This window comes from Pseudomonas sp. KBN10P06128, assembly GCF_037574945.1.
Lineage (GTDB): Bacteria > Pseudomonadota > Gammaproteobacteria > Pseudomonadales > Pseudomonadaceae > Pseudomonas > Pseudomonas aeruginosa.
The window spans coordinates 5,815,640-6,266,511 of record NZ_JBBELR010000001.1 but is presented as its reverse complement, the minus strand read 5'-3'; the positions used below and the strand labels follow the sequence as shown (position 1 = coordinate 6,266,511).

At 66.7% G+C, this 450,872-nt stretch carries 414 protein-coding genes, 5 tRNA genes, 1 other RNA gene, 1 pseudogene and 1 riboswitch (2 of these 422 running past the window's edge); of the genes and pseudogenes, 217 read left to right on the top strand and 204 right to left on the bottom strand.

Annotated elements, in window-relative coordinates:
* From VQ065_RS29195 to VQ065_RS29145, 11 genes are all read left to right on the top strand, one after another.
* A protein-coding gene (locus tag VQ065_RS29195; protein WP_003095948.1) for an ABC transporter substrate-binding protein crosses the window boundary here: on the top strand, positions 1–689 show its 3' portion. 280 nt of this gene lie to the left of the window's left edge; 689 of the gene's 969 nt are visible here — the last part of the coding sequence; its start codon lies off the left edge, out of view; the stop codon is at positions 687–689.
* 24 nt (positions 690–713) lie between these two features.
* Positions 714–1,565, top strand: a complete 852-nt coding sequence (locus VQ065_RS29190) for an ABC transporter permease (RefSeq protein ID WP_003095946.1) — start codon at positions 714–716, stop codon at positions 1,563–1,565.
* Complete coding sequence (locus VQ065_RS29185; RefSeq protein ID WP_003095945.1) at positions 1,562–2,392, top strand: quaternary amine ABC transporter ATP-binding protein; 831 nt, start codon at positions 1,562–1,564, stop codon at positions 2,390–2,392. Before VQ065_RS29190 ends, VQ065_RS29185 begins: the two co-directional genes overlap by 4 nt.
* Entirely contained in the window at positions 2,389–3,921 is a 1,533-nt protein-coding gene (locus VQ065_RS29180) for an HAL/PAL/TAL family ammonia-lyase (RefSeq protein WP_003101754.1), read from the top strand. Before VQ065_RS29185 ends, VQ065_RS29180 begins: the two co-directional genes overlap by 4 nt.
* The gene (hutI, locus tag VQ065_RS29175; RefSeq protein ID WP_003095941.1) at positions 3,918–5,126 is read left to right on the top strand and encodes an imidazolonepropionase; all 1,209 of its coding nucleotides are present in this window, start codon (positions 3,918–3,920) and stop codon (positions 5,124–5,126) included. The genes VQ065_RS29180 and hutI overlap by 4 nt, the downstream gene beginning before the upstream one ends.
* The gene (hutG, locus tag VQ065_RS29170) at positions 5,119–5,919 is read left to right on the top strand and encodes an N-formylglutamate deformylase (RefSeq protein ID WP_003095940.1); all 801 of its coding nucleotides are present in this window, start codon (positions 5,119–5,121) and stop codon (positions 5,917–5,919) included. The genes hutI and hutG overlap by 8 nt, the downstream gene beginning before the upstream one ends.
* Positions 5,920–6,189: 270 nt before the next feature.
* Positions 6,190–8,562 (top strand): type VI secretion system Vgr family protein, encoded by a 2,373-nt coding sequence (locus VQ065_RS29165; RefSeq protein WP_003095938.1) that lies wholly within the window; start codon positions 6,190–6,192, stop codon positions 8,560–8,562.
* On the top strand, positions 8,559–10,796 hold the full coding sequence (gene pldB / locus VQ065_RS29160; protein WP_003095936.1) for a type VI secrection system-dependent phospholipase D effector PldB: 2,238 nt from the start codon (positions 8,559–8,561) through the stop codon (positions 10,794–10,796). The genes VQ065_RS29165 and pldB overlap by 4 nt, the downstream gene beginning before the upstream one ends.
* A 3-nt stretch (positions 10,797–10,799) precedes the next feature.
* Positions 10,800–11,675, top strand: coding sequence for a tetratricopeptide repeat protein (locus tag VQ065_RS29155; protein WP_033995805.1), 876 nt, complete (start codon positions 10,800–10,802; stop codon positions 11,673–11,675).
* A gap of 8 nt (positions 11,676–11,683) precedes the next feature.
* The gene (locus tag VQ065_RS29150) at positions 11,684–12,553 is read left to right on the top strand and encodes a tetratricopeptide repeat protein (protein ID WP_031630384.1); all 870 of its coding nucleotides are present in this window, start codon (positions 11,684–11,686) and stop codon (positions 12,551–12,553) included.
* 8 nt (positions 12,554–12,561) lie between these two features.
* The gene (locus VQ065_RS29145) at positions 12,562–13,431 is read left to right on the top strand and encodes a tetratricopeptide repeat protein (RefSeq protein WP_051923461.1); all 870 of its coding nucleotides are present in this window, start codon (positions 12,562–12,564) and stop codon (positions 13,429–13,431) included.
* Positions 13,432–13,493: 62 nt separating this feature from the next.
* On the opposite strand, the gene VQ065_RS29140 is transcribed toward VQ065_RS29145, so the two are convergent.
* Complete coding sequence (locus VQ065_RS29140) at positions 13,494–14,450, bottom strand: LysR family transcriptional regulator (protein ID WP_003095930.1); 957 nt, start codon at positions 14,448–14,450, stop codon at positions 13,494–13,496.
* A gap of 64 nt (positions 14,451–14,514) precedes the next feature.
* Here VQ065_RS29140 and VQ065_RS29135 point away from each other — a divergent pair, with 64 nt between their 5' ends.
* Genes VQ065_RS29135 through VQ065_RS29125 form a run of 3 tightly spaced genes read left to right on the top strand, consistent with a single transcriptional unit; the run spans position 14,515 to position 17,082 of the window.
* Positions 14,515–15,765 (top strand): D-amino acid dehydrogenase, encoded by a 1,251-nt coding sequence (locus tag VQ065_RS29135; protein ID WP_003095928.1) that lies wholly within the window; start codon positions 14,515–14,517, stop codon positions 15,763–15,765.
* Between the two features lie 24 nt (positions 15,766–15,789).
* A complete protein-coding gene (locus VQ065_RS29130; RefSeq protein WP_003095925.1) occupies positions 15,790–16,140 on the top strand; it encodes a RidA family protein in 351 nt (116 codons plus the stop codon).
* Positions 16,141–16,182: 42 nt separating this feature from the next.
* Positions 16,183–17,082 carry a transporter substrate-binding domain-containing protein gene (locus VQ065_RS29125; protein ID WP_003095923.1) on the top strand — a complete coding sequence of 300 codons (900 nt, stop codon included), beginning with the start codon at positions 16,183–16,185 and terminating at the stop codon, positions 17,080–17,082.
* Positions 17,083–17,086: 4 nt separating this feature from the next.
* Here VQ065_RS29125 and VQ065_RS29120 read toward each other — a convergent pair whose 3' ends face one another.
* Entirely contained in the window at positions 17,087–17,563 is a 477-nt protein-coding gene (locus VQ065_RS29120; protein WP_003095920.1) for an NUDIX domain-containing protein, read from the bottom strand.
* Between the two features lie 181 nt (positions 17,564–17,744).
* Between VQ065_RS29120 and pip the strand changes: the two genes are divergently transcribed.
* From pip to VQ065_RS29085, 7 genes are all read left to right on the top strand, one after another.
* Positions 17,745–18,716, top strand: coding sequence for a prolyl aminopeptidase (pip, locus tag VQ065_RS29115; protein ID WP_003095918.1), 972 nt, complete (start codon positions 17,745–17,747; stop codon positions 18,714–18,716).
* Complete coding sequence (dtd, locus tag VQ065_RS29110) at positions 18,713–19,150, top strand: D-aminoacyl-tRNA deacylase (RefSeq protein WP_003095916.1); 438 nt, start codon at positions 18,713–18,715, stop codon at positions 19,148–19,150. Before pip ends, dtd begins: the two co-directional genes overlap by 4 nt.
* A gap of 456 nt (positions 19,151–19,606) precedes the next feature.
* Positions 19,607–21,184 (top strand): glucan biosynthesis protein G, encoded by a 1,578-nt coding sequence (locus VQ065_RS29105; protein ID WP_003095915.1) that lies wholly within the window; start codon positions 19,607–19,609, stop codon positions 21,182–21,184.
* Positions 21,177–23,762 (top strand): glucans biosynthesis glucosyltransferase MdoH, encoded by a 2,586-nt coding sequence (gene mdoH, locus VQ065_RS29100; protein ID WP_003095912.1) that lies wholly within the window; start codon positions 21,177–21,179, stop codon positions 23,760–23,762. The genes VQ065_RS29105 and mdoH overlap by 8 nt, the downstream gene beginning before the upstream one ends.
* Before the next feature lie 237 nt (positions 23,763–23,999).
* The gene (locus VQ065_RS29095; protein ID WP_003095910.1) at positions 24,000–24,800 is read left to right on the top strand and encodes a transporter substrate-binding domain-containing protein; all 801 of its coding nucleotides are present in this window, start codon (positions 24,000–24,002) and stop codon (positions 24,798–24,800) included.
* Between the two features lie 65 nt (positions 24,801–24,865).
* Positions 24,866–25,828, top strand: a complete 963-nt coding sequence (locus VQ065_RS29090; RefSeq protein WP_003095908.1) for an amino acid ABC transporter permease — start codon at positions 24,866–24,868, stop codon at positions 25,826–25,828.
* A complete protein-coding gene (locus tag VQ065_RS29085) occupies positions 25,821–26,555 on the top strand; it encodes an amino acid ABC transporter ATP-binding protein (RefSeq protein WP_003095906.1) in 735 nt (244 codons plus the stop codon). Before VQ065_RS29090 ends, VQ065_RS29085 begins: the two co-directional genes overlap by 8 nt.
* 7 nt (positions 26,556–26,562) lie before the next feature.
* On the opposite strand, the gene VQ065_RS29080 is transcribed toward VQ065_RS29085, so the two are convergent.
* From VQ065_RS29080 to ubiE, 11 genes are all read right to left on the bottom strand, one after another.
* On the bottom strand, positions 26,563–27,024 hold the full coding sequence (locus VQ065_RS29080; protein ID WP_003095904.1) for a UPF0158 family protein: 462 nt from the start codon (positions 27,022–27,024) through the stop codon (positions 26,563–26,565).
* A gap of 109 nt (positions 27,025–27,133) precedes the next feature.
* Entirely contained in the window at positions 27,134–29,077 is a 1,944-nt protein-coding gene (locus VQ065_RS29075) for a methyl-accepting chemotaxis protein (protein ID WP_003095902.1), read from the bottom strand.
* A gap of 211 nt (positions 29,078–29,288) precedes the next feature.
* Entirely contained in the window at positions 29,289–29,996 is a 708-nt protein-coding gene (locus VQ065_RS29070) for a 16S rRNA (uracil(1498)-N(3))-methyltransferase (protein ID WP_003095898.1), read from the bottom strand.
* Entirely contained in the window at positions 29,993–30,796 is an 804-nt protein-coding gene (gene tatC, locus VQ065_RS29065) for a twin-arginine translocase subunit TatC (protein WP_003095896.1), read from the bottom strand. The genes VQ065_RS29070 and tatC overlap by 4 nt, the downstream gene beginning before the upstream one ends.
* Entirely contained in the window at positions 30,793–31,206 is a 414-nt protein-coding gene (gene tatB / locus VQ065_RS29060) for a Sec-independent protein translocase protein TatB (RefSeq protein ID WP_003095895.1), read from the bottom strand. Before tatB ends, tatC begins: the two co-directional genes overlap by 4 nt.
* Before the next feature lie 13 nt (positions 31,207–31,219).
* Positions 31,220–31,468, bottom strand: coding sequence for a twin-arginine translocase TatA/TatE family subunit (locus tag VQ065_RS29055; RefSeq protein ID WP_003095893.1), 249 nt, complete (start codon positions 31,466–31,468; stop codon positions 31,220–31,222).
* A gap of 25 nt (positions 31,469–31,493) precedes the next feature.
* Entirely contained in the window at positions 31,494–31,829 is a 336-nt protein-coding gene (locus tag VQ065_RS29050) for a phosphoribosyl-ATP diphosphatase (protein ID WP_003095892.1), read from the bottom strand.
* The gene (gene hisI / locus VQ065_RS29045; RefSeq protein ID WP_003095888.1) at positions 31,822–32,226 is read right to left on the bottom strand and encodes a phosphoribosyl-AMP cyclohydrolase; all 405 of its coding nucleotides are present in this window, start codon (positions 32,224–32,226) and stop codon (positions 31,822–31,824) included. The genes VQ065_RS29050 and hisI overlap by 8 nt, the downstream gene beginning before the upstream one ends.
* A 115-nt stretch (positions 32,227–32,341) precedes the next feature.
* The gene (ubiB, locus tag VQ065_RS29040; RefSeq protein WP_003095885.1) at positions 32,342–33,943 is read right to left on the bottom strand and encodes a ubiquinone biosynthesis regulatory protein kinase UbiB; all 1,602 of its coding nucleotides are present in this window, start codon (positions 33,941–33,943) and stop codon (positions 32,342–32,344) included.
* On the bottom strand, positions 33,940–34,566 hold the full coding sequence (locus tag VQ065_RS29035) for a ubiquinone biosynthesis accessory factor UbiJ (protein ID WP_003095880.1): 627 nt from the start codon (positions 34,564–34,566) through the stop codon (positions 33,940–33,942). The genes ubiB and VQ065_RS29035 overlap by 4 nt, the downstream gene beginning before the upstream one ends.
* 14 nt (positions 34,567–34,580) lie before the next feature.
* The gene (gene ubiE, locus VQ065_RS29030) at positions 34,581–35,351 is read right to left on the bottom strand and encodes a bifunctional demethylmenaquinone methyltransferase/2-methoxy-6-polyprenyl-1,4-benzoquinol methylase UbiE (protein ID WP_003095876.1); all 771 of its coding nucleotides are present in this window, start codon (positions 35,349–35,351) and stop codon (positions 34,581–34,583) included.
* A 135-nt stretch (positions 35,352–35,486) separates the two neighbouring features.
* Between ubiE and VQ065_RS29025 the strand changes: the two genes are divergently transcribed.
* The 3 genes from VQ065_RS29025 to VQ065_RS29015 all read left to right on the top strand — a co-directional run bounded on the left by VQ065_RS29025 (position 35,487) and on the right by VQ065_RS29015 (position 37,235).
* The gene (locus VQ065_RS29025; RefSeq protein WP_003095874.1) at positions 35,487–35,762 is read left to right on the top strand and encodes a polyhydroxyalkanoic acid system family protein; all 276 of its coding nucleotides are present in this window, start codon (positions 35,487–35,489) and stop codon (positions 35,760–35,762) included.
* A gap of 143 nt (positions 35,763–35,905) precedes the next feature.
* Positions 35,906–36,322 (top strand): phasin family protein, encoded by a 417-nt coding sequence (locus VQ065_RS29020; RefSeq protein WP_003103463.1) that lies wholly within the window; start codon positions 35,906–35,908, stop codon positions 36,320–36,322.
* 10 nt (positions 36,323–36,332) lie between these two features.
* Entirely contained in the window at positions 36,333–37,235 is a 903-nt protein-coding gene (locus VQ065_RS29015) for a phasin family protein (protein ID WP_014603506.1), read from the top strand.
* A 43-nt stretch (positions 37,236–37,278) separates the two neighbouring features.
* Here the strand turns inward: VQ065_RS29015 and VQ065_RS29010 are convergent, their stop codons facing one another.
* From VQ065_RS29010 to VQ065_RS28965, 10 genes are all read right to left on the bottom strand, one after another.
* Complete coding sequence (locus VQ065_RS29010) at positions 37,279–37,896, bottom strand: TetR/AcrR family transcriptional regulator (protein ID WP_003095872.1); 618 nt, start codon at positions 37,894–37,896, stop codon at positions 37,279–37,281.
* Positions 37,897–37,951: 55 nt separating this feature from the next.
* A complete protein-coding gene (phaC, locus tag VQ065_RS29005; RefSeq protein WP_003095871.1) occupies positions 37,952–39,634 on the bottom strand; it encodes a class II poly(R)-hydroxyalkanoic acid synthase in 1,683 nt (560 codons plus the stop codon).
* 303 nt (positions 39,635–39,937) lie between these two features.
* Positions 39,938–40,795, bottom strand: coding sequence for a poly(3-hydroxyalkanoate) depolymerase (phaZ, locus tag VQ065_RS29000; RefSeq protein ID WP_003095866.1), 858 nt, complete (start codon positions 40,793–40,795; stop codon positions 39,938–39,940).
* A gap of 152 nt (positions 40,796–40,947) precedes the next feature.
* Positions 40,948–42,627 carry a class II poly(R)-hydroxyalkanoic acid synthase gene (gene phaC, locus VQ065_RS28995; RefSeq protein WP_003095864.1) on the bottom strand — a complete coding sequence of 560 codons (1,680 nt, stop codon included), beginning with the start codon at positions 42,625–42,627 and terminating at the stop codon, positions 40,948–40,950.
* Between the two features lie 418 nt (positions 42,628–43,045).
* Positions 43,046–43,417 (bottom strand): gamma-butyrobetaine hydroxylase-like domain-containing protein, encoded by a 372-nt coding sequence (locus tag VQ065_RS28990; protein ID WP_003095857.1) that lies wholly within the window; start codon positions 43,415–43,417, stop codon positions 43,046–43,048.
* Between the two features lie 94 nt (positions 43,418–43,511).
* The gene (gene hslU / locus VQ065_RS28985; protein WP_003095854.1) at positions 43,512–44,855 is read right to left on the bottom strand and encodes an ATP-dependent protease ATPase subunit HslU; all 1,344 of its coding nucleotides are present in this window, start codon (positions 44,853–44,855) and stop codon (positions 43,512–43,514) included.
* Between the two features lie 28 nt (positions 44,856–44,883).
* Positions 44,884–45,417 carry an ATP-dependent protease subunit HslV gene (gene hslV, locus VQ065_RS28980; RefSeq protein WP_003095852.1) on the bottom strand — a complete coding sequence of 178 codons (534 nt, stop codon included), beginning with the start codon at positions 45,415–45,417 and terminating at the stop codon, positions 44,884–44,886.
* Positions 45,418–45,535: 118 nt separating this feature from the next.
* Positions 45,536–46,231, bottom strand: a complete 696-nt coding sequence (locus tag VQ065_RS28975; RefSeq protein WP_003095850.1) for an SPOR domain-containing protein — start codon at positions 46,229–46,231, stop codon at positions 45,536–45,538.
* A 34-nt stretch (positions 46,232–46,265) separates the two neighbouring features.
* Positions 46,266–48,029: an arginine--tRNA ligase gene (argS, locus tag VQ065_RS28970; RefSeq protein ID WP_003095848.1), complete on the bottom strand. Its 1,764-nt coding sequence runs from the start codon at positions 48,027–48,029 to the stop codon at positions 46,266–46,268.
* Between the two features lie 248 nt (positions 48,030–48,277).
* Positions 48,278–50,497 (bottom strand): primosomal protein N', encoded by a 2,220-nt coding sequence (locus VQ065_RS28965; protein WP_003095847.1) that lies wholly within the window; start codon positions 50,495–50,497, stop codon positions 48,278–48,280.
* 175 nt (positions 50,498–50,672) lie between these two features.
* On the opposite strand from VQ065_RS28965, the gene rpmE reads away from it, so the two are divergent.
* The 4 genes from rpmE to VQ065_RS28945 all read left to right on the top strand — a co-directional run bounded on the left by rpmE (position 50,673) and on the right by VQ065_RS28945 (position 54,522).
* The gene (rpmE, locus tag VQ065_RS28960) at positions 50,673–50,888 is read left to right on the top strand and encodes a 50S ribosomal protein L31 (RefSeq protein WP_003095846.1); all 216 of its coding nucleotides are present in this window, start codon (positions 50,673–50,675) and stop codon (positions 50,886–50,888) included.
* A 74-nt stretch (positions 50,889–50,962) separates the two neighbouring features.
* On the top strand, positions 50,963–51,715 hold the full coding sequence (locus tag VQ065_RS28955) for a thermonuclease family protein (protein ID WP_023127627.1): 753 nt from the start codon (positions 50,963–50,965) through the stop codon (positions 51,713–51,715).
* Positions 51,712–53,151, top strand: coding sequence for a M48 family metalloprotease (locus VQ065_RS28950; RefSeq protein ID WP_003095844.1), 1,440 nt, complete (start codon positions 51,712–51,714; stop codon positions 53,149–53,151). Before VQ065_RS28955 ends, VQ065_RS28950 begins: the two co-directional genes overlap by 4 nt.
* Positions 53,152–53,253: 102 nt before the next feature.
* Complete coding sequence (locus VQ065_RS28945) at positions 53,254–54,522, top strand: malic enzyme (RefSeq protein ID WP_003095842.1); 1,269 nt, start codon at positions 53,254–53,256, stop codon at positions 54,520–54,522.
* A gap of 95 nt (positions 54,523–54,617) precedes the next feature.
* On the opposite strand, the gene VQ065_RS28940 is transcribed toward VQ065_RS28945, so the two are convergent.
* Positions 54,618–57,089, bottom strand: coding sequence for a penicillin-binding protein 1A (locus VQ065_RS28940; RefSeq protein WP_003095841.1), 2,472 nt, complete (start codon positions 57,087–57,089; stop codon positions 54,618–54,620).
* A 184-nt stretch (positions 57,090–57,273) separates the two neighbouring features.
* Here VQ065_RS28940 and pilM point away from each other — a divergent pair, with 184 nt between their 5' ends.
* From pilM to hemE, 11 genes are all read left to right on the top strand, one after another.
* Positions 57,274–58,338 (top strand): type IV pilus assembly protein PilM, encoded by a 1,065-nt coding sequence (gene pilM / locus VQ065_RS28935; protein WP_003110888.1) that lies wholly within the window; start codon positions 57,274–57,276, stop codon positions 58,336–58,338.
* Positions 58,338–58,934, top strand: coding sequence for a type 4a pilus biogenesis protein PilN (pilN, locus tag VQ065_RS28930; RefSeq protein ID WP_003095839.1), 597 nt, complete (start codon positions 58,338–58,340; stop codon positions 58,932–58,934). Before pilM ends, pilN begins: the two co-directional genes overlap by 1 nt.
* Positions 58,931–59,554: a type 4a pilus biogenesis protein PilO gene (gene pilO, locus VQ065_RS28925; RefSeq protein WP_003095838.1), complete on the top strand. Its 624-nt coding sequence runs from the start codon at positions 58,931–58,933 to the stop codon at positions 59,552–59,554. Before pilN ends, pilO begins: the two co-directional genes overlap by 4 nt.
* Positions 59,551–60,075 (top strand): type 4a pilus biogenesis lipoprotein PilP, encoded by a 525-nt coding sequence (gene pilP / locus VQ065_RS28920; RefSeq protein ID WP_003095836.1) that lies wholly within the window; start codon positions 59,551–59,553, stop codon positions 60,073–60,075. The genes pilO and pilP overlap by 4 nt, the downstream gene beginning before the upstream one ends.
* A 53-nt stretch (positions 60,076–60,128) precedes the next feature.
* Positions 60,129–62,273 (top strand): type 4a pilus secretin PilQ, encoded by a 2,145-nt coding sequence (gene pilQ, locus VQ065_RS28915; RefSeq protein ID WP_003095835.1) that lies wholly within the window; start codon positions 60,129–60,131, stop codon positions 62,271–62,273.
* Positions 62,274–62,284: 11 nt separating this feature from the next.
* Positions 62,285–62,803: a shikimate kinase AroK gene (gene aroK, locus VQ065_RS28910; RefSeq protein ID WP_003095833.1), complete on the top strand. Its 519-nt coding sequence runs from the start codon at positions 62,285–62,287 to the stop codon at positions 62,801–62,803.
* Positions 62,804–62,852: 49 nt separating this feature from the next.
* Positions 62,853–63,959 carry a 3-dehydroquinate synthase gene (gene aroB / locus VQ065_RS28905; protein WP_003095831.1) on the top strand — a complete coding sequence of 369 codons (1,107 nt, stop codon included), beginning with the start codon at positions 62,853–62,855 and terminating at the stop codon, positions 63,957–63,959.
* Between the two features lie 6 nt (positions 63,960–63,965).
* Positions 63,966–65,633, top strand: a complete 1,668-nt coding sequence (locus tag VQ065_RS28900) for an AAA family ATPase (RefSeq protein WP_014603509.1) — start codon at positions 63,966–63,968, stop codon at positions 65,631–65,633.
* A gap of 224 nt (positions 65,634–65,857) precedes the next feature.
* Positions 65,858–70,303 (top strand): glutamate synthase large subunit, encoded by a 4,446-nt coding sequence (gene gltB / locus VQ065_RS28895; protein WP_003141775.1) that lies wholly within the window; start codon positions 65,858–65,860, stop codon positions 70,301–70,303.
* A gap of 28 nt (positions 70,304–70,331) precedes the next feature.
* A complete protein-coding gene (locus VQ065_RS28890) occupies positions 70,332–71,765 on the top strand; it encodes an FAD-dependent oxidoreductase (protein ID WP_003095829.1) in 1,434 nt (477 codons plus the stop codon).
* Positions 71,766–71,941: 176 nt separating this feature from the next.
* Positions 71,942–73,009: a uroporphyrinogen decarboxylase gene (gene hemE, locus VQ065_RS28885; protein WP_003095827.1), complete on the top strand. Its 1,068-nt coding sequence runs from the start codon at positions 71,942–71,944 to the stop codon at positions 73,007–73,009.
* Positions 73,010–73,129: 120 nt separating this feature from the next.
* Here the strand turns inward: hemE and VQ065_RS28880 are convergent, their stop codons facing one another.
* Positions 73,130–74,110, bottom strand: coding sequence for a hypothetical protein (locus tag VQ065_RS28880; protein WP_003095824.1), 981 nt, complete (start codon positions 74,108–74,110; stop codon positions 73,130–73,132).
* 73 nt (positions 74,111–74,183) lie between these two features.
* Positions 74,184–75,257: an AraC family transcriptional regulator gene (locus VQ065_RS28875; RefSeq protein ID WP_003095821.1), complete on the bottom strand. Its 1,074-nt coding sequence runs from the start codon at positions 75,255–75,257 to the stop codon at positions 74,184–74,186.
* A gap of 111 nt (positions 75,258–75,368) precedes the next feature.
* Here VQ065_RS28875 and VQ065_RS28870 point away from each other — a divergent pair, with 111 nt between their 5' ends.
* A complete protein-coding gene (locus VQ065_RS28870) occupies positions 75,369–76,298 on the top strand; it encodes an oxidoreductase (RefSeq protein WP_003095820.1) in 930 nt (309 codons plus the stop codon).
* Positions 76,299–76,325: 27 nt separating this feature from the next.
* Here the strand turns inward: VQ065_RS28870 and VQ065_RS28865 are convergent, their stop codons facing one another.
* Complete coding sequence (locus VQ065_RS28865) at positions 76,326–77,642, bottom strand: MFS transporter (RefSeq protein ID WP_003095819.1); 1,317 nt, start codon at positions 77,640–77,642, stop codon at positions 76,326–76,328.
* A gap of 175 nt (positions 77,643–77,817) precedes the next feature.
* Between VQ065_RS28865 and VQ065_RS28860 the strand changes: the two genes are divergently transcribed.
* Together VQ065_RS28860 and VQ065_RS28855 are read left to right on the top strand one after the other, a co-directional pair.
* Positions 77,818–78,723: a LysR family transcriptional regulator gene (locus VQ065_RS28860; protein ID WP_003095817.1), complete on the top strand. Its 906-nt coding sequence runs from the start codon at positions 77,818–77,820 to the stop codon at positions 78,721–78,723.
* 90 nt (positions 78,724–78,813) lie between these two features.
* Complete coding sequence (locus VQ065_RS28855; protein WP_003095812.1) at positions 78,814–79,581, top strand: ParA family protein; 768 nt, start codon at positions 78,814–78,816, stop codon at positions 79,579–79,581.
* 21 nt (positions 79,582–79,602) lie between these two features.
* Here VQ065_RS28855 and VQ065_RS28850 read toward each other — a convergent pair whose 3' ends face one another.
* The 8 genes from VQ065_RS28850 to VQ065_RS28815 all read right to left on the bottom strand — a co-directional run bounded on the left by VQ065_RS28850 (position 79,603) and on the right by VQ065_RS28815 (position 92,425).
* A complete protein-coding gene (locus VQ065_RS28850) occupies positions 79,603–80,418 on the bottom strand; it encodes a universal stress protein (protein ID WP_003095811.1) in 816 nt (271 codons plus the stop codon).
* Between the two features lie 112 nt (positions 80,419–80,530).
* Entirely contained in the window at positions 80,531–80,983 is a 453-nt protein-coding gene (locus VQ065_RS28845) for a YiiD C-terminal domain-containing protein (RefSeq protein ID WP_003095808.1), read from the bottom strand.
* A gap of 90 nt (positions 80,984–81,073) precedes the next feature.
* Entirely contained in the window at positions 81,074–82,351 is a 1,278-nt protein-coding gene (locus VQ065_RS28840) for a bifunctional O-acetylhomoserine aminocarboxypropyltransferase/cysteine synthase (RefSeq protein WP_003095806.1), read from the bottom strand.
* 136 nt (positions 82,352–82,487) lie between these two features.
* The gene (locus VQ065_RS28835; protein ID WP_003095804.1) at positions 82,488–83,462 is read right to left on the bottom strand and encodes a sulfite exporter TauE/SafE family protein; all 975 of its coding nucleotides are present in this window, start codon (positions 83,460–83,462) and stop codon (positions 82,488–82,490) included.
* Between the two features lie 150 nt (positions 83,463–83,612).
* Positions 83,613–85,073 carry a protein adenylyltransferase SelO gene (gene selO, locus VQ065_RS28830; RefSeq protein ID WP_003095801.1) on the bottom strand — a complete coding sequence of 487 codons (1,461 nt, stop codon included), beginning with the start codon at positions 85,071–85,073 and terminating at the stop codon, positions 83,613–83,615.
* Between the two features lie 66 nt (positions 85,074–85,139).
* A complete protein-coding gene (gene mscK, locus VQ065_RS28825; RefSeq protein ID WP_003095799.1) occupies positions 85,140–88,496 on the bottom strand; it encodes a mechanosensitive channel MscK in 3,357 nt (1,118 codons plus the stop codon).
* Positions 88,497–88,587: 91 nt separating this feature from the next.
* Entirely contained in the window at positions 88,588–90,330 is a 1,743-nt protein-coding gene (locus VQ065_RS28820) for a potassium/proton antiporter (protein WP_003095795.1), read from the bottom strand.
* A 292-nt stretch (positions 90,331–90,622) separates the two neighbouring features.
* A complete protein-coding gene (locus tag VQ065_RS28815) occupies positions 90,623–92,425 on the bottom strand; it encodes an acyl-CoA dehydrogenase (protein ID WP_003095792.1) in 1,803 nt (600 codons plus the stop codon).
* A gap of 301 nt (positions 92,426–92,726) precedes the next feature.
* On the opposite strand from VQ065_RS28815, the gene VQ065_RS28810 reads away from it, so the two are divergent.
* On the top strand, positions 92,727–93,563 hold the full coding sequence (locus tag VQ065_RS28810) for a 23S rRNA (adenine(2030)-N(6))-methyltransferase RlmJ (RefSeq protein ID WP_003095790.1): 837 nt from the start codon (positions 92,727–92,729) through the stop codon (positions 93,561–93,563).
* Positions 93,564–93,566: 3 nt separating this feature from the next.
* On the opposite strand, the gene msrA is transcribed toward VQ065_RS28810, so the two are convergent.
* The 4 genes from msrA to aceE all read right to left on the bottom strand — a co-directional run bounded on the left by msrA (position 93,567) and on the right by aceE (position 101,861).
* Complete coding sequence (msrA, locus tag VQ065_RS28805; RefSeq protein ID WP_003095789.1) at positions 93,567–94,214, bottom strand: peptide-methionine (S)-S-oxide reductase MsrA; 648 nt, start codon at positions 94,212–94,214, stop codon at positions 93,567–93,569.
* Between the two features lie 93 nt (positions 94,215–94,307).
* Positions 94,308–97,007 carry a phosphodiesterase DipA gene (dipA, locus tag VQ065_RS28800; RefSeq protein WP_003095788.1) on the bottom strand — a complete coding sequence of 900 codons (2,700 nt, stop codon included), beginning with the start codon at positions 97,005–97,007 and terminating at the stop codon, positions 94,308–94,310.
* A 417-nt stretch (positions 97,008–97,424) separates the two neighbouring features.
* Positions 97,425–99,068 carry a dihydrolipoyllysine-residue acetyltransferase gene (gene aceF, locus VQ065_RS28795; protein WP_023098859.1) on the bottom strand — a complete coding sequence of 548 codons (1,644 nt, stop codon included), beginning with the start codon at positions 99,066–99,068 and terminating at the stop codon, positions 97,425–97,427.
* A gap of 144 nt (positions 99,069–99,212) precedes the next feature.
* Complete coding sequence (gene aceE / locus VQ065_RS28790) at positions 99,213–101,861, bottom strand: pyruvate dehydrogenase (acetyl-transferring), homodimeric type (protein WP_003095785.1); 2,649 nt, start codon at positions 101,859–101,861, stop codon at positions 99,213–99,215.
* 281 nt (positions 101,862–102,142) lie between these two features.
* Between aceE and glnE the strand changes: the two genes are divergently transcribed.
* The 15 genes from glnE to wapR all read left to right on the top strand — a co-directional run bounded on the left by glnE (position 102,143) and on the right by wapR (position 120,483).
* On the top strand, positions 102,143–105,091 hold the full coding sequence (gene glnE / locus VQ065_RS28785) for a bifunctional [glutamate--ammonia ligase]-adenylyl-L-tyrosine phosphorylase/[glutamate--ammonia-ligase] adenylyltransferase (protein WP_003095784.1): 2,949 nt from the start codon (positions 102,143–102,145) through the stop codon (positions 105,089–105,091).
* A gap of 55 nt (positions 105,092–105,146) precedes the next feature.
* The gene (gene ilvE, locus VQ065_RS28780) at positions 105,147–106,070 is read left to right on the top strand and encodes a branched-chain-amino-acid transaminase (protein WP_003095783.1); all 924 of its coding nucleotides are present in this window, start codon (positions 105,147–105,149) and stop codon (positions 106,068–106,070) included.
* 59 nt (positions 106,071–106,129) lie between these two features.
* Entirely contained in the window at positions 106,130–107,167 is a 1,038-nt protein-coding gene (gene waaF, locus VQ065_RS28775) for a lipopolysaccharide heptosyltransferase II (protein WP_003109905.1), read from the top strand.
* Positions 107,164–108,231 (top strand): lipopolysaccharide heptosyltransferase I, encoded by a 1,068-nt coding sequence (waaC, locus tag VQ065_RS28770; RefSeq protein WP_003095779.1) that lies wholly within the window; start codon positions 107,164–107,166, stop codon positions 108,229–108,231. The genes waaF and waaC overlap by 4 nt, the downstream gene beginning before the upstream one ends.
* Complete coding sequence (locus VQ065_RS28765) at positions 108,228–109,349, top strand: glycosyltransferase family 4 protein (RefSeq protein WP_003095777.1); 1,122 nt, start codon at positions 108,228–108,230, stop codon at positions 109,347–109,349. The genes waaC and VQ065_RS28765 overlap by 4 nt, the downstream gene beginning before the upstream one ends.
* A complete protein-coding gene (gene rfaP, locus VQ065_RS28760) occupies positions 109,346–110,152 on the top strand; it encodes a lipopolysaccharide core heptose(I) kinase RfaP (protein ID WP_003095775.1) in 807 nt (268 codons plus the stop codon). Before VQ065_RS28765 ends, rfaP begins: the two co-directional genes overlap by 4 nt.
* A complete protein-coding gene (locus VQ065_RS28755) occupies positions 110,152–110,886 on the top strand; it encodes a lipopolysaccharide kinase InaA family protein (protein WP_003095773.1) in 735 nt (244 codons plus the stop codon). The genes rfaP and VQ065_RS28755 overlap by 1 nt, the downstream gene beginning before the upstream one ends.
* Entirely contained in the window at positions 110,883–111,641 is a 759-nt protein-coding gene (locus VQ065_RS28750; protein WP_003095770.1) for a lipopolysaccharide kinase InaA family protein, read from the top strand. The genes VQ065_RS28755 and VQ065_RS28750 overlap by 4 nt, the downstream gene beginning before the upstream one ends.
* Complete coding sequence (locus VQ065_RS28745) at positions 111,638–113,116, top strand: lipopolysaccharide kinase InaA family protein (protein ID WP_003095768.1); 1,479 nt, start codon at positions 111,638–111,640, stop codon at positions 113,114–113,116. Before VQ065_RS28750 ends, VQ065_RS28745 begins: the two co-directional genes overlap by 4 nt.
* A gap of 103 nt (positions 113,117–113,219) precedes the next feature.
* Positions 113,220–114,977, top strand: a complete 1,758-nt coding sequence (locus VQ065_RS28740; protein ID WP_003095766.1) for a carbamoyltransferase family protein — start codon at positions 113,220–113,222, stop codon at positions 114,975–114,977.
* The gene (locus VQ065_RS28735) at positions 114,961–116,097 is read left to right on the top strand and encodes a glycosyltransferase (RefSeq protein ID WP_003095764.1); all 1,137 of its coding nucleotides are present in this window, start codon (positions 114,961–114,963) and stop codon (positions 116,095–116,097) included. Before VQ065_RS28740 ends, VQ065_RS28735 begins: the two co-directional genes overlap by 17 nt.
* Positions 116,091–116,987, top strand: coding sequence for an antimicrobial resistance protein Mig-14 (locus tag VQ065_RS28730; protein ID WP_003095762.1), 897 nt, complete (start codon positions 116,091–116,093; stop codon positions 116,985–116,987). The genes VQ065_RS28735 and VQ065_RS28730 overlap by 7 nt, the downstream gene beginning before the upstream one ends.
* A gap of 3 nt (positions 116,988–116,990) precedes the next feature.
* Positions 116,991–118,409 (top strand): PIG-L deacetylase family protein, encoded by a 1,419-nt coding sequence (locus tag VQ065_RS28725; protein ID WP_003095760.1) that lies wholly within the window; start codon positions 116,991–116,993, stop codon positions 118,407–118,409.
* A 72-nt stretch (positions 118,410–118,481) separates the two neighbouring features.
* The gene (locus tag VQ065_RS28720) at positions 118,482–119,438 is read left to right on the top strand and encodes a glycosyltransferase family protein (RefSeq protein ID WP_003114548.1); all 957 of its coding nucleotides are present in this window, start codon (positions 118,482–118,484) and stop codon (positions 119,436–119,438) included.
* A 160-nt stretch (positions 119,439–119,598) separates the two neighbouring features.
* Positions 119,599–120,483, top strand: a complete 885-nt coding sequence (gene wapR / locus VQ065_RS28715; protein WP_003095756.1) for an alpha-1,3-rhamnosyltransferase — start codon at positions 119,599–119,601, stop codon at positions 120,481–120,483.
* A gap of 18 nt (positions 120,484–120,501) precedes the next feature.
* On the opposite strand, the gene waaL is transcribed toward wapR, so the two are convergent.
* A complete protein-coding gene (waaL, locus tag VQ065_RS28710; RefSeq protein ID WP_003095754.1) occupies positions 120,502–121,707 on the bottom strand; it encodes an O-antigen ligase WaaL in 1,206 nt (401 codons plus the stop codon).
* A gap of 7 nt (positions 121,708–121,714) precedes the next feature.
* On the bottom strand, positions 121,715–122,365 hold the full coding sequence (locus VQ065_RS28705) for a toluene tolerance protein (RefSeq protein ID WP_003095751.1): 651 nt from the start codon (positions 122,363–122,365) through the stop codon (positions 121,715–121,717).
* Positions 122,366–122,472: 107 nt separating this feature from the next.
* Between VQ065_RS28705 and msbA the strand changes: the two genes are divergently transcribed.
* The 4 genes from msbA (at position 122,473) to VQ065_RS28685 (ending at position 128,423) form a co-directional block, all read left to right on the top strand.
* On the top strand, positions 122,473–124,284 hold the full coding sequence (gene msbA / locus VQ065_RS28700) for a lipid A export permease/ATP-binding protein MsbA (RefSeq protein WP_003095749.1): 1,812 nt from the start codon (positions 122,473–122,475) through the stop codon (positions 124,282–124,284).
* Between the two features lie 40 nt (positions 124,285–124,324).
* Positions 124,325–125,749 (top strand): bifunctional D-glycero-beta-D-manno-heptose-7-phosphate kinase/D-glycero-beta-D-manno-heptose 1-phosphate adenylyltransferase HldE, encoded by a 1,425-nt coding sequence (gene hldE / locus VQ065_RS28695; protein WP_003095747.1) that lies wholly within the window; start codon positions 124,325–124,327, stop codon positions 125,747–125,749.
* 127 nt (positions 125,750–125,876) lie between these two features.
* Positions 125,877–127,166 carry an acyl-CoA dehydrogenase family protein gene (locus VQ065_RS28690; RefSeq protein WP_003095744.1) on the top strand — a complete coding sequence of 430 codons (1,290 nt, stop codon included), beginning with the start codon at positions 125,877–125,879 and terminating at the stop codon, positions 127,164–127,166.
* Positions 127,167–127,214: 48 nt separating this feature from the next.
* Positions 127,215–128,423: an acyl-CoA dehydrogenase family protein gene (locus tag VQ065_RS28685; RefSeq protein ID WP_003095742.1), complete on the top strand. Its 1,209-nt coding sequence runs from the start codon at positions 127,215–127,217 to the stop codon at positions 128,421–128,423.
* 24 nt (positions 128,424–128,447) lie between these two features.
* Here the strand turns inward: VQ065_RS28685 and VQ065_RS28680 are convergent, their stop codons facing one another.
* The 4 genes from VQ065_RS28680 to VQ065_RS28665 form a co-directional block, all read right to left on the bottom strand.
* Positions 128,448–129,368 (bottom strand): hypothetical protein, encoded by a 921-nt coding sequence (locus tag VQ065_RS28680; protein WP_003095741.1) that lies wholly within the window; start codon positions 129,366–129,368, stop codon positions 128,448–128,450.
* Between the two features lie 168 nt (positions 129,369–129,536).
* On the bottom strand, positions 129,537–130,349 hold the full coding sequence (locus tag VQ065_RS28675; protein WP_003095738.1) for an aldo/keto reductase: 813 nt from the start codon (positions 130,347–130,349) through the stop codon (positions 129,537–129,539).
* On the bottom strand, positions 130,346–131,521 hold the full coding sequence (locus VQ065_RS28670) for an NAD(P)/FAD-dependent oxidoreductase (protein ID WP_003095737.1): 1,176 nt from the start codon (positions 131,519–131,521) through the stop codon (positions 130,346–130,348). The genes VQ065_RS28675 and VQ065_RS28670 overlap by 4 nt, the downstream gene beginning before the upstream one ends.
* Positions 131,522–131,581: 60 nt before the next feature.
* Positions 131,582–131,914: a DMT family transporter gene (locus VQ065_RS28665; protein ID WP_003095735.1), complete on the bottom strand. Its 333-nt coding sequence runs from the start codon at positions 131,912–131,914 to the stop codon at positions 131,582–131,584.
* Positions 131,915–131,998: 84 nt separating this feature from the next.
* On the opposite strand from VQ065_RS28665, the gene VQ065_RS28660 reads away from it, so the two are divergent.
* A complete protein-coding gene (locus VQ065_RS28660; protein ID WP_003109888.1) occupies positions 131,999–132,883 on the top strand; it encodes a LysR family transcriptional regulator in 885 nt (294 codons plus the stop codon).
* A 35-nt stretch (positions 132,884–132,918) separates the two neighbouring features.
* Positions 132,919–134,196: a lipid IV(A) 3-deoxy-D-manno-octulosonic acid transferase gene (gene waaA / locus VQ065_RS28655; RefSeq protein ID WP_003095729.1), complete on the top strand. Its 1,278-nt coding sequence runs from the start codon at positions 132,919–132,921 to the stop codon at positions 134,194–134,196.
* Positions 134,197–134,244: 48 nt separating this feature from the next.
* On the opposite strand, the gene VQ065_RS28650 is transcribed toward waaA, so the two are convergent.
* Complete coding sequence (locus VQ065_RS28650) at positions 134,245–134,844, bottom strand: helix-turn-helix domain-containing protein (protein ID WP_340080497.1); 600 nt, start codon at positions 134,842–134,844, stop codon at positions 134,245–134,247.
* 77 nt (positions 134,845–134,921) lie between these two features.
* Complete coding sequence (locus VQ065_RS28645) at positions 134,922–136,868, bottom strand: oxidoreductase (RefSeq protein WP_003095725.1); 1,947 nt, start codon at positions 136,866–136,868, stop codon at positions 134,922–134,924.
* A 173-nt stretch (positions 136,869–137,041) separates the two neighbouring features.
* Here VQ065_RS28645 and VQ065_RS28640 point away from each other — a divergent pair, with 173 nt between their 5' ends.
* From VQ065_RS28640 to VQ065_RS28585, 12 genes are all read left to right on the top strand, one after another.
* A complete protein-coding gene (locus VQ065_RS28640) occupies positions 137,042–138,133 on the top strand; it encodes an ABC transporter substrate-binding protein (protein WP_003095722.1) in 1,092 nt (363 codons plus the stop codon).
* A 76-nt stretch (positions 138,134–138,209) separates the two neighbouring features.
* A complete protein-coding gene (locus VQ065_RS28635; RefSeq protein ID WP_003095720.1) occupies positions 138,210–138,857 on the top strand; it encodes a TetR family transcriptional regulator C-terminal domain-containing protein in 648 nt (215 codons plus the stop codon).
* A gap of 117 nt (positions 138,858–138,974) precedes the next feature.
* Entirely contained in the window at positions 138,975–139,709 is a 735-nt protein-coding gene (aruR, locus tag VQ065_RS28630; RefSeq protein ID WP_003095718.1) for a two-component system response regulator AruR, read from the top strand.
* A 3-nt stretch (positions 139,710–139,712) separates the two neighbouring features.
* Positions 139,713–140,489: a substrate-binding periplasmic protein gene (locus tag VQ065_RS28625; RefSeq protein WP_003095716.1), complete on the top strand. Its 777-nt coding sequence runs from the start codon at positions 139,713–139,715 to the stop codon at positions 140,487–140,489.
* On the top strand, positions 140,486–142,738 hold the full coding sequence (locus VQ065_RS28620) for an ATP-binding protein (RefSeq protein WP_014603514.1): 2,253 nt from the start codon (positions 140,486–140,488) through the stop codon (positions 142,736–142,738). Before VQ065_RS28625 ends, VQ065_RS28620 begins: the two co-directional genes overlap by 4 nt.
* Before the next feature lie 183 nt (positions 142,739–142,921).
* Positions 142,922–144,334: an amino acid permease gene (locus VQ065_RS28615; RefSeq protein ID WP_003095711.1), complete on the top strand. Its 1,413-nt coding sequence runs from the start codon at positions 142,922–142,924 to the stop codon at positions 144,332–144,334.
* Positions 144,335–144,592: 258 nt separating this feature from the next.
* Positions 144,593–145,384, top strand: coding sequence for an enoyl-CoA hydratase/isomerase family protein (locus VQ065_RS28610; protein ID WP_003095709.1), 792 nt, complete (start codon positions 144,593–144,595; stop codon positions 145,382–145,384).
* Between the two features lie 20 nt (positions 145,385–145,404).
* Positions 145,405–146,565, top strand: coding sequence for an acyl-CoA dehydrogenase family protein (locus VQ065_RS28605; RefSeq protein WP_003095708.1), 1,161 nt, complete (start codon positions 145,405–145,407; stop codon positions 146,563–146,565).
* Positions 146,566–146,631: 66 nt separating this feature from the next.
* The gene (locus tag VQ065_RS28600) at positions 146,632–148,722 is read left to right on the top strand and encodes an acetate--CoA ligase family protein (RefSeq protein ID WP_003095707.1); all 2,091 of its coding nucleotides are present in this window, start codon (positions 146,632–146,634) and stop codon (positions 148,720–148,722) included.
* A gap of 42 nt (positions 148,723–148,764) precedes the next feature.
* On the top strand, positions 148,765–150,444 hold the full coding sequence (locus VQ065_RS28595) for a 5-guanidino-2-oxopentanoate decarboxylase (protein WP_073667550.1): 1,680 nt from the start codon (positions 148,765–148,767) through the stop codon (positions 150,442–150,444).
* A gap of 22 nt (positions 150,445–150,466) precedes the next feature.
* The gene (gene aruH, locus VQ065_RS28590) at positions 150,467–151,648 is read left to right on the top strand and encodes an arginine--pyruvate transaminase AruH (protein WP_003095704.1); all 1,182 of its coding nucleotides are present in this window, start codon (positions 150,467–150,469) and stop codon (positions 151,646–151,648) included.
* A 50-nt stretch (positions 151,649–151,698) separates the two neighbouring features.
* Positions 151,699–152,403 (top strand): NAD(P)H-dependent oxidoreductase, encoded by a 705-nt coding sequence (locus VQ065_RS28585; RefSeq protein ID WP_003095701.1) that lies wholly within the window; start codon positions 151,699–151,701, stop codon positions 152,401–152,403.
* 65 nt (positions 152,404–152,468) lie between these two features.
* On the opposite strand, the gene opmH is transcribed toward VQ065_RS28585, so the two are convergent.
* Entirely contained in the window at positions 152,469–153,917 is a 1,449-nt protein-coding gene (opmH, locus tag VQ065_RS28580; RefSeq protein WP_003095699.1) for an efflux transporter outer membrane subunit OpmH, read from the bottom strand.
* A gap of 229 nt (positions 153,918–154,146) precedes the next feature.
* A riboswitch (TPP riboswitch) is annotated at positions 154,147–154,283 on the top strand.
* An 89-nt stretch (positions 154,284–154,372) separates the two neighbouring features.
* Between opmH and thiC the strand changes: the two genes are divergently transcribed.
* Complete coding sequence (thiC, locus tag VQ065_RS28575; protein ID WP_003095696.1) at positions 154,373–156,256, top strand: phosphomethylpyrimidine synthase ThiC; 1,884 nt, start codon at positions 154,373–154,375, stop codon at positions 156,254–156,256.
* Between the two features lie 58 nt (positions 156,257–156,314).
* On the opposite strand, the gene VQ065_RS28570 is transcribed toward thiC, so the two are convergent.
* Positions 156,315–157,061, bottom strand: a complete 747-nt coding sequence (locus VQ065_RS28570) for an RsiV family protein (RefSeq protein WP_003095695.1) — start codon at positions 157,059–157,061, stop codon at positions 156,315–156,317.
* Positions 157,062–157,303: 242 nt separating this feature from the next.
* On the opposite strand from VQ065_RS28570, the gene VQ065_RS28565 reads away from it, so the two are divergent.
* The 9 genes from VQ065_RS28565 (at position 157,304) to VQ065_RS28525 (ending at position 166,806) form a co-directional block, all read left to right on the top strand.
* Entirely contained in the window at positions 157,304–157,921 is a 618-nt protein-coding gene (locus VQ065_RS28565) for an NUDIX domain-containing protein (protein WP_003095694.1), read from the top strand.
* Positions 157,912–158,370, top strand: coding sequence for a DUF1249 domain-containing protein (locus tag VQ065_RS28560; protein WP_003095693.1), 459 nt, complete (start codon positions 157,912–157,914; stop codon positions 158,368–158,370). Before VQ065_RS28565 ends, VQ065_RS28560 begins: the two co-directional genes overlap by 10 nt.
* A 154-nt stretch (positions 158,371–158,524) precedes the next feature.
* Positions 158,525–159,343: a 3',5'-cyclic-AMP phosphodiesterase gene (gene cpdA / locus VQ065_RS28555; protein WP_003095692.1), complete on the top strand. Its 819-nt coding sequence runs from the start codon at positions 158,525–158,527 to the stop codon at positions 159,341–159,343.
* Positions 159,344–159,475: 132 nt separating this feature from the next.
* On the top strand, positions 159,476–160,096 hold the full coding sequence (locus VQ065_RS28550) for a YqiA/YcfP family alpha/beta fold hydrolase (RefSeq protein ID WP_003095691.1): 621 nt from the start codon (positions 159,476–159,478) through the stop codon (positions 160,094–160,096).
* Between the two features lie 11 nt (positions 160,097–160,107).
* Positions 160,108–161,997 carry a DNA topoisomerase IV subunit B gene (gene parE, locus VQ065_RS28545; RefSeq protein WP_003095690.1) on the top strand — a complete coding sequence of 630 codons (1,890 nt, stop codon included), beginning with the start codon at positions 160,108–160,110 and terminating at the stop codon, positions 161,995–161,997.
* Positions 161,997–163,010 carry an esterase-like activity of phytase family protein gene (locus tag VQ065_RS28540; protein ID WP_003095689.1) on the top strand — a complete coding sequence of 338 codons (1,014 nt, stop codon included), beginning with the start codon at positions 161,997–161,999 and terminating at the stop codon, positions 163,008–163,010. Before parE ends, VQ065_RS28540 begins: the two co-directional genes overlap by 1 nt.
* Positions 163,007–163,531: a retropepsin-like aspartic protease family protein gene (locus tag VQ065_RS28535; RefSeq protein WP_003141732.1), complete on the top strand. Its 525-nt coding sequence runs from the start codon at positions 163,007–163,009 to the stop codon at positions 163,529–163,531. The genes VQ065_RS28540 and VQ065_RS28535 overlap by 4 nt, the downstream gene beginning before the upstream one ends.
* A 7-nt stretch (positions 163,532–163,538) precedes the next feature.
* A complete protein-coding gene (parC, locus tag VQ065_RS28530) occupies positions 163,539–165,803 on the top strand; it encodes a DNA topoisomerase IV subunit A (protein WP_033977605.1) in 2,265 nt (754 codons plus the stop codon).
* A 292-nt stretch (positions 165,804–166,095) separates the two neighbouring features.
* A complete protein-coding gene (locus VQ065_RS28525) occupies positions 166,096–166,806 on the top strand; it encodes a PqiC family protein (protein ID WP_003110318.1) in 711 nt (236 codons plus the stop codon).
* 57 nt (positions 166,807–166,863) lie between these two features.
* On the opposite strand, the gene VQ065_RS28520 is transcribed toward VQ065_RS28525, so the two are convergent.
* Complete coding sequence (locus tag VQ065_RS28520; protein ID WP_003095684.1) at positions 166,864–167,400, bottom strand: metal-dependent hydrolase; 537 nt, start codon at positions 167,398–167,400, stop codon at positions 166,864–166,866.
* Positions 167,397–168,935 carry a YtjB family periplasmic protein gene (locus VQ065_RS28515; RefSeq protein ID WP_003095683.1) on the bottom strand — a complete coding sequence of 513 codons (1,539 nt, stop codon included), beginning with the start codon at positions 168,933–168,935 and terminating at the stop codon, positions 167,397–167,399. Before VQ065_RS28515 ends, VQ065_RS28520 begins: the two co-directional genes overlap by 4 nt.
* 220 nt (positions 168,936–169,155) lie before the next feature.
* On the opposite strand from VQ065_RS28515, the gene serB reads away from it, so the two are divergent.
* Positions 169,156–170,370, top strand: coding sequence for a phosphoserine phosphatase SerB (serB, locus tag VQ065_RS28510; protein ID WP_003095681.1), 1,215 nt, complete (start codon positions 169,156–169,158; stop codon positions 170,368–170,370).
* Between the two features lie 86 nt (positions 170,371–170,456).
* Here the strand turns inward: serB and fimX are convergent, their stop codons facing one another.
* The 5 genes from fimX to VQ065_RS28485 all read right to left on the bottom strand — a co-directional run bounded on the left by fimX (position 170,457) and on the right by VQ065_RS28485 (position 178,013).
* On the bottom strand, positions 170,457–172,532 hold the full coding sequence (fimX, locus tag VQ065_RS28505; protein ID WP_003095680.1) for a cyclic di-GMP-binding protein FimX: 2,076 nt from the start codon (positions 172,530–172,532) through the stop codon (positions 170,457–170,459).
* Between the two features lie 64 nt (positions 172,533–172,596).
* The gene (fimW, locus tag VQ065_RS28500; protein WP_003095679.1) at positions 172,597–174,420 is read right to left on the bottom strand and encodes a cyclic-di-GMP receptor FimW; all 1,824 of its coding nucleotides are present in this window, start codon (positions 174,418–174,420) and stop codon (positions 172,597–172,599) included.
* A gap of 318 nt (positions 174,421–174,738) precedes the next feature.
* A complete protein-coding gene (asd, locus tag VQ065_RS28495; protein ID WP_003095677.1) occupies positions 174,739–175,608 on the bottom strand; it encodes an archaetidylserine decarboxylase in 870 nt (289 codons plus the stop codon).
* 3 nt (positions 175,609–175,611) lie between these two features.
* Positions 175,612–176,427 (bottom strand): thiosulfate sulfurtransferase, encoded by an 816-nt coding sequence (gene rhdA, locus VQ065_RS28490; RefSeq protein WP_003095676.1) that lies wholly within the window; start codon positions 176,425–176,427, stop codon positions 175,612–175,614.
* Between the two features lie 74 nt (positions 176,428–176,501).
* Positions 176,502–178,013, bottom strand: coding sequence for an HDOD domain-containing protein (locus VQ065_RS28485; protein WP_003102046.1), 1,512 nt, complete (start codon positions 178,011–178,013; stop codon positions 176,502–176,504).
* Between the two features lie 140 nt (positions 178,014–178,153).
* On the opposite strand from VQ065_RS28485, the gene motA reads away from it, so the two are divergent.
* The gene (gene motA / locus VQ065_RS28480; RefSeq protein WP_003095674.1) at positions 178,154–179,005 is read left to right on the top strand and encodes a flagellar motor stator protein MotA; all 852 of its coding nucleotides are present in this window, start codon (positions 178,154–178,156) and stop codon (positions 179,003–179,005) included.
* 19 nt (positions 179,006–179,024) lie between these two features.
* Positions 179,025–180,068, top strand: a complete 1,044-nt coding sequence (motB, locus tag VQ065_RS28475; RefSeq protein WP_003095673.1) for a flagellar motor protein MotB — start codon at positions 179,025–179,027, stop codon at positions 180,066–180,068.
* Positions 180,069–180,071: 3 nt separating this feature from the next.
* On the opposite strand, the gene rsgA is transcribed toward motB, so the two are convergent.
* Complete coding sequence (gene rsgA, locus VQ065_RS28470) at positions 180,072–181,091, bottom strand: small ribosomal subunit biogenesis GTPase RsgA (RefSeq protein WP_003095672.1); 1,020 nt, start codon at positions 181,089–181,091, stop codon at positions 180,072–180,074.
* A gap of 111 nt (positions 181,092–181,202) precedes the next feature.
* Between rsgA and orn the strand changes: the two genes are divergently transcribed.
* A complete protein-coding gene (gene orn, locus VQ065_RS28465; protein WP_003095671.1) occupies positions 181,203–181,745 on the top strand; it encodes an oligoribonuclease in 543 nt (180 codons plus the stop codon).
* A 33-nt stretch (positions 181,746–181,778) separates the two neighbouring features.
* Here the strand turns inward: orn and queG are convergent, their stop codons facing one another.
* The gene (gene queG / locus VQ065_RS28460) at positions 181,779–182,864 is read right to left on the bottom strand and encodes a tRNA epoxyqueuosine(34) reductase QueG (RefSeq protein ID WP_003110324.1); all 1,086 of its coding nucleotides are present in this window, start codon (positions 182,862–182,864) and stop codon (positions 181,779–181,781) included.
* Positions 182,865–182,945: 81 nt separating this feature from the next.
* Here queG and VQ065_RS28455 point away from each other — a divergent pair, with 81 nt between their 5' ends.
* The 12 genes from VQ065_RS28455 (at position 182,946) to VQ065_RS28400 (ending at position 195,950) form a co-directional block, all read left to right on the top strand.
* On the top strand, positions 182,946–184,454 hold the full coding sequence (locus VQ065_RS28455; RefSeq protein WP_014603517.1) for a bifunctional ADP-dependent NAD(P)H-hydrate dehydratase/NAD(P)H-hydrate epimerase: 1,509 nt from the start codon (positions 182,946–182,948) through the stop codon (positions 184,452–184,454).
* Positions 184,442–184,909: a tRNA (adenosine(37)-N6)-threonylcarbamoyltransferase complex ATPase subunit type 1 TsaE gene (gene tsaE / locus VQ065_RS28450; RefSeq protein WP_003095664.1), complete on the top strand. Its 468-nt coding sequence runs from the start codon at positions 184,442–184,444 to the stop codon at positions 184,907–184,909. Before VQ065_RS28455 ends, tsaE begins: the two co-directional genes overlap by 13 nt.
* An 8-nt stretch (positions 184,910–184,917) precedes the next feature.
* A complete protein-coding gene (gene amiB, locus VQ065_RS28445) occupies positions 184,918–186,345 on the top strand; it encodes an N-acetylmuramoyl-L-alanine amidase AmiB (RefSeq protein WP_003095661.1) in 1,428 nt (475 codons plus the stop codon).
* Positions 186,345–188,246, top strand: coding sequence for a DNA mismatch repair endonuclease MutL (gene mutL, locus VQ065_RS28440; protein ID WP_003095660.1), 1,902 nt, complete (start codon positions 186,345–186,347; stop codon positions 188,244–188,246). Before amiB ends, mutL begins: the two co-directional genes overlap by 1 nt.
* Positions 188,247–188,303: 57 nt before the next feature.
* Entirely contained in the window at positions 188,304–189,275 is a 972-nt protein-coding gene (gene miaA, locus VQ065_RS28435; RefSeq protein WP_003135563.1) for a tRNA (adenosine(37)-N6)-dimethylallyltransferase MiaA, read from the top strand.
* A 105-nt stretch (positions 189,276–189,380) separates the two neighbouring features.
* Positions 189,381–189,629 (top strand): RNA chaperone Hfq, encoded by a 249-nt coding sequence (gene hfq, locus VQ065_RS28430; RefSeq protein WP_003095657.1) that lies wholly within the window; start codon positions 189,381–189,383, stop codon positions 189,627–189,629.
* A 12-nt stretch (positions 189,630–189,641) separates the two neighbouring features.
* Positions 189,642–190,943, top strand: coding sequence for a ribosome rescue GTPase HflX (hflX, locus tag VQ065_RS28425; RefSeq protein ID WP_003095652.1), 1,302 nt, complete (start codon positions 189,642–189,644; stop codon positions 190,941–190,943).
* 94 nt (positions 190,944–191,037) lie between these two features.
* A complete protein-coding gene (gene hflK / locus VQ065_RS28420) occupies positions 191,038–192,237 on the top strand; it encodes an FtsH protease activity modulator HflK (protein ID WP_003116168.1) in 1,200 nt (399 codons plus the stop codon).
* On the top strand, positions 192,237–193,106 hold the full coding sequence (hflC, locus tag VQ065_RS28415) for a protease modulator HflC (protein ID WP_003106429.1): 870 nt from the start codon (positions 192,237–192,239) through the stop codon (positions 193,104–193,106). The genes hflK and hflC overlap by 1 nt, the downstream gene beginning before the upstream one ends.
* A 95-nt stretch (positions 193,107–193,201) precedes the next feature.
* The gene (locus VQ065_RS28410; RefSeq protein WP_003095647.1) at positions 193,202–193,387 is read left to right on the top strand and encodes a DUF2065 domain-containing protein; all 186 of its coding nucleotides are present in this window, start codon (positions 193,202–193,204) and stop codon (positions 193,385–193,387) included.
* A 34-nt stretch (positions 193,388–193,421) separates the two neighbouring features.
* Complete coding sequence (locus VQ065_RS28405) at positions 193,422–194,606, top strand: ATP phosphoribosyltransferase regulatory subunit (RefSeq protein WP_003095644.1); 1,185 nt, start codon at positions 193,422–193,424, stop codon at positions 194,604–194,606.
* Between the two features lie 51 nt (positions 194,607–194,657).
* Positions 194,658–195,950, top strand: a complete 1,293-nt coding sequence (locus VQ065_RS28400) for an adenylosuccinate synthase (RefSeq protein ID WP_003095642.1) — start codon at positions 194,658–194,660, stop codon at positions 195,948–195,950.
* Between the two features lie 156 nt (positions 195,951–196,106).
* Here the strand turns inward: VQ065_RS28400 and VQ065_RS28395 are convergent.
* Positions 196,107–196,193, bottom strand: a tRNA-Leu gene (locus tag VQ065_RS28395).
* A 129-nt stretch (positions 196,194–196,322) separates the two neighbouring features.
* Positions 196,323–196,409, bottom strand: a tRNA-Leu gene (locus tag VQ065_RS28390).
* A 204-nt stretch (positions 196,410–196,613) separates the two neighbouring features.
* Here VQ065_RS28390 and rnr point away from each other — a divergent pair.
* The 8 genes from rnr (at position 196,614) to alr (ending at position 205,025) form a co-directional block, all read left to right on the top strand.
* On the top strand, positions 196,614–199,331 hold the full coding sequence (rnr, locus tag VQ065_RS28385) for a ribonuclease R (RefSeq protein WP_003095640.1): 2,718 nt from the start codon (positions 196,614–196,616) through the stop codon (positions 199,329–199,331).
* On the top strand, positions 199,328–200,074 hold the full coding sequence (gene rlmB, locus VQ065_RS28380) for a 23S rRNA (guanosine(2251)-2'-O)-methyltransferase RlmB (RefSeq protein ID WP_003095638.1): 747 nt from the start codon (positions 199,328–199,330) through the stop codon (positions 200,072–200,074). The genes rnr and rlmB overlap by 4 nt, the downstream gene beginning before the upstream one ends.
* A 214-nt stretch (positions 200,075–200,288) precedes the next feature.
* Positions 200,289–200,708 carry a 30S ribosomal protein S6 gene (rpsF, locus tag VQ065_RS28375; protein ID WP_003095636.1) on the top strand — a complete coding sequence of 140 codons (420 nt, stop codon included), beginning with the start codon at positions 200,289–200,291 and terminating at the stop codon, positions 200,706–200,708.
* Positions 200,709–200,737: 29 nt separating this feature from the next.
* Complete coding sequence (gene rpsR / locus VQ065_RS28370; protein WP_003095634.1) at positions 200,738–200,968, top strand: 30S ribosomal protein S18; 231 nt, start codon at positions 200,738–200,740, stop codon at positions 200,966–200,968.
* A gap of 36 nt (positions 200,969–201,004) precedes the next feature.
* The gene (locus VQ065_RS28365) at positions 201,005–201,874 is read left to right on the top strand and encodes a hypothetical protein (RefSeq protein ID WP_003095630.1); all 870 of its coding nucleotides are present in this window, start codon (positions 201,005–201,007) and stop codon (positions 201,872–201,874) included.
* Positions 201,875–201,895: 21 nt separating this feature from the next.
* Positions 201,896–202,342 (top strand): 50S ribosomal protein L9, encoded by a 447-nt coding sequence (gene rplI / locus VQ065_RS28360; protein WP_003095627.1) that lies wholly within the window; start codon positions 201,896–201,898, stop codon positions 202,340–202,342.
* Between the two features lie 128 nt (positions 202,343–202,470).
* Positions 202,471–203,865: a replicative DNA helicase gene (gene dnaB / locus VQ065_RS28355; protein ID WP_003095622.1), complete on the top strand. Its 1,395-nt coding sequence runs from the start codon at positions 202,471–202,473 to the stop codon at positions 203,863–203,865.
* Positions 203,866–203,933: 68 nt separating this feature from the next.
* Positions 203,934–205,025 (top strand): alanine racemase, encoded by a 1,092-nt coding sequence (gene alr, locus VQ065_RS28350; protein ID WP_003095617.1) that lies wholly within the window; start codon positions 203,934–203,936, stop codon positions 205,023–205,025.
* Between the two features lie 23 nt (positions 205,026–205,048).
* Here the strand turns inward: alr and VQ065_RS28345 are convergent, their stop codons facing one another.
* Together VQ065_RS28345 and VQ065_RS28340 are read right to left on the bottom strand one after the other, a co-directional pair.
* Positions 205,049–206,590, bottom strand: a complete 1,542-nt coding sequence (locus VQ065_RS28345; RefSeq protein ID WP_003095614.1) for a glycoside hydrolase family 1 protein — start codon at positions 206,588–206,590, stop codon at positions 205,049–205,051.
* Between the two features lie 166 nt (positions 206,591–206,756).
* Positions 206,757–208,637 carry a diguanylate cyclase gene (locus VQ065_RS28340; RefSeq protein WP_003095612.1) on the bottom strand — a complete coding sequence of 627 codons (1,881 nt, stop codon included), beginning with the start codon at positions 208,635–208,637 and terminating at the stop codon, positions 206,757–206,759.
* 212 nt (positions 208,638–208,849) lie between these two features.
* On the opposite strand from VQ065_RS28340, the gene VQ065_RS28335 reads away from it, so the two are divergent.
* The 5 genes from VQ065_RS28335 to VQ065_RS28315 all read left to right on the top strand — a co-directional run bounded on the left by VQ065_RS28335 (position 208,850) and on the right by VQ065_RS28315 (position 216,772).
* Complete coding sequence (locus tag VQ065_RS28335; RefSeq protein ID WP_003095609.1) at positions 208,850–211,093, top strand: YgiQ family radical SAM protein; 2,244 nt, start codon at positions 208,850–208,852, stop codon at positions 211,091–211,093.
* A gap of 261 nt (positions 211,094–211,354) precedes the next feature.
* Complete coding sequence (locus tag VQ065_RS28330) at positions 211,355–213,853, top strand: circularly permuted type 2 ATP-grasp protein (RefSeq protein ID WP_014603518.1); 2,499 nt, start codon at positions 211,355–211,357, stop codon at positions 213,851–213,853.
* Positions 213,853–214,788, top strand: coding sequence for a transglutaminase family protein (locus VQ065_RS28325; protein WP_003095601.1), 936 nt, complete (start codon positions 213,853–213,855; stop codon positions 214,786–214,788). The genes VQ065_RS28330 and VQ065_RS28325 overlap by 1 nt, the downstream gene beginning before the upstream one ends.
* Positions 214,789–215,038: 250 nt before the next feature.
* Positions 215,039–215,890, top strand: coding sequence for a mechanosensitive ion channel family protein (locus tag VQ065_RS28320; RefSeq protein WP_003095599.1), 852 nt, complete (start codon positions 215,039–215,041; stop codon positions 215,888–215,890).
* 186 nt (positions 215,891–216,076) lie between these two features.
* Positions 216,077–216,772 carry a peptidoglycan DD-metalloendopeptidase family protein gene (locus tag VQ065_RS28315; RefSeq protein WP_003095596.1) on the top strand — a complete coding sequence of 232 codons (696 nt, stop codon included), beginning with the start codon at positions 216,077–216,079 and terminating at the stop codon, positions 216,770–216,772.
* A gap of 12 nt (positions 216,773–216,784) precedes the next feature.
* Here VQ065_RS28315 and VQ065_RS28310 read toward each other — a convergent pair whose 3' ends face one another.
* Positions 216,785–217,372 carry an LOG family protein gene (locus tag VQ065_RS28310; RefSeq protein ID WP_003095593.1) on the bottom strand — a complete coding sequence of 196 codons (588 nt, stop codon included), beginning with the start codon at positions 217,370–217,372 and terminating at the stop codon, positions 216,785–216,787.
* A gap of 275 nt (positions 217,373–217,647) precedes the next feature.
* Between VQ065_RS28310 and azu the strand changes: the two genes are divergently transcribed.
* Positions 217,648–218,094: an azurin gene (gene azu / locus VQ065_RS28305; RefSeq protein ID WP_003095591.1), complete on the top strand. Its 447-nt coding sequence runs from the start codon at positions 217,648–217,650 to the stop codon at positions 218,092–218,094.
* A gap of 68 nt (positions 218,095–218,162) precedes the next feature.
* Here azu and choE read toward each other — a convergent pair whose 3' ends face one another.
* The 4 genes from choE to VQ065_RS28285 all read right to left on the bottom strand — a co-directional run bounded on the left by choE (position 218,163) and on the right by VQ065_RS28285 (position 221,937).
* Positions 218,163–219,086 carry a cholinesterase ChoE gene (choE, locus tag VQ065_RS28300; protein ID WP_003095589.1) on the bottom strand — a complete coding sequence of 308 codons (924 nt, stop codon included), beginning with the start codon at positions 219,084–219,086 and terminating at the stop codon, positions 218,163–218,165.
* A gap of 133 nt (positions 219,087–219,219) precedes the next feature.
* On the bottom strand, positions 219,220–220,047 hold the full coding sequence (gene nadE, locus VQ065_RS28295; RefSeq protein ID WP_003095587.1) for an ammonia-dependent NAD(+) synthetase: 828 nt from the start codon (positions 220,045–220,047) through the stop codon (positions 219,220–219,222).
* A 28-nt stretch (positions 220,048–220,075) separates the two neighbouring features.
* Positions 220,076–221,275, bottom strand: coding sequence for a nicotinate phosphoribosyltransferase (gene pncB, locus VQ065_RS28290; protein ID WP_003095586.1), 1,200 nt, complete (start codon positions 221,273–221,275; stop codon positions 220,076–220,078).
* 2 nt (positions 221,276–221,277) lie between these two features.
* Positions 221,278–221,937, bottom strand: a complete 660-nt coding sequence (locus VQ065_RS28285) for a nicotinamidase (RefSeq protein WP_003095584.1) — start codon at positions 221,935–221,937, stop codon at positions 221,278–221,280.
* A 109-nt stretch (positions 221,938–222,046) separates the two neighbouring features.
* On the opposite strand from VQ065_RS28285, the gene VQ065_RS28280 reads away from it, so the two are divergent.
* Both VQ065_RS28280 and VQ065_RS28275 read left to right on the top strand, forming a co-directional pair.
* A complete protein-coding gene (locus tag VQ065_RS28280; protein ID WP_003095582.1) occupies positions 222,047–222,649 on the top strand; it encodes an adenylyltransferase/cytidyltransferase family protein in 603 nt (200 codons plus the stop codon).
* A 14-nt stretch (positions 222,650–222,663) separates the two neighbouring features.
* Positions 222,664–223,359 (top strand): NUDIX domain-containing protein, encoded by a 696-nt coding sequence (locus tag VQ065_RS28275; RefSeq protein ID WP_003095579.1) that lies wholly within the window; start codon positions 222,664–222,666, stop codon positions 223,357–223,359.
* A 46-nt stretch (positions 223,360–223,405) separates the two neighbouring features.
* Here the strand turns inward: VQ065_RS28275 and VQ065_RS28270 are convergent, their stop codons facing one another.
* Both VQ065_RS28270 and VQ065_RS28265 read right to left on the bottom strand, forming a co-directional pair.
* Positions 223,406–225,031, bottom strand: coding sequence for a methyl-accepting chemotaxis protein (locus VQ065_RS28270; protein WP_003095577.1), 1,626 nt, complete (start codon positions 225,029–225,031; stop codon positions 223,406–223,408).
* A gap of 56 nt (positions 225,032–225,087) precedes the next feature.
* A complete protein-coding gene (locus VQ065_RS28265; protein WP_003095575.1) occupies positions 225,088–226,026 on the bottom strand; it encodes a LysR substrate-binding domain-containing protein in 939 nt (312 codons plus the stop codon).
* A gap of 619 nt (positions 226,027–226,645) precedes the next feature.
* On the opposite strand from VQ065_RS28265, the gene VQ065_RS28260 reads away from it, so the two are divergent.
* From VQ065_RS28260 to VQ065_RS28225, 8 genes are all read left to right on the top strand, one after another.
* Entirely contained in the window at positions 226,646–227,770 is a 1,125-nt protein-coding gene (locus tag VQ065_RS28260; protein WP_003109453.1) for a branched-chain amino acid ABC transporter substrate-binding protein, read from the top strand.
* A 234-nt stretch (positions 227,771–228,004) separates the two neighbouring features.
* Complete coding sequence (locus VQ065_RS28255) at positions 228,005–228,919, top strand: ABC transporter permease subunit (RefSeq protein WP_003095571.1); 915 nt, start codon at positions 228,005–228,007, stop codon at positions 228,917–228,919.
* A 10-nt stretch (positions 228,920–228,929) separates the two neighbouring features.
* Entirely contained in the window at positions 228,930–230,207 is a 1,278-nt protein-coding gene (gene livM, locus VQ065_RS28250) for a high-affinity branched-chain amino acid ABC transporter permease LivM (protein WP_003095568.1), read from the top strand.
* Positions 230,204–231,076, top strand: coding sequence for an ATP-binding cassette domain-containing protein (locus VQ065_RS28245; protein WP_003095566.1), 873 nt, complete (start codon positions 230,204–230,206; stop codon positions 231,074–231,076). The genes livM and VQ065_RS28245 overlap by 4 nt, the downstream gene beginning before the upstream one ends.
* Positions 231,073–231,789: an ABC transporter ATP-binding protein gene (locus VQ065_RS28240; protein WP_003095563.1), complete on the top strand. Its 717-nt coding sequence runs from the start codon at positions 231,073–231,075 to the stop codon at positions 231,787–231,789. Before VQ065_RS28245 ends, VQ065_RS28240 begins: the two co-directional genes overlap by 4 nt.
* 70 nt (positions 231,790–231,859) lie before the next feature.
* Complete coding sequence (locus VQ065_RS28235; RefSeq protein WP_014603519.1) at positions 231,860–232,792, top strand: ornithine cyclodeaminase family protein; 933 nt, start codon at positions 231,860–231,862, stop codon at positions 232,790–232,792.
* Positions 232,793–233,150: 358 nt separating this feature from the next.
* Positions 233,151–233,912 carry an SDR family oxidoreductase gene (locus tag VQ065_RS28230; protein WP_003095557.1) on the top strand — a complete coding sequence of 254 codons (762 nt, stop codon included), beginning with the start codon at positions 233,151–233,153 and terminating at the stop codon, positions 233,910–233,912.
* 63 nt (positions 233,913–233,975) lie between these two features.
* Positions 233,976–234,689: a GntR family transcriptional regulator gene (locus tag VQ065_RS28225; protein ID WP_003095555.1), complete on the top strand. Its 714-nt coding sequence runs from the start codon at positions 233,976–233,978 to the stop codon at positions 234,687–234,689.
* On the opposite strand, the gene VQ065_RS28220 is transcribed toward VQ065_RS28225, so the two are convergent.
* The gene (locus VQ065_RS28220) at positions 234,686–235,639 is read right to left on the bottom strand and encodes a PDR/VanB family oxidoreductase (protein ID WP_003095554.1); all 954 of its coding nucleotides are present in this window, start codon (positions 235,637–235,639) and stop codon (positions 234,686–234,688) included. The two genes, VQ065_RS28225 and VQ065_RS28220, sit on opposite strands and share 4 nt — an antisense overlap.
* A gap of 14 nt (positions 235,640–235,653) precedes the next feature.
* A complete protein-coding gene (locus VQ065_RS28215; RefSeq protein ID WP_003095551.1) occupies positions 235,654–236,709 on the bottom strand; it encodes an aromatic ring-hydroxylating dioxygenase subunit alpha in 1,056 nt (351 codons plus the stop codon).
* Positions 236,710–237,087: 378 nt separating this feature from the next.
* On the opposite strand from VQ065_RS28215, the gene VQ065_RS28210 reads away from it, so the two are divergent.
* Complete coding sequence (locus tag VQ065_RS28210; RefSeq protein WP_003095547.1) at positions 237,088–238,422, top strand: MFS transporter; 1,335 nt, start codon at positions 237,088–237,090, stop codon at positions 238,420–238,422.
* A 14-nt stretch (positions 238,423–238,436) separates the two neighbouring features.
* Here VQ065_RS28210 and VQ065_RS28205 read toward each other — a convergent pair whose 3' ends face one another.
* Positions 238,437–239,318, bottom strand: coding sequence for a LysR family transcriptional regulator (locus VQ065_RS28205; RefSeq protein ID WP_058179896.1), 882 nt, complete (start codon positions 239,316–239,318; stop codon positions 238,437–238,439).
* Positions 239,319–239,418: 100 nt separating this feature from the next.
* On the opposite strand from VQ065_RS28205, the gene mdlC reads away from it, so the two are divergent.
* The 4 genes from mdlC (at position 239,419) to VQ065_RS28185 (ending at position 245,285) form a co-directional block, all read left to right on the top strand.
* Positions 239,419–241,005 (top strand): benzoylformate decarboxylase, encoded by a 1,587-nt coding sequence (gene mdlC, locus VQ065_RS28200; RefSeq protein ID WP_023098856.1) that lies wholly within the window; start codon positions 239,419–239,421, stop codon positions 241,003–241,005.
* Positions 241,006–241,091: 86 nt separating this feature from the next.
* Positions 241,092–242,432: an MFS transporter gene (locus tag VQ065_RS28195; RefSeq protein ID WP_003135480.1), complete on the top strand. Its 1,341-nt coding sequence runs from the start codon at positions 241,092–241,094 to the stop codon at positions 242,430–242,432.
* 22 nt (positions 242,433–242,454) lie between these two features.
* Positions 242,455–243,924, top strand: coding sequence for an aldehyde dehydrogenase family protein (locus VQ065_RS28190; protein WP_003095539.1), 1,470 nt, complete (start codon positions 242,455–242,457; stop codon positions 243,922–243,924).
* Positions 243,925–244,031: 107 nt separating this feature from the next.
* Positions 244,032–245,285 (top strand): OprD family porin, encoded by a 1,254-nt coding sequence (locus VQ065_RS28185; protein WP_003095537.1) that lies wholly within the window; start codon positions 244,032–244,034, stop codon positions 245,283–245,285.
* 144 nt (positions 245,286–245,429) lie between these two features.
* Here VQ065_RS28185 and VQ065_RS28180 read toward each other — a convergent pair whose 3' ends face one another.
* A complete protein-coding gene (locus tag VQ065_RS28180) occupies positions 245,430–248,366 on the bottom strand; it encodes a TonB-dependent receptor (RefSeq protein ID WP_277600516.1) in 2,937 nt (978 codons plus the stop codon).
* A 198-nt stretch (positions 248,367–248,564) separates the two neighbouring features.
* On the opposite strand from VQ065_RS28180, the gene VQ065_RS28175 reads away from it, so the two are divergent.
* Both VQ065_RS28175 and VQ065_RS28170 read left to right on the top strand, forming a co-directional pair.
* Positions 248,565–249,101, top strand: coding sequence for a sigma-70 family RNA polymerase sigma factor (locus VQ065_RS28175; RefSeq protein WP_003095533.1), 537 nt, complete (start codon positions 248,565–248,567; stop codon positions 249,099–249,101).
* Positions 249,094–250,116, top strand: coding sequence for a FecR domain-containing protein (locus tag VQ065_RS28170; RefSeq protein WP_014603522.1), 1,023 nt, complete (start codon positions 249,094–249,096; stop codon positions 250,114–250,116). Before VQ065_RS28175 ends, VQ065_RS28170 begins: the two co-directional genes overlap by 8 nt.
* Before the next feature lie 15 nt (positions 250,117–250,131).
* On the opposite strand, the gene VQ065_RS28165 is transcribed toward VQ065_RS28170, so the two are convergent.
* The 5 genes from VQ065_RS28165 to desT all read right to left on the bottom strand — a co-directional run bounded on the left by VQ065_RS28165 (position 250,132) and on the right by desT (position 253,389).
* The gene (locus VQ065_RS28165; RefSeq protein ID WP_003135459.1) at positions 250,132–250,704 is read right to left on the bottom strand and encodes a HupE/UreJ family protein; all 573 of its coding nucleotides are present in this window, start codon (positions 250,702–250,704) and stop codon (positions 250,132–250,134) included.
* A gap of 29 nt (positions 250,705–250,733) precedes the next feature.
* Positions 250,734–251,348, bottom strand: a complete 615-nt coding sequence (ureG, locus tag VQ065_RS28160; RefSeq protein ID WP_003095530.1) for an urease accessory protein UreG — start codon at positions 251,346–251,348, stop codon at positions 250,734–250,736.
* Positions 251,349–251,358: 10 nt separating this feature from the next.
* Positions 251,359–252,030, bottom strand: a complete 672-nt coding sequence (locus tag VQ065_RS28155; RefSeq protein WP_003095528.1) for an urease accessory protein UreF — start codon at positions 252,028–252,030, stop codon at positions 251,359–251,361.
* The gene (ureE, locus tag VQ065_RS28150) at positions 252,027–252,530 is read right to left on the bottom strand and encodes an urease accessory protein UreE (RefSeq protein ID WP_003095526.1); all 504 of its coding nucleotides are present in this window, start codon (positions 252,528–252,530) and stop codon (positions 252,027–252,029) included. Before ureE ends, VQ065_RS28155 begins: the two co-directional genes overlap by 4 nt.
* Before the next feature lie 229 nt (positions 252,531–252,759).
* Positions 252,760–253,389 (bottom strand): TetR family transcriptional regulator DesT, encoded by a 630-nt coding sequence (gene desT, locus VQ065_RS28145; protein WP_003095524.1) that lies wholly within the window; start codon positions 253,387–253,389, stop codon positions 252,760–252,762.
* 158 nt (positions 253,390–253,547) lie between these two features.
* Between desT and VQ065_RS28140 the strand changes: the two genes are divergently transcribed.
* The 3 genes from VQ065_RS28140 to VQ065_RS28130 all read left to right on the top strand — a co-directional run bounded on the left by VQ065_RS28140 (position 253,548) and on the right by VQ065_RS28130 (position 257,293).
* A complete protein-coding gene (locus VQ065_RS28140; protein WP_003095521.1) occupies positions 253,548–254,648 on the top strand; it encodes a ferredoxin reductase in 1,101 nt (366 codons plus the stop codon).
* Positions 254,645–255,757 (top strand): fatty acid desaturase DesB, encoded by a 1,113-nt coding sequence (gene desB / locus VQ065_RS28135; protein WP_073667549.1) that lies wholly within the window; start codon positions 254,645–254,647, stop codon positions 255,755–255,757. Before VQ065_RS28140 ends, desB begins: the two co-directional genes overlap by 4 nt.
* Before the next feature lie 219 nt (positions 255,758–255,976).
* Positions 255,977–257,293, top strand: a complete 1,317-nt coding sequence (locus tag VQ065_RS28130; RefSeq protein WP_003095519.1) for an MFS transporter — start codon at positions 255,977–255,979, stop codon at positions 257,291–257,293.
* On the opposite strand, the gene VQ065_RS28125 is transcribed toward VQ065_RS28130, so the two are convergent.
* Entirely contained in the window at positions 257,284–258,675 is a 1,392-nt protein-coding gene (locus VQ065_RS28125) for a heavy metal sensor histidine kinase (RefSeq protein WP_003095517.1), read from the bottom strand. The genes VQ065_RS28130 and VQ065_RS28125 overlap by 10 nt on opposite strands.
* Complete coding sequence (locus VQ065_RS28120; RefSeq protein WP_003095515.1) at positions 258,654–259,343, bottom strand: heavy metal response regulator transcription factor; 690 nt, start codon at positions 259,341–259,343, stop codon at positions 258,654–258,656. The genes VQ065_RS28125 and VQ065_RS28120 overlap by 22 nt, the downstream gene beginning before the upstream one ends.
* A 137-nt stretch (positions 259,344–259,480) precedes the next feature.
* On the opposite strand from VQ065_RS28120, the gene VQ065_RS28115 reads away from it, so the two are divergent.
* Genes VQ065_RS28115 through VQ065_RS28105 form a run of 3 tightly spaced genes read left to right on the top strand, consistent with a single transcriptional unit; the run spans position 259,481 to position 261,536 of the window.
* Entirely contained in the window at positions 259,481–260,104 is a 624-nt protein-coding gene (locus VQ065_RS28115; protein ID WP_003095513.1) for a hypothetical protein, read from the top strand.
* 53 nt (positions 260,105–260,157) lie between these two features.
* Entirely contained in the window at positions 260,158–260,772 is a 615-nt protein-coding gene (locus tag VQ065_RS28110; RefSeq protein ID WP_003095511.1) for a cytochrome b/b6 domain-containing protein, read from the top strand.
* Positions 260,769–261,536 carry a molybdopterin-binding protein gene (locus tag VQ065_RS28105; RefSeq protein ID WP_003095510.1) on the top strand — a complete coding sequence of 256 codons (768 nt, stop codon included), beginning with the start codon at positions 260,769–260,771 and terminating at the stop codon, positions 261,534–261,536. Before VQ065_RS28110 ends, VQ065_RS28105 begins: the two co-directional genes overlap by 4 nt.
* 113 nt (positions 261,537–261,649) lie before the next feature.
* Here VQ065_RS28105 and VQ065_RS28100 read toward each other — a convergent pair whose 3' ends face one another.
* Together VQ065_RS28100 and VQ065_RS28095 are read right to left on the bottom strand one after the other, a co-directional pair.
* On the bottom strand, positions 261,650–261,991 hold the full coding sequence (locus VQ065_RS28100) for a hypothetical protein (protein WP_003095507.1): 342 nt from the start codon (positions 261,989–261,991) through the stop codon (positions 261,650–261,652).
* Between the two features lie 275 nt (positions 261,992–262,266).
* Positions 262,267–262,800: a ferritin-like domain-containing protein gene (locus tag VQ065_RS28095; protein ID WP_003095503.1), complete on the bottom strand. Its 534-nt coding sequence runs from the start codon at positions 262,798–262,800 to the stop codon at positions 262,267–262,269.
* A gap of 295 nt (positions 262,801–263,095) precedes the next feature.
* Here VQ065_RS28095 and VQ065_RS28090 point away from each other — a divergent pair, with 295 nt between their 5' ends.
* On the top strand, positions 263,096–265,165 hold the full coding sequence (locus VQ065_RS28090; RefSeq protein ID WP_003095498.1) for an AsmA family protein: 2,070 nt from the start codon (positions 263,096–263,098) through the stop codon (positions 265,163–265,165).
* A 1-nt stretch (position 265,166) separates the two neighbouring features.
* Here the strand turns inward: VQ065_RS28090 and brlR are convergent, their stop codons facing one another.
* A complete protein-coding gene (gene brlR / locus VQ065_RS28085; protein ID WP_003095496.1) occupies positions 265,167–265,979 on the bottom strand; it encodes a c-di-GMP-binding multidrug transporter transcriptional regulator BrlR in 813 nt (270 codons plus the stop codon).
* 146 nt (positions 265,980–266,125) lie between these two features.
* On the opposite strand from brlR, the gene VQ065_RS28080 reads away from it, so the two are divergent.
* A complete protein-coding gene (locus tag VQ065_RS28080) occupies positions 266,126–266,533 on the top strand; it encodes a Rho termination factor N-terminal domain-containing protein (protein WP_003095492.1) in 408 nt (135 codons plus the stop codon).
* Positions 266,534–266,576: 43 nt separating this feature from the next.
* Here VQ065_RS28080 and osmE read toward each other — a convergent pair whose 3' ends face one another.
* Both osmE and VQ065_RS28070 read right to left on the bottom strand, forming a co-directional pair.
* A complete protein-coding gene (osmE, locus tag VQ065_RS28075) occupies positions 266,577–266,921 on the bottom strand; it encodes an osmotically-inducible lipoprotein OsmE (RefSeq protein WP_003095488.1) in 345 nt (114 codons plus the stop codon).
* An 88-nt stretch (positions 266,922–267,009) separates the two neighbouring features.
* A complete protein-coding gene (locus tag VQ065_RS28070) occupies positions 267,010–267,549 on the bottom strand; it encodes an MOSC domain-containing protein (protein ID WP_003095483.1) in 540 nt (179 codons plus the stop codon).
* A 154-nt stretch (positions 267,550–267,703) separates the two neighbouring features.
* Between VQ065_RS28070 and VQ065_RS32035 the strand changes: the two are divergent.
* Both VQ065_RS32035 and VQ065_RS32030 read left to right on the top strand, forming a co-directional pair.
* Positions 267,704–267,856, top strand: a pseudogene (locus tag VQ065_RS32035) (PsiF family protein); the annotation flags it as partial.
* On the top strand, positions 267,851–268,120 hold the full coding sequence (locus VQ065_RS32030) for a PsiF family protein (RefSeq protein WP_058133593.1): 270 nt from the start codon (positions 267,851–267,853) through the stop codon (positions 268,118–268,120). The pseudogene VQ065_RS32035 and the gene VQ065_RS32030, both read left to right, overlap by 6 nt.
* Before the next feature lie 174 nt (positions 268,121–268,294).
* Here the strand turns inward: VQ065_RS32030 and VQ065_RS28060 are convergent, their stop codons facing one another.
* Positions 268,295–269,560, bottom strand: coding sequence for an Hsp70 family protein (locus VQ065_RS28060; protein WP_003095476.1), 1,266 nt, complete (start codon positions 269,558–269,560; stop codon positions 268,295–268,297).
* Between the two features lie 207 nt (positions 269,561–269,767).
* Here VQ065_RS28060 and VQ065_RS28055 point away from each other — a divergent pair, with 207 nt between their 5' ends.
* Positions 269,768–270,631, top strand: coding sequence for an isocitrate lyase/PEP mutase family protein (locus VQ065_RS28055; protein ID WP_003121125.1), 864 nt, complete (start codon positions 269,768–269,770; stop codon positions 270,629–270,631).
* 6 nt (positions 270,632–270,637) lie between these two features.
* On the opposite strand, the gene VQ065_RS28050 is transcribed toward VQ065_RS28055, so the two are convergent.
* Entirely contained in the window at positions 270,638–271,384 is a 747-nt protein-coding gene (locus tag VQ065_RS28050; protein ID WP_003095466.1) for a hypothetical protein, read from the bottom strand.
* A gap of 100 nt (positions 271,385–271,484) precedes the next feature.
* A complete protein-coding gene (locus VQ065_RS28045) occupies positions 271,485–272,099 on the bottom strand; it encodes a hypothetical protein (protein ID WP_010895687.1) in 615 nt (204 codons plus the stop codon).
* A 125-nt stretch (positions 272,100–272,224) separates the two neighbouring features.
* Here VQ065_RS28045 and VQ065_RS28040 point away from each other — a divergent pair, with 125 nt between their 5' ends.
* On the top strand, positions 272,225–272,491 hold the full coding sequence (locus VQ065_RS28040; protein ID WP_003095462.1) for a DksA/TraR family C4-type zinc finger protein: 267 nt from the start codon (positions 272,225–272,227) through the stop codon (positions 272,489–272,491).
* A gap of 9 nt (positions 272,492–272,500) precedes the next feature.
* On the opposite strand, the gene VQ065_RS28035 is transcribed toward VQ065_RS28040, so the two are convergent.
* The 66 genes from VQ065_RS28035 to VQ065_RS27710 all read right to left on the bottom strand — a co-directional run bounded on the left by VQ065_RS28035 (position 272,501) and on the right by VQ065_RS27710 (position 321,536).
* Positions 272,501–273,868, bottom strand: coding sequence for a hypothetical protein (locus VQ065_RS28035; protein WP_003095457.1), 1,368 nt, complete (start codon positions 273,866–273,868; stop codon positions 272,501–272,503).
* 118 nt (positions 273,869–273,986) lie between these two features.
* Positions 273,987–275,687, bottom strand: coding sequence for an urease subunit alpha (gene ureC / locus VQ065_RS28030; RefSeq protein ID WP_003095453.1), 1,701 nt, complete (start codon positions 275,685–275,687; stop codon positions 273,987–273,989).
* Positions 275,688–275,755: 68 nt separating this feature from the next.
* The gene (locus tag VQ065_RS28025) at positions 275,756–276,061 is read right to left on the bottom strand and encodes an urease subunit beta (protein ID WP_003095450.1); all 306 of its coding nucleotides are present in this window, start codon (positions 276,059–276,061) and stop codon (positions 275,756–275,758) included.
* Positions 276,062–276,077: 16 nt separating this feature from the next.
* Positions 276,078–276,596, bottom strand: a complete 519-nt coding sequence (locus tag VQ065_RS28020; protein WP_003095446.1) for an L-methionine sulfoximine N-acetyltransferase — start codon at positions 276,594–276,596, stop codon at positions 276,078–276,080.
* Between the two features lie 8 nt (positions 276,597–276,604).
* Positions 276,605–276,907: an urease subunit gamma gene (locus VQ065_RS28015; protein ID WP_003095443.1), complete on the bottom strand. Its 303-nt coding sequence runs from the start codon at positions 276,905–276,907 to the stop codon at positions 276,605–276,607.
* 1 nt (position 276,908) lies between these two features.
* Positions 276,909–277,751 (bottom strand): urease accessory protein UreD, encoded by an 843-nt coding sequence (locus tag VQ065_RS28010; protein ID WP_003116109.1) that lies wholly within the window; start codon positions 277,749–277,751, stop codon positions 276,909–276,911.
* Positions 277,752–277,759: 8 nt separating this feature from the next.
* Complete coding sequence (locus tag VQ065_RS28005) at positions 277,760–278,212, bottom strand: GNAT family N-acetyltransferase (protein WP_003095437.1); 453 nt, start codon at positions 278,210–278,212, stop codon at positions 277,760–277,762.
* An 83-nt stretch (positions 278,213–278,295) separates the two neighbouring features.
* Positions 278,296–278,994 carry an urea ABC transporter ATP-binding subunit UrtE gene (gene urtE, locus VQ065_RS28000; RefSeq protein ID WP_003095434.1) on the bottom strand — a complete coding sequence of 233 codons (699 nt, stop codon included), beginning with the start codon at positions 278,992–278,994 and terminating at the stop codon, positions 278,296–278,298.
* Between the two features lie 136 nt (positions 278,995–279,130).
* Positions 279,131–279,988: an urea ABC transporter ATP-binding protein UrtD gene (gene urtD, locus VQ065_RS27995; RefSeq protein ID WP_003095431.1), complete on the bottom strand. Its 858-nt coding sequence runs from the start codon at positions 279,986–279,988 to the stop codon at positions 279,131–279,133.
* A complete protein-coding gene (gene urtC, locus VQ065_RS27990) occupies positions 279,985–281,064 on the bottom strand; it encodes an urea ABC transporter permease subunit UrtC (RefSeq protein WP_003095428.1) in 1,080 nt (359 codons plus the stop codon). Before urtC ends, urtD begins: the two co-directional genes overlap by 4 nt.
* On the bottom strand, positions 281,061–282,650 hold the full coding sequence (gene urtB, locus VQ065_RS27985) for an urea ABC transporter permease subunit UrtB (protein WP_003095425.1): 1,590 nt from the start codon (positions 282,648–282,650) through the stop codon (positions 281,061–281,063). The genes urtC and urtB overlap by 4 nt, the downstream gene beginning before the upstream one ends.
* A gap of 146 nt (positions 282,651–282,796) precedes the next feature.
* Positions 282,797–284,062 carry an urea ABC transporter substrate-binding protein gene (urtA, locus tag VQ065_RS27980; protein WP_003095422.1) on the bottom strand — a complete coding sequence of 422 codons (1,266 nt, stop codon included), beginning with the start codon at positions 284,060–284,062 and terminating at the stop codon, positions 282,797–282,799.
* Between the two features lie 424 nt (positions 284,063–284,486).
* Positions 284,487–285,080 (bottom strand): MarC family protein, encoded by a 594-nt coding sequence (locus tag VQ065_RS27975; RefSeq protein WP_003095417.1) that lies wholly within the window; start codon positions 285,078–285,080, stop codon positions 284,487–284,489.
* A gap of 407 nt (positions 285,081–285,487) precedes the next feature.
* Positions 285,488–285,712 carry a DUF7364 domain-containing protein gene (locus VQ065_RS27970; protein ID WP_010791890.1) on the bottom strand — a complete coding sequence of 75 codons (225 nt, stop codon included), beginning with the start codon at positions 285,710–285,712 and terminating at the stop codon, positions 285,488–285,490.
* Between the two features lie 78 nt (positions 285,713–285,790).
* Positions 285,791–286,084: a hypothetical protein gene (locus VQ065_RS27965; protein WP_031632008.1), complete on the bottom strand. Its 294-nt coding sequence runs from the start codon at positions 286,082–286,084 to the stop codon at positions 285,791–285,793.
* The gene (locus VQ065_RS27960; protein ID WP_023108318.1) at positions 286,081–287,232 is read right to left on the bottom strand and encodes a DUF2793 domain-containing protein; all 1,152 of its coding nucleotides are present in this window, start codon (positions 287,230–287,232) and stop codon (positions 286,081–286,083) included. The genes VQ065_RS27965 and VQ065_RS27960 overlap by 4 nt, the downstream gene beginning before the upstream one ends.
* Positions 287,229–289,436 carry a phage tail protein gene (locus VQ065_RS27955; protein WP_023108319.1) on the bottom strand — a complete coding sequence of 736 codons (2,208 nt, stop codon included), beginning with the start codon at positions 289,434–289,436 and terminating at the stop codon, positions 287,229–287,231. The genes VQ065_RS27960 and VQ065_RS27955 overlap by 4 nt, the downstream gene beginning before the upstream one ends.
* Positions 289,426–289,644: a hypothetical protein gene (locus tag VQ065_RS27950; protein ID WP_023108320.1), complete on the bottom strand. Its 219-nt coding sequence runs from the start codon at positions 289,642–289,644 to the stop codon at positions 289,426–289,428. The genes VQ065_RS27955 and VQ065_RS27950 overlap by 11 nt, the downstream gene beginning before the upstream one ends.
* Complete coding sequence (locus tag VQ065_RS27945) at positions 289,641–289,880, bottom strand: hypothetical protein (protein ID WP_023108321.1); 240 nt, start codon at positions 289,878–289,880, stop codon at positions 289,641–289,643. Before VQ065_RS27945 ends, VQ065_RS27950 begins: the two co-directional genes overlap by 4 nt.
* Before the next feature lie 8 nt (positions 289,881–289,888).
* The gene (locus VQ065_RS27940; RefSeq protein WP_023108322.1) at positions 289,889–290,710 is read right to left on the bottom strand and encodes a phage BR0599 family protein; all 822 of its coding nucleotides are present in this window, start codon (positions 290,708–290,710) and stop codon (positions 289,889–289,891) included.
* Positions 290,700–292,403 carry a hypothetical protein gene (locus VQ065_RS27935; protein ID WP_023108323.1) on the bottom strand — a complete coding sequence of 568 codons (1,704 nt, stop codon included), beginning with the start codon at positions 292,401–292,403 and terminating at the stop codon, positions 290,700–290,702. The genes VQ065_RS27940 and VQ065_RS27935 overlap by 11 nt, the downstream gene beginning before the upstream one ends.
* Entirely contained in the window at positions 292,403–293,326 is a 924-nt protein-coding gene (locus tag VQ065_RS27930) for a hypothetical protein (protein ID WP_003094576.1), read from the bottom strand. Before VQ065_RS27930 ends, VQ065_RS27935 begins: the two co-directional genes overlap by 1 nt.
* A gap of 1 nt (position 293,327) precedes the next feature.
* Positions 293,328–294,284: a hypothetical protein gene (locus VQ065_RS27925; protein WP_003094574.1), complete on the bottom strand. Its 957-nt coding sequence runs from the start codon at positions 294,282–294,284 to the stop codon at positions 293,328–293,330.
* A 6-nt stretch (positions 294,285–294,290) separates the two neighbouring features.
* Complete coding sequence (locus tag VQ065_RS27920) at positions 294,291–297,773, bottom strand: tape measure protein (RefSeq protein WP_003094573.1); 3,483 nt, start codon at positions 297,771–297,773, stop codon at positions 294,291–294,293.
* 148 nt (positions 297,774–297,921) lie between these two features.
* Positions 297,922–298,416, bottom strand: a complete 495-nt coding sequence (locus tag VQ065_RS27915) for a DUF6631 family protein (RefSeq protein ID WP_023108324.1) — start codon at positions 298,414–298,416, stop codon at positions 297,922–297,924.
* Between the two features lie 3 nt (positions 298,417–298,419).
* Positions 298,420–299,190, bottom strand: coding sequence for a phage tail tube protein (locus tag VQ065_RS27910; protein ID WP_010791900.1), 771 nt, complete (start codon positions 299,188–299,190; stop codon positions 298,420–298,422).
* 32 nt (positions 299,191–299,222) lie between these two features.
* Positions 299,223–299,402: a DUF7210 family protein gene (locus VQ065_RS27905; protein WP_010791901.1), complete on the bottom strand. Its 180-nt coding sequence runs from the start codon at positions 299,400–299,402 to the stop codon at positions 299,223–299,225.
* Entirely contained in the window at positions 299,390–299,863 is a 474-nt protein-coding gene (locus tag VQ065_RS27900; protein WP_003094566.1) for a phage tail terminator protein, read from the bottom strand. The genes VQ065_RS27905 and VQ065_RS27900 overlap by 13 nt, the downstream gene beginning before the upstream one ends.
* Complete coding sequence (locus VQ065_RS27895; protein WP_010791902.1) at positions 299,860–300,276, bottom strand: gp436 family protein; 417 nt, start codon at positions 300,274–300,276, stop codon at positions 299,860–299,862. Before VQ065_RS27895 ends, VQ065_RS27900 begins: the two co-directional genes overlap by 4 nt.
* Positions 300,273–300,440: a hypothetical protein gene (locus VQ065_RS27890; RefSeq protein WP_010791903.1), complete on the bottom strand. Its 168-nt coding sequence runs from the start codon at positions 300,438–300,440 to the stop codon at positions 300,273–300,275. The genes VQ065_RS27895 and VQ065_RS27890 overlap by 4 nt, the downstream gene beginning before the upstream one ends.
* Positions 300,440–300,781, bottom strand: coding sequence for a hypothetical protein (locus VQ065_RS27885; RefSeq protein ID WP_003094561.1), 342 nt, complete (start codon positions 300,779–300,781; stop codon positions 300,440–300,442). The genes VQ065_RS27890 and VQ065_RS27885 overlap by 1 nt, the downstream gene beginning before the upstream one ends.
* 66 nt (positions 300,782–300,847) lie before the next feature.
* The gene (locus VQ065_RS27880) at positions 300,848–301,762 is read right to left on the bottom strand and encodes a Mu-like prophage major head subunit gpT family protein (RefSeq protein WP_003094558.1); all 915 of its coding nucleotides are present in this window, start codon (positions 301,760–301,762) and stop codon (positions 300,848–300,850) included.
* 3 nt (positions 301,763–301,765) lie between these two features.
* A complete protein-coding gene (locus tag VQ065_RS27875) occupies positions 301,766–302,863 on the bottom strand; it encodes a phage protease (protein WP_003094556.1) in 1,098 nt (365 codons plus the stop codon).
* A 219-nt stretch (positions 302,864–303,082) separates the two neighbouring features.
* On the bottom strand, positions 303,083–303,331 hold the full coding sequence (locus VQ065_RS27870) for a winged helix-turn-helix domain-containing protein (RefSeq protein ID WP_031632011.1): 249 nt from the start codon (positions 303,329–303,331) through the stop codon (positions 303,083–303,085).
* A complete protein-coding gene (gene acrFgp36 / locus VQ065_RS27865; RefSeq protein ID WP_016068584.1) occupies positions 303,294–303,596 on the bottom strand; it encodes an anti-CRISPR protein AcrFgp36 in 303 nt (100 codons plus the stop codon). Before acrFgp36 ends, VQ065_RS27870 begins: the two co-directional genes overlap by 38 nt.
* Positions 303,593–303,790: a hypothetical protein gene (locus tag VQ065_RS27860; RefSeq protein WP_003094549.1), complete on the bottom strand. Its 198-nt coding sequence runs from the start codon at positions 303,788–303,790 to the stop codon at positions 303,593–303,595. Before VQ065_RS27860 ends, acrFgp36 begins: the two co-directional genes overlap by 4 nt.
* Before the next feature lie 110 nt (positions 303,791–303,900).
* Entirely contained in the window at positions 303,901–304,368 is a 468-nt protein-coding gene (locus tag VQ065_RS27855; RefSeq protein ID WP_003094546.1) for a phage virion morphogenesis protein, read from the bottom strand.
* Positions 304,368–305,654: a phage head morphogenesis protein gene (locus tag VQ065_RS27850; RefSeq protein WP_003094545.1), complete on the bottom strand. Its 1,287-nt coding sequence runs from the start codon at positions 305,652–305,654 to the stop codon at positions 304,368–304,370. Before VQ065_RS27850 ends, VQ065_RS27855 begins: the two co-directional genes overlap by 1 nt.
* The gene (locus tag VQ065_RS27845) at positions 305,654–307,234 is read right to left on the bottom strand and encodes a DUF935 domain-containing protein (protein WP_003094544.1); all 1,581 of its coding nucleotides are present in this window, start codon (positions 307,232–307,234) and stop codon (positions 305,654–305,656) included. The genes VQ065_RS27850 and VQ065_RS27845 overlap by 1 nt, the downstream gene beginning before the upstream one ends.
* Before the next feature lie 9 nt (positions 307,235–307,243).
* Positions 307,244–308,896, bottom strand: a complete 1,653-nt coding sequence (terL, locus tag VQ065_RS27840; protein WP_003094543.1) for a phage terminase large subunit — start codon at positions 308,894–308,896, stop codon at positions 307,244–307,246.
* Positions 308,897–309,131: 235 nt separating this feature from the next.
* The gene (locus tag VQ065_RS27835; protein ID WP_003094542.1) at positions 309,132–309,383 is read right to left on the bottom strand and encodes a hypothetical protein; all 252 of its coding nucleotides are present in this window, start codon (positions 309,381–309,383) and stop codon (positions 309,132–309,134) included.
* On the bottom strand, positions 309,383–309,883 hold the full coding sequence (locus VQ065_RS27830; RefSeq protein ID WP_003094540.1) for a DUF1804 family protein: 501 nt from the start codon (positions 309,881–309,883) through the stop codon (positions 309,383–309,385). Before VQ065_RS27830 ends, VQ065_RS27835 begins: the two co-directional genes overlap by 1 nt.
* Positions 309,884–309,891: 8 nt before the next feature.
* On the bottom strand, positions 309,892–310,080 hold the full coding sequence (locus tag VQ065_RS27825; RefSeq protein WP_003094538.1) for a hypothetical protein: 189 nt from the start codon (positions 310,078–310,080) through the stop codon (positions 309,892–309,894).
* 110 nt (positions 310,081–310,190) lie between these two features.
* Complete coding sequence (locus VQ065_RS27820; protein WP_003094534.1) at positions 310,191–310,592, bottom strand: hypothetical protein; 402 nt, start codon at positions 310,590–310,592, stop codon at positions 310,191–310,193.
* On the bottom strand, positions 310,589–310,831 hold the full coding sequence (locus VQ065_RS27815; RefSeq protein ID WP_003094532.1) for a hypothetical protein: 243 nt from the start codon (positions 310,829–310,831) through the stop codon (positions 310,589–310,591). The genes VQ065_RS27820 and VQ065_RS27815 overlap by 4 nt, the downstream gene beginning before the upstream one ends.
* On the bottom strand, positions 310,831–311,247 hold the full coding sequence (locus VQ065_RS27810; RefSeq protein WP_003094530.1) for a structural protein: 417 nt from the start codon (positions 311,245–311,247) through the stop codon (positions 310,831–310,833). Before VQ065_RS27810 ends, VQ065_RS27815 begins: the two co-directional genes overlap by 1 nt.
* The gene (locus tag VQ065_RS27805; protein ID WP_003137288.1) at positions 311,247–311,669 is read right to left on the bottom strand and encodes a hypothetical protein; all 423 of its coding nucleotides are present in this window, start codon (positions 311,667–311,669) and stop codon (positions 311,247–311,249) included. Before VQ065_RS27805 ends, VQ065_RS27810 begins: the two co-directional genes overlap by 1 nt.
* A complete protein-coding gene (locus VQ065_RS27800; protein ID WP_016068581.1) occupies positions 311,662–312,009 on the bottom strand; it encodes a hypothetical protein in 348 nt (115 codons plus the stop codon). Before VQ065_RS27800 ends, VQ065_RS27805 begins: the two co-directional genes overlap by 8 nt.
* Before the next feature lie 102 nt (positions 312,010–312,111).
* On the bottom strand, positions 312,112–312,561 hold the full coding sequence (locus VQ065_RS27795) for a Mor transcription activator family protein (protein ID WP_003137290.1): 450 nt from the start codon (positions 312,559–312,561) through the stop codon (positions 312,112–312,114).
* The gene (locus tag VQ065_RS27790) at positions 312,548–312,955 is read right to left on the bottom strand and encodes a gp16 family protein (protein WP_003094519.1); all 408 of its coding nucleotides are present in this window, start codon (positions 312,953–312,955) and stop codon (positions 312,548–312,550) included. The genes VQ065_RS27795 and VQ065_RS27790 overlap by 14 nt, the downstream gene beginning before the upstream one ends.
* A complete protein-coding gene (locus VQ065_RS27785; RefSeq protein ID WP_023108326.1) occupies positions 312,952–313,248 on the bottom strand; it encodes a hypothetical protein in 297 nt (98 codons plus the stop codon). The genes VQ065_RS27790 and VQ065_RS27785 overlap by 4 nt, the downstream gene beginning before the upstream one ends.
* Positions 313,249–313,320, bottom strand: an RNA gene (locus VQ065_RS27780) — hammerhead ribozyme type II.
* Entirely contained in the window at positions 313,319–313,468 is a 150-nt protein-coding gene (locus tag VQ065_RS27775; protein WP_226342769.1) for a hypothetical protein, read from the bottom strand. Before VQ065_RS27775 ends, VQ065_RS27780 begins: the two co-directional genes overlap by 2 nt.
* Before the next feature lie 122 nt (positions 313,469–313,590).
* A complete protein-coding gene (locus VQ065_RS27770; RefSeq protein ID WP_003094506.1) occupies positions 313,591–313,797 on the bottom strand; it encodes a hypothetical protein in 207 nt (68 codons plus the stop codon).
* A gap of 1 nt (position 313,798) precedes the next feature.
* Entirely contained in the window at positions 313,799–314,080 is a 282-nt protein-coding gene (locus VQ065_RS27765; protein ID WP_003094504.1) for a hypothetical protein, read from the bottom strand.
* Positions 314,081–314,082: 2 nt separating this feature from the next.
* Positions 314,083–314,391 (bottom strand): hypothetical protein, encoded by a 309-nt coding sequence (locus VQ065_RS27760; protein WP_031641684.1) that lies wholly within the window; start codon positions 314,389–314,391, stop codon positions 314,083–314,085.
* A 1-nt stretch (position 314,392) separates the two neighbouring features.
* Positions 314,393–315,010 (bottom strand): DUF3164 family protein, encoded by a 618-nt coding sequence (locus tag VQ065_RS27755; protein ID WP_023107237.1) that lies wholly within the window; start codon positions 315,008–315,010, stop codon positions 314,393–314,395.
* A gap of 13 nt (positions 315,011–315,023) precedes the next feature.
* Positions 315,024–315,335 (bottom strand): hypothetical protein, encoded by a 312-nt coding sequence (locus tag VQ065_RS27750; RefSeq protein WP_023107238.1) that lies wholly within the window; start codon positions 315,333–315,335, stop codon positions 315,024–315,026.
* On the bottom strand, positions 315,298–315,711 hold the full coding sequence (locus VQ065_RS27745; RefSeq protein ID WP_003099415.1) for a hypothetical protein: 414 nt from the start codon (positions 315,709–315,711) through the stop codon (positions 315,298–315,300). The genes VQ065_RS27750 and VQ065_RS27745 overlap by 38 nt, the downstream gene beginning before the upstream one ends.
* Positions 315,712–315,811: 100 nt before the next feature.
* A complete protein-coding gene (locus VQ065_RS27740; RefSeq protein ID WP_015984364.1) occupies positions 315,812–316,447 on the bottom strand; it encodes a hypothetical protein in 636 nt (211 codons plus the stop codon).
* A gap of 71 nt (positions 316,448–316,518) precedes the next feature.
* Entirely contained in the window at positions 316,519–317,184 is a 666-nt protein-coding gene (locus VQ065_RS27735) for a hypothetical protein (RefSeq protein ID WP_023107239.1), read from the bottom strand.
* Positions 317,181–317,933, bottom strand: coding sequence for an AAA family ATPase (locus VQ065_RS27730; protein ID WP_023107240.1), 753 nt, complete (start codon positions 317,931–317,933; stop codon positions 317,181–317,183). The genes VQ065_RS27735 and VQ065_RS27730 overlap by 4 nt, the downstream gene beginning before the upstream one ends.
* A 14-nt stretch (positions 317,934–317,947) precedes the next feature.
* Positions 317,948–319,981 (bottom strand): DNA-binding protein, encoded by a 2,034-nt coding sequence (locus VQ065_RS27725; protein ID WP_226342770.1) that lies wholly within the window; start codon positions 319,979–319,981, stop codon positions 317,948–317,950.
* Between the two features lie 28 nt (positions 319,982–320,009).
* Positions 320,010–320,420, bottom strand: coding sequence for a hypothetical protein (locus tag VQ065_RS27720; RefSeq protein ID WP_031631676.1), 411 nt, complete (start codon positions 320,418–320,420; stop codon positions 320,010–320,012).
* Positions 320,421–320,742: 322 nt separating this feature from the next.
* Positions 320,743–321,177 carry a hypothetical protein gene (locus tag VQ065_RS27715; protein ID WP_015994777.1) on the bottom strand — a complete coding sequence of 145 codons (435 nt, stop codon included), beginning with the start codon at positions 321,175–321,177 and terminating at the stop codon, positions 320,743–320,745.
* 2 nt (positions 321,178–321,179) lie between these two features.
* Positions 321,180–321,536 (bottom strand): helix-turn-helix domain-containing protein, encoded by a 357-nt coding sequence (locus tag VQ065_RS27710; RefSeq protein WP_015994776.1) that lies wholly within the window; start codon positions 321,534–321,536, stop codon positions 321,180–321,182.
* 240 nt (positions 321,537–321,776) lie between these two features.
* Between VQ065_RS27710 and VQ065_RS27705 the strand changes: the two genes are divergently transcribed.
* Positions 321,777–322,436: an XRE family transcriptional regulator gene (locus tag VQ065_RS27705; protein WP_015994775.1), complete on the top strand. Its 660-nt coding sequence runs from the start codon at positions 321,777–321,779 to the stop codon at positions 322,434–322,436.
* 309 nt (positions 322,437–322,745) lie between these two features.
* Here VQ065_RS27705 and retS read toward each other — a convergent pair whose 3' ends face one another.
* The 14 genes from retS to gcbA all read right to left on the bottom strand — a co-directional run bounded on the left by retS (position 322,746) and on the right by gcbA (position 341,654).
* A complete protein-coding gene (retS, locus tag VQ065_RS27700) occupies positions 322,746–325,574 on the bottom strand; it encodes a hybrid sensor histidine kinase/response regulator RetS (RefSeq protein ID WP_003095412.1) in 2,829 nt (942 codons plus the stop codon).
* Between the two features lie 103 nt (positions 325,575–325,677).
* Complete coding sequence (purD, locus tag VQ065_RS27695; RefSeq protein ID WP_003095409.1) at positions 325,678–326,967, bottom strand: phosphoribosylamine--glycine ligase; 1,290 nt, start codon at positions 326,965–326,967, stop codon at positions 325,678–325,680.
* Positions 326,968–327,070: 103 nt separating this feature from the next.
* Complete coding sequence (gene purH, locus VQ065_RS27690) at positions 327,071–328,678, bottom strand: bifunctional phosphoribosylaminoimidazolecarboxamide formyltransferase/IMP cyclohydrolase (protein ID WP_003095406.1); 1,608 nt, start codon at positions 328,676–328,678, stop codon at positions 327,071–327,073.
* 79 nt (positions 328,679–328,757) lie between these two features.
* Entirely contained in the window at positions 328,758–329,081 is a 324-nt protein-coding gene (gene fis / locus VQ065_RS27685; RefSeq protein ID WP_003121116.1) for a DNA-binding transcriptional regulator Fis, read from the bottom strand.
* On the bottom strand, positions 329,078–330,076 hold the full coding sequence (gene dusB, locus VQ065_RS27680) for a tRNA dihydrouridine synthase DusB (protein WP_003095402.1): 999 nt from the start codon (positions 330,074–330,076) through the stop codon (positions 329,078–329,080). The genes fis and dusB overlap by 4 nt, the downstream gene beginning before the upstream one ends.
* A 203-nt stretch (positions 330,077–330,279) precedes the next feature.
* Complete coding sequence (locus VQ065_RS27675) at positions 330,280–331,554, bottom strand: DUF3426 domain-containing protein (RefSeq protein WP_003095399.1); 1,275 nt, start codon at positions 331,552–331,554, stop codon at positions 330,280–330,282.
* Between the two features lie 95 nt (positions 331,555–331,649).
* Positions 331,650–332,534: a 50S ribosomal protein L11 methyltransferase gene (prmA, locus tag VQ065_RS27670; RefSeq protein WP_003095396.1), complete on the bottom strand. Its 885-nt coding sequence runs from the start codon at positions 332,532–332,534 to the stop codon at positions 331,650–331,652.
* A gap of 80 nt (positions 332,535–332,614) precedes the next feature.
* Positions 332,615–333,481 (bottom strand): EI24 domain-containing protein, encoded by an 867-nt coding sequence (locus VQ065_RS27665; protein ID WP_003095393.1) that lies wholly within the window; start codon positions 333,479–333,481, stop codon positions 332,615–332,617.
* Positions 333,482–333,591: 110 nt separating this feature from the next.
* Positions 333,592–334,941 carry an acetyl-CoA carboxylase biotin carboxylase subunit gene (gene accC, locus VQ065_RS27660; protein ID WP_003095391.1) on the bottom strand — a complete coding sequence of 450 codons (1,350 nt, stop codon included), beginning with the start codon at positions 334,939–334,941 and terminating at the stop codon, positions 333,592–333,594.
* 17 nt (positions 334,942–334,958) lie between these two features.
* Positions 334,959–335,429 (bottom strand): acetyl-CoA carboxylase biotin carboxyl carrier protein, encoded by a 471-nt coding sequence (accB, locus tag VQ065_RS27655; protein WP_003110495.1) that lies wholly within the window; start codon positions 335,427–335,429, stop codon positions 334,959–334,961.
* A 23-nt stretch (positions 335,430–335,452) separates the two neighbouring features.
* Positions 335,453–335,896 (bottom strand): type II 3-dehydroquinate dehydratase, encoded by a 444-nt coding sequence (gene aroQ, locus VQ065_RS27650; RefSeq protein ID WP_003095385.1) that lies wholly within the window; start codon positions 335,894–335,896, stop codon positions 335,453–335,455.
* Positions 335,897–336,039: 143 nt separating this feature from the next.
* Entirely contained in the window at positions 336,040–337,815 is a 1,776-nt protein-coding gene (locus VQ065_RS27645) for a protein-disulfide reductase DsbD (protein ID WP_003095380.1), read from the bottom strand.
* Between the two features lie 159 nt (positions 337,816–337,974).
* Positions 337,975–339,948 (bottom strand): methyl-accepting chemotaxis protein CtpL, encoded by a 1,974-nt coding sequence (ctpL, locus tag VQ065_RS27640; RefSeq protein WP_003095377.1) that lies wholly within the window; start codon positions 339,946–339,948, stop codon positions 337,975–337,977.
* 77 nt (positions 339,949–340,025) lie between these two features.
* On the bottom strand, positions 340,026–341,654 hold the full coding sequence (gcbA, locus tag VQ065_RS27635; protein WP_003106227.1) for a diguanylate cyclase GcbA: 1,629 nt from the start codon (positions 341,652–341,654) through the stop codon (positions 340,026–340,028).
* 352 nt (positions 341,655–342,006) lie between these two features.
* Between gcbA and VQ065_RS27630 the strand changes: the two genes are divergently transcribed.
* From VQ065_RS27630 to speA, 4 genes are all read left to right on the top strand, one after another.
* Positions 342,007–343,077: a DUF2333 family protein gene (locus VQ065_RS27630; RefSeq protein WP_003095371.1), complete on the top strand. Its 1,071-nt coding sequence runs from the start codon at positions 342,007–342,009 to the stop codon at positions 343,075–343,077.
* Positions 343,078–343,080: 3 nt separating this feature from the next.
* On the top strand, positions 343,081–343,617 hold the full coding sequence (locus VQ065_RS27625; RefSeq protein WP_003095369.1) for an NUDIX hydrolase: 537 nt from the start codon (positions 343,081–343,083) through the stop codon (positions 343,615–343,617).
* Positions 343,618–343,820: 203 nt separating this feature from the next.
* On the top strand, positions 343,821–344,192 hold the full coding sequence (locus VQ065_RS27620) for a translation initiation factor Sui1 (protein ID WP_003095367.1): 372 nt from the start codon (positions 343,821–343,823) through the stop codon (positions 344,190–344,192).
* A gap of 250 nt (positions 344,193–344,442) precedes the next feature.
* Positions 344,443–346,353 (top strand): arginine decarboxylase, encoded by a 1,911-nt coding sequence (speA, locus tag VQ065_RS27615; RefSeq protein ID WP_003095365.1) that lies wholly within the window; start codon positions 344,443–344,445, stop codon positions 346,351–346,353.
* A 251-nt stretch (positions 346,354–346,604) separates the two neighbouring features.
* On the opposite strand, the gene VQ065_RS27610 is transcribed toward speA, so the two are convergent.
* The gene (locus VQ065_RS27610; protein ID WP_003095363.1) at positions 346,605–347,759 is read right to left on the bottom strand and encodes a DUF1624 domain-containing protein; all 1,155 of its coding nucleotides are present in this window, start codon (positions 347,757–347,759) and stop codon (positions 346,605–346,607) included.
* Between the two features lie 141 nt (positions 347,760–347,900).
* On the opposite strand from VQ065_RS27610, the gene cntO reads away from it, so the two are divergent.
* From cntO to cntI, 4 genes are read left to right on the top strand one after another with little or no spacing between them, the layout of a single operon-like run.
* The gene (gene cntO / locus VQ065_RS27605; RefSeq protein ID WP_023098855.1) at positions 347,901–350,027 is read left to right on the top strand and encodes a pseudopaline transport outer membrane protein CntO; all 2,127 of its coding nucleotides are present in this window, start codon (positions 347,901–347,903) and stop codon (positions 350,025–350,027) included.
* Positions 350,028–350,056: 29 nt separating this feature from the next.
* Positions 350,057–350,848, top strand: a complete 792-nt coding sequence (gene cntL / locus VQ065_RS27600; protein ID WP_003095359.1) for a pseudopaline biosynthesis protein CntL — start codon at positions 350,057–350,059, stop codon at positions 350,846–350,848.
* A complete protein-coding gene (gene cntM / locus VQ065_RS27595) occupies positions 350,845–352,146 on the top strand; it encodes a pseudopaline biosynthesis dehydrogenase CntM (protein WP_003095356.1) in 1,302 nt (433 codons plus the stop codon). The genes cntL and cntM overlap by 4 nt, the downstream gene beginning before the upstream one ends.
* Positions 352,128–352,982, top strand: a complete 855-nt coding sequence (gene cntI, locus VQ065_RS27590) for a pseudopaline transport inner membrane protein CntI (RefSeq protein ID WP_003104336.1) — start codon at positions 352,128–352,130, stop codon at positions 352,980–352,982. The genes cntM and cntI overlap by 19 nt, the downstream gene beginning before the upstream one ends.
* A gap of 45 nt (positions 352,983–353,027) precedes the next feature.
* On the opposite strand, the gene trhA is transcribed toward cntI, so the two are convergent.
* Positions 353,028–353,645, bottom strand: a complete 618-nt coding sequence (gene trhA / locus VQ065_RS27585) for a PAQR family membrane homeostasis protein TrhA (protein WP_003095352.1) — start codon at positions 353,643–353,645, stop codon at positions 353,028–353,030.
* 230 nt (positions 353,646–353,875) lie between these two features.
* On the opposite strand from trhA, the gene VQ065_RS27580 reads away from it, so the two are divergent.
* Positions 353,876–354,673, top strand: coding sequence for an SDR family NAD(P)-dependent oxidoreductase (locus VQ065_RS27580; protein WP_003095350.1), 798 nt, complete (start codon positions 353,876–353,878; stop codon positions 354,671–354,673).
* 4 nt (positions 354,674–354,677) lie between these two features.
* On the opposite strand, the gene VQ065_RS27575 is transcribed toward VQ065_RS27580, so the two are convergent.
* Positions 354,678–355,238 carry a TetR/AcrR family transcriptional regulator gene (locus tag VQ065_RS27575; protein WP_003095348.1) on the bottom strand — a complete coding sequence of 187 codons (561 nt, stop codon included), beginning with the start codon at positions 355,236–355,238 and terminating at the stop codon, positions 354,678–354,680.
* A gap of 67 nt (positions 355,239–355,305) precedes the next feature.
* Positions 355,306–355,845 carry a PaaI family thioesterase gene (locus VQ065_RS27570; RefSeq protein ID WP_003095346.1) on the bottom strand — a complete coding sequence of 180 codons (540 nt, stop codon included), beginning with the start codon at positions 355,843–355,845 and terminating at the stop codon, positions 355,306–355,308.
* Positions 355,846–356,016: 171 nt separating this feature from the next.
* Here VQ065_RS27570 and lpdA point away from each other — a divergent pair, with 171 nt between their 5' ends.
* Entirely contained in the window at positions 356,017–357,420 is a 1,404-nt protein-coding gene (lpdA, locus tag VQ065_RS27565; RefSeq protein WP_003095344.1) for a dihydrolipoyl dehydrogenase, read from the top strand.
* A gap of 4 nt (positions 357,421–357,424) precedes the next feature.
* On the opposite strand, the gene VQ065_RS27560 is transcribed toward lpdA, so the two are convergent.
* The gene (locus VQ065_RS27560) at positions 357,425–357,880 is read right to left on the bottom strand and encodes a DUF2214 family protein (RefSeq protein WP_003095342.1); all 456 of its coding nucleotides are present in this window, start codon (positions 357,878–357,880) and stop codon (positions 357,425–357,427) included.
* Between the two features lie 124 nt (positions 357,881–358,004).
* On the opposite strand from VQ065_RS27560, the gene VQ065_RS27555 reads away from it, so the two are divergent.
* The 7 genes from VQ065_RS27555 to VQ065_RS27525 all read left to right on the top strand — a co-directional run bounded on the left by VQ065_RS27555 (position 358,005) and on the right by VQ065_RS27525 (position 365,530).
* Positions 358,005–358,844 carry an arylamine N-acetyltransferase family protein gene (locus VQ065_RS27555; RefSeq protein ID WP_003095340.1) on the top strand — a complete coding sequence of 280 codons (840 nt, stop codon included), beginning with the start codon at positions 358,005–358,007 and terminating at the stop codon, positions 358,842–358,844.
* 329 nt (positions 358,845–359,173) lie between these two features.
* Entirely contained in the window at positions 359,174–359,392 is a 219-nt protein-coding gene (locus VQ065_RS27550) for a hypothetical protein (RefSeq protein WP_003095337.1), read from the top strand.
* Positions 359,393–359,618: 226 nt separating this feature from the next.
* Positions 359,619–362,330, top strand: a complete 2,712-nt coding sequence (mgtA, locus tag VQ065_RS27545) for a magnesium-translocating P-type ATPase (protein WP_003095335.1) — start codon at positions 359,619–359,621, stop codon at positions 362,328–362,330.
* Between the two features lie 97 nt (positions 362,331–362,427).
* The gene (locus tag VQ065_RS27540) at positions 362,428–363,204 is read left to right on the top strand and encodes a hypothetical protein (RefSeq protein WP_003095332.1); all 777 of its coding nucleotides are present in this window, start codon (positions 362,428–362,430) and stop codon (positions 363,202–363,204) included.
* A 50-nt stretch (positions 363,205–363,254) separates the two neighbouring features.
* A complete protein-coding gene (locus VQ065_RS27535; RefSeq protein ID WP_003095331.1) occupies positions 363,255–363,464 on the top strand; it encodes a hypothetical protein in 210 nt (69 codons plus the stop codon).
* Positions 363,465–363,506: 42 nt separating this feature from the next.
* Positions 363,507–365,174 carry a Na/Pi cotransporter family protein gene (locus VQ065_RS27530; protein WP_003095329.1) on the top strand — a complete coding sequence of 556 codons (1,668 nt, stop codon included), beginning with the start codon at positions 363,507–363,509 and terminating at the stop codon, positions 365,172–365,174.
* Positions 365,162–365,530: an SLOG family protein gene (locus VQ065_RS27525; RefSeq protein WP_003095328.1), complete on the top strand. Its 369-nt coding sequence runs from the start codon at positions 365,162–365,164 to the stop codon at positions 365,528–365,530. The genes VQ065_RS27530 and VQ065_RS27525 overlap by 13 nt, the downstream gene beginning before the upstream one ends.
* On the opposite strand, the gene VQ065_RS27520 is transcribed toward VQ065_RS27525, so the two are convergent.
* Complete coding sequence (locus VQ065_RS27520) at positions 365,506–366,867, bottom strand: MATE family efflux transporter (RefSeq protein ID WP_003095327.1); 1,362 nt, start codon at positions 366,865–366,867, stop codon at positions 365,506–365,508. The genes VQ065_RS27525 and VQ065_RS27520 overlap by 25 nt on opposite strands.
* A 236-nt stretch (positions 366,868–367,103) precedes the next feature.
* Here VQ065_RS27520 and VQ065_RS27515 point away from each other — a divergent pair, with 236 nt between their 5' ends.
* The 3 genes from VQ065_RS27515 to VQ065_RS27505 are packed head-to-tail and all read left to right on the top strand — an operon-like array spanning position 367,104 to position 369,870.
* Positions 367,104–367,466: a GtrA family protein gene (locus tag VQ065_RS27515; RefSeq protein ID WP_003095326.1), complete on the top strand. Its 363-nt coding sequence runs from the start codon at positions 367,104–367,106 to the stop codon at positions 367,464–367,466.
* Positions 367,463–368,437, top strand: coding sequence for a glycosyltransferase family 2 protein (locus tag VQ065_RS27510; protein ID WP_003095325.1), 975 nt, complete (start codon positions 367,463–367,465; stop codon positions 368,435–368,437). Before VQ065_RS27515 ends, VQ065_RS27510 begins: the two co-directional genes overlap by 4 nt.
* Positions 368,434–369,870, top strand: a complete 1,437-nt coding sequence (locus VQ065_RS27505) for an ArnT family glycosyltransferase (protein ID WP_003095324.1) — start codon at positions 368,434–368,436, stop codon at positions 369,868–369,870. Before VQ065_RS27510 ends, VQ065_RS27505 begins: the two co-directional genes overlap by 4 nt.
* A 2-nt stretch (positions 369,871–369,872) precedes the next feature.
* Here the strand turns inward: VQ065_RS27505 and VQ065_RS27500 are convergent, their stop codons facing one another.
* The 4 genes from VQ065_RS27500 to VQ065_RS27485 form a co-directional block, all read right to left on the bottom strand.
* A complete protein-coding gene (locus VQ065_RS27500) occupies positions 369,873–370,367 on the bottom strand; it encodes a YkgJ family cysteine cluster protein (protein WP_016852173.1) in 495 nt (164 codons plus the stop codon).
* Entirely contained in the window at positions 370,343–371,578 is a 1,236-nt protein-coding gene (locus VQ065_RS27495) for a DUF1835 domain-containing protein (RefSeq protein WP_014603526.1), read from the bottom strand. Before VQ065_RS27495 ends, VQ065_RS27500 begins: the two co-directional genes overlap by 25 nt.
* Before the next feature lie 156 nt (positions 371,579–371,734).
* A complete protein-coding gene (locus tag VQ065_RS27490; RefSeq protein ID WP_003095321.1) occupies positions 371,735–372,184 on the bottom strand; it encodes a DMT family transporter in 450 nt (149 codons plus the stop codon).
* Between the two features lie 208 nt (positions 372,185–372,392).
* The gene (locus VQ065_RS27485) at positions 372,393–374,438 is read right to left on the bottom strand and encodes an NADPH-dependent 2,4-dienoyl-CoA reductase (protein WP_003116092.1); all 2,046 of its coding nucleotides are present in this window, start codon (positions 374,436–374,438) and stop codon (positions 372,393–372,395) included.
* 359 nt (positions 374,439–374,797) lie between these two features.
* Between VQ065_RS27485 and lipC the strand changes: the two genes are divergently transcribed.
* From lipC to selB, 7 genes are all read left to right on the top strand, one after another.
* Complete coding sequence (lipC, locus tag VQ065_RS27480; RefSeq protein ID WP_003095318.1) at positions 374,798–375,727, top strand: lipase LipC; 930 nt, start codon at positions 374,798–374,800, stop codon at positions 375,725–375,727.
* A 307-nt stretch (positions 375,728–376,034) separates the two neighbouring features.
* Positions 376,035–379,115 (top strand): formate dehydrogenase-N subunit alpha, encoded by a 3,081-nt coding sequence (gene fdnG, locus VQ065_RS27475; protein WP_010895684.1) that lies wholly within the window; start codon positions 376,035–376,037, stop codon positions 379,113–379,115.
* A gap of 8 nt (positions 379,116–379,123) precedes the next feature.
* Entirely contained in the window at positions 379,124–380,053 is a 930-nt protein-coding gene (fdxH, locus tag VQ065_RS27470) for a formate dehydrogenase subunit beta (protein WP_003095317.1), read from the top strand.
* Positions 380,054–380,124: 71 nt separating this feature from the next.
* Positions 380,125–380,751: a formate dehydrogenase subunit gamma gene (locus VQ065_RS27465; RefSeq protein ID WP_003095316.1), complete on the top strand. Its 627-nt coding sequence runs from the start codon at positions 380,125–380,127 to the stop codon at positions 380,749–380,751.
* A 132-nt stretch (positions 380,752–380,883) separates the two neighbouring features.
* On the top strand, positions 380,884–381,813 hold the full coding sequence (gene fdhE, locus VQ065_RS27460) for a formate dehydrogenase accessory protein FdhE (protein ID WP_003095313.1): 930 nt from the start codon (positions 380,884–380,886) through the stop codon (positions 381,811–381,813).
* Between the two features lie 78 nt (positions 381,814–381,891).
* A complete protein-coding gene (gene selA, locus VQ065_RS27455; protein ID WP_014603528.1) occupies positions 381,892–383,298 on the top strand; it encodes an L-seryl-tRNA(Sec) selenium transferase in 1,407 nt (468 codons plus the stop codon).
* Positions 383,295–385,220, top strand: coding sequence for a selenocysteine-specific translation elongation factor (gene selB / locus VQ065_RS27450; RefSeq protein ID WP_003095311.1), 1,926 nt, complete (start codon positions 383,295–383,297; stop codon positions 385,218–385,220). The genes selA and selB overlap by 4 nt, the downstream gene beginning before the upstream one ends.
* 3 nt (positions 385,221–385,223) lie before the next feature.
* Here selB and VQ065_RS27445 read toward each other — a convergent pair whose 3' ends face one another.
* Positions 385,224–385,907, bottom strand: coding sequence for a helix-turn-helix transcriptional regulator (locus VQ065_RS27445; RefSeq protein WP_073650767.1), 684 nt, complete (start codon positions 385,905–385,907; stop codon positions 385,224–385,226).
* Positions 385,908–386,188: 281 nt separating this feature from the next.
* Here VQ065_RS27445 and VQ065_RS27440 point away from each other — a divergent pair, with 281 nt between their 5' ends.
* The 4 genes from VQ065_RS27440 to VQ065_RS27425 all read left to right on the top strand — a co-directional run bounded on the left by VQ065_RS27440 (position 386,189) and on the right by VQ065_RS27425 (position 389,980).
* Positions 386,189–387,595 (top strand): aminotransferase, encoded by a 1,407-nt coding sequence (locus VQ065_RS27440; protein WP_003095308.1) that lies wholly within the window; start codon positions 386,189–386,191, stop codon positions 387,593–387,595.
* A 48-nt stretch (positions 387,596–387,643) separates the two neighbouring features.
* Positions 387,644–389,041, top strand: coding sequence for an APC family permease (locus VQ065_RS27435; protein ID WP_003095306.1), 1,398 nt, complete (start codon positions 387,644–387,646; stop codon positions 389,039–389,041).
* 94 nt (positions 389,042–389,135) lie between these two features.
* Positions 389,136–389,753 carry a class I SAM-dependent methyltransferase gene (locus VQ065_RS27430; protein ID WP_003095305.1) on the top strand — a complete coding sequence of 206 codons (618 nt, stop codon included), beginning with the start codon at positions 389,136–389,138 and terminating at the stop codon, positions 389,751–389,753.
* 131 nt (positions 389,754–389,884) lie between these two features.
* Positions 389,885–389,980: transfer RNA gene (locus tag VQ065_RS27425), tRNA-Sec, on the top strand.
* A gap of 40 nt (positions 389,981–390,020) precedes the next feature.
* Here VQ065_RS27425 and VQ065_RS27420 read toward each other — a convergent pair.
* The gene (locus VQ065_RS27420; RefSeq protein WP_003095301.1) at positions 390,021–390,743 is read right to left on the bottom strand and encodes a carbon-nitrogen hydrolase family protein; all 723 of its coding nucleotides are present in this window, start codon (positions 390,741–390,743) and stop codon (positions 390,021–390,023) included.
* Positions 390,744–391,005: 262 nt separating this feature from the next.
* Between VQ065_RS27420 and VQ065_RS27415 the strand changes: the two genes are divergently transcribed.
* From VQ065_RS27415 to VQ065_RS27405, 3 genes are all read left to right on the top strand, one after another.
* Positions 391,006–391,374 (top strand): hypothetical protein, encoded by a 369-nt coding sequence (locus VQ065_RS27415; protein ID WP_003146166.1) that lies wholly within the window; start codon positions 391,006–391,008, stop codon positions 391,372–391,374.
* A 295-nt stretch (positions 391,375–391,669) separates the two neighbouring features.
* Positions 391,670–392,470: a class I SAM-dependent methyltransferase gene (locus tag VQ065_RS27410; protein WP_003095295.1), complete on the top strand. Its 801-nt coding sequence runs from the start codon at positions 391,670–391,672 to the stop codon at positions 392,468–392,470.
* Positions 392,467–393,045: an AAA family ATPase gene (locus VQ065_RS27405; RefSeq protein WP_003095292.1), complete on the top strand. Its 579-nt coding sequence runs from the start codon at positions 392,467–392,469 to the stop codon at positions 393,043–393,045. The genes VQ065_RS27410 and VQ065_RS27405 overlap by 4 nt, the downstream gene beginning before the upstream one ends.
* A 22-nt stretch (positions 393,046–393,067) precedes the next feature.
* Here the strand turns inward: VQ065_RS27405 and VQ065_RS27400 are convergent, their stop codons facing one another.
* From VQ065_RS27400 to VQ065_RS27380, 5 genes are all read right to left on the bottom strand, one after another.
* Positions 393,068–393,796: a GrpB family protein gene (locus tag VQ065_RS27400; protein WP_003095289.1), complete on the bottom strand. Its 729-nt coding sequence runs from the start codon at positions 393,794–393,796 to the stop codon at positions 393,068–393,070.
* A 116-nt stretch (positions 393,797–393,912) separates the two neighbouring features.
* On the bottom strand, positions 393,913–394,380 hold the full coding sequence (locus VQ065_RS27395; protein WP_003095288.1) for a glycine cleavage system protein H: 468 nt from the start codon (positions 394,378–394,380) through the stop codon (positions 393,913–393,915).
* Positions 394,377–394,754 carry a DsrE family protein gene (locus VQ065_RS27390; protein ID WP_003095286.1) on the bottom strand — a complete coding sequence of 126 codons (378 nt, stop codon included), beginning with the start codon at positions 394,752–394,754 and terminating at the stop codon, positions 394,377–394,379. Before VQ065_RS27390 ends, VQ065_RS27395 begins: the two co-directional genes overlap by 4 nt.
* Complete coding sequence (locus tag VQ065_RS27385; RefSeq protein ID WP_003095284.1) at positions 394,744–395,226, bottom strand: GNAT family N-acetyltransferase; 483 nt, start codon at positions 395,224–395,226, stop codon at positions 394,744–394,746. The genes VQ065_RS27390 and VQ065_RS27385 overlap by 11 nt, the downstream gene beginning before the upstream one ends.
* Before the next feature lies 1 nt (position 395,227).
* Positions 395,228–395,791: a DUF4136 domain-containing protein gene (locus VQ065_RS27380; RefSeq protein ID WP_003095282.1), complete on the bottom strand. Its 564-nt coding sequence runs from the start codon at positions 395,789–395,791 to the stop codon at positions 395,228–395,230.
* Between the two features lie 130 nt (positions 395,792–395,921).
* Between VQ065_RS27380 and VQ065_RS27375 the strand changes: the two genes are divergently transcribed.
* Positions 395,922–396,857 (top strand): glycerophosphodiester phosphodiesterase family protein, encoded by a 936-nt coding sequence (locus tag VQ065_RS27375; protein WP_003095280.1) that lies wholly within the window; start codon positions 395,922–395,924, stop codon positions 396,855–396,857.
* Here VQ065_RS27375 and VQ065_RS27370 read toward each other — a convergent pair.
* The 4 genes from VQ065_RS27370 to VQ065_RS27355 all read right to left on the bottom strand — a co-directional run bounded on the left by VQ065_RS27370 (position 396,842) and on the right by VQ065_RS27355 (position 399,519).
* Positions 396,842–397,462: a DUF4136 domain-containing protein gene (locus VQ065_RS27370; RefSeq protein ID WP_003095278.1), complete on the bottom strand. Its 621-nt coding sequence runs from the start codon at positions 397,460–397,462 to the stop codon at positions 396,842–396,844. The genes VQ065_RS27375 and VQ065_RS27370 overlap by 16 nt on opposite strands.
* A gap of 65 nt (positions 397,463–397,527) precedes the next feature.
* Entirely contained in the window at positions 397,528–398,277 is a 750-nt protein-coding gene (locus tag VQ065_RS27365; protein WP_003095276.1) for a methyltransferase domain-containing protein, read from the bottom strand.
* Positions 398,274–398,579, bottom strand: coding sequence for a nucleotide pyrophosphohydrolase (locus VQ065_RS27360; RefSeq protein ID WP_003102255.1), 306 nt, complete (start codon positions 398,577–398,579; stop codon positions 398,274–398,276). The genes VQ065_RS27365 and VQ065_RS27360 overlap by 4 nt, the downstream gene beginning before the upstream one ends.
* 82 nt (positions 398,580–398,661) lie before the next feature.
* Complete coding sequence (locus VQ065_RS27355; RefSeq protein WP_003095272.1) at positions 398,662–399,519, bottom strand: MaoC family dehydratase; 858 nt, start codon at positions 399,517–399,519, stop codon at positions 398,662–398,664.
* A gap of 260 nt (positions 399,520–399,779) precedes the next feature.
* Here VQ065_RS27355 and VQ065_RS27350 point away from each other — a divergent pair, with 260 nt between their 5' ends.
* Entirely contained in the window at positions 399,780–400,781 is a 1,002-nt protein-coding gene (locus VQ065_RS27350) for an AraC family transcriptional regulator (protein ID WP_003095270.1), read from the top strand.
* A 110-nt stretch (positions 400,782–400,891) separates the two neighbouring features.
* Here VQ065_RS27350 and VQ065_RS27345 read toward each other — a convergent pair whose 3' ends face one another.
* Positions 400,892–402,247, bottom strand: coding sequence for a 3-oxoacyl-ACP reductase (locus VQ065_RS27345; protein WP_003111301.1), 1,356 nt, complete (start codon positions 402,245–402,247; stop codon positions 400,892–400,894).
* A gap of 254 nt (positions 402,248–402,501) precedes the next feature.
* Here VQ065_RS27345 and VQ065_RS27340 point away from each other — a divergent pair, with 254 nt between their 5' ends.
* On the top strand, positions 402,502–403,779 hold the full coding sequence (locus VQ065_RS27340; protein WP_003095263.1) for an acetyl-CoA C-acetyltransferase: 1,278 nt from the start codon (positions 402,502–402,504) through the stop codon (positions 403,777–403,779).
* A 323-nt stretch (positions 403,780–404,102) separates the two neighbouring features.
* Here the strand turns inward: VQ065_RS27340 and VQ065_RS27335 are convergent, their stop codons facing one another.
* The gene (locus tag VQ065_RS27335; protein ID WP_003095262.1) at positions 404,103–404,570 is read right to left on the bottom strand and encodes an Lrp/AsnC family transcriptional regulator; all 468 of its coding nucleotides are present in this window, start codon (positions 404,568–404,570) and stop codon (positions 404,103–404,105) included.
* A 154-nt stretch (positions 404,571–404,724) separates the two neighbouring features.
* On the opposite strand from VQ065_RS27335, the gene yedA reads away from it, so the two are divergent.
* The 6 genes from yedA (at position 404,725) to VQ065_RS27305 (ending at position 409,746) form a co-directional block, all read left to right on the top strand.
* On the top strand, positions 404,725–405,615 hold the full coding sequence (yedA, locus tag VQ065_RS27330) for a drug/metabolite exporter YedA (protein WP_003112921.1): 891 nt from the start codon (positions 404,725–404,727) through the stop codon (positions 405,613–405,615).
* Positions 405,616–405,648: 33 nt separating this feature from the next.
* The gene (locus VQ065_RS27325; protein WP_014603529.1) at positions 405,649–405,894 is read left to right on the top strand and encodes a hypothetical protein; all 246 of its coding nucleotides are present in this window, start codon (positions 405,649–405,651) and stop codon (positions 405,892–405,894) included.
* A gap of 107 nt (positions 405,895–406,001) precedes the next feature.
* A complete protein-coding gene (locus tag VQ065_RS27320; RefSeq protein ID WP_003095256.1) occupies positions 406,002–407,183 on the top strand; it encodes a cyclic di-GMP phosphodiesterase in 1,182 nt (393 codons plus the stop codon).
* Between the two features lie 123 nt (positions 407,184–407,306).
* Positions 407,307–408,200 carry a PA4780 family RIO1-like protein kinase gene (locus tag VQ065_RS27315; RefSeq protein WP_003095255.1) on the top strand — a complete coding sequence of 298 codons (894 nt, stop codon included), beginning with the start codon at positions 407,307–407,309 and terminating at the stop codon, positions 408,198–408,200.
* An 89-nt stretch (positions 408,201–408,289) separates the two neighbouring features.
* Positions 408,290–409,183: an EamA family transporter gene (locus VQ065_RS27310; RefSeq protein ID WP_003095252.1), complete on the top strand. Its 894-nt coding sequence runs from the start codon at positions 408,290–408,292 to the stop codon at positions 409,181–409,183.
* On the top strand, positions 409,180–409,746 hold the full coding sequence (locus VQ065_RS27305; RefSeq protein WP_003095249.1) for a nucleotidyltransferase family protein: 567 nt from the start codon (positions 409,180–409,182) through the stop codon (positions 409,744–409,746). The genes VQ065_RS27310 and VQ065_RS27305 overlap by 4 nt, the downstream gene beginning before the upstream one ends.
* Here VQ065_RS27305 and cueR read toward each other — a convergent pair.
* The 9 genes from cueR to VQ065_RS27260 form a co-directional block, all read right to left on the bottom strand.
* Complete coding sequence (cueR, locus tag VQ065_RS27300) at positions 409,715–410,113, bottom strand: Cu(I)-responsive transcriptional regulator (RefSeq protein ID WP_003095248.1); 399 nt, start codon at positions 410,111–410,113, stop codon at positions 409,715–409,717. The genes VQ065_RS27305 and cueR overlap by 32 nt on opposite strands.
* A 63-nt stretch (positions 410,114–410,176) precedes the next feature.
* Positions 410,177–411,610, bottom strand: a complete 1,434-nt coding sequence (gene pmrB / locus VQ065_RS27295) for a two-component system sensor histidine kinase PmrB (RefSeq protein ID WP_003095246.1) — start codon at positions 411,608–411,610, stop codon at positions 410,177–410,179.
* A 23-nt stretch (positions 411,611–411,633) separates the two neighbouring features.
* Positions 411,634–412,299 (bottom strand): two-component system response regulator PrmA, encoded by a 666-nt coding sequence (pmrA, locus tag VQ065_RS27290; protein ID WP_003095244.1) that lies wholly within the window; start codon positions 412,297–412,299, stop codon positions 411,634–411,636.
* A gap of 12 nt (positions 412,300–412,311) precedes the next feature.
* Complete coding sequence (locus VQ065_RS27285; protein WP_003095240.1) at positions 412,312–413,172, bottom strand: hypothetical protein; 861 nt, start codon at positions 413,170–413,172, stop codon at positions 412,312–412,314.
* Positions 413,173–413,174: 2 nt separating this feature from the next.
* Positions 413,175–414,302, bottom strand: coding sequence for a fused MFS/spermidine synthase (locus VQ065_RS27280; protein ID WP_003095238.1), 1,128 nt, complete (start codon positions 414,300–414,302; stop codon positions 413,175–413,177).
* Complete coding sequence (gene speD / locus VQ065_RS27275; RefSeq protein WP_003095236.1) at positions 414,302–414,784, bottom strand: adenosylmethionine decarboxylase; 483 nt, start codon at positions 414,782–414,784, stop codon at positions 414,302–414,304. Before speD ends, VQ065_RS27280 begins: the two co-directional genes overlap by 1 nt.
* A gap of 227 nt (positions 414,785–415,011) precedes the next feature.
* Entirely contained in the window at positions 415,012–417,828 is a 2,817-nt protein-coding gene (locus VQ065_RS27270) for an FAD-binding and (Fe-S)-binding domain-containing protein (RefSeq protein WP_014603532.1), read from the bottom strand.
* 66 nt (positions 417,829–417,894) lie between these two features.
* Positions 417,895–419,040, bottom strand: a complete 1,146-nt coding sequence (lldD, locus tag VQ065_RS27265) for an FMN-dependent L-lactate dehydrogenase LldD (RefSeq protein ID WP_003095228.1) — start codon at positions 419,038–419,040, stop codon at positions 417,895–417,897.
* A gap of 155 nt (positions 419,041–419,195) precedes the next feature.
* The gene (locus VQ065_RS27260; RefSeq protein ID WP_003095223.1) at positions 419,196–420,878 is read right to left on the bottom strand and encodes a lactate permease LctP family transporter; all 1,683 of its coding nucleotides are present in this window, start codon (positions 420,876–420,878) and stop codon (positions 419,196–419,198) included.
* A gap of 328 nt (positions 420,879–421,206) precedes the next feature.
* Between VQ065_RS27260 and VQ065_RS27255 the strand changes: the two genes are divergently transcribed.
* A complete protein-coding gene (locus VQ065_RS27255) occupies positions 421,207–421,980 on the top strand; it encodes an FCD domain-containing protein (protein ID WP_003095221.1) in 774 nt (257 codons plus the stop codon).
* Between the two features lie 22 nt (positions 421,981–422,002).
* Here the strand turns inward: VQ065_RS27255 and smpB are convergent, their stop codons facing one another.
* Positions 422,003–422,482, bottom strand: coding sequence for an SsrA-binding protein SmpB (smpB, locus tag VQ065_RS27250; protein ID WP_003100496.1), 480 nt, complete (start codon positions 422,480–422,482; stop codon positions 422,003–422,005).
* 274 nt (positions 422,483–422,756) lie between these two features.
* On the opposite strand from smpB, the gene VQ065_RS27245 reads away from it, so the two are divergent.
* The gene (locus tag VQ065_RS27245; RefSeq protein ID WP_003095219.1) at positions 422,757–423,191 is read left to right on the top strand and encodes a type II toxin-antitoxin system RatA family toxin; all 435 of its coding nucleotides are present in this window, start codon (positions 422,757–422,759) and stop codon (positions 423,189–423,191) included.
* Positions 423,184–423,489, top strand: coding sequence for an RnfH family protein (locus tag VQ065_RS27240; RefSeq protein WP_003095218.1), 306 nt, complete (start codon positions 423,184–423,186; stop codon positions 423,487–423,489). The genes VQ065_RS27245 and VQ065_RS27240 overlap by 8 nt, the downstream gene beginning before the upstream one ends.
* A gap of 67 nt (positions 423,490–423,556) precedes the next feature.
* Here the strand turns inward: VQ065_RS27240 and VQ065_RS27235 are convergent, their stop codons facing one another.
* Positions 423,557–424,087 carry an outer membrane protein assembly factor BamE gene (locus VQ065_RS27235; RefSeq protein ID WP_003109323.1) on the bottom strand — a complete coding sequence of 177 codons (531 nt, stop codon included), beginning with the start codon at positions 424,085–424,087 and terminating at the stop codon, positions 423,557–423,559.
* Positions 424,088–424,184: 97 nt separating this feature from the next.
* Between VQ065_RS27235 and fur the strand changes: the two genes are divergently transcribed.
* Positions 424,185–424,589: a ferric iron uptake transcriptional regulator gene (gene fur, locus VQ065_RS27230; protein WP_003095216.1), complete on the top strand. Its 405-nt coding sequence runs from the start codon at positions 424,185–424,187 to the stop codon at positions 424,587–424,589.
* 69 nt (positions 424,590–424,658) lie between these two features.
* Here the strand turns inward: fur and recN are convergent, their stop codons facing one another.
* Entirely contained in the window at positions 424,659–426,335 is a 1,677-nt protein-coding gene (gene recN, locus VQ065_RS27225; RefSeq protein WP_003095215.1) for a DNA repair protein RecN, read from the bottom strand.
* Positions 426,336–426,502: 167 nt separating this feature from the next.
* On the opposite strand from recN, the gene grpE reads away from it, so the two are divergent.
* From grpE to VQ065_RS27180, 9 genes are all read left to right on the top strand, one after another.
* Positions 426,503–427,063 (top strand): nucleotide exchange factor GrpE, encoded by a 561-nt coding sequence (grpE, locus tag VQ065_RS27220; RefSeq protein WP_003095213.1) that lies wholly within the window; start codon positions 426,503–426,505, stop codon positions 427,061–427,063.
* Between the two features lie 89 nt (positions 427,064–427,152).
* Complete coding sequence (gene dnaK / locus VQ065_RS27215) at positions 427,153–429,066, top strand: molecular chaperone DnaK (RefSeq protein ID WP_003095212.1); 1,914 nt, start codon at positions 427,153–427,155, stop codon at positions 429,064–429,066.
* 115 nt (positions 429,067–429,181) lie between these two features.
* Positions 429,182–430,315 (top strand): molecular chaperone DnaJ, encoded by a 1,134-nt coding sequence (gene dnaJ / locus VQ065_RS27210; protein WP_003095211.1) that lies wholly within the window; start codon positions 429,182–429,184, stop codon positions 430,313–430,315.
* Positions 430,316–430,371: 56 nt separating this feature from the next.
* The gene (gene dapB, locus VQ065_RS27205; RefSeq protein ID WP_003095210.1) at positions 430,372–431,178 is read left to right on the top strand and encodes a 4-hydroxy-tetrahydrodipicolinate reductase; all 807 of its coding nucleotides are present in this window, start codon (positions 430,372–430,374) and stop codon (positions 431,176–431,178) included.
* A 182-nt stretch (positions 431,179–431,360) separates the two neighbouring features.
* Complete coding sequence (carA, locus tag VQ065_RS27200; RefSeq protein ID WP_003095209.1) at positions 431,361–432,497, top strand: glutamine-hydrolyzing carbamoyl-phosphate synthase small subunit; 1,137 nt, start codon at positions 431,361–431,363, stop codon at positions 432,495–432,497.
* 11 nt (positions 432,498–432,508) lie between these two features.
* On the top strand, positions 432,509–433,159 hold the full coding sequence (gene leuE, locus VQ065_RS27195; RefSeq protein ID WP_003095208.1) for a leucine efflux protein LeuE: 651 nt from the start codon (positions 432,509–432,511) through the stop codon (positions 433,157–433,159).
* 19 nt (positions 433,160–433,178) lie between these two features.
* Complete coding sequence (gene carB / locus VQ065_RS27190) at positions 433,179–436,400, top strand: carbamoyl-phosphate synthase large subunit (protein WP_003095207.1); 3,222 nt, start codon at positions 433,179–433,181, stop codon at positions 436,398–436,400.
* Positions 436,397–436,873, top strand: coding sequence for a transcription elongation factor GreA (gene greA / locus VQ065_RS27185; protein ID WP_003095206.1), 477 nt, complete (start codon positions 436,397–436,399; stop codon positions 436,871–436,873). The genes carB and greA overlap by 4 nt, the downstream gene beginning before the upstream one ends.
* Positions 436,874–436,883: 10 nt before the next feature.
* Positions 436,884–437,291, top strand: a complete 408-nt coding sequence (locus VQ065_RS27180) for a hypothetical protein (RefSeq protein WP_003095205.1) — start codon at positions 436,884–436,886, stop codon at positions 437,289–437,291.
* 40 nt (positions 437,292–437,331) lie between these two features.
* Here VQ065_RS27180 and yhbY read toward each other — a convergent pair whose 3' ends face one another.
* Positions 437,332–437,646, bottom strand: a complete 315-nt coding sequence (yhbY, locus tag VQ065_RS27175; protein ID WP_003095204.1) for a ribosome assembly RNA-binding protein YhbY — start codon at positions 437,644–437,646, stop codon at positions 437,332–437,334.
* 94 nt (positions 437,647–437,740) lie between these two features.
* Between yhbY and rlmE the strand changes: the two genes are divergently transcribed.
* From rlmE to pnp, 15 genes are all read left to right on the top strand, one after another.
* Positions 437,741–438,364, top strand: coding sequence for a 23S rRNA (uridine(2552)-2'-O)-methyltransferase RlmE (gene rlmE, locus VQ065_RS27170; RefSeq protein WP_003095202.1), 624 nt, complete (start codon positions 437,741–437,743; stop codon positions 438,362–438,364).
* Between the two features lie 198 nt (positions 438,365–438,562).
* Positions 438,563–440,482 carry an ATP-dependent zinc metalloprotease FtsH gene (gene ftsH / locus VQ065_RS27165; RefSeq protein WP_003095200.1) on the top strand — a complete coding sequence of 640 codons (1,920 nt, stop codon included), beginning with the start codon at positions 438,563–438,565 and terminating at the stop codon, positions 440,480–440,482.
* A gap of 9 nt (positions 440,483–440,491) precedes the next feature.
* Positions 440,492–441,343, top strand: a complete 852-nt coding sequence (gene folP / locus VQ065_RS27160; RefSeq protein ID WP_003095197.1) for a dihydropteroate synthase — start codon at positions 440,492–440,494, stop codon at positions 441,341–441,343.
* Positions 441,344–441,359: 16 nt separating this feature from the next.
* Positions 441,360–442,697 (top strand): phosphoglucosamine mutase, encoded by a 1,338-nt coding sequence (gene glmM, locus VQ065_RS27155; RefSeq protein ID WP_003095196.1) that lies wholly within the window; start codon positions 441,360–441,362, stop codon positions 442,695–442,697.
* Between the two features lie 65 nt (positions 442,698–442,762).
* The gene (gene tpiA / locus VQ065_RS27150; protein WP_003100513.1) at positions 442,763–443,518 is read left to right on the top strand and encodes a triose-phosphate isomerase; all 756 of its coding nucleotides are present in this window, start codon (positions 442,763–442,765) and stop codon (positions 443,516–443,518) included.
* 2 nt (positions 443,519–443,520) lie between these two features.
* A complete protein-coding gene (gene secG / locus VQ065_RS27145) occupies positions 443,521–443,910 on the top strand; it encodes a preprotein translocase subunit SecG (RefSeq protein ID WP_003095194.1) in 390 nt (129 codons plus the stop codon).
* A gap of 13 nt (positions 443,911–443,923) precedes the next feature.
* Positions 443,924–444,009 (top strand) — tRNA-Leu (locus tag VQ065_RS27140).
* Between the two features lie 90 nt (positions 444,010–444,099).
* Positions 444,100–444,176, top strand: a tRNA-Met gene (locus VQ065_RS27135).
* Positions 444,177–444,302: 126 nt separating this feature from the next.
* Positions 444,303–444,761: a ribosome maturation factor RimP gene (rimP, locus tag VQ065_RS27130; protein ID WP_003095193.1), complete on the top strand. Its 459-nt coding sequence runs from the start codon at positions 444,303–444,305 to the stop codon at positions 444,759–444,761.
* A gap of 44 nt (positions 444,762–444,805) precedes the next feature.
* The gene (nusA, locus tag VQ065_RS27125; RefSeq protein WP_003095192.1) at positions 444,806–446,287 is read left to right on the top strand and encodes a transcription termination factor NusA; all 1,482 of its coding nucleotides are present in this window, start codon (positions 444,806–444,808) and stop codon (positions 446,285–446,287) included.
* Positions 446,288–446,314: 27 nt separating this feature from the next.
* Complete coding sequence (infB, locus tag VQ065_RS27120) at positions 446,315–448,837, top strand: translation initiation factor IF-2 (RefSeq protein WP_003095190.1); 2,523 nt, start codon at positions 446,315–446,317, stop codon at positions 448,835–448,837.
* Positions 448,838–448,939: 102 nt separating this feature from the next.
* A complete protein-coding gene (gene rbfA / locus VQ065_RS27115; protein ID WP_003095188.1) occupies positions 448,940–449,329 on the top strand; it encodes a 30S ribosome-binding factor RbfA in 390 nt (129 codons plus the stop codon).
* Between the two features lie 2 nt (positions 449,330–449,331).
* Positions 449,332–450,246 carry a tRNA pseudouridine(55) synthase TruB gene (gene truB / locus VQ065_RS27110; RefSeq protein WP_003095186.1) on the top strand — a complete coding sequence of 305 codons (915 nt, stop codon included), beginning with the start codon at positions 449,332–449,334 and terminating at the stop codon, positions 450,244–450,246.
* 95 nt (positions 450,247–450,341) lie between these two features.
* A complete protein-coding gene (gene rpsO, locus VQ065_RS27105) occupies positions 450,342–450,611 on the top strand; it encodes a 30S ribosomal protein S15 (protein ID WP_003095184.1) in 270 nt (89 codons plus the stop codon).
* Positions 450,612–450,784: 173 nt separating this feature from the next.
* Positions 450,785–450,872, top strand: the beginning of a protein-coding gene (pnp, locus tag VQ065_RS27100; protein WP_003095181.1) for a polyribonucleotide nucleotidyltransferase. The gene runs 2,018 nt beyond the window's last position; 88 of the gene's 2,106 nt are visible here — the first part of the coding sequence; the start codon lies at positions 450,785–450,787; its stop codon lies beyond the right edge, outside the window.

Sequence of the window (450,872 nt, the reverse complement as noted above, 5' to 3'; positions counted from 1 at the left end):
GCGACGCCTGGAACAAGGCCGCCGCCGCCGGCAAGGTGGTCGGCGTCGGCGAACCCATCGTCGGCGCGGTGGAGGGCTGGTACGTGCCGCGCTACGTGATCGAGGGCGACCCGCAGCGCAAGCTCGAGGCGAAGGCGCCGAAGCTGCGCTCTATCGCCGACCTGGCGCAGTACGCCGAGGTCTTCCGCGACCCGGAAGAACCGGGCAAGGGGCGCTTCTACAATTGCCCGGCCGGCTGGACCTGCGAGCTGGAGAACAGCGAGATGCTGAAAAGCTACGGCCTGGAGGAGACGTTCACCAATTTCCGTCCGGGCACCGGCCCGGCACTGGACGCGGCGGTGCTGTCGAGCTATCGGCGCGGCGAGCCTATCCTGTTCTACTACTGGTCGCCGACGCCGCTGATGGGCCGCGCCGACCTGGTGCGCCTGGAGGAAAGGCCCGGCGTCGACAAGCGCATCAGGATCCAGGTCGGCCTGTCGCGGACCTTCCACGACCAGGCGCCGGAGCTGGTGGCGGTGCTGGAGAAGGTCAACCTGCCGGCGGAGCTGCTGAACAGCGACCTGGCGCGGATGGCCAAGGACAGGATCGATGCAGCGCGCCTGGCGCGCGAGTTCCTCAAGGAGCACCCCGAGGTCTGGCACGCCTGGGTCGACGAGGACGCGGCGAAGAAGATCGAAGCGGCACTCTGAACCCACGACCGACGAGAGCAGACCATGTTTCCCGAACGCCTGACATTTTCCATCGCCGACTGGGTCAACGCTTGGGTCGACGCCCTGGTGACCAACTACGGCGACCTGTTCCGCAAGATCTCCGACACCCTGCTGTGGGCCATCGTCAACCTCGAAGGGCTACTCCGCGCCACGCCCTGGTGGCTGTTGCTGGCGATCGTCGCGGCGATCGCCTGGCACGCCACCCGGCGCCTGCTGCCGACCCTGGTGATCACCGGCCTGCTGTTCCTGGTCGGCGCCGTCGGCCTCTGGGACAAGCTGATGCAGACCCTCGCGCTGATGCTGGTGGCGACCTTCATCTCGGTGCTGATCGGCATCCCCCTGGGCATCCTCGCCGCGCGCAGCAACCGCCTGCGCGCGGTACTGATGCCGCTGCTGGACATCATGCAGACCATGCCCAGCTTCGTGTACCTGATCCCGGTGCTGATGCTGTTCGGCCTGGGCAAGGTGCCGGCGATCTTCGCCACCGTGATCTATGCCGCGCCGCCGCTGATCCGCCTCACCGACCTGGGCATCCGCCAGGTCGACAGCGAGGTGATGGAGGCGGTCAACGCCTTCGGCGCCAACCGCTGGCAGCAGCTGTTCGGCGTGCAGTTGCCGCTGGCCCTGCCGAGCATCATGGCGGGGATCAACCAGACCACCATGATGGCCCTGTCGATGGTGGTGATCGCTTCGATGATCGGCGCCCGCGGACTCGGCGAAGACGTACTGGTGGGCATCCAGACGCTGAACGTGGGCAAGGGCCTGGAAGCCGGCCTGGCGATCGTCATCCTCGCGGTGGTGATCGACCGCATCACCCAGGCCTACGGCCGTTCCCGGCACGAGACGAGCAAATGAGCGGTGCGCAGATGAACAAGATCGAAGTGAAGAACGTGTTCAAGATCTTCGGCCCGCGCGCCGATGCCGCGCTGGCGCTGATCCGCCAGGGACGCAGCAAGGCCGAAGTGCTGGCGCAGACCGGCTGCGTGGTCGGCGTCAACGACCTGTCGCTGTCCATCGGCGCTGGCGAGATCTTCGTGATCATGGGCCTGTCGGGTTCCGGCAAGTCGACCCTGGTGCGCCACTTCAACCGCCTGATCGACCCCACCAGCGGCGAGATCCTGGTGGATGGCGAGGACATCCTGCGCTACGACATGGAAGCCCTCCGGCAATTCCGCCGGCGCAAGATCAGCATGGTGTTCCAGAGTTTCGGCCTGCTGCCGCACAAGAGCGTGCTCGACAATGTCGCCTACGGCCTGAAAGTTCGCGGCGAAAGCCGGGCGCAGTGCCACGAGCGGGCCCTGCACTGGATCGCCACGGTGGGCCTGAAGGGCTACGAGAAGTCCTATCCGCACCAGCTTTCCGGCGGCATGCGCCAGCGCGTCGGCCTGGCCCGCGCGCTGGCCGCCGACACCGAGATCATCCTCATGGACGAGGCCTTCAGCGCCCTCGACCCGTTGATCCGCGCGGACATGCAGGACCAGTTGCTGGAACTGCAGAAAACCCTGCACAAGACCATCGTCTTCATCACCCACGACCTCGACGAGGCGGTACGCATCGGCAACCGCATCGCGATCCTCAAGGACGGCCAACTGATCCAGGTCGGCACACCACGGGAAATCCTCCACCAGCCGGCCGACGACTACGTCGACCGCTTCGTCCAGCGGCGGGTGGCGAACCTATGAGCGACCTACCGAGCGTCGTGTTCGGCGACGGTCCGCTGCGTTGGCAGGAACTGGTCGCGGTGGCCCGGCACGGTGCGCGCCTGGAACTGTCGGCGGCGGCCTGGGCACGGATCGACAACGCCCGCGCCATCGTCTGCCGTATCGTCGCCAATGGCGAGCGTGCCTACGGCATCAGTACCGGCCTCGGCGCGCTGTGCGACGTCCTGCTGGAAGGCGAGCAGCTCGCCGAGCTGTCGCGCAACACCTTGCTCAGCCATGCCTGCGGGGTCGGCGAGCCGCTGCGCGACGAACAGACCCGGGCGATCATCTGTGCCGCCGTCGCCAACTACAGCCAGGGCAAGTCCGGGCTCGACCGTTCGCTGGTGGAAGGGCTGCTGGCGCTGCTCAACCACGGGATTACCCCGCAGGTGCCGGCCCAGGGCTCGGTGGGCTACCTGACCCACATGGCGCACGTCGGCATCGCCCTGCTCGGCATCGGCGAGGTCAGCTACCGCGGCAGCGTCGTGCCGGCCGCCGCCGCGTTGGCGGCGGAAGGCCTGGCGACGGTGCGCCTGGGAGCCAAGGACGGGCTCTGCCTGGTCAACGGCACGCCGTGCATGACCGGCCTCGCCTGCCTGGCCCTGGACGACGCGCAGCGCCTGGCGCAGTGGGCCGACGTGATCGGGGCGATGAGCTTCGAGGCCCTGCGCGGCCAACTGGCGGCGTTCGACGCCGAGATCGTTGCGCTCAAGCCGCATCCCGGGATGCAGCGGGTCGCCGCCAATCTGCGGGCCTTGCTGGCTGGCAGCCAGGTGCTGGAGAACGCCCGCGGCATCCGCACCCAGGATGCCCTGAGCATCCGCTCGATACCGCAGATCCATGGCGCCTGCCGTGACCAGTTGGCCCACGCGGCGCGGCAGATAGAGACCGAACTCAACTCGGCCACCGACAACCCGCTGCTGCTGGGTACGCCGGAGGCCTACCGGGTGGTATCCCAGGCCAATCCCCACGGCGAATCGGTGGCGATGGCCGCCGACCTGCTGGCGATCGCCGTGGCCGAGCTGGGCGGGGTCGCCGAGCGGCGCCTGGATCGCCTGGTCAACCCGCTGGTCAGCGGCCTGCCGGCGTTCCTGGTGGGCAAGCCGGGAGTCAACTCGGGGATGATGATCACCCAGTACGTCGCCGCCTCCCTGGCCGGCGAGAATCGCCAGCTGGCGCAGCCGGCGGTGGTCGACAACTTCGTCACCTCGGCGCTCCAGGAGGACCACCTGAGCCTCGGCACCAGTGCCGCGCTCAAGCTTGGCAGGGCCCTGGAGAACCTCCGGCGGATCCTCGCCATCGAGTACCTGCTGGCCGCCCAGGCCTTCGAATTCCTCGCCCCGCAACGCTTCGGCCAGGGCACCGCGGCGGCCTGGGGCATCCTGCGCGAGCGCGTGCCCGCGTACGACACCGACCGCTGGCTGGCTCCCGACATCGCCAGCGCGGCGGCCATCCTCGGCGAGCGGAAGAGTCTCGCCCGGCTGGCCGCGAGCATAGGAGACCTGCAATGAAACGACTCTGGCAGCATTGCCATGCCGCCACCCTCAAGGGCGGCAAGTACTCGATCGTCGAGGACGCCGCCCTGGTCACCGACGGTCCGCTGATCCACTGGATCGGCCCGCGCGCCGAACTGCCGCCCGACGACTACGCCGAACGCATCGACCTCGATGGCGCCTGGCTGACCCCGGGGTTGATCGACTGCCATACCCACGCGGTGTTCGGCGGCAACCGCAGCGGCGAATTCGAGCAGCGCCTGGAGGGCGTCAGCTACGCCGAGATCGCCGCCGCCGGCGGCGGTATCGCCAGCACCGTACGCGCCACCCGCGAGGCCAGCGAGGAAGAATTGCTGGCCAGCGCGCGCAAGCGCCTGGACCCCTTGCTGCGCGACGGCGTGACGGCGCTGGAGATCAAGTCCGGCTACGGCCTCGACCTGGCCAGCGAACGCAAGATGCTACGAGTCATCCGCCGCCTCGGCGAACGCCTGCCGGCGACCGTGCGCAGCACCTGCCTGGCCGCCCATGCGCTACCGCCGGAATACGCCGGGCGCGCCGACGACTACATCGAGCATATCTGCTCGACGATGCTCCCCGCGCTGGCCGGAGAGGGACTGGTGGACGCGGTGGACGCCTTCTGCGAGCACCTGGCGTTTTCCCCGGCGCAGGTCGAGCGGGTATTCATCGCCGCCCGCGAGCTGGGCCTGCCGGTGAAGCTGCACGCCGAGCAGCTATCCTCGCTGCACGGTTCCAGCCTGGCGGCGCGCTACCGGGCTTTGTCGGCCGACCACCTGGAGTACATGACCGAGGACGACGCCCGCGCCATGGGCGAGGCGGGCACCGTCGCGGTGCTGCTGCCGGGCGCCTTCTACCTGCTGCGCGAGACCCAGCTGCCGCCGATCGATGCCCTGCGCCGGCACGGCGTGGCCATGGCCATTGCCAGCGATCTCAATCCCGGCACCTCGCCGGCGCTGTCGTTGCGCCTGATGCTGAACATGGCCTGTACCCTGTTCCGCCTGACCCCGGAGGAGGCGCTGGCCGGTGTCACCCTGCACGCCGCCCGGGCGCTGGGGCTGGAAGCCCGCCACGGCAGCCTGGAGGTCGGCAAGCTGGCCGACTTCGTCGCCTGGGATATCGAGCGTCCGGCGGAGCTGGCCTACTGGCTGGGTGGCGATCTGCCGAAACGCGTCATTCGCCACGCCGAGGAGGTATACCGTGGATGAAGTCCTGAGTTTCAAGCGCGGCCGCGTGCCGCTACTGATCAGCATGCCGCACCCCGGCACGCGCCTGACCCCGGCGGTGGACGCCGGCCTGGTGGAGGAGGCGCGGGCGCTGACCGATACCGACTGGCACATTCCCCGGCTCTACGATTTCGCCGAGGAACTGGGCGCCAGCACCCTGGCTGCCCACTATTCGCGCTATGTAGTCGATCTCAACCGCCCTTCCGACGACAAGCCGCTGTACAGCACCGCCACTACCGGCCTGTATCCGGACACCCTGTTCGACGGCCGGCCGCTCTACCGCGAAGGCATGGCGCCGTCCGCCGAGGAACGCATGCGCTACCTGGCCGAAGTGTGGACGCCCTACCACCGGACCATCGCCGAGGAACTGGCGCGGCTGAAGGCCGAGTTCGGCTACGCGCTGCTCTGGGACGCCCACTCGATCCGTTCCCACGTGCCGCACCTGTTCGACGGCCGACTGCCCGACTTCAATCTCGGCACCAACGCCGGCGCCAGTTGCGATCCAGCGCTGGCGGCCCGCCTGGAGGCGGTCTGCGCTGCCGCCGAAGGCTACAGCCATGTGCTCAACGGGCGCTTCAAGGGCGGCCACATCACCCGCCACTACGGCCAGCCGGAGCAGCACGTCCATGCCGTCCAGCTGGAGCTGGCGCAGTGCACCTACATGGACGAGCAGGCCCCGTTCGCTTACCGCGCGGACCTCGCCGAAGCGACCCGCGCGGTCATCCGCGAACTGCTGGAAAGCCTCCTCGCCTGGGGTCGCGAGCGCTACGCCTGAGGTGCTCGGAGGCGGCGGACGCCTGGCCCGTCCTGGCGGACGTGAATGCCGCGGATGGGGTGGGGCGTCCGTGTCGGCATTCTGGAAATTTTCTGTTACAAACTTATTGAGGTCAGCGTTGATGCGGCCGGGAGGCCGAGTGCGCAAAGAGTTGCACAACTGTTCTCCTCTATCCTCTCGGCCAGCATTTCCATCGCGCGGGCGCAGGCGCGTCGCGCCCGGAACCGAATACGCCAGGAACGCACGGCTGCGTTTCCAAGAGGACAGTGAATGTTCGCCCCCGCCAACCAGACGCACTTCAGCCTTCGCATCGAAAACCTCCGGCACGACTTCCAGGTACTCGCCTTCCGCGGTCGCGAAGCCATCAGCCAGCCCTTTCGCTTCGACCTGGAGCTGGTCAGCGAGCGATCCGATCTGGACCTCGACGCGCTGCTGCACCAGCCGGCCTTCCTGATCCTTTCGCCGAGCGGGGAGGGGGTCCACGGACAGCTCACCAGCATCGCCCAGGGGGACTCCGGCAAGCGCCTGACCGGCTATCGCGCGACCCTGGAGCCGCGCCTGGCCTACCTGGGGCTGTGCAGCGACCAACGCATCTTCCAGCGCCTCAGCGTGCCGGAAATCATCGGCCGGGTGCTGGAGGGCCACGGCATTCTCGCCGACGCCTATCGCTTCCAGCTGGGCCCGACGCCGTACCCGGCCCGCGAATACTGCACGCAGTACGACGAAACCGACCTGGCGTTCCTCAGCAGGCTCTGCGAGGAGGAGGGCATCCATTACCACCATGAGTTTTCTGCCCAGGGCCATATGCTGGTCTTCGGCGACGACCAGACCTCCTTTCCGCGGCTGCAACGCCCCGTCGCCTACGTGCAGGACGCCGGGCTGGTCGCCGACCAGCCGGTGGTCAAGCGCTTCGGCGTGCGCTTCGACACCCGTGCCAGCCGGGTTACCCGGCGCGACTACGACTTCGAGCAACCCGCGTTGCAGATGCAGGCCGCCCATGGCCCGCAGCCCGGGGCGCAGCAACCGGACCTAGAGGACTACGACTATCCCGGCCGCTTCACCCACCGCGAGCGCGGCAAGCACCTGAGCCGGCGCGCGCTGGAACGGCATCGCGCCGACTACCTACAGGCCAGGGGCGAAAGCGACGAACCGGCGCTGCTCAGCGGACACTTCCTGACGCTGTCCGCGCATCCCCGCGGCGAATGGAACGATCTCTGGCTGCTTACTGAGGTTCTCCACGAAGGGCGGCAGCCGCAGGTACTGGAAGAGTCGATCGACAGCGACGTCGCGCAGGGCCGGGGCGATTTCCGCCAGGGCTATCGCAACCGTTTCGTCGCCACTCCCTGGAGCGTGCATTTCCGCCCCCCGCTGGAGCATCCCAGGCCACGCGTGCTGGGCTGCCAGACAGCGGTCGTGACCGGCCCCGCCGGCGAGACCATCCACTGCGACCAATACGGCCGGGTCAAGGTGCAGTTCTTCTGGGATCGCCTCGGCCAGGCCGACGACAACACCAGTTGCTGGTTGCGCGTCGCCTCCAACTGGGCGGGCAAACGCTATGGCGGCGTCGCCATCCCGCGGGTGGGCATGGAAGTCCTGGTGGGTTTCCTGGAGGGCGATCCGGATCAGCCGCTGGTCACCGGCTGCCTCTACCACAGCGAAAACCGGGTGCCCTACGAGCTGCCGCAGAACAAGACCCGCAGCGTTTTCAAGACCGACAGCTACCCCGGCGGCGGCGGTTTCAACGAACTGCGCATCGAGGACCGCAAGGGCCAGGAACAGATCTTCGTCCACGCCCAGCGCGACTGGGACGAGAACATCGAGCACGACCAGAAGATCCGCGTCGGCCACGAGCGCCACGACACGGTCGAGGGTGATAGCTACAGCGAGTTCAGGGCCGAGGAACAGCGCACGGTCCATGCCGACCGCAAGGTCGAACTGAAGGCGGCCGACCACCTCAGCGTCGCCGACGCGTTGCACCTGAGGATCGGCACCGGCCAGTTCGTCGAGGCGGGCGACGAGATCCATTTCAAGGCCGGCGACAAGGTAGTGATCGAGGCAGGCATGGAGCTGACCCTAAAGGGCGGTGGCAGCTTCGCCAGGCTCGACCCGGGCGGTGTCACCCTCGACGGCGCCCAGGTGATGATCAACAGCGGCGGCAGCCCCGGCATCGGTAGCGGCGTTCGCGCGCTGTCGCCGCTGCAACCGCTCGCGGCCGACGCCGCGGCGGCGGGAGGCGCCTTGTTGGGAGCCATCGCCCAGAAGATCGGCGAAGCGCCGCAGAAACTCCTACGTTTCGAACTCAGTCCGTTGCCCGGCGTGGCATCGGCGGCCAGGCAACCGTATCGGCTCTACGCCAATGGTGCCTTCAAGGAGGAGGGCATCGCCGACGAAGGCGGCGCAATCAGCTTCGAACCGCTGCCGGGCGAACGCACCTATCGCATCGAGACCGCCAATGGCCACGCCTACGAAGTGGAGATGGTCGACCAGCCGGACGCACTGCAGGCTGACGATCGGCTCGCCCAGCAGGGGTTCCGCGACTACCGGGCAGAAATGCCCCAGCACAAGCCGCGTTCCGCCCCGGACGCCTACCGGCGCGACGCCTCGCGGCCCGGCGCCGCCGACAAGGATGACCCCACGCCATGAGCGACCTGTACAAACCGCAGACCCTCAAGCTGTACGCGCAACAGGCCGGCAGCGTCCGGCTGACCCTCGACTGGTTCGCCAACAAGGCCTTCTACCCACCGCGCGCGGGTGTGCACATCAAGCCGCTGATCAATGGCCAGGCGGCCTTCGACGCGGTGCATGCGGCCATGGAAGCGGCCCGGCACAGCATCGACATCATCACCTGGGGCTTCGACCCGGCCATGCGCTTCAAGCGCCCCGACGGACCGCGAATAGGCGAATTGCTGCAGACGAAGGGCCGCGAAGGGGTGCAGGCGCGGGTGCTGGTCTGGAGCAACCAGCTCGCCAGGCTCAAGGAAAACACCATCCCCGGGGCCGGCGTCGGCGGTTCCGGCGGCACCTGGGCGGGCTCGGGCGTCGCCAGCGGCAGCGCAGTGGACAACGAGGTGCTGCGGCTGGAGCAGCGGCGCCAGCATAACCTCAACCTCATCGCGCGGCAGCAGGAAGCCCTGGAGCGCTCGGAACGGCTGCACCGCGAAGGCAGGCTGCCGAGCTTCGACCCGCGGGGCGCCGCCCACGCGCGGGCGCGCATCGCCGAGCTGGAGGCGGAGAACGCCGAGAACCAGCGCACTTTCGACAGCAGCGAGGCCCAGGGCTACGGCGGCAAGCGCGGTTCCGGCGGCACCCGCCAGGATCCCTGGGGGCAGATATTCACCCGCGACTGGTTCAAGGCGGTACGCGGCGGTGGGTTGCAGAACGTCGAGTTCCGTACCCGCGACTTCGAGCAGACGGCCAGGCCGGTGATGAACGGCGAGCAGGTGCGCCTCGTCAACGGGCGACTGCAAAGCCTGATCCACCTGCTGCGCGCCGATGGCATCGACGACCTGGGCATCGGCCAGTTGCTGGTACTCACCCAGTTCGCCAGCCATCACCAGAAGATGGTCCTGGTCGACTATGGCAGCCCGCAGGCCATCGGCTTCGTCATGGGTCACAACATGCACCGCAACTACTGGGACACCAGCGCCCACCTGTTCGACGACCGCGCCGCCGGTCGCGATCCCGGGTTCGGGCCCTGGCAGGATATCTCCATGCAGGTCCAGGGACCGGTGCTGGCCGACCTCAGCCGCAACTTCAGCGAGGCCTGGGACCTCGAGACGCCGTGGTACAAGCGCTGGTTCTCGACGCCATCGCTGACCGCCGAGCGCGACGCCTTGCCGCTGCCGAAGATCGCCACGCCCGCCAGCAACAGCGTCGCGCAGATTTGCCGAACCCAGCCACAGGACGGCGAGCGCTCGATCCTGGAGCACTATCTCAAGGCCCTGGGCAATGCCACCGACTACGTCTACATGGAAAACCAGTACTTCCGTTATGCCGGCTTCGCCGAGCGCCTGCGGAAGACTGCGCAGGTGCGCAAGGCCCGGGGCGTGCCCGGCGACCTGTACCTGTTCGTCGTGACCAACACCCCCGACTCCAGCGACGCCTCGAAGACCACCTACGACATGATGAAAGGCCTGGGCCAGGAGCAACTGATGCCGCAGGTACAGCGCGACCTGGCGCATGACTTGCGGGAAAAGCGGGAGCAGTTGAAGCAGGTCAGGGAAAACCTACATCCCGATCCCTATGTCCGGCGCGGCCAGGAAAACAACATCGAACGGCTGGAGCGCAAGATCGAAGCGCTCGAACAGAAAGGCGTGACGCCGGAAGTCGAGCAACGCCTCGGCGGACTCGGCGCGCAGGAGATTCCCGGACTGGCGAAGAACACCGGCGAGGACGACAAGCCCTATCAACTTGCCGAAGTACCCGGCCTCAAGGTGGTCGTCGCCACCCTGGCCACCAGCGACCCTGCCCCCGGCAGCCCGCCGCCAGCGCGCCTGTCCGCCGAAGCCGAGGCCGCCCTCGGGGCGCCGCCGCTGAAGGCGCGCTACAAGCACATCTACGTGCACTCCAAGCTGCTGCTGGTGGATGACCTCTATACCCTGCTCAGCTCGGCCAATATCAATGTCCGCAGCATGCATGGCGACAGCGAGTTGGGGATTGCCCAGCCCAATCCGGATTTGGCGAGGGCGATGCGGGAGGAGTTGTGGGGGGCGCATGTTGGGAGGTTGGCCGAAACGACCGAAAAAAACTTCGAATTGTGGAATCAGAAGATGGATGATAACTGGAAGGCCCAGGTGGCAGATGAGCCTTTTACTTCGCACTTGCTGCGCTTCTGGGATGTCACTACACCCTATAGTCAAAATCTTACGGTGGACTGAGCGATGCGAATCTCTATTGGTCTATTCATTTTCCTGTTGAGTTTCGGAGTTCCCGCTATGGCCGACAGTAAGCCGTTCATCTGCGTTAATGAGAAAGACCATTTGCCACCTCTCGATCCCCAGGCCGATGCCTGGTATCGGGAAGCAGTTGCGCTAGCTAAGCCTGACACCTTGCGTCCTTGGGGACGTATTGTGGACTTATACAGTAAGGCAGTTGAGCGTGGGCATTGGAAGGCGATGCATAATTTGGCGAATCTTTATCGCACAGGGTGGCCCGGAGGGGTAGAAAAAGATACGCAGAAGGCATTGGATCTCTATCAAAAGATGATCGATCTGGAGGTGCCCCAAGGGTTCTATGATATGGGAGCAATGATCGGCAATCGTGCAGGGGTCAAGAATCCTGCAACTGACGGGCTTACTTTTCTTGATAAGGCTGCTAGCCTAGGAAATCCGCCGGCACTAACCGAACTAGGTAAGCTTTATATATATGTGGCCAAAAAAAAGGATTTGGGGTTGGCGTATACTCACTGTGCTGCTAGCCAGGGCTATGCGCCGGCTAGTTATGAGTTGGGGGCGTATTACAAGATAGTAGAGCATAATTTTCCAAAAGCATTGGGTTATTATCAGGCGTCAGTCTCTCAGGGCGGAAAGAGTGCGGCTTTATTTATCTCCGGTGTTTTTGATAAAGCCAGTCCTGATGTCGATAGAATGTGGTACGCCCCCGATGAGAAGCTGCACAAACTATATGATGGTATTTACGATCAACTTGCCGCTGATCCTGATTTGCGTTTTCCCAACTTGATAAAGGACCATCCTCTGCCTCCTCACCCGACCCAGGGCTACGACGCAGATCGGCCCGACTGGAAACCGGGGCAGTGATGTGGCTGATGGCTATTGGACTTTGGGCCGTGCTCTGTCTTGCAGGCGTCCCCGTGATGGCCAACAGCAAACCATTTGTCTGCGCTAATGAAAAAGACCATCTGCCGCCGTTGGATCCGCAAGCCGATGCTTGGTACCGCGAAGCAGCAGCCTTGGCCAAGCCCGATACTCTGCGGCCCTGGGGCCGTATCGTCGAGCTTTACAGCAAGGCAGTGGAGCGCGGTCATTGGAAGGCCATGCATAATTTGGCGAATCTTTATCGTACAGGGTGGCCCGGAGGAGTAGAAAAAGATCCGCAGAAGGCATTGGATCTCTATCAAAAGATGATAGATCTGGATGTGCCTCAGGGGTTCTATGATATGGGGGCAATGATTGGTAATCGTGCCGGTGTTAAGAACCCTGCTACCGATGGTCTGACCTTCTTGGATAAAGCCGCTAGTTTGGGGAACCCGCCAGCACTGACCGAGTTGGGTAAACTCTATATTTATGTGGCCAAGGAAAAGGAATTGGGGGTGGTGTATACCAGTTGTGCTTCCAGTCAAGGTTATGCTCCGGCGAGCTATGAGCTTGGAAGCTACTATGAGTTGGTTGAGCATAATTATCCAAAGGCACTTGGCTACTATCAAGTCTCCGTCTCTCAAGGCGGCAGGAGTGCAGCCTTTTTTCTCTCGCGCGTCTTCGGAAAGAGGACGCCTCCTTCAAGTGCAATGTGGTATACGCCGGATGAAAAGCTTGAGAAATTCTACTACTCCCTCTATCTGCAAATTGATGCCGACCCCGATCTTCGTTTTCCCAATTTGGTAAAAGATAACCCCTTGCCACCCCACCCCGTCCAGGGCTACGACGCAGCTCGACCCGACTGGAAGCCGGGTCAGTGATTCGGATAATGGCTATTGGAATATGGGCTGTACTTTGTCTCGCAGCAGTTCCCGCTATGGCTGACAGCAAGCCTTTTGTCTGCGTTAACGAAAAGGACCATCTACCCCCTCTGGACCCGCAGGCCGATGCTTGGTATCGCGAAGCGGCGACCCTGGCCAAGCCCGATACCTTGCGTCCGTGGCCTCGTATCGTCGGGTTGTACAGCAAGGCGGCCGAGCGCGGCCACTGGAAGGCCATGCACAACTTGGCGAATCTTTATCGTACAGGGTGGCCCGGAGGAGTAGAAAAAGATACGCAGAAGGCATTGGATCTCTATCAAAAGATGATCGATCTGGAGGTGCCCCAAGGGTTCTATGATATGGGAGCAATGATCGGCAATCGTGCAGGGGTCAAGAATCCTGCAACTGACGGGCTTACTTTCCTTGATAAGGCTGCTAGCCTAGGAAATCCGCCGGCACTAACCGAACTAGGTAAGCTTTATATATATGTGGCCAAAAAAAAGGATTTGGGGTTGGCGTATACTCACTGTGCTGCTAGTCAGGGTTATGCGCCGGCTAGTTATGAGCTGGGGGCGTATTACAAGATAGTAGAGCACAATTTCCCAAAGGCACTTGTTTATTATCAGGTGTCAGTCTCTCAGGGGGGCAAGAGCGCGGCTTTTTTCCTATCACGAGTCTTCGGAAGTGAGACTCCCCCTGCAAGTGCAATGTGGTACGCCCCCGACGAAAAGTTGCGAGAAGCGTATTATTCAATCTACAAAAAGCTTGAAGCTGACCCCGACTTACGTTTCCCCAATCTGATAGAGGACTATCCTCTGCCTCCTAATCCCACCCAGGGCTACGACGCGGACCACCCAGACTGGAAGCCGGAGCGGTAAGTACGCGAGGCGTGGGCCAGAACGACGTCCAAGGTTTCCAGCGGCAGGCCAGGCGGCAAATGCTACATCTGCACGGCCCGCAAACGCTCCTCGGCCTGGCGGGCGAGCATCCGCAGCAGCGGAGCGAGGGTGTGCGGCGGGGTTTCGTCGGCGCGGGTGATGGCGTAGAGGGTGACCGGGAAGGCCGGGCTCAATGGGCGGATCGCGGTGCTGTGCGGGTCGGCGCCGAGGGCGGTGAAGGGATCGACCAGCGCCAGGCCGGCCCCAGCCTCCACCAGGGCGCGGGCGAGGGCGTAGGTCTGCACGGCGATCTTCACCTGCGGCGGTGGCTCCACGGCGCTGAGGTAATCCTCCAGGCGGGCGAACAGCGGGTCGGCGGTGGACAGCCCGATCAGCGCTTCGCCGGCCAGCCCGGCCAGGCTCAGCGGCTGCCGGCGTTCCGCTTCGGGCCAGTGTTCGCGCGGCGCCAGGGCCACCAATACGCCGCTGGCGATGGCTTCGCCGCGCAGGCCGGGGTGTTCCGGCTGCTTCAGGCTCAGGGCCAGGTCCAGTTCGCGCATCAGCAGGCCCTGCACCAGCTCGCGCGAATGCAAGGTGGCCAGTTCGCAGCCGCTCTGCGGATAGCGCGCGCTCCATTCGCCGATCGCCCGCGGCAGCAGCGACAGCGCCAGGGCCGGGGTGGCGCCGATGCGCAGGCTGTGGCCCGGCTGGCGCCGCAGGTTCTGCGCCAGGCGCCGCACGGCCTGCAGGCTATCGCTGAGCTTGGCCACTTCGCGCTCCAGTTCCAGCGCTTCCGGAGTCGCCAGCAGCTTGCCGCGCACTCGCAAGAACAGCGGGAAGCCCAGTTGCTGCTCGGCGTGCTGCAAGACCTTGCTCACCGCCGGTTGGGACACGTGCAGCAACTGTGCGGCGCCGCTGACCGAGCCAGCCTGGCGGATCGCCTGGAACACTTCGATATGGCGGAGCTTCATCGGCGCGAGCCCATAACCTGGATTTATACCCTGGCCATCTTTATTCATTGTCCTACCGCTGTCATCCGCGCCTATCGTCGAAGCCCTGGAAAACACCTGGATAACGATTGTCATGGCTCAGCGGGTTTGCATCATCGGCGCCGGCGTGGTCGGCCTGGCCACGGCCTACGCCCTGGTTCGCGAAGGATTCGACGTGACCCTGGTGGAAGCGCGCGAGCGGGGCGGGCTGGAAACCAGCTACGCCAATGGCGGGCAGTTGTCCTATCGCTACGTGGCGCCATTGGCCGACAGCGGCGTGCCGGCCCAGGCGCTCGGCTGGCTGCTGCGCAACGATGCGCCGTTGCGCCTGCGGCCGCGTCTTGATCCGGCGCAGTGGCGCTGGCTGCTGGGCTTCCTCGCGGCCTGCCGCGGCTCGCTGAACCGCCGCAATGCCGCGCACCTGCTGCGCCTGGCATTGCTCAGCCAGCGCACCCTGCAGGACTGGCGCGAGGAGGATGGCCTCGATGGCTTCGACTGGCGGCGCAACGGCAAGCTGGTGGCGTTTCGCCAACCGGCCAGCTTTGCGCGGGCCCGCCAGGGCCTGGCCGATCCTTCGGCGCAATTCGTCCTGACCGCCGCCGAGTGCCTCGCGCTGGAGCCGGCCCTGTCCGCCGCGCCCTTCGTCGGCGGCATCCACACGCCGGACGAGGAGGTCGCCGACTGCCATGCCTTCTGCGTGCAACTTGCCGAGCGCTTGCAGGCTTCCGGACATTGCCGGCAACTGCATGGCCGCAGGGTGACGAAGATCGTCGAGGGCGGCGCGGCGGTGCGTGGCGTCGAGGTCGGCGGCGATCTCATCGAGGCCGATCATGTGGTGCTGGCCGCCGGCTACCGCAGCGCCGAATTGATGCTGCCGGGCCTGCGCCTGCCGCTATACCCGCTCAAGGGCTATAGCCTGACCCTGCCGGTCGGCGCGCAGCACCGCGCGCCGGATACCAGCATCACCGATTACGACCGCAAGATCGTCTACGCGCGAATCGGCGAGCGGCTGCGGATCGCCGCGATGGTCGACATCGTCGGCTTCGACCCCGGCCTCGAGCCCGCGCGCCTGGCACTGCTGCGCCAGCAGGCGCGGGACACGTTCCCGCAGGGCGGCGATTTCGACGCCGCCGTCGAATGGGCCGGCATGCGCCCGGCCACGCCCACCGGGGTACCGCTGGTGGGCAACGGCGGCTACCGCAACCTCTGGCTCAACCTCGGCCACGGCGCGCTCGGCTTCACCCTGGCCTGCGGCAGCGGGCGCCTGCTGGCCGAGCAGATCGGCCGCCGCCCGCCGAGCATCGATACCACTGGCCTGCTGCCGCGCGGCGCGCTGGCTGGCTGATCCCCCCTCGACTGGAGCACTCCCATGGAACCGACCCGTATCGCCACCAACGACCGCCTGTCCGCCGCGGTCTGCTTCGACGCCCTGGTATTTCTTTCCGGCCAGGTGCCGGGCCAGGCCGAGGATATCCATGGCCAGACCCGCGAGGTGCTGGCGAAGATCGACGCGCTGCTGGCCGAGGCCGGGTCGCGCAAGGAGCGTATCCTCAGCGCGACCATCTACCTGAAGGACATCGCCCGCGATTTCGCCGCCCTGAACGAGGTCTGGACCCAGTGGTTGCCGACCGGCCAGGCGCCCAGCCGGACCACCGTCCAGGCGGAGCTGGCGCGTCCGTCGGTGCTGGTGGAGATCACCGTGGTGGCGGCCAGGGGCTGACTTACTTTCCATAGCCATAAGAAAAAAGAGGCAGAACCTCCGATGAAAACCCTTGTATCCAGCACCCTCGCCCTCTCCCTGTCGCTCGCCATCGGCGCCGCGCAGGCCGAGGAACTCAGCGGCACCCTGAAGAAGGTTGCCGACAACGGCACGATAACCCTGGGTTATCGCGATGCCTCGGTGCCTTTCTCCTACCTTGGCGATAACAGCGGCCAGCCCATGGGCTATTCGGTGGAACTGGCCGGCAAGGTGGTGGAACGGCTCAAAAGCACCCTCGGCAAGCCGGAACTCAAGGTGAAGTACAACCTGGTCACTTCGCAGACTCGCATCCCGCTGGTGCAGAACGGCACCGTCGACCTGGAGTGCGGCTCCACCGGGGTCACCGCCGAGCGGCAGAAACAGGTGGCGTTCTCCTATGGCTTCATCTACGTCAAGGGCCAGTTGCTGACCCGCAAGGACAGCGGCATAGCCCACTTCGACGACCTCAAGGGCAAGAACGTGGTGACCACCGCCGGCACCACCAACGAGCGCTACCTGAAGAACTACAACGCCGAACACAAGCTGGGGATGAACGTGGTCAGCGCCAAGGACCACGGCGAAGCCTTCCAGATGCTGCAATCGGGTCGCGCGGTGGCCTTCTACATGGACGATGCGCTGCTCTACGGCGAACGCGCCAAGGCGCGCCAGCCGCACGACTGGGTGGTGGTCGGCGAGCCGCAATCGCGGGAGATCTACAGCTGCATGGTGCGCAAGGACGACCCGCAGTTCCTTGCCCTGGTCAACGAGACCCTGGCCGGGCTGTATCGCTCGGGCGAGATACAGGGCATCTACCAGCGCTGGTTCCAGCAGCCGATCCCGCCCAAGGGGTTGAACCTGGAGTTCCCCATGACCGCGGAGCTGAAGGCGATCCTCGAGAACCCCACCAGCGATCCGGTGCAGTGAGCGTCTAGCGCTGCAGGCCGAGGTGGCGGATCGATGGCGTCGGCGCGTCCAGGCGCGACCAGACGTCGTCGGCCAGTTCGGCCGGATAGAAAGACGGCAGGCCAGGCAGTTCGTCGCGGGCGATCCAGCCGACCTCGCGGATATCGAACTCGTCGCCGCCCAGGCCCTTCAGGTTGGCCAGGGTCGGCTCGCCACGCCAGGCGTCGATGCGGTAGAACAGCTCCATGTGGAAGCGCCCGGCGGCGGGTTCGGCGAATTCGCGCACGTAGACCAGCGGGCCGACGTCCACCCGCAGGCCGGTCTCCTCGAAAAACTCGCGCCGGACGGTATCCTTCGTCGATTCGTCGCATTCCGACTCGAAGCCGCCGCCGGGCGGAATCCAGTAGATGTCGCCGCCGACCTCGTGGCGGACCAGCAGGATGCGTTGCTCCACCACCAGCAGGCCGGCGGCGCGGATACGGTGTCGCAAGGCCTCGGCCATGCTCGTTCTCCCGGCGCCAGGCGCCGTTGCTTGGATTGATGGTTTCCTGTCTACCGGGGCGGACATGAAAGCCGCTCGGTTTTTTTCCCGGCGCCGAAGTATCATGCGCGGCAGAGCAAAGGACGGGCCCCGCTGTCGACGTTTGCGCCGGGGGCCGAACACATCGCCTCGGGAGCGCATCATGCTAGTTCTGTATCCGGAAATTAAACCCTACGCTCGCCACGAGCTGGCCGTCGACGAACCGCATGTGCTGTATGCCGACGAAAGCGGTTCGCCGGACGGACTGCCGGTCGTCTTCGTCCACGGCGGCCCCGGCTCCGGTTGCGATGCCCTGTCGCGTCGCTTCTTCGATCCCAACCTCTACCGTATCGTCACCTTCGACCAGCGCGGTTGCGGCCGTTCCACGCCCCACGCCAGCCTGGAGAAGAACAGCACCTGGGAGCTGGTGGCGGACATGGAGCGCCTGCGCGAGCACCTGGGTATCGAGAAGTGGGTGCTGTTCGGCGGTTCCTGGGGCTCGACCCTGTCGCTGGCCTACGCGCAGACCCATCCCGAGCGGGTCCATGCGCTGATCCTGCGCGGCATCTTCCTCTGCCGTCCGCAGGACATCCACTGGTTCTACCAGGAAGGCGCCAGCCGCCTGTTCCCCGACTATTGGGAAGATTATGTCGCGCCGATCCCGCCGGAAGAGCGCGGCGACCTGCTGGCGGCCTTCCACAAGCGCCTGACCGGTAGCGACCAGATCGCCCAGATGCACGCTGCCAAGGCCTGGTCGACCTGGGAGGGCCGCACCGCCACGCTGCGCCCCAACCCCATGGTGGTGGACCGCTTCACCGAGCCGGGCAGGGCGCTGTCGATCTCGCGCATCGAGAACCACTTCTTCGTCAACCAGGGCTTCCTCAGGCCCAACCAGTTGCTCGAGGACATGCACCGCATCGCCCATCTGCCTGGCGTGATCGTGCATGGCCGCTACGACGCCATCTGTCCCCTGGACAATGCCTGGGCCCTGCACCAGGCCTGGCCGAACAGCGAACTGCAGATCATCCGCGACGCCGGGCATACCGCCAGCGAGCCGGGGATAGTCGATGCGCTGGTGCGCGCCACCAACGAGATCGGCCGGCGACTGCTCGACCTGCCGCCGGAGGCCGAATGAAGGCATTGCTGCAGCGCGTCGGCGCGGCGCGGGTGGAGGTTGGCGGCGAAATCGTCGGCTCCATCGATCGCGGCCTGCTGGTGCTGGTCGGGGTCGAGCCCGAGGATGGCGAGCGTTGCGCGGCGAAGATGCTGCACAAGCTGCTCAACTACAGGGTGTTCGGCGACGACGAGGGCAAGATGAACCGGTCCTTGCTGGACGTGCAGGGCGGCTTGCTGCTGGTCTCGCAATTCACCCTGGCGGCGAACACCCGCAGCGGACTGCGTCCGAGCTTCTCCAGCGCGGCGCCGCCGGCGCAAGGAGAGACGGTGTTCGAGCACCTGGTGAAACTGGCGCGGGAGGCCTATCCGCAGGTGGCGACCGGGCGTTTCGGCGCCGACATGCAGGTGCACCTGGTCAACGACGGGCCGGTGACCTTCCTGCTGGAGAGTTGATCGGCGTCGAGGGGATTGTCCCCAAGGTGCTTCAGGGAGGGATGGCGGGGCTGGAACGGTGAATTTTTGTGACAGATACATGGCCTTTTGTCACAACCTCGGTGCATCATCCGCACGCCGATTTCATGCTGTACAGGACAGGCCGGCCGGCATCCCGATGCCGGGCGGGGCGTCCTGCAACCCAATGGACGGGAATCATTCCGCCCGGGCAGGGTCGGAACCTCTGGGGTCGCTAGCCGACGAGCGGCATGCCCCCTGGTTCTCCAGGCCCGGTGCACGTAACGCGAATGACTGGAAACAGGCATTCTTTTTGTCAGATCGCGCCAAATCTGGCTATCTATCGGGTTTGGCAGCGAATGTGGCGAAACCATGTTCGACCGGCACTCCGGTGCCGTCGGAGACCCCTGAACGGTCAGGGCGTCTTCAGTAATTCATGTTCACGGACGAGGGGGCCTCGTGATTTTCCGTTCCGTTTCAAACACCGATTTCCGCGCCCGCGTGCGCACCCTGCTGCTTGCCGGCTCGACCGCGCTGGCATTCGTCGCCGCCCCGGTATGGGCGTTCAGCATCGACGACGTGGCGAGCAAGGCCAAGGACCTGGCCGGCGACAAGTATTCCGCGCCGACCAGCAACCTGCCATCAGAATTCAGCGAAATGAAATTCGCCGATTACCAGCAGATCCGTTTCATCAACGAGCGCGCCTACTGGGGCAAGCTGAAGACGCCGTTCAAGCTGAGCTTCTATCACCAGGGCATGCACTTCGACACGCCGGTGAAGATCAACGAGGTGACCGCTACCACGGTCAAGCCGATCAAGTACGATCGCACCAAGTTCGATTTCGGATCCCTGAAGTTCGACGAGAATGCCACCAAGGATCTCGGCTATGCCGGTTTCCGCGTGCTCTATCCGATCAACAAGGCCGACAAGCAGGACGAGATCGCCACCTTCCTCGGCGCGAGCTACTTCCGCGTGGTCGGCAAGGGCCAGGTCTACGGTCTGTCGGCGCGCGGCCTGGCGATCGATACCGCGCTGCCTTCGGGCGAAGAGTTCCCGCGCTTCCGCGAATTCTGGATCGAGCGGCCGAAGGCGCAGGACAAGCAACTGGTGATCTACGCCCTGCTCGACTCGCCGCGGGCCACCGGCGCCTACCGCTTCGTGCTGCGTCCGGGCAAGGATGCGGTGATGGATGTCCAGGCCCGCGTGTTCCTCCGCGACAAGGTCAGCAAACTGGGCCTGGCGCCGCTGACCAGCATGTACCTGTTCGGCTCCAACCAGCCGTCCGAGCAGCACAACTTCCGGCCCGAGCTGCATGACTCCAGCGGTCTGCAGATCCATGCCGGCAACGGCGAGTGGCTGTGGCGTCCGCTGAACAATCCGAAGCACCTGTCGGTGAGCACCTTCAGCGTGGAGAACCCGAAAGGCTTCGGCCTGCTCCAGCGCGGCCGCGAGTTCTCCCGCTACGAAGACCTGGACGACCGCTACGACCTGCGTCCGAGCGCCTGGATCGAGCCGAAGGGCGACTGGGGCAAGGGCACCGTGGAACTGGTGGAAATCCCGACCCCGGACGAAACCAACGACAATATCGTCGCGTTCTGGAACCCCGAGACCCAGCCTGAGGTCGGAAAGCCGCTGGACTTCGCCTACCGCCTGCACTGGACCATGGATGAAGACGAGCTGCACGACCCGAAATCCTCCTGGGTCAAGCAGACCATGCGCTCGGTCGGCGACGTGAAGCAGAAGAACCTGATCCGCCAGCAGGACGGCAGCACCGCCCTGGTCGTCGACTTCGAAGGGCCGGCCCTGAAGGACCTGGCGCCGGACGCGCCGGTGACCACCCAGGTCAGCACCGACAGCAACGCCGAGGTGGTGGAGAACAGCCTGCGTTACAACCCGGTCCTGAAAGGCTGGCGCCTGACGCTGCGGATCAAGGTCAAGGATCCGAAGAAGCCGGTGGAAATGCGCGCGGCGCTGGTCGACGAGGCGCAGAAGCCACTGAGCGAAACCTGGAGCTATCAGCTGCCTGCCGATGAATAACCCATCCACTACGAAAGCACCGCTGGCCGACTACCTCGCTCATCTTCCCCTGGCGGAAGAGGAGCGGGAGCGGCTTGGCGAGTCCGCTTCCTTCTCCGAGCTGCACGCTTGCCTGGCGGGAGCGGAAGGCGCCGCTGCCGATGCCGGGGGCGATCCCGCCCTGGCCTCGGTACGCGCCCGCCTGCAGCTGGGCACCCCTGAGCTGGACGACGCCGAGATGTTCGGCGTCGACGCCCAGGGTCGCACCTTCCTCAAGATTTCCCCGCCGATCCGCCGTACCAAGGTGATTCCCGAGCCCTGGCGCACCAACATCCTGGTGCGCGGCTGGCGTCGGCTGACCGGACGCAGCAACCCGCCCAAGCCCAAGCGTGCCCTGCCGCGGGCCCGCTGGCAGCGGGTCGGCTCGCTGCGCCGGTTCATCCTGCTGTTGTTGATGCTGGCGCAGACCTCGGTCGCCACCTACTACATGAAAGGCATCCTGCCCTACCAGGGCTGGGCCTTCGTCGACCTGGAGGAACTGGCCCAGCAGAGCCTGCTGGATACCGTCCAGCAGGTGCTGCCCTATGTCATCCAGTTCGGCATCCTGGCGCTCTTCGCGATCCTCTTCTGCTGGGTCTCGGCCGGCTTCTGGACCGCGCTGATGGGCTTCTGGGAGCTGCTCACCGGGCGCGACCGCTACCGGATCTCCGGCAGCAGCGCCGGCAGCGAGCCGATCGCCGCCGACGCCCGCACGGCGATCGTCATGCCGATCTGCAACGAAGACGTGCCGCGGGTATTCGCCGGCCTGCGGGCGACCGTCGAGTCGATGGCCGCCACCGGCGAGATGGAACGCTTCGACTTCTTCGTCCTCAGCGACACCAACGACCCGGATATCGCCGTCGCCGAGCAACAGGCCTGGCTCGAGCTGTGCCGCGAGACCAAGGGCTTCGGCAAGATCTTCTACCGTCGCCGCCGGCGCCGGGTGAAGCGCAAGAGCGGCAACATCGACGACTTCTGCCGGCGCTGGGGCGGCGACTACCGCTACATGGTGGTGATGGACGCCGACAGCGTGATGAGCGGCGACTGCCTAGCCAAGCTGGTGCGCCTGATGGAGGCCAATCCTGAGGCGGGGATCATCCAGACCGCGCCGAAGGCGTCCGGCATGGACACCCTGTATGCGCGCATGCAGCAGTTCGCCACCCGCGTCTACGGCCCGCTGTTCACCGCCGGCCTGCACTTCTGGCAACTCGGCGAGTCGCACTACTGGGGCCACAACGCGATCATCCGCATGCAGCCCTTCATCGACCACTGCGCCCTGGCGCCGTTGCCGGGCAAGGGCTCGTTCGCCGGCGCGATCCTGTCCCACGACTTCGTCGAGGCTGCGCTGATGCGCCGTGCCGGCTGGGGCGTGTGGATCGCCTACGACCTCGACGGCAGCTACGAAGAACTGCCGCCGAACCTGCTCGACGAACTCAAGCGCGACCGCCGCTGGTGCCACGGCAACCTGATGAACTTCCGCCTGTTCCTGGTCAAGGGCATGCACCCGGTGCACCGCGCGGTGTTCCTCACCGGGGTCATGTCCTACCTGTCGGCGCCGTTGTGGTTCTTCTTCCTGGTGCTTTCCACCGCGCTGCTGGCGGTGCACCAACTGATGGAGCCGCAGTACTTCCTGGAACCGCGGCAGTTGTTCCCGATCTGGCCGCAGTGGCATCCGGAGAAGGCCATCGCGTTGTTCTCCACCACCCTGACCCTGTTGTTCCTGCCCAAGCTGCTCAGCGTAATGCTGATCTGGGCCAAGGGCGCCAAGGGTTTCGGCGGGGTGATCCGAGTGACCCTGAGCATGCTCCTGGAGATGTTCTTCTCGGTGCTGCTGGCGCCGGTGCGCATGCTCTTCCACACCCGCTTCGTGCTGGCCGCCTTCCTCGGCTGGTCGGTGCAGTGGAACTCGCCGCAGCGCGACGACGACGCCACGCCCTGGAGCGAGGCGATCCGCCGGCACGGCATGCAGACCCTATTGGGTATCGCCTGGACCCTGCTGGTGGCCTGGCTCAACCCGCGCTTCCTGTGGTGGCTGTCGCCGATCGTCGGTTCGCTGATCCTGTCTATCCCGGTATCGGTGATCTCCAGTCGGGTGAAGCTGGGCCTGCGCGCCCGCGATGAAAAGCTGTTCCTGATCCCGGAGGAGTACGACACGCCGCGCGAGCTGCGCGCCACCGACGAGTACACCTACGAGAACCGCTGGCATGCGCTCAAGGATGGCTTCCTCAAGGCCGCCGTCGATCCGTTGCTCAACGCCCTGGCCTGCGCCATGGGCACGGCTCGCCACAACCGTGCGCAAGCCATCGAGACGGTGCGCGGCGAGCGTATCGGCAAGGCCATCGAGAAGGGCCCGGAACAGCTCGACGGCGCCACGCGCCTGGCCCTGTTGAGTGACCCGGTAGCACTTTCGCGCCTGCATACGCGGGTCTGGGAAGAGGACCGCGACGACTGGCTCGGCCGCTGGCGCAAGGCCGAGGCGGACGACCCCCACGCCGCCAGCGTACCGCTGGCCCAGGTAGTGCCCGGCGACGCCGGCCTGCTGCCCGCCGCCCAGTCCTGATCCCATGCCCCCGGCGGAACGCCGCCGGGGGCATGGTCTGTTTCTTGCCTGTTTTCCCCGTGCGGCGCTGCTGTTACCCTGCGCCGGCAATCCAGAAAGTCTCGTATCGTTCGCCAGCTGAGGTACTATCGGCCGCCTTTTGCGCAGCCGGTCATGGCCTGCTGCCCGCCCGGGACGGCGACACGACGAGAGCATCCGTTCGACGACTGTGTTTCTAAGACTGCTGGGGATTGGGGAATGAAAAAGTATCTTGCTTCATTGGTTCTGGGCGTCTGCGCCCTGGTGGGCGTGGCTTCGGTCCAGGCGGCCGGCGCGGTGGAGGACGCGGTCAAGCGCGGCACCCTGCGGGTCGGCATGGACCCGACCTACATGCCGTTCGAGATGACCAACAAGCGCGGCCAGATCATCGGCTTCGAAGTCGACCTGCTCAAGGCCATGGCCAAGTCCATGGGCGTCAAGCTGGAGCTGGTCTCCACCAGCTACGACGGCATCATCCCGGCGCTGCTGACCGACAAGTTCGACATGATCGGCTCGGGCATGACCCTGACCCAGGAGCGCAACCTGCGCCTGAACTTCTCCGAGCCCTTCATCGTGGTCGGCCAGACCCTGCTGGTGCGCAAGGAGCTGGAAGGCAAGATCAAGTCCTACAAGGACCTGAACGATCCGCAGTACAGCATCACCTCGAAGATCGGCACCACCGGTGAGATCGTTGCCCGCAAGCTGATCAGCAAGGCCAAGTACCACGGCTTCGACAACGAGCCGGAAGCGGTGATGGACGTGGTCAACGGCAAGGCCGACGCCTTCATCTACGACTCGCCCTACAACGTGGTGGCGGTGAGCAAGTTCGGCGCCGGCAAGCTGGTCTACCTCGACCAGCCGTTCACCTACGAGCCGCTGGCGTTCGGCCTGAAGAAAGGCGACTACGACAGCATCAATTTCATCAACAACTTCCTCCATCAGATCCGCGAAGACGGCACCTATCAGCGCATCCACGACAAGTGGTTCAAGAACACCGAGTGGCTGAAGGAAATGGAATGAACCGCTGACGGCCCCCGCGAAGGGGGCCGTCGTACCTGCGCATTCCATCGTTCGAGAGAGTTTCCGTGACCAAGAAGAAACGTTCCGTCTGGCCCTGGCACCTGCTGACCGGGCTGATCCTGCTGGTCCTGGCCTGGGCGCTGTGGTTCTCCACCTCGCTGATTTCCTATGAATGGCGCTGGAACCGCGTTCCGCAGTACTTCGCCTACCAGGCCGAGGAGCCGTTGCGGGCCAACGAGATCGGCCGGGTCGAGGCTATCGAGGAACAGGGCAGGGACGCGCGCGTCACGCTGCTTGGCGAGAGCGGCGAGAAGCAGGTCGTGACCGTCGCCCAGGACAGCCTGCAATTCTCCGAAGGCGACGACGTGGCCGAGGGCGACGCGGTCGGGGTGACCCGCCACTGGGCCGCCGGCCCACTGCTCTGGGGCCTGTGGACCACCCTCTGGCTATCGCTGGTGTCCGGTGCCATCGGCCTGGCGATCGGCCTGGTCGCCGGCCTCTGCCGGCTGTCGGAGAACCCGACCCTGCACGACCTGTCGACGATCTACGTCGAGCTGGTGCGCGGCACGCCGTTGCTGGTGCAGATCTTCATCTTCTACTTCTTCATCGGCACCGTGCTCAACCTGTCCCGCGAGTTTGCCGGGGTCGCGGCGCTGGCGCTGTTCACCGGCGCCTACGTGGCCGAGATCATCCGGGCCGGCGTGCAGTCCATCGCCCGCGGACAGAACGAGGCCGCCCGTTCCCTGGGCCTGAACGCCGGCCAGTCGATGCGCTACGTGATCCTGCCGCAGGCCTTCAAGCGCGTGCTGCCGCCGCTGGCCGGGCAGTTCATCAGCCTGGTCAAGGACACCTCGCTGGTCTCGGTGATCGCCATCACCGAACTGACCAAGAGCGGCCGCGAGGCGATCACCACCTCGTTCTCCACCTTCGAGATCTGGTTCTGCGTCGCCGCGCTGTACCTGCTGTTGAACCTGCCCCTTTCGCACATGGCATCCCGACTGGAGCGGAGGCTCGGACAAAGTGATTGAAGTACGCAACCTGCTGAAGGTCTTCGATACCCGCGGCCAGGTAGTGCGCGCGGTGGACGACGTGAGTACCCGCGTGGCCAGGGGCGAGGTGCTGGTGGTGATCGGTCCGTCCGGTTCCGGCAAGTCGACCTTCCTGCGCTGCCTGAACGGCCTGGAGGAGTTCGACGAAGGCTCGGTGAGCATCGACGGCGTCGACCTGGCCGACCCGAGGACCGACATCAATGCCTACCGCCGCGAAGTCGGCATGGTGTTCCAGCATTTCAACCTGTTCCCGCACATGACCGTGCTCGAGAACCTCTGCCTGGCCCAGCGCGTGGTGCGCAAACGCGGCAAGGCCGAGCGCGAGGCCAAGGCGCGGGCGCTGCTGGCCAAGGTCGGTATCGGGCAGAAGGCCGACGAATATCCCTCGCGCCTGTCCGGCGGCCAGCAGCAGCGCGTGGCGATCGCTCGCGCGTTGTGCATGGACCCCAAGGTGATGCTGTTCGACGAACCGACCTCGGCGCTCGATCCGGAGATGGTCGGCGAAGTCCTCGACGTCATGAAGACCCTGGCCGTGGAAGGCATGACCATGGTCTGCGTGACCCACGAGATGGGCTTTGCCCGCGAAGTGGCCGACCGCGTGCTGTTCTTCGACCACGGCAAGCTGCTGGAGGACGCGCCGCCGGCGCAGTTCTTCGACAATCCGCAGGACCCGCGGGCCCAGGCCTTCCTCCGCCAGGTCCTCTAGTACCGCGCTAGGCGAACGGCTTGCCCGGCGGCGGCAGGAGCGACGTCGGACTCTGCCGCGCGGCCGGCTGGATATCGTTGTCCTCCAGCCAGTCCAGCGCCCATTCGCGCAGGCGCTCGTTCTGGTAGCGGTACCAGTCCTGCAACAGTTCCGGGTACTCCATCAGAGAGTGCTTGAAGGCCTTGAACGGCTTGCGGCTCTGCAGCGCGTTGGCGAGCGTCGCATAGGCGTGCGGCTCTTCCACCTCGCGGAGGAAATCCTGCATCAGTCCCAGCGACTGGGTGGTGCTCAGCGGGTCGATCAGCAGCAGGCGTTCCGGCTCGTTTTCCAGCAATGCGTCCAGTTCGGGATCGGGCGCCTCGGCGGAGATCAGCAGCACCTTGCCGCTGTACAGGTCGAGGTAGTGGTCGATTCCCGGGGTATCCAGGGCGAAGGCCAGTTCGTCGATATCGATGGTCATCGGGCGCATGGCGTCATCTCCCAAAAGGCGAAAGCCTGATCCTACGCAAAGGTGCCCCTCCTGTCCGCTTTCGATGGACGGGAGGGGCTGCCGATGCAAGGAGGATCCTCTCGGGATGTTACAGGCGGAAGCGTCCCACCTGCGCCTGCAACTGCGTGCCCAGGCGCGCCAGCTCGCCGCTGGAGGCGGCGGTCTGCTCGCTGGCGGCGGCCGACTGCTCGGCGACGTCGCGTACGCTGAGGACGCTGCGGTTGATCTCCTCGGCCACCGTGCTCTGTTGCTCCGCGGCAGTGGCGATCTGCAGGTTCATGTTCTGGATGTCGGAGACGGTACGGGTGATGCTGTCCAGCGCGGCGCCGGCGCGGCGCGCCAGTTCCACCGTGCTGGCGGTCAGCGAGCGGCTGTTCTCCAGGCGTTCGGCGGCTTCACCGGCGCCCTGCTGGAGACGCTGGATCAGGCCCTCGATCTCGGCGGTGGACTGCTGGGTGCGCTTGGCGAGGCCGCGGACCTCGTCGGCGACCACCGCGAAGCCGCGTCCGGCGTCGCCGGCGCGTGCCGCTTCGATGGCGGCGTTGAGCGCCAGCAGGTTGGTTTGCTCGGCCACCGACTTGATCACGTCGAGGACGCTGCCGATCTGCTCGCTGTCGTTCTTCAGGCGCGCCATGGCTTCGCTGGAAACGTCCATTTCGGTAGCCAGGCGCTCGATGCGGGTCACCGCCTGGTCGACCACCGCGTCGCCCTGGCGCGCCTCTTCATCGGCCTGGCGAGCGGCCTGGGAGGCCAGCTCGGCGTTGCGCGCGACGTCCTGCACGGTGGCGGCCATCTCGTGCATGGCGGTGGCGACCTGGTCGGTCTCCACTTTCTGGCTGTTGACCCCGGCGCGGGTCTGCTCGGTGACCGCCGAGAGTTCCTCGGCGGAGCTGGCCAACTGGCTGACGCCGTCGCCGATCCGCCCGACCAGCTCGCGCAGGCTGTCACCCATGCGCTGCATGACTCGCTGCAACTGGCCCAGTTCGTCGCGGCGCTGGAGGGTCAGGGGATTCTGCGGACGCTTGCCGAGGTCGCCGGCGGCGATGGCCTCGGCCTGCGCGAGGGCTTCGTCCAGCGGCCGGACGATCTGCCGGTTGATCGCCCAGCCGGCGACGCAGCCGAAGGCCAGGGCCAGCGCGGCGATCAGCCAGAGGCTGGTGCGGTCGCGGCTGGCGGTGCTCTCGCGCAATTGGCGACCGGCTTCGGTGAGGGTCCGGCCGGCCCGGGCCATATCCTGGGTGCTGCTTTGCATCGCTTGCTGCGCCTGGCGCGTGCGGACGACGCCGGCACGGAACTGCTCGATGCCGCCACGATAGCCCTGGAGGCTGCCCATGGCCTGTTCCAGCGCCGCATCGGCCTCGCCGGGCAATTGGCCTCGCAGCGTCGTGCCGGCCTGGCGGAGGGCGTCGAACGCGGCGAACGCGGCCTGCTCGGCCTTGTCGCTGCGCTCGAAGACGTAGCCGCGCACCTGGTAACGCACCATGAGCAACTGTTGGTGCAGGTCGGCCACCGCACGGCTGCGTTGCAAGGCCTGCGGGTCGCCGGCCTGCTGCGCGAGGCTGGCGTCCATCAGTTCCTCGAGGCGGGCGAAGCTGTCCAGCGCCTGCTGTGCAGTGCCCACCAGCACACCACGGGCGGCGCTGCGTTGCTGATCGGCTGCGGTGAGGTCGTCGAAGGCCTTGCGGTAGGCTTCGATGGCTTCGGCCTGGTGGGCCAGGGCGGCCGGGTCAAGCTCGCTGTCGCGCAGCGCCTGCAGGCGCTGGAGCATCCCGGCCAGGGTCTGGCGGACCTGCTCGGCCTGGCGCGGGTCGCTGCCGGCTTCGAATGCCAGGCGGCCTTGTTCGGCTTGCTGGGCCTGTTCCATCAGGCTGGCGACTTCGGCGAGCTGCTCGCTGAGGGCGGTCTGGTGCGTGAGGGTGCGGTTGCTGCTGATCACCACCAGCAGAAGCAGCGCGAGGAGGACACCGAAACCGACCATCAGCTTGCGGCTGACGCTCAGCTTGGCCAGTTGGAGAACCCACCAATCGTACATCGTCATTACTCCAGGCAGTGCGACACCCTGGGTTGGCAGCCCCATGGCGTGGCGGAACAGGTAATGGCTCAGCGTCGTCGCGTCCGGCGTGCGGGCGCGGAGGGCCGGTACGTGGCCGGCGGGCGAGGTCTTATGGTTGTCGTGCGGAGCCCTGCGCGACAGAGGATGTCGGCCGGGCGAGGAAAACCTTCAGTCTTTTACCGGAGTTTTTTCAGAACAACCGCGCAAGCAAGGCGCTGACCGCGGTTTCCACGCGCAGGATGCGTTCGCCGAGCTGCACCGGATGCAGTCCGGCTTCGCGCAGCTTGTCGACCTCGTAGGGAATCCAGCCGCCTTCCGGGCCGATCGCCAGGGTCACCGGCTTCTCCACCGCGCGCGGACAGGCCGGCCAGGGACCGGGATGGCCGACCAGGCCGAGGCTGCCGGCGGCCAGGGCCGGCAGGCGGTCTTCGACGAAGGGTTTGAAGCGCTTCTCGACGATGATTTCCGGCAGCACCGTATCGCGGGCCTGCTCCAGGCCGAGGACCAGGTTCTCGCGGATCGCCGCCGGGTCGAGGAACGGGGTCTGCCAGAAGCTCTTTTCCACGCGGTAGCTGTTCAGCAGCACCAGCTTCGGTACGCCCATTGCGGCGATGGTCTGCAACACCCGGCGGAGCATCTTCGGTCGCGGCAAGGCCAGCAGCAGGGTGATCGGCAACTTGGCCGGCGGCGGCTGGTCGAAGCGCACCTCCAGGGTCGCCTCGCTGGCGTCGAGCTTCAGCAGGCGGCCTTCGCCCATCCAGCCGCCGAGGCGGCCGACCCGCAGGGTGTCGCCGTTCTCGGCGCGGTGCACTTCGTGCAGGTGCTTGAGGCGGCGATCGTGCAGGACCGCACGATCCGCCGACACGAAGTCGGCGTCGTCGAGGAGCAGCAGGTTCACTGGCGGGTGGCCGGAGGCTGGTCGCCGTCGCTGGCCGGTTGGTCGTCCGGATGCTCGCCGCGCTTGCGTACCAGGCGGCCGAACAGCAGGCCGATCTCGAACAGCAGCCACATCGGCACCGCGAGCATGGTCTGGGAGAAGATGTCCGGCGGGGTCAGGACCATGCCGACCACGAAGCAGCCGATGATCACGTACGGGCGGATCTTCTTCAGGTACTCGACGTCGACCACCCCGATCCAGATCAGCAGCACCGTGGCCACCGGGATCTCGAAGGCGACGCCGAAGGCGAAGAACAGGGTCAGGACGAAGTCCAGGTAGCTGTTGATGTCCGTCATCATCGCCACGCCCTCGGGCGTCACGCTGGCGAAGAAGTGGAAGATCATCGGGAACACCAGGAAGTAGGCGAAGGCCATCCCGGCGTAGAACAGGATGATGCTGGACACCAGCAGCGGCAGCGCCACGCGCTTCTCGTGCTTGTACAGGCCGGGCGCGATGAAGCCCCAGACCTGCGCGAGGATCACCGGCATGGCGAGGAACAGAGCCACCACCATGGTCAGCTTGAACGGCGCGAGGAACGGCGAGGCGACGTCGGTGGCGATCATGCTGGTGCCTTCCGGAAGGAAGCGGCGCAACGGCTCGGAGACCAGGGTGTAGATCTTCTGCGAGAAGTAGAACAGGCCGGCGAAGATCAGGAAGATCGCCGCCACGCTGCGCAGCAGGCGCGTACGCAGTTCGGTCAGGTGCGAGACCAGGGGCATTTCCTGGTCGTGCTCGGGCTGCTCGGGTTTATCGGCGCTCATGGATTACGCGGCGTCTCGGACGGTGGCGAAGGGGGAGTGGAGGTAGCGACTGCCGGCGGTGCCGCGGCGTCCGCGGGCGTGCTGGTCGGCGGCGGCGTGGGTACGCTCGGCGCCGGGTTCTCGGCCGCCGGCGGCGGGGTTTCCTGCGGGGGATTCTGGCCGGTCAGCGGGGCCAGCAGCTTCTGCGCTTCGCGCTCCATCGAGAGGATGTGCTCGTTGTGCAGTTGCCGGCGGATCTCGTCCGCACCGATTTCCCGTTCCACTTCCTGCTTGATGGTATTGAAACTGCGCTTCAGGCGGCCGATCCACAGGCCGGCGGTACGTGCGGCGCCCGGCAGGCGCTCGGGGCCGAGCACCAGCAGGGCGACCAGCCCGACCAGCAACAGTTCGCTGAAGCTGATTCCGAACATCGATGGCTACCCGTCAGTCCTTGCGCGCCGGTTCTTCGACCTTCTGCGCCTGGGCGTCGATGGTGTGCGGCTGGTTCAGCGGTTGGGCCGGCTGGGCGGCGGGCTGGTCCTTCTTGTCGTCTTCCTCGGTGTTCACCGCCTTGCGGAAGCCCTTGATCGCTTCGCCGACGTCGGAACCGAGGTTCTTCAGGCGCTTGGTGCCGAACACCAGTACCACGACGATCAGGATGACGATCCAGTGTTTCCAGTCAAAAATGCCCATGTCGTATTCCTCGCAATGTGTAGGTTCAGGCCGATGGTTGGCGGGCGGCTTTCTCGGCGTGGCCGGAAAGGCCGAAGCGGCGCTCCAGTTCGTCCAGCACGGCTTGCGGATGCTGGCCGAGGGCCGAGAGCATCACCAGCGAGTGGAACCAGAGGTCGGCGGTTTCGTAGATCAGGTCCTGGCAGTCGCCGCTGGCCGCGGCATCCTTGGCGGCGATGATGGCTTCCACCGACTCCTCGCCGACCTTCTCCAGGATCTTGTTCAGGCCCTTGTGGTACAGGCTGGCCACGTAGGAGCTGTCGGGCGCGGCGTTCTTGCGCTCCTCGAGCACCGCCGCCAGACGGGTCAGGGTGTCACTCATGGTGGTGTCCTGCGTGTTCGTAGATGGCGTCCGGGTCCTTCAGCACCGGATCGACGGTCTTCCAGGCGCCGTTCTCGAAGACGCGGTAGAAACAGCTTTCCCGGCCGGTATGGCAGGCGATCCCGCCGACCTGCTCGACCATCAGGATGACCACGTCGGCGTCGCAGTCCAGGCGCAGTTCGTGCAGCTTCTGCACATGCCCGGACTCCTCGCCCTTGCGCCACAGCTTGCCACGCGAACGCGACCAATAGATTGCACGGTTCTCGCTGGCGGTCAGGGCCAGCGCCTCGCGGTTCATCCAGGCCATCATCAGCACGCGCCCGGTCTCGTGATCCTGGGCGATCGCCGGGACCAGGCCGTCGGCGTTCCAGTGAATCTCATCCAGCCAGTCTTTCATGGTCTTTCCACGTTCGTTGCCGGTACGTTGCGTGCGTTTCCGGCGGAAATGGGAGTAGTGTGCCAGCCGGGAGCGCGACTGGCTATCGGCGCGGGCCTAGTGGCCGTGCGCGGCGCTAGCGGCGCAGGATCAGGAACACCCCGCCGGCCAGCATCACCCACGCCGGCCAGGCTTCCAGCTGCTGACCCAGGCCGACCTCGGCGGCGCCGACCAGCAGCACCGCGCCCACCAGGCGCCCGAGCCAGTCGTGGCGGGAACCTTTCCACTCCGGCGGCGGCGCATTGTGGGCGTGCGGTTGTGACAGGCGTTCGAGGGTATCGCGGGCCATTTGCGACAGGTGCGGCACCTGCTCGACCTGTTGCTGGAAATTGCGCAGCAACTGCTTCGGGCTGACCCGTTCGCGCATCCAGCGCTCCAGGAACGGCTGGGCGGTGGCCCACAGGTCGAGTTCCGGGTAGAGCTGGCGGCCGAGGCCTTCGATGTTCAGCAGGGTCTTCTGCAGCAGCACCAGTTGCGGCTGGATCTCCATGTTGAAACGACGCGCGGTCTGGAACAGGCGCAGCAGGACCTGGCCGAAGGAGATGTCCTTCAGCGGCTTCTCGAAGATCGGTTCGCAGACGGTACGGATCGCCGCCTCGAAGTCGTTGACCTTGGTTTCCGCCGGGACCCAGCCGGAGTCGATATGCAGTTGGGCGACCTTGCGGTAGTCGCGCTTGAAGAAGGCGATCAGGTTGCGCGCCAGGTAGTCCTGGTCCTCGTCGGTCAGGCTGCCGACGATGCCGCAGTCCACCGCGATGTATTGCGGGCTCCAGGGCGCGCGGGTGCTGACGAAGATGTTGCCGGGGTGCATGTCGGCATGGAAGAAGCTGTCGCGGAACACCTGGGTGAAGAAGATCTCCACGCCGCGCTCGGCCAGTGCCTTGAAGTCGGTGCGCTGGTCGCGCAGGGTTTCCAGGTCGGTCACCGGGATGCCGTAGATGCGCTCCATCACCAGCACCTTGGGCCGGCACCAGTCCCAGTAGACCTGTGGCACGTAGAGCAGCGGCGAGCCTTCGAAGTTGCGCCGCAGCTGCGAGGCGTTGGCTGCCTCGCGGAGCAGGTCGAGTTCGTCGACGATGGTTTTCTCGTAGTCGCTGACCACTTCCACCGGGTGCAGGCGCCGCGCCTCGCTGGAGACCCGCTCGGCGAGGCGGGCGAGGATGAACAGCCAGGCGATGTCGGAGCGGATCACCGGTTCCAGGTTCGGCCGGATCACCTTCACCACCACTTCCTCGCCGCTCTTCAGCCGCGCGGCGTGGACCTGGGCCACCGAGGCAGAGGCCAGCGGTTCGCGTTCGAAGCGGGCGAAGACCTGTTCGATCTTCGCGCCCAGTTGTTCCTCGATGCGCTTGACCGCCAGCTCTGGCGGGAAGGGCGGCACCTTGTCCTGCAGCCAGGCCAGTTCGTTGGCGATGTCGTCGGGCAGCAGGTCGCGGCGGGTGGAGAGAATCTGGCCGAACTTGATGAAGATCGGTCCGAGGTCCTGCAGCGCCAGGCGCAGGCGCGCGCCGCGGGTCAGTTCCAGCTTGCGCCGCGGCAGCCAGCGCCAGGGCAGGGTGGCACCGAGCAGGCGCAGCCACCAGGGCAGCATCGGCAGTTCGAGGATCAGGTCGTCCAGGCGGTAGCGGATGACGACGCGCTGGATGCGCAGGAGGCGGCGGACAGCGAGGAGCTTCATGCGTCGGGCTTGGTCTTTTGGCTGAGGCGTCCGACGCGCGCGTCGAGACGATCGAGGGCCAGCTTCAGCTGGTCCAGTTCGGCGAAGCGGGCTTCGGCTTCGTGCTGGCCGACCAGCGTGCGGCTTTCCTCGGCAAGGTAGTCGGCCAGGTTCAGGCGCAGGCTGTGCAGGCTCTGCGCGCTCCAGCGCGAAGCGTCGCGCAGGCCGCTGCCGAGCACCTGGGTGGCGAGCGGGCCGAGCCAGCGCGACAGTTCGTACTCCCAGTCCAGCTCCAGGCTCTGCAGGATGCCGGCCAGTTCCAGCAGGGCCGCGCTGTCGCCGTCCATGCTGACTTCCGGGCTGTGCAGGACGCGGGTCTTGTCGCGCGCCAGGGCCAGGTGCAGGAGGTTGCCGGCCGGCGCACGCAAGGTGCAGTCGACCTCCGCCTCATGCTGCGCGGCGAAGTGCAGGCCGTCGCCGGCGGGCAGGATGAAGACCCGCAGCGGCGGGCTCAGGCAGTCGACCTCGATGACCTTGGTGGAAAGCCTGCGCAGGTGCGGCAGCGCTGTCCCGTCGAGGCGCAGGACGCGATTGATGCCGGTTTCGGCGGCGGCCAGCACGGCCTGGATCAGCAGCGAGCTCATCGGCGCGCCCTCGGTTAAGGCTTGATACCGCGGTGCAGGGCGACGATGCCGCCGGTCATGTTGTGGTAGGTCACGCGGTCGAAGCCGGCTTCCACCATCATCGCCTTCAGGGTTTCCTGGTCGGGGTGCATGCGGATCGACTCGGCCAGGTAGCGATAGCTCTCGGAGTCGTTGGTGACCAGCTTGCCCATCAGCGGCAGCAGGCTGAACGAATAGGTGTCGTAGGCCTTGGACAGCAGGTTGCTGCTCGGCTTGGAGAACTCCAGCACCAGCAGGCGGCCACCGGGCTTGAGCACGCGCAGCATGGAGCGGATCGCTTCGTCCTTGTGGGTGACGTTGCGCAGGCCGAAGGCGATGGTCACGCAGTCGAAGTGGTTGTCCGGGAAGGGCAGCTTCTCGGCGTCCGCCTGGACGAAGCTGACGTTGCCGGAGACGCCCTTGTCGAGCAGCTTGTCGCGGCCGACCTTGAGCATCGAGGCGTTGATGTCGGCCAGCACCACCTCGCCGGTCGGGCCGACCAGGCGCGAGAACTGCCGGGTCAGGTCGCCGGTGCCGCCGGCGATGTCGAGCACGCGGTTCCCGCTGCGCACGCCGGACAGCTCGATGGTGAAGCGCTTCCACAGGCGATGGATGCCACCGGACATCAGGTCGTTCATCAGGTCGTACTTGGCTGCCACCGAGTGGAATACCTCGGCGACCTTCTTCGCCTTCTGGCTTTCCGGAACGTTCTGGTAGCCGAAGTGGGTGGTGGGTTCGGCGTCGGCGCCTTTGCGGGGATCGTTCATGACGTTCTCACCTGGAAAGAATGCCGGGCATTCTAACAGGATGTGGGGAAAGTGCTGTGCCGCCGTCCGACGGCGCGGGTGCGGTGTTTTGTCTGGCCGCGTATAGTTTTCCGATCTGCAATCAGGAGTCGATCCATGTCGCGTATCCACATCGAACGTCCGCACAGCCTGGGGCTGGACGCCGCACGGGCCAAGGCGGAGAAACTGGCCGAACGTCTGGCGAAGGAGCACGGCGTGCAGTGCGAATGGCAGGGCGACGAGCTGACCTTCAAGCGCAGCGGCGTCGACGGCAGGATCGCAGTGGGGGCGGACAAGGTCGCGGTGGACGTCAAGCTCGGCCTGATGCTGTCGGCCATGAGCGGCCTGCTCAAGGGCGAGATCGAGAAGGCGTTGGACAAGGCGCTGGCCTGATCCTGCCGGGCGTTCGCCGTCCTGGCGGCGCCCATCTTCCGCTTAGTATGCGGTTTCTAATTTTCCCCGATACCTTGCTCTCACGCTGCCAGCGTTCCGGCGGCGCCTGCGGTTTCTTCAACCCAACGAGCGTGAGGTGCCCCATGGCCAAGATTGCCCTGAAGAAAAAGACCGTTTCCGAATCCACTTCCCTGGTCTCCGAGATCCGCCACTATGCCCGCCAGATCTGGCTTGCCGGCCTGGGTGCGTATTCCCGCCTGGGCACCGAAGGCAGCGACTACTTCAAGGAATTGGTGAAAGCTGGCGAAGCCCTGGAGAAAAAAGGCAAATCGCTGGTCACAAGTCAGGTCGATTCGGCCAATGACAGTGTCAAGACCGGCCTCTCTTCGGTGAAGGGAAAGGTCGAAGACCAGCTCGACAGGATCGAGCAGGCATTCGACAGCCGTGTCGCTAGCACGTTGAACCGGATAGGCATACCTTCCCGGAACGATGTCGAAGCACTCTCTGCTAAGCTGGATGAGCTGAGCGCAGTGCTCGAGCGTGTCGCGAGAACCCAATAAGGAGAGCAGGATGGCTGGCAAGAAGAAGAGCGAAAAAGAGTCCAGTTGGATCGGCGAGATCGAGAAATACTCGCGGCAGATCTGGCTGGCTGGTCTGGGGGCCTACTCGAAGGTCAGCAAGGACGGCAGCAAGCTGTTCGAGACCTTGGTGAAAGACGGCGAGAAGGCTGAAAAAGAAGCGAAGTCCGATGTGGACGCGCAGGTCGGTGCGGCGAAGGCTTCTGCCCGCTCTGCGAAGAGCAAGGTCGACGAGGTTCGGGACCGTGCGCTCGGCAAGTGGAGCGAGCTCGAGGAAGCTTTCGACAAGCGCCTGAACAGCGCCATCTCGCGTCTCGGCGTGCCGAGCCGCAACGAGGTGAAGGAGCTGCACGGCAAGGTCGATACGCTGACCAGACAGATCGAGAAACTCACCGGCGTCAGCGTCAAGCCGGCGGCGAAGGCAGCGGCCAAGCCTGCGGCGAAACCGGCTGCCAAGCCCGCGGCGAAAACCGCAGCGGCCAAGCCGGCAGCTAAACCGGCAGCCAAGGCCGCCGCCAAGCCTGCGGCGAAACCCGCGGCGAAAAAACCTGCAGCGAAGACCGCGGCCGCCAAGCCGGCAGCCAAGCCCGCCGCCAAACCGGCTGCGAAGGCCGCCGCGAAACCGGCGGCCAAGCCGGCAGCCAAGGCTGCGGCGAAGCCTGCTGCGAAACCTGCCGCAGCCAAGCCCGCCGCGAAGCCGGCAGCCAAGCCGGCCGCTGCGACCGCCGCCAAGCCCGCGGCGAAACCTGCCGCCAAGCCGGCTGCGAAAAAGCCTGCGGCGAAGAAGCCGGCCGCTCCCGCCGCGTCTTCGAGCGCGCCCGCTGCCCCCGCCGCCACACCGGCTGCCAGCGCTCCGGCAGCGAACGCTCCGGCGACGCCGAGCAGCCAGGGCTGAGTCCTGGCGGCAACGCACACGCCCGGCACTCGCCGGGCGTTTTTCATTCCGGTCCCAGGTAGCGCTGCGCCAGGCTTTCCGCCGAGCGTTGGGCCTCGCTGCGCAGATGCGGGGCGACCAGCATCATGATCTGGTAGACCACCGTGCGCACCTCGCCCTTGCTGCCCAGTACCCGCTGGTAATCCAGGGAGAACAGCAGGGTCAGGGTGATCTGTTCGACCAGTTGCCCGAGTGCCGGCGCATCGCCGCGCAACTGCCGGTCGGTCTTTAGGCGGGCCAACAGGGTGGCCAGGGTCCGCTTCAGCGCGCCGAGCCAGGTACGGATGCCGCGAGCCAGCCGTGGCAGGCGCCCGGTCAGGTTGGACAGGTCCTGGAACAGGAAGCGGTAGTGGGCGAGGCGCTCGACGATCAGATGCAGGAACAGCCAGTAGTCCTCCGCGCCCAGGCGCACCTCCTCGGGCGGATCGAGCAGCGGCGCCAACTCGGCCTGGAACCGCTCGAACAGCGCCATCACCAGCGGTTCCTTGCCATGGAAGTGGTAGTAGAGATTGCCCGGGCTGATGCCCAGTTCGTTGGCGATTTCCAGTGTCGAGACGTTGGGTTCGCCCTGTTCGTTGAACAGCAACAGCGAGCATTCGAGGATACGGTCGCGTGTCTTCATCCGGACTTCTTCTGGGGATCGAGGTGCCCGGCTCCAGGCGCCCGGGCCGGGTCTTTCAGCGTATATGCACGTAGGTGCCCGGGGCTGCTTCGAGGGGCGGATGCGTGGCGCTGCCAAGGTTGAAGTCAGGGTCGCCCAGCTCGCCCGAGCGCTCCTGCAGCCAGCCCAGCCAGACCGGCCACCAACTGCCCTCTTCGCGCTTGGCGTCGTAGTACCAGGCGCGTGGATCGCTGCTCAGCTTGTCGTTCTCGAAGTAGCAGGCCTTGGGGTTTCCGGGAGGGTTGAGGATGCTCTGGATGTGCCCGCTGTTGGACAGGATGAAGCGGCGCTGGCCGCCCAGCAGGAGGGCCGAGCGATAGACCGCGTCCCAGGGCGTGATGTGGTCGGTGATGCCGGCGACGTGGAAGCTGTCGATCGCCACCTTGCCCAGGTCCACCGCGGTCCCGCTGACTTCCAGCGCGCCCGGGCGGGTCAGCGGGTTGTGCTTGAACAGGTCGAGCAGTTCGCCGTGGAACGCCGCGGGCAGCCGCGTGTTGTCGTTGTTCCAGTAGAGGATGTCGAACGCCGGCGGCTGCCTGCCGAGCAGGTAGTTGTTGACCCAGTAGTTCCAGATCAGGTCGTTGGGACGCATCCAGGCGAACACCTTGGCCATGTCGCGCCCGTCCAGCACGCCATGCTGGTAGGAGCGGCGCTTGCTGCTCTCCAGGGTCTGCTCGTCGGCGAAGAGCATCGCCGGGCTTTCCATCTGGCTGTCGAGCAGGCTGACCAGGTAGGTGACGCTACTGACCTTGCGCAGTTGCCGGCGCACCTGCAGGTGGCCGAGCAAGGCGGCCACGGTGAGCCCGCCGGCGCAGGCGCCGGCCAGGTTCACGCTGCGGCTGCCGGTGATCTCGCGGCTGACCTCGATGGCCTGGTCGAGGGCCTCGACATAGGTGCTCAGGCCCCATTCGCGGTGCTGGGCGTCGGGGTTGCGCCAACTGATGACGAAGACCTGCAGGTTGTTCTTCAGGGCGTACTGGACGAAGCTCTTTTCCGGCGACAGGTCGAAGATGTAGTACTTGTTGATCTGCGGCGGCACGATCAGCAGGGGCTTGGCGTACTGGCGCTCGCCCAGCGGCTTGTACTGGATCAGTTCCAGCACCTCGTTGCGGAACACTACCGCGCCTTGCGTGGTGGCGAGGTTGCGGCCGATCTCGAAGGCGGTCTTGTTCACCTGGCTGGGCATGCCGCCGTTGTGCACCAGGTCTTCGAGCAGGTGGCGGACGCCATTGAGCAGGCTGATCCCGCCGGTATTGAACAGTTCCTTTACCGCCAGTGGATTGATCAGGCTGTTGCTGGGTGCCACGGCGTCGGAGAGCAAGGCGACGAGGAAGCGGGCGCGGGCGCGATCGTCGCAGTCCAGGTTGCTTTCGTCGATCCAGGCGAGCAGTTGCTTCTGCCACGCCAGGTAGGCCTGCAGGGTGCGCCGGTAGAAGGGATTGAGGCGCCAGGATGGATCCTGGAAACGGGCGTCCTGAGGGTTCGGCTGGTGCAGGGTGTCGCCCAGCAGCACCTTGCCCAACTGGCCTCCGAAGGCGACCAGGTGCCGCGCACTGTGCAGCGGCTGGCGCAGGCCGTGGACGGCCAGGCTGCGGACCGTCGTCAGCAGGTCCTTGCCGCGCAGGCCGACGATGGCGCTCTGCGCACTCATGAACTCGGCGGGCACCGGCACGCTACCCGATTCCTGTTTTTCTCGCATGGACCACACTCCGTCGTAGGACCACAGTCTGGATGCCATGGGCGATAGTCCCCTGGCTCGGAATACTCAGTTATAGCCTGTGAATTCCGTTTCACCCGGGGCAGAACCGCACACCTGCCTGAACAGGGAGGATGCCGCCCGACAGTGGGGCAGCAAGCGCTGTACCACAACGCCGGGAGGGGCGTCGCAGAGCTTGCGCTGTCGCGGCGAAGCCAGGCGCCATGCGCCGTTGCGGAACATTGACTATGCACCTGCACCATGACGAAGCAGTGTCTGCTGCCCTGGTGTTGCCCGCGCAGCAGTTCAGCCGGTCTTGGGCAGGAACGGACGAGGGTGCATGACGGCGCGGCGGCGCTCCTCGGCGAGGAACTTCATGATGATCGGCGCCACCGATTCGGCGCGGGTCACCAGGAACAGGTGGCCGTCGTCGATCACGTGCAGTTCGGCATTGGGAATGCGCCAGGCCAGCACGCGCATGTTGATCAGCGGGATGATCGGGTCGTCGTCGCCGGCCAGCACCAGGGTCGGCTGGCGGATCCTATGCAGCCAGTGGATGCTGGTCCAGCCGAGCCCGGCGAACAATTGCCAGTAGTAGCCCAGCTTGCCCGACGAACGCACCTTGCTGGCATGCGCCATGGCCAGCTTGGGGTCGCGGCGGAAGGCCCCGCCGTAGATGTCCGGTGCGATGTGTACGCCATAGGAGGGCTGGATGTAGCGCCGCGGGCTGGCCATGCGCATCAGTACCTTCGGCTTGCCTGGCACCATCACCGCGCCAGCCGAAGTGGCGGCGAGGATCAGCTTCTTGCAGCGTTCCGGATAGTCGTGGGCGAACTGCTGGGCCAGCGCGCCGCCCCAGGACACGCCGATCGCGTTGACCTGGCCGTAGTCCAGGTAGTCGAGCATCCGCGCCGCCAGCTTGGCCAGGCCGGGAAAGCGGTAGGGCACGCTGGGCGTCGAGGAACCGCCGACGCCGGGAACGTCGAAGGCGATCACCTCCAGTTCCGGGTCGAGCGCCTGGACGAAGGGGAATACCAGTTCCAGGTTGGCGCCTATGCCGTTGAAGATCAGCAGCGGAGTGCTTCCTTCCTTGCCCGGCCGCACTGCGGTGCGGATGGTCTGGCCGTCGAGGTCGATGGTCCGGAAGACGAAGGGCTGGGGCATGCTCGGGGTCCTCGGCGGCGCAGCCGCGGGCTCGGCGATACGGGGCCTGGCCGGCTTCCGCGCGGCGCGGGGCCGCGCCGGAGGCGCTGGCGGGGTTTCGTCGGCGGAGGCCGCGGATCGCTCCTGCGGCAGTTCTTCAGGCTGGTCGCTTTTCATCGTTCATGCACGTAGGTTCCGGGCGCGGCTTCGCCGGCCGGATAGGTCTTGTTGCCCAGGCTGGCGGGCGCCTTGCGGGTCTTGCCGGAGCGTTCGGCCAGCCATTGCTGCCAGTGCAGCCACCACGAATCGGCGTGCTTGCCGGCCTGTTCCAGCCAGGCCTTGGGCTCGGCGGGCAGTTCCGGATTGGTCATGAAGCGTGCCTTGGGGTTGCCCGGTGGGTTGAGGATGCTCTGGATGTGGCCGCTGTTGGAGAGGATGAACTCGCACTTGCCGCCCAGCAGCCTGGCCGACTTGTAGCACGACTCCCAGGGGGTGATGTGGTCGTTCAGACCGGCGACACAGTAGAAGTCGCAAGTCACCTGCTTCAGGTCGATGGGCGTGCCGGAGACCTCCAGGGCGCCGGGGCGGTTCAGCGGGTTGCTCTTGAACAGTTCCACGAACTCGCCGTGCAGCGCGGCGGGCAGGCGCGTGGTGTCGTTGTTCCAGTAGAGGATGTCGAACGCCGGCGGCTGGTTGCCGAGCAGGTAGTTGTTGACCCAGTAGTTCCAGATCAGGTCGTTGGGGCGCATCCAGGCGAACACCTTGGCCATGTCCTTGCCCTCCAGCACGCCGGACTGGTAGGAGCGACGCTTGGCGGCCTCCAGGGTCTTCTCGTCGGCGAACAGCGCGACCTGGGTATTCAGTTCGAAGTCGAGCACGCTGACCAGTTGGGTGAAGGCGTTGACCTTCTTCTCGCCGCTGGCGACGTAGTGGCCGACCAGGGTCGCGGTGGTGATCCCGCCGGAGCAGGCGCCGAGGAGGTTGAGGTCCTTGCTGCCGGTGATCGACAGGACTACCTCGATGGCCTCCTTGAGCGCCTCGATATAGGTGGTCAGGCCCCATTCGCGCTGCGACTTGGTCGGGTTGCGCCAGCTGACGATGAAGGTCTGCACGCCGTTGCGCAGGCAGAAGCGCGCCAGGCTCTTGTCCGGCGACAGGTCGAAGACGTAGAACTTGTTGATCTGCGGCGGCACCACCAGCAGCGGGCGTTCGTGCACCGATTCGGTGATCGGCCGGTACTGGATCAGTTCCAGCACGTCGTTGCGGAACACCACGGCGCCCTCGGTGGTGGCCAGGTTCTTGCCCACCTCGAAGGCGTCCATGTCCACCTGGCTCGGCATCCCGCCGTTGTTCACCAGGTCCTTGGCCAGGTGGCCGAGGCCGTCCAGCAGGCTCTTGCCGCCGGTCTCGAAGAAGCGCTTGACCGCCGCCGGGTTGCTCAGGCTGTTGGTCGGCGACATCGCCTCGGTCAGCAGGTTGATGACGAACTGGCCACGACTGATGTCCTGCGGCGACAGGTCGCTGTGGCTGATCCAGCTGTGCAGCTCCTTGCGCCAGGCCAGGTAGGTCTGCATGTAGCGCTTGTACAGCGGATTCTGGCTCCAGGCCGGGTCGGAAAAGCGCCGGTCGTCGTCGCCTGGGCGCAGCTCCGACTGGCCGAGCAGGACGTTCTTCAGCTCCAGGCTGAAATGCGCCACGTGCCTGGCGCTGTGCAGTGGCTGGCGCACCGCCTGGAGCAGGACCATGCGCGCGGAGGTGAGCAGGTCCTTGCCCCGGATGCCGATCACCGGATTCAGGTTCAGCGTGTTTTCCGCGGCTTGCTTGGGAAGCTCGTTATTGTTCTTTTGACTCATCGGCAACGCTCCATTGTTCGAGGCGAAACAGGGGACCGCAACGAAACCGGGGACCAGGTGTCCGGCCGGCTACTGCTCGACTACCAGCCCACCCGCACGTTTCAGGGCGGGGCGGACGCACGTCAGGGAAGGGAACCCGGACAAGGGGCTGCACCGTCTTGGTTACGCGAGTTTCCGCTGGCGTGCAAGCTGGCAGAAGCATCGGTGGCCGGCGTGGCTGGCCCGGCGAGCGGCCGACCTGCGGACTAGAGCGTTGCTGCCGTGCAGGGTAGGACATTCGCCGTGGCGACCGCGCCGACCGGATGTCTGGTCTGGCAGTCTGCGGGGCGAATGTTGCAAATGACGTGCCCTCGTTCGGGGCAGCGGGGAAAAATCGCCAGGATGCCGTGTGCCGCGAAGGGGCACTCGGCCCGGCGCTTCAGAGCATCAGCTTGACGACCGACTCGTCGGGGTCGCGCGACTTGCCGGCGCTGGCCAGCTCCGCCAGGTAGTCGGCCCACAGCTGGTCCTTGCGGGTCGCCAGCTCGTACAGGTAGTCCCAGGTGAACAGGCCGCTGTCGTGGCCGTCGTCGAAGCTCAGCTTCAGTGCGTACTGGCCGGCGGGTTCGACGCCGACCAGGCCGACGTTCAGCTTGCCGTACTGCAATACCGGGTTGCCGTGGCCCTGGACCTCGGCCGAGGGCGAATGCACGCGGAGGAACTCGGCAGGCAGGTCGTAGCTGTCCTCGCCGTAGCGCAGGGTCAGGGTCTTCGAGGCTTTGTGCAGCTGGATGGCGGAAGGGATACGCATCGCATCGGACTCGCGGAAGGGCGGAGTACAAGGATACCCCGGTTCGGGACCGCGCGGCCCGCCGCCACGGTGCTGGCCGTGGCGGCGGCGGTGGTCAAAGGATGTAGCGGGACAGGTCCTCGTCCTCGGCCAGCTCGCCGAGGTGGCTGTTGACGTAGCCGGCATCGATCAGGATCGGCTTGTCGCTATGCTCGCTGGCCAGGTCGGCTGCGCTGAACGAGACCTCCTCCAGCAGCCGCTCGAGCAGCGTATGCAGGCGGCGGGCACCGATGTTCTCGGTCTTCTCGTTGACCTGCCAGGCGATCTCGGCAAGGCGCTTGATGCCGTCCTCGGCGAACTCGATGGCCAGTCCCTCGGTCTTCAGCAGCTCGCGGTACTGCTCGGTGAGCGAGGCATGCGGCTCGGTGAGGATGCGCTCGAAATCGTTCGGGCTGAGGGCCTTGAGCTCCACGCGGATCGGCAGGCGGCCCTGCAGCTCGGGAACCAGGTCGCTCGGCTTGCTCAGGTGGAAGGCGCCGGAGGCGATGAACAGGATGTGGTCGGTCTTGACCATGCCCAGCTTGGTGTTCACCGTGCAGCCCTCGATCAGTGGCAGCAGGTCGCGCTGTACGCCCTCGCGGGAGACGTCGGCGCCGCCGGCGTTGGCGCGCTTGGCGATCTTGTCGATCTCGTCGATGAAGACGATGCCGTGCTGCTCGACCGCCTCCAGGGCGCGTGCCTTGAGCTCTTCCTCGTTGACCAGGCGCACCGCCTCTTCGTCGCGGATCAGCTTCAGGGCCTCGGCGACCTTCAGCTTGCGGGTCTTCTTCTTGCCCTTGCTCATGCCGGAGAACAGGTTCTGCAACTGGTTGGTCATCTCCTCCATGCCGGGCGGGGCCATGATCTCCACGCCGGCCGGGTTGTCGGCCACCTCGATGTCGATTTCCTTGTCGTCCAGCTGGCCTTCGCGCAGGCGCTTGCGGAACAGCTGGCGGGTGTTGCTGTCCTCGCGTGCCGGCTCGTCGCCGAAGCCCATGGCGGGACGCGCTGCCGGCAGCAGGGCATCGAGGATGCGCTCTTCGGCGGCGTCCTCGGCGCGATACTTGACCTTCTGGATCTCCTGTTCGCGGAGCATCTTCACCGCGGCGTCGGCGAGATCGCGGATGATCGACTCGACGTCGCGTCCGACATAGCCGACCTCGGTGAACTTGGTCGCCTCGACCTTGATGAACGGCGCGTTCGCCAGGCGCGCCAGGCGGCGGGCGATCTCGGTCTTGCCGACGCCGGTGGGGCCGATCATGAGGATGTTCTTCGGCGTGACCTCGGCGCGCAGCTCGGCCGGCAGTTGCATGCGTCGCCAGCGGTTGCGCAGGGCGATGGCGACGGCGCGCTTGGCGTCGTCCTGGCCGATGATGTGGCGGTTGAGTTCGTGGACGATCTCGCGGGGCGTCATGGACATTCGTTTACTCCAGCGGGGGACGAGCGCTTCAGACGGCGCTGTCCAGCTCCTCGATGGTCAGGTTCTGGTTGGTGAAGACGCAGATCGAGCCGGCGATGTTCAGCGCGGTCTCGGCGACTTCCCGAGCGCTCAGCTCGGCGTTGTGCTGCAGCAGGGCCAGGGCCGCGGCCTGGGCGAAGCCGCCGCCGGAGCCCATGGCGATCAGGCCGTGTTCGGGTTCGACCACGTCGCCGTTGCCGGTGATGATCAGCGAGGCATCCTTGTTGGCGACCGCGAGCATGGCTTCGAGGCGGCTCAGGGAGCGGTCGGTGCGCCAGTCCTTGGCCAGTTCGACGGCGGCGCGGACCAGGTGCCCCTGGTGTTTCTCCAGTTGCTGCTCGAAGCGCTCGAACAGGGTGAAGGCATCGGCGGTGGCGCCGGCGAAACCGGCCAGTACCTGACCGTGATACAGGCGCCGGACCTTCTTGGCGTTGCCTTTCATCACGGTGTTGCCCAGGGAAACCTGGCCGTCGCCGCCCATGACGACTTTGCCGTTGCGGCGGACAGATACGATGGTGGTCAAGGGGGAAATCTCCACACTGCGGGGCCGAATGCCCGGAATGCTGGGAGATATAGGGGCGATCCGCGGCTTTTCAACCGCACGCACCGCCGTGCGTCGGAACGCACGGCGTGGCCCGCGTTCAGCGGGCCTTGCGTTGCTGTAACAGCAGGTTGCTGAAGCCGTTGGAGGACAGTGTCTTCTGCGCCTGGGACAACTGGTCGCGGCTGTTGAAGGGGCCGACCATCACCCGGTACCAGGTCTCGTCGCGGACGTTGCCGGCCTCGACGTTCACCGACTGCCCGAGCAGGATGATCTGCGCGCGCACGCGGTCGGCGTCGGACTGCTTGCGGAACGAGCCGGCCTGCAGGAAGAACTGCGTGCTGGCGGCGACCACCGCTTTCGGCAGCGGCGGTGGCACCTGCCCGGCGAGTGCGGCCTTGGCCCGCGCTTCGTCGGCCTTGGCCAGCTCGGCGGGGGTGGGCGGCGGCGGGGCCTTCTCCGGTACCGCTTCCGGCGGCACCACGACCTCGGACTCCGGCAGCAGGGTGTAGAACTCGTACTTCGGCTTGGCCTGGGCCGGCGTCTGCGTTTGTGCGGGCTGCTGGGCCTGGCCGTTCTGCTGCGGCTGCTTGCCCTGCACGGCGGCCGGGCGCTGGGCGTCCGGGCGTTCGCGCTGGACGTCCTTGCGCCCGGGTTCGAGCTTCATCAGGAACATGATGAAGCCGCCGATGGCCAGGCCGGCGACCAGCCAGACCCAGCCGGGAACGCCGTTCTTCGCGGCGGGCGCCTGGTAGCGGCTGGCGCCGCGCTTGGGGGCGGGTTTCTTCTTTGCCATGGGGGTTCCCGGACTCCTGTTCGGGCGGGTTCGATTACATGCGTTCCAGAGTCTTCAGACCGAGCAGCTCCAGGCCCTGTTCCAGGGTACGGCCGGTCAGCGCGGCGAGACGCAGGCGGCTGTCCTTCTGCGCCGGGTCCTCGGCGGTGAGGATCGGGCAGTGCTCGTAGAAACTGGAGAACAGCCCGGCCAACTCGTACAGGTAGGCGCAGAGCAGGTGCGGCACGCCCTTGAGCGCGACGTTGTTGATCAGGTCGCCGAACTGCGCCAGCTGTGCGGCCAGGGTCAGCTCCTGGGGCTGCTCGAGGACGATCTTCCCGCCCAGTTGCTCGCGGCCCTGGCCGAGCTTGCGGAAGACGCTGGCCACGCGGGTGCAGGCGTAGAGCAGGTAGGGTGCGGTGTTGCCTTCGAAGCTGAGCATCAGTTCGAAGTTGAAGCTGTAGTCGCTGGTGCGGTGCTTGGACAGGTCGGCGTACTTCACCGAGTCGATCCCCACCACCCGGCCGATCTCGCGCAGCTGGACCTCGTCGAACGGCTCTTCGCCACGCTCGGCGCGCTGCTCGTTGCGTTCCTTGACCAGCGCATAGGCGCGGCTCTCGGCCTCTTCCAGCAGGTCGATCAGCTTCACCGTACCGCCGTCGCGGGTCTTGAACGGACGGCCGTCGGCGCCGTTCATGGTACCGAAGCCCATGTGTTCCAGCTCCATGCCGGCCGGAACGAAACCGGCGCGGCGCGCCACTTCGAAGACCTGCTGGAAGTGCAGGGCCTGGCGCTGGTCGACGAAGTACAGCACGCGGTCGGCGTGCAGCACGTTGTGCCGATAACGCATGGCGGCGAGGTCGGTGGTGGCGTAGAGGTAGCCGCCGCCGGCCTTCTGCACGATCACCGGGAGCGGATTGCCCTCGGCGTTCCTGAACTCTTCGAGGAAGACGCACAGCGCGCCGTTGTCTTCGGTGAGCAGGCCCTTGGCGGTCAGGTCGGCGACCACCTGGGCGAGGTCGTCGTTGTAGGCGCTCTCGCCCATGACGTCGGCCATGCTCAGCTTCACGCCGAGACGGTCGTAGACCTTCTGGCAGTGCGACAGGGAAATCTCGTTGAAGCGGGTCCACAGGCGCAGGCAGTCGGGGTCGCCGGCCTGCAGCTTGACCACCAGTTCGCGGGCGCGGTCGGCGAATTCGGGAGACTCGTCGAAGCGTTTCTTCGCCGCGCGGTAGAAGACCTCCAGGTCGTGCAGCTCGGCCTCGGCGTCGACCGGTTGCTCTTCCAGGTAGGCGAGCAGCATGCCGAACTGGGTGCCCCAGTCGCCGACGTGGTTCTGCCGGATCACCGTGTCGCCGAGGAACTCGAGGACGCGCGCGACGGCGTCGCCGATGATGGTCGAGCGCAGGTGGCCGACGTGCATTTCCTTGGCCAGGTTCGGCGAGGACAGGTCGATCACCACGCGCTGCGCCGGGCCTGCCTTGCGCACGCCGAGACGTTCGTCGGCGAGGGCGCGGTCGAGGCTGGCGGCGAGCCAGACGTGATCCTGGAAGAAGTTGAGGAAGCCGGGGCCGGCGATCTCCACCTTGGCCAGTTGCTCGTGGGCGGGGATTGCCTCGACCAGCCTGGCGGCCAGGTCGCGCGGCTTCATCCCGGCCGGCTTGGCCAGCATCATGGCGATGTTGCTGGCGAAATCGCCGTGGCTACGGTCCTTGGTGTTCTCCACCTGGATGTCCGGGGTCAGGCCGGCGGGTAGGGTGCCGTCCGCGGTCAGTTGGTCGAGGGCTTGCTGGATCAGCTGGCGAATCGTGTCTTTCATCGTTCTCTCCGTGCTCGCGGGCAGAGGGGCGGCGCGCGACGGTCGGGCAGGGGAAGGGCCGGCGGATGCGGCGCTCCGAAGTTCACTCCCCGCGATGTGCGCGGGGTGGCCGGTCGAGGCTCAGAACCGTGCATTATCCGTGGGCGGACAGGCGTTGCCAACCGTTGCGGCGATTAGCCGACAGTTTGCGCCGGACATCGCGGATTCCGGCTGACCCCAGTCAAGCGGGGCGTCTTCCAGGAAGGCGCTCAGAACAGGTCGATCGGATCGATATCGAGCGACCAGCGCACCTGGCGCCCGCCGGGCAACTGTTCGAGGCTCTGCAGCCAGGGCGTCAGCAGGCGATGCAGCGGCGCCCGGCTCATGCACTGCAGCAGCAGTTGCGCGCGGTGCTTGCCGGCACGCCGCTCCATGGGCGCGGGCACCGGCCCGAGCAGTTCCACCTCCGGTCCGCCCATCTGCTCGAGCAATTGCTCGGCGGCACTGCAGGCGCTGTCGAGGAAGGCTTCCGCCTGGCCCGGCTTGTGCGCTTCGGCGCGCAGCAGGGCGAGGTGGGCGAAGGGCGGCAGGCCGGCGGCGCGGCGTTCGCTGAGGGCCTGTTCGGCAAAGGCGAAGTAGCCGTCCTCGGTGAGCTGGACCAGCAGCGGGTGATCGGCCAGGTGGGTCTGGATCAGTACCCGCCCGGGCTCCTCGGCGCGTCCTGCGCGGCCGGCGACCTGGACGATCTGCTGGGCCATGCGTTCGCTGGCGCGGAAGTCGGCGGAAAACAGGCCGCCATCGGCATCGAGGATCGCCACCAGGGTGACCCGTGGGAAGTGGTGCCCCTTGGCGAGCATCTGGGTGCCGACCAGGATGCATGGCTCACCGCTGTTGATGGTGGCGAAGAGGTCGCGCATGGCGTGCTTGCGCGAGGTGCTGTCGCGGTCGATGCGCAGCACCGGATGGTTCGGGAAGAGAATCCGCAGGCGTTCCTCGGCGCGCTCGGTGCCGGCGCCTAGCGGACGCAGGTCGAGCTTGCCGCACTGCGGGCAGTTCATCGGCGGCCGCTGGCGGTGGTCGCAGTGGTGGCAGCGCAACTCGCCGCTGCCCTGGTGCACGGTCATCCGCGCGTCGCAGCGCGGGCATTGGCTGATCCAGCCGCAGTCGTGGCAAAGCAGGGTCGGAGCGAAGCCGCGGCGATTGAGGAATACCAGGACCTGCTGGCCGGCCGCCAGGGTATCGCCGATGGCCTGTTGCAGCGGACGGGAAAGGCCGGCGTCGAGCGGCATGCTCTTCACGTCGAGGCGGATGAACTTCGGCGGGTGCGCGCCACCGGCGCGCTGGGTCAGGCGCAGCAGGCCGTAGCGGCCGGCCTGGGCGTTGTGCAGGCTTTCCAGGGCGGGCGTGGCCGAACCGAGCAGGATCGGCACATTCTCCAGGCGCGCGCGTACCAGTGCCAGGTCGCGGGCGTGGTAGCGCAGGCCGTCCTGCTGTTTATAGGAGGCGTCGTGTTCCTCGTCGACGATGATCAGTCCCGGCCGCTTCAGCGGCGTGAACAGTGCCGAGCGGGTGCCGATGACGATGTCGGCCTCGCCATCCCGGGCGGCGAGCCAGGCATCGAGGCGCTCGCGGTCGGTCAGGGCCGAATGCAGCAGGGCGATGCGCGCGTTGAAGCGGCGTTCGAAACGCGCCAGGGTCTGCGGGCCCAGGTTGATCTCGGGAATCAGCACCAGGGCCTGGCGGCCTGCGGCCAGGGTTTCGCGGATCAGTTGCAGGTAGACCTCGGTCTTGCCGCTGCCGGTGACCCCGGCCAGCAGGAAGCAATGGAAACCGCCGTGGCTGGCGCGAACCGCCTCGAAGGCGGCGCGCTGCTCGGGGTTCAGCGGCAACTCCGCCTGGGCCAGCCAGCCGCCTTCGCGCGGCGGGGTGCTGTGGCGCCGCACCTCCAGTTCGACCAGGCCTTTTTCCTTGAGCAGGTCGAGGCTGTCCTTGTTTATTTCCAGTTGGTTCAGCAACTCATGGGAAACCCCGTGCGGATGCTGCTTGAGAATCGCCAGGGCCTGGCGCTGGCGCGGCGCCCGGGCCAGGCGCGGATCGTCGAGGCTGGATTGCGCGGTGGCATGCCAGAAGCGCTGCTGGCGCGCCTCGGCCGGCTCGCCCTGGCGCAACAGGTTGGGCAGCGCCCAGGACAGGGTGTCGCCGAGGCTGTGCTGGTAGTACTGGGCGGTCCAGCGACAGAGTTCGAGCAGGTGCGCCGGCATCGGCGGCTTGGCGTCGAGTACCCTGAGGGCAGGCTTGAGCTTGTCTTCGGGTACTTCGGAACGGTCCGTCACCTCTATCAGAACGCCAACCAGCTCCCGGCGCCCGAACGGCAGCAGCAGGCGAATCCCCGGCTGTAGGGCGCTGCGCGGAATGCCGCGGGGCGCGCGGTAGTCGAACAGGCGGCGGAGTGGCGAAGGCAGGGCTAGGCGTAGGATCAGGTCTGACACTCAGCGGCTTCCGGGGATGAAGGAAACGAGGACTGGGCCGGCGATGTTAGCAGACGACCGGCGGGCGGGGTCGCTTGCATAGATGAATCGGTCTGGTATGATCCACGCCCTTAATTACGTGCGGTGCCTGGTAAACGCGCTGGGTGGCGGCACACAACGCCTCGAGGATTGAATCATGAAAGCGGACATCCATCCGACTTACGAAGCTATCGAAGCTACCTGCAGCTGCGGTAACGTCATCAAGACCCGTTCCACCCTGTGCAAGCCGATCCACCTGGACGTGTGCTCCGAATGCCACCCGTTCTACACCGGCAAGCAGAAGGTGCTGGACACCGGCGGCCGTATCGACCGCTTCAAGCAGCGTTTCGGCGTATTCGGCGCCACCAAGTAAGCCGCTTGCCGCGAACGCGCGCAATGCTACTTGTCGCTGTACCGAGAAAGGCGTCCCTGGTGGGCGCCTTTTTCATGTCCGTGGTTTCCGTCTTCGCCGGTGCGGCGGAGGCCTGCCGGCCTACCGGTGCCTTGCAGAACGTCGAGGTGGCGCGGGTGGTGGACGGCGATACCGTGCGCCTGCGCGATGGCCGCAGCGTGCGGCTGATCGGTATCAATGCACCTGAACTGGCGCACAACGGCCGCACCACCGAGCCCTTCGCCGAAGCCGCGAAGCAGCGGCTGCAGGCGCTGGTATCGGCCAGCGACGGGCGTCTCGCCCTGCAGCCGGGCCGCCAGCCCCGCGATCACTACGGGCGGACCCTGGCGCACCTGTTCGATGCCAGCGGCGCCAACCTCGAGGCGCGCCTGCTCGGCGAGGGCCTGGGCTACCTGGTGGCGGTCGCGCCGAACACCGAGCTGACGGCCTGTCAGCAAGCGGCGGAACGTGCCGCGCGTTCGGCTAATCTGGGTGTATGGAAGCGTTCGCCGGTGCTTTCGCTCGATCGACTGGCGCAGAGCGGCTTCGCCGTGGTCCGCGGGCGGGTGCTCGAGGTCGAACGCAACCGGGGCGGTATCTGGCTGGAGATGGACGGTCCGCTGGTCCTGCGGATCGAGCCGAAGGTGCTCAAGGCGTTCGATGCGAAACGGGTGATGCAGATGGCGGGACGTTCGCTGGAAGTGCGTGGCTGGGTGGTCGATCGTTCCCGCCGTGGCGCTGTGCCGGCCGGCAAGGCGCGCTGGCAGATGTCGGTGACCGATTCGGCGATGCTGGAATGGTTGCCATGAAGACCGCCTGGCTCCTGCTGCTGTTGCTAGGAGTCGGCGCGCTGGGCGGCTGCGCGGTGAACCCGGCCACCGGCAAGAGCGATTTCGTGATGATGAGCGAGCAGCAGGAACTCGGCATGGGCGCTCGCTACAACCAGGAAATCCTCAAGCAGTTCCCCCGCTACAACGATGAAAAGCTCCAGGCCTACGTGCAACGGGTAGGCGAGCGGGTCGCCCGCAGCAGCCACCGCAGCAACCTGCAATATCATTTCACCGTCATCGATTCGCCGGACATCAACGCCTTCGCCCTGCCGGGCGGCTACATCTATATCCATCGCGGACTGATCGCCTACCTTGGCTCCGAGGCCGAACTGGCCGCGGTGCTCGGTCATGAGGTCGGCCATGTCACGGCGCGCCACAGCGTGCGCCAGCAGAGTCAGGCCAGCGCCTGGAACATCCTTGGCCAGGCGGTGGCGATCGGCACCGGGGTCGGCGCCGCCGGCGACCTGGCCAACGTGCTCGGCACGGCCTTCGTCCGCGGCTACGGGCGTGACATGGAACTGGAGGCCGATGGTCTCGGCGCCCAGTACCTGGCCCGCGCCGGCTACGATCCGACGGCGATGATCCAGGTGGTGCGGGTGCTGAAGAACCAGGAGGACTTCGCTCGCGAAGAGGCCGCGCGTAATGGCCAGGCGGTACAGGCCGGCGGCTACCACGGGTTGTTCGATACCCATCCGGACAACGACCGGCGCCTGCAGGAAGTGGTCGGCCCGGCCCGGCAGCTGGCCAACGGACAGCAGGAAGTGGGGCGCGAGGTCTTTCTTCGCCATCTGGAAGGCATGCCGTTCGGCGACTCGGCATCGGCCGGGGTGCGTCGCGGGCAGAACTTCTACCATGCCGAGCTGGACTTCACCCTGAGCTATCCGGCGGGCTGGAAGATCCTCAACCAGCCCAGCGCCCTGCTTGGCTATCCGGCGGACGAGCAGTCGTTCATCGGCATGAAGCTGGTGCCCCATGATTCCCGCCTGACGCCCGCGGAGTTCCTGCGCAAGAACGCCGGGCAACGGCTGGCCCAGGAAGAGTCGCTGAAGCAGGCCGGGCTGAACGGCTACACGGCGGTGGTGCCAGGCAACCCGGCGCGACGGGTTGCTGTGATCTACCAGGGCGACCGCGCCTACCTGTTCGTCGGCGTGGTCAAGGTCGGTTCCCTGGAGACCCAGGACGACCGCTTCCTCAGCGTGATCCGCAGCTTCCGTCCGCTGCGCGACAAGGAGCGGGCTCTGGCGCAGCCGCGACGCCTGCATCTGGTGCAGGTCAAGGCGGGGCAGACGCTGGAGCAATTGGCGGCTGGCGGCGAGGGGTCATTGAGTGACTCCGTGGCTCGTCTGCGTCTGCTGAATGACCTTTATCCGAGCGGTGAACCCCGTCCGGGCGATTGGCTTAAAGTCGTACGCTAGAGGTCTTGACAGCCGGGTCCTGACGATCTTGTGGGGCGTCGTCTTCTTGCGTATGCTCGGTCGCCCCGTCTGTCCAACAAGCAATAAAGCGGAAGTGCCCAAATGTCCGATCTTAAAACCGCTGCCCTCGAATATCACGCACAACCCCGTCCGGGAAAACTGAGTGTCGAGCTGACCAAACCCACCGCTACCGCCCGGGACCTGTCCCTGGCCTACAGCCCGGGTGTCGCCGAGCCGGTGCGTGAAATCGCCCGCGATGCCGAACTGGCCTATCAGTACACCGGCAAGGGCAACCTGGTGGCAGTGATTTCCGACGGCACCGCGATTCTCGGCCTGGGTAACCTCGGCCCGCTGGCCTCCAAGCCGGTGATGGAAGGCAAGGGTGTGCTGTTCAAGCGCTTCGCCGGCATCGACGTGTTCGACATCGAGGTCGACGCCGAGAGCCCGCAGGCTTTCATCGATACCGTCAAGCGTATTTCCATCACCTTCGGCGGTATCAACCTCGAGGACATCAAGGCTCCCGAGTGTTTCGAGATCGAGCGCGCGCTGATCGAACAGTGCGACATCCCGGTGTTCCACGATGACCAGCACGGCACCGCCATCGTTACCGCGGCGGGCATGCTCAACGCGCTGGAACTGGCCGGGAAGAAGCTGGAAGAAGCGAAGATCGTCTGCCTCGGCGCCGGCGCTGCCGCCATCTCCTGCATGAAGCTGCTGGTGAGCATGGGCGCCAAGGTCGAGAACATCTACATGATCGACCGCAAGGGCGTGATCCACGCCGGTCGCGACGATCTGAACCAGTACAAGTCGGTGTTCGCCACCGAGACCGACAAGCGTACCCTGGCCGACGCCCTGGAGGGCGCCGACGTGTTCGTCGGCCTGTCCGGCGCCAACCTGCTGGAGCCGGAAGACCTCAAGCGCATGGCGCCGAACCCGATCGTGTTCGCCTGCTCGAACCCGGACCCGGAGATCAAGCCGGAACTGGCCCATGCCACCCGCAACGACGTGATCATGGCTACCGGACGTTCCGACTATCCGAACCAGGTCAACAACGTGCTCGGTTTCCCCTTCATCTTCCGCGGTGCCCTGGACGTACGTGCCACGCGCATCAACGAAGAGATGAAGATCGCCGCCGCCCTGGCCCTGCGCGACCTGGCCAAGCAGCCGGTCCCGGAGGACGTCTGCGCCGCCTATGGCGTGGACAAGCTGGAATTCGGCCGCGAGTACATCATTCCGAAGCCGATGGACAAGCGCCTGATCACCGTGGTCTCCGATGCCGTGGCCAAGGCTGCCATCGAGACCGGCGTGGCTACCCTGCCGTATCCGAAGAACTATCCGCTGAAATCGGTGGACGAAGTCTTCAACGGCTGATCGATCCGCCGGATAAAAAGAAACCCCGCCTTGGCGGGGTTTCTTTTTGCCTGCGCCTCGCGCTCCGTCGTCGTCGACGAAGCGCAGGCGCCGGTTCAGAACAGGTCGATCGGCGCGCCTTCGTCATCCGGCAGCGGGCTGCCAGGGAAGCTGCCCGGCGGCAGTTCGTTGACCGAGGGCGGGGTGTCCTCGTTCTTGAACATCTCGAAATAGGCGCCGGGAGTGCCCGGCGCGGCCGAACGGCCGGTTACCGGGTCGATGCGCAGGCTGACGATGCCTGGCGGCTCGGCCATGGTGTGCATCGGCTTGTCCTTGAGGGCGAAGCCCATGTACCTGATCCAGATCGGCAGCGCGACGGTACCGCCGTACTCGCGGCGACCCAGGGTCTCCGGCTGGTCGAAGCCGACCCAGACGCTGGTCACGTAGTCGGAGTTGTAGCCGGAGAACCAGCCATCCTTGGAATCGTTGGTGGTGCCGGTCTTGCCGGCCAGGTCGGTGCGCTTCAGCGCCAGGGCGCGGCGCCCGGTACCGCGCTTGATCACGTCCTGCAGCATGCTGGTCATGATATAGGCGGTACGGGCATCGATGATCCGTTCGGCCGGGGTCGGCTCGAAGGTGGTCTGGGCCTTGGCGGCGACTTGCTGGGCTTCGATCGAACCTTCGCCTTCGGCGCTCTCCGGATGCTCGGGGTCGCCAGGATTCCCGGCGTCTTCCGCATCCGGCGCAGCGACCTGTTCTTCCACCGGCACGCGGGGCGGATTGGCCTGGTACAGCACCTGTCCGTCGCGGCTCTCGATGCGTTCGATGACGTACGGATTGACCTTGTAGCCGCCGTTGGCGAATACGCTCCAGGCGCCGGCGATTTCCATCGGTGTGACTGTCGCGGTACCCAGGGCCAGGGAGAAGTTGCGCGGCAGTTCGTCGCGCTGGAAGCCGAACTTGGTGATGTAGCTGATCGCCCGCTCGATGCCCAGGCCCTGCAGGACGCGGATCGAGACCATGTTGCGGGACTTGTACAGGGCTTCGCGCAGCGGGATCGGGCCGAGGAAGGTGTTGGTGTCGTTCTTCGGTCGCCAGACCTTGTCCAGGTACTCGTCGACGAACACGATCGGCGCATCGTTGACCAGGCTGGCGGCGGTGAAACCGTTGTCCAGGGCCGCGCTGTAGATGAACGGCTTGAAACTGGAGCCCGGCTGGCGCTTGGCCTGGATCGCGCGGTTGTAGTTGCTCTGCTCGAAGGAGAAGCCGCCGACCAGCGAGCGGATCGCCCCGTCCTTCGGGTCGAGGGAGATCAGCGCGCTCTGTGCGGCGGGAATCTGTACGAAGCGCAGGGTGCCGTCTTCCTGGCGCTGCACGCGGATCTGGTCGCCGGCCTGGGCCACGTCGGCGGGCTGGCGCGGCATCGGGCCCATGCTGTTGTTGCTGAGGAAGGGGCGTGCCCATTTCATGCTATCCCAGGTCACGGCTTCTTCCTTGCCGTCGCGGGTCATCACCATGATCCCGCTCTTTTCCACCTGGGTGACGATCGCCGGCTCCAGGCCGCCGATGCTGCGCTGCTGGCCCAGGTGCTTGAGCCAGGCGTCGCGGGTCTGGCCCGGCAGGCGGGTCTCCGGGCCGCGGTAGCCGTGGCGCTGGTCATAGTCGATGAGGCCGTCGCGGACCGATTGGCTGGCGGCGTTCTGCAGGTCGCTGCGGACCGTGGTAATGACCTTGTAGCCCTCGGTATAGGCCTCGCTGCCGTAGCGGCCGACCATCTCGGCACGGGCCATCTCGGCGATGTAGGGCGCATTCAGTTCGGGGGTCTGCACGTGGTAGGAGGCGTTGATCGGCTCCTCGACGGCGGCCTGGTAGCGTTGCTGGTCGATGAAGCCGAGCTTGAGCATGCGCTCGAGGATCCAGTTGCGCCGCTCCGTACTGCGGGTCGGGTTGACCAGCGGGTTGTAGCGCGAGGGCGCTTTCGGCAGGCCGGCGATCATCGCCATCTCGGCCAGGCTCAAGTCTTTGATCGGCTTGCCGTAATAGACCTGTGCGGCAGCCTCGATGCCATAGGCACGGTTGCCCAGGTAGATCTTGTTGACGTAGAGCTCGAGGATCTCGTCCTTGGTCAGCTGTCGCTCGATCTGCAGGGCCAGGAGGATTTCATTGATCTTTCGCGAGAAGCTTCTTTCATTGGTAAGGAAGTAGTTCTTCGCTACCTGCATGGTGATGGTGCTGCCGCCAGTCTGGATGTGACCGCTTTTCAATAATTGCGCGGCGGCGCGCATTAGGCTTTTCACATCGACGCCATAATGGTTGGCGAAATTGTCGTCCTCGGCGGACAGCAGGGCATGGATGAAGTCCTGCGGGATGTCGGCGAAGCGGATCGGCGTCCGGCGCATCTCGCCGAACTCGGAGATCAGCTTGCCGTCCTCGCTGTAGACCTTGAGGGGGATCTGCAGCTGGACGTTACGCAGAGCTTCCACCGAGGGCAGGCTGGGACTCAGATAGAGATAGGCGCCGCTGAAACTGAGCAGCACTCCACAAATCAGGGTGACGCAAGTCCACCACAGGAACTTCAGCAGGCGCATGGGTAGATTCGGATTTCCAGGAAAAAGAAAGAGTTAAGCGAATAGGACAGGAAAAAGGCAAAAGCTGTTCACATTATAAGCAATTTTTCTGTGACCTAGCCATTTGCCTGGCCTTCGGCTCTGGTATCTAATGTGAAAAAAGAAGAATCGTTCGTAAGTATTGAACGCTAATAGGGAATTGGTCGTGCTAGGGCTCATAAAGAAGAAAGCGAACACCTTGCTGGGGATCGACATCAGCTCGACCTCGGTAAAGCTCCTTGAGTTGAGCCGCTCCGGAGGCCGCTACAAAGTGGAGGCCTATGCCGTCGAGCCGCTTCCGCCGAATGCAGTCGTGGAAAAGAACATCGTCGAGCTGGAAGGGGTCGGCCAGGCGTTGTCACGGGTGCTGGTCAAGGCGAAAACCAACCTGAAGTCGGCCGTGGTCGCCGTCGCCGGTTCGGCGGTGATCACCAAGACCATCGAGATGGAGGCCGGGCTTTCCGAGGATGAACTGGAAAACCAGCTGAAGATCGAGGCCGACCAGTACATCCCCTATCCGCTGGAGGAAGTCGCCATCGACTTCGAGGTCCAGGGACTCTCCGCGCGCAATCCCGAGCGCGTGGACGTACTCCTGGCCGCCTGTCGGAAAGAGAACGTCGAGGTTCGCGAAGCGGCCCTGGCGCTGGCCGGCCTGACCGCCAAGGTGGTCGACGTCGAGGCTTACGCGCTGGAGCGCTCCTATGCGCTGCTGAGCAGCCAGTTGGGTGCCGACACCGACCAGTTGACCGTGGCGGTAGTGGACATCGGCGCGACCATGACCACCCTGAGCGTCCTGCACAACGGACGCACCATCTATACCCGCGAACAGCTGTTCGGCGGTCGCCAGCTCACCGAGGAGATCCAGCGGCGTTACGGACTCTCGGTGGAGGAAGCCGGTCTCGCCAAGAAGCAGGGTGGTCTTCCGGATGACTACGACAGCGAAGTTCTGCGTCCGTTCAAGGACGCCGTGGTGCAGCAGGTTTCCCGCTCGCTGCAGTTCTTCTTCGCCGCCGGACAGTTCAACGACGTCGACTACATCGTCCTGGCGGGCGGTACGGCGTCTATCCAGGATCTCGATCGGTTGATCCAGCAGAAGATCGGCACCCCGACCCTGGTCGCCAACCCGTTCGCCGACATGGCGCTGAACGGCAAGGTGAATGCCGGCGCCCTGGCCAGCGACGCTCCGGCGTTGATGATCGCCTGCGGCCTGGCGTTGAGGAGTTTCGACTGATGGCACGGATCAACCTTCTACCCTGGCGCGAAGAGCTGCGCGAGCAGCGCAAGCAGCAGTTCCTGGTGATTCTTGGCGGCGTCCTGGTGGCATCGGCGGCGCTGGTATTCCTTGGCGACCAGTACTTCACCGCGGCCATCGAGAACCAGAACGCCCGCAACGATTTCCTGCGCAAGGAAATCGTCGTACTCGACGCCCGGATCAAGGAAATCAGCGAACTGAAGTCGCGTCGCCAGCAATTGCTCGAGCGGATGAAGATCATCCAGGACCTGCAGGGCAACCGTCCCATCATCGGACGGGTGTTCGACCAGCTCGTGCGGACCTTGCCCGACGGCGTGTATTTCACCGACCTGAAGATGACCGGCAAGAACATTGCCATCGCCGGCGCGGCCGAGTCCAACAACCGCGTTTCCAATCTCATGCGCAACATGGACGCGTCCGAGTGGTTGACCGCCCCGACCCTGAACGAGGTCAAGGCGGTGACCCAGGGCGCGGTGGACCAGGCCAACGTGTTCCAACTGACCGTGCAGCAGACGCAGCCCGGCGAGGAAGACGCCAAGGCGAAGCATGGGGTTGCGCAAGGAGCCAAGAAATGAGTCTGGCCAGTTCCCTGGAAAGTCTGCGCAAGATCGACGTAAACGACCTCGATCTGAACAACATCGGTTCCTGGCCGGCGGCGGTCAAGGTCATCGTCTGCGTGCTGCTGACCGCGGCGGTCCTGGCGCTGGGGTACAACTTCCATCTGAGCGACATGCAGGCTCAGCTCGAACAGCAGGCCGCGGAAGAGGAGACGCTCAAGCAGCAGTTCTCCACCAAGGCCTTCCAGGCCGCGAACCTGGAAGCCTACAAGGCACAGATGAAGGAGATGGAAGAGTCCTTCGGCGCCTTGCTGCGGCAGTTGCCCAGCGACACCGAGGTACCCGGGCTGCTCGAGGACATCACTCGTACCGGCCTGGGCAGCGGCCTTGAGTTCGAGGAAATCAAGCTGCTTCCCGAGGTTGCCCAGCAGTTCTACATCGAGCTGCCGATCCAGATCAGCGTGGTCGGCGGCTACCACGACCTGGCGACCTTCGTCAGCGGCGTGTCCAGCCTGCCGCGGATCGTCACCCTGCATGACTTCGAGATCAAGCCGGTCGCGCCCGGCAGCACGTCCAAGCTGCGCATGAGCATCCTGGCCAAGACCTATCGCTACAACGACAAGGGGCTGAAGAAATGAGAGCCCGCCTGATTCTGAGCAGCCTGCTGCTCGCCAGCCTGGCCGGATGCGGCGGCGGTTCCGATTTCGCCGATCTGCAGTCCTACATGGACGAGGTTCGCGCCCGACCCAAGGGTACCATCGAGCCGTTGCCGAAGTTCCAGCCGTACGAGGCCTTCACCTATAGCGCCGCGTCGCTACGCAGCCCGTTCCAGCCGCCGGTGAAGATCGACCTGACCGTGCGGCAGAAGGGCAACAAGGTGATCAAGCCCGATGAGACGCGGGTCAAGCAGTTCCTGGAAGGCTTCAACATCGAGACCTTCGAGATGGTCGGCACCCTGTCCAACGCCCAGGGCACCTTCGCCCTGGTGAAGGGCGCGGGTGGCGTGCACCGGGTGAGGGTCGGGGACTACCTGGGGCGCAACGACGGCAAGGTCGTCGGCATCAGCGAAGGAAAAATAGACGTGATCGAAATCGTTCCTGACGGAGAGGGGAACTGGCTGGAGCGTCCGCGCAGCCTGACTCTCAAGGAACGCTCCTGAGGGCGGGGAAAAACATGCATAACCAACAGCAGTCTGTACAACGGAGTCGGACGATGAACAGTGGCCTCTCGCGCCTCGGGATCGCTTTGCTGGCCGCCATGTTCGCGCCGGCATTGCTCGCCGCGGACCTGGAGAAACTCGACGTGGCGGCACTGCCTGGCGACCGGGTCGAGCTAAAGCTGCAGTTCGACGAGCCCGTCGCCGCGCCGCGTGGCTATACCATCGAGCAGCCGGCGCGAATCGCCCTCGATCTGCCGGGGGTGCAGAACAAACTCGGCACCAAGAATCGCGAGCTGAGCGTGGGCAATACGCGCAGCGTCACGGTGGTCGAGGCGAAGGATCGCACACGGTTGATCATCAACCTGACCACGCTGTCGTCCTACACCACCCGGGTGGAAGGCAACAACCTCTTCGTGGTGGTCGGCAATTCGCCGGCCGGCGCCAGCGTCGCTTCCGCCGCTCCGGTCAAGGCAAGCCCGGCTCCGGCCAGCTATGCCCAGCCGATCAAGCCCAAGCCGTACGTGCCGGCGGGTCGTGCCATCCGCAACATCGATTTCCAGCGTGGCGAAAAGGGCGAGGGCAACGTGGTCATCGACCTGTCCGACCCGACCTTGAGCCCGGATATTCAAGAACAGGGCGGCAAGATCCGCCTGGACTTCGCCAAGACCCAGCTGCCGGATGCACTGCGGGTTCGCCTGGACGTCAAGGACTTCGCCACGCCGGTGCAGTTCGTCAACGCCAGCGCGCAATCCGACCGTACCAGCATCACCATCGAACCGAGCGGGCTCTACGACTATCTGGTCTACCAGACCGACAATCGCCTGACCGTCAGCATCAAGCCGATGACCACGGAAGACGCCGAGCGGCGCAAGAAGGACAATTTCGCCTATACCGGTGAGAAACTGTCGCTGAACTTCCAGGACATCGACGTGCGTTCGGTACTGCAGCTGATCGCCGACTTCACCGACCTGAACCTGGTGGCCTCGGATACCGTGCAGGGCAATATCACCCTGCGCCTGCAGAACGTGCCGTGGGACCAGGCGCTGGACCTGGTGCTGAAGACCAAGGGCCTGGACAAGCGCAAGCTCGGCAACGTGCTGCTGGTGGCCCCGGCCGACGAGATCGCCGCCCGCGAGCGCCAGGAGCTGGAAGCGCAGAAGCAGATCGCCGAGTTGGCGCCACTGCGTCGGGAACTGATCCAGGTGAACTACGCCAAGGCCGCGGACATCGCCAAGCTGTTCCAGTCGGTGACCAGCGATGGTGGCCAGGAAGGCAAGGAAGGCGGGCGCGGCTCGATCACCGTCGACGACCGCACCAACAGCATCATCGCCTATCAGCCCCAGGAGCGACTGGACGAACTGCGGCGGATCGTTTCGCAGCTGGATATTCCGGTGCGCCAGGTGATGATCGAGGCACGCATCGTCGAGGCCAACGTCGGTTACGACAAGAGCCTCGGTGTGCGCTGGGGTGGCGCTTATCACAAGGGCAACTGGAACGGCTACGGCAAGGACGGCAATATCGGGATCAAGGACGAGGACGGCATGAACTGCGGCCCGATCGCCGGCAACTGTACTTTCCCCACCACGGGAACCAGCAAGTCGCCGTCGCCGTTCGTCGACATCGGCGCCAAGGATGCCACCTCCGGGATCGGCATCGGCTTCATCACCGACAACATCATCCTCGACCTGCAACTGTCGGCGATGGAAAAGACCGGCAACGGCGAGATCGTCTCCCAGCCCAAGGTCGTGACCTCGGACAAGGAAACCGCGAAGATCCTCAAGGGCCAGGAAGTACCCTACCAGGAGGCCAGCTCCAGCGGCGCTACCAGCACCTCGTTCAAGGAGGCCGCGCTGTCCCTCGAGGTGACCCCGCAGATCACCCCGGACAACCGGATCATCGTCGAAGTGAAGGTGACCAAGGATGCGCCGGACTTCGATCGCGCACTGAACGGCGTACCGCCGATCAACAAGAACGAGGTCAACGCCAAGATCCTGGTCAACGACGGCGAGACCATCGTCATCGGCGGCGTGTTCAGCAACACCCAGAGCAAGTCGGTGGACAAGGTGCCGTTCCTCGGCGACCTGCCTTACCTGGGGCGGCTGTTCCGGCGCGATACGGTCTCGGACGTGAAAAACGAACTTCTGGTTTTCCTGACACCGCGGATCATGAATAATCAGGCCATCGCAATCGGTCGCTGATATCGAACAACGTGGTCAACCTGATCCTCGTCGGCCCGATGGGTGCTGGAAAGAGCACCATCGGGCGCCTGCTCGCCAAGGAGCTGCATCTCGCGTTCAAGGACTCCGACAAGGAGATCGAACAGCGGTGCGGCGCGAATATCCCATGGATCTTCGATGTCGAGGGCGAGGTCGGTTTCCGCGAGCGCGAGCAGGCCATGCTCACCGAACTCTGCGCCGCCGACGGCATGGTGATCGCCACCGGCGGCGGGGCGGTGATGCGCGACGGTAACCGCCAGGTGCTGCGCGCCGGTGGCCGGGTTGTGTACCTGCATGCCTCGGTCGAGCACCAGATCGCGCGCACGGCGCGGGACCGCAACCGCCCCTTGTTGCAGAAGCCCAACCCGGGACAGATCCTCCGCGACCTGATGGCGCTGCGCGACCCGCTCTACCGCGAAATCGCCGATGTGGTGGTGGAGACCGACGAAAGGCCGCCGCGCCTGGTCGTCCAGGAAATTCTCGAACGCCTGCGCAAGTTGCCGCCCCGCTGAGGCGCGGCGAATTGCGTTATCCTATTGCCCTTTCCTGTCTGGGGGCCTCATGCGCACACTTCACGTCGATCTAGGCGAGCGTAGCTATCCCATTTACATCGGTGAAAACCTGCTGGGCGACGCCCGCTGGTTCGCGCCGCATATCGTCGGTCGCCGGGTCGCGGTGATCAGCAACGAAACGGTCGCTCCTCTCTATCTGGAAACCCTGCTCAAGGCACTGCAAGGCCACGAGGTCACCCCTGTGGTGCTGCCCGACGGCGAGGCCTACAAGCAGTGGGAAACCCTGCAACTGATCTTCGATGCCCTGCTGAAGGAGCGGCATGACCGCAAGACTACCCTGATCGCCCTGGGCGGCGGCGTCATCGGTGACATGGCCGGTTTCGCCGCGGCCTGCTACCAGCGTGGGGTCAACTTCATCCAGGTGCCGACCACCCTGTTGTCCCAGGTCGACTCCTCGGTGGGCGGCAAGACCGGGATCAACCATCCGTTGGGCAAGAACATGATCGGTGCGTTCTACCAGCCCCAGGCGGTGGTCATCGACACCGCGTCGCTGAAGACGCTGCCGTTCCGCGAGCTGTCCGCCGGGCTGGCGGAGGTGATCAAGTACGGTTTCATTTGCGACGAACCGTTCATCACCTGGCTGGAAGAGCACATGGATGCCTTGCTGGCACTGGAGCCGACCGTTGTCACCGAGGCCATCGAGCGCTCTTGCGCGGCGAAGGCCCGCGTGGTGGGCGCCGACGAGCGCGAGTCGGGCGTGCGTGCCACGCTGAACCTCGGCCATACCTTCGGTCACGCGATCGAGACCCAGCAAGGTTACGGCGTCTGGTTGCACGGCGAAGCGGTAGGGGCGGGAACCGTGATGGCACTCGAGATGTCGCATCGGTTGGGTTGGCTGAGCGCCGCCGAGCGCGATCGCGGTATCCGTCTGCTGCGCCGGGCTGGCCTGCCCGTGGTACCGCCGGCCGAGATGACGGCGGAAGATTTTATGGAACACATGGCCGTCGACAAGAAAGTGCTCGATGGCCGCCTGCGTCTGGTTTTGCTGCAAGGACTGGGGAATGCCGTGGTCACCGGCGATTTTCCCCGTGAGATCTTGGACGCGACCCTGCGCACCGACTATCGGGCCTTGGCCGACCAGCTTGGAGATGAATGAGGTCCCATGACCAGCTTGCATGCCGATGAGGCCTTCCTGGGCCACTACCAATTCAGTCACGACCCGTTCGCGCCGCGCGTTCCGGGTTTCAAGTTCTTCCCGGCGCAGCGCAAGCCGGTGCTCGGCCAGTTGCACCATCTGGCCCGCTACAGCCAGCTCCTGCTGCTGGTCACCGGGCCCCTGGGCAGCGGCAAGACCCTGTTGCGCCAGGCGCTGGTGGCCAGCACCAACAAGGATGCGGTCCTCAGCGTGGTGATCTCGGCGCGCACCGCCGCCGACGAGACTTCGTTGCTGCGCCAGGTGGCGCAGGGCCTGAGCATCAACCAGGCGAGCCTGGAGGCGATCCTGACCAAGGTGGCGCAGCTGGCGATCACCGGGCAGGACGTCTACCTGATGGTGGACGATGCCGAGCAGCTCCAGGACAGCGCGCTGGAAGTGCTGTTGCTGCTGGCTTCCGGCACCAACGAGGGACGCCTGCATGTATTCCTGTTCGGTGAGCCGTCGTTGCTGCCGCGCCTGGAGGTGTTTTCCGAGGGTGAGGAGCGCTTCCATGCCATCGAGTTGCAGCCATACAGCGAAGAGGAAACCCGCGACTACCTGGCCCAGCGTCTCGAGGGCGCCGGGCAGGGCATCGAGCTGATTTCCAACGACCTGCTGGTGGACATCCACGAGCAGTCGGAAGGCTGGCCGGGAGCGATCAACCAGGTCGCCCGCGATGCCCTGATCGAAGCGATGCTGGCCAATCGTGGCGCAGCGCGCAAGGCAACCGGAGGGTCTTTCAACTTGCCCAAGAAGCATCTGGTGATTCTTGCGGTCGTGGCCATCGGCGTGATCGCCGCCTGGTTCATGCAAGGCAAGAGCAAGCCGGAGGCGCCGCAGACCGCCTCTACCGAATTGTCCATGAATGGCGCTACGCCGGCCCAGGCCCAGCAGCCGGGCAGCGGCCCGGCCGTGGAGTTCAACGGCTCCAGCCAGCCGTTGCCGCTACCGTTGGTCGGCGAGTCGCAGCCGGTCATTCGCGAGCCGCTGGCCCAGGCCGCCGGGCAAGGTGGCGACGACGAAGGCGGCCTGCCGTCCGCCGCGGTGCCGCCTACCGTTTCCAGCTCGGCTCCTCCGGTGACGCCGCTGGCCAACAACGGCGTCACGCCGATGCATCCGGTGCCGCCGGCGCCGACCGAACCGACCGCGCCTGCGGCGACCCCGACTCCGGCGCAGACCCCGGCACCGGCCGCGCCGGTCGCCAGCGCCCCGGCCAGCAAGCCGGCCCCCGCCCCCGCCCCTGTCCCCGCTCCGGCCAAGCCGGCGGCGAGCAAGCCGGCCACCACCGCCGCGGCGAAGCCGGCCCCGGCTCCGGCCGCCAAGCCGGCCAGCGGTGGCGGTGCGGGAAGTCAGTGGTATCGCAACCAGTCTGGTGGTAACTTCGCCCTGCAGATCCTCGGTACCGGCTCCGAAGCCAATGCCCAGGCGTTCATTCGCCAGCAGGGCGGCGGCGATTTCCGCTACTTCAAGAAAACCCTGCAAGGCAAGCCGTTCTACGTCGTCACCTATGGCAGCTTCCCGAATCGTGCCGCCGCCCTGGCCGCAGTGAAAAAACTGCCGTCCAAGGTGCAGGCCGGCAAGCCGTGGCCGCGTACCTTCGCCAGCATCCAGCAGGAGATCGGCCAGGCGCATTGATCCGACCTGCCGTCGCCTCTTGACGAAACTCGCTAGTCGTTAGCATGACCGGCGGGTTTCGTCTTTCATTTTGGCGACATTGAATTTCATTTTCTCGCCGCAAAATTTGTGAGGCCTTGTGCACCTATGTACAATGGCCTCCCTTTGCCTGTCGAAAACTCGCCGCATGAGCGGGTGACAGGCGAAGTAGATGACTAAAAAAGTTTTGCCGGTGAGAGTTCCTTATGAAAGCAGGTCTGTACCATCCTGAAACGTTCAAGGATAACTGCGGATTTGGCCTGATCGCCCATATGCAGGGCGAGCCGAGCCATCAACTTCTGCAAACCGCAATCGAAGCACTGACCTGCATGACCCACCGCGGTGGGATCAATGCCGATGGCAAGACCGGGGACGGCTGCGGGCTGCTGATCCAGAAGCCCGACCTGTTCCTGCGTGCCGTCGCCAGGGAAGCCTTTTCTGTCGACCTGCCCGAGCAATACGCGGTGGGCATGGTGTTCTTCAACCAGGACCCGGTGAAAGCCGAGGCGGCACGCGAGAACATGAATCGCGAGATCGTCGCCGCCGGACTGGAGCTGGTCGGCTGGCGCAAGGTGCCGATCGATACCAGCGTTCTCGGCCGCCTGGCGCTGGAGCGCCTGCCGCAGATCGAACAGGTGTTCATCGGCGGCGCCGGCCTGAGCGACCAGGACTTCGCCATCAAGCTGTTCAGCGCACGGCGCCGCTCGTCGGTGGCCAACGCCGCCGACAGCGACCACTACATCTGCAGCTTTTCGCACAAGACCATCATCTATAAGGGCCTGATGATGCCGGCCGACCTGGCCGCCTTCTATCCGGACCTTGGCGACGAGCGCCTGCAGACCGCGATCTGCGTATTCCACCAGCGCTTCTCCACCAACACCCTGCCGAAATGGCCGCTGGCGCAGCCTTTCCGCTTCCTCGCCCACAACGGCGAGATCAACACCATCACCGGCAACCGCAACTGGGCCCAGGCGCGGCGGACCAAGTTCACCAACGAACTGATCCCCGACCTGGAAGAGCTAGGCCCGCTGGTGAACCGCGTCGGCTCCGACTCGTCGAGCATGGACAACATGCTCGAACTGATGGTCACCGGCGGCATGGACCTGTTCCGCGGCCTGCGCATGATCATCCCGCCGGCCTGGCAGAACGTCGAGACCATGGACGCCGACCTGCGCGCGTTCTACGAGTACAACTCGCTGCACATGGAGCCCTGGGATGGCCCCGCCGGCGTCGTGCTGACCGACGGTCGCTATGCCGTCTGCCTGCTCGACCGCAATGGCCTGCGCCCGTCGCGCTGGGTCACCACGAAGAACGGCTACATCACCCTGGCCTCGGAGATCGGCGTCTGGGACTACAAGCCCGAGGACGTCATCGCCAAGGGTCGCGTCGGTCCGGGGCAGATCCTCGCGGTGGACACCGAGACCGGCCAGGTCCTGCACAGCGACGACATCGACAACCGCCTGAAGTCGCGCCATCCCTACAAGCAATGGCTGCGGCAGAATGCCCTGCGCATCCAGGCGACCCTGGACGACGACCATGGCGTGGCCAGCTACGACGCCGACCAGCTCAAGCAATTCATGAAGATGTTCCAGGTCACCTTCGAGGAGCGTGACCAGGTGCTGCGTCCGCTCGGCGAGCAGGGCCAGGAAGCGGTGGGCTCCATGGGCGACGATACGCCGATGGCGATCCTCTCCCGGCGCATCCGCTCTCCGTACGATTACTTCCGCCAGCAATTCGCCCAGGTCACCAACCCGCCGATCGACCCGCTGCGCGAAGCCATCGTGATGTCCCTGGAAACCTGCCTGGGCGTCGAGCAGAACATCTTCGAGGAAGCCCCGCACCATGCCAACCAGGCGATCCTCACCACTCCGGTGATCTCGCCGGCGAAGTGGCGGACCATCATGACCCTGGACCGCCCGGGCTTCGACCGCCACTTCATCGACCTCAACTACGACGAGTCGATGGGCCTGGAGGCCGCGGTGCGCAACATCGCCGACCAGGCCGAGGAAGCCGTGCGCGGCGGCAAGGTGCTGCTGATCCTCAGCGACCGCCATATCGCTCCCGGCAAACTGCCGGTGCATGCTGCCCTGGCCGTCGGCGCGGTGCATCACCGCCTGGTGCAGACCGGGCTGCGCTGCGACTCCAACATCCTGGTGGAGACCGCCACCGCCCGCGATCCGCACCATTTCGCGGTGCTGATCGGCTTCGGCGCCTCGGCGGTCTATCCGTTCCTCGCCTACGAGGTGCTGGCCGACCTGATCCGCACCGGTGAAGTGCTGGGCGACCTCTACGAGGTGTTCAAGTACTACCGCAAGGGGATCTCCAAGGGCCTGATGAAGATTCTCTCGAAGATGGGCATCTCCACCGTCGCGTCCTACCGTGGCGCGCAGCTGTTCGAGGCGGTGGGCCTGTCCGACGAGGTTACCGGCCTGTGCTTCACCGGAGTCGCCAGCCGCATCCAGGGTGCGCGCTTCGTCGATATCGAGAACGAGCAGAAGCTCCTGGCCGCCGAGGCCTGGAGCAACCGCAAGCCGATCCAGCAGGGCGGCTTGCTGAAGTTCGTCTATGGCGGCGAATACCACGCCTACAACCCGGATGTGGTGAATACCCTGCAGGCTGCCGTGCAGCAGGGCGACTACGAGAAGTTCAAGGAATACACCGCGCTGGTGGACCAGCGCCCGGTGTCGATGATCCGCGACCTGTTGCAGGTGAAGACCGCCGCGCAGCCGCTGGCGCTCGACGAGGTGGAGCCGCTGGAAGCCATCTTCAAGCGCTTCGATGCCGCCGGGATTTCCCTCGGCGCGCTGTCGCCGGAGGCCCACGAGGCGCTGGCCGAGGCGATGAACACCCTGGGCGGTCGTTCCAACTCCGGCGAGGGCGGCGAGGACCCGGCGCGCTACGGCACGCTGAAGAGTTCGAAGATCAAGCAGGTGGCTACCGGCCGCTTCGGCGTGACCCCGGAATACCTGGTCAACGCCGAGGTCCTGCAGATCAAGGTGGCCCAGGGCGCCAAGCCCGGCGAGGGCGGCCAGTTGCCGGGCGGCAAGGTCAACGGCCTGATCGCCCGCCTGCGCTATGCGGTGCCCGGCGTGACCCTGATCTCGCCGCCGCCGCACCACGACATCTACTCCATCGAAGACCTGGCGCAGCTGATCTTCGACCTCAAGCAGGTCAACCCGCAGGCGCTGGTATCGGTGAAGCTGGTATCCGAGCCTGGCGTCGGCACCATCGCCGCCGGCGTGGCCAAGGCCTATGCGGACTTGATCACCATCTCCGGCTACGACGGCGGTACCGGCGCCTCGCCGATCACCTCGATCAAGTACGCCGGCTCGCCCTGGGAACTGGGCCTGGCGGAAACCCACCAGACCCTGCGCGGCAACGACCTGCGCGGCAAGGTCCGGGTGCAGACCGATGGCGGCCTGAAGACCGGCCTGGACGTGATCAAGGCGGCCATCCTCGGCGCCGAGAGCTTCGGCTTCGGCACCGCACCGATGATCGCCCTGGGCTGCAAGTACCTGCGCATCTGCCACCTGAACAACTGCGCCACCGGCGTGGCGACGCAGAACGACAAGCTGCGCAAGGACCACTTCATCGGCACCACCGCGATGGTGATCAACTTCTTCACCTTCATCGCCACGGAAACCCGCGAGTGGCTGGCGCGCCTCGGCGTGCGCAGCCTGGGCGAACTGATCGGCCGCACCGACCTGCTGGAGATCCTCCCCGGCGAGACCGCCAAGCAGCAGAACCTGGATCTCGCTCCGTTGCTGGGCAGTGACCTGATCCCGGCCGACAAGCCGCAGTTCTGCGAGGTGGAGAAAAACCCGCCGTTCGACCAGGGCCTGCTGGCCGAGAAGATGGTCGAGCTGTCGAAGGCCGCCATCGAAGGCCTGAGCGGCGGCGAGTACGAGCTGGACATCTGCAACTGCGACCGATCCATCGGCGCGCGGGTATCCGGCGAGATCGCCCGCCTGCACGGCAACCAGGGCATGGCCAAGGCACCGGTGGTGTTCCGTTTCAAGGGCACCGCGGGACAGAGCTTCGGCGTGTGGAACGCCGGTGGCCTGCACCTGTACCTGGAAGGCGACGCCAACGACTACGTAGGCAAGGGCATGACCGGCGGCAAGCTGGTCATCACCCCGCCCAAGGGCAGCCCGTTCAAGACCCAGGAATCGGCCATCGTCGGCAACACCTGCCTGTACGGCGCCACCGGCGGCAAGCTGTTCGCCGCCGGAACCGCCGGCGAGCGCTTCGCCGTGCGCAACTCCGGTTCCCATGCGGTGGTGGAAGGCACCGGCGACCACTGCTGCGAATACATGACCGGCGGTTTCGTCTGCGTGCTGGGCAAGACCGGCTACAACTTCGGCTCCGGCATGACCGGGGGCTTCGCCTACGTTCTCGACATGGACAACACTTTCGTCGACCGCGTGAACCACGAGCTGGTGGAAATCCAGCGGATCAGCGGCGAGGCGATGGAGGCCTATCGCAGCCACCTGCGCAAGGTCCTGGTCGAGTACGTGAACGAAACGGCAAGCGAGTGGGGCGCGAACATCCTGGAAAACCTGGATGACTACCTGCGTCGGTTCTGGCTGGTGAAACCGAAGGCGGCCAGCCTCGGTTCGCTGCTGACCAGCACCCGTGCCAACCCGCAATAAGCGCCCGAAGTTGTGATGAGGTTTCGATATGTCTGAACGTCTGAATTCCGACCGCCTGAACAACGATTTCCAGTTCATCGAAGTCGGGCGCAAGGACCCGAAGAAGAAGCTGCTGCGCCAGCGCAAGCGCGAGTTCGTGGAGATCCACGACCTGTTCAAGCCGCAGCAGGCCGCCGACCAGGCCCACCGCTGCCTGGGCTGCGGCAACCCCTACTGCGAGTGGAAGTGCCCGGTGCACAACTTCATCCCGAACTGGCTGAAGCTGGTTTCCGAAGGCAACATCCTGGCCGCCGCCGAACTGTCGCACCAGACCAACACCCTGCCGGAAGTCTGCGGCCGGGTCTGCCCGCAGGACCGCCTCTGCGAGGGTGCCTGTACCCTCAACGACGGCTTTGGCGCGGTGACCATCGGCTCGGTGGAGAAATACATCACCGATACGGCCTTCGCCATGGGCTGGCGCCCGGACCTGTCCAAGGTCAAGCCGACCGGCAGGCGCGTCGCGGTGATCGGTGCCGGCCCGGCCGGCCTCGGCTGCGCCGACGTGCTGGTGCGCAACGGCGTGACCCCGGTGGTGTTCGACCGCAACCCGGAGATCGGCGGCCTGCTGACCTTCGGCATTCCCGAGTTCAAGCTGGAGAAGCACGTCCTCAGCCGTCGCCGCGAGGTGTTCACCGGCATGGGCATCGAGTTCCGCCTGAACACCGAGATCGGCAAGGACGTGACCATGGAGCAGTTGCTCGATGAGTACGATGCCGTGTTCATGGGGATGGGCACCTACACCTACATGAAGGGTGGTTTCCCCGGCGAGGACCTGCCGGGCGTACACGACGCCCTGGACTTCCTCATCGCCAACGTGAACCGCAACCTCGGCTTCGAGAAGTCGGCCGAGGACTTCGTCGACATGAAGGGCAAGCGCGTGGTGGTCCTGGGCGGCGGCGACACCGCGATGGACTGCAACCGCACTTCGATCCGCCAGGGCGCCAAGTCGGTGACCTGTGCCTATCGCCGTGACGAAGAAAACATGCCGGGCTCGCGCAAGGAAGTGAAGAACGCCAAGGAAGAGGGCGTGAAGTTCCTCTTCAACCGCCAGCCCATCGCCATCGTCGGCGAGGACCGGGTGGAAGGCGTGAAGGTGGTCGAGACCCGTCTCGGCGAGCCGGACGCCCGCGGACGCCGCAGCCCCGAACCGATCCCCGGCTCCGAGGAGATCATCCCGGCGGAAGCCGTGCTGATCGCCTTCGGCTTCCGGCCGAGTCCGGCGCCGTGGTTCGAGCGCTTCGAGATCGCCACCGACAGCCAGGGCCGCGTGGTGGCTCCGGCGCAGGCGCAGTTCAAGCACCAGACCAGCAACCCGAAGATCTTCGCCGGTGGCGACATGGTCCGTGGTTCCGACCTGGTGGTGACGGCGATCTTCGAAGGGCGTACCGCGGCCGAAGGCATCCTCGACTACCTTGGCGTCTGACCCGCGGCGCCACCGGCGCTGCGACAAATCACCGCGATAGACAAAAGGCACGGCCCCCGCCGTGCCTTTTGTTTTGTGCTTTGCGACAATAGCGGCCCTTTTCGCCCGCCGGCCTGTGGATAACCCTCTTCCGCACGCGCCCGCGTGAAGCCAGCAGCCTTTGATCGGATGCCGTTATGACTGCCCTGAAGAACGACCGCTTCCTCCGCGCCCTGCTCAAGCAGCCCGTCGATGTCACCCCCGTCTGGATGATGCGCCAGGCCGGTCGTTACCTGCCGGAATACCGTGCCACCCGTGCCAAGGCCGGCGATTTCATGAGCCTGTGCATGAACCCGGAGCTGGCCTGCGAAGTGACCTTGCAGCCGCTGGACCGTTACCCGCAGCTGGACGCCGCGATCCTCTTCTCCGACATCCTGACCATTCCCGATGCCATGGGCCAGGGCCTGTACTTCGAGACCGGCGAAGGCCCGCGCTTCCGCAAGGTGGTCTCGTCGCTGGCCGACATCGAGGCGCTGCCGGTTCCCGACCCGGAACAGGACCTGGGCTATGTGATGGACGCCGTGCGCACCATCCGCCGCGAGCTGAACGGCCGCGTACCGCTGATCGGCTTTTCCGGCAGCCCCTGGACCCTCGCCACCTACATGGTCGAGGGCGGCTCGAGCAAGGACTTCCGCAAGTCCAAGGCGATGCTCTACGACAACCCCAAGGCCATGCACGCTCTGCTGGACAAGCTGGCGCAATCGGTGACCAGCTACCTCAACGGGCAGATCCGCGCCGGCGCCCAGGCGGTGCAGATCTTCGACTCATGGGGCGGCAGCCTGTCGGCGGCGGCCTACCAGGAGTTCTCCCTGGCCTACATGCGCAAGATCGTCGATGGATTGATCCGTGAGCACGACGGACGCCGGGTGCCGGTGATCCTCTTCACCAAGGGAGGCGGCCTGTGGCTGGAGTCGATGGCCGAGGTTGGCGCCGAGGCGCTGGGCCTGGACTGGGCCTGCGACATCGGCAGCGCCCGGACCCGTGTCGGTGAGCGCGTAGCCCTGCAAGGCAACATGGATCCCTCGGTGCTCTACGCCAATCCGGCGGCGATCCGCGCCGAAGTCGCGCGGATCCTGGCGGCCTACGGCAAGGGTACGGGGCATGTGTTCAATCTCGGCCACGGCATTACCCCGGAAGTCGACCCGGCCCATGCCGGCGCCTTCTTCGAGGCGGTGCACGAGCTGTCGGCGCAGTACCACGGCTGAGCCGGAACGAAAGAAGGGGAGCAGAGGCTCCCCTTTTTCATGCGCGGGCCGACGGCCCTCCGGCGCGTTGGTTGGCGGGGTCGCGCCGGTGGCGTACCCGCCCTACGCAACCCGCCCGGCTCAACTGCTTACCTTGCCGGTGCGGTCGTTGATCACGAACAGCTTGCCGTTGGCGTCGCGCACGAGGATTTCCGCGCCCGGCTGGCCATCCATGTCGGCCACCGAATCGATGCTGTAGTTGACGTCGCCGATGCGGTAGTCGTTGCTGGCGCCGCTGGCGTGGTGGATGACCCGCACCTTGCCCTGCATCACCACGATCAGCTCGTTGCTCGGCTTGCCGTCGGTGTCCGCGGTGCCGCCATAGAGTGCCCAGGCGCTGGCGCCGATGCTGTATTCCTTGCGGGAACTGGCGTTGCTGATCACGTAGATGCCGGTGCTGGTGCGGCCGATGATCTCCGCGCCGGGCTGGCCGTCGAGGTCGGCGATCTGTGCGAGCGCGTGGTAGCCGCTGAAGGTGAAGTCCTTGGCGCCACTGGTGCGCGGGTCGATGACCTTGACGCCGTTGCCCATGTTCAGCACCAGTTCCTTGCCCGGCGCGCCGTCCACGTCGGCGACGTCGAACAGGCCCCAGGTGCCGTTGTAGCTGAAGGTGGCGTCGCGTTGCGTACGGGTGCGATCGAATACGGTGCGCACGCCGTTGCCGATGCTGAGGATGACTTCGTCGCCGGCGACGTTGTCGACGTCGGTGGCACGCATGATCGCCCAGGAGACGTTGCCTACCGGGTACTTGCGCTGGGTGGTGCTGGCGTGGGAGACGATCACCAGGTCGGGACCGGCCTTGACCAGGATTTCCGCGCCTGGCTGGCCGTCGGTATCGGTGGCGCCGAAGACCGACCAGACCACGTTGCCGAAGCTGTAGTTGCGGGTGCTGCCGCCTTCCACCACCTGCAGGTTGGCGCCGTCGCGGTAGACCGCGGCGAGCTGGCCGTTGCCCCGCAGGTCCCAGGTTCCTACCAGAACGCCGGCCGCCTGGGCTGCGCTGGCGCAGAGGGAGAACAGTGCCGTGCCGAGCAGGCAGGCGCGCTTGATCGCTGGTTTCATAAAGTCCCTTTCATATCGCTGTCGAGGCCGGCCGGATGCCGGCCGCAGCAGCATAGGACAGCGCTTGCCGCGCTCAAGGGAAACGCGAGGGATTTGTCGAGCGCTTGGCATTTGTTCGTGAAACTGGTTGCCCGCCCAGCAGGCGGGCGCGGGTGTCGCTCGGCGGCTCGCCGGTCCAGCGCTTGAAGGCGCGGGTGAAGTTGGTTGGATCGCTGTAGCCCAGGTACAGGGCGATACGCTGCAACGACACCTCGGGACGCCGCAGCAATCGCAAGGCCTGGCGCTGGCGAGCCTGGCCGAGCAACTGGCGAAAGCTGGTGCCGGCGTCATGCAGATGCCGCTTGAGGCTGCGGCTGGACAGGTGCAGGCGCGTGGCTACTTCCTCCAGGTTGGGGAAACGCTGTTCCTGCCGTTCCAGCTCCAGCCGCACGCGGGCGCAGATGTCCCGGCGGCCGGCATCGAGCAGCGCCAGTTCGCGTTCGCAGTGTTCGCGGGCGCGGCGCAATGCAGCCGGATCGGCCATCGGTAGCGAGCGGGCGAGCAGGATGGCGGGGAACACCAGCTGGACGTGGGCCTGGTCGTAGCGGCACTGCGGCAGTGGCACAGGCACGGCAGGTTCGGGATAGTCGAAGTCGAGCCTGCCGACCAGGGCCGGTTCGCCGAGCAGCCAGGCGCCGGAGCGATACAGGCCGATCAGCAGGGCTTCGCTGAAGTACCGGTGCAGCGCCGGCGGGAGCGCGGGGCCTGGCAGCAGGCGCAGGATCACCTGCTCGTCCTCGCGCAGCAGGCTGATTTCGACGTTGCCCTGCAGCAGCGGCATGTAGCGCAGCGCCAGGCACAAGGCATCGCCGAGCGTCGCCGAGGCCATCATCGCGTAGCCCAGGCTGCCATGGGCGGTGGGAGGCGTGCGCAAGGCGAGCTGTGCGCCGAGGCCGGGGTCGCCGCTCAGCGCGAGCGCCGCGGCGGCGATCGCCTGGTACTGCTGCGATGTGACGCGTGCTTCCGGCTCTTCCAGTCGCAGCGTCGACAGACCGATTTCCCGCAGCAGCGCGCGTCCGTCCAGGCCGCGTTCCTCCAGCAGGCCGAGCAGCAGGCGCGGATAGGCGGCGGTGATGGTCGGTGCGTCGGAGTCCGTGCGGCGGCTCATGCTGGCGTGTCCTGGCCCGAAATGATCGGCAGTCTGGCGCGAGCGCGTCTGCCGCTGCATTGGCTGGCGCCGCGATACTGCCCGGCAACGCAGTCAAGCGGAGAACGAGCGATGCATCCCTGGGCACGACGCAACATTCCGCAACTGGCCGGGCGCCTGGCGCTGGTCACCGGCGCCAACAGCGGCCTGGGTTGGCAGGCGGCGCGCACGCTGGCCGGCAAAGGGGCAACCGTGGTGATGGCCTGCCGCAATCGCGAACAGGCGGAGCGGGCGCGGCGGGCGATCCTCGACGAGTATCCCCAGGCACGCCTGGAGCTGGCCGATCTCGACCTGGCCGACCTCGCCTCGATCCGCGCCTGCGCCGCCGGTTTCCGCCAGCGCCACGAACGCCTCGATCTCTTGTTCAACAACGCCGGAGTGATGTTCCTGCCCCTGCGGCGTACCCGCGACGGTTTCGAGATGCAGATGGGCACCAATCACCTTGGCCACTTCGCGCTTACGGGACTGCTGCTGGACTCGTTGCTGGCCGCTCCACGGCCCAGGGTGGTGGGTATGACCAGCGGTTTCAACCAGTTCGGCCGGCTGCCGCTCGACGACCTCAACGCCGAGCGCGGCTACAACCGCTATCTCGCCTATTGCCACAGCAAGCAGGCCAATCTGCTGTTCAGCCTGGAGTTGCAGCGCCGCGCCGGCCAGCGGGGCGTGCTTCTGCAGAGCCTGGCGGCGCATCCGGGCTACGCGGCGACCAACCTGCAGTACGCGGCACCGGCGATGTCCGGTTCGCGCCTGGGACGCTGGGCGATGAAGGTGGCCAACGGAGCGTTCGCGCAATCGGCGGAGATGGGGGCGTTGCCGGCACTTTCCGCGCTGACCGAACAGCGCTGGTATGGCGGCGCCTATGTCGGCCCGGATCGCTGGCTGGAAACCCGCGGTTATCCGGCAGCGGCGCGGATTCCGCGGAATGCGCGCGACCTGGGGCTGGCCGCGCGGCTGTGGGCGCTATCGGAAGAACTGACCGGAGTACGCTTCTGGTCGGAGTGAAGGCGCCGGGAGACCGGCGCCTCGAACTCAGTGGGCGGGCTGCGCCAGGGTGTTGCCAGGCAGGGCCGGCAGGCGCGCCAGGTGCAGCGAGACCAATACCGCGACCACCAGCAGCGAGCCGATGAACAGCCCGATGCCGTTCCAGCCGTAGTAATGCCAGAACACCCCGCCAAGGGTGCCGGCCAGGCTCGAGCCGACGTAGTAGCTGAACAGATAGAGCGACGAGGCCTGGCCCTTGGCGCGCAGGGCGCGGCGCCCGATCCAGCTGCTCGCCACCGAGTGCGCGCCGAAGAAGCCGAAGGTGAACAGCAGCAGGCCGGCGAGCATCAGCGGGATCGGCTCGAACAGGGTCAGCAGCAGGCCGCCGAGCATCAGCAGGATGACCGCCCAGAGCACCTTGCGTCGCCCCAGCTTGTCGGCCAGCGAACCGACCCAGGCCGAGCTGTAGATGCCCGAGAGGTAAACCACCGAGAGCACGCCGACCACCGCCTGGCTCATGTGGTAGGGCTCGGCCAGCAGGCGGTAGCCGATGTAGTTGAACAGGGTGACGAAGCTGCCCATCAGCAGGAAGCCGATCAGGAACAGCCAGGGCAGTCCGGCGTCGCGGAAGTGCAAGCGGTAGCCGTTGAGCAGGGTCGCCGGCTTCAGCGGTGCCGGCCGGAAGTGTTTCGATTCGGGCAGCACGCGCCAGAACACCAGCGCGGCGACCAGGGCCAGGCCGCCGAGGACCGCCAGTGCGGCATGCCAGGAGATGAAATCGACCAGGACGCCGCTGATCAGGCGTCCGCTCATCCCGCCGATGGCGTTGCCGCCGATGTACAGGCCCATCGACAAGCCGATGTGCTGCGGATGGATCTCTTCGCTGAGATAGGTCATCGCCACCGCGGCCAGGCCGCTCAAGGACAGCCCGACCAGCGCGCGCATCAGCAGCACGCCATGCCAGGTGGGCATCACCGCGCTGCCGAGGGTGAACAGCGCGGCGGCCAGCAGCGAGACGACCATCACCGGCTTGCGGCCGATCGCGTCGGAGATCGGGCCGGTGACCAGCAGGCCAAGGGCGAGCATGGCGGTGGCGACGGACAATGCCAGGCTGCTTTCCGCGGCGCTGATGGAAAACGCCTTGGACAGCACCGGCATCATCGGCTGGATGCAGTAGAGCAGGGCAAAGGTGGCGAAACCGCCGGAGAACAGCGCCAGGGAGGTGCGCATGAACTGCGGGGTGCCTTTTTCGATATAGCGTTCGACTTCGGTGGCGGCTTCCAGCACCTCGTTGGCTGCTTCGCGGGCCGCCTCGATTAACGCGGGTTCTTCTTCGGCCTGTGGCCGGACTTGCGGATTGCTCACGGGGCACCTCTGGGGACGGTGGCGAGCAGGCACAACGAGGCCGCGCCACCTGGATTTCAGGGACAAGGGGTCGTTGTTGGAGGTTATGTGGCAAAGGATATAGATAGGTTTATATGATTTCCAATATATTGATCGACACGATTGATATGTAAAAACACCTAATAGGAGGGGCCGCTTGGAACTCAGGCACCTGCGCTATTTCATCGCCGTCGCCGAGGAGCTGCACTTCGGCCGCGCCGCCGAGCGCCTGGGGATCTCCCAGCCGCCGTTGAGCCAGCAGATCCAGGCGCTGGAGGAGGAAATCGGTGCGCGCCTGTTCGAGCGCACCAACCGCCGCGTCGAACTCACCGACGCCGGCCGGCTGTTCCTCGACGAGTCCCGCCAGGTGCTGGCCCAGGTAGACAAGGCGGTGCTGCTGGCGCGTCGCGCCCACCTGGGGGAACTGGGCGAGCTGAAGATCGGTTTCACTTCCTCGGCACCCTTCACCTCGACCATACCCAGCAGCATCCATGCCTTCCGCAAGGCCTATCCGGACGTACACCTCGACCTGCAGGAAATGAGCAGCCGCCAGGTACTCAAGGCGCTGCTCGAGGAAAGCCTGCAGGTGGGCGTGATCCGCCCGCTGGCGCTGCCGGATGCGGTGCATTGGGTGGAGTTGTTCCGCGAACCGCTGGTGGCGGTGCTGCGGGCCGACCATCCGCTGGCGGCCGGCAGCGAGGATGGCCTGGCCATCGCCGCCCTGGCCGAGGAGCCCTTCGTGTTCTTCCCGCGCAGCTACGGCACCGGGCTCTACGACCAGGTCATCGCCCTGACCCGACAGGCCGGCTTCAGCCCGCGCATCGCCCAGGAGGCCAGCGAGGCGATGACCATCATCGGCCTGGTCTCGGCTGGACTGGGGGTGTCGATCCTGCCGGCGTCGTTCCGCCGCACCCGGGTCGACGGCGTGGTCTACCGCACCCTGAGCGATCCCGAGGCGACGACTGCGGTATGGCTGGTCCGCCGGCAGAACGAGGGCTCGCCGCTGGCGCTGTCCTTCATCGACCTGGTGACCCGCGAGGCGGCCAGCCTGCGCCGGCGCTGAACCGCTCTACGTCAGGACCGAGACGGCGCTCGCGCTTGCCCGCGGCTTTGCCTATCATCCGGGATCAGGCTCGGCTCACGGAGATTTCCCATGCGGCGCGTGGTGTTCAATCAGAAAGGCGGGGTAGGCAAGTCCAGCATCGCCTGCAACCTGGCGGCGGTCAGCGCGGCGGAGGGCTATCGCACCCTGCTGGTGGACCTGGACGCCCAGGCCAACTCCACGCACTACCTGACCGGACTGACCGGCGAGGACCTGCCGGTGGGGATCGCCGACTTCTTCAAGCAGACCTTGTCTTCCGGACCCTTCAGCAAGAAGGGCAGGGTCGACATCTACGAGACGCCGTTCGACAACCTGCACATCGTCACCTCCAGCCCCGAACTGGCCGACCTGCAGCCGAAGCTGGAGTCGAAGCACAAGATCAACAAGCTGCGCAAATTGCTGGACGAACTGGACGAAGACTACGACCGGATCTACCTGGATACCCCGCCGGCACTGAATTTCTACACGGTATCTGCGCTGATCGCTGCCGATCGCTGCCTGATTCCCTTCGATTGCGACAGCTTCTCCCGCCAGGCGCTGTATGGCCTTCTCCAGGAGATCGAGGAACTGCGCGACGACCACAACGAAGACCTGCAGGTCGAGGGCATCGTGGTCAACCAGTTCCAGCCGCGCGCCAGCCTGCCGCAGCAACTGCTCGACGAGCTGGTGGCGGAGGAACTGCCGGTGCTGCCGGTGTACCTGATGAGTTCGGTGAAGATGCGCGAGTCGCACCAGGCTTGCACCCCGCTGATCTTCCTCGAACCGCGGCACAAGCTGACCCAGCAGTTCGTCGAGTTGCACGGGCTGCTCGAAAGCTGAGCAGCCTCTGCGGCAGCGCTTCTACGAGGTAACCAGGACGTCGCAGCTCGGCTGGCGCAGGTAACGCTGCGCCAGGTTGCCGAGCAGCGCCTGCATCAGCGCGTTTCGGCTGTGCCGGCCGAGGGCGAGCAGCTCCGGCTGGCGCTGCTTCAACGCGGCGTCCAGGCTGTACGGCAGCACGCCGGGAACCACTTCGTGGCTCAGCTGCGGCCCGACGCCCGGCAGGCGCTCCTGCTCGTCGCTCAGCAATTGTTCGATCAGCCCGGCCTGGGTGGCCAGGTGCGCGGCATTCTGCCGGGGCAGGCCGAGCACGCCGTCGTCGGGGGACTCGAACACGTGCAGGGCGTGCAGGTCGGCTTCCACCGGCAGCAGGCGGTAGGCCTGGCGCAGCGCGGTACAGGCGCACTGGGAAAAGTCCAGGGCGCTGAGCGCCTGGCGGTAGGGTTCGTCCGCCTCGCGCACGGCGAGCAGCACCGGCACCCGGCTGCGCCGCACCACCTGGTCGAGGGTGGTGTTGCCGAAGCGTTCGAAGGTCTTCTGGTGGTGTGCGCCCATCAGCAGCAGGTCCGGTTCGAGCGCCCGGGTCTGCTGCAGGATGCCGTCGATCGGCTGGCCCCTGAACAGGTGGATGGCGCTGTCCTCGTCGAGGCCGGCCTCCTTGCGCTTGAGTTGCAGCATGGCGCTGACGGTCTTCACCGCCGACGCCGATAGCCCCGGGTCGTACACGTGCAGCAGACTGACCCGCGCATCGTGCTGGCGGGCCAACTGGGCGGCGCGGGCGAGGGCGACGTCGGCTTCCGGGGTGAGGTCGTGGGCGACCAGGAGGTGGCGGATCATGGCGGACTCCGTGGGATGGCTACGCTGGCTTCCCCACTGTCGCGCCGCAGCTCGCTACGGACCTTGATCCACGGCAGAAAAAACCTTCGCCGGGCCCTGCGAAATCTGCCAGTCAGGGCCGCGCGTGGCTGCGTAGCTGGTACAACGCGGTGCTTTCCGCCACCACCTCCCCCTGCTCGTCGGTGAGTTGCAGTTCGAGGCTGTATTCGGCCTTGCCGCGCTCTCCGGCCTCGGTTTCCAGTTGGCGGATGCGCTCGGCATCCAGGCGTGCCTCGACGCGGATGTCGCCCTTGGCCGGGCGGCGGAAGCGCAAGGTCATCTCCTTGACGATGGGATAGAAGCGGGCGCTGTCGAAGCTGGTCAGAAACAGCGCGCCACCGGGAATTTCGGCGAGGGTGAAGAGCGCCCCGGCGTACATGCTGCCGATGTGGTTCTCGTTGCCGGCGCCCGGCATGCGCAGGCGCACGTGGCCGGGTTCGAGGACTTCCGCCCTGAGTCCGCTGCGCTGGACGAAGGCGATCTTTTCTTCGGTCAGGTGCCTGGCGAGTTCGGTGGGCAGTGGCATGGCGTTCTCCATGTCGGGGATCCCAGCCAGACTAGCCGGCTGGCCAGGCCGGGCAAGGACCGAAACGCTCGCCCGGACTGACCGATCCGCTCAGCGTGCGGCGGCGGCCAGGGCCTGGTCGAGGTCGGCGAGGATGTCGTCGATGTGCTCGATGCCGATCGACAGCCGCACCATGTCGTCGGAGACTCCGGCGCGGGCCAGTTCCTCCGCGTTCAACTGGCGGTGGGTGGTGCTCGCCGGGTGGCAGGCCAGGGACTTGGCGTCGCCGATGTTGACCAGCCGCACCACCAGCCTCAACGCGTCGATGAAGCGCGCGCCAGCGGCGCTGCCGCCCTGGATACCGAAGGACAGGATCGCCGCCGGGCGGCCCCCCAGGTAGCGCCGGGCCAGGGCGTGCTCGGGGTTGTCGGCGAGGCCGGCGTATTTCACCCAGGCCACCTGCGGATGTTGTTGCAGGTAGCGGGCTACGGCGAGGGCGTTGTCGCAGTGGCGCTCCATGCGCAGCGCCAGGGTCTCCAGGCCCTGCAGGATGAGGAAGGCGTTGAACGGCGAGAGCGCCGCGCCCATGTTGCGCAGCGGTACTACCCGGCAGCGGCCGATGAAGGCGGCGGGTCCGAAGGCCTCGGTGTAGGTGACGCCGTGGTAGGACGGATCGGGCGTGTTCAGCAGCGGGAAGCGCGACTTGTTCGCCGCCCAGTCGAATCTGCCGGAGTCGACCACGATCCCGCCGATGCTGGTGCCGTGGCCGCCCATGTACTTGGTCAGCGAGTGCACGACGATGTCGGCGCCGTGCTCGAACGGCCGGCAGAGCACCGGGGTGGCTACCGTGTTGTCGACGATCAGCGGCACGCCGTGGCGGTGAGCGGCGTCGGCCAGTGCCTGCAGGTCGATGATGTTGCCCGCCGGGTTGCCGATGGTTTCGCAGAACACGGCCTTGGTCCGCTCGTCGATCAGCGCTTCCAGGGCGGCGATGTCGTCGTGGGCGGCGAAGCGCGCCTGGATGCCGATGCGTGGGAGGGTGTGGGCCAGCAGGTTGTAGGTGCCGCCGTAGAGCTTGGCCACCGAGACGATGTTGTCGCCGGCCTCGGCGACGGTCTGGATCGCGTAGGTGATGGCCGCCATCCCCGAGGCCACCGCCAGCGCCCCGACCCCGCCTTCCAGCGCCGCGACGCGCTGTTCCAGTACGTCGTTGGTGGGGTTCATGATCCGTGTGTAGATGTTGCCCGGTACCTTCAGGTCGAACAGGTCGGCGCCATGCTGGGTGTCGTCGAAAGCGTAGGAGGTGGTCTGGTAGATCGGCACCGCCACCGCGCGGGTGGTCGGGTCAGGGCTGTAGCCGGCGTGGACGGCCAGGGTTTCCAGTTTCATGCAGCGTTCCTTCGGGCAGATTGGAAGGACGCAGCATGGGAAAGCGCGCCGGGCGGGTCAATGCGCCCGGGCAAGGAAAAGCGTGCCTGGTTAGACTGTTGTGTTCGCCGCTTATGCCTGAGCGGCGGCGTCGGTTTCAGCGCAGGCCGATGTAGATGTTGTAGGCGCTGATCAGGGTGATCAGGGTGCCGACGATGACCAGCAAAGTGCGCGGCGAAAGCTTCTTGCACAGCAGGGCGGCGAACGGTGCGGCGAACAGGCCGCCGAAGACCAGCCCGGCGACCATCTTCCAGGTGTCCGGCTGGCCGGCGAGGAGGATGAAGGAGGTGGCGCTGGCGATGGTCAGGAAGAACTCGGCGAAGTTCACCGAGCCGATGGTGGTGCGCGGGTCGCTACCCGAGCCGATCAGGCTGCTGGTGACCACCGGGCCCCAGCCGCCGCCGCCGGCAGCATCGACGAAGCCGCCGAAGAGTGCCAGCTTGGCCACGTGGCGCGGTGCCCGGCGCTTGATCACGTGGCGGTAGGCCTTGCTCAGGATGTACAGGCCCATCAGCAGCAGGTAGGCGGAGATGAAGGGCTTGAGCTGGTGGCCGTCGAAGCGGGTTATCAGCACGGCGCCGAGCACCGCGCCGATCATTCCCGGCAGCAGCAGGCGGAGGAAGAGTGACTTGTTGACGTTGCCGAGCTTGACGTGGGAAATCCCGGAAAAGCCGGTGGTGAACACTTCGGCGATGTGCACGCTGGCGCTGGCAGCGGCCGGCGTGGCACCAGCGCTGAGCAGGAAGGTAGTCGCGGTGATGCCATAGGCCATGCCCAGCGCACCGTCGATCACCTGGGCGAAGAAGCCCACCGCCACCGCGCTCCAGAAACCCCGGCTGGTCAGGGCCTGCTCGATGATCTCGAAGCCGTTGCTGCCGCCGTTGTCGAAGAACAGGCGCCAGGCCAGGAAGGCGAGCAGGCCGACCAGGATCAGCACCGCCGCCCACATGGCGGCGCGCAGTACCGGGTGGTCGTCCGGATGGGTGACGAAATCTTCGACAGGAGGCAGACCTAGCGCCTGGTGTTCGGTGTTGATCGAACTCTGGCTGAGATCGAGGTCGCGTATCTTCATGCGGCAAGGCGCCTGACAGGAGGTGGTAGAACAGGCTGGAATAAGTGTGGCGGCGAAGATAATCGGCTTTTCTTAGTGCGTCTAAGAAGTTTTCCGAAGGTATTTATTCCATTGCGGCATTATCGGCCGCCGTTCTGTCAGGGCATCCCGTCAGGAGGAGCAACTGATTTCCAGGTGCCGCCCCCAGTCCGGTGGGCGCCGAGTGAAGCGCTCCATGCCCGGCTGTTCCTCGAACGGGCGACTCAGCACCTGGTGCAGCAAGCGGACTTCCGTGTAGTCGCCCTGCTCGGCCGCTTCGATAGCCTGCTGTGCCAGGTAGTTGCGTAGCACATAGAGCGGATTGACCGCGTGCATGCGCCGGCGCCGCGACTCCTGGTCTCCGCCTTCTTCCTCGACGCGCCGGCGGTAGGCCTCGGCCCAGCGGTCGAAGGCCTCGCGGTCGACGAAGTCGTCGCGCAGGCTGGCCAGCGCCCGCTCCGGAGTCTCCTCGCCGAGTCGGCGGAAGAACAGCGAGTAATCCACCGCGCTGCCCTGCATGCGCTGCAACAGTTCCTGGACCAGGGCCTGGTCGTTCTCCGCGGCGACGCCCAGGCCCAGGCGCCGGCGCATCAGATCGAGGTAGTGGGCCTGGTAGAGGGGCAGGAACAGGTCGAGGCTGGCGCGCAGTTCGTCCACTTCCACCAGTGGCGTCAGCGCCTGGGCCAGGGCGGCCAGGTTCCAATGGGCGATCGGTACCTGGTTGCTGAAGGAGTAGCGGCCGGCGTCGTCGGAGTGATTGCAGATGTGATTGGCGTCGAAATCGTCGAGGAAGGCGTAGGGCCCGTAGTCAAAGGTAATGCCGAGGATCGACATGTTGTCGGTGTTCATCACCCCGTGGCAGAAGCCATAGGCCTGCCAGCGGGCGATGAGTTCGGCGTTGCGCTCGACGACCTGGCGGAACATCGCCGCGTACGGCCGCTCGGCTGCGTTGCAGTCGGCGAAGTGGTGTTCCTGGACGAACGCCGCCAACTGTTTCAACTGGTCGTGCTGGCGGGTGTAGTAGAAGTATTCGAAGTGACCGAAGCGCACGTGGCTGGGCGCCAGGCGCAGCAGCATCGCCGCGCTTTCCTTCTTCTCGCGCCAGACCGGCGTGCTCGAACCGATCACGCAGAGCGCCCGGCTGCTGGGAATGCCCAGTGCCGGAAGGGCTTCGGAGGCGAGGAACTCGCGGATCGACGAGCGCAGCACGGCGCGCCCGTCGCCCATCCGCGAGTAGGGGGTCTGGCCGGCGCCCTTGAGGTGCAGGTCCCAGTGCTCGCCGGCCTGGTTGATCACCTCGCCGAGCAGCAGGCCGCGGCCGTCGCCCAGGCGCGGGTTATAGGAGCCGAACTGGTGGCCGGAATACACCATCGCCCGCGGCTCGGCCTCCGACCACAGCTTGTGCCCGCCGAACAGCTCGGCGAACAGCGCTTCGTCACTGGTTTCCGCTGGCAGGTCGAGCAGCGCCAGGGCGGCGGGGCTGGCTACCACCAGGCGCGGCTCGGCGATGGGGTCGGGCAGGACTTCGGTGGAGAAGGCGTCGCCCAGGCGGGCGAAGCGGTTGTCGAAGTCGAGGTCGTCGAGTGATTTCAAGAGAGGCCTCCGGCAATTCCCGAGCATTGTGCTGGGAATTGCCGGAGGGCGTCCAGGCCCGGAGGTTCAGCGGGTCGGTTCGGCGGGACCGTCCTGGCCCTTGAGCGCGGGCGGATTGCCGACGCCGCTGTGCTGCGGCTCGCCGACGAACAGCTGGACCTGCTGGCCCTGGAGGTTCTTGACGAACACATCGACCTGGTTGAAAGCCATGTCGATCTTGTGTTCGCGGAAGCTGGTGGCGATCTTCGTCAGGATCTCGTCGGTGGAGGGGTTGCGGTCGCCCAGTTCGCGGACGTGGAAGCGCAGCTCGTAGTCGAAGGTACTGGCGCTGATGGTCAGGAAGTACAGCAGCGGCTCCGGGTCGCGCAGTACCCGCGGGTTTTCCTTGACCGCCTGCATCATCAGCTTGCGCGCCAGCGGCAGGTCGGTCTCGTAGGCCAGGCCGATCTTGATGGTGACCCGGGTCACGGTATCGCTCAGCGACCAGTTCACCAGTTGCCCGGTGATGAAGGTCTGGTTCGGGACGATGATCTCCTTGCGGTCGAAATCGGTGATGGTGGTGGCGCGGATGCGGATCCGACTGACCGTGCCGGACAGGTTGCCGATGGTCACCACGTCGCCGATTCGTACCGGACGCTCGAAAAGGATGATCAGGCCGGAGACGAAGTTGGAGAAGATCGCCTGCAGGCCGAAGCCGAGCCCTACCGAGAGCGCCGCCACCAGCCATTGCAGCTTGTCCCAACTGACCCCGAGGGTGGACAGGGCGCTGACGATGCCGATGCCGCTGATGGCATAGGAAAGCAGGGTGGTGGTGGCGTAGGCGCTGCCCTGGGCCAGGGTCAGGCGCTGTAGCACCAATACCTCCAGCAGGCCGGGCAGGTTGCGCGCCAGGGCCACGGTGACCACCGCGATGGCCAGCGCCGCGAGGAAGTCGCGCAGGCTGATCGGCACGCTGGTGGCCGCTTCGCCGGTGCCGGCGGTGTACTGGTACAGGGTGACGTTGTCGAGGTAGGAGATCACGCTGATCAGGTCGGCCCAGACCCAGTACAGGCAGACGATGAAGCCGATCAGCAGGGCCAGGCGGATCAGCCGCAGCGATTGCTGGTTGATCTGCTCGATGCCGAGGGTCGGCTCCTCGACGTTGGTCTCGCCGTCGACGCCTTCCTTCGCCGCGTTCTGCCGTTTCGCCAGGGCCCGGGCGTAGGCCAGGCGCCGGGCCGCCACGCCCAGGCCGCGGACGAAGGCGGCTTCGATGACGAACCAGAGCAGCAGCAGGTAGAGGGTATCGATGAGACGGTCGGTGAGCTTCAGCGAGGTGTAGTAGTAGCCGAAGCAGACCGCGACGAAGAGCACCAGCGGCAGCGCGGTGAAGAGGAGGCCGACGATCATCTTGATCAGCGACGGACGCTCGTCGCCGGGGCTGCTGAACAGCAGGCGGCTGAGCAGCCAGGCCATGGCCGCGTAGCCGAGCAGGACCACGGCGATGCCGATCACGTCGTCGGCCAGGCTCGCCGGCTGGTGCTCGGCCACCGTCACCACGCCGACCAGCGCCAGGACCACAACGCCGAGGCGGACCAGGTGCCTGTCGAGGAAGCCGACCTGTTCGCGGCTCCAGTGGAAATGCCGCTCGGCGATGCCGCCCGGGGTGAGGATGCGATGGGCGGTGTAGAACAGCAGCCAGACCTGAGCCATTTCCAGCAGGGCGCTGCCGAGGGTGGCGTTCTGGCCGCGGGCGTCCAGCAGCAGGGCCAGGCCGGCGACGGCGAAGGTCAGGGTGCCGGGCAGGGCGAGGAGGATGGTGATCAGGATCGCCAGCGGGGTATGCAGCTGGCTGTCGCGCTTGAAGTGGCCGATGTCGTCGTTCAGCTCCGCCAGCTTGTCGTACAGGTAGCGGCGTTTCCACAGCAGAGCGGCGATCAGCAGGAACAGCGGCAGGAACAGCAGCGGCCGATCGACCAGGCCTTCGCCCAGTTCACGCACCCCGGAGCCCCAGGGGATCTCGGTGAGCTGGTTCTTCAGCAGGGTCGGGGTCATCTTGAACCAGGACAGGTCGAGCGGCTGGTTGCTGGGAATCCAGAACATCTGCTCGTCGAGGGTGGTGCGCAGGCTCTCGCTGGTGGAAAGCAACTGCTTCTGGTTCAACTGCAAGGTGATCGCTTCGTTGAGCAGCGCGTTGAGTTCGTGGTTGAGCCGTTCGAGCAGCTCGGAACGGGTTGCCAGCAGGGTGTCGAGATCCTTGCGCAGTTCCGGCGTGACCTGCTCGCTGGGCTGCTGGGCGAGCAGGTCGTCCAGGTATTGCTGCGGGGTCGCCAGCTTGTCGCGTTCCTGGTTCAGTTCGAACTGGCCGAGGCGCAGGTCGGCGATCTCGTCGGCCAGGCTCTGGTCGGTCTTGATCTTCGGCAGCGCCTGTTTCTGCTTGTAGAGGATGCGCGACAGCAGCAGGCTGCCGCGCAGGACGTTGATCTGTTCCTCGAGGGCCTGGTTGGACTGGGTCAGGTTGTCCAGTTGCTGCTTGGTCTCGAGGTTGCGCCGGGTGAGCACGTTGAGGCGGTCGGTGGCGCGCAGCAGGTAGTCGGAGAGACGCAGGTTCTTGGCGTTCTCCTGGCTCAGCAGGCTGTCGGTGCCGGCCCCCTGGGCGCCTTCCTTGGACAGCTCGGCGACGGTCTTTTCCGACTGCTCGCGGCGCTTCTCGCTGATCAGCGCCTGCAGGTCGAGGGTTTCCTTTTCCAGGCGCGAGATCTTCTCGGTGAGCAGATCGTGCTGGCTCTTGCCGAGGTCCTGCAGCAGGTTGTTGCCGGCCAGTTCCTGGCGCAACAGCTGGCTCTGCACGGTCAGCGCGGCCTGCTCGGCGAGCAGCTCGCCGCGACGGTCGGCGTTGATCGCCTTGCCGCTTTCCTTGCCGGCCTTGAGCAGCGAGCCGATCTCCAGGATCCGTGCCTGCATGCTGCTGATGCCGGCCTGGGCTCGTTCCGGGCGGGTCTCGGCGGTGATCGACAGGCTGTTGGCCTCGCCCAGGGCCTTCTGCCACTCGGCCTGCTGGGTGGTGCGGTCGTTGAGCAGCATCTCCAGGCGGGCCACGCTCTCGCCGCTGTAGCGCTCGCTGACCGGGCGTTCGCGGGTCTTCTTCAGGCGCTCCAGTTCGCGCTGGTTATCCTCGATCTGCCGGGGCGCGTCGCTCAGGCGCTTTTTCAGGTCTTCCAGGCTCTGCAGCGCTTCGTCGCGCGCGGCGAGGAACTTGAGGGTCTGTTCGAGTCTGGCCTTGACGACCTTCTGGTCGGCTTCGGCGAGCTTGCGTTCGGCCAGCTTGTCGAGGCTTTGCTGGACGGCTTCGGCCGAGGGCGGCTCGGACTGGGCGAGGAGCGGCGGACTGGCAAGGCAGAGGCCGAGGAAAAGAGTAGCGATCAGGGAGCGGAGGGCAGGCATGGTCGAGAAGAGACTCGAAGAAGGGTGAATGCAGGTTAGTGGTGGCTCCGGGACGCCGCAAGGCGTCACGGAACGGGGATTCGACAGGAAATCAGAGGAAAAGTCCGGGCCCTGGGCGGCCTTCCGGAAACTTCACGCCGACCTTGCGGATACGGTTGCCTTCCAGGGCGGCCACGGTCCAGGTCAGGCCGTTCCACTCCACCTGGTCGCCGATCACCGCTTCGCCGCCGATCTCGTGGGCGATGAAGCGGCCCAGCGCTTGCTCGCCGTCGATGCCGTCGAGCTTCAGGCCGTAGAGCGAGGCCACCGCCGACAGCTGGGCATCGCCTTCCAGCACGAAGTCGCCGAAGAAGCGCGCGCCGAGGCCGCGGTCGGGCGCCTGGCTGAACAGCTTGCCGAGGGCCGGCAGGTCGTGTTCGTGGCCGATCACGCAGAGGATGTCGTCGGCCTCGAGGATGGTGCTGCCCGACGGGTGGAGCAGTTCGGTGCCGCGGAACAGCGCGGCGATCCGGGTCCCGCCGGGCATCTTCAGCTCGCGCAGGGCGGCGCCGATGCACCACTTTTCCTTGTTCAGGTGGTAGACGAACAGCTCCCACTCGCTGGTCGGGTGGATCTCCAGGCCGGCGCGGGATATCGGTGCCGGGTCCGGCGGCACCACCACCCGCAGCAGCCTGGCCGCCCAGGGCAGACTGGTGCCCTGCACCAGCAGCGAGACCAGGACGATGAAGAAGGCCACGTTGAAGAACAGCTGGGCGTTCGGCAGGCCGGCCATCAGCGGGAACACCGCGAGGATGATCGGCACCGCGCCGCGCAGGCCGACCCAGGCGATGAAGGCTTTCTCGCGGTCGTGGAAGGCGCGGAACGGGATCAGTCCGATCAGCACCGACAGCGGTCGCGCCACCAGGATCATCCACAGCGCCAGGGCCAGCGCCGGCAGGGCGATCGGCCACAGGTCGTGGGGGGTGACCAGCAGGCCGAGGACCAGGAACATGCCGATCTGCGCCAGCCAGGCCATGCCGTCGAGCATGTGCAGGATGCCGTGGCGGCTGCGGATCGGCCGGTTGCCGAGGAGCAGGCCGCACAGGTAGATGGCCAGGATGCCGCTGCCGCCGACGGCGTTGGCCAGGGCGAACACCAGCAGGCCGCCGCTGATCACCAGCAGCGGGTAGAGGCCGCCGGCCAGGTGCATGCGGTTGATCAGTTGCAGCAGCAACCAGCCGCCGCCGAGACCGAGCAGGGCGCCGAGACCGAACTGCTGCACCAGGTGCAGGACGAAGCCCCAGCTGAGGCCGGTCTGGCCGCTGGCGAGCATCTCGATCAGGGTCACGGTGAGGAATACCGCCATCGGGTCGTTGCTGCCCGATTCGATCTCCAGGGTCGCGGTGACCCGCTCGTTGAGACCTTTGCCGCCGAGCAGGGAGAACACCGCGGCGGCGTCGGTGGAGCCGACGATGGCGCCGATCAGCAGGCCTTCCATCCAGTGCAGGTCGAACAGCCAGGCCGCCGCGATGCCGGTCAGGCCGGTGGTCACCAACACGCCCAGGGTGGCCAGCGACAATGCCGGCCAGAGCGCCACGCGGAAGCTGGAGACGCGGGTGCGCAGGCCGCCGTCGAGGAGGATCACGGCGAGCGCCAGGTTGCCCACCAGGTAGGCCACCGGATAGTTGTCGAAGACGATGCCGCCGACCCCATCGTTGCCGGCGATCATGCCGACGGCGAGGAAGATCACCAGGATCGGGATGCCCAGGCGGGAGGACAGCGAGCTGACGAGGATGCTCATGCCGACCAGCACCGCCCCGATCAGGAAGAAATTATTGACGGTGACGGCGTCCAAGGTCGGCCTCCTCGCGGCGGGACAGGGGGAAGGCGACGCTACGGGTCGGTTTTACGTAGGGGAATTACGTAGACAGGATGCAGGCCGCATGCCAAGTGATTCTAACCTGCGGATTTGGCGGACTGTAAAGGGGCGTCGGCGGTTTTTTTCGAAGGAATTCCGAGGCTTTCGCGTTGTCCGGGCGAGTGCGCGCGAACTCGCTGGCGTGGCCGCCAGGCAACGGCAACCCGGCGTTCATGCCCGGACATAAAAAAGCCCCGGACGTGACCGGGGCGGGAAAGGGCAGGCAGGATCAGAACCATTCTTCCTGCATGCTCGAACACACGTCGTCGCGGGCCTCCAGCAGCGCCAGTTCGTGGTGGCAGCCAGGCACTTCCCAGGTCAGGAAGTAGCGAGCGGCCTGCAACTTGCCGCGATAGAAGTCGGCGTCGGCGCAGTCGCCGCGAGCCAGCCCTTCCTCGGCGCGGATCGCCTGCTCCAGCCAGCGCCAGCCGATCACCGCATGGCCGAACACCTTCAGGTACAGCGCCGAGTTGGCCAGGCCCTGGTTGACCTGGCCCTGCATCAGGTCGCCGAGCAGCGCCAGGGTCACCTCGGACAGCCGCGCCACCAGCCGTTCCAGCGGCTGGCGCAGGGCGGCCAGGGATGGATGGGCTTCGGCGCGCCGGCAGGCGTCCTGGATCAGGCGGGTCAGCTGGCGCAGGCCGGCGCCGTTGTTCTGCCCGACCTTGCGTCCCAGCAGGTCGAGGGACTGGATGCCGTGGGTGCCTTCGTGGATCGGGTTCAGGCGATTGTCGCGGTAGTACTGTTCCACCGGGTATTCGCGGGTGTAGCCGTGGCCGCCGAGGATCTGGATCGCCAGCTCGTTGGCCTTCAGGCAGAACTCCGAGGGCCAGGACTTGACGATCGGGGTCAGCAGGTCGAGCAGTTCGTGGGCCTGGCGGCGCTGTTCGTCGTCCTCCAGGGTCTGGCTGTCGTCGAACAGGCGCGCGGCGTACAGGCCCAGGTCGAAAGCGCCTTCGACATAGGCCTTCTGGGTCAGCAGCATGCGCCGCACGTCGGCGTGGCGGATGATCGCCACCTGTGGCGCGCTCGGGTCCTTGCCGTCCGGCAGGCGGCCCTGCGGGCGTTCGCGGGCGTACTCCAGCGAATAGAGGTAACCGGCATAGCCAAGCATCACCGCGCCCATGCCGACGCCGATGCGCGCCTCGTTCATCATCTGGAACATGTAGGCCAGGCCGTGGTGCGGCTTGCCCACCAGGTAGCCGACGCAGGCGCCGTTGTCGCCGAAGTTCAGCGCGGTGGAGGTGGTGCCGCGATAACCCATCTTGTGGAACAGGCCGGCGAGGATCACGTCGTTGCGCGGCCCTAGGCTGCCGTCGGCGTTGACCAGGAACTTCGGCACGATGAACAGCGAGATGCCTTTCACCCCCGGCGGTGCATCCGGCAGCTTGGCCAGGACCATATGCACGATGTTCTCGGAGAGCGGGTGGTCGCCGCCGGAGATGAAGATCTTGTTGCCCTTGATCCGATAGCTGCCGTCGGCAGCCGGTTCGGCGCGGGTGCGGATGTCGGAGAGGGAGGAGCCGGCGTGCGGTTCGGTGAGGGCCATGGTGCCGAAGAAGCGGCCCTCGATCATCGGTTGCAGGAAGCGCTGCTTCTGCTCCTCGCTGCCGAAGCTCTCGATCAGGTTGGCGGCGCCCATGGTCAGGAACGGATAGGCCGAGCTACCGACGTTGGCCGCCTGGAAGTGGGCGAAGCAGGCCTGCGACAGCAGGGTCGGCAACTGCATGCCGCCCTGCTCGAAGCTGCGGGTGGCGTTGAGGAAGCCGGCGTCGAGGAAGGCATCCACTGCCGGCTTCACTTCCGGAATCAGCGTGGCTGAGCCATTCTCATAGAGCGGCTCGTGTTCGTCGCCCTTGCGGTTGTGCGGGGCGAACAGCTTTTCCGCCAGGCTCCGCGCGGTGCCGAGGGCGGCATCGAAGGTTTCGCGGCTATGTTCGGCGAAGCGCGGGCGCTGGGTCAGGGCTTCGGCATCGAGGACTTCGTACAGCTCGAACGCCAGGTTGCGGGAACTGAGCAGGGTTTCGGACATGACGACCTCGGCGAAAGGGGATCGTGGGGCGGCGCGGCGAAGGCATCGACCGTCGCAGGCGGTGCCAGGGTGCCAGCGAGTCTAGGCTGGTGAATGAAGGTCGCCAACCAACATCGATATGCGTGATACAAGGGCCAAACCTGCGACGGCGAGACCGCTGCCGAAGCCTCGGGAGGCTGGTAGAATCCGCGCCCCTCGCCCATGGGCGAGGGCCTGTGCCGACGCGGGGTCGGCGCGAATCCGCCGGGGCCGGGCGGTCTGGCTAGCAGCGCTGCCTGGCGCTGTCCAAGGAGCAGTCATCATGAACTATCGTCACGCTTACCACGCCGGCAACCATGCCGATGTCTTCAAGCACCTGGTGCTGGCGCGAATCTTCGCCCTGCTGGGGCGCAAGGACACGCCGTACGCCTACCTGGACAGCCATTCCGGGGTCGGCCTCTACGACTTGCAGGGTGACGAGGCCAGCCGCACCGGCGAGTGGGAGCAGGGCATCGCCCGCCTGTGGGAGCGCGAAGGCCTGCCCGAGCAACTGGACGATTACCTGGACGTGATCCGTCACCTGAACCCGGACGGCTCCCTGCGCTACTACCCGGGCTCGCCGGAACTGGCACGGCGCCTGACCCGCGCCCAGGACCGCGTGCTGCTCAACGAACTGCATCCCGAGGACGGCCGCCTGCTCAAGGCCAACATGGCTGGCGAACGGCGGGTCGCCGTGCACCAGGGCGACGGTTGGCTGCTGCCGCGGGCGTTCCTGCCGGCGCCGGAAAAGCGCGCGGTGCTGCTGATCGATCCGCCGTTCGAGCAGGCCGACGAATTGCAGCGTTGTGTCGCTGCGCTCGACGAGGCGATCGGGCGGATGCGCCAGACGGTGGTGGTGATCTGGTATCCGATCAAGGACGAGCGCCAGCTCAAGCGTTTCTACCAGGCCCTGGAACGTAGCGTCGCGCCGAAGCTGCTGCGTGCCGAGCTGCACGTGCATCCGATCGACGACGCCGAGCGTTTCAACGGCTCCGGGCTGGCCATCGTCAATCCGCCGTGGCCGCTGGAGGACGAACTGCGCGACCTGCTGCCCTGGCTGGCCGAGGTCATGGCCCAGAGCCAGGGCGGCTGGCGTCTCGACTGGCTGGTGGCGGAATAGTCGTCAGGCCGGCAGGCACACCCCGGTGCCGCCCAGGCCGCAGTAGCCGTTGGGGTTCTTCGCCAGGTACTGCTGGTGGTAGGCCTCGGCGTAGTAGAAGGGCGGGACGTCGGCGATCTCGGTGGTGATGCGGTCGTAGCCGGCTTTCGCCAGTTCGGCCTGGAAGCTCTCCCGGCTGGCCATGGCCGCGGCCTTCTGGGCCGCGTCGAAGGTGTAGATCACCGAGCGGTACTGGGTGCCGATGTCGCCGCCCTGGCGCATGCCCTGGGTCGGGTCGTGGGCTTCCCAGAATACCTTGAGCAGCTGTTCGAAGCTGGTCTCCTGCGGGTTGTAGACCACCAGCACGACCTCGCTGTGGCCGGTCAGGCCGGAGCAGACTTCGTCGTAGGTCGGGTTCGGCGTGTAGCCGCCGGCATAACCCACCGCGGTCACCCAGACGCCCGGTTGCTGCCAGAGGCGACGCTCGGCGCCCCAGAAGCAGCCCATGCCGAACAGCACCTGTTGCAGGCCGGCGGGGAACGGCGCGGTCAGCGGGCGGCCGTTGACGAAGTGCGCTTCGGGCACCGGCATGGCGCTTTCGCGACCCGGCAGGGCCTGGTCCGGCGTGGGCAGCTCGCTTTTCTTGGTGAGGATTTCAGAACGCAGAACCATGGCTCTCGTCTCCTGCTCAGGGGGTAGGCGAATGACTCGCGGATGAGCACAGAGAGTACAGCCTTTCCGCGCCGGCGGGGGAGGCCTGGGCGATCAGTGCAGGGTGCGGCAGGGATAGCGCAGCAGGCTGGTATTGAGCAGGTCGCTGGGGATCGGCCGGTCGAACAGGTAGCCCTGGCCGATGTCGCAGCGGTTGCGCCGGAGGAAGGCCAGTTGCTCGGCGCTCTCCACGCCTTCGGCGACTACCTTGAGCTTGAGGTTGTGGGCCATGGCGATCACCGCCGAGGTGATTTCCATGTCGTCCTGGCTGTCCGGGATGTCCTTGATGAAGCTGCGGTCGATCTTGATCACGTCGATGGGGAATTTCTTCAGGTAGCTCAGTGACGAGTAGCCGGTGCCGAAGTCGTCCATCGCCAGGGTCAGGCCGAGGCTCTTCAGGCGTTCGAGTTGCTGGCGGGTATCGTCGGTGGCGTCCAGCAGCAGGCTTTCGGTGAGCTCCAGTTCCAGCTGGCTGGCCGGAATGTTCTCTTCGTGGAGGATCGCCGCGATCGAGCCGACCAGGTCCGGGTCGGTGAACTGCTTGGGCGACAGGTTGATGGCGATCTGCAGCTCGCCCAGCCCGGCCTCGGCCAGCTCGCGGGCCTGGCGACAGGCTTCGCGGATCACCCACTTGCCGATCGGCACGATCAGCCCGGTTTCCTCGGCCACGCTGATGAAGCGGTCCGGGCGGATCATGCCTTTTTCCGGATGCTGCCAGCGCAGCAGGGCTTCCAGGCCGAGCAACTGGCCGCTGCGCAGGCACAGCTTGGGCTGGTAGTGCACCGCCAGTTCGTTCTGCGCCAGGGCGCGGCGCAGGTTGCTCTCGACGAACAGCTTGTAGCTGGCCTCGGCGGTCAGCGCCTCGGTGAACACCTGGACCTGGTGCTTGCCGTTGGCCTTGGCCTTGTGCAGCGCCAGGCCGGCGTACTTCATCAGGGTCTGCGGGTCGCAGCCGTGCTGCGGGGCGCTGGCCAGGCCGATGGAGCCGGTGATGTTGATCAACTGGTTGTCGACGAACAGCGGCTTGTCGAGCATGTGCAGGACCTGCGCGGCAATGCTTTCGCCCTTTTCCACCGCGGTGTCGTCGAGCAGCACGGCGAACTCGTTGCTGGCGAAGCGCGCCAGGGTGGCGCCGTCGCCGAGGCAACTGCGCAAGCGCCGGGCCAGGCTGACCAGCAGCTTGTCGCCGGTCTGGTGGCCGAGGCTGTCATTGATCCGCTTGAAGTTGTCGATGTCCACCAGCAGCAGGCTGAGCGGGCGGTCGCCGCTGCTTTCCAGGCGTTCCTCGAGGGCGCCGATGAAATAGTGCCGGTTGGCCAGGCCGGTGAGGTTGTCGCGGTAGGCGAGTTTCTCGATGTGCTGCTGGGCCAGCTTGTTCTGCGTGATGTCTTCGTAGATGCCGATGTAGTGGGTCAGCTCGCCGAGATCGTCGTAGACCTTCGACAGCGACAACTGGCCCCAGTAAGGCTCGTGGTTCTTGCGGCGGCTGCGGAACTCGCCCTGCCAGCTGTTCTGCTGGGTCAGCGCGGAACGCGCGTCGAACAGCAGCTCGCTGAGGTTCTCCAGCGCCGGAAGCTCGGACAGGCGTCGGTTACGCACTTCGTCGGCGCTGTACTGGGTGATCGAGGTGAAGCTCGGATTGACGTATTCCACCACGCCGTTGCGGTCGATCAGCAGGAAGGCGCTGGCGCTCTGTTCCACCGCGCGCTGGAACAAGTGCAGGGCGCTGGAGACATTGCGTCGCTCGTGGTTCATCAGGACCTGCGCGTACTGGTCGGCGAGTTCCCCGGCGAAGGCGATCTCGTCGCTCTGCCACATGCGGTTCTCGCCGGCGTGTTCCAGGCACAGCACGCCGACCACCTCGCCGCCGATGCGGATGGTGGCGTCGAGCAGGGCGTTGACGCCCAGCGGCTTCAGGTAGTCCTTGTAGAGTTCCTGGGTGCGTGGGTCGCGTTGGGCGTTGTGGGCGTCGATGGCGCGCCCGCTGTGTACCGCCTCGAGGTAGGCGGGGTAGCGGCTGGCGTCGATGCTCTGGGGCTTCTCGTACTGGTCGAGGTCGCGGCGGTAGACGGTCACCGCTTCCAGGCGCTGGTCGTCGAGCAGGCGCCAGATGCCGGCGCGCGCGGTGCCGTAGGCTTCGCAGGCGGCCTGGGTGATCAGTTGCGCGGCTTCCAGCAGCGGGTCGCTGGACAGGTAGCGATGGCGGGCCAGGCGGACGATCAGGTTCTGCTGGGTGCGCGAGCGCAGCAGGTGTTGCAGGTGGTCGTCCTGGGAGCGCTGGTAGAGGTCCAGGGACGCCTTCAGGCGCAGGTTCTGCGATTCCAGGTCGAGCAACTGTTCGCTGCGCTCGGCGCTCTCCGCTCGCTCCTCGACCATCAGGTAGCCGTGCAGCAACTGGCGGCCATGCTGCTGGAAGGCTTCGCCGAACTCCAGCATGGTCAGCACGCCGTTGGGTGTGTGCAGCTTGTAGCTCACCTGGTAGTGCGGGCGCTTCACCAGTTGCTGCTGGATCTGCTCGTGCAGGCGGTGGCGGGCCTCGGGTTCCATCAGGCTGGCGTAAGGCGCATCGAGCAGTGCGCAGAGGGTAGTCGCCGGCAGCCCGAGCTGGCGCTCGCAGGCAGGATCGAGGAACAGCAGTGCCCAGCTCGGCTCGTTCAGCCGCTCGAAACGCAGCAGCCCGAGCCGCGACGGCACGGGTAGCTGCGTGACAACCTCGGCCGCCGAACGGCTGGCGGCATCGGGATGACTTTTCATGCGAGGCTGATTCCAGGTACTGAGCGAGGGGGAGGCCTCGACCCGTTTCGATGGGGTGCAGGCAAAGGGTGCATTATGCCGATTGGTCTGACAAGTAACTCTGTATCGGCCCGGCAGGGCCCAAGTTAAGCGTATCCGGGAAAAAACCGCTGGACGGTCGGAGGTCTGCGGCGCCGCTGGAAAAGCCCTGTTTTTCGTAGGGTTGGCTTCGCCGGGAGGGTTGGCGTCGAGCGCCTGTCATCGTGCGCGCCGAACTCGCGCCTGTGGGTCCTTTGGCATTCGCTGGCGGTACGACGGGTCGCAGTTTCGCCGAGCCGTCAGGCGGGCAAAAAAAGCCCCACCATCCGGTGGGGCCGAGAGACGAGCGTGGCATGCTCGCGAGAGGGGCTGGCCGCTCCGTGGGGAGCGGCGCAGGTATTACAGGAGCAGGGTGCGGATGTCCGCCAGCAGCTCGCCCAGGCGCTTGGTGAAGCGCGCCGCGGCGGCGCCGTTGATCACGCGATGGTCGTAGGACAGCGACAGCGGCAGCATCAGGCGCGGCTGGAAGGCCTTGCCGTCCCATACCGGCTGCATGGTCGCCTTGGACACACCGAGGATCGCCACTTCCGGCGCGTTGACGATCGGCGTGAAGCCGGTGCCGCCGATGTGGCCGAGACTGGAGATGGTGAAGCAGGCGCCCTGCATGGCATCGGCCGAGAGCTTCTTGTTGCGGGCCTTGTCGGCCAGCTCGGCGGCCTCGGCGGCCAGTTGCAGGAGGCTCTTCCGGTCGACATCGCGGATCACCGGGACCAGCAGGCCGTCCGGAGTGTCCACGGCGAAGCCGATGTGTACGTACTTCTTGCGGATCAGCGCCTTGCCGCTGGGGGCCAGCGAACTGTTGAAGTCCGGCAGTTCCTTGAGCAGGTGGGCGCAGGCCTTGAGCAGGATCGGCAGTACGGTCAGCTTGACCCCGGCCTTCTCCGCCGCGGCCTTCTGGGCAACGCGGAAGGCTTCCATGTCGGTGATGTCCGACTGGTCGAACTGGGTCACGTGCGGCACGTTCAGCCAGCTGCGATGCAGGTTGGCGGCGCCGACCTGCATCAGGCGGGTCATCGCCACTTCTTCCACTTCGCCGAACTTGCTGAAGTCGACTTCCGGGATCGGCGGGATACCGGCTCCGCCGGTGGCGCCGGCACCGCCGGACTTGGCGCGCTGCAGTTGCTCCTTGACGAAGACCTGGACGTCTTCCTTGAGGATGCGGCCCTTGGGACCGCTGGCTTTCACTTCGCTCAGCTCGACGCCGAACTCGCGCGCCAGCATGCGCACCGCCGGGCCGGCGTGGACCTTGGCGCCGTCGCGGCTGGGTGCGCCGACCGGAGCCGGGGTATCGGCCTTGGCTGGCGCAGGGGCCGCCGCGGCGGGCTTCTGCTCGGCGGCGGGCGCCGCGGCCTGGGCCGGAGCGGCTGCCGGCTGCTCTTCGGCTGCCGGAGCGGCGCCTTCCACCTTCAGCTTGAGGATCAGGTCGCCGGTGCCGACTTCGTCACCGACCTTGATCGAGACGCTTTCCACCACGCCGGAGGCCGGCGAGGGGATCTCCATGCTGGCCTTGTCGGATTCCAGGGTGATCAGCGACTGGTCGGCCTCGACCGTGTCGCCGGCCTTGACCATCACTTCGATGACGTTGGCCTTGCCGGCCGAGCCGATGTCCGGGACCTTGATGTCCTGGACGCTGGCCGCGGCGGGGGCGGCCGGCTTGCTCTCGCTCGGTGTGGGAGCAGGCGCTTCGGCTTGCGGCGCTTCCGGTTGGGCGGGCGCTGCCTCGGCCTTGGCTTCGGCAGGCTGTTCGCCGCCTTCCACTTCCAGCTCGAGGATTTCGTCACCTTCTTTCAAGGTGTCGCCGACCTTCGCCTTGATGCTTTTCACTACCCCGGCCTTGGGACTGGGGATTTCCATGCTGGCCTTGTCGGATTCCAGGGTCAGCAGGCTCTGATCGGCCTCGACCTTGTCGCCGGGTTTGACCAGCAGCTCGATGACTTCACCCTCACCGTTGCCGATGTCGGGTACGCGAATGAGTTCGCTCACATTCCTCTCCTTTTACGTGCCACCACCGCTGTGCGGCGCGCAAAACAAAGACTTTTGGTCCTTGGTTCGTTGTGAGCCGGCGCCGCCCGTTGGCGGCGCCGGCGTGCTCGAAACCCCTCGCTGCCGAGGGGAGTATGGAGCGAATTAGCAATCCAGCGGGTTGCGCTTCTCCGGATCGATACCGTACTTGGCGATGGCCTCGGCCACCACTTTCGGCTCGATATCGCCGCGATCGGCCAGCGCTTCGAGCGCGGCCAGCACCACCCAGTGACGATCCACTTCGAAGAAGTTGCGCAGCTTCTTGCGGCTGTCGCTGCGGCCGAAGCCGTCGGTGCCGAGCACCTTGTACTCCTTGGAGGGAACCCACTGGCGGATCTGCTCGGCGTAGAGCTTCATGTAGTCGGTGGAGGCGATCACCGGGCCGCGACGGCCGCCCAGGCACTCCTCGACGTAGCTCTGCTTCGGCTTCTGGCCCGGATGCAGGCGGTTCCAGCGCTCGACGGCAAGGCCGTCGCGACGCAGTTCGTTGAAGCTCGGCACGCTCCAGACGTCGGCGCCGATGCCGAAGTCGTTGCGCAGCAGCTTGGCCGCTTCCTCGACTTCGCGCAGGATGGTGCCGGAGCCCAGCAGTTGCACGTGGTGAGCGGCTTCCTTCTTGTCCTCCTCGAGGAGGTACATGCCCTTGATGATGCCTTCCTCTACGCCCTTCGGCATGGCCGGCTGGACGTAGTTCTCGTTCATCACGGTGATGTAGTAGAAGATGTCCTGCTGCTCTTCGATCATCTGCCGCGAGCCTTCGCGGATGATCACCGCCAGTTCGTAGGCGTAGGTCGGATCGTAGGTGCGGCAGTTCGGGATGGTCGAGGCCAGCAGGTGGCTGTGGCCGTCCTCGTGCTGCAGGCCTTCGCCGTTCAGCGTGGTGCGACCGGCGGTGCCGCCGATCAGGAAGCCGTGCGCGCGGCTGTCGCCGGCGGCCCAGGCCAGGTCGCCGATGCGCTGGAAGCCGAACATCGAATAGAAGATGTAGAACGGCAGCATCGGCTGGTTGTGGGTGCTGTAGGAAGTACCGGCGGCAATCCAGCTGGACATGGCGCCGGCCTCGTTGATGCCTTCCTCTAGGATCTGGCCCTTCTTGTCCTCGCGGTAGAACATCACCTGGTCCTTGTCCACCGGCTCGTAGAGCTGGCCGACCGAGGAGTAGATGCCGAGCTGGCGGAACATGCCTTCCATGCCGAAGGTACGGGCCTCGTCCGGGACGATCGGGACGATGCGCGGGCCGAGTTCCTTGTCCTTGACCAACTGCGAGATGATCCGCACGAAGGCCATGGTGGTGGAGATCTCGCGATCGCCGGAGCCGTCGAGCATGGCCTTCAGGGTTTCCAGCGGCGGAACCGGCACGCTCATGCTCTTCTGCCGGCGCACCGGCATGAAGCCGCCCAGCGCGGCGCGGCGCTCGGCCAGGTACTTGGCCTCGGCGCTGCCTTCTTCAGGCTTGTAGAACGGCAGCTTCTCCAGGTCGGCGTCCTTGACCGGGATGTCGAACTTGTCGCGGAACGCGCGCAGGCTGTCGACGTCGACCTTCTTCACGTTGTGCGCGATGTTCTTCGCTTCGCCGCTGCCGGTGCCGTAGCCCTTGATGGTCTTGGCCAGGATGACGGTCGGCTGGCCCTTGTGGTTGACCGCCTGGTGGTAGGCCGCATAGACCTTGTAGGGGTCGTGGCCGCCGCGGTTGAGCTTCCAGATTTCCTCGTCGGAAAGGTCCTTGACCATTTCCAGCAGTTCCGGACGCGCGCCGAAGAAGTGCTCGCGGACGTAGGCGCCGTCTTTCGCCTTGTAGTTCTGGTATTCGCCGTCGATGACCTCGTCCATGCGCTGCTGCAGCAGGCCGGCGGTGTCCTTGGCGAACAGCGGGTCCCAGAAGCGACCCCAGATGACCTTGTTGACGTTCCACTCGGCGCCGCGGAACACGCCTTCCAGTTCCTGGATGATCTTGGCGTTGCCGCGGACCGGGCCGTCGAGGCGCTGCAGGTTGCAGTTGATGACGAAGATCAGGTTGTCGAGTTTCTCGCGGCCGGCCAGGGAGATCGCGCCGAGGGATTCCGGCTCGTCGCACTCGCCGTCGCCCATGAAGCACCAGACCTTCTGCTTGCCGGCGGGGATGAAGCCGCGGCTTTCCAGGTACTTCATGAAGCGTGCCTGGTAGATCGCCTGGATCGGGCCAAGGCCCATGGATACGGTGGGGAACTGCCAGAAGTCCGGCATCAGCCAGGGGTGCGGATAGGAGGACAGGCCGTTGCCGTCCACTTCCTGGCGGAAGTTCTCCAGTTGTTCCTCGCTGATGCGGCCTTCGAGGAAGGCGCGGGCGTAGACGCCGGGGGACGCGTGGCCCTGGAAGAACACCAGGTCGCCGCCATGTTCGTCGGTGGGAGCCTGGAAGAAATAGTTGAAGCCGATGTCGTAGAGGGTCGCCGAGGAGGCGAAGGTGGAGATGTGGCCGCCCAGGTCCGGGTCGTGCTTGTTCGCCCGCATCACCATCGCCAGGGCGTTCCAGCGCACCAGGGAGCGAATCCGGCGTTCCATGAACAGGTCGCCGGGCATGCGTGCTTCGTGGGTTACCGGAATGGTGTTGCGGTAGGGCGTGGTGATCGCGTAGGGCAGTTGGGTGCCGCTACGGCTGGCCAGCTCGCCCATGCGGGTCATCAGGTAATGAGCGCGGTCTTCACCTTCGCGGTCGAGTACGGACTCCAGGGCGTCCAGCCATTCCTGGGTTTCGACGGGATCGAGGTCTTGCATGGCTTGCTCCAGGGCGGAAAGGCTTCCAGAATCGGATGCCATAGGTGAGCGGCCGGCCTCGTGGGCGACCGCAGCTAATTCTTGGATGTTCTCCGGGGGTGTACCCGGCGACTTGTAGTTTTACTACAGATCAGTCTGAGAAACAGCCCTCTGGATACAATTTTTAGTAGTAAAACTACATTTCGATTGTCGCTGTCAGGCTATAAGGCCCGATGTAGAGCCTTTTCGACGTTGTGCGTCGAGCCTGTGGTCTTCGGTCGGAAGCCCAAACAGGATAGACCATGAGCCTGCCTTCGCTGGCGAATCTGCCGGCCACCCTGCTGCCCGCCGCCGAACGCGCCGGGACTGCCCTCCGCTCCGCTGTCGCCGCTCTCGATGCCGCCGCCCTGGCCCGCCTGGAGGCCTGGCCCGAGGAGCGCCTGGAGGATTTCCGACGGGTCGCCGCGGCCAGCGATTTCGTCGCCGAGCAGGCGGTGCGCGACCCGGCGATGCTGCTGGAACTGGCCGAACGCGGCGAGCTGGAGAACCCCCACGCGCCCGGCGAACTGCGCAGCCAGTTGCAGGCGCGGCTGGAGGATTGCGCCGACGAGGACGAACTCGGTCGGCGTCTGCGACGTTTCCGCACACGCCAGCAACTGCGCATCATCTGGCGCGACCTGACCCGTCGCGCCGCGCTGGCGGAAACCTGTCGCGACCTGTCGGCCCTGGCCGACGCCTGCATCGACCTGGCTTGCGAGTGGCTCCATCGGCGCCAGTGCGAGCAGTTCGGCACGCCGATCGGCCGGCGCTCCGGCGAACCGCAGCGGATGGTGGTCCTCGGCATGGGCAAGCTGGGTGCGGTGGAACTCAACCTGTCGTCGGACATCGACCTGATCTTCGGTTACCCGGAGGGCGGCGAGACCGAGGGGGCGAAGCGTTCGCTGGACAACCAGGAGTTCTTCACCCGCCTGGGGCAGAAGCTGATCAAGGCGCTGGATGCGATCACCGTCGACGGCTTCGTCTTCCGCGTCGACATGCGCCTGCGTCCCTACGGCTCCAGCGGACCGCTGGTCTACAGCTTCGCCGCGCTGGAACAGTACTACCAGGACCAGGGGCGCGACTGGGAGCGCTACGCGATGATCAAGGCGCGGGTGGTCGGCGGCGACCAGCAGGCAGGCGAGCAACTGCTCGGCATGCTGCGGCCGTTCGTCTATCGGCGCTACCTGGACTTCTCCGCCATCGAGGCGCTGCGCACCATGAAGCAGCTGATCCAGCAGGAGGTCCGGCGCAAGGGGATGTCGGAAAACATCAAGCTGGGCGAAGGCGGTATCCGCGAGGTGGAGTTCATCGCCCAGGCCTTCCAGTTGATCCATGGCGGGCGCGACCTGAGCTTGCAGCAACGACCGCTGCTGAAGGTGCTGGCGACCCTGGAGGGGCAGGGCTACCTGCCGCCGGCGGTGGTCGAGGAGCTGCGCGGCGGCTACGAGTTCCTGCGCTACGCCGAGCATGCCATCCAGGCGCTGGCCGACCGGCAGACGCAAATGCTGCCCAGCGACGAATACGACCGCATCCGCGTGGCCTTCATCATGGGTTTCGCCAGTTGGGCCGCATTCCACGAGCGCCTGAGCCACTGGCGGGCGCGCATCGACTGGCACTTCCGCCAGGTGATCGCCGACCCGGACGAGGACGAAAGCGGCGAGGCGGCCTGCGGCAGCGTCGGCGCCGAGTGGATCCCGCTGTGGGAGGAGGCGCTGGACGAGGAGTCGGCCAGCCGGCAACTGGCCGACGCCGGCTTCGTCGATGCCGAGGCGGCCTGGAAGCGTCTCAGCGATCTGCGCCACGGCCCCCAGGTGCGAGCGATGCAGCGTCTCGGCCGGGAGCGCCTGGATGCCTTCGTTCCGCGCCTGCTGGCGATGACCGTGGAAAACCCCCAGCCGGACCTGGTGCTGGAGCGGGTCCTGCCGCTGGTGGAAGCGGTGGCGCGGCGTTCCGCCTACCTGGTGTTGCTGACCGAGAACCCCGGCGCGCTGGAGCGCCTGCTGACCCTCTGCGCGGCCAGCCCGATGGTTGCCGAGCAGATCGCGCGGTTCCCGATCCTGCTCGACGAACTGCTCAACGAGGGGCGCCTGTTCCGTCCTCCACAGGCCGCCGAACTGGCCGCCGAGCTGCGCGAACGGCTGATGCGGATTCCCGAGGACGACCTCGAGCAGCAGATGGAGACCCTTCGTCACTTCAAACTGGCCCACGGGCTGCGGGTGGCGGCCTCGGAGATCGCCGGCACGCTGCCGTTGATGAAGGTCAGCGACTACCTGACCTGGCTGGCCGAGGCGATCCTCGTCGAGGTCCTCGAACTGGCCTGGCGGCAGTTGGTGCAGCGTCACGGCCGGCCGTTGCGCGCCGACGGCACGCCGTGCGATCCGGACTTCGTCATCGTCGGCTACGGCAAGGTCGGCGGGCTGGAGTTCGGTCATGGCTCGGACCTCGACCTGGTGTTCATCCATGACGGCGACCCCCACTGCGAGACCGATGGCGGCAAATCCATCGATGGCGCGCAGTTCTTTACCCGCCTGGGGCAGAAGATCATCCATTTCCTCACCGCGCAGACGCCATCCGGCACCCTCTACGAGGTCGACATGCGCCTGCGTCCGAGCGGCGCGGCCGGCCTGCTGGTGAGTTCGCTGGGCGCCTTCCAGCGCTACCAGGAGCAGGAGGCCTGGACCTGGGAGCACCAGGCGTTGGTCCGCGCCCGGGTGCTGGCCGGTTGCCGGCGGGTGCAGGCGAGCTTCGAGGCGGTACGTGCCGAGGTGCTGGCGAGGCCGCGCGATCTCGACGCGTTGCGCACCGAAGTCAGCGAAATGCGCGCCAAGATGCGCGACAACCTGGGAACCCGCGCGACCGCCGCCGGCACCGCCTCGAATGCCTTCGAGGCCACGGCAGCCTTCGATCTCAAGCACGATGCCGGTGGTATCGTCGATATCGAATTTATGGTGCAATATGCGGTTCTAGCTTGGTCCGGAGAACACCCGGCGCTGCTCGAATTCACCGATAACATCCGCATTCTGGAAGGACTGGAACGGGCTGGCCTGATCGCCAGCGAGGACGTCCGTCTCCTGCAGGAGGCCTACAAGGCCTATCGCGCAGCCGCACACCGCCTGGCACTACAGAAGGAGGCCGGGGTCGTGAGCGGCGAGCACTTCCAGACGGAGCGGCGAGAAGTGATCAGGATCTGGCGCGAGCTGCGGCTCGGCTGATCCACTCAGGCACGTAACGCAAGTACGTAACGAATATCTGAAGGAGCTGGCAACTATGTCGATGGCCGATCGTGATGGCGTGATCTGGTATGACGGTGAACTGGTGCAGTGGCGCGATGCGACCACGCACGTGCTGACCCATACCCTGCACTATGGAATGGGCGTGTTCGAGGGCGTGCGCGCCTACGACACCCCGCAGGGCACGGCGATCTTCCGCCTGCAGGCGCACACCGACCGGCTGTTCGACTCCGCGCACATCATGAACATGCAGATCCCGTACAGCCGCGACGAGATCAACGAGGCGACCCGCGCCGCCGTGCGCGAGAACAACCTGGAAAGCGCCTATATCCGCCCGATGGTGTTCTACGGAAGCGAAGGCATGGGCCTGCGCGCCAGCGGCCTGAAGGTCCATGTGATCATCGCCGCCTGGAGCTGGGGCGCCTACATGGGCGAGGAAGCCCTGCAGCAAGGCATCAAGGTGCGCACCAGTTCCTTCACCCGCCACCACGTCAACATCTCGATGACTCGCGCCAAGTCCAACGGTGCCTACATCAACTCGATGCTGGCCCTCCAGGAAGCGATCTCCGGCGGCGCCGACGAGGCCATGATGCTCGATCCGGAAGGCTATGTGGCCGAAGGCTCCGGCGAGAACATCTTCATCATCAAGGATGGCGTGATCTACACCCCGGAAGTCACCGCCTGCCTGAACGGCATCACTCGTAACACTATCCTGACCCTGGCCGCCGAACACGGTTTTAAACTGGTCGAGAAGCGCATCACCCGCGACGAGGTGTACATCGCCGACGAGGCCTTCTTCACCGGCACCGCCGCGGAAGTCACGCCGATCCGCGAAGTGGACGGTCGCAAGATCGGTGCCGGCCGCCGTGGCCCGGTCACCGAAAAGCTGCAGAAAGCCTATTTCGACCTGGTCAGCGGCAAGACCGAGGCCCACGCCGAGTGGCGTACCCTGGTCAAGTAAGCACCGAAGAAGGGTGTGACAGGGAGGCGAAAGCCTCCCTGATCATTTCCGGAGCCTGAATGAGAATTCTGATCGTAGGTCCCTCCTGGGTGGGGGACATGGTGATGGCGCAGACCCTGTTCCAGTGTCTGCGCCAGCGGCATCCCGAGTGCGTGATCGATGTGCTGGCGCCCGAATGGAGCCGACCGATCCTCGAGCGCATGCCCGAGGTGCGCCAGGCCCTGAGCTTCCCGCTCGGCCACGGGGTGATGGACGTCGCCACCCGGCGCCGGATCGGACGCGGCCTGCGCGGTCAGTACGAGCAGGCGATCCTGCTGCCCAACTCGCTGAAGTCGGCGCTGGTGCCCTGGTTCGCCGGAATACCGAAGCGCACCGGCTGGCGCGGCGAGATGCGCTACGGGCTGCTCAATGACATCCGCAAGCTCGACAAGCAGCGCTATCCGCTGATGATCGAACGCTTCATGGCCCTGGCCTTCGAGCCGGGCGTGGAGTTGCCGAAGCCCTATCCGCAGCCGCGCCTGCGGATCGACGACGGCAGCCGCCAGGCGGCGCTCGACAAGTTCGCCCTGAGCCTGGACCGCCCGGTGCTGGCGCTCTGTCCCGGCGCCGAGTTCGGCGAGGCCAAGCGCTGGCCGGCGGAACACTACGCCGCGGTCGCCGAGGCGAAGATCCGTGCCGGCTGGCAGGTCTGGCTGTTCGGCTCGAAGAACGACCATCCCGGTGGAGAGGAGATTCGCCAGCGCCTGATTCCGGGGTTGCGCGAGGAGTCCTTCAATCTTGCCGGGGAGACTTCGCTGGCCGAGGCCATCGACCTGATGTCCTGCGCTGGCGCGGTGGTGTCCAACGATTCCGGCCTGATGCACGTGGCGGCCGCGCTGGATCGCCCGCTGGTGGGCGTCTATGGCTCCACCTCGCCGCAGTTCACCCCGCCGCTGGCGGACCGGGTGGAGATCGTCCGCCTCGGTCTCGAGTGCAGCCCGTGCTTCGAGCGCACCTGTCGCTTCGGCCACTACAATTGCCTCCGCGAGCTGCCGCCTGGCCTGGTATTGCAAGCCCTGGAGCGGCTGGTCGGCGATCCTGCCGAGGTCGCCGGATGAGGGTACTGCTGGTCAAGACCTCGTCCCTCGGCGACGTGATCCACACCCTGCCGGCGCTTACCGACGCCGCCCGGGCGATTCCCGGCATCCAGTTCGACTGGGTGGTGGAGGAAGGTTTCGCCGAGATTCCCGCCTGGCATCCGGCGGTGGCGCGGGTGATCCCGGTGGCGATCCGGCGCTGGCGCAAGAACCTCTGGCAGACCCTGCGCAACGGCGAATGGCGGCGCTTCAAACAGCGCCTGAAGGAAGTCGATTATGACCTGGTGATCGACGCCCAGGGGCTGCTGAAGAGTGCCTGGCTGACCCGCTACGTGGGCAAGACGCCGGTCGCCGGTCTCGATCGCGACTCGGCGCGCGAGCCGCTCGCCAGCCGCTTCTACCGCCGTGCCTATCCGGTCGCCTGGGGGCAGCATGCGGTGGAGCGCACGCGCCAGTTGTTCGCCCAGGCGCTGGACTACCCGTTGCCCGAGTCGGTCGGTGACTATGGCCTGGACCGCGAGCAGTTGGCCGACGCCGACCCTGGCGCGCCGTACCTGGTGTTCCTGCACGGTACTACCTGGGTCACCAAGCATTGGCCGGAAGCCTACTGGCGCGAACTGGCCGAGCGCATGTGCGAGCGCGGCTGGTCGGTGCGCCTGCCCTGGGGCAGCGCCGCCGAGCGGGAGCGGGCCGGGCGCCTGGCGGCGGGGTTGGAAAATGCCGCGGTACTCCCCAGATTATCCCTGGCCGGCATGGCCAAGGTGCTTGCCGGCGCGCGCGCCTGCGTGGCGGTGGATACCGGCCTCGGTCACCTGGCGGCGGCGCTGGACGTGCCGACGCTGTCGCTGTTCGGTCCGACCAATCCTGGCTTCACCGGCGCCTACGGGCGCTCCCAGGTCCACCTGGGCAGCGACTTCCCCTGTGCGCCGTGCCTGAAGAAGACCTGTACCTACCAGCCGACCGAAGAGGACCGCAAACTGTTCGATCTCAAGCGTGAGCAGCCGCTGTGCTTCACCCGGCTGAATCCCCAGCGCGTGGCCACCCAGCTGGAGGCCATGCTGCTGGCCCCGGAGACCCTCCGATGACCCTGGCGTTCATCCTCTACAAATACTTCCCCTTCGGCGGCCTGCAGCGCGACTTCATGCGCATCGCCCTGGAATGCCAGCGGCGCGGGCACGGCATCCGCGTCTATACGCTGATCTGGGAGGGCGACGTGCCGGACGGCTTCGAAGTGCTGGTGGCCCCGGTGCGCTCGATCTTCAACCACCGGCGCAACGAGAAGTTCACCGCGTGGGTCCGCGCCGACCTGGCCAGGCGCCCGGTGCAGCGGGTGATCGGCTTCAACAAGATGCCCGGACTGGATGTCTACTACGCCGCCGACGCCTGTTTCGAGGAAAAGGCCCAGACCTTGCGCAACCCGCTGTACCGCCAGTGGGGCCGCTACCGCCACTTCGCCGGCTACGAACGGGCAGTGTTCGACCCGGCCTCGAAGACCGAGATCCTGATGATCTCCGAGGTGCAGCAGCCGCTCTTCGTCAAGCACTACGGCACCCAGGCCGAGCGTTTCCATCTGCTGCCGCCGGGGATCAGCCAGGATCGCCGGGCGCCGGCCAACGCCGCGGACGTGCGTGCGGAATTCCGCCGCGAGTTCGGCCTGGAGGAGGACGACCTGCTGCTGGTGCAGATCGGTTCCGGCTTCAAGACCAAGGGCCTGGATCGTAGCCTGAAGGCGCTGGCCGCGCTGCCCAAGGCGTTGCGCAGGCGTACCCGGCTGATCGCCATCGGCCAGGACGATCCCAAGCCGTTCCTGCTACAGATCGCCGCCCTCGGTCTCAACGACCAGGTACAGATCCTCAAGGGTCGCAGCGATATCCCGCGCTTCCTGCTCGGCGCCGACCTGCTGATCCACCCGGCCTACAACGAGAACACCGGTACGGTGCTGCTGGAGGCGCTGGTCTCCGGCCTGCCGGTGTTGGTGACCGATGTCTGCGGCTATGCCCACTACATCGCCGAGGCCGACGCCGGGCGGGTGCTGCCGAGTCCGTTCGAGCAGGACAGTCTCAACCGCCTGCTCGCGGAAATGCTGGAGGACGCTCCGGCGCGCGCCGCCTGGTCGCACAATGGCCTGGCCTACGCCGATCACGCCGACCTCTACAGCATGCCGCAGCGCGCCGCCGACCTGATCCTCGGGGAGGCCTCATGAGGCTGGTGCTGGAAGAGCCGTTCAAGCGCCTGTGGAGCGGGCGCGACCCGTTCGAGGCGGTGGAGGCGCTGCAAGGCAAGGTCTACCGCGAACTGGAGGGGCGCCGCACCCTGCGCACCGAGGTCGACGGGCGCGGCTACTTCGTCAAGATCCACCGTGGCATCGGCTGGGGCGAGATCGCCAAGAACCTGCTCACCGCCAAGCTCCCGGTGCTCGGCGCGCGCCAGGAGTGGCAGGCCATCCGGCGCCTGCACGAGGCCGGCGTAGCGACCATGACCGCGGTCGCCTACGGCGAGCGCGGCAGCGATCCGGCGCGGCAGCATTCCTTCATCGTCACCGAGGAACTGGCGCCGACCGTGGACCTCGAGGTGTTCTCCCAGGACTGGCGCGAGCGTCCTCCACCGCCGCGGCTCAAGCGCGCGCTGGTAGAGGCGGTGGCGCGGATGGTCGGCGACATGCACCGTGCCGGAGTCAACCATCGCGACTGCTACATCTGTCATTTCCTGTTGCACACCGACAAGCCGGTGAGCGCGGACGATTTCCGCCTCTCGGTGATCGACCTGCACCGTGCCCAGACCCGCGACGCCACGCCGAAACGCTGGCGTAACAAGGATCTGGCGGCATTGTATTTCTCTGCGCTGGACATCGGACTGACGCGTCGCGACAAGCTACGCTTCCTGCGCACCTATTTCCGCCGGCCGTTGCGCGAGATACTGCGCGACGAGGCCGGCCTGCTGGCCTGGATGGAACGCAAGGCGGAAAAACTCTACGAACGCAAGCAGCGTTACGGAGACCTGCTCTGATGGCGGGGTGGACCCTCGAACCCGATTACCGTCACCTGGCCGCCGACTTCGGTAGCCTCGATAGCGTGTTCGCCCTGGAGGGCGAGCGCCTGACCCGCGACCCGTTGTCCGAAGTCATCCGCATCGAGCGCGACGGCGTGCGTTACTACGTCAAGCGCTACCGCAGCGCCGGCAAGGGCTTGCGCCGCTACCTGGCGCGACCGCGGATCAAGGCCGAGTGGCAGAACCTCAAGCGCTTCGAGAAGTGGGGCATTCCCACCGCCGAAGTGGTCGCCTGGGGGCTGGAGCGCAAGGCTGGCGCCTTCCAGCGCGGCGCCATGATCACCCGCGAACTGCCGGGCACCGAGGACTTGTCGGTGCTCGCCTGCAACCGGGATCCGCGCCTGAAGGACCCACGCTGGGTGGACGGCGTCAGCCGGCAGATCGCCAAGGCTACGCGCCTGATGCACGACCAGCATTTCACCCACAATGACCTGAAGTGGCGCAACCTGCTGGTGGACGACCAGCCGCTGGTGTATTTCATCGACTGCCCGAACGGCGCATTCTGGTGGAGCTTCATGCTGCGCTACCGGATCACCAAGGACCTGGCCTGCCTGGACAAGGTGGCCAAGTACCACCTGTCGCGCACCCAGCGCCTGCGCTTCTACCTGCAATATCGCCGTCGCCGGCACCTGAACGAATCCGACAAGAAGCGTATTCGCCAGGTGGTGGCTTTCTTCGAGGGGCGCGAATGAGCGTTTTCATCGCCGCGCAGGACCACGACCTGCTCCAGCGCAACCGTCTGGACAGCTTCGACGCCCTGTGGGCCTTGCAGCTGGACGCCGTGGACGAACCGAATACCGAGCGGGGTGGCTGGAGCAGCGTCTACCGCCTCGACCTGGGCGACTCCGCCTACTACCTGAAGCGCCAGAGCAACCACCTGACCCGCAGCCTGCGCCATCCGCTGGGCGAGCCGACCTTCGCCCGCGAGTTCCGCAACATCGAGCGCTACCGGGCGCTGGGCATTCCCGCCCTGCAGGCGGCGTTCTTCGCCCAGCAGGCGGTCGGCGGAGAGCGCCAGGCGATCCTCCTGACCCGTGCCCTGGACGGTTGGCAGGACCTGGACACCTGGCTGGCGTCCTGGCACGACCTGGCCGAAGAGCGGCGCCGGGCGATTCTCCGGGCGGTTGGCAGGCTGGCGCGCCAGCTGCACGCGGCCGGACAGATGCATGGTTGCTTCTATCCCAAGCATGTATTCCTCCGCGAGGGGGCCGATGGTGTCTTCGAGGCCTGCCTGATCGACCTGGAGAAGACCCGCCCGATCTGGTTCGGCCGCCGCGACCAGGTCAAGGACCTGGAGCCGATGCTGCGCCGTGCCCCGGACTGGAGCGAAGCGGACGTGCACGAATTCATCTCCGCCTATGTCGACGAACCCCTCGACTCGGCCGAGGTCGAGCAGTGGTATCGCCTTCTCGACCAGCGCCGCCGGCGCAAGGAGTCGCGCCGATGAGACTGGCCGAACTGCAAGCCGCCGGGCGCCACCCGCAACTGCCATTGCGGGTGACCCTGGCGGATGGCGCTGGCGCTGCCGAACTGCGCCTGGACAGTCTGCTGCGGGTGCTGCCCGGGCAGCGCTACGTCGGTGCCGGCGAATGGCGTGGGCGCAAGGTGCTGGCCAAGCTGCTGGTGGGCGGCAAGGCCGCACGGCATTTCCAGCGCGAACTGGAAGGGGCGCGTCTGCTCGCGGCCCAGGGGCTGACCACCCCGGCGCTGCTGGCCGACGGGCTGCAGGAGGGCGAGGGCGGCTGGCTGCTGTTCGACTACCTCGACGCGGCGCAGAGCCTCGGTGACGCCTGGCGTGCGGTGGAGGCCCAGGCGCCGCTGGGCGATGCCCAGCAAGCGGTGCTCGGCGAAGCCCTGGCAGCCATTGGCGAGCTGCATGCAAAGGGCCTCTGGCAGGCCGACCTGCACCTGGACAACCTGTTGCGCCACGCCGGCCGCCTGTATCTCATCGACGGTGGCGGCGTGCGTGCGGAAACTCCCGGCCAGCCGCTGTCGCGACAGAAAGTGCTGGAAAACCTCGGGGTGTTCTTCGCCCAGTTGCCGGCGCTCCTCGATCCTTTCCTGGAGGAGTTGCTGGTGCACTACCTGCTGGCCAACGGCGAGCATGCGCTGCCGCTGGAAGCTTTGCAGAAGGAAATCGCCAAGGTTCGCCGCTGGCGGGTGCGCGACCTGCTGAGGAAGGTCGGTCGCGACTGTAGCCTGTTCAGCGTCGTGCGCGGTCCGTGCCGCCTGTTCGCCGCCCGCCGCAGCGAGGCCGAGACGATGGCGCCCCTGCTGGCGGACGCGGACCGCCTGATCGCCGCCGGCCACGTCTACAAGGACGGCGGCGCGGCCACCGTCGCCCGGGTCGAAGCGAACGGCCGCACGCTGATCATCAAGCGCTACAACATCAAGGGCTGGGTCCATTGGCTGAAGCGCTTCTGGCGGCCGAGCCGGGCCTGGGCCTCCTGGCGCGAAGGCAACCGCCTGGAATTCCTCGGCATCGCCACCGCCCGTCCGCTGGCGATGCTGGAGCGGCGCTGGTGCTGGCTGCGCGGGCGCGCCTACCTGATTACCGATTATCTCGGCGGTCAGGATATAATCGCTCGTTTTAAGCCTTGCCTGGACATGCCCGATGGCGCCGTTTCGCCACCGGAAGCCGAGTTGGCGGCACTGGATCGGCTGTTTTCGACGCTGATCCGCGAACGCATCAGCCACGGCGACCTGAAGGGACACAACCTGTTCTGGCAGGCCCATGAACAAGGCGGCGAATGGGCGCTGATCGACCTGGACGCGATGCGCAAGCATCACAGCCAGGTGTCCTTTGCCCGCGCCTACGCCCGCGACCGCGCGCGCTTCCTGCGCAACTGGCCGCAGGACAGCGGCCTCTACCGGCTGCTGGAGCAACGGATTCCCCGCCTCGGCGACGCCGCCGGGGCTTGAACGACAAGCGACGACCACCGCCTGCGGCGGTCGACGAGTTAAACGAAAGCCGCGGTTGTCGGTCCCACTCCGCAACCGCGAGCTGCTTTGAAGAGGTTCTACCGTGGCATTGACCGTCCTAGGCCTGTCTGGCGCCGTAAGCCATGACCCGTCCGCCGCCCTGTACATCGACGGCAAGCTGGTCGCGGCCGTCGAGGAAGAGCGCTTCGTGCGCGACAAGCACGCGAAGAACCGCATGCCCTACGAATCGGCGAAGTTCTGCCTGGAGCAGGCAGGGATCGAGCCGGCCGATGTCGACGTGGTGGCGATTCCCTTCGCTCCCATCAGCATCATGGAAAAGGCCCGCTGGCACTACGCCAAGCGCTACGCCTACGCGCCGGATCGCGCGCTGGATGCGATCCTGCTCGGCAACCGCCGCTACAAGCGTTACTACAAGCGCATCGAGTGGTGCCTGCAACAACTCGGCTTCGACCTGAAGAAAATCAAGATCCAGCCGGTCGAGCACCACCTTGCCCACGCCTCCAGCGCCTACCATTGCTCGGGGTTCAAGGAAAAGACCGCGATCCTCGGCATCGACGGCAAGGGCGAGTACGCCACCACTTTCTTCGGCTGGGGCGAGAACGGTCGGATCCACAAGATCAAGGAGTTCTACGATCCGGATTCGCTGGGCGGCCTGTACGGCGCGATCACCGAGTACCTCGGCTTCGACATGCTCGACGGCGAGTTCAAGGTCATGGGCATGGCGCCCTACGGTGACGCCAGCAAGTACGATTTCTCCCGTCTCGCCAAGTTCGAGAACGGCGAACTGGTGATCAACACCGACTATGCCAACGTCATCGGCTTCCGCCGCTACAAGGAGAAAGGCAAGGGCTACTACTTCTCGCCCAAGCTGATCGAGTGGCTGGGGCCCAAGCGCGAAGGCGATATCGCCGACGATCCCTACATCCATTACGCCGCGAGCATCCAGGCGCTGTTCGAGAAGCTCGCGCTGGAGATGATGGACTACTACCTCGGCGATATCATCCGCGAGACCGGCAAGGTCGCTTTCGCCGGCGGCTGCGCGCTGAACGTCAAGCTCAACCAGAAGATCATCTCCCGCCCCGAAGTGAAGGAGTTGTTCGTCCAGCCGGCGGCCAGCGACGCCGGCACCGCGGTCGGCGCGGCGGCCTACGTGTCGCACCAGCGCGGCGTGCCGGTGGAGAAGATGGAGCACGTCTACCTCGGCCCGGAGTATTCCAACGAGGACGTCATCGCCGCCTGCGCCCGTCACGAGGCCAGGCCGCAGTGGCAGAAGATCGACAACCGCAGCCGGCGTATCGGCAGGATCCTTGCCGACGGCAACCCGGTGGCCTGGTTCCAGGGACGCATGGAGTTCGGTCCGCGTGCCCTCGGTGGCCGCTCCATTCTCGGCTGCCCGAGCGTGCCGGGCGTGGCCGACCGGATCAATGCGCAGATCAAGTTCCGCGAGCGCTGGCGACCCTTCTGCCCGTCGATGCTGGATACCGTCGGCCCGCAGATGTTCAAGATCGACCACCCGGCCCCGTTCATGACCTTCACCTTCGAAGTCAACGAAGAGTGGAAGGAGCGAGTGCCGGAAGTGGTGCACGAGGACGGCACCTCCCGCGCCCAGGTGCTGAAGCGCGAGTACAACCCGCGCTACTACGACCTGATGAAGGAACTGGAGAACCTCACCGGCAACGGCGTGGCCCTGAACACTTCGCTCAATCGTCGTGGCGAACCGATGATCTGCTCGCCGACCGACGCTCTGAACATGTTCTTCGGCTCCGATCTGCAGTACCTGATCATGGAGGACATCCTGGTCGTGAAGGAGGGCGTGGACTGGTATGACTCGGTCGGCTGAACCTCGCGTCCTGCAGTTCTGTCACGGCTACGACGGGCCTTTCCTCGACTGTGCCCGTCAGTACGCCAGCCTGTTCGCCGGAACCCCGTACAAGGTCACCACGGTGTTCCTCACCGGGCGTTCCGATCCTGAGGTGGCGGCGCGTTGCGCCTCCGACGAGGTACTGTTCCTCGAGTACGGCTCCAGGGACATCCGTGGCCTCAAGCTGAAGGCGATCCGCGACTTGCGCGAGATCGCCCGTTCGCGCGACTTCCGCTTCTGCATCGCGCACCGCTTCAAGCCGATCTGGATCGCCAGCCTGGCCACTCGTCTGCCGATCGTTGGCGTGCACCACGCCTTCGGCGATTACCAGCGGTTGTCGCGCAAGGTCTTCGCCGGCCTGATGAGCAAGCGCCTGAGCCTGCTGGCGGTGTCCGACGCGGTGCGCGACGATATCCGCCGTTGCCTGCCGAAGTGGCCGGCGGAGCGGGTCGAGACGCTCTACAACCGCATCGACGTCGCTGCGCTGCAGGCCGAGCAGGTCGAGCGCCTGAGTGCGCGCCGGCAACTGCGCCTGCCCGACGAGGCCTGGGTGGTCGGCAACGTTGGCCGCCTGCATCCGGACAAGGACCAGGCTACTCTGCTGCGCGGCTTCGCCGCCGCGCTGCCGCGCCTGCCACAGAACAGCCTGCTGGCGATCCTCGGCAGCGGCCGCCTGGAAGAGCAGCTCAAGGACCTGGCCTGCGAACTGGGCATCGGCGAGCGCGTGCTGTTCCTCGGCCAGGTCGAAGAGGCACGGCGCTACTTCAAGGCGTTCGACGCCTTCGCCCTGAGTTCCGACCACGAGCCGTTCGGCATGGTCCTGCTGGAGGCCATGGTCGCCGGCGTACCGCTGATCGCCACCGCCTGTGGCGGCACCCGCGAAGTGGTGGAGGGGGTCGGCATCCTCTTCCCGCTGGGCGACGAGACGGCCTTGGCCGAGGGCCTGACCCACCTGGCGGCGCTCGACCGCCGCCAGCGCGAGGCCTGTGCGCGGCTCATGCTCGAGCGCCTGGAGACACGCTTCTCCGACGCCGCGGTGCGCCGCGAATTCTGGCGCCTGCCGACGATTGCCGGCTTCGCTTCGGAGTCTGCATGCTGAACAGGTTGCGCGCCTTCCGCGAACGCGGTTGGCGCGAAGTGGATGCGCTGACCTACGCCCAGGCCTGGCAGCGTTTCGGCGGCAGCGTCGCGACCCACCCGCTGGTGGTCGAGCAACTCGCCGAAATGGCCGGAATCCCGGTGCGTTACCTGGGTTGGGAGAGCGCTGGCGAACTGGTTGCGGCGATCCCGACCTGGGGCCGCCACCTGGCGTTGTCCAAGGACGTGCTCAAGCGGCGCGGCAAGAAGGGCTTGTACGACCTGGGCAACGCCGAACTGATCCTGCCGGTGGCCGGCGATGCCCGCATCGCCCTCCGCCATGGGGGACGCTACCTGTCGGCGCTGCATGAACGGAACATCGTCACGCTGCGCCCGCAGGCCGAGCAACTGGCGTTCGCCCGCGCCCCCGAGGATTTCTCCAAGAAGTTCCGCTACAACCAGCGGCGCGAAGTGCGCCTGGTGGAGGAGGCCGGTGGCCAGGTGCGCCAGGCAGACAGCTTCGCCCCGGCCGAGTTCGCCGCCATCTATCTCGAACTGTTCCAGCGTCGCTGGGGCTTCCCGGCCACCGGTGCGGAGCGCATGGCCGAGGTCTTCGAGCGGCTGCGCGAATTGCTGCGCGGCTCGGTCCTGCTGCTCAACGACCAGCCCATCGCGGTCCAGGTACTGTATCGCGCCGAAGCGCCGTGCTGGCTCAGCGTCGAGTACATCAACGGCGGCGTCGATCCGCAGACCCGCGAGTTCAGCCCTGGCAGCGTGCTCAGTTACCTGAACACCCAGGCCGCCTGGGAGGATGCGCGAGCGCTGGGCAAACCCCTGCGCTATTCGTTCGGTCGCGCCGACCGCGAATACAAGGATCGCTGGTGCCATCCTTCTCCGGTCTTCCAGGTCTGAAGCATGAGCGCACGCAAGCAGCAGTTGCTCAAGCGTCATCGACGCAACAAGCGGATCGGCCTACTGGTTGCGCTGCTGGCATTGCTGGCCGTCGGTCTGCTGGTCAGCCCCTGGTTGTTGCCGATCCTCCTCGTGGCCCTGTGGGTCGCCCACGAAGCCTGGTTCGCCGATCACCTGTTCTATTCGCCGGGCGAGGACTACCGCTACCGTTTCGCGGAAGGGGTCGAGTCGCTGCCGGTACGCCTGGCGGATGGCCGTCTGCGAGTCGACGGCGAGCTGCGCGAAGGCGATACGCTGGTGCTTGGCATCGGCGTGCGCGCTGGCTGGCTGGGGCGTTTCCTCGAACCCTCGGTGCTGCTGGAAGGTGGCGCGGAGGCCGATGCCCAGGCTTTCGAACGTGGGGTGAACGGCTTGCGCTACCTGAACCTGACGGGACTGGCCGGGCCGCTGGGCGAGGGCCGGATTCGCCTGCGCGGCCGGCATTGCCGGTTGGTCGGCGAACCGACCCTGTGGCGTGCGCGCCATCCCGATTACCGTGAGCGGCGGGTGATGGTCATCGCTCCGCATGCCGACGACGCCGAGCTGGCCGCCTTCGGCCTCTACAGCCAGGCATGCGAGGCCTGGATCGTGACCCTGACCGCCGGCGAGATCGAAACCGAGCATTACCGCCGCATGGGCCTCGACGGAATAGCTGCGGCGCGCCTGAAGGGCCGCCTGCGCGCCTGGGATAGCCAGGCCGTGCCGGCGTGGGGTGGGGTGCCGGCCGAGCGCTGCGTGCAACTGGGTTATTTCTGCCTGCAATTGCCTGCCATGCAGGCGAACCCGGGCGAGGTGGTACCGTCCCGTGAGGCCGATCTCGCCGATATCCGTCCGTTCCGCCAGTTCAACCGCCTGCGCCTGGCCAGCGATGCCGACGGCCTGTCGACCTGGAACAATCTGCTGGCCGATCTCCGCGAGCTGATCCTGCTGGCACGTCCCGAGGTCATCGTCCTGCCTCATCCGCATTTCGATCCGCACCCGGACCATGTCCGCGCCCAGGAGGCCGTGCGCGAGGCGCTCCAGGGGCTGGACTGGCAGCCGCAGGCATTGTTGCACTATGCCAATCACCTGCACGACAACGATCGCTGGCCGATGGGCGATGCGCACATGGGGGTCAGCCTGCCGCCGCTGACCGAAGAATGCTCGCCGTTGCTGCCATGGACGCTGGCGCTGGAGCGCACGCGCCAGGTGGACAAGGCCATGGCCTTGGGCATGATGCACGACCTGCAACCCAGGCCGCCGTTCAAGCGCCGTCTGCGCCGCCGTCTGCAGGGCTGGCTCGCCGGGCGTCGCTGGCCGGCATACGGCGAGGACGAGTTCATGCGCAAGGCGGTGCGTCGGCACGAGTTGTTCTGGGTGGAGTCGCTGGACGGGGAGGCATGATGCTTGGGTCGAGCGTTCGGCAAGGTTCGAGCCGCCATGCTGCTTCGGAGCAGCCGCGAGGATGAAGGTCTGATGAAAGTTCTGTTTCTGGTCCAGAAAGAGCAGCGAGCGATCCTGGATCGCCTGTACGACGGCATCGCCGCCCATTGCGAGTGCGATACCCGCTGGCTGAGCAGCGAGGAGCAGGCCGACCTGCGCGGCTACTTCCGCAAGCACGTGGATGTCTCGCGCTACGACCGCATCCTGTTCTTCCTCCGTTTCAAGAAGGAAATGCGCCAGGTCCGCTTCATCCGCAGCGTGCCCAACCTGGTGATCCTCGAGCACGATGCCTACCAGAACTACATTCCCTGCAAGTACACCGGCAAGTTCAGCGCCCATTACCGGCGCCTGCCCTGGGCACGGGTGATCAGTTCGGGCCATACGGTCAGCGAACGCCTGCGCCAGGAGGGATTCGACGCGGTATTCGTGCCCAAGGGCTACGACCAGACCCTGTTGCATGACCTGGGCCTGGCGCGCGATATCGAGCTGGGCTTCGTCGGCAGTACCGGCAGCGTGGCCTACAGTGGACGCAAGGCGCTGCTCGACGAGTTGGGCGGAGTGGAGAACCTGCTGGTGACCAAGACCAAGTCCGGCGAGGAGTACCTGCGCACGCTCAACCGCATCCGTTTCTTCGTCAGCGCGGATGTCGGCATGGGCGAATACATGATCAAGAATTTCGAGGCGATGGCCTGCGGTTGCGTACTGCTGGCCTACGACCAGGGCGAGCGGGAAAACGAGGCCTTGGGTTTCCGGGACATGGAGAATATCGTGCTGTATCGCTCGGTGGCGGACATCCAGGAAAAGCTCGCGATCCTGCGCCTCGACACGGCCCTCGCCGAGCGGATCGCGCGAAGCGGCCAGGCGCTGGCCATCGAACGATTCAGCTTCGCCGCTGTCGGTCAGAGTATCGTCGAGGCCATGCGGCCCGCGTTGCGCGAGCCGGAGCGTCCCGGATGGCTGGAGAAGACCTGGCGACGTATTTTTACCTGAGAGTAGCAGCCGAAAAGAGCTGGGGCTTCAGGCGTGTTTGCTATTGTTCAGCTTGTTTTTCCGGGCTGGGGGGAGGTGTAGGACCGATGAAGATCGCAGGATCGCTCATGCATGTCTGGCGCTTTGAATGGGGACGTGAAGGACAGGTAAGGTTGTAGTTATGGCGCTCGTCGATGATGGTTCGCAGCCATTGGTTTCCGTGATCATCGCTTCCTATAACCACGAAAAGTACATAGAAGCGAGCATCGCCAGCGTGGCTGCGCAGACATACCGCAACGTGGAGCTGCTGGTGGTGGACGATGGTTCCAGCGATGGCAGCGTCGAGCTTTTGCGCGGGCTCCAGGCGAAGTATGGCTTCGACCTCAGGGTCCAGCAGAACCAGGGACTGTCGAAAACGCTCAACGAGGCGATCGCCAGGGCCAGGGGAAATCTCATCGTGCCTTTCGGTTCGGACGACATCATGTTGCCGCAACGCCTGGAGAAACAGGTGGCACACATGTGGGACAAGCCCGAGGTAGGTATCTGCGCGGGCAATATCGAGATCATCGACTCCAATGGCCGGGTCATGCCGGGTAAGGAGCAGCGCAAACGCGACCTGCCTTTCCGCCGTCTCGACTTCGATGACCTGTTCCTGGACCGCAAGCCGGGCCCGATGGCGCCCACCCTGATGTTCCGGCGGGAAGCCCTGGAGAAGGTCGGCGGTTTCGATCCGGACATACGCCTGGAAGATGTCTACATCGAACTGGCGGTAACCAAGGCTGGCTACGTCATTGACATTCTTGGCGAGGTCCTCGCCCAGTACCGCAAGCATCCCACCAATACGTACAAGAACGCCCGTTTCATGGTGGACAACGTATTCAAGACGTACAGCCAGTTCAGCGATCACCCCGATTACGAGCAGGTGATCATGCGCTTCCGCAATTCGATGTTCCTCAAGTGCTCGAACCGGGACAAGGTGCTGGCCCGGGAGCTGCTCTCCGGCTTGCCGCTGAAGTACTGGAACGAGAAGACCTTCCGCGGCATTGCGCGGCTGTTCTTCTCCTGACCGCTGATACCGCCGCGCTCAAGGCGCGGCGATATCTTCACCGCGCCTGCTGGCGGCGAACCTTTGCTGGATCCACAGCGCATACAGCAGCGCCATGGGAATCCAGATCAGGAACCAGTGTTCCTTGGGACGGGGCAGGAAGGCGTTGCCCTCCGTGAGTCCGGCTGCCAGGCCGAACACCAGCCAGGTCGAGGCTAGCAGAACGGCTGGAGACTTCCGGTTTTTCCAGGAGAAGGCGAAGGCCAGGGCGTAGATCGCCACCCACAGCAGGAGCCCGATGATCCCTCCAGCGAAAAGCACACCCAGTTCGATGTTGTGCGGGTCGGCGAGCAGCATGCCGTTGCTCAGGACGATTCGCATCGGATGATCGTAGCCGTGTCCGAGCCATGGATGCTCGCCGATCTGGCGTAGGGCGTCGGCCCAGATTTCCGGGCGGAACGATGCCCCTCTCTGGGTGAACACTTCCGGGTACAGGATGTAGCCCAGTAGCGCTCCAGCCAGAGCGAGTGCCAGGGCGATGAGGGCCTTTTTCCTGTCTCCGGCCAGGACCAGCCACATAAGGGCTGCTGTGAGCCCTACCAGGGGAGTACGCGAACCGGTCGCGATGAGAAGGCCACCGAGCAGCGCCAGAGAAATCAGTGGCAAGGGGGCCAGGATAGGGCGCGACTGCATCCAATAAGCCAGCCAGAATGCCGTGAAGGCGCCATAGACATGGGCACTCAGTAATGGGTTATAGAGAGCGCCATAACCGGTAAGGCGCAGCGGGTTGGCGTCCCAGTAGTATTGCAGCAAGGTGGCTGCCGCGGAGATCACCGCGCCAAGGGCTGCCAGCCAGGTCACGGTCTTGAGGCGGAGGGGGGCTTCGAGCGCCAGGATGGCGGCGCAGAAGAACAGGAGAGCGATGTACAGGGGGCGCTTGAGCAGCGAGCCGGTGGAGTTCTCGGGGGCCGACCAGGACAGGCTCAGCATCATGTAGCTGCTGAAGGCGAGGAAGGCGATGAACAGCGGCGAGCCCATTAGCGGGCGAAGCAGACGCGGTTGCAGTATCACGTACAGTAGCGTCGGTGCCGCCAGGAGGATATAGAAAAGGCGATGGTAGTCGGAACGGTCGCCGACCCAGAACATTCCGGTGAGCAGGGCCAGCCAGCCCAGCGGCAGGATCCAGTGGCTGAGGATGCGGCTGGTATCGTGGCGAAGACGGGTCAGTCGGGTAGCTGCGAACATTCCTTGCTCAATCCAGTTGCAGTTGCTTGAGGAGCTGCTCGAGTGTCCAGTGGACCTGGCTGCTGCGGAGATAGGCCTTGAGCACCAGGTGCTCGCTGTCGTCGAGGAACCAGGTTCGATCCTGTTCGTAGCGCAGCAGGTGCTTGAAATTGCGAATGCGCTGGGCGGCGCTGAGCGCCGAGCGCTGGACCCGCAGGTCGGCGATGTCGATCAGGCCCATCCGGCCTTCCGGCGTGCGCACCACGTTGCCCAGGTGCAGCGAGCGGAAGTACACCCCCTTGGCGTGCAGCACGGCGATCAGCTCGCCCAGTTGCGTCCGGACTGTATCGCCGCACTCCGGGTCGTTGCGGTCGAGTTGGCGGAGGGTCTGCCCCGGTAGCGGCTCGTAGTGCACCGCGTCGCGCTGGATATGTGGGATCCGCAGTACGTCCAGCACCTTCGGGCAGACGATGCCGCGCCGCGCCAGTTCGCTGGCATTGCGGGCGAAGCGCTCCGCATAGGGGAACAGGGCTGCGGAGGAAATCAGGCGCTTGCGGCGAAACAGCTTGAGGAAGGACCCGTCGCGCAGACGCAGTACCTTGTCCCCATGACCATCGGCTTCCAGCACTTCTGCGTTGTCACGCAACTGCAAGTAGGAGGGGTAGTCTATGACTCGCATGCGAGCTCCTGAACGAACGGCCCGCCATCTTACCCCAACACGCCTTCCAGGCAGAGTGATGGAGGTCCTGTGCTACACTCCGGGACCTTTTCAGCATGTAAGAAACCATGAGCGATAGTCCTCAGAATCCCGGACCTTCCAGTCTCAAGATCTATTTCCGCCTGTTGGGCTACGTGAAGCCCTACATCGGAATGTTCCTACTCAGCATCGTCGGTTTCCTGATCTTCGCGTCGACCCAGCCGATGCTGGCGGGCATCCTCAAGTATTTCGTCGACGGCCTCTCCAATCCTGACGCGGCATTGTTTCCGAATGTGCAGTGGCCCTGGTTGCGCGACCTGCACCTGGTCTACGCGGTGCCGTTGCTGATCATCCTGATCGCTGCCTGGCAGGGGCTGGGCTCGTTCCTCGGCAACTTCTTCCTGGCCAAGGTTTCCCTGGGGCTGGTGCATGACCTGCGGGTCGCCCTGTTCAACAAGCTGCTGGTGCTGCCGAACCGCTATTTCGACACGCACAGCTCCGGCCACCTGATCTCGCGCATCACCTTCAACGTGACCATGGTTACCGGAGCGGCCACGGATGCCATCAAGGTGGTGATCCGTGAAGGCCTGACCGTGGTCTTCCTGTTCCTCTACCTGCTGTGGATGAACTGGAAGCTGACCCTGGTGATGCTGGCGATCCTGCCGGTCATCGCGGTGATGGTGACTACTGCCAGCCGCAAGTTCCGCAAGCAGAGCAAGAAGATCCAGGTGGCCATGGGCGACGTCACCCACGTCGCCTCGGAAACTATCCAGGGCTACCGGGTGGTGCGCAGCTTCGGCGGCGAAGCCTATGAAGAGAAGCGCTTCCACGACGCCAGCCAGAGCAATACCGACAAGCAGTTGCGGATGACCAAGACCGGCGCGGTCTACACGCCGATGCTGCAATTGGTGATCTACGTCGCCATGGCGATACTGATGTTCCTCGTGCTGTGGCTGCGCGGGGACGCCTCGGCCGGCGACCTGGTGGCCTATATCACCGCGGCGGGCCTTTTGCCCAAACCGATCCGCCAGCTTTCCGAGGTCAGTTCCACGGTCCAGCGCGGCGTCGCCGGCGCCGAGAGCATCTTCGAGCAGCTCGACGAAGCGGCGGAGGAAGACCAGGGGAGCGTCGAGAAGGAGCGGGTCAGCGGGCGCCTGGAAGTGCGCAACCTGAGCTTCCGTTATCCCGGAACCGACAAGCAGGTGCTGGATGACATCAGTTTCGTCGCCGAACCCGGGCAGATGATCGCCCTGGTCGGCCGTTCCGGTAGCGGCAAGTCGACCCTGGCCAACCTGGTTCCGCGCTTTTATCAGCACAATGACGGCAAGATCATGCTTGATGGCGTTGAGGTCGAGGATTATCGCCTGCGTAACCTGCGCCGCCACATCGCCCTGGTGACCCAGCAGGTCACGCTGTTCAACGACAGCGTGGCCAACAACATCGCCTACGGCGACCTGGCTGGCGCGCCGCGCGAGGAAATCGAGCGGGCGGCGAAGGCTGCCAACGCCAAGGAATTCATCGACAACCTGCCGCAAGGCTTCGACACCGAGGTCGGCGAGAATGGCGTGCTGCTTTCCGGCGGCCAGCGCCAGCGTCTGGCGATCGCCCGGGCGCTGCTCAAGGACGCGCCCCTGCTGATCCTCGACGAGGCGACCTCGGCGCTGGACACCGAGTCGGAGCGGCATATCCAGGCGGCGCTGGACGAAGTGATGAAAGGGCGCACCACCCTGGTGATCGCCCACCGCCTGTCGACCATCGAGAAGGCCGACCTGATCCTGGTGATGGACCAGGGGCAGATCGTCGAGCGCGGCAGCCACGCCGAGCTGCTGGCGCAGAACGGCCACTATGCGCGGCTGCACGCGATGGGACTGGATGAGCAGGCGCCGGCGCCTGTCGGCTGATAAACTGGGCGTCTGCCCCGAGAGGTTGTTTGGAGTTCCCATGAAGTTGTCCATGCCCCGTTTCGACCAGGCCCCGGTGTTGGTGGTCGGTGATGTGATGCTTGACCGCTACTGGCATGGCGCGACTTCGCGCATTTCGCCGGAGGCCCCGGTGCCGGTGGTCCGCGTCGAACAGCACGAGGACCGCCCCGGCGGCGCCGCCAACGTCGCGCTGAACATCGCCGCGCTGGGCGCACAGGCCTTGCTGGTCGGCGTCACCGGCCGCGACGAGGCCGCCGACAGCCTGGCCAACAGCCTCAAGGCCGCTGGAGTGGACGCGCGCTTCCAGCGCATCGATAGCCAGCCGACCATCGTCAAGCTGCGGGTCATGAGTCGTCACCAGCAACTGCTGCGGGTCGACTTCGAGGAACCGTTCCGCACCGACGCGGCGGCCCTGGCCGTGGACGTCGAGTCGCTGCTGGCCAAGGTCAAGGTGCTGGTGCTGTCCGACTACGGCAAGGGCGCGCTACAGAACCACCAGGTGCTGATCCAGGCGGCGCGGGCGCGCAACATTCCGGTACTGGCCGATCCCAAGGGCAAGGACTTCGCCATCTATCGCGGCGCCAGCCTGATCACCCCGAACCTGTCCGAATTCGAGACCATCGTCGGCCGTTGCGCCGACGAAGCCGAACTGGTCGCCAAGGGCCAGGCGCTGATGAGCGAACTCGACCTCGGCGCCTTGCTGGTGACCCGCGGCGAGCATGGCATGACCCTGCTCCGCCATGGCCAGCCGGCCCTGCACCTGCCGGCGCGGGCGCGGGAAGTGTTCGACGTCACCGGTGCCGGCGATACGGTCATCTCCACCCTGGCCGCGGCGCTTGCCGCCGGCGAGGAGCTGCCGTCCGCGGTGGGCCTGGCCAACCTGGCCGCCGGCATCGTGGTCGGCAAGCTGGGTACCGCGGCGATCAGCGCGCCCGAACTGCGTCGCGCGGTGCAGCGCGAGCAGGGTTCCGAGCGTGGCGTGCTGGGCCTGGAGCAACTGCTGCTGGCAATCGAAGACGCCCGCGCCCACGGCGAGAAGATCGTCTTCACCAATGGCTGCTTCGACATCCTTCACGCCGGCCACGTGACCTACCTTGAACAGGCGCGCGCCCAGGGCGACCGCCTGATCGTCGGGGTCAACGACGACGCCTCGGTCACTCGCCTGAAGGGCGTTGGCCGGCCGATCAACTCGGTGGACCGGCGCATGGCGGTACTCGCCGGGCTCGGCGCGGTGGACTGGGTGGTGAGCTTCGCCGAAGACACTCCCGAGCGCCTGCTCGAGCAGGTGCGTCCGGACGTGCTGGTCAAGGGCGGCGATTACGGCGTCGAGCAGGTGGTCGGCGCGCAGATCGTCAAGGCTTACGGCGGCGAGGTACGGGTGCTCGGCCTGGTGGAGAACAGCTCCACCACCGCCATCGTCGAGAAGATCCGCCAGAAAGGCTGAGCCTTTCCCCGGCCGGTCGCCCCTGGCGGATGACTGGCTGGTCTGACAACTCCCTTCGGCGAGACGGTCATAGGCGCTGCCCATGCGGCGGCGCATGATCCGGGCATCCCATCCTGCGTGGAGCAAGATGCCCATGAGCACCGATGTACAGGGCCGTGCCCTAGCTGTACTGAACCGTGTCGCCCAGGCCGACTGGCCGGATCGCTTCAATCTTCGCAAACCCTTCGAGAAACTGCTCTACAGCGGCAGCCGTACCGGCTTCCGCCTGGCCAGCGAGCGTTCGGCGAAGCAGGCGAAGGGACCGCGCAAGGCCGATCCGGACGGGTTGTTCGACCTGTCGTTCTCCGACGACCAGCAGATGCTGGTGGACATGCTCGAAGGCTTCGCCCTGGAGGTGTTGCGTCCGCTGGCTCATGACGCGGATGCCGAGGCCAGCCTGCCTGCGGAACTGCTCAACCAGGCGCTGGAGCTGGGCCTGACCCACTATGGGGTCGGCGAGGTGCACGGCGGCATGGCCGGTGAGCGCACCACGGTGACCACTGCCCTTATCGCCGAGGCCCTGGCCAAGGGCGACCTGTCGCTGGCGGCGGCCCTGCTGGTGCCGTTGTCGGCGGCCAACTGCATCCGCCGCTGGGGCAGCCCCTCGCAGCAGGCGCAGTGGCTGCCGGCGTTCGTCAGCGAAGAGGGGGCGCCGCTCACCGCCATCGCGGTCAACGAGCCGAGTCTGCTGTTCGACCCGCAGAAACTGGCGACCCGCGCCCGGCGCAAGGGCAGTCACTACCTGCTTTCCGGAGAGAAATGCCTGGTCCTGCGCGGCCTGGAGGCCAGCCGCCTGATCGTCGCGGCGAAGACCGACGAGGGGCCTGCGCTGTTCCTGGTGGAAGCCTCCGCCAAGGGCGTCGAGCGACGTGCCGAGCCGGCGATGGGACTGAAGGCCGGCGGCACCGCCCGGTTGCGCCTGAAGAGCGTCAAGGTGCCGGCGGACAACCGCCTGGCCGCCGAGCATTTCGACTACCGGGCCTTCCTCGATCACGCGGCCCTGGTCTGGTGTGCCCTGGCGCTGGGCACCGGGCAGGCGGCGCTGGACTACGTGATCGCCTACTGCAACGAGCGCGAGGCCTTCGGCGAGCCGATCAGCCATCGCCAGGGGGTCGCCTTCATGGTCGCCGACATCGCCATCGAACTGGACGCCATGCGCCTGATGGTCTGGCGCGCCTGCGCCCTGGCCGAGCGCGGCCAGCCGTTCCAGCGCGAGGCTTACCTGGCGCGTCTGCTGTGCGCCGAGAAGGCGATGAAGATCGGCACCGACGCCGTGCAACTGCTCGGCGGCCACGGCTTCACCAAGGAGCATCCGGCCGAGCGCTGGTACCGCGACCTGCGCGCGGTAGCGCTGATGGCCGGCGGCCTGCACCTGTGAACCCGAGCGAGTGCGCGGTCCGCCGCGACGAGTGAACGAGGAATCGACATGTACCTGGAAACCCCGAAGAAATTCCGCAGCCTGGCTAACCAGGCGCATCAGGTCGCGGAAAACTATTTCCGGCCGATCTCGCGCAAGTACGACAAGGCCGAACACGCCTATCCGAAGGAGCTGGACCTGCTCGCGGCCTTGCTGGACGGCATGAACAGCGGCTCGCCCGAGGCTGTCGGCGCGACCTCGGCGAGCAAGCGCGCCGGCAAGCAGGTAGAGGAGGGCATCAAGAACGGCGGCAACCTGTCGGCATTGCTCGGCGTGATGGAACTGTGCTGGGGCGACGTCGGCCTGCTCCTGGCCATGCCGCGCCAGGGGCTGGGCAACGCGGCGATCGCCGCGGTGGCCAACGAGGAGCAGTTGCAGCGCTTCGGCGGCACCTGGGCGGCGATGGCGATCACCGAGCCGGGCTGCGGCTCGGACTCGGCGGCGATTCGCACCACCGCGACCCAGGATGGCGACCACTATGTACTGAACGGCGAGAAGATTTTCGTCACTTCCGGCGAGCGGGCCGATGCCGTGGTGGTCTGGGCCACCCTGAACCGCAACCTGGGGCGGGCGGCGATCAAGTCCTTCGTGGTCGAGAAGGGCACGCCGGGGATGACCGTGACGCGCCTGGAGAAGAAGCTCGGGATCAAGGCTTCGGATACCGCTTCGATCAGTTTCAATGATTGCCGGGTGCCGGCCGCGAACCTGCTGGGCAACGCCGAGGTCGACGTGCAGAAGGGTTTCGCCGGGGTCATGGAGACCTTCGACAATACCCGCCCGCTGGTGGCCGGCATGGCCGTCGGGGTGGCCAAGGCGGCGCTGGACCGGACCCGCGAATTGCTGAAGAAGGCTGGCTGCAAGTTCGACTACAGGAAACCGCTGCTCACCGTCAGCCACGCCGAGGCCACTCTCTATCGCCTGGAGGCGGAGTGGGAGGCAGCGCGCCTGTTGACCTTGAAGGCGGCATGGATGGCCGACAACAAGCTGCCCAACTCGAAGGAAGCGTCCATCGCCAAGGCCAAGGCTGGACGGGTGGCCAACGAGATCACCCTGAAGTGCGTGGAGCTGGCTGGCGCCCTCGGCTACGCCGAGGATGAGCTGTTGGAGAAGTGGGCGCGGGACTCGAAGATCCTCGACATCTTCGAGGGCACCCAGCAGATCCAGCTGCTCATCGTCGCTCGCCGCCTGCTCGGCAAGTCTTCCAGCCAGTTGAAGTAGAAAGGGCGGCAAAGCCCGCCCGGTTCAGGCGCTGGCGCGGTCGCGCCCACCGCCGGCCTGGTCGCCGTTGCTGGATGGCCACAGTGCCAGCCAGTCGCGGAAACGGATGCGTTCCTCATGCACCAGCCAGCCGTCCTGTACGGCAAAGCTCTCGGCCAACCACAGGCCGCGGGTGGCCGCAGGGCGCAACTGGCCCTTGCGCAGGGTGAACAGGTCGCTGGTGGGGCGCCCCTGGTCCAGCGGCAGCAGGTAGAGATCGGGGCGCCGACGGTCCAGGCGCGCCACCAGCGGACCGCTCTCGAGCCGCTCGTCGACATGGTAGAGGCTCGGCTCGCGCGCATCGCGCGGCAGCTCCAGGCGCATGTCGTAGACCAGTTGCAGCGAGGCCGTGGGCAGGTGTACGTAGGCGCGTGGGCGCTCCAGCAAGCGCAGGCTGCCGGCTTGCACCGGACGGGCGGCGCCGGACAGCGGGGTGAGGACGAAGTGGCTGTTCTCCCGGTAGCGCAGCGAACCCTGGTAGGGCGTCGGCAGCCAGGTGTCGCCGAAGCGCCCGCCGAGCCAGCCGCCGGCGGTCTCCACCAGGCATTCCTCGGCGACTTCCTGGATCGCCGTGAGCAGCGGCAGGTTCAGTTCGTGGGCCGGTACGTAGCCGGAGATCAGCTTGAGCACGGTATCGCCGCGGTCCAGCCGGCGCTGACGGACCAGCACCCAGTAGTCGCGGCCCTGCCAGTTCAGGGTCAAGCGCACCGAGACCCCCAGGTTGGCCAGCTCGGCGACGAAGCGCTGCGGGTCGGCTACCTCCATGCGGCGGCGGCGTACGAGCATCTGCTGGAAGTTCAGCGGCAGGCCGAGGGCCTGGTAGACCAGCCCGTCCGGGGAGGCCTCCACCAGCAGCGGCAGGGTCTTGAAGGCGGACGGATCCTTGCGGGCGAGCATACGGGGCATACGGGGCTCCTTGTCGGGTCATCGCGCCGGGGCGGGACGGAGGCTCACGTTCGATGCACCGGCCACCGGAGGCGAGGGCGGCAGGCAGGATACGGCTCGTTCGGGAGGAACATGGCAGCGGAATGCACCGCGGGTGTCAACCCGCGGATGTTGCAGCCGATGTATGGTTCAGGCCTTTTTCAGGGCTTGCGCGGCCATCGCGACATTATGGGCCAGGTGCAGCGGATTGATGGTGCCGACGATGGCGGCGGCGACGCCCGGCTGGTCGAAGACCAGTTCGAAGCTGGCGCGCACCGGGTCCTGTCCGGCGCCCAGGCAGGCATGCCCGCTGGCCAGCGCCTTCTTCACCAGGATGCCCTTGGCATGGGCCGCGGCGTACTCGATGACCGGGCGCTCGGCGCGCTCGTTCAGGTTGTAGGTGACCATCGCGCAATCGCCCTCGCGCAGGGCGCGCAGGCCACCTTCGACGGTCTTGCCGGAGAGTCCGTAGGCGCCGATCAGGCCCTCGCGCTTGAGCGCGGCGAGAGTCGGGTAGACCTCGCTGTTCTCGAGGATGTCCAGGTCGTTGCCATCGGAATGCACCAGCACCAGCTCGATCCGCTCGGTCTCCAGGCGCTTCAGGCTGCGTTCGACGGAGCGCCGGGTATGCGTGGCGGAGAAGTCGAAGACTGACTGGCCGTCGACGAACTCTTCGCCGACCTTGCTGACGATCACCCAATGCTCGCGCTGGCCGCGCAGCAGCGGGCCGAGGCGTTCCTCGCTGCGGCCGTAGGCCGGGGCGGTGTCGATCAGGTTGATGCCGAGGTCGCGGGCCAGGGCCAGCAGGTCGGCGGCTTCGCGGTCATCGGGGATGGTGAAGCCGGAAGGGTACTTCACTCCCTGGTCGCGGCCGAACTTGACGGTGCCCAGGCCCAGGGGCGAAACGGCCAGGCCGGTGTCGCCCAGCGGGCGGTGCAGGTCGTGGAGGGTATCCCTGATCATGCGAAGGCTACCTCCCAGGCCGGTTCGGCGAGCGGCGGACGCGGCAGTTGCGGCAGCGCGGCATGTTCGCTGGGGCGGATGCCGTCTTCTTCCAGGCGGGCGCAGACCCGGTCGGCGAAGTCAGGGGCCAGCGCCAGCTTGGTCGGCCAGCCGACCAGCAGGCGTCCCTGTTCGGCGAGGAAGGCGTTGTCCGGGCGCAACAGGTTGGACTGTGCCGGCTCGGCGCGATCCACCCGCAAGGTGGCCCATTGCGCCTGGCCGAGGTCGATCCAGGGCAGCAGCTTTGCCAGTTCGCGGCGTGCTTCGGCGATCTGCGCGGCTTCGTCGCGGGCCACGCCATCGGCTTCGGCGATGTCGCCGCCGAGGTACCAGACCGACTGGCCGTCGCGGGTCGGATGGGTGGTCACGGTGATCCGTGGCTTCGGCCCGGCCCCCAGGCAGTGGGCGTACAGCGGTTTCAGGGTCGCCGCCTTGACCATCACCATGTGCAGCGGCCGCCGCTGCATGGCCGGTTGTTCCAGGCCCAGTTCGCGGAGCAGCGCCTCGTTGCCGGCACCGGCGCTGAGCACCACGCGCTGGGCACGGATCTCCCGGCCGTCGACGCGCAGGCCGGCCAGTTCCCGGCCTTCGCGCAGCGGTTCGATGCGCTCGCCGGCGAGCAGGCTGTCGCCGGCCAGTTCCGCCAGGCGGCGAATCAGGTCGGGGACGTCGAAGACGATTTCCGTGAGGCGGTAGGCCTTGCCCTTGAACCCCTTGTCGCGCAGCGCCGGAGGCAAATCCTCGCCCTTGGCCTGCTCGACCCGGCTGCGCACCGCCTTGCTGGCGAAGAAGCTGGTAAGGCTGCCGGCCAGGCCGCCCGGCGACCACAGGTAGTGCGCCTCGGAAAGCAGGCGTACGCCCCGCAGGTCGAGTTCGCCGTCGCTGCCGAGACAGGCACGCCAGCGCCGCGGCATGTCGGCGATGGCTTCGGAGGCGCCGGTCAGGGCGCCATGCAGGGCGTACTTGGCGCCGCCGTGGATGATCCCCTGCGACTTCACGCTCTGTCCGCCGCCGAGGCTGGCGCTTTCCACCAGCACGGTGGCGTAGCCGGCCCGGCGCAAGCGGGCGTTCAGCCAGAGGCCGGCGATACCGCCGCCAACGATGAGGATGTCGGTGGAAAGGGCTTGGGGCATGGGGCTGCCTTATCGGGAACGGAAAGGGCGCAGTATACAACCTGCGCCCGCGCCGGTCGTTCAGTGCCCCGAAGCGCGGGAGAACAACTGGATCACCAGCACGCCGGCGATGATCAGGCCGATACCGAGGAGGGCCGCGGGGTCCAGGCGCTGGCCGTAGACGAACATCGCCACCAGGCTGACCAGGACGATGCCGAGCCCGGACCAGATGGCGTAGACCACGCCGACCGGCAGGGTGCGCATGACCAGCACGAGCATGCTGAAGGCGAGCACGTAGCCGCCCACCACCAGCAGCAACGGCAGTGGCTTGCTGAATCCGGCGACGGCTTTCAGCGAGGTGGTGGCGACCACTTCGGCGGCGATGGCGATGGCGAGGTAGAGATAGTTGGTCATGGTGGGGGCCTCCGGAAACTGCGGCCATTCTAGGGAGCCGGCGGATGGGATAAAGTCGTTACCTATCTGTATTGGAGATAGGTTATGCAGTGGAACCTGGAGCAGATCCGCCTGTTCGTCAGCGTCGCCGAGCGCCAGTCGTTCTCTGCCGCCGCCCGCGAACTGAAGCGGGTGCAATCGGCGGTGAGCAACGGCATCGCGCTGCTGGAGGCGGACCTCGGCGTCACCCTGTTCGAACGCAGCAGCGGACGCCAGCCGCGCCTGACCGACGAGGGTCGGGTGCTGCTGGCGGAGGCGCGCGAGGTGCTGCGCCAGTGCGAGCGCCTGCAGGGGCGCGCGCTGGGCCTGGCGCGCGGCGAGGAGCCGCGGCTGCGCCTGGCCCAGGACGAGGCGATGCCTTACCAGCCGGTGCTGGACAGCCTGGAAGCGCTGGCGCAGCGCTTTCCCAGTCTGGAGGTGCAGGTGTCCAGCGGCGGCCAGGGTGACGTGACCCGTCGTTTGCTCGAGGAGCAGGCTGACCTCGGCCTGCTGTTCCACCATGAGCGCATGCCTGAGTCGCTGGAGCGGCGGCGCCTCGGTAGCGTCGAGATGGTCACGGTGTGCGGCGCCGGCCACCCGCTGGCCGGGCTGCAACGGGTCAGTCGCCGCGAGCTGGCACAGCACCGGCAACTTTTGATCGTGCCCCAGCAGAGCGGCTATCCGGGCGGCGAGCAGATCAGCCCGCAGGTGTGGCGGCTGGACAGCTTCTATTCCATGGCCGAGTTGCTGATGCGCAACCTCGGCTGGGCCTGGCTGCCGCGGCACGTGGTGCAGTACCCCACCTACGATCGGCTGATGGTGGAGCTGACCAGCGACTGGACGCCGCCGTCGCTGGTGGTCGAACTGGTCTGGCGGCGCAACGAGGTGCTCGGCCCGGCGGCGGCCTGGCTCGGCGAAACCTTCACCCGCCACCTGCGCGCCATCGGCTGAGCCGGTCGGCGGGAGTTTTGCTAAGCTGCGCGCCCATGAACCGTACCCTCTATACCCTGCTGTTCCACTTCGGCTTGCCGCTGGTGGCGTTGCGCCTGTGGTGGCGCGCGCGCCAGGCGCCGGCCTACGCCAAACGCATCGGCGAGCGTTTTTCCCTGTCCTTGCCCGAGGTGCCGCCCGGCGGCATCTGGGTGCACGCCGTCTCGGTGGGCGAGAGCATCGCTGCCGCGCCGATGGTGCGGGCGCTGCTGGAGCGCCATCCGCAGCTGCCGGTCACCGTCACCTGCATGACCCCGACCGGCTCGGAGCGCATCCGCGCATTGTTCGGCGAGCAGGTCCGGCACTGCTATCTGCCCTACGACCTGCCCTGGGCGGCGGCGCGCTTCCTCGACCGGGTGCGGCCGCGCCTGGCGGTGATCATGGAAACCGAGCTGTGGCCCAACCATATCCATGCCTGCGCCGTGCGCGGGATCCCGGTGGCGCTGGCCAATGCGCGCCTGTCCGAGCGCTCGGCGCGTGGCTACGCGCGCTTCGCCGGGCTGACCCGGCCGATGCTCGCCGAGCTGTCCTGGATCGCCGTGCAGACCGAGGCCGAGGCCGAGCGCTTCCATCGTCTCGGCGCGCGTCCTGAGTGCGTCAGCGTGACCGGCTCGATCAAGTTCGACCTGCGCATCGACCCGCAGCTGCCGCTGGCCGCTGCCGCCCTGCGCGAGGAATGGGACGCGACGGCGCGACCGCTGTGGATCGCCGCCAGCACCCATGCCGGCGAGGACGAGATCGTCCTGGCAGCCCACCGGCGCCTGCTGGAAACGCGTCCCGACGCGTTGCTGATCCTGGTGCCGCGCCATCCGGAACGCTTCGCCGGCGTCCACGAGCTATGCCGCCGCGAAGGCTTCGCCACGGTCCGGCGCTCCGGCGGCGAGCCAGTGGCACGCGCGACCCAGGTGCTGCTCGGCGATACCATGGGCGAGCTGCTGTTCCTCTATGCCCTGGCCGACATCGCTTTCGTCGGCGGCAGCCTGGTGCCCAACGGCGGGCACAACCTGCTGGAGCCGGCGGCCCTGGGCAAGCCGGTGTTCGCCGGTCCGCACCTGTTCAACTTCCTCGACATCGCCGCGCAATTGCGCGACGCCGGGGCGCTGCTCGAGGTGACGGATGCCGGCGAGCTGTGCGACGGCCTCACGCGCCTGTGGGCGCAGCCGGAGGTCGCGACGGCCATGGCCACTGCCGGAGAGAAGGTGCTGCGCAACAACCAGGGCGCCCTGGAGCGGCTGTTGGCGGGGTTGGCGCGGTTGCTCGAGCGCGGCGGGTAGCGCCCGCCCCGTCGGCGCTCCCCTGGCCCTGCATCGCGACAGGCCGTTTCAGAACGTCGGCGGGGTGATCACCCAGAGCACCAGGGTATCGCTGTCGCCTGGGTTGCCGTAGCGATGCGGTTCCTGGCTGGAGTAGCTGAAGCTGTCGCCCTCGCGGAGCTGGAAATGGCGGTCGCCGACCCAGAGTTCGAAGATTCCGCTGAGGATGTAGCCGGCTTCCTCGCCCTCATGGCTGTAGCTCTGCTGGCTGTAGGTGCCCGGCGGGAAACGCGAGTGGAGGATCTCCAACTGGCGGCTGGGCTGCGGGGTGAGCAGTTCGTCGATGATGCCGTCTTCGTAATGCACGCTCATGCGCGTGTTGCGCCGCACCACGTAGCCGGCGTCCGCCGGGTCCACCGCGGCCTCGCTGGCGAAGAACCACTGGAGGGTCACGCCGAGGCTGCGGGCGATGTTGAACAGCGCCGGAATCGACGGATACGCCAGGTTGCGTTCCAGTTGGCTGATGTAGCCGGCGGTGAGTTCGCTCTGTGCGGCCAGCTCGGCCAGGGTCAGGCCGCGGCGCTTGCGCAGGCCGCGGATGCGGGTGCCGAGGAAGTGCGTTTCGCTGCGGGGCGTGTCGGTGGCGTCCGGCGGTGACGGGCGGGGCATGCGGCGGGGTCCTGGCTGCGTTTGCGGCATTCTAGGGGCTGGGCCGGGACCCGTCGAGGGAGCCGCGGCCGCGCCGCTCAGATGCTCCAGGCGGCCTTGAGCCCTTCGTAGATCGCCTCCTCGGCGGTGCGGGGGGCCAGGCAGTCGCCGATCCGCAACACCTCCGCCAGGCCGTGCAGGCTGTCGGCCAGGCGGTCCACCGGCTGGTGGCCCTGGCATAGCACCAGGGTATCGACCTCCTCGAACAGCATCGCCTCGCCGCTGGCGCTGTGCTGCATGTACACCGTGGTATCGTCGCAGCCGTACAGGCGGGCGTAGGGCGTGACCGGGATACCCAGGCGGTGCAGTTCGCCGGCCAACTGGTCGCGCACGTACAGCGGCAGGCTCTCGCCGCAGTGGGTGCCGTTCACCGCCAGGCGCACCTGGTGGCCCTCGCGTACAAGCTTTTCCGCGATACCGGGGCCGATCCAGTCGCCCCGCCAGTCGGTGACCAGCACCGAACGACCGACCCGCACCTCGCCGCGCAGCACCTGCCAGGCATCCACCACCTGTAGCTCGCCGCCGCGCTCGAAAGGCGGCCAATAGGGTTCGGCGCCGGTAGCGACGATCACCAGGTCCGGCCGTTCGCGCTCCACCAGCGCGCGGTCGACCGGCGTGTTGCGGCGTACCTCGACGCCGGCCAGTTGCATCTCCCGTTGCAGGTTGGTGGAGGCGCCGCCGAATTCGGCGCGGCGCGGCAGCAGTTGCGCCAGGTTGACCTGGCCGCCGAGCTGGGCGCCGGCCTCGCAGAGCACTACCTCATGGCCGCGCTGTGCCGCCACCGCCGCCGCCTTCATCCCCGCCGGGCCGCCGCCGGCGACCAGCACGCGCTTGCGCCGCGAGGGCGGATTGGGCGTTGCGTAGGTCAGCTCGCGGCCGGTTTCCGGGTGCTGGATGCAGGAGATCGGATAGCCTCGGTGGAAATGTCCGATGCAGGCCTGGTTGCAGGCGATGCAGGCGCGCACGTCGTCGCTGCGCCCGGCCTCGGCCTTGTTCGGCATCTGCGGGTCGCAGATCAGCGCGCGGGTCATGCCGCAGACGTCGGCCTGGCCTCGGGCGAGGATGGCCTCGGCCTCCTGGGGCTGGTTGATGCGCCCGGTGACGAACAGCGGGATCGCCAGGCGCGCCTTGAAGGTACCGGCTTCGCGGGCCAGGTAGGCCGGCTCGATGGCCATCGGCGGGACGATATGGATGGCGCCGCCGAGGGAGGCCGAAGTGCCGGCGACGATGTGCAGGTAGTCCAGCTCGCCCTGGACCGCCTCGGCCGCCTGCAGCGACTCGCTTTCGCTGAGACCCTCGGGGTCGCGCTCGTCGGCGGACAGGCGCAGGCCGACGATGAAGTCCTCGGAGGTGGCCGCGCGCACCGCCGCCAGCACTTCGCGGAGGAAACGCAGGCGGGCATCGAGGTCGCCGTTGTAGCCATCCGTGCGGCGGTTCACCCGCGGGTTGAGGAATTGCGCCGGCAGGTAGCCATGGCTGGCGACCACCTCCACCCCGTCCAGCCCTGCCTGGTGCAGGCGGCGCGCGGCGGCGGCGTAGCCGGCGACGATCTCGTCGATCAGCGGCTGGTCGAGTTCGCGCGGCATCACCCGGAACCGTTCGTTGGGCGAGGCCGAGGCGGAATAGGCCACCGCCAGCAGGCCGTCGGCGGACTCCATGATCTCGCGCCCGGGATGGAAGATCTGCGACAGCACCACGCAGCCTTCGGCGTGGCAGGCCTCGGCGACCCGCCGGTAGCCGGGGATGCAGGCATCGTCGGTGGCCATCAGCACGTGCGAGGTGTAGCGCGCGCTGTCGTGGACCCCCGCCACCTGCATGACGATCAGTCCGGCGCCGCCGCGGGCCCGGGCGCGGTGATAGGCGACGAGTGGCTCGTTGACCAGGTTGTCGGTAGGCATCGACGTGTCGTGGCCGCTCGACATGATGCGGTTTTTCAGGCGTTTGCCCCGGATTTCCAGGGGGCTGAACAGGTGCGGGAAATTCACGGTTGGCGTCCTTCTTGTTGTTCTCGCGGCGCGCTTCAGAAACAGGATATGAATTTACCATCAGTAAAAAATCAACTTGTTTTTTTAAAATCGACTGGATAGTTTCTGTCCCGTGGCCGCTTCCCGGCGGCTCGCTGCGATCCACTCCACAACAAGAACAAGAGGAGACGCACATGAACCGTTCCTTTCCATTGCGCCGCGCGGCCAGCGCCCGTCCGCATCCGGTTTTTCCTTGCCGCGTCCTGCTCGGCGCCGTCCTGCTGGCGTTCGGCGGCCTCGCGCCTGTCCAGGCCGATGATGGCCTGGTGGTGGTCGGCTACGGCGGCGCCGGACAGAAGGCCCAGGAGGTGGCGTTCTTCCAGCCGTTCACGCAGCAGACCGGGATTCCCGTAGTGCAGAGCGAGTACAACGGCGAGATGGCCCGGATCAAGGTGATGGCCGACACCGGTCACGCCGACTGGGACCTGGTCCAGGTCGAAGGGCCGGATCTGGCGCGCGGTTGCGACGACGGCCTGTTCGAGCGTCTGGACTGGCAGGCCATCGGCGGCAAGCAGCAGTTGATCGCCAATGCCGCCCAGGAATGCGGTTCCGCCGCGCTGGTCTGGGGCGTGGCGATCGGCTACGACGCCGACCGGCTGCAACAGCCGCCGGCCTCCTGGGCCGACTTCTGGGACGTCCAGCGCTTCCCCGGCAAGCGCGGCCTGCGCAAGCGGGCGATCTACAACCTGGAGTTCGCCCTGCTCGCCGACGGCGTGCCACGCGAGCAGGTCTATCCGCTGCTGGCGACCCGCGCCGGTGCCGACCGTGCCTTCGCCAAGCTGGGCCAGCTCAAGCCCTACATCCAGTGGTGGGAGGCGGGAGCGCAGCCGGCGCAGTGGCTGGCCGCCGGCGACGTGGTGATGACGTCCACCTACACCGGGCGCATCGCCGACGCCCACCGCGCGGGGCGCAACCTGGCCCTGGTATGGCCGGGCAGCCTGTACGGCATGGACTACTGGGCGGTGGTCAAGGGTTCGAAGCGCGGCGCCGAGGCGCGTCGCTTCATCGCCTTCGCCAATGCCCCGGATGCCCAGGTGCGCTACGTCGAGAACATTCCCTACGGGCCGACCAACCGCCAGGCCGCCCAGCGCCTGCCCGCGCAACTGGCGAGCTGGGTGCCGACCGCGCCGGCGAACCTGGAGCAGGGCCTGGCGATGGACGACGAATTCTGGGTCGAGCACGGCGAGGAGCTGGAGGAGCGCTTCAACGCCTGGGCCAGCCAGTGAGACGGGCGCCACGTAACCTGCGATCATCGGGGCTGCCCGCCGGTGGTCGCGGGCGACGAGCAGGAGCCGCGAAAGGATGAACCAGGAAGTGCGCTTTTCCCGTCTGGAACCAGAGCAGCGCAAGGCGCTGCTGATCGAGGCGACCCTGGCCTGCCTGAAGCGGCATGGCTTCCAGGGCGCCTCGGTGCGCAAGATCTGCGCCGAGGCCGGGGTATCGGTGGGCCTGATCAATCACCACTACGATGGCAAGGACGCGCTGGTGGCCGAGGCCTACCTGGCGGTCACCGGACGCGTCATGCGCCTGCTCCGCGGTGCCATCGACACCGCGCCGGGCGGCGCCCGCCCGCGGCTCTCGGCGTTCTTCGAGGCATCCTTCTCCGCCGAGCTGCTCGATCCGCAATTGCTCGACGCCTGGCTGGCGTTCTGGGGCGCGGTGGGCAGCATCGAAGCGATCGGGCGGGTCCACGACCATTCCTATGGCGAGTACCGGGCGCTGCTGGTCGGCGTGCTGCGGCAACTGGCGGAGGAGGGCGGCTGGGCGGACTTCGACGCGGAACTGGCGGCCATCAGCCTCAGCGCCCTGCTCGACGGGCTGTGGCTGGAGTCTGGGCTGAATCCCGCGACCTTCACGCCGCGGCAGGGCGTGCAGATCTGCGAGGCCTGGGTGGATGGCCTGGAGGCGGGCGCCCATCGCCGCTTCCGGCGTGCGACGGAAGCTTGTTGATCGTCCGTTCAGTAGTGGATAGGCTGCTGCTGGCAGCGGAAGGCGCCCCGGCCCCTTCCGCCCACCGTCCGACAACCCAGAACAAGAAACGCCCCGGCCCGCCGGAGGCGCAAGGTGATGGCGATGGTTCCGCGCGTATTGGTGGTCGACGACGACCCGGTGATTCGTGAGCTTCTCCAGGCCTATCTCGGCGAGGAGGGCTATGACGTCCTCTGCGCCGGCAACGCCGAGCAGGCGGAAGCCTGCCTTGCCGAGTGCGCCCATCTCGGCCAGCCGGTCGAGCTGGTGCTGCTGGACATCCGCCTGCCCGGCAAGGACGGCCTGACCCTGACCCGCGAGCTGCGGGTGCGCTCCGAGGTGGGGATCATCCTGATCACCGGGCGCAACGACGAGATCGATCGCATCGTCGGCCTGGAGTGCGGCGCCGACGACTACGTGATCAAGCCGCTGAACCCGCGCGAACTGGTGTCGCGGGCGAAGAACCTGATCCGCCGGGTGCGCCATGCCCAGGCCAGCGCCGGTCCCGCCCGGCAGGCCCTCAGGCAGTTCGGCGACTGGCTGCTGGACGCCGACCGGCGCCGCCTGATCGACCACGCGGGCAACGAAACCCTGCTCACCCATGGCGAATTCCAATTGCTCGGCGCCTTCCTGCGCAACAGCGGGCATACCCTGAGCCGCGACCAGTTGATGGACCAGATCCGCAACCGCGAGTGGCTGCCCAGCGATCGCTCCATCGACGTGCTGGTCGGCCGCCTGCGTCGCAAGCTGCGCGACGACCCGGCCGAACCGCAACTGATCATCACCATCCACGGCGCCGGCTACCTGTTCACCGCCGCGGCCAGCGACGCCTGAGCCATGCAGGCCCGCTGGCTGGCGCTCTGCGGATGGCTGCTGGGCGGCCTGGCACAGGCTGCGGAGACCATCCGCTATTGCGACTATCCGGTATACCCGCCGATCTCCTGGAGCGATGGCCAGCAGGTCCGGGGGCTGGCGCCGGAGCTGGTGAAGCGGCTGTTCGGCGCGCTGGGCTACCGGGTCGAGGTGGTGGTGCTGGGCAACTGGCGGCGCTGCCTGCTGGACGCCGCCGCCGGACGGGTCGACCTGGTACTGGCCTACCGCACGCCCGCGCGCGATCGCGACCTGGCGTTTTCCGCCGAGCCGGTGCTGCGCGAGGACGTGGCGATCTTCTACAACCGCCAGCGGCCGGTGCGCATCCGATCCCTCGGCGACCTCGCCGGCTATCGCGGCGGATTGTTGTTCGGCGAAAGCTACGGGGCGGACTTCGACCGCTTCGTCGGCCGCCACGGCAACGTCGAATGGGTTTCCGACAGCCGACAGAACTTCGGCAAGCTGGTGCGCCAGCGCATCGACTACATCGCCCACGAACGCCGCACCGGCACGCTGTTCGCCGAGCGCCTGGCCGGCGGCGAGAACATCCGTGCGCTGCCCGAACCGCTGACGGTGGACTACCTGCGGGTGGCGGTCTCGCGGCACTCGCCGCTGGCGGCGAAGATGGACGAGATCGACCGGGCCCTGCGTGGCTATCGCGACGACGGCAGCATCCAGCGTTGGCTGGACGACAGTGTGCGCGACTATCGGCGCCTCGCCGGCAACCGCGCGGACGCCTGGTGAGCGGCCGCGGCGGAGTGTTGGCGCGGCGCCTGCTGTGGCGGGTGCTGCTGTTCAGCCTGTGTTTCACTGTCCTCGCCGGCGCCGTGCAGCTGTTCTTCGAATACCGCCGCGAAATGCGTGAGATCGAGGCGCGCCTGGAACTGATCCGCAGCGGCTACCTGGCCAGCTTCGAGCGCAGCCTGTGGGATCTCAACCAGGAGCAGTTGAACGTGCAGTTGCGCGGCCTCGGGGATTTCCCCGACATCGCCCGTGTCAGTCTGCAAAGCGCCGACTTCAACCTGCTGCAGGGCGACCAGCGTCCACGCGGCCTGCTGCGGGTCGAGCGCTTTCCCTTGAGCTACCAGCCGCCGGGGGGCGAGCGTCGGCATCTGGGCGAGCTGGAGATCGCCATCGACCTGGCGGCGGTCTATCGCCGGCTGGCCTCCGGCGGCCTGGCCAGCCTCTTGTGGATGGGCAGTTTCCTTTGCGGCCTGGCGGTGGCCCTCAGTTGGCTGTTCCACAGCCTGGTCACTCGCCATCTGTGGCGCATGTCCGAGTTCGCTGGGCATATCGCCGAAGGCGACCTGCAACAGCCGCTGCGACTGGACAAGGCGGACCGCGAACGCGACGAGATCGACGCCGTCGCCACCGCCCTGGAGGACATGCGCCAGGCCTTGCGCACCGATCGCCGCCGGCGCGACGCCGACCGCGACGAGTTGCGTCGGCAGGTCGAGCGGCGCACCGCCAGCCTGCGCCGGGCGAAGGACCAGGCGGAAGCCGCCGACCGCGCCAAGAGCCGTTTTCTCGCGACCATGAGCCATGAGATCCGTACCCCGCTGAACGGCATCCTGGGCATGGCCGAGCTGCTGCGCGAGGCATCGCTCGGCGAGCGTGACCGCCAGCGCCTGCGGGCACTGGCGACAGCGGGGGAGGGACTGCTGGCGATCCTCAACGAGGTCCTCCACTTCGCCCGGCTGGAGGAAGCGGCGGATGTGCCGGAAGCGGTGGACTTTTCCTTGCGGAGCCTGCTCGAGGACGTCCTCACCCTGCTCGAACCACGGGCGCGGGAGAACGCCACACGGCTGGACCTGTGGCTGGACCCACAGGTTCATGACGGCCATCGCGGCGCCGAGCAGTTCCTGCGCCAGGTGTTGACCAACCTGCTGGGCAACGCGGTGAAGTTCACCGAGGCCGGCGAGGTGCGCGTTCGCATCGAGCGGCTGGCGCGCAGCGCAGGAAGCGAGCGCCTGCGGCTGAGCGTCGCGGACGATGGAATCGGCATTCCCGAGGAAATGCGCGAACGCATCTTCGAACGCTTCACCCAGGGCGGCGACGCCGTGACCCGCCGTTACGGCGGAACCGGCCTGGGCCTGGCGATCAGCAAGCGGCTGGTGGAAGCGCTGGGCGGGCGGATCGGCGTGGAAAGCCGGGTCGGCCAGGGCAGCACGTTCTGGTTCGAGATCGAGCTGGCGCTGGCGAGCTTGTCCGGCGCGACGCCGCCGGCGGCATCGGTGTCTGCGCTGGAGGTGCTGCTGGTGGAGGACGTAGCGCTCAACCGCGAGGTGGCCCAGGGCCTGCTCGAGCGGGACGGCCACCGGGTGATGCTGGCCGAGGATGCGGGGCCGGCCCTGGCGCTGTGCCGGCAGCGGCGCTTCGACCTGATCCTGCTGGACATGCACCTGCCGGGGATGGCTGGCCTCGAGCTTTGCGCCGGGATTCGCCGGCAGCTCGACGGCCTGAACCGCGCCACGCCGGTCTTCGCCTTCACCGCCAGCATCCAGCCGGACATGGTGCGTCGGTACTTCGCCGCGGGCATGCAGGGCGTGCTCGGCAAGCCCCTGCGGATGGACGAGCTGCGCCGCGCGCTGGGCGAGGTCGGCACCAGCGTGCCTGCGCTTGCGGCGGACGTCGCGCTGGACCGGCAAATGCTCGAGACCCACCGCCGCCTGCTGGGGCGGCACAAGCTCGCCGGACTGCTGGGCAACCTGCTGGGAAGCCTGGACGAGCAGTTGCCGCTGCTGGCCGAAGCCCTGGACCAGGTGGACTTGGCCGAGGCGGCGAACATCGCCCATCGCCTGTCCGGAAGCTGCCACTCCATGGGCCTGGTGGCGCTCGGCGCCGGCCTGGGCGAGCTGGAGCGCGAGGCCCTGGGCGCGGCCGGGGTCGACCCGCGAGCCTGGGGCGCACGCCTGGGTAGCCTGCGCCGCGACGGCGCCGAAGCCCTGCGCCGCGCCGGCTTCCTCGGCGAAGCCGACTCAGCGGCCGGTTGAGCGGCGCGGCGAACAACTTCCTTACAGCTTTTTACATCTTCGATCCGCGCGTTCAACGGCGTCTTACATCCGCCGCCAATAATCCGCTCATCCGTGCGCAAGACACGGCCTCTGACAGAGTGGAGACAAGAATAATGAGCCATCTCGAAGACCCCTGCGCGTACCCTCATCCGGAGGTGCGCCATGGCTGACGGCAAGGAAAGGCTGCAACTCACCCGGGCCCTGGCGAGCCGCCACATCTTCATGCTGTCCCTCGGCGGGGTGATCGGCACCGGACTGTTCATGGGCTCCGGCGTGACCATCAACCAGGGCGGCCCGGCCGGCGCGGTGCTGGCCTACCTGGTGGCCGGGGTGCTGATGTACCTGGTGATGGTCTGCCTCGGCGAGCTGTCGGTGCAGATGCCGGTCTCCGGTTCGTTCCAGGCCCACGCGACGCGTTTCATCGGCCCGGCGACCGGCTTCATGATCGGCTGGGTCTACTGGATGAGCTGGGCCTCCACGGTAGGCCTGGAATTCACCGCGGCCGGGATGCTCATGACCCGCTGGTTCCCGGAGGTGCCCGTGTGGCTATGGTCGGGTTTCTTCGTGGTCGTGCTGTTCTCCCTCAATGCCCTGGCGACCCGCGCTTTCGGCGAGGCCGAGTACTGGTTCGCCGGGATCAAGGTGGCGGCGATCCTGGTGTTCATCGTGGTCGGGGGGCTGGTGATCTTCGGCGGTATCGAACTGAAGAGCGGTGCGCCGGCGCCGATGTTCTCCAACCTGGTCGGCGAGCGGCTGTTCCCCAACGGCCTGTCGGCGGTGTTCGCGGTGATGATGACGGTGGTCTATGCCTTCCAGGGTTGCGAGATCATGGGCGTCGCCGCCGGCGAGACCGAGCGACCGGAGAAGAGCATCCCGCGGGCGGTGCGCAACGTGGTGTTCCGCGTACTGATCTTCTACGTGCTGGCCATCGTCGTGCTTTCCGCCATCATTCCCTGGCAACAGGCCGGGCTGATGGAAAGCCCGTTCGTGCAGGTGTTCGACATGGTCGGGATTCCCTACGCGGCGGACCTGATGAACTTCGTCATCCTCACCGCCATCCTCTCGGTAGGCAACTCGGGCCTGTACGCCTCGACGCGGATCCTCTGGGCGATGTCCAGGACCGGCATGGCCCCGCGCGGCCTGTCGAAGCTCAGCGCGCGCGGCGTGCCGCTCTACGCGTTGCTGATCACCCTGTGCTTCGCCCTGCTCTCGTTGCTGACCAGCGTGGTCGCCGCCGACACCCTGTTCATGGTGCTGATGGCGGTGAGCGGGATGTCCGGCACCGTCACCTGGATCGTCATCGCCTACGCCCAATACCGCTTCCGCCGCGAGCACATGGCCAGCGGCGGCACGGTCGCCGAGCTGAAATATGCCGCGCCGCTGTTCCCGCTGGTGCCGCTGGCCTGCATCGCCGTGTGCTGCTCGCTGTTCGTCTTCCTCGCCCTCGATCCCACCCAGCGGCCGTCCTTGTACTGGGGCTTCGGCTTCATCGCCGCCTGCTACCTGGCCTATTACGTGGTTCGTCGCCGGCAGCCGCAGGGACTGGGCGACCCCGCCCTGGGACGGGCCGGCTGAACGGCCATCCGCAGGACCCGACGCCCGCCGCATCCGGCGGGCGTTTTCGTTTTCGCCTGGTTGGTTTGTTCGAAGTTGTAACAGCCGGCTCGCGCGGGCCTCCGCCGCTTTTCGGCGGATCGCATGGCGTGTGGCTTTGCGCCTGCCGCAGGGCCGTTACATACACCCGAATGGGTGGATTGTGGTCTTGTTGAACGAGTGTTTAGTATTGCCTGAAAGCCGCGATCGCCATCAACCAACAATAAGAACGAGGGCCGCATGACTGACCTTTCCCCATTGCAGACGCGGGTCGAAGCCGGGATCGCCTGGCTCGTCCTGAATCGTCCGCAACAGCGCAATGCACTGGATATCCCCACCCTGGAGGCCCTGCACGTCCGACTCGATGCCTGCGAGCGCGACCCGGCAGTGCGCGCTGTGGTGCTCGGCGGCAGCGGACGCAGCTTCTGCGCCGGGGCCGATCTCGCCGAATGGGCGGCGGCTGAAGCCCGTGGCGAGCTGGAAAGCTATGGCTGGACCGAGGCCGCCCACGCCCTGATGGGGCGCCTGCACGCCCTCGACAAACCCACAGTCGCCGCCGTCAACGGCAGCGCCGTGGGCGCTGGCATGGACCTGGCGCTGTGCTGCGATTTCCGCATCGCCGCCGCCTCGGCGCGCTTCAAGGCCGGCTACACCGGCATGGCCTACTGCCCGGACGCCGGCGCCAGTTGGCATCTGCCACGGCTGCTCGGCAGCGAGGCGGCCAAGCGCCTGCTGTTCCTCGACGAAGCCTGGAGCGCGGAGCGAGCCCTGGGTGCCGGACTGGTCGGCGAGGTGGTCGCCGACGAGCGCCTGGTTGAGGCGGTCGGCGCCTTCGCTGCGCGTCTCGCCAGCGGTCCGACCTTTGCCTTCGCCCAGACCAAGCGCCTGCTGCGCGACGGCGCCGGGCGCTCGCTGGCCGAGCAGTTGCGGGCCGAGCAGGCCGCCGGGCTGCTCTGCGGGCGCAGCGAGGATGCCGCCGAGGCGCTGCGCGCCGTAGCCGAGAAACGTTCCCCTCAATTCAGCGGGCGCTAGGCGCCGAGCAGGTGATTCCCATGGATTTCAGGCTGACCCAGGAACAGGACATGCTGGTCGAGGCGGTGCGCAGCTTCGTCGAGAAGGAACTGCTGCCCCACGAGGACGATGTCGACCGCGCCGACGCGGTGTCGCCGGAGCTGGCCGCACAGATTCGCGGCAAGGCCCTCGCCGCCGGTTTCTATGCCTTCAACATGCCCGAGGAAGTGGGCGGCGGCGGCCTCGACTACCTGTCCCAGGCGCTGGTCGAACGCGAGCTGTCGAAGGTCTCCTGGGCCCTCCACGTATTCGTCGCGCGGCCCTCGAAGATCCTCATGGCCTGCACCGGAGAACAGCTCGGCGACTACCTATTGCCCTGCGTGCAGGGCGAAAAGACCGATTGCTTCGCCCTCACCGAGCCGGGCGCCGGCTCCGACGCCAATTCGATCAAGACCCGCGCGGTGCGCGACGGCGACGCCTTCGTGATCAACGGCAGCAAGCACTTCATCAGCCACGCCGGGCACGCCGACTTCGCCATCGTCTTCGCCGTCACCGACAGCTACGAGCACAACGGCCGCAAGCGCAACGCGGTGACCGCCTTCCTGGTGGACAAGGGCACGCCCGGGATGACCGTGCGCCGCGGACCGAAATGCGTGAGCAACCGTGGCTACCACACCTACGAGATCTTCTTCGACGATTGCCGGGTGCCGGCCTCCAAGGTACTCGGCGAGGTCGGCAAGGGCTGGGAAGTGGCCAACGCCTGGCTCACCGCCGGACGGGTGATGGTCGCCGCCAACTGCGTCGGCCAGGCCCAGCGCGCCCTCGACCTATCACTGCGCTGGGCGGCCGATCGCAAGCAGTTCGGCCAGCCGATCGGCAGCTACCAGGGCGTTTCCTTCAAGCTCGCCGACATGGCCACGCAGATCCGCGCCGCCGAGCTGATGACCCTGCACACCGCCTGGAAGATGGACCAGGGCACCATGACCGACGGCGAGGCCGGCATGGCCAAGCTGTTCGCCAGCGAGACCCTCGGCAAGGTCGCCGACGAAGCGGTGCAGATCTTCGGCGGCATGGGCCTGATGGATGAAGGACCGGTCGAGCGCATCTGGCGCAACGCGCGGATCGAGCGGATCTGGGAGGGCACTTCGGAAATCCAGCGGCACATCGTTTCCCGCGAACTGCTGCGGCCGTTGCTGCGTTGAAGTCCTGGCTCCCCTCTCCCTCCAGGGGAGAGGGGAAGGCTGCCATGTTCCGAATCGAGAACCGACATGAATCGTGAAAACCTCAAGCGCCTGCTGGCACCCAGGCATCTCGCCTTCATTGGCGGCCGTGGCATGGCGCGTGCCCTGAAACGCTGTGCCGAAGGCGGTTTCGCCGGCCAGTTGTGGCTGGTCAATCCGCAGCACGCCGAACTCGAAGGCGTACCCTGCGTGGCCAGCGTCGCCGACCTGCCGTGCGGCCCGGACGCGGCGTTCGTCGCCACCAACCGCGAACTGACCCTCGACGCGGTCGCCGCGCTCGCCGCCAAAGGCGCCGGCGGGGCGATCTGCTATGCCTCCGGCTTCGCCGAAACCGGCGAACAGGGCCTGGCCGTGCAACGCCGGCTGCTGGCCGCCGCCGGCGAAATGGCGCTGCTTGGCCCGAACTGCTACGGCTTGCTCGACTACCTGCACGGCGCCGCGCTATGGCCGGTGGCACATGGCGGTCGGCAGGTGGAGCGGGGCGTCGCGGTGCTGACGCAGAGCGGCAACTTCGCCTACAACCTGTCGATGAGCGACCGTTCGCTGCCGGTGGCCTATATGGCATCGGTGGGCAACCAGGCGCAGCTGGGCATCGCCGAGCTGATGGACGTGCTGCTCGACGAGCCGCGGGTGACTGCCATCGGCCTGCATCTGGAAGGTCTGAAGAACGTCCCGGGGTTCGCCCGCGCGGCCTACAAGGCGTTGCAGAAAGGCGTGCCGGTGATCGCCCTGAAGACCGGAGTGTCGAAGATAGGCGCGGCCCTCGCGCTCAGCCACACCAGTTCCCTGGCCGGTTCCGACGCGCTCTACGACAGCCTGTTCGAGCGCCTCGGGGTAATCCGTGTGAGCGGCCCGGTGAGCTTCGTCGAAACCCTCAAGGCCGCCGCCTGCGGCCACCTGCCTGGCGGGCCGAGCCTGGTCGCGCTGGCCTGTTCCGGCGGCGACGCCGGGTTGATCGCTGACTACGCCGAGCGCAACGGCCTGGGGTTGCCGTCTTTCGACGCCGGACAGCGCGACGAACTGGCCGGGGTACTGCCCGACTACGCCAACATCGCCAACCCGCTGGACTTCACCACCGCCATCTGGGGCGATGCCGCGGCCCTGGAGGAAATGCTCGACAGCGCTTTGCGCAGCCCTGCCGACGCCGCCCTGCTGGTGCTCGACTATCCGGGCGAGGAAACCGGCGAGCGGCCGCAGTGCGACCTGCTTCTGCAACGCTACTGCGCCGCGCTGAAGCGCCACGGCAAAGTCGGCTTCATCGCCTCGGCGTTCCCGGAACTGCTGCCGGCCCGGGCCCGCGAGCTGTTGCACGGCGAGGGCGTCGCCGCGCTGCAAGGCGTCGAGGATGGTCTCGCCGCCTGGGGACGGATCGCCCGCTACCGCCAGCGCCGCGCGGCGCTGCTGGAGCGCGGCGAGGCGGCGTTGGTGCCGATCTGCCCAGGGCCGCTGGCGGGCGACGGCTACCTGCTCGACGAGTGGCAATCCAAGCAGGCGCTGAAATCCTTCGGCCTGCCACTGCCCCCGGGGGTGCTGAGCACCCCCGGGCAGGCCCGCGAAGCGGCCCTCGACCTCGGCTTCCCGCTGGTGCTCAAGGCGGTCAGCGCCGCGCTGCCGCACAAGACCGAGGCCGGCGGCGTGGCGCTCGGCCTGCGCAACGAGGCGGCGCTGGAGGCGGCATTGTTCGACATGCGCGAAAGCCTGGCCCGGCACGCGCCGCAACTGGTCTTCGAGCGTGTGTTGCTGGAGCGCATGGCAGGCGCGCCGCTGGCCGAGCTGATCGTCGGGGTCAAGCGCGAGGAGGGCTTCGGCCTGGCATTGGTGATCGGTGCCGGCGGGATACTCGTGGAGCTGCTGCGCGACAGTCGCAGCCTGCTCCTGCCGACCACCGACGCGGCGATCCGCGATGCCCTGCTGAGCCTGCGCAGCGCGCCGTTGCTCAGCGGCTTCCGCGGTCGCCCGGCGGTATCCATGGAGGCCCTGGTGGCGGCGATCCGCGCGGTCGCCGAATTCGCCTGCGAACATGCCGAGCGCTTGCTGGAGCTGGACGTCAACCCATTGCTGGCGGATGCCGAGGGAGCGCTGGCGGTGGATGCGTTGATCCGGCTGGCCAATGGCTGAAGGCCCGGGCGGACACGACGGCTCCCCCTCCCGCTTGTGGGAATGGGAGCAAGAGCGCTGCGGCGCGAGCGGCGACTCCGATGGTCGCCGAACTGGACGAGGATATTGCCCATGCAACCACAGAAGACCCTCAGCGCCGGCCAGGCCCTGGTCCGCTTGCTGGCCAACTACGGCGTGGATACCGTTTTCGGTATCCCCGGCGTGCACACCCTCGAGCTGTACCGCGGACTTCCGGGCAGCGGCATCCGCCACGTGCTGACCCGCCACGAGCAGGGCGCCGGCTTCATGGCCGACGGTTATGCGCGGGTCAGCGGCAAGCCGGGAGTGTGCTTCGTCATCACCGGGCCGGGCGTGACCAACGTCGCCACCGCCATCGGCCAGGCCTACGCCGACTCGGTACCGCTGCTGGTGATTTCCAGCGTCAACCACAGCGCCAGCCTGGGCAAGGGCTGGGGCTGCCTGCACGAGACCCAGGACCAGCGTGCCATGACCGCGCCGATCACTGCCTTCTCCGCCTTGGCCTTGAGCCCGGAACAGCTGCCCGAACTGATCGCCCGGGCCTACGCGGTGTTCGACAGCGAGCGTCCGCGCCCGGTGCATATCTCGATCCCGCTCGACGTGCTCGCCGCGCCGGTGGCCCATGACTGGAGCGCTGCCGTGGCGCGCCGCCCTGGTCGTGGTGTGCCGTGCAGCGAGGCATTGCGGGCGGCGGCGGAGCGCCTGGCTGCGGCCCGGCGACCAATGCTCATCGCCGGCGGCGGCGCGCTGGCGGCCGGCGAGGCGCTTGCCGCGCTGAGCGAGCGCCTGGCCGCGCCGCTGTTCACCAGCGTCGCCGGCAAGGGTCTGCTGCCGCCGGACGCGCCGCTCAACGCCGGGGCCAGCCTGTGCGTAGCGCCGGGCTGGGAGATGATCGCCGAGGCCGACCTGGTGCTGGCGGTGGGCACCGAGATGGCCGACACCGACTTCTGGCGCGAACGCCTGCCGCTGTCCGGCGAACTGATCCGCGTCGATATCGACCCGCGCAAGTTCAACGACTTCTATCCCTCTGCCGTAGCGCTCAGGGGCGATGCCCGGCAGACCCTGGAAGCGCTGCTGGCGCGCCTGCCGCAGGAGGCCCGCGACGCCGCGCCGGCCGCCGCGAGGGTGGCGCGCCTGCGCGCGGAGATCCGCGCGGCACACGCGCCGCTGCAGGCGCTGCACCAGGCGATCCTCGACCGGATCGCCGCTGCGCTGCCGGCCGATGCGTTCGTCAGCACCGACATGACCCAGCTGGCCTATACCGGCAACTACGCGTTCGCCAGCCGAGCACCGCGCAGCTGGCTGCATCCCACCGGCTACGGCACCCTCGGCTACGGCCTGCCGGCCGGCATCGGCGCCAAGCTCGGCGCCCCGCAGCGCCCGGGCCTGGTGCTGGTCGGCGATGGCGGCTTCCTCTACACCGCGCAGGAACTGGCCACCGCCAGCGAGGAACTGGACAGTCCGCTGGTGGTGCTACTGTGGAACAACGACGCGCTCGGCCAGATCCGCGACGACATGCTCGGCCTGGACATCGAGCCGGTCGGCGTGCTGCCGCGCAACCCCGACTTCGCCCTGCTGGGCCGCGCCTACGGTTGCGCGGTGCGCCAGCCGCAGGACCTGGACGAACTGGAGCGCGACCTGCGCGCCGGCTTCGGGCAGCCCGGCGTGACCCTGATCGAACTGCGGCACGCCTGCGCGCGCTGACCGCCGGACAAGGAGAGCATCCATGCGCTATTCCGACTTCACCCAACGTATCGCCGGCGACGGCGCCGCTGCCTGGGACATCCACTATCGCGCGCTGGCACGGGTCGAGCAGGGCGAGGAAATCCTCCTGCTGTCGGTCGGCGACCCCGACTTCGATACCCCGGCGCCCATCGTCCAGTCGGCCATCGACAGCCTGCTGGCCGGCAACACCCACTACGCCGACGTGCGCGGCAAGCGCGCCCTGCGCCAGCGCATCGCCGAACGCCACCGGCAGCGCAGCGGCCAGGCGGTGGACGCGGAGCAGGTGGTGGTGCTGGCCGGCGCCCAGTGCGCGCTGTACGCGGTGGTGCAGTGCCTGCTGAATCCGGGCGACGAGGTGATAGTCGCCGAGCCGATGTACGTCACCTACGAAGCGGTGTTCGGCGCCTGTGGCGCGCGGGTGGTGCCGGTGCCGGTGCGCTCCGAGAATGGCTTCCGCGTGCAGGCCGAGGAGGTCGCCGCACTGATCACCCCGCGCACGCGCGCGATGGCGCTGAACAGCCCGCACAACCCGTCCGGCGCCAGCCTGCCGCGGGCCACCTGGGAAGCCCTGGCCGAGCTGTGCACGGCCCATGACCTGTGGATGATCTCCGACGAGGTCTACAGCGAACTGCTGTTCGACGGCGAGCAAGTCAGCCCGGCCAGCCTGCCGGGGATGGCCGAACGTACCGCGACCCTCAACAGCCTGTCGAAATCCCACGCCATGACCGGCTGGCGGGTCGGCTGGGTGGTCGGTCCCGCGGCGCTCTGCGCGCACCTGGAGAACCTCGCCCTGTGCATGCTCTATGGCTCGCCGGAATTCATCCAGGATGCCGCCTGCACCGCGCTGGAGGCGCCGCTGCCGGAGTTGGAGGCGATGCGCGAGGCCTACCGCCGCCGCCGCGACCTGGTAATCGAGTGCCTGGCCGACAGCCCCGGCCTGCGTCCACTGCGCCCGGACGGCGGCATGTTCGTGATGGTCGACATCCGTCCCACCGGACTTTCCGCCCAGGCCTTCGCCGACCGCCTGCTGGACCGCCATGGCGTATCGGTGCTCGCCGGCGAAGCCTTCGGCCCGAGCGCCGCCGGTCACATCCGCCTCGGCCTGGTGTTGGGCGCCGAACCGCTGCGCGAAGCCTGTCGGCGCATCGCGCTGTGCGCCGCCGAGTTGCTCGGCCAGGCCTGAACCCCTCGGCCGCGAGCGATGCGGCCGGTCACCACGATTCGGAAACCACGATGAACGTACTGATCGTCCACGCCCACAACGAACCGCAATCCTTCACCCGCGCGCTCTGTGACCAGGCATGCGAGACCCTGGCAGGCCAGGGCCACGCGGTGCAGGTCTCGGATCTCTACGCGATGAACTGGAATCCGGTGGCCAGTGCCGCCGACTTCGCCGAGCGCGCCGATCCCGACTACCTGGTCTACGCCCTGGAGCAGCGCGAGAGCGTCAAGCGCCAGAGCCTGGCCGCCGACATCCAGGCCGAGCTGGACAAGCTGCTGTGGGCCGACCTGCTGATCCTCAACTTTCCGATCTACTGGTTCTCGGTGCCGGCGATCCTCAAGGGGTGGTTCGACCGGGTACTGGTGTCCGGGGTCTGCTATGGCGGCAAGCGCTTCTACGACCAGGGTGGCCTGGCCGGCAAGAAGGCGCTGGTCAGCCTGACCCTGGGCGGGCGCCAGCACATGTTCGGCGAGGGTGCCGTCCACGGACCGCTGGAGGACATGCTGCGGCCGATCCTGCGCGGCACCCTGGCCTATGTCGGCATGCAGGTGCTGGAGCCCTTTGTCGCCTGGCACGTGCCATACATCAGCGAGGAAGCGCGCGGCAACTTCCTGCGCGCCTACCGGGCGCGGCTGGAAAATCTCGAGCAGGATGTACCCCTGCGGTTCCCGCGGCTGGAGCAGTTCGACGCGCTGCTCCAGCCGCTGGCGCGCTGACCCGGGCGACGCGCGCCAGGCCAGTCAAGCGAAGACGCCCCCGACCGGGGGCGTCTTGGCTCGTGCTAGTACTGCTGGCGCGGCTTGCTCTGTAACTGCTCGGCGGCGGCCTTGGCCAGGTCCGGCGGGAGGAAGTCCTTGTCCGGATCGTAATCCTGCTTCAGGTAGGCGCTGAGCGCCTCCAGGTCGGCCGGGCTGAGGGTGCCGGCCGCCTGCTTCAGGCGCAGGGTATCGAGGATGTAGTCGTAGCGGCTGTTGTTGTAGTCGCGCACGGCGGCGTACAGCTGGCGCTGGGCGTTGAGCACGTCGACGATGTTGCGGGTGCCGACCTGGTAGCCGATCTCGGTGGCTTCCAGCGAACTCTGGTTGGAGATGATCGCCTGGCGCCGCGCCTGGACCTGCTCGACGTCGGTATTCACCGCGCGGTGCAGGTTGCGGGTGTCCTGCACCACCTGGCGGCGCTGGCCTTCGCGGGACTGCTCGCTCTGGTTGAGGCGCTGGTAGGACTCGCGGACCTGGGAGGAGGTCAGGCCGCCGCTGTAGATCGGGATGTTCAGTTCCAGGCCAATGCTGCGCTCATCGACATACTTGCCATAGTGCACCAGCGGATTGGCGGCGCTGTTGGCGAAGCCGAGGGCGTCGTTGTCGCCCTTCTGGTACTGGGCCACGGCATCGAGGGTCGGCAGGTGCCCGGCCTTGCGCTGGCGGAGGGTTTCCTCGGCGGCGTTGACCGCGTAGTTGCTGGCCAGCAGGCGTAGGTTCTGCTGCACCGCGGTGTCGACCCAGGCCTTGGCGTCGTTCGGCGCCGGCGGCACCACTGGCAGGGTGTGGCGCATGCCCTCGATGGCGCTGTAATCGCGGTTGGTCAGGGTCACCAGGGCCTGGAAGGCATCGTCCACGCGCTGTTCGGCGATCAGCCGGTTGGCGCGGGCTGTGTCGTAGCTGGCCTGGGCCTCGAGCACGTCGGTCTTGTCGGAAAGGCCCACGTCGAAGCGCTCGTTTGCCTGGTCCAGCTGGCGCTTGAAGGCGGCTTCCTCGGCCTTGCTGGTGGCTAGGTTGTCCTGGGCGCGGAGCACCGTGAAGTAGGTCTCGGCGCTGCGCAGGATCAGGTCCTGCTGGGTCGCGGAGAATTCCAGCCGGGCCTGGTCGCTGGTTTCCTTGGCGGCCTGCCACTGGAACCAGCGGTCGGCGCGGAACAACGGCTGGCTGAGGGTGGCCTGGACGACCTGGCTGTTGCGCTTGACGGTCGCCGGACGCTCGTCGAATGCGATCCGGGTGTCTCCGACGCGGGCGCCGGCGCCGAGTTGCGGCAGCAGGCCGGCGCGGGCCTGGGGCACCACTTCCTTGCGCGCCAGGTAGTCGGCCTGGGCGGCGGCGAGGTCGGCGTTGTTGTCGACGGCTTCCTTGTAGACGCTGATCAGGTCGGTCTTGGTCGGCAGCGGGGTCGGCTGGGCGGCCCAGGCGACACCGGTAGCAGCGGCCACGGCGGCCGCCAGGGAGAGTCTGCGCAGCATTCGTTCGTCCTGGAAAAGATGCGAGGTGGGGCAAGGCTAAGGTCGCTACCGGTGGCGGTCAAGGCACCTGCGCGGCAACTGATCGAAGAGCCAGTCCGGATCGATGTGCCGGCGAACGTGCGGGGATCTGCGTCTTCCCTGGCGAGAGGGCGCCGGACTGGACCATGACTGCCGGTCGGGCGGGGCGTTTTCCCGTTGGCGTATCCCGCCGGTGTTGATTAGACTGCCGGGGTTCTTGTCGGGGTGCCCTATACGAGGGGCTGAGATCGGATAGTTCCGGATCCCGTTGAACCTGATCGGGCTAGCGTCCGGTTCCGCCTCGCGCGGACCGCAGCAACCCGCGTAGGGAACAAGATGTCCGCGCCATGCCTGCCTTGCCGGCGCGTCCTTCTCGCCACCAGTCCCGGTGGCCCCGCGTGCCAGGTTCTCCCGACAATCACCCAGGAGAGCCATCGATGAGCGCAACGCAGAAGAACAACATCACCCGCCTTGAGCAGCTCGACCGCCAGTCGACGCAGCCTTTCCCGAACTCGCGCAAGGTCTACCTGACCGGCTCGCGCCCGGACATCCGCGTCCCGGTGCGGGAAATCTCCCTCGCCGACACCCCCACCGCCTTCGGCGGCGAAAAGAACCCGCCGGTGTTCGTCTACGACACCTCCGGCCCGTATACCGACCCCGAGGTCCGCATCGATCTGCGCAAGGGCCTGCCTGACGTGCGTTCGCGCTGGATCGACGAGCGCGGCGACACCGAGATCCTCCCAGGCCTGACCTCCGAGTTCGGCCAGGCCCGCCTGGCCGACGCCAGCCTCGACGCCCTGCGCTTCGCCCACGTGCGCACGCCGCGCCGGGCCAAGCCGGGCGCCAACGTCTCGCAGATGCACTACGCGAAGAAAGGCATCATCACCCCGGAGATGGAATACATCGCCATCCGCGAGAACATGAAGCTGCAGGAAGCCCGGGCCGCCGGCCTGCTCGACCAGCAGCACCCGGGGCACAGCTTCGGCGCCAACATCCCGAAGGAAATCACCCCCGAGTTCGTCCGCGAGGAAGTCGCCCGCGGCCGCGCAATCATTCCGGCGAACATCAACCACACCGAGCTTGAGCCGATGATCATCGGCCGCAATTTCCTGGTGAAGATCAACGGCAACATCGGCAACAGCGCGCTGGGCTCGTCGATCGAGGAAGAAGTGGAGAAGCTCACCTGGGGCATCCGCTGGGGCGCCGACACGGTGATGGACCTGTCCACCGGCAAGCACATCCATGAAACCCGCGAGTGGATCCTGCGCAACAGCCCGGTACCGATCGGCACCGTACCGATCTACCAGGCGCTGGAGAAGGTCAACGGCGTCGCCGAGGACCTGACCTGGGAAATCTTCCGCGACACCCTGATCGAACAGGCCGAGCAGGGCGTCGACTACTTCACCATCCACGCCGGCGTGCTGCTGCGCTATGTGCCGCTGACCGCTAAGCGGGTCACCGGCATCGTTTCCCGCGGCGGCTCGATCATGGCCAAGTGGTGCCTGGCGCACCACCAGGAGAACTTCCTCTACACGCATTTCGAAGAGATCTGCGAAATCATGAAGGCCTACGACGTCAGCTTCTCGCTGGGCGATGGCCTGCGTCCGGGTTCGGTGGCCGACGCCAACGACGCCGCCCAGTTCGGCGAGCTGGAAACCCTCGGCGAGCTGACCAAGATCGCCTGGAAGCACGACGTGCAGGTGATGATCGAAGGCCCCGGCCACGTGCCGATGCAATTGATCAAGGAAAACATGGACAAGCAGCTGGAGTGCTGCGACGAGGCGCCGTTCTATACCCTCGGCCCGCTGACCACCGACATCGCCCCCGGCTACGACCACATCACCTCCGGCATCGGCGCGGCGATGATCGGCTGGTTCGGCTGCGCCATGCTCTGCTACGTCACGCCCAAGGAGCACCTGGGTCTGCCGAACAAGGATGACGTGAAGACCGGGATCATCACCTACAAGATCGCCGCCCATGCCGCCGACCTCGCCAAGGGCCACCCGGGCGCGCAGATCCGCGACAACGCGCTGTCCAAGGCGCGCTTCGAGTTCCGTTGGGAGGACCAGTTCAACCTTGGCCTGGACCCGGACACCGCGCGGGCGTTCCATGACGAGACCCTGCCGAAGGACTCGGCCAAGGTCGCGCACTTCTGCTCCATGTGCGGACCGAAGTTCTGCTCGATGAAGATCACCCAGGAAGTCCGCGACTACGCCAAGGAGAACGGCCTGTCCGACGAGAGCAAGGCTATCGAGGCCGGCTTCCAGGAGCAGGCGGCGCGCTTCAAGGACGAAGGATCGGTGATCTACAGGCAGGTGTAGGCCGCGCCGCGCCACCGGGCCCCTCGCCGCGGCGAGGGGCTTCGGGGTGTCGGAAGCGTCAGCCGCGGCCGGGGAACAGGTTCGGCTTGACGATGCCGTTCAGGCGCGGATACGGGATCTTCAGTTCGGGGTGGGCGAAGGAATACGGTGCGATGGAGTAGGCGTCGTACTTCAGCGTCACCGCGCCGAAGGTCAATGCCACGTGCGGGGTGCGCTGGAACGGCCAGGTCTTCTGGAAATCGGCGTCCTGGTCGAGCTTGTTGGCCAGCAGCCAGGCCTTGTGCGCCAGCTCGGCCTGTTTCCAGAAGGCTTCTTCCTGGCCGGGAACCAGCATGTCCTGCAGGCTCAGCTCCTTGTGCTGCCTGCGGTCGTAGTTGATGAAGCCGCGACCGGGCATGCCGTGGGCGCCGCCGGTGAACAGGTAGCTGGAAAGCTCGATGATCACCAGACCGTCATGTTGTTCGCGCACCTTGGCTTGCAGGTAGCTGCTCCAGCCCGGCTCGGCGCTGTCCAGGAACTGCCGCTCGTAGGCCGCCAGCGATGCCGGCAGGGGCGTTTCGTTGTTTTCCCGGGTCATTTCCAGCAGGGCGCGCTCGACGATCGGGTCCAGCTGCGGTTCGTCGGGGAACTTCAGGGTGTCGATGTTTACCAAGGGGCACTGTTCGCCCTGGCAGCCGGGCTTCAGGTGCTCGCTGGCGAGGCGCTCGGTGGGCAGCGGGTCGTCGAGGCCGGGCTTGAAGAGGCTCTGGCAGGCGCTCAGCAGAACGACCAGGCTGCCGAGGGCGGCGAATTTCAGAAGGCGCATGGGATTCCTTTTGCGACGGTGGATGGGCGGGCTCGAAGCGTCGACCAGTCCGTTTCGACCCTGGCGCCGCGCTTGAGTTCGGCCCGCGCAAACCCCAAGTATGGCTTAGCCGTGGCCGGGAAACACGCCCGCGCGGCGAGCGCCACGAAGTTTTCCCGAGCCGTCCTGAAAGTGGCTGCGCCCTGCGCCGGGCCGCGATAGGATGGCGCGAAACCCACATACCCGAGTGAAGTGAGTCGAGGATGTCCGAAACCTTCAAACCCGCCCCCGGTGACGTCGAGCTCGTGCAGCGCGAGGAATGCTTCCGCGGCTTCTATCGTCTCGATCGCCTGCGCCTGCGGCATCGCCAGTTCGACGGCAGCATGGGCCGGGAAATCAGTCGGGAACTGTTCGTCCGCCATGACGCGGTCTGCGTGCTGCCCTACGACCCGCAGCGCGATTGCGTGGTGCTCATCGAGCAATTCCGTGTCGGGGCGATGCAGAAGCTCGCCAACCCCTGGCTGCTGGAGCTGGTCGCCGGCCTGATCGACAAGGACGAGCAACCGGAGGAAGTGGCCCATCGCGAGGCGATGGAGGAGGCCGGGCTGACCCTCGGTGCGCTCTGGCCGATAACCCAGTACCTGCCGTCGCCGGGCGGTACCGACGAGGTGGTGCACCTGTTCGTCGGCCGTTGCGACAGCGAAGGCGTCGGCGGCGTGCATGGCTTGCCGGAGGAGGGCGAGGACATCCGCGTCCACGTCTGGCCGTTGGAAGATGCGCTGCAGGCCGTGCGCGACGGGCGGATCAACAACGCGGCGAGCATCATCGCCCTGCAGTGGCTGGCCCTGAACCGGGCCGAGGTGCGTGGGCTATGGGCCTGAACCTGCTGCGCGAGCGCTACCGGGTCGACCTGGCCAGCCTGCAGGCGACCTGTGAAGCGAACTACGCGCGGCTCATGCGCCTGCTCCCGGACATGCGCGAGGCACAGGCCTCGCGCCGGGTCGCGCTGAGCGAAGGGGAGCGGCTGCTCGGCGTCCTGGCGCTGGAAGTGACCGAGGCCTGCCCGTACACCACCACCCTGCAGGTGCGCCAGGAACTGGGCCTGCCCTGGTTACCGGCGCCGCGGCTGGAAGTGCGGGTCTACCACGATGCACGGATGGCCGAGGTGATCGGCGCCGAACAGGCGCGGCGGCTGATGGCGATCTATCCCTACCCGAACCAGGCGATGCACCAGCCCGACGAGAAGAACCAGCTCAACCTGTTCCTCGGCGAGTGGCTCGCCCACTGTCTGGCCTGCGGCCACGAGATGGTGCCGGTGGCCCAGCGCTGAGCGGTTGCAAGGCAAAAGGCCAGTTGAATGGCATCAAGCCAAAAGTAGTCCTCGCAACTGTGATCTGTTCCGCTTTCCGGGTTTGCCGCCACTTTCGTCGGTCACCATAATCACCCCATTCACCGCGGACGCCTCGCCTTCAGGAGACGGCCCCTTGTCACGCCATTCGAACACTCCCGCCACCGACGCCTCCGTACTGCTGGTGCAGCTTTCGGACAGCCACCTGTTCGCCGAGGACGGCGCGCGCCTGCTCGGCATGGACACCGCCCATAGCCTGGAAAAGGTGGTCGAGCGGGTCGCCCGGGAGCAACCGCGGATCGACCTGATCCTCGCCACCGGCGACGTCTCCCAGGACGGCAGCCTGGATTCCTACACACGCTTCCGCAGGTTGAGCGCGCCGCTGGCCGCGCCGTTGCGCTGGTTCGCCGGTAACCACGACGAACGCGAGCCGATGCAGCGGGCGACCGAGGGTAGCGACCTGCTGGAGCAGATCGTCGACGTCGGCAACTGGCGCGTGGTGTTGCTCGACTCGAGCATTCCCGGCGCGGTGCCGGGCTATCTCGAGGACGACCAGCTCGACCTGCTGCGGCGCGCCATCGACAGCGCCGGCGAACGCTTCCTGCTGGTTTCCTTCCATCATCACCCGGTGCCGATCGGCAGCGACTGGATGGACCCTATCGGCCTGCGCAACCCGCAGGCGCTGTTCGACCTGCTGGCACCCTATCCGCAGGTGCGCTGCCTGCTGTGGGGGCACATTCACCAGGAGTTCGACCGCCAGCGCGGCCCGCTGCGCCTGCTGGCTTCGCCGTCCACCTGCGTACAGTTCGCCCCCGGCAGCAGCGACTTCACCCTCGACCGCCTGGCGCCGGGCTACCGCTGGTTGCGCCTGCACGACGACGGGCGCCTGGAAACGGGGATCTCGCGGGTCGACGACGTCGTCTTCGAAGTGGACTACGACACCGCCGGATACTGACATGCCCCCCGGCCGCGGGATGCCGCGGCCGCGTGCGTCGTTGCCGATCGGCGCGCAGGCTGGAAGATGAAGCCTGGAAGCTGGTACCGTTCGGCTTTCCCTACCGAGTTGAAGCCCATTAGCCCGTTCCCGATGACTGCGACCAGCCCATCCCTGCTGTATATCCACGGCTTCAACAGTTCGCCCGAATCGCACAAGGCGCGCCAGCTGCAGGCGGCCTTCGGCCACTTGGGTCTGGCCGAAGGCCTGCGCGTCCCGGCCCTGCACCATCACCCACGGCAGGCCATCGCCCAGTTGGAGCGGGCCATCGCCGAGCTCGGGCGACCGGTGCTGGTCGGCAGCTCCCTGGGTGGCTACTATGCGACCCATTTGGCGGAGCGCCATGGCCTGGCGGCGATCCTGGTCAATCCGGCGGTCGCCCCGCATCGCTCCTTCGACGGCTACCTGGGCGCGCAGACCAACCACTACAGTGGCGAGACCTGGGAACTCACCGAGGACCACGTGGCGGCGCTGGCCGAACTGGAAGTCACGCGCCTGCAACGTCCCGAGCGCTACCAGGTATGGCTGCAGACCGCCGACGAAACCCTCGACTATCGCGCCGCGCAGTCCTTCTACCGAGCCTGCGCGCTACGCATCCAGGCCGGCGGCGACCACGGCTTCCAGGGCTTCGCCCGGCACCTGCCGGCGCTGCTGGCGTTCGCCGGCTACCCGTCGGCGCTGTGGCGCGACACCGATTTTTCGACTTTTGACTGAATAGAGACCCCATGGCTACTTACAACGCAGACGCCATCGAAGTCCTTTCCGGCCTCGACCCGGTGCGCAAGCGCCCGGGGATGTACACCGACACCACCCGCCCCAACCACCTGGCCCAGGAAGTCATCGACAACAGCGTCGACGAAGCCCTGGCCGGCCACGCGAAGAGCGTGCAGGTGATCCTGCACCAGGACAACTCGCTGGAAGTCATCGACGACGGCCGCGGCATGCCGGTGGACATCCACCCGGAAGAGGGCGTGCCGGGCGTCGAGCTGATCCTTACCAAGCTGCATGCCGGCGGCAAGTTCTCGAACAAGAACTACCAGTTCTCCGGCGGCTTGCACGGGGTCGGCATCTCGGTGGTGAACGCGCTCTCGACCCGGGTCGAGGTACGCGTCAAGCGCGACGCCAACGAGTACCGGATGACCTTCGCCGACGGCTTCAAGGACAGCGACCTGGAAGTCATCGGCACGGTCGGCAAGCGCAATACCGGTACCAGCGTGCATTTCTGGCCGGATCCGAAGTATTTCGATTCGGCGAAGTTCTCGGTCAGCCGCCTCAAGCATGTGCTCAAGGCCAAGGCGGTGCTGTGCCCGGGCCTGAGCGTGGTGTTCGAGGACAAGAACACCGGCGAGCGCGTCGAGTGGCACTTCGAGGACGGCCTGCGCTCCTACCTGACCGACGCGGTCGCCGAGCTGCCGCGCCTGCCCGATGAACCCTTCTGCGGCAACCTCGAAGGTTCCAAGGAAGCGGTGAGCTGGGCCCTGCTGTGGCTGCCCGAGGGCGGTGAGTCGGTGCAGGAAAGCTACGTCAACCTGATTCCCACGGCCCAGGGCGGCACCCATGTGAACGGCCTGCGCCAGGGCCTGCTCGACGCCATGCGCGAATTCTGCGAGTTCCGCAACCTGTTGCCGCGCGGCGTCAAGCTGGCGCCCGAGGACGTCTGGGAGCGGATCGCCTTCGTCCTCTCGATGAAGATGCAGGAGCCGCAGTTCTCCGGGCAGACCAAGGAGCGCCTGTCGTCCCGCGAGGCGGCGGCGTTCGTCTCGGGCGTGGTGAAGGACGCCTTCAGCCTGTGGCTCAACGAGCACGCCGAGATCGGCCTGCAGTTGGCGGAACTGGCGATCAGCAATGCCGGGCGTCGCCTCAAGGCGGGCAAGAAGGTCGAGCGCAAGAAGATCACCCAGGGGCCGGCGCTGCCCGGCAAACTGGCCGACTGCGCCGGACAGGAACCGATGCGCGCGGAACTGTTCCTGGTCGAGGGCGACTCCGCCGGCGGCTCGGCGAAGCAGGCGCGGGACAAGGAATTCCAGGCGATCATGCCGCTGCGCGGAAAGATCCTGAACACCTGGGAGGTGGACGGCGGCGAGGTGCTCGCCAGCCAGGAGGTCCACGACATCGCGGTGGCCATCGGCGTCGATCCGGGCGCCAGCGACCTGGCTCAGCTGCGCTACGGCAAGATTTGTATCCTCGCGGATGCCGACTCCGACGGGCTGCACATCGCCACGCTGCTCTGCGCGCTGTTCGTCCGCCATTTCCGCCCGCTGGTGGAGGCCGGCCACGTCTACGTGGCGATGCCGCCGCTGTACCGCATCGACCTCGGCAAGGAAATCTACTACGCCCTCGACGAAGCCGAGCGCGACGGCATCCTCGAGCGCCTGGCCGCCGAGAAGAAGCGCGGCAAGCCGCAGGTCACCCGCTTCAAGGGCCTTGGCGAAATGAATCCGCTGCAACTGCGCGAGACCACCATGGATCCGAATACCCGGCGGCTGGTCCAGCTCACCCTGGAGGACGCCACCGGTACCCTGGAGATCATGGACATGCTGCTGGCCAAGAAGCGCGCCGGTGACCGCAAGTCCTGGCTGGAAAGCAAGGGCAACCTGGCCGAGGTGCTGGTCTGATGCGCCGCCTGCTGGCCATCCTCGGCCTGTTCGGGGGCCTGGTCCAGGCGGCCGAGGCGCCGCCAGAGCCACCGGTTCCGGCAGCCTTGAGCTTCATCTCGGAACATGCGGTGGAGGGCATGCGCGGCGGCAACCTCTCTGGGCTGGCCTGGTGTGGCGGCGCGCTGTGGACGGTTTCCGACCGCGACGACGACCGCCTGTATCGCCTGCAACCCTCGGCCGAAGGCTCCGACCAGCCCTGGCAGGCCGAGGCCGAGAGTTTCATCGCTCCGACCCCGCCGGACAGCGGGTTGCCCTGGGGCATGAGCACGCGGGTCTGGCTCAGTGGCCTGGTGCGCGGCGGCAACCTCGACTTCGAAGGCATCGCCTGCGATGCCGCCGGCAATCGCTACCTGGTCAGCGAGGCGCACGCGGCGGTCCTGCAACTGCCGGTGAGCGGCGCGCCGAACTGGCTGCGCCTGCCGCCCGGCCTGCTGCCGCAAGCGCGGGCCAGCGGCATGCTGATGAATTTCAACGCGCTCTTCGAAGGGATCGCCGTCGACCCCGAGGGCAAGCGCCTCTGGCTGGCTGCCGAGCGCGAGCGCCGCGGCCTGCTGGTGGCCCACCGCGACAACAGTGCCTGGCGCTGCGAGGGCAGCTGCGTACTGCTCGCCGAGGGCGGCAAGATCGAGCCGCCGCCGGAACTGGGCAGCGCGCGCAAGCTGCCGAAGGATTTCTCCGACCTCGCCTTCTACCGCGGCAAGCTGTTCACCCTGGAGCGCCTGGCGCATCAGATCTGCCGCCGCGACCTGGCCCAGGCCAAGGTCGAGCGCTGCTGGTCGTTCGCCTCGGCGGTCCTGGCGCCGGAGCGTCGCTACGAGCTGCCTTATGGCGTCGCGGAAGCCCTGTCGCTGGACGACAAGGGCGCCTGGCTGGGCATCGACAATGGCGACCATGCGCGCGCCGATGGCGACGTGCGGCCCTTCGTCCTGCGCTTCGCCGCGCCCGCCGGCGGCTGGTTGGGGGACAAGTGACGCAACAGGCGCCCGGTCAGCGGCTGGGACGGATCATGCTGGTGCTGGCCTGGATCGCCGGGCTGGCGCTGGCGACGCGCTATTTCGGCGTCTGGGAAGATCGACAGCGCAACCCGAACCAGGCGCCGCAATCGATCCATGGCGACGGCTACGTCGAGTTGCGCCTGGCCAGCAGCCGCCAGGGCCATTACCTGCTGAACGGGCAGATCAACGGCCAGGGCGTGACCTTCCTGCTCGATACCGGGGCGACCCAGGTGGCGGTGCCGGAAGCCCTGGCGGCAAGACTCGCGCTGGAGCGCGGCGCGCCGATCACCCTGAGCACGGCCAACGGCCGCGCCACGGGCTGGCGCACGCGGCTGGACCAGCTGCAACTCGGCGATATCCGCCTGTCCGGGGTCGCGGCGCTGATTGCGCCGGGCATGGACGGCGATGAGGTGCTACTCGGCATGAGCGCCCTGAAACAACTCGAATTCACCCAGCGCGACGGCACCCTGGTGCTGCGCCAAAACACTTCTCCGTGAGGTACGCATGAGCGAATCCCTCGATCTGAGCCTGGAAGGGGTCGAACGCCGGTCGTTGGCCGAGTTCACCGAGCAGGCCTATCTGAACTATTCCATGTACGTGATCATGGACCGCGCCCTGCCGCATATCGGCGACGGCCTGAAACCGGTGCAGCGACGCATCGTCTACGCCATGAGCGAACTGGGGCTGGATGCCGATTCCAAGCACAAGAAGTCGGCGCGCACCGTCGGCGACGTGCTCGGCAAGTTCCACCCGCACGGCGACTCGGCCTGCTACAAGGCCATGGTGCTGATGGCGCAGCCGTTCTCCTATCGCTATCCGCTGGTGGACGGCCAGGGCAACTGGGGGGCGCCGGACGATCCCAAGTCCTTCGCCGCCATGCGTTATACCGAGGCGCGCCTGTCGCGCTATTCCGAGGTGCTGCTCAGCGAACTGGGCCAGGGTACCGTGGACTGGGTACCGAACTTCGACGGCACCCTCGACGAGCCGGCCGTGCTGCCGGCCCGCCTGCCCAACCTGCTGCTCAACGGCACCACCGGCATCGCGGTGGGCATGGCCACCGACGTGCCGCCGCACAACCTGCGGGAAGTCGCGTCGGCCTGCGTGCGCCTGCTCGACCAGCCGGGCGCGACGGTCGCCGAATTGTGCGAACACGTGCCGGGCCCGGACTTCCCCACCGAAGCCGAGATCATCACCCCGCGCGCCGACCTGCAGAAGGTCTACGAGACCGGCCGCGGTTCGGTGCGCATGCGCGCGGTGTACCGCGTCGAGGACGGCGACATCGTCATCCACGCCCTGCCGCACCAGGTGTCCGGTTCCAAGGTGCTGGAACAGATCGCCGGGCAGATGCAGGCCAAGAAGCTGCCGATGGTGGCCGACCTGCGCGACGAGTCGGACCACGAGAACCCGACCCGCATCGTCATCATCCCGCGTTCGAACCGGGTCGATGTCGAAGAGCTGATGACCCATCTGTTCGCCACCACCGACCTGGAAACCAGCTACCGGGTCAACCTGAACATCATCGGCCTCGACGGCAAGCCGCAGGTCAAGGACCTGCGCCAGTTGCTCTCGGAGTGGCTGCAGTTCCGCATCGGCACCGTGCGTCGACGCCTGCAGTTCCGCCTGGACAAGGTCGAGCGCCGCCTGCATCTGCTGGATGGCTTGCTGATCGCCTTCCTCAACCTCGACGAGGTGATCCACATCATCCGCACCGAGGATCAGCCCAAGGCGGTGCTGATGGAGCGCTTCGAACTCAGCGAGGTGCAGGCCGACTACATCCTCGACACCCGCCTGCGCCAGTTGGCACGCCTGGAAGAGATGAAGATCCGCGGCGAGCAGGAAGAGTTGCTGAAGGAGCAGAAGCGCCTGCAGACCCTGCTCGGCAGCGAGGCCAAGCTGAAGAAGCTGGTGCGCGAGGAGCTGATCAAGGACGCCGAGACCTACGGCGACGACCGCCGTTCGCCGATCGTCGCCCGCGCCGAGGCCCGCGCGCTGTCGGAAACCGAGCTGATGCCCACCGAACCGGTGACCGTGGTGCTCTCGGAAAAAGGCTGGGTGCGTTGCGCCAAGGGCCACGACATCGACGCCGCCGGCCTCTCCTACAAGGCCGGCGACGGCTTCAAGGCCGCCGCGCCGGGACGCTCGAACCAGTATGCGGTGTTCATCGACTCCACCGGGCGCAGCTACTCGCTGCCGGCCCACAGCCTGCCGTCCGCGCGAGGCCAGGGCGAGCCACTCAGCGGCCGGCTGACGCCTCCGCCGGGGGCCAGCTTCGAATGCGTGCTGCTGCCGGACGACGATGCGCTGTTCGTGATCGCTTCCGACGCCGGCTATGGTTTCGTGGTCAAGGGCGAGGACCTGCAAGCCAAGAACAAGGCCGGCAAGGCCCTGCTCAGCCTGCCCAACGGCTCCGCCGTGGTGGCGCCGCGCCCGGTGCGCGATGTGGAGCAGGATTGGCTGGCGGCCGTGACGACCGAGGGCCGTCTGCTATTGTTCAAGGTCTCCGACCTGCCGCAGCTCGGCAAGGGCAAGGGCAACAAGATCATCGGCATCCCCGGCGAACGCGTGGCCAGCCGCGAGGAGTACCTCACCGACCTGGCTGTTCTGCCAGCCGGGGCGACGTTGGTCCTGCAGGCTGGAAAGCGTACCCTGTCGCTCAAGGGCGACGACCTGGAACACTACAAGGGGGAGCGGGGCCGGCGAGGCAACAAGCTGCCGCGCGGTTTCCAGCGCGTCGACAGCCTGCTGGTGGATATTCCGCCACAGGATTGAAATGAGCCGTTACCGGTCTCCGATCTCTCGCATATCCGCAAGAGAATGGCGAAAGCGGCCTCTTCCGAGGCCGGCTTTCCGGGGGAATGTCGTCTCCCTGGCGGGTTCCGCCGGGTTTTCCCCTGACGCAGGTGGTCCGAAACCGGTTTCGGAATACGCTCTGCCTCTGGAGCTATGGCGCTGGTTAGGGGATGATACGCCCCTTCGGCCGCCGTTTCCGATGGCGGGTGGCCAGTAGAATTCAAGTCTTGCATCAGTAGTGCCGATCTTCGGCGAAATACGGTGGTTCTCGATGAGCGCGTGGCGCGTCTTCGCATGTCTTTCCCTCGTCAGCCTGCTCGGGCTGACGGGTTGTGCGGTCCATCCGCCGGCCCAGCTCTACCAGTTGGACGTCGGTGCCGCCGCAGTACCGAAAAAGGATGGCGGTGCGGCCGTCCTGCTCGGCCCGGTACAACTGGCCGACTATCTCAAGCGCGATGTGATGGTGCAGCGGCAGGCCGACGGTATTCTCAGCCTGTCCACCGACGCACGCTGGGCCGGCAACCTGGAGACCAATGTCAGCCAGCAACTGCTGCGGCAGATGTCCAGCGAGCTGGGCAGCAGCCGCCTGGCGCTGTTCCCGGAAAAACCTGGTTTCACCCCCCAGGTCCAGGTGATGCTGACCATCAGTCGCCTCGACTCCGGCCCCAAGCAGCCGGCGGTGATCGAGGCGCGCTGGCGCCTGCTGGACCAGAAGGGCGACCTGAAGGACAGCCGGGTGTTCCACGAGGAAGAACGGCACCAGGGCAGCATCGGCGACCAGATCCGTGCCCAGAGCGACCTGCTCAAGCGCCTGGCGGCGCAGTTGGCCAAGGACGTCAAGCCGATCGCCGTGGCGGCCGAGGCGCCGCCGCCGGCGACCGCGCGCAAGCCGGTGGCCAAGCCGAAGGCCAAGGAAGAGGAAGGTCCGAAAATGCCGCTGGTGGTGCCGATTCGCACCGATGCCGAGGTCTATCGGTTCTGATTGTCGAGAGCCGACCAGGAACAAGCCCCGCCGAAGCGGGGCTTTTTCGTTTCGGCGTCAGCGTGAGCGGCGCAACAGGAAGCGCAGGGCCATGCCGGCGAGCGCCAGCAGCAGGCAGGGCAGCCAGACCCAGCGCGCCTCCGATTGCAGCACCAGCAATCCGCGTTCGCTGAGGAAGCGCGACAGACCGATCGGCGACACAGCGATCGGATGGAAGGGCATGAAGTAGCGGGCGTCGCTCCAGGGCCAGAACCAGGCGACGCCCAGCCCGCCATTGGTCATCGCGTCCAGCAGGCTGTGCGAGGCGGTGGCCAGCGCCACCCACAGCCCGGCTTTCAGCGGTCCGCTATGCAGCGGCCGGCAGGCGAGGGCGGCGAGCGCGCCGAGGATCGCGGCGAACAATAGCGAATGGCTGAAGCCGCGATGGCCGAAGGCATCGTGATAGGCGATGCCGAGCTTGAAGGCGACTACGTCGAAGTCCGGCAGGCAGGCGGCGAGCATGCCTGCCAGCAGCAGGCGTGGCGGGATCACCCGGCTGCCAAGGGCCAGTCCCACCGCCAGGACCGGCAGCGGGTGGGTGATCAGGGTGGTCACGGGCGGGCGCGGTCGTGCATGCGCGCCAGTTGGCGCTCGAGCATCGACGGATACGGCTCCAGCAGACGCTCGACGCAGCAGGCTCCTTCCGGACTGGCGATGGCGCGGATACGGGCGCGCTCGCGGACCACCGCGTCGTCGGCGATGCTGCGTTCGACCAGCAGCAGGTTGCGGCTGTGCTGGTTGAGGGCGAGGGCGTTCTGCACGGTTTCGTTGAGCAGCAGGTCGGCCTGGGTCTGTTCGCTGAGGTCTTCGCCGAGGCTCAGGCCCAGTTGCAACTGCAAGGTGATGCCGCTGTCGGCGACCTCGATCTGCAGGGCATGGCCGAGCGCGCGCATCAGTTCACCGCAGCAGAGCGCGTTGGTCAGGTAGTCGGCGCGGTTGTCGCGGCTGTGGAAGAGAATCAGGCTGCCGCCGTCGCTGAGCGTGTGCAGGCTGCCCTTGTACTGGCGGGCGGCCTGTTCCAGGCAGTCGCGATAGCGTTGCAGGAGGTCCACCAGGCGGCTGCGCGGCAACCGGCGCAACTGTTCCTGGGCGCCGAGCTGGATCGCCAGCACTGCACTGTGTTGCGGTTCGCGCGCAGCGGCGGGCGCCGCGGGCTGGTCCCCGGCTTCGGCTCCGTTCTCGTCGAAGGCGTCCTGGTCCAGCGGGTCTTCGTCGATGGAGGTGAATTCCACCGGCTTGGTCTCGTCCAGCAGGGCGTCGCCCAGCGGAATGTCGTCTTCCTCGAAGGCCGAGGCCTCGACCTTGCGGCTGCGCAGGTCGGCTTCGTCGTCCTCCAGCAGGATGTCGTCGAAGTTCTGCGGCAGCGGTGCTTCTTCCGGCTCCGGCGCCGGCGGCTTCTCCGGCACCAGGCGCTCTTCCAGGTCGCGCGCCAGGTCGCCCAGCTCGTTCTGCAGTTCGGCGCCGGGGGCCGGATTGTCCGGATCGCGCAACCAGACACGCAATTGCAACAAGGGTGTGGAAATCTGCCGCCCCAGGCGCAGGCTGAAATACAGGGCGAGGATCAGCAGGATCAGGCTGATCAGGCCCATGCTCTGCAGGCTGATCATCATCGGCTGCTGGAACTGCTGCATGTCCAGGCTGATGCGCAGGTGCCCGGCGATCACTTCCTGGAAGGTGATCGGCGTCGAGTACAGGCCTTCGGTGGCGCCGAGCAGGCTCTGCTTCGGACGGCTGCCGGCCTCGGCGAGGATGCGCTGGTCGACGCTGTAGATCGCCGCATGGGCCACCAGCGGGTTCTTCACCAGGTTGTTCAGCAGCACGTTGAGGCTAAGGATGTCGTTGGACACCAGCAACTCGGTGGCGGACGCGGCGGTCTGGGTGATCAGGCTCTGGCCCAGGGCATCGGCCTGCTGCTGCATGGCCTGGCGAAACTGCATGCCCATGACCCAGGCGTAGATCAGCAGGGCCAGGGCCACCAGGATCAGGCTATGGCTGGCGAGCCGCAGGGCGATCGGGACGCGGCGCTGGCGCAAGGCACGAAACAGCAGGAGGAAGAAATTGTCGGGCTTGACGGACGTGGGCCGGGTCACAGGGGGCTCGGTCTTCTGAAATAGAGGTATCGCGCAGTATAACCAGCGCCCCCCGAGGGGCAAAGGGCCGTTGACGCGCTTTCCAGGCCGCCGCGCGGCGGTTTCGCGGGTTTTCCCGGTCGGTTCCGACCGGTGGTGATGGCAAATGCTCGGCTCTGCGTCTCTCGGGTGTGCGGGAAAGCGGGTAGAATGGCGTCTTTTACCTGGCGGAGCTTACGCCTTGCGCGAAATTGTCCTGATCAACATCACCGGGGAAGACCGCCCCGGTCTCACCGCGGCCATCACCGGCGTACTGGCCCAGGGCGGGGTGAACATCCTCGACATCGGCCAGGCGGTGATCCACGACACCCTGTCGTTCGGCATCCTGGTGGAAATCCCGGATACCGAAGCCGGTTCCTCGGTCCTCAAGGACGTGCTGTTCACCGCCTACAAGCTGGACCAGCAGGTGCGCTTCACCCCGGTCTCGGAAGAGGACTACCGGCAATGGGTCGACGGCCAGGGCAAGGCGCGGCACATCGTGACCCTGCTCACCCGCCGGGTGACTGCCGAGCAACTGCAGAGGGTCAGCTCGATCACCGCCAAGTACGCGCTGAACATCGACCACATCGACCGTCTCTCCGGGCGCATGCCGCTGGACATGCCCGCCGACCAGGGCAAGGGCTGCATCGAGTTCTCGGTACGCGGCGAACCGGCCGATCCGGCGGCGCTGCGTGCGGAATTCCTCAGCGTCGCCCAGGAATTGAACGTCGACATCGCTTTCCAGCAGGACAGCGTGTTCCGCCGCAATCGCCGGCTGGCGGTGTTCGACATGGATTCGACGCTGATCGAGGCGGAAGTCATCGACGAACTGGCCAAGGCCGCCGGCGTCGGCGAGAAGGTCGCCGCGATCACCGAACGGGCGATGCGCGGTGAACTGGACTTCCGCGCCAGCTTCAAGGAGCGCCTGGCGCTGCTGCAGGGACTGTCGGAAGACGTACTGGAGGAGATCGGCGCCTCGCTGCGTCTGACCGAGGGTGCTGAAACCCTGTTCGCCGAACTCAAGCGCCTGGGTTACAAGACCGCCATCCTGTCCGGCGGCTTCACCTATTTCGCCCGTCAATTGCAGGCGAAGCTGGGGATCGACTACGTGTTCGCCAACGAGTTGCAGATCGTCGACGGCAAGGTCACCGGGGTGGCGGTCGAGCCGATCGTCGATGCCCAGCGCAAGGCCGACCTGCTGCGCGAACTGGCGGCGAAGGAAGGTCTGAGCCTGGAGCAGACCATCGCCGTCGGCGACGGCGCCAACGACCTGCCGATGCTCGGCCTGGCCGGCCTGGGCGTGGCGTTCCGCGCCAAGCCGCTGGTCAAGCAGTCGGCCAAGCAGGCGATCTCGACCCTGGGCCTGGACGGCATCCTCTACCTGCTCGGCTACCGCGACCGCGAAGGGCGAGCCTGAGGCCGGCGGGCGCCTCTTGCCGGCCCGGCAGCCACGAACCAGGTCGGTAGAGCGGAAAAGCAACGGGCGCCCAGGGCGCCCGTTCTTCATTCGTCTCCCGAGGAGAAGTCGTAGTCCATCGCCTGGCTCGGCCCCTGCAGGTAGTAGCCCTGGATGTAGGTGGCGCCGGCTTGCCACAGGGTGGCGAGGACGCTGGCGCTCTCGACGAAGGGGACGATGCTGAGCTTCTGCTGTTCGTGCAGTTCGGCGATCAGGCCCTTGAGGATCTCCTGGTTTTCCACCTGGTTGAGGTCCTGGACGAAGGAGCCATCGATCTTGATGAATTGCACGGTCAGGTGCTTCAGCGCGTTGAACGGATTCAGCGAGCAGCCGAACTGGCTGATCGCCGCCTGGCAATGCAGGGTGGCCAGGCCCTGGGTCAGTTGCTTGGCCTGCTTCAGATAGCTGGTGGCGTCGGCTTCGCTGATCTGGAACACCAGCGACTCCGGCGGCAGGCGCGCGGCCTTCAGCGCCACCCCGAGCCAGGGCAGCAGGCCGGGGTCTTGCAGACTGGCGCTGGACAGGTGGACGAACAGCTTGGTCTGGTGCCCCTTGGCGCGATGCTCGGCGAGCAGCTTGATCGAGTTGAGGATCACCCAGCGGTCGATCTTCTCCGCCAGCCCGGCTTCCTTGGCGGCATGCAGGAACTCCGCCGGCGGCACTTCCTGGCCCTGCGGATTGAGCAGGCGCAGGAGCACCTCGTAGTTCTCGTGGCTGTCGCCGCGCAGGCTGATGACTGGCTGGAACAGCAGGCGGAAGCTGTTGGTCTCCAGCGCCTGCTGGAGGATCGCGATGACGTCGCCGCGCTGGGCGGCGGCGGCAAGCTCTTCCGCCGGGTTGTACTGCTTGATCTGCGACCCGCCCTTGCGTGCCGCGTCATCGGCGCAGCGATGCGCACGGTTCATCACGTCCTGGGCCTTGGCGGTCTTCTCGTCGAGACCGGCGACGCCGATGCTGAGGGTGGCCTGGGCGCTGCGGCCGTTCAGCTCGAAAAGGTGGTTCTCGACTTTCTTCAGCAGTCGTTGCAGTGCCGCTTGCGCCTGCTCGGGAGTCTTGCCCTTGAACAGGGCGGCGAAGATCGAATCGCCGAAACGCGCCAGGTCGGCTTCCTCGCCGAACTGTTCGCGCATCAGTCCGGCCAACTGGCCGAGCAGCAGGTCGATCCCGGAAAGCCCGTGGTCGGCCTGGAGCGAGGGGTAGCCGTTGAGATGGATATAGGCCAGGGTCGACGGCTTGCGGGCGGTCACCGCCTGCTGCACGGCGGCATCCATCAGGTCGAGGAAGTGGCTGCGGTTGTAGAGTCCGGTGACTGGGTCCTGGCTGCTGACTTCGCGGAGCTTTTCTTCCAGTTCGGCGTTGTCGACCTCGCCGCGGATCACCACCTGGATGCAGGGTTCGCCGTCGTAGGTGGCGGCGGAGAGGCTGATGCGCGCCTTGAATTCCTGGCCGTCGAGCTTGACCCCGGTGCAAACCAGTTCGGTCTGGCGCTGGTCGTTCTGGTAGCCCTTGAGGAAATCCTTGAAGGCGCCCTGGTCGCAGGAGGCGATCAGGTCGATGACCGGCAGGCCTTCCAGTTCCTCGGCGTCCTCGTAGCCGAACAGCGCCATGTAGGAGCGGTTGGCGTAGATGTGCATGCCGTCGTGGACGTAGGTGATGGCGTCGACCGAGCTGTCGAGCAGCAACTGGCAGCGTTTTTCCGCCTCGCGCAGGGCCAGTTCGGCGGCGCGGCGCGCGCGGCGTTCGGCGAGGCCGGCCAGCTCGCGGTTGGCGACCAGCACCAGGCGCTCGTCCTCGCCTTGCGGCAGGGCGTCCTGGGCGCCGAGCATCAAGGCGTCGGTGATGGCGTCGGAGCTGTTGTCGGCCACCAGCTGGATGAACGGGATGTCGCGCGACTGGCGGCGCAAGGTGGCGAGCGCCTCGCCGGGCTCGAGACACTCGCTGGTCGGCGCGGCGATCAGCAGGTCCCAGCTTTGCTGGAGGGTCTCGGCGAGGTCCTCGGGAGAGGTCAGTCGATGTACGCGGGTCGCGTGGCCGGCATTGCGGAACAGACTGACCAGGCGTTCGGCTTCGTTCTGCGAGTCTTCCAGAATCAGCAGGCGGATGGTTTTCTTTTCGATGGCCATGGAAAGGGCTCAGTCCGCGTCCGGGCGGGCGCGAAAAGACGGCGAATGGAGGTGTCGGGGCAATCTACAGAGACTTCCAGAGCGAGTCAAAATCTTCCTCCCCCGCAGGCGGCCGGGCCACTGGCGCTGTGACCGGCTTATCGCTCGGGGTGTTCACCGGTTCCGCCGAACGGTATTCGAACTGGCTGAAGCTGCCGGTCGAGGCCTGCCGGCGATTCAGCACCGCGCGCCGCTCCTCGCCGTGCAGGTTGATCTGCACCCGGCTGCCCTCCTGGAACGGCAGGCGCGGGGTGATCACCGTCGCCGGCCGCGAGATCGCGGCGATTTCCGGCAGCAGCAGGGCGCGCAGGTAGTGGCTGCTCTGCTCGGTCTTGCGCAGCAGTTGCAGGCCGCAGGGCTGCGCCGCCGGGGCGATCATCTCGATGCCCATCTGCGTGCCGCCATTGCGCACCTGGCGGATCCAGCGCACCACCGCGATGCTCCACGCCTGGCCGGGAAGGTCCTGCAGGCCGACCAGTTCGCCCGCCTGCAGTTGGGCGGGCACCTCCTTTGGCCAGCTCAGGCAATAACCGCCGGGGCTGTGGTTGACGATGGGCAGGGCGTAGGTCGGATAGTCCTCGGTGGCGTCAGTCTGTGCGTGGGCCTGCGGGTGATCGGGCTGCCCACCGCGGGGCGACTGGTGCGGGCGGTACTCGATTTCCTCCAGCGGCATGCCGGGCTGCCAGTCGGTGACCTTCTGCGCATCGAAGGCGCCGGCCCAGGCGTCCTGGACGTCGGCCTTGAAGCGAGGCGCCTCGGGCGCTTCCTGGATCTGCAGGACCTCGTTGAACGGGCGGCGCCCGGCGAGGAAGTAGTGCAGGGCGCTCATGCCGATGCACAGGGTCAACTGGCCCTGGCCCTGGGTGCGCTGGAAGGTACGTTCGGCGATGTCACCCCAGGCCGAGGAGAGATGTTGCAGCAGGTCCAGGGTCACCCCTTCGATCAGCGGCAGGCGCGCCTTCGCGCGCTCGGCCTCGGGCTGCAGCAGGTATTCGCGGATCAGTTCGACCAGCGGCTGGGTGTCGATGCCCAGGGCATTGGCCAGTTGGGTCTCCGGGTACAGCGAGCGGTAGCGCGGCGGGCCGTCGATCTGCGGCACGGCGATGAACAGCGAGCCGGGCAGCGCCGCGCTCTGTATCGACAGCAATTGGCTCCAGGGTTCGAGCACCTCGGCGAGCCGTGCAATGTTGTTCTGGCGCATCTGGTTGCAGCGCGCGCAGCCGAGCAGCAGCGGTATCAGGTAGGCCTGCTCGACGCTCAGGCCGGGGGTGTGCTTGGCCAGTTCGTCGCGCACCGCGAGACGATGCACACCGCGCTGGCTGGCCAACTGGTACAGCTGGTGGAGTTCCAGCCAAAGCCCCTCGGGGACCGGGCAGTACAACTGGCTGGCACGGATCAGCGGGCCGCACAGGCTGCGGATCGCCCGCTGGATACCGACCGCGAGCAACTGCGCGCGGTCGCGGCTGTTGCGCGGCGCTTCCTGGACCACGATCAGCTTGTAGCCGATGGCCAGGTGGTTCTGCAGGGCCTGGCAGAGGTTGGCGATCTTGCGCGGCCGTTCGTCGAGGACGATGGCCTGGTTGAGGAAGTGCCGTTCCAGGTGGGCGCAGACGAAATGCACCTCTGGACGGAACAGTTCGAGCAGTTGCAGGCGGGCCTCGACGGGCAGCACCAACTGGTTGAGTTCGATCAGGCCCTGGTAGAGCTGGCGCGCGGTTTCCCCGAGGTTGGCCTTGGGCAGGTGCGCCAGCCAGTACTTGATGTCCTTCGGGGTGGCGTCGCAGAAGCTCAGGTTCTGCTGCGTCGGAGTGGGGACGCGCAACGAGAGGTGGGGGCTCTGGTTTTCCATGGGGGGTTAGACGGCTCCGCTACTGAAAAGGCTCTACGGGGGGTTGAAGCCCCGGAGAGGTGCCGGACTTCCGATCGCCGCGGCTGCGCCTCCTCTTTCTTAACACGGGAGGCGGGTTCATCGTCGTGGCCAGGACAGGAACTGTGCGGCAGTCCGCTTTCCTGACCGAGGGGGTCGGCACAGGCTCGATAGGACCTTTCCGAACTCTAGCAGCATCGAAATGGACCCGCAGCCTTCGGACGCCACGATCCCGCCGGGAGGTTCCGGCGGCGGGGAGAGATGGGACGGAGACGCTCGGGGCGCTCCGTCCCGGCGAGGTCAGGACTGTTTCGGCAGGGCCAGGCATTCGCCCATGCGCACCGGGCTCGCTGCCCCGAGGCCGTCGTTGAACGCGACCTGCTGCGGGCCGAACAGGACGATGGCGGTGGAGCCCAGCTTGAAGCGACCGAGCTCGGCGCCTTTTTCCAGGCGGATCGGCGCACGGGCGGCTTCGTCGTAGCGGAAGGTCTTCAGTTCGCGCTTCGGCGGCGTAACCAGGCCGGCCCAGACGGTTTCGATGGAGGCCACGATCATCGCGCCCACCAGCACCACGGCCATCGGACCGCGCTCGGTGTCGAACAGGCAGACCACCCGCTCGTTGCGGGCGAACAGCTCGGGAACGTTTTCCGCGGTGGTCTGGTTCACCGAGAACAGCCGGCCGGGAACGTAGACCATCTCGCGCAGGGTGCCGGCCAGCGGCATGTGCACGCGGTGGTAGTCCCGGGGGGACAGGTAGACGGTGGCGAAGTCGCCGCCCATGAAGGGCGCGGCCAGTTCGGCGTCGCCGCCGAGCAGTTCGGCCAGGCTGTAGCTGTGGCCTTTGGCCTGGAAGATCCGCCCGTGCTCGATCGGGCCGAGCTGGCTGATCGCGCCATCGGCCGGGCAGAGCACCGCGCCGGGCTCCTGGGCCAGCGGGCGGGCGCCATCCTTCAGGGCGCGGGTGAAGAAGGCATTGAAATGTTCATAGGCCTGCAGGTCCTCGACCTGCGCTTCGCGCATGTCGACCTGGTAGCGCCGGGCGAACCAGGCGATCAGGCGGTCCTTGAACCAAGTCGCCCGGCAGTCGGCGGCGAAGCCGATCAGCCGGGACAGCAGGTGGTGCGGCAGCAGGTACTGGCTGCAGATGAACAGACGATCTTTGAACGACATTCCTCAAACCTCTACAGGGGTATCGGGGTGGTTGCCCCATTCCGACCAGGAGCCGGCGTAGCCTTTGACCCGCGGGTAGCCCAGCGCCTTGGCCACCAGGTAGGTGAAGCCGGAGCGATGGTGGGTCTGGCAGTGGGTGATCACTTCCTTGTCCGGCGTAATGCCGAGGTCCTCCAGGACTTCGGCGATATCCGCGCGGATGCGCAGGGCGCGAGCCGGGTCCATGCCGGCGGTCCATTCGAAATTGATCGCGCCGGGCACATGCCCGGCCTTCGCGGCGAGCACCTTGGTACCGGCGTATTCGCTGGGGTTGCGCGCATCCCATACCGCTAGGTCGGCGGCGCCGAGGCGGCTTTGCAGGTATTCGCGGGTCGCGCTGGGCTCGTCGTGCAACGTCAGCGGCAGCGGGCCGCCGACAGGCGCCGGGACCTCGCGGTCGAGCACCTGGGCGTCGGCGATCCAGGCCGGCAGGCCGCCGTTGAGATAGTGGTAGCGGTGGTGGCCGATCACGTCCAGCAGCCAGATGAAGCGGCCCGCCCAGCCGCCGCCTTCGTCGTCGTAGACCACGTAGGTCGCCTCCGGGCGGTGGCCCAGCTCGCCGAACAGGGCTTCCAGGTCGGCCTTGGCCGGTAGCAGGCCGGGTGCCGGGGGTTGTCCCCACTGGGTGCGTTTGGGGTCGACGAAACGCGCGCCGGGGATATGCCCTTCGGCGTAGCGGGCGGCACTGGTCAGGTCGACCAGGATCAGCTCGGGCGCGCCCAGGCGCGGCGCGAGATCGCTGGGCTCGATCACCAATGGCAGGTCGGAGAAGACGGACATGCGAGTACCCCCGGGTTGAAGAAGGGCAGCAGTTTAACGGAAAGCGCGCCCGACCAGTGTGCCGGGCATGTCCCTCATTCCGTGCGGCGCTGGCGGCCGAACTGCTGGATCGCGCGCTCGGTGCACTGGGCGGTCTTGGCGAAGGCCTGGGCATGCAGGTCGCTGAACGGCTGGCCGCCGAGGTCGGCCAGGACCAGCATCACCACCCGCGAGCCGTTGCCCAGCGAGCGCAGCAGCAGGTGAGGTCCGGGGAACAGTTGGCGCAAGGGTTCGCCGAGGGCCGGCAGCAACTGGTCCTGGTTGTTCGGGCCGATGCGCAGCAGGGCAGGCTGCTGGAACAGTTTCTTCAGCAGCGGGCTGCTGGCAATCTCCAGTTGCAATTTCTCCTGGCCCGGTTCGAGTCCGGCGCTCTGCTGCGCCAGCACGTGTACCTGTGTGCGATCGGCCACCAGCAGCAGCATCCTTTGCAGGCCGCAGGCGCGCAGCGCATCGCGGGCACAGGCGGTGAGCTGCACCACGTTGCTGAACGGGCTGGGCTCGCGGAGCAACTCGGCGCAATGCTGCCGCCACTCGGCCAGGGCTTCCGCCGAGGGCGGCGGCGGGGGCGCCGCTTCGGCACGCCAGCGGCTGGCCTGCCAGGGCCAGATCAAGGCCACCGCCGGATGCCACAGCGGCGGCCGGGCGTGCAGGCGCGCGCTTTGCGCGGCGAGCATGTGCACCTGCTGCTGGACTTCGGTCAGCGGCTGGCCCAGGTACAGACCGGTCAGGCGCTGCCAGCGCAGCATGTGCGGCCCGTCCCAGCTCTGGTGCGCGGCGATGGCCAGGCCATTGGCGAGGAGAGTGCAGTTGGCCGGCTGGGTCAGCCAGCGGGCGAGATCGGGCTGGGCATCGAGTTGCTGTTGCTGGAGCAGGGGCGACTGATGGTCGCGGGCGATACGCAGGGCTCGAACCAGCAGGCGACGGTCGCAGGCGAGCAGGCGATAGCCCTGGATGACCCACTGCGGTAGCCGCCAGCGTTCGGCCAGCGCCAGGCAGATCGGCAGCAGGCGCATGCCGAGCAGTTCGCGCTCCACTCGCAGGGTCGGTTCGCCCTGTACCAGCACGCGTTGCTGCCATTGCTCCAGCAGCTGCGGGCGGGCGTTGGCCAGCGCCCAGACCGGAGCCATGGTCAGCAGGCTGCCCCAGTGGATTTCCTGCCAGAGCCTGGCCAGGCGCGCGCCGAACAGGCCGCTGGCCTGCTGCATGGCGTGCTGGCTGATCAGCAGCATCTGCCCGAGGACCCTGGGCATCTCCGCATCCTGGATGCTCGGCAGGGTCTTCAGAAGTTGGCTCGCGCGCGCCAGGCCGAGGCGGCTGAGGGCCACCTCCAGGCTTTCCGCGGGGTTGTCGCGGGCGCTCTCGGCGCGATTGGCCTCGCGCAGGATGGACAACGCCAGCGTCGGGCTGCCCTGCAACTGGTCGGCGATCTCGCGCAGCGAGCGGCGGCTGTCGCTCAGCGCGGCGTGCAGGCCGGCATAGTGGCTGGCGGGGATCGGCAGGGGTTGCCGGTCGAGCTCTTCGAGCCAGGCGGCGAGGCGGTCTGTCATGGGTGTCGGGCTCGGTGTCGGCGAGGCGGCGAACTGGCTTTTCGAGTATTCGGACTATAGTCTTGCGGCTAGCAACCGATAACAAGAGGGAGCCTAGCAGTCCCCCTCCTTATCCTGTTCATTTCGCACGTCCGGTCCTCATGTCAAAAATCATCGGCATCATCGTCGTTTTCGCCAGTGTCCTCGGGGGCTTCCTGCTCTCCGGCGGCAAGATCGGCGCCATCATCCAGCCCTTCGAGGTCCTGATCATCGGCGGTGCGGCACTGGGGGCGTTCCTCCAGGCCAACCCGGGCAGCACGTTCATGGTGGTGCTGAAGAAAGCGCCGAAGATGTTCAGCAACCGCTTTACCCAGACCTACTACCTCGAGGTGCTGGGCATGCTCTACGAGATCCTCAACAAGAGCCGGCGCGAAGGGATGATGGCGATCGAGGCGGACATCGAGGACCCCGCGGCCAGTCCCATCTTCAGCAAGTACCCCGGCGTGCTGAAGGACGAACGGATGACCGCCTATGTCTGCGACTACCTGCGCATCATGTCCTCCGGCAACATGGCGCCGCACGAGCTGGAAGGCCTGTTCGACATGGAGCTGTCCAGTCTCAAGGAGGACCTGGAGCATCCGTCCCACGCGGTGACCAAGGTCGCCGACGCCCTGCCGGGCTTCGGTATCGTCGCCGCGGTACTCGGCATCGTCATCACCATGGCGTTGCTTGGCGAAGGCAGCCAGGCGGAGATCGGCCACCACGTCGCCGCCGCCCTGGTGGGTACCTTCCTCGGGATTCTCGCCGCCTACGGCTTCGTCGGCCCGCTGGCCGTCGCGCTGGAGCACGATGCCAAGGAAGAGTTGAACATGTTCGAGGCGATCAAGGCCTGCCTGGTCGCTTCCGCTTCCGGCATGCCGCCTTCGCTGGCCGTCGAGTTCGGCCGCAAGGTGCTGCTGCCCGCCCATCGGCCGACCTTCGCCGAGCTCGAGCAGGCCGTGCGTGGCCGCTGAGTGGAGGCACTGTCGATAGATGGACAATAACCAGCCGATCATCGTCAAGCGCGTCAAGCGCTATGCCGCCGGCCACCACGGCGGCTCGTGGAAGATCGCCTTCGCCGACTTCGCCACGGCGATGATGGCGTTCTTCCTGGTGCTCTGGCTGCTGTCTTCGGCCACCCCGGAGCAGAAGAAGGCGATTTCCGGATACTTCCAGGACCCCATCGGTTTCAGCGAAAGCGCCAGCCCCTACGTCATCGACCTCGGCGGCACGCCGACGCCGGCGCCGGACAAGACCCTCAATCCGCAGGTCCAGGCCCAGCCGGACTCCAACGAAAGCCGGATCAGCCCCGAGCAGGACCACCAGGTCAACGCCGACCAGGCCGAGAACCTCGCCGAGCAGGTTGAGCGAGAGCGCCTGGCGCTGCTGCTGCAGGAGTTGCAGAACAAGGTCGACGAAAATCCGATGCTCAAGGACTTCAAGGACCAGATCCACTTCGAGATCACCCGCGACGGCCTGCGCATCCAGATCGTCGACGCCGCCAACCGGCCGATGTTCGACCTCGGCAGCGCGCGCCTGCAGCCGTATTTCGAGGACATCCTGCTGGCCATGGCCGAGACCATCCGCCAGGTGCCGAACAAGATCAGCATCAGCGGCCACACCGACGCCAAGCCCTATGCCGGCAACGGTGACTTCGGCAACTGGGAGCTATCGGCCAATCGCGCCAACGCCGCGCGCCGTGCGCTGGTCGCCGGCGGCTATCCGGAAGGGCAGATCGCCCAGGTTGTCGGATATGCCTCGGCACGCCTGTTCGACGACAAGGACCCGCTGAACCCGGTGAACCGGCGGATCGACATCGTGGTCCTGACCCGCAAGGCGCAGAAGGCCATCGAAGGCGAGACCGGCGCTCCCGAAGCCAGCGCCCCCGCGGCTGCCCCGGGCGAGCAGCCGAAGCCGGCTGCCGAGGCACCGGCGGCGGGCGCGCAACCTTCGCTACCGGCGGACGAGGTGCAGAAGAAGCTCAACCTGTTCGACGACGGCGGCAGCCTGAAGCTGGAGCAGATCAAGGGCGACTGAGGTTCAGTAATCCGTTTCCGGCATGCTTGCCAGGATGTGCCGGTAGCTGGCCATGCGTTGCGGCATGATGCGCCCGTCCTCCAGGGCCTGGAGCAGGGCGCAACCTGGTTCACGGTCGTGCTTGCAGTCGCGGAAGCGGCAATGCCCGAGCAGGTCGCGGAACTCGATGAAACCGGCCTCGACGTCGTCTCGCGACACGTGCCCCAGGCCGAACTCACGGATGCCGGGCGAGTCGATCAGGTCGCCGCCGCCGGGAAAATGGAACAGTCGCGCGGTGGTGGTGGTATGGGTGCCCTTGCCGGTCACCGTGGAGAGGTCGCCGACACGGGTGTCGACACCCGGCAACAAGGCATTCACCAGCGACGACTTGCCTACCCCGGACTGCCCGACGAAGACGCTCACGTGAGCGTCCAGCGCGCCGCGCAGTTCGTCCATCGCCAGGCCATTGAAGGCCGATACCTCGATCAGCGGATAACCCAGGGTGCGGTAGACATTCAGCAGCGCATCGATGCCTTCGGCATTGCTCTCGTCGACCAGGTCGGCCTTGTTCAGCAGCAGCAACGGCTGGATGCCGGCATGTTCGGCGGCGATCAGGTAGCGGTCGATCAGGTTGGCGTGCGGTTCGGGACGCGGGGCGAAGACGATGACGATGCGGTCGACGTTGGCCGCTACCGGCTTGAGCAGCCCGCGCATGTCCGGGCGGCACAGCTCGGAGCGACGTGGCAATTGCGCGACGATCACGCCGATGCCCTGGTTGCCGGCACGCCAGACCACCTGGTCGCCGGTCACCAGTGCCGGCAGGTTGGCGCGCAGGTGACAGCGGGAAACCTGGCCGTCGGCGGACTCGACCTCTACCTGAACCCCGAAATGAGCGATCACCTGGCCGGTCTGCTCCGGTCCCAGGTCGCCGCCTTCCAGCTCGTCCACGGCACGCGACTCGCGACGGGCCGCCCGGGCCGCGCGTTCTTCCTGGATCTTTTCGATGCGCCAGCTCTGCCGGCGGGTCAAGTGGCGTTTGGCCATGATGCGTCCGCATGAAAAATCGGCGGCGAGTTTAACATGGGCGCGCCGCCATCATTCGCGCGGCGGCGTTCCACGCTAGAATGCACGGCATAGCGACTGGAGCGACTCCCCATGCAGAACCCGCAGAACCTTATCTGGATCGACCTGGAGATGACCGGCCTCGATCCGGACCGGGACGTCATCATCGAGATGGCCACCATCGTCACCGACAGTGACCTCAACACCCTGGCCGAAGGACCGGTGATCGCCATCCACCAGCCAGAGGAAATCCTCGCCGGCATGGACGAGTGGAATACCCGCCAGCACGGCCAATCCGGCCTGACCCAGAGGGTTCGGGAAAGTACCGTGAGCATGGCCGAGGCCGAGGCGCAGACCCTGGCCTTCCTCGAGCAGTGGGTGCCCAAGCGCAGCTCGCCGATCTGCGGCAACAGCATCTGCCAGGACCGCCGCTTCCTCTATAGGCACATGCCCAGGCTGGAAGGCTACTTCCACTACCGCAACCTCGACGTCTCCACCCTCAAGGAGCTGGCTGCGCGCTGGGCGCCGCAGGTCCGCGAGAGCTTCAAGAAGGGCAACACCCACCTGGCGCTGGACGATATCCGCGAGTCGATCGCCGAGCTGCGCCACTATCGCGACCACTTCATCAAGCTCTGATCCGTCCGGACCGGGCGGCAGGCGCCGGCTGGGCTAGGTTTCCCCGTGGCGCCGCAGGGCCCATTCCACGTGCTCGCGGACCAGCTCCGAAGGGAACCCGCGGCGCGCCTTCAGCGCCTCCAGCACCGGGATGGTCGAGGGCGCGTTGCCCAGCCCCACCGCCAGGTTGCGCAACCAACGTTCGTAGCCGGCGCGGCGCAGCGGCGAACCCTCGGTGCGGCCGAGGAACTCCTCCTCGCTCCAGAGGAACAGTTCGGCGAGTTCGGCGTTGTCCAGGCTGTGGCGCGGCTGGAAGTCGCCCTGCCCGGTGGGGCGGGCGAAGCGATTCCATGGGCAGACGATCTGGCAGTCGTCGCAGCCGAATACCCGGTTGCCGATCAGTGGCCGCAGCTCCAGCGGAATCGCGCCCTTGTACTCGATGGTCAGGTAGGAGATGCAGCGTCGCGCGTCCAGCCGGTAGGGGCCGACGAAGGCCGCGGTCGGGCAGATGTCCAGGCAGGCCGAGCAGCGTCCGCAATGCTCGCTGTCCATCGCCGGGTCGACGGGTAGCGGCATGTCGACGAACAGCTCGCCGAGGAAGAAGTAGCTGCCGGCCTTGCGGTTGAGCACCAGCGTGTTCTTGCCGATCCAGCCGAGGCCGGCCTGTTCGGCGATGGCCTTTTCCAGCACCGGCGCGCTGTCGACGAAGGCGCGGAAACCGAACGGGCCGACTTCGGCCTGGATGCGCTCGGCCAGTTGTTGCAGACGCTTGCGGATCAGCTTGTGGTAGTCGCGGCCGAGGGCGTAGCGCGAGACGTAGGCTTTTTCCGGTGTCGCGAGGACCTGCGCCATGCGCGTGTCGCCGGGCAGGTAATCCATGCGCAGGGAGATCACCCGCAGCGTGCCGGGAACCAGCTCGGCAGGTCGCGAGCGCTTGCTGCCGTGCGCCGCCATGTAGTCCATCTCGCCGTGGTAGCCGGCCTCCAGCCAGCGCTGCAGGTGCGCTTCGTGCTCGCCCAGCTCGACGTCGCTGATACCGACCTGCTGGAACCCCAGCTCGCGGCCCCAGTCCTTGATGGACTGGGCGAGGCGGGCGGGGTCCGGCGGGGAAAGGTTGTCGGCCAGAGGTTGTGGAGTCATGGGAGGCAACGAAGACGAGGGAAAGCGAAATGGGATAGGTATAATTCTGCCAGACTGCGCGCCTGACGCCGAATCGATCCGATGACCATGACCTTCCAGCACGACGACCTGCCACTCGCCCTCTATTCCGCCGCCCAGGTGCGCGACCTGGATGCGCGCCTGATCGCTGCCGGCACGCCGGGCTTCGAACTCATGCAGCGCGCCGCCCACGCCGCCTGGCGTGCCTTGCGCCGCCGTTGGCCGGAGGTCGCGGCGCTGACGGTGCTCGCCGGGCACGGCAACAATGCCGGCGACGGCTACCTGATCGCGGCGCTGGCGCAACGTGCGGGTTGGCGAGTGCGGGTGCTGGCGGTCGCGGCGCCGCAGCGGCTTGCCGGCGACGCGGCGCAGGCGCATGCCGCCGCGCTGGCGACCGGGGTCGTGGTGGAGCCCTGGAGCGAGTGCGCCGTGCTCGAGGGCGTAGTAGTGGATGCATTGCTCGGCACCGGCCTGGCAGGTGCCGTGCGCGAGCCCTTTGCGCAGGCCATCCGCCTGGCCAACGCCGCCGACCTGCCGGTGCTGGCGGTGGATATTCCTTCCGGCTTGAGCGCCGACACCGGCGCGGTATTGGGGGAAGCGATCAGGGCGGATCTGACAGTGACTTTCATCGGCCTGAAGATCGGGCTGTTCACTGGCGAGGCGCCGGCACGGGTCGGCGAGCTGGTGTTCGACGAACTCGGTAGCGACGCCGTCGTGCTGCAAGCGCTCCAGCCCCGGGCTCGCCGCCTGGCGCGAAATGCCCTGCCGAGGCTGGCAGCGCGGCCGCGGACCGCACACAAGGGGCTGTTCGGCCACCTGCTGGTGGTCGGCGGCGACACCGGCATGGGCGGGGCCGTGCTACTGGCCGCGGAAAGCGCCCTGCGCTGCGGCGCCGGGCTGGTCTCGGCGGCGACCCGCGTCGAACATGTGCCGGCGTTGCTGGGCCGTTGTCCCGAGGTCATGGCCCATGGCGTGGCGTCGGCGAACCAACTGCTGGCCCTTGCCGAACGCGCCAGCGTGCTGGTGCTCGGTCCCGGGCTTGGCCAGCGCGCCTGGGGTCGCAGCCTGCTGAGCGCTGTCCGGTCGCGACCGTTGCCGCAGGTCTGGGATGCCGACGCGTTGAACCTGCTGGCCCTGGAACCGGTCGGAGCAGGGCCGCAGACATGGATTCTGACGCCGCATCCCGGCGAGGCCGCGCGCCTGTTGGGTCGCTCGACCGCCGAGGTGCAGGCGGATCGTCCGGCGGCGGCGCTGGAACTGGCGCGTCGCTACCAGGCGGTGGTGGTGCTGAAGGGCGCCGGCAGCCTGATCGCCGCGCCCGACGGACGACTCGCCGTCTGTTCCCAGGGGCATCCGGCGATGGCCGGCGCCGGCCTGGGTGACGTGCTGTCGGGCATCACCGGTGCCTTGCTGGCCCAGCGCGTGGAGGCGCTCGAGGCGGCCTGCCTGGCTGTCTGGCTGCATGCCGCCGCCGGTCAGCGGCTCGGCGCCCAGGGTCGCGGGCTGGCGGCGACCGATCTCATACCTACCGTTCGTCAGTTGCTCGAGGAGTGCAGTCCGTGTCTGAAGTGATCCTGTCCGCCGAAGGGGAAGACGCGATGCTCGAACTGGGCGGGCGCATCGCCCGGGTCAGCGGGGGGCAGGGGGTGATCTACCTGCATGGCGACCTCGGCGCCGGCAAGACCACCCTCTCGCGCGGCATCCTGCGCGGCCTCGGCCATGCCGGCTCGGTGAAAAGCCCGACCTTTACCCTGGTCGAGCCTTACGAAATCGGCGAGCTGCGCGCCTACCATTTCGACCTGTACCGGCTCGCCGATGCGGAGGAATTGGAGTTCTTCGGCATCCGCGACTATTTCGACGGCAGCGCACTCTGTCTGATCGAGTGGCCCGAGCGCGGTGCGGGCGTTTTGCCAACCGCCGATCTGGACATTACCATTACTGCCCAAGCGGGTGGACGGACACTGCGCCTGGTACCGCACGGTGCGCGGGGCGAAGCCTGGTGTGCCACCCTGACCATGGGAGCATGAGAAAAACGATGGGTTGGGGCTTGCGTCTGCGGACGTTGTTGACTGGGGTGATGATTCTGCTGGCCTGCCAGGTCGGCGAGGTTCTGGCCGCCGCGCAAATCAAGAGCGTGCGGATCTGGCGCGCTCCGGACAACACCCGTCTGGTCTTCGATCTCTCCGGTCCGGTGCAGCACAGCCTGTTCACCCTGGCCGCACCCAACCGTATCGTCATCGACGTCAGCGGCGCCCAGCTGGCGACCCAGCTCAACGGTCTCAAGCTCGGCAACACCCCGATCACCGCGGTGCGCTCCGCCCAGCGCACGCCCAACGACCTGCGCATGGTCCTCGACCTGTCGGCGCAGGTCACCCCGAAAAGCTTCGTCCTACCGCCCAACCAGCAATACGGCAACCGCCTGGTGGTCGATCTCTACGACCAGGGCGCCGACCTGACCCCGGACGTACCCGCGACGCCGACCCCGAGCGTGCCGGTCACTCCGGTGACGCCGACCCAGCCGGTGGCCAAGCTGCCGCTGCCGACCAAGGGCGGTACCCGCGATATCGTCATCGCCATCGACGCCGGCCACGGCGGTGAAGACCCTGGCGCCCTTGGCCCGGGCGGGTTGCACGAGAAGAACATCACCCTGTCGATCGCTCGCGAGCTGCAACGCCAGATCAACCAGGTGCGCGGTTACCGGGCCGAGCTGACCCGTACCGGCGACTATTTCATCCCGCTGCGCAAGCGCACCGAGATCGCCCGCAAGAAGGGCGCCGACCTGTTCGTCTCGATCCATGCCGACGCCGCGCCGAGCCGCAGCGCCTTCGGTGCCTCGGTGTTCGCCCTGTCCGACCGCGGCGCCACTTCGGAAACCGCGCGCTGGCTGGCCGACAGCGAGAACCGTTCCGACCTGATCGGCGGCGATGGCAGCGTCAGCCTCGGCGACAAGGACCAGATGCTCGCCGGCGTGCTGCTCGACCTGTCGATGACCGCCACCCTCTCGTCGAGCCTGGACGTCGGCCACAAGGTGCTGACCAATGTCGGCCGCATCACTTCGCTGCACAAGCGTCGTGTCGAGCAGGCCGGGTTCATGGTGCTGAAGTCGCCGGACATCCCGTCGATCCTGGTGGAAACCGGCTTCATCTCGAACGTCAACGAGTCGCGCAAGCTGGCCAGCGCCAGCCATCAGCAGGCCTTGGCGCGTTCGATCACCAGCGGCATCCGCCAGTATTTCCAGCAGAGCCCGCCGCCCGGCACCTACATCGCCTCTTTGCGCGCCCAGGGCAAGCTCTCCATGGGGCCGCGCGAGCACGTGGTGCGGCCCGGAGAGACCCTGGCGATGATCGCCCAGCGCTATGAAGTGAGCATGGCCGCGCTGCGCAGCAGCAACAGCCTGTCCAGCGACATCCTGAAAGTCGGCCAGGCCCTGTCCATCCCGAGCACCGCCCTGGCGGCCCAGTGATGAGTGAAACACCGCGTATCCAGCTGCTGAGTCCGCGGCTGGCGAACCAGATCGCCGCCGGTGAGGTGGTCGAACGTCCCGCCTCGGTGGCCAAGGAACTCCTGGAAAACAGCCTTGACGCCGGTTCCCGGCGCATCGACGTGGAGGTCGAGCAGGGCGGCATCAAGTTGCTGCGAGTGCGCGACGACGGTCGCGGCATCCCCGCCGACGACCTGCCGCTGGCCCTGGCTCGCCACGCCACCAGCAAGATCCGCGAGCTGGAAGACCTGGAGCGGGTGATGAGCCTCGGCTTCCGTGGCGAGGCGCTGGCCTCGATCAGCTCGGTAGCGCGCCTGACCATGACCTCGCGTACCGCCGACGCCGGCGAAGCCTGGCAGGTGGAAACCGAGGGCCGCGACATGCAGCCGCGGGTACAGCCGGCGGCGCACCCGGTGGGGACCAGCGTCGAGGTTCGCGACCTGTTCTTCAACACCCCGGCGCGGCGCAAGTTCCTGCGCGCCGAGAAGACCGAGTTCGACCATCTGCAGGAAGTCATCAAGCGCCTGGCGCTGGCCCGTTTCGACGTGGCTTTCCACCTGCGCCACAACGGCAAGACCATCTTCGCCCTGCACGAGGCGCGAGACGAGCTGGCCCGCGCGCGCCGGGTCGGCGCGGTGTGCGGCCAGGCATTCCTCGAGCAGGCGCTGCCGATCGAGGTCGAGCGCAACGGTCTGCACCTGTGGGGCTGGGTCGGCTTGCCGACCTTCTCCCGCAGCCAGCCGGACCTGCAGTACTTCTATGTGAACGGGCGCATGGTGCGCGACAAGCTGGTCGCCCACGCGGTGCGCCAGGCTTATCGCGACGTGCTGTACAACGGCCGGCATCCGACCTTCGTGCTGTTCTTCGAAGTCGATCCGGCGGTGGTGGACGTCAACGTGCACCCGACCAAGCACGAAGTTCGCTTCCGTGACAGCCGGATGGTCCATGACTTCCTCTATGGCACCTTGCATCGTGCGCTGGGCGAGGTCCGTCCCGACGACCAGCTCGCGCCGCCCGGGGCGACCAGCCTGACCGAGCCGCGACCGACCGGCGCTGCCGCCGGCGAGTTCGGCCCGCAGGGCGAGATGCGCCTGGCCGAGAGCGTGCTGGAGAGTCCGGCGGCACGGGTGGGCTGGAGTGGCGGCTCGTCGGCCTCCGGCGGCTCCTCCGGCTATTCCGCCTATACCCGGCCGGAGGCGCCGCCTTCTCTGGCCGAGGCCGGTGGCGCCTACAAGGCCTACTTCGCGCCGTTGCCCGCGGGCGAGGCGCCAGCCGCGTTGCCCGAGAGCGCCCAGGACATCCCGCCGCTGGGTTACGCCCTGGCGCAGCTCAAGGGCATCTACATCCTCGCCGAGAACGCCCACGGCCTGGTGCTGGTGGACATGCACGCGGCCCACGAACGGATCACCTACGAGCGCCTCAAGGTGGCGATGGCCAGCGAAGGCTTGCGTGGGCAGCCGTTGCTGGTGCCGGAGTCGATTGCGGTCAGCGAGCGCGAGGCGGATTGCGCGGAAGAGCATTCCAGCTGGTTCCAGCGCCTGGGCTTCGAGCTGCAGCGCCTGGGGCCGGAAAGCCTGGCGATCCGGCAGATCCCTGCGCTGCTCAAGCAGGCGGAGGCGACCCAGTTGGTGCGCGATGTCATCGCCGACCTGCTGGAGTACGGCACCAGCGACCGTATCCAGGCACACCTGAACGAGTTGCTCGGCACCATGGCCTGCCATGGCGCGGTGCGCGCCAACCGGCGCCTGACCCTGCCGGAAATGAACGCCCTGTTGCGCGACATGGAAATCACCGAACGCAGCGGCCAGTGCAACCATGGGCGTCCGACCTGGACCCAGTTGGGCCTGGACGAGCTGGACAAGCTCTTCCTGCGCGGACGCTGAGCCTTGCAGCTTCGGGCGCAAAGCCCGAAGCTATGCGCTTTGTCCAAGAGCGTTCCGATGTCTTCCCTGCCTCCCGCCATCTTTCTCATGGGGCCGACCGCCGCCGGCAAGACCGACCTGGCGATGGCGCTGGCCGATGCGCTGCCCTGCGAGCTGATCAGCGTCGACTCGGCGCTGATCTACCGCGGCATGGATATCGGTACGGCCAAGCCTTCCCGGGAGCTGCTGGCGCGCTATCCGCACCGCCTGATCGATATCCGCGACCCGGCGGAGAGCTATTCGGCCGCGGAATTCCGCGCCGACGCCCTGGCGGCGATGGCCGAGGCCACCGCGCGCGGCAGGATTCCCCTGCTGGTGGGGGGCACCATGCTCTATTACAAGGCGTTGCTCGAGGGCCTGGCCGACATGCCCGGCGCCGATCCCGAGGTGCGCGCGGCGATCGAGGCCGAGGCCCTGGCCGAAGGTTGGGAGGCGCTGCACCGGCAACTCGCCGAGGTCGACCCGGAGTCGGCTGCGCGCATCCACCCCAACGACCCGCAGCGACTGATGCGGGCGCTCGAGGTGTATCGCCTCGGCGGGGTGTCGATGAGCGACCTGCGTCGCCGGCAAAGCGCTGAAAAGGCGGATTTTGACGCGTCAGGCAGGAATCAATTGCCGTATACTGTCGCTCAGCTGGCGATTGCTCCCGAGCAGCGCCAGGTGTTGCACGCGCGGATTGCGCAGCGTTTTCGCCAGATGCTGGAACAGGGTTTCATCGCCGAGGTCGAAGCACTGCATGCCAGAAGTGACTTGCATGCAGGATTACCGTCTATTAGAGCCGTGGGTTACCGTCAGGTGTGGGATTACCTGGATGGCAAGCTGTCCTACGCTGAAATGACCGAACGCGGCATCATCGCTACCCGCCAGTTGGCCAAGCGCCAGTTCACCTGGCTGCGAAGCTGGAGCCATCTACACTGGATGGACAGCCTAGCAGGTGACAATCTGCCGCGTGCCTTGAAATACCTGAAAACGGTCTCCATATTGGCCTGAGACCTTAATTTGTCCGTCTGTTTCCGGAGCGAGACCGGAGTTTGGACGGCGCCAAGTCACCCTATTCGACTACTTCAAACTACGATCCTTAAAGGAGTGCGGCACATGTCAAAAGGGCATTCGCTACAAGACCCTTACCTCAATACCCTGCGGAAAGAACGCGTCCCGGTTTCCATCTATCTGGTCAACGGCATCAAGCTGCAAGGCCAGATCGAGTCCTTCGACCAGTTTGTCATCCTGCTGAAGAACACCGTCAGCCAGATGGTTTACAAGCACGCGATCTCCACCGTGGTACCGAGCCGTCCGGTGCGTCTGCCGAGCGGTGACCAGCCGGCCGAGCCGGGCAACGCTTGACGGGAGTCCGCTTTGTTCTTTGAGCGCCCAGGTGGTGGGGAACAGGCTGTTCTGGTGCATCTGGAAGGGCAGAACCCCGAGGCGCGTGAAGACCCGCAGGAGTTCCAGGAGCTGGTGCGTTCGGCCGGCGCGGAAACGGTGGCATTCGTCAGCGTCTCCCGCCACCAGCCGAGCGCCAAATATCTTATCGGCAGTGGCAAGGTCGAGGAGTTGCACGACCTGGTCAAGGCCGAAAACGTCGAGCTGGTGATTTTCAACCACACCTTGACGCCCAGCCAGGAGCGCAACCTCGAGCGAGCGTTCGAGTGCCGCGTACTCGACCGGACCGGGCTGATCCTCGACATCTTCGCCCAGCGCGCACGTACCCACGAAGGCAAGTTGCAGGTGGAGCTGGCGCAACTGGAGCACATGAGCACGCGGCTGGTACGCGGCTGGACCCACCTCGAACGGCAGAAAGGCGGTATCGGCCTGCGCGGTCCGGGCGAGACCCAGCTGGAAACCGACCGACGCCTGCTGCGCGTGCGCATCCGCCAGATCAAGCAGCGCCTGGAGAAGGTCCGCAGCCAGCGCGAGCAGGCTCGACGCGGGCGCAAGCGCGCGGATATCCCGGCGGTCTCCCTGGTCGGCTATACCAACGCCGGCAAATCGACCCTGTTCAATGCGCTCACCGCCTCCGAGGTGTATGCCGCCAACCAGTTGTTCGCCACCCTCGACCCCACCCTGCGTCGCCTGCAACTGGACGATCTCGGGCCGGTGGTGCTGGCCGACACGGTGGGCTTCATCCGTCACCTGCCGCACAAGCTGGTGGAGGCCTTCCGCGCTACGCTGGAAGAGTCGAGCAACGCCGACCTCCTGCTGCACGTGATCGACGCCTACGAGCCCGAACGGGATGCGCAGGTCGAGCAGGTGCTGGCGGTGCTCGGCGAGATCGGCGCCAACGAATTGCCGATGCTCGAGGTCTATAACAAGGTCGACCTGCTACCCTCGGTCGAGCCGCACATCCAGCGCGACGACTCCGGCAAGCCGGTGCGCGTCTGGCTGTCGGCGCAGACCGGCGAAGGCCTCGACCTGTTGCGCCAGGCCATCGCCGAGCTGCTCGGCGAGGACCTCTTCGTCGGGACCTTGCGCCTGCCCCAGCGGCTCGGGCGCCTGCGCGCCCAGTTGTTCGAACTGGGCGCGGTGCAGTCCGAGGCGCACGATGAGGAAGGTTGTACCCTGCTGCAGGTGCGCCTGCCGCGGGCCGAGTTGAACCGCCTGGCGAGCCGCGCTGGCTGGCAGCCGGCGGAGTTCGTTGCGCAACACACTTTGCAATAAAGCCCGTATCGCTGCTTTTGGCAGCGGGCAGGGCATTCGGTAGCATGGGTGGCCGCGCCGCAGGCGCGTTTCGCGTTACTAGATGGAGAGCGCTATGGCTTGGAACGAGCCGGGTGACAACTCGAACAACAACGATCGAGACCCGTGGGGAGGCCGCCGCGGTGGTGGTGGCGGTGGTGACCGCAAGGGGCCGCCCGACCTGGATGAGGCTTTCCGCAAGCTTCAGGACAGCCTGAACGGGCTGTTCGGTGGAAAAAAACGCAGTGGCAACGGTTCCGGCTCCGGTTCCGGCGGCAAGGGCGGTGGCCTGGGCCTGTTCGGTATCGGCCTGGCGATCCTCGCCGTGCTCTGGCTGTACAACGCCATCTATGTGGTGGACGAGCAGGAGCAGGCGGTCATCCTGCGCTTCGGCAAGTATTACGAGACGGTCGGTCCCGGCCTGAACTTCTACTTCCCGCCGATCGACAAGCGCTTCCAGGAGAACGTCACCCGCGAGCGTGCGTACAGCAAGCAGGGGCAGATGCTCACCGAGGACGAGAACATCGTCGAAGTGCCGCTGACCGTGCAGTACAAGATCAGCAACCTGCAGGACTTCGTGCTCAACGTCGACCAGCCCGAGGTCAGCCTGCAGCAGGCGACCGAGAGCGCGCTGCGGCATGTCGCCGGCTCCACCACCATGGACCGGATCCTCACCGAAGGCCGCGAGCAGATGGCGACCGAGGTGCGCGAGCGCCTGCAACGCTTCCTGGATACCTACAGGACCGGTATCACCGTGACCCAGGTGAACATCCAGAGCGCCCAGGCCCCGCGTGAGGTGCAGGAAGCGTTCGACGACGTGATCCGGGCCCGCGAGGACGAGCAGCGCGAGAAGAACCAGGCCGAAGCCTATGCCAACGGCGTGGTGCCGGAGGCGCGTGGCCAGGCCCAGCGCATCATCGAAGAAGCCAACGGTTACCGCGACGAGGTGATTTCGCGCGCCCAGGGTGAGGCGGATCGCTTCTCCAAGCTGCTGGTGGAATATCGCAAGGCTCCGGAAGTGACGCGCGAGCGTCTGTACCTGGACACCATGCAGGAAGTCTTCAGCCAGACCAGCAAGGTGCTGGTGACCGGTCAGCAAGGGCAGAACAACCTGCTCTACCTGCCGCTGGACAAGATGATCGATGGTCGTAACGCCGCGCCCGCTACGGGTGCCGGTGCTTCCGCCGGTGGTGGCAGCGCCAGCGCTTCCGACCTGGGGTCGCGGATCGTCAACGATCTGCGCCAGCAAGACGCGCGTACGAGGGAGAGCCGCTGATGGGCAACAAGTCTTTGATCGCTCTGATCGTCGGTGTCGTCGCCGCCATCGTCCTGTGGAACAGCGTCTACGTAGTCCAGCAGACCGAGCGCGCGGTCATGTTGCGCTTCGGCCGGGTGGTCGAGTCCGACGTCAAGCCGGGCCTGCACTTCAAGATCCCGTACGTCAACCAGGTGCGCAAGTTCGACGCTCGCCTGCTGACCCTGGATGCCCCGACCCAGCGCTTCCTGACCCTGGAAAAGAAAGCGGTGATGGTGGATGCCTATGCCAAGTGGCGGGTGGCGGATGCCGAGCGCTTCTATACCGCTACCTCGGGCCTCAAGCAGATCGCCGACGAACGCCTGTCGCGGCGTCTCGAAGCGGGTCTGCGCGACCAGTTCGGCAAGCGTACCCTGCATGAAGTGGTATCGGGCGAGCGCGACGCGCTGATGGGCGACATCACCGCTTCGCTGAACCGCATGGCGCAGAAGGAGCTGGGTATCGAGGTGATCGACGTGCGGGTCAAGGCCATCGACCTGCCGAAGGAAGTCAATCGCAGCGTCTTCGAGCGGATGAGCACCGAGCGTGAGCGCGAGGCCCGCGAGCACCGCGCCAAGGGTCGCGAACTGGCCGAAGGCATTCGTGCCGACGCCGATCGCCAGCGCCGGGTAATCGTTGCCGAAGCCTACCGCGAGTCGGAAGAGACCCGCGGTGACGGCGACTCCAAGGCTGCCGCGATCTACGCCAAGGCCTACAACCAGGATCCGGAGTTCTATTCCTTCTACCGTAGCCTGAAGGCGTATCGCGAAAGCTTCGCCGAGAAGCGCGACGTACTGGTGCTCGATCCGAGCAGCGAGTTCTTCCGCTATCTGAACAAGGCCAACAAGTAATACTCGGTTCTCCGGCGGGCGGCAGCGCCCGCCGGAGAAATCGTGTTATGATGAGCCAGCCGGGAAATCCCGGCTTTTTTGCGTCCGCGAGAATCATGTGGCAGGAATTCGGCATCGCTTTTTGTCTCGTGCTGGTGCTGGAAGGCATCCTGCCGTTCCTGTGTCCGCGACAATGGCGCGAGGCGGTCACCGGCATCGGCCGGCTGAGCGACCGTCACCTGCGTCTCGTGGGGCTGGGCAGCATGCTGCTCGGCACCCTGCTTCTTTACTGGATTCACTGATGATGTGCCGCCCGGCTGAAAGGGGAGAGGCGAAATGGCAACGGTAGACCGCTGGCTGCTGCCAGATGGGATCGAAGAGGTGCTGCCCCCGGAGGCGGCGCGCATCGAAGCAGCCCGCCGTCAGGTGCTGGATCTGTTCCACCGCTGGGGTTACGAGTTCGTCGTGACCCCGCATATCGAATACCTGGAGTCGCTGCTCACCGGTGCGGGACAGGATCTTGACCTGCGCACCTTCAAGGTGACCGACCCGGCGTCCGGCCGGCTCATGGGTTTCCGTGCCGACATTACGCCGCAAGTGGCGCGGATGGATGCGCACAGCCTGCGCCGCGAGGGACCGAGCCGCCTGTGCTATGCCGGCAGCGTGCTGCATGCGCAGCCGCGCGCGCTGTCCACTTCGCGTAGTCCGATCCAGCTGGGCGCCGAGCTGTACGGCGATCCGAGCCCTGCCAGCGATGTCGAGGTGATCAGCCTGATGCTGGAAATGCTCGAGATGGCGGAAGTGCCGGACGTGCACATGGACCTCGGCCATGTCGGTATCTACCGCGGCCTGGCGCGCGCGGCAGGGCTGTCCGGCGAAGTCGAGCAGCAGTTGTTCGATGCCTTGCAGCGCAAGGCGGTGGACGAGGTCGAGGCGCTGACTGCAGACCTGCCTGCCGAGCTGCGCGGCATGTTGCGTGCGCTGGCCGAGCTATGCGGCGGCCGCGATGCGCTGGAGCAGGGCCGTGCCCGTCTGGCGGCGGCGCCGGCCGATGTCCAGGTGGCGCTGAACGAGCTGATCGAGATCGCCGATTCGCTGGCTGGACGTTTCCCCGGCTTGCCGCTGTATTTCGACCTCGGCGAGCTGCGTGGCTATCACTATCACACCGGCGTGGTGTTTGCGGCCTTCGTGCCCGGCGTTGGCCAGTCCATCGCCCAGGGCGGTCGCTATGATGATATCGGTGCCGATTTCGGGCGCGCCCGCCCGGCCACCGGTTTCTCCACCGATCTGAAAAGCCTGGTCACTCTCGGCCAGGCCCGGTTGGACCAGGCTGTATCGGGTATCTGGGCGCCGGCCGAAGGGGCCGGGCTCTGGCAGGCGGTGCAACGACTGCGCCGCGACGGGCAGCGTGTCGTCCAGGCTCTGCCCGGGCAGGATGCGGCTTCTGCGCGCGAGGCGGGCTGCGACCGGCAGCTGGCGCTGCGCGATGGCAATTGGCAGGTGGCGCCGCTGGCGTCCTGAGATTCCGCCGGCCGCGGCCGGCATCGAACTTCCACGATGGGGACAAGTGTTATGGGTAAGAATGTCGTAGTCCTGGGCACCCAATGGGGTGATGAGGGCAAGGGCAAGATCGTCGACCTGCTCACCGAGCAGGCGGCTGCCGTAGTTCGCTACCAGGGTGGTCACAACGCTGGCCACACCCTGGTGATCGATGGCGAGAAAACCGTCCTGCACCTGATTCCATCGGGCATCCTGCGCGAAGGCGTGCAGTGCCTGATCGGCAATGGCGTGGTGCTGGCGCCGGATGCGCTGCTGCGCGAAATCACCAAGCTGGAAGAGAAGGGCGTGCCGGTGCGCGAGCGCCTGCGCATCAGTCCTTCCTGTCCGCTGATCCTGTCCTATCACGTCGCCCTCGACCAGGCGCGCGAGAAGGCCCGCGGCGAAGCCAAGATCGGCACCACCGGTCGTGGCATCGGCCCGGCATACGAGGACAAGGTGGCGCGTCGCGGCCTGCGCGTCGGCGACCTGTTCCACCGCGAGCGCTTCGCCGCCAAGCTGGGCGAGCTGCTGGACTACCATAACTTCGTCCTGCAGCACTACTACAAGGAGCCGGCCATCGACTTCCAGAAGACCCTGGACGAGGCGATGGAGTATGCCGAGCTGCTCAAGCCGATGATGGCCGATGTCGCTGCGACCCTGCACGACCTGCGCAAGCACGGCAAGGACATCATGTTCGAAGGCGCCCAGGGATCGCTGCTGGACATCGACCATGGCACCTATCCCTACGTGACCAGTTCCAACACCACCGCTGGCGGTACCGCCACCGGTTCCGGCTTCGGCCCGCTGTACCTGGACTACGTACTGGGTATCACCAAGGCCTATACCACTCGCGTCGGCTCCGGTCCGTTCCCGACCGAGCTGTTCGACGACGTCGGCGCCTACCTGGCCAAGCGCGGCCACGAGTTCGGCGCCACCACCGGTCGCGCTCGTCGCTGCGGCTGGTTCGATGCCGTGATCCTGCGCCGCGCCATCGAGATCAACAGCATCTCCGGCCTGTGCCTGACCAAGCTCGACGTGCTCGATGGTCTGGACGTGGTGCGCCTGTGCGTCGGCTACAAGAATGCCGATGGCGATGTGCTGGAAGCGCCGACCGATGCCGACAGCTACATCGGCCTGCAGCCGGTCTACGAGGAAATGCCCGGCTGGAGCGAGTCGACCGTGGGTGCGAAGACCCTGGAAGAGTTGCCGGCCAACGCCCGCGCCTACATCAAGCGCGTGGAAGAACTGGTGGGTGCGCCGATCGATATCATCTCCACCGGTCCGGATCGCAACGAAACCATCATCCTGCGCCATCCATTCGCCTGAGGCGGATAGCGGGGCGATGACGGAACGGGCTGCGCATGCGGCCCGTTTTCATTTCCGGGGTCGGCGCCGCGGCGAGCGGGGGGAGGTGGCGTGGCTCGAAGGGAAAAATCGCGGACAACAAAAAGCCGAGCGATGCTCGGCTGTTTGTCTTGAAGATGGTGCCCAGGAGAAGACTCGAACTTCCACGGTGTTGCCACCGCTAGGACCTGAACCTAGTGCGTCTACCAATTCCGCCACCTGGGCATGCTTTTCAGCATTGTGCGATGATCGCTCATCGACTTGGGTGTTGCAAACCTTGTCGCAGTTTCAATGCCTGGTAGTGGCTGAACTGCTGAAACAAAAACGGTCTAATGTCCGGCTTTGTCTGAAATATGGTGCCCAGGAGAAGACTCGAACTTCCACGGTGTTGCCACCGCTAGGACCTGAACCTAGTGCGTCTACCAATTCCGCCACCTGGGCACTGGAGTCGATGATCGCTCATCGTTTCCGTGTTACAACGTCTCAGCAACGTTGTGGGCGCGAACTATACGAGTACGTATTCTGCTTGTAAACCCCTGATGCGATAAAAATTATTCTGCTGCCGAAGCTGACCGACGAAGCGTTTTCGCGCTTCAATAGAGCAATGGCAGCAAACGCTAAAGAAGAAAAGGTGACCTACCTCTAATGGCCGATTGGCAAAACCTCGATCCCGAGGCCGCTCGCGAAGCGGAAAAGTACGAAAACCCCATCCCCAGCCGGGAACTGATCCTGGCTCACCTATCCGAGCGAGGCGCTCCGGCGACTCGCTCCCAGTTGCTCGACGAGTTCGGGCTCGCCGGCGAGGAGCCGGAAGAGGCCTTGCGTCGTCGCCTGCGCGCCATGGAGCGCGACAGGCAGCTTATCTATACGCGTCGTGGCGCCTACGCGCCGGTGGACAAGCTGGACCTGATCCGCGGCCGCATCAGCGGGCACCGCGATGGCTTCGGCTTCCTGATCCCCGACGATGGCAGCGACGACCTGTTCCTCAGCCCCACCCAGATGCGCCTGGTGTTCGACGGCGACCGCGCCCTGGCACGGGTGTCCGGCCATGACCGGCGCGGACGCCGCGAAGGCCAGCTGGTCGAGGTGATCGAGCGGGCCCACGAGATCGTGGTCGGCCGCTACTTCGAGGAAAGCGGCATCGGCGTGGTGGTCGCGGACAACCCGAAGATCCAGCAGGAAGTCCTGATCCCGCCGGGCAAGGCCGGCAAGGCCAGGCACAACCAGTTCGTCCAGGTGCGCATCGAGCAATGGCCGAGCATCCACCGCCAGGCCCAGGGCGAGATCGTCGAGGTGCTCGGCGACTACATGGCGCCAGGGATGGAGATCGAAGTCGCCCTGCGCAGCTACGATATCCCCCACGTCTGGCCGGCCGCGGTAGAGAAGGAAGCGGCCAAGCTCAAGCCGGAAGTGGCGGAGAAGGACAAGGAAAAGCGTGTCGACCTGCGCCAGGTGCCCTTCGTCACCATCGACGGCGAGGATGCCCGCGACTTCGACGACGCGGTGTACGCCGAGGCCAAGCGCGGCGGCGGCTGGCGCCTGTTCGTGGCGATCGCCGATGTCTCGCACTACGTGAAGGTCGGTTCGGCGCTGGACGAAGAGGCGGCCAGGCGCGGCAACTCGGTGTATTTCCCCGAGCGGGTGATCCCGATGCTGCCGGAGGTGCTGTCCAATGGTCTCTGCTCGCTGAATCCACTGGTCGACCGGCTGGCCATGGTCTGCGAGATGACCCTGTCCAAGGCCGGCAAGCTGACCGGCTATCAGTTCTACGAAGCGGTGATCCACTCCCATGCGCGCCTGACCTACACCAAGGTCAGCCAGTTGCTCGAGCATCCCGACAGCGTCGAGGCCGAGAACCTGCGCCAGCAGTTGCCCGGCGTGGTGCCGCACCTGCAGCAGCTGTATGCGCTGTATAAAGCGCTGCTGGCCGGCCGCCATGTCCGCGGCGCGATCGATTTCGAGACCCAGGAAACCCGCATCGTCTTCGGCGCCGACCGGAAGATCTCGGAAATCCGCCCGACCCAGCGCAACGATGCGCACCGCCTGATCGAAGAGTGCATGCTCTGCGCCAACGTGGCGACCGCACGCTTCCTGCAGAAGCACGCCATCCCGGCGTTGTACCGGGTGCATGACGGCCCGCCGCAGGAGAAGCTCAACAACCTGCGCCAGTTCCTCGGCGAGCTGGGGTTGAGCCTCGGCCGCGGCAAGGCCGCGCCGACCCCGGGCGACTACCAGGAGTTGCTGGAGAAGATCCACGACCGCGCCGACTTCCGCCTGATCCAGACGGTCATGCTGCGTTCGCTCAGCCAGGCGGTGTACAGCCCGGACAACAATGGCCACTTCGGCCTCAACTACGACGCCTACACCCACTTCACCTCGCCGATCCGGCGCTACCCGGACCTGCTGGTGCATCGTGCGATCCGCAGTGTGATCCGCTCCAAGGCGGAGACTCCGCACGTGCAGCGGGCCGGCGCGGCGAGCATGCCCAAGGCGCGCATCTATCCGTACGACGAATTGCGCCTGGACCAGTTGGGCGAGCAGTGCTCGATGACCGAGCGGCGTGCCGACGAGGCCACCCGCGACGTGACCAACTGGCTGAAGTGCGAATACATGCGCGAGCGGGTCGGCGAGACCTTCCCTGGCGTAATCACCGCGGTCACCGGTTTCGGTCTGTTCGTCGAGCTGACCGACATCTTCGTCGAAGGCCTGGTCCATGTGACCGCGCTGCCCGGCGACTACTATCATTTCGACGCCGTGCACCATCGCCTCAGCGGCGAGCGCACCGGGCGCAGCTTCCGTCTCGGCGACACCACGGAAGTGGTAGTGGCGCGGGTCGACCTGGACGAGCGGAAGATCGATTTCGAGCTGGCCGGAAACGTGCTGAGCGCGCCGATCGGACGCAAGAAGCGCAACGGCGACAAGTCGGCGAACGCCGGCAAGGCGCCGAAGGGGCGCAAGGGCGCATCCGTGCCCGAGGTCGACCTGGAGCCGGCGCTGGCCAGTCCCGACGCCGCGGTGGTGCCGCGGCGCAAGGCCGGCAAGGTGCAGGCGCTGCCGCCGGTCGCGCCGGAGCTGCTGGCGCAGGCCGCGGAGATGCTCGGCAACACCGACGTGCGCAAGAGTCGCGAGGTGAAGCAGGCGCTGCTCGCCGAGGCGCGCGTCGGCGGCGGCAAGGACAAGGGCGGGAAGAAGGGCAAGGTCGTTCCTGCGGGCAAGAGCGCGAAGGGCAAGGCCAAGGGCGGCAAGCCCGCCGCTGCCGCCAAGCCGGGAAAGCCGACCAAGCATCGCAAGGGGCCTTCCAAGCCGAAGGCCGACAACGCTCCGGCCGCCACCGGGGCGCGCAAACGTAAGGCCAAGTCATGAGTCAGTGGGAAAAGGTCTACGGCGTGCATGCCGTGGAAGCGTTGTTGCGTCATCACCCGAAGCGGGTCAAGCAGTTGTGGCTGGCCGAGGGGCGGCATGATCCGCGGGTCCAGGTGCTCACCGAGCTGGCCGCCGGGTTCCGTATTCCGGTAGGGCAGCGCGATCGGCGCGAACTCGACGAGTGGGCGGAAGGCGTCCACCAGGGCGTGGTCGCGGAAGTCAGCCCCAGCCAGGTCTGGGGCGAAAACATGCTCGAGGAACTGCTCGAGCGGAGCGAGGGCGTGCCGCTGCTGCTGGCCCTGGATGGCGTCACCGATCCGCACAACCTCGGCGCCTGCCTGCGTACCGCCGATGCGGCGGGGGTGCAGGCGGTGATCGTGCCCAAGGACAAGTCCGCGACCCTCAACGCCACCGTGCGCAAGGTCGCTTGCGGCGCCGCCGAGGTGATCCCGCTGGTGGCGGTGACCAACCTCGCGCGCACCCTGGAAAAGCTCCAGCAGCGCGGCCTGTGGGTGGTCGGCACCGCTGGCGAGGCGGACAAGACCCTCTACCAGCTCGACCTCAAGGGGCCGACCGTGCTGGTGATGGGCGCGGAAGGCAAGGGCATGCGCCGGCTGACCCGCGAGCACTGCGACTTCCTCGCCAGGTTGCCGATGGCCGGCAGCGTCAGCAGCCTGAACGTCTCGGTCGCCACCGGCGTCTGCCTGTTCGAGATCCTCCGCCAGCGCACCCCGCTGGAGTGAGCGCGTGCGGGGCCGCCGCGGCGCGGCCCCGCGCCATTCCATCCGCTGTACAAATATTCGCCAATCTTCCTTGCTTCGCCGGTTGCCCTTCTCTAGAATGTCGCCCCTTGCCGCGCGGGCAGGCGTTCGTTCGCCTCTCCGCCAGGCAAGCCAAGAAAACATTCACTCCTTGCCTGACCGTTCTGCGGCAGGCTGCAACCCGTAAGGAGCATTTATGCGTCATTACGAAATCGTGTTCCTGGTTCACCCGGACCAGAGCGAACAAGTCGGTGGCATGGTCGAGCGTTACACCAAGGCCATCGAAGAAGACGGCGGCAAGATCCACCGTCTGGAAGACTGGGGCCGTCGTCAGCTGGCCTACGCCATCAACAACGTGCACAAGGCCCACTACGTTCTGATGAACGTCGAGTGCAGCGCCAAGGCCCTGGCTGAGCTGGAAGACAACTTCCGTTACAACGATGCCGTGATCCGTAACCTGGTCATGCGTCGCGACGAAGCTGTCACCGAGCAGTCCGAGATGCTCAAGGCTGAAGAAAGCCGCAACGAGCGTCGCGAGCGTCGTGAGCGTCCGAACGATAACGCTGAAGGCGCCGATGGCGACGACAACAGCGATAGCGATAACGCTGACGAGTAATTCCGGACCAGTATTGAGGAGCCAATCACATGGCACGTTTCTTCCGTCGTCGTAAGTTCTGCCGCTTCACCGCCGAAGGCGTGAAAGAGATCGATTACAAGGATCTCAACACCCTGAAGGCCTACGTTTCCGAAACCGGCAAGATCGTTCCGAGCCGTATCACCGGCACCAAGGCCAAGTACCAGCGTCAGCTGGCGACCGCTATCAAGCGCGCCCGCTACCTGGCCCTGCTTCCTTACACCGACAGCCACGGCCGTTGAGATCGGGCAGTCGAACGCTGGTAAGGGATAGATCGCATGCGCGCACTGGCTGAGTTCACCATGCGCGGCCGCATGCAGGCCACGCTCGCCGTGGCAGGCTCCGCGGTTGTTCCACTGTTGTTCTGGCTGAGTGCCGCCGCCGGTAGCCTGGTGCTGCTGCGGCGCGGATTCGGCGACGCCTTCGGCGTCCTGGCCTGGGCGGTGCTACCGGCGATGTTCTGGTGGTACCTGGGCGATCCGAGCATCCTTCTGGTCCTGCTCGGTACCCTGACGCTGGCGCAGATCCTGCGCGCCAGCACGTCCTGGAGCCATGTGCTGCTGGGCAGTGTTGCAGTTGGCGTGGTATTCGCGCTGGTGCTGGGGCATACCTCCAGCGAGCTGATCGGCGCCCTGGCGACGGAAGTCACCAAGGTCCTGACCCAGCTTCGCGGGGAGTCCCAGCTGTCGGGCGAAGAGCTGGACAAGTTGCAGGTGGCGCTGGTGCCGACCCTGACCGGGGTCATGGCTTCCTCGCTGCAGGTGACCTGCCTGCTCTGCCTGATGCTCGCGCGGTACTGGCAGGCTTCGCTGTACAACCCGGGCGGCTTCGGTCGCGAATTCCGGAGTTTGCGGCTGGCGCCGGCGGTTGCCGTGATCCTGCTGCTGGGGGCCGTCGTGGTCCCGGCGCTGGAAGTGCAGGCCGCGGTGCTCGGTCCGTTGTGCAGCGTGCCGCTGATCATCGCCGGCGTGGCGCTCGGGCATGGCCTGATCGCCCTGAAGCGCCTCGCGGGTGGTTGGCTGGTGGGCCTGTACCTGGCTGTATTGCTGCTGGGGAACCTGATCTGTCTTTTGGCGGTTGTCGACAGTCTGTTTGATTTTCGTGGACGCCTGGCCCGGCGCCAGGGTTCCACGAACGGTGAAGGTTAAAAGTTAAGAGGTAAGACTCAAATGGAAGTCATCCTGCTGGAAAAAGTCGCCAACCTGGGCAACCTGGGCGACAAGGTGAACATCAAGGGCGGTTACGCCCGTAACTTCCTGCTGCCGCAGGGCAAGGCCACCGTCGCCACCGCCGAGAACGTCGCTGCGTTCGAAGCCCGCCGCGCCGAGCTGGAAAAGGCTGCCGCCGAGAAGAAGGCCGCTGCCGAAGCCCGTGCTGCCCAGCTCTCCGAGCTGGTGGTAACCCTCGGCGCCCACGCTGGCGACGAAGGCAAGCTGTTCGGTTCGATCGGCACCCGCGACATCGCCGAAGCCGTTTCCGCTGCCGGTTACCCGCTGGAAAAAGCCGAAGTTCGCCTGCCCAACGGCGCGCTGCGCAACACCGGTGAGTTCGACGTCGCCGTGCACCTGCACACCGACGTGGAAACCACTCTGAAGCTGATCATCGTCGCTGAGTAAGCGATCCGATCGGTAGGGCTGGGCGGGCATATGCGTGTCCGCGGCAGTCCGCTAACATCGGGCACGGTACCGGCAACGGCACCGTGCCCGTTGTTTTTTCCGCTGTTCCTTTTTCTTGCGTCGAGTCTATGAACGAGATCACCAGCCCCGAGCAATACGACCTGGAAACCACAGCCCTGAAGGTGCCGCCGCACTCGATCGAGGCCGAGCAGGCCGTGCTGGGTGGCCTGATGCTGGACAACAACGCCTGGGAGCGGGTGTCGGACTCGGTGTCCGACGGCGATTTCTACCGCCATGACCATCGCCTGATCTTCCGCGCCATCTACAAGCTGGCCGAGGCCAACCAGCCGATCGACGTGGTGACCCTCTCCGAGCAGTTGGAGAAGGAAGGACAACTGGCCCAGGTCGGCGGCCTGGCCTATCTCGGCGAACTGGCGAAGAACATTCCGTCGGTCGCCAACATCAAGGCCTACGCGCAGATCATCCGCGAGCGCGCCACCCTGCGCCAACTGATCGGCATCAGCAACGAGATCGCCGACAGCGCCTTCCACCCGGAAGGGCGCGGCGCCAACGAGATCCTCGACGAGGCCGAGCGGAAGATCTTCGAGATCGCCGAAGCGCGACCGAAGACCGGCGGGCCGGTGGGGATCAGCGATATCCTGGTCAAGACCATCGACCGCATCGACTACCTGTTCAACACCAGCGAGGCGCTGACCGGGGTGTCCACCGGTTTCACCGACCTCGACGAGAAGACCAGCGGCCTGCAGCCGGCCGACCTGATCATCGTCGCCGGGCGTCCGTCGATGGGTAAGACCACCTTCGCCATGAACCTGGTCGAGAATGCGGTGATGCGCACCGACAAGGCCGTGTTGGTGTACTCCCTGGAGATGCCCTCCGACTCGATCGTGATGCGTATGCTCTCGTCGCTCGGTCGCATCGATCAGACCAAGGTCCGTTCCGGCAAGCTCGACGACGAGGATTGGCCGCGCCTGACCTCGGCGATCAACCTGCTCAACGACAAGAAGCTGTTCATCGACGACACCGCCGGCATCAGCCCCTCGGAAATGCGTGCGCGGACCCGTCGCCTGGTGCGCGAGCACGGCGACCTGGCGCTGATCATGATCGACTACCTGCAGCTGATGCAGATACCCGGCTCCAGCGGCGACAACCGGACCAACGAGATTTCCGAGATCTCCCGCTCGCTGAAGGCCCTGGCGAAGGAATTCAACTGCCCGGTGATCGCCCTGTCGCAGCTCAACCGCTCCCTGGAGCAGCGACCCAACAAGCGCCCGGTGAACTCCGACTTGCGCGAATCCGGGGCGATCGAGCAGGACGCCGACGTGATCATGTTCGTCTACCGCGACGAGGTGTACCACCCGGAGACCGAGTTCAAGGGCGTCGCCGAAATCATCATCGGCAAGCAGCGTAACGGTCCGATCGGCACGGTGCGCCTGGCCTTCATCGGCAAATACACGCGCTTCGAGAACCTTGCCGCCGGCATGTACAACTTCGAGGACGAATGACCCGGCTTGGGTCTTGCCCGGCGGGCGCCTTACCATAGGCACCCGTTTCAGTTGCAGGACCCGATGCCATGCGTCCCCTCGTTGCCACCGTCGACCTTTCCGCCATTCGCCACAACTATGCCCTGGCCAAGCGCTGCGCGCCGCAGCGCCAGGCGTTCGCGGTGGTCAAGGCGAACGCCTATGGCCACGGTGCGCGCGAAGTGGTTACCGCGTTGCACGACGATGCCGATGGCTTCGCCGTGGCCTGCCTGGAGGAGGCCGCGGAAGTCCGCGCCTTGCACGCCAGCGCGCGCATCCTGTTGCTGGAAGGCTGCTTCGAGGCGAGCGAATACGCCCTCGCCGGGCAATTGCGCCTGGACCTGGTGATCCAGGGCGCGGAACAGGGCGAGGCGTTCCTCGCCGCCGGCCTGGATATTCCACTCAACGTCTGGCTCAAGCTCGACTCCGGCATGCACCGCCTGGGCTTCGATCCTGCCGCGCTGCGCGCCTGGCATGCGCGCCTGCGCAGCCATCCCGGTGTGCGCGAGCTGAACCTGATCAGCCATTTCGCCTGCGCCGACGAACGCAACCATCCGCTCACCGAACAGCAGCTGGAGAGTTTCCTCGGCCTGCTCGACCTGGACTTCGACCAGCGCAGCCTGGCCAATTCGGCGGCGGTGCTGACTATCCCAGCCGCCCACATGGACTGGCTGCGGCCGGGAATCATGCTCTACGGGTCGACCCCGCTGGCCGACCTGAGTGCCGCCGAACTGGGCCTGAGGCCGGCCATGAGCCTGGGCGCGCAGTTGATTTCGCTGCGCGAGGTGGCCGTGGGCGAGAGCGTCGGCTACGGCGCCACCTGGATCGCCGAGCGGCCGGCGCGGATCGGCACGGTCAGTTGCGGCTACGCCGACGGCTACCCGCGCACCGCGCCAGCCGGGACTCCGGTACTGGTCGGGGGACGCCGCGCGACCCTGGCCGGGCGGGTCTCGATGGACATGCTGGCGGTCGACCTCTCCGACCTGCCGGAGGCTCGCGTTGGCGACCCGGTGGAGTTGTGGGGCGCCGGGTTGTCGGTGGACGAGGTCGCCCGTGCCTGCGGCACCCTCGGCTACGAGCTTCTGAGCAAGGTTGGTGCGCGGGTTCCGCGTGCCTTCCAGTACGGACCTGGCCGCCTATAGCGCCAGGTCTTTTTTTGAAGTCGTTAACCTGAGTGCCGGCTTTGCTGGGGCAGGCACTTGTTACGCTCTTTATAATCCCTGATTTTCTCTTGGTATTTGTAATAGCTGGATTTTGGTGTCCTCGCTAGTTGTGGGCTTTCAAAGTCGACCCCAATCATTCCGAAGCGATTTCTGTAGCCGAACAGCCACTCGAAGTTGTCCAGAAGACTCCAGAATAGATACCCTTCTACTTTCACTCCTGCATGCCTGGCTGAGAGCACTGCATCAATGTGGTCAGAGAGATACTTTGCCCTGAGTGGATCTAGCACCCTATTTCCAGTGAGTTTTTCATCGTCCACTCCGAAACCGGCTCCGTTCTCCGTTATGATCAGAGTAGGATGGTCGTATTCTTTGTCTATCTGCATTAGTAGTTCGACCAGATGAGAAGGAGAGACGGGGCCGTTATAGGAAGGATACTGGTCTGGATTTGGGCGATTTGCTATTCCGAAGGGTTGGCTTGGATCGTCTTTCACCAGGGTGGGAGAGTAGAAGTTTACGCCGATGAAGTCAGGTCTTCCCTGCATGATCTTTTTCATATCATCCTGAGAGGGCTGGAACGCGGGTGCGTACTTCTGATAGAGAGTTTTTATATCTTTCGGGTAGTTTCCTTTGTAAAGCGCGTCCAGAACCCAGGCATTGTGCACAGAGTTACAGTTCCTCTTGGCTGCGCTGTTCGGGTTCTCATTATCGACACAGGGGGATAGATTCAGGGCAATACCGATTCGTCCCTTGTACCCTGCTTCCTTGTATGAGGTAACCGCTAGCGAGTTCGCCAGCAGGAGGTTGTGCATGGCCTCTGCCTGAGCTGCGCGTGACTCTACGGATAGTACTTTCTCATAGGGTGAGGGGGTCTCGGTGAGGAAGTTCTCTACCAAGGGCGTCAGGGTAAAGATATTGCCCTCCGGCTCATTGAAAGTTATGAAGTAAGGTACCTCTTCGCCAAAATTGCTGAAAATGAGCTTTGCGTAGCCAGCGAACCAGTCGGGCGATTTAGAGGAGTACCATCCACCTTTCTTGTAAAGAGCTAAGGGCATATCCCAGTGGTAAAGTGTTACAATTGGAGTTATTCCGGCATCCTTCAAATCTTGTATGAGTATCTTGTAGTACTCGAGCCCTTTGGGGTTTATCGTCTGGCCATCGGGCAGCACTCGTGCCCAGCTTATCGAGAAACGGTACGAGTTGACTCCGAGTTTGCGCATCAGATCTATGTCTTTTAGATAGACGTCTCTGGATATCTGGTTCGTGGCAACATCGCCAGTGTGGCTCTCTCCGATAAGATACTTGGTAATGCCTCTATGGGTGAAGTCGTCCCAGTTCGAAGGTCCTTTCCCGTCCAGATTCCAACCGCCCTCTACCTGATAGGCCGCTGAGGCCGTTCCCCAGAGAAAGTTGCAGTTTTCCTGAGGCTTCGCAGTGGCCAGCGAGGTATCATATAGGAGCGCAAGAGAAAGAAGCGCGAGACGGTTCTTTATATTTTTTTTTAGGGTTTTTCGAAAATTTTTAAATTGGAGGAGGCTTCTTCGCATTTTTATGGTTTTTTAGGTTGGTTTATGATTGTAGGGGTCTAGGTGTTTTCGTGATATCGAGTCGATTTTTATATTTCTACTCGTTTTGAGCGTTTTACTCGCAGGTCTGGAAATCATCTTTCAAAGGAATTGTAGGATAGCTCGATATGTGGGCTGTCTCCAGGCTTCATTTGTAAGTTCGAAGGCTGTCCATGGCTTGCTCCAACTGTAGCTCCTGGACCATCGCATAGCCGGCGCGCCCGGCGCCCTTGACCCGGTACAGCGCCTGGTCGGCGGCCTTGTAGAGTTTGCCGAACTGCAGGGCGTCGCCGGGAAACAGGGCGACGCCGATGCTCGGTGTGATCACCAGCCACTGCTTGGCGAACTCCACCGGTTTCGCCAGTTCTCGCAGCAGGCGTTCGGCGATGTCGCGGGCATGCTGCTCGGCATTCGACCCGCCGACCAGCACGGCGAATTCGTCGCCGCCGAGGCGTGCCACGCAATCCTCGGTGCGCACGCAATGGCGCAGCCGCTGGGCCACGTTCTGCAGGACGAAGTCGCCGGCATCGTGGCCATGGGTATCGTTGATCGGCTTGAAGTGATCCAGGTCGATCAGCAGCAGCGCCATGCTGTTGCCGTGGCGGCGCGCATCGTCCAGGGCGCTTTCGGCGAATTCCATCAGGTGCCTGCGGTTGCCAAGCCCGGTCAGCGAGTCGTGATGGGCGGCGTACTGCAGTTGCGCTTCGCGCATCTGCAACTGGCGATTGGCCTCGCTCAGCTCGTTGGTACGGACTTCCACGGCGCGTGCCAGGTCGCGCTGGGCGCTGTGCAGCAGGGCCAGGCGCGCGTTCTTTTCCTGGTCGGCCTGGTCCAGGGCCAGGGCCCTTTCCTGCTTCAGATCCTGGATGCGCGAGGCGAGCGCCAGGGAGAACAGCAGGGCCTCCAGGGTCAGCGCCAGCGGGAAGACCATGGCGTTGGCCGAGGTCGGCTGGACCAGCGCGGTGGCGCGCATCACGCCAAGGCTGACGCTGCCGAGCACCAGGCCGAAGCCGACCAGGTACAGGCGCGCCGTGGCCGAACCCTGGCGCCAGCGCTGCACTGCCAGGCCGATGGCGATCGGCAGGTTGGCCAGCAGGGTCAGCGCCAGCACGCCGGCCGCCTGCCAGCGCCAGCCGGCGGCGTTGAACGCCAGGCAGGCAAGGAACAGCAGGCAACAGGCGTTCAGCAGGTGATGGGCCCAGCGTGCGTGCTGCCGGCTTTGCAGCAGGTTCTGGCTGAAGCGGATCACGCAGATGCCCCAGATCGCCAGCAGCGCCAGGCGGTCAAGCCACCAGGGCACCGCCCGCTCGGGCCAGAAATACTCGAAACCATGGCCGCTGATGCTCAGGGTCAGCACCAGCGCGCTGGCAGCGGTCAGCACGTACCAGAAATAGGCGCGATCGCGCAGGCTGGTGAAGAGGAACAGGTTGTACAGCAGCAGGGCGAGGATCAGCCCGTAGGCCATGCCGAACAGCAGGTTGCCCTGGCTGCGGTATTCCAGCAGTTCGTCGTGGCTCCAGAGCCTCAGCGGAAAGGCGTTGCCGCCGGGATCGTAGCTGCGCAGGTAGACGCGCAACGGCCCATCGCCGGGAGGGAGCTGGAACAGCGGATGACGATAGGCGTGGTCGCGGCCCTCGGCGAAGGGCACCGCTTCGCCGCTGCGATGTTCGCGGAACCCGCCGCGCTCGTCGGGGAGGTACAGGCGCAGGTCGTGCAGGCTGGCGCTGGCGACTTCCAGCCACCAGCCGCCGGATACCGCCTCGCGTCTCGGCAGGTCGAGGCGCAGCCACCAGACGCTGCGACTGAGGCCGACGCTGGTGCGGCCGGCGGCGGCGACGAAGCGGCCGGCCTGCTCCGTTTGTTCGAGGTCCTCCACCGCCAGGTTGCCATCGGGGTCTTCGAGCAGGTCCAGCGAGCCGTTCAACCAGGCGCCGCTGGCCGGGGGCGCTGGAAACTCCGGCGCGGCGCGCGAAACGGCGCTGGCCAGTAGCAGGAAGATGACCGCGAGCAGGGCAAGAGGATGGCGCACGATGACTCTCCCGGGGGCCTGCCTTAGAGGCCGGGTGAGATGACGATGAATGGAGTATAGAAAGAAGGTGGCGAAATGATGGCATTTTTTCGAAGCCGGCCGACGGCAGGCAATACCCAGTGAAAACGTCGGAATTGCTCATTTTTTGTGCTATATTCCGCGCCCGCGTTTTCGCGACCCCCTATTCCTAGAGATACCCCCTGGTGCCCGTGATGCAAGCCGCCAAGCCGCTGTTCGACTATCCCAAGTACTGGGCCGAGTGTTTCGGTCCGGCGCCCTTCCTGCCTATGAGTAGGGAAGAGATGGATCAGCTCGGCTGGGACTCCTGCGACATCATCATCGTCACCGGCGATGCCTACGTCGACCACCCGTCCTTCGGCATGGCCATCATCGGCCGCCTGCTGGAGGCCCAGGGGTTCCGCGTCGGCATCATCGCCCAGCCGGACTGGCAGTCGAAGGACGACTTCATGAAGCTCGGCGAGCCGAACCTGTTCTTCGGCGTGGCGGCCGGCAACATGGACTCGATGATCAACCGCTACACCGCGGACAAGAAGGTCCGTTCCGACGACGCCTACACCCCCGGCGGCCTGGCCGGCAAGCGCCCGGACCGCGCCAGCCTGGTCTACAGCCAGCGCTGCAAGGAGGCCTACAGCCATGTGCCGGTGATCCTCGGCGGGATCGAGGCCTCGTTGCGCCGTATCGCCCATTACGACTACTGGCAGGACAAGGTCCGCCGCTCGATCCTGATGGACGCCACGGCCGACATCCTGCTCTACGGCAACGCCGAGCGTGCGGTGGTGGAAATCGCCCAGCGCCTGGCCCAGGGCGAACCGCTGAGCGCGATCACCGACGTGCGCGGCACCGCCTTCGTCCGTCGCGACACCCCGGAGGGCTGGTTCGAGATCGATTCCACGCGGATCGACCGGCCGGGCAAGATCGACAAGATCATCAATCCCTACGTGAATACCCAGGACACTGCCGCCTGCGCCATCGAGCAGGAAAAGGGCGTGCAGGAGGACCCGCAGGAAGCCAAGGTCGTGCAGTTGCTGGCGAACCCCAGGCTGACCCGGGAGAAGACCGTGATCCGCCTGCCGTCTTTCGAGAAGGTGCGCAACGACTCGGTGCTCTATGCCCACGCCAACCGCGTGCTGCACCTGGAGACCAACCCGGGCAACGCCCGTGCCCTGGTGCAGAAGCACGGCGAAGTGGATGTCTGGTTCAACCCGCCGCCCATTCCGATGAGCACCGAGGAAATGGACTACGTGTTCGGCATGCCCTATGCCCGCGTACCGCACCCGGCCTACGGCAAGGCGAAGATTCCCGCCTACGAGATGATCCGCTTCTCGGTGAACATCATGCGTGGCTGCTTCGGCGGCTGCACCTTCTGCTCGATCACCGAACATGAGGGACGGATCATCCAGAACCGCTCGCACGACTCGATCATCCGCGAGATCGAGGAGATGCGCGACAAGGTGCCCGGCTTCACCGGCGTGGTCTCCGACCTTGGCGGACCGACGGCGAACATGTACCGCATCGCCTGCAAGAGCCCGGACATCGAGCGGCACTGCCGCAAGCCGTCCTGCGTGTTCCCCGGCATCTGCGAGAACCTCGATACCGACCACAGCTCGCTGATCGAGCTGTACCGCAAGGCCCGGGCGCTGCCGGGGGTGAAGAAGATCCTGATCGCCTCCGGCCTGCGCTACGACCTCGCCGTCGAGTCGCCCGAGTACGTCAAGGAACTGGTGACCCACCACGTCGGCGGCTACCTGAAGATCGCCCCGGAGCACACCGAGCGCGGTCCGCTGGACAAGATGATGAAGCCGGGGATCGGCACCTACGACCGCTTCAAGCAGATGTTCGAGAAGTTCTCGAAGGAAGCCGGCAAGGAGCAGTACCTGATCCCGTACTTCATCGCCGCCCACCCCGGGACCACCGACGAAGACATGATGAACCTGGCCCTGTGGCTCAAGCGCAACGGCTTCCGCGCCGACCAGGTCCAGGCGTTCTATCCCTCGCCGATGGCCACCGCCACCGCGATGTATCACTCGGGCAAGAACCCGCTGCGCAAGGTCACCTACAAGAGCGATGGCGTGACCATCGTCAAGAGCGACCAGCAGCGGCGCCTGCACAAGGCCTTCCTGCGCTACCACGACCCGAAAGGCTGGCCGCTGCTGCGCGAGGCGCTGGAGCGGATGGGGCGCGCCGACCTGATCGGCAATGGCAAGCACCACCTGGTCCCGACCTACCAGCCGGATACCGGCGAATACCAGAGCGCCCGGCGGAAGAACTCGACGCCGGCCGGCAGCAAGAAGGCCGGCAAGCTGCTGACCCAGCATACCGGCCTGCCGCCACGCGCCAGCGACGGCGGCAAGCCGTGGAGCAAGGGCCAGCAGAACAAGGCGACGGCCTTCGCCAAGGGCAAGAAGAAGTCGCGCCAGCCGAACATCCCGCGCTGATCGCCGGGGCGGCCCTGCCGCCCGCAAAGGGTGCGTGGCTGCAACCCTGCCAGCGGTCGCGCACCGTCGCGGTGCATCGCCGTGGCGCGACCTCCTGGCCGCCCGGGGCTGGCGGCGCTGGCACAAGTCTTGCGCTTCCGGGGCAACCCGGTCTTCGCGGAGAACCGCGCTGGCGGACCCGGCAACGCCTCGTCGCTTCGCTCCGGCGGCGCGTCGCCGACTCCGCTACAGTGACCGCAACCCCAGCCCCGCGAGCCTTCGATGCCCGAGCTGCTTGCCCACTATCCGTTCACCGATACGGCCTACCATGAGCTGCTCGATCGCCAGGGTGGCGTGCGTCCCCATTGGCAGCGGCTGTTCCGCCAACTGGAGCGCAGCAGCCCTGAGCAACTGCGCCAGCGCCAGGCCCTGGTGGAACGGCAGATCCAGGAGAACGGCGTCACCTACAACGTCTACGCCGATCCCAAGGGCACCGACCGCCCCTGGGCGCTGGACCTTCTGCCGAACCTGCTGTCCGCCGCCGAGTGGCAGCCGATCGCCGCCGGCGTGGCACAGCGTGCTCGGCTGCTCAACGCGCTGCTGGCCGACCTGTACGGCGAGCAGCGTCTGCTCGCCGAAGGGCTGCTGCCCAGCGAACTGGTCTTCGGCCATCCGAACTTCCTCTGGCCGGCGCTCGGCATCCGGCCGCCCGGCGGGATCTTCCTGCACAGCTATGCCGTCGACCTGGCGCGCGATGCCGACGGACGCTGGCAGGTCCTCGCCGACCGCACCCAGGCGCCGTCCGGCGCGGGCTATGCGCTGGAGAACCGGCAGATCGTCTCGCGGGCCTTGCCGGAACTCTATCGCGACCTGCGCGTGCAGCATCTCGCCGGGTATTTCCGCACCCTGCAGGAGACCCTCGCCAGCCAGGCCGCCGGCGACGGCGAGACGCCGCTGGTGGTGCTGCTGACTCCCGGACGTTTCAACGAAACCTACTTCGAGCATCTCTACCTGGCGCGCCAGCTCGGTTTCCCGCTGGTCGAGGGGCACGACCTGACGGTGCGCGACGCCACCCTCTATCTCAAGACCCTCGGCGGCCTGAAACGGGTGCACGCGGTATTGCGGCGCCTCGATGACGACTTCTGCGACCCGCTGGAATTGCGTACCGACTCGGCGCTGGGCATTCCCGGCCTGCTCGAGGCGGTACGCCAGGAGCGCGTACTGGTGGCCAACGCGTTGGGCAGCGGGGTGCTGGAATCGCCCGGCCTGCTCGGCTTCCTGCCGCAGGCCTGTCGCCGCCTGCTGGGCGAGGAGTTGGCGCTGCCCTCGCTCGACACCCGCTGGTGCGGCGAGCCGCAGGCCCTCGAGGCGATACTCGCGGCACTGCCCGACCTGGTGATCAAGCCGGCCTTTCCCGGCCAGCGCTGCGAACCGCTGTTCGGCCACGCCCTCGACGGTGCCGGCCTGGCATCCCTCGGCGAGCGCTTGCGCGAGCGCCCGCAGGCCTACGTGGCGCAACGCCTGGCGCAGTTGTCCCAGGCGCCGGTCTGGCGCGACGGCGAGGCCGGCGTCGGCCTGCAGTCGCGGGCCATCGGCATGCGCGTGTTCGCCGTCGCCGCCGCCGACGGACGCTACTGGGTGATGCCCGGCGGTCTGACCCGCGTAGCCTCGGCGGCGGATGCCGAGGTGGTGTCGATGCAACGCGGCGGCGCGAGCAAGGACACCTGGGTACTGGCCGAGCGTGCGGTCGGCGGCGAGCCGTGGCGGCCGCGCCGGCTCGGCGTGCGCGACCTGGTCCGCGAGGATCCCTACCTGCCGTCGCGGGTGGTGGAAAACCTGTTCTGGTACGGCCGCTATGCCGAGCGTTGCGACGACCACGCGCGCCTGCTGCGGGTGGTGCTGTCGCGCTACGTGGATGCCGATGGCGACGAAGAGGCGCTGCGCAGCGCCCTGGCCCTGGCCGGCGGCATCGGCCTGCTGCCCGGGGATGGCGAGCCGTTGGAAAGGTGCCTGTTGCGGGCGTTGCTCGACGAGCACTGGCCGGCGAGCCTGTGCGCCAACCTGCGGCGCCTGCACTGGGCGGCGGCGCAGGTGCGCGGGCGCTTGTCCGGGGAGAACTGGCTGGCCTTGCTGGAGCTGCAACGCGACATGCAGGCGCTCGATCCGGCACGCACCGACCTCGGCGAAGCGCTGGACTTCCTCAACCGGCTAGTGATGTCCCTGGCCGCGTTGTCTGGTTTCGCCCTCGACGACATGACCCGCGACGACGGCTGGCGTTTCCTGATGATCGGCCGGCGCATCGAGCGCGTGCGCTTCTTCGCCGAGAGCATCGCCGCCTTCCTCGACGGCGGTAGCGCCTGGGACGCCGGCGCGCTGGAATGGCTGCTGGAACTGGGTAACAGCGGCATCACCTACCGCTCGCGCTACCTGGCGTCGCCGCAACTGGTCCCGGTGCTCGACCTGCTCCTGTTGCACGAGCAGAACCCGCACTCGCTGCGCTTCCAGTTGCAGGCCCTGGAGCGTTCGCTGGAGCGCCTGCACGAGGAGTTCGGCGCGCCACGCGAGCGGGAACTCAGGACCCTGGGCGAACGCCTGCGCAGCTTCGATCTGGCGGCCCTGGAAAGCCCGCTGTTCGGCGCGGCAGGACTCGACGAGGTGCTCGTCGGGCTGGCGCGACTGCTGCGCGACATCGCCGCCTGCGCCGGACAGGTCTCCGATCGGCTAGGCTTGCGCTATTTCGCCCATGTCGACGATGTCAGCCAGAGAACGGTATCCACCTGATGTCCGCACCCGCGCTTTGCTCCGTTCCGCTCCAGGGCGCCCGCTACCAGGTGCTGCACGACACCCATTACCGCTATGCGACGCCGGTCTCGCTGTCGCGGCAACTGGCGCATCTCTGGCCACGCGAATGCGCCTGGCAGGCCTGTCATGAGCGGGCACTGCTGATCGAGCCGGGGCCGAGCCGGCGCGAGGATGGCCACGACGCATTCGGCAATCCGCTGAGCCGGCTGGCCTTCGAGCGTCCCCACGAGGCGCTGCGGGTCAGCGCGCGACTGCAGATCGAAGTGTTCGCCCATGCGCCGGCGCAACTGACCGCGTCGCCGGCATGGGAAACCGTCGCCGCCGGGCTGGCATTTTCCGGGCGGGCGCTGTCCGCCGCCGAGCTGGAAGCCTGCCGCTATCGCGTCGAGTCGCCCTATGTGCGCATCCAGCGGCGATTCGCCGAGTTCGCCGCCGACTGCTTCCCGCCCGGACGGCCGTTGCTGGTGGCGGCGGCGGCACTGATGGAGAAGATCTTCCGCGAGTTCGCCTTCGATGCGCAGGCCACCCAGGTGGCGACGCCGCTGGACGAAGTGCTGGAGCGCCGTCGCGGGGTCTGCCAGGACTTCGCCCACCTGATGCTCGCCTGCCTGCGCGCGCGCGGACTGGCGGCGCGCTACGTCAGCGGCTACCTGCTGACCCGCCCGCCGCCCGGGCAGGCGCGACTGATCGGCGCCGACGCCTCGCATGCCTGGGTCTCGCTGTATTGCCCGGAGAACGGCTGGGTGGACTTCGACCCGACCAACGACCTGTTGCCTGACCTGGAGCACATCACCCTGGCCTGGGGGCGGGATTTTTCCGATGTGTCGCCGCTGCGCGGAGTGATCCTCGGCGGTGGTAGCCATGACCCGGAGGTGCGGGTGACGGTGCTGCCGCTACGGGAAACTGCCGGCTGATCAAAAAATGATCGGTTCCGCGGAGGCCCTGCCGCCCGGGACTCCCGGACCTTTTCACCCAGGTTGTCCACAGCCTCGCCCACGCCGTTTGGGGACAACGAAGCGCTGCTCCGGCAAATTCGCGGCGCCGTGCTAGCTTTTCCAGAATCCGCTACGGACGTTGTCGGGCCAAGGGCCGGAGCCTGCCTTTCCGGTGCCAGGGGCGGTTCTCGTACGGAGCCAGACTCCTTCCTTGCGCACGGTGAGCGATATGGATGACACGACGATCGTCAACGTAGGTACCGAGAAGATCAACGCGCTCTGGGCGACGGTGTCTCAGTACGCCTTCGCCTTCGGCATCAAGATTCTCGCGGCCATCGCCTTCTGGGTGATCGGCCGCTGGCTGATCGGCTTCGCCGTCGGCATGGTGCAGAAATCCCTCGAGCGGCAAAAGGTCGATCCCACCGTGCTGCGCTACGTGGGCTCGTTCATCACGGTGACCCTGAACGTGCTGCTGGTGGTGGGCATCCTCGGTTTCTTCGGCATCCAGACCACCAGCCTGGCGGCGCTGATCGCGGCGGTCGGCCTGGCCATCGGCATGGCCTGGTCGGGATTGCTGGCGAACCTGGCGGCCGGCGGTTTCATCATCGTCCTGCGGCCGTTCAAGGTCGGCGACTTCATCTGCGCCGGCGGAGTGACCGGCACGGTCAAGGAGATCGGCCTGTTCACCACGGCGATCAACACTCCGGACAACGTGCTGACCATGGTCGGCAACAACAAGATATTCGGCGACAACATCCAGAACTTCACCCACAACCCGTTCCGCCGGGTCGAGTTGAAGGCGCAGCTTTCCGGTGCCGCCGACTACCAGGCGGCCATCGCCCTGCTCAAGCAGCGCGTCGCGGCGATTCCCAACGTGCTCGGCGAGCCGCCGGTGGACGTGGAAATCCTCGAGTTCAACCTGGTCGGGCCGGTGCTGGCGGTGCGCCCGTATTGCCACAACGACCATTACTGGCAGGTCTATTTCGATACCAACAAGGTGATCAAGGACGCCCTCGGCGCCGACTTCCCGGCACCGATGCCGGCGCAGACGGTGATCGTGCAGCAGTCCGCCGGCGCCTGACGTTTCCCGCTCGGCACCGACGCCCCGTCCTGCGGGGCGTTGGCGTTTGTGCGCGGACCGGGTGGCGGGCCGCGCGGAGAAAACGGGCCATCGGCGAGTCCAACGGGCACCCCGGCGAACAAGGTATAGTGCGGGCCTGCAACCGTCGCCGCAGCCGGCCGGGTTTCATCGGGAAAAGGATTCCGTGTGTTCTTCAGATTGCTCTTGATCGCCGTCCTGCTGGCGGTATCCGCGTGCAGCTCCAAGGCTCCCGGCCCGGGGGCGTCGGTGCCGAAAGTCGTGCGCGGCGAGTATCGCGTCAAGCGCGGCGACACCCTCTATTCGATCGCCACCCGGCACGGCTGGAACTACAAGGACCTGGCGCGCGCCAACGGCATCCGCCCGCCCTACGCGGTCAAGGTCGGCCAGGTAGTGCGCTTCGACGGGCGCAAGTCGACCTACGTCGCCAGCAGCCGCTCCTCGTCGAGCAGCCGTGCGCGCAAGCCGCCGCCTCCGCCGCCGTCGGTGACCCTGCGCGGCTGGCAGTGGCCGATGAAGGGGCCGGTGATCCGCCGCTTCTCCAGTTCCGACAAGCTCAACAAGGGCATCCGCATCGCCGGCACCCTGGGCCAGCCGGTACAGGCCTCGCTGGCCGGCAAGGTGGTGTTCGCGGTGAACAACATGCGTGGCTACGGCAACCTGGTGATCATCCAGCACGGTACCTCGTACACCAGCACCTACGCGCACAACAGCCGCTTGCTGGTGAAGGAGGGGCAGATGGTCAGCAAGGGCCAGAAGATCGCCGAGGCCGGTTCCTCGGATGCCGACCGGGTGCAACTGTACTTCGAGATCCGCCAGAACGGCCGGCCGCTCGACCCGCTGAGCCTGCTGCCGCCGTCCTGAGAGAGGAGCGGATCACTGCGGGGTGCGGTCGACCCACTTCGGCGCCACGCTTGGCGTCCAGGCGGCGAGGGAATCGAGCAGCGCCTCCGGGCTGGCACCGCGCTGCAGCATGCCGCGGTGTTCGGCGCGGACGAAGCGTTCGTCGACCAGGTGGTCGAGGAAGGTCAGCAGCGGATCGTAGAAACCGTTCACTTCGAGCAGGCCCAGCGGCTTGGCGTGGTAGCCCAGTTGGCCCCAGGTCCAGACCTCGAACAGCTCTTCCAGGGTGCCGAGCCCGCCGGGCAGGGCGATGAAGGCGTCGGCCAGCTCGGCCATGCGCGCCTTGCGCGCGTGCATGCCGTCTACCACTTCCAGGCGGGTCAGGCCCTTGTGGCCGATCTCGGCCTCCTGCAGGCTCTGCGGGATGATCCCGATCACTTCGCCGCCGGCGGCCAATGCGGCGTCCGCCACGGTGCCCATCAGACCGACCGCGCCGCCACCGTAGACCAGGGTCAGGCCGCGCTCGGCCAGGTGCCGGCCGAGTGCCACGGCGGCTTCCTGGTAGACCGGGGAAGCGCCGGGGCTGGCGCCACAGAATACGCAGACGGAACGCAAGGTCATGATCGACTCCTGTCGGGGGTGGAAAAAGGCGCACAGGGTAGCGGCTGGGAGCGCTTCGACCAAGCCGTGCGAAGCATTGCCGGACGTTGCGTCGCAGGCGCGAAGCGGCACATCTGTGCTAAAACAGGAGTTCCCCGTAGTAAACGCCGGGTAGATCCCGCTCGATGCCCCGCCACGTCCGGTTCGGGTTTGACCTGAATCAGTGGAACTCGGTGCCCGATCGGGCAGTCTGCTCTTTCAGGATTCATCGCCCAACCTGCCTAGGAGGCTGCTCCATGCTACGTAAACTCGCTGCGGTATCCCTGCTGTCCCTGCTCAGTGCGCCGCTGCTGGCTGCCGAGTGCTCGGTGGACATCCAGGGTAACGACCAGATGCAGTTCAACACCAATGCCATCACCGTCGACAAGAGCTGCAAGCAGTTCACCGTCAACCTGTCCCACCCCGGCAACCTGCCGAAGAACGTCATGGGCCACAACTGGGTACTGAGCACCGCCGCCGACATGCAGGGCGTGGTCACCGACGGCATGGCTTCCGGCCTGGACAAGGATTACCTGAAACCCGACGACAGCCGTGTCATCGCCCACACCAAGCTGATCGGCTCGGGCGAGAAGGACTCGGTGACCTTCGACGTCTCCAAGCTGAAGGAAGGCGAGCAGTACATGTTCTTCTGCACCTTCCCGGGCCACTCCGCGCTGATGAAGGGCACCCTGACCCTGAAGTGATGCGCGAGCGATCCGCTGCATGAAAAAGCCCGGCCGCTGCCGGGCTTTTTCATGGGCGCGCGCCGGGCTCAGCGCGCGTAGCGCGCCGCCATCGCTTCGCCGGCCAGTTGGTGCACGCGCCGGGTCGGATGCCACTCGTCCCAGAAGTAGTACTGGTCCGGGTTGGCGCAGGCCGGGCGGACGCTGGGCTGGGTCGGCTGGCAGGGCGCGTCCAGCTCCACCAGGCCGTAGCGTGCCGGGTTGCGCCGCAAGTGGCGGCTGAAGGTGAGATGGTCGAACCAGCTCAGCTCCAGGCCGCGGGTCTTGCGCAGGGCGGCGAGCTGGATCGGCAGGCTGGCGTTGACCGCTTGCAGGTAGCGCTGCGCCCGCTCGACCCGGTTGCCGACGATCACCGCCGGGACCACGCTCAGGTCGGTCGAACTGACCACCAGGAAGCGTCGTGCGCCGGCCTCTCCGAGACGCTGCACCGCGGCGCGGATGTTCGCCACGCTGCTGCCGGCCAGTTGTTCCAGGGACTGCTCGCCGGCGAAATCCTCGTGCTCGAAGAAATCGTTGGCGGAGACGAAGATGAAGTGCAGCGCCTGGCCGTCGGCCGGCTTGCCGTCCAGCGTGGCGAGGTAGGCGTCGACCTGGCCGGCGAGGCCGGTATGGCGGTAGGCGCTCATCCAGCCGTAGTAGTTGTCCGCTCCGCTCTTGGCGCCGCCCACCGCATGGTCGGCCAGTTGTGCGCCGAGCTGGCGGGCGAGCACCTCGACGGCGGTCGGGCCGTTGCTCCAGCGGCCCTGCCAGTAGACTTCGCCGGGCAATGCCTGGGCGCCGGCGATGCCCTTGGCGAGCATCTCGCGGGTCAGTCGCTGGCTTTCGCCGTTGTCCGAATAGCTGTCGCCGAAGGCGTGGATCTGCCGTACCGGCGCGAGCAGCGGGGACGTGTGTCCGCAGGCCTGGCCGGCCAGCAGGACACCGAGGAGCAGGGTGGGGAGACGGGTGCGCATGGCTGGCCTTCGCAGGGATTCAGCTTCCTTCTAGCGCGCCGCCGCGCGGACTTGAAGACCTGGTTGCGACAGGCACATTCCCGCCCGCGACAAAGGCCCGTCGACGACGGGCCTGCCGCACGGGCCGGGAGGCTCAGGGCGCCTTCGGCAGTTCGCGCTTGTGCTGGGTCTTGTGGTAGGTGTCGACGATCACCCGCGCGGCTTCCTCGCGCAGCGGCTGGCCGTGCAGGAAGGCGTCGATCTCGGCATAGGTGACGCCGTGGGAAGCCTCGTCCGGATGGCCGGGGCGCAGGTCCTCGAGGTCGGCGGTGGGGATCTTCTCCACCAGGTTCTCCGGAGCGCCGAGGGCGCGGGCGAGGGCGCGTACCTGATGCTTGGCCAGGCCGCTGAGCGGAGCCAGGTCGCAGGCGCCGTCGCCGAACTTGGTGAAGAACCCCATGACCGCCTCGGCGGCATGGTCGGTGCCGATCACCAGGCCGCCGCGTGCGCCGGCGATGGCGTACTGGGCGACCATGCGGATGCGCGCCTTGATATTGCCGATGACGAAGTCGCTCTTCGCCGGCTCGAGTCCTTCCAGGGCTTCCAGCTGTTCCGCCAGGGCTTTCACCGACGGACCGATGTTGACGGTCTGCTCTTCGTCGGCGCGGATGGTCGCCAGCGAGGCCTGGGCATCGGCCTCGTCCTGCTGTACCTGGTAGGGCAGGCGCACGGCGATGAAGCGGTAGGCCTGGTCGCCGGTCTGCTCGCGCAGTTGCTCGACGGCGCGCTGGGCCAGCAGGCCGGCGGTGAGCGAGTCGACGCCGCCGCTGATCCCCAGCACCAAGGTCTTCAGCCCGGAATCCTTCAGGCACTGCTGGATGAAGGCGATGCGCCGGGCGATCTCCGCCTGCACGTCGGCCTCCGACTGGAACGGCGGCTGGACCTGCAGGGCTTGGGCGATGTCGCGTTGGATCTGTTGCATGTTCGGGCTCCCGTTAGGTGCGAAAGGATTAGGCCGGCACGTTGAAGACGTGGCGGAGGTAGGCGACGAAGTTCTCGTCGCGGCATTGGGTCTTGCCCGGGGCGTCGGATATCTTCGCCACCGGATGGCCGTTGCAGGCCGTCATCTTCAGGACGATGTTCATCGGCTCGACTCCCTGGATGTCGCAGGTCAGGTTGGTGCCGATGCCGAAGCTGACGTTGATCTTGCCACGTAGCGCGCGGAACAGCTGCAACGCCTTGGGCATGTCCAGCCCGTCGGAGAACACCAGGGTCTTGCTCAGCGGGTCGATACCCAGGCGGCGGTAGTGGGTGATGGCTTTCTCCGCCCAGGCCAGCGGGTCGCCCGAATCGTGGCGCAGGCCGTCGAAGAGCTTGGCGAAGTACAGGTCGAAGTCGTCGAGGAAGGCATCCATGGTAATGCAGTCGGTCAGGGCTATGCCGAGCTGTCCGCGGTACTCGCGGACCCAGCAGTCCAGCGCCGCTTGCTGGCTGTCGACCAGCCGCGGGCCGAGTTGCTGGTGGGCCATCAGCCATTCGTGGGCCATGGTGCCGATCGGCTTGAGATCGTACTCGCGGGCCAGGTGCACGTTGCTGGTGCCGACGAAGCGCCCGGGGAAGTCGCGGTTGAGGATATGCACCACTTCCTCCTGGGTGCGGTAGGAGAAGCGCCGGCGGGTGCCGAAGTCGGCGACCTGGAATTCCGCGAGTTCCTCGCTGCTGGCCTGGGCGGAGAGCCAGTCGAGCTTGCGATAGAGCTGCTCGCCGACCTGTTCCAGGACCACCTCGCGGTAGCGATAACGGTTGCGCACCTCGCTGACGATGGCCAGCAGCGGCACCTCGAAGAGGATCACGTGCAGCCATGGGCCGCGCAGGCGGATTGCCAGTTGGCCATCCTCGATGCCGGTGTGCACGTAGCGCAGGTTGAAGCGGAACAGGCTGAGGAAGCGGATGAAGTCCGGCTTCATGAACGGGATGCGTTCAAGGAAGGCGAGCTGGTCGGCGGTTACCTCGACTTCGGCGAGGCGCTCGATCTGGTAGCGGATCTCCGCCAGGTACGGACGCAGGTCCTCGGCGTTGCGGCAGCGGAATTCCCACTCCACTTCGGCGTTGGGGTAGTTGTGCAGCACCGCCTGCATCATGGTCAGCTTGTAGAAATCGGTATCGAGCAGGTTCTGCACGATGCGCTCGGCAAAGACGCTTTCGGCCATGTTCACTTCTCCTTGTCGGCGCCGGCGAGGGCGCTATCCAGTCGTTCCAGGTCGGCGCAGAGGATCACCCCGGCGTCGCGCATCTCGTCGCAGGCCCGCTGCGCGGTGTCCTCGGCGATGGCCCGGCAGGCGGGCAGGTAGAGCAGCACCTCGAAACCGGCGCGGCGCAGTTGCAGGGCGGTGTTCTTCACGCAGTAGTCCAGCGCCAGGCCACCCACCAGCACATGGCTCACGCCATTCTGCCTCAGGTATTCGATGACCCCGGTGCTGCGGCGTTCCGCCAGATCGTGGTAGCAGGCGCCGTAGGGATGCAGGTCCGGCTCCACGCCCTTCCAGACGAAGAAGTCGTAGTCGATCGGCCGCGGCAGTTCGTCGAGCAGCTCGAAACCCGGCGTACCCGGTACGCAGTGGCTCACCCAGGTCAGGTCGGCATCCGGATAGGCCAGCGGCCGCAGCATCTGCTCGGCGCTTTCCACTACCCAGGCAGCCTTCGGGCTGTGCGCGTCCTTGCTGCCCAGGCGCAGCGCGGCGCGGCTGGCCAGTTGGTTGAGCGCGGCGCCGATGGCGTCGCCGCCGGGCACCGGCAGTTCGTCCGGGCACAGCGGGGTGAAGCCTTTCTGGGCGTCGACATCGAAGCTGGCGATCTTGCTGGGGCGATTCATGGAAGCCTCCGCTTGACGGGTTGGGGCTGAATGTGGGTACATAATTCATCACGTGAAATAAGTCGTCAAGCACTTGTACTACAAAATTTCGCAGTGGAAGGTATTTTCTATGCGTGATGAAATAAGTTCCCGGATTCGCCGACTGCCTGCCGGGATGAGCGGCGGACGCGCCCCCGACTTCGCTCTCGCGGTCTATGGTGGGGCGTTCGACCCGCCGCACCCCGGCCATGAGTCGGTGATCCGCCGGGCGCTGCTTTGCGCCGAACGGGTCGCCCTGGTGCCGAGCCACCGCCACGCCTTCGGCAAGCGCATGGGCGATTTCGAGCTGCGCTGCCGCTGGCTGGCGCGGCTGGCCCGGCGGATCGATCCGCGGCGGGTGTATTGCGAGCCGATCGAAGCAGGATTGATGCCCGATCGTCCGGCGGTCTACAGCATCGACCTGCTGGAAGCGCTGGCCGCGCGTAGCGGCCTGGCGTCAGCGCGGATCGCCCTGCTGATCGGCGCCGACAACGAGGCGGAGCTGCCGCGCTTCGAACGCGCCGCCGAATTGTGCTGGCGCTTCGGCCGGCTGGTGGCGGAGGAGCGGCTGCCGCTGCACAGCTCGATGATCCGCCAGCGCCTGCGCGAAGGACTGGCGATACCGGAGGCCTGGTGCCTGCCGGAAGTGAAGGACGAACTGCACTGCTATGGCGGCGAACGCCAGGCGGTCTGAAGAGAGGAGTGACGATGAGTTCAGCGGAAGTATTGGCCAGCGTGGATATCGTGGCGTTGCGCCTGAACCCCGGGCACGGACTGGAGCTGTTGCTGATCCGCCGCGCCCAGGCGCCTTTCGCCGGCCAGTGGGCCTTGCCCGGCGTGCTGGTCAACGGCCGCAGCGCCGACCACAGCCTCGACGACGCGGCGGTGCGCGCCCTGCGCGACAAGGCGCGGCTGGAGCCGGCCTACATCGAGCAGGTGGCCACGGTCGGCAACGCGGTACGCGACCCGCGCGGCTGGTCGCTGAGCGTGTTCTACCTGGTGCTGGTCGGCCCGGACACCCGGGTGGAGGACGACGACCTCGACTTCGTGCCGCTGCGCGACGTTCGCAGCGAGCGCTTCGCCCTGCCGTTCGACCACGCCCAACTGGTACAGCAGGCCTGCGAGCGCCTGGCGAGCAAGTCGGTGTACAGCGCCCTGCCGCTGTTCCTGCTGGCGCCGCGCTTCACCGTGGCCGAGGCGCTGAAGGCCTTCGAGTGCGCCATCGGCCAGGAAGTCCAGCATTCCAGCCTGCGCGGCCGCCTGGAGCGGATGAAGGAGGCTGGCTGGGTCGAGGACACCGGCGAACGCCAGCGTCCGCCCATGGGGCGTCCGCAACACGTCCTGCATTTCACCCCGAAGCCGGGCGGCGCCTTTGTTTTCGACCGCAGCCTGCTGGCGTCCTGACAAACGGGTGCGGCAGGGCCGGTGAGGCCGCTCCCTGCCGCGCTTGCTAGACGGTGAAGCGCTGGATCTGCTGCTCCAGCCCGTTTGCCAGCTTCGCCAGCTCGACACTGGAGGTGGAGGTCTTCACCGCGCCCTCGGCGACTTCACCGATGCTGGCATTGAGCGAGTCGATGTTCTGGCTGACCTCGCTCGCGGTGGCGGTCTGTTCTTCCGTCGCCGTGGATATCTGCGCGTTGCTCTGGGCGATGCCTTCGATCGCCTGGGCGATGAGACCGAGCGCCTTTCCCGCCTCGTGGGCGCGCTGGACGCTGACCTGGGCCTGCTCGCGTGACTGCTGCATCACGCTGACCGCGCTGCTGGCGCCTGCCTGCAGGGCTTCGATCATCTCGCGGATGGTTTCGGTGGCCTTGTGCGTATTGGTGGCCAGGCTGCGCACTTCATCGGCGACCACCGCGAACCCGCGTCCGGCCTCGCCCGCCCGTGCGGCTTCTATCGCGGCATTGAGGGCGAGCAGGTTGGTCTGCTGGGCGATGTTCTGGATGACTTCCAGAACGGTGCTGATTTCCTCGGTCTTGTTGCGCAGCGTGTCGATGACGGCTCCCGCCTCTCCGACCATGACCGACAGGCCCTGGATGGCGTCGAGGTTCGCATGCACGAGGCCGGTTCCGGTGTGCGCCTCGCTGTTCGCCGATTCCGCGCTGGCTGCGGCGGCCTGGGCGTTCCGCGCCACGTCCTGGACCGCCATGCTCATCTGGTGTACCGCCGTGGCGACCATGTCGGTCTGGTCGCCCTGGGACGTGGCGACATGGCTGACCTGGTTGCTGATGGCGCTCATCTCGTCCGAGGTGACGGTCAGCTTCCTGGCCGTTTCGGCGAGATGGCGGAGCAGCGCCTGCTGGCTTTCCAGCATCATATTGAAGGCGCGCGCCGTATCGGACACTTCGTCGCGCCCGCGCGCATCGGCGCGGAGCGTGAGATTCGAGGAGTCCTGCACGCGGCGGATCACCCCGCGCAGATCGGAAAGCGGGCGCATGATCGACAGGCTGATGAACCAGGCCGCGGCGACGATGAGGACCAGGGCTGCGGCGCCGATGAGCAGGAAGGTGGTGCGCATGGAGTCGTAGCGTTTCTCCATCTGCTCGTTGAGCTTGGCGCCTTCGCTGAGCTGCAGGTCGATCAGCGTCGACAGCGCGGTTCCCAGGGGATCGAACGCACCATACATCTCGCGATTGAACGTTCCGGCCTCGACGTTTCGCAGGCTTCCGGCCCTGGCCTGCTCGCCGTATGCCAGGGTCATCCGCTTGACCTGTTCCAGGGTGGGGACCAGCGACTCGATGATTTCCTTCTCGGCGGCAGTCCGGTGGTCTGCGGAATAGTCGGCCCACGACTTCTCGATGCGCGACAGCGCCCCACTCAACTCCTGCTGCAGGCGCTCTTCATCGAAGACCCCCGCACGGTACTTGTGCAGGGCATCGACCACGCTGACCGCAACGGCGTCGGCGACGATCTTGAGCTGGCTGATGGGCTTCATCCGGTTGTTGAAAAGGTCCTGGAAGCTGGCATCGAGTCGACTGGCGTTGGCCAGCGCCATCGCGATGACCGTGACGAGCATCGTCAGGGGCAGCAACGCCAGGACCAGCAGGCGGATTCGAACCGTGACGCCAGTGAGCATGGGACGTTCCGAGGTGAACCGAGTGAGAGTAAAGATGGTTCCGCGCAGCGGAAACGTCAAACCGGGCCGTGGCGCGTCTGGCGGGGGCCCGCTGAGGGTTGCTCCTGCTCCAGGCGCTCTACCATCCACTCGATGAAATGGCGCACCTTGGGGACTTCCGCGGCATGCTCGGGATAGGCCAGGTAGTAAGCCTCCTGGCTGGGCAGGGCGTGCGGCCAGGCGATCGCCAGCTTGCCTTCGGCGAGTTCCTCCTCGACCAGGAAGCGCGGTAGCAGGGCTACCCCGCAACCGGCCTGGGCGGCGCGGATGCACATGTAGAAGGTGTCGAAGCGTGGACCGTGGTAGCAACCCTGGCAATTTCGCTCCAGGCTGGCGAACCAGTCGTGCCAGGCCTCCGCGCGGCTGGCGTTCTGCAGCAGCACCAGCCCCGCCAGTTGGGTCGGTTCGTCCAGTCCGCCGGCCGGCAGCAGGGATGGCGCGCAGACCGCCACCAGTTGTTCGCCGAACAGGCGTATGCACTCGGCGCCCGGCAGGGTGCCGGGGCCGAAGAAGAATGCCAGGTCGCAATGGCCCTGGCGCAGGTCGTCCGGTTCCAGTTCCTGGCGCAGGTCGAGGTGGATGTTCGGGTGGCGGTGGCGCCAGCCGTTCAGTTGCGGGATCAGCCAGCGCGCGCCGAAGGTCGGCGGGGTCGCCACTCGCAGCACTTCGGTCTCGCCGCCGTAGGAAAGCAGGAAGCGGGTGGACAGCTCTACCTGTTGCAGGATGCGTCGTACCTCGGCCAGGTACAGCTCGCCGGCCGGGGTCAGTTGCAGGCGCTTGCGCACCCGGCGGAACAGGGCGTGCTGCAACTGCTCCTCGAGTTGCGCGACCTGCTTGCTCATGGCGCTCTGGGTCAGGCTCAACTCTTCGGCGGCGCGGGTGAAGCTCAGGTGCCGGGCTACCGCTTCGAAGCATTGCAGGGCGGTCATCGACGGCAGGCGGCGTTTGTTCAGCATGGCGGGTTTCCTGGCGCGGGTGGAGCGGGCGGAACGCGTTATATGAATAAACGGAATGACGTGGGGAGGAAAGCTCGCTTGCCGGAGTGCCGGGCGACGCTTATTACTGCCGGCAAGTCTCGCGATAGAGCATTCGCTGGCTTATGACGAATCCGTCACAGGGCTTTGCGCCGAACGTGGCGTCGCTAACGGATATGTCCATGTCGTATTCGAATCGACTTTTTCCGCCAAGTACCGAATCCCGGGAAGTTCATGTTCATATTAATTTTAAAAACCGCTCTGTCCTGCACTTTCATTGAAAAAGAGGACCTCAATTAGTGCGTGCAGCGCACCAGTGACGTGCAGTTTCTAACCGCTTCAATATCGTTGTAGAGTTATTCCTAGGAACGGTTCAGGCCTTGTGAAGCCTGGGCTGTAGCTCTCCGAAGGGGATTCGGGGAAATGTCTAAATGACTGATTTCCAATAACAAAGATAAAAACGGAAAGGAGGGCTAAAGTTCTTGTGGCCGGCCACTCAGGAAAAAAACGAATGGCACGCCGCTTGCTCTGCCTGTTGAGCGAAACACAACAACAACATCGTAGTTACGAGCGCCAACATCATCCTCAGGAGCAACACCCCATGTCCAAGAAGCTGTTCAGAAAAGGCATCCTGGCTCTCGCGGTTTCATCCGTGATGGGTCTTTCCACGCATGCGCTGGCCGACGTCGTGATCGGCGTGGCCGGACCGCATACCGGCGCCAACGCCTCCTTCGGCGAGCAATACTGGCGCGGCGCGTCCCAGGCGGCGGAAGACATCAATGCGGCGGGTGGAATCAACGGCGAGAAGATCAAGCTGGTCAAGGCCGACGACGCCTGCGAACCGAAGCAGGCCGTGGCCGTGGCCAACCGCCTGGTGGACCAGGACAAGGCCATCGCCGTGGTCGGCCATTTCTGCTCTTCTTCGACCATCCCCGCATCCGAGGTCTACGACGAGGCCGGGATCATCGCCATCACCCCCGGTTCCACCAACCCGCAGGTCACCGAGCGCGGACTCTCCGGGATGTTCCGCATGTGCGGCCGCGACGACCAGCAGGGCGTGGTCGCCGGCGACTATATCGTCAAGGTGCTGAAGGCCAAGAAGGTCGCGGTGATCCACGACAAGGACACCTATGGCCAGGGCCTGGCGGACGCCACCAGGGCGCAACTGAACAAGCTCGGCGTGAAAGAGGTTCTCTACGAGGGCCTGACCCGCGGCGAGAAGGACTTCAACGCGCTGGTCACCAAGATCCGCGCCTCCGGTGCCGAGGTCGTCTACTTCGGCGGCCTGCATCCGGAAGCCGGTCCGCTGGTACGGCAGATGCGTGAACAGGGACTGACCGCCAAGTTCATGTCCGACGACGGCGTGGTCACCGACGAACTGGCGACCACCGCCGGCGGTCCGCAGTACGTCAAGGGCGTGCTGATGACCTTCGGCGCCGACCCGCGGCTGATCCCCGACGGCAAGGCGGTGGTGGAGAAGTTCCGTGCCGGCGGTTTCGAGCCGGAAGGCTACACCCTCTACTCCTACGCCTCGATCCAGTCCCTGGCGGCGGCCTTCAACGGCGCCGGCGCCAACGATCCGGCCAAGGCCGCCGAGTGGCTGAAGTCGCATCCGGTGCAGACCGTGATGGGCAAGAAGGAATGGGACAAGAAGGGCGACCTGAAAGTCTCCGACTACGTGGTCTACGAGTGGGACGACAAGGGCAAGTACCACCAGTTGCCCTGATCGCGCTCGACCGCCATGCGCCGGGCACAGGCTCGGCGCATGGGTAAGTCCGGGAGCTGCTGAAGTGCTCGCCCGTGCTTGCCGCCGTAGTGCGGATTCACCGAAGACGTCTGCGTGTGGTCGGTCTGGAGTCCCGCGATCCGGGGCCGTTTCAGTAGCACCCGTCCGCTTTCACCGGCGAGCGCCGGCGCGCCTTACAAAGGCCGTCGCGATTCGCCCTGAAGAGACTGAAAAATGGACGGCATCTTCCTCCAGCAAATGATCAACGGGCTGACCCTCGGCTCGGTCTACGGCCTCATCGCCATCGGCTACACCATGGTCTACGGCATCATCGGCATGATCAACTTCGCCCACGGCGAGGTGTACATGATCTCCGCCTACCTGTCGGCCATCGCCCTTGCCCTGCTGGCCTTCTTCGGCCTGCAGAACTTCCCGCTGCTGATCCTCGGCACCTTGCTGTTCACCGTGCTGGTGACCTGCACCTACGGCTGGGTGATCGAGCGCATCGCCTACAAGCCGCTGCGCAACTCCACGCGCTTGGCGCCGCTGATCTCGGCGATCGGCATGTCGCTGATTCTGCAGAACTACGTGCAGGTGGCACAGGGACCGCGCCAGCAGGGGATCCCGACCCTGCTCGACGGCGCCCTGAAATTCCACGTCGGCGACGGTTTCGTCCAGCTCACCTACACCAAGCTGTTCATCCTGATCGCTTCGCTGATCGGCATGGCAGTGCTGACCTACGTGATCCGCTACACCAAGCTCGGGCGCATGTGCCGGGCGACCCAGCAGGACCGCAAGATGGCTTCGATCCTGGGGATCAACACCGACCGGGTGATCTCCTACGTGTTCGTCATCGGCGCCGCGATGGCCGCCCTGGCCGGGGTGCTGATCACCATGAACTACGGCACCTTCGACTTCTACGCCGGCTTCATCATCGGCATCAAGGCGTTCACCGCGGCGGTGCTCGGCGGCATCGGCTCGCTGCCCGGGGCGATGCTCGGCGGCCTGGTGCTGGGAGTGGCCGAGGCGCAGTTCTCGGGGATGGTCAACACCGACTACAAGGACGTGTTCGCCTTCTCGTTGCTGGTACTGATCCTGATCTTCCGTCCCCAGGGCCTGCTCGGCCGCCCGCAGATCGCCAAGGTGTAAGGGGACGACGATGAGCAACGAGACTTCCATCGATCTCAAGCAGTGCGTCCTCGATGCCGTGCTCTCCGGGTTGATCGCCCTGGTGGTGTTCGGCCCCATCGTCGGCGTGGTCCTCGACGGCTACGGCTTCAACCTGCATTACGAGCGGGTCGGCTGGATCATCGCGATCGTGATGGGCGGGCGCTTCCTGCTCAGCCTCTACCTGCAGACCCGCGGCGGGCGGGCCGTGCTGGAGCGCTTCGAGGGGGCTGGCAGCGGCGTCCACGTCCTGCCGCCGGGCTACAAGACCCGCTTGCGCTGGATCGTGCCGCTGATCCTGGTGGCCGCGGTGATCTTCCCGTTCTTCGCCAGCAAGTACCTGCTGGCGGTGGTCATCCTCGGCCTGATCTACGTGCTGCTGGGCCTGGGCCTGAACATCGTGGTCGGCCTCGCCGGGCTGCTCGACCTCGGCTACGTGGCCTTCTACGCCATTGGCGCCTATGGCCTGGCGCTGGGCTACCAGTACCTCGGCCTGGGCTTCTGGACCGTCCTGCCGCTGGCCGCGCTGACCGCCGCGGTGGCCGGGGCGATCCTCGGCTTCCCGGTGTTGCGCATGCATGGCGACTACCTGGCGATCGTCACCCTGGGCTTCGGCGAGATCATCCGCCTGGTACTGAACAACTGGCTGTCCTTCACCGGCGGGCCGAACGGCATGCCGGCGCCGGCGCCGACCTTCCTCGGCCTGGAGTTCGGCCGCCGGGCCAAGGATGGCGGGGTGCCGATCCACGAGTTCCTCGGCATCGCCTACAACCCCAACATGAAGTTCCTGTTCATCTACGTGGTGCTGTTCCTGGTCGTGCTGCTGGTGCTCTACATCAAGCACCGGCTGACCCGGATGCCGGTCGGGCGCGCCTGGGAGGCGCTGCGCGAGGACGAGATCGCCTGTCGCGCGATGGGCCTAAACCATGTGCTGGTGAAACTCTCTGCGTTCATGCTCGGCGCCTCCACCGCGGGACTGGCCGGGGTGTTCTTCGCCAGCTACCAGGGCTTCGTCAACCCGTCCTCGTTCAACTTCTTCGAGTCGGCGCTGATCCTCGCCATCGTCGTGCTCGGCGGCATGGGCTCGACGGTCGGGGTGGTGATCGCCGCCTTCGTCCTCACCGTGGCGCCGGAGCTGCTGCGCAGCTTCGCCGACATCCGCGTGCTGCTGCTCGGGATACTCATGGTGGTGATGATGATCTGGCGGCCGCGCGGGCTGATCCGCATCAGCCGGGTGGGCTTCGCCCCGCGCAAGGGGGTGGCGCCATGAGCGACAAGATCCTCAGCGTCGAGCACCTGATGATGCACTTCGGCGGCATCAAGGCGCTCAACGACGTCAACCTCGACGTCGAGCGCGGTTCGATCACCGCGCTGATCGGCCCCAACGGCGCCGGCAAGACCACCGTGTTCAACTGCCTCACCGGCTTCTACAAGGCCACCGGCGGCAACATCCTGCTCAACACCCAGGGGCGCACCACGGACGTCATCCAGGTGCTCGGCGAGCCGTTCCAGCTGGACGACTTCGTCAAGCCGCCGCAACTGGGCAGTCGCCTCTACTACAAGATGTTCGGCGGCACCCACCTGGTGAACCGCGCCGGGCTGGCGCGGACCTTCCAGAACATCCGCCTGTTCAAGGACATGTCGGTGGTGGAGAACCTGCTGGTGGCGCAGCACATGTTCGTCAACCGCAACCTGCTCGCCGGCATCCTCAACACTCCCGGCTATCGCCGCGCCGAGAGCGAGGCGCTGGACCACGCGTTCTACTGGCTGGAGGTGGTCGACCTGGTGGACTGCGCCAACCGCCTGGCCGGCGAGATGTCCTACGGCCAGCAACGGCGCCTGGAGATCGCCCGGGCCATGTGCACGCGGCCGGAACTCATCTGCCTGGACGAACCGGCCGCCGGCCTCAACCCGGCCGAGACCCACGCCCTGAGCAACATCGTCCGCTACCTGCGCGACCACCACGGGATCACCGTACTGCTGATCGAGCATGACATGGGCATGGTGATGAACATCTCCGACCACATCATTGTGCTCGACCACGGCGACGTGATCGCCCGTGGCAACCCCGAACAGATCCGCCATGACGAGAAGGTGATCGCCGCCTATCTCGGTGCCGACGAAGAGGAGCTGTCATGAGCGCGGCGTTGCTGGAATTCCGTGAGGTGGACGTGTTCTACGGGCCGATCCAGGCGCTGAAGAAGGTCTCGCTGCAGGTCAACGAGGGCGAGACGGTGAGCCTGATCGGTGCCAACGGCGCGGGCAAGTCGACGCTGTTGATGTCGATCTTCGGCCAGCCGCGCGCGGCGGCCGGGCAGATCCTCTATCGCGGCCAGGACATCCGCCAGAAGTCGGCGCACTACGTGGCGTCCAACGGCATCGCGCAGTCGCCGGAAGGACGCCGGGTGTTCCCCGACATGAGCGTCGAGGAAAACCTGCTGATGGGTACCATTCCCATCGGCATGGACCACGCCGAGGAGGACATGCAGCGCATGTTCGAGCTGTTCCCGCGCCTGAAGGAGCGGCGCAACCAGCGCGCCATGACCATGTCCGGCGGCGAGCAGCAGATGCTCGCCATCGCCCGCGCGCTGATGAGCCGGCCGAAGTTGCTGTTGCTCGACGAGCCCTCCCTGGGCCTGGCGCCGATCGTGGTCAAGCAGATCTTCCAGACCCTGCGCGAGCTGGCCAGGAGCGGCATGACCATCTTCCTCGTCGAGCAGAACGCCAACCATGCGCTGAAGCTCTCCGACCGCGCCTACGTGATGGTCACCGGGGAAATCCGCATGAGCGGCAGCGGCGAAGAACTGCTCGGCAACCAGGAGGTGCGCAACGCCTATCTCGGCGGACATTGAGCGCGCCCCGCCCCGGCGCTCTGGCCGCCGGGGCGGGCGCTGTCCTGCAGCGACGGAGGAAACTCGACTTATGCACAGCCTGCGCTTTTTCAGCAACGCCGAGGTCGCCGAGCGCCTGTCTTATCCACAACTGATCGAGGCGTTGCGCATCGGCCTGGCCAAGCCTTGCAGTGCGCCGCTGCGCAGCTGCCATGCCTTGCCGGCGCAGGCCTCGCTGCTACAGATGCCGGTGTGGCAGGCCGGTGAGGGGATCGGCGTGAAACTGGTGACGGTGTTCCCTGGCAATGGGGCGCGTGGCCTGCCGGCGGTGGCCGCGGTGTTCGCTCTGTTCGACGGCGAAGACGGTCGCCCGCTGGCGTTGCTGGAGGCTTCGGAGCTGACCGCCCGGCGTACCGCCTGCAGCTCGGCGCTGGCCGCCGACTACCTGGCGCGGGACGATGCGCGGCGCCTGCTGGTGGTCGGCTGCGGAACCCTGGCTGCGCACATGGTGCGGGCCCACGCCTGCGTGCGCGACTATCGCCACATCGACATCTGGGGCCGCGATCCGGCCAAGGCCGCCGCGCTGGCCGCCCGGCTGCGCGAGGAGGGCTACCCGGCGCGAGCGGCCGACGGGTTGCGCGCGGCGGTGGAGGCGGCCGATTGCGTCAGTTGCGTTACCACCTCCCGCGAAGCGCTGGTGCGCGGCGCATGGCTGAAGCCGGGCGTCCATCTCGACCTGGTCGGCGCCTTCCTGCCGTCCATGCGCGAGACCGACGCCCTGGCGGTGGCGCGCGCGCGGGTCGTGGTGGATACCCGCGCAGGCGCGCTGGAAGAGGCCGGCGACCTGTTGCAGGCGATCGCCGAAGGCGCCATCGGGCGCGAGGCGATATCCACCGAACTGCGCGACTTGCTGGGCGGGGCAGGGCGGCGCGGCGATCCCGGGGAAATCACCCTGTTCAAGTCGGTGGGTTATGCGCTGGAGGACCTAGTCGCCGCGCGCCGGGTTGTGGATAACGCCGCCTGAGGTTGTTCAGGATTTCTGTGCGGGGGCTTGTGGATAAGGTGGGTAAGAACCGCCAAGCCCCTGAATTGGCGAGGGTTAGGCGTGGCTGGTCAGAAAATGATCAGTGCTCGCGCCGGGGCACTTATCCCCAGCGCGTGGTCATGCCGCTGCCACAGTTGTTCAGGAAAACTGTGCGACGCCCTGTGGACAAGTTGGTGGCTGTTCGCTGCGGCCCAGGCACGGTGCGGGTTCCGCGAGGTTGGTCGTTTTTTGAGCAGGCGCCTCGGCAAACTCGTGCGCAACTGTATGGCCAACCGGGCACGGCGAGGCTCTAGAATCCCCGGATATCGTTTTTCCGCCCCGTACGAGGAGATGCCCCATGTCGTCCACCCTGTTCATCACCGGCGCCACCTCAGGCTTCGGCGAAGCCTGCGCCCGTCGTTTCGCCGAGGCCGGCTGGTCGCTGGTGCTCACCGGCCGTCGCGAGGAGCGTCTGCAGGCCCTGGCCGGCGAGCTTTCGGCGAAGACCCGGGTGTTGCCGCTGACCCTGGACGTGCGCGACCGCGCGGCGATGAGCGCGGCCGTGGACAACCTGCCGGAAGAGTTCGCCACCCTGCGCGGCCTGATCAACAACGCCGGCCTGGCGCTGGGCACCGACCCGGCGCAGTCCTGCGACCTGGACGACTGGGACACCATGGTCGACACCAACATCAAGGGCCTGCTCTACAGCACGCGCCTGCTGCTGCCGCGGCTGATCGCCCACGGCGCCGGGGCGAGCATCGTCAACCTGGGTTCGGTGGCCGGCAAGTGGCCCTATCCGGGTAGCCATGTCTACGGCGGCACCAAGGCCTTCGTCGAGCAATTCTCCCTGAACCTGCGTTGCGACCTGCAGGGCACCGGGGTGCGCGTGACCAACCTCGAGCCGGGGCTGTGCGAGAGCGAGTTCTCCCTGGTCCGCTTCGGCGGCGACCAGGCGCGCTACGACAAGACCTACGCCGGGGCCCATCCGATCCAGCCGGAAGACATCGCCGAGACCATCTTCTGGATCATGAACCAGCCCGCCCACCTGAACATCAACAGCCTCGAGATCATGCCGGTGAGCCAGTCCTGGGCCGGCTTCGCCATCCACCGCGAAAGCTGACCGGCGGAGGCGGCCGGGGCGCGCTATGATGCCCCGGTCGTCCCGATCGAATAAGCGAATTCCATGAGCAAACCGGGCCAACGCGTGCTGGCCGAGCTGCGCAAGCTGATCGCTTCCGGCGAACTCGCCGCCGGCGAGCGCATCGTCGAGATTCCCACCGCCGAACGCCTGCAGGTCTCGCGCATGCCGGTGCGCATCGCTCTGCGTACCCTCGAGCAGGAAGGCCTGCTGTGCAAGACCGGGCGCGGCTACAGGGTGCGCGCGGTGACCCGCGAGGATATCGCCGGCGCGGTCGAGGTACGCGGCGTGCTGGAAGGCCTGGCGGCACGGCAGGCGGCCGAGCGCGGGCTGTCCGCCGAGGCACGGGCGACCCTGGAGGAATGCCTGGCCGAGGGCGACCGATTGTTCGCCAACGGCCAGGTCCTGCTGGAGGAGCTGGAGCGCTACCAGCGCATGAACATGCGTTTCCACCGCACCATCATCGAGGCCAGTGGCAACCCGGCGATCGCCGTGGCGCTGGCGCGCAACGACCACCTGCCGTTCGCCTCGGTGAGCGCCCTGGCGGTGGATCGCGACAATCTCGAGCAGGAATTCCGCCGTTTCAACTTCGCCCACATGCAGCACCACGCGGTGGTCGACGCGCTGGTCAACGGCCAGGGGGCGCGCGCCGAGGCGATCATGCGCGAGCACGCCAACGCGACCCTGCGCTACGCCGACTACTTCGATCCGGCGCGGAAGAGCGTCACCGTGCTTCACGGCGACGTCGCCGCCGACTAGAGATCCAGCACCAGCCGTGGGCTGCGCGAACGCGAACAGCAGGGCGTGAAGCAATCGTTGGCGGCCTGCTCCTCTTCGCTGAGGTAGAGGTCGCGATGCTCCGGCTCGCCGTCCAGCACGCGGGTCAGACAGGTGCCGCAGATGCCCTGCTCGCAGGAGGCCGGCAGGTCCACCCCGGCTTCGCGCAGGGCCGCCAGCACGGTCTGCCCGGCGGCGACCCGGATCAGCGCCCCGTTGCTCGCCAACTGCACTTCGAAGGTGCCGTCCGCATTGGCGTCCCGTGGCGCGGCGGCGAAGTGCTCGCGATGCAAGCGGCTTGCTTCCCAGCCCAGTTCGCGGGCGCTTTCTTCGATCCACTGCATGAAGCCCGCCGGCCCGCAAAGGTATAGCTGGGCGTCGCGCGGACTGGCCGCCAGCAGGGCGCGAAGGTCCGCGCGGCGGCTGCTGTCGCCGTGGTCGAAGTGGCAGTACACGCGGTCGGCGAAGGCGCACCGGTCAAGATAGTCGACGAAGGCCGCGCGCTCGGCGGAATGCGCGCAGTAGTGCAACTGGAAGTCGGCGCCATCGCGGGCCAGGCGTTCGGCCATCGCCAGCAGCGGCGTAATGCCGATGCCGCCGGCGAACAGCAGGCGCGGACCGGGCTCCGGCGACAGCGGGAAGAGATTGCGCGGCTCGCCGATGCGCAGCCGCTGGCCGACCCGCAGTTCGGCGTGCAGCGTGGCCGAGCCGCCGCGCGAGTCGCGGCAGCGGAGTACGGCGATACGGTAGTGGCGCGGCCGTTCGGCGGGGCCGCAGAGGGAGTACTGGCGGACCAGGCCGTTGGGCAGGTGCAGGTCGATGTGCGCGCCCGGCTCGAAGGACGGCAGTGCCGCCCCGTCGGCCCGGAACAGTTCGAAGCTGTGGATATCCTGCGCCTCCAGGCGGATGGCGCCGACGATGACCTCGATCATGGCGAAGGCTCCCGTCAGGCCTGGGCGCGGTTGGGGGCGGCGGCCTGGCGCTCGTCCGCCAGCAGGCGCTCGATGATGCGCCGGGCCTGCACGCCGCCGGCGTCGATGTTCAGTTTCAGCAGGTCGCGCCGTGGATGGCGCAGCAGGTTGCGCTGTTGGCTTTCGAGCATTTCCAGGTCTTCGCCGAAGATCTTTCCCTGGCCTTCGCGAATGCTCTCGGTGAGCGCCCGGTCGTGGGCCTGGAAGTTGCGCGCCATGCCCCAGAAGTACCAGATGGAGGTGGCGCTCTCCGGGGTGATGAAGTCGACCACGATGCTCGCCGCCTTGCGCTCCGCCGGCGCCTGGTAGCCACCGTGGCCGGCGTGGGCCACGCCGACCTCGATCAACACGTGGCTGGGCGGCGTGAAGCGGCAGATCTGCCAGCGGTCCACCGCCACGTCGTCGGCCAGGCCGTTGCCGCGCAGGGCCATGCGCCAGAACGGCGGGGCCATGACATTCTGCATGTGGCGGCTGGTGATCACCTCGTCGCCTTCCACCCGCGTGGCCGGCGCGGCCTCGTCGATTTCCTTCTGGCCGATGCTGGACGCATGGACGTAGGTCTCGTGGGTCAGGTCCATCAGGTTGTCGATCATCAGGCGATAGTCGCAGTGGATGTGGTACAGCCCGCCGCCATAGGCCCAATCGGGGCTTTCCGCCCATTCCAGGCGGGGTATCAGCGCGGCGTCGGCCTGTTCTTCCGCGCCCGGCCAAACCCAGACGAAGCCGTGCCGCTCCTGCACCGGGAAGCGACGGATGCAGGGGAAGCCGCGGACCCGCTGGCCGGGCATCGCGCGGGTGCGACCGTCCTCGCCCATCGCCAGGCCGTGGTAGCCGCAGACCAGCACGCCGTCCTCGACGAAGCCCAGCGACAGCGGCGCGCCACGGTGCGGGCAGAAATCCTCGAGGGCCGCCACGCGGCCGTCCTCGCCTCGGTAAAAAACCATCGGCTCGTCGCAGATGCGTCGGCCGAGCGGCTTGCCGGCCAGTTCGTCGGGGGTGCAGGCCACGTACCAGGCGTTCTTCGGAAACATCGTCGGATCCTCTCGTTGTTTTTGTAATTGGATCCAATGATTCGCGAGGCAACTTTTCCAAGTCAACCGCTTCTGTACAAAAAATAATCCGTTCGATAGTCGCACATAAAAAACTTCAGGAATAAATCGCTCAATTATCTCGTTCCAGAGCCTTTCTCAGATTTCGCTGACAGTGGGATATCCGCTGGCCTTCCGTTTTCTTGTCGCACAAATGGATCCAATAGGATTGCGGCATCGACGCAACGGTGCCAGGGTGCCTGCGCTTGCCGTGCCTACAACAACAAGAAAAAGGGTCTTCCCGATGATGGATTCCTGCATTCCCGCGCCTCGCTCCCGCCTGCCGTCGCTTCTTTCCTGTCCGCTCGGGGAGGGCCGCCCATGAACCGGGACTTGCGCCGCGCTCTCGACGACGAACCGATGCGGCCGTTCCAGTGGCTGGCGGTGGCTGTGTGCATCGTGCTCAACCTGATCGATGGCTTCGACGTGCTGGTGATGGCCTTCACCGCATCCTCGGTGGCCGCCGAATGGAACCTGGGCGGCGCCGAGATCGGCCTGCTGCTCAGCGCCGGCCTTTTCGGCATGGCCGCCGGCTCGCTGTTCATCGCGCCCTGGGCCGACCGCTGGGGGCGCCGCCCGCTGATCCTCGCCTGCCTGGCGCTGTCGGGCCTGGGCATGCTCGCCTCGGCGCTGAGCCAGGCGGCCTGGCAACTGGCGTTGCTGCGCGGGCTGACCGGACTGGGTATCGGCGGCATCCTCGCCAGCAGCAACGTGATCGCCAGCGAGTACGCCTCGCGCCGCTGGCGCGGCCTGGCGGTAAGCCTGCAGTCCACCGGCTACGCGCTCGGCGCGACCCTTGGCGGACTGCTCGCGGTATGGCTGATCGGCGCCTGGGGCTGGCGCTCGGTGTTCGTCTTCGGCGCTGGCCTGACCCTGGCGGTGATCCCGCTGGTCTGCCTGTGCCTGCCGGAGTCGCTGGACTTCCTCCTGGCGCGCCGGCCGCCGCGGGCGTTGCAACGGGTCAACGCGCTGGCCCGGCGCCTGGGCCGCGCGGCGCTCGCGGAACTGCCGAGCCCGCCCGGTGGCGGAGCGGAGCACGGTAGCCGCCTCGCCCGGTTGCTTTGCGTTGCCCAGCGACGTACCACGCTGCTGCTCTGGGCGCTGTTTTTCCTGGTGATGTTCGGCTTCTACTTCATCATGAGCTGGACGCCGAAGCTGCTGGTCGCCGCCGGCCTGTCCACCGCCCAGGGCATCACCGGCGGCACCCTGCTGAGCATCGGCGGGATCTTCGGTGCCGCCTTGCTCGGCGGGCTTGCCGCGCGCTTTCGCCTGGAACGGGTGCTGGCGCTGTTCATGCTGCTTACCGCCGCTCTGCTCGCGCTGTTCTCGCTGAGCGCCGGGCTGCCCGGCGCGGCCTTGCCGCTGGGACTGCTGATCGGGCTTTGCGCCAACGCCTGCGTGGCCGGCCTGTATGCCCTGGCGCCGAGCCTCTACGACGCTTCGGTGCGCGCCACCGGGGTCGGCTGGGGGATCGGCGTCGGTCGCGGCGGGGCGATCCTCTCGCCGCTGGTGGCCGGGCTCCTGCTCGACGACGGCTGGCAGCCGCTGTCCCTCTATGGGGCGTTCGCGGCGGTGTTCGTCGCCGCGGCCGCCGTGTTGCCGCTGCTCGGTGCGCGGCGTCGCGAGCGCTCGCCGACGCTGGGAGACGCTGCGTGAGGGCCGCCGGCGTTTCAGCGTTGGGCGGCGATGGTGGTGCGGAACCAGTTCAGCGCCGCCGAGCGTTCGCTGCTCTCGTGCCAGTGCAGGGAGACGTCGAACGGCGGCAGGGTGAAGGGCAGTTCGAGCATGCGCATGCCGCCTTCGGCGACGAAGCGATAGGCGATCTGCGCCGGCAGGATGGTCAGCAGCTCGGTACCGGGAATGATCTTTGGCAGCACCGAGAAGTGCGGCACCCGCAGGCTGATGCGGCGCTGCACCTGCATGGCCTCGAGCACGTCCTCGGCGATGCCGTGGCCGGAGGTACGGGTCACCACGATGTGCCGCTCGGCCAGGTACTGCTCCAGGCTCAGGCTGTCGCCGATCCGCGGGTGGCGGTCGCTGAGCAGGCACACGTAGCGCTCGTGCAGGACCCGCTGGCTGCGCGCGCCGGGCACCGGCTGGCGGCAGATCGCCGCGTCGACCTTGGCGCTGCTCAGCCAGGCGCCGACCTCGTCCACCTGCAGCGGCAGCACTTCCACTTCGGCGAACGGCGCGTCGCGAGTCAGGCGTTCGAGGATCAGCGAGAGGAAACCCACCTCGCCGAGATCGGTGAGGGCGATGCGGAAACGTCGCTCGGTGGTCGCCGGATCGAAGTGGCGAACGCTCTGTACCGCGCCCTCGATGCGCGTCAGCGACTCGCGGAAGGTGCCGTAGAGCTGCTCGGCGACGAAGGTCGGCTGGATGCCGTCGCGGGTGCGGGTGAACAACGCGTCGTCGAACAGTTCGCGCAGGCGCGCCAGGGCGTAGCTCACCGATGGCTGGGTGACGAACAGGCGCTCCGCGGCGAGGGTCACGCTGCCCGCTTCGTAGAGGGTGACGAAGGTGCGGATCAGGTTGAGATCGATCGGACTCATATAGACCAGTTCTATTTTTTATAGAAAGAGTATCGATTTGATTGATTATCGAGCGGCTGCAACAGTAGCGCAAATCCAGGAAACGAGCTTGAAGGCCTGCATGAAAACCGTCCATTCCGCGTCTTACGAGATCCTCCGTCGCCACGGCCTGACCACCGTCTTCGGCAACCCCGGCTCCAACGAGCTGCCGTTCCTCAAGGACTTCCCCGAGGATTTCCGCTACATCCTCGGCCTGCACGAGGGCGCGGTGGTCGGCATGGCCGATGGCTTCGCCCTGGCCAGCGGCTGCCCGGCCTTCGTCAACCTGCATGCGGCGGCGGGCACCGGCAACGGCATGGGCGCGCTGACCAACGCCTGGTACTCCCATAGCCCCCTGGTCATCACCGCCGGGCAGCAGGTGCGCTCGATGATCGGGGTCGAGGCGATGCTCGCCAACGTCGATGCCGGACAACTGCCCAAGCCGCTGGTGAAATGGAGCCACGAGCCGGCCTGCGCCCAGGATGTGCCGCGCGCGTTGAGCCAGGCGATCCAGACCGCCAGCCTGCCGCCGCGGGCGCCGGTGTACCTGTCGATTCCCTACGACGACTGGGCGCAACCGGCGCCGGCCGGTGTCGAACACCTGGCCGCGCGCCAGGTCAGCGGCGCCGCGCTGCCGGCGCCGGCATTGCTGGCCGAACTCGGCGAGCGCCTGTCGCGCTCGCGCAACCCGGTGCTGGTGCTCGGTCCGGACGTCGACGGGGCGAATGCCAACGGCCTGGCCGTGCAACTGGCGGAGAAGCTGCGGATGCCGGCCTGGGTCGCGCCGTCGGCCTCGCGCTGTCCGTTCCCCACCCGCCATGCCTGCTTCCGCGGCGTGCTGCCGGCGGCCATCGCCGGGATCAGCCGGCTGCTGGACGGCCACGACCTGATCCTGGTGGTCGGCGCGCCGGTGTTCCGCTATCACCAGTTCGCCCCCGGCGACTACCTGCCGGCCGGCGCCGAGCTGGTGCAGGTCACCTGCGATCCCGGCGAAGCAGCACGGGCGCCGATGGGCGACGCGTTGGTCGGCGACATCGCGCTGACCCTCGAGGCACTGCTCGAACAGGTCCGCCCCAGTGCGCGGCCGTTGCCCGAGGCGCTGCCGCGACCGCCGGCGCTGGCCGAGGAGGGCGGACCGCTGCGGCCGGAAACCGTGTTCGACGTGATCGATGCGCTGGCGCCGCGCGACGCCATCTTCGTCAAGGAGTCGACTTCCACCGTGACCGCCTTCTGGCAGCGCGTGGAGATGCGCGAGCCGGGCAGCTACTTCTTCCCGGCCGCCGGCGGACTCGGCTTCGGCCTGCCGGCGGCGGTCGGCGCGCAACTGGCGCAGCCGCGGCGGCAGGTGATCGGGATCATCGGCGACGGCTCGGCCAACTATGGCATCACCGCACTCTGGAGCGCCGCGCAATACCGTGTGCCGGCGGTGTTCATCATCCTCAAGAACGGTACCTACGGCGCCCTGCGCTGGTTCGCCGGGGTGCTCGAGGTGCCCGATGCGCCGGGGCTCGACGTGCCCGGCCTGGACTTCTGCGCGATCGCCCGCGGCTATGGCGTCGAGGCGCTCCACGCGGCCACCCGCGAAGAACTGGAAAGCGCCTTGAAGCATGCCCTGGCCGCTGATCGCCCGGTTTTGATCGAGGTGCCGACGCAAACCATCGAACCCTGATGTTCCACGGCGCCGCCCCATGCCAGAGTGGGCGGTGCCGACCGACGCCCGCGTGCGCCCATAACAAGAACAAGAGAGAGGTTGGTATGAACAGGCAATCCGCTGCGGCGGTGATCGACGCTGCCCGCTTTAACCGTACTCACTGGCTGATCCTCGGCTGGGGGTGTTTCATCATGCTGTTCGACGGCTACGACATGGTCATCTACGGCTCGGTGGTGCCACGCCTGATGCAGGAGTGGCAGCTGAGCCCGGTGCAGGCCGGCACCCTCGGCAGTTGCGCGCTGTTCGGCATGCTCTTCGGCGGCACCCTGCTGGCGCCGCTGGCGGACCGTTTCGGCCGGCGCCGCCTGGTGATCGCCACCACCCTGCTGGCGAGCCTCGCCGCCTTCCTCACCGGGCACGCCCGCGACCCGCTGGAACTGGGCGCCGGACGCTTCTTCACCGGCCTGGCACTGGGCGCGCTGGTGCCCAGCGCGATCAACCTGATCAGCGAATTCGCCCCGGCCGGGCGGCGCAGCACCCTGGTCACGGTGATGTCGGCCTTCTACTCGGTGGGCGCGGTGCTCTCGGCGCTACTGGCGATCGCCATGATCCCCGCCTGGGGCTGGCAATCGGTGTTCTACGTGGCGGTGCTGCCGGTACTGGCGGTGCCGCTGATGTTGCGCTGGTTGCCGGAGTCGGCGGCGTTCCTCGAACTCAAGGGCCGCCGCGCCGAACTGGACGCGCTGCTGCGCAAGGTCGATCCCGACTACCGGCCCGGCGCCGAGCGGGCGAACGCTGTCGCGGCCGAAGCGCCGAGCGGACGGGTCGCCCAGTTGTTCGAGGGGCGCCAGGCACTGGGCACCCTGCTGCTGTGGGTGGCCTTCGCCATGTGCATGCTGATGAGCTACGGGCTCAACACCTGGTTGCCGAAGCTGATGGCCGGCGGCGGCTACGCCCTCGGTTCGAGCCTGGCGTTCCTCGTCACCCTGAATGTCGGGGCGACCCTCGGTGCGTTGTTCGGCGGCTGGCTGGCCGACCGCCTCGGCGCCGGCCGCACCCTGGTGCTGTTCTTCGCCCTGGCCGCGGCCTCCCTGGCGGCCCTCGGCCTGGGGCCAGGCCCCTGGCTGCTCAACGGCCTGCTGGTGGTGGCCGGCGCCACCACCATCGGCACCCTGGCGGTGATCCATGCCTACGCCGCGCAGTTCTACCCGGCCTGGGTGCGCTCCACCGGGGTCGGCTGGGCCGCCGGTGTCGGCCGCCTCGGCGCCATCGCCGGGCCGATGCTCGGCGGCAGCCTGCTGGCCCTGGAGCTGCCGTTCCAGCAGAACTTCCTGGCCTTCGCCGCGCCTGGCGTGATCGGCGCGCTGGCGATCGCCTGCATCCACCTGCGGCCGCGCGTGCCGGCGGAAGTGTCCGTCGACGCGACGGCGAAGAAACCCCTGTGATTTTCGAAAGAGGAGAAGAGCGATGAGCGATTCCCGTTATACCGACCTCGGTCTCCAGCCACTGGCCGGCGAGTGGCGCCACGGCCGGGCCGGCCGCCGGCTGAAGGTGAGCAATCCGTTCGACGGCAGCCTGCTGCTGGAGATCGAGCAGGCCGACCGCGACGACCTCGATGCCGCCTACGCCAAGGCCGCCGAGGTCCAGCCGGCATGGGCCGCGCTTGGCCCCTCGGCACGCGCGGCGGTGCTGTACAAGGCGGTGGAGGTGTTCGACCGCCGCCACGAGGAGATCGTCGACTGGCTCATCCGCGAGTCCGGCAGCACCCGCCTGAAGGCCGAGATCGAATGGGGCGCGGCGCGCGCGATCACCCTGGAGTCGGCGTCGTTCCCGGCACGGGTGCACGGGCGCATCGTCGAGTCCGACGTGCCGGGCAAGGAAAGCCGGGTCTACCGCAGCGCCATCGGCGTGGTCGGGGTGATCAGCCCGTGGAACTTCCCGCTGCACCTGACCCAGCGTTCCATCGCCCCGGCCCTGGCGCTGGGCAACGCGGTGGTGGTCAAGCCGGCCAGCGACACGCCGGTCTGCGGCGGACTGCTGCTGGCGCGGATCTTCGAAGAGGCCGGGCTGCCGGCCGGGCTGTTCAGCGTGGTGGTCGGCCCCGGCAGCGAGATCGGCGACGCCTTCGTCGAGCACCCGGTGCCGGGCCTGGTGACCTTCACCGGATCGACCCCGGTGGGCCGCAACATCGGCCGCATCGCCAGCGGCGGCGCGCACCTCAAGCACGTGGCGCTGGAGCTGGGCGGCAACAGTCCGTTCGTGGTGCTCGGCGACGCCGACCTGGAGCAGGCGGTGAATGCCGCGGTGTTCGGCAAGTTCCTCCACCAGGGGCAGATCTGCATGGCGATCAACCGCATCATCGTCGAGGACAGCCTCTACGACGCCTTCGCCGCGCGCTTCGTCGAGCGGGTCAAGGGTCTCCGCGTCGGCGATCCGCAGCGCGCCGATACCGCGGTCGGGCCGATCGTCAACGCGCGCCAGCTCGAAGGCCTGCTGGAAAAGATCCGCCTGGCCCGCCAGGAAGGCGCCAAGCCGCTGTACGAGGGCGGCGTCGATGGGCAGTTGCTGGCTCCGCACGTATTCGGCGAGGTCCGCGCGACGATGGAGATCGCCCGCGATGAAATCTTCGGCCCGCTGGTCGGCCTGCTCCGCGCGCGCGACGAGGCGCATGCGCTGGAGTTGGCCAACGCCAGCGAATACGGGCTGTCCAGCGCGGTGTTCAGCCGCGACCTGGAACGCGCGGTGCGCTTTGCCCGCCAGCTTCGCGCGGGGATGACCCACGTCAACGACATTCCGGTGAACGACGAGGCCAACGCGCCGTTCGGCGGCGAGAAGAACTCCGGACTTGGCCGCTTCAACGGCGACTGGGCCATCGAGGAATTCACCACCGACCACTGGATCAGCGTGCAGCACGCGCCGCGCCAGTACCCGTTCTGACCCTGGCGGCGGGGCCCGCGCCCCGCCGCTGACCCGACCGTCGTCGCCAGGTGGCCCGCAGAGGCTGCCGGGGCCCGGTCGTCCCTGAAAAACGGAGCACAATAACAATGAAAATCCGTCGTAAAACCGCAATCCCGCGCAACGCAGGGGCGGTCCTGCCGATGCTCGCCTGTCTTGCCGCGCAAGCTGCCGAGGGCGGCTTCCTGGAGGATGCGAAGACTGACCTGGTCCTGCGCAACTATTACTTCAACCGCGATTTCCGCGACCACGATGCCGGCAAGAGCCTGGTGGACGAGTGGGCGCAGGGCTTCATCCTCAAGTTCAGTTCCGGCTATACCCCGGGCACGGTCGGCGTCGGCCTCGACGCCATCGGCCTGTTCGGCGTGAAGCTGAACAGCGGACGTGGCACCAGCAATTCCGAGCTTCTTCCGTTGCACGACGACGGTCGCGCGGCGGACGACTATGGGCGTGTCGGCGTGGCCGCCAAGCTGCGCGTTTCGGCCAGCGAATTGAAGATCGGCGAGATGCTCCCGGACATTCCGCTGTTGCGCTACGACGACGGACGCCTGCTGCCGCAGACGTTCCGCGGCTTCGCCGTGGTTTCCCGCGAGCTGCCGGGCCTGGCCCTGCAGGCCGGACGCTTCGACGCGGTGAGCCTGCGCAATTCGGCGGACATGCAGGACCTGTCGGCCTGGAGCGCGCCGACGCAGGAGTCGGACGGTTTCAACTACGCCGGCGCCGAATACCGCTTCAACCGCGAGCGCACCCAACTGGGCCTGTGGCACGGGCAACTGGAGGACGTCTACCGGCAGAGCTACGCCAACCTGCTGCACAAGCAGCGTGTCGGCGACTGGACCCTGGGCGCCAACCTCGGCCTGTTCGTCGATCGCGACGACGGCGCCGCGCGCGCCGGCGAGATCGACAGCCATACCGTCTACGGCCTGTTTTCCGCCGGCATCGGCCTGCATACCTTCTACCTTGGCCTGCAGAAGGTCGGCGGTGACAGCGGCTGGCAGTCGGTCTACGGCAGCAGTGGGCGGAGCATGGGCAACGACATGTTCAACGGCAACTTCACCAACGCCGACGAACGCTCCTGGCAGGTTCGCTACGACTACGATTTCGTCGGCCTCGGCTGGCCCGGCCTGATCGGCATGGTCCGCTACGGCCATGGCTCGAACGCCACCACCAAGGCCGGTAGCGGTGGCAAGGAATGGGAGCGCGATGTCGAACTCGGCTACACCGTGCAGAGCGGTCCGCTGGCGCGGCTCAACGTGCGCCTCAACCACGCCAGCAACCGACGCAGCTTCAACAGCGACTTCGACCAGACGCGGCTGGTGGTGAGTTATCCGTTGTCGTGGTGACGGACGCTGTCTCGCCGCTCCTCCGGACAGCTCCGGAGGGACGGGGAGCGGGAGGCCCGGTGCTTCGGCGGATAGCCGCTGGGCGGTTATCCGCCCTACCGGAGCGGCGCTCCGCCGACAACGCCTGGAGGGGGAGAGGGCGGCTCAGAACTTCGCCTGCATCCCCACCCGCAGGGTACGCCCGGGCGCGGGCATGAAACTCTGTGCCAGCGGGTCGAGGTAATAGCGGTCGGTGAGGTTCTGCAGCGAGGCATTCAGTTCGGTGTGCTCGAACAGCTTGTACTTGAGGAACAGGTCGAACAGCTGCACCGAGCGGTACTCGATCTGCGGTGTGGTGGCGCCGACCTGCCAGGGCTTGTCCGCCGTGGCGGTGGGGCCGGAGGTATAGGTCATGCGCCCGCCCAGGGTCAGGGCCTGGTCGAAGAAGCGCAGGCCGGCGGTCAGGTTGGTCGCCAGCCGCGGCGGGTTCTGCGTGTTGGTATAGGAGCCCATGAAGCTGCCCGGTGTGCAGTTCGGCGTGTTCTCGGTGCGCTGGTAGCGGTTGGCGCCGGCGCGCAGCCTGGCGGCGAAGGCGGCGTCGCAGGTCTCGGTCTTCAGGTAGTAGGTCGCCGACAGGTCGGCGAACACCCGCCCTGCGTCGTAGTGCGATTGCAGTTCGAGACCGCTGGTGCGGTAGCTGTCGGTGTTGCTGAAGGTCATCAGGCCCATCTGGCCCGGATCGTAATAGCGGGTGATGTAGTTCTTGATGGTGTTGTTGAAGTAGGCCAGCTTGATCGCCGCCGAGTCGCCGTCGGCCAACAGGCTGTCGCGCAGCGCGCTGGCACCGATCTCCCAGCTGCGCGAACGCTCGGGCTTGAGGTCCTTGCCCGGCTCGACCTGGAGAGTGCCCTGGCTGGTCTCGAACAGCGACGGCAGGCGCAGGCCTTCGGTGTAGGAGGCGTAGACGAAGGTATCCGGGGCCAGCTCGAAATTGATCCCGAATGCCGGCGAGAAACCGCCGCCGCGGCTGCTGCCCTTCTTGCTGTAGTTGTAGCCGGTGACCACGTTGGTGACCCGCGAGGGATGGACCGTCACGTTGGCCGGGCCGAACTCGTCGAAGGGAATGCCTTCGAACGGATTATTGGTGTTGTTGGTGACGATGCCGTTGTTGAGGCGCGGATCGGTGGCGTCGGTGTACTGGCCGTTCTGGTCGGGGAACCACATCATCGAGCCGTAGTAGCCGGGCCTGCTCACCGTGATGAAGCGCATGTCGCGATCCTCGCGCCGCGGCGAGGCGGAGATGCCGTTGTCCTTGCTGTTGAAGTGGCTGTAGCGGCCGCCGCCCCATAGCGTCAGGCGCTCGACCGGCTTGAACTCGAGCTTGCCGTTGAGGCCGTATTCCTGGCGGGTGGCGTCCCTCAGGGTGCGGTTGGCGTTGATGTCGTGGAGGGTGGTGACCACGCTTTTCTGCGGCTGGATGTCTTCGACCTGGAACGAGCCGCCGAGGTCGAGCTTGAAATCGCCGAAGTCGGTTTCGAAGCGCGCCACGTTGTTCAGGTCGCCGCCGATGCGCCGGTTGTCCTGGCGCGTCCAGTTGCGGTCGGAGCGATAGGCCTGGGAGCGCGGTGCCAGCACCGAGGTCAGCATGTCGCTCTTCGCCTCGGTCATCCACAGGCCGGTACTGAGGTCCACCAGCGGATTGTTCTCGGGCAGGTAACGGTAGCGTGCGGTGTAGGTGTCGATCTTCACTTCGCTCAATGGGTACTGGTAGATGCCGGCGGTGCCGAAACGGAAGATGTCCGACGGCATGATCTCCCCGGTGCGCCCGTCGTAGCGACGATAGCCGAGGTCCAGGGTGTGCTCGTCGGCGATGCGCCAGGTCGCCTTGAGCAGGTAGGACTCGGTCTCCGACGACGAGTTGAGCACTTCCTCTCCTGCGTTGTAGACCTTGGCTACGCTGCTTTCCTCGCGACCGTAGCGGTTGTAGACGCGATAGCGGTCCTGGCCTTTCTTGCCGGAAAAGTAGTTGCCCTGATTGCGCTGCGCATAGGCGGCGACCAGGTCCAGATGCTCGTTGCGGTAGGCGAAGGCGGCGCTGCCGGACTTGGCCTGGGAGCCGAACAGGCTGCCGCGGTCATCGTGCGGCACGCTGCTGAGATTCTCGGTCTTCGAACTGGCGCTGCGGTGCTGCGGGGCGACGCCGTTGTTCCAGACGTTGCCGGTGAAGCGCACGCCGAGGTCCTTGCCGTCCACCAGGATGTCCTTGACGCCGATGGTGCGCATTTCCACGCTGCCGCCGATCGCGCCCGAGCGGGTCGAGGGACCCTTGTCGACGGTCACGCTGCTGACCAGGTCGGGATCGATGTAGCTGCGCTGCTGGGTGCCGGCGTAGCCGCGGTAGACGTCCAGCGCCTGCTCCGCGCCGTCGACCCGCACCGCCACCCGGCTCTGCCCCTGGATGCCGCGGATGTTGACGTCCAGCGCGCCACCGTTGCGGCTGTCGCCGACCTGTACGCCCGGGATGCCCTGGAGCAGGTCACCCACGGAAACCCGGCCGAAGCGGTCGATGTCTTCGCTGGAGAGGTACACCGACGAGCGCGGCGCGGTATAGGTTTCCTTCTGCGGATCGGCCAGCTCGGCGGCCGAGACCACCACCGGCGACAGGTCGGCCGGGGCTTCTCCGGACATGCGCGGCTCGACCAGCAGGTAGGCGCCGGAGGTTCCCGCCGCGACCTGCAGGCCGGTGTTCGACAGCACTCGCTGCAAGCCTTCCAGTACGCTGTAGCGGCCCTTGAGCGCCGGCGCGGTGCGGCCGCGGGTCAGCGCGGGGTCGAAGGACAGCAGCAGGCCCGACTGGCTGGCGAAGGCGCCCAGGGAGGCGCCCAGCGAACCCGCCGGGATGTCGTAGCTGCGCGGCGTGGCGTCGTCCAGGCGGGTAGCCGCGCTGTGCTGGCCGACGCTCTGCGCGTGGGCCAGGCCGCCGCCGAGCAGGCCGGCGCCGACCGCCGACAGGCCGAGCAGGGCGCAGCGCAGGGCAAGGGTGAGCGGGGAGAGGCGCGACAAGGGACGCGCCAGGCTGGGGATAGGGCGTTGTAGGGACATGACTTCTTCGCTCGCAGGGTTGGCGCCCGTCATTGCGGGCTCTCATTCCCTCTGTCGCACGAGATCGGAAAAGGGATATTTCGGGTTCGGCGGGGCCGGTCGAGGAAGGGCGTCGGCATTGTGGTCAGCGGAAAATTAGTGATAATAGTTTTCATTTGCGATTGAAACCAGCTGACTATTCCGATGAATGCGCCTCCGATGAATGCGCCAAGCCCCTGCCTGCAAGCGGACCGCGACTGCGTCGCCACGCTCTACCGTGAAAACCATGCCTGGTTGCGCAACTGGCTGGCCTACCGCCTTCGCTCCTGGGGACGTGGCGTGGCCGACGACCTGGCCCACGACACTTTCCTGCGCATCCTCGCCAGCCGCGATGGCGGCCAGCGTGACGCGATCCGTCAGCCGCGCGCCTACCTCACCCGCATCGCCAACTGCGTGCTGGTCAGCTGGCGCCGTCGCCAATCGCTGGAACTCGCCTGGCTGGAGGCCCTGGCCACGTTGCCCGAGCCGTTGCAGCCGTCGCCGGAACAACAGAGTGTGATCGTCGAGACCCTGCACGAGATCGACGCGCTGCTCGACACCCTGCGACCGCGGGTGAAACAGGCATTCCTGATGGCGACGCTGGACGGCATGAAGCAGAAGGACATCGCCCAGGCACTGGGCGTCGCGCTGCCGACGGTGAAGAAGTTCATCCACCAGGCCTACGTGACCTGCCTGAGCCTGATGCCCGATGAATGACCGCGCTTCCAGCCGGGCGCCGCAGGCGGGCGATACGGAGCTTTCCGGGCCGCCGGCCGCCGAGGCGATCGCCCCGCAGGTGCTCAGGGAGACCGCCTCCTGGCTGCTGCTGATGCAGGAGGGGCCGCTGGCTCCGGCGCAGCAGGCCGAGCTGGAGTCCTGGCGCTCGCGCAGCCCCGAGCACCAGCGCGCCTGGCGGCGCGCCGAGCGTCTGCTGGCGAATATCGGTTCGCTGCCGCCGGCGCTGGCCCGGCGTGCGCTCGAGCGTCCGTCCGGCAGCGGCCGGCGCGCGGTCCTGCGCGGCCTGGCCCTGCTGCTCGGCGGCGCACCGCTGGTCTGGTGGGGATGGCGCGCCCAGGTCTGGCGCGACGGCTTCGGCGCCGACTACCTCACTGCCGTCGGCGAGCGGCGCGATCTGGTGCTGGGGGACGGCAGCCAGCTCGAGATGAACACCGACAGCGCGCTGGACGTGCGCTACGACGCCGGCCAGCGCCTGCTGCGCCTGTATCGCGGAGAGATCTACCTCCGCACCGCGGCGGATCGGCGCGAGCCGTCGCGGCCGTTCCTGGTGCGCACCGAACAGGGCCTGATGCGCGCGCTGGGTACCGCCTTCAGCGTCCGACGCGAGGGCGCAGAGACAGTGCTGGCGGTGTACGAAGGCGCGGTACAGGTGCGTCCGGAGGGCGCCGCGAGCGCGGCGGATGGCCGGGTGATCGAGGCTGGCCAGCGGGTGCGCTTCGATCGCCAGCGGATCGGCCCCGTCGAGTCCGCCAGCGAGGCCGCGCTGGCCTGGCGCCAGGGCCTGCTGGTGGCCGACGACATGCCGCTGCGGCAGTGGGCGGGAGAACTGATGCGCTACGGCGGCGAGAGCATCGAGTGCGAGCCGTCGCTGGACCCGCTTCGGGTCTCCGGCACCTTTCCCATCGACGACCTGCCGCTGGCCCTGGCGATGCTGGCGCAGACCCATGGCCTGCGCCTCGTGCACCAAGGTCGGCGGGTGCTGATCAGGCGCTGAGGGAGGCGCGGCGGCTCAGCCGGCCAGCAACCAGACCCCGGCGCCCGCCGAGGCCAGCCCGGCGAGACGTACCAGGGGCGCGGCCGCCTGCGGCAGGAAGCGCACCAGCGCGTAGCCGGCGGCGTGCAGCGCGGCGGTGGCGGCGACGAAACCGAGCGCGTACAGCCAGGGGCTGGAGAGGTCCGGCAGCTCCAGGCCGTGGGCGACCCCGTGGGCCAGGGCGAACAGCGCGGTGGCGGCCATCGCCAGCGCCAGCGGCGGGCGCACGGCGAGGGCCACGCAGAGGCCGAGGGCGAGCACCGAGGCGGCGATGCCGGTCTCCATGAACGGCAGTTGCAGGCCCTCGAAGCCGAGCAGCCCGCCGACCAGCATGGTGCCGACGAAGGTGCAGGGCAGGGCGAGGCGCGCGGCTCCCTGTTGCTGGGCGGCCCAGAGGCCGACGGCGAACATCGCCAGCAGGTGGTCGAGGCCGGTGAGCGGATGGGCGAGGCCGGCGACCAGGCCGTGTTCGCCGTGGCCGGGGTGGGCGAAGGCCAGCGCCGGCGCGGCGAGCAGGGCGAGGGCGGCGAGCAGCTTGGGCAGTTTCATTGGCGGTTCCTTGTCGTTGCGAAGTGGCGTCAGGCGGCGGTCAGCAGGCCCTGGCGCTCGATGAAGGCGATGATTTCGTCCAGCCCCTGGCCGGTCTTCTGGTTGCTGAACACGAACGGCTTGTCGCCGCGCATGCGCCGGGCGTCCCGGTCCATCACGTCGAGGGAGGCGCCGACTAGCGGCGCCAGGTCGATCTTGTTGATCACCAGCAGGTCCGACTTGCAGATGCCGGGGCCGCCCTTGCGCGGGATCTTGTCGCCGGCGGAAACGTCGATCACGTAGAGGGTCAGGTCGGACAGCTCGGGGCTGAAGGTGGCCGACAGGTTGTCGCCGCCGGATTCCACCAGGATCAGTTCGAGGCCGGGGAAGCGCCGGTTGAGCTGGTCCACCGCCTCCAGGTTGATCGAGGCGTCCTCGCGGATCGCCGTGTGCGGGCAGCCGCCGGTTTCCACGCCGATGATCCGCTCGGGGGCGAGGGCCTCGTTGCGCACCAGGAATTCCGCGTCTTCCTGGGTATAGATGTCGTTGGTGACCACCGCGAGGTTGTAGCGCTCGCGCAGTTCGCGACACAGGGCCAGGGTCAGGGCGGTCTTGCCGGAGCCCACCGGACCGCCGATGCCGACACGCAGGGGTTGGGATGTCATGGGGTTTCTCCTAGGAACGGAACAGACGGCTGTACTGGGTTTCGTGGGTCATGCTGGCCAGCGCCAGACCGAACGCGGCGCTGCCCTCGACGGCGGGCCGCCGCAGCGCCTCGGCGCAGGCGCGGTCGAGTTCCGGCAGCAGGCTGGAAGCAAGTTTCTGCGCGGCCAGTTGGCCGAGCGGCAGGGTTTTCATCAGCACCGCCAACTGGTTTTCCAGCCAGCTCCAGAACCAGGCACTGAGCGCCTCCTCGGCGTCCAGGCGCCAGGCGCGCGCGGCCATCGCCCAGGCGGCGGCGAGATTGGGCGGGTCCTGGCGAGCCAGCCAGGCGCGGCCGGGAGCGTCGAGCTCGGGCAGGGCTTCCAGCAATTGGTGCAGGGAAAAGCCCATCTGTCGGCTCTCCTGGGCCAGCTCGCGGGTCTCGCGGCTGGCCCTATGGCGTTCGCTGGCCGCATCGCAGGCGGCCCAGTCGCCGATCAGCGCGGCGCGCAGCAGGCCGGCCAGCAGCGGCGCCTCGAAGCGCGCCAGGTTCAGTTGCAACTGGTCGACCAGCCAGGTCCGCGCGCTCTCGGCGTCGCGCACCCAGCCATTGTCGAGGGCCGCCTCCAGTCCCTGGGAGTAGCTGTATCCGCCGATCGGCAACTGCGAGCTGGCCAGGCGCAGGCGCGCCCAGATGCTGTTCACCGGCGCACGCCGAACTGGTGCAGGCGCGGCGCGTAGTTGAACTCCGCCTCGCCATGGTGCGAGTGGTGGTGGCCTCCGCCGTAGGCACCGTGCTCCGGCTGGAACGGCGCCTCGATGGCCTCCACCGTGGCGCCGAGCTGTTCGAGCATGGCTTTCAGCACGTAGTCGTCGAGCAGGCGCAGCCAGCCGTCGCCGACCTGCAGGGCGACGTGACGGTTGCCCAGGTGGTAGGCGGCTCGGGTCAGTTCCAGCGGGCTGGCGCAGGTGACGTGGAGCAGACGTTCGGAGCGGGCGACGACCCGCACCAGGCGACCGTCGCGGGCCTCCAGGCAGTCGCCGTCGGCCAGCGGCGGCTGGCCGCGCTCGAGGAACAGGCCGACCTCCTCGCCGCTCGCCGCGAAGCAGCGCAGGCGGCTCTTGCTGCGCGCCTCGTAGGTCAGGTGGAGTTCTTCGTCCCAGCGGGGCGAGCGGGCGGGCAGGCGTTGGTGAATGACCAGCATGGGCAGTTTCCGCAATGCGACAGGAAAGGAATCACAACAAGCACCAGCAAGGGCCTTGCCAGGTCGATGCGGGACGCCTGTACCGGGAAAACGGGGCCATAGGGATGTAACAAAATATTGCAACGCGCCAGGTTGGTGCGCAACGACTTTTTTGCCGCACCGGAAAGGTGCGCGCGCGTCTAGTCCGCGGGCGAACGCCGAGCCGGAGGTCCGCTGGGGAGGTGTGGGGTCAGTCGGGCAGGCCGTGCCAGTGCTTGCCGCCGATCATGATGAAACGCAGCTGGTGGGTGATCTTCGCGGCCGGCATCAGGTGCGGCGGCAGGTCGGCGGCGGGTGGGTCGATCAGCTCCGGAAGGGTGGCGAAGACGGTCTTCACCACCAGGTCGGCGAACACGTCGAGGGCCGCGCCGTCGAGATGCGGCATCTTGTTCAGCAGCGCCAGGTCGGCGGCCAGGTCGTCGGTGATGCGCTGGCGCAGGCTGGCGATGGCCTGGCGGATCGGCAACGAGCCGCCGTATTGCTCGCGGGCGAGGAAGAGGAACTGCGAGCGGTTGGCGCCGACCGCGTCGAGGAAGATGCGCACCGAGGCGTCGATCAGCCCGCCCAGTTCGAACTCGTTGCGGCGCACCGCGCGCAGGGTGGCGCGGAAGGTCTCGTCGACCTCGGCGACCAGCGCCAGGCCGAGCTGGTCCATGTCGCTGAAGTGCCGATAGAAGCCGGCCGGGACGATGCCGGCGGCGCGCGTCACTTCGCGCAGGCTGAGGCTGCCGAAGCCGCGCCCGCTTTCCATCAGGTGGCGCGCGGCGCTCATCAGCGCGTGGCGGGTCTGCTGTTTCTGTTCGGCGCGGGGTGAGGACATACGGCTTCCTTTGGCGGACCGGCGACTGTAGCAAAAGCCCCGCGACCCGGTCGAACCGGGGACGGCAGCGGTCGAAGGATACATCAGTGAACGCTTGTTGACTCGATTGCGCGGAACGGGCAAAGTTTTGTGAACGATCGTTCACTGAAATATTCTCGATGGCCTTGCTTCCCCTCGCTCTCCTGACCCCCTTGCTCGCACCCCTGCGCCGTCTCGCCGCCCGTGGCTGGCTGCGCGAGGCCGATGTCGACGGCCTGCTGCGCCACGCCCATCCGCTGGCGTCGCTGAACCGCCACTATGCGCGGGTCGAGGCACGCTACTGGGTGGCCGACGATATGCTCGCCCTGGCCCTGCGTACCGCCCCCGGCTGGCCGCCGGCGCGGCCGGGCCAGCACATCCAGCTGCTGGCGGAGCGCGACGGGGTGCGGGTCGGGCGCAGCTACAGCCTGACCCGGGTGGTCGGCGAGCGCCTGGAAATCGCCGTCAAGCGTCACCCGGACGGGCTGCTCTCGCCCTGGTTGTGCGAACACCTGGCGGTCGGCCAGCGTGTCGAGTTGCAGCCCGCGCAAGGCGATCTGCGCTGGCCGATGCAGGCCGAGGCGGTCTGCCTGCTGGCCGCCGGCAGCGGCCTGACGCCCTTGCTCGGCCTGCTCCGCGAGGCGCTGGAGAACGGCTATCGCGGTCCCGTGCTGTGGCTGCACTACGTCCGTCATCCCGGCCAGCGCGCCTGGCTCGGCGAGTTGGAGGCGCTGGCGGCGCGCCACCCGAACCTGGAGTTGCGCTGGAGCCTGACCCGCGGGGCGCGGGCCGATGGCTGCCTGGAGGGGCATTTCCAGCCGCGCCACCTGGACGGCTGGGCAGCCGACCTGGCGCGCAGCCAAGCCCTGGCCTGCGGGCCGGCGGCTTTCGTCGAGGCGGTGGGCGAGCAACTGGGGGCACGCTTCGCCGGCTTGCAGACGGAATCCTTCAGCGTCCCGCGCTGGCGCAGCGGGGAGGCGCCGCGCGAAGTGCGCCTGCGCTTCGCCCGGTCGCAGCGGGAAGTCTCCGGCGACAGCGCCGCCAGCCTGCTGGAACAGGCCGAGGCCCACGGCCTGCGCCCGGCCCACGGTTGCCGCCAGGGCATCTGTGCCAGTTGCACCTGCGTCCTGCTCAGCGGCTGCGTGCGCGACCTGCGCAGCGGCGCGCTGTGCAGCGAGCCCGGCCAGTCTATCCGCCTCTGCGTCAGCGCCGCCCACGGCGACCTGGCGCTGGACCTGTGAACCGACCTGCGAGCCCTGCGATGCGCGACGACCGCGAACTGACCCCGGAACAACTGGCGGCCTTCGGCGCCGAACTCGACGCCCTGCGCCAGCGTACCCTGGCCGATCTCGGCGCGGACGACGCGCGCTACATCCGCCGGGTCCGCGCGGCGGTGCGCGTCTGCTGCTGGAGCGGCAGGGCGCTGCTGATGTTCGGCTGGCTGCCGCCGACCTGGCTGCTCGGCAGCCTGCTTCTCGGCCTGGGCAAGATCCTCGAGAACATGGAACTGGGCCACAACGTCATGCACGGCCAGTACGACTGGATGAACGATCCGGAATTCGCCGGCCGCGCCTACGAGTGGGACATCGCCGGGCCGTCCGACTTCTGGCGGCACACCCACAACCATATCCACCACACCTACACCAACGTGCTGGGCAAGGACGACGACGTCGGCTACGGGGTCGTGCGTCTGTTCCCGGAGCAGCGCTGGAAGCCGTTCTACCGCTGGCAACCGCTGTGGGTGACGCTGCAGGCGCTGCTGTTCCAGTACGCGGTGGCGATCCAGCATCTGCGCCTGGACAAGTACGCCAAGGGGCTCCTGGACAAGGCCGAACTCATGCCGCTGCTACGCCGCCTGCGTGCCAAGCTGGGTCGCCAGTGGACCAAGGACTACCTGCTGTTCCCGCTTCTCGGCCTGTTCGCCGGCGGCTTCGGCGCGGTGTTCGTCGGCAACCTGCTGGCCAACGTGCTGCGCAACCTGTGGACCTTCACGGTGATCTTCTGCGGCCACTTCACCGAGAAGGCGGTGGTCTTCCCGCCCTCGGTGCTGGAGGGGGAGACCCGTGGCCACTGGTACCTGCGCCAGTTGCGCGGCTCCAGCAACCTGGAGGGCGGGCCGCTGTTCCACATCCTGACCGGCAACCTCAGCCACCAGATCGAGCATCATCTCTACCCGGACCTGCCGGCGCGTCGCTACGCCGCGCTGTCCCGCGAGGTCCGCGAAATCGCCCGGCGCTACGGGCAGACCTACAACAGCGGACGCCTGGGACGGCAATTCCTCACTGTCTTGCGGCGCATCTGGGTATATCGGCTGCCGCCGCGCGAGCCGCTCCCGGCGCGGCGCGGCTGAGCCGACGGAACGCTCGCGGCGCCCGTGGCGGGGCCGCTCCGGAGCGGGGATAATGCCGCCCTGTGCACCGCGACGTGGCTTCCGGCCGCCGCGCGGCGTCGGAGTCTCGCCGAACGCAGGACGGCCTGCGCCCGCGATCGGCCAGCAGCGTCGATCCTTCCCGAACCTATCAATGCTCGGCGGATGCCGGCCGTGGGGCCCGTCCGTCCAGGAACCGTCATGTTCAGCCCGCTCGTCACCTTTCCCGCGCTCTACACCGCCACCCTGCTCATGCTGGCCGGCTCCGGCCTGTTCACCACCTACATCGGCCTGCGCCTGACCCAGGAAGGCGCAGGCGACCTGTGGGTCGGCGGGCTGATGGCGTCCTACTATTTCGGCCTGGTCTGCGGTGGAAAATTCGGACACAAGCTGATCGCCAGCTTCGGCCATATCCGCTCCTACGTGGCTTGCGCCGGGATTGCCACCGTGACCGTGCTGCTGCATGCCCTGGTCGATCAGCTGGAAGTCTGGCTGCTGCTGCGCTTCATCACCGGTGCGGTGATGATGAACCAGTACATGGTGATCGAGAGCTGGCTCAACGAGCAGGCCGAGAGCCACCAGCGCGGCAAGGTGTTCGCCGGCTACATGGTCGCCGTCGACCTTGGCCTGGTGCTCGGCCAGGGCCTGCTGGCGCTGAGCCCGACCCTCGACTACAAGCCGCTGCTGCTGGTCGCCATCTGCTTCGCCTCGTGCCTGATCCCGCTGGCCATGACCCGGCGCGTGCACCCGGCCAAGCTGGTCGCCGCGCCGCTGGAAGTGCGTTTCTTCTGGCAGCGCGTGCCGCAGGCGCTGGGCACCATCTTCATCGCCGGCCTGATGGTCGGCGCCTTCTACGGCCTGGCGCCGGTCTACGCCAACCGCAACGGCCTGGATGCCTCGCAATCGAGTTTCTTCGTCGGCATGTGCATCGTCGCCGGCTTCTGTGCGCAGTGGCCGCTGGGCTGGCTGTCCGACCGCCTCGACCGCAGTTGGCTGATCCGCGGCAATGCGGTGCTGCTGTGCCTGGCCTCGATCCCGATGTGGGGGCTGGTGACGCTGCCGTACTGGTTGCTGCTGGCCAACGGGTTCGTTACCGGCATGCTGCTGTTCACCCTTTATCCGCTGGCGGTGGCGCTGGCCAACGACCACGTCGAGCAGCCGCGCCGGGTCGCGTTGTCGGCGATGCTCCTGACCACCTACGGGGTCGGCGCCTGTATCGGTCCGCTGGTGGCCGGCGCGCTGATGCGCCACTTCGGTCCGGGACTGTTCTACATGCTGGTGTCCGGCTACGCGGTGCTGCTGGTGTTCTGGGTGCAGCCCAAGCGCGTCACCGGCGAACACCGGGTCGACGAGGCGCCGCTGCAACACGTGGCGATGCCGGACACGGTCAGCCCGATGGCCGCCACCCTCGACCCGCGCGTCGAGGAAGTGCCGGAGGAGCTGGTGGTGGAGGCGCCGGCGAATATCGGCCGCTCCGACGGCGAGCCGGACGCCGGCGAGAAACCCGCTCAGTCCTGAGCCGGGAACGCCAGGTCGAAGCGGATGCGTCCCGGAGCCGGTGCACTCGCTTCGGCGCGGCCGCCGTGCAGGCGCATGATCGCCTGGACGATGGCCAGGCCGAGACCGCTGGACTGGGCGTCGCTGCGCGCGGCGTCGCCACGGTAGAAGCGGTCGAACAGGCGCGACAGCGGCTCGGCCGGCAGCCTGTCGCAGGCGTTCTCCACGCTCAGCAGGAATTCCCCCGAGCGGCGCAGGCCGCGCACTTCGATCAGGCTGTCGGCGCTGGCGTAGCGGATGGCGTTGGCCAGCAGGTTGCTCAGCGCCCGGCGGAACAGTTGCGGATCGGCGCGTAGCTGGCCGCTGACCTGGATGTCGAGGCTCAGCCCACGTTCCTCGGCCAGCCCTTCGAAATACTCCGCCTGGCGCCGCAGTTCTTCGCCCAGGTCCAGGCGGCTGCGCTCCACCGCTGCCCGCACGTCGTCGGCGCGAGCGAGGAACAGGATGCTCTCGACCATCCGCGCGATGCGCTCCAGCTCTTCCTGGTTGGAGGCGATCAGCGCCTGGTACTCCTCGTTGCTGCGCGGCTGGCGCAGGGCCACCTGGCCGTGGCCCATCAGCGAACCGATGGGCGTGCGGATCTCATGGGCGAGGTCGGCGGAGAACTGCTGCAGGCGCTGGTAGCCGTCGTCGAGGCGTTCGAGCATGGCGTTGAACGACTGTGCCACCTGCTGCAACTCGGCAGGCGCGGCGGCGACGTCGAGGCGGGTATCCAGGCTGGTCGGATGGATCTCCGCCGCCTTCGCCGCCAGCGTGCGCAGCGGGCGCAGGCCGTGGCGCAGGACCAGCCAGCCGAGCAGGGCGGTGCCGAGGAACGCCAGCAGCACGGCGGCGATGACCCGGTCGCGGTACTGGGCGAGCATCCGCGTCTCGCCCAGCAGCAGGTGCGCGGCGGTGATCTGCAACGGCTCGCGGCCGCCGACCAGGACCTCGGCGGCGAGCACGCGCATCGGGATGCCGTCGTGGGTCAGCGCGGCGTGCACGACGGACGGATTCAACGCCTGGCCGGCGGCGACCACCCGTAGCGACGGCAGGCGTTCGTGGCGCGGGTTGACCGCGACGATCGGCGCCTCGCCGGGCTGACCGAGGAGCAGGATGTCCTGCTCGTTGCCGAGCATGTTCTCGAACAGACGCGGGCGCGCCTTCAGCTCGGCCAGGGTGAGGTTGTCGCGCAGCAGGTTGCGGAAGTGCTCGACCCGGCCGGCGACCATCACGTCGCTGCGCCGCAGCATCGCCTCTTCCACCGAGCGGTACAGGTAGAAGCCGACCGCGCTGACCACCAGCGCCGCCACCGCGGCGAACAGCAGCGCCGCGTAGAGGGTCAGGGAGCGGCGGGCGGGCACGGGCGCTCCTCGCAGACGTAACCGATGCCGCGCACGGTATGGATCAGCTTGTTCGGGAAGGGATTGTCGACCTTGGCGCGCAGGCGCTTGATCGCCACGTCGACGACGTTGGTGTCGCTGTCGAAGTTCATGTCCCAGACCTCCGAGGCGATCAGGGTGCGCGACAGCACCTCGCCCTCGCGGCGCATCAGCAGGTGCAGGAGGGCGAACTCCTTGTTGGTCAGGGCGATCACCTGCCCCTGGCGGCTGACCTTGCGCCGCAGCACGTCCAGCTGCAGATCGGCCAGTTGCACCTGCTCTGCCTCGCGGACCACGCCGCGGCGCAGCAGGGTACGGATACGCAGCAGCAACTCGGTGAAGGAGAAGGGTTTCACCAGGTAGTCGTCGGCACCCAGTTCGAGGCCGCGGATACGGTCTTGCAGCTGGTCGCGGGCGGTGAGGAAGAGCACCGGCACATCGTGCTTCTTGCGCAGCACTTCCATGATCTGCCAACCGTCCAGGCCGGGCAGCATCACGTCGAGGACCACCAGGTCGTAGCGGTTCTCCAGCGCCAGGTAGAGACCGTCGGCGCCGTGCTGCGACCAGTCGACCGCATAGCCCGACTCGCCGAGGCCCTTCTTCAGGTACTCGCCGGTCTTCGTATCGTCTTCGATCACCAGGATGCGCATGTCTCGTTCCCCCTCGTTCGCCGCCATTCTAGCCAGCGCGCGGCGCGGACTCGGTGACATTTTTGTCATGCGAAAGTCATCTCCGGGTACCGCCGGCGGGGCGACCATCGAGGCTCAACCCCACCGAGGATCGACCGATGCTTCGACTCAAGGCTTCCCCCGCGCTGCTCTTCGGCCTGCTCCTGGCCAGTGCCGCCAGCTTCGCCGCGCAACCGCCTGCGGGCATGCTGCAGCCGCTGCGCGGCACCATCCAGCAGGCCGCCGACGACCACCTGCAACTGAAGGCCCGCAACGGCCAGCAACTGACGGTCAGGCTCACCGACAAGACCGCGATCCGCGCCGTGTCGCTGGCGAAGCCGGAGGACATCCAGCCCGACAGCTTCATCGGCACTGCCGCCGTGCCGCAGCCCGACGGCACCCTGAAGGCCCTCGAGGTGCATGTCTTCGCCCCCAGCCTGCGCGGCAGCGGCGAAGGCCACCGGCCCTGGGAGAACGCCGATGGCAGCGCCTCGACCATGACCAACGGTACGGTCGGCAACCTGGTGGTCAGCCAGGGCCGGCGCATGACCGTGAAATACGGCGATGGCGAGAAGACCGTGGTGGTGCCGGACGACGTGCCCATCGTCAGCCTGGAGCCGGGCGAGCGAAGCCTGCTCAAGCCTGGCGCCAAGGTCGTGCTGTTCCCGCAGAAGGGCGCCGACGGCAGCCTCACCGCCCTGGCCATCTCGGTCGGCAAGGACGGCGTGACCCCGCCGATGTGAGGTTTCGCCGGGACGGCGCGTCCGTCCCGGCCGGGTTTCCTGGGAGAAAAGCCATGAACCGTGCGTTGCACGCCTGGCCGGTGAGACTCTGCCACTGGCTCAATGCCTATGCCATGGCCTGCCTGATCGGCAGCGGCTGGGGCATCTACAACGCTTCGCCGCTGCTGGATTTCCGTTTTCCCGCCTGGGCGACCCTCGGCGGCTGGCTCGGCGGTTCCATCGCCTGGCATCTCGCCGCCATGTGGCTGCTGCTCGGCAACGGCCTGTGCTACCTCGCCTACGGACTGTCCAGCGGGCATTTTCGTCGCGACTTCCTGCCTTTGAGCGCGGCCGGCGTCTGGCGCGACCTGCGCCTCGCCCTCGGCCTGCGCCTGGTCCATGAGCCGGGCCGCTACAACGCGGTGCAGCGCCTGCTGTACTGGCTGGTCCTGGCGCTCGGTGCGCTGCTGGTGCTGTCCGGGCTGGCGATCTGGAAACCGGTGCAACTGCACGGGCTGACCGCGCTGTTCGGTGGCTTCCAGGGTGCGCGCTGGGTGCATTTCCTGGCCATGGCCGGGGTCGTCGGGTTCGTCGTCGTGCACCTGCTGCTGGTGCTGTTGGTGCCGCGCACCCTGCTGCCGATGATCATCGGACGCGAGTGGCGGCGCGGACGGAGGAGCGAAGGATGAAGGGGCCGGAGAAGAAGCGCGCGAAGATCGCGGTCGACCCGTCCAGCGAGCGGCAGATGGTCGATTTGCAACGCCGCCTGCTGTTGCGCGGCGGCCTGTCCCTGGGCGCCCTGGCGATGCTCTCGGGGTGCCGGCTACAGGATGGCGATTCGGTCGACAAGGTACTCTGGGCCATGTCGCGCTGGAACGACCGGGTCCAGGCCTGGCTGTTCAGCCGTACGCGGCTGGCGCCGACCTTCGATCCGTCGCAGGTGGCCTCGCCGTTCCCCTTCAACGCGTTCTACCCGTCCTACAACGTGCCGGAGATCGACCTGCCGGAATACCGCCTGCAGGTTTCCGGGCGGGTCCGCGACAAGCGCCCCTGGAGCCTGGAGCAACTGCGCCGGCTGCCGCAGGCCAGCCAGGTCACGCAACTGATCTGCATCGAGGGCTGGAGCGCGATCGGCCAGTGGAGCGGAGTGCCGCTGCGCACCTTCCTGGAGCTGGTCGGCGCCGACACCTCGGCGAAGTACGTTGGCTTCAAGTGCGCCGACCGCTACTACTCCAGCCTCGACATGCCCAGCGCGCTGCATCCGCAGACCCTGCTGGCGCTGGAGATGTCCGGGCAGGCGCTGCCGGAGGAGAACGGCTATCCGCTGCGCCTGCGGATTCCCACCAAGCTCGGCTTCAAGAACGCCAAGCACGTGGTGGAGATCTTCGTCAGCAACAGCAATCCCGGAGGTTACTGGGAGGACCAGGGCTACAACTGGTTCAGCGGAGTCTGAGGCGGGAGAGTGCGGCTTGCCTCGGGCCATGCGCCCAGCGCGACAGGGATGGGAAAATAGGAAAGCCCGGCATCGAGCCGGGCTTTTCTCGCGCCTTGCGGCGTAACGAGCGGTCAGGCGGTGCGCAGGTCGAAACGGCTCATGCTGCGATGCAGGCGGTCCACGGTCTGTTCGCTGCCGTTGTCGGCCAGGCGGGCTTCGGCCTTGGTCATGTCCTTGTGCAGGCGGTCGACGGTCTGCTCGCTGCCGTTGTCGGCCAGGCGGGCTTCGGCCTTGGTCATGTCCTTGTGCAGGCGGTCGATGGTCTGCTCGCTGCCGTTGTCGGCGATGCGCAGTTCGACGCTGGACATGTCCTGGTGCAGCCGGTCGATGGTGCGGCTGGAGCCATCGGCGGCGAAGGCGGCGTTGGCGGTCAGGGTGGCGAGGGCGAGGCCGAGGATCAGGGAAGCTTTCATGACGGTGACTCCGAGTGGGTTGTCGATTGCGTTGGAGTCATTTTCAGTTCGGATAAGTCGATTTAAAAACGAAGTGCGATGATAGTGTCTATCGACATGGGTGATTATGTATTTTCTTATTATTTATCAGTAAGTTAGTTGATTATTTTTGTGATGTCGAAGATTTCGTAAAGGATAGTTAGCTTTTCTCTATTTAATCGATAAATTGGATAAATAAGGCGAAAAGAAAAGCCGGCGCTGCGGGCGCCGGCTCTCGGACGGGTCTTGCTCTGGAGTCAGGCGAGGTCGTCGAGGATGTCGGCCATGTCGTCCGCGTGTTCTTCTTCCTGGGCCAGGATTTCCTCGAAAATGCGTCGGGTGGTGGGGTCGTCGTTACCGAGGTAGGTGATGATCTCGCGATAGCTGTCGATGGCGATGCGCTCGGCGATCAGGTTCTCGGTGACCATGTCCTTCAGGGTCTTGCCTTCGACGTATTCGGCATGGGAGCGCTCCTCCAGGCCGCGCGGATTGAAGTCCGGCTCGCCGCCCAGTTGCATGATGCGCTCGGCCAACTGGTCGGCATGCTGCATTTCCTGGTTGGCGTGCTCGAGGAACTCGGCGGCGGCGATGCTCGCCTTAAGGCCGGTGGCCATGAAGTAGTGGCGCTTGTAGCGCAGGAAGCAGACCAACTCGGTGGCGAGCGCTTCGTTGAGCAGGCGCAGGACGGTCTGGCGATCGGCCGAATAGCCTTCGGTGACCGCGCCTTCCTGGATGTTCTTGCGGGCACGGTCGCGAAGGGTCTGGACGTCCGTCAGTTGAACGGTGGTCATCGGTTTTCTCCTTGAGGCTGATCCGGTGAAAAGGGCCGGCTCTGCGGCCGGCTTTTTCTGCTTACCTAAGGTGTGAGTCCCACGCGGTCGAAAAAGTTTTATCGACCCGCCGCCGAACTGGCCTTTTGCCTGAAATGCGTGGGACGGGGAGCAATGCCGGCGTTTCGCCGGTCCTAACGGAACGGGCCGGCGTATTCGCGCTGGCGAGTCCATGGGCCAGCCTGCACACTGACGGGCTGAGCGAGGCGCGCTGCCGCGCCTGCCCGACAACCGACGCGGCGAAAAGGAGTTGTGCATGACGCGCGGCCGAAAGATCCTGACCTGGAGCCTCGCCAGCCTGGTCCTGCTGCTGGCGGCGTTGGTGGTGTTCATCGCCACCTTCGACTGGAACCTGATCAAGCCCACCCTCAACGAAAAGGTCTCGGCGGCGCTGAACCGCCCGTTCGCCATCAACGGCAACCTCGCCGTGGCCTGGCGCCGCGAGGAGGGCGAGGAAGGCTGGCGCGCCTGGATCCCCTGGCCGCGCTTCAGCGCCGAGGACATCACCCTCGGCAACCCGGAGTGGACGGCGGGCAAGACCAAGGCGAGCGAGTTCGCCAGCCTGGAACGCATCGAATTCCGCCTCGCGCCGTTGCCGTTGCTCTGGCAGACCATCCGCATTCCACAGATCAAGCTGACCCAGCCGCGCGCCGAGCTCCTGCGCCTGGCCGACGGCCGCGCCAATTGGGATTTCGACCTGCCTGCCAGCGACAGCGACGAGCCGTCCGCCTGGCAACTGGACATCCGCGAGATCGGTTTCGACAAGGGTAGCGTCAGCCTCGACGACCAGCGTTTGAAGACCCGTCTGGAAGTGCTGGTCGACCCGCTCGGCAAGCCGGTGCCGTTCGGTCAGTTGGCCGGCAAGGCGCTGGCCACGGGCGATGCGGCGAACGCCCAGGACTATGTGTTCGGCTGGAAGGTCAAGGGCACCTACAAGGGCCAGGCTCTGGCCGGCTCGGGCAAGGTCGGCGGGATGCTGGCGTTGCAGGATGCGAGCAAGCCCTTCCCGCTACAGGCCGAGGTCAGTGCCGGCAGCACCCGTGCCGCGGTGGTCGGCACCCTGACCGACCCGCTCAACCTCGGCGCCCTCGACCTGCGCCTGAAGCTGTCCGGGACCAGCATGGCCAATCTCTATCCGCTGACCGGCATCACCCTGCCGGACACTCCGGCCTACTCCACCGACGGACACCTGCTGGCGCGGCTCAAGGAGGAGGGCGGCGCACTGTTCCGCTACGAGAACTTCAACGGCAAGGTCGGCGCCAGCGACCTGCACGGCAGCCTGACCTTCGTCGCTCGCCAGCCTAGGCCGAAGCTGTCCGGCAAGCTGACCTCCGAGCAGCTGCGCTTCGCCGACCTCGGCCCGCTGATCGGCGCCGACAGCAATGCCGAAAAACAGAAGCGCGGGCAGACCAGCCGCCAGCCGGGCGACAAGGTGCTGCCGGTGGAGGAATTCCGTACCGAGCGCTGGCGCGACATGGACGCCGACGTGGAATTCACCGGCAAGCGTATCGTCCACAGCGACCAGTTGCCGATCAGCGACCTCTATACCCATCTGGTGCTCAACGACGGCCTGCTGCGCCTGGAGCCCCTGCGCTTCGGCGTGGCCGGCGGCAAGCTGGAGTCGGACATCCGCCTGGACGGCGGCAAGCAGCCGATGCAGAGCCGAGTGAAGATGAGCGCGCGGGGCTTCAAGCTGAAGCAGTTGTTCCCCGGCTTCGCGCCGATGCAGACCAGCTTCGGCGAGCTGAACGGCGACGCCAGTCTCAGCGGCAGTGGCAATTCGGTGGCGAAGATCCTCGGCGGCGCCGATGGCGAATTGAAGATGCTGATCAACGACGGCGCGATCAGCAAGGGCCTGACCGAAATCGCCGGCCTCAATGTCGGAAACTACCTGGTGACCAAGCTGTTCGACGACGACGAGGTGAAGATCAACTGCGCGGCCGCCGACTTCGGCCTGCAGAAGGGCCTGATGACCAGCCGGCTGTTCGTCTTCGACACCGAGAACGCGCTGGTCAACGTCGACGGCACGGTGAACTTCGCCAACGAGAAGCTCGATCTCGATGTCACCCCGCACAGCAAGGGCTTGCGGATCTTCTCGCTGCGCTCGCCGCTGTACGTGCGCGGCACCTTCGCCAAGCCCGACGCCGGGGTCCATGCCGGGCCGCTGGTGGCGCGCGGCGCGGGAATGATAGCCCTCGGCGTGACGGTGGGCCCGGCGGCCAGCCTGCTGGCGCTGGTGGCGCCGAGCAAAAGCGACGACAACCAGTGCACCGCGCTGCTGCAGCGCATGCGCTTGCCAGCCAAGGTGCCGGCCGGCAAGCGCTGATTCAGTAGATGGGGATATACAGGTCAACTTGCGAGTTCGGATCCAGCGGTCCGCGGAAACGCTGGTCGTAGTATTCGAAGTCGACCCCCGCCTTGGGCTCCAGGCCGCGTTCGGCGAGCAGGTGGCTGTAGATCGCCTGGAAGCTCTCGGCGATCTGCGGCGCCGTGCCCTTGTGGGTGAACACCGCGTACTTCTGCGCTGGCACCTGGAAGCGCACCATGCCCTCCGGCACCGGCCAGCCCTCCTGCACCTCGAAGCCGGCGACGTAGTGGAATTCGCCGTTGGGCTGCTGCGCGCAGATGCCATAGGAGACCTCGGGATCGTGCTTGCCGGCGATCTCGTGCTCGCGCGGGATGAAGCGTTCCCAGAGCTGGCCGATGGTGTCGCCGGGGGCGCTGCCGAAGTATTCCATGCCCACCACGCTGAAGGCGGGACGTTCGACGATTCGTGCATGCATGTTGCGGATCCTCCAGTGGGCGAGCGTCGCCAGGGTTCGGTCGAGTTCCGCCAGCAGGCGCTGGCGGGCGCTGATCTCTTCGCGCAGGGTGTGCTGGTGTCGTTGCAGGAAATGCCGCAGGCGTTGCGGGTCGTCCAGCGCGCCATCGCGTTTCAGGCGGTCGATGGCTTCCAGCGGAACGTCCAGCCGGCGCAGCGCGAGTATGCGCGAGAGCTGCTCGATCTGTTCCGGCTGGTAGTAGCGGTAGCCGTTGTCGCTACCGGTGCGCGCGGGGACGAACAGGCCGATGGCATCGTAGTGGCGAAGCGTCTTGGTGGAGATCTCGAAGATTCGCGCCAGTTGGCCGATGGTGAGCATTTCCGGTTCCTGCTGCGGGATACCGGCAGACTACGGATTGCCCCTGGGGCAAGGTCAAGGGGTTTGTGCCGGTGTGCACTTTCTCTGAACGTCCGCCGTCGCCTCCCGGTCCCAACAGTGAACCCATCGCAAAGGGAGATATCCCCATGCCCCGTGGCGACAAGAGCAAGTACAGCGACAAGCAGCAGCGCAAGGCCGAGCACATCGAGGAGAGCTACAAGGCCAAGGGTGTGAGCGAATCGGAAGCCGAGGCGCGCGCCTGGGCGACGGTGAACAAGCAGTCCGGCGGCGGCGAGCGCAAGGGCGGTTCCGGCCGCGCCAAGAGCGAGACGGCCAAGCGCGCCGACCGCAAGGACTCGGCCCATCGCGCCGCCCAGGCCCGCTCAGGGAGACCGGCCAACCGCGGCTCGGCGAGCCGTGGCAAACGTCAAGGCAGCACTTCGGTGAGCGAGATGACCCGCGAGGAATTGATGCAGCTGGCGCGCAAGCGCGACATCCGCGGTCGTTCGACGATGCGCAAGGCCGAACTGATCGAGGCCCTGTCCCGGGCCTGAACGCAGACGCCCCGCCTCCGTAAGGAAGCGGGGCGTCGAGCCGTCAGGGGCGGGCGTCGCGCTCGTGGCGGTCCAGCTCGGAGCAGCTCAGGAAGCCCGAGCCGTCGACCTTGCCGCTGCCGTCGAAACTGACGTAGAACGGCTGCTGCTGGCCGTCCTTGTTGAGGATGTAGCTGTTGCAGCTCCCCGGTTTCATCAGGCGCTTCTGGGTGCCGGAAGGCGTGCCGCCGATGCGCAGGACTTCCTGCTGGCTCATGCCTTTCTCGACATCCTTGACCAGCGGTTCGTTGCGGAAGGTGATGTAGTTGACCGGGTTCTGCACCTTGGTCGACGCGCAGCCGGCCAGGGTTGCCATCACGAACAGTGCCGCCAGTGACTGCTTGTACATGCTGTGACTCCTTGTGGTTGAGCGGTGCTTGCCAACATTGGAACGCAGGCCCTCGCGCAGAGTTCGCCCGGAATCGCGGCGGATTGCCTCAGACCTTCTCCAGGGCCCGGTGCGGCAAGGGTGGCAGCTGGATATCGATGGCGTCGCCGGGGCGAACCTCGCCGTCCTCCAGGACGATCGCCATCACCCCGGCCTTGCGAATAAGGTTGCCCTGTTCGTCGCGGCCGAGCACGGCGGCGGTCAGTCCGGGCTGGTAGTTGTCCAGTTGCGAGCAGGGATTGCGCAGGCCGGTCAGCTCGACCAGGGCGCTTTCCCCCAGGCGCAGGCGGGTGCCGGTGGGCAGGCCGAGCAGGTCGACGCCACGGGTGGTGATGTTCTCGCCCATGGTCCCCGGGCCGATGGCGAAGCCGCTGGCGCGTAGCTCGTCGTGCAGTTCCTCGTGGATCAGGTGGACCTGGCGCAGGTTCGGCTGGGTCGGGTCCTGCCGCACCCGCGAGCGGTGCTTCACGGTGACGCCGTGGTGGGCGTCGCCCTCGACGCCGAGGCCTTTCAGGAGGCGGATGGCGGGACGCACCTGCTTGCTGAACGCGTGGGTGGCGCAGAGGCTCACCGCGATGACCTGTTGCATGGAACTCCTCCTCGTGCGAAGCGTCAGTCTAGCCGCGAAACATGACGCTTGTCGCAAGCGCACAGGACGCGTTCCCAGCCCCTGCAAAGCCCGCCGCAGTCGCTAGACTTCAGCGCACCTGCATGCGAACGTGCAGCCCTTCAAGGAGAGTTCGATGAATATCCTGCGTATCCCGATGTTCGTATTGGCCATGGCCGTCTCGGCCCATGGTTTCGCTGCCACCGCGCAGCAGGAGAAGATGACCGCCTGCAACGCCGAGGCCACCACCAAGGCGCTCAAGGGCGACGAACGCAAGGCGTTCATGAGCGGCTGCCTGAAGGCCGGCGCGCCTGCCGGCGGCAAGGCCACCGCGCAGCAGGAGAAGATGAAGAGCTGCAACGCCGACGCCAGCGCCAAGTCGCTCAAGGGCGACGAGCGCAAGGCATTCATGAGCAGTTGCCTGAAGGCCGGCGGCAGTGCCAAGGCGGCGACCCAGCAGGAGAAGATGAAGACCTGCAACGCCGACGCCACCGCCAAGGCGCTCAAGGGCGACGAACGCAAGGCGTTCATGAGCACCTGCCTGAAGAAGTGAGCCCCACCCTCGTCGGGCTCGGTGTGGCGGCGGATAACGCCTGTGGCGTTATCCGCCCTGCGGACGGGTGTGGCGTGGTCCTGGCGTAGGGCGGATAACCGCTCGCGGTTATCCGCCATGGCGGGCCCGGTGTGACCTTATCCCCCTATAGGGCAGGGGCACGACCAGGGCGGCTCAGCCATAGCGCTTCTTCGCCTCGATGGCCAGGCCGCTGCCGATGCTGCCGAACAGGTTGCCCTCGACATGACGGGCGTTGGGCAGCATCGCCGAGACGCTCCGGCGCAGCGCCGGAATGCCGCTCGAACCGCCGGTGAAGAACACCGTGTCGACCCGGTCCGGGTCGACCCCGGCCGAGGCCAGCAGTTGCGCGACGCTGTTGCGCACGCGCTCCAGCAGTCCGTCGACGGCGTTCTCGAACAGCCCACGGGTCAGCTCCACGCCGAGCCCGGCCTCGATGCGCTCCAGCGAGAGGTGCAGGCGCTCGGTTTCGGTCAGGCGGATCTTGCTGTCTTCCACCTGCATCGCCAGCCAGTGCCCGGCGCGTTCCTCGATGAGCCTGAAGAGGCGGTCGATGCCGGTGCTGTCGACGATGTCGTAGCGCATGTTCTTCAGCGCCAATTGCGACTTCTGCGCGTACACCGCGTTGATGGTGTGCCAGGTGGCCAGGTTCAGGTGGTAGCTGGTGGGCATGAAGGCGTCGCTCTTCATCCGGCTGCCGTAGCCGAACAGCGGCATCACGCCTTCCAGGCTGAGCTGCTTGTCGAAGTCGGTACCGCCGATGTGCACGCCGCCGGTGGCCAGGATGTCGTCCTGGCGCTCGGCCAGGTTGCGCCGCTCCGGCGCCAGGCGCACCAGGGAGAAGTCCGAGGTGCCGCCGCCGATGTCGACGATCAGGACCAGTTCCTCGCGCTGGATGCCGCGCTCGTAGTCGAAGGCCGCGGCGATCGGTTCGTACTGGAAGGAAACCTCCTTGAAGCCGAGCTTGTTGGCCACCTGCACCAGGGTGTCCTGGGCCTCGCGGTCGGCCTCCGGGTCGTCGTCGACGAAGAACACCGGGCGACCCAGCACCACCGCGTCGAAGGCTTGCCCGGCGGCGGCCTCGCCGCGCGCCTTGAGCTGGCCGATGAACAGGCCGAGCAGGTCCTTGAACGGCAGGGCGCTGCCGAGCACGGTGGTCTCGCTCTTCAGCAGCTTGGAGCCCAGCAGGCTCTTCAGCGAGCGCATCAGCCGGCCCTCGTAGCCCTCCAGGTACTCGCCTAGCGCCTGGCGGCCGTAGACCGGGCGGCGCTCCTCGACGTTGAAGAACACCACCGAGGGCAGGGTGATCTTGCCGTCCTCCAGCTCGATCAGCGGTTCGACCTCCGGCCGCCACCAGCCGACGGTGGAGTTGGAGGTGCCAAAATCGATGCCCAGGGCGCGGGCGGCGGTGCTCGGGTTCATGGCGCGAAACGGTCCGGGAAAAAAACGGCCGCGCAGTGTATGCGAGAGCGTCGCGGATTTCACCGCCGGCGATCGGCAGGAAGCGTCCTGGTACGTCCGTGCGGGCCGCCCCGACCTTTGTATACGGATTTGCCAAGGGGCCCGCGCATGGTGCTATGTTGGCGCTGCTTTCCCACTCCGTCTTGCCGTGTTGTCCTGGATTTCGTCATGCATAGAGCCTCACACCATGAGTTGCGTGCGATGTTTCGCGCGCTGTTGGACTCCTCCCGTTGCTACCACACCGCTTCCGTGTTCGATCCCATGTCGGCGCGCATCGCCGCCGACCTCGGCTTCGAGTGCGGCATCCTCGGCGGTTCGGTGGCTTCCCTGCAGGTCCTGGCGGCGCCGGACTTCGCCCTGATCACCCTCAGCGAATTCGTCGAGCAGGCCACCCGCATCGGCCGGGTGGCGCGCCTGCCGGTGATCGCCGACGCCGACCACGGCTACGGCAACGCGCTGAACGTAATGCGTACGGTGGTCGAACTGGAGCGCGCCGGAATCGCCGCGCTGACCATCGAGGACACCCTGCTGCCGGCGCAGTTCGGGCGCAAGTCCACCGACCTGATCTGCGTCGAGGAAGGCGTCGGCAAGATCCGCGCGGCCCTGGAGGCGAGGGTCGACCCGGCGTTGACCATCATTGCCCGGACCAACGCCGAACTGATCGACGTCGATGCGGTGATCCAGCGCACCCTGGCCTACCAGGAAGCCGGCGCCGATGGCATCTGCCTGGTCGGCGTGCGCGACTTCGCCCACCTCGAGGCGATCGCCGAGCACCTGCACATCCCGCTGATGCTGGTCACCTACGGTAATCCGCAACTGCGCGACGACGCCCGCCTGGCGCGGCTCGGCGTGCGTGTCGTGGTCAACGGCCACGCCGCCTATTTCGCCGCGATCAAGGCGACCTACGACTGCCTGCGCGAGGAGCGCGGGGCGGTGGCCTCGGACCTGACCGCCTCGGAGCTGTCGAAGAAGTACACCTTCCCCGAGGAATACCAGGCCTGGGCCCGCGACTACATGGAAGTCAAAGAGTAGGCGACCTCAGGCCAGGCGCTGGCGCAGCGCCTGGTACAGCGGCAGGTCGCGTTCGTACTGGCCGGGAACCAGGGCGTGGCGGTGCTCGGCGAGCATGCCCAGGTAGTCGTCCACCGCCGTGCGGTAGCTGGCCAACTGGTCGGTGGCCAGGGGCTGGCCGGCCATGGCGCGGATATCGAAAGCCCATTGCAACCCGTCGCGGGCGTTCGAATAGGCGGCGCCGTCCATGCCGGCGGTGAGCGCCAGCCACTGGTCGAGGAAGGCCTGCGGTGCGTCGCGCGGGGGGAAGTGGCGGATCTTCGCGGCGCCCACCTCGGTGATGCCGTCGCCGTCCAGGTCGACGCTGTAGCCTTCCGGCAGCAGCAGGTTGCGCGCGCCTTCCTCGCTCAGCGCCTCGACCCGGATCGGCTCGGCCAGGCCCATGTTGCGCTGCAGCGCCTGCAGGTCGTCGGCGCCCAGGCGGGCGAGGAAGCCGCGGGCGTCCAGTTGCGCGCCGTTTTCGCAGGCGCGGTTGAGCACATGGGCGAAGCGCAACTGGTCTTCCAGGCTGACGCCGCGCACCCGGCTGTATTCCAGCTGGGTGGCGCCGAGGGTGTCGGCCAGCGCCCCGGCCTGCTCCGCGCTGCCTTCGGCGGCGACCGCGAGGCGCGCGTAGGCGGCCTGGAAGTCGCGCTGGAAATCCTGGTCGGGAGTGCGGGTCATCAGCTGCCGCTGGGCCAGGCTCGGAGAGCTGGAGGCTGAGTCGATCTTCATGTCCGGGTCGTCCTTGAGGCCGAGGAGAGAGAGCGCGTTACCCTACGCGCTGGTGGCGGCGCCAGCCAATGCGCAGAAGGTCGCAGGGCGACAGTCTGGCTCAGGATCGCCCGGAGCGCTCGCGTCGCTTGCGTTCGCGGTAGGCGGCCTGGTTGGCCAGGCGCCGCTGCGCCGAACCGGGGCGGTTGGCCGACTGGGCGCGGTACAGGCGCTGGGCGTAGACCAGTTCCATGTAGCGTTGCATCGCGCGGCTGTTGAACAGCAGCCAGGCACAGGCGCCGCCGCCGAGCGCCACCAGGCCCGACGTCTCGCCGCTGGCCAGGCGCAGCAGGAGCCCGGTGCCGACCAGCAGCAGGCTGGCGTCGCGGGCCAGGCGCGGGCCGAGGCTGGCGCCGCGGGAGAGCAGGGCGATCAGCCACAGCCAGGCCGCCAGCAGCGGCAGGGCGGAGAGCCAGCCCAGCGGCCGCAAAGGAGCCTCCGGCAATGCCAGGCGCAGCGCGGCAAGACCCAGCGGCGCGGCACCGAGCAGCAGCGCCAGGCTGCCGAGCAGCGGTGCGTAGAGACCGGGATGACGGCGCGGATACAGGCCGTGCAGTTGCCGGACGCTATAGCGGTCCTCCGGCGCCGGCAGGGCGAACGGATCGCCGGCGAGCGCGGCGTCGAGCTGGCGGCCCTGGTCGATCAGGTGGGCGAGGCGGCGGAACGGTCCCATCATGCGGTGTACCTTCAGGCTTGGCTGGCGATTGTGCCACGCCAGGCCGATGGTCGCGCCGCCCTTGCAAAGCCGCGGGCGAACGCCCATATCTGGAGGTTCCAGGGTTTCAGCCAGAGGAGTCAGTCATGGCCAGCGGGTGGGCGAACGACGGTGCGGTGCAGGAACAGATCGACAGCACGATCGAGGATGCCATCGCTCGTGCGCGCAGCCAGTTGCCCCGTGGCGAGAGCCTGACCCATTGCGAAGAGTGCGACGCGGCGATCCCCGAGGCGCGGCGCCGGGCGATTCCCGGCGTGCGCCTGTGCGTCAACTGCCAGGCCGAGCACGACAGGGAACAGGCGAAGTTCAGCGGCTACAACCGCCGCGGCAGCAAGGACAGCCAGTTGCGCTGAAGGCCTGCCTCAGTTTTCCCGATAGCGTTCCTTCACCCATTGCTCCACCGGCGACAGGGTGCGCATCCCCACGCCCAGCGGATCGTCCATGTCATGCTGGCTGGAGGCGGTCCAGCGCGGGTCGATGAAGGACCAGGCCAGGCCCGCCGGGCCCTGGTCGCGGTAGGTGCCGAAAACGTCGTTGAGGCCCAGCGGCTCCGCGTTGCGCAGCCACTGCCCGTTGAAGCTGTCACCGTTGATGGTGCGGTCCGAGATCCAGCGACCGTCGTCGTAATGGAAAGCCATCACTCGCCAGCGATGCTCGCACCAGTGGCAGGCGTCGTCGTCGACGTAGAAGGCTTCGACGAAGATTTTCTTCCCGCCGATGTCGAGGAAGGTCGAGTAATCGTCGGTATGGCGCGGGGCCAGGCTCAGTCGGCTGCCGTCGCCGAGGTCGATGAAGCGATCGGGGGCGTAGGGCGAGCGCGGCGAAAGGCTCATCAGGACCCTGGCGTAGTCGTCCCGCTGCGGCGGGTCGGCGACCAGTGCCTGGCGCTCCGCGGCGGTCAGCGCGAAGCGCTCGCTGCCTCGGCCGACCACGTCTTCCAGCTGACGCTGGTCGCGCGGCAGGGTGCCGTCGAGGCCGGCGTACAGGTTGACCGCCTGGATGAACCGGGCGACGTCGATGTCGAGCATTTCCGGATAGCCGGAATGGGCGGTCAGCGCGCCGTCCTTCAGGTCGTAGATCACCGACCAGCGCGTCCCTCCCGAACCGCCGGCGTAGGACAGGTAGCCCAGGCGCAGTTCGTCGCGGCCGTCGCCGTCGTAGTCGGCGACTTCCAGTTGGCTGAGGCTGAACAGCTGGGGGAAGGCATAATCGGTTTCGAACTGCTCGCGCGGTTTCCGCTTCGCGTCCGGATCGAAGGGGACCAACTGGATCTTCCGGTATTCCCGGAGGCTCAGCTCGACCATGTTCTTCTGGATATCCAGGAACGGGGAGAGGTTGAGCAGCGAGGAGAGGAGGCCGGGTTCGGCGATGTAGAACACCTTCACCAGCGGCAGGTTGGTCCGTCCCTGGTTCCGCTCCAGGCGCTCGATGACCTGGTCGTCCATGGCGAAGGCCTTGCCGACGAAGCGCCGATTGCCGTAGGCGACCAGGAATTTCTCGCCGAAGCCGAGCAGGTCGGCGCCCTTGATCTCCACCTCGTAGTCCGCCGGAAAGCGCGCGAGGATGGCTTGGCGCAGCATCACGTCCTTCTTGCTGATGGGAATCTCGCCGTACTGGTAGAGCTGGTAGGTCCAGTAGAGGAAGTAGCTGACCACGACGATGGCCGTCGCCTGGAAGGCCTTGGCCAGATACGGGGTGGAAGCGTTGCGGGACGATTGGCGGGAGGACATGGACGGACTGCCGGCGGCTGCGGGGAGGCGCCATTGTCGCCGCTAGCGCCGGCAAGCCAAGCTGTCCGAACGGAGCGGTCGACGTCCCGGCGTGGCGCCGGGCCCCGTCGCGTGGGAATCAGAACAGGAAATAGCGCTGTGCCATCGGCAGCACGTCCGCCGGTTCGCACCAGAGCAACTGGCCGTCGGCGCGTACCTGGTAGTTCTGTGCGTCGACCTCGATGGTCGGCAGGTAGCCGTTGTGGATCAGGTCGGTCTTCTGCACACCACGACAGCCGCTGACCACGCCGATGGCCTTGCGCAGGCCGAGCTGCTGCGGTACGCCGGCGGCGAAGGCGGCCTGGCTGACGAAGGTCAGGCTGGTCGCGTGACGGCTGCCGGCGTAGCTGGCGAACATCGGCCGGTAGTGCACCGGCTGCGGCGTGGGGATCGAGCCGTTGATGTCGCCCATCAGGCTGGCGGCGATGGCCCCGCCCTTGAGGATCAGGCTCGGCTTGACGCCGAAGAAGGCCGGGCGCCAGAGCACCAGGTCGGCCCACTTGCCGGCTTCGACGGAGCCCACTTCATGGCTGATGCCGTGGGTGATCGCCGGGTTGATGGTGTACTTGGCGATGTAGCGCCTGGCGCGGAAGTTGTCGTTGCGCGCACCGTCGCCGTCGAGGCGGCCGCGCTGGCGCTTCATCTTGTCGGCGGTCTGCCAGGTGCGCGTGATCACTTCGCCGACCCGGCCCATGGCCTGGCTGTCGGAGCTGATCATGCTGAACGCGCCGAGGTCGTGGAGGATGTCCTCGGCGGCGATGGTCTCGCGGCGGATGCGTGACTCGGCGAAGGCCACATCCTCGGCGATGGCCGGGTCGAGATGGTGGCAGACCATCAGCATGTCCAGGTGCTCGTCGATGGTATTGCGGGTGAACGGCCGTGTCGGGTTGGTCGAGCTGGGCAGCACGTTGGCGAAGCCGCAGGCCTTGATGATGTCCGGTGCGTGGCCGCCGCCGGCGCCCTCGGTGTGGTAGGTGTGGATGGTGCGGCCCTTGAAGGCGCCGAGGGTGGTCTCGACGAAGCCGGATTCGTTGAGGGTGTCGGTGTGGATCGCCACCTGGATGTCGTGGCGCTCGGCCACCTCCAGGCAGTTGTCGATCGCCGCCGGGGTGCTGCCCCAGTCCTCGTGCAGCTTCAGGCCGATGGCGCCGGCGAGTACCTGCTCCTCCAGCGGCAGCGGCAGGCTGGCGTTGCCCTTGCCGGTGAAGCCGATGTTCATCGGGAAGGCGTCGGCGGCCTGGAGCATCCGCGCCATGTGCCAGGGACCGGAGGTGCAGGTGGTGGCGTTGGTCCCGGCGGCGGGGCCGGTGCCGCCGCCGATCATGGTGGTGACGCCGCTCATCAGCGCCTCTTCGATCTGCTGCGGGCAGATGAAGTGGATGTGCGTGTCGATGCCGCCGGCGGTGAGGATCATGCCCTCGCCGGCGATCACCTCGGTGCCGGCGCCGATGGCGATGTTCACCCCGGGCTGGATGTCCGGGTTGCCGGCCTTGCCGATGGCCTGGATGCGCCCGTCCTTGAGACCGACGTCGGCCTTGACTACGCCCCAGTGGTCGAGGATCAGCGCGTTGGTGATCACCGTGTCGACCACCTGCGCCGCGCCCAGCTGGCTCTGGCCCATGCCGTCGCGGATGACCTTGCCGCCGCCGAACTTCACTTCCTCGCCATAGACGGTGAAGTCCCGTTCCACCTCGAGCCACAGGTCGGTGTCGGCCAGGCGCACGCGGTCGCCGACGGTGGGGCCGAACATGTCGGCGTAGGCTTGTCTGCTGATTTTCATCGAACGCTCCTTTGGCGATCGTCGGTGTTCGCTGTCTTTCCTCGGACCTGGCCAGTTGGGAATGGGCCCTAGAGGTCCCCCATCACCCGCCCGGCGAAGCCGTATACCCGCCGTCCGCCGCCGATTTCCACCAGCTCCACCTCGCGGCTCTGCCCCGGTTCGAAGCGCACCGCGGTGCCGGCGGCGATGTTCAGGCGCATGCCACGGGTGGCCGGACGGTCGAAGGCGAGGGCGTCGTTGACCTCGAAGAAGTGGTAGTGCGAGCCGACCTGGATCGGCCGGTCACCGGTGTTCGCCACGCTCAGGGCGAGGGTGCGGCGGCCGGCGTTGAGTTCGATATCGCCGGGCTGGATGTCGTATTCACCGGGGATCATGGGGGCTCCTTGGGGCTCAGGGCGCGCTGCGCGTCGGGTCGAGGTTCAGTTGCATGAAGGTCAGGTCGAGCCAGCGGCCGAACTTCTGGCCCACCTGCGGCATCTGCCCGCTGATCTCGAAGCCGAGACGCCGGTGCAGGCCGATCGAGGCGGCATTGCCGCTTTCGATGGCGGCCACCATGACGTGCAGTCCCTGGGCCCGCGCACGTTCGATCAGCGCCTGTAGCAGTTGCACGCCGAGGCCTTTGCCGCGCTGGTCGTCGCGCACGTAGACGGAGTGCTCGACGGTGCCGCGGAAGCCCTCGAAGGGTCGCCAGTCGCCGTAGGCGGCGTAGCCGAGCACTTCGCCGGCGGCGTCGCTCGCCACCAGGATCGGGTAGCCCTGGCGGGCGCGGGTGTCGAACCAGGCCTGGCGGTTGGCCAGGTCCACCGGGGTTTCGTTCCAGATCGCCGTGGTATTGCCCACGGCGTCGTTGTAGATGGCGAGGATGCCGGGCAGGTCGGCGACGCCGGCGTCGCGGATCGAAGCGCTCATGGGCGGCCTCAGGCGATGGGCTGGTGGACGGTCACCAGCTTGGTGCCGTCGGGGAAGGTGGCCTCCACCTGGATGTCCGGGATCATCTCCGGCACGCCCTCCATCACCTGCTCGCGGCTCAGCAGGGTGGTGCCGTAGTGCATCAGTTCGGCGACGCTGCGGCCGTCGCGCGCGCCCTCCAGCAGGGCGGCGGAGATCAGCGCCACCGCCTCCGGGTAGTTCAGCTTGAGACCGCGTGCCAGCCGGCGCTCGGCGAGCAGGCCGGCGGTGAAGATCAGCAGCTTGTCTTTCTCGCGGGGGGACAAGTCCATCTCAGGTACTCCAGATGCGTGGGGGGACGGCCTCGCGGCCGAGCAGCGCCGGCCGCAGCAGGCGCCAGAGTTCGATCAGCCAGGCTCGCGCGTGCAGCGCCTCGTCGGCCAGGCAGCGCGCCACCAGCAGGCCGCCGGGCAACTGGCTGAGGTTGCCGCGGCCGGCGCAGGGGAGCGCGCGGCAGCGTTGCAGCAGGTCGGTGTCGATCTCGCCGCTGGCGACCAGGGTCGCCAGCACCGGGTGCCCGGCGAGGCCGATCGGCGAGTCGAGCAGGCGGTCGCCGCCGTCGATGCGCTGGCGCTCGTGCCAGAGCAGGCGGTCGTCGCGGCGGATGTCCAGGGCCGCGACGAAATGGCCGCTGGCGAAGCGCTCGCCGCTGGCCGGGCGGCCGAGGGCGACCATGTCCCAGTAGAACAGGCGGGCGTCGCCGCGCAGTTGGATACGGGTTTCCAGTTCGGCCTGGGCGCCGGCGAAGACGATGCTTTCCTGCGGCAGCCATTCCAGGGTGGCGCCGGGCTCCAGGTGGATCTCCAGGGTCTGCCGCGACGGGCAGGCGGCGCGGTACCACTTGGCCGCGCCGGGGCTGGTGAGCTGGGCCCAGGCGCGTTCGCCGAGGCGCACGTCGAAGGCCAGGCTGTCGCCGCCGGCGATGCCGCCGGGCGGATGCACGAGGATGTGCTGGCAGACTTCCGGGCCTTCGGCGTAGAGGTGCTTCTGCACCCGCAGCGGTCCGGCGTGGCGCCGCGTCACCGGGCGTGTGGCGTCGCCGGCGCGGGCGTAGGCCAGCTCCAGCTGGGCGTGCCAGGCGGGGTGGAAGCTCAGGTCGGGGAGGGCGGCGGTCATCGGTCGGGTCAGGCCAGGGCCTTGCGCATGAACACGCGGCGGAATCCCTCTTCCTGGCGGCGTTCGTATTCGAGGTAGCCGACCCTGGCGTAGAGCGCGATGTTTTCCGTCATCCGCTCGTTGGTGTAGAGGTACAGCGAGCGGTAGCCGAGGCTCGTCGCGTCGCGCTCGGCGCGTTCCAGCAGCTGTCGGCCGATGCCCTGGCCCTTGCATTCGGGAAGCACGGCGAGGTTGTCGACGAGGAAGCCGTCGGCGGTTTCCCGGGTCACCAGCAGGCCGACCGGCTGGCCGTCGTGCTCGGCGATGAGGACCCGGTCGCTGGCGATCACCTCGTGGTAGTCCTGGGTCATCGGCCAGGGCTTGCGGCCGATCACCGCGATCCACGGGGCATAGGCGGCGGCGACGCAGAGCGCGGCGAAGCCCGCGTCGGCCTGGACGGCCGGGCGCAGAGTGACGGTCATTTCGACCTCCTGCGGAAAGACGAGGGCATAGAGATTGCCAGCGCAGGCCCCGGTTGCGCCAGCGGCAGTGTGTCCCAGTCCGTTCAAATCGCCACCAGCCCGCGCACGCCCTCGCTCTCCATGTCGCGGCCGCGGCCCTGCTGGACGATCTCGCCGCGCGCCATCACCAGGTATTGGTCGGCCAGTTCGGCGGCGAAGTCGTAGAACTGCTCGACCAGCAGGATCGCCATGTCGCCGCGCGCCGCCAGGCTGCGGACGACCGTGCCGATCTCCTTGATCACCGAAGGCTGGATGCCTTCCGTGGGTTCGTCGAGGATCAGCAGTCGCGGCTGGCTGGCCAGGGCGCGGCCGATCGCCAGTTGCTGCTGCTGGCCGCCGGAGAGGTCGCCGCCGCGGCGCTGTTTCATTTCGCGCAGGACCGGGAACAGCTCGTAGATGAAGTCCGGCACCGTCCGGGCGTCCCTGGCGCTGAAACGGGACAGTCCCATCAGCAGGTTCTCTTCCACCGTCAGCCGGGGGAAGATTTCCCGTCCCTGCGGCACGTAGGCGATCCCGGCGCGGACCCGCTGGTGCGGCCTGAGTCCGGTGAGCGAACGGCCTTCCCAGGCGACCTGGCCCTCGCGGGCAGGGACCAGGCCCATCAGGCAGCGCAGCAGGGTGGTCTTGCCCACCCCGTTGCGACCGAGCAGGCAGGTCACCTCGCCCACCTTCGCCTCGAAGCTCAGGCCACGGAGGATATGGCTACCGCCGTAGTACTGGTGGAGCTTGTCGACTTGCAGCATGGTTCTCTTCCATTTGTCCCGTGATGGTTCTTCACTGCGATTCCCAACCTGGCTCGGCGGATAACCGCGAGCGGTCATTCGCCCTACGCGACGGGCGCCACTTGGCAGGCGCTACCCGCCGAGCGGATGGCTGGCGTCAGCGACCGAGGTAGACCTCGATCACCTGTTCGTCGGCCTGTACCTCCGCCAGCGAGCCTTCGGCCAGCACGTGGCCCTGGTGCAGCACGGTGACATGGTCGGCGATGCTGCCGACGAAACCCATGTCGTGCTCCACCACCATCAGCGAGTGCTTGCGCGCCAGGGACTTGAACAGCTCGGCGGTGAATTCGGTCTCGGCATCGGTCATGCCCGCCACCGGCTCGTCGAGCAGCAGCAACTGCGGTTCCTGCACCAGCAGCATGCCGATCTCGAGGAACTGCTTCTGGCCGTGGGACAGCAAACCCGCCGGACGCTGCCGCGACTCCAGCAGGCGGATGGTGGCGAGCACCTCCTCGATGCGTTCCCTCTGCGTGCCGTCGAGCCGCGCGCGCAGGCTGGCCCACACCGACTTGTCGGCCCTCTGCGCCAGTTCGAGGTTCTCGAACACGCTCAGGGCCTCGAACACCGTAGGCTTCTGGAACTTGCGACCGATCCCGGCCTGGGCGATCTGCACCTCGCTCATGCGGGTCAGGTCGAGGGTGTCGCCGAAATACGCGGTGCCGCTCTGCGGGCGGGTCTTGCCGGTGATCACGTCCATCAGGGTGGTCTTGCCGGCGCCGTTGGGGCCGATGATGCAGCGCAATTCGCCGATGCCGATGTACAGGGTCAGGTCGCGCAGGGCCTTGAAGCCGTCGAAGCTGACGTTGATGTCTTCCAGGCTGAGGATGGTGCCGTGGCGCGCGTCCAGCCGGCCGCTGGTGGCGGCGCCCAGGCCGATGGCGTCGCGGCCGCTGCCGGCGGTATCGAGGCCGGGGTGGAAGGCCGGTTCGAGCATCAGGTGCGGGGTGGTCCTCATTGCTCCTTCTCCTTGCGCAGCAGGCCGAGCAGGCCGCGCGGCAGGTACAGGGTGACGACGATGAACAGCGCGCCGAGGAAGAACAGCCAGTATTCCGGGAAGGCCACGGTGAACCAGCTCTTCGCGCCGTTCACCACGCCGGCGCCGAGCAGCGGGCCGAGCAGGGTGCCGCGTCCGCCGAGGGCGACCCAGACGGCGGCCTCGATGGAGTTGGTCGGCGACATCTCGCTGGGGTTGATGATCCCCACCTGCGGCACGAACAGCGCGCCGGCGAGGCCGCAGAGCACCGCGCTCAGGGTCCAGACGAAGAGCTTGTAGCCGCGCGGGTCGTAGCCGCAGAACATCAGGCGGTTCTCGGCGTCGCGCAGCGCGGTGAGGACCCGGCCGAACTTGCTCCGCGCCAGGCGCCAGCCGAGCAGCAGGCTGGCCGCGAGCAGCGCGACGGTGGCGAGGAACAGGGCGGCGCGGGTGCCCGGCGCGGTGATCGGGAAGCCGAGGATGCTGCGGAAGTCGGTGAAGCCGTTGTTGCCGCCGAAACCGGTCTCGTTGCGGAAGAACAGCAGCATGCCGGCGAAGGTCAGGGCCTGGGTCATGATCGAGAAGTACACGCCGCGGATCCGCGAGCGGAAGGCGAAGTAGCCGAAGGCGAAGGCCAGCGCGCCGGGCACCAGTACCACCAGGCACAGCGCCCAGAGGAAGTGCTGGGTGCCGACCCAGTACCAGGGCAGTTCGTTCCAGGAAAGGAAGGTCATGAACGCCGGCAGGCTGTCGCCGGAGGCCTGGCGCATCAGGTACATGCCCATGGCGTAGCCGCCGAGGGCGAAGAACAGCCCGTGGCCGAGGGACAGCAGGCCGGCGTAGCCCCAGACCAGGTCGAGGGCGAGGGCGACGATGGCGTAGCAGAGGATCTTGCCGGTCAGGGTCAGGCTGTAGGCCGAGAGGTGCAGCGCGCTGTCCGCCGGCAGCAGGTGCAGCAGCGGCATGGCCAGCAGCGTGGCGAAGGCTGCGCCGAGCGCGATAGCGGTGACGCGGCCGCCGGCCTTGCGGGCGAGGGTGACGGTGAGTGGCTGGTTCAATCGATGACCCTCCCTTTCAGGGCGAACAGTCCCTGCGGGCGTTTCTGGATGAACAGGACGATCAGCGCGAGGATCAGGATCTTGCCCAGCACCGCGCCGATCTGCGGTTCGAGGATCTTGTTCGCCACGCCGAGGCCGAAGGCGGCGAGGACGCTGCCGGCGAGCTGGCCGACGCCGCCGAGCACCACCACCAGGAAGGAGTCGATGATGTAGCCCTGGCCGAGGTCCGGGCCGACGTTGCCGACCTGCGACAGGGCTACCCCGCCGAGCCCGGCGATGCCCGAGCCGAGACCGAAGGCGAGCATGTCCACGCGCCCTGTGGGCACCCCGCAGCAGGCCGCCATGTTGCGGTTCTGGGTCACCGCGCGGACGTTCAGGCCGAGCCGCGTGCGGTTCAGCAGCAGCCAGGTGAGGAGCAGCACGAACAGGGCGAAGCCGATGATGACGATGCGGTTCCACGGCAGCACCAGGTTCGGCAGCACCTGGATGCCGCCGGACAGCCAGGCCGGGTTGGCTACCTCGACGTTCTGTGCGCCGAACAGCATCCGCACCAGTTGGATCAGCACCAGGCTGATGCCCCAGGTGGCGAGCAGGGTTTCCAGCGGCCGGCCGTAGAGATGGCGGATCACCGTGCGCTCCAGGGCCATGCCGATGGCGGCGCTGACGCAGAACGCCACCGGTAGCGCCAGCAACGGGTAGAGCGCCAGCCATTCCGGCGCCAGGCGCTGGAACAGCAGTTGCACCACGTAGGTGGAGTAGGCGCCGAGCATGAGCATTTCGCCGTGGGCCATGTTGATCACCCCGAGCAGGCCGTAGGTGATCGCCAGGCCGAGCGCCGCGAGCAGCAGGATCGAGCCCAGCGACAGGCCACTGAAGGCCTGGCCGAGCAGGTCGCCGACCAGCAGCCGGCGCTTGACCTGGGCCAGGCTGGTGGCGGCGGCGATGCGCACGCCTTCCTCCGGTTCCACCGCCGGGTCGAGCAGGTTCTCCAGGCGGGTTCGCGCCAGCGGATCGCCGGACTCGCCGAGCAGGCGCACGGCGGAAAGGCGTAGCGCCGGGTCGGGATCGCCGAGTTGCAGGTTGGCCAGGGCCAGGCCGAGGGCTTCCTTCACGCCAGCGTCGCTCTCGATCCGCAGGCGCGCTTCGAGCAGCGGCCGTTGCGCGGCCTTGGCGGTTTTCTGCAACTGCTGTGCGGCGGCCAGCCGCAGCGGCACTTCGTTGGCCACCAACTGGTGGCTGGCCAGGGCGGTGTTGAGCAGGCCGCGCAGGCGATTGTTCAGGCGCAGCGGCTTCGGCTCGCCGTCCGGCAGGGCGTCGCCTTCGGCGGCCTGGAAACGCTGGTCGGCGGCGAGGAGGAATGGCTGCTGGCGGCTGTCCAGCGCAATGCGGTTGTGGCGCAGCGCTTCGAGAAAGGCCAGGCGATCGGCGTCGGGCGTCGCCGCCCAGTGTTCGAGCAGGTGGGCGCGACCGCCGTTGTCGGCAGCGGCGAAGTCCTGCGCCGGTCCGGCGTAGGCCGTCACCGCGAGAAGGGCGGCCAGGACCAGGACACAGGCATGGAGCGGGCGGGTGAGGAGGGCAAGGGGCATGCTGGGGTTCCTGGGCGACGTGCGGTATGGCCGGTCCCCCGCCCTCTCCCTGAAGGACGAGGGGGCCGTTAGGCGCGCGACCGGGGCGTTCCCGTTCCGTTCAGGGGAACGCCTGGTCAGGGGGGCAGGGTTCTTCACGGCAGAACTCAGTTGCTCTTCAGCGCATGCTCCGGCTTCTTCTCGTTACCCGGGATGAACGGGCTCCAGGGTTGCGCGCGAAGCGGCTCGGGGGTCTTCCAGACCACTTCGAACTGGCCGTCGTCCTGGATCTCGCCGATCATCACCGGCTTGTGCAGGTGGTGGTTGCTCTTGTCCATGACCAGCGTGTAGCCGGATGGCGCCTTGAAGCTTTGCCCGGCCATCGCCTCGCGAACCTTGTCGACCTCGGTGCTCCCGGCCTTTTCCACGGCCTGCGCCCACATGTGGATGCCGACGTAGGTGGCTTCCATGGGGTCGTTGGTCACCGCGGTGGCGTAGTTCGGCAGGTTCTTCGCCTTGGCGTAGGCTTTCCAGTCGGCGACGAACTTCTCGTTGACCGGATTGCTCACCGACTCGAAGTAGTTCCATGCCGCGAGGTTGCCGACCAGCGGCTTGGTGTCGATGCCGCGCAGTTCTTCCTCGCCTACGGAGAAGGCCACCACCGGCACCTCGGTGGCTTCCAGGCCCTGGTTGGCCAGTTCCTTGTAGAAGGGCACGTTGGAGTCGCCATTGACGGTGGAGACCACCGCGGTCTTGCCGCCTGCGGCGAACTTCTTGATGTCGGCGACGATGGTCTGGTAGTCGCTGTGGCCGAATGGCGTGTAGACCTCCTGGATGTCCTTGTCGTCCACGCCCTTGCTGTGCAGGAAGGCGCGCAGGATCTTGTTGGTGGTGCGCGGGTAGACATAGTCGGTGCCGAGCAGGAAGAAGCGCCTGGCGCCGCCGCCGTCCTCGCTCATCAGGTACTCCACCGCCGGGATCGCCTGCTGGTTCGGCGCTGCGCCGGTATAGAAGACGTTCGGCGAGAGTTCCTCGCCCTCGTACTGGACCGGGTAGAACAGCAATCCGTTGAGTTCCTCGAACACCGGCAACACCGATTTGCGCGACACCGAGGTCCAGCAACCGAAGACCACCGCGACCTTGTCCTGGGTCAGCAACTGGCGGGCCTTTTCCGCGAACAGCGGCCAGTTCGACGCGGGATCGACCACCACCGCCTCCAGCTTCCTGCCGTTGACCCCGCCCTTGGCGTTGATCTCGTCGATGGTCATCAGGGCCATGTCCTTCAGCGAGGTCTCGGAGATCGCCATGGTCCCGGACAGCGAGTGAAGGATGCCGACCTTGATGGTTTCGGCGGCCTGGATGGACCAGGACAGGCCCATGGAAGCGATGGACGCGGACAGCGTGAAGGCCTTGAGCAGACTGCGACGTTTCATTGGTGTTGTTCTCCATTCACCAGCGGTCGGGGCGGCAGTTTTCAGGAGGCGTCGTGCTTGTCGTCGGGCATCCGTCCGGTGGACGGCGGGGTGCGCACTGCGGCCTGGATCTCTTCGTCGAGGCTCCAGAGCAAAGGCTGTGCCTCTTCTTGGCGCTGGCCGGTATCGGTCGGCGAAAAGGCGCCGCGAGTCGCCGGGGAAGCATGCCAAGCAGGCCTGGCTATGCCGGTGAAGGCGGCGTTTTCAGCGGGTTTTCGCCGGATATCGACGGAGAAGGGGTCGTGGGCTCCGGATGGGGAGGCGTCGCGCTGACCTCCCTCCCTACCGCCGGCGGCGCGTCCATGGGAGCGCCGCCGCTTCGCCCGGGCACCACTGCGGTGCGTCAGGGCGCGGCATCCAGGGTGTCCGCCTCAGGCTGGTGCGCTCAGCCTGGGAACAGCGAACCCTTCAGGCCGGTGACGATGATCTGCGCCGCCAGCGCGCAGACGAACAGCCCCATCAGGCGACTGACGATCTGCAGGCCCTGGTCGCCAAGCAGGCGTTCGATGCGGTCGGAAAGATAGAGCGTGGTGCCGAGGGTCAGGCAGGCGAGGAAGATCGCCACCAGGGAGATCAGCTTGGCCTCCCAGCCCTGGCCGACGCCCATCACCAGCAGCGCGCCGATGGTCCCGGGGCCGACGGTGAGAGGAATGGTCAGCGGGACGATGGTCACGTCCTGCTGCACGTTGTCGCTCTGCACCGCCGCGCGGCCCTGGGCCATGCCCAGCGCGGAGATGAACAGCACGCTGCCGGCGCCGATGCGGAAGGCGTCGGCGGTGATACCGAAGAGGATGAAGATGTAGCGGCCGAACAGGTACAGCGCGACGCTGGCGATCAGCGCCGCCAGGGCCACCCGCCAGGCCATGCGCTTGCGGTCGCGCGGGCCGAAGCCGCGGCTGAGGCTGATGAAGCAGGACAGCACGAAGAAGGGGCTATAGAGCACCAGCATCTTCAGGTAGACGCTGAACAGCAAATGCATGGAGGCGCTTCCGGTCCGGGGGTGGGCATGAGCATAGCGTGCGACGGGCCGGTGCGATGTCCGGCGGGTTGGCAATATGCCGGTTCGCGTGGCATGTGACAACGAGGCCGGGTATCGGCGGATAACGCCGTTGGCGTCATGCGCCCTACGGGAGCCGGGACCACCGGGGCGTAGGGCGAATAACCGCGTGCGGTTATCCGCCGTGGCGGAAGTGGCGGTATCGGCGGATAACGCCGTTGGCGTCATGCGCCCTACGGGAGGCGGGACCACCGGGGCGTAGGGCGAATAACCGCGTGCGGTTATCCGCCGTGGCGGAAGTGTGTAGCGCGGCGCGAAATTTGGCGCGGATTTGCGCAATAAATGACGCGCCCTAGCCGTTCCGGCTGCGGCAAAAGACTTTCAAAAGATCAGCACAGGACGACAATATCGCCATCGGCTACCCGCTCAGACAGAGCGGTCAGCTTGCCGATGCCCTCCCGCAGGAATCGGCCGAGCTGCTCGATGCATTCGCGCTGGTCCTCGGTGAGGCTGAACTCGGCCTCCATCGCTTCCATCAGATCAAGGCAGCACTGGTTGAGAAACCCCACCTCCAGCAGCTCCGCCCGCAGCCTCCGTCTAAGCACCTCGTCCATACCAACATCCCTATCTACTCCGCACATCAGTTAGGGACCGTAGCAAAAAGGCGACGTTGGTCACAATTATCAAAACGCTTAGGACTGGGGGAGCGGATAGCGTTCTTTGATCGCCTTGACAGCTTCGACCCAGGCCGACAGGTCCGGCGCTGTGCCGGTAGCGATGGCGTCATATTCTGCCTCTAGCCGCAGAGGATCAGACTCGGTGCGATAGGCCTGGCGGCGAAGCTCCTGGACCTCGGCGAGAAGGTCGTCGGGATGGAACGCCAGGTCGCCGACCGGGACGCCAGCAAGTGCGGCCGCCTCGTCCAGCGAGCCGGCCCACTCTGCGAAGAACTCGCCTTTCAGTAGAACTCGTTTCGTCATTGTCATGCGCTCTGTGAGTTGACGGTCGCGATAGGCGCGACGTGAATGCCGGGATCGACCAATCCGCCGAAGAATGCCGGACAGGCCATAGCCGCAACGGAACCCAGCGCCATATAGAGGAACGGGAAGCCGTTGTCGTACCCCTGCGCGCTCTTCTTGGAAATCCTGACGTGCTTCCATCCGTCGCTCGGTGTCAGCACTTGCCCCGGCACCACAGGCGCACCATTCAGCCAAATCTTGTAGTCAGTCGTCGGGGCTGTTGCCGGCATGAAGTGAAGCGACCCGACCTCAGCCCGTATCCAAAGAACAGCAGTACACCAGCCGTTGGCGATGAAGAGCGCCCTCGACGAGTTCGTCATCTGGAGATAACGGGTCGTGCCGTCAGCACCCGTAGAGCCGGTCGTTGCGTTGGGGCCAGCGGTCAGCACAGCGGTATAGAACTCCACCCCGTAGCGGGCAAGGCTACCGCTCGGCCGTCCCATCGCCACTAGCAAATCTTGGACGCGCTGGTTGAGGTTGCCCGCCGTCCCGCCGTTTGTAGTGTTGTCGTAGATGTACTTTCCGCCGTCAGCGATTGACGCGCCATTCCATGGTGTCAGGAACGAACTGGAAAAGGCCTCAGTGAAGCGCAGGATTAGCGGGTTGATACTGCCTGCGTAACGCCCGCTGTCGGGCATCAGATTGAGAAACGGCATGCCGTTGAGGTCGGCCCCGGCAGCGGTCCCAAGTTTCCCCCACGCCCCGTTGTTGCGTGCGTAGTTGCTGCCGTCGCTTGGCGCGTCGGCCATCCCGCCCACCAGCTCAGTCCAGCCACTGGCTCCGAACTCATACGTCTTGACCTGGCCATCAGGCGTGGCCTCGTTCGCCACCTGCACCCGCCAGCCCAACCTGGGCGGCATGTACTCCCAAATTGGCGCGGACGCACCAGTCACCCACCAGCGGGCCAGGCGGTGCTGATTTGAGCCGCTGCCGGTGAAAATGTAAGTGTCGCCCTCGGCCTGGCCGGAAGTTGGCAGCGTGGCGACGCGGCCCTTGACCACGGGCTGGCGCAGGAAGTCATCCCAGCGCAACAGGCGCATAAGTTCGTTGTAGTGCCCCTCACCGGGTGCGCCGTTGATCAGTAGGCCGGTGTTCGGCCCCATCGTCAGGCTCATGCGGAAACGCCTCCTAGTTCTTCGCCAAGCCGGAAACCGAGGCCGTGGCGTTCAATCGTGATGTCGTGCTGCTGCCAAGAGTTGATGCCGTCGCGGACACTGCGCAGGACAAGGCGCACGTCCTGGAGCGGACCATCCGCCATGTCCTCGGCCAGCGGATAGGACCAGCTACTGGATGTGAGACCGGCGTAGGTGCGCTTCAGCGTCGTGCCGCTGTAGACCTGGAGCGTCACCGTCGCCCCAGCTTCCGGGCCGATGTTGCCGACCGTGGTATCGATCAACTGGTCGGCTTGGCCGATGCGGTCGCGCTTCGCCCAGCTCACCGACAGCGTCCCGTAGACTTTCGTTGGGTACGCGCTGCCGTTGATGCGGAACTGGCCGGGCGGATACGGCTTACCCTGGCGCCCCGTCAGCGTGAGGCTGTCAGTGGCGGCCAGCGCCGGGGCCAGCTGGCCCTCGCTGGTGTTCGTCAGCAGCCGGGCCTGGAGCGTCACGCCCTGGCTGTATACCGTTTCGTCCACCGCTTCGAACGTGTCGTAGAACCAGACCCGAGCCCCGGCCAAGTGCTTGGCCGGCACGGTATCGGCGCAGCCGCGCGCCAGGGTGACTGTGCCGCTCGCGTAGTTGACCGCATCGACCCGGACTATCTCGTCGTCCACGACTGCGGCCTGGCCGACAGTGACGTCCTCCAGCCGGCTGGCGTTGGTCAGCGTGACTACGCTCGGGCCGGCCGCCAGCGGCAGCTCGGCGGCGAGTAGGCCGGTCGGGCACCAGTCGCCGCTTCCGCGATCAACGAACGCGCCAGAGCTGCCGACGCGGTCGGTCAGTGTGTAGCTCTGCGACAGGCTGGTCGGCGCCTCGGCCAGCGCGGCCAAGTAGGACGCGCTCACGTCCAGGAGCTGGAGATTCGCCGGATCGATCACCCCGGCCAGTTCGCGATAGGGTGCTTCCATCAGGCGGCGCACAGTGATCGCCCGAGGCGTCCGGTCTGGCGGAATCCAGCCAGGTGGCGGCGGCGCCACGCCAGTTGTCGCAGGCAGATTGAACTGGTCCTGAACGACGGTCAGTGTGATCTTGCCGTCGCCGAGGAAGTTGTCCTCGATCCGGCCGACCCTGACGACGGTTTCGGGGATGCCGCGCCGGGTCGAACGGATGCGAAACGGCTGGCCTGGGTTCAGGCTACGGGCGCGGCGGTCGAATACGCCTTTATAGCGCTTCAGGCCGGTTGTCTTCAGACGCATTTCCCGCTCACCGACTCGCCCGGCCAGCTCGCCGGTCGGCACGCCCAGGAACTCGATTTCCTCAGACGAGCGCCGCCCCTGCGACGCAGCGACCGCGTTGTTGTTAACGATGATTTGGCGTTGCGCCCCGTCGATCTGGTCGATGTACTTGACGATAAGCTGGCTCGGCGCGAGGGAGGTCGAACCGGTCTTCTCCTGAGTGATTTCCAGGAGGCCGCTGTCCTCGTCGAACAGCGGCAGGTCCGCAACGTTGTAGTCGTCCCGCAGGAGGCGGATGCTGATCTGTCCTGTCTGGCGGTTTGGGTATACCTCGGCACCGATGTGCGATTTCACCGTCTCGCAGAAGTTCTTGAAGCTGTCCGACCTGGTCCATTCAAAGCACAGCCCGAAACCCTCGGCATACAGCTTGTCGGCAGCGGCCCGCCAGCTCGCCTCGTCCATCCGCGTGCGGGCCAGCCCCCGGAAGTCCCGACCGGTGTAGACCAGGTAGAGGATGTGGGCTGGGTTCATCGCCTTAATCTGACCGTCCGCTAGCCAGATGAACTGCTTTTCGGGATACCAGGGATTGCCGTCCCACAAGCGGTTTCCGCCCCGGACCAAAAATTCCCACGTCTTCGGGTAGGGGTTCATGGAGGTTACCAAGCCGGAATAGAACCCTGTGGTTACGCCACGGAACGCCGGCACCAGGCCGCCGAGCATGGCCGCCAGGCGCGGCAGGACACCCTGGTCTTCTTCGCCGAACAGGATATCCAACGTTCCATCGAGCCCACCTTCGCCCTTGTCGCCACCGAACAGGTTCGGGGCGTTGATGCGTACCTGACCGTTGGTTGTGATCGATCCTTTCCACGCGGTTTTTCCGCTTGCCCGGAGCGCGCACAGCTCGTCGATTTTCTTGCCTAGGGTGAAATGGATGTCGAAGAAGTATCGAAAGCCGACCGTTTGAGCCTTGGGTTTAGCGCCCATCAGCCACCTCCTGGCGTGCGTGCTCAACCAGCTTGAGCGCGAGCGCGTCGCCAGTCGCGATCAACAGGTCAGCCTCGATGCCGTTCTGCAAAAACGCCATCCAGTCGAGGCCGTGACGCCTGAAGAACTCCCGCGCCCGGCCGTGGCAGTAACCCTGTCGGGTAGTCCACGTCGGGACGGTATGCAGGTGCTGTACAGTCACGATCATTTCTTGCTCCCTTTGGTCTTGATCGCCTTCGTTCGGTAGTTGCCTACGGTCAGCACCATCCAGGATTTCCTCCAGCACTGACCGAACACGGCGGCCAGCTCGTCGCCCTCGTCGCAGCGCGGGAAATCGATATCTTCAAAGGCTGTTGGCTTGGGCTTTTGCGGCTTCGGCGCCAAGACCCTAGACAGGATGAACGACGCCGCCAGAATGACGAGATTGATTGTGATCGGGTCCATGGCCTACCTCACCAGACCTGGTCGCCATCGAACGGCGACTTGCCTTGCATCTTGTTAAAGCCCCGGAAATTCAGGATGTTGTCGAACTTTCCGGCGCAGGTTTCATCGAGCAGATCGCAGCCTGGATAGACCCGCAGCTGGCCCCCCGCCGGGATGCCCTCGGTGCCGCCCAGGATGTGCAGATCGGCCCCGGCGTGCCGCTCGATGTAGCGGCGGTCGTAGTTGTCGCCGTCCACCTGCCACTCCACATAGCCACCGGTAAACCAGTCGTCGGCATAGCCGGCGACCACTCCGCTGGAAATCACCCACGCGGACACGATCTGCGGTGTCAGCGTCACTCGATACGGAATGAGGTTTACCTTGCAGCGGTGGTCGCCCAAGGTCGCCGTGCAGGTGCGGCAACTGGTATCGATCAAGCCTGGCTGGTCCATCAGCTCGTCTTCGGACACGCACGTTATGCGACTGCTGTCCACGGTCGGCCAGTCCACGTCGCCAATCTCCCCCACCCAGGAAACCGCTGCCTCGACATCGCCGTAGTGCATGTCGTAGACGACCAGATCGATGGCATCACTCGGCGATTTGGCCTTGTACAGCAGCGCGACATCGAGGTCGGCCGGCGCGGTGATGATGAACTGATCGGACTGCGGGTCGCCGGAGCAGATAATCCCGTTGTCGGTGATGCCGCCCGGCACGGTGCGGAAAACCTGGTTCTGGTAGGTGATGTCCCGGTCGCTGCTGTTGTAGCTCCAGCGGATCGCGCCACGGCTGAACTGGTACAGCCGCACCGGCTGCCCATCCGCAAGCGAGCTTTCGCGGCTGTTAAAACTCATCGTCACGAACCCCTTTGAACGTCAGCGCGGCGGTTGCGACGCCCTCGCTATCGGTGACGTGCTCTATCTCGACCACGTCGGTGGCGGCGCTACAGAGCGCCATGAAACAGATGCGCGCTACATCGGTCGGCTCGACCAGGCGGCCCAGGGCGGCGTCGATGGCCAAACGCTCGGTGTCGGCGTCCAGCTCGGTGCTGGTGAGGATGCGGCGGTGATAGACCGTGCCGTCGTACAGCTCGATACGGATGTCGCGACGGCCCGGCCGACCATTCGCGAAACGGGCATAGCCGATATTGCGCACATCCAGCGCGGTCGCCAGTTGCGAGACGGTGGCGACCAGGGTCAGGTCGTCGGCGTGGGTTGGCACCCATAGCGGCTTCTGCTGGCCGCGCAGCGCATAGACCAGGCTACGGAACGCCGACCGCTCGGCTCGGCCCATGCCGATCCAGCGATGGCCGATGACGGGCAGCGCCATGCCGGCGACGTCGGTCACGCGGGGAATCGCGCTGCCGTTGTCGAGGGTGGACAGCAGGCGCTGATAGCTCGACGTCAGGTCTTCGCTTTCGTCCGGGCGCTGCTCCAGCACTGGCCGACCCCTGTAGGTCGTCGCCGGCATTACCTCGGGCCAGGCGCTGGGCTCCATTATCAGGAACGACACCCGCGCAGACTGCGCGGTATCGGTCAGCCGGGTCAGCGTGGGCTGTTCGGTCAGCTGCGCGGTGCGCACCGGGTACAGTCGCGAGCCAGTTCCCCAGGCGGCCTGGACGGGCCGAACCAGGTCCAGGCCGCTGGCGGTCACCGTCTTGACCTCGACGACCTCATAAGTAAAAGCGTCCTCGCCGCGCAGCATCGCCAGGCCGCCGTCGCGGAAGTCGAGGCCGGCCGTGTCGCACGGAATGTTCAGCGAGCCGGCCGCCAGCGGTTCCTGGAGCAGTTGGATATCAGGCCAGATCGGCAGCGCCCAAACGCGCGCGCCCCAGCCAAACAGCGTCATGTCCAGTAGCTGCCGCTCGCGGTCCACCGCGTACATGTTCGCTTCGAACTCCCGGCGCGGCGCCAGGCGCATAGCCCGGCGCTGGGTCACGACTGATTCGCTTTGCAGGATATTTGTCGAGGCGCTCAGGCGCTCGACGATGCTGTCGCCCCAGTCCGGGGCGAACGTCCAGGCGATGATCCGATTGCCGGTGATGACCAGGACCAGGTCCGGCTCGCCCAAGAGCCTCCAGATGATCCGTGCATTGACCACGGGCGGGCCGTCGGTGCCGATGCTGACCGTCCAGGTGCGTTCCTCCAGGGCAGCAAAACCCAGCGGCGGCGACGCCTGGCCAGACAGCGTAATGCCGTCTGCGGCTTCGCGGTCGATGGCGGTCAGCGTGCGCGGACTGAAATAAGCGTTCCAGACAGATGCAGGGCGTACCTGAGTGCTGACGACGTTGCCCAGCTCCATAGTCGTAGGGATCAGCCACAGCCGGTTGTAATAGTTGTCTTCCAGAGCGCTCTGGTGGACGGCTGGGTACGACGAATGGATCACCTCTACCGGCTGATGCGCCGCGTAGACGCCGGCCCAGGTCGAGGCCCCGACCGCTGCCAGGCTGATGTCCTGATTCAGCTCCAGGGCGTCGATGTTCGGCGTAATGCCGGCAACGATCCCCACCAGCGGCTTTGGCACCTGGAACCCCGGAAACGTCGCCATTACTCAAGTACCCGGAAGCAGTAGCCGACCCAGGCGCTGGTGTTGCCGAAATCGGTAGCGCTTCCGCGTTGGAGCAACGGATAGACGCGCCAAGTGTCGCTGCCGATCACCAGCGGATCGCCAGGCGCGAGGAACGCCATGTTGCATATGCCAAAGTCCGGCACCTCGCCCACGTACCGCGAGCGCTGCTGAGCGCCGAACGCATAGATGGCGCAGGGCACAGGGGTGGTCGAGCTGTTCAGCTCGTTTGCGCTCGCGTCGATCAGCCCCACGTCGGGATGGTACTGACTGCTGTAGTTTCCGCGACCGGGGCCGACGACGCGCCGGGAGACGTTCGTTGTGTAGTCGAACGGCAACCAGTCCGGCGATGGGCTACCGTCGAGGCTGTCTAGCCGCAGCATGCTGCCGCCGCCGCTGTATCGAATGTGGTAACCATCGAATGGATGCGATGACCAGTTGTTTGTGAGCGCCTGGCCAGAGCTGTAGAGGAACGAGCCGCAAACATACTGGCCGCCCGTATAGCCGACGCCACGCTTGTTGAGGGAGCCGATCATCACTGGACGAAACTGACCGGCAGCGATTTCGACGTGCAGGTGCAGATAGGCAGCGGTGGCGAACAGGTGATAGCGCGTGAATGGCCCGGCGCTGAGCTGCGCTATGGTTGCTTCTTTCGACGAATACGGGTTGTTCTGCACCGAGTTGCCGGGCTGCGCATTCCACGCAAGCCCGTCGTCGAACCCCGTATTGCCCGCGAGCTGCCATTGATTGGAACCGGCGTTGAACGACCAGTAGCCGTCGGCGTTGTGACAAAGCCATTCCGATGCCGAGGCGCGGTCGGTGACCCAGCCGAGCGACTCGGCGTGGACGCGCAGCTTGGCGAGCAAGTCGGCCGGGTTGTTCGCTGTTCCTGTGAAGTAAGCCATTTCAGTCCTTCCTGATCGCGTAGAGCCAAGGGTTACCGCTACGCCAAGCGGTTTGGAAAACGACGTGGTCCACACCGTCCTCGACAATCACGTCTTCAGCGCCCGAGTTGAGCGTCGGCACGTAGAAGGCGCCGTCGAAATCGCCCAGATAGCGGCGCCCCTCGGTTTCGCGGGTGACGAACTGCAAAGCTTTCAGCGGGAACTTGCTGAAAGAGTCGCGGAGCTGGTTGATCACAGTGTCGCTACCACCCGCATAGCGACCGCAGCCAAGCGGCAGCAGGGTCCGATTGCTGTAGTCGGACTCGTTGGCTGACCCACCTGCGACAGTGAAACCGAGCCAGCGCCCGGCGGGATCGCGGAGATAGCAACTGCGCTCGTAGGGGCTGCTGATGCCTCTGTGCCGGTCGCTGACGTCTGACCAGCGGGTGGCGACGTCGCCACGGTAGGAACCCACCACCGCCAGCGGGTACGGATACTGCGACGGCGGACAGGGTGGCAGGATGAAGCCGGCGCCGGCCGACTCGTAGATCGTCGAGACTTTTACGACCAGCCAGAACCTGCGGCCGTTGGCGAAGAACCAGTACGGCATGGGCTGATTCCACAGCAGCGCCTGAACCCGCGGGCTGTAGTTAGCAAACGCGGTCCAGTAGTCGCCGCCAGGCGGGATTGCTCCAGGATTGAACGCCGTGCCGCCCATCAGGCGAAGGTTGTAGTAGTCCAGGGCGGTATCGCCGTAGCTCTGAATCCCCATGTAGATGCTGTCGGTGCCGCCCAGACCTGGGGCGCGCAGGGTCACCTGGCGCACGGCGATGGCCGTGCCGGACGCGGGGATGGTGTTGTCGAACACCTTCTCGTAGGCCTGCCCAGCCGCGACCAGGTCGGGGTTCGCGGTGAGGAACTGGACGAGGCGCTCGACCAGGTTCTGGTGGTTCGTGGCGGTGCCGATTTCAGTAGCCATGAATTCCTAGTTTCCGAGTATTTGCTTGACGGCCTGGCGGTTCTTGTTCAGCCAGACGATGTAATGGTCGCCGCCCTTGCCGGCCCACATGTCGGCCGCCATCTGGTCGGGGTCTTGAACAGCATGGAGGTGGACCGCGTTGGAGACTGATGCGCTGAAGTTTTTGGAGGGCTCGGGCAGGTTCGCGCCGCCACGGACGGGAGCCGGCAGATTGGGAGCGGGAATGCCGATCTGTCCGCCGGTTGCGTGACGGACAGGGTTCGCCCAGCCGGCCAGCGCGGCCATGCCGTAGCGGTTGAACTGTTCGAGAAATGCCAGGGCGCCGGGCTGTCGTACAACTGCGGCGCGGGTCATAAACTCGTCGTTGGATGCCAGAATCGGAATACTGTCGCTTGTACCTGTTCCTGGTCCCTTGATGTGACCACCGGTGGCGAAACCGAACACGCCGGCGATGGAGGACCACCAACTGCCGCCGCCCGCCGCCGCTCCTGCCGCACCCGCACCACCCGCAGCAGCGCCCAGCCCTTGGACGCCATTGGCGGCTGCCAGCGACGCAGCGGCCGTCTGGATAGCAGCGGCCCCGGTCAGCAGCGAGGCGCCCGCAGTCGATAGGGCACCGGCCGACGCGGTCACAGCCGCCGCGCCGGTCGTCATGCTGGTGTCCTGCTGGCCGCCACCAAACAGCCCCATGATGCCGCTGGACAACGACTGCGCGAGGTTCTGCGCCGCCATGTTCACCAAGGCATTGAGTACAGCTTCACCCAGCGACGTGATGGCGTCGCGCAAGTCCATGGTCCCGGAAGCGAGCCCCTTGATGGCGTCGGTAAAGCCGCTGGTGAGGCCGTCCCGCAGGGTGGTTTCGAGCAGCGTCGTGGTCTGCTGGAGTCGCGCCGCCTCGGCGTCCAGTTGGGCGAGCGATTCGGCAGCGGCTCGGCCGACCTCGCCAGGCTGGCGGGCCATCTGTTCTAGGATCGGCCGAATCTGCTGGAGCTTCTCGTAGGTCGCTCGGTGAATGTCCAGGATGCGCTGCCGGGCGTCCATTTCGTTGATGACGCCGGCATCCTGCTGGACGTTAACGGACGACTCGGCCCGTTGCTGGTCGGCCAGCAAATCGTCCATCTGCTGCTTGACGTCATCCAGGCGGACCTTGGCCTCGGCGACGGGGATTAGCTTGTCGATCCAGGCCAGGCCGGCGTCGTTGCCCGCCTTCTCGAAGTCCCGACGCATCGCGTCAAATTTCGTCCGAATCTCCAGCAGCCCCGCGTCAACGGTGCGGCCGGTCGCCCGCAGATATTCGGCCTCCAGTCCGGCGTTGGTGCGCGCAGTGGCGTCGGCTTGCCGCTTCTTCTCGTCCGCCGCGAGGGCGGCAAGTGCTGCCGCTGCCCGAGCTTGGAGGGCTCCGGTCAAACCCTTCTCGGCCAGCTCGTAGGCCCGCACCTCTGCGCTGGTGAGACCCAGGGTGCGGGCTTGCTTTTCCAGCCCCGCAACATAGCCTTCCTGGCTCTTCGCCAACTGCTCAGCCGTGGAAGCTTGTTGTCGCGCACTGGATTCAGCCTTGCGCCGTGCATCCTCGCGGGCCTGGGCCGCCTTTTCGGTATTGGCCTTCAGGGTCTCCAGGCGGAGTATTTCGGCACTCTGCTCGGCATTGAGGTCGGCCCCGAACTGCTGGAGGCGACGGCCGGCCTTGCCCAGGACCGATGGATCTTCCAGGTCGGCGATGGCCAGGCGCAGGGACTGGATATACTCGGCTGCCTTGTCCGACCCTTTACTCAGTGCATCGCTGTTCTCATTGATGGCGGCAGTCGAACCCTCCAGGCGTGCCTTGAGTTCCGCATGACGCTGCCCCAACTCGGTAGCAGTACGGCCTGCCTCTGCCTGACCAGCCGCCATGTCCAGCAGCTTGCGCTTGAGTGAATCGGGAACAGCGCCGCTGGCAGCCAGAGAGTCCATCACCGACTTCCAGTCCACCTCCACGCCTCGCGCAGCGTCAGCCGACGCATCGATTAGAGGCTGGAGGGCCTGCTGTGCTTCGGCAGACGGGATACGATCCAGCCTGGCACCATAGAGGGCGGTGCTGGCCACCTCTCGCATTTCGCGGGCGGCTTCCACAGCCGTCTGCCGCAATCCGTCGATCTGCTCGGAAAGCCGGGTCAGTTCGCGATCTTGCTCAATCTCGCTCAGCTTACCCATGCGCTCGACGACCTGGTCCAGCGGCTCACTCAGGTCATCTAGGCTACTCTTGACCGCCTGGGCGCTATCGCGAAACAGGAAGAAGCTTGCCGCCGCTCCGGCCACCAGCATCGCGATGCCGGCCGGACCACCGATCACGGCCAGCATCCCGCGCATCGCGGTGCCGGCCGCCAACTGCGCAGCAGCAAGGCGCTGGGTCGCGGCGGTATGCGCCGCCTCGGCCGCCGCCGCCTGAGCATGGCTCACCGTCAGGCCCGCCTGTGCCCTGGCATTGGCCGCTGCCGCTGCCGTCGAAGCGACCTGAGCCTGGGCTGCCCGCAGTTCTTCAGCGGCTTGCGCCCGAGCGGCCAGCACTGCCGCCAGTTTCGCCTGGGTGGCCAGCGTTAGGCTGGCCACGTAGCGGGTCAGCCCCGCCACCGCCGCGACCCCAAACAGTTTGACGATAACCTCCATGTTCTCGGCCAGCACGTTCAGCGCCGAGGACACGCTACCGGTGATGTCATAGGTGCGGTTCAGCTCGCCCAGGTAGGCGCTCAGGGCGTTGTTCAGGCTGACCAGCGCGTCCTGGACCGAGGTGCCCATGTTGTCCGCCGCCTCGCGGTTCGCCGCCACGGTCTTGCGCAGCCCTTCATTCAGGTCACGCAACGACAGGCTGCCCTCGATGCCTAGCTTGCGGATTTCCTCGGTGCTCTTGCCGGTGGACTCTGCCAGGGCGTTCACCAGGCTGGGCATGGCGGCCATGATCGACTGCCAGGCGTCAGAGCTGACCTTGCCGGTCTGGATCGATTTCGAGTAGGCGTCGATGGCGCTCGCCGCACGGTCCGCCGACGCGGCGTTGGTTACCAGCAAGAAGGAAAACGAATCGGTGATGTCCAGCGCTTGTTCGGTGGTGTACCGCAACGACTTCAGGCTGTCGGCGGTGCGGATGTACAACTCTTGGGCTTCCGCCAGCGGCCGATAGGTGCGGCTGGCCGTCTCCAGCAGCCGGGCCTGCACTTGTTCATATTCGGCCGTGCTGCTGGTGACCATCTGGATGCGGTCGGCCATTTGCCCATATTGGTCAACCATGGTCACCAGGCCGCCCAGCGCACTCAAGCTAGCCCAAGCTCCGACAAACCCAAGCACCTGTGCGCGAAGGCTGTCCAACTGCCCACCCATCGCAGACAGCTCGCTCCTGGTCTGCACCGCCCCCCGGTCAACCTGCTGGAGGTTGCCCGTTAGTTGTCTGAGCGCGTTCTGCGCTTCAGCCAGGTCAGCCTGGATGCGTAGTGCTATCGAGAGTTGCTGATTAGTGGCCATCAGGATTCCAAATCGTTGAGGAAGGCGCTGGCGTCCTTGCCACCAGCCATTCCGAACATCACCGACCGAACGTGGCGCGCCTGTTCTCGCCGTTCAGCTGCCTGCGCTTCGTTCCAGTACAGAATCAGTTGCCGGCCGGTATAGGTGCCTAGGGTTTCGCGGCAGTGGCCGGCGCGGACGAGATCGGAGAAGACTCGGCTCCAGGGCGTCGGTTGCCCAATGCCATCGCCAGTAGGCGAGGCCGCCAGAGCCTTCGCACGAAAAAACCACTGTTCACCGTCCACCAGGTCAACACCAGTGCTTCGCCGTCGTCTGCCGGCAGCGCGTCCACCCAGTCCACGGATTGGCCGCAACTGATCGCGAGCAACTCGCGCAGCGCGTCGGCGTGCCGGGCCAGAGCGTCGAAGATGACGTTGATCGACTCAGGTCCGTCGAGCTGCTCCGGGGGAACTGCCGCCAGGGCATCGGCCAGCGGGGCCAACAGGTGGTTATGGCGCAGTTGCTCGCTGAAGGTCAGCTCGCGCACCGTCACCTCGACGCCCCCGATCGCCAGTTGACGGTCAGGGAACAGCACGCTCAGGCTGTCGTCGGGCGCCGAGTCGGCCGGCTGGCCGCGAGGGTTAACAGGCTTCTTCCTGGCCATGATTTACCCCAGCTGGATAATGCGACCGAAGCGGCCCAGGTCGCCGGTATCCGGCTTGCTGGTGTCCAGCAGGATTCCGCCGCTGATCTGCATACCGGCAACGGTGTTGCCGTCGCTGATCAATGCCAGCTCCTGAAGCGGATCGGTCGCGACCTTGAACAGCTCGACGATGACCGGCGCGCCGCCTTCGGCCAGGTTGATGCCCTTGTAGCGCAGGGCGATGGTCGGCTGCGGCGCGGTGAACATGCCCACCTGGCGAGTCGCCGCGTACTCATAGGCCGCCTTGAACGGCTGGGTCGGGGCCGGCGTCGGCAGACCCAGCAGTTGGACCTCACCGTAGGCGCCATCGGCTCGCAGGGCGTAATACTGCGGATCGAGAGGCGCCGGCGTGCTCGCGCTGTCGGTGATGACCAGCTCGCTGACGCCCGGATTGGCCAGGCGGATTACATCACCAGCCACCAGGTCGGCGGGGAGCGCCTCACCCGTCACAGAGCCGGCCGCCTTGGTCACGACCTTGCCATAGAGGGTGAGCGCCAGGTTATCCGGGTCGATGCTGTGCAAGGTCATGCTGACGGTGGCGGTCTTGCCGATGGGGAAGCTGCGGACCAGGGCTTTCTGGCCGCTGTAGCTTTCCTTGTGCTCGACCTTCTCGACTGCGAGCTGGATGCTCATGGCCGAGACATCCTGAATCCAGCGCCATTTGCCGAGGACGCCGTTGACGATAGGCGCGGCGTCAATCTCGCCTTGCCCGTAGAAATACGTTTCCTGTGCCATGTGAGGCCTCCGTAGGAATCAGATGTTGCGCGTTACTTGTCGCGTTTCTCGTCGGCCTTGGGCTCGGCGGGAATCTTGGTGATCAGTTGACGGCGCAGCAGGAACGCGGCATCGGCGCGGCTGACTTCGATCTCGTCGCCCTGCGCCACCGGCTTGCCCGCGTGGGTGTGGTTGGGGTTCTCAGCAGTGATCGTGACTTTTACGGTTTCCATGACTTGACCCTCGGGTAGACGAACCTGGCGGTGAACACCAGGGGGAAATAGAAGTAGCCGCTGGCGTAGGTGACAGGAGACTGTCGGGCGCTGCGCGCCAACGGCGCCACATCGATGGCTGGAGCCCATCCGGTCAGTGCCTTGACCAGCCGTCCCAGCAGCGGTCCTGCCTCTCGGCGCGCTCCTTCGCCGGAGTTCGACGAGTCGGCGTAATGCACCACCAGCACAACCGCCCACTGCTGGCCGATAGCCTGAATGGCGCGCCTGCCCCCTTGGTGATCCGCCCCGGTGCCTATCTCGTCGCCGAGATAGACGACATAGACGCTGGGGGCGGGCTGGTCCTGCTCACTCAAGGCCGCCAGATCGGGCACCCCGGAAACGATGGCCAGCCCAGGAACCTCTGAGCGGATACGCTCGATCAGCAACGGTTCCAGGAACAGGTAGTCGAACGGGTCGCTCACCAGTCGGCCCCCCAGTCGTTACGGCCTTCGCTTATCTGCACCGTGTTGGCTACGGGCGCCGGCTTGCCGTCAGCATCCAGGGCCAGACTCAACTTGCCGTTGGCGATGCCCGACAGCAGCTTTCGCAGATGCTCGGCCGTTTTGTAGACCGGGTTCTCTTCCTTTAGAACGATGTGCAGATTGGCGTAGGCCAGGCCACAGGCAATGCGCTTGAGCGCCGTTGGCACGCTGGCGAGCGGCAACTGGTATCGGCCGTGCAGATGCAGGTCGATTTCTGAGTCGGCGTCGGCGATGGCGCGATCCACGATCACCGTGTCGATGGTTGTGGCCGGTTTATTGACGCGGTCACTCACCTCGCGGATTTTCTGCTCGCTGTACTGCTCGATCAGGTCGGCCAGCGTGCAGTAGCTCACAGCTGCGACTCCAACTGTTCCAGGACGTCGAGCGCCTCGCGGCAGTCGGCGGCGACCTGGTGCTGTAGCTCCGCCTGAGCGGCTTCACCCTGAGCCTCGCTGATTGGCGCGTTGTGCTCGGCGATCTGCGCGGCGATGTCCAGGTGGGCAATGGCGTGATTCATCACTCGCCCTCCTGGTTGCCGGAAAAGGTGCAGCGCTCGACCTTGAGCAGCGGGTCCGACTCCAGAGCCTCCAACTGCTTGTCGCTCAGCACGCCTTCAGCGAAGCCTTGGCCTTCCTTGTCGAAGCAGAAGCCCGCTCGACAGCGGCGCTCAACGGTGGCCCGAATGAAGACGCCCTCGATCTCGTCCGAGGTGTTGGCTGGTTTGGCGGTGGGCGCCTCGGGTGCGGTGGACGAAGTGGCATCCGTGGAGCCCGGCAGAGCTTCGTCCTTGGGCTTTTCGGTCGCCGGATCGGTCTTGGATTTGGCGGTGGTCTTGGCCGCAGAGTTCTGGCGTGCCATGTCGTGTCTCCTGTAGCTGGAAGAAGGTGGCCATCCTTGGCCTGGCAGGCGTTCCGTCTGGGGCTATCAGTTGAGCCAGGCGGTATCGAGTACCTGGACCAGTTCGAAGTTGGGGTTGTCCGCGCCATTGGCCAGACGTTGCACCCCGACCACTTCCTTGGCCTTGGAGCGCAGAGTGGTCGGGACCACCAGCAGGTTCGGGCGAATGTCCAGCGGACGGCCGCCGTCGGCCTTCTGGTTGCGCATGGCGTCGTAAACTTTCTCGAAGTTCGCCTTGTTCAGCTCTTCGGTGGACATCGCTGCCAGTTGCCAGAAACCGAATCCGACATTGCAGCGGGAGCGCACGCCGTAGCGGTACTCGTCGGCCATGAAGACCTGCTCGTCGTCTTCCTTGGTCATCGAAGTGAACGACGGCTTCATGCGCTCCTGGTAGATCAACGGCTTGAGGCTGCGGCTGGTGTCGAGCAGATACCAGGCCGCCCCCGGATCAGCGGCCGGCGCGAACAGGTTGCTAACGGTGGTCGCCGTGCCGGTGCCATCCACGTTCGGATAGACCGGGTGATCGGTGTCGAAGAAGTTTTGACCGTCGTAGCAGAGATTGGCGTTGCCGGCCTTGAGCAGGGCGAAGACCAGCTCGTCGGGATGCGCGCCGGCAGCGCGCCCCATTTCCTGCATGAGCGGTCCGTAGACGCCGAGGTTGTCGTCCTCGATGTCGGTACGTTTTACGCCCACGGTCGATTCGAAGAGCTTGTTGGTGATCTGGTAGCCCTGGGCCGCCATGTCCTTGATGACACGCTGACCGATCCACTCGCGCAGCTTGGGGAACTGCCCCAGCCAGCCATAGGTGTTGCTGGCGGTGGTGGACGGAATCACCGTGGCAACCTGGAGGTAGGTGCTGGGTGCCGTCGCCAGGGCGTCCTGGAAATGCTTCTGGAACGAGGTTTTCAGTGCGCTAATCAGCGCCGGAGTAATGATGGCCATGGGTCAGGCTCCTTTTGCCTTGGCGTAGTCGGCGGGGCTGATCCCGGTCAGACGGGCGGCCTCCATCTCGGCGTCGGTGAGGTTGTGGGTGTCGCCCTCCGGCTGGCGGCCTTGCAGGCGGGTCAGCGCGGCAATCGGCGCGGCCTTGTCCAGGTACGCTTTGAGCTGGCCGATGTCCTTACCGCCCAGGTCGCGTGCCCACTGCTCCAGGGAGGGCAGCAGGCGACCGTCCTGGAGCGCAGCGCCGACCAGCTTGTCCAGCTCGCCACCATTGAGGCGTGCGGTCAGAGCGGCGATTTGCTCCTGGAGGTCCGTCACAGCTTCCAACGGCACGAACTTGGCCGGGTCGGGTTTCTGGCTCGGGTCGGCCTTCTTCAGTTGGCTGGTGGCGGCGGCGATCTGCTCGACGCTAGCGTCCTTGGCCAGGTCGAGGGTTTCGCGCAGCGTGGCCAGGCTGGCCGCCTGTGCGTCCAAGGCCGGCTTGAGCGCGGTCAGGGCGGCGATGGCTTCGGCCTCGGTCGCCCCTTCCTTGAGCGACAGCGCCTCGATGATGGCTTTCAGGAGTTCATCCACGGAGGTTTCCTCTTGGGTGGGGTAAAGGCCAAAGGTGGCCGCCGCTCGGCGGGCGAGCGGCTCCATGCCATCGATGGCGGGGTCGTTGGTGATGGCGCCCATCAGAATCGACAGGACCGTGCCGTCCGGGGCGTAGCTGAAGACCGGCGAGAAGTAGAGATACTCACCGTCCTCGATCATCCGTGCGGCGCGGGCGGTGTATTCGACACGGCCCCACAGGCCGGAGCCTTCGCGCCATTCGAAATCGAGGAAGCGGCCGGCAGCAGGCGCCGGCTGGCCGTTTTCCTCTTTCTTGAGGGTCTGGTGCTCATAGTCCAGGACAGGCGGTGTCTTGCGTGCCCTGGCCCGGTCGATCACGGCGGCGGCGCTGGCGGCATCGATCCGCCAGGCCGGCACGTCCATGGGGCGCCCGTCCGTGGGCCGGAACTCACCAGCTGGAGTGACTTGAATCCAGGCGCTGCCATCCTCCAGCTGGGGAAGCTGGAACGAGCAGGCGGCGATGGCAACGAGTAGGCGGTTCTTTTCCATGCCGCCAATGGTGGCGACGGTCGAGCGCGGCGGTTACGGGAAGGGGTTCAACGACTGCGGAAACCGTCCGGCGCCATCTTCTGGCCAAACCCTGGCACACGAATGGCGCTGGAGCGATTTCTAACGGGGTTCTAACGGGGTTAACGCACCGACTCTGATGCTAGGTAGCGACTAACCCCGTTTCGGCGCGTGTAGCGCGTTTGCGGGCGGATCAGGTGATCACGCAGATGGCGGGTCGTTCGCCAGGCACTCCAGGGCGAACTGGACGGTATACGGCGCGGGGCGGTAGCCCTCCTTGATGTCCTCGCTCAGGTAATAGCGCATCACCCTGTCACTGAGGCCGAGCAGCTCGGCTGCGCGCCGCTGGCTGATGCCGGCTTTCTTGAGCAGCCCGCGCAGGTAGCGCGGGTCTGGGTTGTGGCTGGAGGCGTCAGGCCTTGGCACGGTATTTCTCGGCTTCAATTGCATCATTGCGAGCGATGGCCACCAGGTCCTGTCGGCACTTCCACAGATACCCGAGCGCGGCGGCCATGGCTTCCTTCTCGGTCGGGTGAGTGGCGCCACGCAAACCGAAGTAACCATTCTCACCTTCAACCATCTCTACTCGGCCATGATGGAGGGCGCCACCGACTCCATTCTCATCGATTCCCCACTGCCACCCGTTGCTTACTGGGTCGATAACAACGTAGGTCTGGAGGTAACAGTCAATGTCTGTCTTACTGATGGTCATCATTCTGCCTCCTGTTCGCGGCGAACTTTCTGCGACTCGTCGATCAGAGCCAGCCATTGATCCTCGCTCAGGTCGTCAGTGTCTACCACGCATTCGCGGCTGAGCAGCCCCATCATGATACGTCCATCGAGTTCGTCAGCCTCCGAACCCATCAGTTCGGCCACTTCGTAGGTGGTGGTGTCGTTGGTGATTTTCATGGCTTCTATCCTTCTTGGCGCCTCGCCGTTGTGGCTGGCATGACGTTAGATTAGGCACATTGTGCCTAATTCGCAATAGGCACAATGTGCCGCTTGTCCGAAAGTGGCCACTACCGATTTCGGCTCAAGGCTGTTAGGACGATCTCCAGAATTGACTGCCGAGCGCCGGCCGCCAGTTGGCCGTTTTCGTCGAAAGGCAGATACCGCCGTGCAGGAATTTCGACCTGGTGACCCCGGCCGGCGTCGCCACCAAATTGGTGGATGGCCGCATAGACCAAGTTGGACCCGATTCCCGCCTCGTTGCGATCCGCCCAGGTCGTGACCGAGCGAGCCAGGGCGTTTGTGACCTGGAGGATCGGGTGTGGACCACGCCCCTTAGCCTCGCGAGCGGCGACAGTCACGGGGCTGAGCTGCGGCCAGCCCGGCCCCTCGTCCATAAAGGCGAACTCAGTTTCCGCGAGCAGCTCGGCAGCGATGCCACGCATGACCGGCAGCGTATCGGTCACCGAGCGCATCAGCAGCGCCAGGCGCTGGCGAACCTCCTGGTCGTCCAGCTCGACGTCGATCCTAGTTGTCACTAGCGCACTCTCCTGTAGCGGCCCGTCGCCAGGCCATCCTGGATGCTATCCATGGTGATTTCCATAACCTGGCCGACATTTTCCAGTTGGCCGGGCCCGTATATCTCGCCGCGCAGACGGATAGCCAGGGCCGCGCTATCGGCCTGGACGATGTAGACCAACGACTCGCTGCCGCGCTCCCACAGCACCAGGTCAGGCTGGGCGAAGCGCTGCGGCAGGCTGGCGAGCTGCTCGCGAGCGACAGCACTGTTGCGAATTGCGGTATCGCTGGTGGCGACCACGCCGGCCCGCAACTGGGCGCCCTGGGCTAGGGCGTAGGTGATATCGGTCGGATCGAGCACGCCGATGGACATGGTCTGCCCCTGGGGGGACGCGGCGCGATCTACGAAGGCCGCCCAGGCGCGCTGGCGGACCGGGTCCAGCAGCACACCCCGCACCTCGTCGATTGCGGCTGGGGCTCCCAGGGTGCGCTCGGCCTTGTCGTACAGCACCTGGTCCATCAGGTGACTCTGTACGGGGCTGCCGTCGAACCCGGCATCGGGGCGAAATTGGATCTTCCGCCCGGCCCGGTCGGTCGTCTCCAGGGTGGTCAGGGTCTGTTCGCGAATCTCCCCTGTGCGCCGGTCCACGCCGGTTTCGACGGTGACCTGGCCGGTCTTGCCCTGACTGGATTCGACGGTCAGGCCGCGACGGCGGACAGCGGCCTCCGTCAAGGCAACGATCCGGCACCGGCAGTTGTAGCCATTGGGCGGGGTGATGTGCTGCCAGATCGGATCGTCCCACCTGAACACTTTCCCATGCAGGGCGGCATGGCTGGGCCGGGTAACGCCATCCATCACCGCCACATACATCCAGTAAGGGTGGGTTTCCCTGGCTTCGTAGGCGGCCGCGTAGCGCCCTGCCATGTAGGCCGACTGCATGTTGGTCTGGTAGATGGTATCCAGGCGGCGCGGGCTGCCCAGTTGTGCGACCTCGGCGCCGCCATCCGGCGCGACTACCACCTGGCGACCCCACCAGCCCTTCGCCTCCAGGGTCGGCCGCAGGTTGCGCTTGAAATCTCGTAGCGTCTCGCCGCGCTCCAGGTTCTCGACCAGGGCGTCGCGAATGTCCTGGAGCACGTCCAGGCGTGCTGCTCTGGCAACGGTCAGAGCGCGGGCGTGGGTGGCCGCGTCAACGTCATGCCAGTTCCAAGTGATCGCGAAGCCCTTGCGCTCCAGATACTCGATAGCGGCGGCCGGCCGCAGGGCGAAGATGGCCCGCAGATCGGCTTCGGTCGGAGCGGCCATCAGTCGATCCGGTCCAGGTTGCCGTGGAGACGGCCCCAGGTATCGGCGGCGAACAGCAGCCGGTGGAGCGCGTCCGTCAGGGCGCTGTCATCCATGTCCGGGAACGCTTCGGCGAGGGCGCCGAGTAGTTCGGTTTCGCTGTCTCCGCGGTTGACCGCTTCCAGGAGCGGGGCGAGCAGGTCGTTGGCCTGGTTTTGCATGTCCTTCGCCGGCAGGTCAGCCAGCGCCTTGTCCAGCGCCTGCTGATCGCCATAGCGTGGGCCAACGATGGTGGCCAAGGCCGCCACCCGTTGTCCATGCTGTCGGCTCAGGATCGCAGGCTGCGCAGCCGAACGCAGAACTGGCTCATTCTTGGCAGGCTGCGGGATGCCGAGCTTGTCATAGACCCAGGCGCTGGGAATCTCCAGCCCCACGTTGACCAGCGCCGGAATCGACTGGGCCATGCTGGTGATGTCGGCTTGCTCGCGCAGGTCGAAGACTAGGCGCGGCGCCCGGCGCACGTCGGGACTACCAGGGCGATTCAGCACCAGGAGCGGCCAGAGCAGATCGCGGGACAACGTTGCCGCCAATTGGCGGGCATCGGATGCCAGCAAGTCGTGCCGAACCTCGTTATGTACCTGGCCCAGGGCAAAAGCGCCGCCGCCTGACTGGCTGGTGGTGCTGGTCAGGGTACCGCCCAGGACCGCCTTGGATATGGCGTCTTCGCTTTGCCGCATCATCGCCAGGAACGGCTCGCTGCTGCCCTGCGCCGCCTGCTGGAAGTCGATGGCCATGGTTTCGGGGATGATCCCAGCGGCAGCGTGACCCAGGCCGGTAACGGCCCGCAGCAAGGTTGCCTTTTCCTCGTCGGCAGTACCTGGCGGATATTTCCCCAGCCGGATCGGCAGGCCATAGATTTCCAGCATTTCCGCCAGGTCGGAGGTGGCGTAGTGGCGGAACAGGTACGGCCAGGCCAGCACGCGGAACAGGCCGCTGCGGGCCACATAGCCGGAGCGCGCACGCGGCCGGTGAATGATCCAGCCGAAGGGCTGCAAGGCTTCGCCGGCCGGGCTGTTGTCGCGCAGCCGCAGCTCGTTCTGGTCTTCGGGGTTGAGCTGGAACCAGCTCTGCGGTCGGTGGTGGAACGCCAGCGGCATCCACTCGCGCCCTTGTAACGCCCACTCCAGCTCGATACAGCTGTAGCCGTGGCCGATGCCGTCCAGCGCATCGAGCAGCAAGTCCTCCAGCCCTTCCAGGTCGAGCAACAGCTCGTGCAGGTAGTCGGCATCGGCTTTCTCGGCCGCCGAGGCGTTACGCGGGGGCTCGACCGCCCAATCCAGGCCAAGGATTGCGCGCTTTCGCTTGCTCATTTCGGCGAACAGGTGGGCGTCGCGTTCCTCCATGTCCATGAACAGTTCGGCTTGGGCTTGGAGGTTGCCCTGTTCGGCCTCGACCAGGATGCGAGCCAGCTTGGCCGGCGTCAGCCCTTTGGCCGGGTGCTGGGCGAACTCCTTCGCCAGGCCGGCCAGGCGCGAGGTCTGCGGCTCGCGCAACTGCTGGGTTCGGATCGGGTTACCGTAGACGTCAACGATTTGTGCCATGTGTAGTACCTACCATGCGCCGCCGAAGCGGCCGCCAGTGTCAAAAGAATCGTCAAGGCCGGGCGCGTATTCATGCCGGCGTTTGACCAAGGTCGCCTCTATCGGCGCGAACCCCGTGGTGGCTAGCATCCAGAGCATGTGCAGGGCGTCGGGGCCATCGTCGTGGTCTGCGGCCGGGAAGTGCCGCAGCTGTTGTTCCAGGACGGTCTGGCTTGGATGCAGACGGATTAGGCCGTTGGCCATGTGCGGCTGGAGGCTTTCGATGCGCAGTAGCTTGTCGGCGTGTGGCGTGATCGCTCGGGCAGGTACTGGGCAGCCAGCCTTGGCCGAGCGCTTCACCAGCTCGGTGCGCAGAAACTCCTGGAACTGGACCGCCTCAACGCCCCACACCAGGCAGTGATAGGCCCGCTGCATGGTGATGATGTCCTCGATGATCTTGTCCGGCAGGCGCTTGCGGATGGCAGCCTCGACCACGTCCAGGACGCCTGTTTCCCGATTGAACCCACCCACCAGGATGGCGCTGGGGTCGCGACTGGAGCCTTGCTTACCCAGGGACGGGTCGCACGCGCCGTAGAACATCCACTGCGCCAGGCGGTTGACCCAGAACGTGATGCAGGCGGCGAAGGGGGCGTTTTCGCCCTGGACAGGGTCGTTCTGCTGTTCCGAGTCGAACGCCGAGTGCCCATCGCGGGCACGTTTCACCATGAGTTTGTAGAGGGGCTGCCCATCCGGCCAGCAGATGATCGCGCCGTCCTCCATGGCGGCGACGCGTTCCTGGTAGAAGGCCAGTGCGGCGGCGCCCTCGTCGTCGGAGTTGAGCAGAAGTTCCTCCCACTTCTCCCACAGGTCCATGCGGTGCGGCCATTCGATGATCGCCTTGAACTTGCGCCGCTTCCACAGCGGGTTTTTCAGCAGGCGCGACAGGACCGAGTCGTAGTGAAGGATGGTCCCGATGATGATCACGTCCATGGTGTCGTCGGCCGAGCCGAGGGACAGAACGGTTTTCTTCAGCCAGTTTTCCAGCTTGTCGCGCTGCTCCGGGCTGCGGACGTTCTCGTCGTTCTCCAGGTCGTCGCCGATCACCAGGTCAGGACGGTGCGGGCCGTGTCGAAGGCCGCGCATCCGCTTGCCGGAGCCGAAGACCTGGACCTTGGCATCGTTCGCCGTAACGATGGTGCCGACCTGCCAGACGCGGCCCTTGCCGGCGCCCTGGGGGAAGTCCATGGCCAGGCGCGGGTTGAACTCCAGCTCCGCCTTGATCGCCTCCAACATCGTGGCGGCCTGTTCGAAGGCATCCATGATGATCAGGGGGTAATGCTTGCGGCCGGTGAGTACGCACCAGATCACGAATATCTGGCTCACCAGGGTGGACTTGGCATTACCACGCGGCGCCGCAATGGCTTCGTGCTGGCCGTCCGGGTGGTCCACCAGCTCGGGCAACCGCTTGTAGAGGTAGTCGTGGAGCAGCGCGTTACCGCGCTTCACGTAGTGCGGGAAGTAGGTCCGGGCGAAATACTCATAGTCCGCGCTGGCCCGTTCACGCCGGGCGGCGCTGGCCTTCGAGTCGGGGTCGAAACCTGCGACCTCGGCCTCGATCTGGCGACGGAACTCTCCCGCAAGCTGGGCGATGTCCGCCAGGAAGTCCCTGGTGCTACTCTTCATGGCTTCTAACCAACGCTAGGAGCGTCAAGAATGACTGGTCCGAAAGTATTCGGGGTGGAAGAGGTAGAGGCGATAAAAGAGCGCGATACGCTCATTGCCGCCGTACTACGGGGGCTGATCTCGGTCGCAGAAGTCATGTCTGCCAGTGAAGAAGGCAGGAAGGCTTGGGAAGAAAGCCTTGAGCGTAACTTCAGCCGCGTCCCTGACCATGTAGACCCGGAGGTTTTCCACATGGTCAAGAACCGGCTTCTGGGAATACTGCCCGACCCAGAAGACTCTTAAGGTCAACCCTGTTCGTGACGCTCACCACCTTTGCCGTGGTGGGCACTTCTTTCGCCAGAGCATCCAGATAACTGCCGACCAGCTTTCCGAACAGTATCGGCGCGCTGTCCTCGACAACCAGGTTCTTGCATTCGTTCTGCCGCAGCTCCAGCAGACGTACCGTCATATCCGCCAGAACGGCCAGGTTCTCCGGGCTCATCGACATTATCCGATCTCCTTTGCAATGATTTCACCGAACGGCTCCAGCACCTCGGCGAATGCCTGGGCGTGCTGCGGGAACCGCTCACGGATGAAGCTGGCCAGGCGCTGGAGCACTTCCATCGCGGTGGCCAGCGCTGATGTCTCGGGCAGAACACGTTTGGACGCGCTGACCGTCTTGTTGTAGGCATCGGCCAGGCTGGCGAGCAGCTGCACCTTCACGGCGGGCTTGATTTCCGCGTCTACCTGGATGGCTTCCATCGTGGCCTGGAACTGAGTCACCAGGCCGGCCAGCACCTGGCGCGCCACGTCCTCCAGCCCACCACCGGCCAGCAACTGCGCCGATTGCGCCTTGTCCCAGTCGTCCCCCTCGGCTTCCGCCTGCTGTTTCCAGCGGCGGGCGGTGCCGTAGGAGACGCCGAACATGGCGGCCGCGACCTCAAGGGACTGCCGGTCGAGGACATAGGCGCGGCGCAAGGCGTCGCGGGTTTCCTTCGGGTGCGCCATGGACTACCTCAGATACCGAGCTTGATACGCGCCGCGAGCAGGCCGCAGGCAACCAGGCCACCCGCCAGCGCGCCGGCCGCCGAGCCGTACAGCACGGCCTTACGCTCGATCTGCGGGAATCGGTCCTCGAAGCGCTCCAGGCGGCCGTCGATGCGTTGCAGCAGTTCGAACTCGGGAGAGGCTTTCTTTTCGGTCATCGGATCAGTCCTTTTGAAGGTGTCGCACGGTGTCCCAGTGCAGGCCGGCGCAAACGCCGTATTGGTCGTAGAGTTGTTTGAGGGCAATTGCGGTGGCATCGGGGCTGTCATCAGTCACCGCCACCGGGGTCGGGCACGGTTGAGCCAAGGCCGCCGGTAGTGGCCTTGGCGGCACGTTGACGGGCGGTTTCGAGCTGCTGCATGACGCCAGCAGGAAAGCGGCAGGCAGCGCGATCAGCAGCGGTTTCGGCCAGGGCATGGCGAAGCTCCCGAGTAGTTTGTTGGTCGCTGTCGGCCCGCTTGGCCAGGCGCTGGAAAAGAGCCGCGCTGGTGTCCTGGACCTTCGTCAGTTGTGCCGCCGATTGCTCCAGGACGTCGCGATATGCGCGGGTCTGTGCGTCGGCGCAGGCGGCGCGCCCATCGGCCAGGCCAGCCTCGCGACCGCCCCACCAGCCGGCCGTCCAGACCATCACCAGGAGCACAAAGACAATCAGGCCGACGCGCCAGGTCATGGCGACTTCTCGACGCTGAGCTGGACTTGGTAGGACGCAACGGTCTGCATGAAGCCGTAGGCGAACGCCCCTCCCAGGCCATAGGCGAGGCCTGCGGCACCGATTGCCATGAAGACCAGAACCACGACGCGGGCCAGCAGGTCGCGGAGATAGAGGCGTATCCAGAGCCACCGGTTGGCCGGGTCTTCACGGCAGATCGCGAACAGATCGCTGAGGCTGATTCCGCTGGGGCGTTGCATCACAGCACCTCCCGCACGGCCTGGGCGATCTGCTCGGCGCTGTAGGGCTGCTGCCCGTTTTCCTGGTGAATGATGGCGGTCACCAGAGCGACCAGGGTGGCCTGGTCCAGGTGCAGGCTGGCCTGCGGCGGAACTCCCATCGCTCGGGCCACCGCCGAGGCATAGGCGCGGGTGTTGTTCTCGTTCGACGGCGCCCAGCGTGCGATCAGCGATTCGACGGTGCGCAGGCCATAGACCTTGCGGTAGTTCAGCAGCAGCTTGGCCAATGCGCGGGTGCCGTTATGCGCCGTGTCGAAACGACAGAAGCGCGGTTCGATCTGCGGGTCGTGGGGGAGTTGACCCTGCCAGTTGTTGCGTGCCGACCAAACGATGTTGCCGGGGTTGTTGTTGCGGATGCCGCGAGGTTGAAGGGCCATCAGGTGTTCTCCAGTTTGCGTTTTACCCACTGGGCGAACGCGCCCAGCCATGAATCGCCGTCCCGCTCAAACAGGCGCAGGGCCGCCCCGATCAGCCACCAGGCGGGCAGACCGGCAATCACCAGGAGCGGAGCGGAAACGAACAGCAGGCCGACTGCCGGCTCTAACTGGTAGAGCCCGGCCACCACCTGGGCGGACTCGAACAGCTCGGGGCGGTTGGAGTGCAGGTAAACGACCAGGATCGGGCCGAAGACGCTGGACGCGACGATGGTGCAGAACAGCCGGGCAAACCCCTCTTTCATGGTCCTGGGCCACAGGACCAGGAAGCCCAGGGCGGCTGCCAGGGCGCCCGCGCTGATATGGATGCCAAACATTTTCAGCAGCGCGGCGCTGCCGGCCGAGGTGGATGCGGGATCAGGCATTTGGTGCTTCCGTTGCGAGCGCTGCCCGAATTGCGGATAGGTGCGCATTGCCTACCTCCGGGGCGGACTTGGTGTAGTTGGATATGCGGAAATCGGTGTCGGTGACGCGGGGAGCTGGAGGCGGGCCGCGCCGGATCGACTCGGCGCGGTGGTCCATCATCTGGCGATACGCCTTGACCTTCGCGAAGGCGTCCTCGACGTGCGCCCGAACAAGTGGCTGCCAGTTGACCGGGCAGGCTTCCAGCAGAGCGTTACGACGCTCGCGGCTGGGCTCGGCCAGGATGGCGGCGGCGTAGTCGCGGGGGCTGCGTAGAGACGTTGGGGGGCTAGATGTGCTCATGCCGCCATCCTGGCGGCGAGTGCGACGCGGGATTAGCGGAAGGGGTTCAACGGCTGAGACAGGATCGGCGCGGAGACGCCGGCCGGGGCGTTGCGCCCCGGCTTAGTGGAACAGGGTGGATTGCTGCGGTGCCGGCTCGCTCGGCCGGTTGACAATCTCCCATATCCAGCGGTCGGACAGGTTGTACTTGCGGGCAAGATCGCTGAGCAGGCTACGGGCGGTTTGCCCATCACGCAAGCCCTGTTCGAAGCGCTCGACGATCTCCAGGTCGCGCCACCGTACCAGCGCCTTGTGGCAGCGAGCCACGTAAATTTCTTCGCCCCGATAGTGCGTGTGAAGCTGCTCCTCGATGTCGCTGCCCACCAGTTCGGCCAGCGCAGCCCGGCGCGCTTCGCCTCTCCGCGCCCGGCCCTCGGCTATCCGCCAGGACGTGCCGCCGAGTTGCTCGACCACCACCAGGGTGGCCGGCAGCCCGATGCGTCCGGCCATGTCGCGGACGGTATCCGGCAGCATGTCCTGGACCTCCCGAAGATCCACCTCAGACCTGCTCATGGCGGCTCCTGTCGATGATAAGCGCCTGCATCAGCCGGTAGAGCTGGCTGTCGTCCAGCCACTCGACCCGCTCGACCTGGAACATGCGCCGGGCCATATGGTCGGCGTAGCTCCAGGGGCGATGGGCGCTGGCCAGGAGCGCGGTGATTTTGCGCAGCACGGTTTGCCGGTTTTGCGGCACTTTTGGCGTCGCCCGGCCCTGCCGGTTGCTCTTCGGTTTCCAGCCCAGGCGCTGGAGTTCGACAAGTACGTGGTCGATCTGGCGCGGCCCTAGGTCCTTGGCCGAGCGCACGCCCGCGACGCGAGCGAGCAATGCGCGATAGGTGTCATCGTCCATGCCCAGCTGGGCCTTGGCGATGTGGATTTTTGCGAGGTTGACGGCGCGTAGGCTCATCGCTTGGTCCTCCCTGGATGGTTTCTCTTTTGGATCAATTCGGCAAAACGTGACGCGTCACGCTCAGCAATTTCGGCAACGTTGTGTAGGAGCAAGGTGACCGCCTCGGCCGGCTCGGCGAAGCCACCGGCCGCGCAGATCAGATCGAGTGCATCCGCCGTTCCCTGGTACATGTCCATGTTGAAGCGGCGACCGCCCAGCGCAGCGCGGCGCAGGGCATCGCGCTCGCGCTTCGCCCGTTGGCGTTCCCGCGCCAGGCGGCGCTGGCGGTCTGTCTTGGTTTCGTTCGTCATGGGTGGCTGCTCATCAGTACCGGACCACCACGTCCGGCAGACCGTCCCGGCCAGGCCGGGGCGGTTTCGCTCAGTGGACGGTGCGGCTCTTGGCCGTGGTGTAGTGGATTTCCTGTTGCGGTTCCTCGCCGCGAGCGCGGCGTGCCAGGCACTCGTCGCAGGCGCAGGAAACGGCGTTACCAACTCCGTTCTGCTTTGCGAGTTCTCGGCCGAGGGACATGGTCTATTGCATAAGGGCGTAGGCGATCTTCGATGCTTCGGAGTCGTGCAGCGGCGGGCCTTGCATGGAGAAATCTATTCCGCCTTCGGTGTCGCTGAGGGTGATGGTGTATACGGCCATGGTTATGCCTCCTTCTGTGCGGATGCCTGCTTTTCCAGCTGGCGGATGCGGGTGCGAATTTTCTGCTCGACGATCTTCTGGAGGCCGGTGACCGCGAGCGCAGCGCGGCATTGCTCCAGGTCGAAGCCGGCAACGGCGCGGAGACGGCTATCGACGTCTACGGCGCCATAGCTCTGTCCGGGATGATTGAAGGGGTTGGACTGCTGCATTTCACACCCCCAGCGCACGGAAGCCAGGCCGATCCTGCTGGCCCAGGGTCTGGATGTAGCGGGCGATGGAACCCAGGTTCTCGCGGTCGGTGGCGTCGGGGCTCACACCCGGTACGCGCCGGGCGACTTTCTTGCCGACCTGGTGCGGCTCAGCGGTTGCAAAGACCGCCGCCCGCACGCTGGCCAAGTCGCCCACGGCAAGGGCGAAGTAGCCCTCGCCTGGGTGTTCCTCCCGCAGCTCGATCAGGCCGTCGATGCGGCACATGGCGAACGTCTTGGTCATGATCAGAGCCCCTCCAGCAGCCGAATGGCATCGTGCGTGACCTGGGCCGGAGACTTCCGGCGAGCGCGTGGTGTAGCTGGGGCCGGCTCGGCCTGCGGCATGACCAATTGACTGGGGCGCACTACCGTCAACTCGACTTCCGGCGCTTCGCCGACGGTGTACTTGAACCCAGCTCCAGAGGCGTAGTCGGCCTGAACCTCTGCGGCTCGACTCATGATGTCTATCAGCTTGAGTGCATCAGCCTGGGGTAACAGGAAACGCTGATAGTCCAAGGTGACGATGCACAGCTGTTGCGCGCGGTTGCGGGCCATATCACACCCCCGCCATATCGAGGCTGATCTGCTGGTACTGGTCGCTGTCGCCGACCCGTTCATAGACGCGGATGTAGGCCTTGGAACCCACCGCCTGGCAGGCGTCGCCAATCGCATTCATGGCTCGCAGCCAGCGCTCGTCTTGGATGTCCAGGCGGCGCAGGGCGAGCACTCGGGCGGTACGGATTTCGCCCTTCGTGTCAGTGCGGAAAGCGTTGGTTACCAGGGTGACCACTTCGGGCCTGGCGCCCTGGGTCCAGTCGCGAAGGCATTCCTCGATCAGCTCGCGGGCGGCCTGGATACGCTCGTCGAACTGGATGGTTTCCTGGATCGCTTTCTTGATCATGTAGCGGCCATCGAAGCTCAGGAGGGAGACGTTCCCTTTCTTGCCTCCAAGCTTGGTGCCGTACTGCTCGACCGACAGATCGACGAAAGCGTCGATGTCGCCGAACGCGGAAGCCTTGAAGCGGGCCAGCTCGCTCTGGACTGCCTTGGCCTTGCCCACCAGCTCCATAACCAACTGGTCGCGGGCCAGGTCAACGGGCTTGATGGTGGCCTCCGGGATCAGGCGCTTTTGCCCGTCCATCCGGTAGCCCTCGGGGATATGTACGTCGTTCATGGGGTAGTCCTTTTCAGTGAATTACGGGTTTGCTGCCGGCGAAGTCGCGGTAGCTGATCGGTTCGCTCCAGGCCAGGGTGATGCCCTGGAAGCGGGTGATATAACGGGTGCTGCCGGCCGAGGCGTCACGCTGGAAACCCATCAGGTAGCCTTTCTCCAGGAGCTGGCGGGCGTCATCTGCGGCAATGGTCACGCGCCCCTCTGTCGGCTCCAGGCGATGCAGGCGAACCCCCATGCGCTGGAGCAACCGGGCGGCATCGTTGAAGGTGCGCAGGCTCAGGGCCAAGTCAGGCGTCAAGACTTTCAAGGGCAATGCGGTTCTCATGGCCTTGTTCCTCTCGTTTCATGGGGGCGGTATGCGGGTTGCGTGGACAGGCGCGGCACGCTTTCCAGCAGCGCATCGCGACGGGGTTGTTCAGCGGCGCCGGCCGCTGGAGGTACTCGCTGCACTCGACCGAGGTCACCGCCTCGCCCAAGGCCGGGCACTCAATACGGCTCAGCGCGGCCAGGACGCGGCGCTCGACGCGGATCGTCGAGGGCGACGGGTAGCGGTTGGCGAGGATGGTGCTGACGGTCGAACGGCTCATGCCGATTGCCTCGCCGGCTTTCGTCTGGCTGCTGCGGGCCACCTCAGCGGCGAGCAGCTGGACGAAGACAGGCGGACGCTCGCCCCAGGCCGACAGATCGATTGCGCGTTCCATCAGCACCCCCACTGCCAGGCAATGAGGCGGCGGCCGAGCATCAGGGCATCACCGGCCAGGATCAGCAGTAGGCCGAGGGCCAGGAAGATGCCGATGGGGATCAGTGTTCGGCGCATGGCGGCACCTCCTGGCTCAGCAGTGAGGCCGCCCGGTCCAGGCGCTCCCCCTGAACGCGTTCCTGCATTGCAGCGGTTTGACGCTCAAGGTGATTGATAGCCCCCTGGTGCGCCTCCTGTTTCCAGGGATGGCTATCAGCGACCTTCCTTCCACAAGGATCGCTGCGCACGGAGGCAAGGGCCTGCTCCAGAGGCATTCCCTTGGCCAACCGCATGCGCACGGTGGCGGCGGTGACCTGGCCGAACTGGCTCACCAGCTCCGGCAAGGTGGCTGTTACACCAAACGCGGTGTAGCGGGTGTGTTTTGCCATCGCGGCGCGCCTCGCCGCGACAATCGAGCGCAGACGCCCCTCTGTCATCGGACACTTGCGTCCCTTCTTCTCCTGGTCAGCGCGCAGGCGGTCCCACGACTGACAAGGAGGCACCCAGTCCATTTCTGGCAGGAGTTCCAGGAGTTCCTTAAACTTCCGCGACTGCATACCCAGGGCCTTACTCACGGCCCGACGACTGAACCCACGGCTCGCCATGTCGCGGATGTACTCCTCAATGTTCGTAGTGCCGCGAAAGTGGCTTGTGCTAGCCTTCGCGGCGCTACCGCCTTGCTGTGCATGCATTTGCATGGCTCCTCTCCTTCCGGGTGGTGGTAGGTGTCGAGGGGCGGCCACCCCTCGGCACCGTCTTCATCACGGCTTCAGCCGCCTGATTCGTTGTTTTCTTCGGTATCCGCCACGCCAGCCTGGGCAGCGCCCCGCGAACGACTCCGGTTGTGCTGGTACTCGCCGTGCGAACTCCACATGACCTGGTCAAGGTTCGGGTCGTAGACCTGGCGGCGCGTCTCGCGCTGGACGATGGGCGGCCGAGGGCCGGTGTAGCGGCCTGGCTTGAGGGCGTAATGGCGGCCGTTGCGGGTCAGGTATCCGGCGTTTTGGAGGTCGATGAAGTAGCGCTGAACGGTGCTGGGCGAGACGGTCGTGCCCGAGGCCGCCACCGATGCGGCGATCTGCTCCGGGGTCGCTGGACCGAGGATTCGCAACGTCCGCCAGACCGCCTCGGTGGTGTATCCCTGCTGGGATGGCTTGCCATCGGCGTTCAGGTTCGGTGCCTCGACGCCGTTGTCGCGGATCAGCTGAAACACGACCTCTTCGCCGCGCTTGAATCCGCGGATCGCCTCGACGTAGCCGCCCAGGCGCAGGCAGGCGACATACTTCTCGACAGTCTTGTCGTGCTGGTTGGAGCGGCGCGCCACGCGGTAGACGGTGAACTCTTCGCGGTTGGCCCGGATGACTTCCCACATCTGCTGGCGGGGGCTCTTGCCCCCGACCATGGACAGGTGAGCCGGGTTTTTGCCGAGGCTCATTTCGAAGTCCTCGGGCTCGGGGCCGCACCGGTGTACAGCTCCAGGTTCAGGCGCTGGAGGTCGGCCAGTTCCAGCTCGCGCCGGCCCTGAACGGTGGCGGCCTCGGCCAACTGCTCCAGGTTCACCGCGACGCGACGGACAGAGCCCAGGGACTTCTTCACCAGGTGCGCGAGCAGATCGTCAGCGATAGCCACTCCGGGGCTGTAGACCGGCGCCAGGTTGCGGGCGTCCTCCAGGGACACTGGCTGGGCCGGAACCCAGCTCAGCACGCGGCCATGGAAGCGTTCGAACTTCTTCAGCTTGGTCGGCAGCATTTCCTCGCCGATCAGCAAGATGGAGGCTTGGCTGGACTCGTACAGGTCGCGAATCAGCTCGACCTGGCCAGAGGCGACCAGGTGGTCCATTTCGTCGATGATCAGCGGGCGGCCGCTGGCGGCCAGTTCCTCGGCTATCTGGTCGGCCATTTCCGGGATCGTGCCGGCCGGCTTGATGCCCATTTCGCCCAGGATCGACTTCAGCGTGTGCTTGCGGGTCCAGACGCTTTTGGCCTGGACGTAGTAGGCGCGGCGGCGATTGGCGACCCAGGCGGCCGAAACGGATTTGCCGAAGCCGGACGGGCCGTAGAAGCAGACCAGGCCGGGCAACGTGGAGGTACGCGACAGCGCTTTCTCCAGGGCGATATCGCAAAGGGCGATGTTGGCGATGTCGGCCATGCCATTGGCCAGTTGGGTGGTTTTCGGGGTGGTCATGAATACAGCTCCTTTCATGCTTGCCGCTGCTGGGCGGCGAATTCTTTGGATTTGGGGTAAACCTCGAACCACTGGGCGGCGTCCGGCTCGATGGGTTGGCCGGAGCGCTGCCGCTCGGCCAGCTCGCACCACTGCCGGTAGCGCTGGGCGGGAGCGGTCGGCAGGGTGAAGACCTGGGCAGTGGTGGCTTGGGTGGTGGCTGCGGCCGGGCGCGGTTCGTCGATCCGCTCGGCCTGCACTTCAAGGGTCGCGGCGCTGCGCGACCGGAGTTGCTCGGGGGTGATTGTGCCGAGGCCGGGGATGGACAGCGGCGCATCCATTTCCAGGGCATACCCGCCGTCACGCTCGGCGCGAATCTCGTCGAGGTGAGCCAGGGCGCGCTTCTCGCGGGCCTCTGCGCGTTTCTCGCGGGCACGCTCGACATACGAAGCTGGCATGTAGTCGCGGCTGTTGCCGTTCAGCTCTGCGGTGCAGAGGAAGCGCCCCTCGCCGTCGTAGACCCACACCTTGCTGGCGTCGTGGATGTCGTAGCCCACGGCCACCTGGTCGCCGTGGAATTCCTCCAGCTCGCGGGCGAAGTAGCGGTTGCCGATGAACTCCAGTTCGCAGCGGCGGACGGTGCGCAGCACCTGGGGCCGGAACAGCGGCCGGGCCTCGTCGTCGGTGACGCGCATCGGGCTGAAACCCTCCGCTTCGTGCAGCGCCCAGGCCTCGTTGGGGGTCATGTGGCGGCGGCGGCCGGTGTTCGGGTCAACGATGCGCGGCAAGCTGCTGTGCGGCCGGTCGTTGTACTCGGCAATCTGCTGTTCGCAGAACGCGACAAAAGATTCCCAAGACATCAGCGGCATGGTGCCGCCCTTGGCGATGGCCCGGCGCGTCAGCTTGAAGGCGGCCAGCTTGGCCTGGCGGTCCATGTCGGCGCCGATGTAGCCGGGCAGTTCCTTGGCGGCGCGAATCCACAGGCTCTGGTGGACGCGCTCGATCACGCCCCGCGCCTGGCTGTTGTATGGCAGGCTGTTCTTCATATCGATGCCCAGGCGGCCCATAAGGCCGACCGCCTCGTCGCGCATCATGTGGTTGACGTAGCCCGAGCCGTTGTCAACGTAGAAGATGGCCGGGATGCCGCCCTTGGTGCAGGCGTCGCGCAAGGCATCGACCACCACCAGGGCCGACTCGGCCAGGCCGGTGGACCAGCCCGGAATTCGACGGGTACGGATGTCGATGATGGTGGTGATTTCCGGCCGGAAGGGCCGGCCGTGCATCGGGTGCTGGACCTCGGCGTCGAACGTGTGGCCGTCGCAGGAATAGACGTCGGTCGGCAGCAGCTTGGTGAAGTCGCGGCGAATGAACGGGCGCAGCGCCTTGATTTCATGCTCACCCATGCGCCCGACCTCGCGGCTGACGTTGCCCACCTTGCGCAGGAACGCATAGACCTGGTCCAGGCTGGGCATTTGCCCCTGCCAGTGCTTCTCCAGCAGTGCATGGGCAGCGCGGGCGCTGCGCTTCTCCGGCCCCTGGTAGATCGTCATGAAGGCCGGCGCCCAGTCGGGAACGCTCATGTCCGGGCGGCGGACCTTCGGCACCAGGGCGCCACGCTCGGCCTGGTCCAGGAAGCGCTCCAGGCTGCGCACGCTCGGCAGGCCATCCGCGCTCGGGCGGCCGCGAGGATCGCGGGCCATCTTGAGCATCGCGAGCAGCTGCGGCTCGACCTGGCCGAGGCGCGCCATGTCCAGCATCAGGGTGATGGAGCGTTTCCGGCTGTAGCCGGTGCGGGCCATCATCAGGTCCAGGGCGTGCAGCACCCCCTGCCGAGCATCGGCGACCAGCTGCTGGCGGTTGGTTTCGACCAGGGCCAACTGCGTCTCCTGGCGGACCACCTTGGTGGCCACCTCGCCCAGGGCGGCGTTCAGCAGTGCGGCGCGGGTTTCTTTCGGCAGGGCCGAAACGTGGTACTCCATCGCTTTAGTGCCGACTCTACGCTGGCTGGTCCAGCCTTCACGCTTGGCGCGCAACTGAACAGCTCGTACTGTTGAACCGAGGCCAGGCATACCCGCAAGTTGTTGAGGGCTGAACCACTCACTCATGGCCGCCTCCAGTAGCCTCGTGTTGGGCGATCAGGGCGTTACCAAGGGCGAGAGCGGCAGTTTCCAGCCATTCGGCTGCAATCTGTCTGCTGCCGTTGAAGACTGAAGCGTGGTCGCCATCGACCGAGTTGAAGAACTCGGCGGCATGGCGGAGATCGTCGAGAAGCGGGCGATGTATAGCGTCAAGCTGTGCTTGCCCGAGCGCGATGGATTCAATACTGTCAGCCGTTTTGGAGGGCGCAGGCATGATCAGCGAAGAAGAGTTTCGCGAATTGCAGGAAGAACTGGACGATCTGACAGAGTCACTCGGCCGGCTTGAAGAAATGAACGAGGCATTATCTGAAGTGGTGTTCGCACTGCTGCAATCCACATCGATCAGGCCGAGACTTTTTTCCCGACTCATTGATCACACCCTCGACAAATGGCTGATTCTTCGTCGTGACTTGGGTTCTCCCTCCGCAAAGCTCTTGCAGCGCGTGCGAGACGACGTTCTCTCCAAACCGCCTGAGGGGACGCTGGATTTTCCTTCAGCCAGGCCGCGACCTCTGCTGCGAGCGGTTCCCGCGCCACGTCGGAAAGATTCGGCTCACGGGCCGGACGGTTCTGGAGGAGACGTTCAGCGTGAGCCTCGGCCTGGCGATACTCCTCAGCCTGCACCAGGGCCAACTCCTCACGAACCCAGCGACGAACAGCGTCCCGAATTGGACGAGTAATAAGCTTGATCATCAGATACCTCCCATAAGTCGCTTGAGTTCACGTGCCTGCCGGCTCGCTTCCTCGCGGGTCCGCTCAAGGCGGCCCAGTTCGGCGAGCAGTGCATCGCGGCCGTAAGCCACGCGGCCGCCACGTACATCGACCAGCCAGTTGGTCAGCAGATGGCTCGCGCAGACGTCCTCCAGAAGGGCGGCGCGGTAGAAAGGCAAGTTGTGATCAGTTCGGGCGGGACTCGACCAGGCGTCGAGCATGTTCTTGCTCACGTCATCGCCGGACAGGCGCGACATCCGGGCGGCGACCTCGTAACGGTCAAGGTCGCAAGCCTTCAGAATTTCGCTGACCAGTTCGCTGACTTGAGCGGCGTAGTTGCACTCACCAGGTATAGCGAGGGCCGGCTGCGGAACATCGAAGATGTCCAGCGTTCGATCGTCTTTGCGGCGGGCCATGTTCAAGCCCCCGCGCCGGCTTTACGCTGCGCTTGGTCAGCGTATCTGGTATTTTCCTCAGCACCTGGCATATGTCTGACATATGCCTGCAAGGTCTCCGAGCGATTCGGCCGTTGCCGCTTCGGATTCTCGTCGTCTAGCCAGCGCTCTGGCCACAGCACTAGCGGGCTGAGGTCGAGTACAGCAGCGATGGCGCGCTCTACCCGAGGGTAGGGAGTCAGCTTGGCGTTTTTGACTGCCGGGCTGGAGACGTCGAGGGAGCGGGCCACCTCAGCCAGGGACGACCCCCTGGCACGGAGCTGGTATTTGATCCACTCCCAGCGGACGTTGTTGTCGCGGGGGATTTCGGTTCTGTTCATGCCTACGTTCCATTTCAGCCGCCATGCAGGGCGACTACTTGGGTTGTCTAACGTGACTTAGGGCATAAACATAGCCATTAACAGCCAACTGGTAAAGCGAAAAATGGCGTTTCGCTTGCCAGATTTATCAATAAAGAGGCGAGAATTGGCTAAGTCATTGATATATAAAGGCTTCCTGACAAAGCGAAATCTAGCTATTTTTCTTGGCTGCATTTCGCTTTCTTCTGAGGGGAAAGCGAAATGACCGAAGGTCTGGCTGCTCGGATTAGAACCTGCGCCGCCTTGGTTGGAAGTGGCGATGAACTCGCGCGACTAACCGCTATCCCTAGGCGTACCCTGGAGTACTACTTGACCGGCGACAGTGAACCCAAGCTTGCGCGGTGTGTGGACATTGCAAAGGCTGCGGGGGTGGACATTGGCTGGCTAGCTACCGGGGAGGGGGAAATGCACAGCGCTGCCCCGGATGAAGCCGCAGAGGATGACACCTACGCCTACGTACCCCTCTACGACGCGCGGGTGAGTGCTGGCCACGGTTCCTGGATGGAGGGCGCGCGGACCTTGGCCAAGCTGGCGTTCACTCGCTACAGCTTGCGGAAGCAAGGTCTGGAGATAGCGAATATGTCAGCCGTTCGCATCGGCGGTGACTCAATGGAGCCGCTGTTGAGCGATGGTGATACGGTGATGATTGACCACAGCTGCGGCGAGGTCCGCGACGAGGCTATCTACGTCATTCGGTTGGATGACCACCTATACGCCAAGCGAATCCAGCGGCAAATCAATGGCGGTCTAGCGATCATTAGCGCTAATTCGGCCTACCAGACGATGTACGTGTCCAAGCAAGACCTAGAGGCAATCGACATCATTGGTCGCGTGGTATGGGCAGGCCGCTGGATGACTTAGCGCCCATTCCGCGCCAATAAACGATCAATATCTTTCATTCCTTGCTCAATCCTGATCGATATTTTCCAAACACCCGCACGGCGCCTCTCCGGCTGGAGCCCTAGTGTTATAGGGGCTCTAGCCTATCCATCCCTCTTTTGGCATGTGTCAAAACAGTCACCTCCCCACAAAGTGGCGGTGTCGGCGGATAACGCCGTTGGCGTCATGCGCCCTACGGGAGCCGGGACCACCGGGGCGTAGGGCGAATAACCGCGTGCGGTTATCCGCCGTGGCGGAGGCCGGGTGCAGCGCCGGAGCACGTCGCTGCCCTCAGGAGGGCAGGGCGTCGCCCTGGCGGCGGCGATCGCGTTCGCCGACCCAGTAGGCGATCAGCTCACGCAATTGCGACAGCTCCACCGGCTTGGCCATGTGCCCGTCCATGCCGACCAGCCGCGCGCGTTCCTTGTGTTCGCTGAGGATGTGCGCGGTGAGCGCCACCACCGGGGTATGCGGGCGCTGTTCGTGGGCTTCCCAGGCGCGGAGCTGCTCGGTGGCGGAGAAGCCGTCCAGAACCGGCATCTCGCAGTCCATCAGCACCAGGTCGTACTGGGTCGCCTTCATCGCGCTGAGCGCCTCCTGGCCGTTGCTGGCGGTGTCCGGCTGGAGGTTGAGCTTGTTCAACATGCCGCGGATGACCTTGGTGGAGATGCTGTTGTCCTCGGCGACGAGGATCCGGAAGTCGCTCGGCAGGCTCGGCGCCTGCGCTTCCTTGGCCGGTTGCAGGTAGTTGGTGACGCCGCTGACGCCGCGCTGGGCGAGTTCGTCGGCGAGGGTCGCCTTCAGCGTGTAGCCGGCCACCGGCTTGGCCAGGATGCGCTTGATCCCGGCGTTGCGGGCGATGATCTTGCTCGGCGCGTTGCTGATCCCGGTGAGCATGATCAGCAGGATGTCGTGGTTGAGGTTGGGGTCTTCCTTGATCTTCGCCGCCAGTTGCATGCCGGTCATGCCGGGCATGTCCTGGTCGAGCAGGACCACGTCGAAGTACTCGCGCAGGTGCGCCTTGGTGCGCAACTGGGCCAGCGCCTCCTTGCCGGACGACACCGCGCTGACGTTCAGGCCCCAGCCGCTGCACTGCTGCACCAGCACCTTGCGGCAGGTTTCGTTGTCGTCCACCACCAGCAGCCGGGCGCCCTGCAGCGGGCCGTCGAGGTCGGCGGTGGGGTTCTCCAGCTGCTGCGGGTCGAGCGGCAGGGTCAGCGACAGGGTGGTGCCCTGGCTGCTGCCGGACTGGATGCCGAACTCCCCGCCCATCAGCCGCACCAGTTGGCGGGCGATGATCAGGCCGAGGTGGCTGCCGAGCTTGCTGGCGGAAAGGAAGTCGCCGCTGTGCAGCTCGGCGGTGAGCAGCGCCTCGCGCTCCTTGGCGTCGAACGGGTGGCCGCTGTCCTGCACGGCGATGCGCAGGCGTGGCGTCTCGCCCTGGTCGTCGAGGGCCACCACCAGCAGGATCTCGCCTTCCTCGGTCTGCTTGAACGCGTTGTCCAGCAGGCTCAGGACCACCTGGCGCAGGCGCGTCGGATCGCCGCCGATGACCCGTGGCACCTGCGGCTGGGTGAAGCTGATCAGCTCGATGCGCTGCTGCTCGGCCTTGACCCGGAAGATATCCAGGCAGTCCTCGATCAGCGCGTTGAGGTCGAACTGCACTTCGTCCAGCTCGATCTGCCCGGACTCCAGCTTGGAGATGTCGAGGATCTCGTTGATCAGCGTGAGCAGCTCGTTGCCGGCGCTGTGGATGGTCTGCACGTAGTCGCGCTGCTTCGCCGACAACGGGGTGCCGAGGAGCAGTTCGGTCATCCCCAGCACGCCGTTCATGGGCGTGCGGATCTCGTGGCTGATCTTGGCCAGGAACTCGGCCTTGGTCTGCAATTCCGCGGTGTGCGCCGCCTCGCTGGTGCGCTGTTGCAGGTTGAGCTGCTGGATCAGCCGCTGGCGTTCGGTGAGCGAGACGCTCAGGACCAGCCCGGCGAGGGTGGCGAAGCTGAACACGCCGAGCACCAGCCAGCCCGGATCGAGTTGCTTGGTGCCGAACAGTACCGGCAGGAACACCATGAAGCCGGCGTTGAACACGATCATCCCGGCAACGATCAGGCGCGCCGGCTGGTAGCCGCGATACCAGTGCCAGGCCGCGATCAGCGGGACGCTGAGCGAACTGAGGATCACCAGCAGGTAGATCAGCCAGCTGAACCAGAGTTGCTGGGTGAAGGCGATGATCGCGCCGACCGCCAGGATCAACAGCGCCTCGCCTTGCAGGAGGCGGTTCAGGCGGCTTTCCGCAGTGCCGCGGAAGAAGCTGCAGGCGAACCACAGCAGGCTCACCGCGGCGCCGAGGGCGCCGAGGTCGGCGGTCAGCGACTGGTTGAACTTGAGTCCCGGCAGCCAGAACGCCACCAGCCCCAGGTTCGCCGCGGCGCAGACCGCCAGCGCCGCGTGCACCGCCGCCAGCCACAGGCTGCTGGCGCTGCGCGAGTAGGCGAAGCGGATCAGGTTGTACATCAGCAGCAGGAGCATGCCGCCGAGCAGCATGCCGAAGGCGTAGGCGGGCTTCTCCAGGCCGACCAGGCCGGCTTCGTCGATCTGGTCGAACCAGGCCATCAGCGGATGGTTGGAGGTCATCCGCACGTACAGGGTCATCGGCTTGCCGTCGACCGGCAGCGAGAACAGGTAGGAGCGCGAGGGCAGCGGGCGCTCCTGGAACGGTCGCGACTCGCCGGTGTGCTGGTCCCGCACCAGTTGGCCGTCCTGCACCAGGTAGTAGTCCAGGTACTGCACCCGCGGGGCGAAGATCCACAGCCAGCTCGGCACCTTCTGCGCGGGAAGCTGGACCTGCAGCCAGACCGCCTGGGGGCTGGCGGGGAAGATGAAGGAGCGCTTGGCCAGCGGGCGGAACTGCTCCTTGCGCTGGAGGACGTCGGCGATCCGCAGTTGCGCGCTCTCGTCGCGCAGCAGGCGCCAGTTCTGGTTGACGCTGGGGGTGGTGGCGGTGGTTTGCAGGGGAACGCTGGAAACGCCGGCGTCGTCCGCGACCGCCGGCGACATCGGACCGAGCAGAAGCAGCAGGAAGCTGACGAGTAGTCCTATGGCGATCCGAAGCCGTACCACGGCGAAGTCCCTTCGAAGGTGAATGGCCGGATTATAGCCAAGTGGCCGTGGCAACGGCATAGGCCGCGGAAGCGCCGTGCGGCGCCCGCGGCTTCGGGCCCGGTCAGGACTCGCCGCGCTCGCGGGCGATGGCACGGTAGCCGATGTCCTTGCGGTAGAAGCAGCCGTTCCAGCGGATCTTCTCGGCCAGGCGATAGGACTGTTGCTGGGCGGCGGACACGCTCTCGCCGATGGCGGTGGCACAGAGCACGCGGCCGCCGGAGGTGACCACCTGGCCATCCTTCAGCGCGGTGCCGGCGTGGAACACCTTGCCGTCCAGCGCGGCGGCCTCGGCCAGGCCTTCGATGACCTCGCCCTTGGCGTAGTCGCCCGGATAGCCGCCGGCGGCCAGTACCACGCCCACGGTCGGACGCGGGTCCCAGGTCGCCTCGACCTTGTCCAGCGCCTTGGCCAGGGCGGCCTCGACCAGCAGGACCAGGGAGGACTCCAGGCGGACCATGATCGGCTGGGTTTCCGGATCGCCGAAGCGGCAGTTGAATTCGATGACCTTGGGCGCGCCGCTCTTGTCGATCATCAGGCCGGCATAGAGGAAGCCGGTATAGACGTTGCCTTCCTCGGCCATGCCGCGCACGGTCGGGTAGATCACTTCGTCCAGCACCCGCTGGTGGACCTCGGCGGTGACCACCGGGGCCGGCGAGTAGGCGCCCATGCCGCCGGTGTTCGGCCCGCTGTCGCCATCGCCGACGCGCTTGTGGTCCTGGCTGGTGGCCATCGGCAGCACGTTCTGGCCGTCGACCATGACGATGAAGCTGGCCTCCTCGCCATCGAGGAACTCCTCGATCACCACGCGCGAGCCGGCGTCGCCGAAGGCATTGCCGGCGAGCATGTCGCGCACGGCGGCTTCGGCTTCGTCCAGGTTCATGGCGACGATCACGCCCTTGCCCGCGGCCAGGCCATCGGCCTTGATGACGATGGGCGCGCCCTGCTCGCGCAGGTAGGCCAGGGCCGGCTCGACCTCGGTGAAGTTGCGATAGGCGGCGGTGGGGATCCGGTGGCGGGCGAGGAAGTCCTTGGTGAAGGCCTTCGAGCCTTCCAGCTGGGCGGCGCCGGCGGTCGGGCCGAAGATATCCAGGCCGCGCTCGCGGAACAGGTCGACCACGCCTGCCACCAGCGGCGCCTCGGGACCGACGATGGTCAACTGGACGTTCTTCGCGGCGAAGTCGGCCAGTTGCTCCAGGGCCAGCACGTCGATGGCGACGTTCTCGCACTTGGCTTCGGTGGCGGTGCCGGCGTTGCCCGGGGCGACGAAGACCTTCGCCACGCGCGGGTCCTGGGCGACTTTCCAGGCCAGGGCATGTTCACGACCGCCGCTGCCGATGATGAGTACGTTCATGGGGTTCTCCTGGCGCAACGGCGGGTAACGCGCCGCGTTATCCGCCCTGCGTGAAATTCGTGGGTAGGGCGGCTGACCGCATCGCGCTCAGCCGCCGTGATACTCAATGGCGGAAATGGCGCATGCCAGTGAACACCATCGCGATATCCGCCTCGTCGGCCGCCGCGATCACTTCGCTGTCGCGCATCGAGCCGCCCGGCTGGATCACCGCGGTGATGCCGGCCTTGGCCGCGTTGTCGATGCCGTCGCGGAACGGGAAGAAGGCGTCCGAGGCCATCACCGCGCCTTTCACTTCCAGGCCGGCGTGCTCGGCCTTGATCGCGGCGATCCGTGCGGAGTTGACCCGGCTCATCTGGCCGGCGCCGACGCCGACGGTCTGGCGGTTCCTGGCGTAGACGATGGCGTTGGACTTGACGAACTTGGCCACCTTCCAGGCGAAGATCAGGTCGTGGATCTCCTGCTCGGTGGGCGCGCGGCGAGTGACGATCTTCAGGTCCTCGGCCTTGATCATGCCGATGTCGCGGCTCTGTACCAGCAGGCCGCCGTTGACCCGCTTGAAGTCCCAGCCCGGGGCGCGCTCGGCTGGCCATTCGCCGCATTCGAGCAGGCGTACGTTGGCCTTGGCGGCGACCACCTCGCGGGCGGCGGCGGAAATCTTCGGCGCGATGATCACCTCGACGAACTGGCGCTCGACGATGGCCTTGGCGGTTTCGCCGTCCAGCTCGCGGTTGAAGGCGATGATGCCGCCGAACGCCGATTCGCTATCGGTGGCGTAGGCCAGGTCGTAGGCCTTGCGGATGCCGCCTTCGTCTTCCGGCACCACGGCGACGCCGCAGGGGTTGGCATGCTTGACGATCACGCAGGCCGGCTTGAGGAAGCTCTTCACGCATTCCAGGGCGGCGTCGGTGTCGGCGACGTTGTTGAACGACAGTTCCTTGCCCTGCAACTGGATGGCGGTGGAGACGCTGGCCTCGCCCTTCTTCGCCTCGACGTAGAACGCCGCGCTCTGGTGCGGGTTCTCGCCGTAGCGCATTTCCTGGGCCTTGACGAACTGACTGTTGAAGGTGCGCGGGAAGGCGCCGCGGTCGGCGGTGCCTAGGGTATCGCGGGTCTGGTCGATGGTACCCAGGTAGTTGGCGATCATGCCGTCGTAGGCGGAGGTGTGCTCGAACGCCTTGAGGGCCAGGTCGAAACGCTGGGCGTAGGTCAGGCCGCCGGCCTTGAGGGATTCGATCACGGCGGCGTAGTCGCCGGCATTGACCACGATGGCGACATCCTTGTGGTTCTTCGCCGCCGAACGGACCATGGTCGGCCCGCCGATATCGATGTTCTCGATGGCGGTAGGCAGGTCGCAATCGGGCCTGGCCACCGTGGCCTCGAAGGGATACAGGTTGACCGCCACCAGGTCGATCGGCTTGATGCCGTGCTGCTCCATGACCGCGCCGTCCAGGTCGCGGCGACCGAGGATACCGCCATGCACCTTCGGGTGCAGGGTCTTCACCCGACCGTCCATCATTTCCGGGAAGCCGGTGTAGTCGGCCACTTCCACGGCAGAGATGCCGTTGTCCCGGAGCAGCTTGTAGGTGCCGCCGGTGGAAAGGATTTCCACGCCGAGGGCGACCAGCTCACGGGCGAAGTCGACGACGCCGGTCTTGTCGGAAACGCTGATCAGCGCGCGGCGGATGGGCAGGCGGGTGGTTTGGTCGGTCATTGCAAGGGTCCTGAGGGCTGGCTTCCGGCCGCGGGTGCCGGCCGGGACGCGCGCCCTTGGCCGGAGCCCGCCGCCGCTCTTAAAGAAGATCGTATTGCTTGAGTTTCTTGCGCAGGGTCCCGCGGTTCAGGCCGAGTAGCTCGGAGGCCTTGGTCTGGTTCCCCTTGACGTGGTTCATGACGGTTTCCAGCAGCGGCGCTTCGACTTCGCAGAGCACCATGTTGTAAACGTCCGTGACCGGCTGCCCTTCGAGGTGGGCGAAGTAGTTGTGCAATGCCTTCTCCACGCTGTCGCGCAGGGTCTGCCCTTCTTGCGTCGGCGTGGTGAGGTGCTGTTTCAGGTTGGCGTTGTCGCTCACGGGCGTTGTTCCACTCACTAAAGTCTCGGTCGTCATCGTTGTCATGCGGCCACCCCTGTTCCGTTGTTCTGGCGCTCGGCGAAGAACTGCCTGACGCTGGCGCACTGCGCATCCGTGTCCTGCAAACGATTGAACTGGGCGCGGAATTCCCTTGCGCCCGGCAGAGTCGCGAGATACCACCCCACATGCTTGCGGGCGATCCGCACACCCATTTCTTCCCCATAAAAAAGGTGCAGCTCCGCGAGGTGTTCGAGCAGGATGCTCTGCACTTCGGGAAGCGGCGCCGCCGGCAGGTGCTCGCCGGTCCGCAGGTAATGGTCGATCTCGCGGAAAATCCACGGTCTTCCCTGGGCGGCCCGACCGATCAGCAGGGCATCCACCCCGGTCTGCTCGATGACTTTCCTGGCCTTTTCCGGCGAATCGATGTCGCCATTGGCGAACACCGGTATCGACACGGCCTGCTTGATCGCCGCGATGGTCTCGTACTCCGCCTCCCCGGTGTACAGGTCGGCGCGGGTCCGGCCATGCACCGCAAGAGCCTGGATCCCCGCCTGTTCGGCGAGCTTCGCGACGGTGACGCCGTTACGGTTGTCCCGGTCCCAGCCGGTCCGGATCTTCAGGGTGACCGGTACGTCGACCGCCCTGACCACGGCATCGAGGATCTCGGCGACCAGCGCCTCGTCCCGCAGCAAGGCGGACCCCGCTGCCTTGTTGCATACCTTCTTCGCCGGGCAGCCCATGTTGATGTCGATGATCTGCGCACCGAGTTCCACATTGCGCTGCGCGGCCTCGGCCAGCATGGCCGGATCGCCGCCGGCGATCTGCACCGAGCGCGGCTCGTCCTCGCCATCGTGGATCAGGCGCAGGCGCGACTTGCGGCTGTTCCACAGGCGGACGTCGCTGGTCACCATCTCCGATACCACCATCCCGGCGCCAAGGCGACGGCAAAGCTGACGGAACGGACGATCGGTCACCCCGGCCATCGGCGCGAGGATCAGTCTGTTGGGCAGTGTATATGGGCCGATGCGTACCACCGACATGGGGCTTCCCTGTCTTGCGGTGCTGCGAAAAAAGGGAGGGCATGATACCCGCTCTGGATGACCGGATAAAGGCTGTTTTGGATAAATTCTGAACAGCCGATTCCTTAGTTCTTACAGTTGGAAGACGAGCGGCACTTGCGCCTGGCGCTCCGCGCGAGCGGGTGGGCGTAGCGGCCCGGCGGCGACCGGCGAGGTCTTTCCGGTCACTCCGGGGAATGGAAGCTCAGGCTGTAGTTCACCGCCTTCGGACCCGGGTCGAGGATGTCCAGCGACACGTGGATCGGTACCTGCGGTGGCATTTCCGTTCGTCCGGCCAGCTCGCCGCCGAGGTACTCGCCGGGCTTGAAGCGGCGATTGGCGATGAGGTGGCCGTTGAGGTCGGCGAAGCGCAGTTCCAGCAGCGGGAACGGCTGCGAGAAGCTGGCGCGGTTGTAGATGATCGCGTCGACCACCAGCGCGCCGCTGAATTCGGGATGGCTGCGGACCACCAGGTTGCTGCTCCTGATCTGCTCCACGTCGACCTTGGAGGGAAGGGTGCAGCCGATTTCCGGGCAGAGCTGGGCGAACCAGGGGCGATAGGCGTCCTGGCGCGCCAGCTCGTCGAAATGGTAGGCGACGTACTGAGCGGCGAGACCACCCAGCGCCAGCAGGATCAGCAGCAGCCAACCGAGACGCCGCGGCCATTGGCGCCGGGGCTTCTCCCAGGCCAGTTGCAGCGGCTCGTCGCGCAACTGGTCGAGACTCTCGACCGGCGCCTCGTCCGGCTTGCGGGCGCTGCCCAGGGGCGCGACGGACTGTTCCTCGGCGCTTTCCTCGTCGTCTTCATCCAGGGCGCTCAGTCCATGGCGGCGCTTGCCGAGGCTGGGCTCGTCGTCATCGTCGTCATCGAGGCTGAGGCGAAGTTCCGGCGGATCCTCGGCGCGGCGCAGCGGCACGAAGGATACCCGCTCTTCCGCCAGCGGTTCGCCGAGGCTCGGTTCCTGGCGCGGATTGCCGCGCGCCGGCTGGGCCGGTTCGGCATCGGCGATCAGCGCCTCGGCCCAGCGTTCGTCGTGTGGATCGCGTTCGTCGTCGCGGCGCGCCAGCAGGCTCTCCGCCGGTCGCGGGGCCTTCTCGATGCTGGAGAACTCCTGGTTCAGCTCGAATTCGTCGAGCTTGGCCAGTTCCTCGTCGAGGTTGAGGCTGTCCAGGTCGAGGTCGTCATGGATCCACAGGGTTTCGTCGCGCGGGCGCGCTGCCGGGGGCGCGGCCGAGGTGGCCGCGACGCTTGGCGCGGGTGGCGGAGCGGCGACCGGCTTCGCTTCGGCTGCCGAAGAAGCGTTCGCGCGCGGCGCGCCACCGACCTGGTGTTGCAGGGCGTTGAAGACTTTCAGGCAGGTGCCGCAGCGGACCGCGCCATTGGCGGCGCCCAGTTGCGCGTCGTTGACGCGGAAACTGGTGCTGCAATGGGGACATTGGGTGATGACGCTTTCGCTCATGCGGCGATCCGTAGGGAAAATCCGGCGGCTAGTCTACCCCAAGCTTCTTGCACGAAGGCAGTGGGGCGGGATCAGTGGTGGCTGGCGGCGCGCCATCAATCGGCGCGGCGGCGGCCGCTGATGCGGATCCAGCCTTCGCGCTCGGCGGTCGGGTCGAGATCGAAGTGTGCGGAGTAGGCCTCGCGGACCTCCGTGGCCTGCTCGGCGAGGATGCCGGACAACGCCAGCAGGCCGCCGGGACGTACCAGGTCGGTCAGTTGCGGGGCGAGGGAAACCAGCGGGCCGGCGAGGATATTGGCGACCAGCACGTCGGCCTGTCGCTGCGGCAGGTCCGCCGGCAGGTAGACAGGGAACCGCGCGGGCTCGATACCGTTGCGCGAGGCATTGTCGCGCGAGGCTTCCAGGGCCTGTGGATCGATGTCGGTGCCGACCGCCCGTTCGGCGCCGAGCAGCAGCGCGGCGATGGCGAGGATTCCCGAGCCGCAGCCGAAGTCGAGCACCTGCCGGCCGGCCAGTTCCTGGCCGTCGAGCCATTCCAGGCACAGCGCGGTGGTCGGGTGGGTGCCGGTGCCGAAGGCCAGGCCCGGGTCGAGCAGCAGGTTGACCGCGTCCGGCTCGGGGGCGGCGTGCCAGCTCGGCACGATCCACAGGCGGCGGCCGAAACGCATCGGCTGGAAGTTGTCCATCCAGCTGCGCTCCCAATCCTGGTCGGCGATTTCCTCGACGTGGTGCTCGGGCAGGTCGCCGCCGGTAAGCAAGGCGAGGTGGGCGAGCAGGGCGGTCTCGTCGGTGTCCGCTTCGAACAGCGCCAGCAGGTGGGTGCGCGACCACAGCGGGGTGGTGCCGAGGTCCGGCTCGAAGATCGGCTGGTCTTCGGCGTCCATGAAGGTCACGGAGACGGCGCCGACTTCGAGCAGGGCGTCTTCGTAGGTTTCGGCCTGTTCCGGGGTGATGGCCAGGCGAACTTGTAACCAGGGCATGGGGCGACCTCTGTTGCGGCTGTAAACGAAACGGGCCGCCCAGGGGCGACCCGTTTTCCACCGCGCAAGCTTACTTGAGGCTAGCCGGCGCTGCCACTCTCTGCCGAGGCCTCGCCGCGCAGTTGCGCCAGGCCGCGATTGGCCAGGTGGCAGGTACCGCCGCCGAGCACCGCCGGCAGCAGCAGGTTGAGCAGCGGCACCAGCGCCAGGAGCAGTATCAGCAGGCCGAACAGCAACAGGCTGCCGCGGCGAGCACGAAGCACGGCGAGCTGCTCGCCGGCATCGGCCAGCCCGGCCAGCGTGGCGGGCAGCAGGAAGCGGATGTTCAGGTAGGCCAGCGCCAGCAGCAGGAGTACACCGTTGTAGAGCGGAACCAGCAGGCCGACCAGGATCGATCCGGAAACGCCCAGCCAGGGTGCCAGGCGAAAGCCGGCGGCACGCCACAGCGAGATCCTTTCGCCGGAGGCAGGTGCCAGTCGCGGGTAGCGTTGGCGGACCTGTTCCTTCAGTTGTCCGAGCAGGCCGATGCGCAGGCCCAGGCGGATGCCGAAGACGATGCTGGCGGCGTACAGGGCGACGAAGAACAGCGCGGCATAGCCGACGAAATAGAACGCCAGTTGCGCCAGTCCCGCCAGGCCGTTGAAGGCCGCCAGCGGATCGAAGTACGGGCCACCGCTGCCGGCCTCGATCAGCGAGCCGTTGGGGATCAGGGCGAAGTTGGCCACGCTGAATGCCGTGTACAGCGCGGCCCAGCCGCAGAGGCGGATGATCGGTTCGAAGAAATGCACGAACAGCCAGGTGCACAGCACGCTGACGAGAATGCACAGGCTCGCGGAGCGGAAGAGTGCGGCGGGTTGCAGGCTTTCCCTGAAACCCAGGGCGAAGCAGGTCGCGGCCTCGGTCGCGGCAGCCAGCGATTGGCGGTACCAGCGGCGGATGCGTTCCATGCAGGAGTCCGGTGGTGGAGGGGCGACGAGGATAGCACCGTTGGGGCGGCCGGCAGGCGGAAACGACAAGGGCCGCCCGGAGGCAGCCCTTGTGCGCAGCGACTGACGGATCAGTGCTTGTCCATACCCAGTTTCTTCTCCAGGTAATGGATGTTCACCCCGCCCTTGCAGAAGGCGGCGTCGCGCACCAGGTCCTTGTGCAGTTCGGTATTGGTCTTGATACCGTCGACGATCAACTCGTCCAGGGCATTGCGCATCCGCGCCAGCGCCTCGTCGCGGTCGGCACCGTAGGTGATGACCTTGCCGACCAGCGAGTCGTAGTTCGGCGGCACGCTGTAGCCGCTGTAGAGGTGCGAGTCGACGCGCACGCCGTTGCCGCCGGGGGCGTGGAAGTGCTTGACCTTGCCCGGGCTGGGCATGAAGGTCTTCGGGTCTTCGGCGTTGATCCGGCATTCCAGCGCATGGCCGCGGATGACCACGTCCTCCTGGCGGATCGAGAGCTTCTCGCCGGAGGCGATGCGCAGCATCTCCTTGACGATGTCGACACCGGTGACCATCTCAGATACCGGGTGCTCCACCTGCACGCGAGTGTTCATCTCGATGAAGTAGAAGCGGCCGTTCTCGTAGAGGAACTCGAAGGTGCCGGCGCCGCGGTAGCCGATCTCGATGCAGGCCTGGACGCAGCGGGCGAAGACTTCCTGACGGGCCTTCTCGTCGATGCCGGGGGCCGGCGCCTCTTCGATCACCTTCTGGTGGCGGCGCTGCAGGGAGCAGTCGCGGTCGCCGAGGTGGATGGCGTTGCCCTGGCCGTCGGAAAGCACCTGGACTTCCACGTGGCGCGGGTTGGTCAGGAACTTCTCCAGGTAGACCATCGGGTTGCCGAACGCCGCGCCGGCCTCGGTGCGGGTCAGCTTGGCCGACTTGATCAGCTCGGATTCGTCGTAGACCACGCGCATGCCGCGCCCGCCGCCGCCGCCGGCGGCCTTGATGATCACCGGGTAGCCGACCTCGCGGGCGATCGCCAGGGCGGTTTCTTCATCTTCCGGCAGCGGGCCGTCGGAGCCCGGCACGGTGGGGACGCCGGCGCGCTTCATGGCGTCCTTGGCCGAGACCTTGTCGCCCATCAGGCGGATCACCTCGGCGGTCGGGCCGACGAAGGTGAAGCCGGAGCGTTCGATCTGCTCGGCGAAGTCGGCGTTCTCGGCGAGGAAGCCGTAGCCGGGGTGGATCGCGGTGGCGCCGGTGACCTCGGCCGCGGCGATGATCGCCGGGATCTGCAGGTACGACTGGGTGGCCGGGGCCGGACCGATGCACACCGATTCGTCGGCGAGCGACAGGTGCATCAACTCGCGGTCGGCGGTGGAGTGTACCGCCACCGTCTTGATCCCCAGCTCCTTGCATGCGCGAAGGATGCGCAAGGCGATTTCGCCGCGGTTGGCGATCAGCACTTTTTCCAACATCGCAGGTTCCCCGCGGCTTAGACGATGGTGAACAGCGGCTGGTCGAACTCAACCGGCTGGCCGTTCTCCACCAGGATCGACTCGATGGTGCCGCTAACTTCGGCTTCGATGTGGTTCATCATCTTCATGGCTTCGACGATGCACAGGATGTCGCCTTTCTTCACGCTCTGGCCGACTTCGACGAAGTTGGCCGAGGTCGGCGAGGCGGCGCGGTAGAAGGTGCCGACCATCGGCGAGCGAACCACGTTGCCGTTCAGCTTCGGAGCGGCCGGGGCGCTTTCCGCGGCAGCGGCGGCCGGAGCGGCGGCTGCCGGCGCCGGCGCGGCGACCGGAGCGGCGAAGGCCGGAGCCTGTGCGTACACCGGCTGGGCGGCGGTCTTGCTGTGGCGGCTGATGCGTACCGACTCTTCGCCTTCGCGGATTTCCAGCTCGTCGATACCGGACTCTTCCAGCAGCTCGATCAGTTTCTTGACTTTACGAATGTCCATTAGCGCTAGCACTCCCAGTGAGGTCAGGGGCGTTGAAGTTGTTCAAGGGCGGATTCCAGGGCCAGGCGGTAGCCTGTGGCGCCGAGACCGCAGATCACCCCTACCGCCACGTCGGAGAAGTAGGAGTGATGCCGGAAAGGTTCACGTTTGTGCACGTTCGACAGGTGCACTTCGATGAATGGGATGCTCACCGCAAGCAGCGCGTCACGTAACGCGACGCTGGTATGGGTGAATGCCGCCGGATTGATGATGATGAAGTCCACGCCTTCGTCGCGCGCGGCATGGATCCGGTCGATCAGTTCGTATTCGGCGTTGCTCTGCAGATGCAGCAGGTGGTGGCCGGCTTCGCGGGCGCGGCGCTCGAGGTCCTGGTTGATCTGCCCGAGGGTGGTCGAACCGTAGGTGCCGGGCTCGCGGGTGCCCAGCAGGTTCAGATTCGGCCCGTGCAATACGAGGAGGGTCGCCATTGTCTTGTTGATTGTCCTGTACAGGCTGCAAACGGCAAGCGGGCACTATGCCGGAATTTCCGTATGACTGTCCAGTCACTGTTAGATTGCAGTAGATCGCCGCATGTTGACCGGCAATTGCGGCAGAAGTATGTCAGCGCATGTCACTGCCGGGTAGCGGCCCGGCGCAGTCGTTCGGCGAGCCCGGCGGCGTCGATCTCTCCGATGACGCGCAAGTCGCTCCATTCGTCACCGCCCGGGGCGAAGAACAGGATCGCCGGCGGACCGAACAGGTTGTAGCGGTCCAGCAGGCCGCGCTGGGCCGGGTTGCTTTCGGTGATGTCGAAGCGCAGCAGGCGGTAGGCCGGCAGTCGTGCCTGCACCGTGGGATCGGTGAGGACCTGGCGCTCGATGACCTTGCAACTGATGCACCAGTCCGCATACCAGTCCAGCAGCACCGGCTTGCCGGCCTGGCGTGCCTCGGCCAGGGCGGCGTCCAGCTGCGCCGGGGTGGTCAGGTTCTGCCATTCGCCGGGCGTGCTCGGTGGCCCGGCGTGGATCGACGGCACCGAGCGGCCCAGCGGATGGATCGGGTCCGACTCGCCCTGCAGGGCGCCGATCCAGGCGGCCACCGCGTAGGTCAGGAACATCAGGCCAAGCAGTTGCAGCAGGCGGCGTGCGGCGCTCTTCGGGGTGAATTCGAGGGCGCCCAGGGCCAGGCCGGCGCCGCCGGCGAGCATGCCCCAGAGCATCAGCGCCACCGGGCCGGACACCACCCGCTCCAGCAGCCACACGGCGACCGCCAGCAACAGCACGCCGAAGGCGTTGCGCACGCCGTTCATCCAGGCTCCGCTCTTGGGCAGCAGGGCGCCGCCGCCGGCGCCGAAGACCACCAGCGGCGTACCCATGCCCAGACCGAGGGCGAACAGTTGCAGGCCGCCCCCCCAGGCATCGCCGCTGGCGCTGATATAGAGCAGCGAGGCGGCCAGCGGGGCGGAGACGCAGGGCGAGACCAGCAGGCTGGAAAGCACGCCGAGGGTGGCCGCGCCGAGGATCGAGCCGCCGCGCGCATCGCCGGCCAGGCGGTCGAGCGGTTCGCGGATGAAGCCGGGCAGGCGCAGCTCGAAGAAGCCGAACATGGCCACGGCGAACAGCGCGAAGAACGCCGCGAATGGCACCAGTACCCAGGGCGACTGCAATTGCGCCTGGAGATTGAGGCTGGCGCCGAACATGCCCATCAGCGCGCCGAGCAGGGCGAAGCAGAGCGCCATCGGCAGCACGTAGGCGAGCGACAGGACGAAGCCGCGACCACCGCCCGGCCGGCCGCGCAGGACCACTCCGGAGAGGATCGGCAGCATCGGCAGCACGCAGGGGGTGAAGGTCAGGGTCAGGCCGGCGAGGAAGAAGAACAGCAGGCTGCGCTTGCCCTTGTGTTCGAGCGGGTCCTTGCCGGCCGCGTCGTTCGCGGCTGGCGTCGCGGCACCGCCGTCGATGTCGAAGCGCCTGGTTTCCGGGGGGTAGCAGAGGCCCTTGTCGGCGCAGCCCTGGTAGGTCACCACCAGGGTATAGGGCTGCCGGGCCGGGTTGTTCAGGGGAATCTCCAGGTCGACGATGTTGTAGTAGACCTCGGTATCGCCGAAGTACTCGTCGTGGTGCTGCTTGCCCGCCGGCAGTTGCACCTGGCCGAGGCTGACCTGGGCTGGCTCGACCTTGAACTGGAAGCGGTGGCGGTAGAGGTAGTAGCCCTCGGCGTTGACGAAGCGCAGCAGCACGTGCTGCGCGTCGCTGCGCTCGACGCTGGGCTTGAACGCCTGGTCGACCTTGAGGAAGCCGCCGCCATCGAGGCCGCCGCCGAGGGAGGCGCCGGGACGGCTGTCGAACAGGCCCGCGCCGGCGGGCAGGGCGACCAGCAGGAGGATCAGGGTCAGCAGGCGGCGCATGGATATCTCGTCGGATCAAAAGCCGGAATGATAGCGGAAAGCCGGGCCCGATCGAGCCCCGTGCGGCTGATCAGGTCCTGCCCCGGTTCCGCTGAGCGGTATCCGACCGGTCCGAAGCCAGACGGTTCCTCTGGCGCCTTGCGGCACGTCGCCGCAGGGTCACAGGCGGAAGGCCTGCACCGTGGTGCGCAGGTCGCCGCCCAGTTGCCGCAGTTGTTCGCCCTGTTCGCGGCTATGGCCGATCAGCCGCAGGTTTTCCCCACCCAGGGCGTGGATACGTTCGCTGTGCGAGCGAATCTCGCCGACCGCCTGGCTCTGCTGGGTCGAGCCTTCGGCGATGCGTTCGGCCATCACGCCGATGGTATGGATCGCGGCGACCACTTCGTCCAGTGCGCCCTCCGCCGCGCCGGCCTGTTCGGCGGTGCGTTCGGCATGCTCGACCTGGCTGCGCATGGCCTCCACCGATTGCCGCGCGGCCTGTTGCAGGCGGCCGATGAGCTGCTGGATCTCCTCGGTGGCGCCGGCGGTGCGCTGGGCCAGCGAGCGGACTTCCTCGGCGACCACGGCGAAGCCGCGGCCCTGGTCGCCGGCGCGGGCGGCCTCGATGGCGGCATTGAGGGCGAGCAGGTTGGTCTGTTCGGCGATCGAGCGGATCACCGTCAGCACGCTGCCAATGGTCGCCGACTCCTCGGCCAGGCGCTCGATCGACTGGGCGTTGCCCTGCACCTCGTCGACCAGCTCGCGCAGGCCGCCCAGGCTCTCGCCGATCACCCGCTGGCCGTGCTCCACTGCCTGGCCTGCGCTGCGACTGGCGTCGGCGGTCTGGCTGGCGTCTCCGGCGACCTGCTGGATCGCCGCTTCCATGTCGCCGAGGGCGTCGCGGATCTGCCCGGTATCGCCGGCCTGGCGCTCGACCCCGGCGTGCAGGCCGCTGCTGACCTCGGCCAGGGTCTGGCTGCTGCCGGCGACCTGTTCGGCGCGGCGGTGGATCGCGCCGACCAGCTCGGCGAGGAAGCTGCGCAGGCGGTTCAGCGAATCCTCCAGGTTGCGCAGGTCCTCGGTGCGGGTACGCAGGGATATGGGGCGCGAGAAGTCGCCGTCGGCCCAGGCCGAGAGCGCCGGCACCAGTTGCCCGAGGACCCGTGCCAGGCGTCTTTGCAGGCTGTCGATGGCGAGGGCGATGAGCAGGATCAGGGCGATCATCCCACCCTGGATCAGGCGTACCTGGCCTTGCAGGCGCTGGCGTTCGCCGCGCACCTGCGGTTCCAGGGTGGCCAGGGCCTGGCGCACCGCGTCCAGTCTGGCGCCGGTGTCGGCGGACAGTTGCTGGCGACGCTCGATCAGGTCGCGGGTGCGGCGCAATTCGCCCGGATAGCGTTGCAGCAGGCTGGCGAGTTCGCGCCGCAGCGCCACGCCGCGGTCTTCGGCATTGCCGGCGCCAGCCTCGGCGTCGCCGGCCAGCCCCATCATGGCGGCGAAGTCGTCGCTGGCCGAGCGCTGTTCGTCGAGCACGCCGAGCAACGGCAAGGCCTCGATCCGCCCGGCCTGCTCGCGCAGGTTGGCCAGTTCGCGCTCGACGTCGCCGGCCAGGGCCGGGTTGGCGCTTTCCACCAGCTTGGCGCGGGCCAGGCTGAGGCGGGTCAGGTGCAGGCTGGCGAGCAGCAGCGGGGTGCGGTAGGCGCCGGCCTGGGGCTGCTCCGTCGCGGCGTCCAGGTAGGCGGACCATTGTTCCAGGTTGCCGGCGAGGTCGCGCTCGGCCTGTAGCAGCAGGCCCTGCGGGTCGCCGGCGAGCTTGCCGGCGGCGAGCAGGTCGCCGGCGCTGAATTCGCGCAACTCCGCGAGGCTTGGCGCGAGGGTCCGGGCGAGGTCCGGCGGTAGCTCCGGCAAGGCCTCGGCGAGGCTTTCCAGGGCCTGCAGCGCGGCCTGCTGGCGTACGGCGTCGCCGCTGCCGAGGTACTGGCGGACGTTGCGCGCGACCTGTTCGTCGAAGCGCTGCGACAGCTCCAGGTACTGGTCGAGCAACTGGAACGGGCGCTCCATGGCGCGTTGCGACCACCACAGGGTGATTCCCAGGGCGAGGCAGACGGTGAGCAGGAGCAGGGTGTTGAGATTGGTGAGTTGCTTGAGGCGCATGGCGGGTCTCGTCCGACTACGGAGCGGCGAGACCGCAGGTTATTTCCGTTTGGTTACCGGGTGATGACAAAGAGCCATTACCGGGCGTCGGGACGATATACCTCGATCCGGTTGCGTCCGCCGTGCTTGGCCCGGTATAGCGCTTCGTCGGCCTGCTTGGCCATGCTCTTGATATCGAGGTCCGGGGTCAGCTCGGCGATGCCGCAACTGAAGGTGCAGCGCAGGTCGGTCGGTTGCGCGGGGTAGTGGATCTCGGCGAAGCGCTGGCGAATCTCGTCGAGCACCAGGCGCGCGGCGTCCAGATCGGTGTCCGGAAGGACCACGGCGAACTCCTCGCCGCCATAGCGGCCGATGTGGTCGGTCTTGCGCAGGCGCTGCTTGAGAAACAGCGCCAGGCCCTTGATCACCCGGTCGCCCATGGGGTGGCCGAAACGGTCGTTGACCTGCTTGAAGTGGTCGATGTCGAGCATCGCGAAGCTCAGCGGACGGCCATCGCGACGCGCGCGCAGGCGGGCATCCTCGAGCAGTTGCAGGGTATGGGTGTGGTTGTACAGGCCGGTCAGGCTGTCGCGCACCATCCGCGCCTTCAGGCTGCGCGCGCGGCTGGCGCGGGTGCGCACGGTGGCGATCAGGTGGCGCGGGCGGATCGGCTTGGTGAGGAAGTCGTCGCCGCCTTCGCTCATGGCGTCCAGTTGCTTGTCCAGGTCGTCCTCGGCGGACAGGTAGATGATCGGCACGCTGACGTGGCGCTCGTGCTGGCGGATCACCTTGGCCAATTCGGTGCCCAGGCACTCGGGCATGTACATGTCGAGGATGATCAGGTCGGGCTGGAAGTCGCTCAGCTCGGCCATCACCGACAGCGGCTCGGTGAGCGCGCGGGTGATGATCCCGGCGCTGTTGAGGACCATCTCGGTGTGCAGCGCCTGGGCCCGGGAGTCGTCGACGATCAGTACCCGGTAGGGTTCGTAGAAGCTCAGGCGGCTGAGGGTCTCGATCTTTTCCAGCACGCTGGAGGCGTCCAGGGTGCCGGTGAAGAATTCCTGGCCGCCGGCGCGGGCTGCGGCCAGGCGGGTCGGGGTGTCGGTCTCGCTGTCGCTGAAGAACAGCACCGGCAGCTTGTGTTCGAGGCCGGCCTGGGCCTCGCTGGCCAGTCGCAGGCCCATGTCGGGGCCGGCGAAGTCGACTTCCATGACGATCGCCGCCGGGTAGCGTTCGCGCATGCTGGCGCGGAAGGCGTCGGCGGTCTCGCAGCTCAGCGCCTGCAGACCGAAGAACTCCAGTTGCTGGGCCAGGCGCTCGGCGCGTTCGCGGTCCTTCAGTGCCAGGTAGACCGGTTTGCGCAATGGCGGCAGGACGGTGTGCTCGAGCTGGTCGCCATGCCGCAGGCCGGTGCGCGACAGGCGCTGCATCAACTGGTTGAGTTCGCTGATCGACTCGCTGGAAAGCCGGCCGCGGTTGGCCTCGACGACGTCCAGGGTACGGTCGATGGCACCGGCCAGTTGGGCATGCTCGGCTTGCTCGAAGCGTTCGGCGTAGCGCTGCAGGCGCAGGGTGGCGTCGGCCAGTTCTTCCATGCCGTCGCTGTTCCACTCCGCGCGGGTCAGGCGTTGCCAGACCTCCAGAACCTGGCGCGCCTGGTTGATCACTCGCTGGGCGAAGTGGTGCTTCAGGCGGTCCAGGGTCGGGTCATCGTGCTCGGTCATCATGACGCGCTTCTTTCGTGGTCTTCGCGGCAGAGCGTCGCTGCGAATGATGGCTCTATGCTATCACCTATCGCCATGAAAGCCAGCGGCCGTTGGGCGGCTGACGAGAGGAGCCTTTTCTTTTCCAAATGTCATCCCCACCTGTTGGTGGGTGCCTTTGTGCGACGGACTACGGCATGCTTATGCCTGTTTCGGAAAATTCTCACTGAGCATTCCGGCACAAAACCGGCTTCCACTACGCTGAAAGCCGACGATGCCGAGGTTTTCGGCGTCCTGGAAGGGTTGGCGCTTGGCACGGAACGCGTTCGCCATGGTCCAATCCCCCATCTATCGAGCTGTTTTAAGGACCCTTGCCATGCTGGACTGGAAGAAGCGTCGTGGGACCATGCGCGATCGCGTGGACAATTCCGTGGATGATGTGCGTACCTACTTCGGCGGCCCCTGGCTGGTGCGCGTGGTGGGAGGCCTGCTGGGCGTCTACCTGCTGGTGGCGATGCTGGTCGGCTGGTACTGGAGCCAGGAACCCGACCTGTTCCCCGTGCAGCAGGACGCCCAGGCCGCCGCCGAGCGCGCCGGGCGGCAGATGGTCACCGGCTACACCACGGTGGAGACCCTCAAGGAAGTGGTCGACACCCTGCTGACCAAGCCGGGCGGCTACATCTCCAACGACATCTTCCCGCCGGGCATCTGGATGGACAACATGCCCAGCTGGGAGTATGGCGTGCTGGTCCAGGTGCGTGACATCAGCCGGGCGCTGCGCAAGGATTTCGCCCGTTCGCAGTCGCAGTCCACCGAGGACGCCGACCTGGCTCGCGCCGAGCCGCGCTTCAACTTCGACAACAAGAGCTGGGCGCTGCCGGCGTCCGAGTCGGAGTACCAGGAAGGCATCAAGTCGCTGGACCGCTACCTGGCCCGCCTGTCCGACCCGAACCAGCCCAACGCGCAGTTCTATGCCCGCGCCGACAACCTGAACAACTGGCTGGGCGACGTCGCCACCCGCCTGGGCTCGCTGTCCCAGCGCCTGTCGGCGAGTGTCGGCCGGGTCAAGCTGAACACCAACATCAAGAACCCCGAAGAAGTACAGCCGGGCGAGGCGCCCAAGGTCGAGGAAGTGGTCCAGGAAACCCCCTGGCTGCAGATCGACAACGTCTTCTACGAGGCCCGTGGCCAGGCCTGGGCGCTGTCGCACCTGCTGCGCGCCATCGAGGTCGACTTCGCCGACGTGCTGGCGAAGAAGAACGCCACGGTCAGCGTGCGGCAGATCATCCGCGAGCTGGAGGCCGCGCAGGAGCCGTTGTGGAGCCCGATGGTGCTGAACGGCAGCGGCTACGGCATCCTGGCCAACCACTCGCTGGTGATGGCCAACTACATTTCCCGCGCCAACGCCGCGGTGATCGACCTGCGCCAGCTGCTTTCCCAGGGCTGACCCATGGCCGCGCCGATCAGCGCCGAAGAGGTGGCCCACCGGGCCGCCTCCGACGCCGAACTCATCGCCTGGGTCGACGAGCAGGACCGCCCGCTCGGTAGCCTGCCGCGCGCGGAGCTGCGCGAGCGCGGGCTGATCGGTCGCGGCACCTTCATCCTGCTGTTCAACTCCGCCGGCGAGCTGTGCGTGCAGCGCCGGACCCTGAGCAAGGCGGTCTATCCGGGGTACTGGGACCTCGCCGCCGGCGGCATGGTCCAGGCCGGCGAGCCCTACGCCGACTCCGCCGCCCGCGAACTGGAGGAAGAGCTGGGAATCCGCGACGCGGTTCTGCGCGAACATGGCCGCTTCTTCTTCGACGAACCGGGCAACCGGCTCTGGTGCGCGGTGTTTTCCGCCGTCTCCGATGCGCCCTTGCGTCTGCAGGCGGAGGAAATCTCCGAAGCCCGCTTCATCCGTCCCGAACTGGCGCTGGAAGAGGCTCGCAGCCTGCCGTACTGCCCCGATTCCCTGCAGGCGTTGCGCCTGTACCTGGATGCCTGAGCCGCGGATGTCGCCATTTCACCGATCAATGGCGCATTTTCGCTCTTAGCATTTGCTCGCAATGCTGCTAAATTGCGCGACCTTTTCGGGCGGTCCCCATGCCGCCCCTGCGCAGCCCCTGCCTGAGTGGGGCGTCGCGGTCGGCTCCCGCCGGCCATCGTTGTTGACCTGGCCCGTCGAGGCCATTCTGGGGGAAACGCCCGGTGGTCAAAAAAGCTTCGTCCCTGTCCGCCCTCGGCGGGCTGGTGTATTCCACGGATGGCGGCCGGCATTGCCCGGACTGCCAGCAACCCAAAGACGCCTGCATCTGCGGGCAGGCCGTAGCGCCTGCCGGCGACGGGATCGCGCGCGTGCGCCGCGAGACCAAGGGCCGCGGCGGCAAGACGGTGACCACCATCAGTGGCCTGCCGCTCGCCGGCGATGCGCTCAAGGAGCTGGCCAGCGCGCTGAAGCGGCGCTGCGGCACTGGCGGCAGTCTCAAGGACGGCGTGGTGGAGATCCAGGGCGAGCATGTCGAACTGCTGATCGACGAACTCCTCAAGCGCGGTTTCAAGGCGAAGAAGTCCGGCGGCTGACCGCATTCTCCCCTGCAGAGAGCGGGCAGGTCCGGCACCGCGAAGGCCGCGCCAGCCCTTTCCCTAGATGGGAGACTGCGGATACCCGCATGAGCGGATTTCCTCGGCTTTCCTAAACTACCGCCCAGTGTGGCGGTCAACACGGCAACGTCACATCCTCCGGCTAGCCTCCACCACAGGCGTGCCGGCCCAGGGCCATCCGGAGATCCCGGCGCCCGCCCGACCCCGAACATTGAGGAGATCACCGCGCATGGCCGCTCGACGGACTCGCAAAGACGATGGCAGCAACTGGACCGTGGCCGACAGCCGCGGCGTATACGGCATCCGCCACTGGGGTGCGGGTTATTTCGCCATCAACGATGGCGGCAATGTCGAAGTGCGTCCGCAGGGCGCCGACTCGACGCCCATCGATCTCTACGAGCTGGTCGGCCAGTTGCGCGAGGCGGGCCTGAGCCTGCCGCTGCTGGTGCGCTTCCCGGATATCCTGCAGGACCGCGTGCGCAAGCTCACCGGCGCCTTCGACGCGAACATCGAGCGCCTCGAATACCAGAGCCGCTATACCGCGCTGTATCCGATCAAGGTCAACCAGCAGGAAGCGGTGGTGGAGAACATCATCGCCACCGAGAACGTCTCCATCGGCCTGGAGGCAGGCTCCAAGCCGGAACTCATGGCGGTGCTGGCGCTGGCCCCGAAGGGCGGCACCATCGTCTGCAACGGCTACAAGGACCGCGAGTTCATCAAGCTGGCGCTGATGGGGCAGAAGCTCGGGCACAACGTGTTCATCGTGATCGAGAAGGAATCCGAGGTGCAGCTGGTGATCGAGGAGGCCGCCAACGTCGGCGTGCAGCCCCAGGTCGGCCTGCGCGTGCGGCTGTCCTCGCTGGCTTCGTCGAAGTGGGCAGACACCGGTGGCGAGAAGGCCAAGTTCGGCCTTTCCGCCGCCCAGCTGCTGTCGGTGGTCGAGCGCTTCCGCCAGGCCGGTCTCGACCAGGGCGTGCGCCTGCTGCATTTCCACATGGGCTCGCAGATCGCCAACCTGGCCGACTACCAGCACGGCTTCAAGGAAGCCATCCGCTACTACGGTGAGCTGCGCGCGCTCGGCCTGCCGGTGGATCACATCGACGTTGGCGGCGGCCTCGGCGTCGACTACGACGGCACCCATTCGCGCAACGCCAGCTCGATCAACTACGACATCGATGACTATGCCGGCGTGGTGGTCGGCATGCTCAAGGAGTTCTGCGACGCCCAGGGCCTGCCGCACCCGCACATCTTCTCGGAGAGCGGCCGGGCGCTGACCGCGCACCATGCGGTGCTGATCACCCAGGTCACCGACGTCGAGCGGCACAACGACGACGTGCCGAAGATCGTCGATCTCGACGAGCAGCCGGAGATCGTCCGCTGGCTGGCCGAACTGCTCGGCCCGACCGATGCCGAGATGGTCACCGAGACCTACTGGCGCGCCACCCACTACATCGGCGACGCCGCCGCGCAGTATGCCGACGGCAAGATCAGCCTGGCGCAGAAAGCCCTCGCCGAGCAGTGCTACTTCGCTATCTGCCGGCGCCTGCACAACCAGCTCAAGGCCCGCCAGCGCTCCCACCGGCAGGTCCTCGACGAACTCAACGACAAGCTCGCCGACAAGTACATCTGCAACTTCTCGGTGTTCCAGAGCCTGCCGGATACCTGGGCCATCGGCCAGGTGCTGCCGATCCTGCCGCTGCACCGCCTGGGCGAGGAGCCGGATCGGCGCGCGGTACTGCAGGACCTGACCTGCGACTCCGACGGCAAGATCACCCAGTACGTCGACGAGCAGAGCATCGAGACCAGCCTGCCGGTGCACGAGGTGAAGGAGGGCGAGGACTACCTGATCGGGGTGTTCCTGGTCGGCGCCTACCAGGAGATCCTCGGCGACATGCACAACCTGTTCGGCGACACCGACTCGGTGAACGTCTACCAGCGCGCAGACGGCGGCATCTATCACGCCGGCATCGAGACCCACGACACCATCGAGGACATGCTGCGCTACGTGCACCTGTCGCCGGAGGAACTGATGACCCTCTACCGCGACAAGGTCGCCGGGGCCAAGCTCACCGCCCGCGAGCGCAACCAGTACCTGGATGCGCTGCGCCTGGGGCTGACCCGCTCGGCGTACCTGTCCTGACTGGCTAGCCCGTCGGCGACGGGAAGCGAACCAGGCAATGGCCGGCTGGCGCGAGGCGCCCGCCGGCCATTTCGTTTCAGATCCTGCTCGTTATGTGGGAATTCCGCGCAACCCCTTCATTTCCGCTTCCCTGCCGGCGGTGGACGTCGGCGTGGTTGCCTGCTGTGTCCGGCGGATAACGCTTCGCGTCATTCGTCCTACCCGTGGGGGAAGGGCCGGACTTTTTCAGCGGCTCCTGGATGCTCCGCGCCTCAGAAGTACTTCAACCAGGCGATATCCCGCCGCCGCGCCTTGAAACCGGCGAACCAGTGCACCGCCGGGTACAGCGCCACGGCCAGCAGGATGCTGCACAGCCATAGCGCCGGCACCGAGGAGAAACCGAAGTAGTCGCCCCGGTTGGCGCCCCAGATCGCCAGCGCCAGCAGGTACAGCAGCTTCAGTAGGTAGAGATGCAGCAGGTAGAAGAACATCGGCGCTCCGCCGAACGCCACCAGGGCCTTGCCGCGACCGTTCCAGTCCAGGCGTTCGAACCAGGCCAGGAGCAGCAGGCCGATTCCCAGGGTGAGGGCGAGGAACAGCAGCGACGGCGGATACTTGGTGACGTTGAAGAAGCCCATCAGGGTGATCGCCGGCGTCTCGCCGAAGGCCCAGGGTTTCTCGCCATAGCCGTTGAGCAGGCGCAGCAGGATGAAGCCGAGCAGCAGCCCGCCACCGCCCGCCAGCAGGTAGCGTCGGCGCGTGGTTGCCGGCGTGGCGCCGCTGAACCAGTTGCCTGCGGCATAGCCCAGGGCGATCACACCGATCCACGGCAGCAGGGGGTAGGAGGTGCGCAGGCGCAGGGCGTCGCCCGCTTCGATCCAGCCGCGGTCGTGGAGCACCGCCCACGGCAGGTGCCAGGCCGAGCCGGGAGCGAAATGCAGCGGATCGAGCAGGTTGTGGCCGGCCACCAGCAGCACGCCGAGCGCCGCGAGCAGAGGGCGCGGCAACCAAAGCAGAGCGGCCAGGGCGAGCATGCTCAGGCCGATCGCCCAGATCACCTGGAGGTAAATCACCGTCGGCGGCAACTGGAAGGTCCAGGCGAAGTTCACCAGGGTCAGTTCCAGCGCCACCAGGAACAACCCGCGCTTGAACAGGAACGCCGAGACCGCCCGGCGTCCCTGGTGCTTCTCGCCGTAGAGGAATGCCGACAGGCCGGTGAGGAAGACGAACACCGGCGCGCACAGGTGCGCCAGGGTGCGGCTGAGGAACAGCGCCGGCTCGGTGCTGGCGACGTCCATCGGGTCGCCGACCTGGCGGTGCAGGAAAAAGGTCTCGCGGACATGGTCGAGCAGCATGAACAGCATCACCAGGCCGCGCAGGGCGTCGATGCTGTGCAGGCGGGAGGAATTGGAGATGGAGTTGGGCATGGCTGGGCTGGTCGTCGGAAAAGAGGGATGAGTATCACAGCCTGGCGGCGAGAAGCGAGATAGAGCCGGGCATTGTATTGCGAGGCCGGAATCGAACTGGTAGCGTTATAGTATATCATTTCTTTTCTGGTGCGATTTCCCATGAGAGTCAGTGTGTCGCTTGTCCTCGGTGTCGGCCTCGGTTGCAGCAGTCCGGCGCTCTGGGCGGAAACGGAAAGTCCCGCGGAGCTGGAGGTCCTCACTGTCACCGCCGAAGCGGAGCGCGCGGAGGGCCCGGTGCAGGGCTACCGGGCCAATCGGTCGGCCAGCGCGACGCGCACCGACACCCGTATCGAGGACATCCCGCAAGCCATCAGCGTGGTGCCGCGCCAGGTGCTCGACGACCTTGACAGCGCTCGTATCGAACGGGCGCTGGACTTCGCCGGCGGGGTCTCGCGGCAGAACAACTTCGGCGGCCTGACGATGTTCGAGTACAACGTCCGTGGCTTCACCACTTCGGAGTTCTACCGCGACGGCTTCAGCGCCAACCGCGGCTATATGAACGCCCCGGACAGCGCCACCATCGAGCGCGTGGAAATCCTCAAGGGACCGGCCTCCAGCCTGTACGGGCGCGGCGATCCCGGCGGCACGGTGAACCTGGTGACCAAGAAGCCCCAGGCCGAGCGCTTCGCCCGCTTGCATGCCAGCGCCGGCAGTTGGGACCGCTACCGCTCGACCCTGGACCTGAACACGCCGCTGGACGAAGAGGGCGACCTGCTCTACCGGATGAACCTGGCGGTGGAGGACAGCAAGGGCTTCCGCGACTACGCCGAGGGCCAGCGCCTGCTGGTGGCGCCATCGTTCAGCTGGCAACTGGACCCGGACACCTCGTTGCTGGTGGAAGCCGAGGTGGTGCGCAACCGCCAGGTCTTCGACCGCGGCACCGTGGCGCCGCACAACCACCTGGGCAGCCTGCCGCGCTCGCGGTTCTTCGGCGAGCCGGACGACGGCAAGATCGACAACAACAACGAAACCCTCCAGGCCACCCTGCGCCATCACTTCAACGAGCAGTGGAGCCTGCGCCTGGCCAGCCACTACAAGCATGGTCACCTGGACGGCTACGCCTCGGAGAACTCCAGCCTCGCCGCCGACGGCTACACCTTGCGCCGGGAGTACCGCTACCGCGACTTCGAGTGGCACGACAGCATCACCCAGCTCGACCTGCTCGGCGACCTCCATACCGGCTCGATCCGCCACCAGTTGCTGATGGGCCTGGAGTACGAGCGCTACCACAACGACGAACTGATCCTGCGTAGCATCCCGTCGCGCAACCCCTATGCCATCGACATCCGCCGGCCGATCTACGGCCAGCCGAAACCACCCTTCGGACGCGACGACCGCAACCACGAGGAAGTCGACGCGATGGCGCTCAACCTGCAGGACCAGATCGAGTTCAGCGAGAAATGGCGCGGCCTGCTCGGCGTGCGCTTCGACCGCTACCGCCAGGACATGAACGCCACGCGCCTGAACAATGGCCGCTTCCGCGACACCAGCTCGCAGCAGACCCAGCGTGCCGCCACCCCGCGCATCGGCGTGCTGTACCAGGCGACCCCGGAGGTCGGCCTGTTCGCCAACGCCTCGAAATCCTTCAAGCCCAATGGCGGTACCGACATGGCCGGCAAGGCCTTCGACCCGGAGGAGGGGCGCGGCTACGAGGCGGGGGTGAAGCTTGACCTGCTCGATGGCCGGCTGGGCATGACCCTCGCCGCGTTCCACCTGAAAAAGAAGAACGTGCTCACCGCCGACCCGAGCAATCCCGGTTACCAGCAGACCGCCGGCGAGGCGCGCAGCCAGGGCTTCGACCTGCAGTTCAGCGGCCAACTCACCGAGCAGTTGCGGCTGATCGGCGCCTACGCCTATATCGACGCCGAAGTGACCAAGGACGAGAACATCGCCCGTGGCAGCCGCCTGCTCAACGTGCCGAAGCACAGCGGCAGCCTGATGGGCGTCTACGAGTTCCGCGAAGGCTGGCTGCACGGCGCCGACGCCGGCGCGGCGGTCAACTATGTCGGCGAGCGCGCCGGCGACAGCAGCGACAGCGGCTTCGAACTGCCGGCCTACACCACCGTCGACCTGCTCGCGCACTATCCGCTGGCGAGCAATGCGACCCTCGGGGTGAACGTCAACAACCTCTTCGATCGTCGCTACTACGAGCGTTCCTATAACAACGTCTGGGTCGCCCCCGGCGAGCCGCGCAACCTGACCATGAGCCTGACCCTGAACTACTGAGCCCTCTACCGCCGCCAGGAAGCCATGCCATGCAAGGACGCACACCGCTGCTGGAAACCCTCCGCGAACTGGAATGCGAGATTCGCCTGCTCACCGTCTATGCCCGCGAGTGTTGCGGCTGCTACGAGATCCTCAGGCGCAAGCTCGACCGTCTGAGCGGACTGATCGGGGAGGATTGCAGCCGGGCACAGTGGCAGGCCGATTCGGACGATCCTGCATTGCAGGCGCTCGGCCTGCGCCTGCGCGACGCGGCGGTGCAGGCCCTCTGCGAACTGGAGAAGCACCTTTGCCAGGGCGTGCTGCATGAACCTGGCGAGATGGGCCGCTACCTGGGTAGCCTGCTGGAATCCATCCGCGGCGAACTCGACAGCGCCGGGATAGATGCCGATGCACGGGTCCTGTTCGTCGGCTCCGGTGCCCTGCCGACCTCGGCCCTGGTGCTGGCGCGGGAGGTCGGCGCACATTTGTGCTGCCTGGACATCGACGAGGAGGCCCTGGGCTATGCCCGCGAGATCGCCCGCTGCCAGGGGCTGGAGGCGCGCATGCAGTTTTCCTCGCTGCCGCCGGCGGAACTGGCGTTTTCCCGCGATGCCACGCATTTCCTGATCGCTTCGCTGGTGCAGCAGAAAAGCGCGGTACTGGCGCAGATCCGCCAGGTCATGCGCGCCGACGCCAAGGTCCTGCTGCGTCACGGCAGCGGCATCAAGGGACTGTTCAACTACCCGGTTGAGCCGGCCGAACTGGAGGGCTGGCAGGTTTGCGCGGAGCGGGTCAGCCAGCCGCTGTACGACACCCTGATCCTGGAGAAGGCCGGTCGATGAACGCCGCTGATGAGAGCCTGGGCAACGTCCTGCTGGTCGGTCTGGGCGCGGTGGCGATCCAGGTCGCGCTGGACCTGCGCCGCCACGGTGCCGGTCGCCTCGGCGCGCTGAACCATCCCGGCCGGCGCAGCCAGCGGATCGCCGAGGCCCTGGCGCGCGGCGCCTGCCTGCAATTGGAAGGGCAGGGGCAGCATCGCTGGCTGTCCGGCAATGCCGCGTTGGACGTCTTCCACCAGGACCCCGCTGAGCTTCGCGACGATTGGCAGACCCTGGTGCTCTGCGTGCCGGCCGACAGTTACCTGGACGTGGTCCGCGGGTTGCCCTGGGAGCGACTCGGCGGGGTGCGCACGCTGCTGCTGGTGTCCGCCTTCATCGGCGCCAACCTGCTGGTGCGCAGCGCCCTGCCGGCGGGGTGCCAGGCGACCGTGCTGAGTCTGTCCAGCTACTACGCGGCGACCAAGGTGATCGACGAGACACAACCGCTGCGGGCCCTGACCAAGGCGGTCAAGCGCAGGGTCTACCTGGGCTCCAGCCGGCCGGACTGCCCGGCGCGGGAGACCTGGCGGCGAGTCCTGGCCGGCAGCGGGGTTGAGGTAGTACCCCTGGCGACGCCGGAAGCGGCGGAGGGCCGCAACGTCACCACCTACGTGCACAGTCCGTTCTTTCTCGGCGAGTTCGCCCTCGCCCGGATACTTTCCGAGCAGGGGCCGCCCGGTTTCATGTACAAGCTCTACCCGGAGGGACCTATCACCCCCGGGGCCATCGGCGCCATGCGGCGGCTGTGGTGCGAGCTGAGCGAACTGTTGCGGCGGATGGGCGCCGAGCCGTTGAACCTGCTGCGGTTCCTCAACGACGACAACTACCCGGTGCACGAGACGATGCTGCCGCGCGCGGCCATCGACGGCTTCGCCGAGGCCGGCGCCGAGCGCCAGGAATACCTGCTGTTCGTGCGCTACGCGGCGTTGCTGGTCGATCCGTTCTCTCCGGCCGACGAGCAGGGTCGCCACTTCGACTTTTCCGCCGTGCCGTTCCGCCGCGTCAGTCGCGACGAGGATGGACTCTGGCGGCTCCCGCGGGTGCCGCTGGAGGACTATCGCAAGCTGGCGCTGATCGTCGCGCTGGCCGCCCACTTCGACCTGGCCATGCCGCAGGCGCGCAGCCTGCTGGCGAGCTACGAGAACGCCGTGTCCCGATTCATCGATTGCCAAGGAGCGAGCCAGTGCCATCCAAGCCTGTATCCGATCGACAGCCGTCCGGCGGCGGACGCCATCTATCGCCAGTGGTGCTCGACCTGCTGAAGAGCGGGGTGCTGCTGGCGGTGCTGGCGTCCTTCACCTTCAGCGTGATGAACGCCCTGGTCAAGGAAGCCAGCGCCACCCTGCCGGCTGCCGAGATCGTGTTCTTCCGCAGCGCCATCGGTACCCTGCTGATCTACCTGCTGATGCGCCAGGCCGGTGTCGCGCTGTCGCGCCAGGGCGTGCCGATGCTGCTGGTGCGCGGGGTGATGGGGGCGCTGTACCTGGTCTGCTATTTCTACGCCATCGCCCACATCCCGCTGGCGGACGCGAGCATCCTGGCGCACATGTCGCCGTTCTTCGTCATCCTCTTCTCCGCGCTGTTCCTCGGCGAGCGGATTCCCCGTGCGGTCTATTGGCTGTTGCTGGTGGTGGTGCTCGGCGCGCTGATGATCGTCAAGCCGTTCAGCTATTCCAGCTACTCGGTATACGCCGTGGTCGGCCTGCTCAGCGCGGTGTTCGCCGCCGGTGCCTCGGTGGCGATCCGCCAACTGAGCGCGCGGCACCATACCTACGAGATCGTCTTCTACTTCCTGGCGGTGGCCACCCTGGTGGCCATCCCGCTGATGTGGAACGATTTCGTGGTGCCGGCGACGCTGCGTGAGTGGGGGCTGCTGCTGGCCATCGGGGTGGTATCGCTGCTCGGCCAGGTGTTCCTAACCCGCGCCTTCAGTCACGAGAGCGCGACCATCGTTGCGGTGACCCGCTATATCGGCATCGTCTTCAACGCCGGCTGGGGCTGGCTGTTCTGGAGCGAGGTGCCGGACGCGCTGACCATCGCCGGCGGCGTGCTGATCGTGGTGGCGTGCATCGCGCTGTCGCGGACGAAGAAGGGCTGAGCCTCCGGCGCGACCGGCTCCCCGCTGCTTCGCGCCGGACCGCGCCTAGAGTACGTAGCGCCAGATCGCCACGAAGTGGAGGAGGCTGCCGGCGATCACGAACAGGTGCCAGATGCCATGCCAGTGGCGGAAGCGGTGGTCATAGGCATAGAAGACGATCCCTACGGTATAGAGCACGCCGCCGGCCGCCAGCCAGGTGAAGCCGGCGCTGCCGAGGGCGGCGAGCAGCGGTTTCACCGCGATCAGCACGATCCAGCCCATCACCGCGTAGATCACCACCGACAGCACCCGCGCCTCGGAGCGTGGCTTGATCTCCTGGAGCATGCCGAGCACGGCCAGGCCCCAGACGATGCCGAACAGCGTCCAGCCCCAGGGACCGCGCAGCGTGACCAGGCAGAAAGGCGTGTAGCTGCCGGCGATCAGCAGGTAGATGGACAGGTGGTCGAGCTTGCGCATCACCACCTTCGCTCGCCCGCGCACGCTGTGGTAGGCGGTCGAGATGCTGTAGAGCAGCGTCAGGGTGACGCCGTAGACGCCGACCCCGACGATCTTCCACGGACTGCCGTTGAGGCTCGCCTGGACCGTCAGCCAGACGGCGCCGGTACAGGCGGCGACCGCACCGATCAGGTGGGTCCAGGCATTGAGTCTTTCACCGTGATACATGACGCATGATCCTCCCGCGATGGACAACGCCATGGTAGGGCATGTCGGGGTGGTGTGGGTCCTGACCTTTTATTGGCGTTTTCCGTGACGGTTGCATGAAGGTTTTCCTCATCCCTCCCTGCTCGTTGGAACGGATAAAGGCTTGACGGTTTTAATTATGGTCATAATATTAGATGTGTAATATAAACAGCCGCTGTCAGCGGTCAGGCTTTTTTCCAGCGAGAACCCACATGAACGAACAGATTGGCAATGGCGTCGCCCTGGTCACCGGCGCCTCTTCCGGAATCGGCGCGACCTACGCCGAGCACTTGGCCCGCCGTGGCCACGACCTGTTGCTGGTGGCGCGCGACCGGCAACGCCTGGAAGCCCTGGCGGATCGACTTCGCCAAGCCCACGGGGTCAGGGTGGAGATCCTGCGCGCCGACCTGTCCGAGCGCGACGATAGGTTGCGGGTCGAGCGACGGTTGCGCGACGACGCCTCGATCGCGTTGCTGGTGAACAACGCCGGCGTGGCGATGAACGGTCCGCTGGCCGATGCCGACATGGACCGGGCGGAGCGGATGATCGCCCTCAACGTGGTGGCCCTGACCCGCCTGGCTGCCGGCGCGGCGGAGGGGTTCCGCCGGCGTGGCGGCGGCGCCATCGTCAACCTTGGTTCGGTGGTGGCGCTGGCGCCGGAGTTGTTCAATGCCGTCTATAGCGCGACCAAGGCCTACGTGCTGAGCCTGAGCCAGTCGCTGCAGCACGAGCTGGCCGGCAGCGGCGTTTACGTCCAGGCGGTGCTGCCCGGCGTCACCCGTACCGAGATCTGGGAGCGCAGCGGCACCGGAATCGCCGGGATTCCCGCGGAGATGGTGATGGAGGTCGAGGACCTGGTGGAGGCGGCGCTGGTCGGTTTCGATCGGCGTGAAGCGGTGACCATCCCGTCGTTGCCGGATGCGGCCGATTGGCAGGCGCTGATGACGGCGCGGGCCAGGCTCGCGCCCAATCTGTCGCGGCAGCGGCCGGCCGAGCGCTACCTCGGCTGAGGCCCTAGCGCTCCATCTGCTCCAGCAGCTTCTTGCGCGTCGCTTCCAGTATCCGTTGCGACAGCGCCTCATCCTGCACGCTGCGCGACAGTTGCAGCGCGCCGACCAGCGAAGCGAGCAGCAGCACGGCGCGCTCGCCTGCGTCCTCGCCCTCCAGGGACGCTTCGATCATCGCCAGGCGCTTGCGCACGATGCTGTCGGTGGTCGGGCTCGGCGTGCCGCGCTGGCCGAGTTCCGCCGACAGGGTCGGCAACGGGCAGCCGGCGCCGGGGTTATCGCGGTGACGCGGCGACAGGTACTGCTCTATCAGCAGCGCCAGCGGTCGTTCCGCCTCCGCCAGGGGCGCGGTGATTTCGTCGAGTTGCGCCGCGGCATGCCGCAACGCGGTTTCCACCAGGTCGTCCTTGGACTTGAAGTGCGCGTAGAAGCCGCCATGGGTCAGGCCCAGGGCCTTCATCAGCGGTTGCAGCCCGGTGGCGCCGACGCCGTCCTGGCGGAACAGCCGGGCAGCCTCCTCGACGATACGCCGGCGGGTCTTCTGCTTGTGGTCTTCGGGATAACGCATGGCTTCGATACCTTGGAATGCAGGTCGTCATCTTAACGCCTGGCGGCCTTCCCTGGCGAAGCCGCGTTCATCCGGCCATGTGCAGGACCAGGCAGGTGGTCGAGCCGACGGCGTAGAGACGGTCGTCGACATCGTACAACCGGCCCTCGGCGACCGCCGTCGAGCGGCCGAGGTGCACCACCCGGCCTTCGGCGCGCACCGGGCCGACCTTGTCGGTCAGCGCGCGCAGGTAGCTGATCCGCAGGTCGGTGGTGGTATAGCCCTGGCCGGCCTGGAGCCGGGTATGGATCGCGCAGCCCATGCAGGAGTCCAGCAGCGACGCGGCGTAGCCGCCGTGCACGCTACCCAGCGGATTGTAGTGGCGGCGGTCCGGGGTGCCCTGGAACAGGAAGCGCCCTTCGGACCACTCGATGGGAACGAAGTCGACCAGTTCGCCGTAGGGCGGACAGGGCAGTTGGCCGCTGCCGATGCGGTCGAAGAACTCCTGCGGGGAGAGCGCGGCGACTTGCGCCAGCTCCAGGGTTCCGCTGGCGCCGAGGCGGGCGCGGGCGGCCCGCTCGGTGGCGATCCAGGCGTTCAGGCGATCTTCGCGGCCGGGCTGTTCCATGGTAGTGCTCCTGTCGTGGTGGGAAAGGGTTGCAGGAAAATTACGGTCATCATATAAGCTTTGCATGACGAGCGAAATACAATCGCTTTCGGTCCCTCTACGCGGCGTTTCCTCTATTTGCGCCGGCGTCGCCTACGCTGAGGGGCCGTGGCGGGACAACCGAGGAGCAGGATGATGGAAAGCTATGACGTGATCGTGATCGGCGCCGGTCCGGGGGGCTACAACGCTGCCATTCGCGCCGGCCAGCTGGGCCTGAAGGTGGCCTGCGTGGAGGGTCGCGAAACCCTCGGCGGGACTTGCCTGAACGTCGGCTGCATGCCGTCCAAGGCCCTGTTGCACGCCTCGGAGCTATACGCCGCGGCGAGCGGCGGCGAGTTCGCCCGGCTCGGCATCCGGGTCAGCCCGGAACTGGACCTGGCGCAGATGATGAAGCAGAAGGACGAGAGCGTCGCCGCCCTGACCCGTGGCGTCGAATTCCTCTTCCGCAAGCACAAGGTGCAGTGGATCAAGGGCTGGGCGCGCTTGCAAGGCGAGGGCCGGGTCGGCGTGGCCCTTGCCGACGGCGGCCACGCGCAACTGGAGGCGCGCGACATCGTCATCGCCACCGGTTCGGAACCGGCGCCGCTGCCCGGCGTGCCTGTGGACAACCAGCGCATCCTCGACTCCACCGGCGCCCTGGAGTTGGTCGAAGTGCCTCGCCACCTGGTGGTGATCGGCGCCGGCGTGATCGGCCTGGAGCTTGGTTCGGTCTGGCGCCGGCTGGGCGCACAGGTCACGGTGCTGGAGTACCTCGAGCGGATCTGCCCGGGGCTGGATGGGGAAACCGCAAGGACCCTGCAGCGCGCCCTGACCCGCCAGGGCATGCGGTTTCGCCTCGGCACCCGCGTGGTCGCCGCGCGCAGTGGCGAGCAGGGCGTCGAACTCGACCTGCAACCGGCCGCCGGCGGCGCTACGGAATCGCTGCAGGCGGACTACGTGCTGGTGGCCATCGGCCGGCGCCCCTATACCGAAGGACTGGGGCTGGAGACGGTCGGCCTGGCCAGCGATCGTCGCGGCATGCTGGAGAACCAGGGACAGCGCAGCGCGGCGCCGGGCGTCTGGGTGATCGGCGACGTGACCTCGGGACCGATGCTGGCGCACAAGGCCGAGGAAGAGGCGATCGTCTGCATCGAGCGGATCGCCGGGCATGCGGCGGAGATGAACGCCGAGGTGATTCCGTCGGTCATCTACACCCAGCCGGAAGTGGCCAGCGTCGGCCTCGGCGAGGAGCAGCTGCAGGCGGCGAGGCGCGAGTACAAGGTCGGACGCTTCCCGTTCAGCGCCAACAGCCGGGCGAAGATCAACCACGAGAGCGAAGGCTTCATCAAGATCCTCTCCGATGCCCGCAGCGACCAGGTGCTCGGCGTGCACATGATCGGGCCGGGCGTCAGCGAGATGATCGGCGAAGCCTGCGTGGCCATGGAGTTCAGCGCTTCGGCGGAGGACCTCGCGCTGACCTGCCATCCGCATCCGACCCGCTCCGAGGCGCTGCGCCAGGCGGCGATGGACGTGCATGGCCGGGCCATGCAGAACTGAGGGCTCAGCCGCGCATGCCGAAGCCGCGCGCCATCAGCGTAGCCAGCAACGGAATGACCAGCAGCAGGAGCAGTTGCAGGCGCACCGCCAGGACCACCCGCCGGCCCCGGGCCGGCGTCACCGCCGGCACTTCGCCGGCCTTGAGGGCGCCGCGCCAGCCAAGGAAGGTAACGGTCGGCAACAGCGAGACCAGGGCCGCGAGGACGAATAGCCCGACCTTGGCGTGGAACAGACCATTGTGCAGGTAATAGTCGAGGCCCTTGCCGTACCACAGCACCCGCGCCAGCCCGCTGGCCAGTACCGCCAGGGCGCAGAGGCCGTAGCCGCGGTCGATCGCCGCCAGGCTGCGGGCGCGCTCCAGGTCCAGCGGCAGGCGCAGCAGGCGGTGCTGCAACACCAGCAGGGCGAACAGCAGGAAGATCGACAGGTAGTGCAGGTAGGCGACGATTGCCTGGGCCATGGCGGCGCTCCTCGGGGTGGGATGGGCACAGTCAAGCAGACCCCGGGCCAATGTGCCTGACGGCGCTTCCGGTATTCCCCGAGAATGCGTCTAGAATCGAGCTGGCCATTTTCCGGAGCCCGCCATGACCCCGCTGACGCCCGAGCAGACCCATGCCTACCTGCACCATATCGGCATCGACGATCCCGGTCCGCCGAGTCTGGCGAGTCTCGACCGACTGATCGACGCGCATCTGCGCCGGGTCGCCTTCGAGAACCTCGACGTGCTGCTCGACCGTCCCATCGAGATCGACGCCGACAAGGTTTTCGCCAAGGTCGTCGAGGGCAGCCGCGGTGGTTATTGCTTCGAACTCAACTCGCTGTTCGCCCGCCTGCTGCTGGCCCTCGGCTACGAGCTGGAACTGCTGGTGGCACGGGTACGCTGGGGGCTCCCGGAGGACGCGCCGCTGACCCAGCAATCGCATCTGATGCTGCGTCTGTACCTGGCGGAGGGCGAGTTCCTGGTGGATGTCGGCTTCGGCTCGGCCAATCCGCCGCGAGCACTGCCTTTGCCGGGCGACGAGGCGGACGCCGGACAGGTGCATTGCGTGCGCCTGGTCGACCCGCACGCCGGTCTCTACGAAAGCGCCGTGCGCGGTCGCAGCGGCTGGCTGCCGCTGTACCGCTTCGACCTGCGCCCGCAGTTGTGGATCGATTACATCCCGCGCAACTGGTACACCTCGACCCACCCGCACAGCGTGTTCCGCCAGGGCCTGAAGGCCGCCATAACCGAGGGCGACCTGCGCCTGACCCTGGCCGACGGGCTGTTCGGCCAGCGCGCCGGCAACGGCGAGACGCTGCAGCGCCAACTGCGCGACGTCGAGGAACTGCTGGACATCCTGCAGACCCGTTTTCGCCTGCGCCTCGACCCGGCCTCCGAAGTGCCGGCGCTGGCGCGACGGCTGGCGGGACTGATCTCCGCCTGAGCGCTTTTGGCCGGTGTCTTTTCGCCGGACTCCTGCGGGAATTTTCCGATGTTCCATAGAAGCCTGAACGAAACGGCTTTTTCGGTTGACCTCGTCTGGCAAGAGGTCTATAAAACCCCCGCCCGCAGAGCCGGGCACTTTCTTTCCCCCTACGAAGAGAGCCATGGACAGTATTCCCAGTAGTCGTCGCCCGGCCCAGCAGATGCCGGCTGGTGCGATGACCCAAACCAACGCACGACGGAACCCGCAACGGGTCGGTCGGTTGAGCGGCATCCTGGGCTGACCCACTGCTTCTCACCCGTGTCCGGCACGCCGGGTACAGGTGAGTCATGAACTTCGAGAATTCGGTATCCCCCGGCGTATCCGCCTTCGTGGCGAAGATGCGCGTGCGCGCCGCGCAGTCCCCCGGCGCGATCCTTCCCGGCCACGGCCATCCTGCGAGCCTCGCCTGGCGTGTCGACCCGGCCGGCGGTCGCCTGGAGTATCGCCGCCTGGAGACGCAGGTCGAAGAGAACCCTGAGAGCGGTCGCCGCCCGATGCGCGGCTGACGCTTTCTCCTGCCTAACCCTTCGCACAAGGAGCCTGCCATGGACGAACCACCAAGTCGGCCTGCTGCGTGCCGCCTGAGCGGCCGCGCGCAGTGGGCCTCACCCGGACAAGCCGAACATTCTTCCCACCGATCGCGAACATCGCGACCCGGCACGCCTTTGCCTGTCACCTGACCGGCAACCGACTCGTGTCGCCGTCGCGCAGCTCGCGACAGGAGACCGAGTCATGAGCGTAGCGACCCAACGCAATACCCAGCTCGACACCGAGCGCCGCAACGACCGACTGTCCATGCGCGCCGCCCGCGAAGCGCAGAACAGCCTGGAAACCACCCTCACCAATGTCCGCGGTCGCCAGGACGGCCTCGACCAGGCCGAGGCCGCCGCCCGGCTGCACGCCGACGGCCCCAACGAAGTGGCCCACGACCGTCCGCCACACGTCCTGGTGCAACTGCTGCAGGCGTTCAACAACCCCTTCATCTACGTGCTGATGACGCTCTCTGCGATCAGCTTCTTCACCGACTTCTGGCTGCCCCTGCAGGACGGTGAGGAAACCGATCTCACCGGCGTCATCATCGTCCTCTGCATGGTCCTGGTCAGCGGCCTGATGCGCTTCTGGCAGGAATACCGTTCGGGCAAGGCCGCCGAGGCGCTCAAGGCCATGGTGCGGAACACCGCCACCGTGCTGCGCCGCGACGAGCGCGGGATGCGCGGCGAGCTGCGGGAAATCCCCATGGGCGAACTGGTGGTCGGCGACATCGTGCGCCTGTCCGCCGGCGACATGATCCCCGCCGACATCCGCCTGATCGAATCGCGCGACCTGTTCATCAGCCAGGCCGTACTCACCGGCGAGGCGCTGCCGGTGGAGAAATACGACACCCTCGGCGCGGTCCGCGAGAAGTCCGCCAAGCGGATCGCCGCCGACCAGCAGGACCTGCTCGAACTGCCGAACATCTGCTTCATGGGCACCAACGTGGTCAGCGGCACGGCCACCGCGGTGGTGGTTGCCACCGGTGCGCGCACCTATTTCGGTTCGCTGGCCCGTTCCATCGTCGGTTCGCGGGCGCAGACCGCCTTCGACCGTGGGGTGAACAGCGTCAGTTGGCTGCTGATCCGCTTCATGCTGGTGATGGTGCCGATCGTGCTGCTGATCAACGGTTTCACCAAGGGCGACTGGACCGAGGCGTTCATGTTCGCTCTCGCCGTGGCGGTCGGCCTGACCCCGGAAATGCTGCCGATGATCGTCAGCGCCAACCTGGCCAAGGGCGCGGTGGCGATGTCGCGGCGCAAGGTGGTGGTCAAGCGCCTCAACGCGATCCAGAACTTCGGCGCCATGGACGTGCTCTGCACCGACAAGACCGGCACCCTGACCCAGGACCGGATCATCCTCGAGCATCACGTCGACGTTGCCGGCCGGCGCTGCGACCGGGTCCTGCAAATGGCCTGGCTGAACAGCTTCCACCAGTCCGGGATGAAGAACCTGATGGACCGCGCGGTGGTCGCCTTCGTCGAACAGAACCCGCGCATCACGCCGTCGGATGCCTGGCGCAAGGTCGACGAACTGCCCTTCGATTTCGTCCGTCGGCGTCTCTCGGTGATCCTCGAGGGCAAGGACGGCGAACACCTGCTGGTGTGCAAGGGCGCGGTCGAGGAAATGCTCGAGATCGCCACCCGCGTGCACCAGGACGGTGTCGACCTGCCGCTCGACGAGGAACGCCGCCGGGCCCTGCTGGCGCTGGCCGAGCAATACAACCGCGACGGCTTCCGCGTGCTCCTGCTCGGCACCCGCAGCCTCTCGCGCACGGAGTCCCAGGCCCAGTACGGCGCCAGCGACGAGCGCGACCTGGTGATCGCCGGCCTGCTGACCTTCCTCGATCCACCGAAGGAAACCGCCGGCCCGGCCATCGCCGCGTTGCGCGAGAACGGCGTGGCGGTGAAGGTGCTCACCGGCGACAACCCGGTGGTCAGCGCGAAGATCTGCCGCGAGGTCGGCCTGGACGTCGGCGAGCCGCTGCTCGGTCGCGACATCGACCTGATGGACGATGCCACCCTGCAACGCCTGGCCGAGGAGCGCACGGTGTTCGCCAAGCTGACGCCGCTGCAGAAGTCGCGGGTGCTCAAGGCCCTGCAGGGCAACGGACACACCGTTGGCTTCCTCGGCGACGGCATCAACGACGCCCCCGCGCTGCGAGATGCCGATGTCGGCATCTCGGTGGACAGCGGCACCGACATCGCCAAGGAATCGGCCGACATCATCCTCCTGGAAAAAAGCCTGATGGTCCTGGAGGAGGGCGTTATCAAGGGCCGCGAGACCTTCGGCAACATCATGAAGTACCTGAACATGACTGCCAGCTCCAACTTCGGCAACGTGTTCTCGGTACTGGTGGCCAGCGCCTTCATCCCCTTCCTGCCGATGCTGGCGATCCACCTGCTGCTGCAGAACCTGATGTACGACATCTCCCAGCTGTCGCTGCCGTGGGACAAGATGGACAAGGAGTTCCTCGCCAAGCCGCGCAAGTGGGACTCGAAGAACATCGGCCGCTTCATGGTCTGGATCGGCCCGACCTCGTCGATCTTCGACATCACCACCTACGCGCTGATGTGGTTCGTGTTCGCCGCCAACAGCCCGGAAATGCAGTCGCTGTTCCAGTCCGGCTGGTTCATCGAGGGCCTGCTCTCGCAGACCCTGGTGGTGCACATGCTGCGTACCCAGAAGATTCCCTTCATCCAGAGCACCGCGGCGCTGCCGGTGATGCTGATGACCGGGCTGGTGATGGCGCTGGGCATCTACGTGCCGTTCTCGCCGCTGGGGGCGATGGTCGGCCTGCAGCCGCTGCCGTGGGAGTACTTCCCCTGGCTGGTGGGCACGCTGCTCTGCTACTGCGTCACCGCGCAGACCATGAAGACCCTCTACATCCGCCGCTTCGGCCAGTGGTTCTGAGCGATCGGCCGGGCTTCGTCCCGGCCTTTCCCGGCGCGTCGGCAAGCCTCGCCGCGCCGCGCAACGCACACCGGACCCACGCATGGAGAGACGCATCATGACCCTGCACGACCGGCGCCCGCGGGCGCCCCTTTTCCAACCGCTGCCGGCCGCGCTGCGACGCGCCCTGTCCTGGCGCCTGGGCTTCGTCGCCGCCGCGCTAGCCTGCGTCCTGCTGCTGGCGCTGCTGTCCGAGGCTCGCGCCGCGGGCGGCGCCTACCGGGTCGACGACGGCGAGATCGACCCCGTCGGCGAATGCAACCTGGACGCCTGGCACCAGCGCGAACGCCACCACGGCAACCGCTACCAGTCGGTGCTGTCGCCAGCCTGCACCTTCTCCGCCCTACCATCGGTGCAGCTCGGCGCGGCGCTGGTGCGCGAGGGCGACGCAGGCGATCGGCACAGCCGCCTCAGCCCCGAGCTGAAGACACCGCTGCTGGCCCGCGACGACCTCGGCCTGGCGTTGGCCTTCGCGCTCTCGGCGGATCTCTACCTGGACCGCCGGCACGCCTTCGAAGGCGCCGGCTTCAACCTGCCGCTGAGCTACCAGCCGTTCGAGGCCCTGCGCCTGAACGCCGGGGTCGGCCTGGGGCATGCCTACGCCGAGGGCGAGCGCCGGCATCGCTGGAACTGGGGCGTGGGCATGGAATACCGCGTCGGCCAGCCGTTGACCCTGATCGCCGAACGCTTCGGCGAGTCGGCCGGCGACAGCGGCTGGCAGGCCGGACCGCGGCTGCACCTGGGCGAACGGCTGGACCTCGATCTGCTGGTCGGCGGCCACCTGCGCGGCGAGCGCGAGCGATGGCTGGTCTCGGGAGCGACCTTGCGTTTCTGAGCCCAAGGGCGTGCCGCGCTGCGGCGCGCTCCTCCACCGAGGAAGCAGCCATGAACGTCGTACGCAAATGCCTGGGCGCGTCTCGCCGCGCGCTCTGTGGCCTGGCAGCACGGCTGCTGGCGAAGGCCGCGCACCTGCTGATGGTGGTCAGCGTGCGCGCATATGCCAGCGGCCGCCTGAGCCAGGTCGAAGTGAAATACCTGCTGGACTGCTCGAGCACGCTCAACCGTGCCTCGCTCAGGCTGGCCATGGGTCAATGAGCCCGTTCCCTTCACGATCCATTCCGAACCGGGAGTTCCGCCATGCTGGGAACCATCCTCCTGATCAACCTGGCCGGTGCCGTGGCCCTCCTGTTGTGGGGCACGCACATGGTCTCCAGCGGCGTGCTGCGCGGTTTCGGCACTGTGCTGCGCAACTGGCTCGGCCGCCACCTGGGCAACCGCTGGCTGGCCCTGCTCGCCGGGCTCGGCATCACCGGCCTGCTGCAGAGCAGCACCGCCACCAGCCTGATGGCAGCGTCCTTCACTGCCAGTGGCACCCTTGGCCTGGCGCCGGCGCTGGCAGTGATGCTCGGCGCCAACGTCGGCACCACCCTGGTGGTGCAACTGCTCAGTTTCGACACCTCGTTGCTGGCGCCGCTGGCCCTGCTGTCCGGCCTGCTGCTGTTCCGCCTGGGCGACGGTCCACGCCTGGAGAGCCTTGGCCAGTGCCTGATCGGACTCGGCCTGATGCTTCTGGCGCTGGCGTTGCTCGGCCATTCCCTGCAGCAGATCGAGGCCTCGCCAGCCTTTGTCGCGGTGATCCACGGCCTCGAAGGCGATCCGCTGATCGCCCTGCTGCTCGCCGCGCTGCTGACCTGGGCCTGCCATTCCAGTGTCGCGGTGGTACTGCTGGTGGCGTCCCTGGCCCAGGCCGGACTGGTCTCGCTGCCCATCGCCCTGGCCCTGGTGCTCGGTGCCAACCTCGGCGGCGCCTTGCCGGCGCTGGGGGTGGCCGGTAGCCGGGTGGCGCGGCGCCTGCCGTTGGGCAACCTGCTGGTGCGCCTGCTCGGTTGCCTGCTGGTGCTGCCCTGGCTGACGGCGCTGGCGCAAGCGGCCAACGCACTCGGCGGTGCGGCGGCGGTCTGGTTCCACAGTGCTTTCAACCTGGCCCTGGCACTGCTGGCGATCGGCTTCACCGGACCCCTTGCGGCGCTGCTCGCGCGCCTGTTGCCGGAAGAGGCACAGTCCGACGAGCCGGGCATGCCGCGCTACCTCGACGAAGCCGGGCTGGAGGTGGCCAACATCGGCCTGGCCAACGCTACTCGCGAAGTCCTGCGGCTGGCCGACATGGCCAGTCTGATGCTGCGCGCCACCAGCGGCCTGTTGCAGCGACCGGAGGCGAAGGTGGCGGCGGAAATCCGTCGCCAGGACCAGGCCCTCGACCAGTTGAGTGCGGCGATCCGCGCCTACCTGGCAGACCTCGGCCAGGACGGCCTCGGCGACAGCGACGCCGATCGTGCCCAGGAAATCCTTCTGTTCGCCATCAACATCGAGCACATCGGCGATCTCGTCGCCAACAGCCTGCTGCCCCTGGCGATGCGCTGGGCCGGGCGCAGTCGCGCCGGCAGCGAGTTCGAGCTGGGCCGCATGCTGCCGTTGCAGGCGGCGATCGAGGAGAGCCTGCACCTGGCGATCAGCGCGTTCCTTCGCGAAGACCTGGACGCCGCGCTGCGCCTGGTGGCGCGCAAGAAGTTGCTGCAGCGACTGGAGGCCGATGCCAGTCGCGAGCGCTTCCGTCGCCTGCGCGACGATCGCGGTGCCTGGGTGGAGTCCGGTGACGTGTTCCAGCGCATTCTCCGCGACTACCGACGCATCCACCATCATGTCACCGCCCTGGCCTATCCGCTGCTCGAACGCAGCGGCATCGATCCGATGGCGAAGCGGCCGGACGAGCCAGGGCAAGGGGAGGGATCGGCATGCGCCTCCTGATCTGCGCCGGACGCCATTTCAAGGACGCCGAACGCCTGCGCCTGGCGCTCGACCAGTGCCACGGCCTGCAACCGGTGGCGCTGCTCGGCCACCTGCTGCATGCCGGCAGCGGCCTGCCGGACGAGGCCGAGCGCTGGTGCCGCGAGCGTGGCGCGGATTCGCGCGCCTACGATTATCCGGAGCGCAGTGGCAGCGACAACGCCCTGCGCGAGTATGGCGAGGCCGTCCTCGGCGAGGCCGCGCCGGACCTGGTGCTGGTGTTTCCCGGTGGGCGCCTGGCCAGCGAACTGGTACAGGTCGCGCACGCTGCCGACGTCCCGCTGATGCTCGCCTATCGTCCGCTGTCGGCGCCCTGAGCGGCGAACCAGCCATCGCGGCGGGTCAGGCGCCAGCCGTAGGCGGCCAGGACCAGCCCGCGCAGCAGCATGAAGGCGAGGAACGCCAGCCATAGCCCGTGGTTGCCCAGCCCCTGCAACAGCCAGCCGAGGGGCAGGCTGGCGGCCACCGCGACGAGCATCGCGTTACGCATCTCGCGGGCGCGGGTGGCGCCGATGAACAGGCCGTCGAGCAGATAGCTCCACATCCCCAGCAGCGGCAGGCAGGCCAGGTACGGCAGATAGGCGTAGGCGACTTCGCGGACGCCGGCGATGTCGCTCTGCAGGTCGATGAACAGGTGGCCGAACAAGGCGAACAGCGCGGCGAACGCCAGGCTTGCCAGCAGCGACCAACCACCGGCTACCACCAGCGCGCGGCGCAGGGCGGCTCGGTCGCGGGCGCCGATGGCGTGGCCGCAGAGCGCCTCCACCGCGTGGGCGAGACCGTCGAGGGCGTAGGACGTCAGGAGCAGGCCGTTGAGCAGCAGGGCGTTGGCGGCTACCGTGGCGTCGCCGAGGCGGGTGCCCTGTACGGTGAGCAGGAAAAACACCAGTTGCAGGGCCAGGCTGCGGATGAAGATATCCCGGTTGACCATCAGCAGCGGCAGCCAGGACAGCCAGTGGCGCAGGCGTTGCCACTGCGCCCGCCCGGGGCGCCGGGCCAGGTCGCGGCGGGTCAGGGCCAGGCCGAGCAGGGCGCCGCTCCATTCCGCCAGCACCGAGGCGCGGGCCGCGCCTTGCACGCCCCAGTCGAGGCCGTGGACGAACCAGAGCACCAGGGCGATGTTGCTCAGGTTGGTGGTCAACAGGATCGCCAATGGCGCCCGTGCGTTCTGCGTGCCGAGGAACCAGCCGACCAGTGCGTAGCTGGCCAGGGCCGCCGGCAGGCCGAGCAGGCGGGTATGGAAGAAGGCGCGGGCCTCGCCGGTCAGTTCCGCCGACGGTTGCATCAGTTGCAGGGCCCAGCCGCTCAGGGGCAGGGCCAGCGCGCCGAGCAGCAGGGCCAGGAGCAGCGCCATGCCCAGGCCCTGGGCGAGGATCAGGCGCAGCGCGCCGCCATCGTCGCGGCCGGCGGCCTGGGCGGCGAAGCCGGTGGTGCCCATGCGCAGGAAGCCGAGCACGCCGACCATCAGGGTGTACAGGCTGCCGCCCACGGCTACCGCGCCGAGCTGGTAGGCGTGCGGCAGGTGGCCGACCACCGTGCTGTCCACCAGGTGCACCAGGGGAACGGAAACGTTCGACAGAATCATCGGCCCGGCCAGCGCCCAGACCCTGTGGTGGGTCGGGGCGTGGCGCCAGGCATCGCGCAACAGGCTCATGGGGTCCTCCGGATCGGCCGGGCAGTATAGCGACGGCGGCGAGGCCTGCGGAAAACCCGTTTTTCATATCCGGTAACAGACCTCTGCCTGCCGTGTATTCCTTGTCCGACGCGGCTTCCAGGCCTGCCGCGGGGAACCCTGCGAAAACCTGTCAGGAAGCTTGCGCAGCGCTAACCGCGGGGCTTTGCGCACCTTCCTAGAATGCCGGCGTCGGTTGTTTCCAGAGGAAGCCATGCATGCTCCTGGGGCGTTTCGTCTCGGTCGGCGCCGGTGCCACCGCCGTTCATTACCTGGTGCTGACCCTCCTGGTCGAGGGCTTCGCCGTCGGCGCCGCCGTGGCCGCCGCGACGGGAGCAGGCTGCGGGGCTCTGGCTGCCTACCTGGGGCATCGCCGGAAGACTTTCCGCCACCGTGGCCCGGTGTTCCGTTCGCTGCCGCGCTTCTTCGCCGTCAGCCTGCTTTGCGTACTCGGCAACGCCGTCCTGGTGTTGCTGCTCGGCGACCTCGCCGGACTCGACTACCGCCTGGCCCAGCTCGCCGCGACCGGCGCACTGCTGTTGGCGACCTATCACCTTCATCGACTCTGGACCTTCTCATGATGATCGAACCTTCCCTGGCGTCGAAGCTCGAGGCCCCCTGCCTGCTCAGCGTGGTAGTGCCGGTGTTCAACGAGGAGGCGGTGCTGCCGGCCTTCCACCAGCGCCTGGGCGCCGTGCTCGGCGACCTTGGCGACGATTGCGAGGTGCTCTATGTCGACGACGGCAGCACCGACCGCAGCGCGACGATCCTCGCCCAGCTACAGGCCGCCGACCGCCAGGTGGGCGTGGCCCGCTTCACCCGCAACTTCGGCAAGGAACAGGCGATGAGCGCCGGGCTCAAGCTGTCGCGCGGCGCCGCGGTGATCGTCATCGATGCCGACCTGCAGGATCCCCCGGAACTGATCCCGCAGATGCTCGACGCCTGGATCGGCGGCGCCGAAATGGTCAACATGCGCCGCCGCAGCCGGGCCGGCGAAAGCTGGCTGAAGCGCGCCTCGGCGAGCGCCTTCTACCGGCTGATCAACCGCCTCAGCGAGGTGCCGATCCCGCGCGACGTCGGCGACTTCCGCCTGCTCGACCGGCGGGTGGTCGATGCCCTTTGCGAGCTGCCGGAAGGCAATCGCTTCATGAAGGGACTGTTCGCCTGGGTCGGTTTCCGCCAGGTCGATATCGCCTATAGCCGCGCCGCCCGCGTCGCCGGCCACAGCAAGTGGCGCTACTGGCGGCTGTGGAACTTCGCCCTGGAAGGCATCACCGGGTTTTCCACCGCGCCGCTGAAGGTCGCCGGCTACCTCGGCCTGCTCAGCCTGTTGGCGGCCCTGGCGACCCTGCTCGCCGGGATCTTCGGCCAGCAGGAGATCCACGAACACTGGCCGGTGATCGCCGCGCTGTTCCTGATCGGCGGCCTGCAACTGCTGGCCATCGGCGTGTGCAGCGAATACCTCGGGCGGATGACCATGGAAGCGCGGCGCCGCCCGCTCTACCTGATCGACCGCTACCTGCCGGCGCAGGTCGGCGGGGCCAATCCGTGAGGGCGCTGCGCGGCTGGCCGCTGGCCTGGTTCCTGCTCGCCCTGGCCTTCGCCATCCGCCTGCTGAGCCTGGGCAGCTATCCGCTGATGGACACCACCGAGGCCCGCTATGGCGAGGTGGCGCGGAAGATGGCCGAACTGGGCGACTGGATCACGCCCTGGTACGACGTCGGCGTGCCGTTCTGGGGCAAGCCGCCGCTGGCCTTCTGGCTCAGCGCCGGCGGCCAGCTTCTGCTCGGCGCCAACGAGTTCGCCAGCCGCCTGCCGCACTGGTTGCTGGGCGTGCTGGTGCTGTGGCTGGTATGGGACTGGCAGGCTCGCGAAGATCGTCGGCAGGCGCGGATCGCCTGCGTCCTGCTGGGCAGTTCGGCGCTGTTCTTCGTCGCCTCCGGGGCGGTAATGACCGACATGGCCCTGGCCCTGGCGCTGGTCCTGGCCATGCGCGGCTTCTGGCTGGGCCTGCATGGCGCGGAGGGAATCCGGCGCCGCGAGGGCTGGCTGATGTTCCTCGGCCTCGGCCTCGGGCTGCTGGCGAAGGGGCCGCTGACGCTGATCCTCGCCGGACTGCCGATCGGCCTGTGGGCCTTGCTGGAGTGGCGCTGGCGCGCGCTCTGGCGGGGCCTGCCATGGATCCGCGGAAGCCTGCTGATGCTCCTGGTAGCCGCGCCCTGGTACCTGCTGGCGGAGTTGAAGACGCCGGGCTTCCTCGAGTACTTCCTGCTCGGCGAGCATTGGCAGCGCTTCGTCACCGCCGGCTGGGACGGCGACCGCTACGGCAATGCCCACGCCTATCCCTACGGCAGCGTCTGGCTGTTCCTGCTGGCCGCCGCGTTTCCCTGGAGCCTCTGGCTGCCGCTGCTGCTCTGGCTGGGCTGGCGCCAGCGCGGGGAGGTGGTCGATGGCGTCGCCTCGCGCAGGCGCTACTGGCTGTTCTGGGGACTGGCGCCGTGCCTGTTCTTCACCTTCGCCGGCAACGTCCTCTGGACCTACGTGCTGCCCGGCCTGCCGGCCCTGGCGTTGCTCGCCGCCGACCTGCTGCGCGCGCCGCTGGCGCGCAGCGCCTGGCTGCGGCGTGGCGGGTTGGCTTGCCTGGCACTGACCCCATTGCTGTTCGCGCTGTTCCTCGGCTCCCTGCTGCTGGGCTCGCGCGCCGAGCAGAAGTCCACCGCCGCGCTGCTGGCCAGCGACGCCGGCTGGCGCGAGCGGCCGCTGGTGTTCTGGCCGAAGCGGCCGTACTCGGCAGTGTTCTACAGCGGCGGGCGGGCGCAACGGGCGGAGGACAGCGAGCTGGCCGGCTGGTTGCGTCGCGACGCCCTGCTGGCGATCCGCTCGCGTTCGTTCGGCGCCTTGCCCGACGAGGTGCGCCAGCGCTTGCGCTGCCGGCCGCCGGTGGGACAGTACCAGCTATGCCAGGGCGTGGCGCCGCCTGGCTGAGACTACCTCGGCCGGTAGGCGCAGTAGCCGGGACGCGGGCCGATGCGCGGGTGGTTGCGGCAGGTGTCCGGGCGGCGGGCATAGATGGTGCACAGGCGGGTCTTGCGGTCGAGGTACAGGCAGTCGCCGTTGGCCATGCGGGTGAGGGTGAAGATCTCGCGCTTGTGGTTGAAGTGCTCGATCACGCCATCCTTTTCCAGTCGCTTGGCGATTCGCTTGGCCGGCTCCTCGCGCTCGAACTCGTCGACCAGTCGCATGCGGATCAGGTCGTCGATGCGCACTTCCACCGGCAGCGTGCAGCAGGTCGCGTTGCACTCGCCGCACAGGCCTTCGCGGTATTTCACCCAGGTATCCAGGCGGTCGGGGTCGGCGGCGGCGAGCGGGATTTTCTTCATCGGCGGGCGGGTGCGGGGAAAACGGGCGCGCAATGATAGTGGCTGCGCGCCCGTTGCGCTCGTCCGGGCGATGAGCGTCAGTGCCGTGGGTCCTCCCGCCATACCGGCCGGTCCTGCTCGTCCAGCGCCCAGTGCGCGGTGCCGGCGCGCAGGCATACGCCGCCGACCCAGCGTTCGGGGGCGCCGAGGTCGAGGCGGTAGCGCCGCCCGGCCAGGACCTCGCGGCCCGCAGCGGTCAGGGCCAGCGGCTGGCGTTCCCAGGGCAGTTCCGGTGCCGGCGTGCGCAGCAGCGCGCCGGGCTCTTCCAGCAGCGCGCGGAGCAGGACGCGGAACATCAGGTCGCCGAGATAGGGCAGCGGCTCGCGCCGTGCGGTCAGCTCGGCGAAGACCTGGCCGGCGCTCGGCCGCTCGCCGTCGCGGACGATCTCCAGGGTCAGCCGTTCGCTCAGCGACAGGCCGTCGCGCAGGGCCGGCAGTTCATGCAGTTGCCGACGCAGCGCCGGCCCCAGCAACGGTAGCGCCGGGGTCGGCGCGGCGGCCAGTTGCGCCCAGCGCAGTGGCGCCGGATCGCGGTAGGCGTCCCAGGCCGCGCGGGCCAGCGCCAGGGCTTCGGCGTCCAGCGGGCGACGCCGGGTCCATAGCCAGGCGAGCAGCTCAGGCGCCAGTTGGCCGATGCCGACGAAGCGCTCGACGCCTGGCACGCGGTCGATCTCGATCAGTTCCAGGTGCTCCGGCGGCGTCTGCATTCCTGCCAGCACCCGGACCAGGAACAACTGGTCGTAGGCATCCGCCTCGCACCAGAGCGCCACCCGCGAGTATTCGCCGAGCCGCTCGAGCCCGGCGTATTCCTGGCGCTGGCGGGCCTGGGCGTCGGCCGGGTCGAGGTCGAAGGCGCGGCTCAGGTAGTCGCTGCGCAGGGCGAGGAACTCGGGCAACGGCAGGTTCGGCACCGGTCCCATGGTCAGCGGGTCGGCGAACATCCGGAAGCCGCCGCGAAAGCCGGCGAGCTTCAGGCCGTGGGCGATGTCGTTGCCGCAGCGCAGGTGCAGGGTCGCGGCCTCATCGCCGCCGACCAGATCGGGGTGGCGGCTGGCGAAGGCGATGGCGTCGACATGCGCCTTGAGTCGCGGCCAACTGGCGAAGCCCAGTTCGCGCGCCACCTGCCACTGGGCGTCGGCCAGGCGCGGTGCCTGCCCCGGAAGCCCTGTACGGCTGGCCGGGTCGCGGCGCCACTGGCGCAACAGCTCCTTGGCGCGCTTGCGTTGCTGTTCGAGATTGATCCGGCCGTCGCCGAGAATGCGGGAAAAGGACATACGATCTCCTCTGCAGCCTTGTCCGCCATCAGGCCTGGAGTCGCATGCGCGATGCGTGGGGTGGATCGCCTGGGCGCTGCCCTTTCCGCGGACGGGAGGCGTGGAGAACGCCGAGGCCGACTATAGGCCGGCCGACGCGTCCGCGGCAAGACGCACTCAGCCCTTGCGGATCATCCAGATGCCGGCGCCGATCAGTGCCAACCCGCCCAGCTTCAGCGCGCTGATCGGTGCCTCGCGGAAGCCGGCCCAACCGAAGTGGTCGAGGCTCATGGCCATGCCCAGCTGGCCGGCAAGCACCAGCACCATGAACATCAGCGCGCCGATGCGCGGTGCGGCGAAGGCGGCGATGAAGATGAAGAACATGCCGAGGAAACCGCCGCACCAGTGCCACCAGCTCAGCCCGCGCAATGCCGCCAGGCCGGGAAACTCGCGCTGCGAGAGAGTCAGGGCGAGCAACCCGAGGGTGCCGACGAAGAACGAGATCAGTGCCGCGGCGAGGACGCTGGACACCTGCTTGGCCAACTGGCCGTTGATCCCCGCCTGCAGCGGCAGGCAGGCGCCGGCGAGCAGGGGCAGGACGAACAGCCACCAGGGTGGAGTGGGCATGCAAGACTCCTGGAACGATGACGGCGAGCGCGCCCCGCGCATGGCGAGGGACGGGCCGGAGTGGTACGGGGAGTCGCACAGTATGCACCAGGCGGGGGCGGAGGAGGAAAACGCGAGACCCCATCGCACGCCCTCGGATTCCGCCCGGCGGGTAACCGCGAGCGGTTGTTCGCCCTACGGCAGCCATACCGCCAGCGGCGTTATCCCCCTACAAGCGCGCCGCCAGCATGGCCCCCTCGCGAATCGCCCGCTTGGCATCCAGTTCCCCTGCCACCCGCGCCCCACCGATCAGGTGGAAGCGCAGGCTTTCCGCCGCCTGGCTGATCTGCAACTCGCGCAGCGGCTCCTGGCCGGCGCAGATCACCACGTTGTCCACCTCCAGCCAGCGTTCCTCGCCGTCGACGCGGATCAACAGGCCGCGTTCGTCGATCTTCAGGTACTCCACCCCGCCGAGCATCCGTACGGCGTTGTGCCTGAGGTGCGCGCGGTGTACCCAGCCGCTGGTCTTGCCGAGCTGCGCGCCGGGAGCGCCGGGCTTGCGCTGGAGCAGCCAGACCTGGCGCGCCGGCCGCGTCGGAGCGGGTTCGCGGAGGCCGCCGGGCTGGCTGTTGTCGAGGTCCACGCCCCATTCCGCGAGCCATTCGCCGAGCGCCCGCGGCTGGCCGTCGCTGGGCGCGGCGACGAGGAAGGCGGCGACGTCGAAGCCGATGCCGCCGGCGCCGACGATGGCGACCCGCGCGCCCACCGGCGCGCCGCGCAGCACGTCCACGTAGCTGAGTACGGTCGGTCCGCCGATGCCGTCGATCCTTGGCCGGCGTGGCTGGATGCCGGTGGCCACCACCACGTCGTCGAACTGACCGTCCAGCTCGCCCTGGCGCACCCGGTGGCCGAGGCGCAGGTCGACGCCGAGGCGTTCCAGACGCACGCGGAAGTAGCGCAGGGTTTCGCGGAACTCCTCCTTGCCGGGAATCCGCTTGGCCAGGTTGAACTGCCCGCCGATTTCCCCGCTCGCCTCGAACAGGCTGACCCGATGCCCGCGCTCGGCGGCCACGCAGGCGGCGGAGAGCCCGGCGGGGCCGGCGCCGATCACCGCGATGCGCTTCTGCGTGCGCGCCTTGCGGTAGCGCAATTCGGTCTCGAAGGCCGCCCGCGGGTTGACCAGGCAGGTGGCGCGGCGGTTGGCGAAGGCATGATCGAGGCAGGCCTGGTTGCAGGCGATGCAGGTGTTGATCTCCTCGGCCCGGCCGGCGCCGGCCTTGGCCACGAACTGCGGGTCGGCCAGCAGCGGCCGGGCCATCGACACCAGGTCGGCCTTGTCGGTGGCGAGCAGGGATTCGGCGACCTCGGGGGTGTTGATCCGGTTACTGGCGATCACCGGCACCTTCAGCTCGTGGCGCAGCCGTGCGCTGACCTCGGCGAAGGCCGCGCGCGGCACCGAGGTAACGATGGTTGGCACGCGCGACTCGTGCCAGCCGATGCCGGTGTTGAGCAGGGTGATTCCGGCTTCCTCCAGGGCCAGGGCGATGCGCCGCACCTCGTCCCAGGTATTGCCGCCCTCGACCAGGTCGAGCAGCGACAGGCGATAGCAGAGGATGAAGCGTTGGCCGACGATCCGCCGGATGCCGCGGACGATCTCCAGCGCCAGGCGCATGCGGTTTTCCAGCGGGCCGCCCCACTGGTCGTCGCGGCGATTGGTGCGCGGGCAGAGGAACTGGTTGAGCAGGTAGCCTTCGCTGCCCATCACCTCCACGCCGTCGTAGGCGGCGGCCTTGGCCAGCCGCGCGCAACGGACGAAGGCGCGGATGGTCTTGCGGATGCCGCGCTCGGAGAGCTCGCGCGGGGTGAACCAACTGATCGGCGACTTCAACGGCGAGGCGGACACCGCCATCGGGTGGTAGCCATAGCGCCCGGCGTGGAGGATCTGCAGCAGGATCTTGCCGCCCTCGGCATGCACCGCCTGGGTCAGGCGACGATGGGCGGGCACCTCCAGGGCGCTGGTGAGGCTGCTGCCGAAGGGCAGCAGCCAACCTTCGCGGCAGGGCGCGAAACCGCCGGTGACGATCAGCCCGACGCCGCCCCGGGCACGCTCGCGGTAGTAGGCAGCGAGCTTGCCGAAGTCCCACAGACGATCCTCCAGCCCGGTGTGCATCGAACCCATCACCACGCGGTTGCGCAGACGGGTGAAGCCCAGGTCCAGCGGGGCCAGCAGGTGCGGATAGGGAGCGGCGGCGAGCGGCGGGTAGGGGTTGCGCATGGCGCGGTTCCGGTAGCCAGGGACGCTTCACCATAGGAAGTTGCGCCGCCGCCGAATGCGGCCCGCTTGCCGGAACCGCCAGGCATTTCGGTCAAGCCGGCGGACTGGCTGATCGGATAGGTGCTCGCTGCGCTGCACCGCTGTGGCCCCGGGTGACAGGCATCGAAAGCTCTCCGACAGCACTTGCGGCGCGGCGGGCGGAATGGGAACGGCGGCGCTGTTACCCGGGGTAATGGCGTGCGCCGGAAGCCCAACTTAAGCACGGCTCGACGCCTTTGGCGGCGCTGTCAGGCTGGGGTTCCGGCCCGCTCAGCACGTGCCTTGCCAACTGCCTGTCCAATCCGAACGGAGTCTCGACGATGAACAAGAACAAGACGTTCCTCGCGGCGGCGCTGGTAGCGCTGGCCGCCAGCCTTCCCGTGCACGCTGCGACCGACTACACCCGCACGCGCTATCCCATCGTGCTGTCCCACGGTCTGTTCGGCTTCAAGAGCGTCGGCCCGGTGGACTACTGGCACGCTATCGTGCCGGCCCTGGAGAAGGACGGCGCGAAGGTCTTCGCCACCTCGCAGTCGCCGGTGAACAGCAACGAGGTGCGCGGCGAACAGCTACTGGCGCAGGTGGAGGAAGTCCTGGCCCTGACCGGCGCGGAGAAAGTCAACCTGATCGGCCACAGCCAGGGCGGCATGACCGTGCGCTACGTCGCCGGGGTGGCGCCGCAACTGGTGGCCTCGGTCACCACCATGGGCACGCCGCACAAGGGCACGCCGGTAGCCGACGCGGTGACCGGCTTCAGCGAGTTCCTCGGGCCGATCGGCACCGAGGTGATCGCCTCGGCGGTGGAGGCGCTGTTCTCGGTGGTCGACATCGTCGACGGCGGCGAGTGGGTCAAGGGCGACGCGCTGGCTGCCCTGAACAGTCTCAACACTCCCGGCACCGCGCGGTTCAACCAGCGCTTCCCGCAGGCGATCCCGGCCAGCGCCTGTGGCCAGGGCGCGGAGACGGTAGCCGGGGTGCGCTACTACTCGATGAGCGGCACCGGCTCCCTGACCAATGCGCTCGACCCGAGCTCCGCCGGCCTGGCGGTGACCGGGCTGCTGTTCGGCGAGGCCAACGACGGTCTGGTCGGCCAATGCTCCAGCCACCTGGGCAGCGTGGTGAAGGACAACTACCGGATGGACCATCTGGACGAAGTCAACCAGTTGCTCGGCCTGGTCAGCCTGTTCGAGAGCGACCCGACCCAGGTCTATCGGCAGCATGCCAATCGCCTCAGGAACGTCGGACTCTGATCCGCTCGCCGGGTCGCCGCAGCCCTAGGCGACCCGGCATTAGTCTTTGGTCTAATGGCACCTGGATATCACCTCCTGTTCGCGCGCCTCGCGGCGTTCGGACCTGTCCCGATTCCGCGCACCTTGCTGGACAAGGTTTGCGCCGCCGTGTAATGACTCCGGTCAAGGCAGAAAAACCCAGCGTTCGTGTAGGGTTCGCTGCCCCGTAGCCATGCCCGGCTGGCGTACCTCGCCAGGCTGGCTATCTTTTAACCAGAGACATCCGGCCATGTCCCGGGTGTCCTTTGCCTGATGCAGGAGATGCACGATGGATATGAACCGTCGGCAATTCTTCAAGGTCTGCGGTATAGGCCTTGGAGGATCGAGCCTTGCGGCGCTCGGGATGGCCCCCACGGAGGCCTTCGCCGACCAGGTCCGCCACTTCAAGCTGGCGCACACGGTCGAGACCCGCAACACCTGTACCTACTGTTCGGTCGGTTGCGGCCTGATCATGTACAGCCAGGGCGACGGCGCCAAGAACGTCGCGCAGAACATCATCCATATCGAGGGCGACGCCGACCATCCGGTCAACCGCGGCACCCTCTGCCCGAAAGGCGCCGGCCTGCTGGACTACATCCACAGCCCGAACCGCCTGAAGTATCCGGAAGTGCGCGAGGCCGGCTCCAGCGAGTGGAAGCGCATCGAGTGGGACGAAGCCCTCGAGCGCATCGCCAAGCTGATGAAGGAAGACCGCGACGCCAACTTCGTCGAGAAGAACGAGCAGGGCCAGACCGTCAACCGCTGGTTGACCACCGGCTTCCTCGCCGCGTCCGCCTCGTCCAACGAGGCCGGCTACATCACCCACAAGGTGATGCGCTCCCTCGGCATCCTGGGATTCGACAACCAGGCGCGTGTCTGACACGGCCCGACGGTGGCAAGTCTTGCCCCGACGTTTGGCCGTGGAGCCATGACCAACCACTGGACCGACATCAAGAATGCCGATCTGGTGCTGATCATGGGCGGCAACGCCGCCGAAGCCCACCCGTGCGGATTCAAATGGGTCACCGAAGCCAAGGCGCACAACAAGGCGCGGCTGCTGGTGGTCGATCCGCGTTTCACCCGTTCCGCCTCGGTCGCCGACTACTACGCGCCGATCCGGACCGGCACCGACATCGCCTTCCTCGGCGGCCTGATCAACTACCTGCTGGAAAACGACAAGATCCAGCACGAATACGTGCGCAACTACACCGATGTCTCGTTCATCGTGAAGGAAGGCTTCAGCTTCGAGGACGGCCTGTTCAACGGCTACGACGCCGAGAAGCGGACCTACCCGGACAAGTCCTCCTGGGGCTACGAGATCGGTGAGGACGGCTATGCCAAGGTCGACCCGACCCTGACCCACCCGCGCTGCGTGTTCAACCTGCTCAAGCAGCACTACAGCCGCTACACCCCGGACGTGGTGAGCAACATCTGCGGTACGCCGAAGGACATGATGCTCAAGGTCTGGGCGGAAATCGCCGAGACCTCCAAGCCGGGCAAGGTCATGACCATCATGTACGCCCTGGGCTGGACCCAGCACTCGGTAGGCGCGCAGATGATCCGCACCGGCGCGATGGTCCAGCTGCTGCTGGGCAACATCGGCATGCCCGGCGGCGGCATGAACGCCCTGCGCGGCCACTCCAACATCCAGGGCCTGACCGACCTCGGCCTGCTGTCCAACTCGCTGCCGGGCTACCTGACCCTGGCGATGGACGCCGAGCAGGACTACGACGCCTACATCGCCAAGCGCACGGCCAAGCCGCTGCGCCCGGGACAGCTGTCCTACTGGCAGAACTACGGCAAGTTCCACGTCAGCCTGATGAAGGCCTGGTTCGGCAAGTCGGCGACCAAGGAAAACAACTGGTGCTACGACTGGCTGCCCAAGCTCGACATGCCGGGCGCCGGCTACGACGTGCTGCGCTACTTCGACATGATGTACCAGGGCAAGGTCAACGGTTACTTCTGCCAGGGCTTCAACCCCATCGCCTCGTTCCCCAACAAGGCCAAGGTCGGCGCCGCGCTGGCGCGCCTGAAGTGGATGGTGGTGATGGACCCGCTGGTGACCGAGACCTCGGAGTTCTGGCGCAACGTCGGCGAGTACAACGACGTCGACACCGCCAGCATCAAGACCACGGTGTTCCGCCTGCCCACCTCCTGCTTCGCCGAGGAAGACGGCTCGATCGTCAACAGCGGCCGCTGGTTGCAGTGGCACTGGAAGGGCGCCGAGCCGCCGGGCCAGGCGCGTCCGGACATCGCCATCATGGCCGGGCTGTTCCACCGCCTGCGCGAGATGTACCGCAAGGACGGCGGGGCCTTCCCCGACCCGATCCTCGGCCTCGACTGGTCCTACCTCAAGCCCGACGAACCGGGCCCGGACGAACTGGCCCGGGAGTTCAACGGCAAGGCCCTGAGCGACCTGGTCGACCCGGCCAACGGCATGATCCTGGCCAAGGCCGGCGAGCAGTTGCCGGGCTTTGCCCTGCTGCGCGACGACGGCAGCACGGCGAGCGGCTGCTGGATCTTCGCCGGCTCCTGGACCCAGCAGGGCAACCAGATGGGCCGCCGCGACAACAGCGACCCCTACGGCATGGGCCAGACCCTCGGCTGGGCCTGGGCCTGGCCGGCGAACCGGCGGATTCTCTACAACCGCGCCTCGGCCGACGTCAGCGGCAAGCCGTGGGACCCGGAGAAGAAGCGCCTGGTGTGGTGGAACGGCAAGTCCTGGGGCGGCACCGACGTGCCCGACTACAAGGCCGACGTACCGCCGGAAGCCGGGATGAACCCGTTCATCATGAACCCCGAAGGGGTGGCCCGCCTGTTCGCCGTCGACAAGATGGCCGAAGGCCCGTTCCCCGAGCACTACGAGCCGTTCGAGACGCCGATCGGGGTGAACCCCTTGCACCGCGACAACCGCAAGGCGATCAGCAACCCGGCGGCACGGGTGTTCAAGAACGACATGGAACTGTTCGGCACGGCCGACGAGTTCCCCTACGCGGCGACCACCTACCGGCTCACCGAGCACTTCCACTACTGGACCAAGCACTGCCGGCTGAATGCGATCACCCAGCCCGAGCAGTTCGTCGAGATCGGCGAGGCGCTGGCCAAGGAGCTGGGCATCAATGCCGGCGACAAGGTCAAGGTCTCCTCCAACCGCGGCTACATCAAGGCGGTGGCGGTGGTGACCAAGCGCATCCGCCCGCTGCAGGTGGACGGCAAGACCGTGCACCACGTCGGCATCCCGATCCACTGGGGCTTCGCCGGCATGGCGCGCAACGGCTTCCTGGCCAACACCCTGACCCCCTTCGTGGGCGACGGGAATACCCAGACGCCGGAGTTCAAGTCGTTCCTGGTCAACGTGGAAAAGGCGTGAGGTGAAACATGAGTAGTCAGGACATCCACGCCCGCTCCGCGACCACCACGCCGATGCCCTCGGTGCGGAACCAGGAGGAAGTGGCGAAACTGATCGACGTGTCCAAGTGCATCGGTTGCAAGGCCTGCCAGGTCGCCTGCTCGGAATGGAACGAGCTGCGCGACGAGGTCGGCCACAACCACGGCACCTACGACAACCCCATGGACCTGACGGCCGACTCGTGGACGGTGATGCGTTTCACCGAGCACGAGAACGAGGCCGGCAACCTCGAGTGGCTGATCCGCAAGGATGGCTGCATGCACTGCGTCGAGCCGGGCTGCCTGAAGGCCTGCCCGAGCCCGGGGGCGATCGTGAAGTACGCCAACGGCATCGTCGACTTCAACCAGGACAAGTGCATCGGTTGCGGCTACTGCATCACCGGTTGCCCGTTCGACATCCCACGGATCTCGCAGAAGGACCACAAGGCCTACAAGTGCAGCCTGTGTTCCGACCGCGTCTCGGTGGGCATGGAGCCGGCCTGCGTGAAGACCTGCCCGACCGGCGCCATCGTCTTCGGCAGCAAGGAGGACATGAAGGAACACGCCGCCGAACGCATCGTCGACCTGAAGAGCCGCGGTTACGAGAACGCCGGCCTGTACGACCCCGAAGGGGTGGGCGGCACCCACGTGATGTACGTGCTGCACCACGCCGACAAGCCGTCGCTCTATGCCGGCCTGGCCGACCAGCCGAGCGTCAGCCCGCTGGTCAGCCTGTGGAAGGGCGTGACCAAGCCGCTGGCGCTGCTGGCCATGGGCGCCACGGTGCTCGCCGGGTTCTTCCACTATGTGCGCGTCGGTCCCAACCGCGCGGACGACGAGGAAGACCACGGGCAAGCCGAGGCACCGGTGCACCAGGTCGATCCGTCGGTACACACCTTTGACCCGCACGAGCGTCGTTGAGCCTGCGCGCGGGCGTTGCCGCCGGTCCTCCGCGACCCGGCGGCAGCGGCGGCGCTCTCGAGGAGTCGGAAATGAAAAATGAAATCCAGCGCTACAACGCCAACGAGCGCAGCAACCACTGGGCCGTGGCGATCCTGTTCTTCATGGCCGGGTTGTCCGGGCTGGCGCTGTTCCACCCGGCGCTGTTCTGGCTGACCAACCTGTTCGGCGGCGGTCCCTGGACGCGTATCCTGCACCCCTTCCTGGGGCTGGCGATGTTCGTCTTCTTCCTCGGCCTGGTGGTGCGCTTCGCCCACCACAACCGGGTGCAGAAGAGCGATATCCAGTGGCTCAAGCAGTGGCGCGACGTGGTCAGCAACCGCGAGGAGAACCTCCCGGAAGTCGGCCGCTACAACGCCGGGCAGAAGCTGCTGTTCTGGGTGCTGCTGCTGAGCATGCTGACCCTGCTGGTCACCGGCATCGTGATCTGGCGCCAGTACTTCAGCGCCTGGTTCGGCATCGAGGCGATCCGCCTGTCGGCGCTCCTGCACGCCTTCGCCGCCTTCGTCCTGATCGCCAGCATCATCGTGCACATCTACGCCGGCATCTGGGTCAAGGGCTCGATGGGCGCGATGCTCTACGGCAAGGTCAGCCGCGCCTGGGCGCGCAAGCACCATAACGGCTGGCTGAAGGAAGTCGGCAAGGGCGAGGAGCACTGACGCGTATAGTGTCGCCATCGCCCGACCGGAGGCCCCAGCGATGGGGCCTTTGCATTCATTCCGCGCCCCACCGGGCGCCCGATCGTTGCGGCGCGGCCCACCGGCCCGCCGGCGCAGACCCGAGGAGTTCCCGTGTCACGCACCATTCTTCAGCCGGGGCAGATCGAAGCCGCCGCCAACATTCCCCCGCACCTGCACCAGCCGTCGCGCGACCTGTTCACCCGCCGCGGCGAGCGTCTGCTGCAACTGGCCGAGGGGCACCCGATGGGCGACTACCTGCGGCTGGTCGCCGGTCTCTGCCGGCTCCAGCAGGCGCTGCTGGACAACCCGCCGGCCCTGGCCCCGCTCGACCCCGAGCGCCTGCGCAAGAGCCGCGAGCACGGCATGCCGCCGCTGGCCTACGACCTGCTGGTGCGCGAAGGCGCCTGGCTGCCCTGGCTGGATGCCCTGCTCGCGGGCTACCCGGCACCGGCCAACGCCGCCGTCGGCGCGGCACTCGAACAATTGCGCGAAGCCGACGAAGGCCAGCGCAAGGCCTGGGCCATCGCCTTGCTCAGCGGTCAGTTCGACCTCCTGCCGGCGGCCCTGGTGCCGTTCCTCGGCGCCGCCCTGCAGGTAGCCTGGAGCCATTGGCTGCTGGGACTGGAGGAGGGCGCGGTGGTCGAGACCGAGAGCCGGACCCTGTGCCCCGCCTGCGGCTCGCCGCCGATGGCCGGGATGATCCGCCAGGGCGGCAAGGAAACCGGCCTGCGCTACCTGAGCTGCTCGCTGTGCGCCTGCGAATGGCACTACGTGCGGATCAAGTGCAGCCACTGCGAGGAAAGCAAGCACCTGGCCTACCTGTCCCTGGAGCATGACGGGCAGCCGGCGGAAAAAGCCGTGCTGCGCGCCGAGACCTGCCCCAGTTGCCAGGGCTACCTGAAGCAGTTCTACCTGGAGTTCGACCGCCACGCCGATGCCCTTGCCGACGACCTGGCCAGCCTGGCGCTGGACATGCGCCTGGCCGAGGACGGCTACCTGCGGCGTTCGCCGAACCTGTTGCTGGCCCCCGGCGGCGAATAGCCGAAGACGCTGCGGGCATGCGCCGACGCGTCTATGATGGGCGTGTCGGTGACCCTACCCTGTGGATAAGGTTTCTCCATGAGTTCCGTTCGCTTGCCTTCGGTCGACCGCCTGCTGCGCAGCGCGGCCGCCGCTCCCCTGCACCAGCGCTACGGCCGCGAGGCGTTGCTGGCGACCCTCCGCGACCTGCTCGACGAACTGCGCGAGCCGGCCCGACGCGGTGCCCTCGCCGAGATCGAACTGAGCGAGGCGGTGCTCGCCGGGCGCGCCGGCGAACGCCTCGCCGCGCAGCATGCCAGCCGCGTGCGGCGGGTGTTCAACCTGACCGGCACGGTGTTGCATACCAACCTCGGCCGCGCCCTGCTGCCGGACGAGGCCATCGAGGCGATCACCCTGGCCGCGCGCTACCCGCTGAACCTGGAGTTCGACCTGGCCAGCGGCAAGCGCGGCGACCGCGACGACCTGATCGCCGGGCTGATCCGCGAACTCACCGGCGCCGAGGCAGTCACCGTGGTCAACAACAACGCGGCGGCGGTGCTGCTGGCGCTGAACAGCCTGGGGGCGCGCAAGGAAGGGATCATCTCGCGCGGCGAGCTGATCGAGATCGGCGGTGCCTTCCGCATTCCCGACATCATGGCCCGCGCCGGCGTGCGCTTGCACGAGGTGGGCACCACCAACCGCACCCACGCCAGGGACTACGAAACCGCCATCGGCCCGCGCAGCGGCCTGCTGATGCGCGTGCATACCAGCAACTACAGCGTCCAGGGCTTCACCGCCAGCGTGCCCACCGCGCAACTGGCGGCCATCGCCCATGGCCACGGCCTGCCGCTGCTGGAAGACCTCGGCAGCGGCACCCTGGTGGACCTGACCCGCTGGGGCTTGCCCAAGGAACCGACGGTGCAGGAAGCCCTGGCCGACGGCGCCGACATCGTTACCTTCAGCGGCGACAAATTGCTCGGCGGGCCCCAGGCCGGGCTGATCCTCGGCAATCGAGAACTGATCGGGCGGATCAAGAAGAACCCGCTCAAGCGCGCCCTGCGCGTCGACAAGCTGACCCTCGCCGCCCTCGAGGCGGTGCTCGGCCTGTACCGCGATCCGGACCGCCTCGCCGAACGCCTGACCACCCTGCGCCTGCTCAGCCGCCCGGCGGCGGAGATCCGCGCCCAGGCCGAGCGTCTGGCGCCGGCGCTGGGCGAGGCGCTCGGCGAGGGCTGGGAGGTCGCTGTGGTCGACGCCCTGGGCATGATCGGCAGCGGCGCGCAGCCGGTGGCGCGGCTGGCCAGCGCCGCGCTGTGCCTGCGTCCGCGGCAGCCCAGGCGCCTGCGCGGACGCGCCCTGCGCAACCTCGAGGAAGCCCTGCGCGGGCTGCCGCTGCCGGTGATCGGTCGGCTCGAGGACGACGCCCTCTGGCTCGATCTGCGCCAGCTCGACGACGAGCCGGCGTTCCTCGCCCAGTTGCCGCGACTGCGGAGCGAGCTGTCGTGATCGTCGGCACCGCCGGGCACATCGACCACGGCAAGACCTCGCTGCTGCGCGCCCTCACCGGCATCGAGGGCGACCGCCGCCCGGCCGAGCGCCAACGCGGGATCACCATCGACCTGGGCTATCTCTACGCCGACCTTGGCGACGGCAGCCCCACCGGCTTCATCGACGTGCCCGGCCACGAGCGCTTCGTCCACAACATGCTGGCCGGCGCCAGCGGCATCGATTGCGTGCTGCTGGTGGTGGCCGCCGACGACGGCTTGATGCCGCAGACCCGCGAGCACCTGGCGATCGTCGAACTGCTCGGTATCCGCCGGGCGCTGGTGGCGCTGACCAAGATCGACCGGGTCGAGCCGCAGCGGGTGCAGCAGGTGCGGACCCAGGTCGAACACCTGCTGGCCTCCGGCCCGCTGGCGCGCTCACCGATCTTCCCGCTCTCCAGCAGCACCGGGGAGGGCGTCGAGGCGTTGCGCGAAGCACTCGGCGGGCTCGCCGGCGAAGTCCGCGAGCGTAGCCGCGAGGGATACTTCCGCCTGGCGGTGGACCGGGCCTTCAGCGTCGCCGGCAGCGGCATCGTGGTCACCGGCACGGCCTTCTCCGGACAGGTCGCGGTGGGCGACGAACTGCTCCTCGGCAACGCCGGACGGCCGGTGCGGGTGCGCGGCCTGCACGCGCAGAACCGGCCCGCGCAACAGGCCTGGGCCGGCCAGCGCGTGGCCCTGAACATCGCCGGCGAGCGCCTCGCGCTGGAACAGATCCAGCGCGGCGACTGGCTGCTGCAGGCCGCGCTGCACGCGCCGACCACGCGGGTCGACATCGACTTCCGCCTGTTGCCCGTCGAACTCCGCGACTTCACCCACTGGACCCCGGTGCACCTGCACCTGGGCACCCAGGACGTCACCGGGCGCCTGGCCCTGCTCGAAGGCGAACAACTGGAGCCTGGCCACCGCGCCTTCGCCCAACTGGTGCTGAACGCGCCGATCCAGGCCCTGCATGGCGACCGCCTGGTGCTGCGCGACCAGTCGGCGCAGCGCACCCTTGGCGGCGGGCGGGTGCTCGACGGCGCCGCGCCGGCGCGCAACCGACGAACGCCGGCACGTCTGGCACAGCTTCAGGCGCTGCGCCAGGAAAGCCTGGAGGAGGCGCTGCCGACCTTGCTCGGCGCGGCCGAGAACGGCCTCGACCCGCAACGCCTGGTGCAATCCTTCAACCGCCCGCGCGAGCACTGGCGGCTGCCGGAAGAGGTGGTCGAGGTGCAGACCCGCCTCGGCCCCCGGTTGTTCGCCGGGGAGCGCTGGTTCGCCCTGGTCGAGCAACTGCTCGCCGGCCTGCGGCGCTTCCACGAAGAGCTACCGGACGAACTCGGTCCCGACCGCGACCGCCTGCGTCGCTACGCCCTGCCGCAGCTGGAGCGGCCGGTGTTCATCGCCCTGCTCGAGGCCGCCCTGGCCGGCGGCGACGTGCACAGCAGCGGGCCCTGGCTGCACCTGCCCGGCCACGAAGTGCGCCTGAGCGATAGCGAGGAGCAACTGCGCGCGCGCCTCTGGCCGCTGCTCGAAGCCGGCCGCTACGACCCGCCCTGGGTTCGCGACCTGGCCCGCGAGCTGCGCCAGGACGAAGCCGCCATGCGCAACCTGCTGCGCAAGCTGGCGCGCCTGGGCCAGTTGCAGCAGGTGGTGCGCGACCTGTTCTACCCGGAAGCCACCCTGCGTCAATTGGCCGAGATCGCCGTGCAGGTCCGCGACCCCGCCGGGCTGATCCGCCCGGCGGAATTCCGCGACCGCCTGGGCATCGGCCGCAAGCGCAGCATCCAGATCCTCGAGCACTTCGACCGCATCGGCCTGACCCGCCGCATCGGCAACGACCGTCGCCTGCGCGAGGGCTCGGCGCTGGCCGAACAGTTGCTCGGCGGCGTCTCGCCCTGAGTCTCAGGGGCCGACGCGCTGCCCCTGGCTCAGGCACTCGATGAACAGCGCGAACAGTTCCGACTGCGAGCCGACTTCCAGCTTGGTGTAGAGATTCTTCCGGTGCATGCGCACGGTCTCCGGGGAGATGTCCATCAGCCGCGCGCTGGATTTCGCCGAGTGGCCGCTGAGCAGCAGGTGGCAGGCCTCGCGTTCGCGGTCGGTGAGCACGCCGCGACCGAAGCCGCGCAGCACTTCCTGAAGGCGCGGGGCGAGGTCGGCCTGCGGGTTCGGCGAGAGGTTGGCGCGGCCGGCGCAGAACTGCCGGGCCAGCTCCAGCACCGGCGGCGCCAGGCCGGCGAGGGCGGCGACCTGGGCGTCGCTGTAGCGGCTCGCCGAAAGGCCGTTGTAGAGACAGATCGAGAGCTTCTCGGTGGGGCCGAGGTCGAGGATGTAGTAGACGTCCTCCACCGCTCCGGCGCCGAGGTAGTAGGTCTGGTAGTAGGCGCTCTGGAAGAAGTCGTCGGGGGCGATCTCGCCGAGGGTGTAGAAGCCTTCCGGAAGGCCTTCCTCCACCGCCAGGCAGAAAGGGTCGAGCAGGTAGCCGCGGGAGAAGTAGCGGCGGATGATCGCCTCGCGGAAGCGCTCGGCGATGCCGCGCTCGTAGAGCAGGGTGGGCGCGTGGCCCTTGCGTTCCAGGCTGATCATGCTCGACTCGATCGGCACCAGTTGGTGGATGGCGTCGACCAGCGCGGCGAGGAAGTCGGGTTGGCGCAGGCGCCGGATCGCCAGCGCCAGGTGTTCGTGCCAGCGGTCGAGGGCGTTCGGGGCGATGGCCTGCATGGACGGTACGGCTCGTTCTTGTCGTTGTCGCCGCAGGATAGCAAGCCGCGTCGGCCGCACCCAGCGCTTACCCCAAAATGGGGTATGGCCCGCCGCGCGGTGCTCTTGCACCCTCGGAGCATCCATCCGAGAAGAGCGACAGCCCGATGAACGCAAGACTGCACGCCACGTCCCCCCTCGGCGACGCCGACCTGGTCCGTGCCGACCAGGCCCACTACATGCACGGCTACCACGTGTTCGACGACCACCGCGTCAACGGCTCGCTGAACATCGCCGCCGGCGACGGCGCCTATATCTACGACACCGCCGGCAACCGCTACCTCGACGCGGTGGGCGGCATGTGGTGCACCAACATCGGCCTGGGGCGCGAGGAAATGGCTCGCACCGTGGCCGAGCAGACCCGCCTGCTGGCCTATTCCAATCCCTTCTGCGACATGGCCAACCCGCGCGCCATCGAACTCTGCCGCAAGCTCGCCGAGCTGGCCCCCGGCGACCTCGACCACGTGTTCCTCACCACCGGCGGTTCCACCGCCGTGGACACCGCGATCCGCCTCATGCACTACTACCAGAACTGCCGCGGCAAGCGCGCCAAGAAGCACGTCATCACGCGGATCAACGCCTACCACGGCTCGACCTTCCTCGGCATGTCGCTGGGCGGCAAGAGCGCCGATCGGCCGGCCGAGTTCGACTTCCTCGACGAGCGCATCCACCACCTCGCCTGTCCCTACTACTACCGCGCTCCGGAAGGACTGGGCGAGGCCGAGTTCCTCGATGGCCTGGTGGAGGAGTTCGAACGCAAGATCCTCGAACTGGGCGCCGACCGGGTGGGGGCGTTCATCTCCGAGCCGGTGTTCGGCTCCGGCGGCGTGATCGTCCCGCCCGCGGGCTACCACCGGCGGATGTGGGAGCTGTGCCAGCGCTACGACGTGCTGTACATCTCCGACGAAGTGGTGACCTCCTTCGGCCGCCTCGGCCACTTCTTCGCCAGCCAGGCGGTGTTCGGCGTACAGCCGGACATCATCCTCACCGCCAAGGGCCTCACCTCCGGCTACCAGCCGCTGGGCGCGTGCATCTTCTCCCGGCGCATCTGGGAGGTGATCGCCGAGCCGGACAAGGGCCGCTGCTTCAGCCATGGTTTCACCTACTCCGGCCACCCGGTGGCCTGCGCGGCGGCGCTGAAGAACATCGAGATCATCGAGCGCGAGGGCCTGCTCGCCCACGCCGACGAGGTCGGCCGCTACTTCGAGGAGCGCCTGCAAAGCCTCCGCGACCTGCCCATCGTCGGCGACGTGCGCGGGATGCGCTTCATGGCCTGTGTCGAGTTCGTCGCCGACAAGGCGAGCAAGGCGCTGTTCCCGGAAAGCCTGAACATCGGCGAGTGGGTCCACCTGCGGGCGCAGAAGCGCGGCCTGCTGGTTCGTCCGATCGTCCACCTGAACGTGATGTCGCCGCCGCTGATCCTCACCTGCGAACAGGTCGATACCGTGGTCCGGGTGCTGCGCGAGAGCATCGAGGAAACCGTGGAGGACCTTGTCCGCGCCGGTCACCGGTAAGCGCCGGGGCGCCGCCGGCGCCCCACCCGAACATTCAGGAGAACCCCAATGGACGACAACAAGAACAAGGTCCTGCGGTTGCGCGATGTGGTGCTCTACACGGTCTCGGCGATGCTCTTCATGGACCAGATCGCCCTGGCTTCTTCCCTCGGTCCGTCGAGCCTGTTCTGGTGGCTCTACGTTCTGCTCCTGCTGTTCCTGCCGATGGCCATGATGACCTCCGAGCTGGGCACCGCCTTCCCCGCCAACGGCGGCGTCTACCACTGGGTGCGTAGCGCCTTCGGCTTCCGCTGGGGGGCCCGGGTGTCATGGATGTACTGGGTCAACAACGCACTGTGGATGCCTTCGGTCTACACCTTGTTCGGCAGCATGCTCGGCGCCTTCTATTTCCCCGAGCTGAGCCTCTGGGGCAAGATCGCCATCGGCATCGCCCTGGCGCTGCTCACCGCGGCGTTCAACGTGGTCGCGCTGCGCCTGGGCAAATGGCTGCCGAACCTCGGCGCGCTGCTCAAGCTGCTCGCGGTGCTCGCCCTGGGCGTCGGCGGCCTGCACCACGGCTGGAACCATGGCTTCGCCAACGACTTCAGCCTGGACTCCATCGTCCCGTCCTCGCCGGGCCAGATGGCCGCGCTGGGAGTGATGGTCTACGGCATCATGGGGACCGAGCTGGCCTGTTGCAGCGCCGCGGAGATGCGCAACGCGCGCCGCGACATCCCGTGCGCGGTGCTGATCTCCGGGCTGATCGTCGGCGCCTTCAATATCTTCGGCACCCTCGGCGTGCTGGCCGCGGTACCGGCCGAGGAAACCGACGTCACCCGGATCTTCGCCCACACCCTCTACAACATCTACGGCCACGACGGCGCCGGCGGGATGCTCGCCGACCTGGTCGGCGCCTTCGTCCTGTTCACCCTCTTCACCAACATGGTCACCTGGAGCATGGGCACCAATCGTGCCGCGGTGGAAGCGGCCAAGGCCGGCGAGCTGCCGGCGCTGTTCGGTGTGGTCCATCCACGCCACGGCACGCCGATCGGCTCGGCGGTGCTGGCCTCGACGGTGAGCATCGTCCTGCTGCTGCTCTACGGCCTGGTGGCGCACACTGCCGAGGAACTGTTCTGGACCCTGCTGTCGATCTTCGCCATGGTCTTCATGATGCCCTACGTGCTGATGTGCCTGGCCTTCGTCCGCCTGCGCCGCGCCGACCCGCGCCCACGGCCCTACCGGATGCCGCTGGGCGACCGCCTGGCCAGTCTCTGGGCGCTGTTCGTCGCGCTGCATGTGCTGGCCGGCATCGGCCTGTTCGTCGTCACCCCAGGCGCGCCGATGGACTGGGCCTACGCCGGCAAGATCGTCGGCGGCGTGGCGCTGGCCCTGGCCGTGGGCGAACTGCTGATCCGCCAGGCGGCGCGAAGGCGCGGCGTGATGTCTCTGCGCGGTGCCTACGGTTGAGGAGCGGCCCTGTCGCAACAGCGCCTATGGCGTTAATGTGCCGTTAACGCCCTTGGTGGGTAATGGGTCGCAGCGCAACACGGAGAAGGTCGTCATGTCCGAACGAGAGCACTGGCAACGGGTATACGAGAGCAAGCCGTCCGACGCGGTGAGCTGGTTCCAGGCCGAGGCCACGCTGTCCCTCGACCTGATCCGACGCATCGGCGCGCCCCGCGAGGCGGCGATCATCGATGTCGGCGGCGGCGCCTCGACCCTGGTCGACGGCCTGCTCGCCGAAGGCTTCGGCGACCTGACGGTGCTCGACCTTTCCGACGCCGCCCTGCGCGTCGCCCGCAACCGCCTCGGCGCGCGCGGCGAAGAGGTGCGCTGGATCGCCGGCGACATCACCGGCGTCGACCTGCCGGAAGCCACCTACGATGTCTGGCACGACCGCGCCGTGTTCCACTTCCTTACCACTGCCGAAGCCCGCCGCGCCTACGTGCGCCAGGTGATGAAGGCGGTCCGCCACGGCGGCCATGTGATCGTCGCCACCTTCGCCGCCGACGGCCCGACCGAATGCAGCGGCCTGCCGGTCATGCGCTACGACGCCGACGAACTGCACGCCGAGTTCGGCTCCGCCTTCCAGCTCACCGAGCACCGCGACGAACACCACGTCACTCCCGCCGGCCGGGTCCAGCACTTCGTCTACTGCCATTGCCTGAAACGCCTGTGAAGCGCTCCGTGGCTGGGCTACGCTCTGCTCGCCCGGCCATGCGAACGACTTTCCATGACATCCGGCATTTCTTCCTCGGACCCCGGCCTGATAAGCTCCCGTCTCGAGGAAAACCTCTTGCAAATCAAAGAGGAAGGCAATCACGCCCGGTGGCGTGGCCGGACTTCAAATCCGGTGGGGGACGGCAGCCGTTCCTGGGTGGGTTCGACTCCCACTGCCTTCCGCCAATTCTCCGCTCGCTTTCGGCGGCCATCGTGTCTCACAGGATCAAGCGTCTATCTCGGTCCGTTCCAGCAGAAGCAGCGTCTCACCCGTCCCCGTCGTCTCCCTGACCAGCGCTCCCCGCTCATTCCAAAACGCACTCCTGCCCGCCGCCTTCCAGCCACCCGTCGGCCCGCCATGGTTGGCCAGCAGCACGCCCATTCCGTGCTCGCGGGCATAACCGGCCAGCAGGGCCGAGTCGGCCGGGTAGCCGTTTTCTCCGATCAGCGCGCTGGCGATGTAGAGGCGAGCGCCGGCACGGGCGGCGTGGGCCGGGTGGCTGGGTTGGCTGAAGTCGGCGCAGACCGCCAACGCCATCGGCAGGCCGTCGATCTCCAGCAGGGGGCCGCCGTCGCCGGCTGAGAAGTGGCGTTCCTCGCCCGCGTGCAGGTGCTGCTTGGCATAGACGCCGAGGCTGCCGTCGGCGCCGAGGATCAGGGCGGCGATCAGCGGCTTGGCATGCTTCGGCGAGCGCAGCGGCAGGCCGACCACCGTGGTCATCCGTGCCTGCTCGGCGAGCTGGCGCAGCGGTTGCAGCAGGGGCGTGTCCGCCGGCTGGGCGAGGGCGGCGGCAGCGGTGGGTTCGTAGCCGGTGAGCGACAGTTCGGGAAACACCAGCAGGCGCACGCCCCGTGCCTGGGCGATACGCATCAGGCGCAGGTGGTCGTCGAGGTTGCGTGGCAGGTCGGCGGGGTGGGCGCAGCTCTGGGCGGCGGCGATCAGCGTCATGGGGCTGTCTCGGGTATGGATGGCACAAATTCGCCAGTAGAGCCGAAGGCAGCATTTCCGGGAAGAGGCGATTAGCGGCTGCGCTACGTTTGGCTGGGGAGGGCGCTTTCGTCGCCGCGAAGCCGTAAGATAACGCGCTTCATGGCGCGCCCGACGGACGGGTGCGCACGCTTGCCTCGGGAGAACAGGGATGGCCGAGATCAATCCGCTTTCAACGGACCTGCAACAGCAACTGGCGGACTTGCAGGCACAGGGGCTTGCCTTGCTTGGCATCGCCGCGGACGAGACGCCGGCGCAGATCGTCGCCGCCGTCACCGATTACGTGCGCGATGCGAGGGCGCAGGGGCGCAGCCTCGACGACGAGGCGGTCTTCGCCCTCGGCGCGCTGATCGGGGCGCAGTACGTGCGTGGCCTCGGTTGGCATTGGGGCGACGTGACCTGGGACGGCGACCCGGACAGCGCCGCCGTCGGCGTGCTCAGCCCCGACGAATCGCTGTTCAACAACCCCATCGGCTGGGTAAGCCAGATCGCCGAAAGCGGCGGCGGGGTGCCGTTCATGCTCAGCTACAACATGATCCTGGCCAACCAGGTGCCGCTGTTCGAGCGGGGCAGCGCCACCGGTCTCTATTGAGCATGCAGGCGGATCGCCGCGACGCGCCGGCGCATCCCGCCAGGCGGGGCCGACAACCTGAACGGCCGGCGTCAGGCGCCGCGACCCGCCGAGCAGCGCCAACCGGCGAACGAGGTGCGGGTGACCGTGGTGGAACAGACGCTGCCTCTGAGAAACCGCGCCTGCGGCGCTTTCCAGGAAGGCAGCCTGGAACGACGCGACTGCCGAGCCCATATCGGGCTGCAATTCCGCGATTGAGTGGGCTGCGGGTTCGCGACTCGGCTGGCCTTCCTGGGAACACTTCTGAGGTTTTCGCATGACGGATCTTGAACACGCGGTGGAAAGCAACCGACGCGCCTGGGACGCGTCCGCCGACAGTCACCTGCGTGGCAGCGGCTGGCAGGAATTGTCGCTGGCGGTACAGGAAACCGGCTTCAGTTGCCTGGACGAGACCCTGGCTGGCGTGCTGCGCAATCTGGACCTGGCCGGCAAGGCGGCGGTCCAGGTCGGCTGCAACAACGGCCGGGAAGTGCTTTCGCTGTACGCCTTCGGCGTCGCGCGGGCGGTGGGGATCGACCAGTCCGCCGCCTTCCTCGCCCAGGCGCGGCAACTGGCCGAGCGCTCGCCGCATCAGCCGCGTTTCGTCGAAGCCAATGCCTACGAGCTGCCGGCCGAGCTGAACGGTCAGTTCGACCTGCTGCTGATCACCATCGGTGTGCTCAACTGGATGCCCGACATCGCGCGCTTCTTCGCCTCGGTGAGCGGCCTGCTGAAGCCGGGCGGGCAATTGGCGATCTATGAGACCCACCCGTTCCTGGAGATGCTCGAACCCGAGTCGGAGCGACCGTTCGAACTGCGCAACGACTACTTCACCGACACGCCCCACGTATCCCGGGAGGCCATCGTCTACGAAGGCAGCGGCAGCGATACCGGCATCGCCAGCTACTGGTACGTCCACCCGCTCGGCGACATCCTCGGCGGGCTGCTCGGCGCCGGCCTGCGCCTGAGTCACTTCAAGGAGTACCCGCACTCGAACCGCGAGGAACTCTACGACCTCTACGAGGACGGACCGCTGGCGATCCCGATGTGCTACACGCTGGTCGCGGTCAAGGCATGACCTGCGTCGAGGCCGAGCGAGGCGCGCCGCTGCGTGTGGTGGTGGTCGGCACCAGCGGGGCCGGGAAGTCGACCTTCTCCGCCGCGCTGGCCGCCAGGCTGGGTTGTACGCATGTCGAACTCGACCGACTCTACTGGGGCCCCGGCTGGCAAGCCGTGCCCCACGAACGCTTCGAGCACGCAGTGGAGCGGGCGACGACGGCGCCGCGCTGGGTCGCCGACGGCAACTACAGCGCCGTCCGCGAGTTGCTCTGGGGCCGCGCCACCCATGTGGTATGGCTGAATTTCGGGCGCTGGACGGTGTTCTCCCGGGTCCTTCGCCGCACCCTGGCCCGGGGCCTGCTGCGCACCCGCCTGTCCCACGGCAACCGTGAATCGCTGCGGATGGCGTTCTGCTCCAGGGATTCGATCCTGCTCTGGTCATGGACCACCTTCGCAGGCAACCGCCGCAAATACACCGGCCTGCGCGAGGATCCGCGGTTCGCGCATTTGCGCTGGGTGGAGGTTGGCGAGCCGGGGAGGGTGGGGGAGGTGATCGAGAGGTTGGTGGAAGCCGTGCTCGCACAGTCGCAGTAGTGAGCGAAGCACGCTATCCGCCTCAGTCCTGGGGCTTGCTTACCCGGCTGCGCAGCAACTCGAAATAGGCTGTATCGGCGGGGCCGCCTGGCGTCGATTCCGCGCCGGCGACCAGCGTTTCACGCAGTTCCCTGGCGTGCATTTCGCGTTCTCCCCTTACCAGGCCACTCTGTATCATTGGGTGCCGCGTCGCCGCCAGCGCCCGGCCGAGAATCCTTGCGACGACCTCGTCCTTGCCACGGGTATAGGCCTCGCGGTCGGTGGGGTAGCGGCGGGCCAGGGCGTGCTTGGTTTCGGCGTAGAGGTGGGCGTCGTCGGGGTGGTTGCGCAGCCAGTCGCGGAACAGCAGGTAGCGGTCGGCCTGGGCCAGGGGCATGACATGGACATGGTGGGTGCGGCCATGGCCGAAGGGCGGCATGCCTTTGACGAAGAACATCCGCTGGGTGTTCGGGTTCTCGCGCCAGAACTGGTAGCCGAGGCCCTCCAGCGGGGCTACCAGCCGCTGCGGATCGTGGCCGGGCGGCGGCAGCAGGAGGATGTCGATGATCGGCTTGGCGTCGAGCCCGGGCACCGCGGTGCTGCCGACATGCTCGATGCCCAGCCCGGGCAGCGCCAGTGCCGTGCGGATGGCCTCGGCTTCGGCGGCGAAGCGTTGTGGCCAGGCGGGGTCGGCGGGCAGCACCTCGATGCGGTCGTCGTCGGCGTTGCTCCAGCGTTGGCCGTCGAAGCGGGGCGGTTGGGGTGGGGGCATGGCGGGCTCCGGGGATATTCGGGAGATTGGCGGCGATGGGGAACTGGGGTAGGGCGAATAACGCCAGCGGCGTTATCCGCCCTCCGCGAGCAGAGTGCGGGTAAAACCCGGGAGTCTCAGAAGTCCAGCGCCTGCACCCCTGGATGCTGCGGATCGAACCCATCCAGGCGCATGCGCTCGGCGAATGCCTCCCGCGCCGCGTCTCCCTGGAGAAACGCTCCCCGCGCCGAGGCCCAGTCGTCCGGTTGCAGCCGCACCATCCAGCCCTCGCCGTAGCAATCCCGGTTGATCAGCGCCGGGCGCTTGACCACCGCCGGGTTGCTCGCCAGCAGGGTCCCGGCCAACGGGCTGCGGGCCGAGGAGGCAGCCTTGGCGAACTCGACCACGCCGAAGCTGCGGTCGCGTTCGATGTGCCAGCCGTCGCGCTTGGGGGTGAAGGCGAAGATTTCGCCATACAACGCGCAGCCGTAGGCGCTCAGGCCCAGGGTCAGGCTGCCGTCGACTTCCTCGCGCAGCCACAGGTTGTAGTCCGGGGCGTAGAACAGCCCGTCGGGGAATTCCAGGCCGTGCAGGTTCGCGCTCATAGGGTCAGCACTCGCTCGGATTCGAGGATCAGCCGTGCCAGTTCGCCGCCGCTGGAGATTTCGTCGAGTTCCTCGATCAGTTCGCTTTCGTCGATGTTCACCCCGGGTTGGCGGCACATCAGCAGGCGCGCGCCGGCCTCGCGGGCCTGGCGGATGAAGTGGCGCAGCGGCTCGCCGCCGTCCAGCGCGCGCAACTGGTCGGCAACGGCGCGGCGCGCCAACTGCACGCCTTCGCCGCTGAGGAACAGGGTCACCTCGGCGTCCATGCAGGCCAGCAGGGTCGCGGTGTGGAAGGGCGCGGCGCAGCGGGCCGGGGTGCTCGGGCCGCTGGAGACGATGATGAGGACGCGCTGGGCGTGGGTGTCAGGGTTCAAGGGGCTTGTCCATCTGGATCAGCGCCACGCGCCGGCCGTCCGGATCGTGGCGTTCGGCGATGGCGCGCGGCTGGTAGCCGAGCAGGGTATAGAGCAGCAGCCCGGCGGCGTTGGCGTTGAAGCAGGAAATTTTCATCAGGCGCGCTTTGTACTGTTCGCGGGCGAGGTTTTCCATGACCCCGATCAGGTAGCGGGCCACGCCCAGGCCGCGCGCGGCGGGCGCCACCATCATGTTGCCGAGGGCGCAGAAGTCGCCGTGCTGCCACTGGTAGAAGTTGGCGAAGCCGACCACCTGTCCGTCGTGCACGGCCACGGTGCTGCCGCGACGTTCGGCGATGGCGGCGGCCAGTTGGGCGACGCTGAACGGCCAGATCGCCTTGGGGTAGCAATAGAAGAGTTCGTCGCGGTCCTGGGGGAAGCCGGCGACCGTCTCCAGGTCGCCGGTCTCCGCCGGGCGGTGGCTGAGCTGCATGTCAGCGCGGCGGGTATTGCGACATGACTTTCTGTACCGTCTCGCGGATCGCCTGCTCGCGCTCGGCCGGGCTCGGCGGGCTGGTGCGCATGATCTGCTCGCCGCTGCCGCGCCAGACCAGCTTGCCGTCCTTGCCGTCGAACAGGTCGACCTGGAGGGTGGCAACCTTGTAATTCACGGTGCGCGTCTCGGCCATCGCCGGGCCGCCCCAGTATCCTCCCCAGTAGCCGCCCCAGTAACCGCCGCCGTAGTTGGTGGTGATCTGGTCCTGGCGATCGTCGACGATCAGGTAGGCGCGCACCGTGACGTCGCCCCTGGCGTTGCCCTGGGCCGGACGCAGGCCGCGCTGGTCGAGCTGCTGGGCGACGGCTTCGCGGATGCGTTGCTCGGTGAGGTCGCTCTTGATGCGTGGGTCGTCGGGGCGGTATTCGAAGGCGGGTTGCGACCAGCTCCAGCTGCGGTAGGCGGCGAAGTCGCGGGAGCTGTCGAAGTCGCGGTCGAGCTGGGTGGTTTCGCAGGCTGCGAGGCTGAGGAGCAGGCCGAGCAGCAGGATTCGGCGGATCATGGTTTTTCTCCAGTCAGAGTTCACATCCAAGCTCAGCGCCGGATGAAAGGCAAGAGGAAACGCGGGTTTGAAACGTCTTCACAAGTAACGTTGGCGAGCGCCCGCCCTATAGGCGCGACGGGAGAATGAAATGAGTCGAAGTATTGCGATCCTGCTGCTGGGCCTTTCGCTGACCGGCTGCGTCGAGGCACGCTCGGTGGTCCCGGCGGATGGCCCGGGCCCGCTGCTGGTGGCCCACCGCGCCGGCACCGCGGACTACCCGGAGAATACCCTGCTGGCGATCCGCAAGGCGCTGGACAACGGCGCCGACGCGCTATGGCTGTCGGTGCAGTTGAGCGCCGATGGCCATCCGGTGCTCTATCGCCCCGCTGACCTGACGGTCCTGACCCAGGGCGCCGGCGCGGTCGGCCAGTCGAGCCTGGCCGAGCTGGCGCGCTTGAACGCCGGCTATATGTTCAAGGCCGAGGACGGCAGCTATCCCTACCGCCAGAAGCCGCTGCGGATTCCGACGCTGCGCCAGGCGCTACGGGCGATCCCGCCGCAGGTGCCGGTGTTCCTCGACATGAAGTCGCTGCCGGTGGAGCCGCTGGTCGATGCCGTGGCCGGCGAGCTGGAACGGCAGAAGGCCTGGTCGCGGGTGCGTTTCTATTCCACCGAGAAGGCCGCCAACGACTACCTGACGCAGCGCTACGCGGACCGCGCGCGACAGTTCGAAAGCCGCGATGCGACGCGCAACCGCCTGGTCGGCCTGGCCTTCGGCGAGCGCTGCGAGGCACCGCCGGCCGGCGGCACCTGGATGGGCATCGAGCTGCGCCGCGAACTGACGGTGACCGAGCGCTTCACCCTTGGCGAGTCCTCCTACAAGGTGCCGGCGGCGCAGTTGTGGACGCGCAAAGCGATGGACTGCGTGCGCCGCGAGCCGGTGAAGGTGGTGATGTTCGGCATCGAGACCGCCGAGGACTACCGCACCGCGCGCGCCCTGGGCGCCGACGCGGTGATGAGCAACTCGCCCAGGAAGATGGAGGCGATCCGCCGCCGGGTGCTCGCCGATCAGCCCGGCGGGTAGCTCGACAGCGCCCGTTTCACCGCTTCGCGCAGGGCCTTGGCCTGTTCGCTGACGGAGTCGCCGGAGTCGAACTCGGCGCTGTTGCCCCACACCGGCTGGCCGCTGCGGGCGTCGTTCAGCTCGACGCGGACCACGGTGACTTGCACGGTGTAGCTGCGGGTCACCGGGTAGCTGGCGCCATAGCCGTACCAGGGATCGCGCCAGCCGCCGTAGTTGCCGTAGTAGCCGCCGTAGTAGTCGGTGACCTGGCGGGTGCGCAGTTCGTTGCGCAGGAACGCGCTGACCTGCAGGTCGGCCGCGCTGCCCGGCCGCGCCGGGCGCAGGCCGCGCTGGTCGAGCTGCTGGCTGACGGCGTCGAGCAACTGGTTGTCGTCCAGGCCCTGGGGAAAGCCGCTGACCCCGGCGGCGGCCCAGCTCCAGCTACGGTAGCGGGCGTAGTCGCGCGGCGCCGCCGGATAGGCCCCGGGATCGAGGCCGGGATTGGCCGCGGCGGCCGGCTGCGGCGGGTAGGGCAGGGAGCTGGCACGGTAGGGATTGTCGCCCTGGCAGGCGCCGAGGGCGGCCAGGCTGGCGAGTAACGGCAGGATCAACAGTCGCGATTGCATGCTCGACGCTCCGTGGCCGCGCTACGTCGGCGGCCCTTGCAGGCTCAGACTGCATTCTGCGCCTTTCATTGCGGGCGGCACAGCCAGTGCAGGTAGCGGCCAAGCCCGGCAAAGGCCGGGTGGCGGCGGTAGGCCAGCTCCATTTCCACCAGGTCGAGCCGTTCGGCCTTGGCCTGGAACTCGCTCGGCATGTAGTCGTGGAACACCCGCACGCCGCTGCGCGCCTCGATGCGCCAACGCGCTGCCAGCGCCTGTTCCAGCTCGCGCGGGTCGAGCGGGCGCTGCGGGGTCAGGCTCTGCCCCTCGCCGGCGAAGCGCTCCTTGCGCAGCTTGCGGAAGTGGCCCTTGAGCAGGTTGCGGTAGATCAGCGCGTCGCGGTTGTAGAAGGCCAGCGACAGCCAGCCGCTGGGTGCGCAGAGTTGGTGCAGCACCGGCAGGATCGCATGGGGTTCGGCCAGCCACTCGAGCACGGCGTGGCAGAGCACCAGGTCGTAGGGCTCGGTGAGCTGGCCGAGCAGTTCCTGCCAGGGCGCCTGGATGAATTCGGCGGCCTGCCCGGCTTCGGCGAAGCGCTGGCGGGCGCCGTCGAGCATGGGTTGCGCTGGCTCGGCGAGGGTTACGCGGTGGCCGCGAGCGGCCAGCCAGAGCGACATGTGGCCGAGCCCGGCGCCGATGTCGAGGATCCGCAGAGGTCGCTCCGGGAGGGCTTCGGCGAGGTCGGCCTGGAGTACCGCGAGGCGGATCGCACCCTTGGCGCCGCCATAGATCTTTTCGGCGAAGCGCGTCGCCAGTTCGTCGAAATGGCGGTCGCTCATGGCAGGAAGCGCCGTTCGCAGTCGGCCAGCTTGGCGCGCACCACCTGTTCCAGGTCGAGGCCGGTTTCCCCGCAGAACAGCAGCAGATAAAGGACGATGTCGCCAACTTCCTGGCCAGCGTGTTCGAGCTGCTCGGCCGACAGCGTGCGCGACTGGTCTTCCGTCAGCCACTGGAAGATCTCCACCAGTTCGGCCATCTCGACGCTGGCGGCCATGGCCAGGTTCTTCGGGCTGTGGAATTGGCGCCAGTCGTTGCGGTCGCGGATGGCGTGCAGGCGCGCGGTGAGTTCGTGCAGGTCCATGGGGGGATTCTTCGCGGTGGCGGTAAGCAGCCGCATAGCTTCGGGCTTTGCGCCCGAAGCTTCAAGGCATGGCGGACCGGCGTCAGCCCTGTAGCCGGCTCCAATGCCCAGCCATGTGCGGCAGGTCGTCCTTGCCGCGCAGGCTGAACTGGCCGTCCGCCGCCGCCGCGCTGGCCAGCAGGGTGAGGCTGGCCGGCAGCAGCACCGGCTTCTGGAAGCGCACCTCGACCCGATAGCCCGAGGCCGGCAGCCGCTCGCCGAGGGCGGCCAGGCTGCGAGCCTTGTTCCACAGGCCGTGGGCGATGGCGCGGGGAAAGCCGAACAGCTTGGCGCTGGGCGCCGACAGGTGGATCGGGTTGTAGTCGCCGGCGGCACGGGCATAGCGCCGGCCGATGTCGGCGGGCGCCTTCCAATTGTCGACCGGCTCCAGCGGCAGCGGCTCCTGCTCGGCTTTCGGCGGAATCTCGCCGGGCACCTTGACGCCGCGGCAGAGCACCTTGCTGTCGCCGACCCAGAGCAGGCCAAGCTGGTCTTCCAGGCGGGTGACGATGCTGAAGGTGGCGCCCTTGTCGTGCGGTTGCAGGTTTTCCACCGCGACGCTCACGGTGAACGGGCCGAGGCCGCCGAGCGCGCGCAGCACGTCGATGCGGTTCTCCAGGTGGACCAGGCCGAGCAGCGGGAAGGGGAAGCGCTTGTCGGTGAGCAGCGCCATCTGCAACGGGAAGGCGAGGATGTGCGGGTAGGTCGGCGGCAGCAGGCCGTCGTCGCGGAAACCGCAGACCTGGCGGTAGCGCTCGAGGTGCTTCGGGTCCACCGTGACCTGGCTGCGCAGGCCGCGCTCGGGCAGGGCCTTGCCGCGGATGCCGCGGCGCAGTGCGGCGCGCAGGAACAGGCCGGGCAGGGCGGGTGGGGCGGGCAGGTCGAGCCAGGCGGTGGGCATTGGACATCTCCTCGAAATAGGTGGCTGTCAGCTTAGTCGAGCACCCGCAGCAGGCATTGGCCGCCTGGCCGACGCCGCTGGCAGGGCGGTCAATCGGCTCCGGAATGCGTCTGCATCGAGATTTTCGACCACGCCGGCGGCTAGTCGATCTGAGGGTTTTTCCGTCATGCGGGATGGGTTATTTCTATGGCCTCTCCTTGAGAGGGGATGGCAAAGCTGCCTAAGATGGGCCCGCCCCATGGATAACTAGAAAAAACACCATGCGTGATCTGACCGACGATGTAGCGCTGATGCGCCCGGTGATCGACGCCCTGCGCGCCAGCGGCTGCGATCCGGACCGGGTCCTGGTCCGTGTCGGGCTGCCGCCGGGTGGCCTGCCGGCCGGCCGTTTCCCCCATTCCGCACAGAACCTGTTCTGGAAGGCCGCCGCCGACGAGTGCGGCGAAGAGCATGTCGGCCTGCACCTGGCCGAGCACCTGCCGGCGTTCCACGGCCTGCTCCTGGAATACCTGTTCCTCTCCAGCGATACCTTCGGCGCCGGCCTGCGCCATTCCCTGCGCTACGTACGCCTGCTGTCCGACACCCTGCAGGCGCAACTGGAGGTGGAGGGCGAGCGCGCGGTGCTGTCGCTGGGCGAATCGCCGGCGATCAACCGTCACTTCCCGGAAATGCTCGCCGGCGCGGTGATCCGCCTGTTCGGCGCGCTCACCGAGGGCGAGTTCAAGCCGCTGGAAGTGCAACTGATGAACGAAACCGGCGCGCCGATGGAGCGCTACCGTGCGGTCTACGGCTGCCCGACGATCCTCGGCATGCCGCGCTACGCGCTGGTATTCGATGCCGCGGTGCTGGACAAACCCTCGCGCCACGCCGCCCCGGAACTGCTGCGCATGCACGAGTCGCTGGCGCGCCGGCAACTGGCCGAAGTGGAGCGCCTGGACCTGGTGCGCCAGGTCCGCGAACTGATCGGCGAGTTGCTGGTGGACGGAGGCGCCACCCTGGAGCAGGTCGCCGCGCGCCTCGGCATGCCGGCCCGACGTCTGCGCGAACGCCTGGCGATGGCCGGGGTGCGCTTCAACGACCTGGTCACCGACTACCGCTGCCGACTGGCCAAGGAACTGCTGCTGAAGACCGACGAGCGCATCGAAGTGATCGTCGAACGCACCGGGTTTTCCGAGCCGAGCACCTTCTATCGCGCGTTCAAGCGCTGGGTCGGCGAGACGCCGGTGGAGTTCCGCCGGCGTGGGCAGCAGGGGCGCGGGTAGGGCCTGTCCGAAGGGGCTACCGGTGGTTTCCCGGTGCAGGGCCAGATAACGCCGTTGGCGTTATCCGCCCTACCGGGTCGGCGTCCTGTCGCCGGGGGGCAGGGGCCGCCTCAGGCCCCCAGCAGGCTCTGCCCGCACACCCTCAGCACCTGGCCGCTGACCGCGCCGGACGACGGCTGGGCGAACCAGGCCACCGTTTCGGCGACGTCCTGCGGCAGGCCGCCCTGGCTCATGGAGTTCATCCGCCGGCCGGCCTCGCGGATGGTCAGCGGAATGGCGGCGGTCATCTGCGTCTCGATGAAGCCCGGCGCCACCGCGTTGATGGTGATGCCGCGCTTGCCCAGCGCCGGCGCCCAGGCCTGGGCCAGGCCGATCAGGCCGGCCTTGCTCACCGCGTAGTTGCTCTGCCCGAGGTTGCCGGCGATGCCGCTGATCGACGCCAGCAATACCACCCGGCCGTTGTCATGCAGCTTGCCGCCGTCGAGCAGGGCCTGGGTCAGCACCTGCGGGGCATTGAGGTTGACGTTGATCACCGAGTTCCAGAAGTCGCTGCTCATCTTCGCCAGGGTCTTGTCGCGAGTGATCCCGGCGTTGTGCACGACGATATCGACGCCCTCAGGCAGCGCGTCCACCAGTTGCTGCCCGGCGTCCGCGGCGCAGATGTCGAGAGCCACGGCACGGCCGCCGAGGCGCGCGGCGAGGCCTTCGAGGGCCTCCCTGGCCGGCGGCACGTCGAGCAGCACCACTTCCGCGCCGTCGCGCGCCAGGGTTTCCGCGATGGCCGCGCCAATGCCGCGGGCGGCGCCGGTGACCAGCGCGCGCTGGCCGGCCAGCGGCTTGCTCCAGTCGTGGACCTGGGCGCTGTTGGCGGCAAGACGGATCACCTGGCCGGAGACGTAGGCGCTCTTCGGCGAGAGGAAGAAGCGCAGTGCGCCTTCCAGTTGGTCCTCGGCGCCCTTGCCGACGTACAGCAACTGCACGTTGCCGCCGCGACGGATTTCCTTGCCCAGGGAGCGGGTGAAACCTTCCAGGCTGCGTTGCACGCTGGCGGCGACCGGGTCCTTGAGAGACTCGGGGGCGCGTCCGAGGACCACCACCTTCGGGCATGTGTCGAGGCCCTTGAGCACCGGCTGGAAGAAGTCGCGCAGCGCCACCAACTGCTCGAAGCGGGTCAGGCCGCTGGCATCGAACAGCACCGCCTTGGCCCGCGGGCTGTGTTCGGCGGTCCAGCGCGGCAGCTCGAACTGTCCCTCGACGGCGGCGAACACCGCATCGGTCAGCTTGCCGGCGAAGGGCAGCACGGCCTCGGCCAGCGCGCCGCTCCCGCCGATCACCAGCGGGCCGTCCACCGGCCGCACCCGGCCGGCCTGCCAGCGCTCCAGGCGCAGCGGGGAGGGAAGGCCGACGGCGCCAACCAGGCGGCGGCCGACGGGGGAGTTGGCGAAGGCGATGTAACGATCGGTCATGGAACGGGCTCCCGGTGGAAAGGCTCCAAGGCTGAAGGTGGATTCCGCCGGCCAACGATGCCGAGGGAACGCGGGTAACAGTGTGGACAACTCTACGCAGCCACCTGTTCGCCGCAATTGACCGCGCTGACCGGGATAACGGCAGGGCGGCCAATGCGACGCGACCGGCTAAGGTTAGCCTGTGCGCCACTGACCGCTCAGTTAACGGGTCGAGCCTCGGCTCGGCGTAAACGATTCCAGCAAGGAGTTCTTCCATGACCCAGCTGCGCCGGGTCGCCATTGTCGGCGGCAACCGTATTCCCTTCGCCCGCTCGAACACCGTGTACGCCACGGCGAGCAACCAGGAGATGCTCACTTCCGCCCTGGAAGGCCTGGTGGAGCGCTACAACCTGCACGGAGAGCGCCTTGGCGAGGTGGTGGCCGGCGCCGTGCTGAAGCATTCGCGCGACTTCAACCTGACCCGCGAATGCGTGCTCGGTTCGCGCCTGGCCCCGGAAACCCCGGCCTACGATATCCAGCAGGCCTGCGGTACCGGCCTGGAGGCGGCGATCCTGGTGGCCAACAAGATCGCCCTCGGGCAGATCGACAGCGGCATCGCCGGCGGCGTCGACACCACTTCCGACGCGCCGATCGGGGTCAACGAGGGGCTGCGCAAGATTCTCCTCGAGGCCAACCGTGGCAAGAGCAACCTGGACAAGCTCAAGAGCCTGTTGAAGATCCGCCCGCGCCACGTGGTCCCGGCCATCCCGCGCAACGGCGAGCCGCGCACCGGGCTGTCGATGGGGGAGTCCTGCGAACTGATGGCGCAGACCTGGCAGATTCCCCGCGACGAGCAGGACAGGCTGGCCTTCGAGAGCCACCACAAGCTGGCCGCGGCCTATGAGGAGGGCTGGCAGAACGACCTGATGACGCCGTTCCGCGGCCTGACCCGCGACCAGAACCTGCGCCCGGATATCGACCTGGAGAAGATCGGCACCCTCAAGCCGGTGTTCGAGCGCGGCTCGCGCGGCACCCTCACGGCGGCCAACTCGACGCCGCTGACCGACGGCGCCTCGGTGGTACTGCTGGCCAGCGAGGAGTGGGCGAAGGCGCGCGGCCTGCCGATCCTGGCCTACTTCAAGGACGGCGAGGCGGCGGCGGTGAACTTCGTCGATCGCCAGGAGGGCCTGCTGATGGCGCCGGTCTACGCGGTGCCGCGGCTGCTGGCACGCAACGGCTTGAGCCTGCAGGACTTCGACTACTACGAGATCCACGAGGCCTTCGCCGCCCAGGTGCTCTGCACCCTGAAGGCCTGGGAAGACCCCGAGTACTGCAAGACCCGTCTCGGCCTCGACCAGCCGCTGGGCTCCATCGACCGCAGCAAGCTCAACGTCAAGGGCAGCTCGCTGGCCGCCGGCCACCCGTTCGCCGCCACCGGAGGACGGATCGTCGCCAACCTGGCCAAGCTGCTCTCGGTGGCGGAGCAGGGACGCGGGTTGATTTCCATCTGCGCCGCCGGTGGGCAGGGTGTGACCGCGATCATCGAGCGGTAATCCAATAGGGCGAGCGGCCTTGTCGCTCGACGATGTAAGCAACTCCGTGACTTGGGCGGTGCCGTGCGAACGGGACCGCCTTTTTTTTTGCTGGCGCCCTACGGTTCGGGTTCGTCGGCGGCGTTGGAGACAGCGAATTCGACGCTTGTACGGAGAATCCCCTCTCTCTTCAGGGAGAGAGTTGGGGTGAGGGCGGCTCCGCTATCGGCCGGGAGTGCCGCTGCGGAGGATAACGCCGTTGGCGTTATGCGCCCTACGGTTCGGGTTCGTGGCGGCGATGAAGTACGGATCCCGACGCCTGCCGGATAACCCCGGCGTAGGGCTCACGCCGCACATCCGCCATTGCCGTCCTGCCCCCGCAGGCTTGCCGGCTGGCGGTCGGCGAAGGGGGTGGAGAGGATCATCGAGGTCTTGCTGATGCCGAACTTCATCAGCCGGTCGATCAGGTCCTGCAGCTCCGGCATCGAAGCCACGGCGGCCTTCATCAGCACGCAGGCGTCGCCGGTGATCCGGTGGCAGAGGGTCAGTTGGGGGATCCGGGCCAGTTCGTCGAGCACCGACTGGCAATCCTTCTCGGTGATCCGCAGTTCGATCACGCACTCGATGGGCAGGCCGAGCTTGGCCAGGTTCACCGAGGCGTGGTAGCCGGTGATCACCCCTTCGGCCTCCAGCTTGGCCACCCGGTCGGCCACCGCCGGGGGTGACAGGTTGATGCGCCGGGCCAGTTCGGCGAAGGTCAGGCGGCCGTTGTCGATCAGGGCGGCGAGGAGCGCACGGTCGTATTTGTCCATGATGGGTCCCGGTTGTCGAATCGACGGAAAGCATGGCCGATTTCCATGGAAAGAAAAGTGTTACGTCCCGATAACCAGCGGCTGTGCCTTAACCGGCGGGTAGCGACCTCATAAAATGAAGTCTTTCTCCCGCCTGCCCTGTCGAGTGCTTTCCATGCCTGCCCGTCGCCTTCCGCTGTTGCTTTTCGGTGCGTTCTTCGCCCTGTACTTCATCTGGGGCTCCACTTACCTGGCGATCCGCTTCGGCGTCGAGTCCTGGCCTCCGATGCTGATGGCCGGGGTGCGCTTCGTCATCGCCGGCGGCCTGATGTTCGCCTGGTTGCGCTGGCGCGGCGCGCCGTTGCCGACCTGGCGCGAGTGGCGCGGCGCGGGGGTCGTCGGAATCCTCCTGCTCAGTTGCGGCAACGGCGGGGTGACGGTGGCCGAGCACTGGGGCGTGTCTTCCGGGGTGGCGGCCCTCGCGGTGGCTACGGTGCCGCTGTTCACCCTGCTGTTCAGCCAGTTGTTCGGCCAGCGCAACACCACCCTGGAATGGGGCGGCATCGTGCTCGGGCTGTTCGGCATCGTCCTGCTCAACCTCGGTTCGAACCTCCAGGCCAGCCCTGCCGGCGCCGGCCTGATCCTGTTCGCTGCCGCGTCCTGGGCCTTCGGCTCGGTGTGGAGCCGGCGCCTGTCGCTGCCGGCCGGACCGATGGCCAGCGCCGCGGAAATGCTGGTCGGCGGCGCGGTGCTGCTGGTCGGCAGCCTGGCCAGCGGCGAGCGCCTGGAGCATTGGCCGAGCACCAGCGGCTGGCTGGCGCTGGTGTACCTGATCCTGTTCGGCTCGATCATCGCCTTCAGCGCCTACCAGTACCTGCTGCGCAACGTACGGCCGGCGGCGGCCACCAGCTATGCCTACGTCAATCCGGCGGTGGCGGTGTTGCTCGGCACCCTGTTCGCCGGCGAGCGGATCGGCGGTATCGAGGGGCTGGCGATGCTGGTGATCATCAGCGCCGTGGTGCTCATCGGCCTGCCCCAGTGGCGCGCCAGCCGCGCCGCCGCCTGAATGCCTTAAGCGATCCCTAAGGCGGGCTGCGCCATGCTGCGGCGCAGCGCCCGGATGGGCCGGGCTGACGGGGGTACGAAGATGAAAGCGCTGGTCATCGGTGTGGTCCTGGTGTTCCTTGGCGGTTGCGCCAGTCACGTGAGCCCCGGCGGCAAGGCCATCGAGTCGCCGATCAAGGAGTATTTCGGCCAGGACCCCATCGAGCGCCGGGCCTTCGGCGAGAGCGAGAGCGGCGCCGAGGCCGAGGATTCGCCACTGCGTTTCCGCCTGACGCCCTGAACGGTCGCCCCGGGCGCCTGACCGGACGTGCAGAAGTCGTCTCCAGCGTCTTCAATACGGAATGACGGTCGCCGCCAGGCGGCCCCGTAGCGAAGGCCGGAGGGGCGATGGAGAGCATGCTGGACAGGCCCGAGCAGGAACTCGTGCTGGTGGTGGACGACACCCCGGACAACCTGCTGCTGATGCGCGAGCTGCTCGAGGAGCAGTACCGCGTGCGCACCGCCGGCAGCGGCCCGGCCGGGCTGCGGGCGGCCGTCGAAGAGCCGCGCCCGGACCTGATCCTGCTCGATGTGAACATGCCGGGCATGGACGGCTACGAGGTCTGCCGACGGCTCAAGGCCGATCCGCTGACCCGCGACATCCCGTTGATGTTCCTCACTGCCCGCGCCGATCGCGACGACGAGCAACAGGGCCTGGCCCTGGGCGCGGTGGATTACCTGGGCAAGCCGGTGAGCCCGCCGATCGTCCTGGCGCGGGTGCGTACCCATCTGCAATTGAAGGCCAATGCCGATTTCCTGCGCGACAAGAGCGAATACCTGGAACTCGAAGTGCGCCGTCGCACGCGCCAGCTGCAACAGTTGCAGGACGCCGTCATCGAAGCCCTGGCGACCCTTGGCGATCTTCGCGACAACCCGCGCAGCCGCCATCTTCCGCGTATCGAGCGCTATGTCAGGCTGCTCGCCGAGCATCTGGCGGCGCAGCGGGCGTTCGCTGACGAGCTGACTCCGGAAGCTGTCGACCTGCTGAGCAAGTCGGCGCTGTTGCATGACATCGGCAAGGTCGCGGTGCCCGACCGGGTCCTGCTCAACCCCGGGCAACTGGACGCCGCCGACACCGCCCTGCTACAGGGCCATACCCGCGCCGGACGCGACGCCCTGGCCAGCGCCGAGCGGCGGCTCGGCCAGCCTTCCGGGTTCCTCCGCTTCGCCCGGCAGATCGCCTACAGCCATCACGAACGCTGGGATGGCCGGGGCTTTCCGGAAGGCCTGGCGGGCGAGCGGATTCCCCTGGCGGCGCGGATCGTCGCCCTGGCAGACCGCTACGATGAACTGACCAGCCGGCACGCCTACCGGCCGCCGCTGGCGCACGCCGAGGCAGTGCTGTTGATCCAGGCCGGCGCCGACAGTGAATTCGACCCACGGCTGGTGGAGGCCTTCGTCGCCGTGGCCGACGCTTTCGCCGAGGTTGCCCAGCGCTACGCCGACAGCGCCGAGGCGCTGGACGTGGAGATGCAGCGGCTGGAACAGGCGGTGGCGGAAAGCATCGAACTCACCGCGCCACCAGCCTAGTACGCCGATCGGGGCGCAGTCCGGCGGAAAGCCGGCGCGTCCGGCTGTGCTCGGCACGGCGTTTGCCGTATAACGTCAGACCCTTTGCCTTCCACATTGGCCCCGAGGAACCGCGTAGCACCGATGAAGACACCCAGACGCCTGGAACCGTTGATCGAAGACGGTCTGATCGACGAGGTCGTGCGCCCGCTGATGAGCGGCAAGGAAGCCTCGGTCTATGTGGTGCGTTGCGGCGACAGCCTGCGTTGCGCCAAGGTCTACAAGGAGGCCAACAAGCGCAGCTTCCGCCAGGCCGCCGAGTACCAGGAGGGCCGCAAGGTCCGCAACAGCCGCCAGGCGCGGGCCATGGCCAAGGGCTCGAAGTATGGCCGCCGCGAACAGGAGGAAGCCTGGCAGAATGCCGAAGTGGCGGCCCTGTTCCGTCTCGCCGGGGCCGGTGTGCGGGTGCCGAAGCCCTATGATTTCCTCGATGGCGTGTTGCTGATGGAACTGGTGGCGGACGCCGACGGCGATGCTGCGCCGCGTCTCAACGACGTGACGCTGGAGCCCGACGAGGCACGGCGCCACCACGCTTTCCTGATCCGCCAGATCGTAGCCATGCTCTGCGCCGGCCTGGTGCACGGCGACCTCTCCGAGTTCAACGTCCTGCTCGGTCCGGACGGCCCGGTGATCATCGACTTGCCGCAGGCGGTCGACGCGGCCGGCAACAACCATGCGTTCAGCATGCTCGAACGCGACGTCGGCAACATGGCCGCCTACTTCGGCCGCTTCGCCCCGGAACTCAGGCAGACCCGCTATGCCAAGGAAATGTGGGCGCTCTACGAAGCCGGCGAGCTGACAGCGGAAACCCCGCTCAGCGGCACCTTCGTCGAAGCCGAAGAGGCCGCCGACGTGCGCGCGGTGCTCCGCGAGATCGAGGCCGCGCAGCGCGAGGAGGCGCGTCGCCAGGCGCTGCGCCAGGCCGACGACGCGCCGCGTGGCGAGCGCGAGGAACCGCCGCCGCCCTGGTTGCAGTGAGCGGCTGGCGGATGTTTTTTCCCGCCAACTGTATCGCGACCCTTGCGCGCGCAACTGCTAGCGTGGCCTGAGGTTTTCCGGAGGCCGCCATGCCTGTTGCACATATCCTGCTCGCCCTGCTGGTGACCCTGATCTGGGGTCTGAACTTCGTCGTGATCAAGGTCGGCCTCGGCGACTTCCCGCCGCTGCTGTTCTGCGCCCTGCGCTTCGCCCTGGCGGCGCTGCCGCTGCTGGTCCTGCGCGGGCCGATGCCGGCGCCGTTCGGACGCATCCTGCTGATCGGCGTGCTCCTCGGGGTGGTCAAGTTCGGCCTGCTGTTCGTCGGCATGGCCCAGGGCATGCCGGCCGGGCTGTCGTCGCTGGTGCTGCAGAGCCAGGTATTCTTCACCATCCTCATCGCCGCCCTGTGGCTGGGCGAGCGGCCGTCGCCGCGCGGGTTGTTCGGCCTCCTGCTGGCGGCGGCGGGGCTGGTCCTGATCGGCCTGGAGCGGCCGCTGGGAGACAGCCTGCTGGCATTCCTGCTGGTGGTCGCCGCGGCGCTGGCCTGGTCCTTCGCCAACATCGCCACCAAGCGTTCCGGGGCCACCGACATGCTGCGCCTGATCTGCTGGGTCAGCCTGGTCCCGCCGTTGCCGCTGCTGGCGCTTTCCTATGTATTCGAAGGTCCGCACGCCATCGAGCGCGCCGTGCTGAACATGAGCTGGGGCGGCTTCGGCGCGCTGCTCTACATCGCCTTCGGCGCGACTACGGTGGGCTTCGCCATCTGGAGTTTCCTCCTGCGCCACTACCCGGCCAGCCTGGTGACCCCGTTCGCCTTGGCGGTGCCGGTGTCGGGCATGCTCGCCGGCTGGCTGCTGCTCGGCGAACGCCTCGACCTGGACAGCCTGCTGGCCTGCGCGCTGGTGTTCGTCGGGCTGGCCATCACCCTGTTGCCGGCCAGCCTGCTGCGACGCTTCGCCTGGCCGGTGCGGCGGTTGGGATGAAAACGGCGGAAGACATCCTCGCGCTGATCGCCGCCGATTCCTCGCGCCTGCATCTGCTCCGCGTGCTGCGCGAGGTCGGCCCGGAGGGCGCCTGGATCGGCGCCGGTTTCGTGCGCAACGCGGTATGGGACCATCTGCATGGCTACGGCGAAGCCACGCCGCTGGCGGACATCGACGTACTTCATTTCGCCCCGCGGGCCCTCGACCCACAGGTCGACGCCGACTTCGAGGCCGCGTTGCGCCGTCGCTGCGAGGCGCCCTGGTCGGTGAAGAACCAGGCGCGCATGCACCTGCGCAACGGCGACCGGCCCTACCGGGATTGCGCCGATGCGCTGTGCCACTGGGCGGAAACGTGCACGGCGGTGGCGCTGCGGCTCGTCGGCGAACGCCTGGAGCTACTGGCTCCGCTGGGCGTCGACGACCTGCTGGCGCTTAAGGTGCGGCCCACCGCGCATTTCGCCGGCAAGCCGGAGGTCTACCGGCGGCGCCTGCGGGAGAAGAACTGGACGGCGCGCTGGCCGCTGCTGGATATCAGTGGCAGCAGCCAGACGCCAGGTCCTTGAGGATCGGGCAGTCGGGGCGGTGGTCGCCCTGGCAGTGCTCGACCAGGTCCTGCAGGGTGTCGCGCAGGGTGCTGAGCTCCTCGATCTTGCGATTCAGCTCGCGCACGTGCTGCGCCGCCAGGGCCTTGACGTCGGCACTGGCGCGCTGGCGATCCTGCCAGAGGGTGAGCAGCTTGCCGACTTCGTCGAGGGAGAAACCGAGGTCCCGCGAACGGCGGATGAACGCCAGGGTATGCAGGTCGTTCTCGTTGTAGTGGCGGTAGCCGCTGGCGCTGCGTCCGGCCGGGCGGAGCAGCTCGATGGACTCGTAGTAACGGATCATCTTCGGCGTCAGTCCGCTTTTCTTCGCCGCTTCACCGATGTTCATCCGGGTCTCCTGGGAGGTTGCGAAGCCGCTAGCCTATCCCTTTCCCGGCCAATGCGCAGGCTATCAGATATGTGACCGCCCGCTGTCCGGACCTCTGGCCGGCGGCCGCGTCGCGTCCGGCTGGGTCTTCGGCAGGAACACCTGTACTTCCAGCCCTTTGCCCTCCAGTCCCTTGCCCAGGCCGATACTGCCGAAGTGCAGTTCGACGATGCGCTTGACGATCGGCAGGCCCAGGCCGCTGCCCTCGCCGCTGCTGGTGGCGGGGCTGCGGTAGAAGCGGGTGAAGATCGCCTGCTGCTCTTCCAGGGCGACCCCGGGGCCGTTGTCGCGCACCCGCAGCACGGCGTGCTGGGCGCGATTCTCGACGCGGATCTCGACCTGGCCCCCGGCCGGCGTGTAGCGCAGGGCGTTGCTCACCAGGTTGCCGACCATCGCCTTCAGCCACAGGTCGATGCCCATCACGTGCACGGTCTCCTGGTGCAACGACAGCTCGATGTCCTTGTCGATGGCCTGGCGCGCCAGTTCGGAGAGTACGTCTTCGGCCAGGGTGGCGAGGTTGACCGGGTGGAATTGCTCCAGCAGGGCGTCGCCGTCGAGGCGGGCGAGAAGCAGGATCTGCTCCATCAAGGTGCTGATCCGCTCGACGCTGCGACTGACTTGCAGCAGGCCGCGGGCGTGGGCCTTGGGGTCTTCCGAACGCAGCGCGACCTGGGCATGGGTGCGCAGGCTGGCCAGCGGCGTGCGGATCTCATGGGCGGCGTCGCTGGTCAGTCGGCGTTCGGCCTCGAGGGCGGTGCGCAGGCGCTCGAGCAGGAGGTTGAGTTCGTCGATGAGGCCGCGGATCTCCAGCGGCACCGCCTCCACCGCGATCGGCTGCAGGTGTCGCGCGGAGCGCTGCTGGACCTCGGCCTGCACTTCGCGTAGCGGCGCCAGGCCGCGGGCAACGCCGAACCAGACCAGGCCGCCGAGCAACGGCAGCGCCAGCAGCAGCGGGAACAGCGAATAGAACAGCAGCAGGTTCATGGTGTGCTGGCGGTAGATCAGGTTTTCGCTGATCCAGATCTGGAAGCCGTCGATGTTCAGCTGGAGCACCCGCCAGTGGGTGCCCTGGGCTTCCACGGTGCTGAAGCCGGGGCCCTGGGCCGTGATCTCCGGCGGCAGGTTGAGGCTCGACAGCAGCGGCTGGCCGTCGCGCCACAGGGCGTAGCCGAGGGCGCTTTCGCGGCGCAGCAGGGGCAGGCCCTGGATCGCCTCGCGGCTGCGTTCGATGATCTCGGTGATCGAGCCGTCCTCGCTGGCCTGGTCTTCGGTGGCAAGGTCGAGCAGGCGCAGGGCGGCTTCGCCGAAGTCCACCATGTCGTCGTCGAACAGTCGGTTCACCTGCTTCAGCGAGAGGTGGTAGGTCAGCGCCGCCACGCTCAGCCAGCACAGCACGAAGCCGACCAGCAGGTTGACCAGCAGGCGCCGGCGGACGGAGGGGACGGCGGTACGCGGCATCGGAGGACTCCGGTAGGCGGTTTTCAGGGCGCCGGCTGGTCGATGCCGTAGCCGATGCCGCGGACGGTGCGGATCAACTGGTTGCCGAGCTTGCGCCGCAGGTGATGGACATGGACCTCGATGGCGTTGCTCTCGACGTCGCCGCTCCAGCCGTAGAGGCTCTGCTCCAGTTGGTTGCGCGAGAGCACCTTGCCGCTGTTCTCCAGCAGCAGGCGCAGCAGCGCGTATTCGCGCGGCGCCAGTTCCACCGCCTGGCCGGACAGGGTCACCTGGTGGGTCGCCGGGTCCAGGCGCAGCTCGCCGTGCACCAGTTGCGGCAGGGCGCGGCCGGTGGTGCGGCGGGTCAGGGCGCGCACCCGCGCCTGCAGTTCGTCGAGATCGAAGGGCTTGGTCAGGTAGTCGTCGGCACCGCTGTCGAGCCCGGCGACCCGGTCGGCCACCTTGTCCCGCGCGGTGAGCAGCAGCACCGGGGTGAGCCGGCCCTGGTGACGCAGGTTGCGCAGGATGTCCAGGCCGCTGCGGCGCGGCAGGCCGATGTCGAGCACCAGCAGGTCGAACTCGTCGGTGACCAGCGCGTTCTCCGCGGCCACGCCGTCGGTCACCCATTCCACGGTATCGCCTTCCAGGCGCAGCCCGGCGCGGATGCCGTCGCCGAGCAGCAGGTCGTCCTCGGCCAGCAGTATTCTCATGGCAGCCTCGTTTCAGTGATTCCACAATTCCCACAGGCTCAGGCCGGCCTCCAGCAGGAGGATGGCGACGATCAGCCATTCGACCCGCAGTTCGCCCCGGAAGTAACGGTATTCACCGAGGCGGTCGGCGGCCAGTTCGTAGAGGTCCTGCAGCACTTCGATGCGGTCGTCCAGGGTCGCCAGGCGATCGTGCACTTCGGCCTGCATGGCCAGTTCGTTGTAGAGCCGGCGCACCGCGCCGTTCAGTTGCAGCGGCGGCTTCTCCAGGTGCGACTCCAGGCGGGCGTAGGCCATGCGCCAGAGTGTAGTGCGTCGCACCTGCCGGTTCACATGTTCCTGGCGCCGCAGGGCGGCGCGGCGCGGTAGCTGGGTCAGTTCGACATCGGCCTGGGCCGGTTCCCAGGCCGCCGCGGTGTCGTCTTCCAGGCGCCGCAGGTGACCTTCGTGCCAGGCGAAGACGGCCAGGCCTTCGAGCAGCTCCCGGCAGCGTTCGGGATTGCCGATGACCAGCGCGCGGCCGGGGCGCCACAGCACTCGCTCGCCGAACGAGGGCGCTTCCAGGGTCGGCTGGCGCTCGTCCTCGCCGGCGGCCATCCAGGCTTCCAGGCTCTGGCGCCAGGCGTGCCCGGTCTGTAGCCCGGCGTTGGCGAAGATCACCAGCAGCTCGTCGTCGACGGCGGTCTCCGGTAGTTCCGCGTCTTCGCTCAGCTCGATGCGTTGCTCCAGGACTGCCAGCGCCGGCTGCGGATCGCGCAGGGTGGCCAGCAGCGGCAGGCCGCCGCTGTCCGCGGCGGAGCGGAAGCGTACCCGGTGCAGCAGGCAGGGCGCGCCGTTGACGGCCAGCGGTACGCTGGCCAGGGGAGCGGCGGACATCTTCAGGTCCTCGCCAGGGCCGGCAATTGTGCCGGGCCGAACTCGATCTCCTCGATATCCGGCGGTGCGACGAAGGGTACGCCGTCTTCCAGTACCGGTCCCGGCTGGGCGAGCAGGAAGCGGGTTTCCCGGTCCATCACGAAGCAGGCCTTGAGGTAGTCGCCGTCGAGGTGGTCGAGCCACAGCGGGCCGAGCTTGCGTTCGATGCGTCGGTCGATGTCCTCGGCCTGCCAGTGGTTCGCGTCGAGCCAGTCGGAAGCCAGCAGGAAGCCCCAGGAGGAGAGGAACGAGGGCACCGTGGCGCGGTAGCTGTGGACCTGGGAGAAGACACTGCGCAGGGTGCGGGCGAGGGCCGCGTGGGGCTTGTCGTCGCTGTGGGAAAACTCCAGTCCCTGCACCGCGACCACCCCGCCTGGTCGCAGGCGCGAATGCAGCAGCTCGTAGAACTGGCGGGTATAGAGAGCCTGGGCCGGGCCGTTGTCGAGCATGTCGACGACGTCGATGATGACCACGTCATAGAGCGACGGGTCGCGCTCGAGATAGGCCCGGCCGTCCTCGGCGAGCAGTTCGCAGCGTGGGTCGTCGAAGGCGCCCTGGTGCCACTGGAACAGGTGTTCGCGACACAGTTCCACCAGCTCCCGGTCGAGATCGACCATCACCGCCCGCCGCACGCTGGCATGGGACAGCACCTCGCGCAGGGTGGCGCCTTCGCCGCCGCCGATGATCAGTACGTCGCGCGGCTCGTCGTGGGCGAGCATGGCCGGCTGCACCAGCAGCTCGTGGTACAGCGACTCGTCGCTCTCGGCGCTCTGGATCGCGCCGTCGAGCATCAACACGCGGTCGTAGTTGTAGGTGTCGGCGATCAGCACGTTCTGCCAGCGCGTGCGGCCCTGGTAGAGCACCCGGCGCAGGCGGTAGACGTACTGGTCGAAGGGGTCGCTGTCCTCGATCGCGGTGATCGCGCCGTCGCCTTCCACCAGCGGGTCCGGCGGATAGAAATAGAAGTGGTTCGGCGGCAGCGGCGGCAGCCCGGCGGCGACCTCCGCCGGCACCAGGCCGGTGAGGTCGACGGCGTAACGGGCCTGGCTCAGGTCGGGAGCCAGCGGGGCGCGTTCGATCGGCGTATCCATCAGGCCACCCCCGTGCCCTGGCCCAGCGCCCAGCGCAGGGTCGGGCTGTCTTCGTCGACCGGGCCATTGCCGGCCAGGCTGCGGCTGAGCAGCCCCAGGCGATGGCCGCCGAGGCCGCGGTCCATGCTCGAGATCAGGTGCCGACGGCTGCCCAGGCGTTCGCTGAGCACGCGCACGGCCTGGGCGCCATCGAGCACGTCGCCGCAGGTGAACACGTCGACCGCGGCATAGCCGTACTCCGGCCAGGTATGGATCGCCAGGTGCGATTCGGCGATCACCACCACGCCGGAGATGCCGATCGGGCTGAACTTGTGGAACGCCGAGGTGATGATGGTGGCGTTGGCCTGGCGGGCGGCCTCGAGCATGCTTTCCTCTATCCACTGGATATCGTCGAAGCGCTGGTCGACGCAGTCGAACAGCTCGATGACCAGTTGCTTGCCGAGCACGGTGATCGGATCGAGTCGCAACGGTTGAATTGCCATGAAGGCCTCCTGCTTCCGTTTCGGCGAGGGATGTCCTCGCGGTGGAAGGCACGATAGGCGCGGCTGACTTAAGAGGTGCTTAACGACGGATTTTTTGCCCGCCCCGGCGCGGGCCGACGACGCCGGAGCACCCATTTCGCCTGACGTAGGGCGAATAGCGCCAGCGGCGCTATTCGCCGCTTCTGCGGAGCATGGCCCGGCGGATAACCGCGAGGCGGTTATTCGCCCTACCGAGGCGCGCCCTTCGCCTGCGTCACCCGGTCCACCAGGTAGACCACCCCGCGGTAGTCGATCCCGCCGTGCTCGCTGAGGCCGATCTCGCAGGTACGGCTGGTGGACACGCCTTCCTCGCAGAACTGCACGGCATCCTTCAGGCTGCGCAGGGAGTGAGCGTTCAGTTCCGGCGTGGTGAAGCCCTTGTCGCCGGCGAAGCCGCAGCAGTGAATGCCTTCCGGGATCACCACCTCGCGGGTGCAGCGGCCGACCAGGTCGATCAGCGCCTGGCTCTCGCCGAGGTGCTGGGTGCTGCAGGTGACGTGCACCGCTACCGGTTTGTCCTGCGGGATGAACTCCAGGCGATCGAGCAGGTGACTGCGGATGAACTTCACCGGGTCGTGGATCTGCAGCCGCGGATCGTCCAGACCCTGGACCAGGCGCAGGGTGCAGGGGCTGGTGTCGCAGTAGATCGGGTCGAGGCCGCCGCGGCTGGCCTGGAGCAGGGCGGCGAGCAGCTCGTCGCGCTTGTCGTCGGCCTGCTTCGCATACCCCTTGGACGCGAACGGCTGGCCGCAGCAGAGGTTGTCCAGGTTATCCGGGAATACCACCTGGTAGCCGGCCTTTTCCAGTAGACGGCGGGTCTTGTCCAGCAGCGGCTCGCGCTCTTCGTCGCCGAAGGCCGGGCCCATGGCGCGCGAGACGCAGGCGGCGAGATAGACCACCCGTGGCCGCTCGTCGTCGAGCGGGGCGGGCGGCGGCGCCAGGCGTACCGGCAGCGGCAGCGCCGGCGTCCATTGCGGCACGCGGCCGCCGCTGGCCTGGCTGAGGCTGTGGCTGGCCCTGGCCAGCAGGGGCGCGCCAAGCAGGCGCCGGGCAGCGTCGGCAGCGAGCAGGGCGAAGCGCGCAGCGCGCATGGCGCCGGCAAAGTTGCGCGCCAGCCAGGTGGCGCCACCGGCGTGCCGGGCGTCGGCGCCGCGCAGCTTGCGGATCAGCTCGCCGGTGTTGATGTTCACAGGACAGCGCTGGGCGCATAGGCCGGTGGCGGCGCAGGTGTCGATGCCCTGGTAGCGGTAATCGCGCTCCAGCGCCGTGGTGTCGACGCCGGCGCGCTTCTTCGCCTGGATGTCGCGCCACAGGACGATGCGCTGGCGTGGCGTGAGGGTCAGTCCGCGCGACGGGCAGACCGGTTCGCAGAAACCGCACTCGATGCACTTGTCGACGATCTCGTCGGCGGCCGGCAGCGGCTTGAGGTTCTTCAGGTGACTCTGCGGGTCGTCGCTGAGGACCACGCCCGGGTTGAGGATGCCGCGCGGGTCGAGCAGGCGCTTGAGCTGCCACATCAAGCGATAGGCGTCCTCGCCCCACTCCAGTTCGACGAACGGCGCCATGTTGCGCCCGGTGCCATGCTCGGCCTTCAGCGAGCCGCCGTACTCCACCGCCACCAGGTGCGCCACGTCGTCCATGAACGCCGAGTAGCGGGCGATCTGCTCGGGCGAGTCGAAGCCCTGGGTGAAGACGAAGTGCAGGTTGCCCTCCAGCGCGTGGCCGAAGAGGATCGCCTCATCGTAGCGGTGCTTGTCGAACAGCTCGATCAGGCGGTTGACTCCCTCGGCCAGTCGTTCGACGGGGAAGGTGACGTCCTCGATGATCACGGTGGTGCCGGTCTCGCGCACCGCGCCGACAGCCGGGAAGGTGTCCTTGCGGATGCGCCAGAGCTGGTTGTAGACCGCCGGGTCTTCGCTGAAGTCGACCTGCTTCTCCAGCGGATATTCGGCGATGGAGGCCATGATCCGCCCGAGCTGTTCGTGCAGCAGCGTGCGGCTCGCCGCGCGGGACTCGATGAGCAGGGCGCAGGCACCGGCGGAAAGGCTCTTCACCCATTCCGGCATGCCTTGCATGTTCTCCACTGAGCGCAGGCTGCGCCGATCGAGCAGTTCCACCGCCGAGACCGGCTGGCGCTTGAGCACCGCGACCGCCGTGCAGCAGGTTTCCACCGTGGGGAAAACCAGCAGCGCCGAGGCCTTGTGCGGGTGTTCCGGGACGGTGTCGTAGGTCACCGCGCTGATGAAGCCGAGGGTGCCCTCGGAGCCGACCATCAGGTGGGTGAGGATGTCCAGCGGCTCGTCGTAGTCGACCAGCGCGTTCAGCGACAGGCCGGTGGTGTTCTTCAGCCGGTACTTGTGACGGATCTTCGCGGCCAGTTCGGCGTTGGCGCGGGTCTCGCGGCCGAGTTCGGCGAGCCGTTCCAGCAGCTCGCCGTGGCTGGCACGGAAGGCCGCGACGCTGGCCGGGTCCTCGCTGTCCAGGCGGGTGCCGTCGGCCAGCAGCAGGCGCAGGCCGGCAAGGGTGTGGTAGCTGTTCTGCGCGGTGCCGCAGCACATGCCGCTGGCGTTGTTGGCGACGATGCCGCCGATCTTGCAGGCGTTGATCGAGGCCGGGTCGGGACCGATCTTGCGGCCGAACGGCGCCAGCCAGGCGTTCGCCTGGGCGCCGATGACACCCGGCTGCAGGCGGATCTGCGCGCCGTCGGCGCGGATTTCCCGGCCGTTCCAGTTGTCGCCGAGGACGAGCAGCACCGAGTCGCTGATGGCCTGGCCGGAGAGGCTGGTGCCGGCGGCGCGGAAGGTCACCGGGACCTGCTCGTGGTAGGCGGCGGATAGGATCGCGGCGACCTCGTCCTCGCTTTCGACGCGCAGCACCAGCTTGGGAATCAACCGGTAGAAACTGGCGTCGGTGCCGAAGGCCAGGGTCGACAGGGGGTCGTTGAAGCGGCGTTCGCGCGGTATCAGCCGCTCGACGGTCTCGAGAAAGGGAATCGGCAGGCTCATCGGCTTTCCTCGGCCCTGGGACGACGGTCACGCCCCGGGCGTTTTCAGGCTTTTCTGGCGAGCGTCTCAGGCGCCCAGTTCGCGGACCAGCGAGTCGGCGCTGATCTCGCCGATCGACTTGGCCCCGGTGAGGACCATGGCCACGCGCATTTCCTTTTCGATCAGTTCGAGCAGGTTGCGCACCCCGGCCTCGCCGGCGGCGGCCAGGGCGTAGACGAAGGCGCGGCCGAGCAGCACGCTGTCGGCGCCGAGGGCGATCATCCGCACCACGTCGAGACCGGTGCGGATGCCGGAGTCGGCAAGGATCGCCAGTTCGCCCTTCACCGCGTCGGCGATCGCCGGCAGCGCGCGGGCGCTGGACAGCACGCCATCGAGCTGGCGGCCGCCGTGGTTGGAGACGACGATGCCGTCGGCGCCGAACTTCACCGCATCCCTGGCATCCTCGGGGTCGAGGATGCCCTTGATCACCATCGGGCCGTCCCAGAACTCGCGGATCCACTCCAGGTCCTTCCAGGAAATCGACGGGTCGAAGTTGGCGCCCAGCCAGCCGATGTAGTCCTCCAGTCCGGTCGGGTTGCCGCGGTAGGCGGAAATGTTGCCGAGGTCGTGGGGCTTGCCCAGCAGGCCGACGTCCCAGGCCCAGGCCGGGTGGGTCATGGCTTGCAGGATGCGGCGCGGCGCGGCGTAGGGGCCGCTCATGCCGGAATGGGCGTCGCGGTAGCGGGCGCCGGGGACCGGCATGTCGACGGTGAACACCAGGGTGGTGACGCCGGCGGCCTTGGCCCGCTCCAGGGCGTTGCGCATGAAGCCGCGGTCCTTCAGCACGTAGAGCTGGAACCACATCGGCCGGTCGATGGCCGGGGCGACCTCCTCGATCGGGCACACCGATACCGTCGACAGGGTGAAGGGCACGCCCTTCGCCGCCGCCGCGCGTGCCGCCTGGACTTCACCGCGGCGGGCGTACATGCCGGTGAGACCGACCGGGGCGAGCGCCACCGGCATCGCCAGGGTCTCGTTGAACAGGCGGGTTTCCAGGCTCAGCTCGGACATGTTCTTCAGCACCCGCTGACGCAGGGCGATGGCCGACAGGTCCTCGACGTTGCGACGCAAGGTGTACTCGGCGTAGGCGCCGCCGTCGATGTAGTGGAAGAGGAACGGCGGCAGCTTGCGTTGGGCGGCGGCGCGGTAGTCGGTGGAAGCGGAAATGATCATTGGGCTCTTCCGTTGTGTCGAAAGGTTTCGCATCGAGCGCAGTGGAGCGGGACACGGCGGAAATGGCCAAGGGAGCCGGGCCTACGATCGTAGGCGAGTCTCCCCCAGACCATTTCCTGCGCAGTATCGCCGACGCGCGGCCGATCAGGGCGCGGTCAGTGCACCAGCATGCCGGTGAATAGGTATGCCTGGGCCAGGGTGATCAGTCCGACCAGCGCGGCGAAGATCAGGCTGTGCTTCAGGGTGAAGCGGAACAGGTCGGATTCCTTGCCGACCATCCCGGTCGCGGCACAGGCCACGGCGATGGATTGCGGGGAGATCATCTTGCCGGTCACGCCGCCGCTGGTATTGGCGGCCACCAGCAGGGTGTCGCTGACTCCGATCTGGTGCGCGGTGGTCGACTGCAGGGAGCTGAACAGGGCGTTGGAGGACGTATCCGAACCGGTCAGGAATACCCCCAGCCAGCCGAGGAACGGCGAGAAGAACGGGAACGCCGCGCCGGTACCGGCCAGGACCAGGGCCAGGGTGGTGGACATGCCCGAGTAGTTGGTGACGAAGGCGAAGGCCAGGACCATGCCGATGGACAGGATCGGCCACTTCAGCTCCATCAGGACTTCCTTGAAAGTGGTAATACCAATTTTCGCTCCGATGCGCAGGATGAACATCGATACCAGCGCCGAGAGGAAGATCGCCGTGCCGGTGGCGGAGATCGGGTCGAACTTGAATACCGCGGCGATCGGCGTGGCGCTGGTGGCGATCGGCGCGCCCTTGACCACCAGTTGGTCGAGGTGCGGGATGGCGAAGTTGAACACCAGCCAGTAGAGCTCGCCGCCCGGGGCGAACAGGGCCTTGAAAGGTTTCAGGGTCCAGATGGTCACCAGTACGGTGAGCACCAGGAACGGCGACCAGGCCTTGAGGATCTCGCCGAAGCTGTAGGCGGACGGTTCGACGCTGCGTTGCCCGCCGAAGCCGCCACCGGCCACGGCCGCGCCGCCGCTTGCGGCGAGCGCTTCGCTGGCGCCCTGCGGTTGCCAGACCTTGAGGAACAGGGTCAGGGAGACCAGGCTGACCAGTGCCGAGGTGATGTCCGGCAACTCCGGGCCGATGAAGTTGGACGTCAGGTACTGAGTGATGGCGAAGCTGCCGCCGGCGACGATGGCGGCCGGCCAGGTTTCGCGGATGCCGCGCCAGCCGTCCATCATGAACACCAGCCAGAACGGTACCAGGATCGACAGGAACGGCAGTTGGCGGCCGGTCATGGCGCCGATCTTGAAGGCGTCGATACCGGTCACCTGGCCGGCGACGATGATCGGGATGCCCAGTGCGCCGAAGGCCACCGGCGCAGTGTTGGCGATCAGGCACAGGCCGGCGGCGTAGAGCGGATTGAAGCCGAGGCCGACGAGCAGGGCGGCGGTGATCGCCACCGGCGCGCCGAAACCGGCGGCGCCTTCGAGGAAGGCCCCGAAGGAGAAGCCGATCAGCAGTACCTGCAGGCGCTGGTCGCCGGTAATCGACAGCACCGAGCTGCGGATCACCTCGAACTGGCCGCTCTTCACCGTCAGTTTGTAGAGGAAGACCGCGGCGACGATGATCCAGGCGATCGGCCAGAGACCGTAGAGGAAGCCGTAGCCGGCGGCGGCGAAGGCCATGTCGGCGGGCATGTGGAAGGCGAAGATGGCCACCGCGATGGCCAGCGCCAGGGTGATGCTGCCGGCGATGTGGCCCTTGAGGCGGAATACCGCCAGGGCGAGGAAGAAGAACACGATCGGGATGACGGCCGCGGCGGCCGACAGGCCGAGACTGCCCAGGGGGGTATAGAGTTGTTGCCAGGCTTGCATGGGGGTTGGCTCCCTAATTGTTGTTGGGTTTGCCTGTGACCAGATCGGACACGCGCCAAGACCTGTGTGTGCAAGGGCGCTGGGCAGCCGAACCTGGCAAAGCTCGCATAATTGGTAAGACCAATTTACAAAAGCGAGCGCTCAGGTTAAGAGTCGAGCGTTCGGCGTGTCAATTTGCCCGTCTACGACTTTTGTCTAAGGATGCTCGTGCGGGGCTCGTGGCGGCTCGCTTGTGGTGCGGGGAGCGGCTCGGTACGCTTCCTCTCTTTTTCGCGCTGGGCGCATGGCAGAGGCTTTGCGACGAAACTTCGGGTAAGGGTGTCGGGATATGGAATTTGGTCAGGTCAGGCAGCGCCGTCTGTCGGATGACATCGTTGCGCAACTGGAGGCGATGATCCTGGAGGGCACGCTGAAGTCCGGCGAGCGGCTGCCCGCCGAGCGCGTGCTTGCCGAGCAGTTCGGGGTTTCCCGGCCGTCGCTGCGCGAGGCGATCCAGAAACTGGTGGCGAAGGGGCTGCTGGTCAGCCGCCAGGGTGGCGGCAACTATGTGACCGAATCGCTGGGCGCGACTTTCAGCGATCCGCTGCTGCACCTGCTGGAGGGTAACCCGGAGGCCCAGCGCGACCTGCTGGAGTTTCGCCACACGCTGGAAGGGTCCTGTGCCTACTACGCGGCGCTGCGTGCGACCTCCCTCGATCACCAGCGCCTGACCGAGGCCTTCGAGGCGCTCCAGGCCTGCTATGCGCGCAACGACCAGGTCAGTGCGGAAGAGGGCGCCGCCGACGCGCGCTTCCACCTGGCGATCGCCGAGGCCAGCCACAACACCGTGCTGCTGCACACCATCAAGGGCCTGTTCGACTTGCTGCGGCGCAACGTGGTGACCAATATCGGCGGGATGTACGCGCAGCGCACGGAAACCCGCGCGCAACTGATGGAGCAGCACCAGCGCCTATACGACGCGATCATCAGCGGTCAGGCGGAGCTGGCCCGGGAGGTGTCCAACCAGCACATCCACTATGTGCAGGAGGTCCTGGCGGAGGTCCAGGAAGAGGCGCGCAGGATGAAGCGCTCGCAGCGCCGGCGCAGCGTGCAGGAAGACTAGCGAGGCGCGTGCAGGGAGGCGCTCAGTCGTCCTTGCCGTGGCGCATGGCGCGTTGGATCTCCCGATCGGAGTCGCGCTCCTTCTCGGTGTGGCGCTTGTCGAAGTCCTTCTTGCCCTTGGCCAGGGCGATCTCGCACTTGACCAGGTGCTTCTTCCAGTACATCGACAGGGCGACGCAGGCGTAGCCCTTCTGTTGCACGGCGCCGAACAGCTTGCCCAGTTCGCGCTTGTGCAGCAGCAGCTTGCGCGTGCGCACCGGGTCGGCGATCACGTGCGTGCTGGCGGTGGTCAGGGGCGTGATGTGGCTGCCGAGCAGCCAGGCCTCGCCATCCTTGAGCAGCACGTAGCTGTCGACCAGTTGGGCCTTGCCGGCGCGCAGGCTTTTCACTTCCCAGCCCGCCAGGGCGACGCCCGCCTCGAAGCGTTGTTCGATGAAATAGTCGTGCAGAGCCTTCTTGTTCTGCGCGATGGTCCCCGAAGGGTGTTTCTTCTGCTTAGCCATAGGCGGCGCATTATAGGGAGTCGCCGGCTTCACCGCTATGGGGCGGCGTCGCGCTTGAGGGATAGAGGTGAATTTCGGACAATGCCCACTCTTTTCCTGGCCGCTGGCCAAGGTTTTGTAAGAAAAGTCTTCAAGTGGCGTCAGGCTGTGCTGAGCGTTTTTCTGCCGAACCCTGGCCCCGGTCGGCGGGCGCAGCGCGCCGCCGTGGCGGATGCCGCCGTCCCGCCGGCTATGCTTGGGGAGTCGCCCGCTCGACAGCAGAAGTGAGAGTTCTATGAGCACCCATATCCAGCGTTCGGCGCTGTTGCCTTATCCCGCCCGTGCGCTGTTCGATCTGGTGAACGACGTGAAGCGCTATCCGGAGTTCCTGCCCTGGTGTTCGGCCAGCCAGGTCCTGGAGGAGAGCGAAAGCCTGATGCGCGCCGAGCTGACCGTGGCCAAGGGTAGCCTCAGCCAGCGCTTCACCACCCGCAACGTGCTGGTGCCGGGAGCTTCCATCGAGATGAGCCTGGAAAACGGACCGTTCACCGAACTGCATGGCGTCTGGCAGTTCAAGGCGCTGGGCGAGAAGGCCTGCAAGATCACTCTCGACCTGACCTTCGATTACGCCGGGCCGCTGGTCAAGGCGACCCTCGGGCCGCTGTTCACCCAGGCCGCCAACACCATGGTCGACGCGTTCTGCCAGCGCGCCAAGCAACTCTATGGCTGAGATCGCCGTCGAGGTGGTCTACGCGCTGCCGGAGCGACAGGCTTTACTGCGCCTGAGCGTGCCGGCAGGTACCAGCGCACGCGAAGCCGTGCTGCTCTCCGGCATCGCCGAGGCGTTTCCAGGGCTGGATGTGCAAGGTTGTCCGCTGGGTATCTTCGGCAAGCTCCTGGCTCGCCCGGAGGAGCGGGTGCTGGAGGCCGGCGAACGGGTGGAGATCTACCGCCCGCTGATCGCCGATCCCAAGGAGGTGCGCAAGCAGCGTGCCGCACGGGCCCGGAGCGAGCGCGAAGGCGGTTAGCCGCGGGGTTTCCTGCGGAAATGAAAAAGCCCGGCGAATGCCGGGCTTTTTCGTGGAACGCCAGCCGTCATTGCGGGCTGGGGTCCAAAGGTTCGGGGGTCGGAACCGGTACCGGCTGGGCTTCGTCCACTTCGCGCTGGAGTTGTTCCAGGGTGGAGCCCGGTTTCGGCGGCTCTTCTTTCTGCTCTTCCGGTTTCTGCTGGTCGGCCGGCTGGGTGACGGTGGTGCTGCCTTCCTTGCCGAGGATCGCTTCGTCGCGGCTGACGCCGGGCATGAAGTCGCCGTTCAGGCCGGCCAGTTGGTCGCTGTCGTTGAAGAACAGGCTGACGCGCTCCTGCTGGCGACGACCGCCGCCCGGCTGGATGCTGTAGAGGTAGTCCCAACGATTGGCGTGGAAGGTATCGACGATCAGCGGGTTGCCCATGATAAACCGCACTTGGCGTCGGGTCATTCCGGGACGCAACTGGTCTATCATGTCCTGCGTTACGACGTTGCCTTGCTGGATGTCGATTTTATAGACGCCAGGAAACGAGCAACCGGCGAGTGCGGCAAGCCCCGCGAAAGCGAGACAGGTCAGCATGAGCTTGGCGTTTTGCATCGGTGAGCGACTTCCACTATCTTGGCTGGGCAAATAAAAGCCCGATCATACCCGTATTCCGGGATACTGCGAAACATCCCGCGCTGAGAAAGCAGACATGGTTGAAAATAGCGAACTTCGAAAAGCCGGCCTTAAAGTGACCCTGCCGCGGGTCAAGATCCTGCAGATGCTCGACTCGGCCGAGCAACGCCACATGAGCGCCGAAGACGTGTACAAGGCGCTGATGGAAGCAGGCGAGGACGTGGGCCTGGCAACCGTCTATCGGGTGCTGACCCAGTTCGAGGCCGCCGGCCTGGTGGTGCGTCACAACTTCGATGGCGGCCATGCCGTGTTCGAGCTCGCCGATAGCGGCCACCACGACCACATGGTCTGCGTCGATACCGGCGAGGTGATCGAGTTCATGGACGCGGAAATCGAGAAGCGCCAGAAGGAAATCGTCCGCGAGCGCGGCTTCGAGCTGGTCGATCACAATCTGGTGCTCTACGTGCGCAAGAAGAAGTAGTCGCGCAACGGTTCCATGCGAAAACGGCGACCCTGGGGTCGCCGTTTTCATTTTCCATTGAAGGAACGTTCAGTTCTGGGCGGCCAGGTTGACCAGTTTCTTCGCGTGGGCCAGGGATTCCTTGGTCAGGTCGACGCCGCCGAGCATGCGGGCGATCTCCTCGATCCGCTGGGCCTTGTTCAGGGTGGCGACCGCCGTGCGGGTTTCGCTGCTGCCGCGTTCCTTGTGCACGAACAGGTGCTGGTGGCCCTGGGCGGCGACCTGCGGCAAGTGGGTCACGGTGAGGACCTGGCCGCGTTCGCCGAGGCGACGCAGCAACTGTCCGACCACTTCGGTGGTGGGGCCTCCGATGCCGACGTCGACTTCGTCGAAGACCAGGGTGGGGATGCGCGAGGTCTGTGCCGTGATCACCTGGATCGCCAGGCTGATCCGCGACAGTTCGCCGCCCGAGGCGACCTTGGCCAGCCCTTTCAACGGCTGCCCGGGGTTGGCGCTGACCAGGAACTCCACGCTTTCCAGTCCGTTGGCCTGCGGCTCGGCGCTGTCGCCGGGATGCAGGACGATGGCGAAGCGCCCTCCGGGCATGCCCAGGCGCTGCATCTCCTGTTCCACGCTGGCGGCAAGAGGTGCGGCCGCGGCCTGGCGCAGGCGGCTCAGTTCGTCGGCTTTTTCCTGGTAATGCCGGGCGTAGGCGGCCAGCTCGTCGCCCAGGCGTCCGACCGCTTCGTCGTCGGCGTTCAGCGCCTCCAGTTCGTCGAACAGGCGCTGCTGCAGGTCGGCCAGTTCGGCGGGCTGGACCCGGTGCTTGCGCGCCAGGGAATAAATGACGTCCAGGCGCTCCTCGACCTGCTGCTGGCGATTGGGATCGGCATCGAAGTGGTCGACGAAGCGGTTCAGTTCGCCGATCGCCTCCTCGACCTGGATCTGCGCGCTGGACAACAGGTTGACCGCTTCGCCGAGGGCGGCGGGCTGGCCGCTGAACGAGGTCAGGCGGCTGAGGCTGGCATTGAGCGCGGAAAGGACGTTGCCGGCATCGCTCTCGCTGCACATTTCCACGACTTGGCGGCAGGCGGCGAGCAGGCTTTCGGCGTTGCTCAGGGTCTTCTGCTCCTGCTCCAGGCTTTCCAGTTCGTTTTCGCCGAGGGACAGGTTTTCCAGTTCTTCCAGCTGGTAACTGAGCAACTGGTGGCGGGCGCGCTGTTCGTCGCCGCTACGCGACAGGCGTTCGAGTTCCTGGCTGGTCTGCTTCCAGCGTTGCGCGGCGAGCTGCACCTGGCGCGCCAGCTCCTGGCAGCCGGCGTACTCGTCGAGCAGGCGCCGGTGGGTCTCGCTCTTCAGCAGCGACTGGTGCTCGTGCTGGCTATGGATGTCGATCAGCAGTTCGCCCAGGCTCTTCAGGTCGCCCAGAGGGCAGGGCGTGCCGTTGATGTAGGCACGCGAGCGACCTTCGGCAGTGATCACCCGGCGCAGGATGCACGGACCGTCCTGTTCCAGGTCGCGCTCGGCGAGCCAGTCGCGGGCCTCGGCGATGGCGCTGACGTCGAAGCTGGCGAGAATGTCGGCCTTGTCCGCTCCGGGACGTACCGCGCCGCTGTCGGCGCGGTCGCCGAGGGTAAGGCCGAGGGCGTCGAGCATGATCGACTTGCCTGCGCCGGTTTCGCCGGTGATCACGCTCATGCCGGTAGCGAGTTCGAGATCCAGGTGCTCGACGATGGCGTAGTTGTGAACGGACAGGTGAACCAGCATGGCGGGTGGCTCCGTGGGTTTTGTCTGGTTATTTATACAGTATTTTTTCCGGCTGGCAATTGCCGCTCGCCCCTTGAACCGTGGAAAGCCGTCCCCATATAGCCGGCAACGTTGCGAACTTATGTGTTCGCCTTGTATTTGCCAGCTTATTTTTGAAGGAGAGTGGCATGGCTGACGAACAGCAGACCCTGGATCAACAGACCCCCGAGCAGCCCACCGGCGCCGCCGAGGACCTGACCGCCCGCGTGCAGGAACTGGAGGAGCAGCTGGCTGCCGCCCAGGACCAGGCGCTGCGCATGGTCGCGGATCTGCAGAACGTACGCCGGCGTGCGGAGCAGGATGTCGAGAAGGCGCACAAGTTCGCGCTGGAGAAATTCGCCGGCGACCTGCTGGCGGTGGTCGACACCCTCGAGCGCGGCCTGGAGATGTCCGATCCCAACGACGAGGCGATCAAGCCGATGCGCGAAGGGATGGAACTGACCCTGAAGATGTTCGACGACACCCTGCGCCGCTACCAGGTGGAGGCGCTGAACCCGGAAGGCGAGCCTTTCAACCCCGAGCAGCACCAGGCGATGGCCATGCAGGAAAGCGCTTCGGCCGAGCCGGGCAGTGTCCTCAAGGTGTTCCAGAAAGGCTACCTGCTCAACGGCCGCCTGCTGCGTCCGGCGATGGTGGTGGTCAGCAAGGCGCCGGCGGAAACCCCGCCTTCCATCGACGAGCAGGCTTGAAATTCGACGCGACGACCCCATCTGGGTAGTCAACCGAGCACGAGACCCACGGGCGGGTCGCACGGAATCAAAGTTTCTGGAGAGTGAATATGGGCAAAATCATTGGCATCGACCTGGGTACCACCAACTCCTGCGTGGCTATCCTGGAGAACGGTAACGTCAAGGTCATCGAGAACGCCGAGGGCGCGCGTACCACCCCCTCGATCATCGCCTACACCAACGATGGCGAAACCCTGGTGGGCCAGCCGGCCAAGCGCCAGGCGGTCACCAACCCGCAGAACACCCTGTATGCGGTGAAGCGCCTGATCGGCCGTCGCTTCGAAGAGAACGTGGTACAGAAAGACATCCAGATGGTGCCGTACAGCATCGTCAAGGCCGACAACGGCGACGCCTGGGTGGAAGTGAAGGGCCAGAAGATGGCACCTCCGCAGATTTCCGCCGAAGTGCTGAAGAAAATGAAGAAGACCGCCGAAGACTACCTCGGCGAGCCGGTCACCGAAGCGGTGATCACCGTTCCGGCCTACTTCAACGACAGCCAGCGCCAGGCCACCAAGGACGCCGGCCGCATCGCCGGCCTCGACGTCAAGCGGATCATCAACGAGCCGACCGCGGCGGCGCTGGCCTACGGCCTGGACAAGGCCAAGGGCGACCACACCGTGATCGTCTATGACCTGGGCGGCGGTACCTTCGACGTGTCGGTGATCGAGATCGCCGAAGTCGACGGCGAGCATCAGTTCGAAGTGCTGGCCACCAACGGCGACACCTTCCTCGGCGGCGAAGACTTCGACATCCGCCTGATCGACTACCTCGTCGACGAGTTCAAGAAGGAAAGCGGCATCAACCTGAAGGGCGACCCGCTGGCCATGCAGCGTCTGAAGGAAGCGGCCGAGAAAGCCAAGATCGAGCTGTCCTCGACCCAGCAGACCGACGTCAACCTGCCGTACGTGACTGCCGACGCGAGCGGTCCGAAGCACCTGAACGTCAAGGTTTCCCGCGCCAAGCTGGAGTCCCTGGTCGAAGACCTGGTGCAGCGCACCATCGAGCCGTGCCGCACCGCGCTGAAGGATGCCGGCCTGGATGTTTCCGATATCCATGAAGTGATCCTGGTCGGCGGCCAGACCCGCATGCCGCTGGTACAGAAGACCGTTGCCGAGTTCTTCGGCAAGGAAGCGCGCAAGGACGTCAACCCGGACGAAGCCGTGGCTGTCGGTGCCGCCATCCAGGGCGCGGTCCTGGCCGGCGACGTGAAGGACGTGCTGCTGCTCGACGTGACCCCGCTGACCCTCGGCATCGAGACCCTGGGCGGCGTGATGACCGGTCTGATCGAGAAGAACACCACCATCCCGACCAAGAAGTCGCAGGTGTTCTCCACCGCCGACGACAACCAGGGCGCGGTGACCATCCACGTGCTGCAGGGCGAGCGCAAGCAGGCCGCGCAGAACAAGTCGCTGGGCAAGTTCGACCTGGCCGACATTCCGCCGGCTCCGCGCGGCGTGCCGCAGATCGAGGTGACCTTCGATATCGATGCCAACGGCATCCTGCACGTCTCGGCGAAGGACAAGGCCACCGGCAAGCAGCAGTCCATCGTGATCAAGGCATCCTCCGGCCTGTCCGAGGATGAGATCCAGCAGATGGTCCGCGATGCCGAGGCGAACGCCGAGGAGGACCGCAAGTTCGAGGAACTGGCTGCCGCTCGCAACCAGGGCGACGCGCTGGTCCACGCGACCCGCAAGATGATCACCGAGGCGGGCGACAAGGCCACCGCCGAGGACAAGGCGACCATCGAGAAGGCGCTGGGCGAGCTGGAAGCAGCGGTGAAGGGCGACGACAAGGCCGAGATCGAGGCCAAGATGAATGCTCTGTCCCAGGCTTCCACCCCGCTGGCGCAGAAGATGTACGCCGAACAGGCCCAGCAGGGCGAAGACGCTCCCCAGGGCGAGCAGGCGAAAGCCGCTGACGACGTGGTGGACGCCGAGTTCGAAGAGGTCAAGGACAACAAGTAAGCCCCGGCTTGCTTCTGCCCCGCGTGCCGGCCAGGCCGGTACGCATGATCCGCCACGCGGGAGCCTGCTCCCGCGTTGGCGTGTCTGGAGGGTCCTTAATTGAGACGGAAAGGTTATGGCGAAACGAGACTTTTACGAGGTTCTGGGGGTTGAGCGTGGCGCCAGCGAGGCGGACCTGAAGAAGGCCTACCGTCGCCTGGCGATGAAATACCACCCGGACCGCAATCCTGGCGACAAGGAAGCCGAGGACAAGTTCAAGGAGGCCAACGAGGCCTACGAGGTCCTCTCCGATGCCAGCAAGCGGGCGGCCTACGACCAGTACGGCCATGCCGGCGTCGATCCGAACATGGGTGGGGGCGCTGGCGCCGGTTTCGGCGGGGCGAGCTTCTCCGACATCTTCGGCGATGTGTTCAGCGATTTCTTCGGTGGCGGCGGCGCCCGCGGTGGCTCGCGCGGCGGCGCGCAGCGCGGCGCGGACCTGCGCTACACCCTGGATCTCGACCTGGAAGAGGCGGTACGCGGCACCACCGTCACCATCCGCGTGCCGACCCTGGTCGGTTGCAAGACCTGCAACGGCAGCGGCGCCAAGCCCGGTACCACACCGGTCACCTGCACCACTTGCGGCGGTATCGGCCAGGTGCGTATGCAGCAGGGCTTCTTCTCGGTCCAGCAGACCTGCCCGCGCTGCCACGGCACCGGCAAGATGATTTCCGATCCCTGTGGCTCCTGCCATGGCCAGGGGCGCGTGGAAGAGCAGAAGACCCTGTCGGTGAAGGTGCCGGCCGGCGTCGACACCGGCGACCGCATCCGCCTCACCGGCGAAGGCGAGGCCGGCAGCATGGGTGGTCCGGCGGGCGACCTGTACGTGGTGGTCAATGTGCGCGAGCACCCGATCTTCCAGCGCGACGGCAAGCATCTGTACTGCGAAGTGCCGATCAGTTTCGCCGACGCTGCGTTGGGTGGCGAGCTGGAAGTGCCGACCCTGGATGGCCGGGTCAAGCTGAAGATTCCGGAAAGCACCCAGACCGGCAAGCTGTTCCGCCTGCGCGGCAAGGGCGTGGCCCCGGTGCGCGGCGGCGGCGCCGGCGACCTGATGTGCAAGGTGGTGGTGGAAACCCCGGTGAACCTGGACAAGCGCCAGCGCGAGCTGCTCGAGGAGTTCCGCAAGTCGTTGCAGAGCGACACCTCGCATTCGCCCAAGGCCAGTGGCTGGTTCGAAGGCATGAAGCGTTTCTTCGACGACCTATAAACAAAGCCATGGGCGCGGCCTGACCGCCGCGTCCGGGTTCCGCGTGGAGTGGTTTTATGCGACGTATAGCCGTAGTGGGCGCCGCCGGGCGCATGGGCAAGAACCTGATCGAGGCCGTTCAGCAGACCGGCGGTGCCGCCGGGCTGACGGCGGCGGTGGATCGTCCGGATAGCACCCTGGTGGGGGCGGACGCCGGCGAGCTGGCCGGTCTCGGCCGGATCGGCGTGCCGCTGTCCGGGGACCTGGGCAAGGTCTGCGAGGAGTTCGACGTCCTGATCGACTTCACCCATCCCTCCGTAACCCTGAAGAACATCGAGCAGTGCCGCAAGGCGCGCCGCGCGATGGTCATCGGCACCACCGGCTTCAGCGCCGACGAGAAGCTGCTGCTGGCCGAAGCGGCGAAGGATATCCCGATCGTCTTCGCTGCCAACTTCAGCGTCGGCGTGAACCTTTGCCTGAAGCTTCTGGATACTGCGGCACGGGTGCTGGGCGACGAAGTGGATATCGAGATCATCGAGGCCCATCACCGGCACAAGGTCGATGCGCCGTCCGGCACCGCCTTGCGCATGGGCGAGGTGGTAGCCCAGGCGCTCGGCCGGGACCTCCAGGAAGTGGCGGTCTACGGACGCGAGGGGCAGACCGGCGCGCGGGCGCGGGAAACCATCGGCTTCGCCACCGTGCGCGCCGGCGACGTGGTGGGCGACCACACCGTGCTGTTCGCCGCCGAGGGCGAGCGCGTGGAGATCACCCACAAGGCTTCCAGCCGCATGACCTTCGCCCGTGGCGCGGTGCGTGCGGCGCTGTGGCTGGAGGGCAAGGAGAACGGCCTGTACGACATGCAGGATGTGCTCGGCCTACGCTGAGGCGCTGCCGCACGTCGTCTTATTGGTGGACCGGAATGTCGCGATTCTGTAAACTACAGCTTTAGTGTGTCCACTAAAAGCAGCGCAGCATGAATCGAAAAAAAGCGGGATGACTCTTCACGGTGTCATCCCGCTTTTTTACACCTGCGCGACCAGTCAGGCTTGATTTACGGGAGGTCTTCTTGACTAAGCCAGCCATACTTGCACTTGCCGACGGCAGCATTTTTCGCGGTGAAGCCATCGGTGCCGACGGCCAGACCGTTGGCGAGGTGGTGTTCAACACCGCCATGACCGGCTACCAGGAAATCCTTACCGATCCTTCCTACGCCCAGCAGATCGTCACCCTGACCTACCCGCACATCGGCAATACCGGTACCACCCCGGAAGACGCCGAGGCCAACCGCGTCTGGGCCGCCGGCCTGATCATCCGCGACCTGCCGCTGATCGCCAGCAACTGGCGCAGCAAGCAGTCGCTGCCTGACTACCTGAAAGCCAACGGCACCGTCGCCATCGCCGGCATCGATACCCGTCGCCTGACCCGCATCCTCCGCGAGAAGGGTTCGCAGAACGGCTGCATCCTGGCTGGTGCCGACGCTACCGAGGAACGCGCGCTGGAGCTGGCTCGCGCCTTCCCCGGCCTGAAGGGCATGGACCTGGCCAAGGAGGTCACCACCGCCGAGCGCTACGAGTGGCGCTCCAGCGTCTGGAACCTGGAAAGCGACAGTCATCCGGAGATCCCGGCCGGTGAACTGCCGTATCACGTGGTGGCCTACGACTACGGCGTGAAGCTGAACATCCTACGCATGCTGGTGGCGCGCGGCTGCCGCCTGACCGTGGTGCCGGCGCAGACACCGGCCAGCGAAGTGCTGGCGCTGAACCCTGACGGCATCTTCCTTTCCAACGGCCCCGGCGACCCCGAACCGTGCGACTACGCGATCCAGGCGATCCGCGAATTCCTCGATACCGAGATCCCGGTGTTCGGCATCTGCCTCGGCCATCAGTTGCTGGCCCTGGCCTCTGGCGCCAAGACCCTGAAGATGGGCCACGGGCACCACGGCGCCAACCACCCGGTGCAGGACCTGGACAGCGGCGTGGTGATGATCACCAGCCAGAACCACGGTTTCGCGGTCGACGAGAGCACCCTGCCGGACAACCTGCGAGCCACTCACAAGTCGCTGTTCGACGGTACCCTGCAGGGTATCGAGCGCACCGACAAGGTCGCTTTCAGCTTCCAGGGCCACCCCGAGGCGAGCCCCGGTCCGCATGACGTCGCCCCGCTGTTCGACCGCTTCATCTCGGCGATGGCCGAGCGTCGCTGAGGAGCAGAGCCATGCCGACCCTGGGGATAACCGATTTCTGGACCTACGTGCTGGGTGTGGTTTTCGTGATCCTGTTGCCCGGACCGAACTCGTTGTTCGTCCTCGCGACTTCGGCCCAGCGTGGCGTGGCGACCGGCTACCGGGCCGCCTGCGGCGTGTTCCTCGGCGACGCGGTGCTGATGCTGCTGTCGGCCCTCGGCGTGGCCTCCCTGCTGAAGGCCGAGCCGATGCTGTTCATCGGCCTGAAGTACCTCGGTGCGGCCTACCTGTTCTATCTCGGCGTCGGCATGCTGCGGGGCGCCTGGCGCAAGCTGCGCAATCCCGAGGCGACGGCGGCGCAGGCCGAACAGGTGGATGTCCACCAGCCGTTCCGCAAGGCGCTGCTGCTCAGCCTGTCGAATCCCAAGGCGATCCTGTTTTTCATCTCCTTTTTCATCCAGTTCGTCGATCCCGGCTATGCCTATCCGGGCCTGTCGTTCCTGGTGCTGGCGGTGATCCTGGAACTGGTCAGCGCCCTTTACCTGAGCTTCCTGATTTTCACCGGTGTGCGGCTGGCGGCCTGGTTCCGCCGGCGGCAACGGTTGGCTGCCGGCGCCACTTCGGGCGTCGGCGCCCTGTTCGTCGGCTTTGGTGTGAAGCTGGCCACCGCAACCCTGTCCTGATTATTGCAACGAGAGTCCCATGCCAAAACGTACAGACATAAAGAGCATCCTGATCCTCGGTGCCGGCCCCATCGTGATTGGCCAGGCCTGCGAATTCGACTACTCCGGCGCCCAGGCCTGCAAGGCCCTGCGCGAGGAGGGCTACCGCGTCATCCTGGTGAACTCCAACCCCGCGACCATCATGACCGATCCGGCGATGGCCGACGCGACCTACATCGAGCCGATCAAGTGGGCCACCGTGGCCAAGATCATCGAGAAGGAACGCCCCGACGCGCTGCTGCCGACCATGGGCGGCCAGACTGCGCTGAACTGCGCCCTGGACCTGGAGCGCCACGGCGTGCTGGAGAAGTTCGGCGTGGAGATGATCGGCGCCAATGCCGATACCATCGACAAGGCCGAGGACCGCTCGCGCTTCGACAAGGCGATGAAGGATATCGGCCTGGCCTGTCCGCGCTCGGGCATCGCCCACAGCATGGAGGAGGCCTACGGCGTGCTCGAGCAGGTCGGCTTCCCCTGCATCATCCGTCCGTCCTTCACCATGGGCGGCACCGGCGGCGGTATCGCCTACAACCGTGAAGAGTTCGAAGAGATCTGCGCCCGTGGCCTCGACCTGTCGCCGACCAACGAGCTGCTGATCGACGAGTCGCTGATCGGCTGGAAGGAGTACGAGATGGAGGTGGTCCGCGACAAGAAGGACAACTGCATCATCGTCTGCTCCATCGAGAACTTCGACCCGATGGGCGTGCACACCGGTGACTCGATCACCGTGGCACCGGCGCAGACCCTGACCGACAAGGAATACCAGATCATGCGCAACGCCTCGCTGGCGGTATTGCGCGAGATCGGCGTGGAAACCGGCGGTTCCAACGTGCAGTTCGGCATCTGCCCGAACACCGGGCGCATGGTGGTGATCGAGATGAACCCGCGGGTTTCCCGCTCCTCGGCCCTGGCCTCCAAGGCCACCGGTTTCCCGATCGCCAAGATCGCCGCCAAGCTGGCGGTCGGCTACACCCTCGACGAACTGCAGAACGACATCACCGGCGGTCGCACCCCGGCGTCGTTCGAGCCGGCCATCGACTACGTGGTGACCAAGATCCCGCGCTTCGCCTTCGAGAAGTTCCCGAAAGCTGATGCCCGCCTGACCACCCAGATGAAGTCGGTCGGCGAAGTCATGGCCATCGGCCGGACCTTCCAGGAGTCGGTGCAGAAAGCCTTGCGCGGCCTGGAAGTCGGCGCCACCGGCTTCGATCCGAAGCTCGACCTGAACGACCCGGAGGCCGACAGCATCCTCAAGCGCGAGCTGACCGTGCCCAGCGCCGAGCGTGTCTGGTACGTCGCCGACGCCTTCCGCGCCGGCAAGAGCGTCGAGGAAGTGTTCGAGCTGACCCGCATCGACGAATGGTTCCTGGTGCAGATCGAGGACCTAGTCAAGGACGAGGAGAAGGTCAAGACCCTCGGCCTGTCCTCCATCGATCGCGAGCTGATGTACAAGCTCAAGCGCAAGGGCTTCTCCGACGCGCGCCTGGCCAAGCTGCTAGGCGTCACCGAGAAGAACCTGCGCAGCCATCGCCACAAGCTGAAGGTGCTGCCGGTCTACAAGCGTGTCGATACCTGCGCCGCCGAGTTCGCCACCGACACCGCCTACATGTATTCGACCTACGAGGAAGAGTGCGAGGCCAACCCGTCGAGCCGCGAGAAGATCATGATCCTCGGCGGCGGTCCGAACCGCATCGGCCAGGGCATCGAGTTCGACTACTGCTGCGTGCACGCGGCGCTGGCGATGCGCGAAGACGGCTACGAGACCATCATGGTCAACTGCAACCCGGAAACCGTCTCCACCGACTATGACACCTCCGACCGCCTGTACTTCGAGCCGGTGACCCTCGAGGACGTCCTTGAGATCGTCCGCGTCGAGCAGCCCAAGGGCGTGATCGTCCAGTACGGCGGCCAGACCCCGCTGAAGCTCTGCCGCGCCCTCGAAGAGGCCGGCGTGCCGATCATCGGCACCAGTCCGGACGCCATCGACCGTGCCGAAGACCGCGAGCGCTTCCAGCAGATGGTCCAGCGCCTGAACCTGCGCCAGCCGGCCAACGCCACCGCGCGCAGCGAAGACGAGGCCCTGGCCGCGTCCAAGGCCATCGGTTATCCGCTGGTGGTACGCCCGTCCTACGTGCTGGGCGGGCGGGCGATGGAAATCGTCTACCAGGAAGAAGAACTCAAGCGCTACATGCGTGAGGCGGTTCAGGTTTCCAACGACAGCCCGGTGCTGCTCGACCACTTCCTCAACTGCGCCATCGAAGTCGACATCGACGCGGTATGCGACGGCGAGATCGTGGTGATCGGCGCGATCATGCAGCATATCGAGCAGGCTGGCGTTCACTCCGGCGACTCCGCCTGTTCGCTGCCGCCGTACTCGCTGCCGCAGCACATCCAGGACGAGATCCGCGAGCAGGTCAAGAAAATGGCCCTGGAGCTTGGCGTGGTCGGCCTGATGAACGTGCAGATGGCGGTGCAGGGCGAGGATATCTTCGTCATCGAGGTCAATCCGCGCGCCTCGCGTACCGTGCCGTTCGTCTCCAAGTGCGTCGGCGAGTCGCTGGCCAAGGTCGCCGCCCGCGTCATGGCCGGCAAGACCCTGGCCGAGGTCGGCTTCACCCAGGAAATCATCCCGCCGTTCTTCAGCGTCAAGGAAGCGGTGTTCCCGTTCGCCAAGTTCCCCGGCGTCGATCCGATCCTCGGCCCGGAAATGAAGTCCACTGGTGAAGTGATGGGCGTCGGTGATAGCTTTGCCGAAGCCTTTGCCAAGGCTCAGTTGGGGGCCAGCGAAATCCTCCCGACCGCCGGTTGCGCCTTCATCAGCGTCCGCGAAGACGACAAGCCGTTCGCCGCCCAGGTGGCTGGCGACCTGGTCGCGCTGGGCTTCGAAGTGGTAGCCACCGCCGGTACCGCGCGTGTCATCGAGGCCGCGGGCCTGCCGGTGCGTCGCGTGAACAAGGTGACCGAAGGTCGCCCGCACGTGGTGGACATGATCAAGAACGACGAGGTCACCCTGATCATCAACACCACCGAGGGCCGGCAGTCCATCGCTGACTCCTACTCCATTCGTCGAAACGCCCTGCAGCACAAGATCTGCTGCACCACCACCATTGCGGGTGGGCAGGCGATCTGTGAGGCGCTCAAGTTCGGTCCCGAGAAGACCGTTCGGCGTCTGCAGGATCTCCACGCAGGAATCAAGGCATGAGCAAGTTCCCCATGACCGTCCAGGGCGCCCGCGCCCTGGAAGAAGAAGTGAAACACCTGAAGGGCGTGCTGCGCCCGCAGATCAGCCAGGCCATCGCCGAAGCGCGTGAACTGGGCGACCTCAAGGAAAACGCCGAGTACCATGCGGCGCGCGAACAGCAGGGCATGGTCGAGGCGCGTATCCGCGACATCGAGGCCAAGCTGTCCAACGCCCAGGTCATCGATGTCACCGCCATCCCGCACAGCGGCAAGGTGATCTTCGGCACCACCGTCGACATCGCCAACGTCGAGACCGACGAGACCGTGACCTACCAGATCGTCGGCGACGACGAGGCGGATATCAAGGGTGGCAAGATCTCGGTGAATTCGCCGATCGCCCGTGCGCTGATTGGCAAGACCGAAGGCGATGCCGTGCTGGTGAGAACCCCGGGCGGCGACGTCGAGTACGAGATCGTCGAGGTTCGCCATATCTAAGCGCGCTCCGTTGCGCGCAGGCGCGATCAGTTGGCTGCTGGCCCAGACGTTCTGGGTCGGCGGCCTCTGGTTGCTGCAGTTCGTGGTCCTGCCTGCGTTGGCCAAGACCGGACTGGCGCCGTTGCTGGTGGATACCGTAGCCGCGGCGTTGACGCCGCTGCTGATCGGCTTCGCCGGATTCTGTGCGGTGCTGCAGGCGCTGGTGTTGGTGTCGAGCCACGGGCCGAGGAGCCTCTGGCGAGACCTTCGCGGTCAGTTGTTGCTCGCCGTCGCGCTGCTCTGCCTGGTGTATTTCCTGGTGCGTGGGCTGGCGCCCGAGGCGGTGCGCTGGCTGCTGTTCAACTACCTGGCGGTGGCGATGTGTGGCCTGCTGCTGGTGTTGCAGCCGGTACCGGGGCGGGACGAGGAAGGCGTCTGAACCAGGTCGGGAAGTTTCCCGACCTTGGTTGGATGGGGCATCAGATGCCGGCGAAACGGCTGATGTTCGAGAGATTCTTGTTCGGCTTCGGGTTCTTCCGATAGACCAGCGCCATCTTGCCGATGCTTTGCACCAGGTCGCTGCGCGACTGCGCGCAGAGTTCGTCGAGCAGGGCGCGGCGATCGTCGCGCTCGGCCAGCGCCAGTTTCACCTTGATCAGTTCGTGATCGTTGAGTGCGCGCTCGAGTTCGGCGAGAACGCCTTCGGTCAAGCCGTTCTCGGCTACGATCAATACCGGTTTCAGGTGGTGACCGATAGATTTGAACTGTTTCTTCTGCTCTTGAGTGAGCGCCATAATCAGACCCCTGGGAAAAAGTCGTCTATTTTACCCCAGTTTTAGTCCAAGTGATGCTGCCCCCGCCGACCGGGGGTGCCCGAAGAGGTATTCCGTGGCCCGCTCCAAAACCAGCCAGCGTTGGCTGAAAGAACATTTCGACGATCCCTACGTGAAGATGGCCCAGCGCGATGGCTATCGCTCGCGCGCCAGCTACAAGCTGCTGGAGATCCAGGAGAAGGACCGCATCCTGCGTCCGGGCATGACCGTGGTCGACCTGGGCGCCGCGCCGGGCGGGTGGTCGCAGGTCACCAGCCGGGTGATCGGCGACCGTGGTCGGCTGATCGCTTCGGACATCCTCGAGATGGACAGCATCCCCGACGTCACCTTCATCCAGGGCGACTTCACCGAGGACGCGGTGTTCGCGCGGATCCTCGAGGCGATCGGCGATCATCCGGTAGACCTTGTGATTTCCGATATGGCCCCCAATATGAGTGGAGTGCGGGCCGCCGACCAGCCGCGCGCCATGTATCTCTGCGAACTGGCGCTGGACCTGGCCGGCCGTGTGCTGCGACCGGGCGGCGATTTCCTGATCAAGATCTTCCAGGGCGAAGGTTTCGACCAGTACCACAAGCAGGCCCGGGAAATGTTCGACAAGGTACAGATGCGCAAGCCCCTGTCGTCGCGTGATCGTTCGCGGGAACAGTATCTGCTCGCACGCGGCTTTCGCGGGGAATAGACTGGAATGATTGACCCTATAGCCTGTCTATTGGTCGATGACCTGTTGTGCCGGGACGGGCGAGGGTTCATAAAGGGTTACAGACAACGCCTGCGTGCGCGGGCGCTTGTGTAGTACTTTTGGCCGGAAGGAGTCTGGCCGTCGTGTGAAGCGGTTTCCAGGACGGAGCCGGCTTCAGAGGGTAGTCAATTGAACGACATGGCAAAGAATCTGATTCTGTGGCTGATCATCGCGGCGGTACTGGTGACCGTGATGAACAATTTCTCGAGCCCGAGCGAGCCACAGACGCTGAACTACTCGGACTTCATCCAGCAGGTCAAGGATGGCAAGGTCGAGCGAGTGACCGTGGATGGCTATGTCATCACCGGCAAGCGTAGCGACGGCGATACCTTCAAGACCATCCGCCCGGCGATCCAGGACAACGGCCTGATCGGCGACCTGGTCAACAACAACGTCGTGGTCGAGGGCAAGCAGCCCGAACAGCAGAGCATCTGGACCCAGTTGCTGGTCGCCAGCTTCCCGATCCTGGTGATCATCGCCGTGTTCATGTTCTTCATGCGCCAGATGCAGGGCGGCGGCGGCGGTCGCGGCGGCCCGATGAGCTTCGGCAAGAGCAAGGCGCGCCTGCTGTCCGAGGACCAGGTCAAGACCACCTTCGCTGACGTCGCCGGCTGCGACGAGGCCAAGGAGGAGGTCAGCGAGCTGGTCGAGTTCCTTCGCGATCCGGGCAAGTTCCAGCGCCTGGGCGGCCGTATCCCGCGTGGCGTGCTGATGGTCGGCCCGCCCGGCACCGGCAAGACCCTGCTGGCCAAGGCCATCGCCGGCGAAGCCAAGGTGCCGTTCTTCACCATTTCCGGTTCCGACTTCGTCGAGATGTTCGTCGGCGTGGGTGCCTCCCGTGTCCGCGACATGTTCGACCAGGCCAAGAAGCACGCGCCGTGCATCATCTTCATCGACGAGATCGACGCCGTCGGCCGCCATCGCGGCGCCGGCCTGGGCGGCGGTCACGACGAGCGCGAGCAGACCCTCAACCAGTTGCTGGTGGAGATGGATGGCTTCGAGATGAACGATGGCATCATCGTCATCGCTGCCACCAACCGTCCGGACGTTCTGGACCCGGCGCTGCTGCGTCCGGGCCGCTTCGACCGCCAGGTGGTGGTCGGCTTGCCGGATATCCGCGGGCGCGAACAGATCCTCAAGGTGCACATGCGCAAGGTGCCGTTGGGCGACCATGTCGATCCTGCCGTCATCGCCCGCGGTACGCCCGGTTTCTCCGGCGCCGACCTGGCCAACCTGGTCAACGAGGCCTCGCTGTTCGCCGCGCGCTCCAACAAGCGCATCGTCGACATGCGCGAGTTCGAGCTGGCCAAGGACAAGATCATGATGGGCGCCGAGCGCAAGACCATGGTCATGTCCGAGAAGGAGAAGCGCAACACCGCCTACCACGAGGCCGGCCACGCCATCGTCGGTCGCCTGGTGCCGGAGCATGACCCGGTGTACAAGGTGTCCATCATTCCGCGCGGACGTGCCCTGGGCGTGACCATGTTCCTCCCCGAGGAAGATCGCTACAGCCTGTCCAAGCGCGCGCTGGAAAGCCAGATCTGCTCGCTGTTCGGCGGCCGTATCGCGGAAGAGATGACCCTCGGCTTCGAAGGCGTCACCACTGGCGCTTCCAACGACATCATGCGTGCTACCCAGTTGGCGCGGAACATGGTGACCAAGTGGGGTCTGTCCGAGAAGCTCGGCCCGCTGATGTACGCGGAGGAGGAGGGCGAGGTGTTCCTCGGCCGTAGCGCCGGCAGCCAGCACGCCAATGTGTCGGGCGAGACCGCCAAGATGATCGACCAGGAAGTCCGGCGCATCATCGACGACTGCTACGGTACCGCCAAGCGACTGCTCGACGAGAACCGCGACAAGCTGGAGATGATGGCCGACGCACTGATGAAGTACGAGACCATCGACTCCGACCAGATCGACGACATCATGGCCGGTCGCGTGCCGCGCGAGCCGCGTGACTGGCAGGGTGGTTCGGGTACCGGCACCCCGCCGGCCAACCTGGAAGAGTCGGGCCGCCGCGAGAACACCCCTCCCATCGGTGGGCCGGCCGGCGAGCACTGAGAGCCCTGAATGAGCAATCCGCAATACCCGACCCGACTGCCTTGCGGCAGTCGGGTTCTTGATTTGGCCCGCCCACATGTCATGGGCATCCTCAATGTCACCCCCGATTCCTTTTCCGACGGCGGCCGTTACGACCGGCTGGACGATGCCCTGCGGCATGCCGAGCGCATGGTGCGGGAAGGCGCAACGCTCATCGACGTCGGCGGCGAGTCGACCCGTCCCGGTGCGCGCAGCGTTTCTCCGACGGAGGAGCTGGAGCGGGTCGCTCCGGTAGTCGAACGCATCGCCCGCGAGCTGGACGTCGTGATTTCGGTGGATACCTCCACGCCTGCGGTCATGCGCGAAACTGCGCGTCTCGGAGCGGGTCTGATCAACGACGTCCGTTCGCTGCAGCGCGACGGTGCGCTGGATGCTGCGGTGGATAGCGGCCTGGCGGTCTGTCTCATGCACATGCGCGGAGAACCGCAGACCATGCAGGATGCGCCTGCCTACCAGGATGTGGTGGCGGAAGTCGGCGCGTTCCTGCAGGAGCGTGTGGATGCCTGCGTGGCGGCCGGAATCGACCGCGAGCGGCTGTTACTGGATCCGGGTTTCGGTTTTGCCAAGACACTGGAGCACAACCTGGTGCTGTTCAGGCATCTGCAGGCGCTCCATGGCCTGGGCCTGCCGTTGTTGGTCGGCGTTTCGCGCAAGAGCATGATCGGCAAGGTACTGGGGCGGGAGGTGGACGAACGCCTCTACGGCAGTCTCGCGCTGGCGGCCCTGGCGCTGGCCAAGGGCGCACGGATAATTCGAGTGCATGACGTGGCGGCGACCGTCGACGTGATGCGAATGATCTCCGCCGTTGAAATGGCGGATTGAGCACGGAAGACAAAAGATGAGCAGAAAATACTTCGGGACTGACGGTATCCGTGGTCGTGTTGGCGAGTTTCCGATTACTCCGGACTTTGTTCTCAAGCTGGGCTGGGCGGTGGGCATGGCCTTCCGCCGGCAGGGCAACTGCCGGGTCCTGATCGGCAAGGACACGCGCAGCTCGGGTTACATGTTCGAGTCGGCCTTCGAGGCCGGGCTCTCCGCTTCCGGCGCCGATACCCTGTTGCTGGGACCGATGCCTACCCCCGGCATCGCCTACCTGACGCGGACTTTCCACGCCGAGGCCGGGGTGGTGATCAGCGCTTCGCACAATCCCCACGACGACAACGGCATCAAGTTCTTCTCCGGGCAGGGGACCAAGCTGCCGGACGACGTCGAGCTGATGATCGAGGAACTGCTCGATGCGCCGATGACCGTGGTGGAGTCCGCCCGTCTCGGCAAGGTTTCGCGGATCAATGACGCGGCGGGGCGCTACATCGAATTCTGCAAGAGCAGCGTGCCGACCAGCACCGACTTCAACGGTCTCAAGGTCGTGCTCGACTGCGCCAACGGCGCTACCTACAAGATCGCTCCCAGCGTCTTCCGGGAACTGGGCGCGGAAGTGACGGTGCTGGCGGCCAGCCCGAATGGCCTGAACATCAACGACAAGTGCGGCTCCACTCACCTGGATGGCCTGCAGGCTGCGGTGGTCGAGCACCATGCCGACCTCGGCATCGCCTTCGACGGCGACGGCGACCGGGTGATGATGGTCGACCATACCGGTGCGGTCGTGGATGGCGACGAACTGCTTTTCCTCATCGCGCGCGACCTGCAGGAAAGCGGGCGGCTGCAAGGTGGTGTGGTCGGCACCCTGATGAGCAACCTCGGCCTGGAGCTGGCTTTGCAGGAACTGCATATCCCGTTCGTGCGGGCGAAGGTCGGCGATCGCTATGTGATGGCCGAACTGCTGGCTCGGAACTGGATGCTGGGAGGGGAGAATTCGGGGCATATCGTCTGCTGCCAGAACACCACGACGGGCGATGCCATCATCGCGGCGCTACAGGTGCTGATGGCGCTCAAGCATCGCGGCCAGACCCTGGCCGAGGCGCGCCAGGGGATTCGCAAGTGCCCCCAAGTGCTGATCAATGTGCGCTTCAAGGGCGAAAACGATCCGCTCGAGCACCCCTCGGTGAAGGAGGCCAGCGTCCGCGTCACCGAGCAAATGGGCGGGCGCGGTCGTGTCCTGCTGCGCAAATCCGGCACAGAGCCGTTGGTCCGAGTGATGGTCGAGGGCGACGAGGAAGCTAGCGTTCGTGCCCACGCCGAACAGCTGGCAAAAATTGTTTCTGAGGTATGTGCTTGATTTTGCTTGCCAGTCTGGAAACTGTTGAGTAACATCTGCGCCCACTTTGCCCCGCGAGGTACAGCATGCGTCGACCCTTGGTGGCCGGTAACTGGAAAATGCACGGTACGCATTCCAGTGTGGCCGAGTTGATCAAAGGCTTGCGTCAGCTGGCGTTGCCGAGCGGAGTCGATGTAGCTGTGATGCCGCCTTGCTTGTTCATCAGCCAGGTCATCCAGGGCCTGGCCGGCAAGGCGATCGATGTAGGTGCGCAGAACAGCGCCGTAGAGCCGATGCAAGGCGCGCTGACCGGTGAGACTGCTCCCAGTCAGTTGGCGGATGTCGGTTGTAGCATGGTCCTTGTGGGCCACTCGGAGCGTCGCCTGATTCTCGGCGAGAGTGACGAGGTTGTGAGTCGCAAGTTTGCCGCGGCTCAGTCGTGCGGCCTGGTGCCGGTGCTGTGTGTCGGGGAGACCCGGGCGGAGCGCGAGGCGGGCAAGACGCTGGAGGTTGTCGCAAGGCAGCTGGGAAGCGTGATCGACGAGTTGGGTGTTGGAGCTTTTGCTCGCGCAGTCGTGGCTTACGAGCCGGTCTGGGCGATCGGGACCGGGTTGACCGCGTCCCCCGCGCAAGCCCAGGAAGTGCACGCGGCGATCCGCGCGCAACTGGCAGCGGAAAATGCCGAGGTCGCAAAAGGTGTGCGACTCCTTTACGGCGGCAGTGTAAAGGCGGCAAGTGCAGCCGAGTTGTTCGGCATGCCGGATATCGATGGGGGGCTGGTAGGTGGAGCCTCCCTCAATGCGGATGAGTTCGGCGCGATCTGTCGTGCCGCGGGAAGCTGAAGATGCTGGAAAAGGTCGTAATTGTCGTGCATCTGCTGATGGCATTGGGTCTTGTTGGCCTGATCCTCGTTCAGCATGGCAAGGGTGCGGATGCAGGGGCTTCTTTCGGTGCAGGTGCTTCGGCAACTGTTTTCGGAAGCCAAGGTTCCGCTACCTTTTTGAGTCGGATTACTGGTATACTGGCAGCGGTTTTTTTCTTGACCAGCCTTGGCTTAGCGTACTTCGCTAAAGAAAAGTCTGATGCTCTGCAGCACATCGGACTGCCGGATCCGGCAGTTCTGGAGCAGAAGCAAGAGAAAGCACCGGCCGCTGACGATGTGCCGGTTCTTCAGGAGCAGTCCAAGCCTGCGGAAAGTGCAGGCGATGTACCGGCGGCTCCTGAACAGAAGTAAGAGAAAGGTTTCTGCCGAGGTGGTGGAATTGGTAGACACGCTACCTTGAGGTGGTAGTGGCCATAGGCTGTAGGGGTTCGAGTCCCCTCCTCGGTACCATATAAGCAAGCCCCGTCCTGCGGGGTTTGTCTCCGCAAGGTTCGGTTGACCCATCAGGGTGTCGGTCGTATAATCTTGCACCAGCTTTGACGCGGGGTGGAGCAGTCTGGTAGCTCGTCGGGCTCATAACCCGAAGGTCGTTGGTTCAAATCCAGCCCCCGCAACCAGTTTTTCAGGGCCCCTTTTTAGGGGCTTTTTGTTAGCTGGACAGTCCATGCCACGGTTCCGAGTGGCAATTTAGGGATGGGCGTTTCGCCCATTTTTTGTTTCTACGACATACGCGAGGCGATCAGGTGTCGAGCAAGCTAGAACAGTTGCAGGCCTTGCTGGCCCCTGTGGTCGAGGCGCTCGGCTATGAGTGCTGGGGCGTCGAGTTCATTTCCCAGGGTCGTCATTCGGTGTTGCGCGTCTATATCGACCGCCCCGAAGGCATCCTCATCGATGACTGTGAAGCCGTCAGTCGGCAGGTCAGCGGTATTCTCGACGTCGAAGACCCGATCAGCGGCGAGTACACCCTGGAGGTGTCCTCTCCGGGCATGGATCGGCCGCTGTTCACCCTCGAACAGTTCGCCAAGCATGCCGGCGAGCAAGTGAAGATCAGGCTGCGTTCGCCCTATGAGGGGCGGCGTAACTACCAAGGCATTCTCCGTGGTGTGGAGGAGCAGGATGTGGTGGTCCTGGTGGACGATCACGAGTACCTGCTGCCGATCGATTCGATCGACAAGGCCAACATCATTCCCCGTTTTGATTGAGACGCGAATCCGCGGATCCAATGGATTGAAAGGCGAGGCGTACAATGAGCAAAGAAGTACTGCTGGTTGTTGAGTCGGTATCCAACGAAAAGGGCGTACCGGCCGGCGTGATTTTCGAGGCGCTGGAGCTGGCTCTGGCGACCGCCACCAAGAAACGTTTCGAGGACGAGGTCGACCTGCGCGTCGAGATCAATCGTCATAACGGCAGCTACGAGACTTTCCGTCGTTGGCACGTCGTCGCCGACGAGGACTACCAGGACCCCGCCACCGAGATCACCGTCGAGGACGTCCAGGAGCAGAAACCGGGCGCGAAGGTCGGCGAGGTCATCGAAGAAAAGATCGAATCCATCGAGTTCGGCCGCATCGCTGCGCAGACTGCCAAGCAGGTCATCGTGCAGAAGGTCCGCGAGGCCGAGCGCGCCCAGGTGGTCGATGCCTACCGCGAGAAGGTCGGCGAGATCATTTCCGGTACCGTGAAGAAGGTCACCCGCGACAACGTCATCGTCGATCTCGGCAACAACGCCGAGGCGCTGCTGGCCCGCGACCAGATCATTCCGCGCGAGACCTTCCGCGTTGGCACCCGCGTGCGTGCCCTGCTGAAGGAGATCCGGACCGAGAACCGCGGTCCTCAACTGGTCCTGTCGCGTACCGCGCCGGAAATGCTGATCGAGCTGTTCCGCATCGAAGTGCCGGAAATCGCCGAGCAGTTGATCGACGTGATGGCAGCCGCCCGTGACCCGGGCTCGCGCGCCAAGATCGCCGTTCGTTCCAAGGACAAGCGCATCGACCCGCAGGGCGCCTGCATCGGCATGCGCGGTTCGCGGGTCCAGGCGGTATCCGGCGAGATCGGTGGAGAGCGGGTGGACATCGTCCTGTGGGACGACAACCCGGCGCAATTCGTGATCAACGCCATGGCTCCGGCCGAGGTGGCGGCGATCATCGTCGACGAGGATACCCATACCATGGATATCGCCGTCGCCGAGGACAATCTGGCGCAGGCTATCGGCCGCAGTGGCCAGAACGTCCGTCTGGCCAGCCAGTTGACCGGCTGGACCCTGAATGTGATGACCGAGGCGGATATCCAGGCCAAGCAACAGGCCGAGACCGGGGATATCCTGCAGCGCTTCGTCGACGAGCTGGATGTCGACGAGGAACTGGCCCAGGTACTGGTGGAAGAGGGCTTCACGACTCTTGAGGAAATCGCCTACGTACCGATGGAAGAGATGCTCAGCATCGATGGCTTCGACGAAGACATCGTCAACGAGCTGCGCTCCCGTGCCAAGGATCGCCTGCTGACCAAGGCCATTGCGACCGAAGAGAAGCTCGCCGACGCACAACCGGCAGAAGACCTGCTCAGCCTCGATGGCATGAGCAAGGAGCTGGCCCTGGACCTGGCGCTGCGTGGCGTAACCACCCGTGAAGATCTGGCCGAGCAATCGATCGACGATCTGCTCGACATCGACGGCATGGACGAAGAGCGTGCCGGCAAGTTGATCATGGCCGCCCGGGCCCATTGGTTCGAGTAAGCAGTCGCGGCCTGAGGAGAGAAGTGCATGACGCAAGTCACGGTGAAAGAACTGGCCCAGGTGGTCGACACACCGGTGGAGCGCCTGCTGCTGCAGATGCGTGACGCAGGTCTGCCGCACACCAGTGCCGAACAAGTTGTAACGGATAGCGAGAAACAAGCCCTGCTGACCCACCTGAAAGGCAGCCATGGCGATCGCGCCAGCGAGCCGCGCAAGATCACCCTGCAACGCAAGACCACTACCACGCTGAAAGTGGGTGGCAGCAAGACGGTGAGCGTCGAAGTTCGCAAGAAGAAAACCTATGTCAAGCGCAGCCCCGACGAGATCGAGGCCGAGCGCCAGCGCGAACTCGAGGAGCAGCGCGCGGCGGAAGAGGCGGAGCGTCTGAAGGCCGAAGAGGCCGCTGCCCGCCAGCGTGCCGAAGAGGAAGCGCGCAAGGCCGAGGAAGCTGCGCGTGCCAAGGCTGCCCAGGAAGCAGCGGCTACTGCCGGTGCCGAGCCTGCCGTGGTGGCGGATGTCGCGGTTGCCGAACCGGTGGCCAAGCCTGCCGCCGTGGAAGAGCGCAAGAAGGAAGAGCCGCGCCGCGCGCCCAAGCGTGACGAGGACGATGACCGCCGCGACCGCAAGCACACCCAGCACCGTCCCTCGGTCAAGGAGAAGGAAAAGGTTCCTGCTCCGCGCGTGGCTCCACGCAGCACCGACGAGGAAAGCGATGGTTACCGTCGCGGCGGTCGTGGTGGCAAGTCGAAGCTGAAGAAGCGCAACCAGCACGGGTTCCAGAACCCGACAGGACCGATCGTGCGTGAAGTGAACATCGGTGAGACCATCACCGTAGCCGAGTTGGCCGCCCAGATGTCGGTCAAGGGCGCCGAAGTCGTCAAGTTCATGTTCAAGATGGGCTCCCCGGTGACCATCAACCAGGTCCTGGACCAGGAGACCGCCCAACTGGTCGCCGAAGAGCTGGGCCACAAGGTCAAGCTGGTCAGCGAGAACGCGCTGGAAGAACAACTGGCCGAGTCCCTGAAGTTCGAAGGCGAGGCGGTCACCCGCGCGCCGGTCGTCACCGTCATGGGCCACGTCGACCACGGCAAGACCTCGCTGCTCGACTACATCCGTCGCGCCAAGGTCGCCGCGGGCGAGGCCGGCGGCATCACCCAGCATATCGGTGCCTACCACGTCGAAACCGAGCGTGGCATGGTGACCTTCCTGGATACCCCCGGCCACGCCGCGTTCACCGCGATGCGTGCCCGTGGCGCCCAGGCGACCGACATCGTGATCCTGGTGGTCGCGGCCGACGACGGCGTCATGCCGCAGACCCAGGAAGCCGTGCAGCACGCGAAAGCGGCGGGCGTGCCGATCGTGGTCGCGGTGAACAAGATCGACAAGCCCGAGGCCAACCCGGACAACATCAAGAACGGCCTGGCCGCTCTCGACGTGATCCCGGAAGAGTGGGGCGGCGACGCTCCCTTCGTCCCGGTTTCGGCGAAGCTCGGTACTGGCGTCGATGAACTGCTCGAAGCGGTCCTGCTGCAGGCGGAAGTGCTCGAACTGAAAGCCACTCCGTCGGCCCCGGGCCGTGGCGTGGTGGTCGAGTCGCGCCTGGACAAGGGACGCGGCCCGGTGGCCACCGTGCTGGTCCAGGACGGTACCCTGCGCCAGGGCGACATGGTGCTGGTCGGCATCAACTACGGTCGTGTCCGCGCCATGCTCGACGAGAACGGCAAGCCGATCAAGGAAGCCGGCCCGTCGATCCCGGTCGAGATCCTCGGCCTGGACGGTACGCCGGATGCCGGTGACGAGATGACCGTGGTCGCCGACGAGAAGAAGGCGCGCGAAGTCGCCCTGTTCCGTCAAGGCAAGTTCCGTGAGGTGAAACTGGCGCGTGCCCATGCCGGCAAGCTGGAAAACATCTTCGAGAACATGGGCCAGGAAGAGAAGAAGACCCTGAACATCGTCCTCAAGGCCGATGTGCGCGGTTCGCTCGAGGCTCTGCAAGGCTCGCTCAGCGGCCTGGGCAACGACGAAGTGCAGGTCCGCGTGGTCGGTGGCGGCGTCGGTGGCATCACCGAGTCCGACGCCAACCTGGCGCTGGCTTCCAACGCGGTGCTGTTCGGCTTCAACGTGCGCGCCGACGCCGGCGCGCGCAAGATCGTCGAAGCCGAAGGTCTGGATATGCGTTACTACAACGTGATCTACGACATCATCGAGGACGTCAAGAAGGCCCTGACCGGCATGCTCGGCAGCGATCTGCGGGAGAACATCCTGGGCATCGCCGAGGTGCGCGACGTGTTCCGCTCGCCGAAGTTCGGCGCGATCGCCGGCTGCATGGTCACCGAGGGCATGGTGCACCGCAACCGTCCGATCCGCGTACTGCGCGACGACGTGGTCATCTTCGAAGGCGAGCTGGAGTCTCTCCGTCGCTTCAAGGACGACGTCGCCGAAGTGCGTGCCGGCATGGAGTGCGGCATCGGCGTGAAGAGCTACAACGACGTCAAGGTCGGCGACAAGATCGAAGTGTTCGAGAAGGTCGAAGTCGCACGCAGCCTTTGATGGCGAGTGCGTAACCACAGCGCCCGGGCCGGCTTCCAGCTGTCCCGGGCGTTTGTCGCTTTTTTTTCCAGTGGCCGGGTGTCGCTGGAGGCAGGTTGAAAAATGGCAAAAGACTACAGCCGTACCCAGCGTATCGGCGATCAGATGCAACGCGAACTGGCTCAACTGATCCAGCGCGAGATCAAGGACCCGCGCCTGGGCCTGGTCACCATCACCGGTGTCGAGGTCAGCCGCGACGTGGCGCACGCCAAGGTGTTCATCACCGTCATGGGCCAGGACGATGCCGGCAAGATCGCCCTGAACATGGAAATCCTCAACGACGCCGCCGGCTACCTGCGCATGTTGCTGGGCAAGTCGATGAAGCTGCGCAGCGTGCCGCAACTGCATTTCCACTACGACGAAAGCATCCGCCGCGGCGCCGAGCTGTCCGCGCTGATCGAACGTGCGGTGGCCGAAGACGGCCGCCGCCACGGCGACGAGACCGAGGACTGAGCGTGGCCCAGGTGAAGCGTATCCGCCGCTCCATCAGCGGCATCCTGGTGCTCGACAAGCCGCGCGGCATGAGTTCCAACCAGGCACTGCAGAAAGTTCGCTGGCTGCTCAATGCCGAGAAGGCCGGCCACACCGGCAGCCTCGACCCGCTGGCCACCGGGGTGCTGCCGCTGTGCTTCGGCGAGGCGACCAAGTTCTCCCAGTATCTTCTCGATGCCGACAAGGGTTACGAGACGGTGATGCGCATGGGCATCACCACCACCACCGGCGACGCCGAGGGCGAACTGCTCGCCGAGCGGGACGTGACCGTCGGTCGGGACGATCTCGAACAGGCCCTGCCGCGCTTCCGTGGCGACATAGAGCAGGTGCCGCCGATGTACTCGGCGCTGAAGAAAGACGGACAGCCGCTGTACAAGCTCGCCCGTGCAGGAGAGGTAGTGGAGCGCGAGGCGCGTTCTGTTACTATTACGCGCCTGGATTTGCTCTCCTTCGAGCCGCCCTGTGCGACCCTGGCCGTTTCCTGCAGCAAAGGCACCTACGTGCGTACGCTGGTGGAAGATCTTGGCCAGGTCCTGGGCTGCGGCGCGCACGTCGCGGCACTGCGGCGGACCCAGGCCGGGCCGTTCACCCTGGCCCAGGCGATCACCCTCGAGACGCTCGAACGCGTGCATGCCGAAGGTGGTCCGGAAGCGCTGGACCAATTCCTGATGCCGGAAGACAGCGGCCTGTTGCATTGGCCGGTGTTGCAGTTGTCCGAGCACAGTGCGTACTACTGGCTGCACGGGCAGCCGGTGCGGGCCCCGGAAGCGCCGAAGTTCGGCTGGTTGCGGGTGCAGGATCAGACAGGTCGTTTCATCGGTATCGGTGAAGTGACCGACGACGGGCGTATCGCCCCGCGTCGACTGATTCGGTCATAAGACCGATACGAGGGTGGCTGTCAGCAGGCACGGTCATTCCTCCTTTTAAAACACGGGAAGCGATTCCCGGCCTGTTCACTCAGAGGAAGCCCATCATGGCACTGAGCGTTGAAGAAAAAGCGCAGATCGTTAACGAATACAAGCAAGCTGAAGGCGACACCGGTTCCCCGGAAGTGCAGGTAGCCCTGCTGTCCGCCAACATCAACAAGCTGCAGGATCACTTCAAGGCCAACGGCAAGGATCACCATTCCCGCCGTGGTCTGATCCGTATGGTTAACCAGCGCCGTAAGCTGCTGGACTACCTGAAGGGCAAAGACGTGTCTCGCTACACTGCCCTGATCGGCCGTCTGGGTCTGCGTCGCTAAGCGACGCCGGTCGGCAGCTTGAAGCAAGAAGCTGGAAGTCTGGCGTCGATACCCGCACACGAGGCGGGTATCGGCGTCGGGCTTCCAGCTTCGCGCTTTCTAGGAATCGATTCGGGTCCGACTCCCGGCATTCCACCGATTTCCCCCAAGGCAACATAGAAGGTAAAGACACCGTGAACCCGGTAACCAAGCAATTCCAGTTCGGTCAGTCGACCGTCACTCTCGAGACCGGCCGTATCGCTCGCCAGGCCACCGGCGCCG

What these genes read in the sequence shown, in the direction of transcription:
- VQ065_RS29190 (WP_003095946.1), top strand. Translation starts at nt 714, where the DNA reads ATGTTTCCCGAACGCCTGACATTTTCCATCGCCGACTGGGTCAACGCT.
- VQ065_RS29185 (WP_003095945.1), top strand. Translation starts at nt 1,562, where the DNA reads ATGAGCGGTGCGCAGATGAACAAGATCGAAGTGAAGAACGTGTTCAAG.
- VQ065_RS29180 (WP_003101754.1), top strand. Translation starts at nt 2,389, where the DNA reads ATGAGCGACCTACCGAGCGTCGTGTTCGGCGACGGTCCGCTGCGTTGG.
- hutI (WP_003095941.1), top strand. Translation starts at nt 3,918, where the DNA reads ATGAAACGACTCTGGCAGCATTGCCATGCCGCCACCCTCAAGGGCGGC.
- VQ065_RS29165 (WP_003095938.1), top strand. Translation starts at nt 6,190, where the DNA reads ATGTTCGCCCCCGCCAACCAGACGCACTTCAGCCTTCGCATCGAAAAC.
- pldB (WP_003095936.1), top strand. Translation starts at nt 8,559, where the DNA reads ATGAGCGACCTGTACAAACCGCAGACCCTCAAGCTGTACGCGCAACAG.
- VQ065_RS29155 (WP_033995805.1), top strand. Translation starts at nt 10,800, where the DNA reads ATGCGAATCTCTATTGGTCTATTCATTTTCCTGTTGAGTTTCGGAGTT.
- VQ065_RS29150 (WP_031630384.1), top strand. Translation starts at nt 11,684, where the DNA reads ATGGCTATTGGACTTTGGGCCGTGCTCTGTCTTGCAGGCGTCCCCGTG.
- VQ065_RS29145 (WP_051923461.1), top strand. Translation starts at nt 12,562, where the DNA reads ATGGCTATTGGAATATGGGCTGTACTTTGTCTCGCAGCAGTTCCCGCT.
- VQ065_RS29140 (WP_003095930.1), bottom strand. Translation starts at nt 14,450, where the DNA reads ATGAATAAAGATGGCCAGGGTATAAATCCAGGTTATGGGCTCGCGCCG.
- VQ065_RS29135 (WP_003095928.1), top strand. Translation starts at nt 14,515, where the DNA reads ATGGCTCAGCGGGTTTGCATCATCGGCGCCGGCGTGGTCGGCCTGGCC.
- VQ065_RS29130 (WP_003095925.1), top strand. Translation starts at nt 15,790, where the DNA reads ATGGAACCGACCCGTATCGCCACCAACGACCGCCTGTCCGCCGCGGTC.
- VQ065_RS29125 (WP_003095923.1), top strand. Translation starts at nt 16,183, where the DNA reads ATGAAAACCCTTGTATCCAGCACCCTCGCCCTCTCCCTGTCGCTCGCC.
- VQ065_RS29120 (WP_003095920.1), bottom strand. Translation starts at nt 17,563, where the DNA reads ATGGCCGAGGCCTTGCGACACCGTATCCGCGCCGCCGGCCTGCTGGTG.
- pip (WP_003095918.1), top strand. Translation starts at nt 17,745, where the DNA reads ATGCTAGTTCTGTATCCGGAAATTAAACCCTACGCTCGCCACGAGCTG.
- dtd (WP_003095916.1), top strand. Translation starts at nt 18,713, where the DNA reads ATGAAGGCATTGCTGCAGCGCGTCGGCGCGGCGCGGGTGGAGGTTGGC.
- mdoH (WP_003095912.1), top strand. Translation starts at nt 21,177, where the DNA reads ATGAATAACCCATCCACTACGAAAGCACCGCTGGCCGACTACCTCGCT.
- VQ065_RS29095 (WP_003095910.1), top strand. Translation starts at nt 24,000, where the DNA reads ATGAAAAAGTATCTTGCTTCATTGGTTCTGGGCGTCTGCGCCCTGGTG.
- VQ065_RS29080 (WP_003095904.1), bottom strand. Translation starts at nt 27,024, where the DNA reads ATGCGCCCGATGACCATCGATATCGACGAACTGGCCTTCGCCCTGGAT.
- VQ065_RS29075 (WP_003095902.1), bottom strand. Translation starts at nt 29,077, where the DNA reads ATGTACGATTGGTGGGTTCTCCAACTGGCCAAGCTGAGCGTCAGCCGC.
- tatC (WP_003095896.1), bottom strand. Translation starts at nt 30,796, where the DNA reads ATGAGCGCCGATAAACCCGAGCAGCCCGAGCACGACCAGGAAATGCCC.
- tatB (WP_003095895.1), bottom strand. Translation starts at nt 31,206, where the DNA reads ATGTTCGGAATCAGCTTCAGCGAACTGTTGCTGGTCGGGCTGGTCGCC.
- VQ065_RS29055 (WP_003095893.1), bottom strand. Translation starts at nt 31,468, where the DNA reads ATGGGCATTTTTGACTGGAAACACTGGATCGTCATCCTGATCGTCGTG.
- VQ065_RS29050 (WP_003095892.1), bottom strand. Translation starts at nt 31,829, where the DNA reads ATGAGTGACACCCTGACCCGTCTGGCGGCGGTGCTCGAGGAGCGCAAG.
- hisI (WP_003095888.1), bottom strand. Translation starts at nt 32,226, where the DNA reads ATGAAAGACTGGCTGGATGAGATTCACTGGAACGCCGACGGCCTGGTC.
- ubiB (WP_003095885.1), bottom strand. Translation starts at nt 33,943, where the DNA reads ATGAAGCTCCTCGCTGTCCGCCGCCTCCTGCGCATCCAGCGCGTCGTC.
- VQ065_RS29035 (WP_003095880.1), bottom strand. Translation starts at nt 34,566, where the DNA reads ATGAGCTCGCTGCTGATCCAGGCCGTGCTGGCCGCCGCCGAAACCGGC.
- ubiE (WP_003095876.1), bottom strand. Translation starts at nt 35,351, where the DNA reads ATGAACGATCCCCGCAAAGGCGCCGACGCCGAACCCACCACCCACTTC.
- VQ065_RS29025 (WP_003095874.1), top strand. Translation starts at nt 35,487, where the DNA reads ATGTCGCGTATCCACATCGAACGTCCGCACAGCCTGGGGCTGGACGCC.
- VQ065_RS29020 (WP_003103463.1), top strand. Translation starts at nt 35,906, where the DNA reads ATGGCCAAGATTGCCCTGAAGAAAAAGACCGTTTCCGAATCCACTTCC.
- VQ065_RS29015 (WP_014603506.1), top strand. Translation starts at nt 36,333, where the DNA reads ATGGCTGGCAAGAAGAAGAGCGAAAAAGAGTCCAGTTGGATCGGCGAG.
- VQ065_RS29010 (WP_003095872.1), bottom strand. Translation starts at nt 37,896, where the DNA reads ATGAAGACACGCGACCGTATCCTCGAATGCTCGCTGTTGCTGTTCAAC.
- phaC (WP_003095871.1), bottom strand. Translation starts at nt 39,634, where the DNA reads ATGCGAGAAAAACAGGAATCGGGTAGCGTGCCGGTGCCCGCCGAGTTC.
- phaZ (WP_003095866.1), bottom strand. Translation starts at nt 40,795, where the DNA reads ATGCCCCAGCCCTTCGTCTTCCGGACCATCGACCTCGACGGCCAGACC.
- phaC (WP_003095864.1), bottom strand. Translation starts at nt 42,627, where the DNA reads ATGAGTCAAAAGAACAATAACGAGCTTCCCAAGCAAGCCGCGGAAAAC.
- VQ065_RS28990 (WP_003095857.1), bottom strand. Translation starts at nt 43,417, where the DNA reads ATGCGTATCCCTTCCGCCATCCAGCTGCACAAAGCCTCGAAGACCCTG.
- hslU (WP_003095854.1), bottom strand. Translation starts at nt 44,855, where the DNA reads ATGTCCATGACGCCCCGCGAGATCGTCCACGAACTCAACCGCCACATC.
- VQ065_RS28975 (WP_003095850.1), bottom strand. Translation starts at nt 46,231, where the DNA reads ATGGCAAAGAAGAAACCCGCCCCCAAGCGCGGCGCCAGCCGCTACCAG.
- argS (WP_003095848.1), bottom strand. Translation starts at nt 48,029, where the DNA reads ATGAAAGACACGATTCGCCAGCTGATCCAGCAAGCCCTCGACCAACTG.
- rpmE (WP_003095846.1), top strand. Translation starts at nt 50,673, where the DNA reads ATGAAAGCGGACATCCATCCGACTTACGAAGCTATCGAAGCTACCTGC.
- VQ065_RS28955 (WP_023127627.1), top strand. Translation starts at nt 50,963, where the DNA reads ATGTCCGTGGTTTCCGTCTTCGCCGGTGCGGCGGAGGCCTGCCGGCCT.
- VQ065_RS28950 (WP_003095844.1), top strand. Translation starts at nt 51,712, where the DNA reads ATGAAGACCGCCTGGCTCCTGCTGCTGTTGCTAGGAGTCGGCGCGCTG.
- VQ065_RS28945 (WP_003095842.1), top strand. Translation starts at nt 53,254, where the DNA reads ATGTCCGATCTTAAAACCGCTGCCCTCGAATATCACGCACAACCCCGT.
- VQ065_RS28940 (WP_003095841.1), bottom strand. Translation starts at nt 57,089, where the DNA reads ATGCGCCTGCTGAAGTTCCTGTGGTGGACTTGCGTCACCCTGATTTGT.
- pilN (WP_003095839.1), top strand. Translation starts at nt 58,338, where the DNA reads ATGGCACGGATCAACCTTCTACCCTGGCGCGAAGAGCTGCGCGAGCAG.
- pilO (WP_003095838.1), top strand. Translation starts at nt 58,931, where the DNA reads ATGAGTCTGGCCAGTTCCCTGGAAAGTCTGCGCAAGATCGACGTAAAC.
- pilP (WP_003095836.1), top strand. Translation starts at nt 59,551, where the DNA reads ATGAGAGCCCGCCTGATTCTGAGCAGCCTGCTGCTCGCCAGCCTGGCC.
- pilQ (WP_003095835.1), top strand. Translation starts at nt 60,129, where the DNA reads ATGAACAGTGGCCTCTCGCGCCTCGGGATCGCTTTGCTGGCCGCCATG.
- aroB (WP_003095831.1), top strand. Translation starts at nt 62,853, where the DNA reads ATGCGCACACTTCACGTCGATCTAGGCGAGCGTAGCTATCCCATTTAC.
- VQ065_RS28900 (WP_014603509.1), top strand. Translation starts at nt 63,966, where the DNA reads ATGACCAGCTTGCATGCCGATGAGGCCTTCCTGGGCCACTACCAATTC.
- gltB (WP_003141775.1), top strand. Translation starts at nt 65,858, where the DNA reads ATGAAAGCAGGTCTGTACCATCCTGAAACGTTCAAGGATAACTGCGGA.
- VQ065_RS28890 (WP_003095829.1), top strand. Translation starts at nt 70,332, where the DNA reads ATGTCTGAACGTCTGAATTCCGACCGCCTGAACAACGATTTCCAGTTC.
- hemE (WP_003095827.1), top strand. Translation starts at nt 71,942, where the DNA reads ATGACTGCCCTGAAGAACGACCGCTTCCTCCGCGCCCTGCTCAAGCAG.
- VQ065_RS28880 (WP_003095824.1), bottom strand. Translation starts at nt 74,110, where the DNA reads ATGAAACCAGCGATCAAGCGCGCCTGCCTGCTCGGCACGGCACTGTTC.
- VQ065_RS28875 (WP_003095821.1), bottom strand. Translation starts at nt 75,257, where the DNA reads ATGAGCCGCCGCACGGACTCCGACGCACCGACCATCACCGCCGCCTAT.
- VQ065_RS28870 (WP_003095820.1), top strand. Translation starts at nt 75,369, where the DNA reads ATGCATCCCTGGGCACGACGCAACATTCCGCAACTGGCCGGGCGCCTG.
- VQ065_RS28855 (WP_003095812.1), top strand. Translation starts at nt 78,814, where the DNA reads ATGCGGCGCGTGGTGTTCAATCAGAAAGGCGGGGTAGGCAAGTCCAGC.
- VQ065_RS28850 (WP_003095811.1), bottom strand. Translation starts at nt 80,418, where the DNA reads ATGATCCGCCACCTCCTGGTCGCCCACGACCTCACCCCGGAAGCCGAC.
- VQ065_RS28845 (WP_003095808.1), bottom strand. Translation starts at nt 80,983, where the DNA reads ATGCCACTGCCCACCGAACTCGCCAGGCACCTGACCGAAGAAAAGATC.
- VQ065_RS28840 (WP_003095806.1), bottom strand. Translation starts at nt 82,351, where the DNA reads ATGAAACTGGAAACCCTGGCCGTCCACGCCGGCTACAGCCCTGACCCG.
- VQ065_RS28835 (WP_003095804.1), bottom strand. Translation starts at nt 83,462, where the DNA reads ATGAAGATACGCGACCTCGATCTCAGCCAGAGTTCGATCAACACCGAA.
- mscK (WP_003095799.1), bottom strand. Translation starts at nt 88,496, where the DNA reads ATGCCTGCCCTCCGCTCCCTGATCGCTACTCTTTTCCTCGGCCTCTGC.
- VQ065_RS28815 (WP_003095792.1), bottom strand. Translation starts at nt 92,425, where the DNA reads ATGTCCGAAACCCTGCTCAGTTCCCGCAACCTGGCGTTCGAGCTGTAC.
- VQ065_RS28810 (WP_003095790.1), top strand. Translation starts at nt 92,727, where the DNA reads ATGAACTATCGTCACGCTTACCACGCCGGCAACCATGCCGATGTCTTC.
- msrA (WP_003095789.1), bottom strand. Translation starts at nt 94,214, where the DNA reads ATGGTTCTGCGTTCTGAAATCCTCACCAAGAAAAGCGAGCTGCCCACG.
- dipA (WP_003095788.1), bottom strand. Translation starts at nt 97,007, where the DNA reads ATGAAAAGTCATCCCGATGCCGCCAGCCGTTCGGCGGCCGAGGTTGTC.
- aceE (WP_003095785.1), bottom strand. Translation starts at nt 101,861, where the DNA reads ATGCAAGACCTCGATCCCGTCGAAACCCAGGAATGGCTGGACGCCCTG.
- glnE (WP_003095784.1), top strand. Translation starts at nt 102,143, where the DNA reads ATGAGCCTGCCTTCGCTGGCGAATCTGCCGGCCACCCTGCTGCCCGCC.
- ilvE (WP_003095783.1), top strand. Translation starts at nt 105,147, where the DNA reads ATGTCGATGGCCGATCGTGATGGCGTGATCTGGTATGACGGTGAACTG.
- waaF (WP_003109905.1), top strand. Translation starts at nt 106,130, where the DNA reads ATGAGAATTCTGATCGTAGGTCCCTCCTGGGTGGGGGACATGGTGATG.
- waaC (WP_003095779.1), top strand. Translation starts at nt 107,164, where the DNA reads ATGAGGGTACTGCTGGTCAAGACCTCGTCCCTCGGCGACGTGATCCAC.
- VQ065_RS28765 (WP_003095777.1), top strand. Translation starts at nt 108,228, where the DNA reads ATGACCCTGGCGTTCATCCTCTACAAATACTTCCCCTTCGGCGGCCTG.
- rfaP (WP_003095775.1), top strand. Translation starts at nt 109,346, where the DNA reads ATGAGGCTGGTGCTGGAAGAGCCGTTCAAGCGCCTGTGGAGCGGGCGC.
- VQ065_RS28755 (WP_003095773.1), top strand. Translation starts at nt 110,152, where the DNA reads ATGGCGGGGTGGACCCTCGAACCCGATTACCGTCACCTGGCCGCCGAC.
- VQ065_RS28750 (WP_003095770.1), top strand. Translation starts at nt 110,883, where the DNA reads ATGAGCGTTTTCATCGCCGCGCAGGACCACGACCTGCTCCAGCGCAAC.
- VQ065_RS28745 (WP_003095768.1), top strand. Translation starts at nt 111,638, where the DNA reads ATGAGACTGGCCGAACTGCAAGCCGCCGGGCGCCACCCGCAACTGCCA.
- VQ065_RS28735 (WP_003095764.1), top strand. Translation starts at nt 114,961, where the DNA reads ATGACTCGGTCGGCTGAACCTCGCGTCCTGCAGTTCTGTCACGGCTAC.
- VQ065_RS28730 (WP_003095762.1), top strand. Translation starts at nt 116,091, where the DNA reads ATGCTGAACAGGTTGCGCGCCTTCCGCGAACGCGGTTGGCGCGAAGTG.
- VQ065_RS28725 (WP_003095760.1), top strand. Translation starts at nt 116,991, where the DNA reads ATGAGCGCACGCAAGCAGCAGTTGCTCAAGCGTCATCGACGCAACAAG.
- VQ065_RS28720 (WP_003114548.1), top strand. Translation starts at nt 118,482, where the DNA reads ATGAAAGTTCTGTTTCTGGTCCAGAAAGAGCAGCGAGCGATCCTGGAT.
- wapR (WP_003095756.1), top strand. Translation starts at nt 119,599, where the DNA reads ATGGCGCTCGTCGATGATGGTTCGCAGCCATTGGTTTCCGTGATCATC.
- waaL (WP_003095754.1), bottom strand. Translation starts at nt 121,707, where the DNA reads ATGTTCGCAGCTACCCGACTGACCCGTCTTCGCCACGATACCAGCCGC.
- VQ065_RS28705 (WP_003095751.1), bottom strand. Translation starts at nt 122,365, where the DNA reads ATGCGAGTCATAGACTACCCCTCCTACTTGCAGTTGCGTGACAACGCA.
- msbA (WP_003095749.1), top strand. Translation starts at nt 122,473, where the DNA reads ATGAGCGATAGTCCTCAGAATCCCGGACCTTCCAGTCTCAAGATCTAT.
- hldE (WP_003095747.1), top strand. Translation starts at nt 124,325, where the DNA reads ATGAAGTTGTCCATGCCCCGTTTCGACCAGGCCCCGGTGTTGGTGGTC.
- VQ065_RS28690 (WP_003095744.1), top strand. Translation starts at nt 125,877, where the DNA reads ATGCCCATGAGCACCGATGTACAGGGCCGTGCCCTAGCTGTACTGAAC.
- VQ065_RS28685 (WP_003095742.1), top strand. Translation starts at nt 127,215, where the DNA reads ATGTACCTGGAAACCCCGAAGAAATTCCGCAGCCTGGCTAACCAGGCG.
- VQ065_RS28680 (WP_003095741.1), bottom strand. Translation starts at nt 129,368, where the DNA reads ATGCCCCGTATGCTCGCCCGCAAGGATCCGTCCGCCTTCAAGACCCTG.
- VQ065_RS28675 (WP_003095738.1), bottom strand. Translation starts at nt 130,349, where the DNA reads ATGATCAGGGATACCCTCCACGACCTGCACCGCCCGCTGGGCGACACC.
- VQ065_RS28670 (WP_003095737.1), bottom strand. Translation starts at nt 131,521, where the DNA reads ATGCCCCAAGCCCTTTCCACCGACATCCTCATCGTTGGCGGCGGTATC.
- VQ065_RS28665 (WP_003095735.1), bottom strand. Translation starts at nt 131,914, where the DNA reads ATGACCAACTATCTCTACCTCGCCATCGCCATCGCCGCCGAAGTGGTC.
- VQ065_RS28660 (WP_003109888.1), top strand. Translation starts at nt 131,999, where the DNA reads ATGCAGTGGAACCTGGAGCAGATCCGCCTGTTCGTCAGCGTCGCCGAG.
- waaA (WP_003095729.1), top strand. Translation starts at nt 132,919, where the DNA reads ATGAACCGTACCCTCTATACCCTGCTGTTCCACTTCGGCTTGCCGCTG.
- VQ065_RS28650 (WP_340080497.1), bottom strand. Translation starts at nt 134,844, where the DNA reads ATGCCCCGCCCGTCACCGCCGGACGCCACCGACACGCCCCGCAGCGAA.
- VQ065_RS28640 (WP_003095722.1), top strand. Translation starts at nt 137,042, where the DNA reads ATGAACCGTTCCTTTCCATTGCGCCGCGCGGCCAGCGCCCGTCCGCAT.
- VQ065_RS28635 (WP_003095720.1), top strand. Translation starts at nt 138,210, where the DNA reads ATGAACCAGGAAGTGCGCTTTTCCCGTCTGGAACCAGAGCAGCGCAAG.
- aruR (WP_003095718.1), top strand. Translation starts at nt 138,975, where the DNA reads ATGGCGATGGTTCCGCGCGTATTGGTGGTCGACGACGACCCGGTGATT.
- VQ065_RS28625 (WP_003095716.1), top strand. Translation starts at nt 139,713, where the DNA reads ATGCAGGCCCGCTGGCTGGCGCTCTGCGGATGGCTGCTGGGCGGCCTG.
- VQ065_RS28615 (WP_003095711.1), top strand. Translation starts at nt 142,922, where the DNA reads ATGGCTGACGGCAAGGAAAGGCTGCAACTCACCCGGGCCCTGGCGAGC.
- VQ065_RS28610 (WP_003095709.1), top strand. Translation starts at nt 144,593, where the DNA reads ATGACTGACCTTTCCCCATTGCAGACGCGGGTCGAAGCCGGGATCGCC.
- VQ065_RS28605 (WP_003095708.1), top strand. Translation starts at nt 145,405, where the DNA reads ATGGATTTCAGGCTGACCCAGGAACAGGACATGCTGGTCGAGGCGGTG.
- VQ065_RS28600 (WP_003095707.1), top strand. Translation starts at nt 146,632, where the DNA reads ATGAATCGTGAAAACCTCAAGCGCCTGCTGGCACCCAGGCATCTCGCC.
- VQ065_RS28595 (WP_073667550.1), top strand. Translation starts at nt 148,765, where the DNA reads ATGGGAGCAAGAGCGCTGCGGCGCGAGCGGCGACTCCGATGGTCGCCG.
- aruH (WP_003095704.1), top strand. Translation starts at nt 150,467, where the DNA reads ATGCGCTATTCCGACTTCACCCAACGTATCGCCGGCGACGGCGCCGCT.
- VQ065_RS28585 (WP_003095701.1), top strand. Translation starts at nt 151,699, where the DNA reads ATGAACGTACTGATCGTCCACGCCCACAACGAACCGCAATCCTTCACC.
- opmH (WP_003095699.1), bottom strand. Translation starts at nt 153,917, where the DNA reads ATGCTGCGCAGACTCTCCCTGGCGGCCGCCGTGGCCGCTGCTACCGGT.
- thiC (WP_003095696.1), top strand. Translation starts at nt 154,373, where the DNA reads ATGAGCGCAACGCAGAAGAACAACATCACCCGCCTTGAGCAGCTCGAC.
- VQ065_RS28570 (WP_003095695.1), bottom strand. Translation starts at nt 157,061, where the DNA reads ATGCGCCTTCTGAAATTCGCCGCCCTCGGCAGCCTGGTCGTTCTGCTG.
- VQ065_RS28565 (WP_003095694.1), top strand. Translation starts at nt 157,304, where the DNA reads ATGTCCGAAACCTTCAAACCCGCCCCCGGTGACGTCGAGCTCGTGCAG.
- VQ065_RS28560 (WP_003095693.1), top strand. Translation starts at nt 157,912, where the DNA reads ATGGGCCTGAACCTGCTGCGCGAGCGCTACCGGGTCGACCTGGCCAGC.
- VQ065_RS28550 (WP_003095691.1), top strand. Translation starts at nt 159,476, where the DNA reads ATGACTGCGACCAGCCCATCCCTGCTGTATATCCACGGCTTCAACAGT.
- parE (WP_003095690.1), top strand. Translation starts at nt 160,108, where the DNA reads ATGGCTACTTACAACGCAGACGCCATCGAAGTCCTTTCCGGCCTCGAC.
- VQ065_RS28540 (WP_003095689.1), top strand. Translation starts at nt 161,997, where the DNA reads ATGCGCCGCCTGCTGGCCATCCTCGGCCTGTTCGGGGGCCTGGTCCAG.
- parC (WP_033977605.1), top strand. Translation starts at nt 163,539, where the DNA reads ATGAGCGAATCCCTCGATCTGAGCCTGGAAGGGGTCGAACGCCGGTCG.
- VQ065_RS28525 (WP_003110318.1), top strand. Translation starts at nt 166,096, where the DNA reads ATGAGCGCGTGGCGCGTCTTCGCATGTCTTTCCCTCGTCAGCCTGCTC.
- fimX (WP_003095680.1), bottom strand. Translation starts at nt 172,532, where the DNA reads ATGGCCATCGAAAAGAAAACCATCCGCCTGCTGATTCTGGAAGACTCG.
- fimW (WP_003095679.1), bottom strand. Translation starts at nt 174,420, where the DNA reads ATGGAAAACCAGAGCCCCCACCTCTCGTTGCGCGTCCCCACTCCGACG.
- asd (WP_003095677.1), bottom strand. Translation starts at nt 175,608, where the DNA reads ATGTCGTTCAAAGATCGTCTGTTCATCTGCAGCCAGTACCTGCTGCCG.
- rhdA (WP_003095676.1), bottom strand. Translation starts at nt 176,427, where the DNA reads ATGTCCGTCTTCTCCGACCTGCCATTGGTGATCGAGCCCAGCGATCTC.
- VQ065_RS28485 (WP_003102046.1), bottom strand. Translation starts at nt 178,013, where the DNA reads ATGACAGACCGCCTCGCCGCCTGGCTCGAAGAGCTCGACCGGCAACCC.
- motA (WP_003095674.1), top strand. Translation starts at nt 178,154, where the DNA reads ATGTCAAAAATCATCGGCATCATCGTCGTTTTCGCCAGTGTCCTCGGG.
- motB (WP_003095673.1), top strand. Translation starts at nt 179,025, where the DNA reads ATGGACAATAACCAGCCGATCATCGTCAAGCGCGTCAAGCGCTATGCC.
- rsgA (WP_003095672.1), bottom strand. Translation starts at nt 181,091, where the DNA reads ATGGCCAAACGCCACTTGACCCGCCGGCAGAGCTGGCGCATCGAAAAG.
- orn (WP_003095671.1), top strand. Translation starts at nt 181,203, where the DNA reads ATGCAGAACCCGCAGAACCTTATCTGGATCGACCTGGAGATGACCGGC.
- queG (WP_003110324.1), bottom strand. Translation starts at nt 182,864, where the DNA reads ATGACTCCACAACCTCTGGCCGACAACCTTTCCCCGCCGGACCCCGCC.
- VQ065_RS28455 (WP_014603517.1), top strand. Translation starts at nt 182,946, where the DNA reads ATGACCATGACCTTCCAGCACGACGACCTGCCACTCGCCCTCTATTCC.
- amiB (WP_003095661.1), top strand. Translation starts at nt 184,918, where the DNA reads ATGGGTTGGGGCTTGCGTCTGCGGACGTTGTTGACTGGGGTGATGATT.
- mutL (WP_003095660.1), top strand. Translation starts at nt 186,345, where the DNA reads ATGAGTGAAACACCGCGTATCCAGCTGCTGAGTCCGCGGCTGGCGAAC.
- miaA (WP_003135563.1), top strand. Translation starts at nt 188,304, where the DNA reads ATGTCTTCCCTGCCTCCCGCCATCTTTCTCATGGGGCCGACCGCCGCC.
- hfq (WP_003095657.1), top strand. Translation starts at nt 189,381, where the DNA reads ATGTCAAAAGGGCATTCGCTACAAGACCCTTACCTCAATACCCTGCGG.
- hflK (WP_003116168.1), top strand. Translation starts at nt 191,038, where the DNA reads ATGGCTTGGAACGAGCCGGGTGACAACTCGAACAACAACGATCGAGAC.
- hflC (WP_003106429.1), top strand. Translation starts at nt 192,237, where the DNA reads ATGGGCAACAAGTCTTTGATCGCTCTGATCGTCGGTGTCGTCGCCGCC.
- VQ065_RS28410 (WP_003095647.1), top strand. Translation starts at nt 193,202, where the DNA reads ATGTGGCAGGAATTCGGCATCGCTTTTTGTCTCGTGCTGGTGCTGGAA.
- VQ065_RS28405 (WP_003095644.1), top strand. Translation starts at nt 193,422, where the DNA reads ATGGCAACGGTAGACCGCTGGCTGCTGCCAGATGGGATCGAAGAGGTG.
- VQ065_RS28400 (WP_003095642.1), top strand. Translation starts at nt 194,658, where the DNA reads ATGGGTAAGAATGTCGTAGTCCTGGGCACCCAATGGGGTGATGAGGGC.
- rnr (WP_003095640.1), top strand. Translation starts at nt 196,614, where the DNA reads ATGGCCGATTGGCAAAACCTCGATCCCGAGGCCGCTCGCGAAGCGGAA.
- rlmB (WP_003095638.1), top strand. Translation starts at nt 199,328, where the DNA reads ATGAGTCAGTGGGAAAAGGTCTACGGCGTGCATGCCGTGGAAGCGTTG.
- rpsF (WP_003095636.1), top strand. Translation starts at nt 200,289, where the DNA reads ATGCGTCATTACGAAATCGTGTTCCTGGTTCACCCGGACCAGAGCGAA.
- rpsR (WP_003095634.1), top strand. Translation starts at nt 200,738, where the DNA reads ATGGCACGTTTCTTCCGTCGTCGTAAGTTCTGCCGCTTCACCGCCGAA.
- VQ065_RS28365 (WP_003095630.1), top strand. Translation starts at nt 201,005, where the DNA reads ATGCGCGCACTGGCTGAGTTCACCATGCGCGGCCGCATGCAGGCCACG.
- rplI (WP_003095627.1), top strand. Translation starts at nt 201,896, where the DNA reads ATGGAAGTCATCCTGCTGGAAAAAGTCGCCAACCTGGGCAACCTGGGC.
- dnaB (WP_003095622.1), top strand. Translation starts at nt 202,471, where the DNA reads ATGAACGAGATCACCAGCCCCGAGCAATACGACCTGGAAACCACAGCC.
- alr (WP_003095617.1), top strand. Translation starts at nt 203,934, where the DNA reads ATGCGTCCCCTCGTTGCCACCGTCGACCTTTCCGCCATTCGCCACAAC.
- VQ065_RS28345 (WP_003095614.1), bottom strand. Translation starts at nt 206,590, where the DNA reads ATGCGAAGAAGCCTCCTCCAATTTAAAAATTTTCGAAAAACCCTAAAA.
- VQ065_RS28335 (WP_003095609.1), top strand. Translation starts at nt 208,850, where the DNA reads ATGCAAGCCGCCAAGCCGCTGTTCGACTATCCCAAGTACTGGGCCGAG.
- VQ065_RS28330 (WP_014603518.1), top strand. Translation starts at nt 211,355, where the DNA reads ATGCCCGAGCTGCTTGCCCACTATCCGTTCACCGATACGGCCTACCAT.
- VQ065_RS28325 (WP_003095601.1), top strand. Translation starts at nt 213,853, where the DNA reads ATGTCCGCACCCGCGCTTTGCTCCGTTCCGCTCCAGGGCGCCCGCTAC.
- VQ065_RS28320 (WP_003095599.1), top strand. Translation starts at nt 215,039, where the DNA reads ATGGATGACACGACGATCGTCAACGTAGGTACCGAGAAGATCAACGCG.
- VQ065_RS28310 (WP_003095593.1), bottom strand. Translation starts at nt 217,372, where the DNA reads ATGACCTTGCGTTCCGTCTGCGTATTCTGTGGCGCCAGCCCCGGCGCT.
- azu (WP_003095591.1), top strand. Translation starts at nt 217,648, where the DNA reads ATGCTACGTAAACTCGCTGCGGTATCCCTGCTGTCCCTGCTCAGTGCG.
- choE (WP_003095589.1), bottom strand. Translation starts at nt 219,086, where the DNA reads ATGCGCACCCGTCTCCCCACCCTGCTCCTCGGTGTCCTGCTGGCCGGC.
- nadE (WP_003095587.1), bottom strand. Translation starts at nt 220,047, where the DNA reads ATGCAACAGATCCAACGCGACATCGCCCAAGCCCTGCAGGTCCAGCCG.
- pncB (WP_003095586.1), bottom strand. Translation starts at nt 221,275, where the DNA reads ATGGCCGAAAGCGTCTTTGCCGAGCGCATCGTGCAGAACCTGCTCGAT.
- VQ065_RS28285 (WP_003095584.1), bottom strand. Translation starts at nt 221,937, where the DNA reads ATGAATCGCCCCAGCAAGATCGCCAGCTTCGATGTCGACGCCCAGAAA.
- VQ065_RS28280 (WP_003095582.1), top strand. Translation starts at nt 222,047, where the DNA reads ATGCGTGATGAAATAAGTTCCCGGATTCGCCGACTGCCTGCCGGGATG.
- VQ065_RS28275 (WP_003095579.1), top strand. Translation starts at nt 222,664, where the DNA reads ATGAGTTCAGCGGAAGTATTGGCCAGCGTGGATATCGTGGCGTTGCGC.
- VQ065_RS28270 (WP_003095577.1), bottom strand. Translation starts at nt 225,031, where the DNA reads ATGCTCACTGGCGTCACGGTTCGAATCCGCCTGCTGGTCCTGGCGTTG.
- VQ065_RS28265 (WP_003095575.1), bottom strand. Translation starts at nt 226,026, where the DNA reads ATGCTGAACAAACGCCGCCTGCCGTCGATGACCGCCCTGCAATGCTTC.
- VQ065_RS28260 (WP_003109453.1), top strand. Translation starts at nt 226,646, where the DNA reads ATGTCCAAGAAGCTGTTCAGAAAAGGCATCCTGGCTCTCGCGGTTTCA.
- VQ065_RS28255 (WP_003095571.1), top strand. Translation starts at nt 228,005, where the DNA reads ATGGACGGCATCTTCCTCCAGCAAATGATCAACGGGCTGACCCTCGGC.
- livM (WP_003095568.1), top strand. Translation starts at nt 228,930, where the DNA reads ATGAGCAACGAGACTTCCATCGATCTCAAGCAGTGCGTCCTCGATGCC.
- VQ065_RS28245 (WP_003095566.1), top strand. Translation starts at nt 230,204, where the DNA reads ATGAGCGACAAGATCCTCAGCGTCGAGCACCTGATGATGCACTTCGGC.
- VQ065_RS28240 (WP_003095563.1), top strand. Translation starts at nt 231,073, where the DNA reads ATGAGCGCGGCGTTGCTGGAATTCCGTGAGGTGGACGTGTTCTACGGG.
- VQ065_RS28235 (WP_014603519.1), top strand. Translation starts at nt 231,860, where the DNA reads ATGCACAGCCTGCGCTTTTTCAGCAACGCCGAGGTCGCCGAGCGCCTG.
- VQ065_RS28230 (WP_003095557.1), top strand. Translation starts at nt 233,151, where the DNA reads ATGTCGTCCACCCTGTTCATCACCGGCGCCACCTCAGGCTTCGGCGAA.
- VQ065_RS28225 (WP_003095555.1), top strand. Translation starts at nt 233,976, where the DNA reads ATGAGCAAACCGGGCCAACGCGTGCTGGCCGAGCTGCGCAAGCTGATC.
- VQ065_RS28220 (WP_003095554.1), bottom strand. Translation starts at nt 235,639, where the DNA reads ATGATCGAGGTCATCGTCGGCGCCATCCGCCTGGAGGCGCAGGATATC.
- VQ065_RS28215 (WP_003095551.1), bottom strand. Translation starts at nt 236,709, where the DNA reads ATGTTTCCGAAGAACGCCTGGTACGTGGCCTGCACCCCCGACGAACTG.
- VQ065_RS28210 (WP_003095547.1), top strand. Translation starts at nt 237,088, where the DNA reads ATGAACCGGGACTTGCGCCGCGCTCTCGACGACGAACCGATGCGGCCG.
- VQ065_RS28205 (WP_058179896.1), bottom strand. Translation starts at nt 239,318, where the DNA reads ATGAGTCCGATCGATCTCAACCTGATCCGCACCTTCGTCACCCTCTAC.
- mdlC (WP_023098856.1), top strand. Translation starts at nt 239,419, where the DNA reads ATGAAAACCGTCCATTCCGCGTCTTACGAGATCCTCCGTCGCCACGGC.
- VQ065_RS28195 (WP_003135480.1), top strand. Translation starts at nt 241,092, where the DNA reads ATGAACAGGCAATCCGCTGCGGCGGTGATCGACGCTGCCCGCTTTAAC.
- VQ065_RS28190 (WP_003095539.1), top strand. Translation starts at nt 242,455, where the DNA reads ATGAGCGATTCCCGTTATACCGACCTCGGTCTCCAGCCACTGGCCGGC.
- VQ065_RS28185 (WP_003095537.1), top strand. Translation starts at nt 244,032, where the DNA reads ATGAAAATCCGTCGTAAAACCGCAATCCCGCGCAACGCAGGGGCGGTC.
- VQ065_RS28180 (WP_277600516.1), bottom strand. Translation starts at nt 248,366, where the DNA reads ATGTCCCTACAACGCCCTATCCCCAGCCTGGCGCGTCCCTTGTCGCGC.
- VQ065_RS28175 (WP_003095533.1), top strand. Translation starts at nt 248,565, where the DNA reads ATGAATGCGCCAAGCCCCTGCCTGCAAGCGGACCGCGACTGCGTCGCC.
- VQ065_RS28170 (WP_014603522.1), top strand. Translation starts at nt 249,094, where the DNA reads ATGAATGACCGCGCTTCCAGCCGGGCGCCGCAGGCGGGCGATACGGAG.
- VQ065_RS28165 (WP_003135459.1), bottom strand. Translation starts at nt 250,704, where the DNA reads ATGAAACTGCCCAAGCTGCTCGCCGCCCTCGCCCTGCTCGCCGCGCCG.
- ureG (WP_003095530.1), bottom strand. Translation starts at nt 251,348, where the DNA reads ATGACATCCCAACCCCTGCGTGTCGGCATCGGCGGTCCGGTGGGCTCC.
- ureE (WP_003095526.1), bottom strand. Translation starts at nt 252,530, where the DNA reads ATGCTGGTCATTCACCAACGCCTGCCCGCCCGCTCGCCCCGCTGGGAC.
- desT (WP_003095524.1), bottom strand. Translation starts at nt 253,389, where the DNA reads ATGTCCTCACCCCGCGCCGAACAGAAACAGCAGACCCGCCACGCGCTG.
- VQ065_RS28140 (WP_003095521.1), top strand. Translation starts at nt 253,548, where the DNA reads ATGGCCTTGCTTCCCCTCGCTCTCCTGACCCCCTTGCTCGCACCCCTG.
- VQ065_RS28130 (WP_003095519.1), top strand. Translation starts at nt 255,977, where the DNA reads ATGTTCAGCCCGCTCGTCACCTTTCCCGCGCTCTACACCGCCACCCTG.
- VQ065_RS28120 (WP_003095515.1), bottom strand. Translation starts at nt 259,343, where the DNA reads ATGCGCATCCTGGTGATCGAAGACGATACGAAGACCGGCGAGTACCTG.
- VQ065_RS28115 (WP_003095513.1), top strand. Translation starts at nt 259,481, where the DNA reads ATGCTTCGACTCAAGGCTTCCCCCGCGCTGCTCTTCGGCCTGCTCCTG.
- VQ065_RS28110 (WP_003095511.1), top strand. Translation starts at nt 260,158, where the DNA reads ATGAACCGTGCGTTGCACGCCTGGCCGGTGAGACTCTGCCACTGGCTC.
- VQ065_RS28105 (WP_003095510.1), top strand. Translation starts at nt 260,769, where the DNA reads ATGAAGGGGCCGGAGAAGAAGCGCGCGAAGATCGCGGTCGACCCGTCC.
- VQ065_RS28100 (WP_003095507.1), bottom strand. Translation starts at nt 261,991, where the DNA reads ATGAAAGCTTCCCTGATCCTCGGCCTCGCCCTCGCCACCCTGACCGCC.
- VQ065_RS28095 (WP_003095503.1), bottom strand. Translation starts at nt 262,800, where the DNA reads ATGACCACCGTTCAACTGACGGACGTCCAGACCCTTCGCGACCGTGCC.
- VQ065_RS28090 (WP_003095498.1), top strand. Translation starts at nt 263,096, where the DNA reads ATGACGCGCGGCCGAAAGATCCTGACCTGGAGCCTCGCCAGCCTGGTC.
- brlR (WP_003095496.1), bottom strand. Translation starts at nt 265,979, where the DNA reads ATGCTCACCATCGGCCAACTGGCGCGAATCTTCGAGATCTCCACCAAG.
- VQ065_RS28080 (WP_003095492.1), top strand. Translation starts at nt 266,126, where the DNA reads ATGCCCCGTGGCGACAAGAGCAAGTACAGCGACAAGCAGCAGCGCAAG.
- osmE (WP_003095488.1), bottom strand. Translation starts at nt 266,921, where the DNA reads ATGTACAAGCAGTCACTGGCGGCACTGTTCGTGATGGCAACCCTGGCC.
- VQ065_RS28070 (WP_003095483.1), bottom strand. Translation starts at nt 267,549, where the DNA reads ATGCAACAGGTCATCGCGGTGAGCCTCTGCGCCACCCACGCGTTCAGC.
- VQ065_RS32030 (WP_058133593.1), top strand. Translation starts at nt 267,851, where the DNA reads ATGAGCGGCTGCCTGAAGGCCGGCGCGCCTGCCGGCGGCAAGGCCACC.
- VQ065_RS28060 (WP_003095476.1), bottom strand. Translation starts at nt 269,560, where the DNA reads ATGAACCCGAGCACCGCCGCCCGCGCCCTGGGCATCGATTTTGGCACC.
- VQ065_RS28055 (WP_003121125.1), top strand. Translation starts at nt 269,768, where the DNA reads ATGCATAGAGCCTCACACCATGAGTTGCGTGCGATGTTTCGCGCGCTG.
- VQ065_RS28050 (WP_003095466.1), bottom strand. Translation starts at nt 271,384, where the DNA reads ATGAAGATCGACTCAGCCTCCAGCTCTCCGAGCCTGGCCCAGCGGCAG.
- VQ065_RS28045 (WP_010895687.1), bottom strand. Translation starts at nt 272,099, where the DNA reads ATGATGGGACCGTTCCGCCGCCTCGCCCACCTGATCGACCAGGGCCGC.
- VQ065_RS28040 (WP_003095462.1), top strand. Translation starts at nt 272,225, where the DNA reads ATGGCCAGCGGGTGGGCGAACGACGGTGCGGTGCAGGAACAGATCGAC.
- VQ065_RS28035 (WP_003095457.1), bottom strand. Translation starts at nt 273,868, where the DNA reads ATGTCCTCCCGCCAATCGTCCCGCAACGCTTCCACCCCGTATCTGGCC.
- ureC (WP_003095453.1), bottom strand. Translation starts at nt 275,687, where the DNA reads ATGAAAATCAGCAGACAAGCCTACGCCGACATGTTCGGCCCCACCGTC.
- VQ065_RS28025 (WP_003095450.1), bottom strand. Translation starts at nt 276,061, where the DNA reads ATGATCCCCGGTGAATACGACATCCAGCCCGGCGATATCGAACTCAAC.
- VQ065_RS28020 (WP_003095446.1), bottom strand. Translation starts at nt 276,596, where the DNA reads ATGAGCGCTTCGATCCGCGACGCCGGCGTCGCCGACCTGCCCGGCATC.
- VQ065_RS28015 (WP_003095443.1), bottom strand. Translation starts at nt 276,907, where the DNA reads ATGGACTTGTCCCCCCGCGAGAAAGACAAGCTGCTGATCTTCACCGCC.
- VQ065_RS28010 (WP_003116109.1), bottom strand. Translation starts at nt 277,751, where the DNA reads ATGACCGCCGCCCTCCCCGACCTGAGCTTCCACCCCGCCTGGCACGCC.
- VQ065_RS28005 (WP_003095437.1), bottom strand. Translation starts at nt 278,212, where the DNA reads ATGACCGTCACTCTGCGCCCGGCCGTCCAGGCCGACGCGGGCTTCGCC.
- urtE (WP_003095434.1), bottom strand. Translation starts at nt 278,994, where the DNA reads ATGCTGCAAGTCGACAAGCTCCACCAGTACTACGGCGGTAGCCATATC.
- urtD (WP_003095431.1), bottom strand. Translation starts at nt 279,988, where the DNA reads ATGAGGACCACCCCGCACCTGATGCTCGAACCGGCCTTCCACCCCGGC.
- urtB (WP_003095425.1), bottom strand. Translation starts at nt 282,650, where the DNA reads ATGCCCCTTGCCCTCCTCACCCGCCCGCTCCATGCCTGTGTCCTGGTC.
- urtA (WP_003095422.1), bottom strand. Translation starts at nt 284,062, where the DNA reads ATGAAACGTCGCAGTCTGCTCAAGGCCTTCACGCTGTCCGCGTCCATC.
- VQ065_RS27975 (WP_003095417.1), bottom strand. Translation starts at nt 285,080, where the DNA reads ATGCATTTGCTGTTCAGCGTCTACCTGAAGATGCTGGTGCTCTATAGC.
- VQ065_RS27970 (WP_010791890.1), bottom strand. Translation starts at nt 285,712, where the DNA reads ATGGACGAGGTGCTTAGACGGAGGCTGCGGGCGGAGCTGCTGGAGGTG.
- VQ065_RS27965 (WP_031632008.1), bottom strand. Translation starts at nt 286,084, where the DNA reads ATGACAATGACGAAACGAGTTCTACTGAAAGGCGAGTTCTTCGCAGAG.
- VQ065_RS27960 (WP_023108318.1), bottom strand. Translation starts at nt 287,232, where the DNA reads ATGAGCCTGACGATGGGGCCGAACACCGGCCTACTGATCAACGGCGCA.
- VQ065_RS27955 (WP_023108319.1), bottom strand. Translation starts at nt 289,436, where the DNA reads ATGGGCGCTAAACCCAAGGCTCAAACGGTCGGCTTTCGATACTTCTTC.
- VQ065_RS27950 (WP_023108320.1), bottom strand. Translation starts at nt 289,644, where the DNA reads ATGATCGTGACTGTACAGCACCTGCATACCGTCCCGACGTGGACTACC.
- VQ065_RS27945 (WP_023108321.1), bottom strand. Translation starts at nt 289,880, where the DNA reads ATGGACCCGATCACAATCAATCTCGTCATTCTGGCGGCGTCGTTCATC.
- VQ065_RS27940 (WP_023108322.1), bottom strand. Translation starts at nt 290,710, where the DNA reads ATGAGTTTTAACAGCCGCGAAAGCTCGCTTGCGGATGGGCAGCCGGTG.
- VQ065_RS27935 (WP_023108323.1), bottom strand. Translation starts at nt 292,403, where the DNA reads ATGGCGACGTTTCCGGGGTTCCAGGTGCCAAAGCCGCTGGTGGGGATC.
- VQ065_RS27930 (WP_003094576.1), bottom strand. Translation starts at nt 293,326, where the DNA reads ATGGCTTACTTCACAGGAACAGCGAACAACCCGGCCGACTTGCTCGCC.
- VQ065_RS27925 (WP_003094574.1), bottom strand. Translation starts at nt 294,284, where the DNA reads ATGGCTACTGAAATCGGCACCGCCACGAACCACCAGAACCTGGTCGAG.
- VQ065_RS27920 (WP_003094573.1), bottom strand. Translation starts at nt 297,773, where the DNA reads ATGGCCACTAATCAGCAACTCTCGATAGCACTACGCATCCAGGCTGAC.
- VQ065_RS27915 (WP_023108324.1), bottom strand. Translation starts at nt 298,416, where the DNA reads ATGGCCAGGAAGAAGCCTGTTAACCCTCGCGGCCAGCCGGCCGACTCG.
- VQ065_RS27910 (WP_010791900.1), bottom strand. Translation starts at nt 299,190, where the DNA reads ATGGCACAGGAAACGTATTTCTACGGGCAAGGCGAGATTGACGCCGCG.
- VQ065_RS27905 (WP_010791901.1), bottom strand. Translation starts at nt 299,402, where the DNA reads ATGGAAACCGTAAAAGTCACGATCACTGCTGAGAACCCCAACCACACC.
- VQ065_RS27890 (WP_010791903.1), bottom strand. Translation starts at nt 300,440, where the DNA reads ATGAATCACGCCATTGCCCACCTGGACATCGCCGCGCAGATCGCCGAG.
- VQ065_RS27885 (WP_003094561.1), bottom strand. Translation starts at nt 300,781, where the DNA reads ATGGCACGCCAGAACTCTGCGGCCAAGACCACCGCCAAATCCAAGACC.
- VQ065_RS27880 (WP_003094558.1), bottom strand. Translation starts at nt 301,762, where the DNA reads ATGGCCATCATTACTCCGGCGCTGATTAGCGCACTGAAAACCTCGTTC.
- VQ065_RS27875 (WP_003094556.1), bottom strand. Translation starts at nt 302,863, where the DNA reads ATGGAAAAGAACCGCCTACTCGTTGCCATCGCCGCCTGCTCGTTCCAG.
- VQ065_RS27870 (WP_031632011.1), bottom strand. Translation starts at nt 303,331, where the DNA reads ATGCAATTGAAGCCGAGAAATACCGTGCCAAGGCCTGACGCCTCCAGC.
- acrFgp36 (WP_016068584.1), bottom strand. Translation starts at nt 303,596, where the DNA reads ATGATGACCATCAGTAAGACAGACATTGACTGTTACCTCCAGACCTAC.
- VQ065_RS27860 (WP_003094549.1), bottom strand. Translation starts at nt 303,790, where the DNA reads ATGAAAATCACCAACGACACCACCACCTACGAAGTGGCCGAACTGATG.
- VQ065_RS27850 (WP_003094545.1), bottom strand. Translation starts at nt 305,654, where the DNA reads ATGGCCGCTCCGACCGAAGCCGATCTGCGGGCCATCTTCGCCCTGCGG.
- VQ065_RS27845 (WP_003094544.1), bottom strand. Translation starts at nt 307,234, where the DNA reads ATGGCACAAATCGTTGACGTCTACGGTAACCCGATCCGAACCCAGCAG.
- terL (WP_003094543.1), bottom strand. Translation starts at nt 308,896, where the DNA reads ATGAAGAGTAGCACCAGGGACTTCCTGGCGGACATCGCCCAGCTTGCG.
- VQ065_RS27835 (WP_003094542.1), bottom strand. Translation starts at nt 309,383, where the DNA reads ATGTCGATGAGCCCGGAGAACCTGGCCGTTCTGGCGGATATGACGGTA.
- VQ065_RS27830 (WP_003094540.1), bottom strand. Translation starts at nt 309,883, where the DNA reads ATGGCGCACCCGAAGGAAACCCGCGACGCCTTGCGCCGCGCCTATGTC.
- VQ065_RS27825 (WP_003094538.1), bottom strand. Translation starts at nt 310,080, where the DNA reads ATGACCGAAAAGAAAGCCTCTCCCGAGTTCGAACTGCTGCAACGCATC.
- VQ065_RS27820 (WP_003094534.1), bottom strand. Translation starts at nt 310,592, where the DNA reads ATGACCTGGCGCGTCGGCCTGATTGTCTTTGTGCTCCTGGTGATGGTC.
- VQ065_RS27815 (WP_003094532.1), bottom strand. Translation starts at nt 310,831, where the DNA reads ATGCAACGCCCCAGCGGAATCAGCCTCAGCGATCTGTTCGCGATCTGC.
- VQ065_RS27810 (WP_003094530.1), bottom strand. Translation starts at nt 311,247, where the DNA reads ATGGCCCTTCAACCTCGCGGCATCCGCAACAACAACCCCGGCAACATC.
- VQ065_RS27805 (WP_003137288.1), bottom strand. Translation starts at nt 311,669, where the DNA reads ATGCCTGATCCCGCATCCACCTCGGCCGGCAGCGCCGCGCTGCTGAAA.
- VQ065_RS27800 (WP_016068581.1), bottom strand. Translation starts at nt 312,009, where the DNA reads ATGAGCACATCTAGCCCCCCAACGTCTCTACGCAGCCCCCGCGACTAC.
- VQ065_RS27795 (WP_003137290.1), bottom strand. Translation starts at nt 312,561, where the DNA reads ATGAGCAGGTCTGAGGTGGATCTTCGGGAGGTCCAGGACATGCTGCCG.
- VQ065_RS27790 (WP_003094519.1), bottom strand. Translation starts at nt 312,955, where the DNA reads ATGAGCCTACGCGCCGTCAACCTCGCAAAAATCCACATCGCCAAGGCC.
- VQ065_RS27785 (WP_023108326.1), bottom strand. Translation starts at nt 313,248, where the DNA reads ATGACGAACGAAACCAAGACAGACCGCCAGCGCCGCCTGGCGCGGGAA.
- VQ065_RS27775 (WP_226342769.1), bottom strand. Translation starts at nt 313,468, where the DNA reads ATGTCCCTCGGCCGAGAACTCGCAAAGCAGAACGGAGTTGGTAACGCC.
- VQ065_RS27770 (WP_003094506.1), bottom strand. Translation starts at nt 313,797, where the DNA reads ATGCAGCAGTCCAACCCCTTCAATCATCCCGGACAGAGCTATGGCGCC.
- VQ065_RS27765 (WP_003094504.1), bottom strand. Translation starts at nt 314,080, where the DNA reads ATGACCAAGACGTTCGCCATGTGCCGCATCGACGGCCTGATCGAGCTG.
- VQ065_RS27760 (WP_031641684.1), bottom strand. Translation starts at nt 314,391, where the DNA reads ATGGCCCGCAACCGCGCGCAACAGCTGTGCATCGTCACCTTGGACTAT.
- VQ065_RS27755 (WP_023107237.1), bottom strand. Translation starts at nt 315,010, where the DNA reads ATGAACGACGTACATATCCCCGAGGGCTACCGGATGGACGGGCAAAAG.
- VQ065_RS27750 (WP_023107238.1), bottom strand. Translation starts at nt 315,335, where the DNA reads ATGAGAACCGCATTGCCCTTGAAAGTCTTGACGCCTGACTTGGCCCTG.
- VQ065_RS27745 (WP_003099415.1), bottom strand. Translation starts at nt 315,711, where the DNA reads ATGGAACGCGCAATCGATCTGTCGGCCTGGGGCGAGCGTCCGCCTGTC.
- VQ065_RS27740 (WP_015984364.1), bottom strand. Translation starts at nt 316,447, where the DNA reads ATGCAAATGCATGCACAGCAAGGCGGTAGCGCCGCGAAGGCTAGCACA.
- VQ065_RS27735 (WP_023107239.1), bottom strand. Translation starts at nt 317,184, where the DNA reads ATGAGCCTCGGCAAAAACCCGGCTCACCTGTCCATGGTCGGGGGCAAG.
- VQ065_RS27730 (WP_023107240.1), bottom strand. Translation starts at nt 317,933, where the DNA reads ATGACCACCCCGAAAACCACCCAACTGGCCAATGGCATGGCCGACATC.
- VQ065_RS27725 (WP_226342770.1), bottom strand. Translation starts at nt 319,981, where the DNA reads ATGCCTGGCCTCGGTTCAACAGTACGAGCTGTTCAGTTGCGCGCCAAG.
- VQ065_RS27720 (WP_031631676.1), bottom strand. Translation starts at nt 320,420, where the DNA reads ATGAGTCGGGAAAAAAGTCTCGGCCTGATCGATGTGGATTGCAGCAGT.
- VQ065_RS27715 (WP_015994777.1), bottom strand. Translation starts at nt 321,177, where the DNA reads ATGGCCCGCCGCAAAGACGATCGAACGCTGGACATCTTCGATGTTCCG.
- VQ065_RS27710 (WP_015994776.1), bottom strand. Translation starts at nt 321,536, where the DNA reads ATGAACAGAACCGAAATCCCCCGCGACAACAACGTCCGCTGGGAGTGG.
- VQ065_RS27705 (WP_015994775.1), top strand. Translation starts at nt 321,777, where the DNA reads ATGACCGAAGGTCTGGCTGCTCGGATTAGAACCTGCGCCGCCTTGGTT.
- purD (WP_003095409.1), bottom strand. Translation starts at nt 326,967, where the DNA reads ATGAACGTACTCATCATCGGCAGCGGCGGTCGTGAACATGCCCTGGCC.
- purH (WP_003095406.1), bottom strand. Translation starts at nt 328,678, where the DNA reads ATGACCGACCAAACCACCCGCCTGCCCATCCGCCGCGCGCTGATCAGC.
- fis (WP_003121116.1), bottom strand. Translation starts at nt 329,081, where the DNA reads ATGACAACGATGACGACCGAGACTTTAGTGAGTGGAACAACGCCCGTG.
- dusB (WP_003095402.1), bottom strand. Translation starts at nt 330,076, where the DNA reads ATGTCGGTGGTACGCATCGGCCCATATACACTGCCCAACAGACTGATC.
- VQ065_RS27675 (WP_003095399.1), bottom strand. Translation starts at nt 331,554, where the DNA reads ATGAGCGAAAGCGTCATCACCCAATGTCCCCATTGCAGCACCAGTTTC.
- prmA (WP_003095396.1), bottom strand. Translation starts at nt 332,534, where the DNA reads ATGCCCTGGTTACAAGTTCGCCTGGCCATCACCCCGGAACAGGCCGAA.
- VQ065_RS27665 (WP_003095393.1), bottom strand. Translation starts at nt 333,481, where the DNA reads ATGGAACGCATCCGCCGCTGGTACCGCCAATCGCTGGCTGCCGCGACC.
- accC (WP_003095391.1), bottom strand. Translation starts at nt 334,941, where the DNA reads ATGTTGGAAAAAGTGCTGATCGCCAACCGCGGCGAAATCGCCTTGCGC.
- accB (WP_003110495.1), bottom strand. Translation starts at nt 335,429, where the DNA reads ATGGACATTCGTAAAGTCAAGAAACTGATCGAGCTGCTGGAAGAGTCC.
- aroQ (WP_003095385.1), bottom strand. Translation starts at nt 335,896, where the DNA reads ATGGCGACCCTCCTCGTATTGCACGGGCCGAATCTGAACCTGCTGGGC.
- VQ065_RS27645 (WP_003095380.1), bottom strand. Translation starts at nt 337,815, where the DNA reads ATGCGCCGCCTGCTGACCCTGATCCTCCTGCTGGTCGCCCTGCCCGCC.
- ctpL (WP_003095377.1), bottom strand. Translation starts at nt 339,948, where the DNA reads ATGCGCCTCAAGCAACTCACCAATCTCAACACCCTGCTCCTGCTCACC.
- gcbA (WP_003106227.1), bottom strand. Translation starts at nt 341,654, where the DNA reads ATGATGACCGAGCACGATGACCCGACCCTGGACCGCCTGAAGCACCAC.
- VQ065_RS27630 (WP_003095371.1), top strand. Translation starts at nt 342,007, where the DNA reads ATGCTGGACTGGAAGAAGCGTCGTGGGACCATGCGCGATCGCGTGGAC.
- VQ065_RS27625 (WP_003095369.1), top strand. Translation starts at nt 343,081, where the DNA reads ATGGCCGCGCCGATCAGCGCCGAAGAGGTGGCCCACCGGGCCGCCTCC.
- speA (WP_003095365.1), top strand. Translation starts at nt 344,443, where the DNA reads ATGGCCGCTCGACGGACTCGCAAAGACGATGGCAGCAACTGGACCGTG.
- VQ065_RS27610 (WP_003095363.1), bottom strand. Translation starts at nt 347,759, where the DNA reads ATGCCCAACTCCATCTCCAATTCCTCCCGCCTGCACAGCATCGACGCC.
- cntO (WP_023098855.1), top strand. Translation starts at nt 347,901, where the DNA reads ATGAGAGTCAGTGTGTCGCTTGTCCTCGGTGTCGGCCTCGGTTGCAGC.
- cntL (WP_003095359.1), top strand. Translation starts at nt 350,057, where the DNA reads ATGCAAGGACGCACACCGCTGCTGGAAACCCTCCGCGAACTGGAATGC.
- cntM (WP_003095356.1), top strand. Translation starts at nt 350,845, where the DNA reads ATGAACGCCGCTGATGAGAGCCTGGGCAACGTCCTGCTGGTCGGTCTG.
- trhA (WP_003095352.1), bottom strand. Translation starts at nt 353,645, where the DNA reads ATGTATCACGGTGAAAGACTCAATGCCTGGACCCACCTGATCGGTGCG.
- VQ065_RS27580 (WP_003095350.1), top strand. Translation starts at nt 353,876, where the DNA reads ATGAACGAACAGATTGGCAATGGCGTCGCCCTGGTCACCGGCGCCTCT.
- VQ065_RS27575 (WP_003095348.1), bottom strand. Translation starts at nt 355,238, where the DNA reads ATGCGTTATCCCGAAGACCACAAGCAGAAGACCCGCCGGCGTATCGTC.
- VQ065_RS27570 (WP_003095346.1), bottom strand. Translation starts at nt 355,845, where the DNA reads ATGGAACAGCCCGGCCGCGAAGATCGCCTGAACGCCTGGATCGCCACC.
- lpdA (WP_003095344.1), top strand. Translation starts at nt 356,017, where the DNA reads ATGATGGAAAGCTATGACGTGATCGTGATCGGCGCCGGTCCGGGGGGC.
- VQ065_RS27560 (WP_003095342.1), bottom strand. Translation starts at nt 357,880, where the DNA reads ATGGCCCAGGCAATCGTCGCCTACCTGCACTACCTGTCGATCTTCCTG.
- VQ065_RS27555 (WP_003095340.1), top strand. Translation starts at nt 358,005, where the DNA reads ATGACCCCGCTGACGCCCGAGCAGACCCATGCCTACCTGCACCATATC.
- VQ065_RS27550 (WP_003095337.1), top strand. Translation starts at nt 359,174, where the DNA reads ATGAACTTCGAGAATTCGGTATCCCCCGGCGTATCCGCCTTCGTGGCG.
- mgtA (WP_003095335.1), top strand. Translation starts at nt 359,619, where the DNA reads ATGAGCGTAGCGACCCAACGCAATACCCAGCTCGACACCGAGCGCCGC.
- VQ065_RS27540 (WP_003095332.1), top strand. Translation starts at nt 362,428, where the DNA reads ATGACCCTGCACGACCGGCGCCCGCGGGCGCCCCTTTTCCAACCGCTG.
- VQ065_RS27535 (WP_003095331.1), top strand. Translation starts at nt 363,255, where the DNA reads ATGAACGTCGTACGCAAATGCCTGGGCGCGTCTCGCCGCGCGCTCTGT.
- VQ065_RS27530 (WP_003095329.1), top strand. Translation starts at nt 363,507, where the DNA reads ATGCTGGGAACCATCCTCCTGATCAACCTGGCCGGTGCCGTGGCCCTC.
- VQ065_RS27525 (WP_003095328.1), top strand. Translation starts at nt 365,162, where the DNA reads ATGCGCCTCCTGATCTGCGCCGGACGCCATTTCAAGGACGCCGAACGC.
- VQ065_RS27520 (WP_003095327.1), bottom strand. Translation starts at nt 366,867, where the DNA reads ATGAGCCTGTTGCGCGATGCCTGGCGCCACGCCCCGACCCACCACAGG.
- VQ065_RS27515 (WP_003095326.1), top strand. Translation starts at nt 367,104, where the DNA reads ATGCTCCTGGGGCGTTTCGTCTCGGTCGGCGCCGGTGCCACCGCCGTT.
- VQ065_RS27510 (WP_003095325.1), top strand. Translation starts at nt 367,463, where the DNA reads ATGATGATCGAACCTTCCCTGGCGTCGAAGCTCGAGGCCCCCTGCCTG.
- VQ065_RS27500 (WP_016852173.1), bottom strand. Translation starts at nt 370,367, where the DNA reads ATGGCGGGAGGACCCACGGCACTGACGCTCATCGCCCGGACGAGCGCA.
- VQ065_RS27495 (WP_014603526.1), bottom strand. Translation starts at nt 371,578, where the DNA reads ATGTCCTTTTCCCGCATTCTCGGCGACGGCCGGATCAATCTCGAACAG.
- VQ065_RS27490 (WP_003095321.1), bottom strand. Translation starts at nt 372,184, where the DNA reads ATGCCCACTCCACCCTGGTGGCTGTTCGTCCTGCCCCTGCTCGCCGGC.
- VQ065_RS27485 (WP_003116092.1), bottom strand. Translation starts at nt 374,438, where the DNA reads ATGCGCAACCCCTACCCGCCGCTCGCCGCCGCTCCCTATCCGCACCTG.
- lipC (WP_003095318.1), top strand. Translation starts at nt 374,798, where the DNA reads ATGAACAAGAACAAGACGTTCCTCGCGGCGGCGCTGGTAGCGCTGGCC.
- fdxH (WP_003095317.1), top strand. Translation starts at nt 379,124, where the DNA reads ATGAGTAGTCAGGACATCCACGCCCGCTCCGCGACCACCACGCCGATG.
- VQ065_RS27465 (WP_003095316.1), top strand. Translation starts at nt 380,125, where the DNA reads ATGAAAAATGAAATCCAGCGCTACAACGCCAACGAGCGCAGCAACCAC.
- selA (WP_014603528.1), top strand. Translation starts at nt 381,892, where the DNA reads ATGAGTTCCGTTCGCTTGCCTTCGGTCGACCGCCTGCTGCGCAGCGCG.
- VQ065_RS27445 (WP_073650767.1), bottom strand. Translation starts at nt 385,907, where the DNA reads ATGATCAGCCTGGAACGCAAGGGCCACGCGCCCACCCTGCTCTACGAG.
- VQ065_RS27440 (WP_003095308.1), top strand. Translation starts at nt 386,189, where the DNA reads ATGAACGCAAGACTGCACGCCACGTCCCCCCTCGGCGACGCCGACCTG.
- VQ065_RS27435 (WP_003095306.1), top strand. Translation starts at nt 387,644, where the DNA reads ATGGACGACAACAAGAACAAGGTCCTGCGGTTGCGCGATGTGGTGCTC.
- VQ065_RS27430 (WP_003095305.1), top strand. Translation starts at nt 389,136, where the DNA reads ATGTCCGAACGAGAGCACTGGCAACGGGTATACGAGAGCAAGCCGTCC.
- VQ065_RS27420 (WP_003095301.1), bottom strand. Translation starts at nt 390,743, where the DNA reads ATGACGCTGATCGCCGCCGCCCAGAGCTGCGCCCACCCCGCCGACCTG.
- VQ065_RS27410 (WP_003095295.1), top strand. Translation starts at nt 391,670, where the DNA reads ATGACGGATCTTGAACACGCGGTGGAAAGCAACCGACGCGCCTGGGAC.
- VQ065_RS27405 (WP_003095292.1), top strand. Translation starts at nt 392,467, where the DNA reads ATGACCTGCGTCGAGGCCGAGCGAGGCGCGCCGCTGCGTGTGGTGGTG.
- VQ065_RS27400 (WP_003095289.1), bottom strand. Translation starts at nt 393,796, where the DNA reads ATGCCCCCACCCCAACCGCCCCGCTTCGACGGCCAACGCTGGAGCAAC.
- VQ065_RS27395 (WP_003095288.1), bottom strand. Translation starts at nt 394,380, where the DNA reads ATGAGCGCGAACCTGCACGGCCTGGAATTCCCCGACGGGCTGTTCTAC.
- VQ065_RS27385 (WP_003095284.1), bottom strand. Translation starts at nt 395,226, where the DNA reads ATGCAGCTCAGCCACCGCCCGGCGGAGACCGGCGACCTGGAGACGGTC.
- VQ065_RS27380 (WP_003095282.1), bottom strand. Translation starts at nt 395,791, where the DNA reads ATGATCCGCCGAATCCTGCTGCTCGGCCTGCTCCTCAGCCTCGCAGCC.
- VQ065_RS27375 (WP_003095280.1), top strand. Translation starts at nt 395,922, where the DNA reads ATGAGTCGAAGTATTGCGATCCTGCTGCTGGGCCTTTCGCTGACCGGC.
- VQ065_RS27370 (WP_003095278.1), bottom strand. Translation starts at nt 397,462, where the DNA reads ATGCAATCGCGACTGTTGATCCTGCCGTTACTCGCCAGCCTGGCCGCC.
- VQ065_RS27365 (WP_003095276.1), bottom strand. Translation starts at nt 398,277, where the DNA reads ATGAGCGACCGCCATTTCGACGAACTGGCGACGCGCTTCGCCGAAAAG.
- VQ065_RS27360 (WP_003102255.1), bottom strand. Translation starts at nt 398,579, where the DNA reads ATGGACCTGCACGAACTCACCGCGCGCCTGCACGCCATCCGCGACCGC.
- VQ065_RS27355 (WP_003095272.1), bottom strand. Translation starts at nt 399,519, where the DNA reads ATGCCCACCGCCTGGCTCGACCTGCCCGCCCCACCCGCCCTGCCCGGC.
- VQ065_RS27350 (WP_003095270.1), top strand. Translation starts at nt 399,780, where the DNA reads ATGCGTGATCTGACCGACGATGTAGCGCTGATGCGCCCGGTGATCGAC.
- VQ065_RS27345 (WP_003111301.1), bottom strand. Translation starts at nt 402,247, where the DNA reads ATGACCGATCGTTACATCGCCTTCGCCAACTCCCCCGTCGGCCGCCGC.
- VQ065_RS27340 (WP_003095263.1), top strand. Translation starts at nt 402,502, where the DNA reads ATGACCCAGCTGCGCCGGGTCGCCATTGTCGGCGGCAACCGTATTCCC.
- VQ065_RS27335 (WP_003095262.1), bottom strand. Translation starts at nt 404,570, where the DNA reads ATGGACAAATACGACCGTGCGCTCCTCGCCGCCCTGATCGACAACGGC.
- yedA (WP_003112921.1), top strand. Translation starts at nt 404,725, where the DNA reads ATGCCTGCCCGTCGCCTTCCGCTGTTGCTTTTCGGTGCGTTCTTCGCC.
- VQ065_RS27325 (WP_014603529.1), top strand. Translation starts at nt 405,649, where the DNA reads ATGCTGCGGCGCAGCGCCCGGATGGGCCGGGCTGACGGGGGTACGAAG.
- VQ065_RS27320 (WP_003095256.1), top strand. Translation starts at nt 406,002, where the DNA reads ATGGAGAGCATGCTGGACAGGCCCGAGCAGGAACTCGTGCTGGTGGTG.
- VQ065_RS27315 (WP_003095255.1), top strand. Translation starts at nt 407,307, where the DNA reads ATGAAGACACCCAGACGCCTGGAACCGTTGATCGAAGACGGTCTGATC.
- VQ065_RS27310 (WP_003095252.1), top strand. Translation starts at nt 408,290, where the DNA reads ATGCCTGTTGCACATATCCTGCTCGCCCTGCTGGTGACCCTGATCTGG.
- VQ065_RS27305 (WP_003095249.1), top strand. Translation starts at nt 409,180, where the DNA reads ATGAAAACGGCGGAAGACATCCTCGCGCTGATCGCCGCCGATTCCTCG.
- cueR (WP_003095248.1), bottom strand. Translation starts at nt 410,113, where the DNA reads ATGAACATCGGTGAAGCGGCGAAGAAAAGCGGACTGACGCCGAAGATG.
- pmrB (WP_003095246.1), bottom strand. Translation starts at nt 411,610, where the DNA reads ATGCCGCGTACCGCCGTCCCCTCCGTCCGCCGGCGCCTGCTGGTCAAC.
- pmrA (WP_003095244.1), bottom strand. Translation starts at nt 412,299, where the DNA reads ATGAGAATACTGCTGGCCGAGGACGACCTGCTGCTCGGCGACGGCATC.
- VQ065_RS27285 (WP_003095240.1), bottom strand. Translation starts at nt 413,172, where the DNA reads ATGTCCGCCGCTCCCCTGGCCAGCGTACCGCTGGCCGTCAACGGCGCG.
- VQ065_RS27280 (WP_003095238.1), bottom strand. Translation starts at nt 414,302, where the DNA reads ATGGATACGCCGATCGAACGCGCCCCGCTGGCTCCCGACCTGAGCCAG.
- speD (WP_003095236.1), bottom strand. Translation starts at nt 414,784, where the DNA reads ATGGCAATTCAACCGTTGCGACTCGATCCGATCACCGTGCTCGGCAAG.
- VQ065_RS27270 (WP_014603532.1), bottom strand. Translation starts at nt 417,828, where the DNA reads ATGAGCCTGCCGATTCCCTTTCTCGAGACCGTCGAGCGGCTGATACCG.
- lldD (WP_003095228.1), bottom strand. Translation starts at nt 419,040, where the DNA reads ATGATCATTTCCGCTTCCACCGACTACCGCGCCGCCGCCCAACGCAAG.
- VQ065_RS27260 (WP_003095223.1), bottom strand. Translation starts at nt 420,878, where the DNA reads ATGCAAGCCTGGCAACAACTCTATACCCCCCTGGGCAGTCTCGGCCTG.
- VQ065_RS27255 (WP_003095221.1), top strand. Translation starts at nt 421,207, where the DNA reads ATGGAATTTGGTCAGGTCAGGCAGCGCCGTCTGTCGGATGACATCGTT.
- smpB (WP_003100496.1), bottom strand. Translation starts at nt 422,482, where the DNA reads ATGGCTAAGCAGAAGAAACACCCTTCGGGGACCATCGCGCAGAACAAG.
- VQ065_RS27245 (WP_003095219.1), top strand. Translation starts at nt 422,757, where the DNA reads ATGAGCACCCATATCCAGCGTTCGGCGCTGTTGCCTTATCCCGCCCGT.
- VQ065_RS27240 (WP_003095218.1), top strand. Translation starts at nt 423,184, where the DNA reads ATGGCTGAGATCGCCGTCGAGGTGGTCTACGCGCTGCCGGAGCGACAG.
- VQ065_RS27235 (WP_003109323.1), bottom strand. Translation starts at nt 424,087, where the DNA reads ATGCAAAACGCCAAGCTCATGCTGACCTGTCTCGCTTTCGCGGGGCTT.
- fur (WP_003095216.1), top strand. Translation starts at nt 424,185, where the DNA reads ATGGTTGAAAATAGCGAACTTCGAAAAGCCGGCCTTAAAGTGACCCTG.
- recN (WP_003095215.1), bottom strand. Translation starts at nt 426,335, where the DNA reads ATGCTGGTTCACCTGTCCGTTCACAACTACGCCATCGTCGAGCACCTG.
- grpE (WP_003095213.1), top strand. Translation starts at nt 426,503, where the DNA reads ATGGCTGACGAACAGCAGACCCTGGATCAACAGACCCCCGAGCAGCCC.
- dnaK (WP_003095212.1), top strand. Translation starts at nt 427,153, where the DNA reads ATGGGCAAAATCATTGGCATCGACCTGGGTACCACCAACTCCTGCGTG.
- dnaJ (WP_003095211.1), top strand. Translation starts at nt 429,182, where the DNA reads ATGGCGAAACGAGACTTTTACGAGGTTCTGGGGGTTGAGCGTGGCGCC.
- dapB (WP_003095210.1), top strand. Translation starts at nt 430,372, where the DNA reads ATGCGACGTATAGCCGTAGTGGGCGCCGCCGGGCGCATGGGCAAGAAC.
- leuE (WP_003095208.1), top strand. Translation starts at nt 432,509, where the DNA reads ATGCCGACCCTGGGGATAACCGATTTCTGGACCTACGTGCTGGGTGTG.
- carB (WP_003095207.1), top strand. Translation starts at nt 433,179, where the DNA reads ATGCCAAAACGTACAGACATAAAGAGCATCCTGATCCTCGGTGCCGGC.
- greA (WP_003095206.1), top strand. Translation starts at nt 436,397, where the DNA reads ATGAGCAAGTTCCCCATGACCGTCCAGGGCGCCCGCGCCCTGGAAGAA.
- yhbY (WP_003095204.1), bottom strand. Translation starts at nt 437,646, where the DNA reads ATGGCGCTCACTCAAGAGCAGAAGAAACAGTTCAAATCTATCGGTCAC.
- ftsH (WP_003095200.1), top strand. Translation starts at nt 438,563, where the DNA reads ATGGCAAAGAATCTGATTCTGTGGCTGATCATCGCGGCGGTACTGGTG.
- folP (WP_003095197.1), top strand. Translation starts at nt 440,492, where the DNA reads ATGAGCAATCCGCAATACCCGACCCGACTGCCTTGCGGCAGTCGGGTT.
- glmM (WP_003095196.1), top strand. Translation starts at nt 441,360, where the DNA reads ATGAGCAGAAAATACTTCGGGACTGACGGTATCCGTGGTCGTGTTGGC.
- tpiA (WP_003100513.1), top strand. Translation starts at nt 442,763, where the DNA reads ATGCGTCGACCCTTGGTGGCCGGTAACTGGAAAATGCACGGTACGCAT.
- secG (WP_003095194.1), top strand. Translation starts at nt 443,521, where the DNA reads ATGCTGGAAAAGGTCGTAATTGTCGTGCATCTGCTGATGGCATTGGGT.
- nusA (WP_003095192.1), top strand. Translation starts at nt 444,806, where the DNA reads ATGAGCAAAGAAGTACTGCTGGTTGTTGAGTCGGTATCCAACGAAAAG.
- infB (WP_003095190.1), top strand. Translation starts at nt 446,315, where the DNA reads ATGACGCAAGTCACGGTGAAAGAACTGGCCCAGGTGGTCGACACACCG.
- rbfA (WP_003095188.1), top strand. Translation starts at nt 448,940, where the DNA reads ATGGCAAAAGACTACAGCCGTACCCAGCGTATCGGCGATCAGATGCAA.
- rpsO (WP_003095184.1), top strand. Translation starts at nt 450,342, where the DNA reads ATGGCACTGAGCGTTGAAGAAAAAGCGCAGATCGTTAACGAATACAAG.